Here is a 461373-nt window from a genome sequence, read left to right on the forward strand (position 1 = left end):
GGAACTCGACCTGTGCGCCATCGGTGCCCGGACCCTTGAACACGAACAACAAACTGTCCGGAGGTACCTCCGGGTCAGGGTTGCCCCATCGGCTGAAGCCGTAGCAGGCGACGTCGGCGTCGCGAGCCGATGCGGTTCGGTCGGGGCCGTCGGCCGTCTGCACGGTCCCGGACATGGCGACATACAGCGTTCCGGAACGGAATTCGAGGTCGTGTCCGGCACGGTCGATGCGGCCGCGGGATGGCTCTTCGCGACATCGGGCGGCGTCGAGACGGGCCGATGCGGTGGCCGGCACCGAGGTCGACGTCGAGGATGTCGAGGGGGCCGTCGTGTCCGGAGAGCCACACGCCGACAGCACGATCAGAGCCGCAACCGCGACCATCGACCCGACGAGAAGTTGCGCCGATCTGGCCGCACGCCTCTCAATCCGCTGTTGCGACAAGGGGTTCGAGCGTGAGGTCGGGATGTTCCTTCTGGACGTACTGAAGCCGCCATTTGTCGCTGAACAACGCGAGTACAGCTCCGTCGGTCCGTGTGAAGACCTCGACGCCGCGTTGGCGGCCGAGTTCGACGGCGCTGTCGGGGTCGGTGCGCCGGGCCAGGGCGTATCCGAGCGGCTCGATGACGGTGTCCACGTTGAACTCGGACTTCATGCGGGCCGTGACGACTTCGAACTGCATCGGTCCGACGGCGGCGAGGACCGGGGAGGCGTCCCCGCGCAGTTCGTTGCGCAGCACCTGCACGACGCCTTCGCTGTCGAGTTGTTCCATGGCCTTGCGAAACTGCTTGTACTTGTCGGCGGTGGTCACGCGGATCGCCGAGAAGTGTTCCGGCGCAAACGACGGGATCGGCGGGTACTGGACCTTCGACTCGACGAAGAGGGTGTCGCCGGGTGCCAGTGCCATCGCGTTGACCAGGCCGACGACGTCACCGGGGTAGGCGCGGTCGACGGTGGAGCGATCGCGACCGAAGACAGCCTGGGCGTACTTGGTGGCGAAGGGTTTTCCGGTTTGGGCGTGTGTGACGACCATGCCCCGCTCGAACTCGCCCGAGACGATTCGCATGTACGCGAGCCGGTCGCGGTGGCTGGTGTCCATACCAGCCTGGACCTTGAACACCACCGCGCTGAACGGGTCGGTGACCTCGCGGACGGTGCCGTCGACGTCGTCGCGCCCGGCCGGTGGTGGGGCCAGTTCGACGAGGGTCTCGAGGAGTTGGCGCACACCGAAATTCAGCATCGCCGAGGCGAAGATCATCGGGGAGGTCTGCCCGGCCAGGAACAGCTCCTGATCGTGGTCCTGCCCCATCTCGCTGAGCAGTTCGCTCTCTTCGAGTGCCGCAGTCCACTCGTCGCCCTCGCGCGCGGCGGCGGACTCGCCGTCCATGATCTCCTCCGGCGCCACCTTGGCACCGCCTGCGGTACGGGTGAAGTGGACGTACTGTCCGGTCCGGCGATCGAGAAGGCCGCGGAAATCACCGGCGATGCCGACCGGGAAGTAGAGCGGCGTCGGGACCAGTCCGATGCGTTCGCTGATCTCGTCGATGAGTTCGAGCGGCGTCTGACCCGGCCGGTCCCACTTGTTGATCACCGTGATGACCGGGATGCCGCGGTGACGACAGACCTGGAACAGCTTCAGGGTCTGCGGCTCGAGGCCTTTGGCGGCGTCGATGAGCATGACGGCGGCGTCGACCGCGGTGAGTACCCGGTAGGTGTCCTCGGAGAAATCGGCGTGGCCGGGGGTGTCGACGAGGTTGATGACGTTGGGAACGTCGGTGTCGGCGTTGTCGGACGAATAGTTGAACTGCAGTGCCGTCGAGCTGACCGAGATGCCGCGGGCCTTCTCCATCTCCATCCAGTCGGAGACGGTGGACTTCCGGCCCGCCTTGCCGTGGATCGCGCCGGCCTCGCTGATCATGCGGGCGTGCAGCGCCAGCGCCTCGGTCATCGTCGACTTACCGGCGTCGGGATGGCTGATGATCGCGAAGGTACGACGCCGCTTCACCTCGCGGGACAGGGTGGCAGCATCAGAACTCACCCGACGAGGCTACCGGTCGGCCCGTCGCGTGGGCAAAACTCATCGGACGACCGTGGTCGATATCGGACGCGCTCGGTTATCGCTCGGCCACCGACCATTCGCGCGTGCAGCTGCGCGCGTGAATGATCGGTGGAAGCGCGGGGTGGGGAACCGGGCCTACTCGAACGGAACGGGCGGCATCTTGACGACCTGCGACGCGTAGCTCAGGCCGGCGCCGTAGCCGAGCAGCAGGGCGGTGTCGCCGGGCTTGGCGCGCCCGGTGGACAGCAGGTCCTCCATGGCCAACGGGATCGACGCGGCCGAGGTGTTGCCCGTGTGTTCGATGTCGTTGGCGACCACCGCGCCTTCGCGCAGCTTCAGGTTCTTGGCAAGCAGGTCGTTGATCCGCGAGTTCGCCTGATGCGGGACGAAGACGTCGAGTTCCTCCGAGCCGACCTTGGCGGCGTCGAGGGCGCGTTGGGCGACCTTGCCCATTTCGAATGCGGCCCAGCGGAACACGGCGGTGCCCTCCATGCGCAGATAGGGTCGCTGGGTGCGGTCGCTGTCGAGGAAGGTGACCCAGTCGATGTCCTGGCGGATCGCATTGAACTGGGAGCCGTCGCTGCCCCAGATGACCGGCCCGAGCTGCTGGTCCTCGGTCGGTCCGACGACGACCGCGCCCGCACCGTCGCCGAAGATGAAGCAGTTGGTTCGATCGGTCATGTCCATCGTGACCGACAGTTGCTCGGCGCCGATGACCAGTACGTGGGTGGCGCTGCCGCCACGGATCATGTCCGAGGCGACGGCCATCCCGTAGCCGAATCCGGCGCAGCCGACCGTGATGTCGAACGCGGGGACGCCGTTGGCGCCCAGTTCGGTGGCCACCTTGACCGCACCGGCAGGGGTCAGCAGGAGATGGGTGTTGGTGGCCAGGATCACTGCGTCGATGTCCGAGCCGGACAGCAGGGCGTTGGCGATGGCTTTTCGTCCCGCGTTCACCGACATCTCCATGACGCTCTCGTCGCGCCGGGCGAATCGCCGGGTCTTGATGCCGGTCCGCGTGTAGATCCACTCATCGGACGATTCGATCTGCTCGCAGATCTCGTCGTTGGTGACGATCCGCTCGGGCCGATAGGCGCCGATACCGAGCATGCCGATGTTGTTGATCCCGGCAGTATCCGCGATGACAGCCATGAGTGTCCCTTTCACTATGCGACCCGCCATAGACGGTCTCATATCCGGCGCCTACTGGGAAGTAGCCTCCCGGTTTGCACCGATGTCCTCGATCATCGCTCGATATCGTTCGCGATCGGCGGTCATCTGGTGGCCGGGGTCGTCGGCGGGCGGGGTCCAGTCTGCGTTCTCGAGGTCGAGGCGGCCTGATCGCAGGTCGGCGAGCACGTCGGCCAGCCAGTTCAGTTCAGCGCGTGCCTCGGCTCCCCACAGTTGCATGCCCCGCAGGGCATGCGGCGGAACGTACGGGAGGTCCGCCGGTGCGCTGTCGGTGGGGAACTCCGAGACGACCGCCGACAGAGTGTCGTAACGCTGCTGGAGCAGTTCGGTCGCGCGGGTCCCGTCAAGCATCGGCAACATCCCGAACGCCGCGTGGAAATCGCGGCGGTCGAACACGTTGACCTCGACGACGGCATCGGTCAGGAGGCGATCGAACTCTGCTCGGCCCGCGTCGGTCAATTCGTAGACCGCGACGTCGCGGGCGCCGTCGGTGAGATCGTGGCGGATGGCGAGTCCGCCCGAGACCAGGCTGCTCAGTCCGTGGTAGATCGATCCCGGGTTCACATTCGCCCATTGGTCGACCTGCCACGACATCAGCTCGCGGCGGATCTGGTAGCCGTTGACCGGTTCGAACAGCGCGACGGCACCCAGCAGTAACAGTCTGGTGGTCGTCGCTGCCATGACTGAGAAGGGTAGGTCGTGATCGGTGCGCTTACCAGGACCGTGGTTGACCGCAATTCGATGAATCCTGGGTGTGAGGCGAGTCAGTCAACGCGAGTCGTCGGCGTCGGATTCGTCCGTTGACTCCCGACAAGACGAGTGGAACACTTGTCGGTATTCAAACTTGAATAGTTAGTTCGTGAACACGCCGTGAGAGGGGAACTCATGATCCACGCACGTGGGCTGGTGCAGACATTCCATACCGGCCGAGGCAAGCAGAAACGCGAGGTACGCGCCGTCGACGGTGTCGATCTCGACATCGAAGAGGGTGAGGTCGTCGGTTTCCTGGGACCGAACGGCGCGGGAAAGACCACGACGTTGCGCATGCTGACGACACTGCTGCGGCCGACTGCCGGCACCGCGACGGTCAACGGCTATGACGTCGTCACCGAGTCGGTGATGGTGCGCCGCAGCATCGGGTATGTGTCTCAGGCGGGCGGAACCTTCAGCCAGGCACAGGCCGGTGACGAGGTCGTCGACCACGGGATGCTCTATGGCCTGTCGCGCGCCGACGCCACCGCGCGCGGCAAGGCGCTGTTCTCCCAGCTGCAACTCGACGGCCTCTGGGAGCGCATGCCCAAGAACATGTCCGGCGGCCAGAAGCGCCGACTCGACATCGTGATGGGGCTGGTGCACGACCCCACACTGGTGTTCCTCGACGAACCGACCACAGGTCTCGACCCGCAGGCGCGCGCCAATCTGTGGGAGCACATCCGACGACTCCGAACCGAACGCGGCGCCACGGTCTTCTTGACCACCCACTACCTCGACGAGGCCGACGAACTCTCCGACCGCATCCTCATCATCGACAACGGCCGGATCGTCGCCGCCGACACCGCGGACAACCTCAAGGCGCAGGTCTCGGGAGATCTGGTCGACCTCGAGGTCACCGACGAGGCGCTGGTGGCGGTGTCCGCCGAGAAGCTCGGGTCGATCGCGACCGACGTGGAGACCGACGGGCGTCACCTGCGTGGTCGGGTCCGCCGAGCCGGTCGCGAGGTGCCCGGGCTGCTGCGTGAACTCGACTCGTCCGGTGTGTCGCTGGACTCGATCGAGGTCATCCGCCCGACCCTCGACGACGTCTTCCTCACTCTGACCGGGCGCTCCCTGCGTGACGCCCAGGACGAGACACCCTCCGAAGCCCAGCCGCAGGGCGAACTCCAGACCGAAGGAGCCTCCCGATGACCATTCTGCGTGAGAGTCACATCGTCTTCCGGCGCCAGATCCGGATGAACCTGCGCAACCCGGCGTGGGTCCTGATCGGCATCATGCAGCCGGTGCTCTACCTGGTCCTGTTCGGACCCTTGCTGGAGCCGATCGTCAGCCAGTTTCCCGGCGCCGCGGACAACGCCTACACATTCCTGGTGCCCGGTCTGCTGGTCCAGCTGGGCATGTTCGGCGCGTTCTTCGCCGGCTTCGGCCTGATCGGGGAGTGGCGCGAGGGTGTCATCGAGGCCGAGCGGGTCACGCCGGCGAACCGGACGTCACTGCTCGCCGGACGCCTCATGCGTGACGTCCTGCAGTTGTTCGTCCAGGCGGTCATCCTGGTTCTCCTCGGCGTCGCGATGGGGTTGCGCGGGTCCTTCATCGGCATCGTCGTCGGAATCCTGATCACCCTGCTGGTGGGCGGGGCGTGCGCGGCAGCCTCGAACGCGTTGGCGCTGACCACGAAGAGCGAGGACGTGATGGCACCGGTGATCAACATGGTGATGATGCCCGTGCTGCTGCTGTCGGGCATCCTCCTGCCGATGACACTCGGCCCGGAATGGCTGCAGAAGGTGAGCGACTTCATGCCGTTCCGCTATGTCGTCGACGCCGTGCGCGACACCTTCGTCGGCGACATCGCGACGTCGCAGGTCGCGTGGGGTCTGATCACCGCGATCATCCTTGCCGCCCTCGGAACCTGGTGGGGGACAGCGGTGTTCCGCAAGGAGAACGCGTAGGCGGCTGGTCGGGCGGACGGAGTCAACCCAACTGCCGGTCGAGTAGCGACGAGGCGCTAGGAGACTGCTGAATAATCGGCGTTGGTTTTCGGCGTGTGGTGGGCGGGTTGTGTCTGTTGGGCTGGGATCCTGGTGGGTATGCAGGGTGAGTTTGATCGCCAGGGTGAGTTTTTGGATGTGAACTCGGTGGTGGGTCATTTGCTGGCCGACGGCAGTGTGTTCGCGTTTCTGGCCGCCCATCGTGAGCAGTTGTTTCCCGCGGAGATGTTCGCGGATCTGTTCCCGAGTGGGAGGGGTCGTCCGTCGATCCCGCCGGCAACGATGGCTTCGGTGATCGTGCTGCAAACGTTGCAGGGTTTGTCAGACCGGGAGGCTGCTGATGCGGTCACTTTCGATCTGCGGTGGAAGGCTGCGTGTGGGTTCGTGTTGGGTGATAAAGGTTTTCATCCGTCGACGTTGACCTACTGGCGGCGGCGGCTGGCCAACAGTGAGCGTCCACACCGCATTTTCGAGGTGGTGCGGGAGGTCATCACCGCAACCGGGGTGCTCGCCGGGAAGAATCGTCGGGCCCTGGACTCGACGGTCCTCGATGATGCGGTGGCCCGCCAGGACACCGTCACCCAGCTGATCGCGGCGATGCGGCGGGTGGCCCGCGAGGTCGATGGCGCTGCCGCGGTCGTGGCACAGCGTGCGACCCGGCTGGCGGCGGTGACTGGCGCCGGTTATGACCAGCCGGGTAAGCCGCGGATCGCCTGGGATGATGAACAGGCACGAGATCAGCTGGTCAGCGCGTTGGTCAGCGACGCGTTGGCCGTGCTCGACGGCCTTGATCGCGAGAGGATCGAGACTGCCGGCACCGAGGCCGACAAGCAGGCGGTGGCGTTGTTGGCGTTGGTCGCCGGCCAAGACGTGGAACCGGCCGAGGGCTCCGATGGCACCGACGGTCGCTGGCGCATCGCCGAGCGCACCGTCACCGATCGGATGATCTCCACGGTCGACCCTGAGGCCCGCCACGCCCATAAGACCCAGTCACGCCGCCAGGACGGGTTCAAAGCTCATGTGGTGGTCGAACCCGACACCGGGCTGATCACGGCGACGGAATTGACCAAGGCCTGCGGCCCGGCCAATTCCGATGCGGCGGTCGGGGCGCGGTTGTTACCGACCGATCCCACCGCGCCGGCCCAGGGCGGGCAGGTCCTCGGCGATTCGGCGTATGCCACCGGAGCGATGTTGGCGAGCTTGGCCGAAACGACCTGGGAGGTGGCGCTCAAACCGTGGCCGTATCGCCCGGCAATCCCGGGCGGGTTCGTCATCGATGACTTCTCCTACGACCCCGCCACGAACACGCTGACCTGCCCCGCCGGTGTGACCCGGCCGGTCACCGCCAGCCATCGCGCCGCCTTCAGGCAGGCCTGCACGGGGTGTGCGCTCCGGGCCCGGTGCACCACCTCGGCCAAGGGCCGCTCCGTCAACCTCGGTGAACACCACCGGCTCCACCGTTACCACCGAAAACAGTTCACCAACAACATGATTCAGCAATCGTATCGGCAGAATCGGCCCATGGTGGAACGCTCGATCGCTTGGCTGACCCGCGGTAGCCGCCGCACTCCGTTCCGAGGAGTCACCGCGAACAACAACTGGCTGCACCACCGCGTCGCCGCGATCAACCTGCGCCGCCTGATCACCCTGGGACTGAGCACCACCAACAACGCCTGGACCCTGACCACCACCTGACACCGCCCGGGGGGCAGACCCCCGAACAACACTCGCCCGTGATCAACAGACCCAGCATCACCGACGGCGCCAGCCGCACACAGACCACTTCTTCAGCAGCCTCCTAGCCGAGTCGCGTATCGAGACCCGGTTCCATCTGCACCCCAAGTGATCTCGATACGGAGCCTCGCCCAGGGGCTCGGCGCCTACTCGATCAGCAGGCAGTTTTGGGCTTTGGGGGCTGCACCGCTACTCGACCGGCGGTTGGGCGGCTCTGTGGGCTTTGGAGGCTGCACCGTTGCTCGACCGGCGGTTGGGCGGCTTTGTGGGCGCTGGGGGCCACCGCTGCTCCGACCGGCGGTTGGGTCGACTCCGAGTGGTTTACCCGAAACTCGTCTCCTCCGGCGCCGGCGGCAGCGTGACCACGGCGCCGGCGTAGCTGAGCCCCGCACCGAAACCGAGAAGCAGCGCGGTCTGCCCGCCCTTGGCCTTGCCGGCGGCCAGCATCTCCTCCATGGCCAGCGGGATCGAGGCCGCCGACGTGTTGCCGGTGTTCTCGATGTCGTTGGCCATCGGGACGTCGGCGGCAAGCCCGAGGTTCTTCTTCATGAGTTCGTTGATGCGGGCGTTGGCCTGATGGGGGACGAACACCTCGATGTCGCCGATCCCCACCCCGGATGTCTCCAGGACCGTCGTCAAGGCTTTCGGCAGGGTGATCGCCGCCCAGCGGAACACCCGCGGACCCTGCATGGTGACGAACATCCGGCCCACCGGGTCGGTCTCCGGGTCCTTGTGCTGGTACTCCTCGGCGCGGTCCATGTAGGCAGGGATGTCCAGGTTCTGCCCGATGGCTTCGGCGTTCTCGCCGTCGCTGCCCCAGACGGTCGGCGAGATGCCGTTCTCCTCGCTCGGCCCGACGACCACCGCGCCGGCGCCGTCGCCGAAGATGAATGCGGTGTTGCGATCGGTCGGCTCCATCACCACCGACATCGTCTCCACGCCGACGACGAGCACGTATTCGGCCGACCCTGAGCGCACTGTGTCGGCAGCAATTCCCAGGCCGTAGCCGAATCCTCCGCAGCCGGCGGCGACGTCGTAGGCCGGGATGCCGTTGAGGCCGATGTCGAAGGCCACGATCGGACCCCCGTGCGGGATCTTGGTCTTCCAGCTGTTGGTGGCGAGGATGAGCGCGCCGATCTTCTCCCGGTCGACTCCCGAGTTCCGGATCGCGCGTTCCGCGGCGGAGGCCGCCATCGACCGGGCTGTCTCCTCGCCGCTGATCCATCGGCGGTTACGGATGCCGCTGCGCTCGAAGATCCACTCGTCGGTGCTGTCGAGGACCTGGCACACCTCGTCGTTGCTGACCAGACGCGTCGGCCGGTATGCCCCGATGCCCAGCATCGCCACGTTCTGGTGGCCGGTGTTCGCCGCGATTTTCGCCACTTGTTCCCCCTTCGGGTTGCGCCGACCCAGAGTGTATGCGTTGGGGTTGCGGCGCAGCGTGAAGCCGTGGCACAAACCGCTGTCGACATGGCGTCACAACGGCCAGAACACGGGAATCAGTAGGACGGCGACCACCAGCCAGCAGACCATCACGACGGCGCCGAGCCGCCAGTAGTCGCCGAATCGGTAACCCCCCGGGTTCATCACGATCATGTTGGCGGGTGTCGCGATCGGCGTCAGGACCGCGGCCGCGGCGGCGGTGCAGACCAGCATCAGGATCGGTTGCGGATTGACGCCGACGTCGCCCGCTGCCGCCAGCGCGATCGGGATGACGATCAAGGTCGTCGCGGCATTGCTGATGAACTGCCCGAGTAACGCGGTGAGCAGGAACAACACGATCAGCAGTACGTAGGAGCTCTGGTCGGCGACGAGATCCACGATCGGACGGGCAATCTTCTCCGCGCCGCCGCTGTCGGTGATCGCGGTCGACATCGGGATCAGTGCCGCGATCAGGACGAGTGTCGGCCACGATACGGCGCGGTAGGCCTGCTCGGACGTGACGACCTTGGTGAGCACCATCGCCACCGCAGCAAGAAGGCCGGCCACTACCGGGGGCACGAGGCCCGTCGCCAACAGGACGATCATCGCCACCAGGATCACGGCGGCACGCGCGGCGCCGCGCCCGAGCGCTACCGTCTGGCGCCGCAGCTGCTCCGATGACGCGACCACCAGCATGCGCTGGTCGGAGGCGAGTGCGTCGACAGCCCGCCACGGCCCGTGGACGAGCATCGTGTCGCCTTCGACGAGATCGACGGTGCGGGCGCCCACATCCGTGTTGCGACGTCGGATGGACAGCACCAAAAGCCCGTCCTCCGGCCGCACCATTCCGGGAAACACCTCGGTGCCGATCCACTCCGATCGCGGCGGGATCACGATCTCACTGATCCCGGTGTCGCGATCGACGAGTCGACCCCGCGTCCCGTGTCGGCCTGCCACGTCCTCGACGGTGAGGTCATTGTCGCGGGCGAACTGCTCGATCTGGTCTCCCTGGCCCGACATCACCAGCACGTCCCCCTCCTCGATCTTCTGTCCGCCGTCGAGGGAGGGGGCTCCGCGTCCGCCCTGCACTGCGATACCCACGACGTCTCCGTCAGCCGGGAGCACATGGCGTACCGACCGGCCGAGGAACGGGGATTCGGGTCCGACATGGAGTCGGTAGATGCGCTCGCCGAGACCGTAGTGATCGACGACCGTTCCGACGTAATTGCTGAAGTCGGCAGGCAGTGTCGTGGACTGGCGGTCGGGTAGCAGACGGTCGCCGAAGACCGCGATCACCCCGAAGGTCAATATCAGCAGCGGGATTCCGATGAGACCGAACTCGAAGTAGCCGAAACCGTCGCCGGTGGCGTCGCGTGCCGCGTCGTTGACGATCACATTCACGGGGCTGCCGGACAGGGTCAACATCGACCCGGCGCTGCAGGCGTAGGCCAGTGGGATCAGAACTTTGGATGGCAGCATGCCCGCGTGCCGGGCCACGGCGACGGTGACCGGCACCAGGGCGGCCGCGGCCCCGTTGATGGTGATGAGGGCGGCCAAGATGGCGCCCAGGATGGCGATTGCACCGAGTACGCGTACGCGCGTGGTGCCGGCCGCCCTGGTGAGCAGCCGCCCGGCCCAGGCCGTGATACCCGAGGCTTCAAGTCCCTCGCTGACCACGAACAACGCCGCGATGAACACGATGACGCTTTCGCCGAGTCCGGAGGTGAGGTCGGCGAGATCGATCAGGCCGAAGAAATAGAGGGCCAATGCCGAGGCGATGGCGACGACTCCGACCGGTAGCCGGTTCCAGACGAACAGGACGACCGTGACGGCCAGGATGATCAGGCTGAGGGTGGCGTCCGACACCGACTCATGGTCGCACCGTCGGAAACACTCCGCAGTGGCATCGGCAGCAGCCGATCACCATGCGTGCACCAGGTTCTGCGCCGACTCGAGGCCCTGGGCGATCAACAACTCCACCGCATCGATGCCGTGCCCGATCATGAGATCGACGTCGGCCCGTGCCGATGAAGGGAACGGTTTCAAGACGAAATCGGCCGGGTCCTGGCGGCCGGGTGGGCGGCCGATGCCCAGCCGCACGCGCAGGTAGTCCCGGGAGCCGAGCGCCTGACTGACCGACCGCAGCCCGTTGTGCCCGCCTTCGCCGCCGCCACGCTTGAGACGAACGAGACCGAAGTCGATGTCGAGCTCGTCGTGCAGCACGATCATGTCGTCGACCGCCACGGAGTAGAACTTGGCGAGTGGGCCGATCTGGCGGCCCGCCTCGTTCATGTAGTTGCGCGGCTTGGCGACGAGGACCTGTTGGCCTGCGAGGGTGATCGGGGCGACGTCGGCGCCCGACTTCTTGTGCACCTTCCACCGCTCGCCGGCCGAGGCGACGAGGCCATCGGCGACCATCGCGCCGATGTTGTGCCTCGTCTTCTCGTATCTCGTACCGGGATTACCCAGTCCGACAATCAGTTTCACTGATCGTTGAGGGTGATGACTATTCTGCGGATTCCTCGGCAGGAGCCTCGGCGGCGGCCTCGGCCTCTTCGCCCTCATCTTCGGCCTCGGCACCGCTCGGAGCCTCGTTGATCGCGACGATCAGGGTGTCGGGATCAGAGATGAGGGTGACGCCCTCCGGCAGGCTCAGGTCGGACGCGTGGACGGCGGTGCCGGCGGCGACGCCCTCGACACTGACCTCGATCTGCTCAGGGATCGAGAGCGCGTCGGCCTCGATCTCGACATAGCTGGCGTCCTGGACGACCAGGGTGCCCGGTGCGGCGTCACCCTCGACGACGATGAGGACCTCGACGGTGACCTTCTCGCCGCGGCGGATCACCAGCAGGTCGACATGCTCGATGTAGTTGCGGATCGGGTGCACGTCGATCTGCTTGGTCAGCGCGATCTGGCTGGTGCCCTCGATGTCGAGATCGATGATCGAGTTGGTGCCGCTGTTACGCAGGATGGCGGACAGTTCGCGGGCCGGGAGGTTGAGGTGCTGCGGATCGGTGCCGTGACCGTAGAGCACGGCGGGCACCTGGCCCTCACGACGAGCGCGGCGCGCGGCGCCCTTGCCCTTTTCGGTACGGACGGTGACCGGCAACTTGGCGGCAATGGTGGCCATGGTGTTTCTCCTCGTTCGGCGGCTCGGGTGAACCGCGGTGGTGTGGCTGGTCGGTCGCGACGAGCGACAACGACCGGGGCCATCCACGCAGGCCCCAACAGGCCGGTCGAAGAGATCCGCGGTGGTCGCGCCGATAACGGTGATCGTTCACCCTCGCCGAGACAACGGTGGCCAGAATAGTCGATGGCCTGGCCGAATGTCACATCGTCTCGGCGTGACAACGCGGAGCTGTGTTGGCATCCTGATCGCAATGAATCCGTCGCCGCCCTCGCGGCGACGCGGGAGGAAACCAGTGAAGCGATCTGCTGTGCAGTACTTTGTGCTGCTCTGTGCACTGTTCGGCGTCGCGGGATGCGGTGCTGCCGCAACCGGGGCGTCGGACCGACCGAACGGCGGCGGTGAGGTGCTGTCGAGTGCGGCTGTGCCGGTGCGCGGAGGGGTCTGCGGACTGTTGACCGACGACGATGTCGCGACGCTCGTCGGCGGCGTCGTGAGCCGTGCCGATCTCACGGCCAACAAGTGTTCCTGGGCGATCGAGGGCGCTTCGGCCGGCATCGAGGTCGCCGTCGAATCGTCGGCGTCGGGCCTCGAGGTCATCCGTTCCAATCGGGCGGTCCTCCCGTTCGACGGCGGTCGGCTGTACATCAAGGAGGCCGCCACTGACCGTCGGTCCTGTGCTGCGGCCGCGGTCGCCGACCGCGCAGGCGGCCGGTTCGTGACGTTCGAGATCACCCTGGCCGACGCCGCGGAACAGAAGGTCGCGGCCGGCGAAACCGCGTGCCACGCCGCGATACCGGTCGTCGAGAAGGTGATGCGAGGAGTCGGTCTGGCCGTCGGTTGACGTCTCGATCGGACCAGTCGACTGCAAGAGCGGTGTTCCCGTGACGCGCAGTCACAGGCATACTGGCTTCATGACGTCGCAGACACCGATCGACATCGTCACCGCCATGCTCGACGCATTCGCCAGGGGAGACGTGACCGCGGGCATCGAGAACGTCGATGACAACATCGTCTACTCGAATGTCTCATTGCCGACCGTGTACGGAAAGCGCAAGGTTCACCGCATCTTTCGCGGTATGGAGGACTCGTCGTGGGCGGGCTTCGACTACCGCATGATCAATGTGTCGGCCGACGGTCCCGTGGTTCTGACCGAACGAATCGACCAGCTGAGGTTCGGACCGTTGGTCATCCGGTTCTGGGTGTGGGGTCGCTTCGAGGTGGGCGAAGGCCGGATCACGCTGTGGCGGGACTACTTCGACTATTTCGACATGACGAAGGGCCTCCTCAGGGGTCTGCTCGCCATCGTGGCGCCGGCGGCGCAGCGGCGGATGCCGGCGCCCGCACCCGCATCCGTGTCGTGAGGCGGGGGGTTGCAGTCGACGCCCTTCGGTCCCCGTGAGGTCGGTTTTGCTTGCGTCACCTCCCGGTCCCTGAGGAGCGAGCTTGGGTCATCTCCCGGTCCCTGAGGAACGAGCTTGGGAGCGTCACGAAGGGCCCTTCGTGACGCATCCTCGCAAGCTCGGAGGCTCCTCAGGGGTCGGGGTGACGTCGCGTCGCGTGGTGCGTTCTCAGGGTTCGGGGTGACGTCGCGGCGTGTGGTGCGTTGTCGGGGATCGGGGTGACGTCGCGTCGCGTGGTGCGTTCTCAGGGTTCGGGGTGACGTCGCGGCGTGGTACGTCGCGGGCCCGGGACGGTTTCGCAGCGTGGCCGCGGACTCGTTGTGTCAGAGGATCTCGTCGAGCGCATCGAGCGGGCGCCCGAGGCGGGTTCCTTTGTCGGTCACCACAAATGGGCGTTCGACGAGGATCGGGTTCTCGACCATCGCGTCGAGCAGCTGATCGTCCGTGGCGGACGCAAGGTCCATGTCTTTGTACAGGGTCTCGCGCTTGCGGGCGGCCTGTTGGACGGTGATTCCGGCCTCGGCGATCATCGTGGTCAGCTGCTCGCGCGTGTACGGCTCGTTCAGGTACTTGACGACGGTCGGTTCGATGCCGGCCTCGCGAAGTTTGTCCAGCGCCTTGCGAGAGGTCGAGCATTTCGGGTTGTGATAAATCGTCGCGTCCACGGGGCAAACGATACCTGGAGGGTCGACGACCCTATGCAGTGCGGATTCGGCGAATTACGGTGTCGGCATGGTCGCGACGGCAGCACGAATCTCGCTTCGTCGGATGGCGGTCCGGCTGCTCCTGGTCTGCGCATGTCTGGTGGGTACCGTCGCGTTCGTGCCCGCGACGGCCTGCGCCTGTTCGTGTGTCGCGCGTCCGCCCGCGGCCATCGTCAAGGACTCGTCGGCAATCGTTGTCGGCACCCCGGTGGCCAAAGACGTCGACGGGTCCGCGGTCCGGTACCGGGTCGAGGTGGCGAACAGCTACAAGCAGCGTGTGCCGGAGACGATCACCGTCCTCACCACCGCGTCGTCGGCGGCCTGCGGGATGGACCTCGAACTCGATCGCGAACGTCTCGTCGTGCTGGGACATACGCCGGATGGTCTGGCCGCCGCGGACGGGGAGTGGGGCGCATCCCTCTGCGACAACACCGCGGTGACCACCGCCCAACTGGCTGACTTTCTGGGTCCGTCCATCAAACCGTTCGCCGCCGACGACACCCGCGAGCCGCAGCCTGCGGTGGTAGGAGTGTTCGTCGCGATAGCCGCGCTGGTGGCACTACCCGGCGGGCTTCTGTGGTGGCGCATGCGTCGCCGGACGTCGAGGCCCGACTCGAACGGCGAGTGACGTTGAGCGGGCGGCCACGGCGACCGGCGCACTACAACCGCGAACGCCGCCCCGGGTGGATCGCCTGGCGCGACATCGCTGCCGATGCGTTCACGATCCGGTCGCCGTACCGCTCGAGTACGAGCGCCTGCGTGGCGGCGAGGTGGGCCCTGGCGAGGCGCTCGGCCTCATCGGCATGTCCGGCGGCGATCTCGTCGACAAGGCGGCGGTGTGCGCGCACTGCCTCCTCGGCTTCGAGCTGGGAGGGGTACTCGCCGTGTCTTGTCCGGGCTTCGGCCCACGCCTCCTCCTGTGCCGACCACAGAGCGACGTAGCTTCCGACGGCATATCGAATGGTGGCGTTGGGAGCAAAGGAGACGACGAGATCGTGGAAATCGCGGGCGGTCTGAGTGAACTCCACGCCGTTGGCGACGAGACCGGCGGAGATGTCGATCGCCTCGGTGAGTGCCGGTACCACCACCTCGGCCCGATCGGCTCGCTTGGCGCATTCTGCGGCACACAATGGTTCGAGCATCCGTAGTCCGTCGGCGAGATCGTGCAAGGTGACCTTGCCGGCCTGCAGGGAGAGTCCGAGGTGGTAGGCCGCCGACGTCTCGTCGGGACGATGGACGTCGGCGCCCCCGACGTTGCCACGACGAACCGTCACCAGGCCCTCGGTCTCCAGTATTCTCAAGGCCTCGCGGATCGACGGATAGCTGACGCCGAAGTCCTTGACCAATTGCTCCTGAGTGGGAAGTCGGTAGTCCTCGACGTCCAGGATCATCTCGCGTAGCTCGGCGGCGACGGTTTCCGCGATGCGCCGCTGTGGGACACGACCGTTTCTGATCGTCGTCACGCCGACCGCAATTCGTTCATGCGCAGAGTCTAATCCACGCGCAAGAACCTTTACATTCAAGTATTCCAATCCTTGTTATGATTGAAGTAATGTGCGTCGCATGGACTTCACAATGGGCGAAGCGGCGGCTCGGCTTCGGGCAGAGCTGCGATCGCTGATCGACGAGCGGATGCCTCCGGACTTCCGGGGTGCGTTCACCGATGACCAGTCGGATCTCGACGCCGCTCAGGAGTTCTGTCGGTTCCTGGCTGACCGCGGTTTGCTCTGTCTGGCCTGGCCCGAGGAATTCGGTGGCCGCGGCGCGTCGGTGTGGGAACAGACGGTGGTGCGTGAGGAGATGTGGGCTCACCACGAACCCAGAGGAGCGCAGTACATGGGTGTGAACTGGGTGGGACCGACGATCATGCGGCACGGCACAGCCGAACAACAGCGACAACATCTGCCACCGATCGCCCGCGGCGAGGTGATCTGGTGTCAGGGTTTCTCCGAGCCGGGGTCCGGTTCAGACCTTGCGTCGCTGCGTACGGCGGCCAGACGTGAAGGCGACGGCTGGAGCATCTCCGGCCAGAAGATCTGGACGTCCTACGCCACGATGGCGCAGTGGTGCTTTCTGTTGACGCGCACGTCGACCGCCGAGCGCAAACAGCAGGGCCTCACCGTGTTCCTGGTCCCCATGTCCGATCCGGCCATCGAGGTGCGGCCGATCCGTTCCATGCTGGGTCCCCACCACCTCAACGAGGTCTTCTTCAACGAACTCAAGGTGACCGAGGCGAATGTGTTGGGCGCCGTCGACGACGGTTGGTCCGTCGTGCAAGAGGTCCTGGCCTTCGAGCGGGTCGGGATAGCGCGCTATGCACGCTGTGAGCTCTTGCTGCAGCGGGCGCCGACCGTGCTCGGCGAGCGCTGGGACGAGCTGCCGGCGGCACTGCGGGAGCGGTGGACCCGCGAGCTCGTGCGGTGTCGTCGCGCCCGACTGCTCGCGTACCGCGTGGTGTCGACGCAGGCGCAGGGACGAGTGCGGCCGGGCGACTCGGCGCTGTACCGGATCGCGGTGACCACGCTCGATCAGTCCAGCGCCGATGTTCTCGCCGAGATCGCGTCCTATGCTCCGGCCGACCACGACGCGGCCCGGCGGTTCCGTGCCGACGTCGAGGATCACTGGCGCTATTCGCAGGCTGCGACCGTGTCATCGGGCAGCATCGAGATGCAACGGATCCTGCTGGCGCGTGATCTGGTGGCCTCATGAACATCGACCTGTCCACGGAGGCCACTGATTTCGGCGCGGCGGCGCTCTCCGCTTTCGCCGGCGCGGGCGGGGACCGGCTGGTGGAGGCGGCCGAACGTGACCCGCACGGCCGGGCTGCGATGATCGAGCCGGTGCTGTCGGGCCTGGGGGCCTTCGACCTCGACACCCGCGCCGGCGGCGACGAACTCGAGGCAGCGGCCGCGCTGTGTCGCAGCGCCGGCTATTGGGCGGTGCCGTACCCGGTTGCCGAACGCCTCTCCCGACCAACTGATCTCGATGTCGACGCCTTGGTTGTCGTCTCCGAGCACGACCCGTCGGCGGCCTTCGCGGGATTGGACCTGCGCTTTGCCGCGGTCACGGTGACCGGGCAGCGCAGTCGCGTCGAAATTCTGCCGTCGGCCGAATCCCCGCGTACCTCGGCGTTCATGGCACCACTCGGTCTGACCCCGATGGACGGCAACGGTGCCGCCGACGTCGCGCTGGGATTGGTGCTTCCGATGTGGACGCTGCTCGGGATGCTCGACCGCGCAATGGAACTCACCCGATCGCATATTCTGCTCCGCGAGCAGTTCGGGCAGCCGCTCGCGCGGCTGCAGGGCGTCCAGTTCCAGCTCACCGATGCGGCGGTGGAACGCGCCGGAGTGGAGGAGCTGGCGAAGTACGCGCTGTGGAGTATCGAGACCGCCGGTCAGGACGCGCTCGACGACGCACTGGCACTGCGGCTGGCCGCAATCGAGGCGGCGGAGACCGTGTTCCGCATCGCCCACCAGCTACACGGTGCCACCGGCTTCTGTGACGAGACCACCCTGTCCTGGTTGTCGCGGTACAGTCTGCCGCTGCGCCGCCTGCCGTTCGGAACGTCGGGGACGGGCGACATACTCACGCGGCGCCTCGGCCGCCGTGGACTCACCGGATTATTCAGTGGGGCAGAGCAACTGGCGGGCATCTCTGCGGTGGTGACCCGATGATCTACGACCTGCCCGACGAATTGAGCGTCGTCTGCGACGGTCCGCTCCGTATCGTCACCATCAACCGGCCAGAGGAGCTGGGCGCGGTCAACAGGTCCCTGCACTGGGCGTTGGCCAACGTCTGGCGGCAGCTGGCCGCCGACCGGGACGCCGCGGTGGTGATCCTGACAGGTTCTGGTCGGGCGTTCAGCGCTGGTGGCGACCTGGGTTGGATCACTTCGTTTCTCGACGATCCGGTCGCCCGCGATGACAGCATCCGCGAGGGCGCCGAGATCATCGACGAGATGTTGCGGTTCCCGTTGCCGGTGATCGCCGCCGTGAATGGTCCCGCAGTGGGCCTGGGCTGCAGTATCGCGGTGCTCTGCGACGTCGTGCTCATCTCCGAGCGGGCTCATCTCGCCGATCCGCACGTGGCGGTCGGATTGGTCGCAGGTGACGGAGGCGCGGCGTTCTGGCCGTTGCTGACCCCGATCCTGCGGTCTCGCGAATACCTGTACACGGGTGACCGAATCCCGGCGGCCACCGCCGTCGAGCTCGGGCTCGCCACCCGGATGATCGCACCTGACGAACTGATGGGCGAGGCACGAGCACTCGCCGGCCGATTGGCGGCCCAACCGGCCGACGCTCTGCAGAGTACGAAACGCATTGTCAACATGCATCTCTCCCAGGCGTTGGGTGGTCCACTGCAGGCAGGTTTCGCTGCCGAGGTCGTGACCATGCAGTCCGACGAACATCGGAAACGACTGCTGTCGATGGCGGACAAGGCCGTTCGCCGATGACGACCGCGACCTCGCCCGTCCGAGCCCGCCGGTCCGGTGACTTTCGCTCTGAGGTCCGCGAGTGGTGTGCCACTCACGTCCCCGAGAACTGGCGGGCCGCGCAGACAGGCGCCTCCGATGAGGAGTTCGTCGCATTCCAGAAGGACTGGTTTGCCACTCTGCACAGCGCCGGTTTCGCGGTTCCGCACTGGCCGTCGGCGTGGGGCGGTGGAATGTCGGTCGAAGATCAGATCGTCCTGTACCAGGAACTCGCCGCGTACGACGCACCTCGGCTCGTACTTCCGTTCGTCTCGATCCACCACGCGGCGTCGACGCTGCTGGCCGCGGGAACCGAAAACCAACGTCGGCGTCATCTCCCGGCGATCCTCGACGGCGAGATCTGGTGTCAGGGGTTTTCCGAACCAGGGGCCGGTTCGGACATGGCGGCGCTGTCCACGTCGGCGCGCCGGACCGGGGGCACCTACATCGTGAACGGGCAGAAACTCTGGGCCAGCGGGGCGCTGCACGCCGATTGGTGTCTGCTTCTCGCCCGGACTGACCCGACGGCGCCGAAACGTCAGGGGATCTCCTACTTCCTGATGGACATGGCCAGTGCGGGCATCGAGGTCCGACCGATCCGGCAGGCCACCGGCGAGTCCCACTTCTGCGAGATCTTTCTCAACGACGTGGAGATCCCCGCCGACAACCTCGTCGGGGCGGAGAGCGCCGGCTGGCGCGTGGCTCAGGAAACTCTCGGTGCCGAACGAGGGATGACCATGCTCGAACTCGCCGAACGACTCGGGCACGGCGGATTCCCGTGGCTCGTGGAGCTCTGCGCGACGCCAGGGGTCGACGGTTCACGACCGGTCGACGATTCGCGCGTGTCGGATCGACTCGCGGAGCTGGAAACCGAGATCACCGGCCTACGTCTGCTCTGCGCGGACTTCGTCGTCGATCATCAGGGACCCGCGGACGCCTCGATCGTCAAGCTCTATTACAGCGAACTCCTGCAGCGGGTCATGGATTTCGGCGTCGAGGTCGGTGGGCTCGCGGCGCAGACGCACATCCGCAAACCCATGTCGAGCGGATGGGAGTCGGGCAATTGGGTTCTCGACTTCATCGGCTCGTGGGAATGGACGATCCCCGGGGGCACCAGCGAAATCCAGCGCAGCATCATCGGCGAGCGTGCGCTCGGACTTCCCCGTGAGCCGAAAGGGCCATGATGACGACCTCGACCCACGATCTCTCCGAATTCCACGGTGACCTTTCTGCGGTTGCCCGGGATGTGCTCGGTACCAGGGCATCCGACGACACGGTCGACTGGTCGCTGATCGCGAGGTCGGGATGGCTTGGCCTGGAGGCGGCCGCGGCGATCGACGGTGCCGATGCGACCTTCGCCGAGACCGCCGTGATCCTCCGGGAGATCGGCCGCGTCGCCGCCCGGGGACCCTATCCCGCTGTTGCGGCACTCGCGCTTGGTGCGTTGAATGCGGCCGAGCCGACGGCGCGCCGGGACGACTTGCTGAGGAGGACCGTATCCGGTGATGCGGTGCCGATTCTGGTGCTCGACGGAGAAGGTCGGTCCGGCGGACTGTTCGGCCTCGACTCGTGCACCGACGGGTGGACGGCGAGCGGATCGGCCGAGTTCGTTCTCGGCGCGCCACGAGCGGTCCGGTTGTTGGTGCCCGTGTCCACAGCCGACGGTGCGACGGCGATCGTCTGTCTTGATCCGACGATGCCGGGTGTCGTGGTCGAGCAGCGTGCGGTGGTCGACGGCACCCGCGAGTTCGCTCGGGTGAGTGCGGATACCGTTCGTGTCGAGAGCGATTCGGTGTGGCGGCTGATCGGCGCGGACCCGATTGCGAGGCTGCGCGATCGTGCGGCGGTGGCCGTCGCCTGCGACAGCCTCGGGCTCGGTGAGACCATGCTCGAGACGACTGTCGCCTATGCCGGGATGCGCGAGCAGTTCGGGCGAAAGATCGGTTCCTTCCAGGCGGTCAAACATGCCTGCGCCGACATGCTCGTCGACCTGACGGTCGCACGGCGCCTGGTCGCGTCGGCCGTGCGGAAAGTGAGCGACGGCGCGCCGGACGCCACCATCGCCGCATCCATGGCCAAGTCCTTCACGAGCGACATGGCAGTCGACATCGCCGGCACGGCGATCCAACTGCACGGCGGTATCGGCTATACGTGGGAGAGCGGACTACATGTGTACCTGAAGCGGGCGACGTTGAACCGGTCGCTGTTCGGGTCACCCGCACAGCATCGTGCGGTTCTCGCGGAACGCTACCGCGTCGACCCCGATCACACCTGACAGAAAACAGGCCCAGAGTTCTTCCCCCCGGGTATGGTTTCGTCCCCCCACGTCACGCGGAAGGCGATGAGATACCCGAGGGAAGAACGGGTTTCGTGTATCGATCAGGAGGCGAGGCGGCTCGCCGCGAGGGCTTTCAGGTCACTGGACTTGATCTTCGCGCTGCCGGTGAGGCTGATCTCGTCGTCGGTGAAGAACAACACATGGCGGGGTACCTTGTAGCTGGCCAGCCGTTCGCGGAGATATCCGCGGACGGCTTCGGGATCGAGGTCGGCGCCGGCGTGCGGCACGATGCACGCGACCACCACCTCGCCCAGTGTGTCGTGCGGGACGCCAACCGTCCGGGTGACTTTCACTCCCGGATGCGCGATCAGCGCCTCATCGACCTCGAGCGGGGAGACGTTGGCGCCCCCGGTCTTGATGATGTCGGTGAGCCGGCCCTCCCAGAACAGGCGCCCGGCATCGTCGAGGTATCCACCGTCGCCGGTGTGGAAGAACCCCTCGTCGTCGAGTGTCTCCGACAGCGGCGTTCCGATGTAGCCGAGCATGAGCGTCGGGCCCTTGACACAGATCTCGCCGCGTTCACCGAGTGGCACGGTCTCGCCCGACAATGCGTCGACGATCTTCACCGTGTTCCCGGGCAGTGGCTCTCCGCTGCTGCCGCCGATGATGCCCTCGGGCGTACCTGCGGCGAAACACGTTGTGATGGTGAAGGTCTCGGTGTTCCCGTAGGCGTGTCCGGGTTCGGTGTAGGTCGTCGACACGGTCTGGTGGCGGGCGATCGGAGTGTTGCGGTCCACGAATCGCATGCTGCTCAGATCGACGTTGCGCCAGTTGGGCGCGGCCTCGAGTGCGGCCCACTGGTGCGGCCAGGCGACGGGGAAGTTCACCTTCTCGGTGTCCATCAGGTCGAGTGCCTCGGCGGCGTCGAAAGTGGATTGCAGGATGAGTGAACCGCCGCTGGCCAGTGTGGAGCCGATTGCCATGCCGAAGTTCCCGGACCAGAAGAAGCCGTTCGCGGACCAGCAGCGGACTCGATCATCCGGGGTGAGACCGTACATCCGGCAGAAGCGCCACATCTGGATGGTGACACCGCGGTGGGCGCTGAGGATGCCCTTGGGCTTGCTCGTCGAACCCGAGGAGAAGAACAGCACCGCGGTGTCGCTGGGTTGCGTTGTCGCCGCGGTGGCCTCGATCAACTCACGGGATTCGCCCGTCCCGGCGGCGAGGAAACTGTCCCAGTCGTCGATCCCGGCGACATCGGCCGATCCGCCCGTCACCGCCAAGTAGGTCAGGAACGGGTAACTGTTCGACTGCAAGGTGCCTGGGCTCGACGTCGCGATCTGCGGTTCCAGACCCACGAGGATCTCGGTGAGATTCGTTTTCGCGACGGTGCGCTCGAACAAGAGGACCGATACGCCGGACGATCTCAGCAGATGGTCCAATTCGGCAGGCGTCGAGAAGGTGCTGAGTGTGACGGCGACCCCGCCGGCCAGCGACGTACCGAACACCGACGTGAGCCATTCGGCGCGGTTGGTCATCAGCACACCGACTCGGCTGTCCTTGCCGACGCCACGCGCACGCAGCGCGCGTGCGACGTCTACCGACCGTGCCCAGAGATCGGTGTAGGACCAGCGGACTGCCCCCGTCTCCGCTTGCTGGACGAGTGCCTCGCGGTCTCCGAATCGATCGGTAACCTCCCGGAGAAACCCTGGCAGGGTGAGAGTTCCGAGTCCGGGTTCCTCACTCAACGGTGGCCCCGATGCGACGGACAGCGTCAGGGTGGGGGACGGGGTGCTCATGGCTGACCTCGCAGTGATGGGCGGTGGGCGTGAGGGTGGGACGCGTCAGAGCGGTAGTTCGACCTCGGCGGTGCACGACACGAGGCCGGCGCCATTCTGATCGGTGAGCTTCAACTTGATCTGGACGAGCGGCACACCCCACTCGGTCTCGGCTCGCTTGTCGATGATCTCGGCATCGAAATAGGTGACATCACCTTCGAATGCCGGAGCCCGGAAGTCGGCCTTGGTGTGCCGCACCATGCCGTCGTACCCAGCCCAGTTCGCGAGGTAGTCCGTGCACCACGCGCCCATCGTCGCGCCGTAACCGTAGGCGCGTGCCATGCCGACCTCACCGGCCTTCTCCGCGTCGATATGTCCGCGCGATGGTCCGACGTAAAGCCCGTCTCGCTTGCGCGGATCGATCTTCGCATCCTCCTCGTCGAACCCGAAGCCTTCTTCCCAGCCGGGGTCCTGATACACCCACGGATCGTCGACGCCCTCGGGTGCGACCCACTCGAACGTGCCCCAGATGTTGAACAGGAACGCGCGATACTCGGTGGTGAACGACGCGATGCTGTGGGGGCCGATCACGCGGCGCGGCAGGGTGTCTCCGACCTTGACCTCATCGAAGTGAGGGGAGATGCCGAGCCGGTTCGACAAGAGCCATTCGCGGCGCAGCGCCTCGATCTCGATCAACTCGTCGTTCGTCCATTTCTTCACGACGCCGATCTGATCGTCGTACATGCCCCGTTTGGTCGCCTCTGCTGCCAGGTAGCGGATCGCGGTAGACCGCTCCCGCGCCACCAGTGCGCCGTGCTGGTTCGTGTGGGTGGTGTCGCCGCGGGAGAACATGGTCGGACCCGCGAACTTCGTGTCGGCGATCTTGTAGTCGTGAAAGCGTCGCTCCTGGAACAGTTTGTCTCCGGGGCGAACCGGCGAGCCGTAGAACCACCATTCCTCGCCACCGAAGATCAGGTGACTGCCGGGGATGTGCCCGACGCATGCCGGTGCCGCACCGTGACCGTAATCCAGCGCGACGGCGATGGATTGCGGTGCGATGATCCCGCCGTAGCGGGACTCGCGGGCGAACTCCTCGTTCCAGTGGATCGGGTTGGGGTTGTCCATCGCCATGACCCACCGGCGGATGTCGGATCGGCTGCAGGGATCCCAGAGCTGGCCGCCACCGATGGGTTGCCCCACCCGGTGATCGACGTCAGAGAGGTCGAGTTCGACGGCCTCAGCCTTCGCGGCCGGTGCGGCTTTCGTGGTCTTGGTGCTCTTGGTTGCCGTCCTCGTCCTGGTGGTCCGGCTGGTGGTCTTGGCTTCCGTTGTGCTGCTCACCATGTGCTCCGATTCATCGATTGACGTCGACGACGATGCGGCCGCGGACCGTACCGTCCATGAGTTGTCCCGCGGCGCTGATCGATTCGGCCAGCGAGACTTCGCGGGCGATCGACTCCAGCGCGTCGGCCTCCAAGTCACGTGCCAGGCGCTTCCATGCGGTGACCCGGCGCTCCCGGGGCGCCATGACACTGTCTATCCCCAGCAGCGACACACCGCGCAGGATGAAGGGTGCGACCGAGGACGGGAAGTCCATTCCCTGTGCGAGGCCACAGGCGGCGACGAATCCGCCGTAACGGGTTTGCGCGCAGGCGTTTGCCAGAGTGTGACTGCCGACGGTGTCGACGACGCCCGCCCAGCGCTCCTTTTGCAAGGGCTTGCCCTTGTCGGACAGCTCGCTTCGGTCCACGATCGTGGTGGCCCCAAGACCCTCGAGATACGCCGATTCCGAGGTCTTTCCCGTCGCGGCGGCGACCGAGAAACCAGCCGCGGTCAGCAACGCGATGGCCACGCTGCCCACGCCGCCGGTGGCTCCGGTCACCAGGATCTCGCCCTGGTCCGGGCTCACGCCCGCGTCGAGCAGTGCATCCACGCAGAGGCTCGCCGTATAGCCGGCCGTACCGATGGCCATCGCCTGGCGGGTGGTGAACTCGGCAGGCAGGGGGATGAGCCAATCGCCACTCAGGCGAGCCCGCTGTGCGAAACCACCCCAATGCTTCTCGCCCACGCCCCAGCCGTTGAGGATCACCTTGTCGCCCGTTGACCAGTCGGCATGTGAACTGTCGACGACGGTGCCGGCGAGATCGATGCCCGGCACCATGGGGAATGCGCGCACCACCGGTGAGCTTCCCGTGATGGCGAGGGCGTCCTTGAAATTGAGCGAAGAATAGTCGACATCGATTTCGACGTCCCCGTGAGGGAGGTCGGAGCGGTCGAGCGCCTGAACCGAGACAGATTGTCCCGCTTCACCTTTCTCGATCACTACAGCCAAGAACTTCTGCACGGTCGATCCTTCCGGAATGCGAGAACGTCGTTCTCGTTCGACGCTAGTCAATCCTCACAAGGATAGCAATACTTGACTTATTGACTGGGCATCTTGTCCGGAGCATTGGCGGTCGTGCCCTCCGGTCCATGAGGAGTTCCGGGGCGTTGGCGGACGTGCCCTCTCGTCCCTGAGGAGTTCCGGGGCGTTGGCGGACGTGCCCTCCGGTCCCTGAGGAGTTCCGGAGCATTGGCAGACGTGCCCCCCGGTCCCTGAGGAGTTCCGGAGCGCTAGCGGAGGAACGTCACGAAGGGCCGGCCCTTCGTGACGCTCGCAAGCTCGCTCCTCAGGGGCCGGAGGGAGTGCCTGTCGAAATCCCCCGGGTGGACGTTCGTAGGCTTCGAAGCTCATCCGGCCCTTCGTGACGCATCCTCGCAAGCTCGGAGGCTCCTCAGGGACCGGGTGGGAATGCCTGTCGAAATCTTCGGTCCCTGAGGAGCCCGCGAACGGAGTGAGCGTGCGTCACGAAGGGCACGACACCAGAGGGTGCAGGTCGGATCAGCGTGCCGTCCAGCCGCCGTCGACCACGATCGTCTGGCCGGTGACGTAGGCGCCGGAGTCGCCGGCCAGCCAGACCACGGCACCGACGATGTCGCGCGCGGACCCTTGCATCGGCAACGGGGTGTTGCGGCGCAGGTATTGCGAGGCGCGTTCGCTCTCATACAGGGGGGTGGTGATCTCGCTGCGAAAGAAGCCCGGTGCCACGGTGTTCACGCGGATCGAGTGCCGTGCCCACTGGACCGCCAGCTCGGCAGTGAGTCCCGACAATCCCGCCTTGCTCGCAGCGTAGGAGGCCTGGGGAATGCCGGGGATACCGACGCGCCCGCTGATGGACGAGATGTTGACGATGGATCCGCGCCCGGTGCTGCGCATGTGGGGAAAGACGCTCTGCGCCAGTAGGAACGGTGCCATCAGATTGAGGCTCATCGTCTGGCGGATCGCGTCGAGGGGTTCGGATTCGGCTCGCTCCTCGGTGAACATGCTGCCGGCCGCGTTCACGACGATCTCCGGCGGACCGAGCGCATCGCACACCCGCGGCGCGATGTTCCCGACCTGGTCGAGCTCGGACAGGTCGCAGTCGATGGCCGCACCGTCGATCCGCTCGGCGAGTTCGGTCAGTTTGTCGCGGCGGCGGGCGACGAGTGCGACCCGGGCGCCTGCTGTGGCGAGCGCTTGCGCCACTGCGGCCCCGAGTCCCGACGACGCCCCGGTCACGATCGCCACCCGGCCATCGAGCCCGAACATCTCGGCCACGCCGGGGCCAACCTCGCGCGTCATCGCGAACTCCTGCTGGTGGCCCGTTCGACGAGGCCGGGAAGGTCGGCTCGTACCACCTTGCCCATGGCGTTGACCGGAAGTGTGTCGATCTGGTGCCAGATCTCCGGGACTTTGTAGGGGGACAGCGCATCTCGGCACCGCTGGGCAAGCGCGTCGAAATCGGCAGGCGCGCCTGTGCTCTCCACGACGGCGGCCACACGCTGTCCGAGCCGATCATCGGGGACCGGATACACAGCGACGCGGGCGATGTCCGGATCGCCGCCGATGACGCGCTCCACCTCGAGTGGATACACATTCGCGCCGCCACGGATGATGACCAGCTTCTTGCGGTCGACAACCCTCAGCCAGCCGTCGGCGTCAACCGAGCCGACGTCACCGGTGGGCTGTGGGCCGGGTTCGGCGCGCCGAAGGCCGTCGTGCTCCCAGTGGCCGAGCATGGGTCGCCACACGTCGGCCCAGGCGCCGTCGGTGCGACCGGACAGTTTCAACTCGCCGAGCTCACCGGCGGGCAGGCGTCGGCCATTGTCGTCGTAGGCGGCCACGTCGTAGTGATCCAGCACCTGTCCGCTCGCACGCGGTCGCCACTGGGTGCCGGTCGGGTCGATCGACACGACGGTGGGGGCTTCGGTGAGACCGTAGGTCGCACGGGGGACGATGCCGTGGGCCGCGGCGAAGTCCCGTCGCAAGTCGTCGGAGGTGTCGCTGCCGCCGCTCCATACCTCCTCGAGTGAACCGAGGTCGATGTCGGGACGACGGGCGAGGTCATAGAGCTGGGCGGGCGCGCCGTTCCAGACGGTGACCTCTCGGCCGGTGATCCAGTCGATGACGCCGTCGACGTCCCGGCGGTTCATGATCACGGCGCAACCCCCGCACTGGGCGGTGAGCAGCGTGGACAGCATCATCAGATTGAGGATGGTGAGCGGGAAGCTGTCGCCCTTGCGCAGTGTCGGTCCCCAACCACGGGATGCACCCAGGACGGCACCGGGGAGCAGCAGATTTCGCTGGCTGTGCACCACCGCCTTGGGGTGCCCGGACGTCCCGCTGGTGAAGGCGATGCCCGCAGGCGCGTCGACGTCGATGTCGATGGGAGGCGCTGATTCGTCGCGGCTCAGCAGGTCGGACCACCGGTCGAGGTCGACGCGGTCGGGAGCAGTCAGTCGGCAGTGGTCCCCGGCCAGGGTGACCGTGGGCGCGACCAGGTCGTGGAGGTCGTGCTGTTCGTTCACCGACAGCGCTTCGCCGATGCCGGCCCAGATGGCGCCGATCCGTTGGGTGCCATGAAATGCCGCGACGATGTCGAGGTCGTTGGGAAGGCAGGCCGCGACCCGATCCCCGGGCCTGACCCCGAGCGACCATAGTGCGCCGGCGGCGCGATCGGCCTGCCGGTCGAGTTCGGCGTACGACCAGACCCCCGACACGGCCTCGACCGCGGGAGCGTCCGGACGCGCCGAGAGGCCGGCGTCGAGCACCGTTCCGATGGTCTTGAAATTCTTCACCAGCTACTAATACCACTATCCTTGTAAGGATTGATCTGATAGCTTCAGCCGAGTGAAACACACTGGTCCGCTGTCCGGGGTGCGTGTTGTCGACCTCACCGCCATGGTGATGGGGCCGTACTGCACCCAGATCATGGCCGACATGGGCGCCGACGTGGTGAAGATCGAGCCGCCGGCCGGCGACAACACCCGGTACATCTCCGTGGGACCGGAGCCCGCGATGGCTGGCGTCTTCGTGAACGTGAACCGCGGAAAGCGAAGTGCGGTGTTGGATCTACGTGCGGAGGGCGGCCGAGGTCACCTCCGTGACCTGATCGCCGAGGCCGACGTGTTCATCCATTCCATGCGGGGTTCGGCCATCGCCCGGCTCGGATTCGGTTACGACGATGTCGCGGCGATCAATCCGTCCGTCGTGTACACGAACTGCTACGGCTATGGTCGTCGCGGTCCCGACGCGAACCGCACTGCCTACGACGACACGATCCAGGCCGAATGCGGTTTGCCATCCGTCCAGGAGCAGCTGACGGGCGAGGCCGGGTATGTCGGAACGATCATGGCCGACAAGGTCGCCGGTATGACCGCCCTGTACGCGACGATGATGGCCCTGTTCCATCGTGAACGGACCGGCGAGGGGCAGGAGGTGGAGGTCAGCATGTTCGAGACGATGGCCTCGTTCATGCTCGTCGAGCATGCCAACGGCGCGATGTTCGACCCGCCGCTGGGCCCCGCTGCCTACCCGCGTGCCGTGTCACCGCACCGAAAGCCGTACCGCACCAAGGACGGTCACATCTCTGCACTGGTCTACAACGACAAGCAATGGACGGCATTCATCGAGGCGGTCAACCCGCCATGGGCGGGCGAGCAATTCGCGACTTTGGCGCAACGGGCGGCGCAGATCGACGCCGTCTACGAGCTCCTGGCAACGACATTTGCCGAACGGACGACCCAGGAGTGGCTGGATCTGCTGCACTCACTCGACATTCCGGCCGCTCCGGTGAACAGCCTCGACGGCCTGTTCGACAATCCGCATCTCAACGAGGTCGGCTTCTTCGAGGAAGTCGACACACCCAACGGCACTGTGCGCTTTCCTGGGTCTCCCGCATGGTTCTCGCGCACTCCCGGACGGGTCGCCGGGCCCGCGCCACGGCTTGGCGCCGACACGCAGGACGTGTTGGACGAGGTGCGGATCCGCGCGGCCTCACGAGAGCGGCGCGCGTGACGGCCACGACGCAGGAGGAGATGCTCGACCTCAGCACCTATCTGCGACGAGGCGACCACATCGTCGTCGGCCAGGCGTGTGGCGAGCCGACGACCCTGCTGGAAAGCCTCGTCGCCCAGGCCCGCGACATCGGTGAACTCTCGGTGTTCGTGGTCACCAGCTTTTCCGGGACACTCACAACGGATGAGGCGATCGGCAATCTCGGACTCTCGAGTATGGGTGCCATCGGAACACTTCGATCGTTGACCAAAGCTCATGCGCTGGACATCATTCCGTGCCACGTGGGGCAGGTCGCGCCGATGATCTCGGCGGGCTACCTGCCCTGCGATGTGGCGTTCGTTCAGGTGAGCCCGCCCGACGCCGATGGCCACCACAGCCTCGGTCTCATCAGCGATTACGTGCTGGCCGCGGTCGAGAAGGCGCGCGTGGTGATCGCGGAGGTCAACGATCAGGTGCCGTACACCTACGGTGCGCTGTTGCCGGCATCGACAATTGACTGCGCGGTGCACGTCTCACGGCCTCCAGTTCAGGTCAGCCCGGCGCGGATCAGCGACATCGATCGACAGATTGCAGAGTTCTCGGCCGCCTACATCGACGACGGATCGGTCATTCAGATGGGTGTGGGCGCGGTGCCTGACGCGATGCTGCAGTTGCTCATCGATCGAAAAGATCTGGGTGTGCATTCGGGAATGGTCGGGGACGGACTCGTCGACTTGGTCGAAGCCGGTGCGGTCACCAATGCGCGCAAGGGCATCGACCGTGGTGTGTCGGTAGCCGGAGCGTTGATCGGGACGTCGCGGCTGTACGACTTCGCGCACCGTAACCCGGAGTTGCGGATGCGTCCGACCTCGTACACCCACGACGCCGGTGTGATGGCTCAGCTGGACAAGCTGGTGACGATCAACTCGGCGGTGGAAGTCGATCTCACGGGGCAGGTGAACGCCGAGCAGAGCGCAGCGGCCTATCTGGGTGGTACGGGAGGGCAGGTCGACTTCGTCCGGGCGGGCGCACGCTCGCCGGGCGGCCACGCGATCATGGCTCTGCCGGCAACGGCCAAGGGCGGCAGCGTCAGTCGGATCACCGCTGGGCTGTCGGGGCCGGTGACCACCGCCCGCAGTGAGGTGGACGTGGTGGTGACCGAATACGGTGCGGCCGAGCTTCGAGGACAGACGCTCGCCGAGCGCACTCGGCGCCTGATCGCGATCGCCCATCCCGACTTCCGCGAGGAGTTGGAACGCGAGGCGCACCCGATCCAGCGCCGACGATTCTGAGAGGCAGGTTCCGGTGGAAGACGCCGTGCTGTTCGATGTGGACGACGAGATCGCGATCATCACCCTCAATCGGCCCGAGACCCGCAATTGCCTGGCGTCCGACGTCCGTGAGGGCTTGTCCGACGCGTGGAATCGATTCGAGAACGACGCCGCGCTGCGGATTGCCATCCTGACCGGTGCAGGGGAGACCTTCTGCGCGGGTGGCGATCTCAAGGAGATGGTGGCGACCGGAATGCGGGTTCCGCCGCGGGACATGTTCGCGCTGCCGTACGACACCGTGGAACTGTCCAAACCGACGATCGCTGCGGTCAACGGCGCAGCTTTTGCCGGTGGGTGGATGATCGCGCAGGCCTGTGACCTGTGCGTGGCGGCCACCACCGCGAGGTTCGCGGTGACCGAGGTGAAGGTCGGACGCAGTTCGCCGTGGGCGGCGCCGCTGATCCACATGATCCCGCAACGGATCATGATGGAGATCCTGTTGACCGGCAGGCCGATCACCGCCCAGCGGGCGTATGACATCGGCCTCGTCAACCGCGTTGCGGAACCGGAAGTGTTGATGGACACCGCCGTCGAACTCGCCCATGAGATCTTGGCCGGTGCGCCGCTGTCGGTTCGCGCCGCTCGCGACACGGTGATGCTGTCGACCGAGATGGGCCGCTCGGCGGCGTTGCAGGCGGCCCGAGCGGCCGCAGAAGTGTGCTACAACAGCGACGACGCCCAGGAAGGGCCCGCAGCGTTCGCGGAAAAGCGTGCTCCGCGTTGGCAGGGACGCTGAGGGTCGCGCGTGGGCCGGCCCGTCTGCTGCGCGCCGGTCTGAGCTGCCTCCTGACCCAGATGACACCTCAGCGGGCCGCCGGTAGATCATCCGCGCGGCTGTCCGGAGGGGGTTTCGGCCCCCGACGCTGTGTCCTTCTGTCGATGACGTTTCTTGTCGGTGCCGCCCGTTAGCCTGGGTGGTAGTTCCACATTCGACCTGGTGAGTTCGTCCGTACAGGAAGGCGCGTGGTGTTCTCGTTCTCCGATCATGCCGGCGACGCCGCGGCTTTGTCGGCGCCGTGTGAGGGTGTCGAGGCGGAGGTGGCGCGTACGGATGCGGTGCGCGATGTGTTGCAGCTGAGTCGTCAGGCCGAGGCGCGTGCGGTGTTGGGTGCCTATGAGATCGGGATGTCGGTCTATAACCAGTTGGTGAACCGTGACGGGCCGTACACGTCGAATTCGTCGTTGGTGAAGGCGCACAAGATGGCGACCGGGGAGATCTCGTTGCAGCTGAGACTCTCGCGCTCGAAGGCCGGTGATTGGTTCAGGCTGGGTGAGTTGCTGCAGGATCTGCCCAAGTTCCAGCTGGCTTACCTGGCCGGTGATTTCAGTACCCATCGGATGTCGGAGATGGTGCGGGCGGCGCAGGTGGCTCCCAAAGGTGATCTGCGCGAACGTATCGACGCGATCATCGATGCCGCCCTGGGGCCGGGACCCGAGGGTGCCGCCGGTGACGAGGACGCCGACACCGCAGATGGCGAGGGTGCCGCCGACTCCGCAGACGGCGAGGGCGCGCCCGATTCCGCAGACTCTGCCGACGACCACTCCGCCGACGACTGTGCTGCCGACCATGACGCTGCCGGCGATGACGCTGCCGGCGACGATTCTGCCGGCGACTCCGGTGACTCCGGCGACTCTGGCGACTCTGGTGATTCCGCTGATACTCCGGGTAAGTCGCCGATCGATTTCGAGGACATCGCGCTGGAGTTGGGTTACCGTGCGACGACCGATCCGGTGTTGCGTGATCAACTCGGTGAATCGGTGATCTCGTTGGATCCCGATGGTTGTGCCGAGGCTCGTGAGGATGTCGCGCAGACGTTTCAGAACGTGACGTTCGCCAAGGAAGCGTTCGGGCACATGCAGATGTCGGCGTGTATCAGTGCCGAGCACGGGGTGTTCGTGCAGCAGCGTATCGCCGCGATGATCTGCGAGCGGGTGTGCCGGCGTGACCCGCGGCGTATCGGCGTGCAACGTGCGCTGGCGCTTGCGGAAATCCATGGTGTGCCCGGGGCGAAGCTGGCGTGCACATGTGGCTTCGACGCATGTCCCACCACGCAGGCCGAGCAGTCCGAGCCGCACAAGCAGACGGTCCAGGCCCCGCAGCAGCGCGCGCAATGCCGCAAGCCGTTCGACCACCTGGAAACACCTCCGATCGACGAGCCGGACTGCCGCGGGCAGGTCGTCGAGCCGGAAACACCTCCGATCGGCGAGCCGGACTGCCGCGGGCAGGTCGTCGAGCCGGAAACACCTCCGATCGGCGAGCCGGACTGCCGCGGGCAGGTCGTCGAGCCGGGGGCAGCTCCGATCGGCGAGCCGGAATGCCGCGGGCAGGTCGTCGAGCCGGGGGCAGCTCCGATCGTCGAGTCGGAAGGCCGCGAGCAGTTCGTCGAGCACGAGACATCTCCCATCGACGACCCGGAGTCAGTGACCGAACCAACCGGCGGCCCGGTCGAATCCAGCGCGGAGCCGGCACCAACGGACCCCGAGGGCCTGCCCGAGTCGATCGACATCGGCGATCGCCACGTCTTCAGCTCACCCGACACCCTGGTCATCAACTTACCGTTCGACATCGCCGACACCCCGGCGACGATCAGCGGATGCCGACCCCGTGTGACACCCCACGTCGGCAGGATGTATCTCTATCGCGACCGACGCTGCCGACACCCGTAGACGTGCCGCCCACCCGCTGATCGAGTAGACCGAGACGCGAGGCAGTGGGGCGTATCGAGATCGCCTCGCGAGTTTCGATACGCCTCCGCCGGCGCTCCGGGCTATTCAACCAGCGTGGACGAATTCACCGTGCCAGCTGCGGGAGGAACGGCACGAGACCCGGTTCGGGTTCGATCCCGAACGAGCGCAACGCCATTGCGAGCATGGCATAGCAGCCGACAGTGAACACCACATCCATCAACTGCTGCTCGTCCAACTCGTGTGCGAGGACGGTCCAGGTCTCGTCACTGATCGACCCCTCATCGACCAGTTCATCGACCGAACTCACCAAGGCCCGCTCGGCGGGTGACCATTCGGGTGCGCCCGCTCCCTCGGTCACCCGGTCGATCTCCTCAGCGGTCAAACCTGCACGGTCCGCGAGTATCACGTGCTGCGCCCACTCGTAGTCCGCGTGCCGGATGTGGGCGACCCGGAGTATCAACAATTCCCGTTGCCGTGCCGAGAGGGCGGACGTGGCCAACAGGTGCTTGTTGAACGACAGGAATGCCATGGCCAGACCCGGATAGCGGGCCAGTGTGCCGAGAAGATTGTCTCCCGCCTGGCGTTTGGCCTCGGCGTCGACGCTCTTCACCGACGACCGGAAGCCCTCGACGAATGCGCGCATGTCGTCGGACCACTCCGCTCTCGACGCCGGCGGTATCCTGGCCGTCACGTGTTCCGCCCGCCGTTGACACCGATCATCTGTCCGGTGATGTAGCCGGCCTCTTCACTCACCAGGAATGCGCAGGTGGCGGCGACATCCGCGGGTAGTCCGATCCGGCCGACCGGGGTCTTCTCGATCTGGGTGTCGAGATCGAACCTTCCCGATGCCACGGTTTCCCGCAGCATCGGTGTGTCGATGAATCCAGGCGGGATCGTGTTGACCGTGATGCCGCGGCGACCGAACTCCAGAGCGAGAACCTTTGTCAGACCCACGACTCCGGACTTGGACGTGACGTAACCGGCCAGCCCTGGGGAGCCGCTGTGCACGCTCGACGACGAGATGTTGACGATGCGTCCCCATCCCTCCTCGAGCATGTCCGGGATGACGGCCTGGCAACAATCGAATGTGCTCGTCAGATTCAGGGCCAGGGCTCGATTCCATCGCTCGGCAGTGATCTCCAGGAAGGGACCTGCCAAGGTGCCGCCTGCGCTGTTGACCAGGATGGTCGGGCGGCCGAGCTGCGCTCGCACCGCCTCGATACCGGCGTCGATCTGGGCACGGTCGGTCACGTCGACCGCCAGTCCCAGCGCCTTGCCGCCGGTCTCCTCGATCGAGCGTGCCTTTGCGGCGGCGGCCTCTTCGTTGATGTCGAAGATCGCCACCATGTCGTCACCTGCGGCCAGGCGATCACTGATCGCCCCACCGATTCCTGAGGCTCCGCCGGTGACAATCGCCGTGCGGCCACTCATTTGATCTTCTCCTCACCCGCAACCGTGAGGCGGTGCATGATCCGGGGCTTGTCACGATCGAACTCGCGCACGCGATGCACCAGGCCCGTGTTGTCCCAGAAGACGGTGTCGCCCTCGGTCCAGCTGTGGCTGCAGACCTTGCCATCGGCCGTGGTCCGATCCCGTAACTCGGCGAGCAGCGCCCGTCCCTCGTCGAGGTCCATCCCGGCGATATGTGATGCGGTGGCGCCCAATACCAGTGATTTCCGGCCGGAGTCGTGCTCCCACACCAGCGGATGCTCGTGAGCTGTGCGGGTGGCCCAGTCCGCCACCTGCTCCGGTGTCGGGTCCGTGTAGGTCATCCGCTGAACTGCATCGAAGGTGTGTACGACGCGTAAACCGGCGAAGCGCTTCTTCTCTTCGCCCGACAGCTCGTCGTAGGCCGCATAGGTACTGGCGAACTCTGTCTCCCCGCCTTCGGCCGACGTGACCCGTGCGGTGAGAATCGATGTCTTCGGTGCGATCTCGTCAAGGAGACCGTCGATGTGCCAGAACTCGTTGCTGCGCAGGTACTCCGCGTTCGGGTTCGACGGATCGAAGCTGATCTCCATCACCTTGTCGTTGGCAGGGGGACGATGCGAGAAGTCGATCAGTGTGCCCAGCTTTCCGCAGAACTCGACCATCGCCTCGTCGCTCGCATGCAACTCGGGCAACAGCAGGACCCCGAAGCTCTCCAGAGCCTCAGCGACTGCGGCGGGGAGGTCGGGGTCGCTGCGGAGTCGGTCGGTGTCGACGTCGAGAATCTTCGCGCCGACCTTTTCCGACAGTGGTTCGGTTCTCAGTGTGCTCATGGCTGCCCTCGTATCGTCGGGTGTTTCGTCCAGGTCAGGTGGGGATGTTCGATCGGCGACGGTTGATCAGTGGCCGTGTGTAGGAGGGATCGTGCTTGCTGCGCGACGGTGCGCCGTTGTCGTTGATGTCGGGTACATCCGCGAATGGGATGTCCATCGTCGGCACCATCCCGGACCACTCGATGGCGTTCGTGCGCAACGCGATCTTCCACTCGCCGTCGCGGCGCTCCAGCCGATCGATGTACCGGCCGCCGGCGATCCAGTTGGTGTCGTCGCGGTTGCGGCCAACGAACAGGTAGTAGGTCTCGCTGTGTGCGATGTCGCCTTCGATCTCACAGGTGTGGTTGAGCAGATTGTGGTGAGTCGCGACCTGGCCTTGTTCGTGCATGGGGATGGACCACTCGAAGAGTTCGATCGGCCCGCCGACGAAGCTGCCCGCGGCGATCGTGGCATCAGGGTGGAACGCGGACAGGAAGATGTCGCGGTCGAAACGGTCCATGCCGCGACTGAACCGGGTCAGTGTGTCGAGGATGTTCTGGCGGTCGAGCAACTCTTCCAACTTGCTGAGCGTCTGCGCCGCTACCGATGTCTGCATGATGTCCTCTGATCTCGTGTTGATGGTGGTTGGTCTCACACCGGAGACCAGATCGGTTCTCCACGTGTCGCACGCAACGACGGGATGTGTCTGCCGTCGATGTCGGTGATGCCGTAGGCCTCACCGAGCTCCGCGGTGATGAAGGTTCCGCCGGTGCGCGCGATGATCTCGCCGTCGGAGGCCAGGGCTGCGATGACCCGGCCGGCGTATTCGGGCGAGCAACCGTTCTCGGGACGGGTGGCCGGCTGACCGTCCAGTCCGCTGATCTCGGCCAGATTCCGTTCGGCGCGTTCGGTGAACGTCAAGCCTTGCCACAGTGAGATGGAGCTCACCCCATGGGGTTTGAGTTCGACCGCCATGTCCCGCGCCATCCGATCGACCGCACTCTTGGCCATTCCGAAGAGGACGCCGTAGGTGTACGTCACTCCGGTGTAGCCGGAAATCGCGACGATGAGCCCCGATCTCTGCGCCGTCATGATCCTCGCGGCGTGCCACGCGGCCACGAAGCTGGATCGCACTCCGACGTCGATCATCTCCCAGTTCGAGAGTGGTTTGCGCCAGAAGGGTTCCGGGTCGGTGAGGTCGTCGGGTAGCGCGAACGCGTTGTTGACCAAGATGTCGAGCCGGCCCCGCTCGCTCTCGACCAGATCGAACAGGGCCGAGACGTCGTCGTCGTTCGAGTGGTCCACCGGGACCGCGACACCTCGGCCGCCGAGGCGGTCACACAATTCGGCGGTTTCGCCGACAGTGCCCGGTAACGCGGAGGTCCCCGGGGTCACCGTGCGCCCGGTGACGTAGACCGTGGCGCCCTCGGCGGCGAGCGCGAGCGCAATACCCTTTCCGATGCCACGACTGGCACCCGTGACGACGGCGACCTTGTCCGACAACGATTTCACCCGCGCCACCTCATCGGGGTGCGGTGGCCTGGGCCGAAGCGAAGAAGACCTCGCTGTGGTCGCCGGTCGCTCTACCCGGGAAATGACCGGCCGAGAACGGTTGACCCATCAAACCCTGCGACCAGTCGACTGCCGTGCCGAGGTCTCGGAACCAGTCGTAGAGCATCGTCCGTTGCGCGATGCGCCACACATCTGACCGCCTCTCCAGCCGATCGAGGTAGCGCCCACCGAGGACCATGTCGCGCTCCTCATCACCGATGTCGACGCGGTGATAAGCGGTGACATGCGTCTCGGCGGTTGCCTCGGTGACCCCGGACTCGATCAGACTCTGGCCGAGCACGTGCTGGGTGACCACGACCGCGGCGGAGCCGGGTACCACCCAGTCGAGATACTCGTCGAAGCCGCCGGTGAAAATGCCGAAATCGGTGGTGGCATCCGGCCAGAACGCGGTCCGGATCGACCCCGCGTCCCTGCGGTCCTCGCCCCGCGCAACACGGATGATGCAGTCCCGGATGTCGGCGTGATCGAGGACCCTGCGCAGTCGCTCGGTATCTGAACTCATGCCCCGTCCTCGTCCGGAGCCGGCGCGTAGCCAAGGATGCCCTTGATCTCCAGATAGTCCTCGAACCCGAACTCGCCCCACTCGCGGCCGTTTCCGCTCTTCTTGAATCCGCCGAAGGGGGCACAGAAGTCGAACGCGTCATTGATGGCGACCGATCCGGCACGGATGCGTCGCGCTACGGCGCGAGCCTGGTCGAGGTCGGCGCCCGCCACGAACCCGGCGAGGCCGTACTCGGTGTCATTGGCGATCTCGATGGCGTGGTCGATGCTGTCATAGCCGAGGATCGTCAGTACCGGGCCGAAGATCTCCTCCCGCGCGATCGTCATGTCGTTCTTGACATCTGCGAACACGGTCGGCTGTACGTAGTAGCCCTTCGTGAGTCCTTCGGGCCGCCCGGGGCCGCCCGCCACCAGGGTGGCGCCGTCGTCGACACCCTGCTGGATGAGGCTCTGGATCTTGTCGAACTGCGACTTCGACACCACCGGGCCGATGGCGAAGTCTCCGGCGGGGTCGCCGACCGTCACGGTCGACGCCGCTTGCCTCGCGGCGTCGATCGCCTCTTCCATGCGCTGGTTCGGTACCAGCATGCGCGAGGGGGCGCTGCAGGTCTGGCCGGAGTTGAGCATCATCGTCACGACACCCTTGGTGACATTCTCCGCGAAATCGGCGTCGTCGAGGACGACGTTGGGTCCCTTACCGCCGAGTTCCTGCGTGACCCTCTTGACGCCGGCGGCCGCGTTCTTCGCGATGTCGATACCAGCCCGGGTCGAACCGGTGAACGACACCATGTCGACATCCCGATGGTTCGACAGCGGGACACCGACATTCGGTCCGTCGCCCTGGACCAGATTGAACACACCGGCAGGAACGCCTGCGGCATGCAGGATCTCGGTGAAGATCTGTCCGGTGAACGGCGACCGTTCCGACGGCTTGAGCACCATCGTGCAACCGGTTGCGAGCGCGGGGAAGACCTTGACCGCGATCTGGTTCAACGGCCAGTTCCACGGAGTGATCAAGCCGCACACGCCAATCGGTTCCTTCACCACCAGCGACGCGCCACGCTGTTCCTCGAACACATAGTTGCCGAGTGTCTCGATGACGGTGCCCAGATGTCCGGCGCCGAGCCCGATCTGGAAGCCGTTGGCCAGGGCGGTCGGCGCACCCATCTCCTCGGTCAGCGCCGCCCCGAGGTCGCCGCTGCGATTCTGGTATTCGACCGAGATGTTCTGCAGCAGCTCGATGCGGTCCTTGATCGACGACGATGACCAGGTGCTGAACGCCCGCCGGGCCGCGGACACCGCTTTGTCGACGTCGGCGGCCGAGCCGAGGGAAACGGTGCCGCACACCTCTTCGGTCGCCGGATTGGTCACCTCGAAGGTGTCCGTCTGGGCCGGCTCCAGCCACCGACCGTCGATGTAGAACTTGTGGTACTCACGCATGACAGCCCCAATTCTGTTGTTGTGCAATCCGAGGTCTCATCGCCGGCGTCTCACTGCTGGCCTTCCGCGTACCAGGTGCGGAACTCGTCGTAGCTCGGCATCTCCTCCGAGTTCGCCTTCGGGTCCACGGCGACGTGGATCACGCCGGGCTTCCCGCTGGCGTACGCCCGCTTGATCGCGGGAGCGATGTCCGCATCCTTGTCGACGTATTCGCCGTAGCAGCCGAATCCCTCGGCGACCTTGTCCAGGCGGGTGGCCTCGCTCCAATGGACACCGGTCTCGAGCGACCCGTGGCCGTAGGTGCGCTTGTAGACACCGACCTCCAGACCCCACGCATAGTCGACGGCGACCACGCACACCAACGGAAGGTTCAGACGGGCTGCGGTTTCCAGTTCGGAGATGTGGAACTGGAACGACGAGTCGCCGGTGATCAGCATCATCGGCCGTTTGCCGCCGTCGGCGACGCCCGCGCCGACCGCATAGGGGAGACCGGTACCCAGGTGGCCGAAGTTCTGATTCCACATCACGTCGTGCGGCTTGGCCTGCGAGTAGGTCCACCCGAAGATGGTCGTGGCGCCGCCGTCGCGCACCATGATGCCGTCGGCGGGGAAGTCCTTGGTCGCCTCGACGATCAGTCGGGCCGGATGCACCGGCGTCGTTCCCGACGGTGCCGTCTCGGCCAGCTCGGCCAGCTGCGCCGCATCCTCGGAGATCCACCGCTCGAGTTCGGGTGTGGCGGTGCGCGGGGAGTCCTTGAGGGCCTCGACGAGTTGCGGCACCACCGCCCGCAGGTCGCCGACCATCGGCACGTCGATGGGGCGGTTGACCCCGATCGCGGCCGGATCCTGCTCGATGAGCAGCCAGGACCGGTTGGCTTCGCCCTCCACCCAATGCCGTCCCCGGCCGAAGTGGACCGGCTCGCCGAGTTCCGTGCCGATCGCGAGACACAGGTCGGACTGCACCACCGCTTCCACAGCCGACGTGGAGAACCCGTACGCGAAGGTGCGGTCCTCCAGACCCTCGATGTACGAGGTGCCGCCAGAGGTCTGGATCACCGGGCAGGCCATCAGATCCGCGAGTTCCTTCACCGATGCACCCGCGCGCGCCGTGTGCACGCCGTGCCCGACGAGCAGGATGGGCTGTTCGGCGGCGCCGATCAGCCGTGCCGCCTCGTCGATCTTGTCCTGGCCTGCGGTCTGGCCGACCAGCCGATACGCGCTCGGCGGCAGGACCGGCGGAACGTCGAGTTCCTCCTGGATGACGTGCGACGGGTACTCGATGTAGACGGGTCCCGGCGTCCCCGACAGTGCCTTCCGGAGCCCCTCACGGATGATCTCGTCGGTCTGGTCGGCGTATTCGATACTGGCGCTGTACTTCACCGACGGTTCGATCAGCCCGGACTGCTGGACGAACTGAATCCGGCCGCGGCGCACCCGCTGTTCGGTGATGCGGGCGCGTTGGCCGCCGAGAAAGATGACCGGCGAGTTCTCGACCTTGGCACACATGACCGCGCCGGCCATGTTGGCGATGCCCGGCCCCAGAGTGCCGATGCACACCGCGGCCTTGCCGGTCATCCGGGAGACCGCCTCGGCCATGAAGCCTGCTGTCTCCTCATGATGCGGGGCAACGACATTCCAGCCCCGCTCCTCGGCCGTGTGGAACAGATGGACGAAGTTGGGATCGGGAATGCCGAAGATGGTGTTGATGCCCTCGGCCTCGAAGAGATCGAGAATCCGTTCATAGACCTTGACTGACACGTGCGCTGCCTTCCGTCGCTAGTGCGAAACTCTTCGTGATGTGGTCGACGTGGCCTGACGGGACGACCGGCAGGAGCCACGAATTCTCGGTGTCGCGGATCTCGGCGATACGTTCGCCGACGTCCTCGACCGACCAGGCCGGCTGGTACACACCTTCGGTCTCGGCGATGTAGGCCCGCGCCACCCGACCCGCGATCGACACCAGCATCTCCCCGGTGATCGAACAGGATTCGTGTGCCAGCCAGCCCACGGCGGGCGCGGTCAATTCGGGCTCCATCGGTGGATAGGCGGAGGTGTCGAGGCCCTCGGCGAGCCGGGTCAGGGCCGCCGGGACGATCACGTTCGACCGCACACCGTGTTCGGCTCCCTCCAGGGCCGCGACGTTGGACAGGCCGATGATCCCGGCCTTCGCCGCGCCGTAGTTGGCGACGTTCCTGTTGCCGTAGATGCCGCCGATCGACGAGGTCAGCACCACGCGTCCGTAGCCGGCGGCGCACATCCGCGGGAAGGCCGGGCGGAGAACGTGGAATGCGCCCCGCAGGTGCACGTCGAGGACGGCGTCGAAGTCCTCGTACGTCATCTCCGACAACGAGGCATATCTGTTGTTGCCGGCGTTGTGGATCAAGATGTCGATCGTGCCGAAGGTGTCGATCGCGGCGTCGATGATGGCGCGACCTCCCTCGGCGGTCGCGACGGATTCGGTGCAGGCGACGGCCTCTCCACCGGCGGCCGTGATCTGTTGTACGACGTCGGCCGCCGGTCCGGCATCGGTGTTCTCGCCGCTGATACTGCTTCCGGGATCGTTGACGACCACCTTTGCCCCCCGCGACGCGAGCAGAAGGGCGTAGGCACGTCCCAGACCTCGTCCGGCACCGGTGATGACAGCGACCCGCTTGTCGTAACGCAAGCTCACTTGTCCAGCACCAGACCTTCCAGTTCGCCGGTGGCACGCCAGTTCTGGAGCAGGTCACTCAGTTCGTAGAAGCCGCCCCAGAACGGATCACCGAGGAAGGAGCGTCCATTGGGCTCGCCCTCACTGTTGTAGTAGCCCGGCGTGCATTCCATCGTGAAGGTGCTGTTGTCCACCGAGTACTCGCGGATGGTCTGCACCCAGCCCTCTTCGGCCTCGGGGGTGGGTTCGACGTAGGTCGCACCCCGGTTGAGCGCCTCGGAGACGATGTAGGAGATGTGGTCGGCCTGCTGCTCGAACATCAGCGTCGTCGACGCGGTGACACCGCCTTGGACGAAGCCGGTGGCGAAGTGGTTGGGGAAGCCGTGCGCCATCACCCCGTGCAGGGTGCGGAAGCCCTTGCCCCAATGGTCATAGAGCGACACCCCATCTCGGCCGGCGAACGGCTTGATGTCGAACTGTCGCTCGAGCGCCGTGGTGATCTCGAAGCCGCTGGCGAACACGATGCAGTCGACCTCATACTCGACACCGTTGGCGACGACACCCTTCTCGGTGATCCGCTCGACGCCCTTGGTCTCCGAAACGTCGACCAACGTGACGTTGGGACGGTTGAAGGTCGGTAGGTAGTCGTCATTGAAGACCGGCCGCTTGCACATGTTTCGGTAATAGGGCTTGAGTTTCTCCGCGGTCTCCGGGTCCTCGACGATCTGCTCGACGCGCCGGCGGAGGCGTTCCATCGCGCGGTAGTCCTCGATCTCCTTGAGCTCCATGAACTTCGCCGGATCGGCGAGCGCAGCCCAGCCCTCGAAGTTCGGGGTCGCATTGAGCTTCGCGGCCATGTTACGGGCGACCTCGGTCCATCCGTCGCAGATGAGGTCGGGTTCGCCCGGGTTGTAGAACGCGAACGCTGCGTTGTGGAAGTTGCGCTGTCGCGCGGCACGCCACCCCGGCTCCAGACTCTGCACCCACTCGGGGTCGGTCGGATAGTTGGCACGCTCGAAGATGTAGGAGGGTGTCCGCTGGAACACCGTGAGGTGCTTGGCTCCGCGGGCCAGGTGGGGGATCGCCTGTACGCCGCTCGATCCGGTGCCGATCACGGCGATGCGCTTGTCGGCGATCTTGTCCAGTCCGCCGTGCAGATCGCCGCCGGTGTAGTCGTAGTCCCAGCGAGCGGTGTGGAAGGTGTGGCCCTTGAAGTCCTTGATCCCCGGAATGCCGGGCAGTTTGGGCCGGTTGTGGGGCCCCTGGCACATGATCACGAACCGGGCGCGGATCTCGTCGCCGCGGTTCGAGGTGATGTGCCACCGGTTGTCGGAGCCGTCCCACTCCATGGCTCGGACGAGGGTGTGGAAGAGAGCGTGATCATAGAGGCCGAAATGCTTGCCGATGCGCTGCGCGTGCTCGAAGCATTCGTCGCCCTTGGAGAACTTCTCCTTCGGCATGAAGCCGGTCTCCTCGAGCAACGGCAGGTAACAGTAGGCGTCGGAGTCGATCTGGATGCCCGGGTAGCGATTCCAGTACCAGACCCCGCCGAAATCGCCGCCGAGTTCGATGATCTTGAAATCCGAGACCCCTGCCTGCTGTAGCCGGTGAGCGGTGATGAGGCCACAGAATCCGCCGCCGAGCACCACCACGTCGATGTCATCGGTGATCGGCTGTCGCGGGACCACCGGCATGTGGGGGTCGCCCTCGTAGAACTCGGCGAAATCGTCCTCGGCCTCGAGATACTGGGCCTGCCCGTCCGATCGGAGACGCTTGTCGCGCTCGGAAAGGTATTTCTCGTGGAGGGCCGGGATGTCGACGTCCGGTGTCTGCGTGGGTTCGCATTTCTGCATCTGAATTCCTTGGTTCGGCACTGCTGATGGATGTGGGTGGAAAGTGGTGAGCGACAGCTCAGCCGAGGTCGACCGGTGTGCCGGTGCCCATGTACTTCGCCAGGTTGTGGTGCAGGTTGACGACGCTGCGTTCGCGGTACGGGTTGGGTTTGGCGCCCGAGAAGCCCTGGGACTTGATGCCCTTCTGCACGGCGGCCATGTTGGAGAAGTCCTGCGGCAACACCGTGCGCCAGCCGGGGTCGTCCTCGGGCGTGTACTCCCACTCGGTTTCCGGCGCCTCGCCCTCAGGGAAGAGCTCGTATACCGCGGCCTCGAAGTAGCACTTGTCGGGGTCATCGCCGTAGGGCCGTGCGCTGTAGCAGAGCATGTTGTTCAGCGCATGCCCGATCTGGAAATTGGGGAAGATCTGCCACGCCGTACCGCTCTTGGCGACGATCTCCGGTGCGACGGTCGGCCAGATCACCCCGCGGTCGGCATCGGCCTTACGGGCCGACGTCAGCCAATGGGCCAGCACCTCGTTGGCCGGAGTGCCCTCGGGCAGTTCGTCCATCAACCGTTGGGCGGCATCGACAAGAGTCCGTGTCGTGTTGGTGTTGGCGTTCTCCCAGGTGAAGTTCTGCAGATCGATGGTGGACATCCGTGCGTCCGGACCGTCGGCAACCCGCAGCTTCGACTGGTTGTCCTCCATCCCCTTGGGCACGTCGTAGCCGATGTTGCTGTGCTTGCCGTGGGCGCGCGACCATCCGAGAAAGGTCCCGTAGGCGCGGAACTCGGGATGTGTGTAGGGGACGTGGTAGGTCTCCATGAACGCTTCGAGTGCGACCTTCCAGTTGCAGTCGAAGACAAGCCATTTGCGCCAGCGGTAGCGCATGTTCTCCAGCTGGAAGGGGTCCAGAAGGCTCGCAGCCGGTTCCAGGTAGTCACGCAGCGGTTCACACTCCGGGTCCATGTTGATCCAGATCCAGCCGCCCCAGGTATCGACCTGTACGTTGCGCAGCCGGGTCTTCTCCTCGGTGAGGCCGGTGGGCCAGTCCGCACGTTCGGCGGCCCAGGTGTTGCGGCCCTCCAGGTCGTAGGTCCAGCCATGGAAGCCACACACGAAGGTCTTGCACTTGCCCTTGGCTTCTCGCTTGCCGTCGGGGGTGTCGACGAGTCGGCGTCCGCGATGCGAACAGACGTTGTGGTAGGCACTGATCTTGTCCGGGGCCGAGCGGGCGATGATGAACGAGTTGTCCATGATCTCGTAGGTGAGGAAGTCGCCGACCTTCGGGATCTCCTCCACCCGACCGACCTGCTGCCAGACCTTGCTCCAGAGTCTGTCCTGTTCGGCGCGGAGATAGTCCTTGGAGATGTAGGCCTCCACACCGATCTCCAGCGGTGTGATCGGCGGCTCATCGGTGGAGTTCTGAACCGGTACGTTGATGTCGTCGATGGTGTTGGTCATGACATTCTCCCGATGAAATTCGTTGAATCAGTGCGTGATTGCGGCGCGGAAGTTCTCGTCCTTGAGGAACAGGGACGTGTGGTCGGCGCCCATGTGCGTCCATTTCAGATTGAGGCCGCCGTCGACGAGGATGGTCTGTCCGGTGATGTAACTGGACAGATCGCTCAGGAGGAACAGGATCGCGCCGGCCTGTTCTTCCGGGCGGCCACGCCGACCCATGGCGATGGCACGGCGGTCGCGATCCTCGTCGTCGTCCACGTAGGTCATCGATGCCGGTGTGGCGGTCACCCCCGGCGCGACGGCGTTCACCCGGATGTCGTCGGTGGCGAGTTCGACGGCCATGGTCCGGGTCGCCGCCACCAGCGCTGCTTTCGCGGTGCCGTACCCGATGTGGAAGGGTGCTGTGTTCATCCCACTGATGGAGGAGATCGAAACGATCGACCCGGGCAGAGCCTGCGACTTGAGTTCGGCGGCCACCGCCTGGCTCATGAAGAACATGGTCTCCAGGTTCTGGGTGAACAGGTCCCGCCAGTCCTCGCGGCTCACCCGGATGGCGGGCATCCAGGTGGCCGGTGCCGCACCGCCGGCCACGTTGACGAGTCCGTACAGCGCGCCGTCGGTGAGCCGTACCCGATCCAGCACCGTCGCGATGCCCTCGTCGGTGGCCGCGTCGGCGCTCACCGGAATCACCGAAAGGCCCTGGTCGACAAGCGGGGTGATATGCGTGTCGAGATTCTCCTTCGAACGGCTCACCGCGATCACGGTCGCGCCCGCCTCGGCGACCATCCTCGTCACCGTCGTGCCGATCCCCCCTCCGGCCGCGCCGGACACGATCACGATGCGTCCGGCGAGCCCGACAGGGTTGTGGTCCAGCTGTTTGGTACCCATCCGGTGCTCAGGCCCCCTTCCGCAGAGCGATGACGCTGCCGTCGGCGTCGGCGGAGACATACAGGGTTCCGTTGGGGCCGAGGGCGATACCCGCGAACGGACCCTGCGGTCCGGAGAAGGGGACCAGTCCCAGGAGCGGCTTGGGGGTCACCCCGGGCGGCGCACCGACCGGCAGGTTGGTGGCGATGACCTGGCGGCTCTTGGTCTCGAGGTCGACGTTCACCACCGACTTGCTCCCGGCGTCGACGATGTAGAGCTGCGATCCGTCGACGACGATGCCCTGCGGTGTCTCGAGCCCGTCGACGATGGTGTCGGTGCCCGAACTCGTCACCGCGGCAACCCGTCCCGCACCTGACTCGGAGACCAGGCAGGTTCCGTCGGCGGTGAAGGCGACGCCCATCGGTCGATCGAGGCCGCTTGCGAGAACATCGGCCTGACCGGACCGCACGGCATGCACCTTCCCGGTACCGAGATCGGCAACCGCGATGAGACCGGCCGATGACACCGCGACACCGTAGAGCTGGTCGAGGCCGTCGACGAGGACCTCGCTCTCGGCGGCGGCCGGTGAGTACCGCGACACCGTGCCGTTGCCGGCCACGACGAACTCGCCGTCGCCGACTGACGTCATACCCCGGATGTAGCCGGGGTAGCCCGGGCTGAAAAGCATTCCCAGGGTGTGTGGTTCGGCGCCCGGGCGGTGGGCGAGCAAGAAGGTGCCGTCGGCGATGTAGAGGGTGCCATCAGGTCCGACGGTGAGATCGAGCGGCCACGTCAGGCCATCGGCCAGCGCGGTGCGCGTCTCACCACCGGCCAGGATCTCGGTGATCTGCCCGGTGAAGCTCGAGACGAACAGGCGGTCGCCGGCGAACGTGAGGTTGTCCAGGCCAGGGGAGAGCTGGGCCAACAGCGTCTGGTCGCCGGTGCGCGGATTGATCCTCAGTACCTGCCCGGACGCGACCTGGGTGGACACGATGTAGCCGTCAGCATCGAACTTCACCGCATCGGGCGCGCCGAGATCGCCTGCCACTCTTTCTGGTTCACCGCCGTCGAGGTCGATCCGCCAGATCTCGTTGGCGCCGAGAAGCGGGTAGTACAACTTGCCGTCGGGACCGACCTCCATGCCGTTGGGCATCGGCAGGTCCTCCAGCAGCACCTTCGGGGCGCCGCCGGACCGATCGAGCTCCATCAGTCGACCGCCTGGTCGACACTCGTTCACGAAGAGCCGGTCCTGATGGATCGTGATGCCGTTGGCGCCCGGAAGGTCGTCGCGCAGTAGTCGGGTCGAGCCGGTGCTGTCCCGTACGCTCACACGGCCGTCGTAGTACTCGGTGATGTACATGTCGCCGCGGCTGTCGAAGGCCACGTCGTCCGGCGCGACGATGTCGCTGCCCTTCGCGCTGATCGTCTCGAGCGCACCGGTGTCGAGGTCGAGTGCGCTGATCTGACTGCCGGCCACCTGGGCGACGTAGACACGCCCGTCGGGTCCCGAACGGATGCCGTTGGCGCCGAACAGGCGACTGGGTTCGGTGACGCGCTCGAGGCTCCAGCCGTCGGCGAGGTCATGGGACGCAGGGCTGATGTAGCGGGCCGCCTGGGTCAAGGTGGGCCTCCTGTGCTGAGAGGAATCGGTGACGGCGACCTGCTCCTGCGGCGAGTGGAGCACGGGCAGGTGCGGCGTGATGCAGGCCACAAAGTCGCTCGCGTCGGAGTCTAAACAGGTGCGCGCAAGATTTACAAGTATTACTATCCTTAAAAGGATGGGAACCGAGTTCTCGACACTGCGCAGCGAGGTTACCGGGAGGCGGGCATGGTCGGACGCATCGTCATCCGGCTCACTGAGCTGCAGAGACGACACAAAAGCGGACCGTCGCGACGCACTGCGCCGCGACGGTCCGCTCTACTCTGGTTGGTGTTCTGGGTGCTACGCGCTGCCGTCGAACAGGCTCGTCACGGAGCCGTTCTCGAAAACCTCTCGAATGGTCTGGGCGAGCAACGGGGCGATCGACAGAACCGTCAGGTTCGCGAACTGCTTCTCCTCCGGGATGGGCAGCGTGTCCGTCGCGACGACCTCTTTCGCGCCGCAATTGGCCAGTCGCTCGGCGGCGGGGTCGGAGAAGACCCCGTGCGTGGTGGCGATGATGACGTCGCCTGCGCCCGCGTCCTTGAGTACCTTCACGGCCCCGGCGATGGTGCCACCGGTGTCGATCATGTCGTCGATCAGGACACACGTGCGGCCTTCGACCTCACCGACCACCCGGTTCGACTTCACCTGGTTGGGGACCAACGGATCCCGGGTCTTGTGGATGAATGCCAGCGGCGCACCGGCCAACGCATCGGCCCATTTCTCCGCGACGCGCACTCGACCGGAGTCGGGGGAGACGACGGTGACATTGTCGGTGCCGTAGTTCGCCCGGACGTAGTCGGCGAGTTGGCCCAAGGCGTGCATGTGGTCGACCGGACCGTCGAAGAAGCCCTGGATCTGATCGGTGTGCAGGTCGACCGTGATGATCCGGTCGGCGCCCGCGGCCTTCAGCAGGTCGGCGATCAGCCGTGCCGAGATCGGCTCGCGGCCACGGTGCTTCTTGTCCTGGCGGGCGTAGGGGTAGAACGGCAGGATCACGCTGATGCGCTTGGCCGAGCCGCGCTTGAGCGCGTCGATCATGACGAGCGCCTCCATCACCCACTGGTTCAGTGGGAACGGGCAGCTCTGCAGGACGAAGGCGTCGGAACCACGAACCGACTCCTCGAAGCGGACGAAGATCTCACCGTTGGCGAAGTCCCTCGCGGTCTGCGGGGTCACCTTGATGCCGAGTTCATCGGCGACGGCCTGTGCGAGGTCGGGGTGGGCGCGCCCAGAGAACAGCATCAGGTTCTTCTGGTTATCCGTGGTCCAGGTCATGAAAACTCTTCTGCTCGAAAGACTTGCTGAATCAGTCGCCAGACCGGTTGTCGACCTGGCTGTTGGTCTGTTGGGCATCGCCGGCAGCGCGAGCCGCCGCGGTACCCGGGCGCTTGCGCACCACCCAGTTCTCGATATTCCGTTGTTGGCCCGCCGACACCGCGAGAGCTCCGGGAGGTACGTCGTCCCGCAAGACCGTACCCGCCCCGGTGTAGGCGCCGTCCCCGACGCGCAGAGGTGCGACAAACATGTTGTCAGACCCTGTACGGCAGTGGGACCCGATCACCGTACGGTGTTTCGCCACGCCGTCATAATTCACGAACACGCTGGAAGCGCCGATGTTGGTTTCCTCGCCGATCGTCGCGTCCCCGACGTAGGTGAGGTGGGGGATCTTGCTCCCCGCGCCGATATCGGCCTTCTTGGTCTCCACGAAGGTGCCGATCTTGCCGCCGACCCCGAGTCGGGTCCCCGGACGCAGGTAGGCGAACGGCCCGACGGACGCGTTCGCGCCGACCTCCGATTCGCTGCCGTGGGTGCGGATCACCGCTGCGCCGGACCCGACGACGACGTTCCGCAAGGTGCTGTCGGGGCCGATCACGGCGTCGTCGGCGATGGTGGTGGTGCCGAGCAACTGGGTGCCCGGCTCGATCCGGACATCGACCCCGATGACAACGTCCACGTCGATCCAGGTCGAGTTCGGATCGACGACGGTGACGCCGGCCAGCTGATGACGTCGGATGATCCGGCGATTGAGTTCGGCGCCGAGATCGGCCAGCTGGATGCGGTCGTTGCAGCCGGCCACCAGCAGAGGATCGTCGACGGTCAACGCGTGGATGGCCTCATCGTCCTCTCGGGCGATCCCGATCACGTCGGTGAGGTAGTACTCCCCTTGGACATTGTCCGTGGACAGCTGCCCGAGCGCGTAGCGCAGGAACGTCGCGTCGAACGCATAGACCCCGGCGTTGACCTCGGCGATCGAGCGTTGCCGGTCGGTGGCGTCCTTGTGTTCGACGATGGCCTGCACCATCGAGTCGTTGGTCCGGATGATCCGGCCGTACCCGGTGGGGTCGGGCGCGAGGAAGCTGGTCAGCGTGACGGCTGCCCCGCCATGGGCATTGTGTGCGACGACGAGCGCGTCGAGGGTGGCCGCGTCGAGTAGGGGAACGTCGGCGGCCATCACCACGACCGTCCCGGTGAAGTCGTCGGGCAGGGCGGACAATCCCGCCTGCGCCGCGTGGCCGGTGCCGTGCGGTTGGTCCTGGACGGCGATGGAGACCTTGCGGCCGAGTTCGTCGGCGATCTCGGCGACCGCTGCGCTCACCTGTTCTCGCTCATGTCCGACGACGGCGATCAGGTCGGTCGGCTCGATCCCGGCCGCACCGTGCAGGGCGTGGCCGACCAAGGGTCGGCCACCGAGCGTGTGCAGGATCTTGGGGACTTTCGACTTCATTCGGGTGCCCGCACCTGCCGCGAGGACGATCACGGCAGTTGCAGGCGAGGACGTCTCCGTCATGTGGCTCGATACTACGCAGTGGCCACCACCACAATGCGCTCACCCGCCGCCCAGTACCGAGCGAATGTTCGGGCTGATAGAAACAGTGAGGCGCAAACCGCCCCCACGACCAACGGAGGTACCCCCACAATGAGCACTCAGAAAGTCGCGATCGTCACCGGAGCCGCCCGCGGTATCGGCGCAGGCGTCGCCAAACGCCTGGCCTCCGACGGGCTGGCCGTCGCCGTCCTCGACCTGGATGCGGATGCCTGCGCCGACACCGTCTCGGCGATCACCGAGGCCGGTGGCAAGGCCATCGCCGTCGGCGCCGACGTCTCCAGCGAAGACTCGGTCACCGCCGCGGTGGCGAAGGTCGTCGAGGAGCTCGGCCCGCCCACCGTCGTGGTCAACAACGCGGGCATTCTGCGCGACAATCTGCTGTTCAAGATGTCCGTCGACGACTGGGACGCGGTCATGGGCGTGCACCTGCGTGGCGCCTTCAACGTGACCAAGGCGGCTCAGAAGTACATGGTGGATGCCGGCTGGGGCCGCATCGTGAACCTGTCGAGTACGTCCGCCCTGGGCAACCGCGGGCAGGCCAACTACTCGGCCGCCAAGGCCGGCATGCAGGGCTTCACCAAGACGCTGGCGATCGAGCTCGGCAAGTTCGGCATCACCGCCAACGCGATCGCCCCCGGCTTCATCGCCACGGAGATGACCGCCGCCACCGCCGCGCGCGTGGGTGTCCCGTTCGAGGACTTCAAGAAGGCCGCAGCCGCCGAGATCCCGGTGAACCGGGTCGGCGCTCCGGAGGACATCGCACACACGGCGTCGTTCTTCATCAGCGAGGGTGCCGGCTTCGTGTCCGGCCAGGTGGTCTACGTGGCGGGCGGCCCGAAGGACTGATCTCGTTCCCGCTCCTCCGTTTCGTTCCCGCTCCTTCGATCGAGGGAGCGGATACGAAACGGAGGAGCGGTAACGCCGAGATTCGTGCGGGCGGGGCCTATGGCACAATCGTCTGCGCAGTATTCCCCCATGGTGTAATCGGCAACACTTCTGATTTTGGTTCAGGCATTCCAGGTTCGAGTCCTGGTGGGGGAGCTTCGATTGCTCACACAGCCGCCACACGCGCTCGCCGCTGCCGCTGCACCACCGGGTCCGGATACGGCACCGCGTCGACCAATCGGCGCGTGTAGGGGTCGGACGGCGCGGTGAGAACACGGCGCGCATCCCCGGCCTCGACGACGTGGCCGTCCCGCAGCACCACCACACGATCGGACACCTGCTCGACGACCGCCAGGTCGTGGCTGATGAAGATCGCGGCGAAGCCCAACTCCTCCTGCAGGCTCGCGAACAGGTCGAGCACCTTGGCCTGGACGGACACATCGAGCGCGCTCGTCGGTTCGTCTGCGATCAACAACTCCGGTTCCGCCGAGAGCGCGCGTGCGAGCGCGACCCGTTGCCGCTGACCGCCGGACAGCTCGTGCGGGAGGCGGGACGCGAACACCCGCGGCAGTTGAACCGCGGAGAGCAGCTCGTGGACGCGACGGTCACGGCTCGCGCGATCGCCGATGTCCTGGATGTCGAGAGGCTCGGAGATCGACTCGGAGACGGTGAAGCGCGGATCGAGCGACGCTGTCGGGTCCTGCGGCACAAACGCCAGCTTGCGGCGCACGGAGCGTAAGCGGGCGCGCGACAGGGTCGCGATGTCGTCCCCGTCGACCAGGATGCGGCCGTCTCGCACGGGGATCAGGCCGCCCACGGCCCGTCCGAGTGTGGTTTTGCCCGAGCCGGATTCACCCACCACGCCGACCACTTCGCCGCGGCCGACGGTGAAGGACACCCCGGACAACGCGGTGTGTGGCCGCGCGCCGAATCTGCCCGGATGGGTGACGGTCACGGTGTCGACGGTGAGGACCGGCGTCGGATCACCGGTGGTGTCGGCCTCGGCGTCATCGTCCTCGGCCCGGAGGTCCGGCAGGCGCGGCACCGCGGCGAGCAGCTGACGTGTGTACGGCTGCGTCGGGTGGGCGAAGATGTCGTGAACCTCACCGGATTCGACGATCTCGCCGAGCTGCGCGACGACCACGCGGTCCGCGATATCCGCGACGACCCCCAGATTGTGTGTGATCAGCAGGATTCCGGCCTGGGTACGGTCGCGGAGGCGCGCCAGCAGATCGAGGATCTCCAGCTGGACGGACACGTCGAGAGCGGTGGTCGGCTCGTCGGCGAGCAGCAGCACGGGATCTCCGGCCAGGGCCAGGGCGATCACGACTCGTTGCTTCTGCCCACCGGACAGCTGATGCGGATAGAAGTCGATCCTCTCGTCGGGATCGGGGATCTCCACCAGGGTCAGCAACTCGACGGCGCGTTGGCGCGCCTGCTTGCGAGAGATGTTCCGGTGCGCCCGAAGTGCCTGGCGCAATTGCCAACCCACGGTCTGCGAGGGATTGAGTGCGGTTTGTGGTTCCTGGAAGATCATCGCGACCCGGTCGCCGCGGATCGAGGTGAGTACCTTCTCGGCTTGGTTGAGCACCTCGACGCCGTCGACGAGAATCGAGCCGGTGGCGTGTGCACCGTCGGGCAGCAGCCCGATGGCAGCTTGCGCGGTGATCGTCTTTCCGGATCCGGATTCCCCGACGAGTGCGACGATCTCACCGCGTTCGACGCGAAGGCTGATCCCGGCCACCGCCGGTCGGGGGAAGTCGAAGCGGACGCGGAGGTCCTCGACGACGAGTGCGGGCGTGGGTGTCGGGTGTGTCGACGATGTCATCGTCCGATCCTCCGGTCGTGTGAGATCGATTGGGCGATCAGGTAGAAGCCCAGTACAAGAGCCGACACCACGATCAGCGGACCGATCGAGAACCAGGGATTGGTCTCGAGGTAGCCGTTGCCGCTGGCGAGGATCGAACCCAGCGATGGCGTCGGGGCGACCACCCCGATGCCGAGGTAGCTCAGCGCGCCCTCGACGAACACCGCCAGTGACAGTGACAGGGCGAACTGAACGGAGAGCGACTCGAGCGAGTGGGGCAGCACGTGGTGAAGGAGCACCCGCGACGTGCTCGCGCCACTCACGCGCGCGGCTTCGACGAACGGCATCTCCCGGATCCGCAGTACGGATGTACGGGTGAGACGCCCGAAGATCGGGATCTCGGCGAGCGCGATGACGAGGCCCACCGTGAACGCTCCGGGGCCCAGCACCGCGGTGAGCGTGATACCCAGAACCAGCGCCGGGAACGCCAGGATCACGTCGAAGACCCGTTGCGCTGCAACATCGGTGACGGGCGTGATGACGGTGGTCAGGCCCGCGAGTGTCCCCAACGCCGCACCGATCGGCACGGCGACGAAGATGATGAGCAGATCGATCCGGATCCCGTAGAGCACCCGGGTCAGCAGGTCGCGGTTCACGTCGTCGGTGCCCAGCCAGTGATCGAGACCGGGCGTGAGGAGATACGCGCCGTCGATCTGCCGGTCCGGGCCGTACGGGGTGAACAGCGGGCCGATGACACCCAGGAGGACGACACCGACGACCAGGATGCTCCCGACGAGTCCGATTCCGTGGGATAGACTGCGCCACAGCGGTATCTGCGGACTTCTCGCCTCCCGGTCGCCGGGGCTCTCGGGGAGCAGCCCGGGCCCGACGTCGGCGTCGTGGCCCGTTGCAGGGAGCACCGTGTCGGCGCTCGGGATACCTGTAGTACTCGAGGTCATCATTCACCTGCCAGTCGGATACGGGGGTCGAGCCAAGCGTGGACGATGTCGGCGAGGAGCTGGATGATCACGAACACCCCGACCGACAACAAGACGAGCACCTGCACCAAGGGGTAGTCGCGTGCGAAGATCCCCTCCTCGGTGAGCAATCCGAGTCCGGGCCACCCGAAGATGGACTCGACCAGGACGGCACCGCCCAGCAGCGAACCGACCGTGATGCCGAGCGCGGTGAGTGTGGGCGGCAGCGCATTACGCAGCGCATGCTTGAGGACGACGTCGGTGTGGGAGGCGCCGAGAGCCTTCGCCGTCAGTACATATGGCGCTCGCAGCTCGGTGCGCAGCGACTCGGTCAGGAACCGGGCCAGCATCGCGCCGGCCGGCAGGCCCAACGTCAATGCCGGCAGCAGGATGAACTGCGCGCTGATCTGCAGGCTGTCGGAGAACCCGTCCGGCGGTGTGCCACCGGCGGGCAACAGTCGCAGCCGGACCCCGAACACGAGGATCAACGCGGTCCCGACGACGAAGGTCGGTAACGCGATCGCAGCGGCGTTGATGCCGGTCAGCAGTGCGCCCAGATATCGGTTGTCGGACAGCACCGCAGTGAGGCTCAGGATCAGTGCGAGAACGATCGCGATCGCCAACGCGGAGAGCGTGAGGATGATCGTATTCATGAGTCCGTATCCGACGAGCGCGGCAATGCTGCCACCGACCTGGTAGCTCTGTCCGAAGTCGAGCGTGATCACCCCACCGATCCAGGCGAGATACTGGGCAAAGAAACTGTGGTCGAGGCCGAGGTCGTGCCGGATGGCCGCGAGATCAGCGGCCGAGGCGTCGGGGCCGGCCAGGGCGGATTCCGGGCCGCCCGGGATCAGGCGCAGCACGGAGAAGATGAGGATGGACGCGACGAACAAGACGAGGATGGCGGTGGGTATGCGCCGCAGGAGATATCCGAGCATCGTCTATTGCTTCCCTTCCGATGCGAGGTAGGTGTTGGCGAAGTGGAGCTGATTGCGTCGATCCCAGTCGACGTTGCCGACTGCGCCCGCCGTCGCGACCTTTCGCAGGACGACACCGATCTCAATGAGGAAGAGGTCGTTGAGCCACTTGTCGTCGAGTTGACGGTATGCCGCGAGTGCGGTCGGTGAGGAACTGTCGCGTGTGGTCCAGGCCGTGGTGGCCGCGGCCGAGTAGCCGGGATCGGTGTAGTTCGAGGAGTTCTTGGCGGCATTGAACGGATACGCCGACACGGCAAGGGTCGACGGGGTGAACTGGGCGAAGGCGTGTTGCAGCAGCCACAGCCCGTCGAACTTGCCGCCGATGAGCTTCGACGACTGCTGGGTCTTGTCGTTCGGGACCAACTTCACCCGGATCCCGACGTCCTTGAGATTGGACTGCACGATCTCGGCGATGACCCCGTCCACGCTGTGCGTCGAGTAGTCCAGTGTCAGAGTGGGAATGGGGCCGGCGGCGGCCACCAGTGCGCGTGCCTTGGCGACGTCTCGCGTGTAGGTCGCGTTGGCGTCGGCACGGTAGGCGGGTGACCATGTCGGCCACGGCAGGTTGACGGTGTACCCACTTCCGCGGAAGACGTCGTCGATGATGCGTCGACGGTCGATGGCGTACGCGATGGCCTGTCGCACCCGCACGTCAGCGAGCGCGGGATTCGCGACGTTGATCCCCACATACTCCTGCGATTCGGCGCCGGTGAGCGTCACCTCTTTGAAGCCGTATCTCGATGACACCAGTTGCTGGTCGTGGTAGTCGAGGCCGTCGGCAACGTCGATCTGTCCGGTCCGCAGGCGCGTGAACAGTGACTGATCGTCCTTGACGACCACGAAGGTGATCGCTTCCAGCGGAGGTGTGCCACCCCAGTAATGCTCGTTGCGGACCAGTCGCACAGACGAATTCGGTTGCCAGCTGTCGAACCGGAACGGACCGGTCCCGTTGAACTGCGTGCCGGCCTTGAGATCGGCGAGCGTGTTCTGGTCGATGATCGGTGCCGAGTCGAGCAGATCGAAGATGTTGCTGAGCGGGTGGGCGAACCCGAGTACGACGCGATGTGGGTCGGAGGTGTCGAACCGGGTGATCGCGGCCGCGGTCCGCTTGAACTGCGGGGTCCAGGGGCCACCGAGATAGGCCTTGATCGAGTTCTCCACGTCGGTGGAGACGAACGGCCGCCCGTCATGAAAGGTGACGTCGTTGCGTAGGTCCAGTGCGAGCGAGCGGCCGTCCGGAGCGAGATGCCAGGCGGTCGCCAGGGAGGGTTGCACCGTCAACGAGTCGCGCGCGTACCGGATCAGCGTGTCATAGGTGTTCGCGACCACCTGTCCGTTGAGGGCTCCGGTTCCGATCTGCAGGAACGTCTTCGGAGACAGGTCACCCAGGACGCCGACGCGGAGATCTCCTCCTCTCGGCACGGCCTGACCCGGAGCGAGCGAAGTCGCCGTCGTATTCTGCTGCTGCGAGACGGCAGACTGACACCCGGCAGTCGCGATCGTCAGCAGGAGTGTGACGGCGACCGCGCAGCACACGCGGATACCTCGATGTCGGGGCATGGGGACCACATTTCTTTCTCGGGTCGAAGCGGAACGATCCCGGCCGAGGAACGAACGTCGAAATAAACTGCACAGCTGCGGGATCGACGTTCATTATGGCGATACCGACGAATGATCGCCGGGTTCTGCTTGGCGCGGATCGAACTCTTGACATGACTGGTTTGCTTCGGCACGGTCGCTGTCTGCCGGGCATCTCCGACGCCGACGGCAACGACAGGAAGGCGGCCACATGGTCGAGAACCAAACGCCGGCGATCCCGGCGAATGCACGCGGATACGAGGGCTTCGGTGGTGTCGTGGGGCGCACGAGCTCCCGATCGACACCGTGGTGGCCGCAGGAGCGATCCGCTCCGCCCGGGGCACCGAACATCGTGGTCATCCTCGTCGATGACATGGGCTACTCGGATATCTCACCCTTTGGTGCCGAGATCGACACACCGAACATCGACGGGTTGGCACGGCGTGGAATTCGGCTGGCCAACTATCACACGACGCCCGTGTGTTCGCCGGCCCGGGCCGCACTGCTGACCGGCCTGAACCCGCACCGGGCCGGGTACGGCAGTGTTGCGAACTCCGATCCCGGATTCCCCGGGTTGCGGTTGGAGTTGGCTGACGACGTGCTGACCCTGCCGGAGATCCTGCGGGAGGGCGGGTACGCGACCTACGCGGTCGGGAAATGGCACCTGGTCCGCGACGCGAACATGGGTCCGGGACGACCACGGGATTCATGGCCGGTGCAACGCGGATTCGACAGCTATTACGGCTCTCTCGAGGGACTCAACTCGTTCTTCTACCCGAATCAACTGATCTCGGACAATTCCGTCGTCGACATCACCGAGTATCCCGATGACTACTACGTGACCGATGATCTGACCGATCGTGCCGTCGCGCAGATCAAGTCCCTGCGCGCCCAGGACGCGACGAAACCGTTCTTCCTGTATTTCGCGCACATCGCGATGCACGGACCGCATCAGGTCAAGGACGACGACCTGCGTAAGTACCGAGGACGGTATGCCGACGGCTGGGATGTCGTCCGGCAGCGCCGCTTCGAACGTCAGATCGCGGAGGGTCTGTTCGATCCGGACACACCGATCGCGCCGCGAAACACCGAACCGGGGTTCGAGGCAGCCCACTGGGCCGACCTCGAGCCGGATGAGCAGCAGCGATATCAGCGCTATCAGGAGGTGTACGCCGCGATGGTCGACAGCGTCGATCAGAGCGTCGGGCGCATCGTCGACACCCTCACCGAGCTCGGCGAGCTCGACAACACCATCATCGTGTTCACCTCGGACAACGGTGGCACCGCAGAGGGAGGCCCGGTCGGAACCCGCTCGTATTTCAGTCAATTCGTGCACGGTCCGGTTCCGCCCGACTGGGAACGCGACGTCGCTCACGACGAGCGACTCATCGGTTCCGCAGAACTGGGTGTCCATTACCCGCGCGGGTGGGGACAGGCCTCGAACACACCCTTCCGCTTCTACAAAGGCCAGACGTTCGCGGGCGGGGTGCGAGTACCGTTCGTGATCTCCTGGCCACGCGGATTGTCGCGCCCGGATGGCGACAACGGAGTGCGCCGCCAGTTCTCCTACGTCACCGATGTCGTGCCGACGTTGCTCGAACTGGCCGGGATCGACACACCCACCGAACGATTCGGACGCCCGGCAAAGGGCCGCGACGGTGTGAGCATCGCCGACTTCTTGCATGATCGGAGTGCGCCGTCCGGGCATACCGAGCAGTACGCCGAGTTCGGTGGCCATCGCGGCTTCTACCGGGACGGCTGGAAGCTCGTGTCCCTGCACACCGATCCGGCCGCCGTCGACGCCCCTCGATGGGAACTCTACGACGTGACGCGCGATCCCGCGGAGACGCGAGATCTGGCGGAACGGTATCCGGAGAAGGTGGCCGAACTGGCCCGAGCCTGGGACGACGCTGCCTGGCACAACACGGTGTTTCCACTTTTCGACTCCGTTGGGGACCAGATCAGGCGTCGGCCTGACGAGCAACGCCTCAGTGGCGCGGTCCGGATCGTCGCCGGCACCCCGACGCTGGAGCGCTACCGTTCCAGCCGTTTGATCGCCTACCGCGATTTCGACATCGAGGTGGATCTGGTGGACTGGACCGCCGCGGACGAGGGGGTTCTCGTGGCCCACGGCGACCAACAGGGCGGATATCTGGCATACATCGATTCGGGATCAGTGCATTTCGTCTTCAACAGCTATGGGCGACTGCATCGGGCCTCGGGAGCTGTACCGCCGGGAACGACCACATTGGTTGTGCGCGCCGTCGCGACGCAGTCGGTCCGCTGGGACTTCTCGATCGAGGCCGTGGCAGGTGGACAGACGTCGGTCGTGGCGAAACTCGACGATCAGTTCCAGCTCGTCGGAATGGCCCCCTGGACCGGGATATCGGTGGGCGTGGACGCACGCGGGCCGGTCGATGTCGAGCTGCGACGACAACGCGGCTCCTTTCGATTCGGCCCCGCGTTGCGGGCCGTCACCTATCGCCCCGGAACGGTTCGGGTGCCGGGCGATGTTCGCCGCGTGATCGACGACGCCGCCGAGTACGCCGCCGACTGAGGAGACTTCCGATCACCGTGAGTTTTGACTCGAACAGCACGTCGCCGTCGTGCTGAGATGAATTCGTCTGAGAGATAGAGATATTGGTGAGAGAGGATTTGAGATGACGCTTGCACAGATCGAGGATCGGACAGATCGGGAGCGTGCGGCACAGGACATCTATGCCGATGCCGGGATCACGGTCCAGAAGCTCGGCGAGCACATCGGCGCACGGATCGGCCGGGTTCGTCTCGGCGGCGACCTCCCGCCCGAGCAGGTGGAAGCGATCCGGCTCGCATTGGCCATCAACAAGACCGTCGTGTTTCAGGGGCAGGAGCACCTCGACGACGACGCTCAGTACGCGTTCGCGGGCTTGCTCGGTGAGCCCACCGCGCCGCACCCCACGGTCACCTCGCGGGGGACCCAATTGCTGACGATCGAAGGCGCAGCGAACAGTTGGCACTCCGACGTCACGTTCGTCGATCGGATTCCGAAGGCGTCCATCCTGCGTGCGGTCACCTTGCCGAGTTACGGCGGTGCGACGACCTGGGCGTCGACCGTCGCAGCATATGACCAGCTGCCGAAGGCGTTGCGCGCGCTGACCGAGGAACTCTGGGCGACGCACAGCAACGTGTACGACTATGTGGGGCAGGCGGAACCATCGGGTGGTGTTGACGTCAGCCAGAAGGCGGATCACTACAAGGAGTTCACCGCGACGGAGTACGAAACCCTGCATCCGGTGGTCCGCGTTCACCCGGAGACGGGGGAACGGAGCCTTCTCCTGGGCCATTTCGCGAAGGAGTTCCGCGGGCTGAGGAATGCCGAGTTCGCAAATCTGTATCAGTTGCTGCAGTCGCGTATCACCAAACTGGAGAACACCTTCCGGTGGAACTGGAGTCTCGGGGATGTCGCGATCTGGGACAACCGTGCGACCCAGCATTACGGGATCTCCGATTACGGCAACCAGAAGCGCCAGCTGCACCGGATCACCCTGGCCGGTGATGTGCCGGTGGACGTCCACGGGCAGCGCAGTCAGATCCTGCAGGGCGACGCGACCCACTACTCGGGTGTCGAGGAGCCCTCGCGGTTGGCGGTCTTCGCCGCCTGAACCCGGATCCACGACGGCCGCCTTCGGCGGCCGTCGTGGAGCGGGGAGAGTGCCCGTCATCCGGTTTTCTGTGGAGGGGAGAGCGCTTACGATCCGGCCCCAACATTCGGTCCCTGAGGAGCGAGCTTGCGAGCGTCACGAAGGGCCGCCCTTCGTGACGGCCCTCCGATGGCGCTCCGGGCCTCCTCAGGGACCGGACGGTGACGGCCCTCCGGGCCCAACATCCGGTCCCTGAGGAGCGAGGAGGGAATCCACCATCCGGTCCCTGAGGAGCGAGGAGGGAACCCGCCATCCGGTTTTCTGTGGAGGGGAAGGGAACCCACGATCCGGTCCCTGAGGAGCGAGGAGGGAACCCACCATCCGGTTTTCTGTGGAGGGGAGAGGAACCCACGATCCGGTCCCTGAGGAGCGAGCTTGCGAGCGTCACGAAGGGCCGCCCTTCGTGACGGCCCTCCGCTGGCGCTCCGGGCCTCCTCAGGGACCGGACGCTGACGGCCCTCCGCTGGCGCTCCGGGCCTCCTCAGGGGTCGGATGGTGGTAGCCCGCTGGCGCTCCGGGCCTCCTCAGGGGTCGGATGGTGGTAGCCCGCTGGCGCTCCGGGCCTCCTCAGGGGCCGGATGCTGTGGCGCTCCGCGCCTCAGAGGCCGGGTGACGTAGCAGTGTCCAGCTTGCGTTGCGAGGCAGAACCTCAGTGCGCCATGGCGGGCGCACCCTCCGGTGCGGCCGGCAGCTTCCCGCTCCGCACCACCAGCGCGGCGAGCACACTACCCAGAGCGAAGACGGCTGCGGCCACCCAGAACGCGGTGGTGTACGAATGGACCGCCGCGAGCTGTGCCAGCTCGGCCGGATTGGTCACGTGCGCAGCGTGATCGGTGAAGTACGCGGTCGCGGAGCTCGCCGCGATGGTGCTCAGCAATGCGGTGCCGACCGAACCGCCGACCTGCTGCATCGTGTTGACCGTGGCCGATGCGACCCCGGCGTCCTGCGGTGACACCCCGGAGATTGCGCCCTGCATGGCCGGCGCCATGGAGGCGCCGATGCCGACGCCGAGGATCAGCAAGGCCGGCAGCACATGGCTTGCGTACGAGCTGGTCTCGGTGATCTGGGTCAGGTAGAGCATCCCGCCGGCGGCGATCATCATGCCACCGGACATCAGCCACCGCGGACCGAAGCGAGGGAGCAGTACTCCGGTCGCCGTCGTAGCGGTCACCACCAGCATGGCGATCATCGGGAGGAAGGCCAATCCGGTCCGGATGGGGCTGAACCCGAGGTTCTGCTGCAGGTAGTAGGTGAGGAACAGGAAGATGCCGAACATACCGATACCGGCGATGAAGACCACCATGTAGGACCCCGCGCGGGTGCGGTCGGTGATCACCCGCAGTGGCAGCAGCGCGTGCTCGGTGCGGGATTGCCACCAGACGAAGCCGGCCAGGAGCAATGCGCCGGCGACGAGCCAGGTGATGGTCGCCCAGTCGGCCCAGCCGTTGGTCTCGGCGTTCGAGAATCCGTAGACGATCGAGAAGAGGCCTGCGGAGGCGGCGGCCACACCCGGGAGATCCAGCTTGGGCCGGTGATCAGAGGTGTTCCGTCCGAGGAACATCACCGCTCCGACCAGCGCGATCGCGGCGATCACGAGGTTGACGTACAGGCACCAGCGCCAGTCGGCCCACTCGGTGAGCATGCCGCCGAGCAGCAGGCCCAATGCACCGCCGCCACCGGCGATCGCGCCGAAGATGCCGAACGCCTTACCGCGTTCGGACGGGTCGGTGAAGGTGGTGGTCAGCAGCGACAGTGCCGCCGGTGCGAGCAGTGCGCCGAAGATGCCTTGACCGGCACGTGCCGCCACCAGCATCTCGAAGTTGACTGCGGCACCACCGATGGCTGACATGACCGCGAAGCCGATCAGCCCGACGATGAACGTGGTGCGGCGCCCCCAGAGGTCTGACAGGCGGCCGCCCAACAGGAGCAGGCTGCCGAATGACAGCGCGTACGCCGTGACGATCCACTGCCGGTCCTCGTTGCCGAAGCCCAGTGACTCCTGCGCGTGAGGGAGCGCGATGTTCACGATGGTCGCGTCGAGCACGACCATGAGTTGTGCGAGGGCGAGGACACCCAGGATCACCCAGCGCAAGCGGTGATGCCGCGCCTCGGGTGACTCCTTCTCGACGGATGGATCGTCGAGAGCGTCGTGGACAATGCTCATCCGAGCCTCCTAAGTCTAGGCGGAGGTAATTCCTCCGGTTCCTGAAGCACAACGTGCGCCAACCGGAGCCAATTCCTCCACTTGCTATTCTGTGACGATGAACACCTCAGAGGCCGAGGTCAGCGGCGGCCGGAAGCTCCGCGCCGACGCCGAGCGGAACCGATTGCGCATCATCGCCGCGGCCCGGGAACTGTTCGCCGAGCGCGGTCTGGAGGTCACACTCGACGACGTGGCGGCCCACGCCGGAGTGGGGGTGGGCACGGTCTATCGCCGATTCGCCAACCGCGACGACCTCATCGTCGGTGTCTTGACCGAGCACCTCACCGAGGTCGCCGAACGTGCGCGCGCGACACTGGACGACCGGGACCCATGGGACGCGGTCGTCGACATCTTCACCCTGGTGGTGTCCTCGATCGCCGCCGACCGTGGACTCGGAGCCGTCATCATGCGCATCGACCACTCGCATCCCGACATCGTGAGTGCGAAGGCGACGTTGACCGAGCAACTACAACGGGTCTATGAGCGTGCCAGCGCAGCGGGAGTACTGCGTCCAGATCTGGAACCGACCGATTTCTTCGCGATCCTGACCATGATGAGAGCAGTCACCGACACCATCGGGCCGACCGTGCCCGACGCGTGGCGCCGCTACCTCGGCATCATTCTCGACGGTGTCCGTGCGCCGGGGCACACGCCGCTGTCCGCGCCGCCCATCACCGAGGGACAGGTTCGCGAGATACAGGCGAACCACGTGGGGGACACATGATTTTCGGGCCGTGACAGGCCCGGTGATCACTCGACGAGGCCCTCGCTCTTGAGCCAGTCATAGGCGACGTCGGAGGGGTCCTCGCCGTCGATGTCCACGCGACCGTTGAGTTCCTGCATCACCTCGTCGGTCAGCCGCTCCGACACCGGCTTCATCAGTGGCGCGATCTCGGGGTACGCGTCGAAGACCTCCTTGCGGACGACGACGGTGCCGCTGTAGGGGAGGAAGTATTTCTTGTCGTCGTCGAGGACCACGAGATCGAGGTTCTTGATACGTCCGTCGGTGGTGTACACCATGCCGAAATTGCAGGGCGAGCTCTTGGCCGTCGAGGTGTAGACGATGCCGGAGTCCATCTGGGTCACATTGCCGGTCGGCACGCCGTTCGGGGTGTTGTAGGGAATGCCGTAGGTCTGCAGCATCGGCAGGAATCCGTCTGGCCTGCTGAAGAATTCGTCGTTGATGCAGAAGGTGCGTTCGGCCACCGGGAGACGGGTGATGTCGGACATGGTCTTCACGTTCAGGCGCTCGGCGGTCGGGGTGGACACGGCGAACGCATAGGTGTCGTTGAAGTTGGCCGGCGGCAACCACACCAGGTCGTTCTCGGCCAGTTCGACGTCGTGGACCTTCTGCCACAGTTCCTGAGGGTCCGGGATGGTGTCGGTCTCGTGCAGATAGGTCACCCAGGCGGTGCCGGTGTACTCCCACGTCAGGTCGGCGGTGCCGTTGAGCATGGCCTGCCGCGACGACGCGGACCCGGGCGCGTTGGTCATGTCGGTGATCGCGGCGCCTGCCGCGCCGAGATACGTCGCGGCGATCTTGCCGAGGATGATGCTCTCGGTGAAGTTCTTGGAGGTGACGGTGATCTTCGCGCCGTCAAGGGGTTTCTCGCCGTCGGGCAGTGAGGCGCTGTGAAACGTACCGGACGAACTGACCAGGCCGCAGCCGGCGACGGTCAGCATCGTCATCGCCACCGCGGCGACGATCCGGGCCATGCGCACCATGCCGCCACGTCCGGTCATGAGATCCCCTTGGGCGTGGCGAACAACTCGAACAGACGCCCGAGCCAGTCGATGGTCAGGGCCAGCAGGCCGACCAGCACGGCGCCGGACAGGAGGAGTTTCGGCAGGAACAAGGTGACGCCGGTGGTGATGAGAGTGCCGAGGCTCGTCGCGCCGATGAACGTGCTCAGCGTCGCGGTGCCGACCAAGATGACCAGCGCGGTCCGGACCCCGTTGAGAATCACCGGCACCGCCAGCGGGAGCTCGACAAGGACCAGGGTGCGTAGTCCGGAGTAGCCGATTCCGCGCGAGGCCTCCACGGTTCGCTGGTCGACCTGTCGTAGCCCGACGATGGTGTTCTGCAGGATCGGCAGGATCGCGTAGACCACGAGGCCGACCACGGCGGTTCTGAACCCGGTGCCCAGCCAGAAGGTGAACAGGACCAGGAGACCGACGGCCGGGGCGGCCTGACCGACATTCGCGATGTTCACGGCGATGGGATTGAGCCACCGCATCGATGGCCGGGTCAGCACGATCCCGAGCGGGATCGCGATCACCACCACGATCACGGTCGACACGACGGTGAGCTTGATGTGGTCGTAGATGGTGATGCGCAGGTTGTCCCACGCCAACGCGGCCTGCTCGGTCTCGGTCAAGGTGGTCGTCCGATACCAGACGATGTAACCGACCAGTAGCACGACGATGATGAGTGGCTCGAACCACACATCCATCGGCAGTCGTCGCAGGCGGTTCATGGCTTCTCGTGGGGCTCGTCGTCGGCGGCGACGATCACCGGCATCTCGTCGGTTGATGTGCCCTCCGGGTGTCCCACGTAGCTCATGTCCTCGTCGGGCCGAGCCTCCGACAGTTGCCCTCGGATGATCTCCATGACCGTCCCGATCGACAGGGAGCCCACCACCGCGCCGCGACCATCGGTGATGAGCACACCACCCTGGCTGGCCGCCAGCATGGAGTCGAGGGCGTCGTTCAGTGTCGAAGACCTGGCGACGACCGGCAGTCGCCGGTCGATGTAGTCGGAGACCTGTGGTTTGGCGCCGAGTTCGTCCAGTGACGGCCACGCGCGCGGGTGCCCATGCTCATCGACGACGACCACCCACGTGTGCCCGGCGGCGTGCGCACGTCCGAGCACCGTCTGCGACGATTCGCCGACCTCGGCGGTGGTGACCGGCTCGACCGGGACATCGCGCACCCGCGACAGCGTCAGATGCGCCAGTGTCGCACCCGATCCGACGAAGTCCTCCACGAACGGCGTGGCCGGGTTGGCGAGAATGTCCTCGGGCGGCGCGTACTGCTCGATGTGGCCGCCCTGAGACAGGATGAGGACCTTGTCGCCGAGCTTGGTGGCCTCGTCGAAGTCGTGCGTGACCACCACGATCGTCTTGCCCAGCTCGTGCTGGATGGCGATCAGGCTGTCCTGCAGGCGGACCCGGGTGATGGGATCCACGGCCCCGAACGGCTCGTCCATCAACAGGATCGGCGGATCGGCGGCCAGTGCGCGAGCCACCCCGACCCGCTGCTGCTGCCCACCCGACATGTCCTTGGGCAGACGATCGGCGTAGGTGGCCGGGTCGAGACCTACGAGGTCGAGCAGATACTCGATACGGTCGGCAATCCGCTTCTTGTCCCAGCCGAGCACCTTCGGGATCGCGGCGATGTTCTTGGCCACCGACCAATGCGGGAACAGCCCGCCCGACTGGATGACGTACCCGATGCCCTGACGCAATTTGTCCGGGTTCTCGTGCGTGACATCCCGGCCGTCGATCAGGATCCGGCCCTCGGTCGGTTCGATGAGCCGATTGATCATCTTCAGCGTCGTGGTCTTTCCGCACCCGGACGGGCCGACAAAGGTGACGATGTCGCCCGCGTCGATCTCGAGGTCGAGACGTGCGACCGCGGGCTCATGCTGCCCGCGAAACTGTTTCATGACGCCGTCGAGGTGGATCGACGCGCCCGTGACGACGCGGTCCGGGGCCCCCGGCGCGGTGGACGATTCGGTCATTGCAGTCCTTTGGATATCGTGAGTCGTCCGAGCAGAACCAGGAGTCCGTCGAACACCAGGGCGATGATGACGATGAGAATCGTTCCGGTGAGAGCCATCTCGAGCGCATTGGCGCCGCCTAGCCGGGACAGTCCGCTGAAGATCAGGGACCCGAGACCCGGGCCGAGCACGTAGGCGACGATCGCGGCGATCCCGATGATCATCTGCGTCGACACCCGAATCCCGGTGAGAATCACCGGCCATGCCATCGGCAGCTCGACCGACACGAGGATGCGCCAGCGTGACAGACCGATTCCGCGCGCCGATTCGACCACCGATGGTGGCACCGAGCGCAATCCGACGATCGCGTTGCCGATCACCGGCATCGTCGCGAAGAACGCGAGCATGATGAACGACGGCACCACGCCGAGCCCGAACGGCACGATCAGCAATGCCAGCAGGGCGAGGGACGGAATGGTCAGGGCGACACGGCTGGTGGTGAGCGTGAGCGCCGAGAAGAAAGGCAGCCGATAAACCGCGACGGCGACGAGTACGGCCACCAGCGTGCCGACCAGCACAGTCTGAAACGCCAGCGACGCATGCTGATACGTGAGGAACGTCAGAGTGGCCGCGTGCCCCTGCACGTAGTCCCACAGCTGCACACCGAACCCCCTCGTCGTCGGCCCCGACGGTGGTCACTCACCGGACCGATCGTCGGACTGGGGAGCTGAACCGGATTTCACCATATAACCGAAATCCTCGTCGCCGACGGTTTTGCTCGAGATGGTCCGAGTTCGAGATCGCCGCCATCGGGTCGGCGACACCGTCTGACCTGTGGCGATGCCGCGAGGTAACGATTCGTCAAAGAAAGTCGACTTCTGCGCCCGCCGAGTCAAAGCTGCTTGTCGAAGCACCTTTCCAGCGTTCGGGTGACGATGCGCCAGCCGTCATCGGTCAGCGTCCAGGTGTCGGAGTACCAAAGCCCCAGCAGGAACGTCGAGTTGTCCGGCGTCTGCATCGGGTTGAGACACAGCGTGCGGGTCGTGGCGGTGGCCCCGTCCACCCGGATGTCGTGGTTGCCGACCAGGTGGCAGTAAGCGGAGAAGGCTGGAAGTACTTGGGAAAGCCATGCTTTCACCTCGCTGAGGTTTCCGACGATGCCGCCGGTCGCGCTGTAGTCGATGTGCGCGTCGGGGATGAACACCCCGTCGAGCTCGTCGAATCGGCCCGCATCGACTGCAGTCGAGTAATCGGCCAGGATCTGTTGGATCTCGAGTCGTGCGGAGATCTCCTCGATGGACAGCATCTCTATTGATTACCGCAGATCGGTCCGCGTCGATAGGGTTGCCGTATGGCAGTGAGCCGCCCGACCGACAAGTCCGATGAGGTGCAGCGTGCGCCGCGGGCCCGTATGACCGGTCCCCAGCGGCGATTGCAGCTGATCGAGGTGGCCCGCGGACTGTTCGCCGAACGGGGTTTCGAAGGGACCTCGATCGAGGAGATCGCCCAGCGTGCCGGTGTGTCGAAACCGATCGTGTACGAGCATTTCGGTGGCAAGGAAGGTCTTTACGCGGTCGTCGTCGACCGCGAGATGGAGACGCTGCTCGAGATGGTGACGTCGTCGCTGTCCAAGAACCGGTCGCTGTATCGCATCCAGCAGGTTGCGCTCGCGCTTTTGACCTACATGGAGGAGCGCACCGACGGCTTTCGCATCCTGGTGCGCGGTGACCGGACGAACACCAGCGGGACCACCACCTATTCGAGTCTGCTGAACGACGCCATCAGCCAGGTCGAGCACATCCTCGCGAGCGATTTCGAGCGCCGCGGATTCGAACCCTCCCTGGCCCCGCTGTATGCGCAGGCGTTGGTCGGCATGGTGTCGGTGACTGCGCAGTGGTGGCTCGACGTGCGGGAACCGTCCAAGGAGGTGGTGGCCGCTCACCTCGTGAACCTCTGTTGGAACGGGCTGACCCGGCTCGATCCGCATCCCGAGTTGGTGGGGCCCGAGTACGTGGAGGAGCGGGATCGGACGACGACCGAGGAGTGATCCGCGGATCGGCGGTCCGTCAGTCCGGTGTCCGGACGTCCGGCGTCACCGAGTCCAGGTCGAGCGTGCGAGTGCGGTGAGCGCGTCAGCGGTCTGCGCGGTGAACGTCTCGGCGTCACGCATGCCGACGGTCAGCGCGCGAACCATGGTCGCGCCGACGAGCATGTCGAAGAGGGCGTCGGCCCTGGCACTGCGCAGCGAAGTCGGCGTGGAGTCGAGGGCGGGTGTGACGGTGTCGGTGAAATCCGTGCGGACCCCGCGCTCGATCCGGGCCAGCAGCAATCCATAGAGCTGCTCGTCCTGTTGGTAGGCGGCCAGCAGCCCGGGTATCGCGGCGCGGGTCGCCGGATCGGCGAGGTGGCCGAGGAACACCGTCACCCACGCGTGCAGATCGTGCTCGAGGTCGCCGGTCGCGATCGGCGGGTAGATTTCCCGGGACCCGAAGACGGCATCCTCGATCAGCATCTCCCGACCGGCCCAGCGCCGGTAGATCGTCGGTGTGCCGACGCCCGCACGCCGCGCGATCGCCACGATGGTCGCGGACGCATAGCCGCCTTCGGACAGGAGCTCGCGGGCCGCCGCGAGTACGGCGGAGTCCTTCTCCGGGTCACGCGGACGGCCGGCTGCGGGTCGGTGCGGCTCGGACACCGGATGAACGTTACCGAATCTCTCGACCATTTACGTTATTGCCCGTAACGTAATGGCGGCATCGCATCGGCGACAAGGAGGACCGCGTCATGCTGACCGCGCACGACGAATTGCTCTGCCATCAGATGGCCACGACATTCGATCATCCTGAGCAGAGCGATCTGCGCTGGGTCGAACGGATCGTGATGTACGGATTCGACCGCTCGGGCGACGTGACGGTGATGACCGGGCTGGCGCGCTATCCCAACCGCAACGTCACCGACGCGTATGCCATGGTCACGCGCCGCGGTGGCCAGACCCGCGTCGTACGGGTCTCCTCCCAGATCGATTCCGCGCCGGTCGGTGTGGGGACCTACGCGGTCGGCCCTTATACGTATCGGGTCTGCGAGCCGCTGTTGTCGACGCGTGCCGTGTTGGCGGCCAACGATCACGGGCTCGAACTGGATCTGACCCTCACCGGGGTGTTCCCGGCCTACGAACAGACGCCCGCATTCCACCGGTCCCGGGGCAGGGTGCAGGAGAACGCACGTCGCTTCTATCAGAACGGAACCGTCAAGGGTCACATCGTGCTCGACGGTGAGCGCATCGACCTCGATCCGAACCGATGGTGGTTCGGCCGCGACCACTCGTGGGGCATTCGCAACGGGCCCGGCGGTGGCAGCCTCCCGGAAGGAACCGAGCTGCAACCGGGTGACATCCCGGACGGCGTCCTCTATTACATGGGCATCTTCGAATTCCACGACGAACTGGTGCATTTCGCGCAGCGCGAGGACAGTCGTGGACGACGCACCCAATTCGAGGGAGAGGTGCTGCGGCCTTTGTCGACCGGTGGTGGTTCGTCGGCGATCATCGACGTCGGACATGACCTCGAGTTCCGCTCTGGACTCCGTGTCATCAGCGGCGGCACGTTCACCGTGCATCGGGACGACCGGACCACCAGCGTCGTCGACGTCACACCCATCTGCGACTTCTGGCCCGGTCTGGCCGGCTACCAGGAGTACCGCGGGTACGCATCTGGGTATTGGCGGGGAAGGGATTTCATCGATGGATTCACGGTCGACGTGAGTGATCCCGACACGATCGCACCGGTCACGTTCCTCAGCGAGACGCTCTGCGAGGTACGCATGGACGGCAAGATCGGACACGGGCTGGTGGAGATGGTCTTCCTCGGTGCGTATCCGCGGTACGGATACACGGGCTGGTGAGTCGTGGCCAGGACGCCGAATGTCCGGATCGCGCCGGACCTGTTGCCGGAAGCGATCGAAGCCGTCGTCCGCAGAAGGGTTCCGGGTGCATCCGGGGCCCGCGTCGGTGACTGGCGTCCGGCGACCCAGGGATTCTCGACGGAGACGTTCCTGTTCGACCTCATCGGTGTCGACGGGCGTGACGAACCACTGGGGCTGGTGTTCCGTCGCCCGCCGGTGATCCCGGTGCTGCCCGACTTCGACCTCCGCCGTCAGTACCTGACGATGGATCGGCTGCGCGACACCCGGGTTCCGGTACCCGGGATGCGCTGGATCGACACCGACGCAAGTGATCTGGGTACACCCTATTTCGTGATGGATCGAATCGACGATGTGGTCACGGTCAATGACGTCCCGCCCTATCACGAGGCGGGCATCTTCGCCGACGCGGACGCCGCCGGGCGGGCGACATTGTGGAACGGGTGTGTCGACCTGATCGCGAAGGCAGCCACGGTCGACCCGGTGGCGCGACGGCTCGGATTCCTCGACCTGCGGGCGTATGGGTCGTCGGCGCCACAGCGGCTGGCCGGATTCCTCCGATATGCACTCACCTGGGCGAGCCACCCGAGTCCGGTGGCCGAATCTCTCGTCCGGGCACTGGACTGGCTCGACGACAATCTCTACGAGCCCGAGCGTGTGGGACTCTGCTGGGGTGACAGCCGGATGTCGAATGTGTTGTACGACCACGACTTCGGCACGGTGGCCGCGCTCGACTGGGAGATCGCCTATCTGGGTGATCCGGGCGCGGACCTCGCCTGGATGTTCGCGACGGACTGGGTGAGCAGTCCGCTGCCCGATCGGGCCTGCGCGCCGGGCACCCCCTCCCGCGAGGAAACCCTGGATCGCTACCGTCGGCTCACCCGGCTGCGTCTGGACCACATGCTCTTCAACGACGTGAGTGCCGCGCTCCTCTTGGCGATCCCGCTGCTCCGACTGAACCAGATCCTGGATCTCGACGGGGTCGACCTCGCCGGGATCTGTGTCGCACGCCTCGACCATGTGTTCAGCCAATGACACCGACCCGGATCCGACCACCGGGTCGTCCGGGATCGGAGTGCGAGCTCGCAGGGATCAGGACTGTTCCTCGCCGCCACGACGCTCCGGGACACGCAGGCGCATGTCCATCCGGCATCATCGTCGGCATGGTCACCATCCGTTCCGCGGCCGCGGCCGATTGCCCGGCCATCGCCGACATCTACCGGCACTATGTCGAGCACACCGTCGCCACGTTCGACTACGCGGCGCCACCGGTCGAGTACTGGGAGTCCAAGCTCACCACCATAGGGAAGGCCGGGCGGCCGTTTCTGGTGGCCGTCGGCGGCGAGACGGTGCAGGGTTTCGCCTACCTGGGATCGTTCCGGGACAGACAGGCCTATGACCGGACCGCGGAGGACACCATCTACCTGCACCCCGACGCCGGAGGTCGGGGCGTCGGCGGTCGGCTTCTCGGGGCGCTGCTCGACGCCGCCGACCCCGACAACGTGCGACAGGTCATCGCGGTGATCGCCGCCACCGGCGGCGAGGCATCGGTCGCGCTCCATGCCAAGCACGGTTTCGCCGAGGTCGGCCGGACCCCCCGCGTCGGGTACAAATTCGATCAGTGGATCGACTGCATCTACATGCAGCGTGCGCTGCCCTGACCGACCGTAATCGGCGTTGCCTACAATCGTCGGAGTGTCATCAACCCCCGCCCTGCACGGGCTTGCCGCGGTCACGTGTGCAGACAAGGCGATCGCGGACCTCGTTCGTCGGCGGGACCAGGATCGTCTCGACATCACGGCCCCCGACGCCGCCCGGCCCTTCATCGTGTCGTGCCTTGCTGCCGCCGCGCCGGGCGATGACGCCACCACGGCGCCGCTCCTGGTGGTCTCGGCCAACGGACGCGAGGCCGACGACCTGACCGCAGAACTGGCCGAGTTGCTCGACGACCCGGCCTCGGTGGCGCAGTTCCCGTCGTGGGAGACGTTGCCGCACGAGCGGCTCTCGCCCAGCGCCGACACCGTCGGGCAACGGCTCGCGGTTCTGCACCGGCTCGCCCACCCGGACGAGGGGACACCCATACGCGTCGTCGTCACCACGGTCCGTTCGCTGGTCCAGCCGATGGCGCCGGGCCTCGGGTCCGCCCGGACCATCTCGCTGGCCGAAGGCCTGGAACTCGACTTCGAGGTACTGCTGACCGACCTCGTGGAGATGGCCTACGAGCGAGTCGACATGGTCGGCCGTCGAGGTGAGTTCGCGGTCCGTGGCGGCATCCTCGACGTGTTCCCGACCACCGCCGACTTCCCGGTGCGCGTCGAGTTCTGGGGTGACGAGATCTCCGAGATGCGGGCCTTCTCGGTCGCCGACCAGCGCAGCCAGCCCGAGATCGACGTGTCGGTGGTCCGTATTCATCCGGGCCGAGAGATCATCCTGACGCCGGAGGTCCGTGCGCGCGCCGCCGATCTCGCCACCGATCATGCCGGCGAGCAGGTCCTCGCCGAGATGCTCACCAAGCTGGCCGGCGGGATCCCCGTCGAAGGCATGGAAGCCCTCATCCCGATGCTCGTCGAGGGCCGGATGCAGATGCTCACCGAGGTCGTCCCCGCGGGGACGCGAGTTCTGCTGCTCGATCCGGAGAAGATCCGCACCCGGGCCGCGGACCTGGCGCAGACCGGCGCCGAGTTCCTCGAGGCGTCGTGGACGGCCGCGGCGCTCGGTGGTGACGCGCCGGTCGATGCCTCGACGATCGATCTGCAGGCTAGTGCGTATCGCTCGCTGGACGAGGTGGCGAGAACGACGCTGTCGGCCGGACGCTCCTGGTGGACGATGAGTCCGCTCGCCACGGGCAGCGGAGACGAAGTGGAGCTCGACCTCACCGCCGGGCCCTCGCCGCGCGGCAACGAGGGCGAGATCGCCACTGTGTTCGCGAATCTGCGTGCCCATGTCACTGCGGGTGGGTCGGCCGCGATCGTGGTGGCGGGCAAGGGAACCGCGCAGCGTGTCGGCGAGCGTCTCGCCGAGGCCGAGGTGCCCGCCGTCATCGTCGAGCCGGGGACGCGCCCGGAACCGGGACAGGTCTCGGTGTTCCATGGCACGCTGCGCGCGGGGCTCGTCTGCCCCGACGCGCGTCTGGTGATCGTCACCGAGACCGATCTGACCGGAAATCGGGTCGCCGGCGTGCGGGACGGTCGTAAGCTGCCGGCCAAGCGCCGCAACCAGGTCGATCCGCTGGCCCTGACGGCAGGCGATCTGGTGGTGCACGACCAGCACGGCATCGGCAAGTTCGTCGAGATGATCGAACGCACGGTCTCGGGTGCGCGCCGCGAGTACCTGGTCCTCGAATACGCGGCGGGCAAGCGGGGGCAACCGGCCGATCGTCTGTTCGTGCCGATGGATGCACTCGACCAGCTGTCCCGGTACGTCGGCGGCGAGCAGCCGTCGTTGTCGAAACTGGGTGGGTCGGACTGGCAGAACACCAAACGCAAAGCGCGCAAGGCGGTGCGAGAGATCGCGGGTGAGCTGGTCCAGCTCTACGCCGCGCGTCACGCCGCACCCGGTTACGCCTACAGCCCCGACACGCCGTGGCAGCGCGAGATGGAGGACGCCTTCGACTTCACCGAGACGGTCGATCAGCTCACCGTCATCGCCGAGGTGAAGTCGGACATGGAACGGCCGGTCCCGATGGACCGGGTGATCGTCGGGGACGTCGGCTACGGCAAGACCGAGATCGCCGTGCGCGCGGCGTTCAAGGCGGTTCAGGACGGCAAACAGGTCGCCGTGCTGGTTCCGACAACGATTCTGGCGCAACAGCATCTGCAGACGTTCACCGAGCGCATGACCGGCTTCCCGGTGCGGGTACACGGTTTGTCGCGCTTCACCGACCCCAAGGAGTCGAAGGAGATCATCGACGCGATGGCCTCCGGTGAGGCCGACATCGTGATCGGCACCCATCGTCTGCTGCAGACCGGCGTCACCTGGAAGGATCTCGGGCTGGTCATCGTCGACGAGGAGCAGCGGTTCGGCGTCGAGCACAAGGAACACATCAAGTCCCTGCGCACACACGTCGACGTGCTGACCATGTCGGCGACGCCGATCCCGCGCACGTTGGAGATGTCGATGGCCGGCATCCGCGAGATGTCGACGATCCTGACCCCGCCCGAGGAACGTCATCCCGTTCTCACCTACGTCGGTGGGTATTCGGCGAAGCAGGTGGGGGCGGCCATCCGTCGCGAACTGCTGCGTGACGGTCAGGTGTTCTATGTGCACAACCGGGTGTCGACGATCGACAAGACGGCACGGGACATCGCCGCGCTGGTCCCCGAGGCGCGGGTCGTCGTGGCGCACGGTCAGATGAACGAAGATCAGCTCGAACGCACCGTCGCCGGTTTCTGGAATCGCGAATACGACGTGCTCGTCTGCACGACCATCATCGAGACCGGCCTCGACATCTCGAACGCCAACACCCTCATCGTCGACCGTGCGGAGAATTTCGGCCTGTCGCAACTGCATCAGCTCCGTGGCCGCGTGGGACGCAGCCGGGAACGTGGGTACGCCTATCTGCTCTACAGTCCCGAGCGGCCGCTCACCGAGACCGCCTACGACCGACTGGCCACCATCGCGCAGAACAACGAACTCGGGGCCGGCATGGCGGTGGCGCTCAAGGATCTCGAGCTGCGTGGTGCCGGAAACGTGTTGGGCGCGGAACAGTCCGGTCACGTCGCCGGCGTGGGATTCGACCTCTATGTACGGCTGGTTGGCGAGGCGGTCGAGGCGTACCGCGCGGCGGCCGACGGCAAGACGGTGTCGACCAGTGAGCCGACCGAGGTGCGTATCGATCTGCCGGTGGACGCCCATATCCCCGTCGAGTACGTGGACTCCGACCGGCTCCGGCTCGAGGCCTATCGCAAGCTCGCCGCCGCCACCGACGACGAGGCCGTCGACGGCGTGCTCGCAGAACTCTCCGACCGTTACGGCGAGCCGCCGGAGGAGACCCGCCGGCTCGCGGCGATCGCGCGCTTCCGCTTGCGCGCCCGCGAACGGGGGGTCTCGGAGGTCGGGATGGCCGGAAGCGGGGTGAAGATCTCACCGATGACACTGCTCGACAGCGAACAGGTGCGGTTGAAGCGGCTGTACCCGTCGGCGAGCTATCGGGCGACGACGTCGGTGATCACGCTGCCGATCCCACGGACCGGTGGAGTCGGGTCGGCGCGGGTTCGCGACGAGGAACTCATCGACTACCTCACGAAGTTCCTCCTGGCCCTGCGGCCGAACCCGGACCTGGACTGACGCACACCGGCCGAGCAGCCCGGATCCGCGCGGTTCGATCCGGGCTCTCCGCCGGCGCGCTGGGTCGTCGTCGAACCTGCCCGGTGTCCACAGCGAGTTCACGCGGACGCTGGGATAACGTCATGACGTCCGCACCCCGAACGGAGGTCGTCGCCCGTGGCTGTCGTGCTTCTCGATCCGCTTCGCCCTGACGTGATCCCGCTGCGTGGACTCGCGTTGCTCGACGGGCCTGTCGTCGTCACCGAGGATGTCCATCCGTCCACGCTGTGGGAGTTGGGTAAGACGTCGGCGTCCTGGGCGGAAGTGGACGATCCCGGGGCGACCCTGCTTTCGAGCGATCGTGCGCACCCGTTCGTGCGGGCCAGGATCGACGGGGGAGAGGAGGTCGTGGAGGCTCGGCCGGTGCCCGGTGCTGCGCTCCTCGAAGCAGTCGCGCTGATGGACACGCTGCGTCGCAACGGTCCATGGGAGAGCACTCAGACGCACCCCTCGTTGCGGCGATATCTCCTCGAGGAGTGCTACGAACTGCTCGACGCCATAGACGACGGCGATCGTGACCTGCTCCGCGAGGAACTCGGAGATCTGCTCCTCCAGGTCCTCTTCCATGCCCGGATCGCCGCCGACGACCCCGATCGTCCGTTCGACATCGACGACGTCGCCCGCAGTTTCACCGCCAAGGTCACCGGACGCACGCCCGGTGTCCTGTCCGGCGCGCACGCAGACCTCGAGACCCAGATCCGCGAGTGGGAGGAACGCAAGGCCGCAGAGAAGAATCGCGGATCGGTGCTCGACGGGGTGGCCACGACTGCCCCGGCTCTGGCCTTGACCCAAAAGGTCCTCGAGCGACTCGCGGCAGCTGGTTTCCCGCTGGAGATCATCGATCCCGCCATCACTTCCGTCGCAGTGCAGGCGGGTGGTGACAGTGTCGAAGAGATTGCCCGACAACGTGTCCGATCCTTGATGTCGCGTGTCCGCGACGCGGAGAAGCGCGCCGATGCCGAGGGCCTCACCCTCGACACGGCGGCGGCGTGGGTGGCGGCCATGGGTGCGACCCGAGCGGAAGTGAACGGCGCAGACTGAGCCCCGCAGAAGTGAGCCCCGCAGAAGTGTGCCCCGCAGAAGTGAGCCCCGCAGAAGTGAGCCCCGCAGAAGTGAGCGCGGTGGTCGAGAAAGTGGCCTTCGTCGAGTGAGCGGTGGTGGGCGAGGCGAGTGACGACGCCCGCCCTCAGCCCTCGAACAACCGTTGACCCCACCATTCGCCGGGTTTGAGGCCGGGTGGGATGGCGAACAGCGACGATCCGTTCGGGATGAGGTATTCGGTCATCGCGTCCTGGCGCGACAGAACCTGCTGCATCGGCACGAACTGTTTTCCGGAGTCGCGATTGAACGCGATGAAGAACAGTCCGGCATCGAGATGGCCGAATCCGTCCGAGCCGTCGGTGAAGTTGTAGCCGCGACGCAGGATCTGGATTCCGCCGAGATTGTCGGGGTGTGCCAGCCGCACATGTGCGGTCCGCGGGATCATCGGTGCGCCGTACGACGTGACGTTGAAGTCGGGGGTGTCGAACTCGTTCTGCTGGCCCAACGGAGCGCCCGACGACTTGAGCCGCCCGATGATCTGCTCCTGCTCCAGCAGATTGGCCCGGTCCCACGGTTCGATGTCCATCCGGATGCGCCGCGCCACCAGATAGGTGCCGCCGGTCATCCACTGCGCCGCCGGGGGATTGTCCTCCCGGCCGACCCACACCCACCGGTCGAGGAGATCGGTCTGCTCGGCGCGGAGATTGGCGGTTCCGTCCTTGAACCCGAACATGTTCCGCGGTGTCTCCTGGGACTTCGTGGTCGACGAGGTCCGCCCGAACCCGAGTTGCGACCACCGCACCGCGACGACGCCAAGCCCCATCCGGGCGAGATTGCGGATGGCATGGACAGCGACTTGCGGGTCGTCGGCACACGCCTGGATGCAGATGTCGCCGAAGGACCGGGACGCCTCGATCTTCTCGGCGGCGAATGCCGGCAGGTCGACGAGCGCCGCCGGTTTGCGGTCGGCGATGCCGAACCGGTCGCGCCGGTCGGGATCGGATGCACTGGGCCCGAACAGTCCGGGCCCGAAGCCGATGGTGAGCGTGAGATTGGCGGCGCTGAGTCCCAGCGCCTCACCCGTGTCGGCCGGGGGCGTGTAGTCGCCGAGGCCGACGGCACCCTCCGCAACCGTCTCCTCACCGCGCGTCATCCGTTCGGCGGCCGATGTCCATTTCTTGAGCATCTCGACGAGATCCTCGCGGGAATCGGTGATCACGTCGAAGCTCGCGAAGTGCAGCCGATCCTGCGCGGCGGTGATGATGCCGGCCTGGCGGTCACCGCGGAACGGCACCACGCCTCGGGAATCGGCGGTCTCCTCGGCTGCCGTCGCACGACCGACCGCGACACCACCGGCGGCGGCCGCGACCACCCCGACACCGGCGCCGCCCAGCAGCGCGCGCCGCGAGAAGCGGTGTCGTCCGGAGGGTTCGGCGGGGGTCGGGGTGGGTTCGGTCATCAGCCCAGCACCAGCCCGGGAACCTGGGACAGGGAGGCGGACAAGGCGTCGATCTTGTTGGACAGATCCTTGCGCTGGTCCTCGGTGACCTGCGTGTAGCTCACGTATCCGTCGCCGTCGCGGTACTGGTTGATCGCGTTGCGGACGTCGGCGAACTGGGCGGTGATCTTGTCCATCAGCGCCTGGTCCTTGGCCGAGATCATCGGCTGCATCTCCGCGATCAACGTCTCCGCGCCGTCGACGTTGGCCGCGAAATCCCAGAGATCTGCGTGGGAGTAGCGGTCTTCCTCGCCACCCACCTTGGTGGCCGCGATCTCGTCGATCAAGGCCTGCGGACCCTGCACGAACTGGCGGGTCTCGAAGGTGAAGTCGGACTTGTCGACCTCGGTCTTGAGCTCGGTGACATTGGCGAGCAGTTCATCAGCGGCCTTGTCGATGTTCGCCTGGTTGTCGTTGGCCTTGGCGTCGGCTGCATCGTCCGGAGCGATCTGCCCGGGTGCCTCACCGACCTCCTGCGGCTGGGGCGGCCACAGGAAACGCTCGGTGCGGTGGAAACCGGTGAAGGGTTGCGTGCCGCCCTCGGTGTCGTCCCAGCGCATGTCGATCGCGGGGTCGAGATCAGGGAAGGATTCGGCGACGGGTTCGATGCGCTCGTAGAAGGTGCGAACCTGACCGAACATCGCGCGCGCGGCGTCGAGTTCCCCGGCCTTGATGTGGTCGACGTAGATCTGGGTCTGGGCGGCCAGGCCGTTCACCTGACCGCGCACGTAGTCGAGGTAGCGGGCCTTCGCGGCGTTGACGTCGGCCGGGACCTCTTCCTTCGCCTTCTTGTCGCCGGACACGCTGATCTCCTGGCGGATGCCGGTGCCGACCATGCCCGGCTTGCACGCCACGGTGTAGGTGCCCGGATCGGTGACCTCGACGGTCAGGTTGCCCGACAGTCCCGGTCCGATGTTCTCGACCTCGCCGAGCACGCGATTGTTGTTGCCGTACACGTAGAACTCGGTGACCTTCGAACCGTTGTTGGTGACCTTGAAGTTCACGTCACCGGTCTGCGCGTCCGTGCCGTCGAGGTCGCAGGCGTCGTTCGTCGACGTGACCGCGATCGCGCCGTCGGCACTCTCCTTGGAGGTGCAGCCCGCCAGCAACAGCGGCGTGGCCACGGCCATCGACAGCAGCGCGACAGCGGTGGTACTTCTCGAGTTCACCTGGGATTCCTTTCAGATACCGGCTCGGTAGTCGCCGGGGTGTCAGCGGGCGCGTCGGCCGGCCGTGGTTGCCGGTTCGCGCGGAGGAAGAGCGTGAGGACGATGGCGACGTACAGGCACCACGCGACGACCTGGAGCACGGTGGGATCGGGCCGGAAATTGAAGATGCCGGCGAGCACCGTCCCGTACCAGGACGACTGGTCGTAGTACGTGCTGATGTCGAAGGCGAGGGCGTTGCCACCGGGCAACCAGCCGACCGTCTGCAGTGCGCGGATGCCGTAGGAGAGGATGCCGGCGGCCACGAAGATCAGGAAGATGCCGGTATACAGGAAGAATGCGTGAAAGTTGAGGCGCACCGCACCGCGATAGAGCAGCACGGTGACGACGATCGCGACGACGATGCCCAGCAGCAGACCGAGTAGCGGCCACAGTCCGCCGGACACGCTTTCCGCGTAGCCGACCATCAGCAGAGCGGTCTCGAAGCCTTCACGGCCCACCGCGAGGAACGACAGTCCCAAGACCGAGGCGGCGCCGGTGAGCAGTGCGTCCGACATCCCCGCCTTCAGGTCCGACGAGATGTGTTTGGCCGCCTTGCTCATCCACAGCACCATGGCCGTGACGATGGCGACCGCCACGAGCGATGCCAACCCCGCGATCAGTTCGGCGGTCAGTGACGTCACCGTCGAGGTACCGAGGTGGATGACCAGGAAGATTCCGAGCACCATCGCGACCGCGGCGCCGACTCCCGCCCAGATCCACTTGAGTGCATCCCGACGGCCCGCCTTCACGACGAACGCGATCAGGACCATGACCACGATGCCCGTTTCGAGGCCTTCGCGTAGTCCGATGAGGCCGCTGCCGAACATCTGCGCAAAAATCGAGGGCGCGCCACCCGCAGCCAGGTACTCCATGCCGAACTCTCTGTCTCGTCTCCGTCGCGCTCGTCATCCACCGCGTTGTCGCGAGGTTTGGTGAGGCTAACCATGTGACAGTAGCCTCCGATGCGCGGGAACCGAAAGCGTGGTCGCAAAGTTGTCTTGAAGACGGGTCCAAAAACCCAGACGGCGGCAGAGAGTGGAGGGCGGAAGATGGGGCGGCGCACAGCCGGGAGACGACTGGTGCTCGCTCCGACGATCGTCCTCGCGACGGCACTGCTCGCATCGGCATGTATCCACCTGCCCACGCTGAACCGTCCCGACATCCCGGACGGCATCCCGCCGGGCGCCGGTGCGCCGACGCCCTACATCGACATCAACGCCCCCGGCCGCACCGCCGAGCTGATGCGCACCTGGGCTGAGCCGATCGCGGACCCGACGGGCATCCCGCTCATCGCCCTCGAGGCGTACGGAAACGCCGCCGAGATCCAGCGGCAGCAGCATCCGGAGTGTGGCCTCGCCTGGACCACGCTCGCCGGTGTGGCCGCGGTGGAGAGCAAGCACGGCACCCACCACGGCACCAACATCGCGCCCAACGGCGACACCTCGCCCCCGATTCGCGGTGTGGCGCTCGACGGGACGCGCGGGAACATGCAGATCCACGACACCGACGGCGGAAAGATGGACGGCGACACCACCCACGACCGTGCGATGGGCCCCTTCCAGTTCATTCCCGAGACCTGGAAGCGTTACGGCGTCGACGCGAACGGCGACGGCAAGGCCGACCCGGACAACATCGACGACGCCGCGCTGTCCGCGGCCCGGTATCTCTGCGTCTCGTCCGGTGGTGACATGACCACGCCGCAGGGCTGGGAGAAGGCCGTCAAGGTCTACAACAACTCGATGGCGTACGTGCTCGACGTGCGGGATCGGGCCAACGCGTACTCGATCAACGTCCGTTACTGACCGACGGTCGAGACCAGTCCGTCCCTTGTCGAGTGTCCGATGCGCGCAACGATTAGTCTTTGAGCTGAACCTGTCGGCGTCGAACGGCGTCGACCAGTCGAGGTGATAAGGGGCTAGAGCTGTGGCAATGATCGAGCAGGTCGGTGCACGCGAGATTCTCGATTCACGAGGCAATCCGACCGTCGAGGTCGAGGTCGTACTCGACGATGGCACCTTCACTCGTGCCGCGGTCCCGTCCGGCGCCTCGACCGGTGAGCATGAGGCCGTCGAGCTGCGAGACGGCGGCGAACGTTACGGCGGTAAGGGCGTGACCAAAGCCGTCGAGGGCGTCCTCGGCGAACTCGCGCCTGCCGTCATCGGTCTCGAGGCCGAAGACCAGCGTCTGGTGGACCAGGCATTGCTCGACTGTGACGGAACCCCCGACAAGGGTCGTCTCGGCGCCAACGCGATCCTCGGTGTGTCCCTTGCGGTGGCCAAGGGTGCGGCGGAGTCGGCGGGCCTGCCGCTCTTCCGCTACCTCGGCGGACCGAATGCGCACATCCTGCCGGTGCCGATGATGAACATCATCAACGGTGGCGAGCACGCGGACAACGGTATCGACTTCCAGGAGTTCATGATCGCGCCGATCGGCGCACCGACCTTCAAAGAGGCGTTTCGCTGCGGTGCCGAGGTGTATCACTCGCTCAAGTCGGTGCTGGGCAAACAGGGCATGAACACGGCGTTGGGTGACGAGGGTGGATTCGCCCCCGATCTGCCGAACACCGAGGCCGCACTGGCCGCGATCGGTGAGGCCGTCGAGAAGGCCGGATACAAGTTCGGCCAGGACGTGGTCGTCGCGCTCGATGCCGCGGCCACCGAGTTCTTCTCCAACGACGTCTACAAGCTCGAGGGCAAGGACTGCTCGTCGGCCGACATGATCGCGTTCTTCGAGAAGCTGGTCACCGACTTCCCGATCGTGTCGATCGAGGACGGGTTGGCCGAGGACGACTGGGCCGGATGGGCCGCACTCACCGAGGCGATCGGCGACAAGGTGCAGCTCGTCGGCGACGACCTGTTCGTCACCAACCCGGAGCGTCTCGAGCGGGGCATCTCCGAAGGAGTCGCGAATGCGTTGCTGGTGAAGGTCAACCAGATCGGTTCGCTCACCGAGACCCTGGACGCGGTCGCGTTGGCGCACAACAACAGTTACAAGACGATGATGAGTCACCGGTCGGGTGAGACCGAGGACACCACCATCGCCGATCTCGCCGTGGCCTGCAGTTGTGGGCAGATCAAGACCGGCGCGCCGGCCCGCAGTGAGCGTGTCGCGAAGTACAACCAGCTGCTTCGTATCGAGGAAGGTCTCGGGGACGCGGCACGGTACGCAGGGGACCTCGCCTTCCCACGTTTCTCGTTCGGTTCGTGATTAGCTGGACCCCATGACATCGAGCGGGTCTCGTGGGGTTCGCGCCGGGCGAATTCATCGGTCGCAGGCGGACCGTCGTGGCACGACCACGCGACGGTCCGCCCGTCCCCGTTCGCCGGGCGCGAGCCAGGGGCCGACTCGTCCGAACAAGATCTCGGTGACCGAGACCGGCGAGCAGGAGATCACGGACGCCGACCTCGATCCCGCTGTCGCCGACGGCGAAGGCGTGGTCGATCGGGATGCGCGACGTGGGAGTCAGGTGTCTCGTCGGCGCATACGTCAAGGGCGGTCACGCTTCGATCGTTCGTATCTGCTCGCCCGGATCGAGGGCCTCGATGCGAAACGTGCGATCGTGCTCGCGCTGGTGATCAGCGTCGTCGCGCTGACGTTGGCGATGCCGGTTCGCACGTACTTCGCCCAGCGCGCCGAGTTCAAGCAACTGAGTGCGAGCAACGATCGGCTGCAGTCGGAGGTGACCGACTATCAGCAAAAGGTCAACGAGCAGAGCGATCCCGCGTACATCGAGGCGAAGGCGCGGGAGCGATTACAGTTCGTGCGGCCGGGGGAGAAGGCGTTGGTGATGATGTTCCCGGGCGACGACGCACGGATCGCCGAGCAGAAGAAGGCCGCCGAGCGCGCCCGCAGTCCGTGGTACGGCAACCTGTGGGAGTCGGTGTCGACCCCACCGAACGCGAAGTGAGCGCTGAAGACCCGGGCGCGTCCGAAACGGATCTCGCCACGATCGCGGCCCAGCTGGGGCGAGAGCCTCGCGGGGTGATCGAGGTCAGCTATCACACTCCGGACGGGCAACCCGCCGTGGTCAAGACGGCGCCCCGGCTGCCCGACGGTACGCCGTTCCCGACGCTGTACTACCTGACCGACCCACGTTTGACCGCCGAGGCGAGTCGGCTCGAGTCGGCAGGGGTGATGAAGTCGATGACCGCTCGCCTGGGCACCGACCTCGAGCTGGCCGCGGCCTATCGGCGTGCGCACGAGTCGTATCTCGCCGAACGCGACGCGATCGAATCGCTGGGCACCGACTTCTCGGGCGGCGGCATGCCCGATCGGGTGAAGTGCCTGCATGTCCTGATGGCACATTCGTTGGCGAAGGGGCCGGGAGTGAATCCGCTCGGCGACGAGGCGGTCGCACTCGCTGCCGAAGGTCCGCTGCGAGGCACCGCCATACCGGCGGATTGGCCGGCCGTCACCCACGACGACCCCGAGGAGACCACGCAGTGACCGTTGTGGGCGCCGTGGATTGTGGCACCAACTCGATCCGACTGCTCGTCGCCCGGATTTCCGATGGTGCGGATTCCGCCGGCCTGATGGACCTGCACCGCGAGATGCGTGTGGTGCGCCTCGGTCAGGGAGTTGACGCGACCGGCCGTTTCGCGCCCGAGGCGATCGAACGTACGCGTGCGGCGCTGGCCGACTACGTGCAGATCATGGCCTCCCTCGGGGCGGAGCGGGTGCGGATGGTGGCGACGTCGGCGACCCGCGACGCCGCCAACCGCGACGACTTCTTCGCGATGACCGCCGAACTCCTCGGGCAGGTGGTGGACGGCGCGCGGGCCGAGGTGATCACCGGCGACGAGGAGGCCCGCCTGTCATTTCGTGGCGCGGTCGGCGAACTCGATCCCGCACGTGGCCCTTTCGTGGTGACGGATCTGGGTGGGGGTTCCACCGAGGTCGTCGTCGGCCACCGAGACGGCGTCACCGCCGCGTACTCCGCCGACATCGGCTGCGTCCGACTCACCGAACGGTGTCTGCCCTCGGATCCGCCCACTGCCGAGGAGGTCGCCGCTGCACGTTCTTTCGCTCGTGAGCGCCTCGCGCCCGCGTTCGCGGCGGTGCCGGTGGACGGTGCGCACACGTGGGTGGGGGTGGCCGGCACGATGACGACGTTGTCGGCGGTCGGTGCGGGTTTGACCGAGTACGACCCGGACATCATTCATCTCTCCCGGATCTCACTCGGGGACCTCGCCGCGGTTTGTGAACGGCTGATCGGGATGACCCGCGCCGAACGGGCGGCGCTCGGTCCCATGCATCCGGGTCGTGTCGACGTGATCGGCGGCGGTGCCCTGGTCACGATGGAACTCGCCCGCGTACTGGCCGACCGAACGTCGATCGACGAGCTCGTGGTCAGCGAGCACGACATCCTCGACGGCATCGCGATGGGACTGCTCGACTGACGCTCACCACTCTCCGCTGACCGCCCAACAAGATTGTTGGGTAGGCTGGAGTTTGTGACCTCAGCACGCGTGCGCGACATCCCCGGGCCCCGTCGGCCACGTTCCGGCGATCCGGCCGATCCGCTCGCGCCCAGCCGGGTCAGTTATCTCGCCGACAGCTTCGGCAAGGCGGGGCTGGCCCAGCTGATCGGGGTGAGCCGGTCGCAACCGACCCGATGGATCTCTGGTGAGGAATACCCCGGCCCGATCGCCGGCCCGCTGCTCATCGATCTCGAACACATCTATGCCCGCGCCCGTCTCATCTGGGGATCCGACGCTGCACAGACCTGGTTGACCAGCCAGAATGCCCATCTCGGCGGGGCGCGGCCGATCGATGCCCTGCGGTTGTCGGGTGCGGCCGCGGTGCTGACCGCGCTCGATGCCGAGGCATGGGGCGGGGCGGCCTGATTGCTCGTCTACCGGGTCTTCCCGTATCTGGAGTCCGCGGCGCCCGGACGTCCCGGTCATCCGTTGTACGAGCACCGGCCCCAACTCGGTGGCCGGGTAGATCACCCCGATCACTACGTCTGGTACCTGTCGCGACATGCCGAGGCCGCCTGCGGTGAGAGCTTCGGCAACCTCCGCGAATGGGTGGACGACATGTTCGACTTCCCACAGCTGCCCGGTGCGCGTCGCGCACTGGGCACCTTCCGTGTGCCCGACGACCTGCGCATCCTCGACCTCGACGACCCGGTGCAGCTGGTGCGATTGGGGCTGCGGCCGTCGCATGTCGTGATCCGCAATCTGACGGTCACCCAACGCTGGGGTCATCTGATCTACACCGAGACCGACGCGAATGGTGAACGCGCGTGGGACGCGGTGTCGTGGTGGTCATATCACCGGCCGCAGTGGAGCGTGCTGGCGTCCTGGACGCGCCCCGAGGTGGTGGCGGTCGAAACGCTGGATCTCGATCACCCGGCGATCATCGATGCCGCCGACGCATTGCTGCGGCCGGTGGATCGGTGACGGGGTGAGGCGTGGAAGGAGTGCCCCGCACGGTCTCAGGTGCCGGTTGCGGCTGTCGTGAATCTCGCCTACTCTCGAACATGCATTCGAACTTTGGTCCGCTGGGGGGGTGGGTATGGCCGAGCTGAACACACAGGACGCGCAGGAGTCGTTGTCGGAGGTGCCGGGTCTGCTCACCGAGTTGCATGCGGTGTTGGATCGGTTGGCGGCGGCGGATCTGACGCGCTGTAGTGATGCGGAGGTGCTGGCGGTGGCGCGGGCCTCGGAGCGGGCGGTCAATCGGCAGTTGTTCGAGGGCAATCGCCAGATTCTGGAGTTGTCGGATCGGGGTGTGCCGCGGGCGATGGGGTTTCGGAGTTTGACGAACTTCCTCAATGTCGAGGTGCGGGTCTCCGAACCGGGCCGGCGGAAGGATCAGATCGCGGCGACCGGGCGGATGCGGCAGTTGGGTGGGCAGTGCGCCGAACCTCGCTTTCCGGAGTTGGCGGCGGCGTTCGCGGCCGGTGAGGTCGGGCCGGCGCATCTGAGTACGGTGATCGACATTCTGGAGACGATCCCGCAGCAGGCGCCGCATGACAAGAAGGTGGCCGCCGAGGCGTCGTTGGCCGAGTTGGCGGTCAAACACACCCCGGATGAGATCGTGATCCTCGGTCAGCGGGTGTTGGCGCATCTGGATCCGGACGGCGAGTTGACCGACGACACCGACCGGAAACGTAAGCGGAATCTGTGGCTGAATCGGCAGAACGCGCAGCAGATGTCGAAACTGACCGGCCATCTGGATCCGGAAACCCGGGCGTTGCTGGAGATGATGCTGGCCGCGTGGGCCAAACCCGGCCTCAACAACCCCGAGGATCCCGACGCCCCTTCGGGTGCCGAGGAGGACGCCGACCCCGAGGCGCTGAAGGCGGCCGCCGCCCGCGACACCCGCACCCAGGCCCAACGGAATCATGATGCGTTGGCGGCGTTGTTGCGGGCGGTGTTTGAGGATGGGTTGCTGGGCAAATCCCATCGGGGGTTGCCGGTGCAGCTGATCGTCAAGGCCGAGCTGAATGATCTGATCCGGGAGACCGGGTTCGGCACCACCGCCACCGGGTCGCTGTTGCCGATCACCGATGTGATCCGGTTGGCTGCCGAGGCCCAACAGTATTTGGCGGTGTTCGCCGATGCGAGCCCGCAACCCCTGTATTTCGGGCAGGCCAAACGGTGTGCCACCCGGGCTCAACGGTTGGCGTCGTTCGCCCGCCCGGACGGGGAGGTGTGCTCGGCACCCGGGTGTGATCAGCCGGCCTCCCACGTCGAACTGCATCACGCGCGCCGTGACTTCGCTGATGGCGGGTTGACCGACATCATCGATCTGGCCCCGGCGTGTCCGAAACACAATCGGATGGTCGGACCCGGGATCGGCCAATTCACCACCGGCATCTACGAGGACGGCCCCCACACCGGCCGCACCTGGTGGCGCCGCAACAGCGCCGACGGTGCACCGCCGAACCCGCAGGAGTTCAACCGGCGTCCCGACATCGCGGTGTTGTATGCGCAGCATCTCGAACAGGTTCGCGCACGCCTGCACCCACCACCGCAACCAGACGCGCCGCCCCCAGACGACGGCCCGCACCTACATCTCACCGAGACGATCCCCACACCGATCTCGGTCATCGAAGCACGCCTCGCACTCGCGCTGCTCACAACCCACCGCTGAGGGCGAGACGGTCCGGCCGTGAGGGTTGATGCGCCCCTCCGGGCCACCTCGCGTCCGAATCTTCCGGCCCGGGTGGTCGGGATGCTAAACGGCGGTCGGCTCGGTGTTGCGCAGTGACAGGTTGTTGCAGGCTTCGCAGACCGTCTCGGGGATGATCCCGTGACGCTGTAGAAATCCGAATGCCACGCACCCGAGGCAGAGGCCAAGGGCGAACTCCAACGTGGCCGCGACGATCAGCCCACCGACCACGATCTGGGCGGCGAGCCCGAGGCCGAGGAGCGACAGGACAAGCGCGGTGGCGCTGAAGACCAGCCCGATGGTCTGCGCGAATCGTTTCGGCGGGCCCGGGACGAGCTTGGTCTTCCGCCAGACCTTGGGTGCGAGTACCCGAACCGACAACTGGCCGAAGGGGGAGAACCGTGGGCCTGCCATCACTCGTAGCGCGAATCCGAGGGCCAGGAGCGCGTACACGGCCGGATGGTCCACCACGATCGCGACGATCGCCAGCAGGATCACCAGGCCCGCGGTCGAGCGCGCGGCGTAGTCGTTGACGGGATTGGGGAAGGTCTGCGCTGACGGCAGCGAACGAGACACGGGATACCTCCTGGGGACAACCTCGACCAGGCTAGTCAGTCCGGTGACTACGGACAAACCTTTCCCTCACGCTGGTTCGAAAGTCGCGATCGTCTCCAGCACGTCGTCGCCGTACTGCTCGAGTTTGGCGTCACCGATTCCCGACACGGTCCGCAGCTGCTCGTGTGTCGTCGGGCGCCTGGCCGCCAACTCCCGCAGGGTCGCGTCGTTGAACACCACGTACGGCGGTACGCCTCGCTGTGACGCCTCCGACTTGCGCCAGGCGCGCAGGTGCTCGAACAGGCCCCGATCGGACTCGGCGAGGTCGGCGGCCGGCTTCGCGGTCCGGGTACGGGTGACCGCTCGGACGGGGTCCGTTCGCAGCATCACCGCGGTCTCGCCGCGCAGCACCGGGCCGCTCTTCTCGGTCAGCGTCAGGACGCCGTAATCCCCTTGCGGAACAATGACTCCCGACGCAACGAGCTGCCGGATCGCGCCACGCCAGCCGCCTGCGTCGAGCTCGGTGCCGATGCCGTAGGTGCTCAGACGGGTGTGGCCCTGCTCCCGGATGCGGGCGGTGTCCGCGCCGCGCAGGATATCGACAAGATGGCCGGCGCCATAGGATTGGCCGTACTCGCGTTGGAGCCGAACGATGGTGGACAGCAACTTCTGAGCCGGAATGGTGCCATCCCACGTCTCGGGTGGGTTCAGGCAGGTGTCGCAGTTGCCGCACGGCGTGGTGTCCTGGCCGAAATAGCGGAGTAGCTGCTCGCGGCGACAGTCGACTGTCTCGCACAGCGCGAGCATCGCATCGAGGTGTTGCTGCTGCATACGACGGTGATTGGCGTCACCATCGGAGGAGTCGATCAGGCGACGTTGCTGCATCACATCCGCGAGGCCGTAGGTCATCCACGCCACGGACGGAAGTCCGTCGCGTCCCGCTCGTCCGGTCTCCTGGTAGTAGCCCTCGACACTCTTCGGCAGGTCGATGTGGGCGACAAAACGCACGTCGGGTTTGTCGATGCCCATGCCGAAGGCGATCGTCGCGACCACCACGACGCCGTCGGCACGAAGAAAACGCTCGAGAGTGTGCTGGCGGACCCTGCGATCCAGGCCCGCGTGATATGGCATCGCATCGATCCCGTTGGCGACCAGGAACTCGGCGGTCTTCTCCACCGACGCCCGGCTCAGCGCGTAGACGATGCCGGTGGCCGGCTGCCCGTCGACGACACCTTCGGTACGGATGAAGTCGAGGAGCTGTTTACGCGGCTCCGACTTGGGGACGATGCGGTAGGTGATGTTGGGACGGTCGAAGTCGGCAACGAAATGCCGAGCCCCACCGAGGTGCAGGCGCTCGGTGAGTTCGGCGTGGGTGCGGCGCGTTGCCGTCGCGGTCAGAGCGATCCGCGGGACATCGGGCCAGATCTCGGCAAGCTCGCCGAGAGCGAGATAGTCGGGCCGGAAGTCGTGACCCCACTGGGAGACGCAGTGCGCCTCGTCGATGGCGAAGAGCGCGATCGTGCCCTGCTGCAGCAGTGCGCGAGTGCCCGGGCTGTTGAGGCGCTCGGGCGCGACATAGAGGAGGTCGAGCTCACCGGACCGGAAGGCGGCCTCGACCTCGGCACGCTGGTCGGGCATCTGGGTGGAGTTGAGATACGCAGCGCGGACACCGAGTTCGCGAAGTGCGGCGACCTGATCGGACATCAGCGCGATCAGCGGGGAGACCACCACCCCGCACCCTTCGCGCACCAGGGCGGGCACCTGATAGCACAGACTCTTCCCGCCGCCGGTGGGCATGAGGACGACGGCGTCTCCACCGTCGACCACATGCCCGACGATCTCTTCCTGATCGCCGCGGAACGACTCGTATCCGAAGGTCGACTCCAGTACGTGCCACATGTCGGACATGGGCACAAGGTTACTGGCGGCCTGCGTCAGGGCTGTTCGCCCGGTAGCTCACCGATGTCGACCGGCTCCTCGGGGACCTCATCCGCGCTGGGCAGCGCCGCCTGCTCGGCGGCGGGCAGTTCGCCGAGGTCCACCGGATCGCCGATGTCGTCGTTGATGTCGTCGTCGCTCACGTCGTTCGTGTCGGCGTCGCTCGTGTCAACGTCGGCTGGATCGGGAGCCTCGATGACATCGTGCTCCTCGACGTCGAGGATGCCGCGCTCCTCATCTTCGCGGGCGCGTTTCGCGGCGTCACGCATCTCGAATCCGTCGGTGACCAGGTCACCGATCTCGCGTGCGACGTCGGCGACCGCTCCGGTGATGATCGTGGCGATACGTCCGACATGCGTGGCCGTCGATTCCACGAGTTCCTGGACGAGATCCTTGTTGCGTTCGATGCTGTCGACCATGATTCCGTATTCTGCCACCGGACTCGATGCGCGGTGACTCACGCGGCGGCCGAGGCCGAGCGCTCCACGGTCACCACCAGGTCATCGTCGTCGCGGGTCAGGAAATTCGGCAGCGACAGTTTGGCGATCTTTTTCCATGTCGACAACAGCTGGTGGCGGAAGGAACCGGTGTTGTACGGCAAACCGTAACGTTCGCAGATCTCGCGGACCTCTCCGGCGATCTCCGGGTAGCGGCCGGCCGGGATGTCGGGGAACAGGTGGTGCTCGATCTGGTGTGACAAGTTCCCGCTCATGATGTGGAACAGTGGGCTGCCGGTGATGTTGGCCGAGCCGAGCATCTGTCGCAGATACCACTGGCCGCGCGTCTCATTCGCGCACTCCTCGGGCGTGAAGGTCTGTGCGCCACTGGGGAAGTGACCACAGAAGATGATCGAGAACGTCCACAGGTTGCGGACCAGGTTGGCTGACGCGTTACCAAGCAGCGTCGATACGAACAACGGTCCGGTCAGCGCAGGGAACACCACGTAGTCCTTGAGTACCTGGCGACCGGCCTTGCGCCACATGCCCTTCACGAGGCCCTTGACGTCGTACCACTTGCGCTTACCCGCGAGGATGTTCTCGACCTCGAGGTCGTGCAGCATCACACCCCACTCGAACAGGAGCATCAGTCCCGTCGCGTAGGCGAGGTTGCCGAGGTAGTAGGGATGCCATTTCTGGTCTCGGGCCATCCGGAGGATGCCGTACCCGATGTCGCGGTCCTCGCCGACGATGTTGGTGAACGTGTGGTGCATGTAGTTGTGGCTGTGCCGCCACTGATCGGAGGGACAGACGGTGTCCCATTCGAATTGGCGGGAATTGTAGGTGTCCTCGCGCATCCAGTCGTATTGGCCGTGCATCACATTGTGGCCGATCTCCATGTTGTCGAGGATCTTCGACACCGACAGCGCGCCGACGGCTGCGATCCACGCCGGCGGGAAGAAGCCGAGATACATCAGGCCACGGCCGGCGATCTCGAAGCCACGCTGGGCCCGGATGATCTTGTACAGGTACTCGCGATCTTTCTCGCCGAGGTCGGCGACGATGCGGGCCTTCAGCTCGTCGAGTTCACGTCCGAGGCTCTCGACCTGCTCGTAACTCAGGGTGATGTGTTTGGGGTCGACAACTGTCCCGGCGATCGCGGTGGCGTCGGCGGGGACGATGTCGGCGGTGGTGTCCGTCTCCGGGGTGTGGGTGCTGGTGGTGGTCATGGTCTATACCTCGATTTCCACGTCGCCGACAGGGGCGTTGATACAGAGCTGGATCTGCGTGTCGGCTTCGGTGTCGGTGTCGCCGGTCAACACGTTGCGGGTGCAGCCGGATTTCTTGATGGCGGTGCAGGAGAAGCAGATACCCATCCGGCAGCCCGACTCCGGGCTCAGCCCGGCCGATTCGGCCTGGTCGAGGATGGGGCGACCGTCGTTGGCCGCGGATCTGCCGGACCTCGAGAAGGTCAGTTCGCCGTCCACCGGAGCATCGGGGTTGATGGCGGTCGGTGCGGCGAGCACGAATGCCTCACTGTGAAGTCGCTGGGTCATCCCGGTCGCGTCGTAGTGCTCGTTGACGGCGTCCATCAGGGCCGGCGGGCCGCAGACGAACAGGTGCGCGGACTCGATGTCGGCGATGTCATCGAGATGGTCGCCGGCGAAATGACCGGGGGTGTCCCCGCGGGTGTAGTGCAGACGCACGTCGATGTCGGGGTGCGCGGCCGCGAGGGCGGCGAGTTCGGTTCGGTATGCGACGTCCTCCGGCGTCCGCGCGTAGTGCACGAAGGTGATCGGGCCGGGATGGTTCTCGGCAACGAGCGTACGCAACATCGAGAGTACAGGTGTAATGCCACTTCCGCCGCTGATGAAGACCGCCGACCACCCTCGCCGATCCGGTAGGGTGAACTCGCCGCGTGCCTGGCTCAGCCCGACGACCATGCCCACGTGAGCGTGGTCGCGCAGATGGGTCGACATGAAGCCGTCCTCGTGGGCGGTGACGGTCAGTTCCAGATCGCCGTCGCCGGCGTCGGATGCGTTGGCGGGCGAGAAGCAGCGGGTGTGTCGGACGCCGTTGATGACGGTGCTGAGCTGCACATACTGTCCGGCCAGGTGTCCGTCCCACTGGCGCGTCGGGCGTAACGTCAGCCGGACGGTTCGCGCGGTGGGGTGGTCGACGGCGACGACCTTGGCGCGCAGGTCGCTCCAGGTGATCATGGGATCGACCAACTCGAGGTACCGGTCGACCGGATGTGGGGTGAGTGCGGCCTCGAGGATCGAGCCGACAAGGGTGGGGATGCGGATGCTCATGGGTTGGCTCCGTTCGTGGGTACAGGATTTGAGTGAACATCTGTACACCAACAAGTGTTGCATAGTTCCGGGCCGGGTCGTCAAGCGGAAATCGCTGTGACAGCAGTCACGCGGGCCCGCCGGTGGGTACGGGCGCGCAGATTGAGCCGGGCGCGCCACCTAGACTCGGACCGTGACCAGGTCCCGACATTCCAGCCGCCCGCGCTCGCCGCGTGGCCCGGGTGATTCGGAGAGTCGGGCGGAGCGTAAGAACCGGACCCGGCAGGCCCTGCTGGACGCAACGATGGAACTCGTCGCCGAACGCAGCTTCGCGAGCATCAGCCTGCGCGAGGTGGCGCGCGGCGCGGGTATCGTGCCGACCGCTTTCTATCGTCATTTCGCGTCGATGGAAGATCTCGGTGTCACCCTGGTCGAGGACTCGATGCGGGTGTTACGTCGCACCCTGCGGGAAGGACGCCGCGATCTCGCTGCGCGACAGGCGCTGCCGACCGCGCAGAACTCCCTGGCGATCCTGTTGCGCCACGTGCACGACAACGAAGCGCAGTTCCGTTTCCTGATTCGTGAACAGCACGGCGGCATCGCAGAGATCAGGCGGGCGATCGACACCGAATTGCGGTTGTTCTCCAAAGAGCTCGCGATCGACCTGTCGCGGCTACCCGATCTGGCGCGATGGCTCCCCGAGGATCTGGAGATCGCGGCCGAACTCATCGTGATCATCATGCTGACCGCCGTGGCCGACCTCCTGGACCACGACTACCGTGGCCGCGGCGCCGAAAACGAGGTCGTGGAACGCACCGAACGGCAGTTGGTGATGGTTTTCCTCGGGATGGGTCGCTGGCGCACCCGGACTGAGTGATTCGGACGAATTCTCGGTCGTTGTCCGAAATGTCTCGACGGTCACTCATATGCTCATCTGCATGTCGGATATCGGCGGTATCGGCAGTCTGATCGGGCCCTATCGGCTCGAGGAATTGTTGGGCCGCGGCGGTATGGGTGAGGTTTTCCGTGCGTATGACACGGCGAAGAATCGTGTTGTCGCGCTGAAATTGCTCAGGCCGAATCTGGCCGATGACCCCGTATATCAGGAGCGTTTCCGTCGTGAATCGCATGCGGCGGCGAGGTTGGGTGAACCACATGTCATCCCTATTCACGATTGGGGCGAGATCGATGGACTGCTCTACATCGACATGCGGTTCGTCGAGGGTCCGAATCTACGTGGCGCACTGCGGCAGAGCGGTGCGCTCGAGCCTGCGCGTGCGGTGACGATCGTCGAGCAGGTGGCCGCCGCCCTGGATGCGGCACATCGCGAGGGCCTCGTTCACCGTGATGTGAAACCGGAGAACATTCTGCTGACAGATGGCGACTTCGCTTATCTCGTCGATTTCGGTATCGCGCACAGTGGCGCCGACCTGCGTTTGACCCAAACCGGCACAACAATCGGTTCCGTCGCATACATGGCACCGGAATTGTTCGATTCCGATGCGGTGTCGCCGGCGTCCGACATCTATGCGCTGACGTGTGTCCTCTTCGAATGCCTGACCGGCCAGGTTCCCCATCCGGCGAACACGATCAGTGCCGCGATCAAAGCAGCGATCATCGATCCCGCTCCGTTGCCCAGTGCGACGCGGCACGACGTCCCGACCGCGTTCGATGAGGTGATCAAACGCGGATTGCACAGGGACCCGGCAATCCGATATCACTCGGCGAGGGCCCTCGCCGTCGCCGCTCGACGCGCATTGCAGGGCGAAGTGCCCGGGGCTCGAGAAGAGAACCGCAATGTCGAGGGCGTCACGCCGACGGCGATGCTCACCGCTTCGCCCTTTGCGGACTCCGCGGTGTCGGCGTCGGCGCCCACGGCGCCGCCCGGAGGGCCGCAGCCCTGGTACGGGGCGGGGCCGCCACCCCCGCCCGGGCCTGCGCCTGCGGCGTATCCGCCGCCCGCGTACCCGGTCATGCCCCAGCCCTGGCACAACCGGAGTATCGCGCTGCCGGTGCTCGTCGGCGTGATCGCTGCGGCGTTGATCGGTTTGCTGGCCCTCGGCGGCTATTGGTTGCTCGCACGGCAATCAGACGACAGCGCCGCGTCGACACCCACGACCCCGACCGTCACCCAGGTGGTGACGCCGCCTCAGGCGGGGGCCGGGCCGACAGAGACCACGACGGTGACCGCGCCGCCGCAGGGCTCGTCGGAGTGTGGCGTCGGTGTCGCGGCGGGAACATCGATCACCAGCTGCCCGTTCGCCGTCTCGGTCCGCGACGAATACCTGCGCACCGGGCCGATGGGTGCGTCGCGCGTCATCGTCGCCTACAGCCCCGTCACCGGAACCACCTACCAGATGGCATGCGTCCCCGAAGGCGGCCTGGTCGCCTGTCGCGGCGGTAACGATGCCGTCGTCTACATCTACTGAGGGGCTCGCCGGGACATGAGGTACAGGCTGGTCTCGGTCAGCACCATGTGTGTCGCGCTGATGGTGCTGCCCGGTTGCGACGTCACGGATGGCACACCGGCGATCTCGCCGGTGACGATCACGGTCACGTCGACACCTCCGTCGATGTCGCTGCCGGCCTCGCCGTCGGTGTCGCACTCGTCGACCGCTGCGGCCCGGGTGCCGTACGCATCTCTCGGAGCGGCCATGGGTCGCCTGACCGCGTCCATCGGCATGCCTGTCGGTATCGCGGTGGCACCCGTCGCGGGCACCGCCGTAGCGGCGCTCACCGTCGGCGACAGTGACGCCCGGGTCGCGTGGTCCACCATCAAGGTCCCGCTGGCCGTGGCCGCGGAACGGGCCACCGGGTCGTCGTCCGCGGAGTCCGCGGCGCTCGTCAATTCGGACAATGCCTCCGCCGAGCAGTTGTGGGCGTCGCTGGGCTCGGCCGATCAGGCGTCGGCGGCGGTGACCGCGGTCCTGCGCGAGGGCGGCGATGAGAACACCGATGTGCCGACGCAACAATTGAGGCCGGGTTTCACCGTGTTCGGCCAAACCGTGTGGTCGTTGCCGGATGCCGCGACGTTCACCGCGCATCTGCCCTGCCTTCCCGGTACCCGACACGTCGTCGATCTGATGGGCGAGGTTGCCGCCAACCAGCAGTGGGGCGTCGAGACGATGACGCGACCGGTGGCAACGGCGGTCAAGGGCGGCTGGGGGCCGGGCGTTGCCGGTGGCTATCTCGTCCGGCAGATCGGACTCATCACCTATCGCGACGGCAGCGGCACGGCACTGGTCATGAGCGCGGTCGGCAGCTCGATGACCGACGGGATCGCCGCTCTGAACAGGGTCGCGGACTGGCTGGACACGAGAATCGGTCGTCTGCCGAGGGGGCGGTGCCGGGCCGGGTCGTGACGCCCGGGTCGTGACGCGCGTCCGGCATGCCGCAGAGACGGTATGTCGGGTTTGCCGCTTTCTATGGCTACAAGTTGGCATCGTGGCTGGTCGTTGGTCTGCGGACGCCCTAGGGTCACTGTTACAGAAGTGACCAGGGAGATCTAAGTGACACGTGTGAAATGGATCGTGCGGCTCACCGCGCTGTCGATCGCGGCCTCGGTGCTGCTCGGTACGGCCACCGCGACCGCAGCCTCGCCGTCGTGGTGGCCTCCGCAGCTTCCGCCCCTGCCGCCGGAGATCGCGAAGTTGTTCGAGCCGCCGGTGCCGACCGAGAAGAAGCTGACCAAGAGCTTCGCATCGTTGCAGAAGTCGATGCGTAGGTCACTGCCCGGGAAGGTGGGTCTGGCGATCGTGCCGATCGGCTCGGATCGCCCGATCACCATGGGCAATCTCCCGACCGGTCGTGCCTGGTCCACCCTCAAGGTCCCGGTCTCACTCGCCGCGCAACGCAAGAACGGTGCCGCCGTCGCCGTGAAGGAGGACAAGGCCATCAAGTTCTCCGACAACGAAGCCGCGGGCGAGCTCTGGGGATCGCTCGGGGGTGGCCAGAGTTCTGTCGATGCCGTGACGGACGTGCTGCGTGAAGGCCACGACGTGGAGACCCAGGTGACGTCGGAAGCCGACGATCCGCCGTCGTATCCGGGGTATACGCCGTGGGCGTTGGCCGACCAGGCCCGCTTTGGCGCACACCTGCCGTGTATGCCCGACAGCGAGAACCTGATTCGACTGATGAGCGATGTTGCGGCGAACCAGCAGTGGGGGGCTGTGAAAACGGGGCAGCGTGACGGGGCGGTGGCAGCCGTGAAGGGTGGTTGGGGACCGGCCACTTCTGCGTCGGGTGCCTATCTCGTCCGCCAGCTCGGCATCGTCACGACCAGACGGGGTCAGGTGGCCGTGTCGATGGCGGCGCTGCCGCGCAGCGGTTCGTTCACCTCCGGTACCAAGATGCTCAACAAGGTGGGAGATTGGCTGGGCCGCAACCTCTCTGATCTTCCGATGGGACGGTGCTGAGTACGGCGGCACCTCCGCAGCGGCGTCGGAGCGCTGACCACGCGGCAGTGTCGAGAGGTCAGTCGTCTCCCCTCGAGTGGCGCCCCACCCGAGGCTCCCTCGACGGTGCGGGCGACGGCGACGACACAGCCGTGCGTGCCCCGCTCGGCGTCGCGAGCGCAGCCGCGATCACGGTGGTCAACGGCACCGACAGTGCAATTGCGATGCCACCGACGAAGGACCGCGCGAGTTCGACGGCCACGGCGTCGGTGGTGATCAGGTTGCCGAACGGCTGCTGTGCCACCGAGAAGAGCAGCAGGAGCGGTAGCGCGCTGCCGGCATAGGCGAACACGAGCGTGTACACGGTACTGGCGATGTGGTCGCGGCCGACGCGCATCGCGGCGCGAAATGTCGCCAGCCGGGTGGGTTCCCCGGCGGCCGCCAGTTCGAAGGCTGCCGACGCCTGTGTGATGGTCACATCGTTCAGCACGCCGAGGGTGCCGATGATGAAGCCGGCGAGCAGGAGGCCGCTGATCGAGATACTGCCCTGGTACACCTGCAGATTGGTGGTCTGATCACCCGACAGGCCGGTGAGGTGCATGGTGTCGATCGCCAACCAGCTCAACAACCCGGCCAGCAGCAACGACATCAACGTGCCCAACAAAGCCGAACTGGTGCGCAGACTCACGCCATGGGCCAGATAGAGGACGACGAAGAGGATGGCGGCCGACGACACCACGGCAACGGCGACCGGCGACTCGCCGTCCAGGATGGCCGGCAGCGTGAACACGCCCAGCACGAGGAACGCGAACGCCAGGCCGATGATCGACCGGAAGCCGCGCCACGCGGCGACGAGAACGACGGCTGCGATGAACAGCAACGCCCAGATCATGGTCGGGACCGTTCGCTGGAAGTCGAAGAACGTGTACCGCGGGTTCCCGTCCGGTCCCGGCACGACACCGAGCTTGATCCGGTCGCCGACATGCAATGTCGGCTGGCCGGCCTGTGGCTGGTCGAGTGACTCCTGCGGTGGGGGCGAGCCACCGGGTTCGGTGCCAGACTGCGCACGGTTGGTCGGCACCTCCAACAACGTGTGCCTGCCCTTGTCCTGCCCACTGCCCAACCGCACGGTGCTCTGGATGCACGGACCGTCCTCGGCCACCCCTTCGATCTGGAACCCGGCGCCGTCCTGCACGGTTCCGGCCAAGGGATTCAGACAATCTGCACGCACCTGCTCGACCACCTGTCCGTCGACGGTGCGGATCGAACCGCCGTCGGCGGACCGGAACTGCATCGGAATCGCGTGCTCGCCACCCGAAGGCCACAACACCACGGCGCCGACGGCGACCCCGACGCCGATGACGGTGAGGCTCACGATCACGATCCATCGCGCGAAGGGCGACAGGACCGCGGGGATCTCGGACAGGTTGTGGGAATGTCCGCCGTGGGAATGTCCGCCGTGGGAATATCCGCGCTGCCGTTTGTCATTCGGTTGGCTCACGCCGTGAGCCTATGTGGTCGATGCACCGACGATTCCGATGTGTGACGACAATGACTGCTCTACCCTCGAGTTCGAGGGTGAGGTCGGGGACCGACACAGAATTGGATCGGACATTGTGATCGCCTACATCACGGTGTGTGGCACCGCCGAACATCCCGGACGCCCCGGCAACATGCTCAACCAGGTGGCCGGACTGCTCGGTGATCGTGTGATCCACGACGACCTCGACTATCCGGCGTCCATTGCCTGCTTCAACCCCTACGGTGACATCTCCGGTGTTTCGGAGGCGGAGTCGCGTCGCCAGGGTGTCGTCAACCTGGCCGCCGCGATTCGCCGCACGCCGCACCTGGCGGTGCTGTCCGGTTACAGCCTGGGCGCACTGGTGGTCTCGGACTTCCTGGTTGCCAAGGCCAACGGTGCATTCGGCGACTGTGAGGTGCTCGCGGTGGTCAACATCGCGAACCCGAGCCGACGCGCGGGCTACTCCTACGGTCTCCCGTCCTTCGGGTTCGGCCTCGATGGCCAACACCGACCATGGCCGACCGGGATCGCCGTCTACGAGATCGCCAACCCGGTCGACGGGATCACCTCGGCGCCGGCCAACTCGCCGTGGCGGGTGTTCGCGGACAAGATCCGCGAGTTCTCGGTGACCCAACAGGGTGCCGTGGCCTGGTTCAACGACATGCTCGCCCAACTCGACGGGCAACAGGCCACGCAGGTACAGGCCCACTGGTTCGAGCCCGCGTTCTGGCAGGCGTATGCCGAGGCGCCGGCCTGGCTGCATGGCTACCTGTTCGACGGCCAGCATACAACGGCTTACGGAAAAGCCCAGTGGTACAACAGCTCCGGCCGGGTCAACGCGATTGCGTTGGCCGCGTCGGCGGTCGCTCGGTACATGTAGGAGTCCAAACCCGCTGTCCGCGCGGGCAGATCGGAGTACAAGTGGAGATATGCGATCCATCGACGTATTGATCGACGGCTTCGGTCGGGTGTCGGAGAATGTGCACGCGGTCCTCGACGGCGTCACGGCCGATCAACTCACCTATCGGCCCAGCCCGAAGGCCAACAGCATCGCCTGGCTGATCTGGCACCTCACCCGGGTGCAGGATTCGCACGTCGCCGACGTCGCCGGCACCGAGGAGATCTGGACGTCGTCCGGGTACTACGGGCGCTTCGACCTGCCGTTTCCGTCATCCACCTCCGGATACGGCCAGTCGGCGGAGGAAGTGGCCCTCGTGGTCGTCACCGACCCGGCCCTGCTCGCCGACTACTACGACGCCGCTCACGCGGTCACGCTCGAGTACCTCGGTGGCTTGTCCGACGGCGATCTGGACCGGGTGATCGACGAGAACTGGGATCCGCCGGTGACGCTCGGCGTCCGCTTGGTGAGCGTCCTCGACGACGACGCCCAGCACGTGGGCCAGGCCGCCTATGTTCGCGGCCTGTTGAGCTGACACACACCCGAACTCAGATCCACCCTCGTTCGCGTGCGACCATCGCGGCCTCGGCGCGGGTGCTGGTCCCGGTCTTGCCGATGGCCGACGAGAGGTGATTGCGCACGGTGCCCTGGGACAGGTGGACCCGGGCGGCGATGGTGGCGACTGTCGCGCCGGTCAGTGCGACCCGCAGCACCTCGGTCTCGCGGGGCGTCAACGGGTTCTCGCCGCTGGTCAGGCTCTCGGTTGCCAGCATCGGGTCGATCACCCGCAGGCCCTGCCGGACACGACGGACCGCGTCGGCCAGCTGTGAGGCCGGCGTGTCCTTGACCACGAACCCGGATGCCCCCGCATCGATCGCGCGACGGAGATAGCCGGGGCGCCCGAAGGTCGTGACGATCAGGCTTCGCACGTCGGCGAGTTCGGCGCGCAGCGCGGCGGCGACCTCGATTCCGTCCATTCCCGGCATCTCGATGTCCAACAGACAGACGTCGGCGTTGCTCTCACGTGCCGCCCCGACGACCTCGTCGCCACGTCCGACCTGTGCGACGACCTCGAGATCCGTTTCCAGTTCCAACAGTGCTGCGAGCGCTCCGCGGACCAGTGCCTGGTCATCGGCGAGGAGCAGCCGGATGGTCTCGGTCACCGCATCACCGCCCGGACCGTGGTGCCGCCGAGGGTGGAGTCGACGATGAAGGTGCCCCCGGCATCCTCGACCCGTTCGGCCAGCCCCCGCAGGCCGTTGCCGAACGCGGTGCGCCCGGCACCCTGGCCGTTCATGCCCTTACCGTTGTCATGGATCTCGATGGCGTTGTCGCCCAGGGTGATTGTGCACTCGGTTGCCGCGGAATGACGGACGACATTGGTCACCGCCTCACGCAACACCCACGCGAACAGCACGTCGACAGCGGGGTCGGCGGTGCTCGCGGTCGGCACCGACGCGCTGATCCCCGCGGCGTCGAGCGCGCTGCGGACTGCGGGCAGCGTCGTGGCCAGATCCGGCGAGCGCAGATTGCCGACGGTGGCACGCACCTCGTCGAGTGCGTGTCGCGACAAGCTGTTCAGCTCGGCCAGTTCGCGTTTCGCGCGATCCGGGTCGATGTCGATCAAGCGTTGGGCGAGTTCGGACTTGACAGTGATGACGGTCAGCGAATGGCCGAGGATGTCATGGACATCGCGTGCGACCCGCTCGCGCTCGGCCACCACCGAGAGCTGCCGGTTGAGTTCGTGCTGCCGTTCCTCGGCCGCGTCGCGTTCCATCTCGCGGGCTCGAAGGGTGCGTATACCCAGCATCGTCGCCCCGACCGCGATCATCACGACGATGGTGCCGGGATCGACCGCGTGGGCCGGTAGCCATTCACCGATGAGCAACGCTGCGACGATCAACGTGATGACGGTGACGACGGCGTAGGTGGCGGGCAGAGCGAAGACCGCGAACGCCATCAGGAACGGTGTCACACCGAACGCTTCGCCACCGATGACCGGTATGAGACCGGCCCCGATGGCCGTCAGGACGGCGAATGCTCCCAGTCGGTAACGCAGTGCCACGTGGTCGCCGCGCCCCATCATGAGATAGACGCAGGCCAGGACGTAGACAACCGCGAACGCGGCGATGAGGACGTACCCGAACGCCCTCTGCGTCGACGCCAAGCTGCCCGTGGCGACCGCGACGAACGGATAGATGAGGAAGATCAGCCAGACGGCGGCGAATGCCCAGCGCAGATCACGCCAGGGTGCCCACCATCCGCGCGGGTAGGACATCGACTCGTCACCTCCCTCGCTCACCGTCGGGCCGTACTGCGACTGTAGAAGACGCCTGCCGTCACGGCGAAGATCGTTCCCCAGACGGCGATGTTGATCAGGGACACCACCAGCGGGACCGTTTCGCCGTAGACGGTGACCCCATGGGTCAGCGGGTACCGCGCCAGGGACACGACCCCGAACATCGGGGTGAACTCGGAGACGGTCAGCATGGTGCCCTGCAGTGGCACGAACACGTTGCCGGCGAAGGCCAGCAGCGCCAGAACGCCGCCCAGCGCCTGCATGGCCCCATCCGACTTCAGTGCGCTGCCGACGGTCAACCCGACCGCGGCGAACACGGCGGCACCGATCCAGCCGAGGACAAGGCACCCGATCCACACGCCGGTGGGCGCTGACGCGCCGGACAGCAGACCGACGATCGCCAGTACGACGATGGGCAGTGCTGCCATCGTCAAGGCCACGGCGACCTTTGTCGCGACGTAGCCGCGCGGCCTCAGCGGTGTCATGCGCAGGGTGCGTGTCCAGCCACTCTGTTGCTCGAGGGACACTGCTGCCGCGTTGGTGGCGGCAGCGAGGATCGCTCCGTAGACGGCCATGCCGACCAGTACGTAGAACGCCACGTCGCCCGAGCCGATCGTGTCGCCGCGATGGCCCTGCGTCGCGCCGAACACGAGGTAGAGCAGGGCGGGTACCGCGATCGTGAAGATCATCGCGCGACGGTTGCGCAGTACCCGACGGACGTCGAGCGCGTAATAGGTGGGGGAGAGAACCGTGGTCATCGTGGATTCCGTTTCGTGGTCGTGGTCGAGATCGATGGTCGAGCGCGGGTGTCAGGCGGCGTCGTGGGCGGTGAGCGCGAGGAAGGCGTCCTCGAGGTTGTGGGTACTGATCTCCACCTCCCGGGCTGCGGTGTGGGTCAGCAGGAATCGCGCGAGTGCGTCGGAGTCGTCGGTGCCGAGAAAGACCCGTCCACCGCGCTTCTCGAGCTCGACGGTGGTCGGTGCGGATCGTAGGGCCCGGCACAGATCGTCGTCGCCCAGGACCGCCGACACCACGCGACCGCCGGCCCGCGTCCGGATGTCTCCGATGGTCCCGTCGGCGACGACCCGACCACCCGAGATCATCACGATGCGGTCGGCGAACGCGTCCGCCTCCTCGAGGTAGTGGGTGGCGAACAAGACGGTCCGGCCGCCCATGGCATCGGCCCGCATCGTCGCCCAGAACGCGCGGCGTGACTCGACGTCCATCCCGGCCGTGGGTTCGTCGAGGACGATGAGGTCCGGGTCGGGGAGCAGCGCCAGGGCGAACTTGAGACGCTGCTGCTCACCGCCGGAGCATCGGGAGACGATGCGCCCGGCGAGGTGACTCAGTTCGGCGCGGGCCATCACGGAGTCGACATCCGCGTCGCGGCCGTGCAGCGCAGCGACGATCCGAACCGTTTCCTCGACCGTGAAGTCGGGTTGGAGGCCGCCGGTCTGCATCACCGCAGCGATGCGGCCCGAACGAGCGGCTCGCTGTGGGGCCATCCCGAACACCTCGATGGTGCCGCTGTCCGGCGTCGACATCCCCAGGATCATGTCGAGGGTCGTGGTCTTGCCGGCGCCGTTGGGTCCGAGGAAGGCGACCACCTCTCCCGGGGCGAGCGTGAGGTCGAGCCGGTTCACCGCGGCCACGGCCCTGTGGCCGGGACCCCGAAACGTCTTGGTGAGATCATGTGCGCGAACAGCGATCGATGTCATGTGTCCACGATGCGCGGACATCGACCGGCGAACCCGGAGGAGATGTCATCGATCCGCCATGACGGATGTCATGGTGGTGTCGTCACCGTGAGACGATCGGGAGATGAGCGATCGTGACACCGAATCATCGGTGGCAGCCGGGTCACCGGTGGACTCCGAGTCGGCCACATCGAATGACTCGATGCTGACCGTCGTCATCGCGTTCGCCATGAACGTCCTCGTCGCAGTGGCCAAGACGATTGCCGCCGCCATCACCGGATCGGCGTCGATGGTGGCCGAATCCGCGCATTCCTGGGCGGACGCGGGCAACGAGGTGTTTCTTCTCATCGCCGAACGTCGCGGCTCGCGCGGCCGTGATCGTCGCCATCCGTTCGGCTACGGTCGCGAAACCTACATCTGGTCGATGTTCGCGGCATTCGGATTGTTCTCCGTCGGGGCCGCCGTGTCGGTGATGCACGGTATCACCGCGCTGACCGAGCCGGAGCCGGACGCCAACTATCTCGTCGGCTACGTGGTTCTCGCGGTATCTGCTGTGCTGGAGTCTATTTCGTTCATCCAATCTATCCGGCAGGCCAACGCGGGCGGCCGGCGCCTGTCCATGCATCCGCTCCGGTTCGTCGATCGAACCTCCAACACCACGCTGCGTGCGGTGTTCGCCGAGGATGCGGCGGCGCTGACCGGCCTCGCCATCGCGGCACTGGGCATGGCGCTGCACGAGATCACGGGTTCGGCGGTCTGGGATGCGATGGGGTCGATCCTCGTGGGCATTCTGCTCGGGTTCATCGCGATCTTCCTGATCAAGCGGAACGGAGAGTTCCTGCTCGGCCAGTCGGCGATGCCGCGGACCCGGCAGGCCATTTTGCGGCGCATCCTCGATCACCCGGACATCGAACGGATCACCTACCTGCACGTCGAGTACGTCGGTCCGACGCAGTACTATCTCGTGGCGGCTGTCGACATCGTCGGTGATCTCGCCGAGCACGATCTGGCGGTCCGTCTTCGACGTCTGGAGAGTCAGCTGGAGCAACACGATTCGATCGTCGAGGCGGTACTCACGTTGTCCACCGCGGACGAACCGTCGCTGCGGCTGTGAGACCGGGGTGGCGTAGGTTGGCGGGAGTGGATCTACGAATCTTCACCGAACCCCAGCAAGGCGCGACCTACGACGATCTGCTCCGCGTCGCGAAGGCCACCGAGGACCTCGGCTTCGACGCGTTTTTCCGGTCTGATCACTACCTCGCCATGAATGCCGACGGCCGCCCCGGACCGACCGACTCGTGGGTGGCCCTCGCGGGACTCGCCCGCGAGACGTCGCGGATCCGGCTCGGCACCCTGGTGACGTCGGCGACGTTCCGTTTCCCGGGTCCGCTGGCGATCTCGGTGGCGCAGGTCGACCAGATGAGTGGGGGGCGTGTAGAGCTCGGTCTCGGCGCGGGGTGGTTCGATGCCGAACATGAGGCGTACGGCATCCCGTTCCCGCCGCTCGGAGAACGGTTCGACCGCCTCGAGGAAACGCTGGAGATCGTCACCGGACTCTGGGGAACGCCGGAAGGCCGGCAGTTCGATCACCAGGGGGCCCACTACCGGATCGTCAACTCGCCGGCATTGCCGAAGCCGACCCAATCGCCACGGCCACCGATCATCATCGGCGGGGGCGGCAAGAAGCGCACTCCGGCGTTGGCGGCACGGTTCGCCGACGAGTTCAACTCCGCATTCGTTCCCGTCGACGTTGCCGCCGATCAGATCGGCCGCGTCCGGGCGGCCTGCGCGAAGACCGGACGGCGACCTGAGACGATGACGTTCTCGGCGGCACTCGTGTTGTGCTGCGGACGAACCGAGAGTGAACTCGCCCGCCGCGCAGAGTCGATCGGTCGTGACGTCGACGAGCTGCGCGAGAACGGCGCGGCCGGCACACCCGACGAGGTCGTCGCGAAGATCGAGCAGTACCGCGAGATCGGCGTGAGCCGCGTCTACCTGCAGACGTTGGATCTGGCCGACCTCGACCACCTCGACGTGGTCGCGAAAGAGGTTGCCCCGCAGCTGTCGTGAATTTTCTCGCGGATGGGAGCGAGAGTCACGGGGGAACGAGCGTGCGAGCGTCACGAATGCGGTCCCTGAGGAGCGAGCGTGCGAGCGTCACCAGTGCGGTCCCTGAGGAGCGAGCGTGCGAGCGTTACCAATGCGGTCCCTGAGGAGCGAGTGTGCGAGCGTCACCAGTGCGGTCCCTGAGGAGCGAGCGTGCGAGCGTCACGAAGGGCCCTTCGTGACGGTCCTTCGCTAGCGCTTCGGACCTCCTCAGGGGGCGGGTGGGGTCATCCGCGCAGGCTTCTCAGCTCAGGGGGCGGGTGGGGCCGTCCGCGCAGGCCCTCAGCGATCGATTGGCATTGCGTATCGGCGACCACAATTCCGATCAGGAACCCGGCGCCGCGATGCCCGCCTCGAGCACGTGCTCGGACAGTCGCGTCATGATGTCGTACAGCGCGGCGCCGTCGGATTCGGACAGCACATCGATGAACAGCGCCCGGACGCAGCGCGCGTGATCCCTCGCGGCGGAGCGGAACACGTCGACGCCGACCGCGGTGAGCACGGCGTAGCTGCCGCGGCGGTCCTCGTCGGCACGTTCGCGGCACAGCCAGCCACGGCGCACCAATGTGTCGATCTGATAGGACAGCCGTGACGTCGAGAACACCAGCCGCTCCGACAGATCGCGCATGCGGAGCCGTCGCCCGGGGGCGTTGTACAGGAGCAGGAGTACCTGGTAGTCGGCCAGCGACATGCCGGCGCTCGCCTTCAGATCCTCATCGAGGATGTTCTGAAGGCGAGCGCTGGTCTCGATGAACACCTGCCAGGCATCACGTCGCGCATCCACGCGCATCGAACTCCGTTGTGCTCGTTCGGTACTCACCGCGAGGTGTGCGGCATCAGCGCGTCCGGCGGGATCACGCCGAGGCGACCCGCCTGGAAATCCTCCATGGCCTCGATGAGTTGCTGACGGGTGTTCATCACGAACGGTCCGTACTGGACGACCGGTTCGCGGATCGGCCGACCACCCAGGACGAGCAATTCCAGCGCCGGGCGATTCGAGTCCTGTCCTGGATCGGCGGTCACCGTGATCCGGTCGCCGGAACCGAATACCACGAGTTGTCCCTGCTGGACCGGTCGCGCCTCGGCGCCCACCGTGCCACGTCCCGACAGGACGTAGACGAGTGCGTTGAAGTCCTGCCGCCACGGGATCGACATCCGTGCGCCGGGTGCGACGGTGGCGTGGGCGAAGGTGATCGGCGTGTGGGTCGACCCGGGGCCGGTGTGCCCGTCGATGTCGCCGGCGACGATACGGATCAGTGCACCGCCGTCCTCGGTGGTGATCAGCCCGGCTTGTCCGCCCTCCAGGTTCTGGTACTTGGGTGCCAGGAACTTGTCGGCGGCGGGCAGGTTGACCCAGAGTTGGATGCCGTGGAACAGACCACCGGACTCCACGAGTTCCGCGGGCGGGGTCTCGATGTGCAGGATGCCGGCGCCCGCCGTCATCCACTGGGTGGCGCCGTTCTCGATCAGACCGCCACCACCGGTCGAGTCCTGATGCTGGAAGCGGCCGTCGATCATGTAGGTCACGGTCTCGAATCCGCGGTGCGGGTGCCACGACGTGCCCCTCGGCTCGCCGGGCTGGTAGTCGACCTCACCCATCTGGTCCATGTGCACAAAGGGGTCGAGGTCGGCGCTGGACACGCCGGCGAACGCCCGGACGACGGGAAACCCTTCACCCTCGTATCCGCGGGGGCCGGTGGTCACGGACTTCACCGGCCGTTCGGTCGCCTCGGGTGACGCGCTGCGCACCCGGGGCAGGGTCAAGGTGTCGGCGGTGACTGCGGGCATGGCGGGCTCCTCTCAGTAGCTCAATTTTGAGCTATGTGTGCCTCAACAGGGTCCGCAGCGCGGGTATTCCCGCGTCATCGTCGGTCCGTTCGCGCTCGCCCCACGCCTCGACCATGAATAATCCAGACCATGGCCGACAAAGGGATCGGAAACCGTGGAACCGACGAGGCTCGGCCCGGGGAACGACAACGCTTCAAGAAACTCGCGCAGGCGGCACTCAACGCCGACATGACCGTTGACCAGGTCGAGGGCATCCTGTCCGATCTCGGCGATGTCCTCGTCGACATGAACAAGACAATCGGCGGTCTCGACGGTGCCATCGACAACATGGATGCGACGTTGACGCGGCTGTCGGGCACCTTGGACAAGGTCGACTCGACAGTTGTCGTCATGGCAGACGTCGTCGACCGGATGGAGCGGGTGGTCAGTCGGGTGGAAGCCCTCGTCGGGATCGGCGAGGTCGCGATGCGGCCACTCGGGGCGATCGAATCCGCCGGGCGCAGCGTCGCCTCCCGCCTCGGACTCATCAGCTGACGACACGAAGGACGACGATGACCAACATGTCAGTGGAAGAACGCACATTTCGTGGTCCCCACGGGGAGACGATCACCTACGACCTGAGCCGACCCGAAGGCGATGTTCGCGGGTCGGTGGTCATCGCACACGGGCTCGGGGAACATGGCCGACGTTACCGCCACGTCGTCGCCAAACTGGTCGATGCCGGCTACCAGGTTGCCGTCCCCGATCATCTCGGGCATGGCCGCTCCGGTGGGAAACGTCTTCGTCTGCAACGGTTCTCGCAATTCACCGACGATCTCGACACGGTCGTCGGCGAGGCCCGACTCGATGACACGCCGACCTTCCTGATCGGGCACAGCATGGGGGGCTGCATCGCACTGGACTATGCCCTCGACCACCAGGACCGACTGACCGGTCTGGTGCTCTCCGGTGCCGCGGTGGTCCCAGGCGACGACCTCTCGCCCATTGCGATGAAACTGGCGCCGCTGTTGGCGCGTGTCGCGCCCGGTCTGCCGACCACGGCACTCGACGCGGCCAGCATCTCGCGCGACCCGAAGGTCGTCGCCGACTATGACGCCGACCCTCTGGTGATCCGTAGCAAGATCCCGGCAGACCTGGGTGCGGCGATGCTGAGCACGATGCAGTCCTTCCCCCGTCGACTGCCGACACTGCGCCTGCCGCTGCTCGTGCTACACGGCGGCGACGACAAACTGACCAGTCCGGCCGGCAGCGAGATGGTCGACCGACTCGCGGCATCGGACGACAAGACCCTGACGATCTACGACGGCCTCTACCACGAGATCTTCAACGAGCCGGAGCAGGACCGTGTGATCGGCGACGTGCTGGGCTGGCTGACCAAGCACACGCCCGCGTGAGTCCGAGCGTCGGGTTCAGCGGGCCGGTGTGGTGGTCGGTGTCGTCGACTCCGCCGCCGGCGGCTCGGCGATCGGGCTGACCGATTCCTCGGTGCCGGCCACCGAGGTCGTGGGAGCCGCGGAGGTGTCCGGCGCGGACGGCGAGCCGGTGTCGGTGTCCGGTGTATCGGGTGCCGTGGCAACGACGGTGTCGTCGGCCGGGGAGGACGGGGCCTCGCCCGATACCGCCGTTTCACCGGCCGACGGAACCGCCGATGAGGCGCTCGACTCGGGATCTGTGCTGTTCGCCGTCTCCGACGACGGCGACGAGGTATCCGACGCCGCGGTGATGGCGGCCAGATCGAGCGTCGAGGGTGTCTTGGCGGCGACCAGTGCGGCCGCGGTGGCCTTGGCCGCGCCGTCGGGCTCGGGACTACCGGATGCGCTGACCACCGTCACCTTGTCGGTGACCGGCGGGTTGCTCCGCAGTGCTTCCAGCACGTGGTCCTTGCCGTCGGCCAATCCGCGGCCCCAGTTCTCCCAGGTGTGTCCGCCGTAGTTGGGCAACGAGATCACCGACGCCCCGCTCTGCGCGGCCTGCAGTTGCATGAGCACCGTCGACACCGCGGACAGCATCTCCAGAGCCATGGCGCTGATCTGATCCTGCTGCGACAACTTCGCCATCTCGCTCGCGGTGAGGAACCCGTTGCCTGACGAGATGATGAGGACCTGACCGTTCTCCTTCAGCTTGTCGACATTCTTCGACGGGTCGTTGTCGGTCCAGCGCTGACTGCCCGGCGCGCCCCACATGTTGACGATGCCGTTGGTGTAGTTCGACACCAACGTCTGACTGGCGAACACGCCGAGAGCACCGAGCGGGTTGTCGGTCTGGTAGTACCCGGACATCGCCTGCACGACCTTGAACTGCTCGGGGTGCCGTTCAGCGAGGGTCACCGCCGGTCCGCCGGACATCGACAGGCCGATGATCGCGTTGTTGCTCTTGCTGACGCCGAAGTTCTCGGCCAGATAGTCGGGGAGTTCCTCGGTGAGGAAGGTCTCCTCCTTGATGGTGGTGTTCGTGTCTCCGGCCCCGCCGTCCCAGTCGGTGTAGAACGACGACGCGCCACCGACGGGCATGACCAGGGTGGTGTCGGATGCGGCGTCGTACACCTTCGCGGCCTGTACATCGGTGGTCCAGGCGGACCGTTCCTCGCCGGCGCGCATGCCGTCGAGCAGGTAGACGCCGTTGTCACTGCCGTTGGAAGCGCGGATCTGCACGATCACGTACTTGTTCTGCGACGCCGACCAGACCTTGCAGTTCTGCACGTAGTTGCCCGAACTGTCCCAGGTGCAGCCCTCACGCAGGACTTCGGGATGGCCGGTCAGCGCCGACGCCTGGTTGCCGCCGGAGATCAGGGAACCGACCCCGAACAGACCCAGACTCAGCGCGACGACGACGCCGATCCCGGCCAGCCGCCGGCGTCGGCTTCGGCGAGGGCGGCGGGGACGTGGTGAATCCGGCGCGTCCGGGGTGATCTGCCACCCATCGGTGAGCAAGGTCGAATCCGGTGATTCCGGTGGGTTGGGCATGGACAGGCTCCTGACACGCTCGTGATTTCCCCCGACGCACGCGCCTCCCTCGCGGAGGACTTCCGTGATGATTGTTCTGTCGTGAGACGACCGCTGGGCGTTACACGGCTGCTTCGTCGTTCTGGCTGTGAAATCGCTGTGAGATGGGAAGATTCACCATGACCGATCGCAGAGAATCGGCCGGAACGGAGACTGCTGTGGCGCGACGAGGCGGGCCGGCGCGGATTCTGATGGCGGTCGGCGCGGCGGTTCTCATCGCGCTCGGAGTGTGCAGCCCGGCGATCCCGGCGTTGGGCGACACCGCTGCCGACTGCGGACCCCTTCTACCGGCCCGGTCCCGACCTGAGCTCACGGAAACCCGGAGCGGTCCTACGCACCCGCCCGGCCGAGTTCGTCGCGGAGGGCGTGACGGTTCCGGTGACGTCGACCCAGGTCCTCTATCGCAGCACCGGGGATATGGGAGACCCGATCGCGGGGGTGACCACGATCTTGCGGCCCGCCACATCGAATGGCCGCATTCTCTCGTTCCACATGGCCTACGACGCGCTGGGGGCACAGTGCGATCCGTCGTACACACTCCGCGGCAACAACCCGAGCCGGTCGGCGCGATTCGAGGAGGCCGCCATCGGCGGATACCTCGCCGCCGGGTACACCGTGGTCGTACCGGATTACGAGGGCCAACAGCAGGAGTGGACGATCGGCCGGCAATCGGGATATCTGGCGCTCGACGGTGTCCGCGCGGCCGAACGCGTGTTGCGGATGCCGTCGTCCACGCCGGTCGCCATGATCGGGTACTCGGGGGGTTCGGTGCCCACCGGCTTCGGGGCCGAGCTGGCTCCGACCTACGCGCCCGAACTCGGACTGGTGGGTGCCGCCGCCGGTGGGGTGCCGGTGAATCTCGCGCACAACCTGCCCTACGTCAGCGGCAGCACGGGATGGGCGGGCGTGATGCCCGCGCTCCTCGTCGCCTACGAACGGGCGTACGGAATCGACCTTCCGTCATTCCTGTCCCCGTACGGCCTTCGATTGGCGAACACGGTGCGGGATCAGTGCATCGCCGACTTCGCCAACGACTATCCGGGCCTGACCGAAGCGCAGATGGTGCGCCCGCCGTACCACGGGTTCCTCCAGGTGCCGTCCGTGCGATCGGCCGTTGCGCGCAACGTCATGGGAACGGTGGGCAGGCCACGGGTGCCCATGATGCTCGCGGTCGGACAGAAGGACGCAATCGGCGACGGGGTCATGGTGACCGCGGATGTCGCAGGCCTGGCCCGGAGCTTCTGCGCACAGGGTGTGCCGACGCGATTCCGGCTGTATCGCGGTGACGCTCATGGGGCCGCATTCATACCGTTCCAACGCGACGCGGCACAGTTCCTCGACCAGCGCTTCGCCGGACAGCCGACCGGTGGCTGTCGACACGACGACCGGAGTTCTCCGTGAAGTGAGGACGCGAACCGGCCGGCGGGGGGACGATTGTCGACGACCGATGCCCTCCGATCCCAGGTGATCCCATGACCGTCGCGCCGTCATCATCCCGTCCCGGCCCTATCGACATGGCCCATCACGCCCACCTTTCCGGTGTCTTCGCGCCGCAACGACAAGAGGTGGACTTCGCACATCTCGAGTTCGTCGGGGAGATACCCGCGGATCTGGCCGGGAGCTATCTACGCAACGGGCCCAACCCGCGCTTCGATCCGATCGGCTCCTACGTCTATCCACTCGACGGCGACGCGATGGTGCACCGCCTCGAGATCACCGACGGCGCAGCGCACTATCGGAACCGATTCGTCCGCACCCCCATGGTGCTGGCCGAAGAGAAGGTCGGGCACGCGATCTGGTCCGGGATCACCGACGGATACACGCCTTCGGCCGAGGAGGTCGGTCCCGACCTGGCCGGGACGTTGCGTCAACTGCCGGACATCAACGTGGTGAAACACGGCGGTCGACTGCTCGCCATGGCCGAAGCCGATCAACCATATCGCCTCGATCCCGCCGACCTGGGCACCATCGGCCGCGACGACTGCGACGGCGCGATGGCCGTCGGCAGCACCGCGCATCCCAAGATCGACCCGACGACCGGCGAACTCGTGCTGTTCAACTACATCTTCGAGGCGCCGTATGTGACGTGGTCGGTGATCGGGCCCGACGGCCGCACCGTCCGGCCGCCGACCCCGGTGGATGGTCTGGACAAGACCCTGATGATCCACGACATGGCGCTGACATCGCGCTACGTCGTGCTCTTTCTGTGCCCGTTGGCTTTCGACTTCGCGTCGGTGATGAGCGGCGGAGCCCTGCTGCAATGGCAGCCGGAGTCGGGCACGCGCATCGCGCTGATCCCCCGCAACGGTGGGGCCATCCGGTGGGTCGACTCCGAGCCGATGTGGGTGTGGCACTTCGCCAACGCCTTCGACACGAAGGACGCCGATGGCGCCGACACCGGAACCGTGACCGTCGACTATGTGGAGTGGACCTACCCCGGCGGCTTCGCGCACCTGCCCGAGCCGCCGACGTCGTCATTGGTGCGTGCGGTGCTCGATCCCGATCGTGGCTCCATTTCGCGCACGACCATCGGTGGCAGCGTCGACGTCGAGTTCCCACGGGTCGACGACCGGCAACTCACGCGGGCACATTCGCGGGTGGCCACGGTCGGCAAGAGCGCCGGCGACTCCGGCGATCTCGACAGCCTGTGGTTCCACGATCTGGCCAAGGGTAGCGAAACCTGTTGGCGTCCAGGCGTTGCCATCGGCGAGCCGATCTACATGCCGGGGAGTGAACACGATTATTGGGGAGCGTTCGGAACCGATCCCACCGACATGACGTCGTATTTCTATGTGCTCAGCGCCGACGACCCGTCCGCCGGACCTCTGGCAACCATCACCATGCCGATCCGGGTGCCCGCCGGTCTGCACGGGGTGTGGGTGCCGCACGGGTGATCTCGATACGCCGACTCGCTGCCGCTCGCCGGCTACTCGATCAGCGGAGGGTGGTCTCGCCCCTGCTGCCGCTCGAGCAGCGGTGGGTGCCGCACGGGTGATCTCGATACGCCGACTCGCTGCCGCTCGCCGGCTACTCGATCAGCGGTCGGTGGTCTCGCCCTGCCGCTGCTCGAGCAGCGGTGGGTGCCGCACGGGTGATCTCGATACGCCGACTCGCTGCCGCTCGCCGGCTACTCGATCAGCGGAAGGTGGTCTCGCCCTGCTGCCGCTCGAGCAGCGGTGGGTGCCGCACGGGTGATCTCGATACGCCGACTCGCTGCCGCTCGCCGGCTACTCGATCAGCGGAGGGTGGTCTCGCCCTGCGGAGGGTGCCTCCTACCGCTGGTCGAGTAGCAGCGAACGAAGTGAGTCGCGTATCGAGACCCGCCGTGGTCAGGCTTCGTAGCCCAGCAGCGACTTCACTTCGAGGAACTCGTCGAACGCGTAGTCGCCCCACTCGCGGCCGTTACCGCTCTGCTTGTAGCCGCCGAACGGTGCAACCGGGTCGAGCTGGGCGCCGTTGAGCGAGATCGAACCCGCACGGATTCGAGAGCCCACCTTGCGGACCTCGTCGATGTCCTTGCCGGAGACGTAGCCGGCCAGGCCGTAGTCGGTGTCGTTGGCGATCTCGATGGCGTTGTCCAGCGTGTCGTAGCCGATCATCACCAGCACCGGTCCGAAGATCTCGGTGCGGGCGATGTCCATGTCGTTGGTGACGTCGCGGAACACGGTGGGCCGCACGTAGTAACCGGTCGGCAGCTCGTCGGGACGGCCGGGACCGCCGAACACCACCTGCGCGCCCTCCTCGATACCACGGTTGATCAGACCCTGGATCTTCTCGAATTGCGGTTCGGAGACCACCGGGCCCAGCCGGACCTCCCCGCTCGGGTCGCCGACGGTCAGCGTGGGGGCCACCGACTTCGCGGCCTCGGCCGCCTCGTCCATCCGAGCGGCCGGAACCAGCATGCGGGTCGGGGCATTGCACGACTGACCGGAGTTCATCATCATCGCGGCCACGCCGCCGGCGACGTTCTTCGCGAAGTCCTCGTCGTCGAGAATGATGTTCGGGCTCTTGCCGCCGAGCTCCTGGGCGACCCGCTTGACGGTCGGCGCCGCGTTCTTGGCGACCTCGATGCCGGCGCGGGTGCTGCCGGTGAACGACACCATGTCGATGCCGGGGTGGGCCGCCAGCGCGGAGCCGACGCCCGGCCCATCGCCGTTGACCAGGTTGAAGACACCTGCCGGAACCCCGGCGGCGTCGAAGATCTCGGCGACGATCGCGGCGCTGAACGGCGCGACCTCGGACGGCTTGAGCACCATCGTGCAGCCGGTCGCCAGCGCCGGGGCGACCTTGCACATCACCTGGTTCAGCGGCCAGTTCCACGGTGTGATGAACCCGCACACGCCGATCGGCTCCTTGACGATCCGCGAGGTCCCGCGGTCCTCGCTGAAGCTGAAGGTGGGCAGCTGGGCAGCCGCGGTCATCAGATGGGCCAGTCCGATCGGCACCTGGACGTTATTGGACAGGCCGTTCGGGGCGCCCATCTCCTCGGTCACCGCCGCGGCGAGGTCTCCCATCCGTTTCTGGTATTCGGCGACGACGGCGTTGAGTACGTCGACGCGGTCGGAGACGCTGGTCTGGCTCCAGGTGGTGAATGCCTTGCGTGCGGCATCGACGGCGGCGTCGACGTCGGCGGCGGTGCCGAGCGCGACGTGACCGGCTGCTTTCTCCGTGGCCGGGTTGATCACGTCGATGATGTTCAGTTCGGCCGGCTCCACCCAGGTGCCGTCGATGTAGAACTTGGTGATCTCGCGCATGCTTGCTTGCCTCCGTAACTACGCGGTGGTGTTGTCGACACCACACTATGCCCGTTCAGGCGCTCCGTGTCCGGCATGTCTGAAAAACTACGTTGTCACATATAGGAAAGCCCTAACGCGCGATTAGGCTGCGCCGCGGAATCTGCGCACTAGGCTGGGCTCATGATCTTCATCGTCGCAAAATGGCCGGTCAAGCCCGAATTCGCGGATAGCTGGCCTGAGCTCGTCGCGGAATTCACCGAGGCCACGCGTGCCGAGCTGGGCAACCGATGGTTCGAGTGGTCACGCAGTCTCGAGGACCCCAACACGTATGTGCTCGTCGAGGCCTTCGACGACGATTCGGCGCAGGCGCACGTCACCAGTGACCATTTCCAGACCGCTACGAAGGAACTCCCGAAGTACCTCGAGAGGACCCCGGACATCGTGAACTTCAGCATCGATCAGGAGGGCTGGTCGGAGTTGGGGGAGATGGCAGTCGACTGACCCGCCGCACCCCACGATCAGCACCCGCTCACAAGGCGGCGTTGTGGGTGCACAAGGTCGAGCCATCTGCCGCGATCGGCCCTGCTCGGTCAGAGTTGAGACATGACCATCACGCTCGACCGCCGCGCCACGACCACCCGGCGACTTCTCGGCGACCTCGACCATCCCCGCCAGGTGTTCGAACATCTCACCCCGAATTGGTTCGCCGCTGTGATGGGCACCGGCATCGTCGCGAATGCCGCGATCACCCTGCCGGTGCAGTCCGGTGTCGTGACCGCGTTCGCGACGACGATCTGGGTCCTCGCGTCGGTGATGTTGCTGACCATCGGCGCAGGGTTCGTCACGCATTGGGTGCGGCACGGCGAGAATGCCCGGCGCTACGCCGCGGATCCGGTGATGTCGCAGTTCTACGGTGCGGTGCCGATGGCGATGCTCACCGTCGGCGCCGGTGCCGTTCATCTCGGGGCGCCGTTGCTCGGCTCGACGGTGGCACTCTGGGCCGGGGCGGTGCTCTGGGTGGCGGGCTCCGCCATCGGTGTGTTGACCGCGGTCGGGGTGCCGTTCGCCATGATGACGGCGGAGCGCAAACACGAACTCGGTGCGCTGCCGGCGTGGTTGATGCCGGTGGTGCCGCCGATGGTGTCGGCGGCGACGGGCGCGGCACTGGTCGGCCATCTGCCCGGAGGCGTCCTTCGCCTGGACATGCTGGCCTGCTGCTACGCACTATTCGGGATGAGTCTGGGCCTCGGTCTGATGACCATGACGATGATCTACACGCGTCTGATCCACGGCGGCGTGCCGGTGTCCCGGTCGGCCCCGACGGTGTGGATCACCCTCGGCATGATCGGTCAGTCCATCACCGCGGCAAACCTTCTCGGTGCGCAGGCAGGCCTCGTCTTCACCGGCGACGATGCGCCGATCGCGCTGGGCCTGAAGGCCTTCGGCATCGTGTACGGACTCGCCATGGGTGGCTTCGGCGTCGCGATGTTCGCGCTGGCCACCGCGATCACGGTGCGCACCATTCGTCGTGGTCTGCCGTTTGCGCTGACCTGGTGGAGCTTCACCTTCCCGGTGGGGACCTGCGTGACCGGCCTCAGCGCGCTGGGCATCGCCCTCGGCGCGACACCGATCCGCGATCTCGCCGTGGTGCTGTACGGGGTGCTCGTGGCCGCGTGGGCCGTGGTCGCCATCCGCACCGCGCGCGGGGCATACCGGGGACGGGTCTTCCTACCAGCGTGACCCCGCCGCCGTGCGGCGGCGCAGGCGCACCGCACGCGACACCGACGCAACGGCGGCCACCCCAGCAAGGACGACCATCGGCGCGACGACCCCGACCGTCGGAGTGATGCTCGTCAGCAGCACCGGCAGGCCGAACCCGAGATAGCAGGCGACGTAGAACACCCCGGTGACCGCTCCGCGACGTCGCGGTGGGGTCATCGACTCCACATCCATCAGCCCGTCGCGCAGGCACAGACCGTAGGCCAGGCCGAGCACGATCGCGGCGAGGACGAACAACGGCATGCCGGGATCCGAGCCCGCCGCCGCGGCCACCACGAACCCGACCGCCGCCAATGCGGCACCGACCACGCCGGACACCGGACCCGCATGAATCCGCCGTACGACGAACTGGATCACCACCCCGGAGCCGAGGCACAATGCGGCCGCTACGCCCGGGACCCATGCGCCGTCGTGGCGGTCGCTGATCCGCGCCGCCATCACCACCACGGCCACGGTCACCGGCGCGAACACCCACAACGCCATCGGTACGGCCCATGACAGGGCGACTGCCATCGAGCGTCCACTGTCGTCGGCGTCGTCGATCACAGCGCCGGCGCGGTGCGGCGGGTCCGCGGGGGTTGCAAACGCCCCCGCGGTCGCGACCACGATCGACGCGATCCCGCTGACCGCGAACGAGAGTGCGAGCCGGTGGGGAGCGAACTCGGCCAGCAGACCGGTGATGACCGGACCCAATGCGAATCCGATCGTGAGCACGACACCGGCCAGTGTCGCTCCGGCGCGACCGCGCAGGTCGGCCGCCCATGCCGTGCCCGCGCTGATCGTCAGACCGGCACCGAGGCCCACGATGAGCCGGCCGACGAGGATGCCGGCCTGGTCGTGCCATCCGACCATCATGAGATTCCCGATTCCGGCCAGCATGGCGCCGCTGAGCACGACGGGGCGACGGCCGACCCGATCCGACAGTGACCCGCCGCCGAACAATCCCGGCAGCAATCCCAGGGCATAGATGCCGAAAGCGCCGTCGAGCACCGTCGCCGACAGTCCCTCGTCCGACTTGAGGACCGGGATCATCGACGCGAAGTGGTTGGCGCCCCATCCTGTCGTGAACAGCACCAGGAGGACCGCTGGTAGCGCAAGCCGTGTCGGGCCGTTTTCGTGGATGCTCATCGAGCGAGATTCTGCCGGTTATATGTTTGCCGAACGAAATCCGCCACCACGATTCCGAAAGGGAGGCGTCGTCGATGACCACGCTCCAGCGAGAGTTTCACCCGGATCTCAAGCGTTCGGCACGGTTCCTGCCCCGGAGCCTGGTGGGGCCGCGGGTCCTCCCCGTGATCCGGTTCCTCCAGAACGGCATGATGCGGCTGCAGCGAACGAAAGGCGTCGACGTACGTCCCTTGTCCTCTGGCGGCGGTGTGCGCATCTTCCGCCCCGCGGGCGTCGCCGGTGCGTTGCCTGCGCTGGTGTGGATTCACGGAGGTGGCTATGTGATCGGCTCGGCTGCGCAGGATGACGCGCTGTGCCGGCGATTCAGTGAGAACCTCGGCGCCGTGGTGGTGTCCGTCGACTATCGGCTGGCACCGGAGCATCCCTACCCCGCAGCGCTCGACGATTGCCATGCAGCCCTCGACGTGGCACGTGGCCTCGCCGGCGTCGACACCACACGGATCGCGATCGGTGGCGCGAGCGCGGGAGGTGGGCTCGCCGCGCAGCTCGCCCTGCGGATTCGTGATCGCGGGGAAGACGCCCCCGTCCTGCAGCTGCTGGTCTACCCGATGCTCGATGACCGAACCGGCGCCGACGGACGTTCGGGCATCGAGAGTCGCTTCCGGATGTGGAACAGCAGTTCCAACCGATTCGGGTGGGCGTCCTACCTCGGGGATGCGGACCCGGCCGAGGTGTCACCGTCGCGGTGCGAGGACCTGACCGGGGTGGCGCCCGCGTGGATCGGGGTGGGCGACCTCGATCTGTTCCACGACGAGGATCTGGCCTATGCGCAGCGACTGCGGGCCGCCGGGGTGGCTTGTGCGGTGGAGGTGGTGAACGGCGCCTTCCACGGATTCGATCTCGTTCAGGCGCAGGCCCCGGTCTCCAAGGAGTTCTTCCGGATGCAGGCGGACGCCGTGCGCGCGGCCTTCGCCGACGTGCGGAAATAGCGCCGCGCTAGGCGATACTGCTGAGGACCGCGACCACGACGCCGGCGAGTACGAGTAGGCCGACGATGACCGCCGCGACGATCGCGCGATGGCGACGCCGGTGTTGAACCGCATGCAGTCCGACACCGATCGCCACCAGGATGACCGCGGCGTACAGGGCGATGCCCAGGGTGAGGACGGCGGCATCCGCATCCGCCATCGCCAGAACCGTCGTCGGGTGGAGGGTGGTCATCTCACGAGTAGATCAGGCCCGGAGACGCGGTCGGACCCGAGGGCCGATTCGGTCTGCGGCTCGTGTGGTCAGTGGGTCAGCGGGTGCGTGGCCACCGCCACCAGGGCCGGCGCGGCGAAGGTGACCGCCCCGGACTCGTCGCAGAAGACCCGAAGCCTCTGCTGTGCATGCCGGCGGAGCTCGTCGAACTGCTCATCGTCGATCAGGTCGCGCAGGGTCCAGGCGCGCACGTCGGTCGTGACCCATGCATCGATGGACGAGAACCTCGCCAGCCCCTGAAGGCGATGGATCTCGACATCGGCGAATCCGGTCGCCACGATGTCGCGGAGCCGATCGGTGGTACCGACGGTGAACGGGGCCGTGAGGGCCTCGGCCGGCGCTCCACCGAACAGCTCGTCGAGCAGGGCGATCATCGCGGCGTAACCGGGGGTCTCCGACAGGCCTGCCCAGGTCGCTACGCAGACCCGCCCTCCGGGTCGGACCACGCGCGCCATCTCGGTCACAGCGGTGGGCGGCTCCTCGAAGAACATCAGACCGAACTGGCAGAGCACGCGATCGAACGTGTGCGAAGCCATCGGCAGTGACTCGGCACGTCCGGGAACCCAGGAGATCTCGGGGTCGACGCGACCGGCGACGGCCAGCATGCCCGGGTTCACGTCCAGCCCCACCACGCGGCCCGTGGGGCCGACCCGTGATCGCGCGTGCCGCGTCAGAATGCCTGTACCGCACGCGACGTCGAGAACCTCATGACCGACCTCGACCTCGGCGAGATCGAGTAGTGACGGTGGCCATTGATCGAAAAGGGCGGGTACGAAGAACTGTTCGTACAACTCTGCCGCCTCTGGCGTCACCTGTCCCGTGTCCGCTTCACTCATCATGTATCAAGCGTCGGCGGAAGTGCACTGCAGAGGAAGTCCGGAATTCGAACTCGACATGCACCGATGGCCAGACCGACAATGAGAGTGTGCGCACCTACGGCCAGTACTGCCCGATCGCACGTGCATCGGAGATCCTGGCGGAGCGGTGGACCCCGCTGCTCGTCCGTAACCTCATGTTCGGCGCGGACACCTTCACCGCGATCGCCGAAGGCGTTCCCCAGATGTCGCGTTCGATGGTGGTGACGCGTCTCGAGGAGATGGAACGTGCCGGCGTGATCACCGTGACTCCCAAACCCGCCGGGAGGGGAAATCTGTACCGACTCACCGAGGCGGGCCGGGACCTGTCGGACGTCGTCTCGGCCCTGTCCGAGTGGGGTGAGCGATGGGTCGACATCGGCCCCCAGCACACTGATCCCGGTTTCGCGTTGTGGGCCTGGTGCCAGGTTCAACTCGATCACGCAGCACTGCCGGACGAGCGCCTCGTGATCGCCTTCGTCTTCCCGGATCAGCCGAGGGGCAACCAACGGTTCTGGCTTCTGGTGGACAACGGTGCCGCCGAGGTCTGCTACACGGATCCGGGTGGCGAGCCGGCTGTGCACGTCCGTGCGGAGTCGGCGGCCTTCATCGATTGGCACCGGGGTGCGCTCTCGTGGCGCCACGCGCTGCGAACAGGCCGTATCGAGGTGCATGGTGACGCCACGGTCGCCCGAAAACTGCCGTCGTGGAATCTGCACGAACCACGGTTCTCAAGGTCCGGGTAGGCGCAGGGCTCACGCGATGCTCGACGCGGGTTCAGAGGACGACCCGGTGGCACCTGTGTCTGCAGCGTTCCCATCGGTCGTGTCGAGGTCGACGTCGTCAGGGGTTGTGTTGCCCACGTCGGTCGGAGTATCGGGCTGATCATCGGTGCTCGCCGGTGGCGCCGATGCGGAGTCGGAGTCGGATTCGGAGCGGACGACGCTCTCGTCGTCACCGGGTACCGGCGATGCGTCCTGGTTCACGCTCCCGCTCGGCTGAGTGCCGGCGACCGCGGCGGACACGGGGTCTTCGGGCTCAGGCGTGGTCGCGGGTACCGGTGAGTCCGCGCCGAAGTCGGACGGCGCGGTCTGCGCGACGTCGTCGACGGTGGTCGTCGGCGAGGTGGCCGGGGACGCAAGATCCGGTCGATCCTGCACGGGCACAGCCGCATTCGCAGGAGTGGGTGTCTGAATAGGGTAAAATGCCTCGGCGGATGCATCCCAGGTGTCGAGGTCGGCCTCAGTGTAGGGCAGCCCCAACTCGTCGAAGATGAGCTGCGTCAGCAGCGTCAACGGATGACGCCCCTGGTAGATCTCGTAGGTGGTGCCGGCGCTGGTGTACACCGTGGGATCGCCGAGTGAGGCGAGGTCGCCATAGGTCTGACTTCCGTTGCCCGAGTGGATCGTGATGAATCCGGCGCCATCGACGATCAGCGATGCGATCGGCCGATACCACACCCACTGGAAGTTCGACACCGGATCGCCGACGATGATCAGCGAGGTCACCGGGACGTCCCCGGACGCATCGGGGTCGCGGGCGCCGTCGACGGTGATCCCGATCAGGGACGCGACCTGAGGAAGCAGTGGCACGTCGGCTGCCCAGGCCTTGATCCCCCACGGGCTGCGCGGATCGGACGCGAGGATGACCTGGGTCCGGCTCGGGTCGATGTCGCTGTGTGCTTGTTCGACGGCGTTGCCCAGGGCGTCGGACCCCTGGGAGTATCCGATGTAGACGACGGTGGGGCCGGATGTGTCCTTCGCCGAGAGGGCGTTCATGGTCGTGATGGTCTGCTCGGTGCCGAGTTGTTTGGATTCGTCGTACGTGGGCGACAAGAAGGGAAGGGTGCCAGACTTGCCGGCGATGATCGGCCACATGGACTCGGGATAGGTGACGACCAGTGTTTGCCGAGTTCCGATGAAGGGATTGCTTCGCGGAAACATGGTCGTGTCGTCGGTCCCCGGTGTCAGGACCATGATCGTTTCGGGGGCAAGGGAACTGAAGTCATCGAGCGTGTTGTCCGGCTGAGATGCGTCGGAGACCGTACCGTCCTCGATGAGGCGGTCGACCGCCGACGGGGTGCCGGCGCCGGCAACGGCCGCGGGGACGACGATACCCAGACACATCGCGCAGGTGGCCATCGTCGTGATGGTGACCCGCGAGCGGCGCACACGGCGCGCTCCCCGTCGGGTGTTCACGCGGTGCCTGCCGACTCTCGTGCCCACTGTTACCACTTCCTTTCGGCGTGCTCGCACGCCTGTGTTCGACAAGTGTCGAGAATGCATCCCCGGATGCCTGGTCGGCAGCATGATCGACGGGCGCCGATCATGCTGCATCGCAGTTGATTACATGTCGAGTAGTGTGTCGTAGCAGCTATGACCGCCGGACTGGCACCGTTGGTGAAGGGGGTTGAACTTCACCAATTTTCTTCGGCATAGTTGAATCCTCCCGTGTTTCCCGGCGCGGATCCAGTTAGGCGACCCTGCGTAATAGTCTCTGCGAGAGGCATTTTCGGGTAGACGAACTCTCTGTGTTCACTTCCCGAACCCGGCACAAGTATGCGTGCGCAATGGTTTTCGAGCTGTGATCGCGACCGGGAATCAGAGTCATGGCACTCACTGACGACTCGCTGTGAGATCACGCACACCGCCGGGTGTCGAGCATTTGGTCACGGTGTGCGGCGGGATAATCGCCGATTCAGCCGGTCTGCGCGTCCCGCAGGGTGCCCCGTACCTCGTTCTTCAGGATCTTGCCGACCTTCGACCGCGGGAGCTCGGTCCAGATCTCGATGTCCTTGGGCGCCTTGACGCTACCGATCCGATGCTTGACGAACGCGATGATCTCCTCGGTCGACGCATCCTGTCCGGCACGCAACTCGACCGCCGCCGTGACCCGTTCACCCCACTTGGGATCGGGGAGTCCGACGACCGCGGAATCCTTCACCGCCGGATGGGCGAGCAGCGCCTGCTCGACCTCGGCCGAGTAGACATTGAACCCGCCCGTGATGATCATGTCCTTGGCCCGGTCGACGACGAACAGGAAACCGTCGTCGTCGAGATAGCCGATGTCGCCCGTGTGATGCCATCCGAAGGCATTGACCTCGGCTGTGGCCGTGGGATTCTCGTGGTAGCCGTCCATGACCAGCGGTCCGCGGACGACGATCTCACCACGCTCGCCGTGGGGCAGTAGCGAGCCGTCGGCGGCCATGATCGCCACGGTCGTCAGCGGTGTCGGCCGGCCGGCCGAGGAGAGTCGTTCGGCGGCAACGGTTCCGTCGGACCGGAAGTGGTCGGCCGGCGCCAGGGTGGCGATCATGTTGGGGGCCTCGGTCTGTCCGAACAACTGACCCAACACCGGTCCGATCCGGGTCAACGCCTCCTCGAGGCGGGTCGGCGACATCGGTGCGGCCCCGTACCAGAGGCAGCGCAACGACGAGAGATCACGTGCGTCGAGGTCGGGGTGATCGAGCACGCCGTAGATCACCGTCGGCGGCAGGAACGCATGTGTGATGCGGTGATGTTCGATGAGTCGGAGGAACTCACCGATGTCCGGCGCGGGCATGATCACCACCTCACCACCCAGGCTGAGGATGGGAAATGTGAGCACCCCGGCCGAATGAGTGAGCGGGGCGAGGGCGAGATAGCGAGGCCGATCGCCGAACGGGTAGCTCATCAACGCGAGCGCGGTCGAGGTCATCATGTTGTCCTCGGTCAGCCGGACTCCCTTCGGTTTTCCGGTGGTTCCGCCGGTCCCCGCCAGCATGCACAGCCCGCGTTCGGGCCGCCGTTCTTCGTCGGGCTCGGCCCGATTCTCCGACAACCAATCCGCGAACGAGGTGGCCCAATCGACCTCGTCGTCGAGGCAGACCAGCCATTCCAGCCGCGGCAGGTCCCGTCGAATCCGATCGACAAGCTCGGCGAACCTTGCCTGGAAGAACAGAAACCGGCAGCCGAAGAGATCGAACAGTTGCCGGTTCTCGTCGGCCTCGTTGCGCGGGTTGACCGGGCACCACACCGCACCGGCCCGCGAGATCCCGAAGACACAGGTGAGCGCGAGGGGATCGTTGGCCGACAGCACCGCCACCCGGTCACCCGCGGCGATCCCGGTGTGCTGCAACGCGCCGGCGATCCGCACCGACCGGTCCTGAACCTCACCGTAGGTCGCGGTCACCCCGCCGGTCGTGAGGCAGGGGGCCTCGCGGCCCAAGGAGGCGCCCTTGTCGAGATACTCCGCGAGGCGCATCGTCGGCTCAGCGGTGGATCGTCGTGATCGGCTCGAGTACGAGCCCGAAGGCACGGAGGGTGCCCAGCAGTTCGCGGTGCCCGAATGCCTGGCAGCTCGACGCGAATCCGATCTTTCGTGGCGCACCCTGCAGCAATTCGGCGGCGGCGTGCGCATTGAGCAGGGCCGTCTGCTTGTAGTTGCAGTTGCCGTGGATCACGCAATGCGCGCGTCCCAGCGGACCCGACGCGTAGACGGAGTCGAGCGAGGTGTTGATCCGCGGGTTCTCCCGGGGCGGCATCTCGCTCCGGATGGCCGCCGACTGCTCGTCGATGATCCGGTACTTCTCCTCCTCCGACTTGCCCTCCATCTGCTCGAGCGCGGCGGCGACGAGCAGCGGGACCCCTTGCATGAGTGGACGGTTGAACACGCCGCCGAGTGCCTTCGCGTTCGCCACGCGCGGATCGTTCTTGAACCACACGGGATGTGACGTGCCGCCCCACGGAAGTGCCAGGCCCAGCTCGTGTTGACCGGGCACGCTCACGGTGTAGAGCCCCTCCTCCGCAGGCCACTCGACGTACTCGTTCTGCTCGAGGTAATACGCCTTGGCGAAGGCGGCATTGGTGAGGATGGTGTTGGTCGACGCGACCGTCGGATGACCTTTCCAGAACACCTGGATGTCGAGGGTGTCCAGACCCGGGTTCTCCAGGCATATGTTGGCGGCGATCTCGCCGATCGAGTACATCTGTGCCAGGCCGGGTGTGAGAAGCAGTCCGCGCGAGGCGAAGTCGGCGCCGTAGCGGGCCTCGGCATCGATCATCCAGTTCTGTTCGCCGTTGGTGTCGGTGTAGTGTGCACCGATCTCGAGGCAGGCCGCGACGACCTCATGCCCCCACCGCGCGAAAGGTCCCACGGTGTTGAGCACGACGTCGGCGCCGCGGAAGGCCTCGGCGAGAGCGGCTGCGGTGTGCTCGACCTCGACGATCTCGTGATCGACGGTGTCGATTCCGGGGACCGCATCGACGGCTCCTTTCACCCGTCCATGGCTGCGGCCGGCGGCGAGGAACGGAATGTTGTACTCGCGCAGATATTCACAGATGAGTCGGCCGGTGTATCCGGAGGCTCCGTAGACGACGACGCGCTTGTCGGTGGACATGACTGATCTCTCCTGGGTCTGGTGGGATGACTGCTTGGTGGGGAGGTGGGGAGGTGGGGAGGTGCGGAGGTAGGGCGCTACATGCCCATGCCGCCGTCGACGGGCAGGCCCACACCGGTGATGAACTTGGCCGCGTCCGAGCACAGGAACACCACGGCGTCGGCCATGTCGTCGACCTGACCGAGGCGTCCGAGCGGGGTCATCTCGGCGACGGCCTGCGCGGCCGCCTCCGGTGACGGGAAGAGTCCGAGCTCGGCACAGTCGACGGCGAGCTTGTTGCCCATGGCGGTGGGCGTGAGGGCAGGGTAGATGGAGTTGACCCGAACCCCGTACCCGAGCTTGCCCGACTCGGCCGCCGCCACCCGGGTGAGTCGGTCGATTCCGGATTTCGTCGCCGAGTAGACGCCGATGCCAGGGAACGCGATGGTGGCGGCGACCGACGCGATGTTCACGATGGCGCCACCGTTGCCGGCCGCGCCGCCCGGTCGCATGGCCCGGAACGCATGTTTGATGCCCAGTGCCGTCCCCAGCACGTTGACGTCGAGCATGGTCGATGCGGATGCCGCATCGAGATCGACGAGGAGGCTGGTCACCTCGATGCCGGCGTTGTTGACCACGATGTCGAGTCCACCGAGAGCTTGGACGGTGCCCGACACGGCCGATTCCCATGCGCTGTCGTCGGTCACATCCAGTGCGACGAACTCGGCCTTCGCGCCGGTCGCGCGCAGCGCCTCCACCGTGTCGTGTCCACCGTCGGCGTTCACATCGCCGACGGCGACCGATGCTCCGGCGGCGGCCAACGCCTGTGCCATCCCGGCGCCCAGGCCCTGCGCACCGCCGGTGACCAGGGCTGTTCGTCCGGTCAGGTCGTAACTCGTCATATCCGTACCTCTCGCTGTGACGCCGACAGATCCTGCGATCGACACCGCCCGGGGCGATGTGGCACAGCCGGTTGCGGCTGTGATGCACGCCACACTAAGCCGATGTCTTGACAGTCGTCAAGCAAATCCTTGACACTTGTCAAACCTTCGGTGAATCCCGCTTGGATAGACTCGCTGAACCAGTTGTGATGTGACCGAGCCGACAGGACCCTGACGAGTGACACAGGTCGCGGATGCCAGAGCACGCGTGGAGGAGCGCTCTCGAGACAAGTTCGAGGCGCGCCGCACCGAGCTGGCCCTGGCCACGCTGCACACGCTCGCCGAACTCGGCTATGCGCGCACCAGCCTCCGAGAGATCGCGCAGAACTCCGAATACTCGCACGGCGTCCTGCACTACTACTTCTCCGACAAGCTCGACCTGATCGCACACGCCGTGCGGCAGTACGAGGCGGTCTGCGTCACCCGCTACGACGAGGTCGTGGCGCGGGCGCAGGATGCGGAACAGTTGCGCACCGAGTTTGCTGCGACGTTCTTCGGGACCCTGCGCAGCGATGCCGCCATCCATCGTCTCTGGTACGACCTGCGCAACCAGAGCCTGTTCGACGACTCGTTCCGCGACGATGTACTCGAGATCGAGGCGCGACGCGAACAGATGATCTGGCGGGTCGTCGAGCGGTACTGTGAACTCTCCGGCACCGAGCCGGCCGCATCGTCGGCCACTGCCTACATCACCATCGACGGGATCTTTCAACGCGCGTTGCTGCATCAGATTGCGGGCCGCACCGATGAGATCGACGATGCGCGTGCACAGTTGGATGCCGCGTTCGAGCTCGTACGGCGCGAGCGATCAGCTGCCGACAACGGCATTTGACGCTGAAGCAGTTTGTGGGACAGTGATTTCGGGTGTGGGAAGGCTGCGTCGTCCGGCCGCCACGCGCAGCAGCCACACGGTGAGGCCGAGTTCTCCGATCACCGAGGGAACCGCGACGAACACGACGAACAGATCGGCGTAGGACGCATAGTCGGGTAGCAGGATGTGCAGTGCGGTGTCGCCCATGTAGGCCGCACCGGCGACGGTAAGGGCGATGCCGAGCCACCGGGGTGTGCCGTCGGATGCGTGGAGCAAGCGGCCGACGACGATCAGATGCAGGCCGAAAGCCGCGAGACCCACGATCCAGGTGACGTCGAATGACCGCATCTCCAGTTGCACGCTGTCGGCCAGTCCGGGCCGTTCGGTGCCCTCGCCGACGAGCGTGAGGGCGCGAAACGCGAAGACCAGTCCGACGCCGAGGAACAGCGTGTAGGTCAGACGCGACCACGCCGCCAGTAGCGAGAGGTCGCGGTGGACCGGCCGGAACAGCACGAACAGGCCCCAGGCGATCACGACATCGACGAGGAAGACGATGAGGAACGCCAGAATCCCGAGTCGGAGGAGCGTCTCTGATTCGGCGATTCCGTTGAGGGTTGCCTGCGGGTCCCGGAGGTCGAACACCGTGTTCACCACGAAGAAGTTGGCGAAGACGGCGAGCACGAAGATCGCGAGGTAGCCCAGACCGGCCCAGAGGGCGGCCGTGGGGCCGGGCGTATGGGTGGCGGGTGAGGGGGGCATGTGTTGGTTCTCCGATCGTCGGTGGCGTGCCAGGTGTGGGCCATCGTCCTTACGTTGTAAGTTTGGCTTGCATCCAACGTAGCCTTACGTTGTAAGTCGAGTCAAGGGCTTCGGAATGTCGACAGTGAGCAGGTCGCGCACGTCAGTGGGCCCGACCACTCTTCGTATGAACGAATGACAGCCCCGCTCAGGCCAAGCCGACCCCAAGCCCATCACAAGAGCCGATCGACATGCTCGTCGTCAGACCAGCACACCGAAAGGCTCAACCAATGTCATTCCAGGATTCATCACCCCGTCCGGTCATCACCTACATCGGCGATGACGAGTCGACCACCCGTCCGCACCGGCGGCTCGCCCTACGCTGTGGGCTGCTGCTCGTCAGCCTCGGTTTTGCCGCCGCGATGACAGCGTGCAGCGTGTCGATCGGCACCGATACCGATCCGTCGGTCGAGAGCACTTCCGATATCGCCGTGGGTGAATGCCTGCAGATCGGCGACCAGCCCGACGACGAGGGGAAGGTGAGTGCCACCAAGGTCTCTTGCGATGCCGAGGGACTCACCTTCTATGCCGCTTCCACGGTGGCCGCCGAGAGCGACTGCGCCGGCGACAACAGTGCCAGCCTCTCCTTCGACGGAGATTCCGACAAGCTCTGTATGACCCCCAATTTTGTTGGAGGACAGTGTTATCAGATCCCGGTGTCGGGAGGCCGGCTCGTCGACTACCGAGAGGCCGACTGCACAGCGGCCGCCGCCTCGAACAGCGTCATCGCCGAGGCGGTCACGAGATCCGACGAGTCGGTCACCTGTACCCAAGACCAGACCAAATGGGCCTTCTCGAACCCCGAGTCACTCGGCTATTGCCTCCGCGCGGTTGACGTGACCTGACTCCCGATACGGCTGGCACAGCGCAGTGTGGGCGTTGTCGGGATACTGATAGACCTCGAGCAACGCATCGGTCGCGTCGGTGTCATCGACCGCTCACGACGGACCGACAGCGACTGCCCGGAGACGATCCAGCGGCGCAGGAGGAGGATGCAACCGGTGCGGACCGAACATGAGGGCCCACCCGCCCCCGCAGAGACCCGACGCCTCACCCGGCGCGGGCTGCGTCTGGCCCAGTTCACCGTCGGCTACAACCTGGTCGAAGGTGCGGTCGCGATCACCGCAGGTCTGGCGGCGGGACTGGTGTCGGTTGTCGGTTTCGGCATCGACTCCGGTATCGAGTCCATTTCTGCGGTTCTGGTCGGTGTCCGACTCGCGGCCCGGCTGCGCCACGGTCACGCCGACGAGCGCAAGGAAAGGCTCGCGCTGAGGTTGGTCGCCGCGACGTTCTTCCTGCTCGCGGTCTACGTCACCGTCGAAGGAGTTCGTCGCCTCGTCGACGGTGGGGAACCCGAGCGATCACCTGTGGCCATCGGCCTGCTCGTCGCCTCGTTGATCGTCATGCCGGTCCTGGCCGCGGCCAAGAAACGCGTCGGGCGTCGGCTCGACGACAACCTCATCCTCGCCGATGCGGCCGAGACCAAGATCTGTGTCCTGCTGAGTGTTTCAACCCTGGCCGGCGTTGTTCTGTTCGAGCTCACCGGAGCCGCCTGGTTCGATCCGGTCGCCGGATTCGTCATCGCCGCATTCGCGATCCACGAGGGCCGCGAGGCGTGGGAGGGCGAGTTGGTATGTGACGACGACTGAGTCGCCGGTGGCCAGGTCGGGTCCGGGGTTTCGACACGGTCGCGGCTCCGATGGAGGCTGCATCGAAACCCCTGGGGCACAGGGGAATCTCGATTCGATTCCCTCACCGAGGGGCCCGGGTTACTCGACCCGGGGTTGTGGTGACCACACGAGAGCTCGTTGAACTACGGATGTCGACATCGCCGATCGCGGTAGAGATACATCTTGCGGACGCGTGGCGTTGCCGTGGATCGGTATCCGCGCCCGTCGGCCGCCGCCTCGGTGCCTGCGATGTCGAGTGGGAAGTCGATGACGTCGATGACCAGCGTATCCGGTGAGCTGAAGACATGGTCGTCCCCGGTCTCGACCGACTCGGGGAGATTGTCGGACGACGCCGGGCGCTCGGGCCGGGCGACACGCTCGGGCTCAGCGCGCTCCGGATCAGAACTGTATTCGACTGGGCCGGCGAATGTTTCGGTCAGTAGCGTCGGCTCGGCGCTGGATTCGATCGGGCCGCCGGTCGGTTCGGTCACCAACTCCGGCTCGCCGATCGGAGCTGTCCCCGGCTCGACGACCTGCCCGCGGCCTTCCGGCTCGACGACCTGCTCGCGGCCTTCCGGCTCGTCGACCTGCTCGCGGCCTTCTGGCTCGTCGATCGGAGATGCCGGCTCGTCGATCGGAGCCGCCTCCAGGTGGTCGAACGGCTTACGGTATTGCGCGCGCTGCTGCGGGGCCTGGACCGTCTGCTTGTGCGGCTCGGACTGCTCGGCCTGCGTGGTGGGACACGTGTCGAAGCCACATGTGCACGCCAGCTTCGCCCCGGGCACACCATGGATTTCCGCAAGGGCCAGCGCACGTTGCACGCCGATACGCCGCGGGTCACGCCGGCACACCCGCTCGCAGATCATCGCGGCGATACGCTGCTGCACGAACACCCCGTGCTCGGCACTGATACACGCCGACATCTGCATGTGCCCGAACGCTTCCTTGGCGAACGTCACGTTCTGAAACGTCTGCGCGACATCCTCACGAGCCTCGGCACAACCATCGGGATCCAACGAGATCACCGATTCACCGAGTTGATCACGCAACACCGGATCGGTCGTCGCACGGTAACCCAACTCCAGCGCGATGTCCTCGAAATCGATCGGCGACTTACCCGGAGTATCAGCGGAATCACCAGAGTCACCAGAGTCACCGGAGTCGCCGGAGTCGCCGGCAGAATCATCGCCGGCGGCGTCATCGTGGGCAGCACAGTCGTCGGCGGAGTGGTCGTCGGCAGAGTCTGCGGAATCGGGCGCGCCCTCGCCGTCTGCGGAGTCGGCGGCACCCTCGCCATCTGCGGTGTCGGCGTCCTCGTCACCGGCGGCACCCTCGGGTCCCGGCCCCAGGGCGGCATCGATGATCGCGTCGATACGTTCGCGCAGATCACCTTTGGGGGCCACCTGCGCCGCCCGCACCATCTCCGACATCCGATGGGTACTGAAATCACCGGCCAGGTAGGCCAGCTGGAACTTGGGCAGATCCTGCAGCAACTCACCCAGCCTGAACCAATCACCGGCCTTCGAGCGCGAGAGTCTCAGCTGCAACGAGATCTCCCCGGTCGCCATCTTGTGCGCCTTCACCAACGACGAATTCGACGTGTACGGCCCGTCACGGTTCACCAACTGGTTGTAGACCGACATCCCGATCTCATAGGCACCCAACACCGCACGCGCCTCGGCCTGACGACTCAGCTGCAACACATCGCGCACCGCATCCGTACGCGCCATCTCCGCCTCGACACCCTCACACGGCGCCGACAAAGCCGCGGCGTCGCCGGCATGATCGGAGAACGAGAACACCACGCGCCTTCCTGTACGGACGAACTCACCAGGTCGAATGTGGAACTACCACCCAGGCTAACGGGCGGCACCGACAAGAAACGTCATCGACAGAAGGACACAGCGGTGCCTCCACTCGCTCATCAGAAAGACGACGAACGTGGCGCGACGCGGCGCAACACAACTGCCGGTTGAGCAGGCCGGAGCCACCTGACGACTCGAACGGCTCAACCAGCAGTGGGGATTTCGGCCGGCGCAGGCCGGCCGGGCCGCAGGGCCTAGTGGTGTCTGAGCCGGCGCACGAGCACGAACAGAATCGCGCCGATCGCAATCGCGCCCACGAGCGGTCCGACCCGTTTGAGGACCGAACCGCCGGCGTATTGCATCAGATCGAGAGCCTCGGGTTCGGACGCGGGCTGTGTCGTACCGGTCTGCGGTGGGGTCACGCCGGTCTGTGGCGCCGCATCGGTCTGGGGTGGGGTCTCCGCGGCCGGCTCCGGTGCGCCGAGCTTGCGCGACATGCACGAGGCGAACTGCTCGATGATCTTGCCGCCCACGTCTGAGAGCATTCCCCGGCCGAACTGCGCCGGCTTGCCGGTGATCGCCAGATCGGTGACGACCGTGCCGGTTGTCCGATCGCCCTCGTCCTTCAGCGACATCGTCACCGTGGCCTTTGCCGTGCCCTGGCCGCGGGACTCCTTCGCGCTGCCCTCGAGCACGGCGCGGTGCGCGCTCTCGTCTTTCTCGATGAACGTGCCGACGCCCTTGTAAACGAGGGCGACCGGGCCGATCTTCACCTTGATCTGCCCATTGAAGCTGTCCCCGTCGACGCCCGACAGCGAGGCGCCCGGCATGCAGTCGACGACCCGCTCCGGATCGATCAGCGCTTTCCAGACGTCCGCGATGGGCGCGTCGACCGAGAGAGTGTGTTCCATCTGCATGGTCAGACCCCCGCTGCGGTGACGACGGCGCGGCGGGTGAGCACCTTCGCCAGGTGGGTGCGGTATTCGGCGTCGGCGTTCGGGTCACTCATGGGTTCGGTGCCCTCGGCCGCGTGTTCGGCAGCCGCGCGGATCACGTCGACGTCCGCGGACTGTCCGACCAGAGCTTGCTCCACGCCGCGTGCCCGCACCGGTACCGCTCCCATATTGGTCAACGCGACCGCGGCCTTGCGGATCACCCCGCCGTCGACGTCGACCGTTGCGGCGACCGCGACCATCGACCAGCTCTGCGACACCCGGTGGAACTTCTCGTAGTGAGCGGTCCAGCCGGTGTGCTTGGGGATGCGGATGTCGACCAGGATCTCGTCGGGTTCGAGGGCGGTGGTGAAGATGTCGGTGAAGAACTCCTCGGCGCCGAGGCTGCGCTGCCCGTTGGGCCCGGCGACGGTCAGTGTCGCGTCCAGCGCGACAGCCACCGCACCGAGATCGCCGGCCGGGTCGGCGTGGGCAAGTGAGCCGCCGAAGGTGCCGCGGTGGCGGATCTGCGGGTCGGCCACCGTCGCGGTGGCCTCGGCGAGCAGCGCCGCGTGCTCGCCGACGAGGGCATCGGTCATCACGTCATGATGCGTGGTCATCGCACCGACGACGATCGCGTCGCCGTCGTCGCGCACACCGCGCAGCTCGTCGATACGGCCCAGGTCGATGACTGTGCTCGGCGAGTTCAGCCGCAGCCGCAGCACCGGCATCAGGCTCTGCCCGCCGGCGATGACCTTGGCGTCTTCACCGGCATCGGCGAGAGCCGACACCGCCTCGGCCAGGCTGGTCGGGGCGACGTAGTCGAATTCGGACGGAATCACTGGGCACCTCCCTGTGTGGACGAGGACTGGGCTGCCTGGATGGCTTTCCACACCCGCATCGGACTGCACGGCATCTCGACGTCCCGCACGCCGAGGTGACGTACCGCGTCGAGGACCGAGTTGACCACCGCCGGAGTGGAGGCGATGGTGCCCGCCTCGCCGACTCCCTTGACACCGAGCACATTTCCGGTGGCCGGGGTCTCGGTGCGGTCGGTGGTGAAGTGCGGCAGATCAGGTGTGCCCGGCACGAGGTACTCGGCGAACGAACCGGAGAGCAGGGTGCCGGCCTCGTCGTAGATCGCATCCTCGTAGAGGGCCTGTGCGATGCCCTGGGCGAGACCGCCGTGTACCTGTCCCTCCACGATCAGCGGGTTGACCACGTTGCCGATGTCGTCCACGCACACGTACTTGCGTATCTTCACGAAGCCCGTCTCGGTGTCGACTTCGACGGCGCACAGATGTGTGCCGTGGGGGAACGAGAAGTTCTCCGGGTCGTAGGTCGCCTCGGAATCGAGGTTCGGCTCTACTCCTTCGGGCATGTCGTGTGCGGCGAACACCGCGAGCGCCACGTCGGTGATGCCCATGGCCTTCTCGGTGCCCTTCACCGTGAACTTGCCGTCGGTGAACTCGAGATCGTCCTCGGACGCCTCCATCAGGTGTGCGGCGATCGGACGCGCCTTGTCGACCACCTTGTCGGCCGCCGCGATGACCGCCATGCCGCCGACCGCCAGCGACCGTGAGCCGTAGGTGTCCAGCCCGCGCGGCGATGTCTGGGTGTCGCCGTGCAACACCTCGACGTCCTCGAAGGGGACACCGAGCCGGTCGGCCACGATCTGGCTCCAGGCGGTCTCGTGGCCCTGGCCGTGTGCCGAGCTGCCGGTCACGACCTCGACCTTGCCCGTCGGCAGCATCCGGATCGCCGCGTGTTCCCAGCCGCCGGCGCCGCCACCCAACTGGCCCATGATCCGTGACGGCGCGAGTCCGCACATCTCGGTGAAGGTGGAGACGCCGATGCCGAGCTGTACCGTGTCGCCACGTTCGCGTCGTTCCGCCTGTTCGCGGCGCAACCCGTCGTAGTCGAACAGTTCCTTGGCCTTCTCGGTGGCCGCCTCGTAGTTTCCGGAGTCATAGGTCAACCCGGCCACCGTGTCGAAGGGGAACTCCTCGTGCTTGATCCAGTTCTTCTCACGGAGTTCGAGCGGGTCCATGTCGAGTTCGGTGGCCAGCTCGTCCATCATCCGCTCGATCGCGAACGTTGCCTCGGGGCGTCCGGCGCCGCGGTAGGCATCGGTGGGCACCTTGTTGGTGAAGACGTTGGTGCAGGAGAAGTGATAGGCGGGGAACTTGTAGATGCTGTTGTACATGAATGCGCCGAGGATGGGCACCGCGGCGGTGAACACGCGCAGAGTTGCGCCCATATCGGCGAGCAACTCGACCTTCATGCCGGTGACCGTGCCGTCGCGGCGGGCCGACAGCGTCAGCTTCTGGATCTGGTCGCGGCCGTGGTGGGCCGCCTGCATCGACTCACTGCGGGACTCGGTGTACTTCACCGGCTTGCCGAGGCGTCGCGCGATCAGCAGCGCGAGGACCTCCTCCGGGCACACCTGCAGCTTGCCGCCGAATCCGCCGCCGACGTCGGGCGCGATGACCCGGAGTTTGTGTTCGGGGATGCCGAGCGTCATGGCCAGCATCAGACGCAGGATGTGCGGAACCTGGGTGGCCGACCACATGGTGATCTGGGCCGCGGTCGGGTCGACGACCACCGAACGCGGTTCCATGAATGCCGGGATCAGACGTTGCTGCCGAAGGGTGCGCTCGACGACGACCTCGGCGTCTCGGATCGCGTCCTCGACGTTCTCGCCGGTGCCCGCCTCGGCGGAGTCGAACACCCACACCGCCTGCACGTTGGTCCCCAGGTCGGGATGCACGAGGTCGGCGCCGTCCTGTGCCGCGGCGGCCATGTCGAGGACGACGGGCAGGTCCTCGTAGTCGATGTCGATGCTCTCCAGAGCGTCGTGGGCGGCATACGTGTCGCGCGCCACGACGATCGCGACCGCCTCGCCCGCGAATCGGACGGTGTCGACCGCGATCGACGGGGCCGGCGGGACCTTCATGTCAGGGGTGATCTGCATCGCGTTGGGCAGCGTGGCCTGCTCCTCGGCGAGGTCGGCGCCGGTGTAGACGGCGACGACGCCGGGCATCGCCTTGGCGGCCTCGACGTCGATGCTCGCGATTCGTGCGTGCGCCATGGGACTGCGCAGGATCGCGATGTGGAGCATTCCGGGCAACACGAGGTTGTCGGTCCAGCGGGTGCGACCGGTGATGAGGTGGTCGTCCTCCTTGCGGACCCGGGCTTTGCCGATCTCGTGTTCGGCGGCGGCACTTGGTTCGACGGTCGCGGTCATCGAGCACCTCCCGTGCCCTGCATGCGGTCGGCTGCGTCGAGTGCCGCCCGCACGATGTTCTGGTAGCCGGTGCAGCGACAGAGGTTTCCCTCGAGTCCTTCGCGCACATCATGCTCGTCGGGATTCGGATTGTCGCCGAGCATGTCGATGGTGGACATGATCATGCCTGGTGTGCAGTACCCGCACTGCAGTCCATGATTGTCGCGGAAGGCCTCCTGGACAGGATGGAGAGTGCCGTCTCTGGCCAGGCCCTCGACGGTGGTGATGTCGGCGCCGTCGGCCTGTACAGCGAGTACCGAGCACGACTTGACGCTGTGGCCGTTCATCAGCACGGTGCACGCGCCGCAATTGCTCGTGTCGCAGCCGATCACGGTGCCGACCTTGCCGAGCTCGTTTCGTAGGTGGTGTACGAGCAACTTTCGCGGCTCCACCTCGTCGGTGTAGGTCGTGCCGTCGACGGTGACTGTGATGCGCATGGGGCCTCCAATGATTGCCGGCAATCGTGGGCTGGTGCCAGGCGAAACCTTCCAACGTCACTCTGCGCCACCGCTTGGGACCAGATAGCCGAAATCGCGGAATCCGTATCCAGTGCGGCGGATTCGCCGGTGTTCTGTACGGCGTCAGGCGTCGTGGATGTCCGCGAGCAGCTCCTGCATGGTTGCCAACGAATGTCCGGCGAGCAGGCGATCGATGTGGGGCAGGGCAGCGGCGATCCCGCCCTGCACCGGCTGGTAGCCCGCGGCACCCGCGTGCGGGTTGACCCAGAACACGGCCCGGGCGAGACGGCGCAACTGAGCCATCTGTTGTGCCAGCAGCGTCGGATCGCCGCGCTCCCAGCCGTCGGAGAAGATGACCACCACCGCTCCGCGAGCCAATCCACGCCGGCCCCATCGGTCCAGAAACGCCTGCATCGTCTCGCCGAGCCGGGTGCCACCGGCCCAGTCCGGCACCGCACGACCGGCCGCGGCGAGGGCCAGCTCGGGATCTCGGGCGCGCAGTGCCCGCGACAGCCGGGTCAGCCTGGTGCCGACCGAGAACACCTCGGTCCCGGCCGGATTGGCCCGGGTCATCACATGTGCGAAGCGCAGCAGGGCATCTGCGTACGGACTCATCGAGCCGGAGACGTCGATCAGCAGCACCACCCGCCGCGCCCGGGTCGCGCGCCGATGTCGGCTGGGGCGCACCGGCTCCCCGCCGGCGGCGAGCATCTCGCGAACGGTACGACGCGGGTCCACCTGTCCACGCCGAGCCGGGGTGCGCCGCAGCGCGGCTCGGCGTGGTGGTCGCGGACGCAGCTCGGCGATGAGCTCGGCCAGGTGCGCGCGCTCGGCCGCCGACAGCGACGCGATGTCCCGGTGCCGCAGCACCTCGGTGTCGTCGGCGGCCACCGCGAGATGGGGCCCCGAGCCGGCGGTGGATTGCTCACCCGACGTGCGCAGCGCAGCAATCCGGCTCTGTCGCGGTTGGGTGGGCCGCCGGGTCGGACGCGGCATCCGGTCGCCGAACCACGCGTCGAAGGCCAGATCGAAGCGTGGGTGATCATCCGGATCGCGGCACAGGGTCGCCCGGCCGGCCCAGTACACCTGTTCGGCGTCGGCGATGTCGATCTCGCGTAAGGCGCGGACGAACGCCTCCGCGGAGTCGGTGGCCACCGGTAGCCCGGCGTGTGTCAGGCTCCGCGCGAACCCCGCGATGCCGACGAGCTCGCCGCTCATGCGAACAGCTGTTCCAGCCCGACGCGCGTGACGCGATCGAGGTCCTCGCGATACTTCAGCACGGCACCGAGGGTCGCCGCGGCGATCTCGGCGTCGAGCTCGTCGCGGTCGAGTTCACGCAGTGCGCGGGCCCAGTCGAGCGTCTCGGCGACTCCCGGCGGCTTGAGCAACTCCAGCCCGCGCAACGCATGAACCGCCTGCGCCACCTGTGCGGCCAGCTCGTCGCCGATGCCGGGCACCCGGCGCTGCAGGATCGCTATCTCGCGGGCGAGCCCGGGGTGTTCGAGCCAGTGGTAGAGGCAGCGGCGCTTGAGCGCGTCGTGCACCTCGCGGGTGCGGTTGGAGGTGAGTATCGCCAGCGGCGGAGTTGCTGCCTGCACGTGCCCGAGCTCGGGGATCGTGACCGCGTTCTCGTCGAGCAACTGCAACAGGAACGCTTCGAACTCGTCATCGGCGCGATCGATCTCGTCGATGAGGAGAACGCACGGTGCCTCGGTGAGGGCGCGCAGCAGGGGCCGGGCGAGCAGGAAGCGCTCGGTGTACAGAGAGGACTCGGCGGCATCGGCATCGAGTGCGCCCGTGCTCGCCGCTTCCAGCGTGCGCAGGTGCAGGAGCTGGCGCGGGAAGTCCCAGTCGTAGAGGGCCTGCGAGGCGTCGATGCCCTCATGGCATTGCAGTCGGATCAACGGGAGTTCGAGCGCCTGCGCCAGCCCGACCGCGAGCGAGGTCTTGCCGGTGCCGGGCTCACCCTCGCAGAACAACGGTCGGCCCATCCGGAGCGCGAGGAACGCGGCCATCGCGAGGCCGTCCTCGGCGAGATAGCCGGTCGATTCGAGCGCCGCAGCCAGTTCGCGGGGTGATCCCGGGAGCGATCGTGCATCGGTCACGTCGCGAGCCTATGCCCAGTTGTGACCGTGCACGGTGGAGACCGTGCACAAAGCCAACATGCGTCACATGCGGAGATGGTGGGGCGATGACGTAATCGGGGAAAATCCGCAGCCGGCATGTGCCGACCTTCGATCTTTGGCACGATGAACGCAGATCATGCCAGCCACCCACAGCCCCGGGAGAGACATGAGCAACCCCAACACCCCAACCGGCATCGGACGACGCAAGGTCCTCGGCGGCGCGGCGATTGCCGTGGCCGGCGCGGCCGCGCTCGCCGCCTGCGGGTCCGACGACAGCAGCAGCGCATCCTCGAGCACGACGGCCGGTGCCGACTCGTCAAGCGGTGGCGGACTTCTCCCGGACGCGGCGTCGATCGCCGTCGGTGGGGGCGTCGTCATGGACGCGTTGAAAACGGTTGTGACCCATCCCGCCGACGGGGAGTACAAGGCCTTCTCCGCGATCTGCACCCACAAGGGTTGCACCGTCAGCGACGTCACCGACAACGAGATCATCTGTCCCTGCCACGGCAGCAGGTTCTCGGCCAAAGATGGCAGCGTCGTCCACGGTCCGGCGACCGAGCCACTGGCATCGCGACCGGTGAGCATCGCGGACGGGAAGATCACGTTGGGCTGAGTGGCCCCGGCGCCCGACCCCACGTTGTCGTGGAGCCCTGGCCTCACAAGGACACGAAGAACTCCCGATTACACGCAAAGCATCGCGTGTAGTTGGGAGTTCTTCGTGTACTTGCGGCGATCCACCCGTGCCCCCAGTCGGACTCGAACCGACACTTGGCGGATTTTAAGTCCGCTGCCTCTGCCAATTGGGCTATGGGGGCGCGCCGACCATCGTGCCATGTCGCGGTTGGGTCCTCTGCGTGGACTATCCGCTCGGCGAACGACGCGTGCCGGGCTGCTGGCGAGGCATCGAGTTCGGCGGTACCGGGTACGGGCGTCCGTACCCGAGCGTGCCCGCGGCGATGTTCGGTCCACATTGCCGCAGCGCGTTCTGTGCGTCGGGAACAGGATCACCGAAACGGGGGCGCGCCGCGTTCGGGCGATGCGCGAAATCGAAGGTCGAGGTCATGTCGCCGACGACGGACCGCCGCCACGGGGTCAGGTTCGGCACGTCGACACCGAATCGCTTCTCGATCAACCGCAGTTGCGAGGTGTGGTCGAAGGTCTCCGAGGCGACCAGTCCGCCGCGGCTGTACGGCGAGATCACAAAACACGGGACGCGGTAGCCGAGTCCGATCGGACCGCGGATTCCGCCCGACGACGGCACCTTGTTGATGTCGGGAACGCTGACGAACTCGCCCTTGGTGCCCGGGGGCGGGGTTGGCGGGGTGACGTGATCGAAGAAGCCGCCGTTCTCGTCGTAGCTGATGATCAGGGCGGTCTTCTCCCAGACCTTCGGATTCGACGTCAGGATGTTCAGTAGTTCGACGATGCCGACGGCGCCGAGGGCGGCGGGCAGCGCGGGATGCTCGCAGTTGATCGCCGACGGGATCACCCAGGACACCTTGGGCAGGCGGTCGGTGGCGACATCGGCCGCGAACCCGGTGGGGTAGGTGGGTGCGATCCCGCGGCGGGCGAGTTCCGAGCCGGGGTTCTGGGCCTGCTTGAAACAGCCCATCATCCCGTCGAGAGCCACGCTCGACACCGGCCCGAGGTCCTTGTTGTTGTAGATCTTCCAGCTCACCCCGGCGTCACGAAGGTTCTCCGGCATGGTCCGCCAGGTGTAGACGAATTTCGGTATCAGCGTCGGGGTTTCCAGCAGGGGACCGCCGTGGGTACCGGCCGGGTCGATGCTGGCACTCATCCAGTAGAGGCGGTTGGGATCGGTCGGTCCGAGGACCGAGCAGTGGTAGTTGTCGCACAAGGTGAACGCCTCGGCCAGTGCCCGGTGGACAGGAATGTCCTCACGCTCGTAGTAACCCATCAGCGCCGGCGCGTTCGCCGGACCGACCGACTTGATCGACATCGGCAACCAGGCGTCGTTTCGGCCGCCGTTCCACGCCTGATGCAACCCCGCCCAGGAATGGTCGGGATCGTTGATGCACTCGCCGTCGAGATTGGCGTCGTTGCGCGTGTCCAAGCGGAACGGGAGCGTGTAGCCGGTGGACGGCCCGGCGCCCGGAGCCCAGCCGTGCTGTTTCCACACCTTGGACTTCTCGCCGAAACCGCGTACCCCGGAATAGGTTCCGAAGTAGTGGTCGAACGAGCGGTTCTCCTGCATGAACAGCACGATGTGCTCGATGTCCTTCAGGGAACCGGTGCCCGCGGGGTCGGCCGATGCGTAGGCTTTGTCGATGATCGGCGCGGCCCACGAGGTGAGCAGTGCACCACCGCCGACGGCGGCCACCCGGGCCAGGAACTCGCGCCGCGACAAACCGGCGAACGGAACGTTGGACATCAGACTCCTCGGACGTGTCAGGCCGGGTCAGCATACTCGGTGAAGCCGTATTGCTCATGTGGTCCGATCGCCGCGAATTCGAACAACCCGTCGCCGGTTTGGTCTGTCTCGCCGTCGGATACGACAAATCGGGCGACATGGTCGGTCACGCACAGCATCTTCATGATCGGGTCCAGGTCGGTGATCTTCAGGTGCAGATCGGAAACCTTGAGTTCGCCTTGCCACATTCCGTGTCGCCAGTCGGGTTCGAGGCCGTAACCGGTTCCGATGCCGAGGTAGTTCGCGATCTCGGGTTGACAGGTCACGGTGGTGACGGCTCCGGTGGGCCGGACGAAACGCAGAGTGGCCGCCGCCGCCTCGCGGGTGCCCGGGATGAACGAGATCTCGTGCGAGACATGCCCGAGCCATTCGGGTTCGCGATCCGGATCGTCGAAGACCTTGCGTGCGTCGTCCATGACGCGTTCGCCGGTCTCGGTCTCCTGCACGACCACGACGATGGCATGGTCGGCGAACCTCATCACCGAGTAGATCCAGAAGAACGTGCCCGACACCTGCGCATCGGCTCTGCGGCCGGCAGGTTCCGGCTCACCCACCGGACGCACACCCCACGACCGGTCCCGATTACCGCGCCATGCGGGAGCGGCGACCTCGAACTGTCGGCCGTCGACCGTCATCGACCCCGACCAGCCGCCGGTCTGGACGAATCGCTGGGTGTCGAAGGTGACCCGTTCGATCTGGCGCAGGAAGTGCCGTGGCTCCAGAACTGCTGGACCGTCGGCCTCGAAGGTGAGGTCGAACGAGAGGTCGCCATGTCCCGGCGCGAGTGAAACCCTCAGCCGCTGTAGGCCTTCCAGGATGTCGATGCGGAAGGGGCCGACGGTGAGGTCGGCACGGTCGGCACCCAGGGCGCGGGACGCCCGGACCACGATGTGCTCGTCGTGAAGCCGGGCGACCGCGAAGACGTCGGTCACACCGAGGTTGGGGTAGACGCCGAGTCCCACGATCAGCCACGGCGAATCCGCATCCGGTCCATGGCAGTTGAAGTAGTACCGATCATAGAAGTTGCGGTCGGAGGTCTGCACATGTCGGATGACCTCGGCGACCTGATGGATGGGGTAGTCGTCCATGGGTGAGAGCATTCAGCGGACCTTCTCCCAGTAGGTGTCGGCCAGCATCGCCTCGAGGGTGGGGCGATGCAGGATCATGTCGTCGGTGTCAGCGGGTTCCTCGGCTTGGCCGAAATGAATTGCGCGGGATTGGATGCGGAACATCACCACGGCATGGATGAGTGCCGCGTAGGTGAGGTAGAACCCGAGGTCGCGCGGTTCGTGACCGCTGGTGCGCTGGTAGATCTGTGCCACCTCGTCGCGGCGCAGGAAGTCGGGCAGCCCGGGCATGCCTGCCATCTCCGCGAGATCCTGGAAGAAGCGATGCAGGAAGATCAACCACGCGACGTCGAGTTCTCGTGGCCCGTAGGCGGCCATCTCCCAGTCGAGTACCGCTGCGGGCACGAAGTCGCGGTAGATGACATTGCCGATCCGCGCATCACCCCACGTCAGCACCGGCTCGGACTCGGCAGGGAGGTTGGTCTCGACCCAATCGAATCCGCGGTCGATCAGCGGTGAACCGCGACGGCCCTGCGACGCCCACGCGTAGAACTCGCGCAGACGCCTCACGTGCGCCCGCAACGGTGTCTCGCCCGGACCCGGCTGATCGAGCAACTCCTTCGGAACGGGAGCGGAATGGATCATCGCCAGCGTCTCGATCGTCTTCTCCGTCAACGTCGCCCGCTGACCGCCGGACGCCTCGGTCAGCCAGGAGCCGAAGGTGTACGGCATCACGTCCGGCGGTACCACGCCGTCGATACGGCCCATGATGAAGAACGGTGCGCCGAGTGGCTCCGGATCGGGCTCGGACCAGTAGAGCGGCGGCAACGCCGTGTAGGTGGTGGACGCGACGTGCCCGATGATCCGGAACTGGCGGTCCAGGTCGTAGGTGGGGAAGACCGGATCGCTCTCGGGCAGCGGGGCCACCCGGGCGACGAGCTGGTGGGCCGAGTCGTCCCACTCGGCGTCGAGCACGATCGTCTCACTCGACATGCCGTTGGCCGAGGGGATCTCGAGACGGGTCACGGTGGTGGGGGCACCGGTGACCCCGGGCAGCCACCGCGCAAGGCGGGACCTCAGCCAATCGGGATCGCGTCGTGACGACGTGGGACGTGCGACCTCGTTGGGGTCGGTTGAATCGGTTTCCGGCATCAGGACATCCCGTGGGCGAGTAGGGGTCGGGCGGAGAGAATTAGAACACGTTCCAGGCGTCGGGCGGGCGGAGTCGACGAGATCCGGTCGACCGATTCGATGACTGTGGCTCCGTGGTCCGAGATGGGACAATTGACCAGCGTCGGCGGCGCCGATGTTCAACGCTCGCAATCAAACCGTCGGGAGCACCCATGTTGGCGAGGTCGACCGAGCTGATCATCCGGGCGCCGCGTGTCGTCCTCGGCGTTGCAGTCCTCCTGCTCGTGCTCGCCGGGCTGTACGGAGCCGGCGCCGCGTCGCATCTCCTCGCCGGTGGCTACAGCGATCCGAACGCTTCATCGACGCGAGCCCAGAACATCCTGTCCGACACGTTCGACCGCGGTGGCATGCAGGTGGTCGTGAAACTCGACGGTCCGGCAGGGATGGACATGGCAACCGATCCGACCGCACGCGAGGTCGGCCTGGGCATCGTCGGCGAGCTCGAGGGAATCGACCATGTCCAGCGTCCGATCCTGTCGGTCTGGCAGAACCCGAACATGGCATCGGCGTTGGTGAGCGAGGACGCGACGTCGGCCCTGATCGTCATCGCGATCGATGGTGGGGAGGAGAACGCCCCGGCATACGCGAAGGAGATCGCCGAGGCCTTCACCGGTGAGCGAGAAGGGATCTCCGTCCGGGTAGGCGGCCTTGCCCTGGTGTTCAACCAGGTCAACGAACAGACCGCCAAGGACCTCGCCGTCGCGGAGGGTATCGCGATCCCGATCAGCTTCGTGGTGCTGATCGTCGTGTTCGGTGGGTTGGTGGCCGCCGCGCTGCCGGTGGTCATCGGCCTCGTGGCCATCGTCGGCACGTTCGCCTTGCTGCGCCTCATCTCCGAGTTCGCCGACGTCTCGATCTTCGCCCTCAACCTCACCACGGCCCTGGGCCTGGCGCTGGCCATCGACTACACGCTGCTGATCGTGACCCGCTATCGCGAGGAGGTCTCCGGTGGCGCCGAGCGGCCCGCCGCGATTCTGACGACCATGGCCACGGCAGGGCGCACGGTGGCGTTCTCGGCGTTGACCGTGGCGTTGTCGTTGACCGCGCTCATCGTGTTCCCGATGTACTTCCTGCGCTCGTTCGCCTACGCCGGGATCGGTGTCGTGGTGGTGGCATCGCTCGCCGCGTTGATCCTCACCCCGGCGCTGCTCATGGTTCTCGGACCGCGGGTCGACGCGCTCGACGTCCGACGACTGGCGCGGCGGTTGCTGCGACGGCCGCCACCGCCCCAGCGGCCGATCGAGGAGTCGCGATGGTATCGATTGGTCCGGTTCGTGATGGCCCACGCGGCGCCCGTCGCGCTGGTCGTAACGATATTCCTGTTGGTCCTCGGCGCGCCGTTCCTCGGACTCCGGTTCGGGTTCCCCGACGATCGCGTCCTTCCCGAGTCGGCCTCGTCACACGCGATCCAACAGGAGATTCGGGAGGACTTCGCCGACGACATGGCGTCGACGGTGACCATCGTGGTCACAGGTGTCGCCGACGAGCAGAGTCTTGCGGCATACACGTCGGCACTGTCGGAAGTCGACCGCGTCGACGCGGCGGCGTCGTCGGCGGGAGCGTTCGTCGATGGTCGGGCCGTCGCCCCCGGCGACCCGGCCGACACCCGCGGTGACACCTCCATCATCACGGTGTCGACCGCGGTGGAACCGATGCGGGACGAAGGGCTGGCCCAGCTCGACGACCTGCGTGCCGTGGAACCCCCACACGGTGCCGAGGTGCTGTTCACCGGGCTCGCGGCCACCAACAAGGACACCGTCGACGCCATCTACGCTCACCTGCCCTGGGTACTGGCCATCATCGCGGCCGCGACATTCGTCCTGCTGTTCCTGTTCACCGGCAGTGTCGTGCTGCCGCTGAAGGCGCTCGTCCTCAACGTGCTCTCGCTGTCGGCGACGTTCGGCGCGATGGTCTGGTTCTTCCAGGACGGTCACCTCGGTGCGCTGGGCACCACCCCGACCGGCTACCTCGTCGCGACCATCCCGGTGCTGATGTTCTGTATCGCGTTCGGACTGTCGATGGACTACGAGGTGTTCCTGCTCGGTCGTATCCGGGAGGAGTGGCTGGCCTCTGACCGGAGCAAATCCAGCAGCGATCATGCGGTCGCGGTCGGGTTGGCGCGCACGGGACGGGTGGTCACCGCCGCGGCGCTGCTGATGAGCATCGTCTTCGCCGGTATCGTCGCGTCCGAGGTCTCCTTCATGCGGATGTTCGGCGTAGGTTTGACCCTTGCGGTACTGATGGACGCCACGTTGATCCGCATGCTGCTCGTGCCCGCGTTCATGCGGTTGGCGGGCCGCCTCAACTGGTGGGCGCCGGGGCCGCTGCGGCGACTGCACGACCGCATCGGCCTGTCCGAGGGGCCCGCCGTGACCGCAGGCGATCGGCAAGGCCTCGCGGGGCCGGACGAGAAGGATCCGGTCGCGCCCCGCATCGGGTGAGCTGTGGACCGCAACCGGCCGCTGCCGCACGACACGAAAGTCAAGAGAAGGTAAAGTCGGAACTCGACGGCATCTGTACCCGTTGTCACTGCAGACCAACAAGCACGAAGGAGCACACAGGTGCGAGAGAGCAGCAATCCGGTTATGCGCGGCGTGGTCCGCGATAACCAGACCGGCTACGCCGGCTTCGGCGCCGGGACGGCCGCCGCCGGCCAGGGTGCCATGTGGAACCAGCAGGGACGGCCGACCGATCCGTACACGCGTCAGGCGCCCGCGGTCAGCCGCCAACTCACCATCGACGACGTCGTGACCAAGACCGCCATCACGCTCGGTGTGCTGACGATCTCCGCGATCGCCACCTACTTCGCGGTGAACTCGAACGTCGCGCTGGCCTCGCCGCTGATGCTGGTCGGCGCGCTCGGCGGCCTCGCGCTCGTGTTGGTCGCGTCCTTCGGGCGCAAGCAGGACAACCCGGCGATCGTGCTCGCCTACGCGGCCTTCGAGGGTCTGTTCGTCGGGTCCATCTCGTTCGTGTTCGCGAACATGGTGGTCGCCGACGACACCTCCGCCGGAGCGCTCATCGGTCAGGCGGTCCTGGGCACGTTCGGCGTGTTCTTCGGCATGCTGCTCGTGTACAAGGTCGGCGCGATCCGCGTCACCCCGCGCTTCACCCGGATGCTGTTCGCCGGCATGATCGGCGTCATCGTGCTGATGCTGGGCAACCTGGTCATCGGATTCTTCAACGGCGGGGAAGGCTTCGGACTGCGCAACGGCGGTCCGCTGGCGATCATCTTCTCACTGGTGTGCATCGCGCTGGCCGCGTTCAGCTTCCTGCTCGACTTCGACGCCGCCGACCGGCTGATCCGCGCCGGAGCCCCTGAGCGGGCTGCCTGGGGCGTGGCACTCGGCCTCACCGTCACCCTGGTGTGGCTCTACGTCGAGATCCTGCGCCTGCTGAGCTACTTCAACTCCGACTAGGAGACCCGACACCGACGAGACCCCGCGCCTGCCACGGTGCGGGGTTTCGTCGTGTCCGGGCCGGTGCCGCCGAAAATTGAGTCGACGTCCTCGCGGCGATGTCGGTAGCGTTGCCTGCCATGTGCTGAGCAGCGTCACGACGGCCGATGAGATTCGTCGTCGAACCGAGTCACATCATCAGACGCCATCGCCGACAGGCTGATGTTCCTCCCTGGAAGGACATTCCGTGACCGCTGCCCCCTTGCCGCCTCCGCCCTCCGAGGCGCGCCTCTCCCGCGAGAACCTGCTCGTCATCGCCGTGCTGCTCGTGGCGTCGTTCGTGGTCATCCTCAACGAGACCGTGATGACCATCGCGATCCCGGTGCTGCAGCGTGACCTCGACGTCCCGCCCAGCGTGGGTCAGTGGCTGACCACCGCCTTCATGCTGACCATGGCCGTCGTGATCCCGCTGACGGGATTCCTGATCCAACGTTTCGGCACCCGCACCCTGTTCGTCGCGGCGATGTCGGCATTCACCGCCGGAACCGTGATCGCCTTCGCCGCGCCCGGTTTCGAAGTCCTGCTGCTCGCCCGGGTGGTCCAGGCGACCGGAACCGCGATCATGTTGCCGCTGCTGATGACCACGGTCATGACCGTGGTCCCCGAGCAGCGTCGCGGCGTGATGATGGGCAACATCTCTGTGGTCATCGCCGTGGCCCCGGCACTGGGCCCGACGGTGTCCGGCTTCATCCTCGATCACTTCGGATGGCGATGGATCTTCGGCTTCGTCGCCCCCATCGCGGCGGCGGCGCTGATCCTCGGCGCGGTGTTCGTGCGACCGGTCGGCGAACGGACGAAGAGCCCGATCGACTATTGGTCGATCCCGTTGGCCGTCCTGGGATTCGGCGGTCTGGTCTACGGACTCGCCGGAATCGGTGAGTCCGCCGAGTCTGATTCCGCGGTGCCCGTCTGGATTCCGTTCACCATCGGTGTGCTGGCGCTGGGCGCGTTCATCGGCCGTCAGTTCGTGCTCCAACGCAGTGACCGCGCACTGCTGGATCTCCGGGTGTTCCGCTCCGGACAGTTCTCCTTGGCCATGGCGGCGATGGTGGTGGCCATGGCGACCATGCTCGGCACGTTCATCGTGGTGCCCTACTTCGCGCAGACCGTCCTCGGGCTCGACCCGTTGACGACCGGCCTGCTGACGCTGCCGGGCGGTCTGATCATGGGTCTCGCCGGCCCGATCGTGGGCCGCATCTACGACCTGCGCGGACCGCGGGTGCTGGCGATCCCGGGAGCGCTCACCGTCAGCTCAGGGGTGTGGATGCTGGTGGGGGTGAGCCCGTCGACGACGGTGTGGTTGTTGCTCGGCGCCAATGCGCTGTTGTGTCTGGGCTTGGCCGCGACGTTCACGCCGCTGATGACGCTCGCCCTGGGATCTGTGGAGCCGCGACTGTATTCGCACGGTTCGGCGGTGCTGGGAACCTTCCAGCAGGTTGCCGGCGCCGCGGGTACCGCGTTGTTCATCACCGTGATGACCGTGGTGTCGACGGCAGATCAGGGCGCGGGCGTGGCGGAGACCGAGGCGATCAGCCACGGCGTGCAGCGCGTCTTCACCGTCGCAGGCCTGCTCAGCCTCGTGCTGATCGTGATCGTGTTGTTCGTCCGCAAACCGACGGTCGCCCAGCCCGCCGATGCGCCGGTCGAACAGAGGGCCGAAGTGTCGGACACCCAGCTGCCCGACCCCGTGTGAGACCTGACCCCGTGTGAGACCTGACCCCGTGTGAGACGATTTCGCTCACCCATTTCGTTCCCGCGCACCCGGACGGATGAGCAGGAACGAACTGGGTGAGCGGCGTCGGCCGCCGGGAAGCCGGGTCAGCTGAGGCGCTCGAGCACCATCGCCATGCCCTGCCCGCCACCGACACACATCGACTCGATGCCGAAGGTCTTGTCGTGGGTCTGCAGGTTGTTGAGCAACGTGGTGGTGATGCGCGCACCGGTCATGCCGAACGGGTGGCCGAGCGCGATCGCGCCACCCGAGACGTTCAGCTTGTCGTGGTCGATGCCGAGCTCGTTCGCCGAACCGAGCACCTGCACGGCGAAGGCCTCGTTGATCTCGACGAGGTCGATGTCCGAGATCGTCTTGCCCGCGATCCGCAGCACCTTGCGAATCGCCTCGATCGGTCCGAGGCCCATGATCTCGGGGGACAGCCCGGTGGCCGCCGTCGCGACGACGCGGGCCAGCGGGGTGAGGCCGAGTTCCTTGGCCTTGGTGTCACTCATGATCACCAGCGCGGCCGCACCGTCGTTGAGCGGGCAGGCGTTGCCGGCGGTGATGGTGCCGTCGGGCCGGAACACAGGCTTGAGCTGGGACACCTTCTCGTAGGTGGTGCCCGCGCGGGGACCATCGTCGGTGGTCACCGACGTACCGTCGGGCAGTGTTACCGGATCGATCTCGCGCTCGAAGAAGCCGGCCTTGATGGCCTCCTCGGCACGGTTCTGGCTCAGCACACCCCAACGGTCCTGATCCTCACGGGAGATGCCGGTGAAGCTCGCGACGTTCTCCGCCGTCTGCCCCATGGCGATGTAGACGTCGGGGATCAAGCCGTCCTGACGCGGGTCGTGCCACGCTCCGGCGCCGCCCTCGGCGGTCTTGTCGGTGCGGGCCATGGCGTCGTCGAACACGGGATTCTTGGAGTTCGGTGCGCCGTCGGCGCCACCGGAGACGCCGAAGCTGGAGACGCTCTCCACGCCGCCGGAGATGATCACATCCGCCTCGCCGGCCTTGATGGCGTGCATCGCCATCCGCGTGGTCTGCAGCGACGACGAGCAGTAGCGGTTGACCGAGACTCCCGGCACGTGGTCGAGGCCGAGTTCGACGGCGATCACGCGAGCGATGTTGTAGCCGCCCTGGCCACCGGGCTGACCGATGCCCCAGTGGATGTCCTCGATGTCGGCGACGTCGAGTTGCGGAACCTTGGCGAGGGCTGCCGCCACCATCTGACGGGAGAGTTCGTCGGGGCGGACGTCTTTGAGGGATCCCTTTCCGGCACGGCCGATCGGGGAGCGGGCATGGGCGACGATCACTGCTTCAGGCATGGGGTCAGATTACCCCCTAGCACCTGCTTGGTTCGGTCCGCGTCCGACTGCGCTTTCGTCAGTGGTCGGGACTTCGTCCGCCTGGCCTCTACGGACGGTCGGGACTTCGTCCGACTGGCCTTTACGGACGGTCGGGACTTCGTCCGCCTGGCCTCTACGGACGGTCGGGACTTCGTCCGACCAGGCGTCGCACCCGGCTGATGACGCGATTCTGTTCGACGGACTCGGAGACCTCGGGTGGCTGCGGCAGCGGTACCGGGCCCCATTCGCCGATGGCCTCGAGGACCTCGGGGATCAGAATGTCGGCGGCCAGCGCGTATCCGGCGGCCGACGGATGATATTGATCCGGCGAGAACATGTGCTCGGGCTTGGCGAGGAATTCCTTCGCGAGCAGATCCGCCATCGGCACGGGCCTGCCGCCTGCGGCGCGCACCGCGCTGCGTTGCGCGGCCGCCAACCGAAGGCCCCAGCGGCGCAGTACCGAACGCAGCGGCTGGGGGATCGCCGTGATGACACCGAAATCGGGGCAGGTCCCGACGACCACCTCGGCGCCGTTGTCGATCAGCAACGTGACGGCCTCGCCGAGCCGCCGCGCCGACGACAGGATGCCGTTGGTCGCGGTCACGTCGTTCGCGCCGATCAGGATCACCGCCACGTCCGGGCGCTCGCGGGTGATGAGCATCGCGTCGACCTGCGCGGCCAGCCCCTTGGAGGTGGCGCCGACGATGGCCTTGTTGGCGTAGCGGATGACCTTCCCGGTCTCCGCGGCCACCCGACGTGCGACCAGGACGCCGGGCGTCTGATCCGCGGTGTCCACGCCGAGGCCGGCCGCCGTCGAATCCCCGAACACGACCAGGTACAGATCGAACTCGGTGTCTCGGGTGTACCGGTGCGGCCCGGTGCCGTCCGGTAGGTAGACGCCGTCGCCGTTGGGGGCGTCGTCGGTGCGATGCGGGATCACCGTGCGCGCCTCGGCGGCCTGACCGTTGAGGTAGTTGTAGGCCGCCCACGAGGCGCCTGCGCTCGCCGCGGTCGCCGCCACGGTGGCGCCGACGTCACGCAGCAGTCGGTTGCTGTCCATGACGACCTGGCCACTGGATCTCGGACACGGCGCCCAGCTTAGTCGCGGGCCGGACGAAGTCCCCGCCACAGATGGCCGGAGTCCGATTCCATCCCGGGTTCCGATCGCTTTCCGCGACTCTGGGACCATGGACGGTATGCGTATCGCTGATCACGTCGTGGACCTGGTGGGCAACACCCCGTTGGTCAAGCTCAACTCGGTGACCAAACCCGGCTCGGGCCTGGTCGCAGCAAAGATCGAGTACCTCAATCCGGGCGGCAGTAGCAAGGACCGCATCGCCGTGCGGATGGTGGAGGCAGCCGAAGAGTCCGGGGCGCTCAAACCCGGCGGCACGATCGTCGAACCCACCTCCGGCAACACCGGTGTCGGTCTGGCGCTGGTGGCACAGCAGCGGGGCTACAAGTGCGTGTTCGTGTGCCCCGACAAGGTCGGCGAGGACAAGCGCAACGTCCTGCGTGCCTACGGCGCCGAGGTGGTCGTGTGCCCGACCGCGGTGCCGCCGGAGCATCCCGACAGCTACTACAGCGTCTCGGATCGCCTCGTCGACGAGATCGACGGCGCCTGGAAGCCCGACCAGTACTCGAACCCGGCCGGTCCGCAGAGTCACTACGAGACCACCGGCCCAGAGATCTGGGCCGACACCGAGGGCAAGGTCACCCATTTCGTCGCCGGCGTCGGCACCGGTGGCACCATCACCGGCACCGGCCGCTACCTCAAGGAGGTCTCGGGCGGGAAGGTGAAGGTCGTCGGCGTCGACCCGGAGGGATCGGTGTACTCGGGCGGCACGGGTCGTCCGTACCTGGTCGAGGGAGTCGGCGAGGACTTCTGGCCGACCGCATACGACCCGTCGATCCCGGACGAGATCATCGCGGTGTCCGACGCCGACTCGTTCGACATGACCCGGCGTCTCGCACGCGAGGAAGGCCTCCTGGTCGGTGGCTCGTGTGGGATGGCGGTCGTCGCCGCCCTGCAGGTCGCCGAGCGTGAGGGCCCCGACGCCGTGGTCGTGGTGCTGCTGCCCGACGGCGGCCGCGGCTATCTGGCGAAGATCTTCAACGACGAGTGGATGAGCAGCTACGGATTCCTCCGCAGCCCGCTGGACGGCAAGGCAAAGGAGTCCCTCGTCGGCGACGTGCTGCGCGGCAAGACCGGCGCCCTGCCCGACCTGGTGCACACCCACCCGCAGGAGACCCTGCGCGACGCCATCGAGATCCTGCGTGAATACGGCGTGTCCCAGATGCCGGTCGTCGGTGCCGAACCGCCGGTGATGGCCGGTGAGGTGGCCGGTGCGGTGACCGAACGTGATCTGCTCAGCGCGGTGTTCGAGGGACGCGCGAGCCTGGCCGATCCGGTCTCGGCACACATGGGGGACCCGTTCCCACTCATCGGTTCCGGTGAGCCGCTGTCGGCGGCCACGAAGGCTCTGTCGGAGTCCGACGCCCTGATGGTGGTCGAGGACGGCAAGCCCATCGGTGTGATCACCCGCCACGACCTGCTGTCCTTTGTCTCCAGTCACCCGATCGTCGGATAGGAACACACCGTGAGTGAGAAGCAGAGTTCTGCCGATTCGTCCCGCTGGCAAGGCTTTTCGACCCAGGCCATCCACGCCGGGTACGAGCCGGATCCGCGGACCGGGGCGGTCAACGTCCCGATCTATGCCAGCTCGACCTTCGCCCAGGACGGAGTCGGCAACCTGCGCGACGGTTTCGAGTACGCCCGGACCGGCAACCCGACCCGCCGGGTACTCGAGGCCAACCTGGCGGCCTTGGAGAAGGGCACCTACGGACGGGGGTTCGCGTCGGGCATGGCCGCCACCGACGCTCTGCTGCGCGCTTCGCTGCGTCCCGGTGACCACCTGGTGATCCCCAACGACGCCTACGGCGGTACGTTCCGGCTCATCGACAAGGTGTTCTCGCAGTGGGGTATCACCTACTCGCCCGCGCCGGTGTCCGACGTCGACGCAGTGCGCGCGGCGATCACCCCGGCCACCAAGCTCGTCTGGATCGAGACACCGACCAATCCGCTGCTCAACGTCGGCGACATCGAGGCGATCGCCGCGGTGGCGCAGGAGGCGGGCGCAAAACTGGTGGTGGACAACACTTTTGCCTCGCCGTACCTGCAGCAGCCGATCACGCTCGGAGCCGATGTCGTCCTGCATTCCACGACGAAGTATCTCGGTGGCCACTCCGACGTCGTCGGGGGAGCGCTCGTCACCAACAGCGAGGAACTCGACGAGGCGGTGGCGTTTCTGCAGAACGGCGCCGGCGCGGTGCCCGGGCCGTTCGACGCTTATCTGACGATGCGTGGCATCAAGACGCTCGCCGTACGCATGGACCGGCACTGCGACAACGCCGAGAAGGTCGTCGACTTCCTGTCGGGGCACCCGAAGATCGACAGTGTGCTCTATCCCGGCCTGGCCGAACATCCCGGCCACGACGTCGCGGGTAAGCAGATGCGTCGGTTCGGTGGAATGGTGTCGGTGCGGGTGAAGGGCGGACAGGCTGCCGCACAGGAGTTCTGCGCCCGGACCGAGGTGTTCACCCTCGCCGAGTCGCTGGGCGGTATCGAGTCGCTCATCGAACACCCCGGTGCGATGACCCACGCATCGACGGCCGGTTCGCTGCTCGAGGTGCCGGCCGACCTGGTGCGGCTGTCGGTCGGGATCGAGGACATCGCCGATCTCCTCGGTGATCTCGAGAACGCGCTCGGCTGACGGATAACCGCGTCGAACCGGGGGCCTGACCACCTCTGTGGTGAGGCCCCCGGGGACTCGGCGGCGTCAGACGTTCGCCACCAAGAGCAGGTTCGACGTCGTTGTCGCGGCGACTCTCACCGACTCCAGTCCCGCAGCACGGAAGGTGTCGAGCAACCGAGCGGGTCCCGCCTGCGCCCCCAATGAGGTACCACCGTCGGCGACGGCATGCGGGACGCAGAGGTATGAGCTGCCCGAATAGAAGAGCAGCGCCAAAGGGTTGGCGAGATTGTCGGCCAGGTCGTCGTGCGCGAACGGCTCGACAGCGATCACCTCGCCACCGGCGTTCATCATCGATCGTGCATGCACGAGCGCATCGACGGGTTCGCCGAAGTCGTGCAGTGCATCGAAGAAGAACGCGACGTCGTAGTTCCCGCGGTAGGTCTGCGCGCCGGCGACCTCGAATCGGACTCGATCGGAGACGCCGGCCGCATCGGCGGCCGCCCGCGCCTGGACGATCGACTCCTCGTGGGAGTCGACGCCGACGAATGTCGAGTTCGGATATGCCTCTGCGAGCAGGATGGTGGGGACGCCGAGGCCGCATCCGACGTCGAGGACGCGAACTCCGGCTCGGAGTCGATCCTCGAGCCCGTCGATGGACGGTACCCACTCCGTCAGCAGAGAAGCTCGGTAGATGGTTCCGTAGAAACGCTGGACGCCGGTGAACAGGCGCGAGTCGTGCGCATCCCAGGCCACGCCTTCGCCCGTCGTGTATGCGTGGGCGAGTTGATCGACGGATGCCCACACCGAGGCCGCGACCTCGAAGCCCGCCACGATGGCGGCCGGACTGGTCTCCTCGGCCAATACCATCGCATGCTCTGCAGGGAGTCGAAATGTCTCGGTGGTCGGGTCGTAGGTGACATAGCCGGCGGCCGCCTGCGCGCACAGCCATTCCTCGACGTAACGCGGCGCCGCGCCCGCGCGCTCGGCGAGATCGTCGATGGTTGCCTCGCCGATCCCGGCAAGGGCGGCCCAGAGTCCGAGTCGATCCCCCAGATAGACGCTGATGCTGTGATACGCGTGGGTGAGGTCGGTGCTCACCTTCCCGGCGAACGCCTCGACCGCCGCGAGATCCAGCGCAGATGAGGTAGTGGTCATGATGTCGCTACTTCCTTTCGGTGACACTCGTTCGGTGTCTCGGTCGAGCGTGATCTGCTTCGCCGTCCCGGTACTGTCACCGAGACCTCGTGACGTCGGCTCACCGGTGAGACCGATGACAGGGCGGTGACAGCGGCGTTGTCCACCATCAGGGCATGACAGCGACACAACCGGCAGCAACGTCCGATGACCTCACGCTCGACCTCCGGCGGCTCGGCACCGTGTTGTCGATCTGGGCGCACCCCGACGACGAGACCTATCTCGCCGGTGGTGTGATGGCAGCGCTGCGCGATCGCGGGCAGCGTGTTGTCTGCGTGACCGCGAGCCGCGGCGAGTCTGCCGACGATCTGGCCACGCCAGAGGAACGCGTCGAACTCGCGGCCGTGCGCTCTCACGAACTGTCGGCGGCTCTCGCCACACTTGGTGTCGACGAGCATCACTGGCTCAACGTGCCGGATGGGAAGATGGACCGCTTCGATTCGTCGGGTCCGATCGAGCGGATCGTCGACCTGCTCGATGATGTTGCGCCCGATACCGTCTTGACGTTCGGACCGGATGGGGTCACCGGCCACCCCGATCATCGGGCGGTCAACCGGTGGGTGCACGGGGCGATCGACGTCTCCGGGGTTTCCCCCGTCATCCTGCATCCGGTTGCGTCCGGGCGCGCCATCGAGGTCGAGCTCGCGCAGGAGTTCGACATGTGGATGCTCGGCGGACCACGGCAATGCCGCGTCGACAAGGTGGTGCTACGGGTGGACCTGTGTGGCGAGGCTCTGGACCGCAAGGTCAGTGCACTGCTGCAACAGCGGTCCCAGACCGCGGAGTTGGCCGAGGCAGTCGGCCTGGACCGATATCGAGCGTGGGTCTCGGTCGAGACCTACGCTTATCCGGGGCACACGTTGCAGTGAGGTCGGGTCGGTCACAGGATGCGCGATCAACGAGAGAGTCGGGATGACACCGCCCCGATGGTGCGGGTGGGTGTGTTGGGTCCCCTCCAGTTGTGCGTTGACGGCATCGAGGTCACGGTGCCGGGGAGGCGGCGGCGGACGCTGCTGGCCCTGCTCGCGATGGCCGGCCGCGACGGGATGGGGATCGACCGGCTCATCGACGCTCTGTGGGCCGGCGGTCCACCCGAGGATCCCGCTGCGGCGCTGCACAATCAGGTCTCGCGTCTGCGTCGTCAGCTGGGCGGTCACGCTGCACAGTTGCAGCTACGACCAGCGGGATACACGCTGCTCCTGGCGTCGGACGCGGTAGACGCTGCCATCGCGCGTCGACTGGTCACCGCGGCGACTGCGCCGATGGTGCCCGCCGAACGCCTCGCGTTGATCACCAGGGCTCGTCGCCTGTGGCGCGGGGACGCGCTTGCCGAGTTCGCCGGCGTTCTCGAACTCGAAGCGGAGAGATGTTCACTCGCCGAACTCCGTCTGCGCATGGACGACCTCTATCTTGACGGGCTGATCAGCACGCGTTCGGCCGATGCGACGGCCGTCGCCGCCAGCGTGGTGGCGGCCGCGCCACTGCGCGAGAGCAGCACGCGTTTGTTGATGCGTGCGCTCGCCGGCGACGGCCGTCCGGTCGAGGCCATGGCCGCCGGGCAGCGCTTCCGGGCTCGCCTGGCCGACGAGACCGGCTTGGACCCTAGTCCGGCCCTGGCCGAACTGGAAGCCCAGGTGGCCGCGGGGGCGGCGCTTCCCGCGGACGAAGATCGCGCAGCAGGTCCGACGGAGGTCGGTCGGCCCGGCCGACGCCCGACCCGTCCGACCCGTCCGACGGGGCCGCTCGTGGGCCGCGACCGCGAGCGCGCCGAGGTCCGTCGCATCCTCACCGAGCAGAGGCTCCTGACGTTGACCGGGCTGGGCGGGGTCGGAAAGACCAGACTTGCACTGGACATCGCGTCCGATCCGACTGTGCTGTCCGACCATTCAGTTCACGTGGTGGATCTTGCGGCGGTCAGCCGTCCGGAACGGGTCGGGCAGGCGGTGGCATCGGCGCTGCATCTGGAGATCGACCCGGACTGTTCGAGCGACGTGATCGCGGAGCATTGCCACCCGAGCCGATGCTTCTCGTGCTCGACAACTGCGAGCATCTCGTCGAACCGTGTCGCGAACTGTGCGGGGCCATCGACCGATCCGCGTCCCAGGTGCGCATCCTCGCGACTTCGCGGGTGGTGCTCGGGTCGGTGGCCGAGTACGTGGTGCGGCTGCAACCGTTGCAGACTCCACGCCAGAACATCGATTTCGACTCGGCGTTGCGGCAGCCGGCGATCCGTACCTTCGTCGAACACGCGCGTCGACGAGTCCCGGATTATCATGTCGCCGAATCCGAACTGTCGTCGTTGCTCGAGGTGCTCGGTCGGATCGACGGTCTGCCGCTGGGCATCGAGCTCGCCGCTCGCCAGGCCGCGGTGATGCCGATCTCAGACGTGGCGCGCAGGCTGGATGGCGCACTGGATCTGGCGACCGGGCGGGGGGTCGACGACCGTCGTCAGCAGAGTCTGCGTGTGAGCCTGGACATCTCGTTGGATCTCCTCGCCGATGGTGACCGCGAACTGCTCGCTGCGATCGCACCGTTTCCCGCCGGGGTCGACCTGCGCACTTTCGAGGCCGTCGCTGCGGCTCTCGAGCATCCGGTCGATCCGATGGAGTCCCTGCACCGGCTGGTCGAGAGTTCGCTGGTGACCCTCGACAACACGGACGGGCGGTATCGGCTTCTCTACATCGTGCGACAGTACCTGCTGGAGCGACTCGACTCGGTGGGAGGCCGCAGGGCGGCGGAGGCCCGTTTCGTCGATCGGTGTGTCGTGATGGCACGCGAGGTCGGGGAACAGTGGCTTGGGCCGTCGGAGTCCCAGGCCGATCGCCGGTTGCGCGCCGAGCTTGATAACCTCAGAGCGGCAAGAGATTTCGCGCTAATTGAATCCGACATCGATGTCCTCGTGCAACTTACGGCATCACTCGGGCTCTTCGCCATATGGCGCAACATCAGGGAACTGTGGTCGTGGGCTGTCGAGCTCGCCGATGATCCGGACCTGGTCGGGCATCCCGGGCACGTCAAGGTCCTTTCCGCGGCCGCTGAGGCGGCGCGCCTGATCGGTGAGTTCGACCTTGCGGTCGACCTGGGCACGCGTGCGATCCGAGTACACGGCGACAACGCGGGTGGGAGCGTGGTGGCCCAGGCGCATGCCGCGATCGGCGCTGTCGCGCATTTCCGCGGTCAGTACCGCCTCGCCGCCGAGCACTGGATGCGCAGCGCGACCGAAGATCCGAGAATCGGCTCGGCCTATGTCGCCTCCGCGGCACTGTCGTCGTCGTACGACGGCGACCACGCGCGCGCGGCCACGTTGCTCGCGGATGCTCGAGCACGGCTCGGTGCGTCCGCCGGGCCCTCGCAGTACGCATTCCTCGATTACGTGCAGGGCGAACTCGTCGCCGCCCGAGATCCGTCCACCGCCCTCGCTCTGTACCGACGCGCGGTCCATACCGCGGAAACGGTCGGTGCGAGCTTCGTGGCCGGTATCGCGCGAGTCGGTGTCGCGGCATCGGTGGCCAGAGTCGGTGACCGGCCCACAGCGGCAGGGGCGTTCGCGTATCTGTTCGGCGTATGGCGGGAGTCCGGGCAACTCACACAACTGTGGACCACCGCGCGCAATGCCGCCGACCTGCTCGAATCGGCGGGCCGCGGGCAGACCGCCCTGCTTCTCCTCGCCTGCGCCGGCCGCGATCCTGCCGCCCCGCTCGGCGAACCTTCGGCGACAGGTGACGATGTGTCGGTGACCGACGTGGACCAGGCCGTCGCGGTGATGGGAACGGAGGCGGTGCTCGACCGCGCGGCCGCGGAACTTCGCGATATCGCTGCGGACACGACACTCGATGAGATGTGAGTGCGCTTCTGCACGCATCTGTACGACCCGACGCGGATACTCGGATCATGATGCTGAACTCGGCTGCGATCGAAGACGCCACCAACGCGCTGTCCGGCGTGATGCGCCGCACCCCGATGGTCGCGTCCCGGGTGCTGTCCGAACGCATCGGCTGCGATGTCTGGCTCAAGTGCGAGAACCTGCAGCGCACCGGGTCGTTCAAGCCGAGGGGCGCGTACTTGCGGATCTCGCGGCTGAGCGCAGAGGAACGCGCCCGCGGTGTCGTCGCGGCCAGCGCCGGCAACCATGCGCAGGGCGTCGCGTGGTCGGCGAAGGAGCTGGGTATCTCGGCGCGGGTCTACATGCCCACCGGCGCTTCTCTGCCGAAGGTTGCTGCGACGAAATCCTATGGTGCCGAGGTGATCCTGGAAGGATCGACCGTCGACGAGGCGTTGGTCTCCGCGAAGCGGTACGCCGACGAGACCGGCGCGGTGTTGATTCATCCGTTCGACCACCCCGACATCGTCGCCGGGCAGGCGACCGTCGGCGTGGAGATCCTCACCCAGATGCCTGATGTCGATGCGATCGTCGTACCGACCGGCGGCGGCGGGCTGCTGGCCGGGATCGCCGCCGCGGTCAAGGCCCGGCGGCCCGAGGTCACCATCGTCGGGGTGCAGGCGGCACAGGCGGCCGCGTGGCCGGGTTCGCTGGCCGAAGGACATCCGGTGGCCCTACCGTCGATGAACACCATGGCGGACGGGATCGCGGTCGCCAAGCCCGGCGATGTCCCCTTCGCGCACGTCAGCGAGCTGGTGGACTCGATCGTCACGGTCAGCGAAGAGGCGATCAGTACCGCCCTGCTCCTGATGCTGGAACGGGCCAAGCTCGTGGTCGAGCCGGCCGGGGCCGCCGGTGTCGCCGCGGTGGCAGCCGGTGATCTCGAGTTGTCCGGCAAGGTGTGCGTCGTGGTGTCGGGCGGCAACATCGACCCGCTGCTGCTGAGTCATGTGACGACCCACGGGCTCACCGCCGCGGGACGGTTCCTGACCGTGACGGCGACCGTATCGGATCGTCCGGGCGGCCTGATCGCCGTACTCGAGCTGCTGCGCGACAACGGAGCCAGTGTCGTCGACGTCGTCCACTCTCGCGTCGCCGACGATCTGTATCTCGACGAGGTGGCGGTGACGGTCAGTGTCGAGACCCGCGGACCCGAGCACCAACGCGAGGTGCGCCGCGCGTTGTCGGAGGCGGGCTTCCTGCGGGAGTAGCGTCGAGAGAACCCCGATTCGCGCCGACGGAACCCCGAATCGCGCCGACGGAGGGGATCGGGTCGTTGCTGGTGCGACGCGGGGTGGGGTGAGCTGATGGCCGCCGCTGAAATCCGCCCTCGAGCGGGCCGACGTCGGCGATGCGCCGACAGCACCCCGCTGACGGGTGGTTTTCCGTTGGAGGCGTTCGGCTCTGCGGTCGGCGCGAAACCGGTTCCGTCGCCCTGCTCAGGTCTGTGGCGACAGCTTCGCGAAATGCCGGATCGTGTCCGTTTCGACGGTCTTGAACACGGTTGCGGCTGTCGGACCGGAGAACGCGGTGACCGCTTTCGCCGACGTCGACAACTCCATGGCGAACGACCAGACGAGCCGGCAGCCGACGTCGGCGGGCTGTACCTCGGTCAACTCGCCGAACCTCTTCAGGCCCGGCGTGTTCGCCGACACCGCGTGGAAGGCATTGCGATAGTTGCCCGTCGCCGCATCCTCGTCCCACACGAAGAAGGTTTCGGACACATTGGCGAAACCCGGGCCGAGTGTTGCCTGTCGCATGGTGCCGACACCGTACGGCGGATCAGAGGTGAACTCGATGGATTTGATTGCGCGACACCAGTCGAGCGTGTTCTGCCGGGTGAGCTCGGCCCATGCCCGCTGCGGTGTCACCGGCAGATTCACATCCATGCGATACGTCACCGGTGCGGTGTCGAAGAAGCCGAGGTCGATGGACTCGAGAGCGTAGCTGCGCGCCATGCGTTCATTCATACACGTCCGCATCGGATCGGCGAGGTCGTCTGGCGCTAATCTGGCGGGGTGTCTGCGTCCGCCAGCGTTACGGTGATCGGGTTGCTGGGACCCGTTGCCGTCGGCGAGGGCCGTGGCGAGCCGGATGAACTGGTTCCCGTGCCCGGCATCCGCGCGCGTCGGTTGCTCGTATCACTCGCTCTGGCCGACGGTCGTACCCGGTCCGCGGAGCGACTCATCGACGACGTCTGGGGTGAGGAACCGCCCCGGTCCCCGATGTCGGCATTGCACACCCAGATCTCGCGGCTTCGTCCGCTCGTCGGCCCCGGCCGGTTGGAAGGAGTGGCCAACGGCTACCGCCTCGTCGGCTGCCGAACCGACATCGAGATCGTCGCCGACCTGATCGACGGACCCGACGTCGACGGACTGGACCGGGCGGCGCGGTGGTGGCGCGGCATTCCCGGGGACGATCTCGGTGACGACGGCGATCACGGTCTCGACCTCGACGTGCGCGGCCGCGCGGACCGGCTGCGTGACACGCTCGACCAACGTCGCGTCGGTGCGGCACTCGCATCGGGGGACTTCACCACCGCCCGTGTGATCGCCGACAAGCGATGCCGTGCAGACCCGTTGGACGAATCGGCGCACGTGGACCTGATGCGCGCGTACGCGGGCGAAGGGCGCGTCGCGGAGGCGCTGGCGGTGTTCGCACGTCTGCGACGCTCCCTGTCCGAACAGCTCGGTGCCGATCCGGGCCCGCAGACGATCGCTCTCAACGCCGAACTGCTCTCGGCTCGATCGATTCCGGCCGACACGACGCACCGACGGACCGACGAGCCACCGGGGAGACCCAAGCGCGGCCGGACCGTCGGACTGATGGTCGAGGCCTCCGACCTCATCGGCCGCGATGACGACATCGCGGCGATCGTCGCGCTCTTCGACAGCCATCGCCTCGTCACCATCCAGGGAACGGGTGGAATCGGGAAGACCAGGGTGGCCCATCGTGTCGGCGACGAGTTCGCCTCGGCCGGCCGGCCGGTCTTCTACGTACCGCTCGCACCGATCCGCAACGACGACGACGTCGTCGGGGCGATCGCGGCGGCACTCGGTGTGGGCGAGACCGACATCGGTGGCGGTGGCCGTCCGAGACTGGCCGTCGGTGATCTCGCCGACCGGCTCGTCGATGCGGTGCGCGGACAGCACGCGGTGATCATCCTCGACAACTGCGAACAGGTCATCGAAAGGTGTGCGCAGGTCGCCGCCGATCTGCTGGCCGCCGAACCGCAGTTGTCGATCCTCACCACGAGCCGATCACCACTGCTGCTCGCCGCCGAACGGATCTATCTGCTTCCGGTTCTCGACGTGGGGGTGGGGGGATCGGCGGTCGAGTTGTTCGAGCGTCGTGCGCGCGCCATCCGGCCCGACGCCCGGATGGTGCGTGAGGAGGTTGCCACCCTGTGTCGCCACCTCGACGGCCTGCCGCTGGCGATCGAGCTGGCCGCGGCGCGCATCCGCACGATGACCGTGGCCGAGATCTCCGCGCGACTGCGGGAGAGGTTTGCGCTGTTACGTGGCACGGACCGGACGGCACCCGATCGGCATCGAACTCTCTATGCGGTCATCGAGTGGAGCTGGGACCTGCTGACTCCGGAGGCGCAGGCCGCGATGCGGCGACTGTGTCGTTTCCCGGCCGGATTCACCGCCGACGCCGCAGCCGCTGTGGTCGGTCAGCAGGGCTTGCTCCTCGACGATGTCCTCGAGGCCCTGGTGAACCAATCGCTGCTCACCGTCGTCGAGACGGAGACGCACATCCGCTATCGAATGCTGGAAATGGTCCGCGAGTTCGGTGAAGGGAAACTGGTCGGCGCCGATGGTGGCGAATCCGAAGTCGGCGAGTCCGATGCGGTGGATCGCGCGATGGCGCGGTGGGCGCGCGACTTCGCCGACACCGCGGTGGCGCGGTACGGACTCGCCGTCGACGACCGGCTCTTCGCCTGGATCGCCGCCGACGTCGACAATCTCGTCTGGGTGCTGCGCCGCTGTGTCGCCGGGGCGGCGGAGCCCCGACATCCGGAGGCCGTCGACACGATCATCTCGGTGTTCCCCGTGCTCGCCGGGTTCTGGATGGCCCGCGGACTGCACGGTGAGGTGATGTCGTGGGGGTCGCGCCTGCTGAGTGCGCTGCCGAAACCGCCGACCGATCTCGACGACGCGATGCGTCGGCGCTGGCAATTCACCGTGCTCGCCTGCATGGCCCACCTGATCCTGCGCAAGGAACTCCGCGGCGTGGCCACCGGGCGGTTCTACATCAGGCGGCTCCATCGACCCGATCAGACCTACGTCGAGCCGACCGATCTCATCTCCGCGTGTGCGCTGAGTCAGAGTCCGCTGGCGGCGATGCGCTTCGTCGCCCGCGGCGCACGCGTGGCCGATGAGCAGGTGCGCACCGCGGCACTGTCGATCCGCATGAATGCGCGGGAGAACTTCGGGAACCTCGACCACGCACTGTCCGACGGTCTCGCGCTCAGCGAGATCGCGAGCAGGCAGCACAACACGTGGATGTCGGCGATGACACAGGTGACCATCGGCAGTCTCTACGGTCAGCAGGGGCGATGGCAGACGGCGGTCGGCTACTACCGCAAGGGTATCGAGAATCTGAGGAGGCTCGGCGCGCGCGACGACGAGCTGCAGACCAGGGGCTACCTGGTCGCCACGCTCGTGGCGCTCGGGCGGCTCGACGAGGCCGCAAGGGAACTCGACGTGGTCGCCGACGGCTGGGAGCCGGGTGATCCCGACCCGCAGGGCAACCCCGAGGTCATCGGGGCGATGATGATCAGCTACGCCGAACTGGAGTTCGCGCGCGGCCGAGTCGAACGGTCGGCGGAGTTGTTCTGGCGGGCAGCGCGTCTCATCAAGACCGATCATCCGTTGGGCGCCCAGGACCCGGGGATGGTCATGCTCGTCAGCACATCGGTTGCCGGGCTGGTCCGGGTCGGCGCGACCGAGCGGGCGAGCGAGTTCATCGCACTGCTGGCAACCGGGATCAACGAGACGTTCGGAGCGATCGGTTGGCACGATCAGCCACAGGCGGGATCGATGGCGATGGCCGCGGGATATCTGCTCTGCGAGTCGGATTCGGATGGGACCGACGGTCCGCGTCTGTTGGCGGTGTCCCGGCGGCTCGGCGCGCGACAGGATTACCCGGCCCTGCATTTCGTGTATTCGAACATGGCCGAGATCTCCGGACTCTCACCCACACAGTGGGAATCGCTGATGGCACAGACACAGACGATGTCGCGGCGCCAGGCGGTGGACGAAGTCCGGACCCTCCTGGCGCCGCGACGCGCCGTGCGGTGACCCCGGGCGCGGTCACGCGCCCGTCGACACCGTCACATCATGTGTTCCGCATGTAGGCACGCACGGCCAGCGGCGCAAAGATCGCGGTGATCACCGCAGCGCCGACGAGGGCCCAGAGCACGTGGATGCCGGCGTGACCGGTACCCGTCAGTTCGCGGACCGCGGTCACGATATGGCTGACCGGGTTGATCTTCACGAAGGCCTGCAGCCAGCCTGGCATCGTGTCGACCGGGACGAACGCGTTGGACATGAAGGTGAGCGGGAACAAGATCAGCATCGAGACACCCTGGACCGCTGAAGCTTTGCTCATCAGGCAGCCCATGAGGGCGAAGATCCACGAGACCGCGAAGCTGCACACGATGATCAGAGCGGCGGCGCCGATCGTGCCCCAGGCGTCCGGTCGCCACCCCATGATCAGGCCCATCACGATGGTCAGTGTGGTGGCGATGAAGTAGCGGATCATATCCGCGAGCAAAGCTCCGGCGAGCGGACTGATCCGTGCGATCGGCAGCGACCGGAAGCGGTCGAAGACACCTTTGTCCATGTCTTCGCGCAACTGGGTGCCGGTGACGATGGACGTTGTGATCACGGTCTGCACCATGATGCCCGGGATGATCACCGGCAGGTACGCCGACACATTGCCGCTGATGGCGCCACCGAAGATGTAGGTGAACATCAGGGTGAAGATGATCGGCTGGATCGTGACGTCGAAGAGCTGTTCGGGGTTGTGCCGGATCTTCAGGATGCCGCGGTAGGCCATCGAGAAGGACTGGCGGATGGTCTCGGTCAGGCTGACCGACGTCTTCGCCTCCGGCCGAGCCGATTTCGTGGTGATGGCGGACGCGGGCGCGCCGCGGTCGATGGTGGTGGTCATCACGCCGCCTCCTCTTCTGCTGCCGGCTTGCCGGTGATGGTCAGGAACACCTCGTCGAGGCTGGGTTTCTGCACGTTGATCTCGTCGATGGTGATGTCGTGCTCGCGCAACGCGATCAGGACATCCGGGACCAGGTCGGGCTTGTGGAGACCGACCGTCACGCGGGCGGCTTCCGGGCTGAGTGTCGCGGTCTCACCGAGCACGGCTTCGACGATCTCGCAGACCCTCGGTGCCTTCGTGCGGTCGACCGGGACGAGTTGCAGGGTGCTCGAGCCGACCGACTGCTTGAGTTCGTCGCCGGTGCCGTCGGCGATCACCACACCGTGGTCGATGACGGCGATCCGGTCGGCGAGCTGGTCGGCCTCATCGAGGTACTGGGTGGTCAGCAGGACCGTCGATCCCTGCTTGACCAGATTGCGGATGGTGTTCCACATCTGGGCGCGGGTGCGCGGATCGAGACCGGTCGTCGGCTCGTCGAGGAACAGCAGCGGGGGAGTGTCGATCAAGCTGGCGGCGAGGTCGAGACGCCGGCGCATACCGCCGGAGAAGTTCTTCAGCGGACGGTTGGCGGCCTCGGTCAGGGAGAACTCCTCGAGCAGTTCGTCGGCCCGGGCCCGCGCGGCAGGCCGGGAGATGCCCAGCAATCGTGCGAACAGGACCAGATTCTGTGACGCCGTCAGGTCCTCGTCGACCGAGGCGTATTGCCCGGTGACCCCGACCAGGGAACGCACGGCAACGGAGTCCTCGACGACGTCATAGCCGAAGACCTTCGCTTCGCCGGCATCCGGCCGCAACAGGGTGGCGAGCATGCTCACCGTGGTCGTCTTCCCGGCCCCGTTCGGGCCGAGCACGCCGTACACCGAGCCCGTCGGGACGGCCAGATCCACGCCGTTGACGGCGCGGGTCGATCCGAAATGTTTGACCAGCCCGTGCGCTTCGATCGCCAGGCCGGTCGAGATGGTGGTTGTCATGCCGATGACCATGCCCGGCGCTGCTGTCGTGGGCCTTGCAGCCACTTGCGTGGTGGTTACGGCAGTCCGACGACCGCTGACATCGACTGGCGCACGCGCTCACTCCGGTAGGCGATGAAGGCGAGCCCGAACAAGAGCATCGGGATCAGCAGGTAGCCGAATCGGCCGACCGGGGCGAGCAGGAAGAAGCAGGTGAAACCGACCCCGGCGAAGGTGGCTGCGGACGCGAAGGTGCTGGGCGGTCGCCGGATTACGGACACCGCCAGCAAGACCGCGCAGGTGGCCAGGAGAACCATGTCGGCGTTGTGCCCCGCCGGACCGAAGGATGCCAGCAGGACGCCCGGCATCGGGCTGCGCGCCGGTGTCGGGACGGCGCCGTGACCGGTGGGGAACTCGAGGACCTGGGCGATCGTGTCGGAGATCGAGAGCATGGCGGGCAGGATGAAGATCGCCGACGCGGCGGCGAAGACGACGACGAATCGTGCGGTGACGGCCCGGCCGTACCGGGTGATCAGCAACGCGATGACGATCGGGATGCACAGCAGCGCGACCCATTTGATGGCGAATGCGGCGGCCAGACACGCCGCGCCGAGTGCGGGACGTCGGGTCGCCGCCAGCGCGAGTCCGAGCAGCAGGAACCCGGCGAGAGGGAGATCCACGCCACTGGCACACATTTCCAGGGCGATGGTCGGGGACGCGATCATCAGGACGGCCACATGAGCCGACCATCGGGAATGCGCTTTGAGCAGCCGAATGGATCCCGCGATGCCACCGATGGCGATGGCCGCACACCAGATCCGTGGATCACCGACGACGTCCCAGGCACTCTCCGGATCGATACCGGCCTTGCTCAGCAGCGCGCCCGGGAGACCGAAGACGGCCATCATCGGCAGATACGGGTTGATGTCGGTGACCGACGAGGCGTGGTGTACATACGGAATCCCGCTGGACAACAGCAGATCACCGGATCGGGAGATCACCCCGACCTCGTCCTGAATCTGATGGTGTCCGGTCAGAAGTGTGACAAAGGGCACGATCAGCGCACCGGTCACGGCTGCGATACGCGCCAGTCGAGCACGTCGAGCATGCGCGGGCAGCGGCGTCACCGAGATCGCCGCGGCCAGGCAATAGCCGATGGCTGCCGAATGTGCCCAGGCGATGTGGGCGTCCAGACCTGAAAGCGCGAACAGGACATAGGCTCCCGCACCGAACGCCAGATACGTGACCGCCTCGAGTCGGTGGCGTCCGAGACGCCGAAGAACCGGTACATGCTGTGCACGGATTCCTGTATCGGTTGCGCTCTCGCCGGCCGCGGTGCCGTCCGGCACCACCCCGTGGCGCGTAATGTTCTCGACCACGTGAACCCCCAGGGTCTACTCTGGAGTAACTCTTAGTTGTACATATCAACCACTGTTGTTGGTTGCATGTTAACCGGCGGGGAGGCGATGGCCACAACGGCGCAGGAGGAAGCGCGCACTCAGGAGTGGGTGGCGGCCCAGAGGTGGCTGCGCCTTCGGCTCTGGCTCTCGCGCGTCGGCGGATACCTGGCACAACCGCGGTGGTGGCTGGAGATCGCCCTCGTGTGGGGGATCTACCAGGCCTACACCTACGTTCGGAATCTCGGTGGGAAGGACGTCGAACCGGCCTTCGCCAACGGCACGGCCATCACCGATATCGAGAAGACGCTACACATCGAGATCGAACCGGCGGTCAATCAATGGGTGCACGAGCACCCATTCGTCGCCGATCTTTGTGCGCTGCACTATCACACGCTGCACTGGTGGGTGACGATCGGAGCCGCGGTGTGGCTGTACTGGACGAATCGACCGGGATATCGTCGCGCGTCGCTGGTCTTGGCGCTCACCACGCTGATCGCCCTCGCGGGCTTCTATCTGATCCCGACCGCGCCGCCACGGATGTACCCGGGCTACGTCGACATCATGGCGCAGACCTCGACCTGGGGATGGTGGGAGTCATCCGGATCGCCGGGGCCGGAGTCGATGACCAACCAATTTGCCGCGATGCCGTCGCTGCACTGCGGATGGGCGATCTGGGCGGGACTGGCGATCGCCATCTATGCCCGCCGGACCTGGGTGCGGGTGCTCGGCGTGATCTACCCGATGACCACAGTTTTCGTCGTCGTCGGCACGGCCAACCACTATCTGCTCGACATCGTGGCGATCATCGCCGTGATCGCGGTCGCGATGGCGATTGTCTACGCGCCGTGGCGTCAGGCGGCAGAGGCGGTGCGTCGCACCGTGGTGCCGTCCGGGAGATCCGCGGCGTAACGGATCACCGCACTGACCTGCCCCAGCCTGCGCTCCACGAGCACGATCGCCTCCGCGAGTTGATCCGGGTCGTCGACGTCGGCGACCAGCGCGACCGTGTGCCCGTTGTTGCCGAGCATGAACGGCACGACGGCGGAGTACTGGCTGCTGACGACACCCAAGGGGATGTCGGCGTGGAACAGCGCGCGGGCGTGGTCGAGGACGGCCGGGTCGTCGTCGAGGACCACCAGTGCAACGGTGGGTGTTGATGTGTTCTTTCTCATGATCCAAGGATGATGCCGCAGGTTGGGGACGATCTTGAGCATGGCTGTGGGTTGCCTGTGGATGCTTCGGAGGGCTGTGGACGAAGATCCTGAGGTGTCGTCGAACCGCTCTAACGTTCGCTGCATGGGACGACGAAACAGGAAACCCGAACAGCTCTGGGCGCCGCAGAACGTGGTGCGCATCAGAGCGGAACTCGCTCGTGGCTACCACAACGCCATCGTGGCGCAGACACGATCCATACATCGGTACGAAACGAATCTGGATCAGATCGCGCCGATCCTCGACGAGGGTGTGCTGCAGGATGTGCGACCTGACCTCCACATGGAATTGGAGGAGGACCAGGAGGCGTGGGCCGATCAACTCACCCGACTGCGCAGTGAGCGGGCGTATGCGAGGATCGCGGCGGCCGTGCTGAGGACTTTCACCCCGATGTGGCTGCCACCCCCGTCGATCTCCGCGGTGCGGTCGACACCGGTCGATCCCCGGGACACCACACAAGCGGCGGGACTCGGAAACGCGGGCTTTGCGCTCTTCTCTGAGCCGGTCGACCGGATCACCGAACGAGTGTGTCTGTTCGACCCGACGCCGACGGCCATCGGGATCGACGGCATTCTGTGGTGGTCACTCGGCGACGATCCGTCGGATGGCAGCAGCGACTCGGACGACGACGTCGCGCCCCTGCGCCCGGAAGCAACGGTCATGCACATTCTGACGCGGAGTCGCTCGACATCACTCATCCCACAGCTCAACCCGTGGTACGAGTCGACACTCACCGATGTGACGTCGATCGTGGTACCCCGTCGGAGCGACGCCACTGTGCCCGAGCAGGAGGAGCTCGGTCCGGTCGTGACCTTCATGCAACGGCTCGGCGCCGCACAGAGATCGGCGGCGCTTCGACTCGACGAGCTCACGTTGCCCCCGGGCAAGCAGAGCTACGAGCGGTCGGGCTGGGAAGCTCTGCCACCGCTGCGCTCGCTCAATGTCATCGCGGCCGCGTGATCGCCTCTCGGACCGGCCCGCCACGCAAAACTCCCACAAACACGCAACGCATCGCGTGTTTGTGGGAGTTGAACGGGTTTCTTGCTGAGATCAGCCGTGATACGGCTCGGCGCTGACCAGCGTCACCTTGACGAGCGCGCCACTGGGCACGCTGTACTCGCGGGTCTCGCCGACCTTGGCGTCGATCAATGCGGCGCCCAGCGGAGAGCTCGGCGAGTAGGTCTCGATGGACCCGCCCTTCGCGCTCTCTTCGCGGGTCGCGATCAGGAAGGTCTCGGTGTCGCTCTCGTCACCGTCGTAATAGACCTTGACCACCGAACCGGGCAGTGCCACGCCCGACTGGGTCGGGGCCTCACCGACCTTGGCATTGTTCAGCAGCTCCTGGAGCTGGCGGATGCGCGCTTCCTGCTGGCCCTGCTCTTCGCGGGCTGCGTGGTAGCCGCCGTTCTCCTTGAGGTCGCCTTCTTCGCGACGCTCGTTGATCTCCGCAGCAATGACCGGTCGGTTGGCGATCAGCGAGTCCAGTTCGCCCTTGAGGCGGTCATGCGACTCCTGCGTCAGCCACGTCACCTGTGTGTCGGTCATCGGTTACTCCTTTGTGTCGTCCGCGCCCACGCGCAGTCTTCACCTGGGCATATGGACTGCTCTAAATGCAGCAACACGACCCCTCGCGGAGCCGTGTATCAAACGAGGATACCAGCCGCTGAGAGCTAAAGCACATCCGATCGTTGTTCGGCAACCTCTCGGAGTGCCTCCTGGTAGGTGGGCTCACGCTTTTTCAGCCGGCCCACGACCAGATACGTCACCGGCATGATGATGATCTCCACCAACGTCTTCCACACGAATCCGACTGCGGTGTAGTTGATGAAATCACCCCAGGTGGAAATGCCCAGGGCAGACGCTGCAATCGAACAGAAGACCAGGGTGTCGGCGGACTCGCCGACCACGGTCGATCCGATCAGGCGAGCCCACAGACGTCGCTCGCCGGCGCGCTCCTTCATCTTGACCAGTACGAACGAATTCAGGAACTCGCCGGCGAGGTATCCCGCAAGGCCTGCCAACAGGAACTGGGGCACCACCCCGGCCACCGTTCGGAAGGCCTCCTGGCCCTCGTAGAACTCGGCGGCCGGCAATTCGATGGTCAGCCAGAAGCAGATCGAGGCGATCAACAGCACGACGAATCCGGCGAGGATCGCACGGCGCATCGCCCGGAAGCCGTAGACCTCGCTGATCACGTCGCCGAGTACATAGGCCAGCGGGAACAGGTAGAACGCACCGTCGGTGACGAGTCCGTCCATCTGGATGGGCCCCAGCGAGAGGTGTAGCCAGTTCTCGAACAGGGTCACGCCCTTGGTGCCGGTGATGTTGCTGATCAGCATCACGCCGACGAACAGCGCGATCAGATACGCGTAGTTCGGGCTGGACACGGTCGCGAAGACCGCTCGATCACGGACCTTCTGCGTCACGGTGTCGAGGTGGTCAGATAGGCGGGGACGTCCGTGGTGCAGCCGAAGACCTCGCCGATGACCGGTGGCTTCGAGGTCGCCACCTCGGTGCGCATCCCGACCTGGGTCTGGGTGCCGCCGGGGATGAGGATCTCGCGCCGGCCCGTCTCGTCGCCATCCAGCGACCGTCCGCGAACGACACAGGCCACGGTCTTCGCCGGGTCACTTCGGGTGACCGTGAACTGCACCGCAACGGTCGACGGATTGAGGATCTCGTAGCCCGTTGCCTCGCCGGAGACATCCGGTGTGGCGAACTTCGTGTAGCCCAGCCAGGCGATCCCGATTCCGGCCACGACGACCAGCACCGACATCGCGATGAACCAGCCGCGGCGGCTCGACGCGGACTGGGTGCTCGGATACGTGGCCCGGGGTCCGCTTCGGGGCTGATCGGTGGCTTCGCTGTGCGGCCGATCGTCACCGTTGCCGGTGCCCCCGACTGAACTGTTCACGCGTCAATACCTACCATGGGAGGAGTATCGATCCGAAGGTGAGGAAGCGTGACCGAATCTCACACTGGTGGACCCCACGCCGGTCTTCGTCTGATGGCGGTGCATGCCCACCCGGACGACGAGTCGAGCAAGGGTGCCGCGACGACCGCCAAATACGCGGCAGAAGGCCATCATGTGCTTGTTGTCACGCTCACCGGGGGTGAGCGCGGAGACATACTGAATCCCGCGATGGATCGTCCCGGCATCAAGGAGCGGATGAGCGAGGTCCGCAAGGAGGAGATGGCCGCCGCCGCGGCCGCGCTCGGCGTGGACCAGATGTGGCTCGGCTTCGTCGACTCGGGTCTTCCCGAAGGCGACCCCCTCCCGCCCGTCCCGGAGGGTTCGTTCGCCGCAATCGACATCGAGGGGCCGATCGAAGCGCTCGTCCGCGTCGTTCGCCAGTTCCGGCCGCACGTGATGGTGACCTATGACGAGCGCGGAGGCTATCCCCACCCGGACCACATCCGCGATCACGAGGTCTCGATCGCCGCATTCGAGCGAGCCGGCGATCCCGACGCCTACCCGGGAACCGGCGAACCGTGGTCGGTGTCGAAGCTGTATTACACGCACGGATTCATCCGCGACCGGATGATGTTGTTCTCGGACGAGTTCGAGCGAAACGGGCAGGAGAGCCCGTTCAAGGAGTGGCTGAGCAAGTGGGACCCGAGCCGCGGGGACCTCATGGGCCGGGTGACCACCCAGGTCGAGTGTGCGAAGTACTTCCCGAATCGCGACGACGCCTTGCGTGCGCACGCGACCCAGATCGATCCGAACGGGGTGTTCTTCGCCGTTCCGCTCGAGTGGCAGCAGCGACTGTGGCCGACGGAGGAGTTCGAACTCGCGCAGACGCGTGTGAAGACATCGATTCCGGAAACCGATCTGTTCGCCGGAATTGAGGAACCATGAACCCGATGAACCTGGCCGCCGGCCTCCAGATACTCGCCGCGCAGGAGCCCGAGGGGCCGGAGTTCGGCAAGGCGTCGCCGCTGGGTCTGCTCATCATCATCGTGTTGCTGGTGGCGACGGCGTTCCTGATCAGGTCGATGAACAAGCGGTTGAAGAAACTGCCCAAGAACTTCGACACCGATCATCCGCAAGCGGATCAGGAGTTCGACGACGGTACCGACACCGTCGACCCCGAAGACGACGCCACCGCCGAAGCCACTGATGAGGTGCAGGCCGATGAACGAAAGTCCGCCGGGACCTGACCCGGCCGCGCGCGGTGCGCAGAGCCGTGCCCGCAACATGCTCGGCGATTCGACGAGTCCCTACCTGCGTCAACATGCCGACAATCCGGTGCACTGGCAGGAATGGGGAGCGGCCGCGATGGCGGATGCCGCGCGCCGCGATGTCCCGATCCTGCTGTCGGTCGGCTATGCCGCCTGCCACTGGTGCCATGTCATGGCCCACGAATCGTTCTCCGACGATGCCACCGCGGCACAGATGAACCGCGACTTCGTCTGCGTGAAGGTCGACCGCGAGGAACGACCGGACATCGACTCCATCTACATGAATGCGACCGTCGCGATGACGGGCCAGGGCGGTTGGCCGATGACGTGTTTCCTGACACCCACCGGGCAACCGTTCTACTGCGGAACCTACTTTCCGTCCGCACCGCGCGGCGGCATGCCGTCATTCGCCCAGATAATGACCGCGGTGACCGAGGCCTTTGTGCACCGCCGCGAGGAGATCGATGCGATGGGAATCCAGGTGCGCGAGCATGTGGAGGCCAACGCAGCCGCGCTGCCGAAGGCCGACGTGCCGGTCGACGCTCGGTTGCTCGCACACGCGGTCTCGACGGCCCTCGGCGACGAGGACCGCGAGGCCGGAGGCTTCGGAGGCGCTCCCAAGTTCCCGCCGTCGGCATTGCTCGAGGCGCTTATCCGGTCCTCCGAACACACCGGCGACTCGCAGGGTCTGGACGCCGCGGTCCGGACCGGTGCGGCGATGGCCCGTGGCGGCATCTACGACCAACTCGCCGGTGGCTTCGCGCGCTATTCGGTCGACAACGACTGGGTGGTACCGCATTTCGAGAAGATGCTGTACGACAACGCACAGTTGTTGCGGGTCTACGCGCATCTCGCACGACGGACCGGGGATCGTCTGGCGCATCGGATCACCGAGGAGACCGTCGAATTCCTGCGCCGTGACCTGCTGACGGCCGGAGGGTTCGCATCCTCGCTGGATGCCGACGCCGCCGGCGTCGAAGGCTCGACCTACGTGTGGACTCCCACCGAACTCGCCGACGTTCTCGGGGTAGACGACGGACGCTGGGCGGCAGGCCTTTTCGGAGTCACCGACGGTGGGACCTTCGAGCACGGCTCGTCAACTCTGCAATTGCCCACCGATCCCGATGACCTGGGCCGATTCGACGCGGTGCGAAGCACGTTGCTCGCGGCGCGGGCACGCCGCCCGCAACCCGCTCGCGACGACAAGGTGGTCACCGGCTGGAACGCGATGACCGTCACCGCACTGGTCGAGGCGGGCGTTGGTCTCTCGCGACCGGAGTGGATCCGACTCGGCGCGTGGTGCGCGCGGGAGCTCGTCGACCATCACATCGTCGATGGGCGACTGCGCCGCTCCTCGCTGGGCGGCTCGGTCGGACTCGCCGCGGCAGCGCTCGACGATCATGCAGCCCTCGTCACTGCACTGTTGACGTTGCACCAGGCGACCGGCGACACCAGGTGGCGGGACGAGGCCCTGGCGCTCCTCGACTCCGCCATCGACCTGTTCGCCGATCCCGTGGAGGCCGGTGCATGGTACGACGCCGCCGATGGCGAGTTGATCACTCGCCCGCGCGATCCCGTCGACGGAGCCACGCCGTCGGGTGCCTCGCTGATGGCCGAGGCGCTGCTGGGTGCCTCCGCATTAGCCCGATTCGGCCCGGCGACGCGCTATGCCGAACTGCTCGACCACACGCTCGACCGCTGCGCGGTGCTGCTCGCAAAAGTGCCGCGGTCGGCGGGGCATTGGATGTCCGTGGCGTTCGCACGGGTGTCGGGTCCGCTGCAGATCGCGATCGCCCAGGAGCCGGGAAGTTCGGGGGAACTGGCCGGCCGAGCGTTCGCCGTCGCACCGGGCGGGACGATCGTGGTTGCCGGGAAAAGGGATTCGCTACCGCTCCTGGACGGACGCGGCCCGGTCGACGGCGCAGACGCCGCCTACGTCTGTCGCGGTACGGTGTGCGCGTTGCCGGTCACCGACGGTGACGCACTCGCCGCACAGCTCGGCTGATCATGGACCCGTGGCCGGTTTTTCGCCTTCGCGACGGGCGCGCCTCTGATGCATTGGCGGTGAGCAGATTACGGGCGACGGTCGCATCGGAAGGGCGGTGGCTGCTCACCGAGCCGCCCGTGGACATCGAGAAACTGGCCGACGAGTTCCGTGCGATGGCATCCGTGGAGACCGCTCATGTCGTCATCGCCGTCGACGAGAACGACACCGTCATCGGCAGCGCCGGGATGACCGACAGATCACCTGGCCCGGTGGAGTTCGGCATGCAGGTCGATACCCGATTTCGCCGGCGCGGGGTGGGGGCGGCCCTGCTCGACGAGGTCGTCCGCTGGAGCCGAGATCGCGGATCGCACAAGGTGATGCTCGAGGTCTGGCCACACAACGATCCCGCGATCGCGCTGTACCGATCGCGAGGATTCGTGCGGGAGGGATTGCTCCGGCAGCAGTACCGGCGCCGTGACGGAGAGCTCTGGGATGCGGTCGTGATGGGTCTCCTACTCCGGTAGTCGGGTCCCAGCCGGCAATTTTCTGTCAGAATTCTTTTCGTGAACTCTGTCGATCTTCGGTGATCGCTGCGTCATGGGAGCAGATGGAGGCAATCGGGCCGACATCATCGCCGATCGATCGGCCGAAGAGAGGAACCGACATGCAATACATGCTTGCGATCACCGTCGACGAGTCCGTCCCCATGCCGCAGGAGGGTGACGACGGCTTCGACGAGACACGAGCGGCGTGGGCCGGGTACGGGAAGGCACTTGCGGCCGCCGGCCTGCTGGTGGAGGGTGCGAGCCTGCAGCCCAGCGGCTCGTCGACCACGATGCGACTGACCCTCGGTCAGGCCCCGACGGTCAGCGACGGACCATACGTCGAGGCCAAAGAGCAACTCGGTGGCTATTACCGGATCGAGGCCCCCGACCTCGACGTCGCACTGGAATGGGCGGGCCGGATTCCGTTGCCGTTCGGTGTCGTCGAGATCCGGCCGATTCGGTTGTTCGCCGCCGACGACGGGACACCGACGCTCGTCGAGAGCTGACCCGCGGTGACCGACACCGTCTCGACAGCCATCACCCGGCTGGCCCGCGAGGAGAGTGGACGTGTGCTCGCCCTCCTCGCGGCCCGGTTCGACGACGTCGACCTGGCCGACGATTGTGTCCAGGACGCGTTGCTGCAAGCGACCGAGACGTGGCCGGACCGCGGTGTCCCGGACAACCCCGGGGCGTGGCTCTACACAGTGTCGCGCAACCGGATCGTCGACCAGTTGCGGCGGCGCGCGACGTCGCGGCGACGTCTCGTCGCAGCTGCGCCCGAATTGATCTCCGAACCGGATCCCGCGCCCGGCGCCGTCCTGATCGTCGACGATCGCGAGGTCGGCGACGAGCGGTTGCGGCTGCTGCTGTTGTGCTGCCATCCGGCATTGGATCGCGACGCCCAGGTCGCCCTGACCCTGCGCCTCGTCGGAGGTCTCACCACAGCCGAGATCGCGGCGGCCTTCCTGGTACCGGAACCCACGCTCGCACAACGGATCGTACGGGCGAAACGCAAGATCCGGGACGCGCGGATCCCACTCACCATCCCGGCCGACATCGACGAACGCGTCGGTGCACTGCTGGCAGTGCTGTACCTGATCTTCAACGAGGGCTACCTGTCGAGAGGGGCGTCATCGTCACTCGTCCGAGTCGACCTCGCGGATGAGGCGATCCGATTGTCCGAACAGGTCATCGAACTCGTCCCGACGGACGGTGAGGCGCGTGGACTGCTGGCCCTCGAACTCTTCCACCGGGCGCGATTCGATACACGACTCGACGGGGCCGGGGATCTGATCGTCCTGGCGGAGCAGGACCGACGCCGTTGGGACACGGACATGATCGGCCGTGCCCGCGAGGTGCTGCGGTCGGCAATCGCGCTTCCAGGTGTCGGCGCCTACCGCATCCAGGCGATCATCGCCGCCCTGCACGCGGCCGCCGAGACGTCGGCGGACACGGACTGGGCCGCGATCGTCGACCTGTATCGCATCTTGGAGCGGATCGACCCCGGTCCGGTGGTCGCGCTGAATCGGGCGATCGCGGCGTCCATGGTCGACGGTCCCGAACGTGGACTCGCCGAGGTCGACGCGATCGTCGGACTGGGCGGATACCACCTATGGCACGCCGCCCGTGGTGAGATGCTCTCCCGCGCAGGTTGTCTCGCCGATGCCGCCGATGCCTTCCGGCGCGCGGCCGCCCTCACCGACAATCCGGTGGAACGTCGCCATCTGCACCGTCGCATCGCGCAATGCGCGGTCGGCGAGCAGTTCATGCGACCACAGACGCGACGCGCGTGGGAAACCGACCCGGGTGCCTGAGGAGCGAGCGTCCCCACCCGGTCCCTGAGGAGCGAGCTAGTCCGAAAATAGAGGTGACGGGGCATGCTGGGGTGCCCCGCTCACGTTCGGGTGGTGAGTGGTTGGGTTCGTTGCGCTGTTGTTGTGTGGTGAGGTTCGGGCTACGCGGCCGGTTCGAGCGAGACCTGCCAGCCCAGTGACTGCAGGGCTTGGATGTGGTGGCGCGTGGCGCGGGTGGTGTTGCGGTGCTTGTCGTAGTGGTCGGGGCCGAGGTCCTCGAAGTGGGCGTCGGGATCGGACAGCAGCTGCCAAATGATGACGAGGATGGATCTGCCGACGGCGACGTTGGCCTTGTTCGTACCTCGGCGTCGCGCGATACGTCTGTAGCGGGCGCCGAGGAAGCTCCGCGACTTGGTGATCGAGGCGACGACCTCGCTCAGGGTGCGGGCCAGGTACTTGTTGCCCTTGCCGGTGGCACCGTTACCGGTGTTCTTGCCGGCACTGGATTTCACCCCGGGGGCGAATCGGGCCCACGACGTCAGGTGAGCGGGTGTGGGGAAGCGGGACATGTCCACACCGATCTCGGCGATCAACGCCGCGGCCGAAACATCAGAGATTCCGGGAATCTCACACAGGCGCTCGGCCTCGCGGACAAAAGGGGCCATGTGCTCAGTGATCTGATCATCGAGCATCGCGATCTCCTCGTCGGTGGAATCGATCCGTGCAAGCATGCGGGTGAGCAGGAAGCGGTGATCGTCGGTGAAACTGCCCAACGTGACACCCGCGAAGGCTTCGGTCAACTGCGGGATCTTGCGCCGCATCCGGGTGCGGGCCAGATCGGCCAATCGTTCGGGATCGGCCTGACCAGCGATCAATGCGTCCATCATCTCGCGCCCGGATACCCCGAAGATGTCCGAGGCCACCACCGACAGTTTGATACACGCATCCTCGAGGAGCTTTTCCACGCGACTCTTCTCCGCGGTGCGTTCGGAGACCAAGCTGATGCGGTAGCGAGTCAGTCGCCGCAACTGCCGCAGCTCTAGTGGCGGAACAAAACTTGGACGCAACATCTGACGTTCGGCAAGTTTGCACAGCCACACCGCATCCAGAGTGTCGGTCTTGGGCCGTCCCGGGACGTGCTTGACGTCATGAGCATTGACCAACCACGGATCAAGTGTCAAGGGACATCGGGAAGTGCCCATAGGTGGACATGGAAACTGCCCGTAGACGGTCACGAAGGGGTGCCCGGTGGCGGACATGAATCTGCCCACAGATCCGCCACCGGGGATGGTCAGTTCAGGGCGGTGACCCCCTTCCCGGCGAGTGCTTGGGCCAGGCGCACGGAGTCACCACTGGTCTGGCACAGGTGGGCATGGTGCAGCAGCCGATCCACTGTTGCGGTGGCCAGTGTTTTGGGCATCAGCTCGTCAAAACCCGACGGGTGCAGGTTGGAGGACACCGCCACGGATTTACGTTCGTAGGCGGCTTCTACGACCCGATACAGGCCCTCGGCAGCATCGCTACCCACGGGGAGCAGGCCAACGTCATCAATTACGACGAGCTCGGCACGCACGATCTTGGCGATGGCCTTGCCCAGGGTGTCGTCGGCGCGGTGCGCGCGCACCAGGGTGCCGAGTTGCTCGAGGCTGAACCAGGCCACGGGCATGCCGGCTTCGATCACTTTCTGCCCGAGCGCTTCGAGGAAGAATGTTTTGCCGGTGCCGGCGGGCCCGCAGACGACGAGGTTCTCCCGTCGCTGGACCCATTCGAGGGTTTGCAGGGCGTGCTGGGTGGGTACCGGGATCGATGAGGCGGTCTCGTCCCACACGTCGAAGGTCTTGCCGGTGGGGAAGTTCGCCGATTTGCGCCGTGAGGCGAGCATGGAGCGGGCCCGGCCGGCCGATTCCTCGGCGAGCAATGCTTTGACGACTTCGGCGGGGTCCCAGCGCTGAGAGCGGGCGGTGGCGAGCACATCGCCGGCGATGGCGCGGGCGTGCGGGAGCCGCAGTTGCCGCATCAATGCCTCGACCTCCGGGGGCAGCACGGTGTGGGGTGCGGTTGTGGCGGCGGTCATCGTGTTTCCTCCTCGGTGGCCTCATTCTCATCGATAGTGTTGATGCCCAACATGTTCCATCCCTTCGTTCCCTGGGCCAGGGACGTGGTTTCTGAGGCGTGATGCCGCGTCTGGTCGAGCCCTTTGGCGGCGAGGACCGAGTCGAGGTCACCGGTGGCGAAGCGGCCATGCACCGCGGCATTGCCCAGTGCCCAGTCCACATCTGCCGCCCCGTGCAGCGCGGCCAGGGAGACGGCGTGGCGCATCTTCTCCCGCATCCGTTCGGTACCGACGGAGGCGGCTTCTTTCAGCCACAACCCGGCGCCCTCGCCGATCGCCAGGAATGTCTGTTCTTCGGCGGTGCGGGCCCGAATCCGATAGTCGCCTGGTGTTTTCGGCTGATGTCCGGGGAAATGTGCGTCGTCGATCGCGGGGGTCCCGCGAGTGGCGCGGGCATGCCGGGCGACCTCGACCGGGCCGCCGGCATCGAGAGCACACACGATCACCTCGTCGGTGGTCGGATGATGACGCACCCACACCGATTGACCCAACAGTGTTGCCGGAACAGAGTATTGGCAATGTTCGAAGGCGATTATCGGCGTGTTCTTGGGAACCTGACGGGTCACCCCCAACCCGGCGGTATGCGGCAGTTGCGGAATCGGATGCAACCGCATCCGTTCGGCGGCGAGCATCTCCACCGGCCGCCGACCGGTGGTGCGGTGCTCGCGGTCGTTGACCTCGACCATGAACTGCTCACACGCCGCCACGACCTGGGCGAACGAGTCGTAGGCCTCGAGCAGATTGGTGTCGGTCGGCACGATATCGGCCTTGGCCAGCTTGACCGCGTTTTCCACCCCGCCCTTGGTCGCCGGGTCCGCCGGCTCGCAGGTGAGCACGGTGGTGCCGTAGTAGCGGCTGAACGACACCGCGTCGCGGTTGCGGACCGGGACCCCGGCGATATGGCCGGTGGTGACGGTCTTCTCGTTGTCGGTCAACACATAGGTCGGTGCGCCACCGATGATGCGGAACGCCCGGTCCAGGCCGGCGAACACACTCGGCGCGGTGCGGTCTCGCAGCGCGATGACCACCCGGTAGCGGCACCACGCCAGCCACGCCACCAACAACACGACCTTGCGGCCATCAACAACCGGCCCGTCACCGAAGTCGTACTGCAGCCACAACCCGGGTTCGGTGATCCACGGACGGTGTACCCGCGTATTACCCAGTCGCCATGAAGCTTTCACTTCTGCCACCGCACGACGTGTGGTACGTTCAGTGCCGCTATAGCCCAGAGTGACAAGCTTTTCGTGCGCCTTGTCGGCGCGGATCTTTCCGTTCGTGTCCTGCACCCACCCCTCGATATGCGGCAGGAAATCGTCGATCAACCGGGCGCGACGCACCGCCGGCGCCAGCCCAGCAGCACGATCGTCCACCGCCCGCTTGACCGTGTGATGGCTGCACCCGCACAACTGCGCAGCAGCCCGATACGACCCCGTCAGGTCGTAGGCATTGAGTATGTCCATGAGTTCTCCGTCAGACTTCAAGAAGGGTCTCTCCCGTGCGTGAGTTCGATACGACTAGGCATCGCCATCGAAACCACGGGAGAGGCCCGCACAGCGCAGACGCGCCGTCGGATGAGACAGGTGCAGGCAAAATCGTGTCCGCCAACGGGCAATTTCGTGACCGCCAGTGGGCAGTCCTTATTGGCCGTCAGCGGGCACTTTCGTGACCGCCCATGGGCAGTTTTTCATGTCCGCTGACAATCAAGCTCATAGGCCTCGAACAGGTAGAACGGCGCTCGCCAATAATCGCTGGTCGCTTCCATCACCACCCGCGTCACGCCCAACTCACGCAAGTGATGGCCCAACGCCATCAACGACGGCACCATCGCTTTATGTTTGGTGACCTGTTGGTCGCGGCGTTTACGGCCAGTACCCGGCAGACGCACACAGCACACCACCTCGGCCTTGCCCACATCGAGCGCGGCGACCCGCTCGATGATCTGTTCCTCATCAACTACTTGCATCACCCCATCACCACCTTCGGTCGACTCGCACCCACTTCAGGGCGGCTGACCGGGGTCTGTTAGGGCACGAACTAATCTAGTCCTCGTACTCTCTGCCACCCGACTCGCGCCGAACAGCGTCGTTACAGTGAAGAGCCCACGACACAGACCCGCACCCGGCTTGCGAACGGCCTCAACAGTGCCAAAGATCGACGGCGTTGCCAGCCAGCCGCCCACTAATTTTCACGCCGGAACGAGCGTCCTGCCAAGGGCACATTGGCTTGCGAGCGTACCTACTCGGTCCCTGAGGAGCGAGCGTGCGAGCGTGCCCACCCGGTCCCTGAGGAGCGAGCGTGCGAGCGTGCCCACCCGGTCCCTGAGGAGCGAGCTAGTCCGAAAATAGAGGTGACGGGGCATGCTGGGGTGCCCCGCTCACGTTCGGGTGGTGAGTGGTTGGGTTCGTTGCGCTGTTGTTGTGTGGTGAGGTTCGGGCTACGCGGCCGGTTCGAGCGAGACCTGCCAGCCCAGTGACTGCAGGGCTTGGATGTGGTGGCGCGTGGCGCGGGTGGTGTTGCGGTGCTTGTCGTAGTGGTCGGGGCCGAGGTCCTCGAAGTGGGCGTCGGGATCGGACAGCAGCTGCCAAATGATGACGAGGATGGATCTGCCGACGGCGACGTTGGCCTTGTTCGTACCTCGGCGTCGCGCGATACGTCTGTAGCGGGCGCCGAGGAAGCTCCGCGACTTGGTGATCGAGGCGACGACCTCGCTCAGGGTGCGGGCCAGGTACTTGTTGCCCTTGCCGGTGGCACCGTTACCGGTGTTCTTGTCGGCACTGGATTTCACCCCGGGGGCGAATCGGGCCCACGACGTCAGGTGAGCGGGTGTGGGGAAGCGGGACATGTCCACACCGATCTCGGCGATCAACGCCGCGGCCGAAACATCAGAGATTCCGGGAATCTCACACAGGCGCTCGGCCTCGCGGACAAAAGGGGCCATGTGCTCAGTGATCTGATCATCGAGCATCGCGATCTCCTCGTCGGTGGAATCGATCCGTGCAAGCATGCGGGTGAGCAGGAAGCGGTGATCGTCGGTGAAACTGCCCAACGTGACACCCGCGAAGGCTTCGGTCAACTGCGGGATCTTGCGCCGCATCCGGGTGCGGGCCAGATCGGCCAATCGTTCGGGATCGGCCTGACCAGCGATCAATGCGTCCATCATCTCGCGCCCGGATACCCCGAAGATGTCCGAGGCCACCACCGACAGTTTGATACACGCATCCTCGAGGAGCTTTTCCACGCGACTCTTCTCCGCGGTGCGTTCGGAGACCAAGCTGATGCGGTAGCGAGTCAGTCGCCGCAACTGCCGCAGCTCTAGTGGCGGAACAAAACTTGGACGCAACATCTGACGTTCGGCAAGTTTGCACAGCCACACCGCATCCAGAGTGTCGGTCTTGGGCCGTCCCGGGACGTGCTTGACGTCATGAGCATTGACCAACCACGGATCAAGCTCATAGGCCTCGAACAGGTAGAACGGCGCTCGCCAATAATCGCTGGTCGCTTCCATCACCACCCGCGTCACGCCCAACTCACGCAAGTGATGGCCCAACGCCATCAACGACGGCACCATCGCTTTATGTTTGGTGACCTGTTGGTCGCGGCGTTTACGGCCAGTACCCGGCAGACGCACACAGCACACCACCTCGGCCTTGCCCACATCGAGCGCGGCGACCCGCTCGATGATCTGTTCCTCATCAACTACTTGCATCACCCCATCACCACCTTCGGTCGACTCGCACCCACTTCAGGGCGGCTGACCGGGGTCTGTTAGGGCACGAACTAATCTAGTCCTCGTACTCTCTGCCACCCGACTCGCGCCGAACAGCGTCGTTACAGTGAAGAGCCCACGACACAGACCCGCACCCGGCTTGCGAACGGCCTCAACAGTGCCAAAGATCGACGGCGTTGCCAGCCAGCCGCCCACTAATTTTCACGCCGGAACGAGCGTCCTGCCAAGGGCACATTGGCTTGCGAGCGTCACGAAGGGCCCTTCGTGACGCATCCTCGCAGGCTCGGAGGCTCCTCAGGGATCGGGGGGGGAGCGGGCTTGCGCAACCACCGGTTGCTGGGGATCGGGGGAGCGGGGCTTGCGCAACCACCGGTCCCTGAGGAGCGAGCGTGCGAGCGTCCCCACCCGGTCCCTGAGGAGCGAGCGTGCGAGCGTCACGAAGGGCCCTTCGTGACGCATCCTCGCAGGCTCGGAGGCTCCTCAGGGATCGGGGGGGAGCGGGCTTGCGCAACCACCGGTTGCTGGGGAGCGGGCTTGCGCAACCACGGTTGCTGGGGATCGGGGGAGCGGGCTTGCGCAACCACCGGTTGCTGAGGAGTGAGCGGGCGGGGCGTCGTTCCGCAAGCGGCGACGCGGTGAGGGGCAGCGACCGTCAGACCGCCATGTGGGTGGCCGCCGCGCCCTCGGGGCCCACCAAGGCGCAGAGTCGGCGGTCCTGTCCCAACTGCATCAGCAGCGCGGCGCCCGCGGGTCGCAGATCGATCGCGGCGCCCTGGGCGATCGGCCACGCCAGGAACCGGCAGATGAAGGACCGGGAGAAGTGTCCGTGCGACACGACGATGACGTCGGACTTCGTCAGCCGATGCTCGACGAGTTCGACCGCACTGTCGACGCGCCGTGTCATCTCCTCGACCGATTCGCCGTGCGGGCCACCCGAGGTCCAGATCGCCCAGTGTGGGTCGCCGTCGGCGTGGATCTGTGCGCGGGTGAGTCCCTCGTAGTCGCCGTAATCCCATTCGGCGAACCGATCATCCACCTCGTCGACCGTCAGGCCGGCGAGGTGCGCGGTTCGTCGCGCACGTTTCCGCGGCGAGGCGAAGATGTACGGATCGACCAATCCGAGCCGGTCGGCGATGCCGACCAGCGCCTGCGCGTCCTCTTCGCCGCGCGCGGTCAGGTCGATGTCGGTGCGCCCGGTGTGCCGGTCCGACAATGACCACTCGGTCTGCCCGTGCCGGATCAGCAGCACGCGTCGGTTCGTCGGGATGACAACTTCGCCTCGATCGTCGGTCACCCTGCCGAGCCTACGACCTCCGCCAACTGATCGATTGCCCAATCGATCTCTTCGGGGGTGATCACCAGCGGCGGTGCGAGCCGCAGGGTCGAGCCGTGGGTGTCCTTGGCGAGCACACCGCGGTCGGCCAACCGCAGGCAGATGTCCTTGCCGGTGCCGAGTTCGGGGTTCACATCGATGCCTGCCCACAGGCCGACGCCGCGGACCGCGACCACGCCGTGCCCGACCAGCCCCCGGAGCCGCGCGTGCATCCGATCGCCGAGCTCGGCGGCCCGGGCCTGCCAGGTGCCCTCGGCGAGCATGTCGACGACCGTGTGTCCGACCGCCGCGGCCAACGGGTTGCCGCCGAAGGTGGAGCCGTGCTCGCCGGGATGGAGCACGCCCAGGATGTCGCTGTCGGCGACCACCGCCGACACCGGCAGAATGCCGCCACCGAGGGCTTTGCCCAGCGTGTACACGTCGGGTTGGACGTCCCAGTGCTGCACCGCGAAGGTCTTTCCGGTGCGACCGAGGCCGGATTGGATCTCGTCGGCGATCATCAGGACATTGTTCTCGTCGCACATCGACCGGACCCGGGGCAGGTAATCGTCCGGCGGGACGATGATGCCGGCCTCACCCTGGATGGGTTCCACGAGCACTGCCACGGTGTTGTCGTCGATCGCGGCCGCCATCGCCTCCGCGTCGCCGTAGGGCACTCGGGTGAACCCGGGTGTGAACGGACCGAACCCGTTCCGCGCGTCGGGGTCGTCGCTGAAGCTGACGATGCTGATCGTTCGGCCGTGGAAGTTGCCGCTCGCGACGATGATGTTCGCCATGCCGTCGGGTACGCCCTTGACGTCGTAACCCCACTTGCGAGCGACCTTGATCGCGGACTCGACCGCCTCGGCGCCGGTGTTCATCGGCAGCACCATGTCCTTGCCGCACAACGTGGCCAGTGCCGCACAGAACGGCTCGAGTCGATCTGATCGGAATGCCCGGCTGGTCAGCGTGACCCGGTTCATCTGCTCGATCGCCGCGGCGACGATCCGCGGGTGACGGTGACCGAAGTTGACGGCCGAGTACGCGCCCAGGCAGTCGAGGTAGCGCCGCGAATCGACGTCGGTGATCCAGGCTCCTTCGGCCGTCGCGGCCGACACCGGAAGAGGTGAATAGTTATGCGCCACATGGGGTTCAACGAGAGTCTGCACGGCGACCTCCTTGTCGGTGCTCCTCAATTCTAAGGTGCAGCACTTGACGCCACCGCCGCCTTTGAGCAGCTCGGACAGGTCGACGCAGATGGTCTCGAAACCGGCGGCGCGCACCGCGGTCGCGAGCTGCGGGGCCGCGTCGGTCATGACGACGTGGCGACCGTCGGACACCAGGTTCAGGCCCAGTACGGCGGCGTCATCATCGGAGGCGAGGATCGCGTTCGGGTACAGGTCGGCGAGCACCGCGCGCGACGCCTCCGAGAACGCCGGCGGGTAGTAGGCGATCGTCTCGTCGTCGAGGACGCCGAGCGCGGTGTCGAGGTGATAGAAGCGCGGATCGACGAGTTCGAGCGTGACGACCGGCATTCCGGCGAGTTCCGCGATCTCGGCGTGGGTGTCGCGATGGGTCCGGAACCCGGTTCCGGCGAGGATGTGCCCTCCGACCACCAGAAAATCTCCCTCGCCCTCCTGGATTCCCTCGGTCCGGTGCACGGGCCCGCGGCCGTTCGCGGCGAACCAGTCGGCGTAGTGGTCTCCCTCGGGACCACGCTCGGGAAAGGCGAACCGCGCCGCGATCGTGCCGGCCGCCAGGCTCAACCCTCCGTTGGCCGCGTAGACCATGTCCGGGAGCCCTGGATGAGGGTCGACGGTGTGCACGGTATGCCCCAGCGATTCGTAGACCTCGCGAAGTGCGAGCCACTGGCTGATCGCCAATTCCGTGTCGACCGGGACGGCCGGGTCCATCCAGGGATTGATCGCGTAGGAGACCGTGAAATGGACCGGCGGAGTCATCGCATAGGTGCGCAGACGGGCGGATCGCCGATCTGCGGACACGAAGGAAGGGCTCGTGATCGTCATGAATCGACGCTATCGTGGACCGTGAATGCAATCAATCGACGAACATTGCGCATTTGTGCAACGGATGAACGTATGAGTACCTGACGATGGAGAAACATTGCGCCAGCTGGACGATCTGGACGAAAAGGTACTGGCGTGCCTGACTCGTGATGCGCGCGCGACGTACGCGCAGGTTGGTGACGCGGTGGGGCTGTCGGCTCCGGCGGTGAAGCGTCGAGTGGACCGACTGGTCGACGACGGCGTCATCAAAGGCTTCACCGCCGTGATCGACCCATATGCGATGCAGTGGACCACTGAGGCGTACGTGCAGGTGTCGTGTAGGGGCAACATCTCACCGGAGGCGCTCAAGGAGGCGTGGGAGCCGATTCCGGAAGTGGTGAGCGCCGCCACGATCACCGGACAGGCCGACGCGATCCTCCGGGTGCGTGCTCGGGATGTGCGTCATCTCGAACAGGCTCTGGAGCGAATCCGCAGTGCCGGTCCCGTCGACCATTCCGAGTCGATCATCGTGCTGAGCCAGCTGATCGATCGCGGGCATCCGTAGTGACCGACGCTTCTGTCCGCGAACTCCCGTCGGTCAGTGCTGCCCGGAGACGGCCAGCCCGACCCCCAGTCCGATCATGGACAGACCTCCCGTCGCGCCGACAGCCGACGCTCGACTCGGAGACGAGACGAACCACGAACGGAACTGCCCCGCCGCAAGCGCCCAGATGCTGTCCGAGGTGAGACCGATGACGAAGGCGATCAGGCCCAGCAGCAACATCTGCGCGGAGACATGACCCGCTGACCGGTCGATGAACTGGGGGATGACCGCCGCGAACATCAGATAGGCCTTCGGATTCGTCGCCCCGACCACGAAGCCCTGGCCGATCGCGCGTCCCGTTGGAACGCCCTCGGAGAGCGCCGGATCCGCCGTTGACAGCAGCGATGTGCGGTGACGGAACGCCTGGACCCCGAGCCAGATGAGGTAACCGGCGCCGACCAGCTTCATGGTCAGAAACACACCGGCAGACGCCTGCACCACGTACCCGAGGCCGCCCGCGACCAAGACCAGCACGAACAGCAGCCCCAGGCTGTTGCCGTACACGCTTGCGAGTGCGGTGCGTCGGCCATGTGCCAGCGCACGTCCGACCACGAAGACGACACTGGGGCCGGGGATCACGATGATCACGAACGCGGCCACCGCGAACGCCGCGATCTGGTGGGTGGTCGGCATGGAGCGCATCTTATCGCCGTGGTCGCACGGACACTGCACTTCATCGATCGGCGCGGCTTCGCGATCGTGTCTCCCTGACCCCGATGGACCGCGCGTGCGTCCAACCCGATCGGGACGCAATTTGTCGTCGACGAGTGTCGTGTTAGCCTATTCGCCGTGATGAAGACCGCACGCGTCTATTGGCGCTTTATCGAGGCTCCGGGTGGGGCCGCGATGAAGCACTGACTGTCGCGCGCGTAAACACCCGGAGCCCCGAGCAGCAACCAATCGGTTGCTGCTTTCGTCATTTCAGGCCTCCGGTTCACCACGAGCAATAGCTCCATGAGCAACCAGGGGCCACCCGCAACGACCAGGGCCTGACCCCGAAAGGCATGACGTGACCACCATCCAAGACTTGACCGCTGGCGGAGGAACGACCGCCGAATCGACCTCGGATCGTCGGATCAAGTCCTTCCGTTCCATCCCCTCGCCGGACACGATTCGCAGCGAGCTGCCGCTGACGTCACGACGTGCGCTCACCGTGCAGGCCGACCGGGACGAGATCGCTGCCATCCTCGCGGGTCGCGACGAGCGCCTGCTCGTGGTCGTTGGTCCGTGCTCGGTGCACGATCCGATCGCCGCCCTCGACTACGCGCGTCGCCTGGCACCGCTGGCGCGGGATCACGCCGACCGTCTCAAGATCGTCATGCGGGTGTACTTCGAGAAGCCGCGCACCACCGTCGGGTGGAAGGGTCTGATCAACGATCCCGGCATGGACGGATCGTTCGACGTGGAGCGGGGCCTGCGCACTGCCCGCTCGTTGCTGCTGGACATCATCGATCTCGGGTTGCCGGTCGGGTGTGAGTTCTTGGAGCCGACCAGCCCGCAGTACATCGCGGATGCGGTCGCGTGGGGAGCCATCGGCGCGCGGACCACGGAATCGCAGGTGCACCGGCAGCTCGCGTCCGGTCTGTCGATGCCGATCGGATTCAAGAACGGCACGGACGGCAACGTTCAGGTGGCGATCGACGGTGTGAAGGCCGCGGCCGCCCAGCACGTTTTCTTCGGAGTCGACGACTTCGGCCATGGATCGGTGGTGGAGACCGCCGGTAACGACGACTGCCATGTGATCCTGCGCGGTGGCACCGCCGGCCCCAACTTCGATGCCGAGTCGATCGCCGGTGCCGTTGCGGCGTTGGGGAAGGCGGACCTGCCGCAACGCGTGATGATCGACTGCTCGCACGCCAACTCGGGCAAGGACCACGTGCGTCAGGCCGAGGTGGCCCGCGAGATCGCCGAATCGGTGCGGGCCGCCCGTGCCGCCGGTGAGACGCCACGGATCAGCGGAGTCATGCTGGAGAGCTTCCTGGAAGCCGGCGCGCAGTCGCCCGACGCCCGGCCGCTGACCTACGGTCAGTCGGTGACCGACAAGTGCATGGACTGGGAGGCCAGCGCCACCGTGCTGGCGGCGCTGGCCCGCAGCTGACCGCGACGTCCGACACGGAGTGTGGTGAGTGGCCGCCGGTTCTGCTCATAGCAGAACCGGCGGTGCGTCCGGCCGGCGCCGACCTACCATCGCTTCATGGACCGCCGACTCCCGGAAACGGAACCGCTGTGGCGTGAGGTGACCGGCCGGATCATCCGCCGACACCGCCACGAGCGCGGTGAGCGCCTGGTGGAGACCGCAAGGCGCGCCGGAGTGTCCAGTCAATATCTCTCCGAACTCGAGCGAGGGCGCAAGGACGCGTCGTCGGAATTGTTGGCGGCGGTGTCCGGTGCGCTCGGACTGACCCTGCTCGACCTGACCCGCGAGGTCGCCCGCGAGTTGTCCCGGATGGCTCCGGTGCCGGTCCTGCGGGCCACCCCGCACCTCGTATCGGTCCCCGCGGTGGTGCCGATGCGCGACCTACGGGGGCCGGTGGCCCTGGCTGCGTGAGCCTCATCGGGTGTTGTCGATGATCTGGTCGGCGATGCCGTAGGCGACGATCTCGTCGGCGCGCAGCACCCGGTCCCGGTCGGTGTCACGTCGCAACGTCTCGACGTCCTGACCGGTGTGCCTGCTCATCGCCTTCTCGATCTCCTCCCGGATGCGGAGGATCTCCTCGGCCGCGAGGATCAGATCGGGAATCGTGCCGCGTCCCTGCCCGGACGGCTGATGCAGCAACACGCGGGCATGCGGCAACACCGACCGCCGCCCCGGGGTCCCGGCGGCCAGCAGCAGGGCTGTCGACGACAACGCCTGCCCGACACAGGTCGTGGCGATCGGGGCATGGCAGTACTGCATCGTGTCGTACAACGCGAAGGTCGCCATCACCGACCCGCCCGTTGAGTTGATGTAGAGCTCGATCGGCGCCTCGGGATTGTCGGAGTCGAGATGCAGGATCTGTGCGATCAGGGCGTTCGCCACGCCGTCGTCGATCTCGGTGCCGAGGTAGATGATCCGGTCATCGAGCAGCCGGCTGTAGACGTCCATCACACGCTCGCCCTGCGGCGTACGGCTGATCACGTTGGGAATCGTGTAGGTACTCACCTGCTCACCCCGAATCCGGTGGATGCCGGTGTCAGCGGGCGGATCTGGGCCAGGTGATCGACGACGTGGTCGACGAACCCGTACTCGAGCGACTCCGCCGCGGTGAACACGTGGTCACGCAGCGAGTCGGCGAAGATCGTCTCGAGCGGCCGGCCGGTCTGTTCGGCGATGATCCTCAACACCGTGTCGCGGACATGACGGAGGTCGTCGGCCTGCAACTCGATGTCCGGTGCATAGCCGCCGATCCCCGCGGAACCCTGGTGCAACAACACCTTTGCGTGCGGGAGGGTGAACCGTTTGCCGCGGGTCCCACAGCACAGCAGGAACTGTCCGGCACTGTAGGCCATGCCGAGGTTGACCGTGCTCACGTCGTTCGGGACGAGTTGCATCGTGTCCATGATCGCGAGCATGGCCGGTACCGAGCCGCCCGGAGAGTTGATCCACAGTCCGATGTCGGCGACCGGATCCTCAGATGCCAGCATCACGAGCTGGGCGCAGAGCTGGCTGCCGATCTCGTCGTCGAGCGCCGAGTCGAGCATCAGGATGCGTTGGCTCAGTAGGCTTTCTGCCGTCCGCTTCTTCAGGGGGAGTGGTTGTCTGTCATCGCTCATGATCGAAGCCTGCACGGGGAGTCCGTGATCCCGCAGCCGTGTGCTGCCGTGGGCAGCGTGGTGCTGCCGACGGCAGAATTCGGTGCGGACGCTGATTCGCGGCTCAGACGACGTCGACGGCGGGGTCGGCGTCGCCGATGGTGACGGTGGCGCGCCGATGCAGTCGGGCGGTGGGTGTGCCGATCGAGTCGGCCACCCGGAACTCCGCCTCCCACCGATCCGGGCGCAGCCGGTTGAGAACATAGCCGCGCTGGGCGTTGCCGAATCGCACGTGCGGCGACGCCGCCTTGAGCGCGCGGTCCGGATCGTCGCTGTCCCGGCCGTCGCCGCCCGAGGAGATCGACGTCGCCGCCAATTCGACACCGACGGTGGGTGATTCGCGACGGTAGCTGGTGCGCAGGTCGGCGACCACGTTCCGGTGGATGTCGCCGACGATCGACACCAGATTGGGTACGCCCCGGATCCGGGCGCCGTCGAGGATGCGGGTCCGGGATGCCTCGTACCCACTCCAGCCGTCCATGCTCACCGCGCGCACGCCCCCGTCATCGCGGGCGAGGTCGGCGATGGTGGTCTGGTGTGCCAGAACGTTCCACTGTGCCCGGGTTCGTGTGAATCCGTCGAGGAGCCAGCGTTCCTGCGTGGCGCCGAGGATCGTCCGGCGTGGGTCTGCGGTCGCGGCGTCCTGCGCGGAGTCGTTGTCGCCGTTGACCTGATCGCTTCGGTGGGAACGCGTGTCGAGGACGTGGAACTCGCCGAGCCGGCCGAAACCGAAGCGGCGGTAGGCCCGGATGTCGGCCCCGCGAGGCCGTTGGGTCAGCCGGACCGGGGTGTTCTCCCACCAGGCCTTGAGTGCGTGCGCCCGTCGCACCAGAAACGCGGGCACCGGCATCCCGTCCTCCGGGATGTCCGCGGCCCAGTTGTTGTCCACCTCATGGTCGTCGAACGCCGTGATGAAGGGGCTGGTCCGGTGGATGCGCTGCAGGTGTGGATCCAGTTTGTAGAGCGCGTATCGCTCGCGATAGTCGGCGATGTCGAGACATTCGCGCGCGGCCGATTCCGGCATGATCCGGGTGCGCCGCCGCCCGCCGTCGCCGGGGATCGGCTTTTCGTAGATGTAGTCGCCGAGATGGAACACCACGTCGGGCGCGTGGGCGGCCATGTCGTCGTAGGCGACGTAGAACCCGTCGGCCCACGACTGACACGAGGCGAACGTGAAGGTCATCATGTGACCGGACGACCGAGGTGCCGGTGCGGTCCGGGTGCGGCCGATGTCGGAGATGTCGGCCGCTGCGCGGAATCGGTAGAAGTACTCGCGTGCCGGCTGGAGTCCCCGGACATCGATGTGCACGCTGTGTCCGTCGTCGGCAGTCGCGATCACCCGCCCGCGCCGGAGCACGCGGGACATGGATTCGTCGGCGGCGAGCTCCCAATCGACCGCTACGGGCGCGACACCCATCCCGCCGCCGCGGACCAGGGGCGCCGGCGCGAGGCGCGTCCACAGCACGACCGAGTCCGGCAGCGGGTCGCCGGAGGCGACGCCGAGCGTGAACAGCCGATCACCGGCGCGTGGCGAACCCGACGAGACGGCGGTGTCCCCGAGCAGACCCGGGGTGAACGCGAGACCGGCGGCGACACCCGCCCAGGTGAGGAAGTGGCGACGGGTGGGGCCGACACGCAACGACCTGTCGGCCGAGATCGACATGATCGGCGCAGCAGTGCTGGGCATGCCGACAGCCGATCAGGCTCGACTGTCCGCCCGCCGACCGGAGACTGACGGGTCGATGACGCTCGGGTGAAGAGGGTCCGTGTGTCCGTGTACGCGACACCCGCGCCTGCCGTCAGGCCGTCAGCACCAGCCAGACCGCGGCGTAGTGGGCCAGTGCCGCGACCGCGGTGCACGCATGGAAGACCTCGTGGTGGCCGAAGGTCGCCGGCCACGGATTCGGCCACCGGACGGCATAGAGCACTCCACCGACCGTGTAGAACACGCCACCGAGCAACAGGAGCGCGATGACCAGCCATCCGACATGGGCGACGAGCACCGGAGCGACCGCGATGATCACCCAACCGAGCAGTGTGTAGAGCGACACCCCCAGCCATCGGGGCGCGGTGGGCCACGCGATCTTGAGCGCGACCCCGGCGATCGCACCGATCCAGACGATGCCGAGCACCCACCATCGGACGCCGGCCGGCAGTGCGAGCGCACAGAACGGCGTGTAGGTACCCGCGATGAACAGGAAGATCATCGAGTGATCGGCGCGTTTCATCCGGATCTGTGCTCGCGGCGTGCGCCAAGGGATGCGGTGGTAACTGGCGCTCACCGCGAACACGCCGAAGGTGGTCAGCGCATAGATCGCGCACGCCACCGCCGCGCCGGGCCCGTGCAGTACGGCGGCGCCGATGATCACGGCCACGCCGGCGCACACGGCGACCCACGCCGAGTACTGGTGGATCACACCTCGTAGTCGGGGTTTGACGACCGCCGCGAGGTCTTCTGCAATGCTGCTCACCAAACCTACGCTACCGTAACTTTTGGAGCCGATATGATCAGGCAGCGATGAAACTTCTTCCCGATCGGGCCCGGCGGCCGATGCTGCGCGTCTACGAGCGTCGGCTCATCCAGTTGATGGACACCACCCGACTCCCGCGCCATGTCGCGATCATCTGTGACGGGAACCGGCGATGGGCGCGCGAGGCCGGTTTCGAGGACGTCAGTCACGGACATCGGGTCGGTGCTCAGCGCATCGCCGAGATGCTGACCTGGTGTGCCGATCTGGACATCTCGACCGTGACCATCTATCTGCTGTCCACCGAGAATCTGCAGCGTGCCTCCGACGAATTGGACGCACTGATGGAGATCGTGCCGGATATCGTCGACGAGATCTCGGGGCCGACCGGCAACTGGCGGGTCCGCATCGTCGGGAACCTGTCGCAGCTGCCCCTGAAGGTGGCCGAACGTCTGGAGACGGCGTCGGACCGCACGCGGGATCGGGTCGGGATGAACGTGAACGTCGCGGTCGGGTACGGCGGACGGCAGGAGATCGTCGACGCGGTGCAGTCCCTGCTGCACGAACGGCTCGCGAACGGCGACGGCGCCCAGCAGATGATCGATGCGGTCACCGTCGATGCCATCGACCGCAACCTCTATACCAAGGGGCAGCCGGATCCAGACCTGGTGATCCGGACCTCGGGCGAGCAGCGCCTGTCCGGTTTCCTGCTGTGGCAGAGCGCCTATTCCGAGATCTGGTTCACCGATGCCTACTGGCCCGAGTTCCGGCGTGTCGACTTCCTCCGGGCACTGCGGGACTACGCGGCGCGCAGTCGGCGGTTCGGCAAGTAGAGGACAGGGCCACTACGCGTCGACCACCGTCACCCGCTGACGTATTCGGCGATCAGTGCGACGAGTGCGTCGAGGTCGGTCGAGAACGACGACGCCGGTGGGGTGCCGAACCCGACGACGATGCCGCCGCGGTCGGCGTGCGGTGTCCCCGGTCCCGCGTCGCCGGGTGTCTCGGGATGTCGGAAGATCGACAGCGGCGCGAGCGCGAAGCCGCGTCGGATGGCCTCGTCGAACACGGCCTGTTCGACGTCGACCGGCACCGGGATGACCGCGTGCAGGCCTGCGGCGATCCCGGGAAGCACGATGCCGATATCGGCGAGACGCGAGGTGAGGCGGTCGCGACGGTCCCGGTAGTACTGCCTGCTGCGCCGGATGTGCCGGTCATAGGCGCCGTTCTCGATCAGGTCGGCCAGCACGAGCTGATCGACCATGCTCGCATCGGCTTCACGAATCCCTTTGACCCACAGCAGCTTGTCGACCAGATGGTCAGGTAACACCAACCAGGCGACGCGCACGGCCGGGGACAGGCTCTTGCTCACCGATCCGGTGTAAATCACCACATCGGGGCCCAGCCCCTGCAGGGCTCCCACCGGTTCCCGGTCATACCGTAGCTCCCCGTCGTAGTCGTCCTCGACGATCAACCGGCCGTTGACGCGGGCCCAGTCCACCACCTCGGCGCGGCGCGACGGCGAGAGTCCGACGCCGGTGGGGAATTGGTGGCTCGGCGTCAACAGCACTGCCGAGTGCCGCGGTCGAAGCGAGTCGACGATCGCGCCACCGTCGTCGATCGGCAGCGATGTCGTGCGCGTCCCAGCGCGTTCGATGTTCTGTCGATGAAACGGCAGTCCATAGCTCTCCACCGCGATCTCGTCGCCGAAGACCGTGCGGGACAACAGCTCCAGGGCGTGCATGACCGATGTCGTGAGTACGATCCGGTCGGGTTCGGTGCGCACTCCACGGGCCCGCGCGAGGTAGCCGGCGAGTGATCGGCGCAGGGCTGCACTGCCCTGCGGGTCGCCGGGTCCGAAGGCGCCGTCGGGTGCCCCGGTGATGGCCCGGCGTGTCGATGAGATCCAGTCGCTTCGCGGGAACAGGGACGGATTCGGTTGCCCCAGGCCGAAATCGTGCTTCGGGACGCGCTGTCGAGAATGCGCGGCGACAGTCGCCGGCGACTGTCGCCGGATCGTGTCGGCGACCCGGGTGCCGGCGCCCTGACGCGCCACGAGCCAGCCCTCGGCGATCAGTTCCTGATACACCGCCGAGACGGTGCCACGGGAAAGACCGACATCGGCGGCCAACGAGCGGTAGGGCGGCAGGCGCGTCCCCGGTTCCAGACGGCCGTCGCCGATGGCCTCACGCAGTGCGTCGGCCAGTGACCTGCGCCGTCGCGCCCCGCGCCCACGGGCGCCGGCAGTGGGATCGGGTTGGAGGTCGAGGTAGAGGTCGATTCCGAGACGACGGGCCACGGCGTCCCAGGGATCCGGATTGACACTCTTCTCCATGCTGGAATTGAACCACTTTTGTGATCCAATCCGGGCTTACCGTGGATATGGAGAAACCGGCGGAGACACAGGAGGAAGGTCATGAAAGTGGTTGTGCTCGGCGCGAGCGGGGAGATCGGCACCGCGCTCACCGCCCGCCTGCGAGAGCGTGGTGTCGATGTCGTGGCGGCGCATCGGACGGCGGGAGTGGACGCGTATCTGGGGACCGGCCTCGCCGACGCAGTGGTCGGTGTCGATGCGGTGGTCGACTGCACCAATATCACCACGACGAGTGCGAAGAAGGCGATCGATTTCTTCGGCACCGTGGCGCGCAATGTCTCCGCGGCGGCCGGGGTGGCCGGCGTCGGGAGGGTGATCTGTTTGTCGATCATCAACGCGGCGGACCCGGCCGTGAACGCCAAGTTCGGCTATTACCAGGGTAAAGCCGCTCAGGAGAAGGCATATCGTGACAACGTGGTCGCCGACCGCCTGATCATCGTGCGCTCGGCTCAATTCTTCGAACTGGCCCGACAGATGATGCGCACGCTGAGCCTCGGGCCGATCGCGGCGGTTCCGCACATGCGGTGCCGTCCACTGTCTGCGGACGACGCAGCGCAAGCCCTCGCGGACGCCGTGACATCGGGATCGTCCGGCGATGTCGAGGTTGCCGGGCCGGATGTACTCGACCTCGCCGACGTCGGGAAAGCGATTGCGCGCAAGGCAGGTTCGCCGAAGTGGGTGGTGGGGATCAAGGTCGGCGGAGCACCGATCCGTGACGGCAGCCTCGTCCCTGCCGAGCCGTCGGTGATCGCAACGACGACACTCGACCAGTGGATCGAGCGGGAGTTCGCGGCATGAGCACGACTCCTGAGACTCTGCCGGACACTCGTCGTATGTGGATGCCGCACAGCAACCCGGGCGTCTACAAGGCGCTCGTCGCGCTGCAGCGGGCGTCGTCGGAGGGGGTGGCCGCCGAGCTCAACGAACTCATCAGGATCCGGGCGTCACAGTTGAACGGGTGCGCGTACTGCCTCCACATGCATCTCTCCGATGCCCTTGCAGCCGGGATGGACCCCATCGCGTTGGGGATGGTCTCGGTGTGGTCGGAAGCGCGACATCTGTTCTCGGATCGCGAGCAAACTGTGCTGGAGTTGACCGAATGCGTCACGCGGCTGGGGGAGCGAGGTGTTCCGGACGACGTTTTCGACCGGGCGGCAGCGGTTTTCGATGAATTCGAGCTGGGTCAGGTGGTGGCATCCATCGTGATGATCAACGCCTGGAACCGCATCGCGGTCGCCGGACGCTATCCGGCTGGTCTGGACGAGCGTCGGCTGCGCTGACACCGTCCGGTCACCAGACCGGTCGTGGTTTGGTGTCCCCGCCGAGGTATCGCAATGCGTCACCGACGATTCGCGCGCAGTCGGCGCCGCAGACGCCCTCGAGCGTCGACTCCTCGCGCCGAAGGGCGTCGGCGGCGACCGCGGTCACCTCTCGACCGCGCGGCGTCAGCTCGACCAGCCAGGCCCGGCGGTCGGACGGGTGAGGCCGACGTGACACATGCCCGCTGCCCTCCAGGCCGTCGACGATCGCGGCAGCGGACTGTTTGGTGATCCCGAGATGGTCGGCGATCTGGTTGATCGACGCACCACCTGCGGCGATGCGGGTGAACACGAGTCCGTGAACGGGTCGCAGTCCCGGGTTCCCGGCATCCACCACGGCGGCATTGATCCGTTCGGCCACGGCCGAACTCGCGCGCATCAGCAGCGTGAGCAAATCGGCGGAGGGCATCGAAGCGCTTGACATATGGACAGTTTAGCTGTCTGATTAAAGACAGTCATACTGTCTATTGAAGGTGAGTGCAATGCCGGTCTTCGATGCGGGTCAACGCACGGTCCACGATATGCACGGCTCACGTTTCGAGTCATACGTCGCGCCGTCGAGCGGTAGCCGAGAACTCTGCGCGTGGCGGACCACGGTGGCGCCGGGCCAGATGGGCGCCACGCACACCGTCGATCATGAGGAGGTGTTCCTCGTGCTGGCCGGCTCGCCCACGATCACGCTGGACGGGGATTCATCGACCGTCGATCCATCGTCGGTGATCTTGGTTCCGGCGGGAACGGCTGTGTGCCTGAGCAATCCGGGTGACACGGCGGCGGTCCTGTGGGTGACGACGGTGGTCGGCCTCAGTGCGACGGTACCCACCGGCGAACGGATCAGTCCGCCCTGGGCGAGATGAGCGGCACCGCCGGGTCACAGCTTGCGCAGACGCACCCGGTTGATCGCGTGATCGGCGTCCTTGCGCAACACCAGCGTCGCCCGTGGTCGGGTCGGCAGGATGTTCTCGTTCAGGTTGGGCAGGTTGATCGAGGTCCACAGGTCACGCGCGGCGATGGTCGCCTGCTCGTCGGTGAGCGTCGAGTAGTAGTGGAAGTGTGATTCGGGGTTGGCGAACGCGGTGGAGCGCATCTTCAGGAACCGGGAGATGTACCACTGCTCGATGTCGGAGGTCTTGGCATCGACGTACACCGAGAAGTCGAACAGGTCCGAGACCATCAGCGTCTCTCCGGTCTGTAGGACGTTGAGCCCTTCGAGGATCAAGATATCCGGCTGTCGCACATAATGTTTCACATCAGGCACCCGGTCGTATGCGATGTGAGAGTACACCGGTGCGGTGACCTCATGGGCCCCGGACTTCACCTCGGTGACGAACCGGAGCAGGGCGCGTCGGTCATAGGATTCCGGAAATCCCTTGCGGTGCATGATGCCTCGACGCTCCAGCTCGGCCGTCGGCAGCAGGAATCCGTCGGTGGTGATCAGATCGACCTTGGGGTGCGATTCCCATCGGGCCAACAGCGCGGCGAGAACGCGCGCCGTTGTGGACTTGCCCACGGCCACGCTCCCGGCGATCCCGATGATGAACGGCACCTGCCGGTTGGTCTGGCGTTCGCCGAGGAAGGTCGATGTCGCCGCGAACAGCCGCTGCCGCGCGGCGACCTGCAGATGGATGAGACGCGAGAGCGGGAGGTAGACGTCGGCGACCTCGTCGAGATCGACCTGCTCGCCGAGTCCTACGAGCTGCTGCAGCTCTGTGTCGGTCAGTACCAATGGCATCGATTCGCGCAGTTCACGCCATTGCCGACGGTCGAGTTCCAGATACAGACTGGGATCCCGCCCGGTCGTGTCGCGTGCCATGGTCCTACAGCTTAGGGCGCACGTTTGCCCGGACTGTCGGTAGCCTCCGAACATGACCACACCCACGTCGTCCTTGGTCACCGACTATCTACGCCTCGGTCTCGCCTTCGATCGGCTAGAGGAGGGATTCGTCGACGCGTTCACCGGCGACCCGGCGTTGCGAGCCGAGGTGGCCAACGGACCTGCGCCGGCGCCGGCCGATCTGGCCGACCGCGCACGCGGCCTACGGGCGGACCTGCCCGCGGACCTGAGCGCCCCGCGCGCGGAATTCGTTCGCTCGCACCTGTCGGCGATGGAGTGCTCGGCCCGCAAGTTCGCCGGGGAGGAGATCGCTTTCGTCGACGAGGTGCGTTCCTACTTCGACGTCGACATCGCGATGGGCGATCCGCAGACATACCGGGACGCGCACGCTGCCATGGCAACCGAACTCGGTGTGCCGGGTACGTCGGGTGCCGCGCTTGCCGAGGCCTACGCCGCGTACAAACATGCGGACGAGATCCCGCCCGAGCGGGTCGACGAGTGCGTCCGGGCCTTCAGCGGCGCGTTGCGCGAGCGGGTACGCCGCACCTATGCGCTGCCCGACAATGAGATCGTCGACTTCGAGGTGGTCTCGGACAAACCGTGGTCGGGATTCAACTACTACCTCGGCGGCTACCGGTCGCGCGTCGCGATCAACACCGACCTCACGCAATACATGTCGACCCTCCCGCACCTCATCGCCCATGAGGCCTACCCGGGTCATCACACCGAGCACTGCCGCAAGGAGGAGGTGCTGGTGGGCTCCGGCCAGCAGGAGCAGACCATCTTTCTGGTCAACACGCCGCAATGCCTGATGGCCGAAGGGCTCGCCGACCACGCGCTGCATGCCGCGATCGGACCGCAGTGGGGGATCTGGGCACAGGAGATCTACGCCGACCTGGGCCTGCGTTTCGACGGTGATCGGGCTCAGCGGATGGCCAAGGCGTCGAGCGGGCTTCTCGGCGTCCGCCAGGACGCCGCGCTGCTGCTGCACGACCGCCGCGCCGACCACGATTCGGTCGCCGAATTCCTCCAGCAGTGGTTGCTCGCACCGACCGAGCGGGCACGGCAGATGTTGCGATTCCTGACCTCACCGCTGTGGCGGGCCTACATCTCGACCTATGTCGAGGGGTACCGGTTGCTCGGTGAGTGGCTCGACGCGGCGCCCGCCGACGACCGCCTCACCCGGTTCGGCCGGCTGCTCGACGAGCCGCTGACCCCGGCGCAGCTGAGAGCCGAACTCGGGATCGAAAGGCCCGGCCCATAGACTTGTCTGTCATGAGCGTGAATTCGATGTCCCTGGCCGAGCTCGACCCGGATGTGGCAGCGGCGATGAACGGCGAACTGAGCCGGCAGCGCGACACCCTCGAGATGATCGCCTCGGAGAACTTCGTCCCCCGGGCGGTGCTGCAGGCGCAGGGCAGCGTGCTCACCAACAAGTACGCCGAAGGCTATCCGGGCCGCCGCTACTACGGCGGCTGCGAATACGTCGACGTGGTCGAGGACATCGCGCGCGACCGGGCCAAGGCCCTGTTCGGCGCCGACTTCGCCAACGTCCAGCCGCACTCGGGTGCCCAGGCCAACGCAGCGGTGCTGATGGCGCTGATGAACCCGGGCGAGAAGATGCTCGGGCTCGACCTCGCCCACGGCGGACACCTGACCCACGGCATGCGGCTCAACTTCTCCGGCAAGCTCTACGAGATCGAGTCCTACGGGGTCAGCAAGGAAGACTTCCGCATCGACATGGACGAGGTGCGCAAGATCGCGCTCGCGGCCAAGCCGAAGGTCATCTGCGCCGGGTGGTCGGCCTACCCGCGGACCCTGGATTTCGAGGCCTTCCGGTCGATCGCAGACGAGGTCGGCGCCTACCTGTGGACGGACATGGCGCATTTCGCCGGACTCGTGGCAGCCGACCTGCATCCGTCTCCCGTGCCGCATTCCGACGTCGTGTCGACGACTGTGCACAAGACCCTCGGCGGGCCGCGCTCCGGCCTGATCCTGGCGAAGCAGGAATGGGCGAAGAAGCTGAACTCGGCGGTGTTCCCCGGACAGCAGGGCGGGCCGCTGATGCACGCCATCGCAGGCAAGGCCGTCGCGCTCAAGATCGCCGGGAGCGAGGAGTTCGTCGAACGGCAGCAGCGCACGCTGTCGGGGGCGAAGATCCTGGCCGAGCGGCTGACCGGTGCCGACGTCTCCAAGGCGGGGGTGTCGGTGCTCACCGGTGGCACCGACGTCCACCTCGTGCTGGTGGACCTGCGCAACAGCCAACTCGACGGGCAGCAGGCCGAGGATCTGCTCCACCAGATCGGCATCACCGTCAACCGCAACGCGGTGCCGTTCGACCCCCGACCGCCGATGGTCACCTCGGGCCTGCGGATCGGTACCCCGGCGCTGGCCACCCGGGGCTTCGGCGACGAGCAGTTCACCGAGGTCGCCGACATCATCGGCACCGCCCTGGCCGCGGGTGCCGACGCCGATGTGTCAGAACTCCGGGGGCGTGTCTCGGCGCTCGCGTTGGACTTCCCGCTCTACGACGGGCTGGAAGAGTGGGGGTTGATGAGCCGCGTGTGAACCTGCATCGCTGTGGGTGCATGACGGACGCGGACCCAGATTGGCCAGACCGTCGGGCGATTCTCTATCCTTGCTCCGGTGAACGCATTGACCGAGGATGAGCTGATCATCGCGCTCGAGAAGGCGCTGCCCGAGATCGCCGAAGACCATCAGGCGGCCGCCAACCCGTGGAATCCGCACGACTGGGTGCCGTGGGACCTGGGCCGCAACTTCGCCTTCCTCGGGGGCGAGGACTGGGATCCGTCGCAGGCGACGATCTCGGACGAGGCGCGCGCGGCGGTGCTCGCGCTGCTGCTGACCAAGGACAACCTGCCGTCCTTCCACCGTGTGCTGGCCAAGCACTTCCCGGCGTTCTCCGACTGGCGTCAGCTGGTCGGCGTGTGGACCGCCGAGGACAACCGGCATGCGATCGTGCTGCGCGACTATCTCGTGGTCACGCGTGCGATCGATCCGGTCGACGCCGAGGAGCGCCGCCGGATTCACGTCACGGCCGGTTACCGCCAGCACACCGAGGAGATGGCCGAGCTCGGTCCGCTCGACGTCCTGGCTCTGATGGCGGTGCACGAGAACCAGTGCGTGGCCTTCGCCGAGAAGCTGGCGTCGGTGGTGACCGATGACGTCTTCGCGCAGATTCTCGCCAAGATCTCGGCGGACGACGCTCTGCAGGCCCACACCTTCGGCGCGTTCCTGAACTCCGGCCTCGTCGCCGATCAGGAGGGTACGGTGCTCGCCGTCGACCGCGCGCTCGCGCGCCTGGCGACCGAGCCCATCGGCGCCGACATCGCCGACTTCGATGCCGAACGCACGCTCATCGCCGGATATGAGACCGACGAGACCCGCGCCGCCGTCGCCGCGGCCATCGTCGAGCAACTCAAGCTGGACACCGTCCACGAGCTGGGAGACGAGGCCGAAGCCGCTCGTCAGCGTGTGCTCGCGCTGGCCGGTGCGGGCAGCCGACCGTAGCCTCCGGGCAACCTGCGTTAACCCATAATTCACGCCGACACACCCCTCTCCGCCGAGCCGGAGGGGGGTGTTCGGCGTACGTTGACGAGTGACGGGCCGCGGGGAAGCGGTTCGTCCGGGAGGTTCGATTCGTGGTTTGCACCAGCAACGCGAGAGGGCCGGCCCCGGTCCTCGTCCAGCTCGGCTCACCAGCCGAGACGGGCAAGAACCCGCCGGTCGTCGCAACTGGTTTGTGCGGGGCCGCACAAACGTAGGAGCCCTACGTGACCACACGCACCTACGTCCTCGACACGTCCGTCCTGTTGTCTGATCCCTGGGCGGTCACGCGTTTCGCCGAACACCATGTGGTGCTGCCATTGGTGGTCATCGGTGAACTCGAGGGCAAACGTCATCACCATGAACTCGGTTGGTTCGCGCGCGAGGCCTTGCGGCTGCTCGATGACCTCCGTCTCGAGCACGGCCGCCTCGACATCCCGCTGCCGATCGGTCACGAGGGCGGCACCCTCCAGGTCGAGCTGAACCACACCGATCCCGCCGTGTTGCCGGCCGGGTTCCGAACCGAGACCAACGATTCTCGAATCCTCGCCTGCGCGTTGAATCTTCGCGCCGAGGGCAGCGATGTGACCTTGGTCTCCAAGGACACCCCGCTGCGAGTGAAGGCCGGAGCCGTCGGCCTCGCCGCCGATGAATACCACGCGCAGGACGTCGTGGTCTCCGGCTGGTCGGGTATGGACGAGTTGGAAGTGGACTCGTCAGTCATCGACACACTGTTCGCCGAAGGTGTGGTCGATCTCGACGAGGCGCGAGAACTACCGTGCCACACCGGAATCAGGCTTCTCGGACATTCGTCGAGTGCGCTCGGTCGCGTGAATCCGGACAAGCGCGTCCAGCTCGTCCGTGGCGACCGGGAGGCGTTCGGGCTGCATGGCCGATCGGCGGAGCAGCGAGTGGCGCTCGACCTGCTGCTCGACGACAGTGTCGGCATCGTATCGCTGGGCGGTAAGGCCGGTACCGGGAAGTCGGCGCTGGCATTGTGCGCCGGACTCGAAGCCGTCCTGGAACGACGCACGCAGCGTAAAGTCGTGGTGTTCCGACCGCTGTATGCCGTTGGCGGACAACAGCTCGGTTATCTGCCCGGTGGTGAGGCCGAGAAGATGGGCCCCTGGGCGCAGGCCGTGTTCGACACCCTGGAGGGCTTGGCCTCACCTGAGGTGATCGAGGAGGTGCTGAGCCGGGGCATGCTGGAAGTGTTGCCGCTCACGCATATTCGTGGTCGTTCGCTCCACGATTCGTTCGTGATCGTCGACGAGGCACAGTCTTTGGAGCGCAACGTGCTGCTGACCGTCCTGTCGCGGCTCGGTGCCGGGTCGCGGGTGGTGCTCACCCACGATGTGGCCCAGCGTGACAACCTGCGCGTCGGCCGTCATGACGGTGTGGCCGCGGTCATCGAGAAGCTCAAGGGCCACCCGCTGTTCGCACATGTGACCCTCACCCGCAGCGAGCGTTCGCCGATCGCTGCGCTGGTGACCGAGATGCTGGAGGAGTTCGCGCCCGGCGCCTGACGTTTTGCCCTACCCGACACAACGACGCCGCCACAGATGCTGTGGCGGCGTCGTTCATGCGTGAGCTGTCAGCTGTTCACATCGATCCGAATGTGTAGCTTTGGCTGAGAAAGTCTGCGAGCATCGCCCAGAGCTTGATGAGTTCCATGTTTATCCCCTTTCGTATCGCCGGGGTCACGATCGTCCCCGACGCGACGAACACTACTTGTCCGCACTCCGATCCGCTCGGCATGTGTGCGCTCGGCGGGACCGAATGCCGCGTCCCCGGTGACACGATCTGTATCGCACCGTGACCATCACGAGATTCGTCACCTCTTGCGCACTGGCACACTGGTGTGGTGCATAAGTTACTGATGAGGCGAATGAGGTTATTGGGACTATTGGTGATCGCGGTGATGGCCGCTGTCGCCGGTGGTGCCGGAACGGCTCTCGCCGCGCCCGGCTCGACGGTCCCGACGACGCCCACGACGCCGGCTGCACCCGGCGGATCCCTGGTGCCCGAAACGGGCATCCCGATGCTCGACAACGTGCTGAACACACTGGCCGGGAATCTGGGGCTGGGAGGAAGTGGTAGCGCGGAGCCCGACACCAGTCAGATGATCGTCGTGACCGCACCCAAGGCAAGTGAGACGACCGCGTCGCTGACGGCGTTCGAGCGAGGCGCCGACCAGTCGTGGAAACCCGTTATTGGACCGACCAAGGCATTCCTGGGGTCGCTGGGGATGGGCGAGCCGAAGGACAATGTCTACCGGACCCCGGAGGGTACGTTCGCCCTCGACCAGGCGTTCGGCCGTCTGCCCAATCCGGGCACCAAGATGCCGTACTTCAAGGTCGACCGGCAGGACTGGTGGGACTCGAACATGAAGTCGCCGACCTACAACACCCATGTGCGTCAGGTGAAGAGTCCGGGTGGCGACAGTGAGAATCTGTACGACTCCGGACCCGTCTATGACTACGCGGTCAACATCGCCCACAATCCCCAGCGCACCCCGGGCAAGGCGTCGGCGATGTTCCTGCACGTGACCAACAACCAGCCGACTCAGGGCTGCGTGGCGATCGACAAGGAACTGATGCGCAAGATCTTGGTCTGGCTCGACCCGGCCAAGCATCCGAAGATCGCCATCGGTGTGAACCAGGCCGGGCCGTCGAGCACGGCGCCCGGAACGGCCACGCCGCAGTCGGCGACACCCCAGTCCGGTGCGCCCCAGTCCGCTACGCCCCCGACGACCGGCACGCCGAGCATCCCTGGCGCGGAGTCGTTGACACAGCTGCTCAATCAGCTGGTGAGTCTTGTGCCGTCGCTGCTCGGAACGGCCGAGGGGAGCTGATCATCAGGGGCGCGCGGTCGCTCCATGCCAGAAGCGGGGACCGGGTCATTCCGGTCCCCGCTTCATTGCGAAGCCGCATACCCGCCGATCGCTCGTGGCATCGTGGCCGGCCGTGACCATGTCGATCTGGCGGCGAGCCTGGTCGATGACGGGAGTATCGGGGTCGAGCACGGACAAATACTGCGCATGCGCAGCGAGTGAGCGCACGCCGATCTCGAACTGATCGGTGACGTCGACCGTATGTGTCGGATCCGGGCCGTTCTCGAACAACCACCGTGGTAGCGGTTCGTCGAGGGAGTCATATGTCTCGAGGACCGCGGCCGCGAACTCGATGTGGTCGCGCTGATTGGGTTGACCCGGAGACCATTCCGGTCCGCCATACAACGACAGGATAACGTCGGGGGCGACTTTTTCGATCGTCTCGGATATTCGTCGCCGCAACTCGGCAGTGTTGCGGATGTCGCTGTCGGGGAACCCCCAGAATTCGACGTCGTCGACGCCGACGACGGAAGCCGAGGTTCGCTGTTCGCCCTCCCGGATCGGCCCGGCCTGGGCCGGTGGCATGCCCTCGATGCCGGCCTCGCCGCTCGACGCGAGAGCGTAGACCACGCGTTTGCCCTCGGACGTCCACCGTGCGACCGCGGCCGCCATCCCGTACTCCGGGTCGTCCGGGTGAGCCACCAGGACCAGTGCGGTCTGCCAGTCGTCGGGGAAGTCCTCCATGACCCCAGCATACGAATTGGTGCCGGCCATCCGCGGCCACCGCGGACAATTGCCACGAAATCGGTTGGGAGGGCTGTCGTCGGCGGCTAACGCTCGCGATCGAGGTTGGCCATCTTGAGTACGTCGAGCCGCTTGTCGAGCTCGGCCTCGGACAGTTTCTCGTCGATGAGGTCGCGGTCGATCACAGTCTGCCGGATGGTCTTTCCCTCCTTCAGGGCCTGCTTGGCGACGGCAGCGGCCTCTTCGTAGCCGATTGCACTGTTGAGGGGTGTCACGATCGATGGCGAACTCTCGGCGAGGGTGCGCAGGCGGTCCTCGTGTGCGACGAGACCGCTGATGCAGCGATCGGCGAACAGGCGCGACACGTTGGCCAGCAGCTTGAGTGACTCGAGGACGTTGCGGGCCATCATCGGGATGTAGACGTTCAGTTCGAACGCGCCGTTGCCGCCACCCCAGGTGACCGCGGCGTCGTTGCCGATGACCTGTGCCGCGACCTGTGTGACCGCCTCGGGCAGAACGGGATTGACCTTGCCCGGCATGATCGAGCTACCCGGCTGCAGGTCGGGCAGCGCGATCTCGCCGAGTCCGGTGAGCGGGCCGGACCCCATCCAGCGGACGTCGTTGGCGATCTTGGTGAGCGACACCGCGATGGTCTTGAGTGCGCCGGACAGCTCCACGAGGCCATCACGGGCGGCCTGGGCCTCGAAGTTGTCCTTGGCCAGTGACAGCGCGTCGACGTCGGTGAGCTTACGCAATTCGGCAACGACCTTGGTGCCGAAGCCGTCCGGGGCGTTGAGTCCGGTGCCGACCGCGGTCCCGCCGATCGGCAGCTCGCCGACTCGCGGAAGGGTTGCGGTGGCCCGCTCGATTCCGGCCTCGATCTGCCGCGCGTATCCGCCGAACTCCTGGCCGAGCGTCACCGGCACCGCGTCCATCAGGTGAGTGCGGCCGCTCTTGACGACGTCGCGCCACTCGGTCGACTTGTCGAGCAGGGCCAGTCGCAGATGGTCGAGGGCGGGGATGAGATCGGTGACGGTGGCCTCGGTCGCCGCGACATGGGTTGCGGTGGGGAAGGTGTCGTTCGACGACTGCGACATGTTCACATGATCGTTCGGGTGCACCTCGACGCCATTGGCCTTGGCGATCGACGCGATGACCTCGTTGGCGTTCATGTTGGAGCTGGTGCCCGACCCGGTCTGGAACACGTCGATGGGGAACTGGTCGTCGTGCTGCCCGTCGGCGATCTCCTTGGCCGCGGCGATGATCGCGTCCGCCTTCTGGGCGTCGAGAAGTCCCAGATCCTTGTTCACCTGCGCGCACGCGGCCTTGAGCAGACCCATCGCGCGGATCTGGGTACGCTCGAGAGGCCGGTGGCTGATCGGGAAGTTCTCGACGGCCCGCTGGGTTTGGGCCCGCCAGAGCGCGTCCACCGGAACCTTGACCTCGCCCATGGTGTCGTGCTCGATGCGGTATTGCTGATCGGTCATCCTCGGGTCCTCCGGCTTCGTCGACAGTATCAACCACGGTACTCACTGCTGGATGAATGCATCTGTCGTACTTTCGGGTCACGGAGCGACACCGAAGTACGGCACAGCCCTGATCGACCTGTGGATGGCGCGCTCGTTGTGCACAGGCGGCGCGACCGTGGGGGTTTGGGTCGAAGTGACCCTCACACTGGCGAGGTGACCTGGCCACCTCCGCTGCCGTGCCTCGACGACGTGCTGGCCTCCCAAGATGGCGTCGTCGCCCGGTTTCAAGTTCTCGAGCGCGGGTTATCTGCGGAGTTCATCCGGCGTAAGCTTCGTCGCCGAGAATGGGCGACAGTGCATCCCGGCATCTACGTCGATCACACCGGGCCGCTGACGTGGCGGCAGCGAGCCTGGGGCGCGGTGCTCTACGCCCACCCGGCCGCACTGAGTCATGGCTCAGCCCTGTGCCCGGACGGCGCAACGGGGTCCGGGCCGATTCACATCGTCGTCGCCCGTTCCCGGCGGGTGACCCGGCGGCCCGGCGTGGTCGTCCGCTACGGTTCTCGGCTCGATGAGCGGGTGTTGTGGGGGGCGCATCCTCCCCGGGTGCGCGTCGAGGAAGCGGCGCTCGACGTCGCCGTCGAGGCGCCATCGGAGACCGCTGCCGTCGCGTGTCTGGCGGACGTCGTGAACGCCCGCAAGACCACTGCCGACCGGCTGCTCGCCGCGGCCCGTCGCCGGCCACGACTGCGTCGTCGGGAGTTCATCGAGGGAGTCCTCAATGATGTGGCCGGCGGTACGTGCTCGGTCCTTGAACATGGCTATCTGGTGAGAGTGGAACGCCCGCATGGACTTCCACGGCCGCTTCGACAGGCCCCGACCACCATCGGACGGCCTGGCTTTCGTGACGTCGACTATGCCCAGTGGGGTGTCGTGGTAGAACTCGACGGTCGAGCCGGTCATGACGGAGTGACCAACCGAGATCTCGATCTCCAGCGCGACCTCGACGCTGCGGTCGGCGTCCAACGCCTGACACTGCGCATCGGTTGGGGGCAGGTGTTCGATCGCCCGTGCTGCACGGCTCAGCAAATCGGGCAAGTGTTGCGCACACGCGGCTGGAACGGCACCCCAAAGCGTTGTCCGTCGTGTCCGAGCGTGTCGTAGACCGATGTCGCCGTACTTTCATGCCGCTGGGCGACACAGATCTACGGCACTGTTCACGACCGGACGCGAACCCCCAACGGGACGGTGACCGCACCACCGGGATCGGTGAAGAAGTCGTTGCCCTTGTCGTCGACGACGATGAATGCCGGGAAGTTCTCGACCTCGATCTTCCAGACGGCCTCCATGCCGAGCTCCGGGTACTCGATGACCTCCTGGCTCTTGATGCAGTCCAGGGCGAGTCGCGCCGCGGGCCCGCCGATCGATCCCAGATAGAAGCCGCCGTGGCTCCCGCATGCCTGCGTGACCTGCTTTGATCGGTTGCCCTTGGCGAGCATGACCATCGAGCCGCCGGCAGCCTGGAACTGTTCGACGTAAGAGTCCATCCGTCCGGCGGTGGTCGGACCGAACGAGCCCGACGCCATGCCCTCGGGCGTCTTGGCCGGTCCGGCGTAGTAGACCGGGTGATCGCGCAGGTAGTCGGGCATCGGCTCGCCTGCGTCGAGCCGTTCCTTGATCTTGGCGTGGGCGATGTCGCGGGCCACCACCAGCGGACCGGTCAGTGAGAGTCGGGTCTTGACCGGATGCTTCGACAACTCGGTGAGGATCTCGGGCATCGGTCGATTGAGGTCGATGTCGACGACCTCCCCGCCCTCGATGTCCTCGGTGACGCCGAGGGCCGGCATGTATTTGGCCGGGTCGGTCTCCAACTGCTCGAGGAACACACCGTCGGCGGTGATCTTGCCGAGCGCCTGGCGGTCGGCGGAGCAGGACACCGCGATCGCCACGGGACACGATGCGCCGTGCCGGGGCAGCCGCACCACGCGGACGTCGTGGCAGAAGTACTTGCCGCCGAACTGTGCGCCGATACCGAACGACTGCGTCAGCTTGAAGACCTCGTCCTCGAGATCGGTGTCGCGGAAGCCGTGCGCCGACATCGACCCCTCCGTCGGCAGTGTGTCGAGGTAGTGGGCTGAGGCGTATTTGGCTGTCTTCAAGGCGAATTCGGCCGACGTGCCGCCGATCACCACGGCGAGGTGGTACGGCGGGCAGGCTGCGGTGCCGAGCGATCGGATCTTCTCGTCGAGGAACTCGAGCAGCCGCTTCGGGTTCAGGATCGCCTTGGTCTCCTGGTACAGGAACGACTTGTTCGCCGAGCCGCCGCCCTTGGCCATGAAGAGGAACTTGTACTCGGGGCCCTTCGGGCCCTGCTCGGTCGCATAGATCTCCACCTGGGCGGGCAGATTGGTGCCCGTGTTCTTCTCCTCGTAGGTGGTGATCGGCGCCAGCTGCGAGTAGCGGAGATTGAGCTTGGTGTAGGCGTCGAACACACCGCGCGAGATCCATTCGGCATCGTCGGCGCCGGTCAGCACGCCCTCGGACTTCTTGCCCATCACGATCGCGGTGCCGGTGTCCTGACACATGGGCAGGACACCACCGGCGGAGATGTTGACGTTCTTGAGCAGGTCGAGCGCCACGAAGCGGTCGTTGCCCGACGCCTCCGGGTCGTCGATGATCTTGCGCAGCTGAGCGAGATGAGCCGGCCGCAGGTAATGGCTGATGTCGTGCATCGCCTCGGCGGTCAGCTTTTGGATCGCCTCGGGCGCAACCTTGAGGAAGGTCTGACCTTCGACGTCGACGCTGGTCACACCTTCGGTGGTGATCAGGCGATACGGGGTGTCGTCGGCGCCGGCGGGAAGCAGATCGCTGTAACGGAACTCGGGAGCGGGGGCTGTGTCACTCACCGGAGAATCGTATCGTGGCCGCTCAGCGGCCTTCCCGCCCGCCAGTGTGCTGGTGTTCTGGATCACACTGACTCAGGTACAACGCCTGTCGTCAGATACATGTGCCGCACCACGTGTATTCGGCGACAGGCGTTGTGTTCGGCTCGGGCGGGAGCCGGACAACCACCCGGGGAAGGGCGGCTGGGCGGCCGACTAGATGTCGAGGCGGGCGTACTCGCGCAGCTTGGCGGTCTGGTGCACGGCTTCGATCCGGCGGATCGTGCCCGACTTGGACCGCATCACCAGCGAGCGCGTGGTGGCTCCGTTGGGGCGATAGGTGACGCCGCGCAACATGTCGCCGTTGGTGACGCCGGTGGCGCAGAAGAAGGAGTTCTCGCCGCGGACCAGGATGTCGTTGGTCAGCACGCGGTCGAGATCGTGTCCGGCGTCGATGGCCTTCTGCCGCTCGGCGTCGTCACGCGGCCAGAGCTTGCCCTGGATCTCGCCGCCCATGCACTTCATCGCAACCGCGGTGATGATGCCCTCGGGGGTTCCGCCGACGCCCATCAGCATGTCGACGGTGCTGTAGTTGTCGGCGGCGGCGATCGCGCCGGCGACGTCGCCGTCGGAGATGAGTCGGATCTTGGCGCCGGCCTTGCGGATCTCACCGATCAGATCGGCGTGACGTGGGCGGTCGAGGACGACCACGGTCAGGTCGGCGATGTCGATGCCCTTGGCCTTGGCGACGGAGTTGATGTTCCACTCGACGGACTCTTCGATGTTGATCGCGCCCTTGGCCTCCGGGCCGACGGCGATCTTGTCCATGTAGAAGACCGCCGACGGGTCGTACATGGTGCCGCGCTCACTCACCGCGATGACGGCGATCGAGTTGGGCCGACCCTCGGCCATCAGGGTGGTGCCGTCGATGGGGTCGACCGCCACATCGCACTCGGGGCCCTGGCCGTTGCCGACTTCCTCGCCGTTGAACAGCATCGGCGCCTCGTCCTTCTCGCCCTCGCCGATCACGACGACGCCGCGCATCGAGACGGTCGAGAGGAGTTCACGCATCGCGTCGACGGCGGCACCGTCGCCCTTCTTCTTCTCACCACGACCCACCCAGCGGCCGGCGGCGAGAGCAGCGGCCTCGGTCACTCGCACCAATTCCATCGCGAGGTTACGGTCAGGGGCCTGGGGGGAAGGGGACATGTCGGACTCCTCGGCGTGGCGGCGGTGACACTTCGACAACAAAGCGATTGTCCTCATCCTTGCATGTCACACCCGGCGTTTGAGCAGCGACCCCGGCTGGAATACTGGCCGCCATGGCCGACAAACCCCGCATCCTGCACAGCAGCAAGGACATGATCTGGTCGCTGATCCCGCTGCTGATCATCTGCGCGATCGTGGCGATCGCGTCGGGGAACTGCTCGGTCGGCCTGTCGGGCCAGGCCTCGGACAATCGGATGGCGGAGTTCGACGTCACCCACGCTCTACAGGCCGATGCCCGCGACCTGCCGTTCCCCATCCGGCTGCCGGACACCCCGGAGGGCTGGAAACCCAACTCGGGTTCCACCCAGCCCGTGGGCGGCACCAGTGTCAGCAACGTCGGCTGGATCTCCGACGTCGGAGCGTATGTCCAGCTCAGCCAGACCAACGCCAAGGAAGAGGACCTCGTCGTCCACCTCGGCGGGGATGACGCGCTGGGTGCCGGCACCCGCCAGGTCGGCGGCCGCGAGTGGGTCACCTACTCGACCTCCGACGAGAAGAAGTTCTGGATCACCGATCTCGGGGATGTCCGGATCGCCGTCTTGTCGCGGGGCCCGGACGACGACATGGCCGAGCTGGCCACCGCGGTGCTCGACGAGCAGCCACTTCCCGGCCGGGCCTGACGTAACCGTCGTCGTCACCTGACGTGAACTCGTCGGCCCTGTCCGCGTCGCATCCTGTCGCGTCGCATCCTGTCGCGTCGAATCCTGTCCGCGTCGCATCCTGTCGCGTCGAATCCAGCCCGAGCCGACTCGGTCCCCGTCGACTCAGTCCTCGTCCGCCTCGCCGTCGGTGAGGACCGACTCGATCCGCTGACGTGCACCGTCGAGATGTTCCTCGCAGCGGCGGGCCAACGCCTCACCCCGCTCCCAGAGGGCGAGCGACGCATCGAGATCGAGACCGCCGTGTTCCAGTGTCGTCACCACGCCGACGAGCTCGTCGCGGGCAGCTTCGTACCCGAGTTCCTCCACGGGCACCCAGTCCTCGCCGGCGTCCGAGTCCGTCTCGGTCATGTCCCCGTTCACAGTGGGTCTCCTTCGGTCACACGGGCGGTCGCGGCACCATCGGCCACCCGGATGCGCACCTGCGCACCGGTCGGCATGTCCGAGACGGTGCCGACGACGTGAGGGTTGTCGATGTCGGTGCGTTGCACCACGGCGTACCCGCGCGCAAGTGTCTGTGCCGGTCCCAGTGTGGCAAGGCGTGCCGACAGGTGTTCGCGGCGGCGGTCCTCGGCGTCGACGTGCCGTCGGATGTCGCGGCGGATGTCGCGGCGCATCCGGTCGATGGCTTCGCCACGCGTGTCGATCATGGTGAACGGACGGGCCAGCACGGGCCGTGCCCGGAGTCCGTCGACGACGTGCGCCTGCCGTCGCACCCAGTTGCGCAGGGCGTGTGCGCTGCGTCGGCGTAGCTCATCGATCCCGGCCAGTTCCGCGGACACATCCGGCACGACCCGTTTGGCCGCGTCGGTCGGGGTCGCCGCGCGGACGTCGGCGACCAGGTCGAGCAGCGGGGTGTCCGGTTCGTGTCCGATGGCGCTGATCACCGGCGTGGTGCAGGCGGCCACCGCGCGAAGCAGCGCCTCGTCGGAGAAGGGCAGAAGGTCTTCGACGCTGCCGCCGCCACGGGCGATGATTATGACCTCCACATGGGGATCGGCGTCGAGGTCGGCGAGATGACCGAGGATCTTCGGGACGGCGGTCGGGCCCTGGACGGGAGCGTCGCGTACCTCGAAGCGCACCGCGGACCATCGGTCACCGGCCACGGTCATCACATCACGTTGGGCGGCACTCGCCCGTCCGCTGATGAGGCCGATGGCCTTGGGCAGAAACGGAATCGGCCGTTTCAGACGAGGATCGAACAGCCCTTCGGCGGTGAGCAGCCTGCGGAGGCGCTCGATTCGCAGGAGCAGTTCACCGACCCCCACCGGACGTATGTCGGTGACCCGCAACGAGACGGTGCCGCGCCCGGTGAAGTATGTCGGCCGGCCCAACATGACAACCCGGCTTCCTTCGGTGAGCTCGACCTCGGTGCGATACAGCAGGTCCGGGCTGCAGGTCACCGAGATCGAGATGTCGGCGGCCGGATCGCGCAGGGTCAGAAAGGCGACGCGGGTTCCTGGCCGGCGATTGATCTGAGTCACCTGGCCTTCGACCCAGATCTGACCGAGCCGGTGGATCCAATCGGCGATCTTCGTGTTGACGGTCCGCACCGGCCACGGGTTCTCGGCCGAGTTCGGAGACGATGCCGCGTTCGATGATGCCGCGTTCGATGATGCCGAGGTCACGTCGGCTGTTGCCGCTTGCTGTTCTGCGAGGCGATGCGATTGTCGATCATGGTGACGAATGGTGCCCGCGACTTGGTCGCACGCTCGTAGGAGGCGAGCTCCTCGAGTTCGGCGAGACCGACGCCGCGCAGCTTCGCACGCAGCTGGGCGAGGGTCAGATTGTCGTACTCGATGTACTCGACGATCTCCGGGACAGGGCCGTCGTGGTTCGAGCTCGCCGACGGGCCGCGCTCGGATTCCGACTCTGCGGAGCCGTCCCGGTTGATCATGTCCTCCGGAGGTGAGCTGTACAGGGCGAAGCGCCCGGTTGACGTGTCCGGTGTCGGGAGCGGTGCTTCGTCGGACGGCTGCTCTGCCGGCGGGGTCGGCTTGGCCGGTGGCTTCGTGGCCGGAGCGGCCTTCTTGGCGGTTTTCTTGGGTGTGGCCGGGGCTTTCACGGTGGGTGCGGTCGATGGCGGCGGTGCGGTCGTGGTCTCGCCGCGGCTCTCGATCGGCGTGCGGTCGGCCTCGGCGTCGATGGCGGCGTCATCGTCGTCGAACCGGGCCCATTCGGGCTGCTCGACGGGCTTGTCGAAGAGCATTTCGAGGGCGAGATCGCCCTTGATGGCGAGTTCGGCGATGTTCTGCTGCATCCGCATGCCGGCTTGGAGGGTCTGACTGACCGCTGTCATCGGCAGGGTGATGACCAGGGCGGGCAGCTTCTTGGTCTCCTCGATCGCGGTGACGACGAGGCCGGCCATGATGCGGGCCGGATAGGGTGCGCGAACCATGGCCCATACTCTGCCATTGGTTGTGGGTCGAGTCACCCCGGCGCCGGGAGCGCAGCGAGCGGGCCGTGGTGGGCGCGGCGCCGGGAGCGCAGCGAGCGGGCCGTGGTGGGCGCGGCGCCGGGAGCGCAGCGAGCGGGCCGTGGTGGGCGCGGCGCCGGGAGCGCAGCGAGCGGGCCGTGGTGGGCGCGGCGCCGGGAGCGCAGCGAGCGGGCCGTGGTGGGCGCGGCGCCGGGAGCGCAGCGAGCGGGCCGTGGTGGGTCCGGCGCCGGGAGCGCAGCGAGCGGGCCGTGGTGGGCGCGGCGCCGGGAGCGCAGCGAGCGGGCCGTGGTGGGTCCGGCGCCGGGAGCGCAGCGAGCGGGCCGTGGTGGGTCCGGCGCCGGGAGCGCAGCGAGCGGGCCGTGGTGGGTCCGGCGCCGGGAGCGCATCGAGCGGGCCGAGTCGCCCCGGGCGTTTCCGGTTGGACCCGTACCCTGGACAGCATGGTTGATCGCAAACGTGTCCTGCTGGCCGAACCGCGTGGTTACTGCGCCGGGGTGGACCGTGCCGTCGAGACCGTGGAGCGGGCGCTGGACAAGCACGGCGCCCCGGTCTACGTGCGCAAGGAGATCGTGCACAACCGGCATGTCGTCGAGACCCTGACCGATCGTGGCGCGATCTTCGTCGGCGAGACCGACGAGGTTCCCGAGGGCGCCATCGTCGTGTTCTCCGCGCATGGCGTGTCCCCGGAGGTCCACCGCAGCGCGGCGGCCCGCAGCCTCAAGACCATCGACGCCACCTGCCCCCTGGTCACCAAGGTGCACCAGGAGGCCAAGCGATTCGCGCGTGACGACTACGACATCCTGCTCATCGGGCACGAGGGCCACGAAGAGGTCGAGGGCACCGCCGGTGAGGCGCCGGAGCACATCCAGCTGGTCGACGGCCCCGATCACGTCGACGACGTGGTGGTCCGGGACGAGTCGAAAGTCATCTGGCTGTCGCAGACCACACTGTCGGTGGACGAGACGATGGAGACGGTGAAGCGGTTGCGGGAGAAGTTCCCGCTGTTGGCGGATCCGCCGAGTGACGACATCTGCTACGCGACACAGAACCGGCAGGTGGCCGTCAAGGCGATGGCCCCGCAGTGCGATCTGGTCATCGTCGTCGGATCACAGAACTCGTCGAACTCCCAGCGTCTGGTGGAGGTGGCGCTGCAGAACGGCGCGTCGGCCTCCTACCTCGTCGACTACGCCCGCGACATCGACACCGCGTGGCTCGACGGTGTCACGACCGTCGGCGTGACATCTGGTGCCTCGGTACCCGAGGTGCTGGTGCGCGGAGTGCTCGACCTGCTCGCCGAGCATGGCTACGACACCGTCGACACGGTCAACACCGCCAATGAGACCCTGACCTTCGCGCTGCCGCGGGAGTTGCGTCCGGCGCGGAGCTAACCAGCTACGGGTATCGCCTGTCCCGCCCAGATCGGGGGCCGGCGATCGGCCCATGGCCGGGCCCGCTCGAGCTGGCCCGCCAGTCGGAACAGTCCGGCCTCGTCGCCGTAGGAACCGAGGAAGTGCACGCCGATCGGCAGTCCGTCGTCGTTCCACCAGAGGGGAACCGACATCGCCGGGTTGCCGGTGATGTTCGCGACGACTCCCGCGTAGGCGACCGTGGGTGCACCCGCCGCGATCGCGCGGGTCGGGTCCTGCGGGGTCGAGGTGATCTCGCCGATGAGGGCGGGTGGCGTGGACAGGGTCGGGGTGAGCCAGACGTCGATGCCGGTGAGGAACGATGCGACGGTTCGTGCGAACCGCTGGCAGGTCTCGATCGCGAGCAGGTACTGTCCGGCGCTGACCTGCTCGCCCTTCTCCCAGTAGTAGCGGGTGAGTGGCTCGATCTCGTCGGCTCCGGGAATTCGTCCCAGGCGCCGCATCCAGTAGCCGAGTATCCAGGCTGTGGCGGAATGGAATACGTCGCCGATCGCCGCACCGACCTCGGGTGTGAGTCCGGGCAGGTCGATCTCGATCATCTCGTGGCCCAGGTCCGAGCAGAGTTCGGCGGCGTCGCGCAGGGCCGCGATGCAGTCCGGGTGGCCGGGCGTGCCCTCGGGGGTGCGTTCGGTGAAGCCGATGCGGAGTCGACCCGGATCGCGGCCGACCTCGTCGAGGAATGCGCCGGACCGAGGCGGAGCCACGTAGGGATCACCCAGCGCAGCACCGCATGTCGCATCGAGCAGGGCCGCACTGTCACGGACCGAGCGGGTGAGCGCATGTTCGACGGCCCAGCCGCTGATCGCGTCGCCGTACTCCGGGCCGAGCGGATTGCGAGCGCGGGTGGGCTTCAGCCCGAACACGCCGCATGCCGATGCCGGGTAGCGCAGTGACCCGCCGAGGTCGTTGCCGTGAGCCAGGGGAACCATTCCCGCCGCCACGGCCGCAGCCGATCCGCCGCTGGAACCGCTCGTCGACCGAGAGGGGTCCCACGGATTGCGGGTGGGTCCGTGCAGCATGGGCTCGCAGGTCGGGACCATGCCGAACTCCGGTGTGTTGGTCTTGCCGAGAACGATCAGGCCCGCGGCGCGCCATCGGCGCACCAGTTCGCTGTCGGTGTCGGAGATCAGCCCGTCGACAAATCTCGAGCCCTCGTGAAACGGCGTCCCTGCTATCTCGACGACCAGGTCCTTCGCGAGGAAGGGCACACCGGCGAGCGGGGCGTCGGTCCGCATCGTCGCGGCTGCTTCGAGCGCTTGGTCGTACGTTCGCGTGATGACCGCGTTCAGGGTGCCGTCGACCGCCTCGATCCGGTTGATCGCGGCTTCGGTGAGTTCGATGGCGCTGATCTCGCCCGACCGAACACGCTGTGCCATCGCGACCGCGTCGTCGTCCATGATGTCCTCCGTCCGTCGGATCTTCCCGTCAGTGAGTAGTGCGCGAGGTCTGATCTAGCGGTCCGCGATATGCCATGTCGCGCCTGCGTTCATGAGGGTCGATGCTCGTCGGCCCGCATCTGACAGGAGAAGGGACGCGATCATGACCATCGAGATCACCACCGAACAGAATGTCGAGCAGGACGTGGAACAGACCATGGGCCGTCTGGAAGCCGATCTGGCGGGCACCCTCGGGGTCCTGCTGGTCTCGTTGGGCACCCGCAGCGGTCTGTGGGAGGCGCTGGCCGGCGCCGGGCCCCGGACGGTCGCCGAGGTCGCCGCCAAGGTGGGCGTCGACCGAGCACTGGTCCGTGAATGGCTGCGCGCACAAGCTGCAGGCGGGTACCTCGACCATGACGCCGACGACCATGACTCTGCAGCCGACACCTTCAGCCTGCGCGACGGAGCGGGCGCCGTTCTCGTCGGCGGACCCGGTGCGTCCATGGTCGAGGCCTGCGTCGAGATGTTCTCGTCGATGTGTGAGAGCTTCGACGCCTTCTCCGAGTCATTTTGCAGCGGTGAAGGTTTCGGTTGGCATCAACGGAGCTCGGCGCACTGGCACGGCACCGATCTGCTGACCAGGACGGCACTCCCGCCCGAGCTCATCGCGGCCGCACTGGAGCAAGTTCCCGACGTGCACGAGACGTTGGCGGCCGGCGGCCGAGTGATCGATGTCGGCTGCGGATACGGCGCACCGACCACGGCGATCGCCCGGCGCTATCCGCGCGCTGACGTGATGGGCATCGACTACCACGACGCGTCGATCATGCAGGCACGGTCGGCGGCGGCCGCCGCGGGAGTCGGCAATCTCCGGTACGAGGTCGGCACGGCAGGAGATCTCGCGGGTTCGGATGCCACACTGATCACCTTCTTCGATTCCCTGCACGACATGGGCGACCCGCTCGGCGCCCTCGCCGCGGCCCGCGCGGGCCTGGCCGCCGACGGAGCGGTGGTGCTGTTCGAACCGCCAGGAGGTGATGAGGTGGTCGACAACATGAATCCCGGCGGGCGGATGTTCTACGCGGTCTCCACTCTGGTGTGCACTCCGAACGCCGTGTCGCAGCGCACCGAGGACGAGACCGCCTCGGAGCCGCTCGGGGCGCTGGCGGGTCCGCGGGTCCTGACCGATCTGGCCCACCAGGCCGGCTTCTCGTCCGTGCTCCAGCTCGACGTCGGCGCCCCGATGAACCTGATCTTGCAACTACGGCCCTGACCGGCAACGATTGCGTCATGGGCGGCACCACCGAGTTGCTCGGGCGCGGCCACGCCGTCGCGGTGTTCGATTCTGCACTCGAGAGTGCGAGTTCGGGTGTCGGCGGCTTCGTCCTTGTGTCCGGGGAAGCCGGGATCGGCAAGTCCGCAGTCCTCGGCTGGTTGGTCGATCGTGCGACACCGACCTGTCGCGTGCTCCGGGGGTTCTGCTGGGAACACGGCGGCGCACCCCCGTACTGGCCGTGGTCGCAGGTCTTGCGGGCCGCCGAGCCGACCCCCGCGGCCCTGGGTGAGGCTGCTCGGTTGCTCGACCCGGTAGAGGCGAGCGTGACGGGAGGGGTAGCCGAGGCCGCCGATGCGCAGTTCCGACTCCTGGACTCAGTTTCACGCTTTCTGGTTCATGCATCGGCCGATCGGCCGGTGGTCGTGGTCATCGATGATCTGCACTGGGCCGATGCGGGATCCCTCGTCATGCTGTCGTTTGTGGCGCGTGCGGTGCGTGACGCACCGGTCCTGCTGGTGGGCGCCTACCGCGATACGGAAGCACCCGAGGCGCTGCTCGAATTGGCCGGTTCCGCGCTCGCGCTGCCACTGTTCGGACTCGGTCGTGCCGAGGTGGAGGCGATGGTGTCCGGTATGCCGGGGCCGGCTGTCGCGTCGTCGGTGGTCGAGAAGGTGTGGCATCGCAGCGGGGGCAACCCGTTCTTCGTCGGTGAACTCATCCGTCTTGTACAGGCCCACGGATCGGCGCAGCCGCCGAATCGACTGCCCGCGAGCATCATCGAGACCGTGCGGCGTCGCCTTGCGCGGTTGTCGAGCACCTGCGTACGCCTCCTGGACTGGGCTGCCGTCGCCGGGCGCGAGATCGAGATCCCCCTCCTGGTCGCGGCCGGGGCGGTCGAGGACGCAGACGTCGCTCGGGACGAGCTCGCGCAAGCCGAGCGGGCCGGCATCATCACCGTGGATCCGCCTGCATTCGTTCATGACCTGTATCGCGATGCCGTCCTCGAGGACATGGGCGCCGCGGCGCGCCGAGACATCAATCTCGCCCTCGGGCATGTCCTCGAACGGCTCGATGGCCCTGACTCGGCTGCCCGTGCGGCGAGCCACCTGTTGGCCGCAGGATCGTCGGCGACCGTCGATGCCATCGCCGCATCACTACGGGCAGCCGATCTTGCGACGGCCCGACTCGGTCATGAGGCATCGATGGGGCACTACCGACATGCATTGGCGCTCATGGGGTCCGGATGTGAGCGAGACGCGGTGGAGTTGAGACTGGCGCTGTCCCAGGACCGGGCCGGACACCTCGACGACGCGCGCGACTCCTACCGCCGGGTGATCGAGACCGCCAGCGAGCGTGGCGATGCCGAACTGTTCTCCCGTGGCGCGCTCGGCCTGCAGTCACTCGGCCACCGGTCCGGTGATCAGGACACGGAGGTGATCGCTCGCCTTGCCGAGGCGACGGCGCTGCTGGCATGCGGGCCGGCCGCCGTCCGATCGCGTGTGGCCGCGGCATCCGCGCGGGCATCGATCCACGGATCCGCCAGTGCTCCCGGTGCAGCGGAGCCGATCCGGATGGCCCGACGAGCGGTGGCGCTCGCCGAGGAGGGCGACGATGCCACCGCGCTCGCCGACGCATATCTCGCGTTGCACGACGCGCTCTGGGTGCCCGGGAGTTCGGCCGACCGCTTACCGGTGGTGGACGCGATGATCGGCGCCGCTGAGCGCGGAGGCGATCCCGATCTCGTCGCCCAGGGTCACCTGCTGCGCGCCACGGCTCTGCTCGAGATCGGGGATCGTGCGGGCCGTGACGAGCTCCTCACCTACGTGGATCTTGCCGCTCGGCTCGGTCATGCGCGCGGTCGGTGGGGATCTCTCACCCGCAAGGCGACGTTCGCGCAACTGTCCGGTCAAGCCGCTGAAGCCGCGGAGTTGGGGGAGGAGGCGCTCGAACTCGGCAGGGCCATCGCCGAGCCGGACGCCATGGGGTGCTTCTGTACGCAACGCTGGTCACTGGTGGCCCTCGGTATCCGTGAGCCTCCGGCGGTGCTCGACGCCGCTGACCCGCTTTGGCCGTTGTTTCCTCTCATGCGTGCGTGGCCTCCGGCCGTGCGTGGCGAGTTCGAACTGGCGCGCGAACTGTTGGGGGACTTCAGCGTTGTCGCGGTCACACCGTCCACCGATCTGGAGAAGCTCGCGATCGCTGCAGTGGTGTTCGCCGCGGTCGGCACAAATGACCAACGCCGGTGGACGTACCATTCGCTGCTGCCTCACGCCGGACTGCACGTCGTCGTCAGCGGGTGTGCCGCCTATCACGCGGCCGTCGATCACCATCTCGGCATGCTGGCTGCGTCGTTAGGCGACTTGGCCTCGGCGCGCGGCCATCTCACCGATGCGCTCCACATGCACACCCACCTCGGCGCCGCCGGCTGGGCGGAGGTAACCCGTCAGACGCTCGAGCAACTGGATCAGAGGTTGCCGGACAACGAGTTCCACATGGTCGACGACCAATGGACCTTGTCGTTCGCAGGTCGTCGCGTGACGCTGCCGAACGCCAAGGGCCTCGCTGACCTGCAGGCGATCATCGCCGGTCACGGGCGCGCGATCCACGTGATCGACCTGCTCGGACCCGACGTCGCGGCCACCGTCGGATGGACTGGTTCCGACCGGGTCCTCGACGATCGCGCAAAGGGAGAGTACAAACAGCGCATCGATCAATTGGGCGCGCAGATCGCTGATGCCGAGGACATCGGTGATTCCGTTGGTGCACAACGTCTCGGCGATGAACGATCCGCCATCGTCGCCGAGCTCGCTGCGGCCAGCGGTATCGGTGGACGTGATCGTCGGCTCGGTGATGTGACGGAGCGCGCGAGAAAGACGGTGGGCGCCCGAGTCCGCGGAAGCATCGTCAAGATCGAGCGAGTTCATCCGGAACTTGCCGTGCACCTGCGGGCGTCCGTGCATCTCGGAACGACCTGTTCGTACCTACCGTTGTCGCCGGTCGACTGGCGATGCGGCACAGGAGATGTGGCACAAGGGGTGCCGAGACTTGGTATGCCGTCACGGGAATGATGGTTGACCCGGCGTTCGCGTCGCCGAGGCCGTGAACCGATCGTGTTGGGGGATGCCGAAGCTGTTCTCGCGCAGAATAATTCGTGTCGGAGGGTTCCGATGTTCTGTGCCCAGTTGAAGTGATGCGGGTTGTCCACAACCCCTACCGACGATGAGGCCTTCTTGTCGGTGGTCTCGGATAATCTGTGGTCAGTGAATTCCTCACGGGGGCTGTGGTTTCTGATGACGGGCTGAGGTTTTTTGTCCTGTCGGTCTGTATTGCGTATGCGAGCGTCACCAGCTCGGTCCCTGGGGGGGCCGCCCTGAGGCGCCGCCCTGAGGAGCGAGCTGGCGAGCGTCACGAAGGGAGCGAGCTGGCGAGCGTCACGAAGGGAGCGAGCTGGCGAGCGTCACGAAGGGGGTGTGGTGTTCTCTTATTCGGATTCGGTTGCTGATGACTTGGTTATGTCGTCGGCCGGGTCGGCGGATCTGGTGGCCGAGGCGTGTGCTGCGTTGCGGTTGAGTCGTCAAGCTGAGGCGCGGGCGTTGTTGTTGGCCTTTCGGATCGGTGAGCAGGTGCATGACGATCTGATGGTGGCGTTGGGTCCGCGCGCGCAGATGAAGGTGCGTCGTCATGCGGAGAAGGCGGCGGTGGGGGAGATCTCGCTGCAGTTGGGGTTGTCGCGGACCAAGGCCGGCAAATGGTATCGGTTGGGGTCGGCGTTGCAGCTCAGGCCGAAGCTGCGGATGGCGTATCTCGACGGTGATTACAGCACCAATCGGTTGTCGGAGTTGGTGCATTTTGTGGAAGCGGTACCCGATGTCACACAACATGATTCGACTCCCGACACGGACACCGTGGGCTCAGGTGGCGGTGACGACGACGCTGCCACCGACACCGACACCGGCATCGACACCGACATCGACGCCGAGCCTGCGACGTCCGATCCGGCTGACACGTCCGATCCGGCTGACACCTCTGATCCGGCTGACACGTCCGATCCGGCTGACACGTCCGATCCGGCTGACACGTCCGATCCGGCTGACACGTCCGATCCGGCTGACACCGCCGAGCCGGTCACTGATGTGGAGGGCATTGCTCTGAAGTATGGGGCGCGTCCGACGACGGACACGGTGTTGCGCGATGAGTTGGCCGGGGTGGCGATCGGGCTGGATCCCGAGGGGGCGGCCGAGGCGCGCAGGGAGTTCGGGCGGCGTGGCAGAACGTGACCGCGGCCAATGACAGTTCCGGGCATGCCAACATCGATGCCTGTGTGCCGGCCGAGTACGGGGTGTTTCTGCGTGCGGGGATCGCGGCGTTGCTGCGTGCGCGGGTGTGTCGGCGCGATCCGCGCACGCTGGGTCAACAGCGGGTCGACGCGTTGGCCGAACTCATCGGCACACCCGGGGTGCGGCTGACGTGTCGGTGTGGCGACGACGACTGCCCGGCCGGCAGAGCGCCGACTGACCCGACCTCTGGGCCGACCGATCCGACCCAGCCCCCCGCACCCGACGGCGGCCGAGACGGTGACCATGATGGTGGCGACGCAACCGACATCGACGGTTCAAACGATGATGGCGCCCTACCTGAACGCAGTAACCGCTGCGACGACGCGGCCCGCGATGAAACCCGTGCCGACGGCACAGATTCAGCACGGGCTGACAACACGGTCGCCGACGCCGAGCCGGACCCCGCATCCGAGCCGGACGGTGCATCCGGGTCCGCGCTCACCCCGGCTGCGCCACCGTGGACGCTAGAACTGGGCCCGGATGGCATCGAGGTGCCCCGGTTGCGTGGCTACGGGGCGATCGATCCCGCCCTGGCTGACCGGCTGAGCGATCGGGCCACGCTTATCACCCTGCCGAACCACCAGAACCGCCGACCGTCGGGGCTGATCGTGCTCGGCGAGCGTGGACCGGGCCCACCGGTCGATCCGTCCGGACACGGTGGCCACGACCTGCCGCCGCCGGGTGCGTTGACTTATGCGCCGTCGACGAGGGTGCGTGAGCAGGTTCTGTTGTCGGATCGGTACTGCCGGTATCCGTTCTGCGGGCGACCCGCGCACGAATGCGAGCTCGATCATCTGGTGAAGTTTCGGCGCGGTGACCCGCAGACCGGTGGTTGGACGCTGCCCGCAAACCTGGCACCGCTGTGTCGGCCGGATCATCAGCGCAAGCATCTGGGCATGTGGATACCGACGATGAACATCGACCGCACCATCACCTGGCGCAACCCGGTCACCGGGAAGGTCATCGTCACCTACCCGCGGTAGCCGGCCCAACGCGGGCGCATCCTCGCAAGCTCGGAGGCTCCTCAGGGACCGGGTGATGACGCCCGCAGGCTCGGAGGTACCTCAGGGCGCGGGTGGTCACGCATCCTCGCAAGCTCGCGCGTCAGGATTCTCCCGCATCCTCGCAGGCTCGCGCGTCAGGATTTTCCCGATCCCTGAGGAGGTCCGGAGCGCTAGCGGAGGGCCGTCACGAAGGGGCGCCCTTCGTGACGCATCCTCGCAAGCTCGGAGGCTCCTCAGGGAGCGGGGGGTGACGCATCCTCGCAGGCTCGGAGGCTCCTCAGGGAGCGGGGGGGGGGGGTGACGCATCCTCGCAGGCTCGGAGGCTCCTCAGGGAGCGGGTGGTGACGCCTCGCAGGCTCGGAGGCTCCTCAGGGAGCGGGTGGTGACGCCTCGCAGGCTCCTCAGGGAGCGGGTGGTGACGCTCCCGAGGTCACTCGCCTCCGAGCGGCGCCTCAGGGGATGACTGAACTAGAACTCATCCGGACTCAGTCGTCGAACGCGGCGGTGCGGTAGCGCGATGGCGAGTACTGCGGCGATGACCGCCGCGCAGACACCGACTCCGACGAGTGCGACGTTGCGGGCGGTGTGGTCGGGCGGGATGTCCGGGGCGGGTGCGGCGATCGCCTTCGACTCGGTGGGATCAGCTCGGTCGCCGGGAATCTCGCTGGTCAGCGCCGCGACCGGATCGATCACCCCGTAGCCGATCACGGTGTCATGGCCAGTGCCGGGCGCATGTGCGGTGCGGATGATGCGGTCCATGACCTCTCTCGGTCTCAGCCTGGGGAAGCGCGACCGCACGAGTGCCACCGTCCCGGCGACATACGGTGTCGCGAAGCTGGTGCCGACGATGGGGATCGGGCCGTCCTGCCCCTGCTGGGCGTCGACCAACCTCGACGATCCGCGTGTGCTGTCGAGGCTCACGATGTCGGTGCCGGGGGCGGCGACGCTCACCCAGGGTCCGTGCAGGCTGAACCCGCTGGGTGCGCCGGTCCCGGCATCGACCGCGGCAACCGCGAGAACATAGGGCGAGAACCAGGCCGGGCTGGCGATGGTCTCGACCGAGCCCCAGCCGCTGGTGTCGGCAGGCGACGGCGTCGGATTCTGTTCCCGACAACCTGAACTGGGCGACAGATTGCCGGCTGCGACGACGACCACGACGTCGTGGTCGTAGGCGTATTTGACTGCTGCACCCAAAGACTTGTCGTTGAGTCTGGTACCCGCCGGGGCGCAGGCGACCTCGGAGATGTTAATCACGGTGGCACCGAGATCGGTGGCCCGTACGACCGCGTTGGCCAGTGTCGCGACCGACCCGTAGCCGGAACCGACTGTGGGATCGGCCTCCGCAGAACTTCGCCGATCCTTTGCCGAGTAGGCGCCGCTCGACTGTCGGATCGAGATCAGCGACGCGTCGGGCGCGACGCCCGCGAATGCGTCCCGGCGACTCGGCCGTGCGGCGATGATGCCGGCCACGAGTGTGCCGTGCGCGTCGCAGTCGACGAGCCCATTGCCCGACGACACATAGTCGCCACCGGCCTGGACCCGACCCAACCGCGGGTGCGGGGTGACACCGGTGTCGATGAGGGCGACCTTCTGGCCGCGGCCGCTACTGAACCGCCAGGCCTCCGGAAGGTTCATCATCCACTGGGCTGCAGTCGGTTTCGAGTTGTCGTGGCGGCCGGTGGCCAACGGCTTGGCGCACAGCGTGCGCTGCTCGGTGGGTTCCGGAGGTGTGACCGGCGCCGAACGCACGAGTGCGGTCGAGTCGATGACCGGCGGCGTCATCGCGGCCGCAGGTGCACCGGCGATCGAGGCGTTCACGGCGATGGTCGACAGAAGTGCGCCGATGATGCCCGTCGCGCGCCGACGCACGTCAGATCTCCCGGACGATTTGGTACAGGTCGAGGATCCACAGCAGCAGTGGCACGATGATCGCGACGAGGACGTACTCGACGATCTCGGCTGCACGCCGCATCACAGGTGAGAACTCCTGGTTGGGTGCCACCACGCCGAGGACGAAGGCGGCCCCGACGATCACCATGGCCACGACGAAACCGATCACCGGCCAGTTGTCGGAGCCGAACGCGAGGCCGGTGGCGAGGGTGACCAGGGTCAGCGAACCGCCGGCGATGAGGAAAGCTGCCTGAGCCAGGTCGCTGTGCGAACGGCCGCGCAGGCACATGACAACTGCGACGATGGCCGCATACGCGGCGGCCTTGGGTGCGAAACCGGCCAGGGGGGCTGCCGCCATGACGGCACAGGCCGCGGTCACCAGCGACGTCCCGGCGACAATGCCGGTCAGATAGGCGTTCGCGACATACGAACGACGTTCCAACGCATCAGCCTTGGGCAAGGCCATCGCGCCGATGGCGCCGATTCCCTCGATCGCCGGCTTGGGCTCGATCTCCTCGGCATCGATCGCTGCACCGGCAGTCGGTACCGGGGGCAGGGGCAGTTTGGCGAGCATGATCGTCGCGCGGGGCGCCATCGCGAGCACGAGAAGCCCGATGGCGGCCAGCACTGCGGCGATGTCGGCGACGTCGACATCGAGCAGCAGGTCCGCCGCGCAGCCGCCACCGGCGAGCACCATCGCGGTGGTGACCGCACTGTGCAGGGCGGGACCGGTGGCGATCAGACGGTAGGAGACGACGATTCCGACGAGCGTGAGCGCGCACCCCAGAGTCAGATGCGCGGCGCCGAACCGGCCGGGAACCAGCAACATGCCGGTGACGAAAAGCTGTGGCACCGCCGTCGCGACGAGGACACTCGCGCTCATCTCGTCGCGGTAGTGGCGCGCCACGATGGTGCCCGCGGTGAGTAACGCGATCGCGGCGAGCGCGCTGAGCGCGGCAATCCACAAGGCCCCGCTCGTCGATCGGTAGGTACCGAGCGCCACGGCGGCACCGACCGATGCGAACAGTGCCACGGTGAACCCTGCACAGCGGGCCGACCTGGCCGACCAAGCGGCGAACCGAGATTCATTCAAACGGGCGACAGCGTCGACCACGTCGTCGAAGAGTGCCGGCGACTCACCGGTACGAATAGGGCGGAGAACGAGCAGGTCACCGTCGCGAATTCCGGATTCCGACAACGAGCGGTTCGGAGCAATCGGTTCCTGCCCGACGAGACCCAGGGTCCAGCGATTCTGACGGTCCCGGGGACGGTTGTCACCGTCGTCGGGGTCGTCCGGATCGCGCCGCGCGGGACTACGCGACTCAATCTGCGCGACCAGGTCGGGTATGAGCGCGGCGATCGGCATCGCCGCAGGTAGACCCACATCCAACTGGGTGTTGCCGCCGAGCACGGACACCCGGACGAGCTCCGGTTCGATGCCCGCCCGGCCACGCGCACCGGCTTGTCCGCCGGCCGCCGGCCCCGGCCCCGGCGAATGTGACAGCATTGTTTGCGAATCCAGAGTCGACATCTGGTGGATCCTCCCCGCCCTGTTCGCGGTTACCATGCGAACCGCGTCAATTGTGTACTAGCGCGGCCCTGTCGGGACAACTCGGGGCGGCACGATCGGTCGGGGGGAAGATCGCGTGGTGACAACTACGGAGGGGTTCGTCCGCCGTGCGCGGATCACACCTCCGCGGGCACCCGGCGGTGAGCTGAACATCGCGCCGCCGCCGGACGTGCCGCGGGTCGTGCCGGGCAGCATGCTCATGAAACTGCTGCCGGTCGTGATGGTGGTGGCGGTCGTGGGCATGGTCGCGATGATGTTCGCGACCGGTGGACGCAACATCCTGTCGAACCCGTTGTTCATGATGTTCCCGCTGATGATGCTGATGTCGATGTTCGGCATGTTCGCGGCAGGCGGGCACGGCGGCGGGAAGAAGGCGGCCGAGCTCAACGAGGAACGCAAGGACTACTTCCGCTACCTCGGCCAGACCCGCGCCCAGGTGATGGACACGGTGGCCGCACAGCGCGCCGCCTTGTCGTGGAGCCATCCCGACCCGGCGGCGTTGCTCGACATCGTGGGCAGCCGGCGGATGTGGGAGCGGCGACCGACCGACAGCGACTTCGCCCACGTCCGAGTGGGTGTCGGGTCGCAACGACTCGCCACCCGCCTGATGCCGCCCGAGACCGGCCCTCTCGAGGACCTCGAGCCGGTGTCGATGGTGGCGCTGCGTCGTTTCGTTCGCACCCACTCCGTCGTGCACCGGCTGCCGACTGCGATCTCGCTGCGCGGTTTCCCCGCGGTCAACATCGAGGGTGCTCGCCAAGAGACCCGGGACCTGGTGCGCGCGATGATCGTCGAGCTGTGTGCCTTCCACGGACCGGACCACATGCACATCGCCATCATCACCGGGGACCCGGCGGGTGAGGCCTGGGACTGGGCGAAATGGCTTCCGCACGTGGGCCATCCGACATTGCGGGACGGCCTCGGCGCCATGCGGATGATCTACCCGACGCTGGCCGACTTCGAGAACTCGATGGCCTCGGATCTGCTCGAGCGCGGGCGTTTCAGTCGTTCCGCGCCCCCCACCCCCGGTCGTGCGCATCTCGTGGTGGTGCTCGACGATGGCCACGTGGCCGGCGACGAGCGGTTGATCAACGATGCGGGGATGGAGGGTGTCACCGTCCTCGATCTGACCGCCCCGCCGGACGGGCTCGCCGCACGCCGTGGTCTTCAGCTGGTCGTCCGCAACCGAAAGGTGGCGGCGCGCAGTGCTTTCGGTGTCGAGGAGTTCGCCGACATGGACTCGCTGACGATCCCCGAGGCCGAGACCCTCGCCCGCCGCATGGCACGGTACCGGCTGGCCACGGCGGCAGCGCTGGCGAACCTGGAGACCGAGGCGACCTCGAGCGACCCGGGTCTGCCCGCACTGCTCGGTATCACCGATGCCACGCGCTTCGAACCCACCGTGGGCTGGCGCGGCCGCACCGGACGTGACCGGTTGCGGGTGCCGATCGGTATCACGCCCAGTGGTACCCCGGTCGATCTGGACATCAAGGAGAGCGCACACGGCGGAATGGGTCCGCACGGCCTATGCATCGGCGCGACCGGGTCGGGCAAGTCGGAGTTCCTGCGCACTCTGGTCCTGGCGATGCTCGCGACCCATTCGCCGACCGAGCTGAATCTCGTGCTGGTCGACTTCAAGGGAGGTGCGACATTCCTGGGACTGGAGTCTGCGCCGCACGTGGCCGCGATCATCACCAACCTCGAGCAGGAACTGTCGATGGTCGACCGGATGAAGGACGCGCTGTCCGGAGAGATGAACCGCCGTCAGGAATTGCTGCGCAGTGCCGGCAATTTCGCCAACGTCAGTGATTACGAACGGGCCCGTGCGTCCGGGGTGCGCCTCGAGCCGCTGCCCGCGCTGTTCATCGTCGTCGACGAGTTCTCCGAACTGCTCGCACAGAAGCCGGATTTCGCGGAACTGTTCGTCGCGATCGGCCGGCTCGGACGGTCGTTGCACATCCACCTGTTGTTGGCCTCGCAGCGGCTCGAAGAGGGCAAGCTGCGCGGACTCGACAGCCACCTCTCCTATCGGATCGGACTGAAGACGTTCTCGGCCAATGAGTCCCGATCGGTACTCGGCGTTCCTGACGCCTACCACCTGCCGAGCGTGCCCGGATCGGCATACCTCAAGTGCGATTCCGCGGAACCGGTGCGGTTCAACACCTCCTACGTGTCGGGCCCGTATCTCCCACCGGTCGCCGACGGAGCGCTCGAGGACATGGCGGTCTACACCGGCCCACTGGGACGCATGAAGGTGTTCACCGCGCTGCCGGTGCCCCTGGAGGACGGTGCGGCCAGCTCGTCGGTCCTCGATCAGGCGCAAGCCCTGCTGGACGAGGAGCCACCGCAGGAGCCGGAGGTGCCCGCCTACGACGACCCTGCCGCGGCCTCGATACCGACGTTGCTCGATACGCTCGTCGGGCGCATGGCAGGGCACGGTCCACCCGCACACGAGGTCTGGCTTCCACCTCTCGACGAGTCCCCGACGGTCGATCAGCTGGTTGGACGTCGCGACTGGTCGGCGCCGGGCGCGCTGGGCGATCTGCGCCTGCCCGTCGGCGTCGTCGATCGCCCGTATGACCAGCGTCGCGACGTTCAGCTGCTCGATCTGGCGGGCGCCGCCGGCAACGTCGCCGTTGTCGGTGGTCCGCAGTCGGGCAAGTCGACCGCGTTGCGCACGATCGTCATGGCGGCGGCGGCCACCCACACGCCGGAACAGGTGCAGTTCTATTGCCTCGACTTCGGCGGCGGCAGCCTCGCGTCGATCGCCGGGCTCCCGCATGTGGGCTCGGTGGCCTCCCGAGGCGACATGGACGCTGTGCGGCGCACGGTCGCCGAGGTGAGCGCCATCGTCCGCAGCCGCGAATTGTTGTTCGCCCGTCTGGGTATCGAATCCATGCGCGACTACCGCGCACGCCGACGTGAGGCGTTCGCCGGGGGAGCGGTCGACGAATCCGACCCGCTGAGCGCGGATCGCCACGGCGACGTATTCCTGGTTCTCGACGGTATCGGTGTGCTGCGCAACGAGTTCGATTTCCTCGAGGACCAGATCAACGCGATCGTCCAACAGGGACTGTCCTACGGCGTGCACGTGATCGTCACCGCCTCGCGGTGGGCCGAGGTCCGCCCGGCGGTGAAAGATCTGATGGGCAGCCGGATCGAGCTCAAACTCGGTGACGCCATGGACTCGGAGATGGGACGTCGGGCGGCGGCACTCGTGCCGCACAACCGTCCGGGTCGCGGCCTCACGCCGGAGGAGCTGCACATGCTGATCGCGCTGCCGCGTCTGGACGCGGTCAGCGCGGTCGAGTCGCTCCCGGCCGGCGTGCAGCAGGCGACCGACAAGCTCGCGACCGCCTACCGGGGTCGTGAGGCCATGGTCGTGCGCAAGTTGGGCAACGAGATCGCCCAGGCAGAGATCGACACCCGACTCGAGCGGGCCGGACGGGCGTTGGCCCCGACCCAGGTGGCGATCGGAGTCGGGGAGCTCGAGCTGGCGCCGGTGGTACTCGATTTCGGTGTGCAGCCGCATTTCATGGCGTTCGCCGACGTGGAACACGGCAAGACGAACCTTTTGCGCAACATCGTGACCGGCCTCGTACGCAACTCCACCCCGGAACAGGTCAAGATCGTGTTGGTCGACTATCGCCGGACCATGCTGGGCATCATCGAGGGGGATCATCTGGCCGGCTATGCCAGCTCGGCGAACACCGCGGTGCCGATGATGACCGAGCTCGCCGCTCACTTCTCCGGGCGCCTGCCACCGGAGAACGTGACACCGCAGCAACTGCGGGATCGTTCCTGGTGGTCGGGCCCCGACATCTACGTGATCATCGATGACTACGACATGGTGTCGACGGGGTCGAGCAACCCGATGGCGCCCTTGGTCGACATGGCGTCGCACGCGCGGGACATCGGGATGCACATCATCCTCGCGCGGCGTTCCGGAGGTCTCGGTCGTGCCATGTTCGACCCGCTGATCGGCCGACTGAAGGACCTGTCGTGCGACATGCTGCTGATGAGCGGTGACCGCGATGAGGGCTACATCACCGGTCGTGTGCGTCTGCAGCAGCTGATCCCGGGTCGGGGCGAGCTCGTCTCGCGGACCCGACAGCAGGAGATGATCCAGGTCGGCTACGTCGAGCCCCAGGTGTGATCCGCGGTGTCCGGTGTGCCGCGTCCGACCGTCGTCGACCTCGCGTACGGGCAGCTGTTGCTGACCGGAGACCGGACGGCCGACGTCTCTGACCTGCTCGCCGCGGTGGACGCGACGACGGTGGTGGTGGGCGGTGCCCGGCTCTACGGTCACCAGGCCTGGCAGGGAGTCTGGAGCGCACTGGGATTACCCGACGCCGGGCCCGACGGCCCGCTGCCCGTCGTCGTCGGGTACCCGAGCACGTGGGGACGGCTGCGGACGTCGGTACTGGCCGGCTCGACCGCCGACCTCTCGACGCCGGTGACCTTGGTGCCGCGGGCCGTGCTGATCGCACGGAGTCACTCCGACGGCGCGATGCAGCGCTGTGCAGTGGTGGAGACGGCACACGTGCCGTCCGGGCCCGTCGACCCAGCCCGGACTCCGGCCCGGGCCTGGGATGTGACACGACTTCGCCGCACGTCGACCGACTGGGAGATCGAGGCGTCCGAGGTTCTCGAACCCGACGCCGACGACGTCGCCACACGCACCGAGTCGATCGTGGACGACTCGGTCGAGGCGGTGTTCGTCGACGGGACCGATCCGGCGCAGGTGCGGTGTGCCGTCGACCTCGTCTGTACCCATGCACTGGCCGGCCGGGTCGTACCGGTCGACCGTCAGCTGATCCGACGCCATGGATGGCGCGCCGGCGGGTCGGAGCCGAGCCCGTTGCTCGGCCCGAGACCGGCGAGCACGACGGCTCCGCCTCGCCGGAGTTCGTCACGGGTGCTGTGGTCGGCGGGCGTCATCGCGGTGACCGTGGCTCTCGTCGCGGCCGTGGTCGGGTTTCTCCAACGCGGGGAGGCGGGCACGCCGGACGAGCAGATGGTGACCGTGGGTCGGACGAGCCTGCAGGTACCCGCGGATTGGCGGCGTAGTGAACTGGGCGACCACGCTGAGGCCGACACCGAGCGGCCTTCCCGCACCGTCTTCGTCGACCCTGAGTCCGGACGCCGGATACTCGTGGTGCAGAGCGAGGTCAGAACCGATTCGACGTTGTCATCGGTCGCGACGAGCCTCGGCAATCGCATCCGGCAGCGCGGCGACGACGTGGTCACCGAATTCTCCCCGGCCACCCGGTTCATGGGTCGCGACGTGATCAGCTACCGCGAGGCACCCGCGTCGGGCAGTGCGATCCGCTGGTATGTCCTCGTCGGCGACGGCCTGCAGGTGTCCATCGGTTGTCAGGCCGGCACGGCGGGCGAGTCGGTGGACACCGAATGCGCCCTGGCGGTGCCGTCGGTGCAGATCGCGCCTGCTTGACCTGCGCACGTGATGACCAAGGCGATATCTGAAACACCCGTGAGCGCTGCGTCAAACCCTGGTTTCGTGCAGCTCTCAGGGGGAGAATCACACCATGTCCGGCGGGACGATCACCCGCATGACAGGCAGAGGCGTGATTGTCTGCCTGATGCTCGCGTTCGCACTGATGGTCGGCCACGCCGCCGCATTCGCCGACGTCCCGGCATCGAAGCTCACCACGGTCACCCGTGGCGTGACGGACCGGCCCTGGACGGGGCTGCCGTTCGACGCCACCCAATTCGGATACACCCAGACCGAATACCTCATCTCCGGCACGGCTCGCGCATTCGGTAGGCGCGACCTGCCACCCAGCCCGTACACCGCCCGCATGCTGGTTTACCGCCCCCGCGACCCTGCGAAATTCAGCGGGAATGTCGAGGTGGAATGGAGCAACGCGAGCTTTCAGATGGACCTGCCACTGGAATTCTCGTGGCTGCGGGCACAGACCATGCGTCACGGCGACGCATACGTGGTGGTCAGCTCGCAGCAGGCCTCCGCATGCGGTTGGTTCCTCACCGGTCAGCCGATGATTCACCTCGGCGACGTGACGGTCGCACCGTGCACGCCGATCTCTATGAAGGGCTATGACCCGGTCCGGTACAGCGCGATGTACCTGCCCGGTGTCGCCTATTCGTTCGACATCTACAGCCAGGCCGGCAAGTCGTTACGAAACGCCTCGGTCGGCGGGCCACTCGGCGGATTGCATCCGAGGCATCTGATCGCGATCGGGATCTCGCAGTCGGCCATGGCGCTGGACAACTACATCAGCTTCGGGGCCGACGACGCGGCCCGCGTGTTCGACGGCATCATCGTCGATGCCGACATCGCACAGCCCCTGCCGGATCACTACCGGGTGCCGACCCTGCACATCTGGGGTGAGGAGGCCGCTCGGCCGATATCACCGCAGGGACCCAACCATCGGACCTGGTCCGTGGCGGGCGCGCCCCACCTCGACAAGTTCTCGTGGCTCACCACCGTCGACGGCATCACGAGAAACACGACGGGCCGGCCGCTGCAGACCGCAGCGCAGACTCTCGCGACCGAACAGCTGCTGTCGGAGTACGGACAATCCGGACCGAGCGCATCGGCGAGTTGTGTGGTCAGCAGTCAGTTCCAGCGCCGTTACGTCGTCGACGCCGCCGTGTCGGCGATGCAGAAGTGGATCGCGACGGGCGTTGCGCCCATGGTGACCCCGCCGTTCCGGTTGAATCCATTCGGACAGGCCGCTGCCGATTCGCCGGTCACGATCAGGACCCCGATCCTGGTCGGGGGCGGACCTGTCATCGTGCCGGCCGTCGCCGGGCCGTTCGCGGTCGCGAAGGACGGGCACGGGAACGCGATCGGCGGGATGCGCCTGCCGCAGATCGCGGTTCCGGTCGCCCGGTACGACGGTGCGCTCTGCGTGCTCTTCGGCACCACGGTTCCCCTGCAGCCTGCCGAACTCGTACGCCTCTATCCGACGCATCAGGACTACGTCGCCAAGATGCTGGCGGCCACCCGGACATCGATCGCGGACGGATTCCTCACCCCCTACGACGGCCGTCAGCAGATGCGGATGGCCTGCGATTCGGCGATTCCCCGATGGGGCGTCACACCGCCCGGGTTGCAGCCTGCGTCGTGCCGCGACCTCGATGCGGCGCTGGGCTGAGCGTTGCGACGCGTTTTGACCCTGACCTGGCCCCTCGCGTAATCTGGATCGCTGGTGCGTGGCATCCCCGACCGGGCGACCGGAACGGGATAGTCGAGGCCCGGGTCCCCACTGGTCGCCGGGACATCCTCTGCCATGGCACCTGACCAGCATCCACATCGACAGAGTTGAGGACAACTGTGCCTACCTACACCCCGAAGGCCGGTGACATCACACGTTCGTGGCATGTCATCGACGCCACCGACGTGGTGCTCGGCCGGCTGGCCGTGCAGAGCGCGAATCTGCTCCGCGGCAAGCACAAGCCGACCTATGCGCCCCATGTCGATGGTGGTGACTTCGTCATCATCATCAACGCCGAGAAGGTTGCTCTGACCAGCAACAAGGCAGAACGCAAGCTGAACTACCGCCACTCGGGGCATCCGGGTGGGCTCAAGGTCCAGACCACCGCCGAGCTCCTGGATTCCCATCCCGAGCGGGTGGTCGAGAAGGCGATCACGGGCATGCTGCCCCACACCAAGCTTGGCCGTGCGATGGCATCCAAGCTGAAGGTCTACGCCGGACCGACCCATCCCCACGAGGCCCAGCGCCCCGTGTCCTTCGAGATCAAGCAGGTGGCCCAGTGAGCAACGAGAACATCAGCGACGCGGCCGTCGAGGCCGTCGAAGACAACGCCGCCGAGGTCGTGGCCGCTGACGAGTCCGCGGCCGTGGAGTCCGTCGAGCAGGCTGCCGACGACTATGACACCGAGGTCGAGGCCGCAGCTCCCGCCGCCGACGTCGCCCCGGTCGTCCTCGACCGTCCGATCCAGACCGTCGGTCGCCGCAAGGAGGCCGTCGTCCGCGTGCGCCTCGTCCCGGGCTCGGGTCAGTTCCAGCTCAACGGCCGCACCCTCGAGGACTACTTCCCCAACAAGGTGCACCAGCAGCTGATCAAGGCTCCGCTGGTCACCGTCGAGCGCACCGAGTCGTTCGACATCTTCGCCAAGCTCGTCGGCGGCGGCCCCTCGGGGCAGGCCGGCGCGCTGCGCCTGGGCATCGCCCGTGCGCTGATCGAGGTCACCCCGGAGGATCGTCCCGCCCTCAAGAAGGCCGGCTTCCTCACCCGTGACCCGCGTGCGGTGGAGCGCAAGAAGTACGGCCTGAAGAAGGCGCGTAAGGCGTCGCAGTACTCCAAGCGCTGACCTTGGCACGCCTTTTCGGCACCGACGGCGTCCGAGGCCTGGCCAACGACGAGCTCACACCCGAGCTCGCGTTGCGCCTGGCCTCGGCCGCCGCGGTCGTTTTCGAGAAAGAAATCGCGGGCGGGCCGAATCCGGCCCGCCATGACCTGCGTCCGCGTGCGGTCGTCGGTCGCGATCCGCGCGCATCCGGTGAGATGCTCGAGGCCGCCGTCTGCGCAGGGCTGGCCGCCACCGGCGTCGACGCCATCCGCGTCGGAGTGGTACCCACCCCCGCCGTGGCGTTCCTGACCGCCGACTACGGCGCTGACTTCGGCGTGATGATCTCGGCGTCGCACAATCCCATGCCCGACAACGGCATCAAATTCTTCTCCGGCGGCGGGCACAAGCTCGAGGACGCGGTCGAGGACCGCATCGAGGCCGAAATGGCCGATGACGGCTTCGCCCGACCCATCGGCGCGGCGGTCGGCCGCATCCTCGACGCGCCCGACGCCGGCGATCGCTACCGCCGCCACCTGGCCGAAGCGATCGGACATCGTCTCGACGGGCTGACCGTTGTGGTCGACTGTGCGCATGGCGCCGCATCAGATCTCGCGCCGCAGGCCTACGCCGATGCCGGCGCGAACGTGATCGCGATCCACGCCGAGCCCGACGGGCTCAACATCAACGCCGACTGCGGCTCAACCCACATGGACAAACTGCAGGCCGCGGTGCTCGAACACGGCGCCGACCTCGGTGTGGCCCACGACGGCGACGCCGACCGCTGCCTCGCCGTCGACTCGACCGGCGAGATCGTCGACGGCGACGCCATCATGGCGATCCTGGCGACCGCGTTCAACGACCGTGGCCAGCTGCGCGACAACGTGCTGGTGACGACGGTGATGAGCAATCTCGGGCTGCACATCGCCATGCGTGAGGCCGGAATCACGTTGCGCACCACTGCCGTCGGCGACCGCTATGTGCTCGAGGAGTTGCGGCGGGGGGGCTATTCGCTCGGTGGTGAGCAGTCGGGGCACATCGTCGTCCCCGGTTCGGGCACGACCGGTGACGGAGTCCTCACCGGTCTGCTGCTGATGGAACAGATGGCGGCGACCGGTCGGCGCCTCGCCGATCTGTCGAGCATCTTGACGGTGCTGCCCCAGGAACTGATCAATGTGCGGGTTGCCGACAAACACGCGGTCGCACAGTCCTCGACCGTGAAGCAGTCGGTGCTCGATGCGGAGGCCGAACTCGGTGAGCAAGGCCGGGTCTTGTTGCGGCCATCCGGAACCGAACAGTTGGTCCGCGTCATGGTCGAGGCCGCCACCGCCGACACCGCGCGGTCGGTGGCCGAACGGATCGCCGGGGTCGTCGAAACCGCCGGCGCATGACAACCACGAAGGCCGTCCTCTTCGACTTCTCGGGCACCCTCTTCCGGTTCGAGGCCCGCGACGAGTGGTTCGCCGGTCTCCACGACGAGCGCGGCAACGACCTGCATCTCGACCATCAGGCCGACTTGATCCGTCGGATGACGCAGCCGGTGGGGATACCGTCGGTGCTCTCCGACGAGGACCGACTCGCTTGGCAGGAGAGGGATCTCGACCCGAGTCAGCATCGGCGCGCATATCTGGCGATGTTGCGCGCGTCCGGCCTGAGCGTGCCCGGCCATGCCGAACAGCTGTACGCGCGTGTCCTCGATCCGCACTCGTGGCGGATCTTCCCGGACACGGAGCGGGTGTTGCGCGGCCTGCGGGCGACCGGCGTCCCGGTCGGTGTCGTCAGCAACATCGCGTTCGACCTGCGTGAGGTCCTCGAACTACACGGGATCGCCGATCTGGTCGATGCCTATTCCTTGTCGTTCGAGGTCGGCGCCATCAAGCCGGATCCACGGATCTTTCACGCCGCGCTCGATCCGATCGGGGTGACACCCGGTGAGGCGTTGATGATCGGTGACAGCGAGGAGGCCGATGGCGGGTCACGCCGGCTCGGCTGTGCCTTCGCCCTCGTGCACGATGTTGCGCCGGCGCAGCGGCCGACGGCCCTGGTCGATGCGGTCACCGCCGGTGGCATAGATCTGCCGACCTGACGCCGGCGAGAGGGATCCGAAACCTGGCCGGAACCACTCCGAGCGCGTGCGCGTCTAAACTTCAACGCCAACGGGATGCGAGGGGGTCGGATGGTGGTCGACGCGTCGATGTCGGTCGATGCCGACGAGGTGCGCCGGGTGGTCGCGTTCTACCGTGACGCCGCGGAGATCGTCGGTGCGGCGGCGGAAGAGATCCGTGCCCACGAGCTCGGCACATGGGCGGTCGGGGGTCACTATCGCGAACTCGGCGAGCGCTACCGCGAGATGGGTGTGGTGATCGCGGACCGACTCGGTGAGCAGGCCAGGGCGGCGGACCGATTGTCGGATGCCTTGGCTCAGGGGATGTCGGTGCTCGTCGATGCCGACGAGGAGACGGTATGACCCGCTCGCCCGATTCGCTCGCCACGCTGCGCGACCAGGCTGTCGCGGGCATCGAAGATCTCGCCGATGTCCTGGCGCTCGGTGCGACGCTGGGTGCCGTGACTCGGCATCCCGACGAGGTTCACCCGCCGTTTCTGAAGGTCGGCGCCCTGGATCCGGACCGGATGGCCGCCGACAGCCGCAGGCTGGCGATCGCCCACCGTGCCGTGGCCGACCATCTACACCGTTTGCCCGAACAACAGGTGCGGCTCGGCCGCGGATGGACCGGCACGTCCGGTTCGCTGGCGGTCACCGCCGTCATCGATCACCAGCGCCGCACAGAGTCCGACCTCCATGTCCTGCGGACGTTGGCCGAGGCGACCCGCGCGGCCTCGTCGGGCATCGATCAGCTGCTGCGCACCTGGTATCTCACCGTCGCGCGGCTCTCGGCGCCGCTGGTGGCCGGGGTTCCGGTGGCTGAGGTCCCCGCGGCAGTCCTCAGCGGGAAGCTGCCGTTGCAGGTCGTGGTCGCCGACATCGCCTCTCGCGCAACGCTCTACTTCACCTCGGCCGAGGCGACCGTCGCCGGTATCGACGCGATCCTCGAGCACCTCGACCGCGCGACGGCGGCGATGGACGTGGAGCCCTATCCGACCGCGCCATCCGCGCCGCCGGTCATCAGGACACCGATCACCGGCGACCGCCCGGAGGTGCCACCCGCGGCCGACCACGAGAGCACGTCGGTGCCGGCTCGCGAGTCCGACGCCGAGACGCAGCAGCCGTCGACCGGGAGTTCGGCCGGTACACACGACCGTCAGCCCGACGTCCCGCTGCAGCTGACCCCGACCGCCGGCCCCGACGACCCGGTCGCGCCCGATCACCGCGCGGCCGAACCGGACCCGGATCCGCAAGGCACGCAGGGGCGATCGCCGACGCCGCAGCACAACCACGAACCACCGGCGCCGACCGGAGACGCACCCACCGAGGATGCCGCGCTCTCCTCGCGCACCACCTCGTCGGCCCCGCCGGACTCCACACCACCGACGGAGTCATCCTCCACCGGTGACCTCGCCCTGGCAGGCGAGGAATGACCACACGGCGAACGGAGGTGCAGCCATCATGAATCTCGCAGATCAGATCGAGGCGATCGCCCGGCGCGCCACCGCACAGGTCGTCGACGCATCGAACACCTTTTCCACCACGCAGCAGCAATTGGCATCCGAGCTCGCCGAGCTCCGGGCCGAGAAAGCCACGCCCAAGGCGTACCTGCGCACTCGGTTGCAGCGCGACGCCGACGCCGCCGACGCGGCGACACCGAGGATTCTGCTACCGGCCGACGTGGCCGAGGCCAGTCCCCATGGATCGGCCGACGACGAATAGGCTGTCGGTGTGCCGGCAACAAAACCAGGGCAGACCACGTCAGCGCCGAGATCACGCTCCTCGAAATCATCGCGACCACCCGGCACCTTGATGTCGGAGTTGGGTCGTCGCGGACCCCATCGTGTCCTGCGCGGAGACCTCGGGATCGCGGGAATGCGCGGCCAGGTGTTCGCGCCGGAGCAGGGCCGTCGACTGCCCGCCCTCGCGGTCGGGCACACCTGGCTGGCCGACAGTCGCAGATACCGGGATCTGCTCTACCACTTGGCCTCCTGGGGGTTCGTCGCCGTCGCCCCGGACGCCAACCGCGGATTCTTCGCCTCCGACGTCGGACTCGCCGCGGACCTGCGGGCAGCTCTGGACATCGTCGCGCACGTGCCCCTCGGCAACGGCGCGGTGACCGTCGACCCCGACCGCCTCGGTGTGATCGGACACGGTTTCGGGGCCTCGGCGGCGGTGATGGCCGCATCGGCTCAACCGTTACGCGGCCAGTCGGCGGTTGCGGTGGCCGGTGTTGTCGCCGTGTTCCCGGCGCCGACGACGTCGGCGCTGCTGCCGTCCGCCGGCCTGGTGAGCGCTCCCGGCCTCGTCGTGGCCGGTGCGGGCGAACTCGACACGGTGGACGCCAACGCCCTGCCGTTGGCACAGGCCTACGGCGGTGATGTGGTGTTGCGCACTGTCAAGGCGACGAATCCGCGTGACCTCCTGGAGCGCCGAACGGTCAAGGCGCTGGTCGGTATGAACGGATCCGACCGTGCCCTGCACGCGGTGGTCCGTTCGGCATGTACCGGATTCCTGCTGCACACGGTCGGCGGCGATCCCGACTACCGGGGGTTCGCGGACGCCGATACCGAGCTGGCAAAACTGACCGTGATCGACCTCGACGCCCCGCCGGTGCAGGCCGTCGACGCGGTATCGCACCTGCTGGGCGCCAAACCACGGAAGCGGCGGCGCAAGAAGCCCTGATTTCACAGGTACGCTGACTGACTATGTGTGGAATCGTCGGATACGTCGGTCAGCGCGACGCGCTGGGCATCGTTGTCGAGGCGCTGCGACGGATGGAATACCGCGGATATGACTCGGCGGGGGTCGCGATCCTCGACGGCAAGGGTGCGACCGCGGTCGAGAAGAAGGCCGGCCGGCTGGAGAACCTGGACAAGCAGATCGCGACGGTCGGCCCGGAGAGTCTCGCCGGAACGACCGGGATGGGCCACACCCGGTGGGCCACCCACGGCCAGCCCACCGACCGCAACGCCCACCCCCATCTGAGCACGGACGGGAAGATCGCCGTCGTCCACAACGGCATCATCGAGAACTACGCCGCCTTGCGTGGCGAACTCGAGGACTTCGGCATCGAGTTCGCGTCGGACACCGACACCGAGACCGCCGTACACCTGCTCGAGGGCTACTACGCGTCGGGACCGACCGCCGGCGACTTCGTCTCCAGCGCCTACGCGGCGCTCCGTCGCCTCGAGGGTGCCTTCACCCTGCTGTTCACCCATTCCGATCACCCGGACACCATCGTCGCGGCGCGGCGGTCCACCCCGCTGGTCGTCGGTGTGGGAGATGGGGAGATGTTCCTCGGTTCCGACGTCACCGCTTTCATCGAGCACACGCGTGACGCTGTGGAGCTCGGGCAGGACGAGGTCGTGGTGATCACCGCCGAGGACTACCGCATCACGGATTTCGACGGCGACCCCCGGGCCGGGAAGCCGTTCCACATCGACTGGGACCTCGCTGCCGCGGAGAAGGCCGGCTTCGACTTCTTCATGCTCAAGGAGATCGCCGAACAGCCGGCGGCCTTGGCCGACACGCTCCTGGGGCACCTCGAGGGCGGCCGCATCATTCTCGACGAGCAGCGGTTGACCGATGACGACCTGCGCGACATCGACAAGGTGTTCGTCGTGGCCTGCGGCACCGCGTATCACGCCGGCCTGCTCGCCAAGTACGCCATCGAGCACTGGACCCGTCTGCCGGTCGAGGTGGAACTCGCCAGTGAGTTCCGCTACCGCGACCCGGTTCTGGACCGTTCGACGCTGGTCGTCGCGATCTCGCAGTCGGGTGAAACCGCCGACACGCTCGAGGCGGTGCGGCACGCCAAGGACCAGAAGGCCCGGGTGCTGGCGATCTGCAATACGAACGGCGCGCAGATCCCGCGTGAGTCCGACGCCGTGCTGTACACCCATGCCGGCCCCGAGATCGGTGTCGCGTCCACGAAGTGTTTCCTCGCGCAGATCGTCGCGGCCTACCTCGTGGGGCTCGCACTCGCCCAGGCCCGCGGCACCAAGTACGCCGACGAGGTGGCACGGGAGTTCGCGGCGATGGAGGCCATGTCAGAGGCGGTCACCGAGGTGCTGGGCACCATGGCACCGGTCCAGGAACTGGCGCGCTCACTGGCCGAGCACAACACGGTGCTCTTCATCGGTCGTCATGTCGGCTATCCGGTGGCCCTCGAGGGTGCCCTCAAGCTCAAGGAACTCGCGTACATGCACGCGGAGGGTTTCGCAGCCGGTGAACTCAAGCACGGTCCGATCGCCCTGATCGAGGAGGGTCTGCCGGTGATCATCGTGATGCCGTCGGCCGACGGACGAGCCCTCCTGCACTCGAAGATGGTCAGCAACATCCGCGAGATCCAGGCGCGGGGCGCACGCACCATCGTGATCGCCGAGCAGGATGACACCTCCGCCGCGTCCGTCGCCGATCACTTCATCCCCATCCCCAAGACACCGACATTGCTGCAGCCCTTGGTGTCCACCGTTCCGTTGCAGGTGTTCGCCGCGACGGTCGCACAGGCCCGGGGCTACGACGTCGACAAACCGCGCAACCTGGCCAAGTCGGTCACGGTCGAGTAGGTCGCCCGCCATGCCGATCCGCTACCTCACCGCCGAGGCAGTCCGGCAGGCCGAACGCGCGACCGGGAACCTGCTGGCCAACGGCACACTCATGCGCCGTGCCTCGAACGGGGTCGCGCAGGTGGTGATCACCGAGCTCCACCGGACCGGTGGGTGTTACGGACGCCAGGTCGGCCTGGTCGTCGGCGCCGGCGACAACGGCGGCGACGCCCTGTACGCCGGAGCCGCCCTGCAACGTCGCGGAGTGGCCTGCACGGCGGTTCTGCTCGCACCCGACAAAGCACACCCGGCCGGTCTGGCCGCCTTCCGCCGGGCCGGCGGCCGTCTCGTCGACGCGTTGCCACCCGCGCTGGACGTCGTGATCGACGGTGTCGTCGGGATCGGCGGTCGCGGTCCGTTGCGCCCGGGGGCAGCGGAGGTGTTCGGGTCGCTGAGGTCGCCCGGCGACGGCGGTCCGCTGGTGGTGGCTGTCGACCTGCCGTCCGGTGTCGACGCCGACACCGGTCAGGTCCACGACCCGGCGGTGCGCGCGTCGATCACCGTGACCTTCGGCGTTGGGCGGAACGCTCATCTGCTGGCCGCGCCGCAGTGCGGCCGCATCGAGGTGATCGACATCGGCATCGAACCGGCGGACATCGACGTGGCGGAGTCATTGGGTTCGCTGACCGACACCGAGGTGGGGCGGGTCTGGCCGGTACCCGGCCCCGCAGACGACAAATACACACAGGGCGTCGTCGGGGTGGTCGCCGGGTCCGCGCGGTACCCGGGCGCGGCGATCCTCGCCTCCGGCGCCGCGGTGAGCGCGACGTCGGGCATGACGCGGTACGTCGGCACCGCTGCCGCCGAAGTGGTCTCGCATTTTCCCGAGGTCGTGGCGGTGCAGTCCCTGGACGAGGCCGGGCGTGTGCAGGCATGGGTGACCGGCCCCGGGATGGGCACCGACGACACGGCGCTGCGCACACTGCGTACGATCCTGGCCACCGACCTGCCGGTGCTGGTCGACGCCGACGGACTGACCGTGGTGGCCGACCACCCGGAGCTGGTCGCCCAGCGCCGTGCGCCGACCCTGCTGACACCGCACGCGGGCGAGTTCGTCCGGTTGACGGGCCGGGAGATCGGCGCCGACCGGTTGGGTGCCGTGCGCGAACTCGCTCGACGGTGGCAGGTGTCGGTGCTGCTCAAGGGTCGGGTCACGCTGGTCGCCGACCCGGGTGGGGATGTGCTGGGCAACGACGCGGGGTCGTCGTGGGCGGCGACCGCCGGCGCCGGCGACGTCTTGTCGGGTATCGCCGGCTCGCTTCTGGCGGCCGGTCTGGAGCCCCAGGTCGCGGGGGCCGCCGCGGCCCGAGTGCACGCACATGCGGCCACGCTGGCCGCCCGCGGTGCGCCGATCGGTGCGTCCGATCTCCTGTCGGCGGTGCGGACCGCGGTTCGCGAGATCCGTCGATGACAACCACTCGCGCCGGTCTGGGACAATGGAGCCGATGACTTCATCTGCTCTGACCGCGACCATCGATCTCGATGCGATCGCCCACAACGTCGACGTCGTGCGCTCCGCGGCGCACGCCGAGGTGCTCGCCGTGGTGAAGGCGGACGCCTACGGTCATGGGGCCGTGCCGGTGGCGCGGGCTGCGCTCGCCGCAGGGGCCGCCGAACTCGGAGTGGCGCACATCACCGAGGCGCTGGCATTGCGGGAGGCCGGGGTCGACGCCCACATCACCGCGTGGCTGCACGCACCGAACGTCGATTTCGGTGCGGCGATCACCCATGACGTCGACATCGCGTTGTCCTCCGCACGTCAACTCGACGCGGTCGTGGCAGCAGCCACCCGGCTCTCGACGACCGCCACGGTGACGGTCAAGGCCGACACGGGCCTCAATCGCAGCGGTGTCGCGGCAGACGAGTGGCCGGACTTCGCCGAATCGCTGGCCAAGGCGCACGCCGACGGTGCGGTGTCGGTGCGGGCGATCATGTGTCACCTCGCTCGAGGGGACGAACCGGATCACCCGCTCAACACTGAGCAGGCGCTTCGTCTCGACGCCGCCGCCGACGACCTGCGCCGGCTCGGCGCCGGTCCCGAGGTCGTGCACATCGCCAATTCGCCTGCTGCGCTGACGCGTCCGGACCTCGCTCGGGACCTCGTGCGGCCGGGCATCGCGCTGTACGGTCGCACGCCGGTACCCGATCGTGGCGACTTCGGTCTGATCCCGGCTATGACCCTGACCGCCCAGGTCGCCCTGATCAAGAAGCTGCCTGCCGGCCAAGGGGTTTCCTACGGTCACACGTGGGTCACCCCGGCCGATACGACGATCGCGGTGCTGCCCGCCGGCTATGCCGACGGTGTCCCACGCCTGCTGTCGGGTCGTTTCACCGTGTGGATCAACGGTCGTTCCTACCCCGGGGTGGGCCGGATCTGCATGGACCAGCTGGTCGTCGACCTCGGGCCCGACGGCGGGGGAGTACGCGAGGGGGACCGGGCAGAGTTGTTCGGCACCGGCCGCGACGGGGGCCCGACCGCCCGGGACTGGGCCGACACAATCGGCACCATCGACTACGAGATCGTCTCGGGCATAGGGCAACGCGCCGCCCGGGAGTACGTGGGTGATGTCCATGAGTAACTCCGAGCGCCTCGGCTGGCTGGCCGGGATCACCGGTGTGGGTGCACTCGGCGCCGTGGCGGCGACCGGGGTCGCCCGCAACGCCGCCCGCCGGCGGACCACCGGATTGGTCGATCCCTTTGCCGGAGTGGATTTCACCACCATCTACGACGATCATGCGGTGACGGTGACGACCGATGACGGCCTCGACCTCGCAGTGCGCACGGTCGTCACGGGTCCGGCGGGCGTGGACCCGGGCACCGAGGATGTCGACCTCACCGTCGTCTTCGTGCACGGCTTCAGCCTCCGCATGGCGACCTGGCATTTTCAGCGCTATGCGCTGGCCCAGCATTGGGCCGACCGATCGATCCGGATGGTCTTCTTCGATCATCGTGGCCACGGTCGCAGCGATCCCGCGCCCGCCGCGACGTGCACGATCTCCCGACTCGCCGACGACATCGCCACGGTCATCCGGGCCACCGCACCCTCGGGACCGGTTGTCCTGGTGGGGCATTCGATGGGTGGCATGTCGCTGATGGGTCTCGCGCGACGCGATCCGGCGTTGTTCGGTCCCGACGGCCGCGTCACCGGAGTCGGACTGATCGCGACCGCGTCGCGAGGTGTCACCGAAGCCGGACTCGGTGTCGGGCTGACCAATCCGCTCCTCGACGCGTTCCGGCTGTCGGTCCGCCACGCCCCGTCGGTGGTGCGGGCCGGACGCGGGGTCACCCGACAAGTGCTCGAGCCCGTCCTGGTCGCGGCCAGTTTCGGCCCGGACTTCTACAGTCCCAACGCCGGTCGGGCGGTGGAGAAGATGATCCAGAACACGCCGATCGAGACCATCGTGAACTTCCTTCATGCCCTCGAGGATCATGACGAGTCGACGGCCCTGCCGATCCTGGCGCACTTGCCGTCGGTGGTGGTGTGCGGCAACCAGGACAGGTTGACGCCGCTGCCGAAATCGGTACGGATGTATGGGGAACTGGGTGCGGACTCCAGACTGGTGGTGGTCGACGGGGCGGGCCACATGGTCCCGATGGAGCGGCCGGACGTGGTCACCGAGGCGATCGCGGATCTCGTCGATCGGGCACGGGCGGCGTCCCCGCAGCCGCACCGGCGGTGGTGGCGGAAGTTGGTGGCACGGTGACCGAGACTGTGGCCGCGGGTATCGCCGGGTCCCGGATCCTGCCCGACGTCGCCGACACCGAGGCGCTGGGTCGCGAGCTCGCCGCGGTGTTGCAGGCCGGCGATCTGGTGATCCTCGACGGACCTCTCGGAGCAGGGAAGACCGCGATGACACGCGGTATCGCGGCGGGCCTCGACGTGGCCGGTCGGGTGTCGTCGCCGACGTTCATCATCGCGCGGGAGCACCGCGCGGCACGGCCCGGGCGGCCGGGCATGATTCACGTCGACGCCTACCGACTCGGTGGTCTCGAGGAACTCGATGCCCTGGATCTCGATTCCGACCTGACCGATTCGGTGATCGTGGTGGAGTGGGGCGAAGGTGTCGCCGAGCGACTCGCCGAGCGCCATCTGCGGGTGCGGTTGCGACGCGCACCGGAATCCGAAGTCCGCCAAGCAGAGTGGGAATGGGTGGAGCACTGATGTACGTACTGGCCATCGACACGTCGACCGATGCGGTGGTGACCGGCGTCGCGCGGATGGATCGGGACGGCACTGCACGCCCGGAAGTGCTTGCCGACCAGGCGGTCTCGGACGGACGACGCCACGCCGAGGTGCTCACCACGTTGATCCGGGACGCACTCGAGGAGGCGTCGGTGCGCCGCAGCGACCTCGATGCCGTGGTCGTCGGCTGCGGGCCCGGCCCGTTCACCGGACTTCGGGTCGGGATGGCCACCGCGGCCGCGTTCGCCGACGCCCTGGACCTACCGGTGTACGGGGTGTGCTCGCTGGACGCGATCGTCGAGGAGGAACTCGCGGTGCGGGGGGATGTGGGATCGGTGCTCGTGGTCTCCGACGCCCGCCGCAGGGAGATCTATTGGGCCACCTACCGCGACGCGCATCGCATCAGCGGGCCGGACGTCACCGCCCCGGCACACGTGGTCGCCGATCTCGCCGAGACACCGATCGACCTGGTCCTCGGATCGCCCGCGCACACCGGACTCTTCGGCCGCCCGGTCGGCGGTACGACCGTGCCAACGGTCGCCGGGCTGGTGGGCGTCGCGGCGGTGGAGCTTGGCTCGGGCACCGCTCCGGGCGCCCTCGTGCCGATGTATCTGCGTCGCCCGGATGCGGTGGAACCCAAGCGCCGTCGCCCCGCCGAACGGGCCGGGGTGGTCCGATGACGACACCCGAGCTGCTCATCGATGACCTCGACTACCCGGACATCCCGCGCTGCGCCGAGCTGGAGAAGGAGATGTTCGAGGGCGATTCTCCTTGGCCCGCAAGTGCATTCCGTGCTGAGCTCAACGCCCCGTACAACCGGTACTTCGCTGCGCGGGAACGACCGGGGGGTGAGATCGTCGGGTATGCGGGCATCTCCACCCTCGGCCCGGTCGGTGCCCACGAATGTGAGGTCCACACGATCGCGGTGGCTCCATCACACCGTGGACGCGGCTTCGGACGTGCGCTGCTCGTGGCGATGCTCGAGGTTGCCGACGACTGCGGGGCGCCGGTGTTCCTCGAGGTGCGCACCGACAACGACACCGCGATCTCGCTCTACGAACGTCACGGGTTCGTGCGCTCCGGGATTCGTCGCAACTATTACCAGCCGTCGGGCGCCGACGCCTACACGATGATCCGGCCGGCCACGACGTCGGCACTGCAGTCCGGGGGCAACTCGTGATCGTGATGGGTATCGAGAGTTCATGCGACGAGACCGGTGTCGGCATCGTCCGGTGGGAACGCGACGGTGTCGGCGACGGCGGGCGGGGAACCGCCGCGTTGTTGGCCGACGAGGTGGCCTCCAGCGTCGACGAGCACGCGCGATTCGGGGGTGTGGTCCCGGAGATCGCGTCCCGGGCGCACCTGGAGGCCATCGTGCCGACCATGCAACGCGCCCGTGAGGCCGCCGGTGTCGACCGGCCGGACGCGATAGCGGTGACCATCGGTCCCGGTCTCGCCGGCGCCCTTCTCGTGGGGGTCGCGGCGGCGAAGGCGTACGCACTCGCCTGGGATGTGCCACTGTTCGCGATGAACCATCTCGGTGGTCATGTCGCGGTCGACACCCTCGAACACGGCCCGATGCCCGAATGTGTCGCCCTCCTCGTCTCCGGCGGCCACACCCACCTGCTGCATGTCACCGATCTCGCCGAGCCGATCACCGAACTCGGTACGACGGTCGACGACGCGGCCGGAGAGGCCTTCGACAAGGTGGCAAGGTTGCTCGACCTGGGCTTCCCGGGTGGTCCCGCGTTGGACCGGGCCGCAGCCCAGGGGGATCCGCGTGCGATCGCCTTCCCCCGGGGCATGACCGGCCCACGCGATGCCCGCTACGACTTCTCCTTCAGTGGCGTCAAGACCGCGGTCGCGCGTTACGTCGAGAAATGCGAGCGCGAGAGCGTCGACGTGCCCATACCCGATATCTCGGCGTCGTTCCAGGAGGCCGTCGCCGACGTCCTCACGATGAAGGCGATCCGCGCCTGCACCGATCTCGAGGTCGACACCCTGGTGCTCGGTGGTGGTGCGACCGCGAACTCCCGGATCCGTTCGCTCGCCCAAGAGCGCTGCGCCGCGGCCGGAATCACCCTGCGGGTGCCGAAACCCCGCCTGTGCACCGACAACGGAGTGATGATCGCGACCCTGGGTGCGCATGTCATCGGCGGGGGAGCGGCGCCGTCGCCGCTCACCGTCGCGACCGATCCGGGGATGTCGGTACAGGTCAGTCAGCTCTAGGACGACTCGGGTGCGACTTTTGCAGCCTCCGCCCTTGAGTGCTGGCACTCGCATGTATAGAGTGCTAGTCGGCACTGTGAGAAGCCTCGTTCACCCGCGACGGCGAGGATTCGGTCAGGGCCATGAACGTGCACAATTTCGATTCATCGTTCAACAACTCAGTACGAAAGTTGAGGAACCACATCGTGGCGAGCGTGAACATCAAGCCGCTTGAGGACAAGATCCTGGTGCAGGCCGTGGAGGCAGAGACGACCACCGCGTCCGGTCTGGTCATCCCGGACACCGCCAAGGAGAAGCCGCAGGAAGGCACCGTCATCGCGGTCGGCGAAGGTCGGGTTACCGAGCAGGGCAACCGCGTCCCGGTCGACGTCAAAGAAGGCGACACCGTCATCTACAGCAAGTACGGCGGCACCGAGATCAAGTACGCCGGTGAGGAGTACCTGATCCTGTCGGCACGCGACGTGCTGGCCGTCATCGGCAAGTAAGACCCACGACTTCTCGTGTGTCTGTCCGCCCCGGTGCCCTCGTCGGGCCCCGGGGCGGTGCCATTTCTCCACTGCTCTCCCGCACTGTGAAAGAGACCCATGCCCAAACAGATTGAATTCGACGATGTAGCGCGCCGCGCACTCGAGCGCGGCATCAATCAACTCGCCGACACCGTGAAGGTCACCCTCGGGCCGCGTGGCCGGCACGTCGTGCTGGCGAAGGCCTTCGGTGGGCCGAACGTCACCAACGACGGTGTGACCATCGCCCGCGACGTCGACCTCGAGGATCCGTTCGAGAATCTCGGCGCCCAGCTGGTGAAGTCCGTGGCCACCAAGACCAACGATGTCGCAGGTGACGGCACCACCACCGCGACCGTCCTGGCTCAGGCGATGGTCACCGCCGGCCTGCGCAACGTGACCGCCGGTGCCAACCCCATCGCGCTCGGGATCGGCATCGGCAAGGCGGCGGACGCGATCAGCGAAGAACTGCTGCGTGTCGCCACCCCGGTCGACGGCGAGAAGGCGATCGCCCAGGTCGCCACCGTGTCGTCACGTGACGAGGAAGTCGGGACCATGGTCGGCAAGGCCATGACCCGTGTCGGGGTCGACGGTGTGGTCACCGTCGAAGAGGGCTCCGGCCTGTCCACCGACCTCGACATCACCGAGGGCGTCCAGTTCGACAAGGGCTACCTGTCCCCGTACTTCGTCACCGATGCCGACAGCCAGGAGGCTGTGCTCGAGGACGCGCTTGTGCTGCTCTACCGTGACAAGATCAGCTCGCTGCCGGACTTCCTGCCGCTGCTGGAGAAGGTCGCCGGCGCCGGCAAGGCGCTGCTCATCGTCGCCGAAGACGTCGAGGGCGAACCGCTCTCGACGCTGGTCGTCAACTCGATTCGTAAGACCATCAAGGCCGTCGCCGTGAAGGCGCCGTTCTTCGGTGACCGCCGCAAGGCGTTCCTGGAGGATCTGGCCGTGGTCACCGGCGGAACCGTCATCTCCTCCGACATCGGGCTGACCCTCGCCGAGGCCGACCTCGACCTGCTCGGCTCGGTGCGTCGGGTGGTGGTCACCAAGGACCTGACGACGATCGTCGAGGGCGCAGGAACCTCCGAGGACATCGCCAAGCGTTCGGACCAGCTGCGCCGGGAGATCGAGGCCAGCGATTCCGACTGGGACCGTGAGAAGCTCGCCGAGCGGCTCGCGAAACTGGCCGGTGGCGTCGCGGTGATCCGCGTCGGTGCCGCCACCGAGACTGCGCTCAAGGAACGCAAGCACCGCGTCGAGGACGCGGTGGCGGCGGCGAAGGCTGCGGTCGAGGAGGGAATCATCACCGGCGGCGGTTCGGCGCTCGTGCAGGCCTCGAAGGTTCTCGACGCGGTTGCCGCCGACCTGTCCGACGATGAGGCGCTCGGCGTGCGCGTGGTGCGCGACGCACTGCGCGCGCCGCTGTACTGGATCGCCGGCAACTCCGGTGTCGACGGTGCTGTCGTCGTGGCCCGGGTGGCCGAGTCCGAGCACGGTCAGGGCTTCAACGCGGCCACGCTGACCTACGGCGACCTGCTCGCCGACGGGATCATCGATCCCGTCAAGGTGACCCGGTCGGCCGTGGTGAACGCGGCGTCGGTGGCGCGGATGGTGCTCACCACCGAGACCGCGATCGTCGACCGGCCCGAAGAGGCTCCGGCCCACGGCCACGGACACGGTCACGCGCACTGATTGAGGTACCAAGACCAAAGAGACCCCCGCCTCGGCGGGGGTCTCTTTGTCGATATTGATAGCCGCACACAGCAGCACAGCTCGGTCAAGGCGGCGCCGGGAAGGATATTCCCAGGGGTTGCGTGGCGTTCACTGGTCGTCGCCAGCCTGCGCCGTACCGGCGACCAACTCGGCGGTAGACAAATCGTTGCTGCTACGCACTTTGTCGGGCGCTGTGGTTATGCTTTCCCCGCCTATAGGTGAGCAGCAAACAGAGACGGGACTTTTATGACGCAGCCAATGCCGGGTTGGTATCCAGATCCATCTGATCCGAGGCGTCAGCGTTACTTCGATGGCAGGGCGTGGACCGAGAACTACGCCCCGTTCGGCGTACCAACACCTGGCGTTGGCCAACAGGTGAATGCCCAATTCGACGTACCAACATCAGGCGTTGGCCAACCTGCGAAGCGTGGCAAGTCCACAGGAATGAAGCTCGGGCTTGGGCTGGGAGCGGTAATTCTGGGGTTATTCACCCTTGGCTCCATCATCGATCGCGAAGAGAGCGGCGAGACCAAGTCCAGCTCGACCGCGGCGACCTCGTCTGGCACCGACGAGTCGACGTCGACCCCTGTGAGGCCTGCGGCCGATGTGGCCGCTCCCGCAGGGTCCGCCGTCCGTGACGGTAAGTTCGAGTTCCAGGTTCTCGGGGTCGATCGGTCGGCCACTAAAGAGGGCGTGTTCAAGCCGGAGCAGGCCAAGGGCGAGTTCTTCATCGTCCGTCTGCGGGTGACGAACGTCGGTGACGATGCCCGGAGTTTTTTCGCATCGAACCAGCATCTGATTATCAAGGGCAATAAATACGACGCGAACAGCTCGATCAGCGACGAGAACTGGATGGAGGACATCAACCCCGGCCTCAGTATCGAAGCGACCGTGACGTTCGACGTACCTCAGCGTGCTGTGCCTGAAGCAATCGAGTTCCACGACTCGGCGTTCTCAGGGGGAGCATTGCTCGCGCTTTGAGGAGGCTCTTCGGCACCACGAGTGGTCGGCACCAGAAGTGCGGTCGACAGATCCGGGCGTGTCCAACTTCTCTGCTACGCCGGCAAGGTGTTGCCCTCCTGGTTGGCCCCAATTGCTCAGAGCGGCGAGCTGGCGGCGCTCAGGTGAGGCAGTAGCTCCGTGGCGTGGCCGATCCGGATCACCGGTGGGATACGTGTCGGCGACATTTAGTACATCTGAATCAACCGAGACCGCCATCGTCGATCGGCCACATGCGGCCGGTGCGGACGCGCAGGACACGGTCACGCGCACTGACGCCCGAGGTCCCGACACACAATGGGGGCATCGATCCGGATGGATCGATGCCCCCATTGGCGTCGAAGCGTTTCTTGCGGTCGAGACCCTCTAGCTGGCGATACGGCGGCCGACGCCGCGTTTCATCAGCATGCTGCGCTCGGATTCCGAGAGACCGCCCCAGATCCCGTACGGTTCGGCCACGGCCAGAGCATGTTCGCGGCACTGGGCGATCACCGGGCACTGATGGCACATCTCTTTCGCGCGCCGTTCCCGCTGGGCGCGGGCCCGTCCGCGCTCGCCGTCAGGATGAAAGAACATCGATGAGTCCACACCGCGGCACAGACCCTCCATTTGCCAATCCCAGATGTCGGCGTTCGGACCAGGGAGATGATTGGGCTGAGGCATGACAGCGAACTCCTTGTCGTCAGAGTGTGGCACTCGTATTCAGCGGCGCATTCACACAGTAGGCAAGCAAAAGAAATCGAGTCAATCCCGCCAAATGCAGGGTCAACGATGGTGAAATTTCCGAAATTGTTAACGCTGCGTTGACTATGGAACGGCGAGTACCATACGTCTCGAGAGTGATGCGTGTGGCCCCTCCGGAGGTGATCGTAGTGCCCGTTGACCTGCAAGTTTCGTTGCGCGAGGTGGCATTTCGGGGCTCGTTTCGCCGCGTGACAGCAGCGTGACACCACAACGGTCGATTAACACCACGGAAACGCCACGATTATTCGGGCGTGATGTGCAGCGCGGATTAATGTTTGTGACGGCAGGTTAAATTCAGGAAAACTGGAACAGGTTACACTCGTTTCGGCGGGCTGCCACGGAGTCGAAAAATAGGGTTTGAAATGGGGGAATGTACGCGCGGGTATGTGCTGTGGGCGCGTGCCGTCGAACAGGGAGGCATGGGTCACACTGCGGCCGCATTCACGGTATTGGACGCTGTCGTGAGGCTCGGGGCGGCCGTCGACGACGCACCCCTTGTCTCGCTCGCTCTGTCGACACGGGCGTCGCTGTTGCGGCAGGCGGGTCGCCACACCGACGCGGCAGCGTTCGACGGACGGGCATTGGCATTGCTCGGGTGCGCCCGGCCGGGGCGGACGCCGGTGGAGCGGGCGGCGATTCTGGACGGGCTCGTCGGTCTGGCCGCCGATCATCTCGGGCAGCTTCGCCTCGGGTCGAGCGCTCGACTGCTGACCCGTGCCCGCGCGCTGGTGGTGGTAGATGAGGACGATTGGCTCGGTGGACGGCGGCCCGCACTGCGGATCGAGTGGGTCTCGGCCGAGTTGGCGATCTATTCCGGCGACCCGGCGGGCGCCGCGGCGCATGCGCAGGCAGGAACACGGTTGGCTCTTGTCGACGGGACCCCTGAGCGACACCGGGTCAAGACCGCGCTGATCGCCGCTGCGGCCGTGGCCGCCGGTGGGGAGGGACGGCGAGCCGCCGAACTCGCGACAGAGGTCACCGAGCGCGCTCAGGGTGCGGGGCTGCTGCCGCTGTCGTGGGCCTCTCTGGCATTGCGGGTCGGTCTGGATCCCGGCGACCGCCGGCTGGCCGAGAATTTGGCCCGGACGCGGGCCGAACTGGTCCGCCGAGGTGTTCCGTTCCCGTGGGTGCCGGTGGGTGATCGGTCTGTGGCCGGAGGTGGATAAGGTGACGGTGGTACACGGCGCACTGGCAACACCACCACACACATGTAACACGGGGATCTCAGCTGACGATGAAACTGACGGGTGTTGAGCTGGACGAGGCTGTCCGTGCCGCAGGGCAGGGCGATCGTGCCGCGCTCACGTCAGTTCTCGAGAGTGTGCAGGACGCGATCCTGCGCTACTGCCGAGGGCGAATTGGAGTCGGAGAGCGCCATCTGTTCTCCGCCGACGATATCGCGCAGGAGGCGTTGATGGCGGTGATGACAGCGCTGCCCCGGTACCAGGACCAGGGCAGGCCGTTCATGGCCTTCGTGTACGGCATTGCCGCACACAAGGTCGCCGACGCGATGCGGGTGGCCGGCCGGGTCAAGGCAGATCCGGTGGAGACACTCCCGGAGACCGGGACATTCGCCGGTGGCCCGGAGCAGATGGCTCTCGACGCCGATGCGAGCCGGCGGATGCGGGCGCTGCTCACGATCCTGCCCGAGCGGCAGCGAGAGGTCCTGGTCCTCCGATTGGTAGTCGGACTGTCGGCCGAGGAGACCGCGGACGCGATCGGCAGCACGCCCGGTGCGGTGCGGGTGGCCCAACACCGCGCACTGGCGAAATTGAAAGACACACTGAGGAAGGCAGGTGAGGTCGATGAGCGACGAGCGTGACCCTGCCGAGGTCGGTTGGGATCTGAACCAGCCGATCGACATGACCTCTGTACATGTCGACGACGATTTCATCGAGGCGCTGTCGCAGGATCATCCGGTGCCGACGCGCGACGACGCCGAGTATCAGCTCGCCGAGCTCATGTCGGGCTGGCGGCACGAGGTCCTCGAGACGCCGATGCCGGACCTGCCCACGGTCGACGAGGTGGAGGCGGCGATCGCCGCCACCGAGCGTGTGCAGCGGGGTCGCGGAGTCGTCCGCCATCTGAGGGTGGCGTCAGGCGTCGCGGCGATCGTCGTGATCGCGGGTGCCGGATTGACCGTGCTCGCCGAGGGTTCGTCTCCCGGGGATCCGCTGTGGGGCGTCAAACGTGTCGTGTTCTCCGAGGCCGCGAGCCAGACGCAGGCCGCAATGGATGTGCAGTCGAACCTCGAGAAGGCCGAGGCCGCGATGGCCGGTGGCGACACGGCGCAGGCTGCCGAGCTGATCGCCAAGGCGCAGAAGGATCTCGACCCGGTCCGTGACTCCGCGACCCGGGATCGCATGAACGAGTGGATCAAGCGGCTGGAGGCCGATGCCAGTTCGGCGAAGTCGTCCTCCGCGGCCTCATCGTCCGCCTCATCCAAGGCGCCGGCCGCCGGTTCGAGCACCGATCAGAGTACGGGCCCGAGCACGCCTCCCCGGGACCTGCGTCGCGAGACCGGTGGCGGTTCGGTCACGGTGACCGTACCGACCTCGCAGAACCCCAATCCGACGCAGGGCACGCCGAATCCTCCCGACGACACGACCGGTCAGACCGGCACCGACAACACCGGTACGTCGCAGCCACAGGAGCCGGCACCGCCGACCGTGACGACCACGACTCCGACGCCGACGTCGTCTCCGGCCGACCTTCCCGTGCCGTCGGGTGGACAGGGCGCGCCGGATCTGTCGACCACGACCACGCCTGCGCCTGCCGGCTGGTTCTGGTGACGTCGATCGTCGATACCTCAGGACATCTCGGTCTCTGAGGTGTCTGTGCTACCGCGCCCGCGGCTCAGCGTTCGTCGTCGATGTGGCTGCGCGCATCCGCGTAGCCACGGCAGTAATCCCACGTGACATAGGAATCGGGCCGTGGATCGACGGCCGGCTCATGAGGTCGCACGGTTCCGTCGATCAACAGCTGCAGGAGGTTGGCTCGCAGCATGTCCCAATCGTGGTAATGGTCTTCGTGACAGTCCTCACACACGACGACGAGGCCGCGGATGCCGCGATGTGCGAGCAGCGCCTCGTACACCGCCAGGTCGGCGAGGTCCTCCTCTACCGCCATCCGCTCGTTCTCGTCGAGCGGGATCCCTGGCTCGACCGAGTCCAGCGCCGATGCCGGGTCGCTGGGATCATCGGCGAAGGGGTCGGGCGGCAAGCCGGGGGGAAGGTGGTCACGCACACTTCCACGGTAACGGATCCACCGGCCTCGGTGGCGTGAGGACTCCACAGGCCGCGTGGTTCGCCCGGTGTGCCCGACGGCACGGTGCGGGGTGAGCCCGAACACTGCACGGGTGCCGATACCATGGAGAGATGACGCACGTTCGCACCGGTGGAGATGACCCCGGCAAGGTCGCGATGCTCGGCCTGACCTTCGACGACGTCCTGTTGCTGCCCTCGGCTTCCGACGTCATTCCCAGTGACGCGGACACGTCGTCCCGGGTCACCAAGAACATCACGCTCAAGGTGCCCCTGGTCAGTTCGGCGATGGACACGGTCACCGAGGCACGGATGGCGATCGCCATGGCCCGTGCCGGCGGGATGGGTGTGCTGCACCGCAACCTGTCGATCGAGGATCAGGCAGGTCAGGTCGAGACAGTGAAACGGTCGGAAGCCGGCATGGTCACCGACCCGGTGACCTGCTCGCCGACCAACACGCTGGCCGAGGTGGACACCATGTGTGCCCGCTACCGCATCTCCGGGCTGCCGGTGGTCGACGCGACCGGCGAGCTCGTCGGCATCATCACCAACCGTGACATGCGGTTCGAGGTGGACCAGTCGCGACCGGTCTCCGAGGTGATGACCAAGGCTCCGCTGATCACCGCACAGGAAGGTGTCTCCGCCGAGGCCGCGTTGGGTCTGCTGCGCCGCAACAAGGTGGAGAAGCTGCCGATCGTCGACGGCAACGGGAAGCTGACGGGTCTGATCACCGTCAAGGACTTCGTCAAGACCGAGCAGCATCCGCTGGCGACCAAGGACGCCGACGGCCGGTTGCTGGTCGGTGCGGCGGTGGGAACCGGTGACCCGCAATGGGATCGTGCGATGGCGCTGGCCGACGCCGGTGCCGACGTGATCATCGTGGACACCGCGCACGCGCATAACCGGCTCGTGCTGGACATGGTGGCGAAACTCAAGGCCGAGGTGGGGGACCGTGCCCAGATCGTCGGCGGCAATGTCGCCACTCGTGAGGCGGCCCTGGCTCTCGTCGAGGCAGGGGCGGACGCCGTCAAGGTCGGCGTCGGTCCCGGCTCGATCTGTACCACCCGGGTCGTCGCCGGTGTCGGAGCGCCGCAGATCACCGCGATCATGGAGGCCGTGGCGGTGTGCAAGCAGCACGACGTGCCGGTGATCGCCGACGGCGGACTGCAGTACTCCGGTGACATCGCCAAGGCTCTGGCCGCGGGGGCGTCGACGGCGATGCTCGGATCGCTGCTCGCCGGCACCGCCGAAGCGCCCGGCGAATTGATCCTGGTGAACGGCAAGCAGTTCAAGAGCTACCGCGGCATGGGGTCGCTCGGCGCGATGCAGGGCCGCGGTCAGGCGAAGTCCTACTCCAAGGACCGCTACTTCCAGGACGACGTCCTCAAAGAGGAGAAGCTCGTTCCCGAGGGCATCGAAGGCCGCGTCCCGTTCCGTGGACCGCTCGCACAGGTGATCCACCAGCTCGTCGGTGGCCTGCGCGCAGCGATGGGATACACCGGGTCGACGTCGATCACCGATCTCCACCAGGCGCGGTTCGTCCAGATCACCGCGGCAGGTCTCAAAGAATCGCATCCGCACGACATCACGCTCACCGCCGAGGCACCCAACTACTATTCCCGCTGAAGCTCGTTCGGTCCCCGACCACATCGGGTCGGGGTCGATCGGCGAACTCCTTCGCGTAGCAGAAAGGCGCAACGGTGCGTGACCTTGTGGACATCGGTATGGGGCGTACGGCCCGCCGGACGTTCGAACTCGATGACATCAGCATCGTGCCGTCCCGTCGGACGCGATCGTCCAAGGATGTCTCGACGGCCTGGCAGATCGATGCCTACCGGTTCAGCTCGCCGATCCTGAGCCATCCGACCGACGCGCTGGTGTCCCCGGCGACAGCCATCGAACTGGGCAGGCTCGGCGCGCTCGGCGTGATCAACGGCGAGGGCCTGTGGGCGCGGCACCGCGACGTCGACGACAAGCTCGTCGAGCTGGCATCGGTCGCGGCGGAGAGCCCCGATCCCTTCGCGGCAGTTCGGCTGCTGCAGCAACTGCATTCGGCGCCGTTGGACCCCGCCCTGCTCGGCGCGGCGGTCGCTGCCGTGCGCGACGCCGGGGTCACCACCGCCGTGCGCGTGAGTCCGCAACACGCTCCGGAACTGACGCCGGCCCTGCTGGAGGCGGGTGTCGAGATCCTCGTCGTGCACGGCACCATCATCTCGGCCGAGCATGTCGCCCAGACCGACGCCGACGGGGTGGCGCGAGAGCCACTGAACCTCAAGACGTTCATCGCGGAGTTGGACGTGCCGGTGATCGCCGGTGGTGTGCACGACCATCGCACCGCGCTTCATCTCATGCGTACCGGTGCTGCCGGTGTGATCGTCGGGTATGGCTCGGCCGCCGGTGCGACCACGACCGGCGAGGTGCTCGGTATCGGGGTGCCGATGGCGACCGCGATCGCCGACGCGGCCGCCGCGCGTCGCGAATATCTCGACGAGACCGGCGGACGATATGTGCACGTCATCGCCGACGGTGACATCCACACCTCCGGCGACCTCGCGAAGGCGATCGCCTGTGGAGCCGACGCTGCGGTGCTCGGCACGCCGCTCGCCGCCTCGGCCGAGGCGCCGGGTCGCGGCTGGTACTGGCCGTCGGCCGCCGCACATCCGGACACGCCGCGGGGCGCGCTGCTGCAGGTCGCCACCGAGCAGAACCGACCGAGCCTGCAATGTGTGCTGAACGGACCGTCCCAGGATCCCTTCGGTGAGCTGAATCTGGTCGGCGCACTTCGTCGTTCGATGGCCAAGGCCGGCTACAGCGACCTCAAGGAGTTCCAGAAGGTCGGCCTGTCGCTGCACGCCTGACATCGCAGTGCACACCCACGCTTCCGTGACCTGCGTTCGTCCCCCGGGTATCGCCAGACCCTCCACAAGCCCATGGGGGAGATGACGATACCCGGGGGACGAACCCGGTAGTGGGTCAGTCCAGTCCGCGGGCGATGAGTGTCTCGGCGAACCCGTCCGCGGTGCGCAGTGCGGCGATCACCACGGGTGCCACCAGAATCCTTGCGCCGGGCCGTAATCCGCGGGCCTTGCGGGCTTCGTCGACCTGACCGACGACGTCGACCATCAGTGGGATCGACCGGATGGCCAGTGCGAGGGTGAGCGCGATGAGGTCGGTGCGCACCCCGAAGCGACGAAGTGGGCCCAGCGCACCGACGATGGCGTCGAGCACGGCAGATGTGCGAGTCGTCAACGAGACCGCCGCGGCCAGTGCGACCGACGCCGCGAGCACCGCGCACACCACCAGTGCGCGTTGCCAATCGGTGAAGATCACCTGAAAGACGCCGACGAACAGCAGCACCCACAGCACCGGCCGCAACTGTCGCCAGGCCTCGCGAGGACCGATGCCGCCCAACGCGAACACCCCTGCCACACAGGCGGCGAGCACACCGACCGCCGCCGGGGTGCGCACGGTGAAGCTGATGGCCAGGATCGCCGCGCCGAGTGAGAGCAGTTTGACACCCGCGGGCAGCCGGTGCAGCAGTGAATGGCCCGGGCGGTAGACGCCGAGCGCGGTCACGCCATCAGCTCGCGGTAGGCGGCGACGGCCGCGGCGGGCGTGTCGTCGGCGACCACACGTCCGTCGTCGAGCACGATGACCCGGTCGTAGTCGGTGACCATGTCGAGGTCATGGGTGAGCACGATCAGTTGTTCGTCGAGTCCGGCGAACACCCGTTGCAGCATCAGGCTGTTGCGGAGATCGAGCAACGTCGTGGGTTCGTCGGCGACCAGCACCGACGGACCCGTGACCATCACCGATGCCAGTGCGAGTAGTTGTTTCTGGCCACCCGAGAGGCGATGCGCGGGATGGTCGGCGTGATCTGCGAGACCGAACTGGGCCAAGACCTCCGCGGCCCTGGCCCGACGCTCCACGCGGTCGGACACAGTCCGGGTCAGGGACAGTTCGATGTCCTCGGCGACCGTCGGCATGATGATCTGTCGGTCCGGGTCACTGAAGATGAAACCGACCTCGCGTCGGACCTTCCGTTTCTCCCGGGTGGCATCGATTCCGTTGACGATCACCGACCCCTGATCGGGTGTGACCAGGGCGTTGATCATCCGGGCCAGCGTCGACTTTCCGCTCCCGTTGGCGCCGATGATGCCGATGCGCCGTTCGGTCAGCTCGAGGTCGATGTCGCGCAACACCACCCGGTCGTCGAACGCATGCCCGACAGCCCGGAACACGATCATGGGGCGCACTGGATCACCGACGGGCCGATCAGTGGATGCGGCGCAGCCGGATCGGCGTGATCAATCCGGGGTAGGCGCGGTGGACCTGCGACGCGACCAGAGCGGTCACCACCGCCTTCGCGATGTCACCGGGGATGTAGGTGCCGTTGGTGGAGATCGCCGCCCAGAGCGTGAGGTCGGTGCGCAACAGCAGCCCGACGATCCCGCACGCGTAGATCACCACCATGCCACCGACGATGTTGATGACGATGCCCCAGAGGATCCGGTACTTCGGCATCATCAGCGCGGTGGCCAGGCCGATCACGACGACCGCAGGCAGGAATCCGACGAAGAAGCCGGCGGTGGGCGACGACAGCGCCACGAGGCCGCTGCGACCGCCGGCGAGGATCGGTAGGCCGGCGATCGCCAGGACGGCGAAGATCACCACGGCAAGCGTGCCCTTGCGCGGCCCGAGGATCGCGCCGGCGAGCATCACACCCAGGGTCTGAAGGGTGATGGGTACACCCGACGACCCGATGGTGATGGTGCCGGGCAGACCGAGCGCGGCGATGAGGGCCGCGAACACCGCGGCCTGCGTGAGATCGGCCACCGAGAGCGAGAATCGCCGCGACGACGTGCGGTGGTCGGTGGTCTCGGACATGCACAGCATTATGTCGGGTGGAGGTCACGGCCGGTTTACCGGGTGTCATCACCAGGCCGTGTCTCCCGATGACCTTCGCAGGTCGTGACGGCTCTAGACTTGGGCGCGTGACAGATTCTTCTGGCGATTCGTTCATCGACGGTCCTCGTCCCGTACTCGTGATCGATTTCGGCGCGCAGTACGCGCAACTGATCGCCCGGCGGGTCCGCGAGGCGCGGATCTACTCGGAGGTGATCGCACATGACGCCCCGTTCGCCGACTTCGAGGCCCGCAAACCGCTGGCGCTGATCCTGTCGGGCGGGCCCGCCTCGGTCTACGCCGACGACGCACCGGCGCTGGATCCCCGGGTCTTCGATCTCGGTGTGCCGGTCTTCGGGATCTGTTACGGATTCCAGGCGATGGCTGCCGAACTCGGGGGAGAGGTGGCAAACACCGGCGGACGCGAGTTCGGCCGGACGACGTTGTCGCTCAACGGCGAAGGCCTTCTACATCAGGGCCTCACCGACACCCAGCCGGTGTGGATGAGCCACAACGACGCCGTGCAGACCGCTCCGGAGGGTTTCATCGTCACCGGGTCGACCCCTGGCGCCCCGGTCGCCGCGTTCGAATGCGTCGAACGACAGATGGCCGGGGTGCAGTATCACCCCGAGGTCCTGCACACCCCGCACGGCCAGCAGGTGCTCACCCGCTTTCTCTATGAGATCGCCGGGCTCGAGGCAACCTGGACGCCCGCGAACATCGCGGACTCGTTGATCGACGCCGTCGGCGACCAGATCGGTGACGGCCTCGCGATCTGCGGATTGTCCGGCGGGGTGGACTCCGCGGTCGCCGCTGCCCTGGTTCAGCGCGCCATCGGCGATCGTCTGACCTGTGTGTTCGTCGACCACGGACTTCTCCGGGCGGGTGAGCGCGAGCAGGTGCAGCACGACTTCGTCGGGGCCACGGGCGCGAAACTGGTGACCGTCGATGCCGCCGACACCTTCCTGTCCGAGCTGTCCGGCGTCAGCGATCCCGAGACCAAACGCAAGATCATCGGCCGCGAGTTCATCCGGTCCTTCGAGGGTGCGGTGAGCGACGTCCTCGGTGACCGGGCATCCGCCGGGGACAAGGTCGAGTTCCTGGTCCAGGGCACGCTGTACCCCGATGTCGTCGAGTCGGGTGGCGGCAGCGGTACAGCCAACATCAAGAGCCACCACAACGTCGGCGGTCTGCCCGACGATCTCGAGTTCTCTCTGGTCGAGCCGCTGCGGTTGCTGTTCAAGGACGAGGTTCGTGCCGTCGGGCGTGAACTGGGCCTGCCCGAGGAGATCGTCGGCCGCCAGCCGTTCCCGGGTCCGGGCCTGGCGATCCGGATCGTCGGCGAGGTCACCGCGGATCGGTTGACGACCCTGCGCAAAGCGGATCTCATCGCCCGCGAGGAACTGACCGCGGCGGGACTCGACGGTCAGATCTGGCAGTGTCCGGTGGTTCTGCTCGCCGACGTCCGCAGCGTCGGTGTGCAGGGAGATGGCCGCACCTACGGTCATCCGATCGTGCTTCGCCCGGTGTCCAGCGAGGACGCGATGACCGCCGACTGGACGCGCGTACCGTACGAGGTTCTCGAGCTGATCTCGACGCGGATCACCAACGAGGTCCCGGACGTGAATCGCGTGGTCCTCGACGTCACGAGCAAGCCGCCGGGCACCATCGAGTGGGAGTGAGGCGGCCGGCCGAGAGGAACCGGACGCGGCGCCGTCGCTGATCGCTCCGGTCAGCGACGCGTCGACCGTGCTCCGGTGAAGATCAGGATCAGGCCGATGGTCAGGCCGCCGGCCACGGCGATCCAGCCGAGGTCGGCGGCCGAGGGCAGGCTCGGCCCGCCGGCCAGTCCCCATGCCGCCACCAGCAGCGCCGCGAATCCGAGGATGGTCAGCCCGGGGGCGCGATGCCGGGTGTCGCGGTCGGTCGTCTCCTGGCTCATCGGGCCACCTCCACATGTCCGACGTTGGTCTGTGCGTCGATTGTCAGGATCGGACCGTCGGTGCCGTCGCGCCCACCCGACACGCCGTCGGGACAGTCATAGTCGCCGACCTTGGCCTCGCAGTTCGCGCGGACGTTCGTGTTCTCGTCCACCAGGACCTGGATCTCGCCGACCCCGTTCCTCAGGTTCACCGTCCGGTCCGACGTGATGTCGACGTCGCGGAGGTCGAGCACCATCTTGCCCATGGTCAGCGAGTAGTCGCTCTTGATGTCGGCCTCACTGAGCGGTGTGTACGTCCGCTCGCCGACACCACCCGACGGCAGGGCGCTCAGATGTCCGATGACGCTGGTCAGCACGATGGCGGCCCCGAGTAGCAGGGCGATGGGAACCAGACCGGAACTGTGGTCGCCGGCCCGCCTCCGGCGCAGGCCGGCGTGGATCAGTCCGACACCGACGACCGCGAGCGACATCGACATGATCCGGACCGGGGTGAACCAGTCGACACCGGCCTGATGCAGGGCGGCACCGGTCGCGGCGGCGATGACTGCGGCCCCGATCACGATGAGGGTCAGCGGTGAGCGACGTTCGCGGGGCGTCGCCGGGCTGTTGTCCGCCGCGGGTTCGGGCAGGTCCCACGCGAATCGCGCCGCGCCCAACGGATCCCACGCGGGTGGGGTGGTCCTGAGCTCGTCCGCCGCGCCGGTGTCGTAGGCGCTCGGCCCGTACGGGGTCGGCCCGTATCCACTCGCACCGTATCCACTCGGTCCGTACCCACTCGCACCGTACCCACTCGGTCCATGCTCGCCGGAGTCATACGTGGTCGGCGGAGCTGTCACATCGGGGGTAATGCCGGGCACCGGGGGCCCGTCGTCGGTGGCCGGTTGCGGTGTCGGCGGCTCTGCGTGTGGCCACGACGGGGAGGTCGTCGGCGCGGGCGTGTTCATCATCGCCCGGGGAATCCACGGTTGCAGCGCGTCGCCGGTACCGGTCGCCACACCGACCTGGCTCGGACGGCGGGAGTCGACACCGGTGCCTGCCGGCGCCTCCGGCGTGCGTTGATACAGCAGCCACCAGCCGAGCAGCATCAGCGCGGCGCCCAGAAGTCCGCCGGAGCTCCAGGTGCGATTCGGCCCGAACGACGTGAGCAGGATGATCGCCAACACGATGAGCAGCACGATCTTGCCGTTGCGGTGCGGCATGTGCGCGCGGCCGTCATGGCGCCGTGTGCGTGATCCCGAGAATCCGGGACCCACCCGGTCGGCGTTGTCCTCGCTCGGCAGCGCGATCCACGCGGCGATATAGAGCACCAGACCGCTCCCGCCGAACAGCGTCGCCACCACGAACGCGATCTTCACCAGGGTCGGATCGACCCGATATCGTGCCGCGAATCCCGCGCACACACCCGCGACCGTCCGGTTGCCGTTCGGCCGGACCGGCCGCGTCGCCCACAGGCTTTCGAACTGCTTCGTGTCCATGGTCCCCATCCTGTCGGCCCGGGAGCTTCGGCACATCGGGACATACCCTGAGAAAGTCCCTGATGTGCGGTGTGGTCTGGGCGTGCCACTATCGAGGTGTGAGTGGTGGTGTGCCCGTGTCCGTGACGCCGACCGCGCCGTCGGAGACGCCGCGACTGGTGCGGCGCGACGGTGGCCGGGTGATCGCCGGTGTCGCGGGCGGTCTGGCCGACCATCTCGGAGTCGACGTGTTCCGGGTACGAGTCGTGTTCATGGTGTTGGCCGCGCTCGCCGGCGCCGGTGTTCTCGCCTACGGACTGCTCTGGTTCTTCTGCCCGCCCGGCCACGACACCGCGCCGCCCGCTCCGGGAGAACGACGGCAGGCGTACGGACTTGCGCTCGTCGGTCTGGTGGCGATGTCGGTGGTGGGTTTCGCGGCCTCGGGCACCCCGGCCGCCTATCTCGTGCCCTTCGTGTTCGTCGTGGTCGGCGCGAGCCTGGTCTGGCGGGAGTTCGACACCTCGCGCGCCTCCCCGCGGACACCGGTATTGACCTGGACCCGGCTGATCGGCGGGACGCTCCTGGTGATCGGCGGGCTGGTGGTGATCGTGCTCGCCGGCGATCGCTCCTTCGGCGGATTGTCCACCACGCTGCTCGCGGTCGTCGCGACACTGTTCGGAGCCCTGCTGCTCAGCGTGCCCCTCTGGATGCGGATGTGGCGCGCTCTCAACGAGGAACGTGCGGCGCGGATCCGTAACGCAGAACGCGAGGAGATCGCGTCACACCTGCACGACTCCGTGCTACAGACCCTTGCGCTGATCCAGAAGCAGGCCGGCAAACCCGAAGAGGTCGCCCGATTGGCCCGAAGTCAGGAACGCGAGTTGCGTGGCTGGCTCTTCGGCGATCCCGCCCAGCGCGCGGGATCGTTGTCGGCCAGTCTGCAGGCGGTTGGAGCCGAGGTCGAGGATCACTACGGTATCGAGGTCGAGGTGATCACGGTCGGCGATCTGCGTCCGGACGACGAACCCGCTGCGGCACGTCGCCGGTGGGCGGCACTGGTCGCCGCCACCCGGGAGGCGTTGATCAACGCCGCCAAGCACTCCGGGGAACGCAAGGTCGACGTCTACGGTGAGGTGACCGATGACCAGGTCGAGGTTTTCGTGCGCGACCGCGGCGTCGGCTTCGACCCGGATCTCGTCGACGGCGACCGGCAGGGCATCGCACGGTCCATCACCGCGCGGATGCATCGGGCCGGCGGAGAGGTCACGGTCGACTCGTCGCCCGGCCGTGGCACCAACGTCCGGCTGACCATGCGGCGCGGTGATGTCGGCAAGGTCGAGGTGGAGGCAGAATCGGCGGTGTCAGAATCGACTGTGACAGAAGACCATGCACAGGAAGAGGAAGCGCAGTGATGACAGAGGCGGCGGTCTGCCGGATCTTTCTCGTCGACGACCATGCCGTGTTCCGGTCCGGTGTCCGTGCCGAGCTGGCCTCGGAACCGGGACTGGAGGTCGCCGGTGAGGCGGGCACCGTGTCCGAGGCAGTGGCCGGCATCGTCGCTCTGCGGCCCGACGTCGTGCTGCTCGATGTGCACATGCCGTCGGGCGGTGGGGTCGCGGTGCTGCGTGGGGTGACCGACGCGATCGTCGACGGATCGGTGCCGGTCTTCTTGGCGCTCAGCGTTTCCGACGCGGCCGAGGACGTCATCGCGACCATCCGGGCGGGCGCCCGCGGCTACGTCACGAAGACGATCGACGGAAAGGCGCTCGCCGACGCGGTGCGACGGGTCGCCGACGGCGACGCGGTGTTCAGTCCACGGCTGGCGGGGTTCGTGCTGGATTCCTTCACGGGTAAGTCAACGGCGCCCGAGCCTCCCCTCGACCCCGAGCTCGACTCCCTCACCAAACGGGAACTGGAGGTGCTGCGGCTGCTCGCCCGTGGCTACACCTACCGCGAGATCGCCGACGAACTGTTCATCTCGATCAAGACCGTCGAGACCCACGCATCGAACGTGCTGCGCAAGACGCAGCAGTCCAACCGCAATGCACTCACCCGCTGGGCCGCGACCCGGCACATCGGATAGTCGTCCTCAGCTGACGATCACCACGATCAGCACGATGACCAGCAGAATCGCCGCAAGCGCGGAGATGGCCAGGGTCAGAGTGGTTCTGGACGGTGACGGAGACCTCGACGGACCGGGGTGTGGCAGACGGGAACTCAGCGTGGCCGGGTTCGTCGGCAGTGTCGATGCCCGGGAGTGAAGGGCAGATGCGGCGGACGACGGTTGGTCGGGACGATTCGGGCCGGGGCCGCTGACGGGCCGGTGGGCGCCGGTCGAATGCGTGCGAGGAGGCCGGGGCGATCGTTGGGCCCAGGTCGGTACACCGCCGTCCGGCGTGGTGATCGGGCCGGACAACACCTGCGAAATCGATCGACGATCACCGGCAGCGACGGCAGCGAGCAGGTCACGGGCCTCCGCCATGGTGGGTCGTTTGGCCGGGCTCGGTTCCAGCAGGCGCAGCAGCACGGGTTCGAGATCGCCGGCCTTGGTCATCGGGGTGATCTGTGCGCGGGCGACCTTGTGTAGCAACGCCAGCGAGTCGTCATCCACCCCGAACGGCGGTTGACCCTCGATGAGGGTGTATACGGTGGCGCCGAGGGAGTAGACATCCGACGCCTCGCCGGGCTCGGCACCACGCGCCACCTCGGGTGCGAAATAAGCAGGAGTGCCGGTGATCACGCCGGACTGGGTGAGGCTCACATCGTCTTTCAACCGGGAGATGCCGAAGTCGGTGATCTTGACCAGGCCGGCGTCGCGCCCGGTTGATGTGATGAGGATGTTGCCCGGTTTGATGTCGCGGTGGATGATGCCCGCGGCATGTGCCGCGGTCATCGCGTCGGCCACCTGGGCGCCGATCTGGGCTGCCGGTTCGACGCCGAGAGTTTTTGTGGTGTAAAGGATCTGGGCGACGCTGCGGGAGGGTAGGTATTCCATCACCAGCCATGGTTCGCCGCTGTCGAGGGCGACGTCGTGCATCGCGATGGCGTTGCGGTGGGTGAGTCTGGCGGCGATGCGGCCCTCTCGCATGGCGCGCTGCCGGATGTTGTCGGCCGTCTCGTCGCTGAGTCCCTCGGTGGAGACGACCTGCTTGACGGCGACCTCGCGATCGAACAACTGGTCTTTGGCGAGCCACACCGCGCCCATGCCTCCACCGCCGATGCGCGAGCGCAACCGGTAGCGCCCGGCGATCAGGTGCTGTGGACCCGGCGTGCGTCGGTTCTCGGGGGTGGTCGGCATAGGCTGCATGATAGTCGGATGGGGCCCGGGGGGCCCATCGCGCTTGACAACTTCTCGCACGTATGTTCGACTCGATGCATGCGGTGGTCCGACCAGGGGGTCGAGGTCGACGATGGTGCTCTGCCCGGTCTGGGAAAAGCGGGTCTGGTGCGTTCGGTGCAGACCCCGGAGTTCGAGGGTGTGACCTTTCACGAGGTGCTCGCCAAGAGTGCGCTGAATCAGGTTCCCGAGGCGGCGAACCTGCCGTTTCGGTTCACTGTCAACACTTTTCGTGGGTGTACCCACGCGTGTCGGTATTGTTTCGCGCGGCCGACCCATGAGTATCTGGATCTCGACGCCGGCGTAGATTTCGACAGCCAGGTGGTGGTCAAGCTCAACGTCGCGGCGGTCCTGCGCAAAGAGTTGCGTCGGCGATCGTGGAATCGCGACACGGTCGCGCTGGGGACCAACACCGACCCCTATCAACGGGCCGAAGGCCGGTATCGCTTGATGCCCGGGGTGATCTCGGCGCTCGCGGAGTCGGCGACGCCGTTCTCCATCCTGACCAAGGGGACCTTGTTGCGGCGGGATCTGCCGTTGCTCCGGCAGGCGGCGGCCAAGGTGCCGGTGAGTATCGCGGTATCGCTGGCCATGCACGATGCCGAGTTGCAGAAGTCGCTGGAGCCGGGTACGCCGTCGCCGAAGGCCCGTCTGGAGCTGATCCGAGCGGTGGCCGATGCGGGTTTCGCCCCGCATGTGATGGTGGCCCCGGTGATCCCGTACCTGAGTGACTCGACGTCGCAGCTGGAGGCATTGCTGGCGGCGCTCGCCGAGGCGGGGGCGTCCGGTGTGACCGCGTTCCCGATGCATCTGCGTGGAGCGACGAAGCCGTGGTTCATGGAGTGGCTGGCAGAACACCATCCGGCTCTGGTGCGCCGGTACCGGGGTCTGTACGGCCGAGGTGCCTACGTGACGCCGGAGTACTCGGCGTGGCTGCGTGACCGGATGCGACCACTGGTGCAGCAGTACGGTCTCGCGGGCGCGCAGGGTCTGCGTGGGGCGGCGGTGCCACCCGCGGCACCGATCGCCACGCCCGAGCTGCGCTCTGCTCTCACCCTCTTCTGACGCCGTCTGTTCGGGGCGCGTCGAAAGTGTGCTCCGACCTGCTGCGTTGACGGTTGTCGGTGGGCCGTCCTAGGATGAAATAAATCGAAAACGTGTTCGAACAGCATGCACCTTCCCTGCGCGCTGATTGCGGAAAGCCGCAGGTCAGGAGGGTGTATGAGTACGTCTGTGGAAGCGCTCACGAGCGGGGCCGATGGTCACGAACTGGACCGTCTCCGTCGGCAGATCGCGGCGATGTCCGGGCGTCCCGACCACCGATCTGTCGAGATGGCCGATCGGTCGGCGGGTGTGTTGGCGGTCCCGGATGCCTTGGCCGATCTGTTGCCCCGGCGTGGGCTGGCGCGGGGCAGTGTGGTCGTGGTCTCCGGTGCTCGCTCGATCTTGTTGTCGGTGATCGCGTCGGTGAGTGGCTCGGGTGGTCAGGTGGGGATCGTCGGTCTCCCGCAGCTCAATCTCGGGGGTGTCATGGAACTCGGTGGCGACCTGTCGCGGATCGCCACGGTGCCGAATCCGGGGGTCGATCCGGTCGAGGTTGCCGGGGTGCTCCTGGACGGGATGGATCTGGTGGTGCTGGGTCTGGGCGGTGTCGCGGTGCCACCGTCGCGGACGAGGGTGGTGATGGGGCGGGTGCGCAAACAGTTGTCGACACTGATCATTGCCGGCGCCGGGAACGGAGTGAGCGGGCCGAGTGTCGGCGGCGCCGGGAACGGAGTGAGCGGGCCGAGTGTCGGCGGCGCCGGGAACGGAGTGAGCGGGCCGAGTGTCGGCGGCGCCGGGAACGGAGTGAGCGGGCCGAGTCGGGGCGGCGCCGGGAACGGGGTGAGCGGGCCGAGTGTCGGCGGCGCTATCTGGCCGGGCGCACAGCTGCGTCTGGATGCGGAGGTGGTGACGTATCGTCACCTGCCGGGTGACGCCGGTGCGGTCGACCTTGCCACGGCCCGGGCTGGATACGGCCGGATCGGCGGGATGTCGCTGCAGGTATCTGTCACCGATCGCGGTCATCGTCAGGTGTCCGGCGAGATCGACGTGATGACAAGCGGTTTCGGTTCCGAGAGGCATGTGGAGCTGGTGCGGTCGCAACAGCGGGCTCCTCTGGCGGTGGCCAACTGATGGCCGCGCCGATGACGTCGCCGATGACGGCCTCGACCGCCGGCCGGGTGCTGGCCCTGTGGTGCCCGGACTGGCCGGCGACGGCCGCCGCGATCGCGGGCGACCTCCCATCTCAGCATCCGATCGCGGTGCTGCATGCCAATCGTGTGGTCGCCTGCTCGGCGCCGGCTCGTGGTGCGGGGGTGCGGCGGGGGATGCGGAAACGCCAGGCTCAGTCCGCCTGTCCGGAGATGACCGTGGTCACGACCGATGATCATCGCGACGGCCGGTACTTCGACCCGGTCGTCGCGACGGTGGCCGACCTGGTGCCTGTTGTCGAGGTGCTGCGTCCGGGTCTTCTGGTGGTGCCTTCGGGCAACGCCACCCGCTATTTCGGTGGTGAGGATGCGCTGGCGGAGAAGCTGATCGATGCGGTGGCCGCTTCCGGCGTCGAAGCGCAGGTTGGGGTGGCCGACGAACTGTTCACCGCGGTACTGGCCGCCCGGCACGGCAGCCACGTGGAGCCCGGCGGTGATGCCGCCTTTCTGGCCGGCCGGCCGGTCGCCGATCTCGCGATCGAGCCCAGTATGAGTGATCCGACCAGGGTGGAGTTGGTCGATCTTCTCCGTCGTCTGGGGATGTCGACGATCGGCGCTTTTGCCGCACTGCCGGTCCGCGACGTCGCCACCCGTTTCTCCGCCGACGCCGTGGTCGCCCATCGACTTGCCAATGCCGTTCCGGGTCGGCCCCCGTCGGGCCAGATCTCCCCGGTGGATCTGGTGGTCGAGCATCAGTGTGATCCGCCGATCGACCGTGTGGATGCCGCGGCTTTTCTCGGTCGACGGCTGGCCGACGCACTGGCACAGCGACTGGCCGCGGCGTCCGCGGCCTGCACACGCCTCACCGTGGAGGCGATCACCGAACGGGGACAGCGTCATGCGCGGACGTGGCGATGCGCCCAACCGTTGACCCCGGAGGCCACCGCGGACCGGATTCGCTGGCAACTCGAGGGGTGGCTGACCGGCGGGCGGGCAGGTGCGGACGGCAGGCCGGATTCGCCGATCGGTGTGCTGCGGCTCGAGCCGATCGAGGTGGTCGCCGCCGGTGCGTTGCAATACTCCCTGAGCGGCAATGGTTTACCCGAAGATCCAGAGGTCGATGAGCGGGCCCGTCGATCGCTGGTCCGAGTCCAGGGCCTGCTCGGAGGTGACGCAGTGCAACTACCGATCCCCAGTGGCGGACGTGGGCCGGGCGATCAGATCACCATGGTGGCGCTCGGGGATGAGCGGACCCCGGCGCGTGACCCGGACGCACCATGGCCGGGCCGGTTGCCGCAACCGACACCAGCGGTCCTGGTGGACACCCCGATCCAGGTGCTCGACATGACCGGCCGTCCGGTGGAGGTGACCGGCCGGGGCTGCTTCTCCGCCGAACCGACGACGATATGTACGGAACGCTCTGGCCGACAGCACCGGACGTGGGAACTGCGGTGGTGGGCCGGTCCCTGGACCACCGGCGGTGATGCCGGTGGCATCACCGCCCGGGCACAGGTCCTGCTCGACGACTCACGTGCGCTACTGCTGAGCTATCGGGCGGAGAAGTGGGCAGTGGAGGGGGTGTACGAGTGACCGGGCGGCTCCTCTCCATGTCCACCGCTACGAGTTCGCCCCGCGGGCGATCACCGACCACCGGGAAACGGTGCCGTCCGCGCGTTCCGCGATCAGTTCGTCCACCAGGTTGACGGCGGTGCACACGTGGTTGGGTACCACCCGCACCCGGTCGCCGAGGCGCGGAATCGCGAAATCAGAGGTGCCCGAGGGGAATTCGATAACCGCGTGATGTTCCGACAGCGAGGTGATGGTGGCGGCCGGTTCGCCGGGCACCCGTCCGAACCCGGTCGTCCAGGGCGGGCGGTCGGCGCCGAGGATCTTGCTTCCCGCGTCCACCACGACCCGCGATCCCGTGCGATGCACCACGGTGGCCACGGCGGACAGTGCGACGTCGCCGAAGCCGCATGAGCCGAGTTCCACCTGCTGGGCATCGTTGAACGGATACACGCCGGGTCGGATCTCGGTGAGTACATCCGATCCGGCGAACTCGATCGTCGGAGTCGATCCGCCGCTGCGTACCCGCGGGTCGATTCCGTTGTCCCGCAATCGTTGCGCAGCCGTCGACAGCGCCGTGACCTCCTGTTCGGCGGCGCGACGACGGGCATCGCCCGGTCCGTATCCGTGTCCCGGGAACGTGAACACGCCCACCACCGACAGGCCGTGACCGGCCGCGGTGCGCGCCAGTGCGCCGGCAGCCTCTGGCGCCACGCCCGTGCGATGTTGGCCGGAGTCGACCTCGATGACGATCTCGACGGCCGCGCCATCCAGTTCGGACGCGAGTTGACGTGCACCGTCCGGGGAATCGACCGCCAGGCGCAGCATCGCGCGTTCGGCAAGGGCCCGCAGTCGAGCACCTTTGGCCGCGGTCACCCAGAGCGGATAGGCGATGAACAGGTCCGGCACGGCGGGCATGACCGCCGCGAAGGCCTCGGCCTCGCCGATGGTGGCGACGGTCAGCCCGATCGCGCCGGCGGAGATCTGTCGTGCGGCGATCTCGGCGCATTTGTGGGTTTTCGCGTGTGGACGCAGATCGAGCCCTGCGGTTCGAGCGCGCTGTGCCACCCTGCCGATGTTGTCGTCGAGTTGTGCGACGTCGACGGCGAGATACGGGGTGTCGATCACGTGTCGTCGGCGTCGTCGGTGTCGGCGTCGTCGGTGGGTCTCGACTTCCCCAGCGCAGCAGCTGATTCGCCGAACATCAGATACTCCTGATGCAGCACACGGGTGGTGAGTCCGGGAGCGAACCGATGTCCGAGGTCGGCGAGCGTGCCCGCCGCCGAACCGACCCGCCGGGGCCGATCGAGGATGCCGTGCAGGACGCGTGATGCCGCCTTGTCGACGCCCCACACGCCTGCCTGGTTGTCATACACCTCGGTCGGCGCAATCATGCGAGTGCGGACGAGGGGGAGCCTCACGTTGGTGAATGTGACATGGTCGGACAGGGTCTCGGTGCTCGTCACGTCACTGAACGCCTCCAGTGCGGCTTTCGACGCGGCATACGCGCCGAACCGACCCGTACGCGACTGAACGGCGATCGACGTGACGTTCACGATGTGGCCAGATTGTCGTTCCACCATGTGCGGCAGCAGTCCGAGGATGAGGTTGACCGCACCGAAATAGTTCACCGCCATGAGTCGTTTGTGATCGTGCAGTCGGTCGGTCGCGTTGATGCTCGCCCGGCGGATGGACCGGCCGGCGTTGTTGACCAGGACATCCACGTGATCATGTTCGACGAGAACGGTTTTGACCAGTCGGGACACCGCTTCCTCATCGGTGATGTCGCACTGGTACGCGTAGACGCGGCCGGGCGGTACGCCGTGCTTGCTGCCGGTCGCACTCAGTTCGGCGACCGCGGCGTCCAGGCCGTCGGCGCCGCGCGCGACGATGATGACATTCGCGCCGCGGGCGAGGCACATCCGGGCGGTGGCCTTGCCGATTCCCGCCGAACCTCCCGTGATCAGAATGTTCTTGCCGACGAGAGGTCCACGCGGATCGTCCCGGCGGAATCGGCCGGGATCGAGATTCTCCGACCAGTAGGCCCATAGTCGAGGTCCGTAGTCGTCGAGGTCGGGAAGAGTGATCCCCAGATCGCGCAGCGTCCGGACGGTGTCGTCGGAGCGGAAGTCGGCAGGCAGCGAGACCGTGTCGAGCAGGGCGGGCGGGATGCCGTGCTGGGCGGCCAACAGGTCGCGGCCGATCCGGAACGGACCAGTTCCGGCGATCCGGAGGACCGGAGCCACCAATCCGTTGGGGATGACGTTGTGGCCCTTCGGTCCTCGGAAGCCGGGCGCGAGCGCGTTGTACATGTCGGTGATCGTGCGGCGGCGCGGGTCGGCGAGGTGGTGGACGAGACCGGTGCGGTGCGGGTCGGCTGTACACAGCGCGACGATCGCATGGGCGACGTAATCCACCGGGACGACGTTGGTGTAGCCGAGGTCGGGCATCGGCAGCGGCAGCGCGGACGGGAGGTGCCCGAGCAACTTGAGGTCACCGAAGAAGTAGTACGGACCGTCGACCTTGTCCATCTCACCGGTCCGGGAATCGCCGACGACCACCGAGGGGCGGTAGATCCGCCACCGCAGGCCGTCTCGTTCCCGGACGACCCGCTCGGCGGAGAACTTGGTGCGGTGATAGGGCGACGGGAAGCCCTGGCCGAGGTCGAAATCGTCCTCGGTGAAGGTGCCCCGGTGGTCGCCGGACACCGCGATCGACGACACGTGATGCATCAGCGCACCGGTGGTGAGTGCGAAGTCGGCGACGCGTGCGGTGCCGTCGACGTTCGCGGCCTGCTGGACGTCGGCGTCGGCCGTCATGTCATAGATGGCGCCGAGGTGGATCACGTGGTCGATGTCGGGCAGGTCGTCGGTCTCGAGGCCCAGGCCCGGTTCGGTGAGATCGCCGGCGATCGGCATCACGGTGCCGCTGGTGTCGACCTCGGACAAGAACTCGCTGAACGTGGAGAGAGTCTTCGTGCGGGTCAGCGCGATGATCCGGGCATCGGCTTCGACGGTGAGGAGGCGCTCGATGACCCGACGGCCGATGAACCCGTTGCCGCCGGTGATGAAGTAGGTCGTCATGGCGTCGGTCTGTCCGATCTCGTGAGGCAGTCTGGACCAGCGTGAGATGCTTCTTACTGCTCGGTAAGAAGTAGTTTCTACCCAGGGTGACACTTACATTGATGGATGGCAACATACCTTTCGTCGCATGTCGGGCCGAGACGGACGGCGACGCCGAGGCGATTCGCCGCGTCGTGGTGTCTGCGTTCGGCAGACCGGACGAAGCGGACCTCGTCGACGCGCTGCGCGTCGACCCACGGGTGTGGATCGACGACCTGTCGGTCGTCGCGGAGGACGTTACCGGGAACGTCGTTGGATACGCGTTGCTGACCAGGTGTCGGGTGGGTGGACGCCCTGCGCTGGCTCTGGCGCCCTGCGCGGTGTCGCCGCAACTGCAGAACAGCGGAGTGGGCACCGCGGTCACCGGCCACGTGCTCGACCGCGCTCGCGTCCGTGCATCGGGTCGGGCGGCGGGGGAGAATCTCGTGGTCGTCCTGGGGCACCCGGAGTTCTACCCGAGGTTCGGCTTCCGACGTGCCTCCGACGCCGGAATCTCCGCAACCTTCGAGGCGCCCGATGACGCCCTGATGTTTCTCGCGCTCGATCCGGCCAGGCCGATCCCGGCCGGTGTGATCGGGTACCCGCCGGCCTTCGGGGTCTGACGACGGTTGAACTGATCAGTCAACTGTTCAGTTGACTGACTATTTGCTACGGTCTGCGGTGTGGAGCAGAAGTCCGGCACAGGCGCGCTCGCCGCCGATCTCAGGATCGCGCTCGGGCAACTCACTCGTCGTCTGCGCCACGAGGTGCCCACCGCTGACCTGACCCGGTCGCAACTCAATGTGCTCGGCCGCCTCGATCGTGATGGTCCATGTACCGCAAACGACCTCGCCCGGGCCGAGGGCATGCGTCCCCAATCGATGGCTGCGATCGTCTCCGCGCTCCTCGCGGCCGACATGGTCGTCGGCGCGCGCGATCCCGATGACGGGCGCAAGACCATTCTGGGCCTGTCGCAGCGGGCGCGCGACGAGTTCGGGGCCGGCCGTCTCGCCCGTGAGGATTGGCTCGCCCAACGGTTGGACGCGCTGATGACCGGCGACGAGATCCGTCTGCTGGCGACGGCGACCGAGCTGCTGAAACGACTTGCCGAGTCCTGATGATCGAGGGGATCACGAAATGAGCATGACCACACTGGATCCGAACACCGCTCTGGTCGTCGTCGACCTACAGCGTGGCATCGTCGGACGGGACCTCGCGCCGCACTCGTCGTCGCACGTCGTCGAACGTTCGGTCGAGATCGTCGACCGCTTCCGCACCCACGGTCTCCCGATCGTGTTCGTCACGGTGTCCGGGAGGCCGCCGGGTCGGACCGATCTGAGTGACGGCTCCACGCCGAGCTTTCCCGTCGGATGGGACGAGCTCATCGACGAGTTCACCCCGGCTGCCGAGGACATCGTCGTGACCAAGCACTCGGTCAGTGCGTTCACCGGTACCGGACTCGCCGACGATCTGCGTGAGGGTGGGGTCACCCAGGTGGTCGTGGTCGGAATCGCGACCGGCGCCGGGGTGGAATCGACGGCACGCGATGCGCACGAGGCGGGCTTCAATGTGACGCTGCCCATAGACGCGATGACCGACTCGGATGGCGCCCGTCATCGACACAGCCTGGACAACGTGTTCGGCCGGATCGCCGAGACCGGTTCGACCGCAGAGCTTCTCGAGCTACTCGACGCGACTCGGCGGTCGATTTCGGCGGCGAGGTAGCGACCGGGTTCGTCTCACTGGTATCGCGTGCTCGCTCGCGAACGAGGGTCTGATACCGCGAACCGGGTGTGAGTGGCGGGGTGGGACGTGGCGGTTGAGTGTCGAACGGGTGTTCGATAAGATCGATCGGTGGGATGGGATCAGGGACCGCCGACGTGGTCGGAGCTCGAGCGCGTGCTCTCCGGTCGTGCGCCCGGGCCGGGGCGTCCGGGGGAGGCGTTCGGTCCGGGGGACAACACCGGCGACGGTAACGACAGCCCGGCCTGGTCTCGCAAACGCGGTGCCTACCGGCCCGAAGGTGTGGAGCGAACACGATCGTCGGTCGCGTTCGCCGAATTGCACGCGCACAGCTCCTACAGCTTCCTCGACGGTGCGTCGATGCCGGAGGAGATGGTCGAAGAGGCGCAGCGTCTCGATCTGAAAGCATTGGCCCTCACCGATCACGACGGCTTCTACGGCCTCGTCCGGTTCGCGGAGGCGGCGCGCGAGTTCGCCATGCCGACCGTGTTCGGGGCCGAACTGTCCCTCGAGCCCGACGTCGCGCGGACCGGGATTCCCGATCCTGTGGGCGAGCATCTGCTCGTGCTCGCCCGCAGCAGCGAGGGCTACCGCCGGCTGTCCCGCACGATCGCCGACGCCCACATGGTCGCCGGCGAGAAGGGGTTGCTGCGATATGACCGGGACGCCTTGCCCGACAATGCCGACGGTCACTGGCTGATCCTCACCGGGTGCCGCAAGGGTGCGGTGCGTCGGGCACTCGATCGAGGTGGTCGGCCTGCGGCACGCCGGGCACTCGTCGAGTTGGTCGATCGGTACGGGCAAGACGTGGTGGTGGAGCTCACCGCGCAGGGTCTGCCGGACGACGACGAGCGCAACGCGATCCTGGCGGGACTGGCGGGTGAACTCGGGCTGACGACGGTGGCCACCACCGGGGCGCATTTCGCGGGTCCCCGACGCCGCCGACTGGCCACCGCCGTCGCCGCCGTCCGTGCACGGACAGACATCGAGACCATCGACGGCTGGTTGCCCGGGGTCGGTGGCGCACATCTGCGCAGTGGTGACGAGATGGCCCGTTTGCTGCCTGGTCACCCGGACGCCATCGACAACGCCGTTGCCCTGTCGGCGGACTGCTCCTTCGAGCTGGGGCTGATCGCACCGCAGTTGCCGCCGTTCGACGTCCCGGACGGGCATACCGAGATCAGCTGGCTGCGGGAGAAGACGATGGCCGGGGCGCTGCGCCGCTACGGGTCGCCTGGTGCGCATCCGCAGGCATACCGGCAGATCGAACATGAGCTCGCCATCATCGAGACACTGACCTTCCCGGGGTATTTTCTCGTGGTCGCCGACATCGTCGATTTCTGCAAGAGCAATGACATCCTGTGTCAGGGTCGCGGAAGCGCGGCCAACTCCGCGGTGTGTTACGCGCTGGGGATCACCAACGTCGATCCGGTCTCGAACAAACTCCTCTTCGAGCGATTCCTCTCGCCCGAGCGCGACGGACCGCCGGACATCGACGTCGACATCGAATCGGATCGGCGTGAGGAGGCCATCCAGTACGTCTATCGCCGCTACGGCCGTGATTACAGTGCGCAGGTCGCCAATGTGATCACCTATCGCGGGAAATCCGCGATCCGCGACATGGCGCGCGCGCTGGGGTATGCGACCGGCCAGCAGGACGCCTGGAGTCGCGCGCCCGACGAGGCGCCCGACGACGTCACCGATCTGGCGAGCGAGATCCTGGGAATGCCGAGACATCTGGGCATCCATTCCGGGGGAATGGTGATCTGTGACCGCCCGATCGCCGATGTGTGCCCCACGGAATGGGCGCGGATGGAGAACCGCAGTGTCCTGCAGTGGGACAAAGACGACTGTGCCGCAATCGGTCTGGTCAAATTCGATCTGCTCGGGCTCGGCATGCTGTCGGCACTGCACTATGCGATCGATCTGGTGGCCGAGCACAAGGGGATCGAGGTCGACCTCGCGAAGCTGGACCTGACCGAACCAGAGGTCTACGAGATGCTGTGCCGCGCCGATTCCGTCGGCGTCTTCCAGGTCGAATCCCGGGCGCAGATGGCGACCCTGCCACGACTGAAACCGCGGACCTTCTACGACCTGGTGGTCGAGGTCGCGCTGATCCGGCCGGGCCCGATCCAGGGCGGCTCGGTACATCCCTACATCCGGCGCCGGAACGGCACCGAGAAGCCGGCTGTCGAGCATCCGTCGATGCGCAAGGCTCTCGACCGGACTCTGGGCGTGCCGTTGTTCCAGGAACAGCTGATGCAACTCGCGGTCGATGTCGCCGGGTTCGATGCCGCCGAGGCGGATCAGCTGCGCCGTGCCATGGGATCGAAGCGATCACCGGAACGGATGGAGCGACTGCGTCAGCGGTTCTATGCCGGGATGGAAGAGCTGCACGGGATCACCGGAGAGACGGCGGACCGCATCTTCGAGAAGATGGCGGCGTTCGCGAATTTCGGATTCCCGGAGAGTCATTCGCAGAGTTTTGCCTCGCTGGTGTTCTACTCGTCGTGGTTCAAGCTGCACCATCCGGCGGCATTCTGCGCAGCCCTGTTGCGTGCACAGCCGATGGGTTTCTACTCCCCGCAGTCGCTGGTCGCCGACGCGCGCCGGCACGGTGTGGTGATCCATCGCCCCGACATCAACGTCTCATTGGTGCACGCGACGCTGGAGAAGGAGGGCATGGAGATCCGGTTGGGCCTCGGCGGGGTGCGGGGGATGGGCGACGACGTCGCCGAGCGGATCGTCGAATGCCGTGACCGGGACGGTGCTTACCGGGATGTCATCGACGTGTCCCGCCGCGCCGAGCTCACGGCACGCCAACTCGAGGGCTTGGCCGGCGCGGGTGCCTTCTCCTGCTTCGGCGTGAGCCGGCGGCAGGCGTTGTGGGAGGCGGGGGCCGCTGCGACGGTGCGATCGGACCAGCTGCCGCTCGAGCCGTCCACGCGGACGCCGACCCTGCCCGGACTGTCCGACGTCGAGCTGGCAGCCACTGATGCCTGGGCGACCGGCATCACCCCGTCGTCCTATCCGACCCAATTCCTGCGGCCGCGATTGGATGCGATGGGAGTCATCCCGGCGGATGGGTTGTTGTCGGTCGCCGATGGATCGCGGGTCACGGTCGCCGGTGCGGTGACTCATCGACAGCGACCGGCCACCGCTTCCGGTGTGACGTTTATCAACCTGGAGGACGAAACCGGCATGGTCAACGTCGTATGCTCCGTCGGGTTGTGGACAAAGCACCGAAGTCTGGCACACTCAGCGTCGGCCTTGCTGATCCGTGGCACTGTGCAGAACGCCGAGGGGGCGGTGACAGTGGTGGCGGAGCGCTTGCAGCGCTTGGATCTTCGTGTGGGAACTCGTTCCCGGGACTGGCATTGACGAAAAGGGGAAACCGCCATGCCGAAGCAGATCGTGGTCACGGTGAAGCCGGGCAGCCGCAAAGGGCCGCTGGTGGAGACCAATCCGGCCGGCTCGCTGACCGTCTACGTGCGTGAACCCGCCGCGGAGGGGCGGGCGAACAAGGCCGTCGCCGAGATCCTGGCCAAACATCTCGGCGTGCCCAAGAGTCGGATCGCGCTGGTGGGCGGCGCGACCGCCCGGACCAAACGTTTCCGGGTCAGCTGACGTCCAGTCGACATCGGGGTTCACACCGCGCCGGCAAAACCGTTCTGCCGCCAGGCCTCGTAGACGACGATGCTGGCGGCGTTGGCCAGATTGTGCGAGCGTCGCCCGGCCAGCATCGGTATCCGCACCCGATCGGTGACCTCCGGCTCGTCGAGCACCTCGGCCGGTAGCCCGGTCGGTTCGGGACCGAACAGCAAGACGTCGCCGGGCCGATAGTCGACATCGGTGTGATAGCGAGACGCATGCGCGGTGAACGCGAACACCCGTTCCGGCTTGAGCGTCGTCCACGCCGTGACCAGGTTGGGATGTACTGTCACCGTGGCCATCTCGTGATAGTCGAGGCCGGCGCGCTTGACCTGTGCGTCGGACAGATCGAAACCCAGCGGTTCGATGAGGTGCAACTCGCACCCGGTGTTGGCGGCGAGCCGGATCGCGTTGCCCGTGTTGGGCGGGATGCACGGCTGATAGAACATGATGCGGAACATGGTGGGCAAGTCTAGGCCAGGCTCTGGAGCCCCAGCGCGGTGTTGGCACCGCACAGCACCACGCACAGCGTCGAATCCGGTTCCGGGCGAACGCCTCCGGTGAGCACCGCGGCGACCGCCGCGGCGGTGCCGTGTTCGACGAGGATGCGGAACTGCTCCCACAGATAGCGGCGGGCGGAGATCAGATCGTCGTCGGAGACCACCACACTGGTCACCTCGCGCCCCGCGATCGTCGCCCAGCAGATCTCCCCGATGCGGGTGGCACCCAGTGAATCGGACGCGATGCTGTCCAACTCCACCGGCACCGGATGGCCGGCGTCGAGGGCCTGGCGCAGACACGACGACCCGATCGGCTCGGCGGCGACGATCCGATCACCTGGTCGCATCGCCGCGGTCAGACCGCCGAGCAGACCACCCCCACCCACGCACACGACGGTTGTCAGAGCGCCGTCGACGTCGTCGGCGAGCTCGAGTCCGATCGTGCCTGCGCCCGCGACGACGTCGGGCAGGTCGTACGCATGCAGCAGCAGCGCGCCCGAGCGCTCGGCGAGCTCGGCGGCGGCGTCGGCCGCCATCTGATAGCGGTCGCCCACTTGGTGCACCGTCGCGCCCAGGGCGCGCAGGCTGTCGACCTTCACCGGCGGCGCTGTCTCCGGGACCACGACCGTGCACCTCGTTCCGGCGATCCGGGCGGCCCACGCTGCGCCGATCGCCGCGTTGCCGCCCGACGCGACCAGCACTCCGGCGTCGTCGAGCCGGCCCGCCTCGCGTGCGTGCAGCACGGCGTTGAGGCTGCCGCGCGGTTTGAAGCAGCCGCCGACCTGCAGATACTCGAGCTTGAACACCACGTCGAGGGGCCCGGTCGCGGTGTCCACGGTGGTGTCCAGCACAGGCGTGCGCCGCAGCCTGCCCGCGATCCGGTCCGAAGCAGCGACGACGTGTGCATATGTCGCGGCCCCGTCCGGGCCCGGGAGTGTGTCCACGTCGAGCCACAGTAGCGGGAATGGAACAATGGACTCTCGTGAGCGCGATACGACTAGACGGCAAGGCCACTCGCGACGAGATCTTCGCCGACCTCGCGGTCCGGGTGGAAAAGCTCCGGGCCGAGGGCATCATGCCGGGCCTGGGTACTGTCCTGGTGGGCGACGACCCGGGCTCGCAGTCCTATGTCAAGGGCAAGCACGCCGACTGCGCGCGCATCGGTGTCGCGTCGATCCGCAAGGATCTCCCGGCGGATGCGACGACCGAAGAGGTCAATGCGGCGATCGACGACCTGAACGATGACCCGGACTGTACGGGATACATCGTCCAATTGCCGCTCCCGCGCCACCTCGACGAGAACGCGGCGCTGGAACGGATCGATCCGGCCAAGGATGCCGACGGTCTGCACCCGATCAATCTGGGACGGCTGGTGCTCGGCAAGGAGTCGACACTGCCCTGTACGCCGCGCGGCATCGTGCACCTGCTGCGCCGCTATGACATTCCGATCGCAGGTGCCCGCGTGACGGTGGTGGGCCGTGGTGTGACCATCGGCAGACCGATGGGTTTGCTGTTGACCCGGCGCAGCGAGAACGCGACCGTCACCCTGTGCCACACCGGTACCCGCGACCTGGGGGCCGAGGTGTCGCGGGCGGACATCGTGATCGCTGCGGCCGGTGTACCGCATCTGATCACCGCGGACATGGTCAAGCCGGGTGCCGCGGTCATCGACGTGGGCGTCAGCCGTACCGATGCCGGCCTGACCGGTGACGTCGCTCCGGACGTCTGGGAGGTGGCCGGCCATGTCTCGCCGAATCCCGGCGGCGTGGGGCCGCTGACCCGCGCGTTTCTGCTCGTCAACGTCGTGGAGCGGGCCGAGGCGCAGTTGGCCGAGCGAACCGCGGCGGGAACCGTCGGGTGACCTCACCCGACCCCGCACACACCGGTACGCCCACCCGGATCGAGCGGATACGGCGCGCGCGCCGGGTTCGGCGGTACGTGGTCCAGATCCCGTACTTCGTCGTGCTGCTGGGTCTGCTGGCCGCCGCGATCCTGGTGTTGTTCGATCGTTGGCGTCGGGGTGCCTTCGTTTTCGGTTCCGTGTTGCTGCTCGGCGCCGTCCTCCGTGCCTTCATTCCCACATCCAGAGTTGGGTTGTTGCAGGTCAGAAGTAAATTGTTTGATGTCGCCGTCATGGCATCGGTAGGGTCACTGATCCTATGGCTGGCGACCTCGATCGATCCTTTGGGCACAGATTGATTACAATAGATACCAACACGTGACCTAAACTGGCCAGAGAGGGCTCTGAGGAGCGGGGGAACACGCATCACTTCGACGATCACCACTGAGGACTCGACCATTCCCGACGAATCGACGTCGCTGGGTGTCTCCGCAGGCGACGGAATGATTCATTACGTCCTGCTGACCCGCGACGACGCCGGGCGCAGTGTGGTCGACACCCGGGTCATCGACGTCGATCGCAGTGATGGTCTGGATGTCGCGGGACGGGTCAACGCCGGGATCGACCTGATGCTCTCGGCGGCGCGCGGCGCCGGTCGTCGCGTCGGACCGATCGGGGTCGCGGCCCGGACCGCGAAACAGCGTCGCGAGCTCCGGTCGCGAGGGAGCGGCCCGCGCCGTCAGATCCACCTCGTCGACGACGACGAGGCCGTCGTCGCCTACCTGTCCGCGACCGGCCAGATCGATCGGTTCGGGACCGTGGTGGTCGCCGACTGTGGCGACACCGGGATGTCGCTGTACACGGTCGAGTTGCCCATGAACCGCATCTCCGCGCCGCAGCGATCACGTGCGCTGGCCGGTCGTGACGTCGACCGGGCGATCGTGTCCCAGCTGACCTCGGCCGACGACGCCGCGGAATCACGTGTCGCGCGGGGGCGCCGCGCGGCTCTGCTCAGCGCGTGCCGGGCCGCGAAGGAGGAGGTCACCGCACCGTCATCGTCCGCGGGAACCGGTTCGATCCTGCTCGCCGACGGCGGCGGGCACACCACACTCACCGCGGGCACCGTCGAGAAGGCCGTGGGGCCGATGGTCGGCGAGGCGCGCGAGGTCCTGCGGCGATACCTGTGGGACAGCGCCGAGCGGGGAGTCCGGCCCGAGGCCGTCGTCCTGGTCGGAGGTATCGCGAACCTTCCGGCGGTACGGGCGATCGTCCCCGACGAGGTCAAGGTCGAGGTCGTGGTCCCGAACGCGCCGGAGTTGGCCGCGTCGATCGGTGGGGCCATCCTGGCGCGCGCGAACACCACCCCGACCTCCACGTCGCGGCTGGCCTTCATCGGTGGGCGGCGCAACCGGGAGTGGCTGTCCGCAACCCCGCTGGCCGTGGTCGGCGCGATTCTCGCCGCGGCGACGATGACGATCTATGCCGTCAGCTCGTCGCTGGCCGGGCACAATGAGCCCGCCCCGTCGACGACCGCGCCGCAGACCACATCCTCGGCGACGTCGGCGGCCACGTCATCGACAGAGCGGACACCTACGACGACGACGTCGGTGGTGGTGCCGCAACCCCGTATCCCGCAGGCACAGGCGCAGCCGGTTCTGCCGACGACCGAACGTACCGAACCCCGTGGGGGTGACGTCCCAGGCTGGGCGACAACCGAACTCCCTCCGACGATGCCGTCGGATCCGTCGTCCTCGGCGCCGACGCGCACGCTCGTGCCGTATCCGCTTCCGTCGTTGCCGTGGCCGCAGGGGACCAACCCCGCACCGACGATCCCGCCGGAACTGCTGCCGCCCGGTCTGCGTCCGGAGTCGACTCAGCCGACGCCACCTCCGCCGGCGCCGCAGCAGGCCGCGCCACAGCGGACGACGCCGACGGCGCCGTCGACGACGACGACGACAACGCCGTCCCGGTGATGCGGGAGACGTTCAGGCGCGCGCGATCTCGACGGTGCGTTTGAGGAGGTCGCTGATCGAGTCGAACTCGGTCAGGAAACCGTCGTGACCGTTGTCGGAGTGCAGCACGTGCAGCCCCCCGACGCAGTTGCCCAGCTGCTCGGCCAATTCGATCTGTAGGCGCAAGGGGTACAGGCGGTCCGACGCGATTCCGCCGACGATCACCGGCACCCGGCAGCCGCGCAGTGCGGCTTCGATGCCACCACGGTTGCGCCCGACGTCGTGGTGGTTGAGCACCTCGCTGAGCACCACGTAGCTGCCCGGATCGAATCGTCGGATCAGCTTGTCGGCCTGGTGCTGCAGGTAGCTGTCCACTGCATAGCGGCCACCGGTCAGCGGTTCCTCGTCGGCCTGCGGGGTATCCCCGAATCGCTGATCGAGTTCGACCTCGCCGCGGTAGGTGAGGTGCGCGATGCGTCGCGCCACGCCCAGGCCTGCGGTCGGGATCCGTCCCGTCGCGTGGTAGTCGCCGCCCAGCCAATCGGGATCGGCCTTGATCGCCGCGATCTGAGTGGTCTGCGTCCCGATCTGATCGGCCGTCGCGCGTGCCCCGACGGCGAGGACAAGCGCACTGCGCACCATCTCGGGGTATTCGATGGCCCACTCCAATGCGCGGGCCCCACCCATCGATCCGCCCACGGCGGCGCCGATCCCGGTGATGCCGAGGCGATCGATCAGGGCACGTTCGGCGCGCACCTGGTCGAGCACGGTGATCTGCGGGAACCGTGAACCCCACGGTCGCCCGTCCGGCGCCGTCGATGCCGGCCCGGTCGAACCTCGGCACCCACCGAGCACGTTCGCCGAGATGACACACCACTCGTCGGTGTCGATCGCGCAGCCCGGACCGATCAGACCGTCCCACCAACCGGCCGACAGGTGCTGATCATCGTCGGCAGGCCCGGTCACGTGGGAGTCACCGGTGAGTGCATGCAGGGTGAGGATCACGTTGTCGCGGGTCGGCGACAACGTCCCCCAGCGCTGAAAGGCCAGGGTGACGTCGTCGATCCGATCGCCGCTGTCGAGTGAGACCGAGCCGATGTCGACACGGGCCATCGCCCCGTCCGGCATGTGCTCCCAGTCGGGTTCGTCTGCTGGCTGGGTTCGCGGTTCGATACTCACCGACACAATTCACTCACTCTGCAATGCACCTCGGATTGGTTGTCCCGTACTCACTTCGCCGCGGCGAAACCCTGTTCGAGGTCGCCGATGATGTCGTCGATGCCTTCGATCCCGACGGCAAGGCGCACCAGCCCCGGCGTCACTCCGGCCGCGAGTTGCTCCTCGGGCGTCAGCTGGCTGTGTGTGGTCGACGCGGGATGGATCACGAGCGACCGGACGTCGCCGATGTTGGCGACGTGGCTGTGCAGCGAGAGCGCGTCGACGAAGGCCTTGCCCGCGTCGACCCCGCCCACGATCTCGAACGAGACGATCGCTCCCTGCCCCTTTGGCAACAGCTTCTGGCCGCGGTCGTACCAGGAGGACGAGGGCAGGCCGGCGTAGGCCACCGACTCGACCTGGCCGTGGGCCTCCAGGTAATCGGCCACCCGTTGCGCGTTGGCGACGTGGCGCTCGACGCGGAGACTCAGCGTCTCCAGACCCTGGGCCAGCAGGAAGGCGTTGAACGGCGAGATCGCCGCGCCGGTGTCGCGAAGCCACTGGACGCGCGCCTTCAGCGCGTAGGCCGGCGCTCCCAGATCGGCGAACACGGCACCGTGGTAGCTCTCGTCGGGGTTGGTGAATCCGGGGAACAGATCCTTTCCGTCCCGCTGGACGCGCCAGTCGAAGGTTCCGCCGTCCACGATCACGCCGCCGATCGCGGTGCCGTGACCGCCGATGTACTTGGTGGCCGAATGCACCACGATGTCGGCGCCGTGCTCGAGGGGATTGAGCAGGTACGGGGTGGCGACCGTGTTGTCGACGATCAGCGGCAGACCGTTGCGATGGGCGACCTCGGCGATGCCGGCGATGTCGAGGATCTCGTTGTTCGGGTTGGAGATCGTCTCACCGTAGAGAACACGGGTGTTGTCGCGGATCGATGCCTGCCACGAGGCGGGATCCTCGGGATCGTCGACGAACGACACCTCGATGCCCAACTTCGGCAAGGTGTAGTGGAAGAGGTTGTAGGTGCCCCCGTACAGCCGGGGGCTGGACACCACATGCCCACCGGTCTCCACGATGTTGAGGATCGAGTAGGTCTCGGCGGCCTGCCCGGACGCGAGCAGCAGCGCCGCGACGCCACCCTCGAGAGCGGCGATCCGCTGCTCGACCGCATCCTGCGTCGGGTTCATGATCCGTGTGTAGATGTTTCCGGGCTCGGCGAGGCCGAACAGGTTGGCCGCGTGCTGGGTGTCGTTGAAGACATAAGACGTGGTCTGGTACAGCGGCAACGCCCGCGCATTGGTGGTTGGGTCTGCGGTTTGGCCGGCATGGATCTGCTTCGTCTCGAAGCTCCAGGCGGCCGTCGGATCGATGCCCTCGGTGGCGTCAGACATGACAGTGTCATCACTTTCTACGGTCGGCAGGGTGCAACGACCCTGGTGGGGTCCGACCTTCGGACCCGCGCTTGCCTCGGAACGCGTATGCGTTCCTCAACCCGGTCATCACCCGGAGCACCCCACCGCGGTTGGAGGGTTGCCGATCAGCAAGCCGGGGCTTGACGCTGATGCTCATGACCTGGCGTCAAGGATATAGCACGGCCCCTGCCGGTCGAGAACCCTCCCGATCGCGGTGATCTGATGTGAGGACAGGTGTCATCCAAAAGGATGAACTTCGGTATTTGTCTTGGTAAAACCCCTGCTAGGCATCTTTAGCATAACTAACAGCAATTCGTGTTTTCGGATAGTGGATCTACGCTGACCCAAGCCCTGACCAACCCGTCGCACCTGACGCGTTGTCGCCGTTTGGACGAAAGACCACGACACATGTCCATGCCGCCCCGCGCAACTGCCCGATACTCCGCGACGCTGGTGGCCGTGGGGTCGAGTCTCGCGGTCGTCGCCGCGTTCTGTCTCCCCGGCGCGGTCGGATCGGCGCGGGCCGACGACTGTGGTGGCGGTGCGGTGGTTGTCGTCGGCGGGACGAATGACCCGGAAGCCGCGTCGATGGTCGGGGTCGAGCAGCGGTACACGGGGCGCAAGCCGGTCATCCAGGACGGTGAGACCGTTATCGTCGACGATCCGACGAGCCCGTACTACGACGATCCGAACGACCCCGATGCGAAGAACTCCTTGAAGGTCATCCGGGTTGACTATCCGACCACACTGTGGCCTCTCGGTGCTCTCGGATACGACGAGAGCGTCGCAGACGGTGAGGCTGCCACCAAGAAGGCGATCGCGACCTACCAAAGTGAATGCCCGGGCAAGCCCGTCGTGGTGACCGGCTATTCGCAAGGAGCCCGCGTTGCCGGCGACGTGCTCTCCGACATCGGTAACGACCGCGTCGGAAAGGTCGACATCAACGGCACCGACGACACGTCGGACGACGTCGAGATCCAGAAGTACCTCCTCGACGATCAGGGCAACCAGGTCCTCGACTCCGACGGACACCCGATTCCGATCATCTCCGGGGAGCTCTATTCCGACCCCCGCCGGGACGGCACCGTCGACGGTGAAGGTGTCGAACTGGCACTACCCGGTATCTTCCCCGGGCTCACGATGAGCGGCTCGCGCGAGGGCGGATTCGGAGACGTCCCGGTCACCACCGTCTGCGTCGACGGCGATGGCATCTGCGATGTGCCCGACCCGGTTCACGACCCGATCGGCGCGATCGATGCGCTGGTCGGCTACTTCACCAAGCACGGGTACTACCCCTATCAGATGTGGTTGGACCCCTACAGTTCGTCGACCGGTACGAAGTGGGGCGACACCACCTGTGAGACGGCGGCCGGTTCGTCGACCACAACCTGCGAGGTTCACCAGGACTCCGCGATCGTCGGCGTGATCCGTCAGGGCGTCGATGCCATCGGACTGGACGGGTCGCAGGTCCCCGACTTCCTCGCCGACCGGTGGAAGGTCGACCTGCCCTATGGGGCCAAACTCGCCAATCTGCAGCCGTTGGTCTTGCTCGTGCAGGACCAGTTGCCGCCGTTGCCGTACCTGGGCTACGGCGGTTACCTCCCGGACGTATTCGTCTTCGAGGACATCCTGGACGGCATCGTCAACAACGCGCCCGACGAGGTGAAGGCAGGGGTGCAGGCGCTGGCCGCGAGTGCGAAGAGCATCGTGCTGATACCGGCCAACTTCGTCAAGTACTGGGCGGGAGAGATCATCGGTCCGGTCACGACCACCGGCACCACTCCCGTCTCGGCATTCGCCGCCACCGCTGACCTCTCGTCGGACTCGTCCGCGGACCAGCGCGACGACGTCGTGCAGCGTCTGGCCGTCATCGAGCATCCGGGCGATGCACACCAGCCCGCCGTGGACGGCTCCGCTGCTGAACGAGAGTCGGTCGACCCGTCGCCGACGATGACGCAGACGGTGCCCGCCGGTCAGGCCTCGGATACGACGCCTCCGGTCGTATCGTCATCCATCCAGGTCGAGGAGCAACCGGCCGATGATCAGGGGTCGTACGAGTCGGGGCCCACCGACGCCCCGGGGTATGTACCGCCGAGCCCGCCGACCGAGCAGTCGTCGATCCCGTCCGGTGCGTCGGGGGAGGACAACGGCGGTGCCCCGGCGGCGGATGACAGCGGTGGCACGACGACGGGGACCACCGAAGGCCCGGGCGGCGGATCGGGACCGACCGACGTCGCCGACGGAGGCACCGGGGACGACGGCGACAACAAAGGCGGCGGATCGGGACCCGGTGTCACCACGAGTGGGACATCCTCCGGTCAGGGCAAGAGCGAGGCCACCTCGGGCGACGGAGCAGCGTCGGGCGAGCCCGAATAGACCACTCGGCACCACCGGATATCGACTGCTCGGCGGTTCGAGCCGCGGCGTTTCGCGGTCACCCGTGAGACCGGTCCGGTGCGGGGCAGTCCTTGTGAACGAACTCACCCCAGGGTCACGGAATCGGTCCGGTGCTCGCGGAGGTTGGTGACTGAGTGTCCACAGCCCCTGCCTTCCTCGACGCCGCCACGCCATCCTCGCGATCCGTCCGGCGCTGGGCGATCCTGGCCCTCGCGCTCGGCGGCTTCGGGATCGGAACCACCGAGTTCGTCGCGATGGGGCTGTTGCCCAACATCGCCGACACCGTCGGTGTCAGCGAGCCGACCGCGGGGCACGTCATCTCCGCGTACGCACTCGGTGTCGTCGTCGGCGCCCCGCTGATCGCGGCGATCACGGCCCGGGTGTCCCGGCGGGCCCTGCTCATCGGCCTGATGGTCGCCTTCACCGCCGGCAATCTCCTCACGGTCCTGGCACCGACCTATGGTCTGCTGATCGTCGCGAGATTCATCGCCGGGCTGCCGCACGGGGCCTATTTCGGTGTCGCAGCGCTGGTGGCCGCGCACCTGGCGGGACCGCGCGATCGGGCCAAGGCGGTCGGGAAGGTGATGCTGGGGCTGTCGGTGGCCAACGTGCTCGGTGTGCCGATGGCCACCTGGCTCGGTGAATCCCTCGGCTGGCGAGTCGCTTTCGGACTCGTCGTGGTGATCGGCATCGCGACGATCGTCGCTCTGGTCCGCTTCATGCCCGACCTCTCCGACATGCGGGTCACCAACCCGGTGACCGAGCTCGGCGCGCTGGCGCGCCCACAGGTGTGGTTCACGCTGCTCATCGGCGTTGTCGGGTTCGGTGGGATGTTCGCGTTCTACACCTATCTGAACTCGGCTCTGACCACCGTTACCGGAGTGTCGACGTCGGTCGTGCCCATCGCGATGATGCTCTTCGGACTGGGAATGGTCGCCGGCAACATCGTCGGCGGCGCCGTCGCCGATCGCAGCGTGCCGATCGGCATCCTGGCCGGTCTGATCGCCACCGCAGCGTCACTGATGCTGTTCGCGCTCACGATGCAGAACGTGTGGGCCGCGATGATCTTCAGCTTCGCCATCGGCCTGTCCGGGTCGTCGACGATTCCGGCACTCCAGACTCGCCTGATGGACGTCGCCGACGACGCGCAGACGTTGGCGGCCGCGCTCAACCATTCGGCCCTCAACATCGCCAACGCCATGGGCGCGTGGCTCGGCGGTGTGGTGATCGCGGCCGGCCACGGCTATCGCTCGCCGTCGATGCTGGGTTCGGTGCTGGCGATCGCCGGTGTGCTCGTCCTGGGGCTGGCGCTGCTCGCGAGTCGACACAGCGGCGGCCGGGTGGCGAACCCGACCGCCGAGGTCGTGGAGAGTGCTCTGTGAGTGGCGGCCGACCGACGTGGCCTCAGCCGATCGTCGGGGGAGTGGCGATCGTCTTCGACAGGTAGAGCTGCTCGCCGATCTTGTCCATCAGCTCGAGTTGTGTCTCGAGATAGTCGATGTGCTCTTCCTCGTCGGCGAGGATGTCCTCGAGGATCTTGGCGCTGGTGACGTCGCCCTTGCCGCGGCACATCGTGATGCCGGGACGAAGACGGTCGACGACCTCGAGTTCGATCGCGAGATCCGACTGGAACTGCTCGCGCAGGGTCTGACCGATGCGCAGCGGCAGGATTTTCTGATAGTTGGGGAGTGCCTCGAGGAACAGGATTCGGTCCGTGAGGCGTTCGGCGTGCTGCATCTCCTCGATCGACTCCGCGCGCGTCTTGCTCGCGATCTCGGTGAGGCCCCAGTTCGCCTGCATCTTGGAGTGCAGGAAGTACTGGTTGATCGCCGTCAGCTCGCTGGTGAGCTGTTCGTTCAGTAGAGCGATCACTTCGTCGTCACCGCGCATGACCGAGCCTCCGTTCGCCGTGGTACTGCGAACTTAACATGACGACAACCTCGCGTCCGCTCAAGACGCGAGGTTGTGGACAGCGGGCTCAGCTGTCGTCCGTCATGCTGCCGCGGTCGCGGTGGCGGTCCTCTCGTTGATGATCTCCTGAAGCCGTTCGAGGCAGGTCCCGCAGCCTTCGCCTGCACCGCAGCGATCGCCGATGGCGTCCACCGACATGGCGCCGGATGAACAGTGCTCGTGGACCTCGTCCTCGGTCACCGCTCGGCAGATGCAGACGAACATGGCTCTCACCTCGAATCAATTCAGTTAGGCAAGCATTACATAAAGGATGGCTCCCGGCAAGGGTTGCCTTACCTCTGGTACGGGCGCACCACAGTGGGCGTTACCCTCGTGTCCGTGTCGATCACCGTCAGCACCGTCAACGTCAACGGCATCCGGGCCGCAGTGAAGCATCGCTCGGACGCCAACCGCGGACTCCTCGCATGGCTGCCCGGATCGGATGCCGACGTCGTGCTGATGCAGGAGATCCGGGCCGATGAACAGCAGGCCCGCGACGCTCTGGCACCCGCGCTCGATGACGGCTGGGAGCTCGCGATGTGCTCGTCGGTCGTCAAGGGGCACGCGGGGGTCGGAATCCTGAGTCGCATCCCGCTCACCGCGGTGCGGGTCGGATTCGGCAGCGCCGAGTTCGACCCCGCCGGGCGCTATATCGAGGCGGATCTCGACGCCGGCCCGGGCCCGACAACGGTGGCGAGCCTCTATCTGCCGAAGGGGGCGGCGGCGACGTCGGCACCCAAGGAGGTCGCGAAGTTCGACGAGAAGGTGCGCTTCCTCGGCGAGTTCGGCGACCATCTCGATCGGTTGCGCCGCCGACGTCGCCATGTGGTGGTCGGCGGGGACTGGAACATCGCGCCCGCCGAGCCCGACATCAAGAACTGGAAGGGCAATCTGAAGAGCCCGGGCTTCCTGCCGCACGAACGCTCGTGGGTTGCCGACCGGCTCGACACCGGCTGGTCGGATGTGATGCGCGATCTCACCCCCGGCGAGGAAGGGCCATATACCTGGTGGTCGTGGCGCGGTAAGGCCTTCGACAACGATTCCGGCTGGCGGATCGACTATCAGCTCGCCAACGGGTCCCTGGCGAAGCGCGCGGTCAAGGCCTGGGTCGACCGCGCGGATGCCTACGATCTGCGCTGGTCCGATCACGCACCGATGACCGTGGTCTACGACTGAGCGCCGGCGGCCCGACGATGTCGAGGCGTCGTCCTCGAGGTGTCGTCGTGGAGGTGACTCTCGCGGAATTCAGCTCGCGTGCATCTGAGAGACTGGTGACATGAGCAGTGACGTCTCCCGGCCGGACGCGGCGCGGCCGCGCGTGCTGTCCGGCATCCAGCCGACCAGCGACTCCTTCCACCTCGGGAATTATCTGGGTGCGGTCCGTCAGTGGGTGGCGCTGCAGGATGACTTCGAGGCGTTCTACTTCATCCCCGACATGCACGCGATCACGGCCCAGTTCGACCCGGCGACGCTGGCCGAACGGACCCGACTCAGCGTGGCGCAGTTACTCGCCGTCGGCGTCGATCCGGAGCGCTCGACGATCTACGTGCAGTCGCACATCCCCGAGATCGCCCAGCTCACCTGGGTCCTGTCCTGCATCACCGGCTTCGGCGAGGCCAGCCGCATGACGCAGTTCAAGGACAAGTCGGCCAAACAGGGGGTGGATGCCGCCGGAGTCGGATTGTTCACCTACCCGATCCTGATGGCCGCAGACATCCTGGCCTTCGACGTCGATCAGGTGCCGGTCGGAGAGGACCAGCGTCAGCACCTTGAGCTGACGCGTGACCTGGCGCAGCGCTTCAATTCACGGTTCGGCAAGGTGCTCAAGGTGCCCGAGGCCTACATCGTCAAGGAGTTCGCCAAGATCTACGATCTGCAGAATCCGACCGCGAAGATGAGCAAGTCGGCCGAGTCCGATCGTGGGTTGATCAACCTGCTCGATGAGCCGAAGCGCTCGGCGAAGAAGATCCGCTCGGCCGTGACCGACACCGATACCGAGATCCGATTCGATCCGGCCGCCAAACCGGGGGTGAGCAATCTGCTCACCATCCAGTCGGCCCTCGGTGGAACCCCGGTCGACGTCCTGGTGGACAAGTATCAGGGAAAGGGCTACGGGGACTTGAAGGTTGACACCGCCGAGGTGCTGACCGAGTTCGTCACGCCGCTGCGCGGGCGTGTCACCGAGTACATGGACGATCCGGCCCAACTCGATGCCATCCTGGCGCGCGGTGCCGAACGCGCCCGCTCGGTCGCGTCGCGGACACTGGCCGCGGTCTATGACAGAGTGGGTTTCCTGGCGCCCGGACGGTGATCGGTTCCTCGTCGGACCGACCCGTGGTCGACCGAGGAGGCGATGCAGGTGAGTTCGGTGGTGGATACCGGCAAAGGTGCGGTTGAACGTGCGAAGACGGGTTTCGGTGACGCGCGGGAACGCTGGGCGTGGCTCGATCATCTGATCAACACGGTGCAGCGATACAACGACCGACTCGGAAACCGCTTCGCGGCGAGCATCTCCTTCAACAGCATGCTGGCCATCGTGCCGATTCTGATGGTGGCGTTCGCGATCGCCGGCTTCGTCCTGGCCAACCAACCCGAGATGCTGGAGAAGATCCAGGATGCGGTGGTCGAGAACATGCCGGGTCAGATGGGCGATCAGGTCTCCGATCTGATCGACTCGGCGATCGACTCCCGCACCACCGTCGGTGTGGTCGGACTCCTGGGTGCCGCGTTCACGGGTATCGGCTGGATGTCGGGCGTGCGCGCCGGAATGACCGAGATGTGGGGCGGCCGTGTCCAACGGAACGCCGTGATGTCGAAGGTCTGGGACCTGGTCTCGTTCGCACTTCTCGGAATCGCGTTCATCGTGACGATGGCCCTGACCGGCCTGGGTAGCTCGGGTCTGCCCAATCAGATCCTGTCGTGGGTGGGCGCCGACGATGCGTCGTGGGCTCCGACGGTGATCCGGGTCGTCTCGATCACCGTTTCGGTCTTCGCTTCCTGGTTGCTCTTCACCTTCGTCATGGCACGTCTGCCGCTGGTGGACCTGCCCTACCGCAATGCGGTGAAAGCGGGCCTGCTCACCGCAGTCGCGTTCGAGATCGTCAAAGCGGTCGGTGGTGTCTATCTGAAGTCCGTCTTGAGCAGCCCGGCCGGCGTGGCCTTCGGCCCGATCTTCGGCGTCATGGTGTTCGTGTACCTCGCCTCGCGCATCATCCTCTACGCGGCGGCGTGGTGTGCCACCGATGCGATGAACGAGCAATACCAGGTGGCCGAGGAACCCGAGACGGTGCCGCCGGTGGTCGTCTCGCCGAACTACGAGGTCAGTCCGGTGCCCCGGCCGGCCACACTCGTCGCGGTGGCCGGCATCGGTGCGGTGATGAGCGCGTTGCTGGGATGGTTGCTACGTCGATGAATCGACGGTGGTAGGACCCCGATCAACGCCTGGAGAACAACCGCAACGCGACCAGTAGCAAGCCGATCGCGATGAGCGCGGCGACGAGGCCGACGAGGATCCGGATCGACCAACTGGTGGGCTGATCGGTTCCGGAGTTCGCCTGCGCCTGGCTCGTCGCCTGCGACGGGCGTGCGGTCGTGGGCGAGACACTCGGCGCGGCGGTCGGGTTCGGCGGGGCCACCAGTTCGCCCACGTGGACATCGGCGGGTGCGCGAAAGCCATAGTCGAACAGCGATTTCGCCTGGTCCCAGTACGAGTCGGACTCGATGGTCAGGCCGAACATCTGCACGACGAGAATCCGCCGGCCGTCGCGTTCGGTCGCGCCGACGAAGGTCTTCTCCGCGTCGTCGGTGTAGCCGGTCTTCCCGCCCAGCATTCCCGGATAGCCCTCGAGCAGAAGCTGGTTGGAGGTCTGCATCAGATAGCCCGGGTGGTCCTTGTCGCCCGGCACGTCAGGGCGCTTGGGATAGCCCGGGAAGTGGTACGACGCCAGCCCGATCATCGAACGAAATGTGCTGTTGCGCATGGCTTCCCGAAAGATCAGCGCGAGATCATATGGCGACGTGGACATGCCCGGCGCATCGAGGCCGGAGGGAGATGCGGCTCGGGTGTCCAGCGCGTGCAGGGAGCGCGCCTCGGCGTTCATCTTGGCCAGGGTGGCGTCGACGCCACCCAGCTCGCGGGCGAGAGCGTTGGCGCAATCGTTCCCGGAGACCACCAGCAGCCCCGTCAGGATGTCGCGGTTCGTGTAGTGCCCACCGGGGCCCATCCCACACGAGTCACCCTCGCTGCTCCAGTCCTCGACCGTCGGTGTCACCACGGTGTCCAGATCGAGTTCATCGAGTGCGACCAGGGCGAGCAGGATCTTGATGGTCGACGCGGGGCGATATCGCCCGTGCGGATCCTTCGCCGCGATCACCCGGCCGCTGTCGAGGTCGGCGACGAGCCATCCCGCCGACGTGAGCCGTGGCGGCACCGGACCCAGCGCCGGGTCCGCCACGACACCACACCCACCGAGCCCGTCACCGCCGACCGGTGGTGCCGGAACCTCGAGCGGGGTCGGGGTGGCCGAACCCGGCGCCACGACCTCGGACTCGTCGACGGGCGGCGGTGGTGCGACCCGGTGGGGACAGTGGTCGGTGACCGGTGTGGGTACCGGAATGGCAGTCGCACACGGTGCGGCGACAACCGCGATCAGGAGGGCCGCGATGACGCAGATGGGCATGACGAGTGGCCGCACCGCAGGAGACTATCAGTCCGTGTTCGCGACCCGCCCTGTCGATCAACCGCCACCCTGTCGATCAGCGCCCTACCGATCAGCGCCGTACCGATCAGCGCCGTACCGATCAGCGTCGTGCCGATCAAACGCTCTGTCGATCAAGCAGCGGGGCCGATCACCCGCCGGGGGTGAGGTGCCGGCCGCGAACGCTGCGCGGCCTGATCCGCCCGGGCCGCGGTGGGCCCAGGAAGTCATCGATCGCAGGCCCGAACTCGGTGGCCTTCAGCACGAGGTCGACGTGCCCGCCTGTGTGCCGGTGCAGTCGCGCCCGCGGCAGCAACCGATGCAGGATGTGACCGTTGATCATCGGGACGATGGGATCGTCGTCCCCGGCGATGACCAGGGTTCGCTGCCGGATCGCCGGCAGCGCGAACAACGAGGTCCACGCGGCGCCGGCCATCAGCTGATGGACGTACCCGACCATCGATCCCGCATGGAGTTGCCGGACGAACAGATCGGCCACGTCGTCACCGTGTTCCCGGACCGAGCCGCCGTAGAGGTCGCCCGCTATCGCGGCGGCGTAGGCGGGATCGCTGAAGCGCTTCGGGGTGAGCATCTTGCCGAGGACCCGCGGATGCCCGGGCACCATCAATGCGCCGGTGCCCGTGGCGACGAGGATCAGTCGTCGGCACCGACGCGGGTTCTGGAACGCGAACTGCTGCGCCAGGGCTCCGCCCCACGACAGGCCGAGGATGTCGACGACTCCGATCCCGAGTCGGTCGAGAACCTTCCCCAGCGTCCACGCCAGATACGGGAACCCGTAGGGCAATGGCGAAGCAGGGGATTCGCCGGCGCCGGGGACGTCGAAACGGACCACCGGCCGATCGGTGTCGAGGTGTTCGACCAACGGGTCGAGCACCTCGAGGCTCGCGCCGATCCCGTTGCAGAGCACCAGGGGCACGCCGACCCCGGGCCGGTACCGCACGCGAAGGCGTTGACCACCCGCGGTGACGAGGCGGTCCACCTCGTCGGTGTCGTCGATGGTGCTGCCGCCGTCTGTTGTCATCTACTCTCCCTCACTTCGCCAGAACATAGGTACCAGGTGCCGGGGCGAGGGCCTCGTGGCCGGGTGCGCCGAGGACGACGGGCGCGTCGACCACGTCGCCACCGTGCTCGTCGAGCCACGCCAGGTGATCCGGCCACCACGAATCACTGTGATTCTGAGCCGATTTCAGCCATGCGCTCGGCGTGACGTCGGCGTCGGCCTCGGCGGTGCGGAACGATGCCTTCTTGTTCCCGGGCGGGTTGACGAGGGAGGCGATGTGCCCACTGGTGGAGAGGACGTACTTGTTCTTCTTGCTGCCCAGCAGCGTGGCGCTGCGATACGTGGCCTGCCAGGGGCAGATGTGGTCGGCGATCCCGCCGATCACATAGGCGTCGCACTCGATGGAGCCGAGATCGACCGGGGTGCCGAGCATGGTCGCCTTACCGGGGGTCACCAGGTCGTTGCCCAGGCCCATCATCACCATGTCGCGGTGCAGACGCGCCGTCATGCGGGTGGTGTCGGCGTTCCAGAACAACACGTCGAACGGCGCCGGTGAGCGTCCCTGGATGTAGTTGTTCACCCAGTAACGCCAGACCAGGTCGGTCGGACGCAACCAAGCGAACATCTCGGCCATGGCCTTGCCGTCGAGGTATCCCTTCTTCGACGACGAGCGGATCGCCGCCTTGGCCGCACGCTCACTGGTCAATGCGGATGCGAATCCGGCCTGGCTCTGATCGAGCACCGTCACGCCGAGGGTCAGGCTCGCGACCTTGTCACCCTCGCCGATCGCCGCGAGATGTGCGAGTGTCATCGCGGCGATGATGCCCCCCGAACAGGTGGCGAACATGTTGGCCGCGCGTGCTCCGGTCACTGCCACGGTCGCGTCCACCGCGTCGATGATGGCCTGACCGTAGGCGTCGAATCCCCAATCACGGTGTCGTGAGCTGGGATTGCGCCAGGAGATGGCGAAGACCTGGTGACCGCCGCGCACGTAGTGTTCGATCAGACTGCGGTCCGGGGCGATGTCCATGATGTAGTACTTGTTGATCACCGGGGGCACGATCAGCAGCGGCACCTCACGCACCGTCGACGTCTGCGGCGCGTACTGGATCAGCTCGAACATCTTGGTGCGCAACACCACCGAGCCCTTGGTGGCCGCCACGGACTCGCCGACGGAGAAGGCATCCGGATCGACCATCGCCGGCACCCGCGGTTTGGACGCCATGTCCCGGGCGAACGCCTTGAGCCCGCGGACCGCCGACAGGCCGCCGGTGTCGATGAGCGCCTTCCACCCCAGGGGGCTCAGCACCGGATTGTTGGTGGGTGCGAGTCCTTCGATGATGTTGTCGAGCGCAAAGCGCACCTTCTCGGCATCGCGCCAGTCCAGGTCGGTCGACGCGTACAGACGTTCTGCGGTGTCCGCGCCGGCGAGATACGCCTGCTCGACTCGCCGCAGGATCGGATTTCCGGACCAGGCGGGATCCGAGAAGCGCTTGTCCCGGCGTTCGGGAGCGCGGTCGGATCGGCCGAGCGCGATCTGGGTGAGCTCGCGGGTCAGGCCGAGGCTTTCCCCGGCGACGGTGCCGGGCTGCTTTGCCAGCTCGACACCGAACCGCGCCCACGCGGCGTTGGGGGTCATCCGTCCCCCGAACGACTTGGTCGAGTTGACCAGGAGGAGGTCTAGTGGTGCGGCGATATCGTTTGCGGCGGAAGTTGTCTGGGCGATTGTCATGGTCTTGCCTCTGCTGGGATGGAGATGTCGCGCTTACGGATCGTTCCGGTCGGACCGGTGGGTGGCTACTCGAATGGCCATACGTGGTGCTTTACCGGGGAGGGGCGAATCCGGTGGGGCTGCACGGTGATGGCGAACGACGTTGCCCTTTGATTGTGGCCCGCGTGACCTCTCGAACGCGATGGTGCGACGTCTAACGTCGGCACGCCCGAGGTGTGCAGAGGCACAATGGGCTGGTCGGCGGCACGCATCACGGTGCGGTCGGCGGTCGGTGGTTGACGACCGGCAGCTGCTCGTCGACCTCGAATGCCAGGCAGAGTTCGGCCACGTCACGCGGCGCGGTGGTGGAGCGCCCGGTGAGCTCTTCGATCCGACGCAGTCGATGGCGCACGGTGTTCCGGTGCACATACAGCCGCTCGGCGGTGTCGTTGATGTTGCCGCCGACGCAGACCCACATGCGGAACGTCTCGAGCAGCGGTTCCCGGTCCTCGGCCGGCAGTGCGTAGAGCCGGCCGAGGACCGTGTCCGCGAGGTCGGCGGCCACCTCCGGCGCGGCCAGGGCCGCCACCCCCAGGACCGAATCGTCGAACACCCGGACCCCGTCTCCGCGTCGGGCCATCGCGACGCGGGCGTACCGCAGTGCCCGCGCCGTCTCGGCGAGGTCGGTGAACGATGTGCTCACCCCGACTCTGCCGCCGGCGTGCCGGGCCAGGATGTCGAGCGCGTTCTGCCGAGCAGACGGTGACGGGATGTGGATGATGCCCATCTGTTGGTCGGGCAGCAGGCGCCAGGCCGAGCGCATGTCGCGGCTCTGCAGCCGGCTCTCGATGCCCGGCAGCGGCGCCTTGCCGACCACCGTCGCCTCGGCCGCCACCGCGACGTAGGGGCCGCGGTGAGGTAGCCGGAGGAGTTCGGCCACTTCCCACAGACTCTTCTCCGAGGAGACCCGGCCCTCGAGGAGGTGCTGGGTGAGCGCCGCGCGCTCGCTGGCATCGTCGAGGATCATCGTCGTGCTGCGTTCGCGATGCGCCTCGGCCATCGCGACGATGAACGCGTCCTGCGCCTCCCACATCCGTGCGGTCGCCTCCAGCAGGGTGTGGCGGCTCAATTCCAGATCCCCCTGGGCGATCGTCATGAACTCGTTCCAGGCCATCTGGAAACCGATGCGGTAGGCGTGCATCACCGCCGGCAGCGGCACACCTGCGTCGGCGCGTGAGGCGCCGGTGGCAGCGGCCGGCGAGGTGTCGAACGCACGGTCCCCGGCCAGCCCTTGGATCACCAGGGCAAAGTTGCTCTGCACCGTGTGCACGATGTCGTCGCGCGATACGACGTCGGTCGATCCGTAGAAATCCACCTGCGCCCGGATCGTTTCCGCCACGTCGTCGGCGAGACCTGCCAGGCGCCGCGACAACAGTCCGGCGACCTTCTCGAGTTCGTCGTCGAGTTCGTCGTCTGTCGTCGCCGGTCGGGTGGTCACGGCTCCATTGTCGGTCGCGATGACGTGTCCGCGGGACGATTCGGCGCATCCGCAGGCCAGGCGTCGATGCGCTCGATCAACTCGGCTTTGCGTTCCTCCGGCATGAAGCTGGCGATCACCGAGTTTCGTGCGAGCTGCGCCAACGTCGCGTCGTCGAGGTCGAATGCGTCGGCGACCGCGGCGAAGTTGTCCTCGACGTACCCGCCGAAGTAGGCGGGATCGTCGGAGTTGATCGTCACCCGCACACCGGCGGCGATGAGTTCGGGCAGCGGATGTGACGCGAGGTCGGTGACAGCCCGCAACCGTACGTTCGACAGCGGACAGACGGTCAACGCCGTCCCTCTGGTGGCCAGCTCCGACACGAGCCCGGGGTCGTCGACACTGCGGATTCCGTGGTCGACTCGTTCGACTCCGAGTTCGTCGAGGGCCTGCCGAACGGATTCGGGACCGGCCTCCTCGCCTGCGTGCGCCACCCGATGCAAACCGAGATCTGCTGCGCGGGCGAAGACTTCAGCGAACAAGACTGCCGGATTGCCCACTTCTGCGGAGTCCAGGCCGACGCCGACGATCGCTGCGCCGACGGCGATGAGCCCGTCGAGCGTCGCATGGGCCTCGGCCACCGGACGGTCGCGGAGGAAACAGGCGATCAGATCGGCGGTGAAACCGGTGTCGGCGCGTGCTCGGTCGAAGCCGTCGGTGAGGCCGCCCACGACATCGCCGATCGCGACTCCCCGGGAGGTGTGCGCCTGCGGATCGAAGAACACTTCTGCGTGGACGACGCCGCCGGCGTGGGCGCGCATCGCGTATTCGTATGCGAGACGAGCGAAGTCGCGGCGCCGCCGCAGGACCTGCATGTTCGCATAGTAGATGTCCAGAAACGACTGGAGGTCTGTGAACACATACCGTCGGCGCAACTCCGCCGCGTCTCGATACCGCAGATCGATTCCGCCGTCGCGCGCCAGCTCCAGGACGAGCTCGGGCTCCAGCGTGCCCTCGATGTGCACGTGCAACTCGACCTTGGGTAACTCGGTGATCCTGGACATCGTCAGAGCAGCGTATAGGCCTGCGCCAACACCGATCGTAGAATCTGCTCGATCTCGTCGAATTCGGTCTGCCCGGCGATCAGGGGCGGAGCCAGCTGGACGACCGGGTCGCCGCGACCGTCGGGGCGGCAATACAAGCCGGCCTCGAACAGGGCGGTGTTCAGGAACCCGCCCAGCAGGCGCTGTTTCTCGTCGGGAGTGAACCTCTCTTTGGTCGTCTTGTCCTTCACGAGTTCGATCGCGTAGAAGAACCCTTCGCCGCGGACGTCGCCGACGATCGGCAGATCGTGCAGACGCTCGAGGGTCGCCCGGAACGCCGGTGCGCTCGCCGCGACGTGGTCGTTGAGCCGTTCGCGTTCGAAGATCTCCAGATTGGCCAGCGCGACGGCCGCCGAAACCGGGTGTCCGCCAAAGGTGTAACCGTGGGCGAAGGTGGTCGTCCCGTCTCGGAACGGCTCGAAGAGCTTCTCGCGGGCGATCATGGCGCCGATGGGGGAGTAGCCCGATGTCATCCCCTTGGCGCAGGTGATGATGTCGGGTACGTATCCGAAGTCGTTGCAGGCGAACATCGATCCGATGCGGCCGAACGCGCAGATCACCTCGTCGGAGACCAGCAGCACGTCGTAGTCGTCGCAGATCTCGCGGACCCGTTCGAAGTAGCCGGGGGGCGGCGTGAGACACCCTCCCGCGTTCTGCACCGGCTCGAGAAACACGGCGGCCACGGAGTCGGGACCCTCGAACTCGATCGCCTCGGCGATGCGGTCGGCGGCCCAGAGCCCGAACTTCTTGGGGTCGGCGGCCATGTCGTCGGCAGCCCGGTAGATGTTGGTGTTGGGTACGCGGAAGGCGCCGGGCGTAAGGGGCTCGAAGGGCTCTTTGAGTGCGGGCACCCCGGTGATCGCCAACGCCCCCTGCGGTGTGCCGTGGTAGGCGACCGCGCGCGAGATGACCTTGTGCTTGCCGGGCTTGCCGACGAGCTTGAAGTACTGTTTGGCCAACTTCCAGGCGCTCTCGACCGCCTCACCGCCACCGGTGGTGAAGAAGACCCGGTCGAGGTCGCCGGGCGCGTAGGACGCAAGTCGTTCGGCGAGCTCGACCGCCGGCGGCGTCGCGTACCCCCAGACCGGGAAGAACGCGAGCTGCTCGGCTTGCCGGGCGGCCGCCTGCGCCAGCTCGACACGCCCGTGTCCGACCTGGACGACGAAGAGCCCGGCGAGAGCGTCGAGGTAGCTGCGGCCCTGATCGTCGAATATCCGCACACCCTCGCCGCGGGTGATGACCGGTGGTCGGACCCCGTCGCCGTGCCTGGCGAAGTGACCCCACAGGTGTGCGGCGCTGCGTTCACCGAGGGACGGTTGCGATGAGTCGGTCATGCCACGATGGTTGCCGATTCGGTGTCCGGCGGCAACCAGAACCGCGGGGCACATCTCTGTGGTCTGTTCCCTCGACCGGCGAGGTCAGTGCCCGGAGGCGGTCGCCGAGTGCGCCGAACGTGCCTGCCGGTCGCGGACTTTCACCACATGCCGATCGGTTCGTCACAGAAACGACGACGTCCCTCCGGGTGGGAGGGACGTCGTCGGGGCTGCAGAGAGGTTCTGCGGGTGAGCGTCCGTGGTCGATTCGCTCGGTGCGTTCCGGGTGCGGTCAGCGCGAGAACATCAGCGCGCGCTTGACCTCTTGGATCGCCTGGGTCACCTGGATGCCACGCGGGCATGCGTCGGTGCAGTTGAAGGTGGTGCGGCAACGCCACACCCCATCGACATCGTTGAGGATGTCGAGCCGTTCGATGGCGCCCTCGTCGCGGCTGTCGAAGATGAACCGATGCGCGTTGACGATCGCTGCCGGACCGAAGTAGCTGCCCTCGTTCCAGAACACCGGGCAACTGGTGGTGCAGCAGGCGCACAGGATGCACTTGGTGGTGTCGTCGAAGCGGGCGCGGTCGGACTGGCTCTGGATGCGCTCACGTGTCGGCTCGTTGCCGCTGGTGATGAGGAACGGCTTGATCGCACGGAACGCGTCGAAGAACGGCTCCATGTTGACCACGAGATCCTTCTCCACCGGCAGACCCTTGATGGGTTCGATGGTGATGGTGATCTCCTTGGACTTGTCCTTGGGGAGCATGTCCTTCATCAGCAGCTTGCAGGCCAGGCGGTTCACACCGTTGATCCGCATCGCGTCGGAGCCGCAGACGCCGTGTGCGCAGCTACGACGGAAGGTCAACGTGCCGTCGAGGTAACCCTTCACGTACAGCAGCAGGTTGAGCAGCCGGTCGGTGGGCAATGCCGGGACGCGGAAGCTCTCGAAACCCTGCGCATCCGGATCTTCCGGGTTGAACCGGTAGATCTTCAACGTGACCATGGTGGCCTCGTCGGGTACCGGCGGCAATGGAGGCTCGTCGGCAGACGGCGTGGGGTTCTCCAGGGTTGCTGTCATCAGTACTTACGCTCCATCGGCTCGTAGCGGGTCTGCACCACGGGCTTGTAGTCCAGCTCGATGTCCGCCAGAAGTTCGGTGCCCTTCTTGTAGGCCATCGTGTGCCGCATGTAGTTGACGTCGTCGCGATCGGGGTAGTCCTCGCGTGCGTGACCGCCACGCGATTCCTTGCGGTTGAGCGCACCGACCACGGTCACCTCGGCCATCTCGAGGAGGAAGCCGAGTTCGATGGCCTCGAGCAGGTCGCTGTTGAAGCGCTTGCCCTTGTCGTGCACGCGGATGTGGTTGTAGCGCTCCTTGAGCGCGTGCACGTCGGTCAGCGCCTGCTTGAGCGTTTCCTCGGTGCGGAACACCGAGGCATTGTTGTCCATTGTGACCTGCAGTTCGGTGCGGATGTCGGCGACCCGCTCGTGCCCGTGATCGCTGAGCAGCAGGTCGAGCCACTCGTCGACCAACTTCGTCGGGGTGTCGGGCAGTTCGACGAAATCGGCGGAGTTCGCGTACTCGGCAGCCGCAATTCCCGCGCGGCGCCCGAACACGTTGATGTCCAGCAGCGAGTTGGTGCCCAGACGGTTTGCGCCGTGGACCGACACGCAGGCACATTCGCCTGCGGCGTAGAGGCCGTGGACCACGGTGTCGTTGTCCTTGAGTACCTGGCCCTCGATGTTGGTTGGGATGCCACCCATCACGTAGTGACAGGTCGGGTACACCGGCACATACTCGGTCACCGGGTCGACGCCCAGGTAGGTGCGCGCGAACTCGGTGATGTCGGGCAGCTTCTCGTTGAGCACGTCCTCGCCGAGGTGGGTCACGTCGATGTAGACGTAATCCTTGTTCGGTCCGGCACCGCGGCCCTCGAGGACCTCGAGCACCATCGAGCGCGCGACGATGTCACGTGGCGCAAGGTCTTTGATCGTGGGGGCATAGCGTTCCATGAAGCGCTCGCCGTCGGCGTTGCGCAGGATGCCGCCCTCGCCGCGGACGGCTTCGGAGATGAGGATGCCGAGCCCGGCCAGGCCGGTCGGATGGAACTGGTGGAACTCCATGTCCTCCAAGGGAAGCCCCTTGCGGAAGATGATGCCCATGCCGTCGCCGGTCAGCGTGTGGGCATTGGAGGTGGTCTTGTACATGCGTCCCGAACCGCCGGTCGCGAACACGATCGACTTCGCGTGGAACACATGGATCTCACCGGTGGCCAGTTCATAGGCGACCACGCCGGTGGCGACGCTCTCTCCGTTCTCGTTCTCGCCGAGACAGATGTCGAGGGCATAGAACTCGTTGAAGAACTCGACGTCGTGCTTGACGCAGTTCTGATACAGCGTCTGCAGGATCATGTGGCCGGTACGGTCGGCGGCGTAGCAGGCGCGGCGAACCGGCGACTTGCCGTGATCGCGGGTGTGACCGCCGAAGCGACGCTGATCGATCTTGCCCTCGGGAGTGCGGTTGAACGGCAGACCCATCTTCTCGAGGTCGAGGACGGCGTCGATCGCCTCCTTGGCCATGATCTCGACGGCGTCCTGGTCGGCGAGGTAGTCGCCGCCCTTGACCGTGTCGAAGGTGTGCCACTCCCAGTTGTCTTCCTCGACGTTGGCCAGGGCCGCACACATGCCGCCCTGGGCCGCGCCGGTGTGGCTGCGCGTCGGGTAGAGCTTGGTGAGCACCGCGGTTCGGGCGCGAGGGGCGGATTCGATCGCGGCGCGCATACCGGCACCGCCGGCGCCCACGATGACTACGTCGTAGCGATGTTCCTGCATATGTTCGTCAGTCTCCTCAGCCGACGCTGTTCACGTCGAAGGTCAGCAGTGCGTAGGTGCCGAGCACCAGCACCAGGATCATCGAGATGCCCAGCAGGACGTTCAGCCAGAAACGGGTCGAGTCCTTGCGCGAGTAGTCCGCGATGACGGTTCGGACTCCGTTGCCGCCGTGCAGCTGAGCCAGCCACAGCATGGTCAGATCCCAGATCTGCCAGAAGGGTTCGCGCCAGCGGGCTGCGACGAACGATGCGTCGATGCGGTGCACGCCGTTATCCCAGGCGAGCATGATGAACATGTGACCGATGGTCAGGATGATCAGGGCGAGTCCGGAGAATCGCATGAACAGCCATGCGTACTTCTCGAAGTTGCCGCCCTTGCGCATCCGGGGAGCGCGCGGGTTGTCCAGGCTCGCCGGACGGTCGTACTGGGTGCCCAGGGTCTTGGCGACACCCGGAGTTGCTTGCGATGCAGTCATCAGGTGCCTCCTAGAACGAGTTGTTGATCAGGATCTGCAGCAGACGGATCGCGCCTGCGCCGAAAACGATCACGAACAGCGTCACGATCACCCACAGCATCTGCCGCTGGTACTTCGCGCCCTTGGACCAGAAGTCGACCAGGATGATCCGCACACCGTTGAACGCGTGATAGAGCACGCACGCGACCAGTGCGATCTCCATCAGGCCGATGATCGGTGTCTTGTAGGTCTCGATGACCTCGGAGTACTTGTTCGGATCGATGCGGATGACCGCCGTGTCCAGGACATGGACGAAAAGGAAGAAGAAGATGGTGACACCGGTGATGCGATGCAACACCCATGACCACATTCCTGGGTCGCCTCGATAAAGGGAGCGCTTGCGCACCGGCTCTGGTGCTACCTCGGTCGGGGTGCTCATCGGGAAATTGGCCTCCAACAGCGTCGATGGATGTGCCGAGTCGGCATTATCAGGCTCGGCCGTGGACCCATGCAAGAGACTTTAAACCTATGCTGAGCCCGGGCATAAATTACCCGAACAGATTTGGGCGACAACCCATCTGGACTTAGGTTTGCCTTACCAATTCTTGGAGGGCTGTCGGGGTCGCATTTTGTTCGCCCGTACCGAAGAGTGAGGAGCTCGTCTTGGCTGACGAAATTGACTGGGATCTGTTGCGGGACAACGCAAAGTCGATCGTCGGCCGAGCCTATGCTCCCTACTCCGGGTTCGGTGTGGGGGCGGCCGGACTCGTCGACGATGGGCGTGTGGTCCTCGGTTGCAATGTGGAAAATGTCTCATACGGGCTCGGCATCTGCGCCGAGGTCGCACTGGTCGCCCACCTGATCGGTACCGGTGGTCGGCGACTGGTCGCGGTCTCGGTGTGTGACGCCCGGGGAGAAGTCCTGATGCCGTGTGGCAGGTGTCGGCAGGTGCTGCTCGAACACGGGGGAGCCGGACTCGCGGTGGACCATCCACAGGGTCCGACGACGCTGGGCGTGCTCCTGCCCGACGCATTCGGCCCCGATGACCTGGAGGCCGCCCGATGAGCGCATCCGACCTCGACGACGACGCGGTGATCGACACGATTTCGGTGATCGCCACCAAACGCGACGGTGGGGAACTGTCCGATGCGCAGATCGCGTGGGTCATCGATCGGTACACGCATGTCGATTCCCGGGCCGAGAGAGTGGCCGACGAGCAGATGTCGGCGCTGCTGATGGCGATCTTCCTCCGCGGGATGAATCGTCGTGAGACGGCGCGTTGGACGCAGGCGATGATCGACAGCGGCGGTCGGATGGATTTCTCCGGCCTTCGCCGTGACGGACGACCGATGACCACCGTCGACAAGCATTCGACCGGGGGCGTCGGCGACAAGATCACCCTGCCGCTGGCTCCGCTGGTCGCTTCTCATGGGCTGGCGGTACCGCAACTGTCCGGGCGTGGCCTCGGACACACCGGCGGCACCCTGGACAAGCTCGAATCGATCCCGGGCTGGCGAGCCGACGTGTCGGGCGCCGACATGGTGGCCCAGCTCGAACGCGTCGGAGCGGTAGTGTGTGCCGCAGGCGGCGATCTGGCCCCGGCCGACCGCAAGCTGTATGCGCTGCGCGATGTCACCGGCACGGTGGAGTCGATCCCGCTGGTCGCGAGTTCGATCATGAGCAAGAAGATCGCCGAGGGAACCGGCGCACTGGTCCTGGACGTCAAGTTCGGGTCGGGTGCCTTCCTCAAGTCCGAGGCGGAGGGTCGCGAGCTCGCCGAGACCATGGTCTGGCTGGGGGAGGCGGCCGGAGTGCGCACACGGGCCCTGCTCACCGACATGAGCACCCCGCTCGGGCTCACCGCAGGCAATGCGCTGGAAGTGGCCGAGTCGGTGGAGGTGCTGGCCGGTGGGGGCCCCGACGATGTCGTCGAACTGACCCTCGCGCTGGCCCGAGAGATGCTCGATGCAGGCGGCCTCCACGATGCCGACCCCGCGGTGAACCTGGCCAACGGGAAGGCCATGGATGCCTGGCGCGCGATGATCTCGGCGCAGGGCGGCGATCCCGACGCGCCGCTCCCTCGGGCACGCCACACCGAGACGATCGCGGCCGCCCAGACCGGTGTCGTCGAGCGCCTCGATGCGATGGCGGTCGGCCTGGCGGCGTGGCGGCTGGGCGCCGGACGCGCTGTGCCGGGCGAGTCGGTGCAGGCCGAGGCCGGGGTCGCGTTGCACGCCAAGCCGGGCGACCATGTGAACGCCGGTGCGCCGCTGTTCACGCTGCACACCGGCACTCCCGAACGCTTCAGCGGGGCCCGCGCCGCGCTGGCCGGGGCGGTCGCGATCGGTGATGCGCCGGTGAAGCGGACGCCTCTGGTCCTCGACCGCGTTACCGTCGGTGCATGACGACCGTCGAAGCCCATTCCCCGGCCGGTGGCCACGCTGAACCCGGCCCCGGACGGCCGCTGGACCTCCCGAACATCTCGCTAGCTCCGAAGGTGCTGCTCCACGATCATCTCGATGGTGGATTGCGGCCGAGCACGGTGCTCGAACTCGCCAACGAGGTGGGATACACCGAGTTGCCCGCCAACAACGCAGAGGATCTAGCGCACTGGTTTCGCGATGCGGCCGACAGTGGCACCCTCGAGCGCTACCTGGAGACGTTCGCGCACACCGTCGCGGTGATGCAGACGCCATCGGCGCTCGCTCGGGTGGCACGCGAATGTGTCGAGGACCTGGCTGCAGACGGGGTGGTGTACGCCGAGATCCGGTACGCACCCGAGCAGCACCTGGAGCTGGGGATGACGCTCGACGAGGTGGTCGAGGCCGTATTGGCGGGTTTTGCCGAAGGGCAGACGCAGGCCGCGGCCCAGGGCCGGCCGATCATGGTGCGCTGTCTGGTGACGGCGATGCGCCACGCCGCACGCTCACGCGAGATCGCCGAGCTGGCGGTGCGTTTCCGCGACAACGGCGTGGTGGGCTTCGACATCGCCGGCGCGGAGGCCGGCCATCCGCCGACGCGGCATCTCGATGCTTTCGAGTTCATGCGGGCCAACAATGCGCATTTCACCATTCACGCGGGCGAGGCGTTCGGGTTGCCGTCGATCCACGAGGCGCTGGCCTTCTGCGGCACCGACCGATTGGGCCACGGTGTTCGGGTGATCGACGACATCGTGCTGCCCGAGGGGGCGGATCTGACCGCGGAGCTCTTCGAGGGTGCCGAGCTCGGCCAGATAGCGAGTCTTGTGCGGGACAACCGCATTCCGCTCGAACTGTGCCCCAGTTCCAACGTGCAGACCGGTGCGGTGGCCTCGATGGCCGACCATCCGTTCAATGTTCTCGCGCGACTTAGGTTTCGGGTGACGGTCAACACCGACAACCGGCTCATGAGCGACACCACCATGAGTAAGGAGTTCTATCGACTCTCCCAGCAGTTCGGTTATGGCTGGGCGGATTTCGAACGCTTCACGGTCAACGCGATGAAGTCGGCGTTCATCCACTTCGACGAGCGGCTGGCACTGATCGACGACGTGATCAAACCCGGGTATGCGGTGTTGCTGGGGTGAGTGTCGCAACCTGCGCCCGTGCGGACGTCACCTGCTTCGTGGGGGCGAGCGTGTGGACTTCACCACCGGCTCTTGGGGAGCGAGTGTCACCACCTGCTCTTGGGGAGCGAGTGTCACCACCTGCTCTTGGGGAGCGAGTGTCACCACCTGCTCTTGGGGAGCGAGCCTCACCGCCCGCTCCCTGAGGAGCGAGCTTGCGAGCCTCATCGCCCGCTCCCTGAGGAGCGAGCTAGTCCGAAAATAGAGGTGACGGGGCATGCTGGGGTGCCCCGCTCACGTTCGGGTGGTGAGTGGTTGGGTTCGTTGCGCTGTTGTTGTGTGGTGAGGTTCGGGCTACGCGGCCGGTTCGAGCGAGACCTGCCAGCCCAGTGACTGCAGGGCTTGGATGTGGTGGCGCGTGGCGCGGGTGGTGTTGCGGTGCTTGTCGTAGTGGTCGGGGCCGAGGTCCTCGAAGTGGGCGTCGGGATCGGACAGCAGCTGCCAAATGATGACGAGGATGGATCTGCCGACGGCGACGTTGGCCTTGTTCGTACCTCGGCGTCGCGCGATACGTCTGTAGCGGGCGCCGAGGAAGCTCCGCGACTTGGTGATCGAGGCGACGACCTCGCTCAGGGTGCGGGCCAGGTACTTGTTGCCCTTGCCGGTGGCACCGTTACCGGTGTTCTTGCCGGCACTGGATTTCACCCCGGGGGCGAATCGGGCCCACGACGTCAGGTGAGCGGGTGTGGGGAAGCGGGACATGTCCACACCGATCTCGGCGATCAACGCCGCGGCCGAAACATCAGAGATTCCGGGAATCTCACACAGGCGCTCGGCCTCGCGGACAAAAGGGGCCATGTGCTCAGTGATCTGATCATCGAGCATCGCGATCTCCTCGTCGGTGGAATCGATCCGTGCAAGCATGCGGGTGAGCAGGAAGCGGTGATCGTCGGTGAAACTGCCCAACGTGACACCCGCGAAGGCTTCGGTCAACTGCGGGATCTTGCGCCGCATCCGGGTGCGGGCCAGATCGGCCAATCGTTCGGGATCGGCCTGACCAGCGATCAATGCGTCCATCATCTCGCGCCCGGATACCCCGAAGATGTCCGAGGCCACCACCGACAGTTTGATACACGCATCCTCGAGGAGCTTTTCCACGCGACTCTTCTCCGCGGTGCGTTCGGAGACCAAGCTGATGCGGTAGCGAGTCAGTCGCCGCAACTGCCGCAGCTCTAGTGGCGGAACAAAACTTGGACGCAACATCTGACGTTCGGCAAGTTTGCACAGCCACACCGCATCCAGAGTGTCGGTCTTGGGCCGTCCCGGGACGTGCTTGACGTCATGAGCATTGACCAACCACGGATCAAGCTCATAGGCCTCGAACAGGTAGAACGGCGCTCGCCAATAATCGCTGGTCGCTTCCATCACCACCCGCGTCACGCCCAACTCACGCAAGTGATGGCCCAACGCCATCAACGACGGCACCATCGCTTTATGTTTGGTGACCTGTTGGTCGCGGCGTTTACGGCCAGTACCCGGCAGACGCACACAGCACACCACCTCGGCCTTGCCCACATCGAGCGCGGCGACCCGCTCGATGATCTGTTCCTCATCAACTACTTGCATCACCCCATCACCACCTTCGGTCGACTCGCACCCACTTCAGGGCGGCTGACCGGGGTCTGTTAGGGCACGAACTAATCTAGTCCTCGTACTCTCTGCCACCCGACTCGCGCCGAACAGCGTCGTTACAGTGAAGAGCCCACGACACAGACCCGCACCCGGCTTGCGAACGGCCTCAACAGTGCCAAAGATCGACGGCGTTGCCAGCCAGCCGCCCACTAATTTTCACGCCGGAACGAGCGTCCTGCCAAGGGCACATTGGCTTGCGAGCGTCACCATCCGCTCCCTGAGGAGCGAGCTTGCGAGCGTCACGAAGGGCCACCCCTCGTGACGCTTCGCCCGGGACGCAACCCGCTCAGGACTTCTTGACCAGCCGGTTCTCGAAGTCGTGGATGAGCGCGCGCCAGGCTTCCGACTCGTTGTCGAAAGGGGGGCTCGGAGCCATCCGCTTGGGATCCGGGTTGATCGCGTAGTCGACGAACCAGCCGAGCGGGGTCGTCGACCCGAGTGCCTCGCTGACGGAGTCGTCGTCAGCGTAGTCGGCGGCATCGGTGAGGAGTTCGACCGCCAGGTCGAGCTGGTCACGATCCATCCGCCGCGGACCGTCCGCGATGTCATCGGCGAGGCCGGGGAGAACGTAGACGTTGTCGTCGATGACGTCGAACTCGAGTGAGCCGTCGGTGGCGGCGGTACGGACATCGTCGAATGTCGACACGTCGACCAGATCGTGGTCGGTGGCGTCGGCCAGGAATCTGCTCAATGACCGCGCCGAGGTGAACACGAAGATCTTGCCGTCGGCGCCCAGGAAGACCGGGTCGTCGCCGAGATAGCAGCGCAGAGAGAGGTATTCGCCGGTGCCGGTGACGATCCGGATCGGGTCGATGCCGACTCCGGCCCAGAAATCGTCGTCGTCGATCTCATCGGAGTCCTCGTCGAGTTCGTCACCCGCAGAGTCCTCATCCGAGGCATCGTCGTCCTCGTCCTGCTCTTCGGCGTCGGCGTTGCCCTCGACGAGGTCGAGATCGTCGTCGATGGGCTCGTCCTCGTCCTCGGCCGACGCGGCTGCCTCGAGCTCGGCCTTGGCTGCGGCGACCGCGGCGGCATCCACGGCCGGGGTGCTGATGACGTCGTCGATCGCATCGATCACATCGTCCCAGTGTTTGGCGATGAGGCGGCCGATCCGGACCCAGAGGTCCACACCCTCGCGGCCGACGAAGTTGCGGGTGCCGGTGGTGACGGCGCCCAGGATGGGGTTGCCGTTGAAGAACTTGGTGATGACGATGAGCTCGCAGACCTCGCCCAGGATGCGCACGATCTCGAGTGCATCCTCGAGCTCGGCGATGACCTCGGGTGTGGGATCCTCGGCGGCCAGCTCGGGCACACCGATCAGGTCGTAGGTGTGCTTGTCGTCGGGAACCAGTTCATCGGCCTGCAGCCCGGCGACCGTCGCCCACGCCGGATGATCGACAAGGTCGTTGTCGTCGTCGTTGCGGATGAACGCGGCGAGCTCGGCGACCCCGGGGAAGACGTAGAGATCTTCGTCGAGGCCGAGGAAGGCCTCCCATTCGTCGTCACCTTCACGCCACCGGGGTGCCCAGAGGGTGAAGCTGTTTCCGTCGGTGAGTCCGAGCTCGATGGGGACGATGTCTCCGGCCATGAGGACACAGCGTACTGATCCGACCTGTGAACTCCGGTAGCGGCCCCGCGACCTCTTGGTGAACGACGGGAGTTCGAGGTCCGCGCCGCTCGCGGAGATCATCGGCCGAGATCAGCGTGGCCGGAAGAAGCCCTGGAAACCCTGCCCGGCGTTGGTGGTGCGCAGCGGCGAGACCTGCACCGGGTCGCCGGCCTCGATCAGTTGCCCGTTGCCCGCGTACATCGCGACGTGTCCGTCCCAGACGGCCAGGTCACCGGGCGCGAGGTCGGCCTGTTCGACCGGGATGCCCGCGGCATCCTGGTCCTGGGCCAGGCGGGGCAACTCCACGCCGGCCTGGCGGTAGGCCCACTGCGTGAGACCACTGCAGTCGAAGCCCTCCGGGGTGGTCCCACCCCATACGTACGGGACGCCGCGCTGACTCAGTGCGGCACGGACAGCCGTCGCGGCCCGTTCGTCCGGGGCGTAGGCGAGCGAACCGTCCGGCAGGCGGACCGCGACTCCACCCGGGAAGTTGATGGCGGCCTGGTCGTCGACAGTCGCCGGTGCCCGATGGCGGGCCAGGGCGATCATCCTGTCGGTATCCGCCTGGAGGTCGGACCGGGTGCGCGCGACGATCTGTAGTCCCCGCTGCACGTGCTCGAGCGCCACCGGCAGGATCATCGCCACTCCCTGAGGGGTGAACAGCGTCGGCCCGAGTGCGGCGGCAGCACGCTCGAACGAGTTGATCAGGGTGGTGAGCTGGTCTGCCGCGACCTTGACCTTCGCCCCTGCCCCTTCGATCAGCGCCGCGATCGCGACACTGTCGTCGGTGATGGTCGCGATCGCGCGGTGAGTGCGCGCTGCGTTACCGATCGCGCCGTCGGCGCCGGACCCGCGCCAGGACTGCGCCACCTGGTTGGTCCCGGTCGCGGACCGTTGCCGGATTCGTTCGAGTTCGGGTGCGGCGCTGCGCAACCGATCGGCCGGGTTCTCGGGTGGCAGAACCCCGGTGCCGAGTGCCGTGAGCATGATGCGCAGTGGTCCGATCAGGACCTCGACCGTCAGCATCAGAGTCGCAACCTCAGGTCGGTTGCCGCCGACGTCAGTTCTGCCGCGCCCGCATCGTCGGCCTGACCGTATCGGTTCGCCGCGGCCCGGGTTCGTTGGTCCTGTCCGGCGTGTCGGGCGGCGAGGGCATCCAGACCGTCCGCCCGTTCATCGAGGACATATGCGGTGGCGGCGAGGAAGTCGGCACCGATGACCCCGAAGGTCGTGAGGAGTTCGCCGATCGTGCCGCGATGGCGCGTGGCGTGCGCACCGACGTCGTCGGCAGCTGCTTGCTGGCCGCGCGCGTACGCGATGAGTGCGGGAGAGTGGGCGGTTACCTCGGTCATGTATCTCTGACGTCACGCTCCGCAGTCCGGTTCCACTTAATCTATTGGCATGCAGGTACAGATCGTCGATCACCCGTTGGCTGCCGCTCGCCTGACCACGATGCGCGACAAGACCACCGACAACGCCGCCTTTCGCGCCGCACTCTCGGATCTGACACAGATGCTGGTCTACGAGGCACTGGCGAAGGCACCGACCGAAACGGTCGCGATCGAGACACCACTGACCGGATTCGACGGTTCGCGGCTGGCGACGCCGCCGCTGCTGGTTCCGGTGTTGCGGGCCGGCCTCGGCATGGTGGAACAGGCGCATGCGATGGTGCCGGAGGCACATGTGGGATTCGTCGGCGTCGCCCGCGACGAGACGACGGCGAAGCCGGTGCCCTACCTGGAGTCGCTGCCCGACGATCTGTCACACCTGCCGGTCTTCGTGCTGGACCCGATGCTCGCGACCGGCGGCTCGATGCTGCACACCATCGAGTTGCTCGTCGCCCGTCACGCCACCGACATCACCGCGGTGTGCGTCGTCGCCGCGCCCGAGGGGGTCGAGGCGTTGCGGTCCTCGGGCCACCCGGTCCGGCTGGTCGTCGCGGCGGTCGACGAGGGCCTCAACGATGTCTCCTACATCGTCCCGGGCCTCGGCGACGCCGGTGACCGTCAGTTCGGACCGCGCTGACCGATTCGGGCTGTCGAACGCAACGGGTGTCCTCGACCCTCAGGCGGCGACCGCCGCCCAGCGGCCTGCGGCACGGCGGACCACCACATCATGTTCGAAGCAGGTGCTGATGCTGGTCGAGGTGAGTGTGTCGTCGACCAGTCCGGACGCGATCGTCTCACCGTCGCGCAGCAACATCGCGTGGCTGGTGCTGGCCGGGAGATCCTCGAGGTGATGGGTGACCAAGACGCTGGCCAGGTCGGGGACATCGGACCGTAGCTGGTCGATACCGGTCAGCAGTTTCTCGCGAGCGGCGAGATCGAGCCCGGTCGCCGGCTCGTCGAGCAGCAACAGTGCGGGTCGTGGCATCAACGCCCGCGCGATCAGGGTCCGACCCCGTTCGCCCTGACTCATCACCGGCCACACCGAATCCCGACGGGCGGTCATCCCGAGCAGATCGAGCAGTTCGTCCGCATGTCGATGCTCGTCGGCCGTGTAAACGTGGCGACGGTCGAGTTCGGGGGTGTTCGTCAGGCCCGTCAACACGACCTCATGGGCGGTGAGCGGGAGGTCGATGCGCCAGCGGGGATCGACATGTCCGATGTGCGTGCGCAACTCACGCATGTCGACCCGTCCGAGGCGTTTACCGAGCACGTCGACGGTCCCGTTGGTGGGGTGGCCGCGAGCACCGAGGATCGTCATCAGCGTGGACTTCCCGGCGCCGTTCGGGCCGAGCAGGGCCCAGTGCTGGCCCGGCTCGACCCGCAGGCTGACGTCGCGGAGCAGCGGACGTCCACCGCGGATGACGTCGATGTTCGATGCCGCCAGGATCGCGTGGGAAACCGTGTGCACGCGGACCACCGTAGTCAGTGCGGCAGTTCGTCGATCACCCGCTGCGCCAGCTCGTGCAGATCGCCGGTGGTCGCGGCGATGTCGAGCCGCCCCGGCGGCGCCACTACCTCCACGTAGTACTTGAGCTTCGGCTCGGTGCCCGACGGACGTGCCATCACCCGCAGGTCGATCATGCCGTCCGCCGAGCGGCCGGACAGTTGCACCCCGTCGGTGCGCAGACTGTCGGTGCGGACGGCGAAATCCTCTGTGTCCACCGAGATGCCGGCGATCGACCGGGGTGGAGAGGATCGCAACTCATCCATGATCCGGCTGATCCGGCCGAGGTCGGTGACGCGCACCGAGTGCGCGGTGGTGACGTGGACCCCGTGTTCGAGTGCGAGATCGTCGAGCGCTGCCGACAGATCGGTGCCGCCCGCCCGGCACCGGTGGGTCAGCGCCGCCGCCACGACGGCGGCGCTGATCCCGTCCTTGTCCCGAACGGCGGACGGGTCGACGCAGTGGCCGATGGCCTCTTCGTACGCGTACACCAGCGGCTCACCCGCGCGGACCAGCCATTTGAAGCCGGTCAGGGTCCGCACGTGGACCGCACCGGCCGCGGCGGCCACGCAGCCCAGCAGCGATCCGGAGACGATTGTGCTCGCGACGACGGGGTTCTCGATGTGGGTCGACGCCAGCAGGAACTTCCCGAGCAGCGCTCCGGTCTCGTCTCCGGTGAGCATGCGCCACACGCCGTGCACCCGGGTACCGATGGCGCATCGGTCGGCGTCGGGGTCCAGGGCGATCGCGACGTCGGCGGCGACACGGTCGGCCAGCGCGAGCAACCGGTCGGCCGCGCCGGGCTCCTCGGGGTTGGGAAAGGGCACCGTGGGAAAGTCGGGGTCGGGGACGAACTGTTCCTCGACGACGTGGATGTCGTCGAAGCCGGCGCCGCGCAGGGCGGCGACGGCCGGTGCGCCACCCACCCCGTGCATCGGGGTCAACGCGATCCGGACCGACGACGACGGCACCCGCCCGAACCGCTCGGACAACCGGTCGAGGTACCGGCCGGTGTTGTCGGAAGCGCGCCCCCCGGGCACCACGCCTGTTCGCGGAATGGTGTTCGCGGGGGGAGCCGCCGCGATCAGGCGCTCGATCTCGCGGTCGGCGGGCGGCACGAGCTGCGCACCGCCGGTGAGATACACCTTGTAGCCGTTGTCGGCCGGCGGGTTGTGCGAGGCCGTGACCGCCACCGCGGCGACGGCGCCGAGGTCACGGCACGCGAAGGCGATCATCGGGGTCGGCGTCGCGCCGGGCAGCCTGACGACGTCGAACCCCTGTGCCGCGAGGACTTCGGCCGTAGCCGCCGCGAACTGAGCGGAGCCGTGCCGGGCGTCACGGCCGACGACGACTGTGCCACCGCGGAATCCATGGTCGGCGAGCCAACGTCCGAGGCCGGCGGTGGCGCGGGTGACGACCGCGACGTTCATGCCGTTCGGACCGCCGCGCACCCGGCCGCGCAGGCCCGCGGTCCCGAAATGCAGGGTGTCGGCGAATCGTTCGGCGAGTCGGGTGGGGTCGAGCCCGGAGAGTTCGGACCGGGTATGCGGATCGGGGTCGGCCGCGATCCACGCCGTGGGATCTGTGGTCATGTCGTCGGGGCTCGGAGAGGTCAGAGCTCGGCGATGATGGACGCGAGCAACTCACCCATCCGGGTCGCCGAGGCGCGCCCGACGTCGAGTACCTCGGTGTGGCTGAGCGGTTCGCCGGTGATCCCGGCGGCGAGGTTCGTGACCAGCGAGATGCCCAGGACGTCGAGTCCGGCCGCGCGAGCCGCGATCGTCTCGTGGACCGTCGACATGCCGACGAGGTCGGCCCCGAGGGTGCGCAGCATGCGGATCTCGGCGGGTGTCTCGTAGTGCGGTCCGGGCAGACCTGCGTACACGCCCTCGGCCAATGACGGGTCGGTGCGTCGCGCGATGTCGCGCAATCGGGGGGAGTAGGCGTCGACGAGGTCCACGAACTGCGCCCCGACCAGCGGCGAGCGCGCGGTGAGATTGAGATGATCGGAGATCAGTATCGGCTGCCCGACCGCCATGTCGTCGCGCAGCCCGCCGGCCGCGTTGGTCAGGACGATCGTGTGGGCCCCGGCCGCGGCGGCGGTGCGGACCGGATGGACCACCCGGGCCAGATGGTGTCCTTCGTAGGCGTGGATCCGCCCGAGCAGGATCAGCACCCGCCGATCGCCGATGTGGACCGAATGCGCGACGCCGCCGTGGCCCGCCGCCTGCGGAGGGAGAAAGCCGGGAATGGCGGCCATCGGCACACTGGCGATCGGGGTGCCGAACGCGGCGGCGGCCGGCGCCCAGCCGGACCCGAGGACCACCGCGACGTCGTGGGCGGCGCAATCGGTCTCGGCGGAGATGGTCGCAGCGGCGGCGATGGCGGCGGCGTCGGCGTCGGCGGTGGGGTCCATGGGCCCAACCCTAATGCCCGGCGATAAGGTCGCTACATGCCATTTCTCCGTTCTGTAGGCGATGTCACCGAGCTCTACCTGGGCACCGAGGGTGCCGAGCTCGATGAGGCCAATCCGGACAACCGGTTCCGGCTCGAATGGATCGCCGAGGTCGACGAGATCCTCGACCGTGTCGCAGCGGAACCGACCACGCCACTGGTCATCACCGCGACCGGCAAGTTCTTCACCAATGGCCTCGACACCGACTACATCGCGGGCAATGCCAGTGGGCTGCCGCGGTATCTCGATCGGGTGCACGCGCTGTATGTGAAGCTGCTCACCCTGCCGGTGCCGACGGTGGCGGCGATCAACGGACACGCCTTCGGTGCGGGCGCGATGCTCGCCCTGTGCGCAGACCATCGGGTGATGCGCACCGAGCGTGGATTCTGGTCGTTGCCGGAGGCAGCGCTCGGGATGCCGTTCACCCGGGGGATGAGCACGTTGCTCCGCACCCGGCTCACCGACGTCACGGCGACCGAGGCGATGCTGACCTCGAAGCGGTACGGCGCCGACGATGCGGTGGCGGCCGGGATCGTCGACGAGGCCGTCGACGCCGCGTCTCTGCTCGACCGGGCCCGTGCAGTGGCGGCCGAGCGTGCTCCGCTGGCGGGCCCCAACCTCGGCCAGATCAAACGTGGGCTGCGGCAGCCGCTGATGGTCGACCTGGCCACCCCGACGCCGCCGACGGTCCTGTGAGGGCACTCCGATGGCGGTGAGCGAACCCGGAGTCCAGCCCCTGGCGCCGCGTGGCGTCATCGACGAGTGGTGGGCGGCGCACGGATCGGATGTGGTGCGGTGGCGCCGTCAGATCCACGCGCACCCGGAATTGTCGCGTCAGGAGATCAACACCACGGAATTGGTGATGGCGGAACTGATCGCGGCAGGCCTGCAGCCGCGCCGGCTGCCGCTCGGGACCGGTGTGGTGTGTGATCTCGGTCCCGACGAACAGCCGAGGATCGCTCTGCGAGCGGACATGGACGCGCTACCGGTAACCGAACACACCGGCCTCGCGTTCAGCTCGACCGTCGAGGGCGTCTCCCACTCCTGCGGCCACGACGCGCACACCGCGATCCTCATCGGGGTCGCCAAACTGCTGGCGTCGGTCGAGCAGCTGCCGATCGGTGTGCGGCTGATCTTCCAGCCCGCCGAGGAGGTGATGCCCGGCGGAGCCCTCGACGCGGTGGCGGCCGGTGTGATGGGCGGTGTCGGCCGGATCTTCGCGCTGCACTGTGACCCGAAGCTCCCGGTGGGCTCGGTCGGGCTGCGCGCCGGTCCGTTGACGTCGGCCGCCGATCACATCGACCTGCAGTTGCACTCGGCGGGTGGGCACACGTCGCGCCCGCATCTGACCGGCGACCTTGTCTATGCGATGGGCTCGGTCATCACCGGTCTGCCCGGAATCCTCTCGCGGCGCCTGGATCCGCGGTCGGGAACGGTCATGGTGTGGGGGGCCGCCCACGCGGGCAGCGCGCCCAACGCGATTCCGCAGGAGGGACGACTGCGCGGAACGGTCCGGACCGGCGACCACGGAACCTGGGCCGAACTCGAACCCCTGGTCCGCAGCGTGATCGGCGAGCTGCTCGCCCCGCTCGGGGTCCGGTACGACCTGTCGTACTTCCGGGGTGTCCCGCCGGTGGTCAACGACGAGCTGGCGATCGCCACGATGACCGCGGCCGTCGCCGAGATCGGGCCGAATGCGGTCGCGGAGACCCCGCAGTCGCCGGGCGGCGAGGACTTCTCGTGGTACCTCGAGCATGTGCCGGGCGCGATGGGTCGACTCGGGGTCTGGGACGGTATCGCACCACACGTCGACCTGCATCAACCGAATTTCGACCTCGACGAACGTGCGCTCGAGGTCGGAGTACGGACCCTGGCGGGGATCGCCCTGGCGGGCGGCTGAGCCGGGGCCGCGATCAGGGTTCGACCGGCCCCGGACCCGGACCCACATTGCGTGATTCGCGCAGGCGGAGGTCCTGGACGTACTCCGAGGGCGCACCGGCGATCTCGGCCGCCTCGGCCATCACCCCGAGGTAGCGCGCCGACGGCAGACCGCCTTCGTAGGCGTCGAGGACGTACAGCCAGGCGAGCACCGCGCCATCGGCGGTGTCGACCCGTGCCCGGATCTTCACGTGGATGCCGAGTTCGGAACCCTCCCAGCGGTCCAGGTTCTCCTCGTCCTCGGGAGTCACGTCGTAGAGCACCACGAAGACCTTGGCATCCGGGTTGTCGCGGTCCTCGGTGACCGTCGCGAGCGAACCCTCCCAGCCGATGTCGCCGCCACCGAACGTCAGCCGCCAGCCGTGCAACCAGCCGGTGCCCGACATGGGGGAGTGCGGTGCACGCTCGGCCATCTGCTCGGGATGCATGTTGGAACCGTAGGCGGCATATATCGGCACGGGCGAAAGCCTAGATGGTCGGCGCGCGGCGCGAAAGCTGGGCCCGCCCCGTCCGCGCGTCGGACAAACGGCCCGGGGACTAGGTTGGAGGGCGACCTGCCCGCTGCCCGGAGCAAGAAAAGGCCGAATGACCGATTTCGGCCGAGGATGACGAGAGGACTCACAAGTGACCAAGATCGTGATCATCGGCGGAGGGCCCGCGGGTTACGAGGCGGCGTTGGCCGCGGCTGCCTACGGCGCGGACATCACGATTGTCGACTCCGACGGCGTCGGCGGGGCGTGCGTGCTCTGGGACTGTGTGCCGTCGAAGACGTTCATCGCGTCGACCGGCATCCGCACCGAGGTCCGCAAGGCCGTCGACCTGGGCATCAACCTGAGCACCGACGCCGCGTTGGTCACACTGCCGCAGATCCACCAGCGCGTTCGCGATCTCGCCTTCGCCCAGTCCGCCGACATCCGCTCGCGACTGATCAGCGAGGGTGTGAAGCTTGTCTCCGGCCGCGCCGAACTCGATGCCAGGCAGATCGGTGTGTCCACGCACGGCGTGATCGCGCATCTCGACGACGGATCGACGCAACGCTACGAGGGCGATGTCGTGCTGATCGCCACAGGTGCCTCTCCCCGCGTGCTGCCCGACGCGCAGCCGGATGGCGAACGCATCCTCACCTGGCGGCAGCTCTACGACCTCGAAGAACTCCCCGAGCATCTCGTCGTCATCGGTTCCGGCGTGACGGGCGCCGAGTTCGTCCACGCCTACACCGAACTGGGCGTCCGGGTGACATTGGTGTCGAGCCGCGACCGGGTGCTGCCGGGTGAGGACGAGGACGCCGCCTTGGTGCTCGAGGACGCACTGGCCGAGCGGGGCGTCGAACTCATCAAGCACGCGCGGGCCGACAAGGTTGAGCGGCAGGGGGATTCGGTGACGGCGCATCTGACCGATGGCCGCACCGTGACCGGGTCGCATGTGCTGATGACAGTGGGCTCCGTCCCCAACACCGCCGATCTGGGACTCGACCGGGCGGGCGTCGAGGTCGACCGGGCCGGCTACATCACCGTCGACCGGGTCTCGCGGACGTCGGTGCCGGGTATCTACGCGGCCGGCGACTGCAGTGGCCTGCTGCCGCTGGCGTCGGTCGCGGCGATGCAGGGCCGCATCGCCATGTACCACTCTCTCGGTGAGGGGGTGAGCCCGATCAAGCTGAAAACCGTTGCGTCCGCAATCTTCACCCGTCCGGAGATCGCCACTGTCGGGGTGTCCCAGAAGGCCATCGACAACGGTGAGTACCCGGCACGCACCGTCATGCTGCCCCTGGCCACGAATCCGCGGGCCAAGATGAGCGGCCTGCGTCGTGGGTTCGTGAAGATCTTCTGCCGCCCGGCGACCGGCGTGGTCATCGGCGGTGTGGTGGTCGCGCCGACCGCCTCGGAACTCATCCTGCCGATCGCGCTGGCGGTGCAGAACAAGCTGACGGTGTCCGATCTCGCGCAGACGTTCTCGGTGTATCCCTCACTGTCGGGCTCGGTGACCGAGGCGGCGCGTCAGCTGGTGCGTCACGACGACCTGGACTGACTCCCGTCCGGGCGGAGGGTCAGGCGAGGTCGAGGCTGTGCTCGACGGCCCGGTTCCAGTCGGCGTAGAGGCGCTCTCGGGTCGTGGAATCCATCCGCGGGTCCCAGCGCTTGTCCTCGGCCCAGTTCTCGCGGATCTCGTCCTCGGACTCCCAGTATCCGACCGCCAGGCCGGCGGCGTAGGCGGCGCCCAGTGCCGTCGTCTCACTGACGACCGGCCGAACAACGGGGACATCGAGGATGTCGGCCTGGAACTGCATCAGGAGGTCGTTGACGACCATCCCGCCGTCGACCTTCAGGGTGGACAACTCGACTCCGGAGTCCGCCTGCATCGCCTCGATCACCTCACGTGTCTGAAAGGCACTGGCCTCCAGAGCGGCTCGTGCGAGGTGGCCCTTGTTGACGAATCGGGTCAGGCCCACGATGACGCCGCGGGCGTCGGGGCGCCACCGCGGCGCGAACAGCCCGGAGAATGCTGGGACGAAATAGGCGCCGCCGTTGTCGTCGACGGTCGCGGCCAACGACTCGATCTCCGCCGTGTGGGCGAACAGGCCGAGGTTGTCGCGCAGCCAGTGCACCAGCGAACCGGTGACGGCGATCGATCCCTCGAGCGCGTAGCGGGCCGGCTGATCGCCGATGCGATAGCACACGGTGGTCAGCAGGCCGTGCTCGCTGAACACCGGTTCGGTACCCGTGTTCAGCAGCAGGAAGTTGCCCGTCCCGTAGGTGTTCTTGGCTTCGCCGGGGCGCAGACAGGCCTGCCCGAACGTCGCCGCCTGCTGATCGCCGAGAATGCCCGCCAGCGGCACCCCCGGCAGTGACCCGTGTTCGCGCAACGGTCCGTAGACCTCCGACGAACTGCGGATCTCGGGCAGCATTGCCATCGGGACGCCCATCTCCGCGCAGATCTGCGCGTCCCAGGCCAGGGTGCGCAGGTCCATCAGCATCGTGCGCGACGCGTTGGTGACGTCGGTGAGATGACGTCCACCGTCGGGGCCGCCGGTCATGTTCCAGACCATCCACGAATCCATTGTGCCGAAACAGAGTTCACCGGCCTCCGCGCGTTGCCGGGCGCCGTCGACGTGGTCGAGGAGCCAGCGGATCTTGGGTCCGGCGAAGTACGTCGACAGCGGCAGTCCGGTGCGGTCCCGGTAGCGATCGGCGCCGACGTCCCCGGCGAGATCGGTGCACAGATCGTTGGTTCGGGTGTCCTGCCAGACGACGGCGTTGTGAATGGGCACGCCGGTCTCCCGGTCCCAGATGAGAGTTGTCTCACGTTGGTTGGTGAGGCCGCAGGCCGCGATGTCATCGTGGCTCAGATCGGCCGAGGCGAGGGCAGCCGCGGTCACCCGCCGGGTGTTGCGCCAGATCTCGGCCGCATCGTGTTCCACCCATCCTGCCTGGGGAAATATCTGCCGGTGTTCGATCTGTTCACTGCTGACCACCCGTCCGCCGCGATCGAAGATCATCGCCCGCGTGGAGGTGGTGCCCTGGTCGATGGCCGCGACATATGTGCTTGCGCTACCCACGCGGCCAGTGTCGCACGCGGTGGCATCGCGTGAGATCAATTAGGCTCGGCAACCATGAACACCGAGTTCAACCCGGATCGACCAGCGGATATGGGTCCGCTCTACCGTGCCGAGGCGTGGCGGCGGCTGGGCAGTGAACAGTTCGACGTCGTGGTCATCGGCGGCGGGGTGGTGGGAGTTGGTGCCGCGCTGGATGCCGCGACCCGCGGCCTGCGTGTCGCGTTGGTCGAGGCCCGCGACATCGCGTCCGGCACGTCGAGCCGATCGTCGAAGATGTTCCATGGTGGGCTTCGCTATCTCGAGCAGCTCGAGTTCGGCCTGGTGCGGGAGGCTCTCCGAGAACGAGAACTCTCGTTGCGCCTGCTGGCGCCGCATCTGGTCAAACCGTTGCCCTTCCTGTACCCGCTCACCCGACGCGTGTGGGAGCGTCCGTACGTGGCGGCCGGCATCTTCCTGTACGACCAGATGGGCGGAGCGAAATCGGTTCCGGGACAGGAGCATGTGACCCGATCCGGGGCTCTCCGGGTGGCACCGGCGCTGAAGCGCAACTCGCTGATCGGTGGAATCCGCTACTACGACACCGTCGTCGACGACGCGCGACACAGCCTCACTGTTGCCCGCACCGCCGCGAACTATGGTGCGGTGATCCGCACTTCCACGCAGGTGATCGGCTTCCTCCGGGAGGCGGACCGCGTTCTGGGCGTGCGTGTTCGCGACACGGAGAACGGTGAAACCGCCGAGATTCGCGCCCACTGCGTGATCAACGCGGCCGGGGTCTGGACCGACGAGGTACAGGCGCTGTCGAAGCAGCGCGGACACTTCAAGGTTCGCGCCTCCAAGGGTGTCCACATCGTGGTGCCGCGGGACCGCATCGTCAGTGAGACCGCGATCATCCTGCGCACCACGAACTCGGTGCTGTTCGTGATCCCGTGGGAGACACACTGGATCATCGGCACCACCGACACCGACTGGAATCTCGACCTCGCGCACCCGGCGGCCACCCGTGCCGACATCGACTACATCCTCGAGCGGGTCAACGAGGTACTGGTCACCAAGCTGACCCACAATGACATCGAAGGCGTTTACGCCGGACTGCGGCCCCTGCTCGCGGGCGAGGATGACGAGACGTCGAAACTGTCGCGCGAGCACGCCGTCGCCACCGTCGCGCCCGGGCTGGTGTCCATTGCCGGCGGGAAGTACACCACCTACCGGGTGATGGCCGCCGACGCGGTGGACGCCTGCACCGATTTCATCCCGACCCGCGTGGCTTCGTCGATCACCGAGCGCGTGCCCCTGCTCGGTGCCGACGGATACTTCGCACTGATCAACCAGTGTGAACATCTCGGACGCCGATTCGGCTTGCATCCGTACCGGATTCGACGACTGCTCAATCGTTACGGTTCGCTGATCGACGACGTCCTCTACTACGCCGACAACGACCCTTCGCTGCTTCGGCCACTCGCCGCGGCCCCGCAGTACCTCCGCGTCGAGGTCTTGTATGCGGCGATCGACGAGGCGGCGCTGCACCTCGAGGATGTCCTCGCCCGCCGGACCCGGATCGCCATCGAGTATCCCCATCGCGGCGTGGATTGCGCACAGGAGGTCGCCGATCTGCTTGCCCCGATCCTGGGTTGGACGCCTGAGCAGACGGCCTTCGAGGTGGCCACCTATGTGGCTCGCGTCGAGGCCGAGATCGCCTCACAGCAACAACCTGACGATGACTCCGCCGACGCGCTGCGCGCCGCCGCGCCGGAGGCGCGACCGGAGATCCTGGAGCCCGTGCCGGTACCGGAGTGATGCTGTTCAGGGGTCGGGTGAGGTTGCCTCGGTTCTTGAGACACGGTCCCTGAGGAGCGAGTTTGCGAGCGTCATCACCCGGTCCCTGAGGAGCGAGCTTGCGAGCGTCACCCCCCGGTCCCTGAGGAGCGAGCTTGGCGTCACCACCCGGTCCCTGAGGAGCGAGCTTGGCGTCACCACCCGGTCCCTGAGGAGCGAGCTTGGCGTCACCACCCGGTCCCTGAGGAGCGAGCTTGCGAGCGTCACGAAGGGCCCTTCGTGACGCATCCTCGCAGGCTCGGAGGCTCCTCAGGGAGCGGTCGGTGGGCAGTGTTTTAGGTCTTTCCGGGGCGGCTGGTGGGACGGGTGGTTGCTGTTGGCCGGTGTGCGGAGTTTGTCATCGGTCCCTGAGGAGCGAGTTTGCGAGCGTCACCCCCCGGTCCCTGAGGAGCGAGCTTGCGAGCGTCACGAAGGGCCCTTCGTGACGCATCCTCGCAGGCTCGGAGGCTCCTCAGGGAGCGGGTGGTGACGCATCCTCGCAGGCTCGGAGGCTCCTCAGGGAGCGGGTGGTGACGCATCCTCGCAAGCTCGGAGGCTCCTCAGGGAGCTGGTGGTGACGCATCCTCGCAGGCTCGGAGGTTTCGGTTGGTGACGCATCCTCGCAGGCTCGGAGGTTCGGGTGGTGACGCTTCGGTCGTTCCTGGCGAGGTTGCGGGGAACGGGTGGTGACGCATCCACACCGAGTTCGGGACCTTTGGCACTGGTGGGGCTGGTGCGGTGGCGGGAGAATCAGTTATGGCAGAAGGACAGATCATGGTCGACAACAGGGTGCAAGACCTCACCAGCGACGAGGCCTGGGAACTTCTCGGAACTACTGAGCTCGGACGAATAGCGCTGAGTGTCAATGGTTTCCCTGACATATTCCCGGTGAACTTCCACGCCGGTGAGGGACGGATCGTCATCCGCACGGGCGAGGGCACCAAACTCGCCGAGATCGCGGTCAACGGAAACGTCGCGTTCGAGGCCGATGACCACACCGACGAGAGCGGGTGGAGTGTTGTCGCGAAAGGTGTTGCACGCGTTCTTGTCTCGATGCATGACATCGCAGCTGCCGACGAGTTGCCCTTGCGTCCGTGGATTCCCACGATGAAGTACAACTACGTGGAGATCTCGGTTTCCGAGATCAGCGGTCGGCGGTTTCTGTTCGGTCCAGAGCCGGAACGGTACCCGGTCTAGCGGCCGTCACGTCACGCTAATCGGGGGCGGGTATCGCGTCGCCCCGGGGCCTGCCATCGCGACCTGCGTCATGTCTGACACCGCGGACAGAAGTAGATCACGCGATCTTCGCCGGTCGAGCCGAGAGTCCCTCGCTCGACCGGCGTATTACATCTGCGGCACCATTGCCCGCGCCGACCGTACACCCACATCCGCGCGTTCGGAGCCGTCGCGCCGGTCGTCGTCCGTGCGGAGCGGTTCCGGTTGGCCCACAGCAGACGCCGGCTGAGCTCGACGATCCCCACGACATCGACGTCGGACACCGGTCGTGTCGGCAGAACACCACGAAGAAAACAGATCTCGCTGCGGTACACGTTGCCGACGCCGGCCATCAACCGCTGGTCGAGCAGGGCCATCCCGATCTGTTCGTCCGGACACGCCTCGATCCGACGGACCGCCTCGCCCGGTGTCCAGCCCTCGCCGAGCAGGTCAGGACCCAGATAGGCGAGCGCGGCGTCGGGATCCGCCAGCAGTTCCAGCATGCCGAGCTCGAATCCGACCGCCTCGTGCTCGGCGGTCCGGAGCACCACCCGCGCCTGTAATCCCGGCCGCCGCCACCGTGTCCCCAACCGATGGACATGCCAGGCGCCCTCCATCTTCAGGTGTGAGTGGACACTCAGCGTGCCGACGTCGGGGTGTTGGTCGTCGGGCCCGCCGACGTCGATGAGGAGATGTTTCCCACGCGAGCGCACCGACGTCACCCGACGACCGGCGAGGTCGACGGTCGCCAGTGAGGGCACGCGGAACTGGGAGTGCTCCAACTCGCGTCCCGCGAGTGCTGCCCGCAGTCGGGCCGCGGTCGCGAAGACGGTGTCGCCTTCAGGCATGCTGTCCGTAGCGGAGCCGGATTCCCCGCGGTGTCGTCGCGAAGCCGGCGCCGACGAGAGTCCGCCCGAAGTCGGACGCCAGCGATGGTTGCGAGTCCACCTGGTCGATCATCAGCCTGGACACCCGACCGCTGCGGACAAGTGACGCCAACGCTCCGGCGGCGGCTTCGAGCTGCGCTGGGGTGTCGGTGAAGGTGAGGACAGTCTTGCCGCCGCGCTCGACGAAGACCACCAGCACCCCGTCGACCAGTACCACCAGTGCGCCGGGCTTGCGCCCCGGCCGGTGACCGCCGTCGGCCGCGAGTGCGGCCGGCCATTCCAGGGCCGCACCGTAGGGGTTGGCCGGATCGGTTGCGGCGAGCACGATTGCCGAATCCTTCGACCGACGATCGACGAGCGCGTGACGGCGCAGATCGTCGACCGTCGACGTAGACGCGAACTGGGCACCGCCCAGGCTGTCGACGTAATAGCCGCGTCGTACGTGTCCGTTGTCTTCGAACACGTTGAGGGCCTTGTAGATCCGAGCGAACCCGCCGACGACGTCCTCGGCTGCGACACTTCCGCGGGTGATCACGCCATAGCGGGCGAGCAACTGCTCGCAGAGGATCTGGGTGGTCACGGTGGGTTCGGCCTCGGCGCGGTCCAGGTGGAACCACCTGCCACCCGCGGTGGGGGCGACCGGTCGGCCTGCGCCGTGTTCGGCCAGATAGCGGGTGGACAGTCGTTGTGCCCGAAGCCGCGGTGCACGGCCGCGGGATCGGTGTGCCGGTGCGGATCTCGTCGTCGACGTGGCACGTCGTGGGGCGAGTAGGGCGCGGACCGGCGCGAACGAGTCGTTGCTGACCTGTCCGGCCCAGACGAGGTCCCAGACCGCGGATTCGAGGTCGGCCGCAGTGACCTCGATCTCGACCGCGTCCGACAACTGGGTGAAGCGCAGGGCGCCGCCCGGCGCCAGGGTCTCGTGCACCCGCGAGTGCACTGCGGTGGTGTCGATCTCGTCGGGTGCGGGCAGCGTGAGAGGCGCGATATCCGCCGGGTGGAAGGCGATCCAGCCGTCCGACCCGCCGATGCGACCGTGCCCGGACCAGATCACCTCGCCGGAGCTCAGCAGCTCGTCGAGCATGGTGGGCGTGTAATCGGTGATCCGTGCAGGCAGGATCAGTGATTCCCAGGCGGACGCCGGCAACGGATAGCCGGCGAGCTGGTCGATGACCGTGGCCACACCGTCCACACCACTCACCATGTCGTCGGCGGCGGCGTGCTGCCATGAGGTCACGAAACGGGCCAGCACATCGGTGCCCACCGGGGCGACCTCGGCGCGACTGGCGGCCAGCGAACCACGCCGGATCTGGCCGAGGACATCGGCGTGACACCATTGCGTCACACCGCGGCGGTCCCCGGAGTCGGCATCGGGCAGGAAATCGCCCTCCACGACCCTCCGGTCGGACGCCAGACGGATCAGCGTGTCACGGACCACGCCGACCGCCATGCCCACCGATTCGGCCGCCTCGGCAACGGTGAACGGTCCGTGCGTACGTGCATATCGGCCGACGAGGTCGCCGACCGGATCGGGGACGGGCTCGAGATAGGCGGCCGGGATGCCCAGTGGCGCGGGCACGCCCAGTGCGTCGCGCAGGCGGGCGGTGTCGTCCACCGAGGCCCAGAGTGCTCGTCCGCCGTGGTTGATCGAGATGATCTGTCCGCTGCGATGCAACTCGGTCAGAAGTGCCAGTGCCGGTCCGTCACCGCGATACCGATCGATCACCTCATCGGTACTCAGCGCGCCCAACCATCGCAGCAGATCGACGATGTCCTCGGCGTCGCGGGCCTGCCGCTCGGGAGCGAGTCGCTGCAGACGGGCTGTGACGTCGGCGATGACCGCCGGGTCGAGCAACTCACGGAGATCGACCCGGCCCAACAACTGGGCCAGCAGGCTGGTGTCCAGGGACAGGGCCGCCGCCCGGCGTTCGGCGAGTGGGGCGTCGTCGGCGTACATGAACGCCCCCACGTAACCGAACAGCATGGATGCGGCGAAGGGGGAGGGACTCGCCGTCTCGGTCTCCACGATCCGGATGCGGCGCTGTCGGATCCGGGTGAGCAGGTCGATGAGAGCCGGCAGATCATAAACATCCTGGAGGCACTCCCGCACCGCTTCCAGGACGATCGGGAAGTCGGGGAATTTGGAGGCCACCGACAGCAGCTGGGCACTGCGCTGCCGCTGTTGCCAGAGCGGTGCACGACGACCCGGGTCCCGGCGCGGCAACAACAGGGCGCGGGCGGCACATTCACGGAAGCGCGACGCGAACATCGCCGAATCGGCGAGCGCGTCGGTGACCATCTGCTCGATCGTGTCCGGCTCGATCACGAACACCGCGGCGCCGGGAGGCTCGTCGTCGGTGTCCGGGAGCCGGACGATGATGCCGTCGTCGGATGCGGTGGTCGCGCCCTCGATGCCCAGTGTCTCCTGCAACCGGGCGGAAATGGCGCTGGCCCACGGCGCGTGCACACGTAAGCCGTAGGGGGAGTGCAGGATGAGTCGCCAGTCGCCCAACTCGTCGCGGAACCGTTCGACGACGAGGGTGCGGTCGGTGGGAAGATGACCGGTGGCCTCGCGCTGCTCGGCGATGAGCGCGGACAGGTTCTGTTGCGCGAAATCGGTGAGTCCGAGTCGTTCGGCATGTCCGGCCAGGATCTCCGGGTCGGCGACCGCGCCGGTGAACTTCCCGATGGCCGCACCCAGCTCGGCGGGTCGCCCGACGGTGTCGCCGATCCAGAACGGCAGTCGACCGGGCTGGCCGTAGGCGGGGGAGACCAGAACCCGGTCGTGGGTGATGTCCTCGATACGCCAACTGGTTGCGCCGAGTGCGAAGACATCGCCGACCCGCGACTCGTAGACCATCTCTTCGTCGAGTTCGCCCACGCGGGTGGACTTCTCGCCGACCATGAACACACCGAAGAGCCCCCGATCGGGGATCGATCCACCGGAGGTGACGGCGAGTCGTTGTGCACCCCGGCGTCCGACCAACGTCCCGCTGTCCCGGTCCCAGGTGACGCGCGGACGCAGCTCGGCGAACTCGTCGGACGGGAACCGTCCCGAGATGAGGTCGAGGGTGGCCTCGAACACCTGCCGGCCCAGTTCGCGGTACGGCGCCGCACGACGCACGACGTCGAACCACTGGTCGACGTCGAGCTCGTCGATCGCCGCTGCGGCGATCGTCTGCTGCGCGAGGATGTCGAGCGGGTTCTGCGGCACCCGCAGTTCCTCGATCGCACCATCGAGCATCCGCTCCACGGTCACCGTGCAGTGGATGAGGTCGGTGCGGTGCTTGGGGAAGAGCACGCCCTGGGATATCTCGCCGACCTGATGGCCGGCGCGCCCGATCCGCTGCAGCCCGTTCGCCACCGACGGCGGCGCCTCCACCTGGATGACGAGATCGACTGCTCCCATGTCGATACCGAGTTCCAGTGAGCTGGTCGCCACCACGCATGCCAGTCGACCGGATTTCAGGTCGTCCTCGATCTGTGCCCGCTGCTCCTTGCTGACCGACCCGTGGTGGGCGCGGGCGAGTGTGGGTTCGGCACCCGAACTGGCACCGCTGGCCATCACGAAGGCCGGTGCGCCCCCGGCGACCGTCGGGTTGCGGGTGACCGGGGCCGGTGCCCCGGTGGTGCGTTCGGCATGGATCTCGTTGAGGCGCGCGGTGAGTCGCTCCGCGAGTCGCCGTGAATTGGCGAACACGATCGTCGCGCGGTTCTTTTCGATCAAATCGACGATCGACGACTCGACGTAGGGCCACAACGACCCGGCGGTGGGGGAGAACGCGTCGTCGAGATCGTCGGCCGCGGCCGAATCGGGTGGCGGGATGTTGGCCATGTCCTCGACCGGTACGTCGACCCGGAGGTCGAAGGTCTTGGTCGCCGTCGGCTTGACCACCCGGCACGGCGCGGCCCCGCTGAGGAAGCCGGCGACGACCTCCGGCGGTCTGACCGTCGCGGACAGACCGATGCGCTGCGCGGGCTTCTCGAGCAATTCGTCGAGCCGCTCGAGGGTCAACGCCAGATGCGTGCCGCGTTTGGTGGCGGCGACTGCGTGCACTTCGTCGACGATCACCACGTCCACGTCGGTCAACGTCTCGCGCGCGGCCGATGTCAGCATCAGATACAGCGACTCCGGGGTGGTGATCAGGATGTCCGGCGGGGTTTTGACGAGCGAGCGCCGCTGCGCGGGTGCCGTGTCGCCGGACCGGACGCCGACGGTGATGTTCGGCTCCGGCAGATTCAGCTCCTGCGCGGCTCGGGTGATGCCCGTGAGCGGCGCCCGCAGGTTGCGCTCGACGTCGACCGCGAGGGCCTTGAGCGGAGAGATGTAGAGGACCCGGGTGCCGTGGCGGCGATCGGTGTCGGTGGCCAGTCGGTCGAGAGCCCAGAGAAATGCCGAGAGGGTCTTGCCCGACCCGGTGGGCGCGATGACCAACGTGTTGTCTCCGTCGGCGATCGAGGTCCATGCGCCGATCTGGGCGGCGGTCGGCTCCTCGAAGGCGCCACTGAACCACCGCCGGGTGGGGGCGGTGAAGCGGTCGAGTACAGGGGCCTTCCGAGGCACAAAATCCATCATCCCCTACGCCACCGACATGCTCGGGTACAGTCAACGCACACCAGTGCGCGGGGAATCCGGCGAGAATCCGGAGCGGTCGCGCCGCTGTGATCGTGCGTCACCGACCAGGTGGGTGCCGAGAGCCAGAATGCCGCCCTGGTGGGAGTTCGTTTCAGCCGCATACGGGACGCGAGATCCCGGGAAGGACCCGACAGACGATGACCGTTTCCACCCAAGCGACGGCGACCGCCAGAGCCCGCACGCTGGCCGTTCCGAATCTCTCGGTCGCGAGCGCAGCCGTGTGGCTGAGCCTCACCGTGTTGCTCGCGGCACTTGCCTATTACTTCCTCGGGTACGACCAGGGTGCCGTCTCGGTGTTCGGGTCCGACACCCACGTGCACGAATTCGTGCACGACGCGCGGCACTTCCTCGGTTTCCCCTGCCACTGATCGACACGCAGGGAGACAACCGCACATGGAGAAGAAATTCATCGGCGCAGGCCTGCTCTCCGGCCTGATCGCCGGCATAGCCGCGTACATTTTCGCGCGGCTGTTCATCGAGCCGCAGGTCGCAAAGGCGATCGACTACGAAGAAGGGCGATCGAACGCCGAACAGATGCTCGCCGGTGGCCATGACCACGGTGCCCACGAGCATGGCGAGGTGTTCTCCCGATCGGTGCAGGAGAACATCGGCGCCGGCGTCGGCACCGTCGTGTTCGCGATCTGCATGGGCGCGTTCTTCGCCGTCGCATTCACCGTCCTGTGGGCCTACCTGGGTCGTCGATATCCGGCGACCGACCCGCGAGCCGTCGCGGGGGCACTCGGCGCGATCGGCTTCGTCGCGGTGTTCGCGGTGCCGTTCTTCGCCTACCCGGCGAACCCGCCGGCGGTGGGTGACGCCGACACCATCGGAGCGCGCAGCGGTGCGTTCCTGACGATCACGATCCTGTCGGTCGGCTTCGCGATCGCAGCCGTGTTGGCAGCACTCTGGCTACGCCCGCGGCTCGGTGGGCTCGTCGCGGGAGTCCTGGCCGCGGTTGCCTATCTCGTGGCGGTCGCCATCGCCATCGCCCTGCTGCCGCACTTCCATGAGGTCCCGACGGCGGTGATGAGCGGGGAACAGATCGTCTTCCCAGGATTCCCGGGCGATGTGATCGGCGATTTCCGGGTGTACTCCATCGCGAACCAGGTGATCCTCTGGACGGTGCTGACGGTCGTGTTCGCCCTGATCCTCGGGCGCTTCATGCGCACCGAGACGAGTGGTCGCGCAGCCGAACAAGAGAGCAGTGAGCGGCTCGGCGCCTGAGCATGCTCGTCATCACCGCCGGCCGCAGCGGCCCCAACAGGTCGTTGCGGTTCGGTGGTGATCCATCTCTGGATGAGCGGGGCCGGCGTGATGTCGGGAAGCTGCGTGCAGCCGTCGACTGTTCGGCGGCCATCGCGGGACCCGAGTCGGTCGCGCGCGAGACGTGCGAGGTCCTCGATATCGCCTACGATCTCGACGAACGCCTGCGCGGTCTGGACGTCGGGGGCTGGTCGGGATGCTCTCCCGAGCAGCTCCACCCCGACGACCTGAGGCTGTGGTTGCACGACCCACAGGCGTGCCCGCACGGCGGTGAGACGGTCGCGGATTTCGTCGCACGGATCCACCGCTGGCGAGCCGACGCCGCCGCAGCGCCCGACGTCTGCGTCGTGACGATGCCCGTCGCACAGGCACTGCTCGCTCCCGACGCCGCGCAGTTCTTTGCCACACAGGTCCGCCCTGCCACCCTGTACCCACTGCCCAGCTGACCCCTGCCCCGGAAACGCGCGGCCCCGGAACGCGCTGCCCCGGAAGCCTGCCCGGACCACCCAGCCTTCGGCAATCGCCCGCCGAAAACCGCCCGGCAGCGGCACGCTGTCGGCGATGCGCCGAGTTCCGGCCCACCACGGGCGGTTTTCGGCGGCGGCTCAGACCTCAATGGCACGAGTGTGCCGGTATGTGTCTTTACATCCGCAGTGACTCCTGACACAGTGTTCACCAAGCAAACTGAAACATGTTCTGACTCCGGGGAGTGTGCGATGTTCGAGTGGTCCGAAGAAGATCTGATGGTGCGAGATGCCTTGCGCGCGTTCATCGACAAAGAGATCCGGCCCAACATCGACGAACTCGAGACCGGTCAGCTGCCGCCCTATGACATCACCCGTAAGCTGCTGTCGACGTTCGGGGTCGACGCGATGGCCGCCGAAGCGCTCGAGAAGGAATTGGAGGCCGAGGCCACCGGCGAGAGGAGCTCGGGCGGTGGCGGCGGGAACATGTCCAGTTCGATGTTCATGATCGTCAACATCGAGCTGGCGGGGGTCTGCCTCGGCCTCGTCGGTTCGATGGGTGTCAGCATGGGGTTGACCGCCTCGACCATCCGCGGCAAGGGGACGCTGGCCCAGAAGAAGCGGTGGCTGCCCGAACTGGTCACCATGGAGAAGATCGGTGCCTGGGCGATCACCGAACCCGACTCGGGCTCGGATGCGCTGGGCGGCATGAAGACCACGGTCCGCCGGGACGGCGACGACTATCTCCTCAACGGTCAGAAGACGTTCATCACCAATGGTCCGTACGCCGACACAATCGTCGTGTTCGCCAAGCTCGACGATGGCAGGGACACCCCGATGCGTGACCGCAAGGTGCTCTCTTTCGTCCTCGACAAGGGGATGCCAGGCCTGACGCAGGGCAAGCCGTTCAAGAAGATGGGCATGATGAGTTCGCCCACCGGTGAGCTGTTCTTCGACAACGTGCGGCTCGGCAGGGACCGGCTCCTCGGCGAGACCGAGGACACCGGTGCGGACACGCGCGGTGGCGAGGGTGCCAAGGCGGGCTTCACCGCCGAGCGGGTCGGTATCGCGGCGCTGTCGCTGGGCATCATCAATGAGGCCCAGCGGCTGTCCATCGACTACGCCAAGAACCGAAAACTGTGGGGACAGGACATCGGGCAGTTCCAGCTCATCCAGCTCAAGCTGGCCGAGATGGAGGTCGCCCGGATCAACGTCCAGAACATGCTGTTCAGCGCGATCGAACGGACCAAGGCGGGCAAGCCGCTGTCGCTGCCCGAGGCATCGGCGATGAAGCTGTACTCGTCGCGCGCGGCCACCGACGTGGCGATGGAGGCGGTGCAGCTGTTCGGCGGCAACGGGTACATGGCCGAATATCGGGTCGAACAGCTCGCGCGCGACGCGAAATCGCTGATGATCTACGCCGGCAGCAACGAGATCCAGGTGACCCACGTCGCCAAGGGGCTGTTGCGAGGGTGATTCACGTGCGGGGGTGATTCAGGCCCCGGTGATCACCAGGCCGATGAGCGTGAGGTTGAGGATCACGATCAGGATCGCTGCGATGCCGGCACCGACGCGCAGCGCTCGACCGTCGGCGAACTCGCCCATCAGTTCGCGGTTGGCGGTGAAGCGTCCGAGCGGGATCACCGCGAACGGGATGCCGAAGCTCAGCACCACCTGACTGATCACCAGCGCCCAGGTCGGGTCGACGCCTATCGCAAGCACCACCAGCGCCGGAATGACCGTGACCACCCGCCGGAGGAGCAGCGGGATGCGTTTGTGCAGCAGCCCGCCCATGATCGCGGCACCTGCCGATGACCCCACCGAGGTCGATGCGAGTCCGCTGGCCAGCAGCCCGACGGCGAAGGCGGTCGCCATCGTCGGTCCGAGCGCGTTCGCGACGGCGTCGTAGGCGCCCTCGATGGAGTCGGTGCCCTCCTTGCCCCGGAGGTTCTGCGCCGCGAGGAGGAGCAGCGCGATGTTGACGGCGCCCGCGATGACCAGCGCGATCACCACGTCCCAGCGGGTGATCCGGACCAGGTGCCGTTTGCGCGCGGCGGTCCGGCTGACCCCGTGCCGGTCGATGACCATCGCCGAGTGCACGTAGATGGCGTGGGGCATGACGGTCGCGCCGAGCATGCCGGCGGCAAGCAGCACGGTCTCGGAGCCGTCCAGTCGAGGCACGAGGCCGCCGAGAACCGCGCCCGGAGCGGGTGGTTCGACGACCAGACCGGCGAGGAACCCGATCACGATGATCGCCAACAATCCGAGGATCACGCGCTCGAAGATGCGCTCCTGCCGTGGATTCTGCAGCATCAGCAGCACGAGCGACACCGCACCGACGATCACGCCACCCAGCACCAGCGGCAGATCGAAGAGCAGTTGGAGGGCGATCGCGCCGCCGAGGACCTCGGCCAGATCGGTGGCGATGGCGACCACCTCGGCCTGGACCCAGAACGCGAGACGTGAGCGTGTGGTCAGCCGGTCGCCCAACAGGGCGGGCAGGCTCTTGCCGGTGACGATGCCGAGCTTGGCCGACTGGTATTGGATCAGCATCGCGATGACATTCGCCAGCACGAGGACCCACACCAGCAGGAATCCGTATCGCGCTCCGGCCGTGATGTTGGCGGCGACATTGCCGGGATCGACATAGGCGATCGCGGCCACGAACGCGGGTCCGAGCAGCGCCATGTTGCGCAGGAGGTTTCTGCGGTTCCGGGACAACCGCCTGCGCGTGGTGTCGTTGCCGCTACGCGTGCCGACCAGTGTCACTCGCCCAATCTGACACAGACCAGATCAGTTTTCAACACGTGCGAAAACAAAAGTTCGGATAACCGAAATTCGGATTCAGGCATCTCTGATCAATCGCCACACCCGGTCACGCGACATCGGCTGTTCGTAGGGACGTACCCCGACGGCCCGGCGGATTGCGTTGGCCAGGGCCGGGGCGACCGGGTTGTACGGCGATTCGCTCATCGACTTCGCCCCGTACGGCCCCAGGTCGTCGGACGTCTCGGCGAAATAGACCTCGGTGGTCGGGATGTCCGCCATCTGTGGGACCCGGTAGGTGCGGAACACGTTGGTGATCGGAACACCCTCGTCGAGCATGATCTCCTCATACAGTGACGACCCGATCGCCTGTGCCACACCGCCTTCCACCTGGCCGATGCACTGCTGCGGATTCATGACCGTGCCGGCGTCCGCGGCCTGGATCGACTGCAGGATGACCACCGAGCCGGTGTCGACGTCGACCGCGACCCGGAAGGCCTGCACGTTGAAGGCGATCGAACGGAGGTCACCGTTCTCCACGCCGTCGGCGACCGCACGCCGACCGTCACGGGAGTCGGCACCGACGGCCTCGATGATCTGTGCGAACGAGATCAGTCGGTCGCCGACCAGTGCGCCGTTGGTGCCGAGGATGACTCTGTCGGGCTCCGCGTCCGCGATCGTGGCAGCCGCCCCGATCAGCTTTTCACGCAGCGAGATGCACGCCGCATGGGCTGCCTTCCCGGCCACGGTTGTTCCCGCGGACGCGAACGCGCCGGTGTCGTACTCGGCGGCATCGGTGTCCCCGTGGTGCAGGCGGACGCGATCGAGCGTGGTGTTCAGGACGGTGGCGGCGATCTGCGCGTGCACCGTGGTGGTGCCGTTGCCGAACTCGCTGGTACCGATCCCCAGGTGATAGACGCCCGCTGCGTCGACGCCGACCCGCACCCGCGCGATGTGTCCTCGCGGCGCCATCGTCGCGATGGCGGCCAGGGCCATGCCCTCTCCGACACGCCACTGCCGACCGCTCGGCGGCACGACGCCGTTGCCGCGGGCGAGAGCCGCCTGTGCCAGGTCCAGGCACTGGTCGAGACCGTAACTGCCGTAGACGAGGTCGGGCTCGGGTTCTGCGTGCGCGATCAGCAACGGATCACCGTCGCCGACGGCGTTGCGTCGGCGCAGTTCGAACGGATCGATGCCGAGAGTGACCGCGAGTTCGTCCAACGCACTCTCGACGGCGAAGATGACCTGTCCGAGTCCATAGCCGCGGAAGGCGCCCGATGGCGGGTTGTTCGTGTACACCACCTCGGCGTCCACCCATTTGACCGGACAGTTGTAGACCGAGATCGACTCGGCGCAGGCATGGAACATCACGCCGATCGCATGATTGCCGTAGGCGCCGGTGTCGGAGAGGACGTCGATCTTCAGTGCGGTCAGCCGACCGTGATCGTCGGCACCGAGGTCGACCGTCACACGGAACGGGTGGCGGTAGGTGGTGCGCGTCATCTCGTCGGTGCGGGACATCTCGTAGCCGCAAGGCTTGCCGGTACGCAGGACGGCGAGGGCCACGAGGTCCTCGGTGAGGAGCTCCTGTTTGCCGCCGAAGCCGCCGCCGACCCGGGCGCTGAACACCCGGATGCGCTCCCGGTCGAGGTCGAGGATGTGGGCGAGTTCGTCGCGCACGAGGAACGGCACCTGCGTGCTGGTACGGATGACGAGGCGGCCGTCGTCGTCGAGCCAGCCGATGCTGCCGTGGGTTTCCAGTTGAGCATGGGACACGCGTCCGGTGGACCATGTCCCGGAGACCGTCGTCGACGAGGCTCGCAGCGCCGCCGCAACGTCGCCGCCGAATCCCTGGTGGAAGTCGGCAATGACATTCCGGTCGGGATGGTTGACGCGGTCGAGTGGACCACGATCCGGATGGATCACGGGTGCCCCGGGACGGCGGGCCTCGTCCGGATCGAAGACGGCCGGCAGCACCTCATAGGTGACCTCGATCAGTCGGCAGGCCTCCTCGGCAGCCGCGGCAGTGTCGGCAACCACCGCCGCCACCCGTTGTCCCACAAAGCGAACGACGTCGTCGAGCATCCGCGTGTCGTCCGGATCGTCCTCCCGATGCTCATGGCGCGCCGTGGAGAACCTGCGGCCCGGGACGTTCTCGTGGGTGAGGACGAGCTCGACACCGTCGACCTGCTCTGCCGCAGATGTGTCGATCGAGACGATCCGGGCATGGGCATGCGGCGACCCGAGAACACGCAGGTACGTCATCCCGGGCACTGTGACGTCGAAGGTGTACGGTTCGCTGCCGGTGACGACGCGACGGGCCGCGGGCGGATTGGCGGACGTGCCGACGGTGCTCTCGACGCGGTTTCGGGTGCTCTCGACGGGATTTCGGGTTCCGTCGGCGAACTCGCGAGTGCCCTCGGCGCGAGTCGAGGCGGCGACGCCGTCGGCGATGGCGTCGCGGATCGCACGGTAACCCGTGCAGCGGCACAGGTTTCCCTTCATCTTCCGCGGTAGGTCGTCGAGGTCGGTGTTCTCGAGCGTCGAGGCGGTGACGATCATCCCGGCCGTGCAGAAGCCGCATTGGAAACCGAAGTTGTCGACGAAGGCCTGCTGCATCGGATGTAGATCATCGGGGGTCCCGAGGCCTGCGACGGTGGTCACCGACCGGCCCTCGATGCGTTGTGCAGGGTAGATGCACGAATGGACCGGCGTGTCGTCGACGAGGACCGAGCATGCACCGCAGTCCCCGGTGTCGCAGCCCTTCTTCGCCTCGAAATGCGCCGCCTCACGCAGGAGGGTGCGCAGGCATTGGCCGGGTCGAGGCGACACCTCGTGGTCGGTACCGTTCACGGTCAACTTCATTGTGGGACCTCGCCATCCGCGGTGAGTTCGGCGCGGATCTCCTCGGCGAGAACGGCGCTCACCGCCGCCCGCCAGTCGGCGGAGCCGAGGGGATCGGTGTAGTACCCGTCGGCCGATGCCACGGCCCGCCTCAGGTCATCGCGGTGCGGCATCTCGGGAAAGCGGAGCAACTGCGGGCGCAGGGTCGCTGCGGTGATACCGAATACCGTTGTCCCGTCCTCGTTCCGGCGGCCGGTCACGACGGCGCCGGAACGGCCGAGTTCGGCGAGTGCGATCTTGCGGAACGCGGTCTGTGCGCGCATCGCGCCGCCGGGGATGTCGATGGCCCGCAGAATCTCGCCCGCGGCAAGCGAATTGGTTCCGTTGCCGGTGACGAGGTCCGCCACGGCGATGCGGCGGTCGGTGCCGTCGGGGCACCAGATCACGGCCTCGGCGTCGAGGCCTGCGGTCAGCGAGACCATCGACGCCGCCGCGAAGGACCGGCAGATGTTGCCGCCGACGGTGGCGACATTCCAGATCTTGAACGACGCGAGCAGGGCGTTGGCGCAGGCGGCGAACAAGGGGTGGGCGTGCCATGCCGGTCGCGCCGGCAATCCGGCGAGCTCGGCGATCCGACACGTGGCGGCGATGCGCAGGCCGTCGTCGGTGAGTTCCTCGATCGCCGGCCAGCCCATCGTGGTGAGGTCGACGACGCCGGTCGCGTCGACCTGTGGTTCGGAGAAGAACCACGTGCCGCCCGCGACGATGCGCTCACCCGACGCCAACCGGAGATCGTCGCGAGAGCGGGCATGACGGTAGGAGGAGATGGTGTTGAGGTCCATCAGCCCGCCTTGTCGATCAGCCGACGATGCTCCCGCGCGACGTCGGCCGCGACGAGATCGGTGTCGACGGTGAGCATCTCGCCGTCGGAGATGATGGGCCGCCCGTTCACCCATGTTCCGGCGATCGGCGGGATCGCACCGAGGACCAGCGCCGCGACGGGGTCGTCGATCCCGCTGTGGGCGATCGACGACAGGTCCCACAGAACGAGGTCGGCCAGCTTGCCGACCTCGATCGACCCGGTGTCGGCGTCGCGCCCGAGCACTCGTGCACCGCCGATGGTCGCGAGCTCGATGGCGGTGCGAGTGGTCAGCGCCGTCGGACCGCCCCGGGCGCGGGCCATGAGAACGGCCTGGTGTGCTTCCTCGAGAAGGCGGCACGATTCGCTGGATGCGGCGCCGTCGACGCCGAGCCCCACGGGTACACCGGCATCGACGAGATCCCGAGTCCGGCAGATGCGGTTGCCGAGACGGGCATTCGACGTCGGACAGTGGGCAACCCCGGTCGAGGTCGCGGCCAGCCTGCCGATCTCGGCGTCGTCGAACTCGATCCCGTGCGCGAACCAGACGTCGGCGCCGACCCAGCCGACCGACTCCATGTACTCCAGCGGTGTACACCCGAAATGCGCGTCACAGTACGTGTTCTCGTCGATCGACTCGGCCAGATGGGTGTGCAGCCGGACGTCGAGTTCGCGGGCCAACGCAGCGGATTCGCGTAGCAGTTCGGTCGTGACGGAGAACGGCGAGCAGGGTGCCAACGCGATGCGCAGCATCGAGTCCGGCGACGGATCGTGCCAGCGGGCCACCGCGTCCGTGCTGGCGGTCAGGATGTCATCGATGCTCTGCACCACGGAGTCCGGGGGAAGACCGCCGTCCTTCTCCGAGAGGTCCATCGAGCCGCGGGTGGGATGGAAGCGAAGCCCGATGGTCCGGGCCGCATCGATCTCGGCGCCGAGCAGATCGCCGCCTTCGGCCGGGAAGACGTAGTGGTGGTCGGTGGTGGTGGTGCACCCGGACAGGGCCAGTTGGGCGAGTCCGCCGAGAGCGGCGGTGCGCACCGCCGTCTCGTCGATGCCGGCCCAGATCGGGTACAGCGTGGTGAGCCACTGAAACAGCGTGTGGTCCGCGGCGAGGCCGCGGGTGACCCACTGGTACAGATGATGGTGCGTGTTGACCAGCCCGGGGGTGAGGGCGCAGCCGGTCCCGTCGATGCGGACCACGTCGTCCGGCAGATCGTCGGGGATGTCGCCGACCGCGACGATCCGGGTGTCGTCGATCAGGACCGACGCGACCGGGAGTTCGCGTCGCCGGTCGTCGACGGTGATCACATACGCGTTCTCGATCAGCGTCACGGGGCGCCGGTCACGAAGTGGGCGGGTCGACTCGTCGTTGCTGGTGGACACTCGCGACACGCTACGACGATCGCGTTACGGCCGGGTTTCTTTCGCGTCGGACCGCTCAGGCCTCGTCGATGTGGAACGCGGTCGTGCGGGGGATGGCCAGCGCGAGCAGTGCCGCGACCGCGCAGGCACCCAGGGAGATCGCCGACGCCCATAGATAGCCTGCTTCCGCCGGGACGGACACGGTCATCCCGTCGGGGTCGGTCACGGTGACCATCGACAGCGTCAGGATCATGCCGACCACGGCCGCCGATGTCGACGTCCCGACCACTCGCATCAGGGCGTTCACCCCGTTGGCCTCGCCGGTCTGCTCCACCCGCACGGCACGCATGATGAGCGCAGGCATCGCCGAGTAGGCGATGCCGAGGCCGGCACCGATGAGGCAGGCGACGATGAGCATCATCCACCAGGCCAGCTGCCAGGAACCGACGAGTGCGACAACGAACACGATGTATCCGAACGCCATCACGACGCCGCCGGTGGCGAGCGACACCCGCGGCCCGAATGCGGCGGTGAGCCGAGCGCTCACATGGGAGAAGACGAACATCAGCACACCGCTGGGCGCGAGCACCAGACTGGCGTTCAGCATCTGCAGGCCCAGGCCGTTCGGGCTGGCCGTCGGTGCCATCAACAACTGAATGGGGATCAGCTGCATCGAGTAGAAGGCGAAACCGGTCGCCACCGATGCGATGTTGGTCAACAACACCGGACGTTCGACCGCGACGGCGAGGTCGATCAGCGGGTTCGCCGATCGACGCTCGACGATCCACCACACGATGGCGACCACCACGAAGGCGCCGAACATCCCGAGCGTGAGCGGGTCGGCCCAGCCCCAGGTCGACCCCTTCGACAGCGGCAGCAGCAGGAGCACCAGCATGCTCGCCAGTCCGCCCGCACCGAGCAGGTCGAACCGGCCCCCGGCGCGTGATCGGCTCTCGGGCACGGTCAGCGCAATGCCCAGGCCGCCCAGCAGGGCAGCGGCGGCACACGCCCAGAACAGGGCATGCCAGCTGACGTGCTGGGCGATCGCAGCCGCGAACGGCAGCCCGAGTGCCCCGCCGACGCCGAGGGAGGCGCTCATCGTGCCGACCGACGAGCCGAGGTGTCGGGGCGGCACGATGTCGCGCATCACGCTGATGCCGAGGGCGATGGTCCCGAAGCCGAGGCCTTGGAGAGCCCGCCCGACGAGGAACGGCGGGAGTGACCCGGACAGCGCACACACCACCGATCCCGTCGCGACGCAGGCCATGCTCGTCACCAGCATCAGGCGCTTGCCGTACATGTCGCCGAGCCGCCCACCGATCGGGGTGACCACCGCCCCGACCAGGAGCGTGATCGTGAGCGCCCACGACGTGTTGTCGGGTGGGGCATTCAGCAGCACGGGGAGTTGCGGGATCAGCGGGACGATGATCGTCTGCATCAGCGCGACGACGATTCCGGCGCCGCACAGGATGGCGACCGCGAGGCGGGGGTGACCGTCTCCGTTCGCCGATGGCCCGGTCTCGGCATCAACCGCCCGGCTCATCGCACTCACGACTCATCCACCTCCGATCGCTACGCTATCGAGTCGCCGAGCACGTCGGTGCACCGGTTATGACATCGGGTGCCACGAGGGCGGGTCGAGCCCTGACGCCAGAACACGAACAGCCGCCGGCTCAGGTCGGGACTCGCGGCCGCGGCGAACGACTCAAGCCCGAGCGTTCGGTCGGTGTTGTTTCCGAAAACGCACAGGTCAACGGCATTCTTGTGAGGCAAGCGCCCCGACGAGTGATCTCGTTCGATTATCTCGGCCGCTGTGTCGCCGCGAACATGGGACAAGTAATCTGAGTCCACCCCAGCGAGTAATCCATGCGGCAGATGTGTGCGCTCGCCACCACCGTGGTGGGCGTAGTCCGGCGCACTGACGAGAGAGAGTCACGTGTTCGAGAAAGTCCTGGTGGCCAATCGCGGAGAGATCGCGATCCGAGCTTTCCGCGCAGCTTATGAACTCGGAGCGAGAACGGTTGCGATCTTCCCGTACGAGGACCGCAACTCGGTGCATCGGCTCAAGGCCGATGAGTCGTATCAGATCGGTGTACCTGGGCATCCGGTGCGGGCGTATCTGTCGGTGGATGAGGTGGTGGCTGCGGCCAAGCGGTGCGGTGCCGATGCGATCTATCCGGGGTATGGGTTCTTGTCGGAGAATCAGGGGCTGGCCGCGGCATGTGCGCAGGCGGGTATCACCTTTGTGGGGCCGTCGGCGGATGTGTTGGAGCTGACCGGGAACAAGGCCACGGCGATCGCGGCGGCGAAGGCGGCGGGGCTTCCGGTGCTGGCGTCGTCGGAGCCGTCGGCGGATGTGGACGAACTGCTGGCGGCGGCACAGTCGATGCAGTTCCCGCTGTTCGTGAAGGCGGTCGCCGGTGGTGGCGGCCGGGGTATGCGTCGGGTCGAGCGGATCGATGAGCTGGCCGATGCGATCGCCGCGGCATCGCGCGAGGCGGATGCCGCGTTCGGTGATCCGACGGTGTTCTTGGAGCAGGCGGTGGTCAACCCCCGCCATATCGAGGTGCAGATCCTGGCCGACACGCATGGCAATGTGATCCACCTGTTCGAGCGGGACTGCAGCGTGCAGCGTCGTCACCAGAAGGTGATCGAGCTGGCGCCGGCACCGAATCTGTCGGAGGAGTTGCGCGAGCAGATCTGTGCCGATGCGGTGGCGTTCGCCCGCCACATCGGTTACACGTGCGCCGGCACCGTCGAGTTCTTGCTCGATGAGCAGGCGGCCGCCGGGAGCGCAGCGAGCGGGGCCACTGGGTCGGCCGCCGGGAGCGCAGCGAGCGGGGCCACTGGGTCGGCCGCCGGGAGCGCAGCGAGCGGGGCCACTGGGTCGGCCGCCGGGAGCGGGCCCAACGGGTCCAAGCCGTATGTGTTCATCGAGATGAATCCGCGGATTCAGGTGGAGCACACGGTGACCGAGGAGATCACCGATGTGGATCTGGTCGGCTCGCAGCTGCGGATCGCTTCGGGCGAGTCGCTGGATGATCTGGGATTGAGCCAGGAGAAGCTGCAGATCCGGGGTGCGGCGATGCAGTGCCGCATCACCACCGAGGACCCGGCCAATGATTTCCGCCCGGATGTCGGGCGGATCACCGCCTACCGCAGCCCGGGTGGTGCCGGGGTGCGTCTGGACGGCGGCGCGGTGTTGGGTGCCGAGGTCAGTGGGCATTTCGATTCGATGCTGGTCAAACTGACCTGTCGGGGACGCGATTTCGCGACGGCGGCGCGTCGCGCCCGCCGCGCGGTGGCCGAGTTCCGGATTCGTGGTGTGGCCACCAACATCCCGTTCCTGCAGGCGGTGCTCGACGATCCGGATTTCCGGGCGGGTCGGGTGACGACGTCGTTCATCGAGGACCGGCCGTGGCTGCTGACGTCGCGGTCCTCGGCGGATCGTGGCACCAAGATCTTGTCGTTTCTGGCCGATGTGACCGTCAACAAGCCGCACGGCGAACGTCCGACGACGGTGTACCCGCGCGACAAGCTGCCCACTCTGGACAAGGCCACCCTGTCTGCTCCGCCGGACGGGTCGCGCCAGCGGCTGCTGGCGTTGGGGCCGGAAGGGTTCGCGGCGGATCTGCGTGACTCCAAGCGGCTCGGCGTCACCGACACCACCTTCCGTGATGCGCACCAGTCGTTGCTGGCCACCCGGTTGCGTACGTCGGGGTTGTTGATGGTCGCCCCGTATGTGGCGGCTTTGACCCCGCAGCTGTTGTCGGTCGAATGCTGGGGTGGGGCCACCTACGATGTCGCGTTGCGGTTCCTCAAGGAGGATCCGTGGGATCGGTTGGCGCAGTTGCGCGAGGCGATCCCCAACATCTGTCTGCAGATGCTGCTGCGCGGGGCGAACACGGTCGGCTACACCCCGTATCCGACGAAGGTGACCACCGCGTTCGTGGCCGAGGCCACCGAGGTGGGCATCGACATCTTCCGGATCTTCGATGCCCTGAACAACATCGAGCAGATGCGCCCGGCCATCGATGCCGTGCGCGAGACCGGTACCGCCGTGGCCGAGGTCGCCATGTCCTACACCGGTGATCTGGCCAATCCGGCCGAGGACCTCTACACGCTGGATTACTACCTGCGCCTGGCCGAGCAGATCGTCGACGCCGGTGCGCACGTACTGGCGATCAAGGACATGGCCGGTCTGCTGCGGGCCCCGGCGGCCACGAAACTGGTGTCGGCGCTGCGTCGCGAGTTCGAGCTGCCGGTACACGTGCACACCCACGACACCCCGGGCGGCCAGCTGGCCACCTATCTGGCGGCATGGGAAGCCGGCGCGAGCGCCGTGGACGGGGCCAGTGCGGCCCTGGCGGGTACCACGAGTCAGCCGGCTCTGTCGGCGATCGTCGCGGCGGCCGCGCACACCGAGCGCGACACCGGCCTGGATCTGGCCGCGGTGTGTGATCTCGAGCCGTACTGGGAGGCACTGCGCAAGGTGTACGCGCCGTTCGAATCGGGGCTACCGGCCCCGACCGGACGGGTCTACACCCACGAGATCCCCGGCGGGCAGTTGTCGAACCTGCGGCAACAGGCCATCGCACTGGGGTTGGGCAACCGGTTCGAGGCGGTCGAGGAGGCCTACGCGGCCGCCGACCGCATGCTCGGCCGCCTGATCAAGGTCACCCCGTCCTCCAAGGTCGTCGGCGATCTCGCCCTGGCCCTGGTGGGGCGTGGCATCACCGCCGAGGAGTTCGCGACCAACCCGTCCGGCTACGACATCCCCGACTCGGTGATCGGATTCCTGCGCGGCGAGCTGGGTGACCCGGCCGGTGGCTGGCCCGAACCGCTGCGCAGCGTGGCATTGCAGGGCCGCGGTGAGGCGCCGCCGCCGGAGACGTTGACCGATGCCGAGTCCGAGGCCCTCGACACACCCGGCGTACAGCGTCAGCAGACACTGAACCGGTTGCTGTTCCCCGGGCCCACGGAGGAGTACGAGAAACACTTCGAGGCCTACGGCGACACGTCACGGCTGTCGGCGAACCAGTTCTTCTACGGGCTGCGTTACGGCGAGGAGCACCGGGTGGTGCTCGAACCGGGTGTCGATCTGCTCATCGGGCTCGAGGCCATCAGTGAACCCGACGACCGCGGAATGCGCACGGTGATGTGTGTGCTCAACGGCCAGTTGCGGCCGGTGTCGGTGCGCGACCGCTCGGTCGACTCGGCGGTGGAGGCCGCCGAGCGGGCCGACCGCTCCAATCCTCATCACATCGGTGCGCCGTTCGCCGGTGTCGTCTCGCTGTCGGTCGATGTCGGGGACGAGGTCGCCGCCGGCGCCGCGATCGGCACGATCGAGGCGATGAAGATGGAAGCCACCATCACCGCACCGCTCGGCGGCAAGGTTGCCCGTGTCGCCGTCGGACAGGTCACCCAGGTCGCTCCGGGCGACCTGCTCATCGAAATCGGCTGAGCCGACACGGCGAACGCCGGATACCCGCCGCAACGGGGGTATCCGGGCGTTCTGCGTGTCTCAGCTCGCAGCGGTGCCGTCGACGACGAGGTCGGCGCGATCGCGCGTCGTGGCGATGAGTTCGGCGTTCGGTTCGTCGACGGTGTCGACCCACGCCTGCGCCTCGGTGAGGGTCTTGCCGGCGGCCACGTGGCGCTCGAGCAGGCGGGTGCGCCGGAGGTCGGCGGGGGCGTCGACGTAATAAAGCCGCGCGAGCAGTCCGGCGATCGGTGACCACCGGCCGTCGTCCAGGGCGAGATAGTTACCCTCCACGACGACGACCCGCGCCGCGGGACCGACCACGATCCGGGCGGCGATCGGCTCACCCATGGAATGGTCGAAATCGGGGCAGTAGACCGGTCGATCGGCGTCCGCCACGATCCGTTCGACCAGCGCGACGAACCCGTCCGTGTCGAAGGTGTCCGGTGCTCCTTTGCGGTCCGCGCGGCCGAGGTCGGACAGGACGCGGTCGGACAGGTGGAAGCCGTCCATGGGGACGAGCGCAACGGCGTCGTCGCCGCGTCGCCGGGCGAGGAGATCGACCACCGACCGGGCGAACGTGCTCTTGCCCCCTCCCGGTGGTCCGGTGATTCCCACGAGCACGCGGGCCTGCTCGGTCACCAGGGTGTCCAGCTCGTCGGCCACGACCTCGGCCGGTGTCTCACCGTCGTGGGGCATGCGATCGACGGTAGTCGCACGAGCAACGCGGGTCGTGGCAGACAACGCGGGCCGTGGCAGACAATGCGGGTTGTGGCAGACAACGCGGGTCGCTCCGGTTCACGCGAACCGTCGAAGGTCCGCGTGAACCCGAACGACCCGCGTGAACCCGAACGACCCACGTCCGGAGGTCGGGAGGATCAGCTCGCCGGGCCGAAGTAGCTCACGTCGTCGTTGCCGATGAGGTCGGGCACGGTCCACCCATCGAGGTCGTACTCCGCCAGGCACTGCTCGGCGAGACCCTTCATCTGGTCCACGCCGCCACGGTTCTGCGCGGCGAACAGCAGCTCGGCCTTCACGTTCTCGTGATTGCCCGAGTAGTTGCGCTCGTACAGTTCGTGCCGTCCGCCGAACTCGGAGCCGACCGAATCCCACAGGGCCTTCATCACCTTCACGCGTTCCACGGCGGTGATGCCGTTCGATCCGCGGACATACTTGTCCAGGTACGGGCGTACGTCAGGGCTCTTGAAGTCGGCGGCACTCGACGGCAGGTAGATCAGACCCGACGCGACATCCTGTTCGATGATCTCCTTGACGCGCGGGTATCCCTGCATCATGAACATCCGGTAGGTCAGCCCGTACTCCAACTTCGGGATGACGGTGTCGCCGATCCACGGTTCGGGATTGCGGGCCATGGCATCGGACAACGTCCAGAAGAGGTTCCGCCAGCCGATGACCTCACCGACGCGCGACTGCACGCCGCGGAAATCCCCGGCGCCGGTGCAGTCGAGCGCCTTCATCAGCAGCCCGGCGATGAAGTCGAGCTTCACGGCCAGACGTGTGCAGCCCTGGAAGGTGAACCGGGGCAGGAAGCCGGACTGTGGGAAGAACGCGTTGATCCGGTCGACGTCGCCGTACATGAAGACGTTCTCCCAGGGAACGAGCACCTTGTCGAAGACGAAGATGGTGTCGTTCTCGTCCATCCGGCTCGAGAGCGGGTAGTCGTACGGGCTGCCCATCACCGCGGCCTGCTGGGTGTAGGACGTGCGGCAGATCAACTTGATGCCGGGGGCGTCCATCGGAACCGTGCAGATGAGCGCGAACTCCTTCTTGCGGATCGGCAGTCCGTAGTGGGCGATGAAGTTGTAGTTGGTGATCGCCGAGCCGGTCGCGACCACCTTGGCGCCGGAGACGATCAGGCCGGCGTCGGTCTCCTTCTCGACCTTCATGAAGACGTCGCCGACCTCGTCGGGCGGCAGCTGCCGGTCGACCGGCGGGTTGATGATGGCGTGATTCCAGTAGAGGACCTTCTCCTGTGACTCCCGGTACCAGCGCTCGGCGTTCGCCTCGAACGGTGCGTATAGATCCTTGTTGGCGTGCAGCGTGCCGAGGAAGCTGGCCTTGTAGTCGGGGGAGCGGCCCATCCAGCCATAGGTCATCCGTGCCCATTCGGCGATCGCGTCGCGCTCTTTGAGCAGGTCGTCCGAGCTCGTCGGCGCCTTGAAGAACGGCATGGTCACGCCGCCGTTGCCGGTGTCGGTCGGGGCGGTGACCTTGTCCTTGTGCGGGCCGGAGTGCATCGAGTCGTAGAGGCGGGCGGTCATCCGGACGGGGTTGCGGAACGCAGGGTGGGTGGTGACGTCCTTGACACGCTCACCGTGCAGCCATATCTCGCGACCGTCCCGCAACGACTCGATGTACTCGTCACCTGTCATCGGGCGGGAGGCGAAGTTGCGGGTCCTGTTGACCTCGCTCTCCGCAGCCGGATTCACCTGGGGTGCATCGGTCTCGGGGCGTTCGATGGTGGTCATGATTGATACCTCTTTCTGATCGATTGATCGCAATTGGTGCGCAATGGGTGGCCGGTCAGACAGCCTGTTCGGACGTGGCGAGGTGGAACGGCGTGAAAGTCGTTGTGGAGTCGAACCATCCGGAATGCGGGTCATCGGCGGACAGTGTCCACAGCGAATTGACCGACGGTTCGCCGAGGTCGTGAAATGTACTGCGGTAGTAGAGAAGCGGGTCCTTTCCGCTGGCCTGGGCATCGACGATCTCACCGATGAAGATGATGTGGTCCCCGCCGTCGTAACTGCGCCAGGGCATGCAACTCAGGGTGGCCGCCGAGCCGCAGAGGATCGGGGCGGTGGGACCGTCGGCCCACACGGGACCCGGCTGGGCCGGCCGTCCGGCGAAATGCATTGCGATATCGAGTTGATCGGCCGCCATGATGTTGACCGCGAACGGCGCGTCCGACAGGAATCCACAGGCCTTCGACTTGCGTGTCAGGGTCACCTGGCAGAGTCTCGGTTCGAGCGACACCGCGGTGAATGCGGTGACCGTCGCACCATGCGGTTCACCCTCACTGTTCGCGCAGGTGATGACCGTGACGCCGCTCGCGAATTGGCCGAACACGTTCTGTAGTGCCTTGCGTTCCATGTGCTTCCTCCTTTCGATGGGGCAGAATGTGATGTAGAACATAGGACGACCGCGGCCGCCTGACGATCCGCTGAGCGCGATGGCGATCCGGAAAGCGCGACCAGGTCGTGAGGAGTGACGTATGAGCAGGTTGGAGCGGCTGCGAATACCCGGGGAGCGCGACTGGGATGCGGCTTCACATGCGGTTTCCGACGCATATTTCCCCCATGAGTTGAGTCCGTGCGAGGCGCGGAGCACGGCAACCGACGTCGACGTGTCGGTGACCGTCGTCGGGCCGTTGCGGATCGCGCGGATCGGGTGGGGTGCCGAGGTCGCGGTCCATTCCGATCATCCGGGGGCCTACGGCATCAATGTGCCGCTCGGTGGCGTGCTGGAGACGACTGTCGGCGGGCATACGGTGGTGTCGACCAACGGTCTGGCGACGATCAACCCGCCGGACACCCCGGCCGACATCACGCGGTGGTCGAGTACCTGCACGATCGTCGGGGTGAAGATCGACCGCGATTTCCTGCAACACGAGGTGGTCCGGGTGGCCGGTGACCCGAACGCGTCCATCCCGGATCAGCTGGATCTGCGATCGTCCGAGGGGGCGAGCTGGTTCCGTTTGGTCCGCTCGATCGCGAACCAGCCGGCCGACGATCCGCTGCTGTCCAATCCGCTTGTCGCGCAGCAGCTTGCCGCATCCCTGACGGACGCATTCCTGCTGGCGGCGATCTCCGATGACCCGTCCGATCACCTCACGCCGCGCCCGCGGATCGTGACGCGGGTGCTCGACGCGATGCGGGCGGACCCGGCACGGGCGTGGACGGCGGCCGACATGGCCGAGCTGGCCGGGGTGAGTGTGCGGCGCCTGCAAGAGGGATTCCGCGAGTATGTGGGCAAGACACCGCGGGAATGCCTGACCGACATCCGGCTGGCCGCGGTGTACGACGATCTCGCGAGCGGCCGTTCGGCCTCTGTCACCGAGTCCGCGATGGCGTGGGGCTTCACGCACACCGGGCGTTTCGCCGCCGCTTTCCGCGCCAGATACGGTGTCGCGCCGTCGGCCGTCAGGCGGGAGTGAGACCGGCGGTTAACCGAAGTGGTGTGAAGTGTGAGATGATTGACAAGCGAGGGCCGCATGGCTCTCGTGTGCATAAAGAGAGAAGTACACAGCATCATGGCTCAAGGAACCGTCAAGTGGTTCAACAGCGAAAAGGGCTTCGGCTTCATCGCTCCCGACGACAGCACCGATGGTGACGTTTTCGTTCACTACTCGGCAATTCAGGGTGGCGGATACCGCAGCCTCGAAGAGCAGCAGCGTGTCCAGTTCGAGGTCGAGCAGGGCCCCAAGGGTCCGCAGGCCACCACAGTGACCGCACTGTAGTAGACCAGACACCTCTCAAACGCCGCCCAGGTCTCCTGGGCGGCGTTTGTTGTTGGGCCGCTGTTGTTGGGCCGCTGTTGTTGGGCTGCTGTTGTTGGGCCGCAACGTCGATCGTGTCAGCCCGAACGGTCCGAGGCCTCCGCAGGCGGATCAGTCCACCGATCACGTGCCGATCGTGGCGCGTTGCTGGAGGGCCGCGCGACGCAGGATCCGCTGGGCGTCGAGATAGAGATGACTGTGTTCGGAACCCGGCACCCCGGCGCACTGGCCGGCCTGGCGCAGAAGCGCGGCGGCGAGGGTGGACGAGGTTCGCGGCGGGATCACCAGAAGGGTGACCGACGCCCGGTCCGCCGTGATCGACATCAGGGGCAGTGCGTCGGGCGAATTCTCGGAGTCGAAGCCCGGATACCGCGCAAAATTACGCCAATTCACGTCGATACGTGAGATCGTGCCGAGCCTGCTGCGTGCCGCCGACTGCAATGCCGGCAGTTCCTGGGAGATCTGCGACGTGTAGGGCAACCAGGCGCCCGCCACCGGAAGGGTGAGATCGGGTGCGAGTTGCAGCCGTGTCGGGCCCAGGGTGATTGTCACCGGGACGCCGCTGGTCAATCCCGCCCTGCGTTCAGAGGTTCATCTGGCACATCGGAGAACTCGAGATCCGCGGTGGCCGATGTCGTCTGCACGGCGGCGTGCGTGGTGTCAGTGCTGTGGGAGAAGAGCGTGGAATCGTTGGCCATCAGGTATCCGTTCGCAAGTGATGGGGCGGATGCTGCCCATCGAGAGGAGAATCCACCGCCGACCGGCTCCGCGCGAATGCGTGGACGCTGTGAATAATCGGCTCACCTCGACTGTACTCCCTGCCGATGCTGCGACGGTGCATTGACCCGGGCCGCGGCAGGTTGTCGTGCCAACGTGTCAGCTACCCCGGTACGTCGAATACGAGTAGGGGCTGAGCAGCAGGGGAACGTGGTAGTGGCGCTCTGGATCGTCGACCTCGAAGCAGACGTCGACCTCGGGATAGAAGGCGGTGACCGCGTGATCGGCGAACCAACTGCCGGTGTCGAACACGAGATGATGGATCCCGGGCACCAGCGGGTCGGTGTTGACCTTGCCGATACGGCCGTCGGCGTCGGTGACCCCGTTGGCCAACTCGGTGCCACTGGCGTCCTGGAGGGAAATCGCGACACCTGTTGCCGGAGAACCGGTCACGGCATCGAGCACGTGGGTCGACAACCCGGTCACGCCTGTGCCTCCTCGTCGAGGTAGATGCTGGCGGGCGTCAGCATCCTCCTGAGCCTACTGCGGTTGATCTTCGCCAACTCCATCCTCATCACGCGGCGTTCGGCCTCGGTGTCGTTGTGCATGCGTTGTTTGAGGATGTCGAGCAACTCGTCGGCGGGGCGACCGTTGGCGAACACGAGATAGACGTGACCGAACTTCTCCTCGTAGGCCGCGTTGAGTTTCTTCAACTCATCCAGCACCGCGGTGTCCGCACCGGCGACACCGGACTGCTCACGCTCCGATGACGGGTTGTCGGGCCGGTCGCCGATCCGTGGATGCCCGGCGAGCGCCTCGTCGAGATCCTTGTCCGTGAGCTCGGCCAGGATCAGATCCGCGTACTCCAGCATCGCCTCGTCGTCGGAGAACGGCCGAGCCTTCGCCACCCGTAACGCCCAGATCGATGAACTACAGCACTCGAAGAGTTGATGAAGTGCCTGGCGCTCCGAGAGTTCGTTGAAACTGGACAAACCTCGCCAATCGACTCGCCGCATGCACCCAGCCTAAGAGAGTTCCGGTTGACGGGTGAATCGGGCCGAGGTGAACGGATTCGCATCCGCCACGAGGTCATCGAAGCGATAATTTGCGATCTTGGCGATCTCGATCAGCGCGAACGACTTCTCGCTCGTCTCCGAGTTGTCCATGCGTGCCCAGCCGCTGCGCAGGACGCGGTCGTAGCGCTCGGTCTCGCGCGCGCAGATGACGAGCGGGAAACCGAAGTGTTCTTGATAGGCCGCGGCCAGGTTCACCACGTTGTCGTGCTCGGTCTCCTCCAGATGGGACAGGCCCTTGTGGTCGACGGCGATCAGCTGCCCGGTCTCCTCGTCCTCGGCGCCGAGGTCCGGGAAGGCGCGGATCAACGCCAGTTGTTCGTCGTCGCTGCCGGTGAGCATGGCCTCCTGGAACGCGCTGCGCAGATCGTGCACATCCTCGAACGGTTTCTGATCCCACGCCCGGTCCAGGACCCAGTCGACGTTCTGGACCACACCGCCGAAGGTGTCACGGAACTGCTCCTTGGTCATCGTGTTGACCTCGTCGAGGGTGATGGCGCCCCCGCCGGCGACGGCCGGGCCCCTGGCGCCCACATGGAAGAACAAGAGGTTCAACAGGATCGCGGTGATGGCGCCCATGGTGATGCCGGTCGAGAACGGGATCTGCAGGAATATGTTCGGCATCGACTCGTCGACCCCGGGTAGGGCGGGGACGTTGACCTGCTGACCGGACTTCTCGATCACGGTCGTGGGGGCCGCCGACTGCGAGAACTGCACGTAGAGGGCGACGGCGAGCGAGGTCGCCGAGATGATCAGGTTGCGATGGTCGGTGAAATCGACCGATGTCAACGTCTGGATGCCGACGATCGCCACGGTGGCGAACATGATGAGGGCAGCTCCGCCGAGTACCGGTGCCGGAATGCATTCGACGATCTTCGCGACCTTCGGGAGCAGCCCGAGAAGAATCATGATGACGCCTGCTGCGGCGACGACCCAACGGCTCTTGACGCCGGTGAGGCGCACGAGTCCGACGTTCTCGGAGAATGCGGTGTAGGGGAACGAGTTGAAGGAGCCGCCGATCACGGTCGCGAGTCCATCGGCGCGGACCGTCGCCGCGATGTCGTCCTTCTTGATGCGCTTGCCGACGATCTCACCGGTGGCGAACACCGAGCCGGTGGATTCGACCGCGACGACCATGAGCACGACGATGAGCGACACGATCGCCACGATGTCGAAGCGCGGCCAGCCGAACGCGAACGGCGGGGTGAAGCCCACCCAGTTCGCCTCGCCGACGATCGAGAAGCTGGTGTCGCCGAGTAGCCACGCAACGAACGTGCCCACGACGAGGCCGAGCAAGATGGCGATCGTCGCCATGAACCCGCGGAAGAACCGCTGCATCAACACGATCAGGATGATGGTGCCCAGCACGTAGAGCACCCACCGCCAGTTGGCCGAATCGTGGAGGTGGGTGGCCGGATCGCTGACCGCGTCGCCGGCTCCGACCGGGATGAGGCAGATGCCGATGATGGTGATCAACGTGCCGGTGACGACCGGTGGGAGGAAACGGATCAGTTTGGCGAAGAACGGGGCGATGAGGAAGGTGAACACGCCCGCGGCGATGACCGCGCCGTAGACGGTCTGGAGTCCGACCCGGCCACCGCCGTGATTGTTGGCGATCTGGATCACCGGCGCCAACGTCGCGAACGTGATGCCCTGGAGCAGCGGCAGGCGGACGCCGATCTTCCACACACCCACCGACTGCAGCAGCGAGGCGATACCGCAGGTGAAGAGATCAGCGGTGATGAGCATCGTGAGCGCTTCGGAGTCGAGGTCGATCGCCCGCGCGATCAGCAGCGGCACCAGCACCGCGCCCGCGTAGAACGCGACGACATGCTGCGCGCCCAGGGTGACGAGCTTGCCGGCGGGTGGAACCTGATCGACCGGGTGGACCCTCTTCTTCCGCTTGGCTGTGTCGCTGGGGGCTGGAGAATCCGTTGCCATCTCGTTCACCTCTACCGTCTCACCGTTGACCTGATCATCTTGGACCTGCACGGCGATTCCCGCTGATCGCCCGATCGTATATTTCGCTGGCGTAAAACGGACAGAAGGGGTTGCGCCGCACTAGTATCGGCGGTTGTCATGAGTAGCGAGCCAACTGTGTCGATCGGGTCGGGCGATGTGGTCGGCGTGGTGCTGGCCGCCGGTGCCGGACTCCGGTTCGGCATGCCCAAAATCGGTGCCTACGAGGGTGAATGGTTGCGACGCGCGGTCGACGCACTGGCCGGCGGGGGCTGCGACTCGGTGGTCGTGGCGATGGGTGCCCGGGTCGTCGATCCACCTGCGGGTGCGTCGGCTCTGCGCGTTCCCGGATGGCGGCAGGGCCTCGCCGAGACGGTCCGGGTGGCTGCGGCCGCGGTCGCAGATGCCCGCGCGGCCGCGATGGTTTTACACGTTGTTGACACACCGGACGTCGGTCCGCTTGTGGCGTCCCGGGTACTCGCCGTCGCCGGGCGAGAGAGTGCGGCGTTGGTCCGGGCGGTGTTCGACGGACGTCCCGGCCATCCGGTCTACATCGGGGCCGATCATCTCGCCGGTCTGACCGCGACGTTGGCCGGTGACATCGGTGCGAGTCACTACCTGACCGCCCACCGCGACGTGCTGCGACTCGTCGAGTGCGGGGATCTCGCGACCGGGGCCGACCACGACACACCGGACTGAGGTGCTCAGCGGGTCAGGTCCGCGACGAGCGTGTCGAGGACCTGTGCGCGAGAGGGGAGACCGCGCGAGTGGCCGAGGAGCATCGGCTGCGCGTGGCGCATGAAGACCGACGCGATCAGGAGATGGGCCGCGATGTCGGTGTCGACGTCGCCGCGGGTCACCCCGGCCCGCTGCGCGGACTGCAGGTACTCGCTGATCGCGGTGACCCCACGCTGGGGTCCGTAGTCGTTCTCGAGGATGACCGCGCCCAACTCGGACCGGAGTTCGTTGTCGGCCTGGGCGGCCATCAGTACGTCGAGTCCGGCTTCGAGGAACTCATCGAGACGCGCGGTGAACTGATCGAGGACCTTGTGTAGCTCCACGGCATCCCGCGGGGCTTCCGGCATGGTCGGACCGAATTCCCACAGTGGCCGCAACGATTCGGCGAACACGGCGCCCACCAGGCCTTTTCGGTCCCCGAAGTGGTAGAAGATGCTGCCCTCGGAGATGCCCAGGCGGGTGGCGATCTCGCGCGTCGTCACCCGGGCGATCCCGCGCTCGCGCAGGACGGCGAGGGTGGCCGTGACGATCTCGTCGCGCCCGGTCTTGGGTGGCCGTCCTCGTCTCATCACGTCGGACACTCTACGCACCTCGAGATTGTTATTGAGTATCGACTCAATATGTGTCAGCATTAATTGAGTTACAGCTCAATAAATACTCCCATCGGAGGTCGCAGATGTCTCGGAAATGGTTGACCCTCGCCGCCGTGTGTACCGGGGTGTTCATGTTGCTGCTCGACGTGACGATCGTGAACGTCGCACTACCGGACATCCAGCGGGATCTGGGGTCGTCGCTGGCGGGACTGCAGTGGGTGATCGACGCCTACGCGCTCACCCTCGCCGCCCTGCTGCTGACCTCGGGCACCGTCGCCGACATCGTCGGCCGGAAGCGTGTGTTCGCCTGGGGGATCGTGGTTTTCACGGTCGGTTCGCTCGCCTGCGGATTCGCGCCGTCGATCGGGTTCCTCATCGGTGCCCGTGCCGTACAGGGAATCGGCGGCGCGATCATGTTCGCCACGTCGCTGGCCCTGATCGCCCAGGCATTCGCCCCGCGCGAGCGTGGCATCGCGTTCGGTGTCTTCGGCGCGGTGACCGGTGTGTCGGTGGCCGTCGGTCCCGTCCTGGGCGGTGTGCTGACGAGTGCGTTGTCGTGGCATTGGATCTTCTTCGTGAACATCCCGGTGGGCCTCGCGGCGCTCGTGGTCACGTTCGTGGGTGTCGACGAATCGCGGGCCCCCGGCCACCGACGGATCGACTGGCTGGGCTGTGTGACCTTCAGCGGTGCCCTGGCGTTGCTCGTGTTCGGTCTGATCCGCAGCCATGCCGATGGCTGGACGTCGGTGACGGTCGCCGGCTCGCTGGTGGGATCGGTGGTCTTGCTGATCGTGTTCATCGTCGTCGAACGTGTTGTCGCGCAACCGATGTTCGACGGGTCGCTGCTCCGTGTGCCCACCTTCAACGGTGGCCTCGTCGCGGCGTGGGCGATCTCGGCGTCGATGTTCTCGGTGCTGACCTACATCGTCATCTACCTGCAGAACATCATGGGCTTCTCCGCTCTCGAGGCCGGGATTCGCTTCCTGCCGTTCTCGGCAGTGGTGTTCGTCGCCGCGGCGGTCGCGGGTCGGCTGTCCGACGTCGTGCCGATCCGATGGCTGATCGGACCCGGATTCATCTTCGTCGCCGTGGGTCTCTGGCTGATGCGCGGCACCGATCCCACGGGCAGCTGGACCCAGCTCGTGCCGGGATTCGTCGTCGCCGGAGTCGGCACCGGCCTGATCAATCCGCCGCTGGCGTCCACCGCGGTCGGCGTGGTGGAGCAGGCGCGCGCCGGTATGGCGTCGGGAATCAACTCCACGTTCCGCCAGATCGGTATCGCGACCGGTGTGGCGCTGCTCGGCAGCCTGCTCGCCGCTCATCTCACCGACGGGGTGGCGACGGCGTTGTCGGGGGGTGCGCTCGCTGGGCGCGCCCACGAGATCGGCGAAGCGGTCGCGAACGGCAATCTGGCCGGAGTGCTGGGCAGCGTGCCGGGACCGTTGCGGGCCGACGTCGCTCGCACAGCAGCATTCGGCTACGTGGACGCCCTCGACCAGATCCTGCTGATCGCGGCGATCGTCGCAGTGGTCGGGGGCATCGTGGCGGCCGCGCTGATCCGCAGCCGGGATTTCCTCGAGGCGGCTCCGGGTGATCCCGAATCCGCTCCCACCGACCGGTCAGCTGCCGCCGATGTCGTCGACGAGGGTGTCGCCGGTCGGTAGGTTCAAGGCGCCCGCCGCGAAGCGGGTGACCGGACCCACGGCGGCATCGAGCGCGTCGGCATGGCCGCTGCGCGCGCGTCCCCACAGCCGACCGGAGTCGCCGGCGGGTGTGACGCCGATGACGGCGACGAGTTCGCCGGTGGTGGGAATGCAGACGGCCCACACGAACAAGGTCTCGTCATCCCATCCACGCGCAACGACCTCGGTGTACCAGACGGGATCGGGGACACCGAGGTCGTTCAGCGCGGGGACGTCGGAGATGCGGTCGTCAGCGCGCAACGCGCGCAGATACCACGCTCCGGCGTTGATCTCGACTGGCTGCAAGTCCTACTTCAGCTCGAGGAGCATGGTGCCCTGGGTGACCGCGGCACCGGCCTCGACGGCGAGTCCGGTGACCACGCCGTCCTTGTGGGCGGTGACCGGGTTCTCCATCTTCATCGCCTCGAGCACCACCACCAGATCCCCGGCGGAGACCTCCTGGCCCTCCTCGACGGCGACCTTGACGACGGTGCCCTGCATCGGGGCCGCCACGGCGTCACCGGAGACGGCGGTGTTGCCGCCCTTCTTGCGGGAGCGTGCCTTGGGCTTCTTGCGCACGACACCGTTGGCGCCGCCACCACCGCCGCCGAGCGAGAGGTCGCCGGGCAGGGAGACCTCGACGCGCCGGCCGCCGACCTCGACGATGACGTTCTGACGCGGCAGCGAGTCGTCTTCCTCGATCGGTTCGCCACCGGTGTAGGGCTCGATCGGGTTGTCCCAGTCGGTCTCGATCCACTTGGTGTAGATGTCGAACTTCTCGACACCATTCTCGTCCTTGTGGCCGTGGAAGGCCGGGTTCTCCACGATGTGGCGGTGGAACGGGATGACGGTGGCGAGTCCCTCGACCTCGAACTCGGCCAGCGCGCGACGTGAGCGCTCGAGTGCCTGCTCACGGGTCTCACCGGTGACGATCAGCTTGGCCAGCATGGAGTCGAACTGTCCGCCGATGACGTCACCGGCGACCACACCGGAGTCGACGCGCACACCGGGGCCGGTCGGCTCCTTGTACACGGTGACCGGACCGGGGGCGGGCAGGAAGTTGCGCCCGGCGTCCTCGCCGTTGATGCGGAACTCGAACGAGTGACCACGCGGGGTGGGATCCTCGGAGATCTCCAGCTTCTCGCCGTTGGCGATGCGGAACTGCTGACGCACCAGGTCGATGCCCGAGGTCTCCTCGGTGACCGGGTGCTCCACCTGCAGGCGGGTGTTGACCTCGAGGAACGACACGAGGCCGTCGCTGCCCACGAGGAACTCGACCGTGCCTGCGCCGTAGTAACCGGCCTCGCGGCAGATCGCCTTCGCGGACTCGTGGATCTTGGTGCGCTGCTCGTCGGTCAGGAACGGCGCCGGGGCCTCCTCGACGAGCTTCTGGAAGCGGCGCTGCAGCGAGCAGTCGCGGGTGCCGGCGACGATCACGTTGCCGTGCTGGTCCGCGAGCACCTGGGCCTCCACGTGACGGGCCTTGTCGAGGTAGCGCTCGACGAAGCACTCACCACGACCGAACGCGGAGACGGCCTCGCGGGTCGCCGACTCGAACAGGTGGGGGATCTCATCGATGGTGTAGGCGACCTTCATGCCGCGGCCGCCGCCGCCGAACGCGGCCTTGATCGCGACGGGCACGCCGTGTTCCTCGGCGAAGGCGACGACCTCGTCGGCGTCCTTGACCGGGTCCTTGGTGCCGGGTGCCATCGGGGCGTCGGCCTTGAGTGCGATGTGTCGGGCGGTGACCTTGTCGCCGAGGTCGCGGATCGACTGCGGTGACGGTCCGATCCAGATCAGGCCCGCGTCGATGACGGCCTGGGCGAAGTCGCCGTTCTCGGACAGGAAGCCATAGCCCGGGTGGATCGCGTCGGCACCGGACTTGGCCGCGGCGTCGAGGATCTTGTCGAACACCAGGTACGACTCTGCGGAGGTCTGTCCACCGAGTGCGAACGCTTCGTCGGCGAGCTTGACGAACAGCGCGTCGGCGTCGGGTTCGGCATAGACGGCGACGCTGGCGAGGCCGGCGTCACGAGCGGCCCGGATGACACGCACCGCGATCTCGCCGCGGTTGGCGATGAGGACCTTGGAAATGCTGTTCGCAGAGGGACTTGGCACTTGTTCTCCTGGGCGTCGTGACGCTCGGTGGAGCGGCACTGGCTGTTATGACTTACATCACGCGTCTGGGGTTCACCCGGCGGCCTTCGGTCTGCCCGCTCGAGTGAGGCACGACACTTGAGTTTAAGCATCACGCGTTCCGGAAAACACAGTAGCTCACCGATCGATTGCTCGGTGGACCCCATCAGGTTACTCGTGGGTACGAAATGTGCTGGTGTCGCCGACTTCTCGAACGAAGTGGGTGAAATCGTGCAGGTAGGACTGCGCGGGGCCAGGATCCCGGGCGATCGGGGCCGGGAACTGATGGGCGCCAGTGGCGTGGTTCACATCGTCGGCCGGGTTGTCCGTTTCGGGGCCTTCGGGTGGAAAGCGCGCCGAGACACGCATTCCGCCGGGGGTGCGATTGATCCAGATGTAGACCTCGTGGGGTGCGTAGCTGTGGCTGCGCAGCACCTTCGCGCGACCCGCGTCCGCCTCCGCGGCACCGGGAGCGTAGCGGGTGTCGATGAACGAGATCACGAACAACGGCTCACCACCGTGCCCGAGCAGTTCGGCGACCCGGAGGAACGGCAGACCCGCTCCCTGTCGGGACCTCTTGAGTTCGGCGGTGGCGCGGACCACGGCCTGGTCGAAGGTCGGTGAATCGGAGACGTCGAGGGTGAACGGTGCGACGGCAACGAACCAGCCCAGCGCGGTGAGCCATCGGGTGTCGTCGCGGGTGTGCCGCGGCAGGACGCACCGGAACTCGGGATCGCCGGTCCGCCGGTGGTAGACCAGCGCGAACGCCGCGAGTACCCCGGCGGTCACCGTGCCGCCCGCCTGCGAGCAGACGGCCGTGAACCGGTTGGCGGCGTCGTTGTCGAGGACCAACCCGTACAGCGATTGCTGTGCGACGGCGGACTCGTCGCTGGGGTCGGGGGCCGGGGCATCGAGATCGGCCTGCTCGATGGCGGGGTCGGCCCGATCGATGCCGAAGGCGGGCATGCCGCCGTGCCCGGCCCGGAGGAAGTCGGCCCAGGTACGGACTGCCGGATGGTCGGCGCCGGTCTGGTCGGCCTGGCGACGTTCCTCGGCGCTGAAGTCGACGTAACTGCCCACCTCGGGCAGATCGGGCTCGGTCAGGGTCCGTGCGGCCCGATACAGGGTCACGAGTTCGTGCTGCGCCATGATCAGCGAGTAGCCGTCCACCAGCGAGTGGTCGGCGGCGAAGAGGAGCGTGAACGAATCCTCGCGACCCACGGTCGCGAACATGTATGCCGGCCAGTGCAGCGGCGCGGTCGCGCGGTCGAACGCGCCGGCGATCTGTTCGACCAGCGGGCCGGATTGGTTGTACCAACCGATCCGGCCCATCTTGAGCTTGACTGAGCCGGGCGCCGTGCTCAGTCGCTGCAGCCCGTCGCCGCGGATGATCACATGACTCCGCAGTACCTCGTGGCGGTCGATCCATCGGGTGAGGGTCTTGCGGATCGCCGGGATGGACAGTGGTTCGTCGAACTCTATGGACAACCCCAGCCACGACTCGCGACCTCCCTCGCGGCGGGTCCGCACCCGGTACTCGAAGGCCGCACGCAGGTGCTGCTCATGATTGTGCGAGGTCAGACGCGAATCTCGAGTCCACGTGCCCAGCCCGCCGGGCACATACGGGGTCCACTCGACGAGACCGCCCGGCTCGATCGGCTCGTCGCGGATCTGGATGAACTTCATCAGTCGTGGGCGGTCACACGTGGCCGCTCTGGGCGACCACCTGGGTCTTGATGCGTGCCAGCATGCCGGCCATGCCACGCAGACGCAGCGGACTGACCGCTGAGTCCAGGCCGAGATCGTGGTAGAAGTCGGCAGGCACCGCGAGGATGTCGGCCGCCGAGGCACCGTCGAGCCCCTGATGCAGGATCGAGGCGAAACCGCGGGTTGTGGGTGCCTCGGGTGGTGCGGTGAAGTAGAGCCGCACGGCACCGGCGTCGCTCGCGTCGACGGACAGGAACACCGGCGACTGACATTCGGGCACCGGCTCCATCGCATCCTCGGCGAGGTGGGCGGGCAGCTCCGGCAACTCGCGGGAGAACTCCAGGAGCAAGGTGACCTTGTCCGAGTCGCCGAGAGCGCCGAAGTCCTCGACGATCTCGGCGAGCGCTGCGGGCAGCGTCATTTCGATGCCGGCGCGGGCCCGGGCTCGGGCCCGATCGCGATCGGAACCCGAACGGCATTGCCCCATTCGGTCCACGAGCCGTCGTAGTTGCGGACGTTCTCGTAGCCCAGGAGATGGGTCAGCACGAACCAGGTGTGACTCGAGCGTTCCCCGATGCGGCAGTAGGCGATCGTCGGGGTCGCCGGGTCGAGGTCGGCGTAGATCTCCTCGAGTTCGGGCTTGCTGCGGAAGCGGCTGTCGGGTGCGGCCGCCTTGGCCCAGGGGATGGAGACCGCGGTCGGGATGTGCCCGCCGCGCAGTGCGCCCTCTTCCGGGTAGTCCGGCATGTGGGTGCGCTCGCCGGTGTACTCCTGCGGGGACCGGACATCGACGAGCGGCTCGGTGCCGAGCGCACCGAGCACCTCGGCGGCGAAGGCGCGGATCCGGGTGTCATCGCGTTGCACCACCGGGTAGTCCGAACGAGGATATTCGGGGACGTCGAAGGAGGTGTCGCGGTCCTCGGACATCCACGCATCCCGGCCGCCGTCGAGGAGCCGCACGTCCTCGTGCCCGAAGAGGGTGAAGACCCACAGGGCGTAGGCCGCCCACCAGTTGCTCTTGTCGCCGTAGATGACGATGGTGTCGTCGCGTTCGATGCCCTTGCTGCGCATCAGCTCGGCGAACTGCTCGCCGTCGATGTAATCGCGGGTCACCGGGTCGTTGAGATGGAGGTGCCAGTCGACCTTCTGCGCGGTCGGGATGTGGCCGATGTCGAACAGCAGGACGTCCTCGTCGGACTCGATGATCTTCAGTCCCTTGGCGCCGAGATGCGCCGACAGCCACTGCGTGCTGACGAGACGCTCCGGGTGCGCAAAGTCGGCGAACGCCGGATTCGGATCGGTCTCAACGCTCAACTGCGTTCCCTTCCAGAAGTGGTGACGAATCGATCGGTCACCCGATGGACTAGCCGCTGTGTGTCGATAGCGAGCCTACCGAGTCGCAGGGTCGTGCGGTGCGCGGTATGGCCGGTTGTCGCGGGCGGTGACGAGCCGAAGCCTACGCGCCAGGGTCGAGACGACCCGTTCGAGGAGTGCGTCGGCGGTCTCTGTTGCCGGGTGGCGGGTCCGCAGGTCGATCCCGTCGTCGGTGCGGGAGAACCAGAATGCGACGTCGTCAGCCGTGAGGCAGCCGGAGATGTGGTGTGCGCCGGGCAGTCGCGGTCCGAGTTTGCGGTAGTCCAGATACGAGATCATGAACATGTCGCCGGCAGGCAGGGTCGGCGCGCATGTCCGGATGACCTCGTCCAGCGGTACGTCGGCGAGGTCCACCGCGCGGCGCAGCGCGGCTCGGGCACCCCGATGTCGGCGGCGCGGACACGCACCGGTGCGTTGGTGACGAACCAGCCGGCGGTGTCATGCCAGCCGTCGGCGTCGCGACGCCCCCGGGTGTGGACGGGTATCAGGGCGGCCAGCTCATCCGGGCCACCCAGTTCGGTGATGGTGGCGGCGAGCGTCGCGAGGATCGTCGCGAACGGACGGCGGCCGAGGCGCTCGGCGTGCTCGGCGTCGACGATCGTCTCCACCCGGGTGCGAGCCGGTGTCCGCGGCGCGACCGGCCCGAGCGGCAGGGGGAAGGTCGGGACCCGGCCGCCGGTGGCGGCGAAGAACTCCTGCCAGCCTGCCAGCAGGTCGGCGTCCGACGGCGTCGACCGTCGGCTCTCGGCGTGAAAACGTGCGGCGACATCTCTCCCCGGCCGGGGCAACGCATCGGGATCGGCGTAGAGCGCCGAGAGGCGTCGCAGCACGAGGTCGATGGTGAGCGCATCCGCGTGGGCGTGGTCGAAGCCGCACACCAGCGAGTCATCCAAGAGTCCGAATGCGATCCCGGGGACCGGTCCGGCCACGCAACGGCTGTCGAGCCAGGACGCCAACCGACCGCGGTCGACGTCGCCGATCAGGTGCGGCCGCACGGAGACCTGCCGCGAGTCGAAGACGTCCTGGCGTGGGGACGGTACCGCCCGGAATCGGGTGCGCAGCACCTGCTGCTCGGCGATCAGCCGGGTCACCGCGCAGGCTGCGCGCATCGGGTCGGCGACACGGACGCCGAGGTCGACCGCACCCGCCAACCACCCGGACGCCGAGTGGCGGTCATGGTGTGCGCGAAGATGATTTGCCTGATTGAAGGACACCGGGAGGTCGGTGACGCGTGGTTCGCCGTTCCACCGGGAAGTCAATTCGGTGAGCGTTCCCGACACATCGACGAGATCGACAGCGGTGACCTTCACATGCGGCTCCCGGCGGTCGCGGTCGGTGTGGTGCGCAGATCGTGGCGCAGCGTGGCGAACCAGGTCGTCATCGACCGTTCAGCAGCCATGGTATCGGCTTGTCGGACGGCGATCGGGTGTCGATCGCGGTCGCGACGAACCGTCGACGATGCCTTGCCGGTCTGGACCTCTCCGATCGAGGGTGCGGCCCGCACCAGGGTCCGGGCCGGTGTGACACGGCGAGAGTCGGGATGCGGCAACATCTCCGGGGAGGAAACAACGGCGGGGTTCGGGTGGGACGGGGAGGGCCGCACGTCCGCACGGAGTTGATCCACACCGACGATCGGGCCCGCTGCTGTGAGATATGTCACCGCGGCCGGGCGAATTGCACTCGTGCACATCGTGTTCGGACGAGATTCTTACCGGCGGTGCCGGGAACGCTCAGATCACATCACGTCCACAGGGTGGTGACGTCGACTCCGACGTCGCCCAACAACCTTCGCACGGTGGGCAATCCGATCCCCAGCACCGACGAGGGGTCTCCGTCGACGGCGTCGACGAACCAGCCACCGAGACCGTCGAGAGTGAATGCCCCGGCGACCGTGAGCGGTTCGCCCGTCGCGACATACGCGTCGATCGTGGCGTCGTCGATGTCGGCGAAGTGGATAGTCGTCGACGCGGAATCCTGTGCCGAACCCGTCACCTCGCCGTCGCGGATACGGGTCACACAGTGCCCGGTGATCAACTGCGCGGACTTGCCGCGCATCCGCCGCCACTGCGCATGGCCGGCATCCGCGGTGTGCGGCTTACCACTCAACCGCCCATCGAAGAACAACATCGAGTCGCAGGTCAGGACCACCGCATCCGCCGCGTCTCGGGTGTCGGCGAGGATCTCGGCGATCACCGCATCCGACTTCGCGCGGGCCAATCGCACCACCACGTCCTCGGGTGGAAACGCCGACAACGTTTCCAGCAGGGCATCCTCGTCGACGTCGGACACGATCACCCGCGGGTCGAGGCCCGCGTCGCGCAGTACCCGCAGCCGGGCCGGCGACGCCGACCCGAGGACGACCGTGGTGGTCACCACCTCAGATTCGTGAAACTGGTGGGTGCGCCCCAGATCGGGCGTAGCCGGTCCTCCGGGCGCCCCCAGTCATCGCGGGGCCGGTTGTCGACGGCAGGTCCACCCGCCGACCCGGCGGCCGCGGCGACCACGGCCACGAGGGCCGCGACCTCGTCGTCGGTGGGGTTACCCCGGACGATGCGCAGGAACGGCGCGGCCGGTGCGCTCGGCGATTCGTTCTCGGTGGTGCTCACAGCGGAATGTTCCCATGCTTCTTGGGCGGCATGTTGACCATCTTGCGCTCCAGCAGCCGCAGTGCGGTCGCCACCTGACCACGGGTGTGGCTCGGCGGGATGACCGCGTCCACGTACCCGCGCTCGGCGGCGACGTACGGATTGACCAGGGTGTCCTCGTACTCCTGCTGCAGTTGCAGACGCAGGGCGTCGACATCCTCGCCCTTGGCAGCGGCATCCTTGAGTTGGCTGCGGTACACGAAGCCGACGGCTCCCGAGGCGCCCATGACGGCGATCTGCGCGGTCGGCCAGGCGAGATTCACGTCGGCGCCCATGTGCTTGGAACCCATCACGTCGTATGCGCCGCCGTAGGCCTTGCGCGTGATGATGGTGATCTTGCCGACCGTGGCCTCGCCGTACGCGTAGAGCAGCTTGGCGCCACGTCGGATGATTCCGTTGTACTCCTGGTCGGTGCCGGGCAGGAATCCGGGCACGTCCACCAGGGTGACGATCGGGATGTTGAAGGCGTCGCAGGTGCGCACGAAACGGGCCGCCTTCTCCGAGGCGTTGATGTCGAGGCAGCCGGCGAACTGGGTCGGCTGGTTGGCGACGATGCCGACGCTACGACCGTCGACCCGACCGAAACCGACGATGATGTTCGTCGCATACTCGGCCTGGATCTCGAGGAACTCGTCGTCGTCGAGGATGCGACGGATGACCTCGTGCATGTCGTACGGCTGGTTGGGGGAGTCCGGGATGAGGGTGTCGAGTTCGAGATCCTCGTCGGTGAGGGTGTCCTCGATCGATCCCGCCGCCGGCTCGGCAACCGGCAGGCGCGGCGCCTCGGCCCGGTTGTTCGACGGCAGGTAGCCCAGCAGTTCCTTGACGTACTCGAGGGCGTCCTCTTCGTCGCCGGCGACGTAGTGCGCGGTCCCCGACTTCGCCATGTGCGTGTGCGCGCCGCCGAGATCCTCCATGGTGACGTCCTCGCCGGTGACGGTCTTGATGACATCCGGGCCGGTGATGAACATCTGGCTGGTCTTGTCGACCATGACGACGAAATCGGTGAGGGCGGGCGAATAGACGTGGCCGCCGGCCGCCGCGCCCAGGATCAGTGAGATCTGCGGGATCACACCCGACGCGCGGACATTGCGGTGGAAGATCTCGCCGTAGAGACCCAGGGAGACGACACCCTCCTGGATACGGGCGCCGGCACCGTCGTTGATGCCGATCAGGGGACGGCCGGTCTTGATCGCGAGGTCCATGACCTTGACGATCTTCTCGCCGTAGACCTCGCCGAGGCTTCCGCCGAACACCGTCGAGTCCTGGCTGAACACACAGACCTCGCGCCCGTCGATGGTGCCGTAGCCGGCGACGACGCCGTCGCCGAGCGGACGCCGCTCGGCCAGGCCGAAGTTCGTGCTGCGATGGCGGGCCAGCGCGTCGAGCTCCACGAACGATCCCTCGTCGAGCAGATGGGTGATGCGTTCGCGCGCGGTCAGCTTGCCCTTGTCGTGCACCTTGTCGACCGCGGCCTGGCCCACCGGGTGCTTGGTCTCGTCGAGGCGGTTGCGCAGTTCGGCGAGTTTCCCTGCCGTGGTGTGGATGTCTGGAGCGGCGCCGTCCTCGCGCGAAGCTGTCGTCATGAACACCGATGCTAACTACCTGACTGTGACCCACGTCAACCGGATCAACGTGAGATTCGCCTCATGTTCCCGAGCGATCGGTCGGGAACCTGATAAATGGCCGCTCACCTGCGGTTGTGGCGGTAGCGTCTTGAGGTGTGACCACCGATGCTGCGCAACTGAATTCCGACCGACTCGCCGAATTGCTGGCGGATACCCGATGGCGGAGCGTCGAGGTCGTCGACGCGACCGGTTCGACGAACGCCGATCTCATCGCACGTGCATCGACCGAGGATGTCGACGGCACCGTGCGCCTGACGTCCGACCAGACGGCGGGGCGCGGCCGACACTCCCGCGACTGGATCGCGCCGCGAGGAACGCAACTCGCGATGTCCGCGGCGCTGTCGGTCGGCGAACACACCGAGCACCTCGGCTGGTTGTCGCTGATCGCCGGCCTGGCCGCGGTGCGGGCGATCGATGACGTCGTCGGTGTCCGGCCGGCGCTGAAGTGGCCCAACGACGTGCTGATCGACGATCACAAGGTGGCGGGGATCCTGTCCGAGTACACGAACACACCGTCCGGTGGTGTGGCGGTCATCGGCATCGGGATCAACACGTCGATGACCACGGAGCAACTCCCGGTGCCGACCGCCACATCGCTGAGCATCGCCACCGGACATTCGGTTGCGCCGACCGACCTCGCCGCGGCTTTCCTGCGCGCCCTGGCGGATCTGCTCGTGCGGTGGCCCGGTGACCTGGAGCAATTGGCGCAGACCTATCGCGAACAGAGCGACACCGTCGGCCGGCGGGTGCGCCTGGCCCTACCCGGCGACGAGGAGGTCGTGGGGACCGCGATCGGTGTCGACGCGAGTGGACGGATCGTCGTGGAGGCCGACGGCCGACAGGTCGTCGCGGCCGCGGGCGACGTCACCCACCTGCGGTCGGCCGACTGATCGCGGCCGGCTGCGGTTCGGGGGCGGTAGCCCTCAGCGTGCTCCGGCCGGGGGACTCTGGATGCTCTTGTGTCCCATGGCCGGGATCAGCGCGGCGATCGGTAGCCCGATGATCAGGTGCAGCACCGCGGTGGCGATTCCCACCGAGATCTCCGCGTAGAGGATCAGCGGGATGATGACCGACGCGGCGAAGAGCAGGCCGACGATCCAGCGGAAGAACTGATCCGGCGACGGCGTGATCAGCTGCAGCACGTACCAGAGTGCGCCGGCGGCGAGGGCACACAAGAAGCCGACGACGGCGAACCAGAACTCGTCGCGGGACAGCGGGTTCCAGATTCCGAACCGTCCGGAGTCGTTGACCCGCTGCACGATCGCCCGGATGACCCATGCGGCCAGCCACGCGGCGAGGCCGGTCACCACCCCGGTCATGACGACGCCGCCGATGAACATCGTCGGATTGACATTGGGTCCCAGACGCGGCTTCGGCCGGGCCGGTTGCGACCGACCTTGGGAATCCATCGCATAGGTGGGCTCGGAATAGCCGGGCGGCGGAGTGGACTCGCTGTACGCCCGGGACTCGGGATAACCCGGTTCATAGCGTGCGGTCCGGGGGTCCCGGGGATCCCGCGGGTCACGTGGATCGTGGTAGCTCATGTCGTGTGGGACCTCGAGACTGTCGGCGACCTTGACGTTTATCGGCAGTCTACCCACCGCCGGTGTCGAGATGAACGGTCCATGGGTCGGTGCGCACTAAGCTGACAGGCATGGCCTATCCACGGGAGAATCTCGCGCCCGGCGAGGACATCGTCCTGCATCGGCATCCCCACTGGAAGTGCCTGATCGGGCCGTTTCTCCTGTTCGTGGTGGTGACGGCGGTCGCGGGTATGCTGTCCGGAATCGTGAGCGGCGCCGACCTCGGGTCGACGACCCGGATGGTGCTGTTGATCATCATCGGTGTCGTGTGGCTGGCCGGATTCATCTGGTATTTCGTGCGACCGCTCGTGTCGTGGTCGTCGACGCATTTCGTGCTGACAGACCGTCGGGTGATCTTCCGCAACGGCATCCTGACGAGGTCGGGCATTGACATCCCCATCCGGCGGATCAACACCGTCGAGTTCCGGCACGGCCCGATCGACCGCCTCCTGCGGACCGGCACGCTGATCATCGAGTCCGCCTCCGACGATCCGTTGTCGTTCGACGACATCCCGCAGGTCGAACGGGTCCATGCGCTGCTCTATCACGAGGTGCTGGACATGGACGACGAGGCATACTCCGAGGAGATGCGGGAGGTCTCCGACGACGACCCGGATCGCCGGCACGACGAGGGGAGTCGCAGGTGACCGATGTGTTGTTGGCCGAGGACGATGCGGCGATCGCCGAACCGCTGGCCCGGGCGTTGACCCGTGAGGGATACGGGTGCGAGGTCGTGACCGACGGCGCGCAGGCGCTGGATCAGGCACTCGACAGTCGGTTCGAACTGCTGATCCTCGACCTGGGACTGCCGGAGATCGATGGACTCGAGGTGTGCCGGAGGGTACGGACGGCGCGTCCACAGCTGGCCGTGCTGATGCTCACCGCGCGCACCGACGAGGTGGATTTCGTCGTCGGCCTCGATGCAGGCGCCGACGACTACGTCGGCAAGCCGTTTCGGCTCGCCGAACTGCTCGCGCGCGTCCGAGCCCTGTTGCGCAGGCAGCAGAGCGCCGACGTCGTCCTCGACGGCGGTGACATCCAGCTCGACACCAGAGGCCGGCGGGTTCTGGTCAACGGCTCCGATCTGGTGCTCGCCAACCGCGAGTTCGACCTGCTGCGCTTCCTGATGGAGCGGTCCGGGCAGGTGGTCAGTCGCGACGAGATCCTCACCGAGGTGTGGGGCTCGGCCGACCTGCGGTCGTCGAAGACCCTCGACATGCACATCTCCTGGCTGCGGCGAAAGATCGGCGACGACCAGCACGATCGTCCGCGCCACATCGTCACCGTGCGTGGTGTCGGCTTCCGGTTCGATCCGTGATCGCCTGACGAGACGACGGAGCAGCGGTGCGACGCCGGATTCTCAACACGATGATCGCGATGATCATCGCGGTCGGGTTGCTCCTGGGTATCCCATTGAGCGTGATCGCGTGGTGGTGGGTCTCCGACAACGCCCACCAGAGCCTGGACAGCAGGCTCAAGCTGATCTCCGATCAGCTGATCCGTCAGGAGGGCCAGGAGGGATCGGTCACAGCCGGCGAGCTCGACGTCGATGCCTTCCGGGTTCTGCTCCCCGATGGTGGCCGGCTGACCGTTCGCTACCCGGTATCGGGCGCCGCCGACGCCGTCACGGTGATCGGTGAGCCGATCGAGGGAGCGACGATGGCCGACGCGATCGGCCTCGGCAACGCCGGCTCGTTGTTGTTGGAGATCCCGCTGACCCAGGTGCGCGACGATCAGCTCGCGGCAGTCGGCATCGTCGCCCTGGTGGTCGCCAGTTCGATCGCGGCGGGCACGATCGTCGCGGCGGTGACGGTCGGCCGGATCGCCGACCCGCTCATCGACCTCGCCGATCGTGCTGCGGCGATGGCCAAGGGCGATTTCCGCTCCGAGTGGAAGTCATACGGCATCGGCGAACTCGATCGCGTGTCCCGGGCGCTCGGTGACGCCAACGCCGAGATCGCGCTGCGTCTCGAGCGGGAAGGCGAGATCGTCGGCGATGTCTCGCATCAGCTGCGCAGCAGGCTCACGGCCATCCAATTACGTCTCGACGAGCTGTCCATGCATCCCGACCCGTCGGTCGTGAGCGAGGCCGAGGCGGCACTCGAACAGGTCGAGCGGCTGTCGCGCGAGCTCGACGAGATGGTTGCGGCGTCGAGAAACGACCCGGCGGTGCCCATCGACATCGACGTCGAGGAGATGGTCAGCACGCTCATCGGCGACTTCCGGACGGCGTTCGCGGCGAGTGGGCGAACCATCTCGGCGGGGTACAGCGGCCGCCTGGTCGCGGTCAGCGCCCGTCCGGGCCGTTTGCGCGAGGCGTTGAGTGTGCTGGTGGACAACGCACTGCAGCACGGTGGCGGCAGGTGCCGCATCGAGGTGGACGACCTGCCCTCCGGTGACATGATGCGGGTCACCGTCGCCGATGAGGGACCGGGAGTGCCCGACGAGCTCGTCGGGCTGATCTTCCGACGCGGATTCTCCGCCGGGCGCGGCAACGGTGTGGGTTTGTCGCTGGCCCGCGCATTGGTCGAGGCCGACGGTGGGCGACTCGAACTGACGTCACGCCGTCCTGCGGTCTTCGCGCTGGTCATGCCGTCGGCGCACGGACACGGCACGGACGCGGGCGACGGAGACGGTGGGGGCGACCAGGCGTCGTCATCCGTCGTCGTCAGGCGTGACCGAGTTCCTCATCGGTGAGTTCTTCGAACGTCGGATGCAGGTCGGTCGACCCGGCGTCGCCGCCGCGCAGTTGTTCCACGGGGAAGGCGAACTTGCGCAGCGCCCAGAACCGGAACGCCATCTGCAGCAGATTGCCGATGAGGAAGCCGAGGATGAAGTCGATCACGACCTGTTCGGTCACGCTGACGTTGCTGCGTAGGTCGAAGACGTTGTTGGCGACCCACAGCGGAGCGGCGGCGAGAATGACCCCGATCCCGCTGATCACGAAGAAGAGCAGGGCTTCGTGGTGCTTCTCGCGGCCGCCACGGTTCTTGAATGCCCACTCACGGTTCAGCACGTAGCTCAGGATCGTGGCGAAGGTTCCGGAGATGACACGCGCGACGACGGGCTTCGACTCCAGGACCGTGAACGTCAACAGGTAGAAGATGGCCAGGTCGAAGACGAAGGTGGTTCCGCCGACGAGGGCGAATTTGATCAGCTCGTGGTGACGCAATACGAGCTGACGAACGGGCTCGGGTAGTCGAGCCACCAGCTCGTCGATAAAGGGCACAAGATCCGAGTGTACGAAACAAAACCGAACGGTAACTTCGCCGGGCGCTCATGTGCGAATGATGTCGGCTTCGTGCCACGATGTGTCGCGTGACTTCCAGCATGCCTACCGTGACGATGATCGGCGGTGGTCAGCTCGCTCGTATGACTCACCAGGCGGCCATCGCGCTCGGGCAGTGCCTGCGCGTCTTGGCGACGAGCGAGGACGACCCCGCAGCTCAGGTGAGCGCCGATGTGGTGCTCGGCTCCCACGACGAACTCGCCGACCTGCGTCGCGCGGCGCAGGGCGCGGTGGCGCTCACCTTCGATCACGAAGGCGTGCCGCTGGCACATCTCGAGGCGCTGGAAGCCGATGGAGTCGCGGTGCGCCCGCCGTCGAAGGCGCTGCATTTCGCCCAGGACAAGCTGGCGATGCGCGTCCGGCTGGCCGAGCTGGGGCTGCCGATACCGGACTTCGCGGACCTGACCGGTGACCACGCGGACGCGCGTGCGCGGCTGGTCGAGTTCGGTGACACACACGGATGGTCGATCGTGATCAAGGCGGTCCGCGGGGGGTATGACGGTCGCGGTGTCTGGCTGCTCGACGATCGTGACCAGGCGCTCGCGGTGTTCGACGAGCAGATGGGCTCCGATGTCGGGCTGATCGCCGAACAGAAGGTCGCGATGCGACGTGAACTGTCGGCGATGGTCGCCCGATCGCCGTTCGGTCAGGGCGGGGCATGGCCGGTGGTGGAAACGGTGCAGCGCAAGGGTCAGTGCGCTGTCGTGATGGCGCCTGCCCCGGACCTGTCCGAGGACGTCGCGGAGCAGGCGCAGGAGATGGCTCTGCGTTTGGCGGGCGAGCTCGGCGTGGTCGGGGTCATGGCGATGGAGCTGTTCGAGACGTCCGACGGCGCGTTGCTGGTCAACGAACTCGCGATGCGGCCCCACAACAGCGGGCACTGGACCATGGACGGAGCGGTGACGTCGCAGTTCGAACAGCATCTGCGCGCCGTGCTCGATTACCCCCTCGGTGACACCGCTCCCCGCGCGCCGGTCACGGTGATGGCGAATGTGCTCGGTGCCGAGACGTCGCCGGAGATGTCGATGGACGAGCGTCTGCATCATCTGATGGCGCGCATGCCCGATGCCAAGGTGCATCTGTACGGTAAGGGCGAACGGCCTGATCGTAAGATCGGTCACGTCAACATTGTTGGGACCGGGAACGATTCGGTGACCGAGGTCCGCGAGCGCGCCGAGCGCGCCGCGCACTGGATGTCGCATGCCGAATGGACCGATGGATGGGATGTGCACTCATGACCGACACCGCAGCGAGTTCCGGCGCCGAATCGCCTGCCGATGAGACCGGGTCACCCGGCGAGCCGACCAGGCCACGGGTCGGGTTGATCATGGGCAGCGACTCCGACTGGCCCACAATGGAAGCCGCGGCGGAGGCGCTTGCGGAGTTCGAGGTGCCCTTCGAGGTCGGTGTGGTGTCGGCGCATCGGACGCCGCAACGGATGCTCGACTACGCGTCGGGCGCGGCGGCCCGGGGCATCTCGGTGATCATCGCGGGCGCCGGTGGTGCCGCGCATCTGCCGGGCATGGTCGCCTCGGCCACCCCGTTGCCGGTGATCGGTGTGCCGGTTCAATTGCGCACACTCGACGGACTCGACTCGCTGCTGTCCATCGTGCAGATGCCCGCCGGCGTCCCGGTGGCGACGGTGTCGATCGGCGGTGCACGGAACGCGGGTTTGTTGGCCGTGCGAATCCTTGCGACCTCGGACGCCGGGCTGCGTTCGCGCATGCAGGATTTCCAGAAGGGTCTGGAGACCATGGTGCTCGAGAAGGACGAGGCGTTGCGGAGGAAGTTGCTCGGCGAGGACTGAGGGCCGCTGCCCAGCTGCACCGTCAGAACGGCGGCGGATTCTGCTCGTTCCACCGATCCATCGCGCGCTGGTCGGCACGTCTGATCGCTCCGGCACGCTTCGCGCGGAGTGCGTCGATTCGCTGCCGTGCCGGATGATCCGGTGGCGGGCCGCTGCGGGTCAGTGATCGGAACAGATCGCGTCCGGTGAACGCGTTGCCCAGATATGTGTGGCCGGTGGGGGATTGGAAGAACACCGTGCCGAGCTCGTCCTGATGGTCACGCCATCCGACGCCGAAGGTCTTCATGCGGTGATGAAAACGGCACAGCGGCTTCAGGTTTCGAGGGTGGGTCGCCCCGCCTTCGCCGTGCGGGACGGTGTGATCATTGTCGGCGTGCCAGACCGGGTTGTCGCAACCGGGAAAGGTGCAACACAATTCGCCGGCGCGGACCAGGGCGTCGACCTTCTTGCCGGGCGTATGGCGGGCGACGGCCTGTGGTGAGTTGGTGATGTCGGTCCGCACGTAGGTCCGTCGTGCCTCGGTGACCAGACCGCGTGCGGTGGCGGCGTCGATGACCCCGTGCCCGTCCAGGAATGCCGGATCGTCGTCGAGGCCGAGGAGAGTGCTGAGGTTGACGACGATGTGGAAGGTCGGCCGCGGTGCCATGGCGGGATCACTCGCGGCGGCGTCACAGCTCCCAGCGGCACCGGTGCTCGTTTCACCGGCGCCGGTCTCGGCGCTCGCGTCGGCGGAACCCGGTTCGGCGGAACCGGCGTTGGCCGAACCGGCGTTGGCGGTTCCGGCTTCAGGTGCGCAAGCGTCCGTCGTCGGATCGTGCCTTCGCGTCTCTTCGCGCGCCACCTCATCCGGTGTCTCCGATGATGTGCTCGCGCAGCCCTCGCATCGACACGTCAGCCGCTGGACGCCATTGGCCAAGGCCACCAACGCGTCTGCCCGCCGCTGGGCCGTGGTCCGAGGATCGTCGGGATGTATTGCGGCCGCCATGGCCGTGAGACGGGCGTCGACCGCTGCTGCCTGCTCGGCCGGCAGCGCACCGGTCACCCTCGACTGTCCCGGTGTGAACCGGTCCGGGCGGATCGTCACCTTGCGGTCGGCATCGACGAGTTCGCGGCGGCGTCGGACCGCATCGGGATCGTGTTCGGCGACGATCCGGTCGACCATGGCCTGGAAGCGTCGCATCGACATGGGTTCGCGCGTCTCGATCGCATCGGCGATCTCCACGTCGATCAGCTCGATCTTGTCGGGGTCGCACAGCTCCGTGCGGCGCACCACCAGCAGGAAACGGGTGAGATCGATGCGCCCCGCTCCCAGAGTGCCGCCGGTGAAAGCGAGTTGGTTGCGCATCACACTGCCCGCCAGGATCAATTCACGGGCGCGGGCGGGGGGACCGTGAGCGCGGCCCCGACCTCGGCGATGGCCGCCTCGAGCCCGGTCGGGCCGTACTGCGCTCTCGGATCGTCACCGCCCGCGGCACGTACCGCGAGCTTCTCGAGGTCGGCAAGCGAGGTCTCACTCGTACCCGCCTCGGTGGCGAGGCGGATCAGATACTCCTGTTCGCGTTCCTCATGGATCAGGCTGACCGCCTGGAGTATCCGGTAGTCGGCACAGGAGCGCACGGCATTGCAGTGGTGCAGCACCTCGACCAGTTCGGTCGCCGAGTGCCGCTCGTCCTCGGCCAGCTGCGTGAGTACCGCGCCAGATGTCATGCGTCAAACATACGTTCGAACACCGACAATTTCGTTCGGGCGCCGATCGTCTGTGCACAACCGGCGACGAAAAGCGCCACGGGGCCCGGAGTCGAGGTCAGCGAGCCCGCCAGCGCTTCCAGACGGCATGACCGGTGGCACGGACCTTCCCGTCGTAGCGCAGTTCGGCGTCGCAGACGATCTCGGCCTCGGTGGAGCTGACGACCACGGCGCGGAGTTCGACCTCACTGTCGAGTGGGCTGGGGCGGATGTACCGGACGTCGATGCCGGCGGTGACATAGGGCAGGAGTGTGCCCGGTTCGGCTTCCCATCCCTGCAGCGACGCCTCGTTCATGACACCCGCGGCGCTGTGGCAGTCGAGCAGGGTGGCGATGATCCCACCGTTCAGGTAACCGATGCCGTTGTCGTGTTCGGGCCACGGCATGAATGTGGCGCGGACGTAGTCGTCGCCTGCATAGCTCTTGAGCTGCAGTCCACGCTCATTCGCCGGACCACACCCGAAGCAGGTCATGGTTCCGAAGAGTCGGTCCTGAATGGCGGTCGCCTCCACAAACGTTCAGTTTAGGCGAATTCCGGGTCAATCAGCGGTGGTCAGCAGTTTCTCGGTGAAGAAGTCGAGTACCTGCTCGCGCGCTTGGAACGTGGGTTCGCCCGGCTCGTCGACGAGGTCCTCGGTCAGCACCGAATGAGGCTGCGGGAGCATAGAATCCGGGTTCGCCGCCGAATCGGGCAGTTCGACGCACAAGAACGAGTCACCGAGCTGCTCGCGCAGGAAGTCGAATCTCGTTCGCGGGGCGAGCCGGTCGCCCTCGAAGCGTAGGCCCATCACCTGGAGTCCGGCTGCGCAACGGTTCTTCACGCGCGCGAGGTCGGCGTCGCTGACGTCGATCGAGTGGTTGCGCGACGGGATGATCCCGAACGGCAGCGAGGGTTGGGACAGCACCGGGGCGAGCAGGCGATCGTCGGTGGCCATGGCCAGCGCGAATCCGCCGGTGAAGCACATCCCCACGGCGCCGACGCCGGGGCCGCCGCATCGTTGGTGTTCCTCGGCGGCGAGTCCGCGGAGCCAGTCGGCCACCGGTGACGCCTTCCCGGTGGCCAGCACGGTGAACTCGCGACTGATGCACGCCCGCGCGATGGTGCCGAGCATGTTCTGCGCCGCACCGAGATTGCCCAGATTCGACGGTCGCGGATCGCGTCCGTCCACCCCGAACAGGGAAGGCATGACCGCGGTGAGTCCGCGCTCGGCGACCTTGCGGGCGAAGTCGGCGACCTTCGGACTGATGCCCGGCATCTCCGCGATGACGATCACCGCCGGACCTGACCCCTTGCGGTACACGCGGTGGGTCGTGGCGCCGACGGTGACCTCGCGGGTGGTGAAGTCGTCGAGTGGATCGTCGGCCATCAGGCCTCCGTCTTGTCGGCGACGATGGTGCCGGTCAACACCGAATCGAACAGGCGCGCGGGGACGCGTGCCCCGCGTGCGACGTCGGGAGAGTCGGACGGGATGATCCGCGGACGAATCACCGTGTAGTGCTTCGACTTCCGAATGAGTCCGAACTCGCCCGCGGCCTGGACGTTGCGTACCCAGTCGGTATGACGGCCGTAGGTGAGCACGATCGACAGCCGGTCACCGTCCGCCCAGGCCAGCACCGGGTTCGAATAGCGCTTGCCCGACCTGCGGCCGACGTGTTCGACCATCGCCCAGGGGACCAGGCGGGGCGCCCACTGGCGCTGTATGGGATTGGTGACTTTCTTGTTGAATCGCGCGACGGACGCAGGCAGCTTCATGGGTACGAGGATGCCGTACCGAGGCGCATTTGTGGAGAGTCGATCAGCTCGACCCGGTCGAACCGCTGCCGGAGCCCGATCCCGCCGGAGGAGCTCCGTCGGTGTAGCCGGAGATGACCCCGGCGATCGGGATCGATCCGTTGACGGCCGTGCGGAAATTGAGCATCGCGCGTTTGACGTGGGTGGGGCTGCTCACGACCACGGCGCCGGTGGCGCGCCCGGCGGCCAGCATCCGCGCCGTGTAGCGGGCGTTCTCGATGGTGGTGCGGGAACGGTTCTCGGTGGCGATCCGATGGGCCGGGACGCCGTGCGCGATCAACCACGACTTCATGGCCTGCGCCTCGGTGCGACCCCGTCTCGGGAGTCCGCCGGTGGTGATGATCCCCGCGGTGGGAAAGGCACGCGCCAGCGACAGCCCTGCCTGCAGCCGGGTCACGAGCACCGGCTTCATCGTGCCGTCGCGGTTGAGGGCCGCGCCGAGCACGACGATGCGTGTCCCGAACGGGTTGATCTGCAGCATCATCGGTACCTCGGGCGTGAGTCGCTCCTGATCGGTGCACCATTTGACCAGGTCCGGTATCGGGGACTGGCAACCACCGGCCGTCGACATCAGGCCGTTGAAGGCGGTCACCGGGGACGCATCAACGGTCACCGCGGGTGTCATCATGACCATCGCGACACTCAGGGCACTTGTGCCCAACAAACCAGCAGCTTTCCCTTTGATCTGCATGAGTCACGCTAGACACACTCTTCGTTATCGCGTGACGGAGTTCGACGGACTGAGACCTTAGCGTTGCTAAGTCAGAACCGTCGTCGCGCGCTCGGTGTTCGCCAGGTCGTCGATACGGCCGCGGTCGGCGTGCGCGACGGTCACCAGCGACGCGCCGACCGACAGCGGCGCGAGCAGATTCGCGATGATCTCGGCCGAGGAGCGCCAGGGCCGCACGGTCAGCACCCGGGAGTCGGCCCGGATGTCGTCCGCCCGGGCTGCTGCGTGGGCCGCGGTGAGGACCGCGTCGGTCGAATCGTCCGCGAGTGCAGGTCCGCTTGCCCGCTGCCTCGGCGAGTACTGATCACCATGTACTCGGACCGCGGTTGCGTAGTCGGTCACGCCCACCGGGAGGTCGCGAACTCCCATGGCGAACGGGTCGAGTGAGGCGACGAGAAGTTCGTCGACGTCGCCGTAGTCGTCGATCTTCTCGGCCGAGGTGACGACCACGCCGAGCGCGGAGGGGTCGACGCCGTCGGCGGGCACGCTCACGCACGCGCCGGCCCACCAGGCGCCCAGCAGGATCGCGGCGGTCTGCCAGTGTTCGGGCAGGTCGACGAGAACATGATCGCCGGACCCGAGTCCCAGCTCGTCGACGAAGAAGTTCGCCGACTTGGCCGCCCAGTTCCCCAGGGTCGCACCGGACAGTTCGGTGCGCTCGCCGGTGGCGTGGTCGTAGAAGGTCAACATCGGCTGAGACCAGTCGGTCACGGCGTCGAAGACGGCGGCGGTGATGGAGGAGTCGGTCATCAGTTCACGCAGGTCGGGCCGTCGGTTCCGGCGGTGATGGGCGGGCGGTTGTTGCCGACGCGCTCGCTGGCCGGGATGTTGTCCGCCTGCGCTCCGGTGTCGCCGATGGAGCCGGGGCCGTCATAGGTGTTGGTGAGTACCGCCTTCAGGCGCTTGTCCGGCAGCGAGGTGTCGACGCGGACCTCCGCGCCACCGAGGTCCTTGGCCAACTGGCGTGCACCGGCGTCGTCGGAGTGGGCGTACACGACGCTGTCGCGGTCGTCGGCGCTGCCGCCGCTCGTCTTCCCGGTCTGAAAACCTTTGTTCGTGAGGATGTTGGAGACGTTGGCCGCCAGCCCGTCGATCGTGCCGGCGTTCACGACGTCGACGGTGTAGTCGGCGCGGTCGACGGCTCCGTCGTTCTTCTTGTTGTTCAACAGATTCTCCGTGAACGTCCGGACCTGTTTCGGGTCGATCTGGACGACACTCTGTTGACCGTCCTCGCTCCAGCCCTGCTCGGTGACCACCGGGATGGTGGCGAACTTCACCCGGCCACCGGTGAGGTCTTTGAGTTGCTCGGCCAGTTTGATCACGTTCCAATTGTCGTCGATGACGACCGACCGGGAGATCGCTCGCTGCAGTTCACCGAGTTTGCCGGGGTCGGCGAGCATGTGCGCGGACAACATCTTCTGCGCCAGCGACGCCATGAACACCTGTTGGCGGGTGATGCGATCGAGATCGCCGCGCGGAAGGTCATGACGCTGGCGCACGAAGCTGAGGGCCTGTGGGCCGTTGAGGGTCTGCTCGCCGGCGCGGAACCGGGCCCCCGAGAACGGCTCGTTCACCGCCTCCTTGAGACAGACGTCGACGCCGCCGACCGCTTTCGTGAGAAGGACGAACCCGAGCAGCCCCACTTCGGCGTAGTGATCGACCTCGACGCCGGTGAGGTTGGCGACCGTGTCGATGAGTGCCTTCCGGCCGGCCTGGGTGCCGTCCTTCTCCGCCGCGGCCTCGCTCTCGCCGGATTCGACGGCACGCCGACGCACCCCCTCCTTCGTGGTGCCGTACGCCGCGTTGATCTTCGACATCCCGATGCCGGGAACATCGACGTAGGAGTCACGCGGAATCGAGATCGCGGTGGCCGACGACCCGTCGTTCGGGATGCGGATGAGCACGATCGTGTCGGTGTTGGTGGCCACCTCCTCGCCGGAGCGAAGCCAATTGAGTTCCTGGGTGGACAACGGGTTTCCCTTGGCGTCGGTCCGCGAGTCGGTGCCCACCAGGAGGATGTCCACCGCGCCATCGTCCGGGCCGCCGAGGCCGAGGCCGCCCAGCTGGGTGATGTCGGAGTTGAAGTTGTCGACGCTGTTCCAGGCGTATCCGGTGCACAGCAGTACCGACGCCGACAGCAGTGCGATGAGTCCTCGGCCCACACCGGCGCGGGTGGACCGCGAGCGCCAGGAGATGCGGCGTTTCGTCGGTGCTCCGGCCGTGGGCCTGGTCCCGGGTTGTTCGCCCGGCCGGCGCGTTTGCCCGGACGGACGCCGGCGACGTGGCTGATCGGGCCCGGCGGCACGCTTCTGTGGACGTGCCGATCGGGGCTTCGCGTCGCTTCCGGCATCCGCTGCGGGGCCGGGTGGCTTCTGGGCTGCGAACCGGCGTGGCGGCTCGCCGGGCTGACGAGAACCACGCGCCGAAGTGGGTGACGCGTCGGCTGGGCGCCGGGTGGGCGGGGTGGCCGGGTCGTCAGGCCGGCGCCGACGCCGGCGAGGTGCAGCGACGCCCTCACCACCGGTGTGGATCTCACCCGAGGTCCTGCGGCCCTGTTCGTCTGTTGGGGCCGGCGGCCGCTGACGCGGGTCGCGGCGCCCGCCGTCGTCGGGGTCTCGACGGCGGCCGGCGGCACGCGGGTCGCCCGCGCGGGTATCGCCCGGCGCGGGCCTCCGACGGGTGCGCGGGCGATCGTCGGGATGCGGTCCGGCCGATCGAGGTTGGGCGGAGCGGGGCTGATTCGATCGGGGTTGCGCCGGTCGGGGCTCAGCCGAGCGGGGTTGGGCCGAGCGGGGTTGGGCCGAGCGGGGTTGGGCCGAGCGGGGTTGGGCCGAGCGGGGTTGGGCCGAGCGGGGTTGGGCGGAGCGGGGTTTCTCACCGCGCGGCCGACCGTCGGCTCGATCGCGGGAGCGCGCGGTGGGCTCTTCGGGACGTGCGCGACCACCGGAACGTCGGCGTGCGCCATCGGGTCGAGGATCCACGTGCGCGTCATTACCTTTCAGCGTCGGCCGAACACCGGATGCGCGCCGCGCCCGCTGCGGACGCTGTTACGCATGTGCGTGTCGATGTTCGAGTTGTTGACGTTTCAGATGTTGCTGTACTGACGCCAGGCTACTGAAGTGAACAAAAAATTCGGGAGCGCAACGCCGTGCGCCGTCGGCGAGACCCAGATCACCGACGACGATCCCGGGCGCGCACGCCGGGTACGGCACGATATGTTCCATGAGTCCGACCACCTACATCATCGGGGCCGCAGGCCAGCTGGGCTCGGCGCTACGCGCCGGTGCGCGTTCGCCGGCGCAGCTGCGGACGTTGACGTCCGCCGATCTCGACATCACGGACGCCTCGTCGGTCTCGACGGTGTTCGCCGACCTGCGCGGGGGTGACGTGGTGATCAACTGCGCGGCATACACCGATGTCGACGGTGCCGAAGCCGACGCCGACGCCGCGTTCACGGTCAACCGTGACGGGCCGGGGCATCTGGCCCGGGCGACCTCTGCCGCGGCGGCCTGGCTGATCCACATCTCCACCGACTATGTGTTCGCCGGTGCCGCAGCCACCGACGACGCACCCACGCGGAGCTCCCCGTACGAACCCGACGATGTGTCGGGCATCCCCGAAACCGTCTACGGTGCGTCGAAACTGGCGGGCGAGCAGTCGGTGCGCGAGATCGATCCGGCGGCGACGATCGTCCGTACGGCCTGGGTGTACACCGGCCGTCCGGCGAGCCGCGATTTCGTCGGCACCATGCGGCGACTGGAAGCCGAACGTGAGGTGATCACGGTCGTCGACGACCAAACCGGTTCCCCGACCTACGCGGCAGACCTGGCCGACGGGTTGTGGGACCTGGTGACGACCGGTCCGTCGGACGCGACCGCGGGCACCGTGTTGCACGCCACCAATGCGGGCAGCGTCACCTGGTATGCCGTCGCCCGGGCGGTCTTCGAGGAGGTCGGCGCCGACCCCGCCCGGGTTCACCCGTGCACCACCCGGGAGTTCCCTCGCCCGGCGCCACGACCTGCATATTCAGTGCTGTCCGGAGCTTCGTGGGCGGCTGCCGGGCTGAGGCCGCTCCCGGCATGGCGCGAGGCGTTGCACAGGGCGGTCGCCGGCGATCCGGCCGCCGCGGCGGATCGGTGAACTCGCATCGGCGCGGTGACGCACAGCCGGTTGGTTACCCTTACCCGGTGACCGCTGAGCTTGCCGTTGTGACGGTGACCTATTCGTCGGGGAAGTATCTCTCGACGTTCCTGGAGAGCATGGAGAAGGCGACCTCATCGCCGCTGCCCCGGGTGGTCATCGCCGACAACGGATCGACCGACGGTGCCCCCGAGGCGGCCGAGCGGGAATTCGACAACGTCACGCTGGTGCGGACGGGCGGCAACATCGGGTACGGCGGTGGCATCAATCGCGCGGTCGCGGAGGTCGACCCGTCGGTGGAGTTCATCGCGGTGGCCAACCCCGACGTCGAGTGGGGGCCCGGCTCGCTCGACGAACTCGTCGCCGCGGCGCGGCGCTGGCCGCAGGCGGGTTCGCTGGGTCCGTTGATCCGCGAACCCGACGGCTCGGTCTATCCGTCGGCGCGGCGCGTACCCGACCTCGTATCGGGCGCAGGCCATGCCCTGCTCGGCTCGATCTGGCCTTCCAACCCGTGGACCACCGCCTACCGCGCCGACGACGCCGCCCCCAGTGAGCGGTCGGTGGGCTGGCTGTCCGGCTCGTGTCTGTTGCTCCGCCGTGCCGCGTTCGACGCGGTGAACGGCTTCGACTCCCGATACTTCATGTACATGGAGGACGTCGACCTCGGTGACCGACTCGGCAAGGCCGGGTGGCTGAACGTCTATGTGCCGAGCGCGGAGATCGTCCACACCAAGGGGCATGCGGCCGGGCGCAATCCCGAGAAGATGCTGCCCGCGCACCACCGCAGTGCCTATCGCTTCCAGGCAGACCGGCATCCCGGTTTGTTGCGCGCCCCGCTACGACTGGCGCTGCGCGTCGGGCTCGCGGTGCGTTCTCGGGTTGCGGTGATCGCGGCCCGCCGAGCAGGGGAACGGAATCAGAGAGGGAGCCATGAGCAGTGACAGCGCAGGCGCGCAGGCGGTTGGCGCCAACGGCGACAACGGCGAAGTGCAGGCAGTGGTGCTCGTCGGTGGCAAAGGTACCCGGCTGCGTCCGTTGACGCTGTCGGCACCCAAGCCGATGCTGCCGACGGCGGGAGTGCCCTTCCTCACCCATCTGCTGTCGCGTATCCAGGCGGCCGGCATCACCGATGTGGTGCTCGGTACCTCGTTCCAGGCGCACGTCTTCTCCGAGTACTACGGGGACGGGTCCAAGCTGGGACTCAAGCTCACCTATGTGACCGAGGACGAACCGCTCGGCACGGGCGGCGCCATCCGCAACGTCTTCGATCGCCTCACCGCCGACACGGTGCTGGTCTTCAACGGCGACGTGCTCGGCGGCACCGACGTCCGTGAGGTGCTGGACACGCACCGCACCAGCGGCGCCGACGTGACGATGCATCTGGTGTCGGTCAGCGACCCGCGCGCCTTCGGCTGCGTGCCCACCGATGAGAACGGCCGGGTCACGTCATTCCTGGAGAAGACCCAGGATCCCCCGACCGACCAGATCAACGCCGGTACGTACGTCTTCCGGCGCTCGGTGATCGAAGGGGAGATCCCGCCGGGCCGCCCCGTGTCGGTGGAACGTGAGGTGTTCCCGAAACTGCTCGCCGACGGCCGTCACATCCAGGCGCATGTCGATCACGCCTACTGGCGCGACATGGGAACCCCGGAGGATTTCGTCCGGGGATCCGCCGACCTCGTCCGGGGCATCGCGCCCTCGCCCGCGCTCGGCGACCGACGCGGGGAGTCGCTCGTCCATGAGGGCGCGGGTGTGGCGCCCGGTGCAGTCCTCATCGGCGGGACCGTGGTGGGCCGAGGCGCCGAGATCGGCCCACGCGCGCGCCTCGACGGTGCGGTCGTCTTCGACGGTGCCGTCATCGAGGCCGGTGCGGTGGTCGAGCGCAGCATCGTCGGATTCGGTGCGCGGCTCGGTCCGCGAGCTCTGATCCGAGACACGGTCATCGGCGATGGTGCCGACGTGGGAGCGCGGTGCGAGCTCCTCCGAGGGGCGCGCGTGTGGCCCGGGGTCCAGATCCCCGACAACGGCATCCGCTTCTCCACCGACGTCTGACGTCGGTGTCCGGGGGCGTCCGCGGGGAGTGGTCAGCGCACTTTCGCCGCGGCGAGCACGCCGACGCCGAGCGGGATCACGACGGGGAGCAGCCGCTCGTCGTCGGCGATGAGCATCGCGGCCTCGCGCGCGGCCGCGGCCGGGGGATCCTTGCGCGTCGGATCGGCGACCGCGCCGTCGGCGGTCGCGTTGTGCACCACCACCACACCGCCGGGACGGAGCATCCGGACCGCCTCGGTGACATGGCGCGGGTGATTGATCAGCGGACCGTCGACGAAGACCAGGTCGTAGGACTCGTCGGCCAGCCGGGGTAGCACGTCGGTGGGTGTCCCGTTGATCAGTCGGGTCCGGCCGGGCGCGATCTCTGCCGCCGCGAACGACTGACGCGCGGCGCGGTGGTGTTCGGGCTCGGGGTCGATGGTCGTGAGCACGCCATCGACCGCCATGCCGTTGAGGAGCCACAGCCCGCTGACGCCCGCACCCGTGCCGATCTCGACGACCGCGTGCGCGTCGCATGCACGTGCCAGCAACGCCAGTAACGCACCCACGGACGGGGCGATCGCATCGGCGCCGAGCTCATCCGCGCGGGATCTGGCCGCGAGCAGGGCATCGTCCTCGACGATCGCCGACTCCGCGTAGTCGATGAGAGTGCTCCCGGACGACGCGGAAGGCGGGCGGGTTCCGCCGGATGAATCGGTCACCCCTCGAGGTTATGTCGCCGGGTCTCTCATACGTCGGCGGCGCGCCACCGACGGTGGAGAAAACCGAGTGGTCAGGACTCATTTGTGCAGGTCGGTGATCATCGGCCGACTTCCTCAGCTAAACCTCAGGCGTCTCATACGGCGACCACACCACGATGGGAGAAGGTTCAACTAGCGCACAAGCGATCGGCGGGGGAATGCCCTCTCAACCGTATCGTCGGTGACTCGAGGAATATCGGGTCGCCGAAGCTGGTTTAACATCGTGAACATCGCCTCACCCGATGTGATGTCCGGGGAAGGGAACTGGCCACACAAAATGACTGATCCCCTGGGGTCTGCAGAAGTCGTTCCCGGCGGAACCGCCGGATTCGACGCCACCGGCGACGAGAGTCTGATGCCGTCGTGGGACGAACTGGTGCGTGAACATGCCGATCGCGTGTACCGCCTCGCCTATCGGCTATCGGGGAATCAACATGACGCCGAAGACCTGACCCAGGAGACGTTCATCAGGGTCTTCCGCTCGCTCTCCAACTACAAGCCCGGCACCTTCGAGGGCTGGCTGCACCGCATCACCACGAATCTGTTCCTGGACATGGTGCGTCGTCGCAGCAAGATCCGCATGGAGGCGTTGCCCGAGGAGTACGACCGCGTTCCGGCCGACACTCCCGATCCGCAGCAGATCTTTCACGACGCGAATCTCGATCCCGACCTCCAGGCCGCGCTCGACGCACTGCCGCCCGAATTCCGTGCCGCAGTCGTCCTGTGTGACATCGAGGGACTGTCCTATGAGGAGATCTCGGCGACCCTCGGTGTGAAGCTCGGCACCGTCCGCAGCCGTATCCATCGCGGTCGGCAGACGATTCGTGATCACCTCAATGCCCGCGGGCACACCGACAGCAGGTCGGTGGCGGTTGGGAACGCCGGCTAGTCGCGCCCAGGTGGGACCCGTCGTCGTACGTCGGTCACCCGCCCGGAGCCACGGGAACCACTGCCGACCCGGCTTCGTTGTCATGTTCGGATAGGCTGGGTGGCCGCGCGCCGGGGTGGTGTGACGGGCACTCACGACGCCGGCGCAGTAGCGTGGAACGGATTCGACACGACGGCGAGACCGGCCGCAGCGGTGGAAGAGGTGAACGTCAGATGGAGATGGACCGAGGTCGACCCACCTCGGGGCAGCAGGGCGATGGTCCGCTACCCGCAGCGAGTCTCCGGCGACGCCGCCGCTCGGCGTGGAACCCGGCCACGTGGGCGCCCGTGACCACCTCGTTCTCGTCGAACCGCACCTACCGTGCACCGGGGACCGCCGGTGGGCGACGCTTCGCGCCGACCGAGCATCTCGCCGCCGAGGCGGTGGCAGCCTTCGTCGACGCCGAGCTGGGGATGACCGCACACATGCGCGCAACCCAGCATCTGGCGCATTGTCCCGAGTGCATGTCCGCGGTGGATGCGCAGGTGACGGCACGCTCGCGGCTACGTTCGGCCGCCGACGTCTCCATGCCGGCCGGTCTCCTCGGTCAGCTGAGCCAGATACCCACACGAGAGATCGACGTCACTCCCACCTCCGGCGATGCCGATACCGAACCGCACGGCGCCGACACCTGGCAGCGCGATCCGTCGATGAACCCGATGGCGATGCCGCCCGGGTTCCCGGTGACAGGCGCGTCGCGGGGCCGGGCCGAGCAGAGCAGCACCCGGGCGCGGATGAGTCGCTGGCGAGGCCGCTGACAGGTGGAATCACGAGAGGACAGCGAACTCGAGCAGACCTCCCGGGCCGCGGAAGACCCCCAGCCCGATGATGGTGCCGAGTCCGGCTCGGAGGCGTCACCCGGCACACCCGATCTGACGCGTTCGGTGCACACACCGGTGTCACCGCAGACCGCAGCCGTCTTCGGACGACCTTCCGGGGTACACGGCTCGTTCGCGCAGTCGTCGGACGAATCAGAACAACCCGCTCCGGAGATCGCCGCACCGGACCCGGTCCTGGCCGAGGCATTCGGGCGCCCCGCCGGCGAGAACTCGACGCTGCAGCGCGATCCACTGGCCACCTATGGCGAGCCGGACCGACCCGAGACGCCCCCGGACCCGTGGCGTGATCCCGAGAGCATGGCTGCGCTCGCCGATCCCGCGGTGAGTCGGCCGACGACCGCCGAGCCCACCGACCCGGGACCCAGGCTGGGCATCCGAGATGTCGTGTTCGGCAAGCGTGTCAGCTGGCACGCCCTGGCGACGTTGGCGGTGCTGGCGCTGCTCGTCGGATTGTTCGGCGGCCTGATCGGGCGCTGGACCGCCGAGGTCGTCTCACCGTTGAACTCTGATTCGGTGCAGCTGTCTTCGGGCGACGATGACGGCAATGCCGCTCCACGCTCACCGGTCGCCGGCGTCGCCCGGGCCGTGGAGAAGTCGGTGGTGGCCATCGATGTCCGGACCTCGAGTTCGGTGGGGACCGGGTCGGGCTTCATCATCGACAAGAGTGGCTACATCGTCACCAACAATCACGTGGTCTCGATGGCCGCCAACGACCGCAACGCCAAGCTCGAGGCGGTTTTCTTCGATCGGACGCGGGTGCCGGCACGCATCGTCGGCCGGGATACGAAGACCGATCTGGCGGTCGTGAAGGTCGACAACGTCGACAACCTGACGGTGTCCCGGCTCGGGGACTCAGACAAGCTCCAGATCGGCGAGGAGGTCGTCGCGTTCGGGTCGCCGTTGGGCCTGGACCGGACCGTGACCAGCGGCATCGTCAGTGCGCTGCACCGTCCGGTGCCGTTGCGACCGGATGCGGAGTCCGACACCGATGCCGTGATCGACGCGATCCAGACCGATGCGGCGATCAATCCCGGCAACTCCGGTGGGCCGCTCGTCAACGACGACGCCAAGGTGGTCGGCATCAACACCGCCGGTCTGGTGCCCGGCGGAGGTTCGATCGGCCTCGGATTCGCCATCCCGATCAATCAGGTGATCCCCATCGCGCAGACGTTGATCCGCAACGGGGAAGTGCATCACCCGCAGATCGGGGTGAACGCCAGCTCGGTACGCAACGACCGCGTGCTCGGCGCGCAGGTCCGCAACGTGGTCGCCGGCGGACCCGCGGACAAGGCGGGCGTACGGGAAGACGATGTCATCACCTCGTTCAACGGCCGGACCATCGAGAGCGCCGATGAATTGACGGTCGCGGTCCGGACGGCGAAGATCGATGACACGGTGCCGTTCACCTATTGGCGTGACGGTCGCACCTTCACGGGCACGATCACGCCGGCGAGCGACTGACGGCACGAACCGGAGCGGTTCGTGCCTCGAGTGATGGGGACGAGGAATGTTCAGCAGTATCGGGTGGGGTGAGATCGCCGTTCTGATGGCTGCGGGCCTGATCATCCTCGGGCCCGACCGGCTGCCCGGCGCGGTCTCATGGACGATGAAGTCGCTACGTCAGGTCCGCGACTACGCGACCGGTGCGACGAATCAACTCAAGGACGAACTGGGCCCGGAGTTCGATGAACTGCGCAAACCGCTGTCCGATCTGAACGAGCTCCGCGGGATGACACCGCGTGCGATCGTGACGAAGCATTTGTTGGACGGCGACGACTCGGTGTTCAACCTCGGGCTGGATGCGACGACCGTCGACCGCAACACCACGGATACGCCGGAGATCAAGCCGGTCTCGGCGCCGATGCCGAATCCCCGTGAGACGCAGAGCGATCCGACGGCGACACGCACCCGCAGCGTCGCCGACTGGGACGCCACCTAGGGCCCAGGGCCAGCGGCCGCCACCGAGCCGCCGACGATGCGGTGGGTCCGGCTCAGCCGTGACGGGTGGTGTCGATTCCCAGGCTCATCCCGGCGAGGCCGCGTCGACGAACGGCGAGCTTGTCTGCGATGGCGCGTAGAGCCGAACCGACGGCGGACTCCGGCGCGGACAGGACGACCGGCACACCCACATCGCCGCCTTCGCGCAGACTGGTCTCCAGGGGTACCTGACCGAGCAACTCGACCGGCGCGCCGACCGCACGAGACAGCCGCTCGGCCACCATCGCCCCGCCGCCGGACCCGAAAGGCTCCATCCGGGAGCCGTCGGGCAACTCCATCCAGGACATGTTCTCCACCACACCCAGGATCTTCTGGCGGGTCTGCAGGGCGATCGCGCCGGCGCGTTCGGCGACCTCCGCGGCGGCCTGCTGCGGCGTGGTGACCACGAGGATCTCCGCGCCCGGGATCAATTGCGCGATGGAGATCGCCACATCGCCGGTGCCGGGTGGGAGGTCGAGGAGCAGAACGTCGAGGTCACCCCAGTAGACATCGGCCAGGAACTGTTGCAGTGCACGATGCAGCATCGGTCCGCGCCAGGTCACCGGGGTGTTGCCGTCGGTGAACTGGCCGATCGATATGAACCTCACGCCGTGGCTCATCGGCGGCATGATCATTCGTTCGACCTGCGTCGGCTTGGCGTCGCTGCCCAGCATGCGCGGTACCGAATGGCCGTAGATGTCGGCATCGAGGACGCCGACCGAGAGGCCGCGTTCGGCGAGCGCGGTGGCGAGGTTGACCGTGACACTCGACTTGCCGACGCCGCCCTTGCCGGAGGCGACGGCGTACACGCGGGTGAGAGAACCGGGCTGGGCGAACGGGATCACGGGCTCGGCCTTGTCGCCGCGCAGCTTCTTGCGCAGCTCCGTGCGTTGTTCGTCGTCCATCACGTCGAGCTCGACCCGAACCGTGCCCACCCCGGGGACATCGGCCACGGCACTCTCCACGCGCCCGGAGATCTCCGTTTTCATCGGGCATCCGGACGTCGTCAGATAGACGACGACGTCGACGCTCGCGTCATCGTTGACCGCGACAGACTTGATCATCCCCAGGTCGGTGATCGGTTTCCCGATCTCCGGGTCGTTGACCTTGCTGAGCGCAGCGCGGACCGCTGATTCGGTGGGTAGAACTCCAGTAGTCATCACCTGCCAGCTTAACCGCCGGACGAACGTCGCCGTCCGCCCGTCCCGTGCGCGGTCAGGCGCCCGGTCGAGGTGTGGTCGTGGTCGCGACGGCGCCTCCCGGCTTCTTGCGCTTGGGAGCAGCGGACGACGGTGCCGGCTTCGGGGGCTGCAACTGCGGCGGCAGCAGATTGGGCGGCACCAGACCGGGCGGGAGGCAGATCGCACCCAGGCAGGTGGGGTCCGGGGTACTGCTCTCCGGGCTCGACGGGGACGAGGAGCTGTCCCCGGGAGACGTCGGCGTCGACGAGGTCGATGGTTTCTTCTTCTTCGACGACGTCGCGGCCTTCTTGTGCTTCGGTTCCGGAATCGGGTTGGTCGGCATCACGCCGGTTGCGTACGCGGCCGCCCAGCTCAGCACGTTGGCCACGTACTCCATCGAATGGTTGTAGCGGAGGACCGCGGCGACCTTGTTCTTCTCGGCCATGATGTCGGCCACCCCGGCGCACAGGTAGCGGCCGGCGGAATACGTCGCATCGAAGACGTTGTTCGGATCGGCCTTGCCGTCGCCGTTGGCGTCGGAGCCCCAGCTCGCCCACGTACTCGGGATGAACTGCATCGGGCCCATCGCGCGGTCATGGGAACTGTCCCCGTCGATGCGTCCACCATCGGTGTCGTGGATCACCGCATTGCCCGCGAGGGAGCCGTCGAGGATCGGACCCTCGATCGGGTTGATGGTGGTTCCGTACTGGTCGACGGAACCGTTGGAGGCGTGATTCGACTCGATGCGCCCGATTCCGGCCAAGAGGAACCATGGCAACCTGCATTGCGGCGACTCGGCGTCGATGCGGTTAGCGGCCAGCTTGTATGCCTGAAGGACCACGCCGGGAATGCCGAGCGGTCCGCTCGGGAGCGAGCCGGTGATGCGGAACTGAGGTGTCAGCGCCGGTTCGACGGTCTTGGGTGGCGGTGCCGCGAACCCGAGGAGTGTCACCGGGGCGCCGGGCGCGATCTCTGCGGCCGCAGCCGGGACGCTGTCGGCGGTGGTCTCCACGGCGGCGATCACCGAGCCGCTCGACGCACTCGACGTCGCAGCGCCCAGCATCATCGCCCCGACCAGCACACCGCCCGTGCCGACGGCCATCGCGCGCCGGGGAAGTCGTGGACGGCGCGGTCCCTGGGCACGATGAAAGACTCGGGGACTCATCGGGTATGCCCCGGCGTCATCGTCCCACCCCTCGCCGATGGTTGCTGCGCCACCGACATCGACTGCCTGTCCACACCCACTCCGATTGTGTTCGGGTACTCATGCTGGTCCGCCCCCCGTGATCCCGCGGATCGTCGCCGGGCCCGCTGGCGGAAATCCGCTGGTGAATCGCCGTATGCGAATCCACCTGGCGAATCCCCGAGTCCCTGTACCGGGGCCGGCCGACGTGTGACCCACGATACATATGGGTCGGGCGCCCCAGTACAAGAACCTGACAATTCTTGGCCACATGCAACTGATCGCCGGATGAACGGGCTCGCGTTACCGACGCGGGCGCATCACGCGGTCGACGATGAATCCGCCTCCGGGCGACCTCGGCGCTGACGGGCCCGATCGCGATCGGCGTCGTCGAGCGTGTCAGACCTGTCCGCCAGCCGATCGGTGAGCTCGGTCAGCAGGTCGTCGAACTCCTTGCGGAGGTAGTCGCGGGTCACCGTGTCGCCGACGGCCAGACGCACCGCGGCCAGTTCGCGCGCCAGGAACTCCGTGTCCGCTTTCGTCTGCGCCGCCCGCATCCGGTCCTCGTCCAAGGCGACCTTGTCGCGGTTCTCCTGGCGGTTCTGGGCCAGGAGGATCAGCGGTGCGGCGTACGCGGCCTGGGTGGAGAACGCGAGATTGAGCAGGATGAACGGGTACGGATCCCAGCGCCAGGACACGGCCACGAGGTTCAGGGCCACCCACACGATGACCGCGACCGTCTGGATCGCCAGGTAGCGGCCGGTGCCGAGGAACCGCGCGATCCGTTCGGCGTACACGCCGACCACGTCGGAGTCGAGGTTGAACGAGATCCGACGGCCCTGGCGTGGGGTGTCGAGTCGGCGGCCGGATTGTTCGATGCTCACGCACCAGCTCCTGCGGTGTCGGCGCCGGCGATGCCGACGATCGGGCCGGTGTCCTCGGGCTCGGTCTCACGCCAGTCGCGGGGGAGCAGTTCATCGAGCAGGTCGTCGACGCTCACTCCGCCGAGCAGATGGCCTTCTTCGTCGACCACCGGACCGCACACCATGTTGTAGGTGGCGAAATACCGGGTGACCGCCTCCAACGAGTCCTGCGGGTGCAGCCGCGACAGGTCGGTGTCGAGAATGCCGCCCACGATGTTCGCGGGAGGCTCGCGCAGCAACGCCTGCAGATGGACACAGCCGAGATACTTGCCGGTCGGAGTGGACGTCGGTGGCCGAACCACGAACACCAGGCTGGCCGCGGCGGGCGTGACATCCGGATCACGCACGCGCGCAAGTGCTTCCGCGATCGTCGTCGAGGCGGTGACGATGATCGGCTCGGAGGTCATCAGACCACCCGCGGTATCCGGTGAGTGGGTGAGCAGCCGGCGGACGGGCTCGGAGTCCTCGGGATCCATGCGCTCGAGCAGGGATTCCGCCTCCGAGTCGGGTAGTTCGCCGAGCAGGTCGGCGGCGTCGTCGGGGTCCATCGCCTCCAGGACGTCCACGGCACGCTCGAGCTCGAGATGGGACAGCATGTCGGTCTGGTCGTCCGGTGGCAGCTCCTGGAGGATGTCGGCCAGACGTTCGTCGTCGAGGGCGGCCGCGATCTCATCCCGGCGCTTCACCGGTAACTCGCGTAGCGCGTTGGCGACGTCGGCGGCCCGCATGCCCTCGAACTGCATCAGCGCTTGCGCCACACCCTGTCCGGGCAGATTCAACTCCGTCTGGGTGAGTCCGCTGACCCGATGCCAGTCGACGACGTGGGTCTCGCCGCGGCGGCGGAGGCCCTTGCGGCCGGTACGTACCGCGACGCGCGACACGACCCAGTCGCGGGTGCGGGTCCGTTCGATGCCGAGGTCGACGACGGTGACGTCCACTCCGGCGAGGTCGGCGAGGTCGGGGTCGTCGACCCGGACGCGCGAATCGAGGACCTGGCCGATCGCGAGCGCCTCGCCGGGACGGAGATGAAGGCGCCGCAGACTCACCGTTCCCGTGTTGAGGGTGACCGCATTGGGCTCGATGGCGGTGACACGCAACATCGGGACGAAGATCCGTCGGCGCGTGGTCAGTTCGACCGCGAGCCCCAGGGCGCGTGGCTGCTGACCGCCCATCCGGATGGCGATCACGACGTCACGGACGCGGCCGATCGACTCGCCGTCGGGCCCGAGCACGGCCAATCCGACCAACCTGGCCACAAACACCTTGCTCACCGACGACATAGTCGTAAGGGTAGTGGCATCGGGATGCACGCTGCGTACATCCCGACGGCGGGTTGGTGGCGGTGGACGGTGCACGCGTTGTCGACTTCCGTGTACCCGACTAACGTGCGCCGTGGAGGCACGTTCCTGCGGCCCGCCGCGCCGGACGACGCCGCCGAACGGTGCCCGACGGCGCCGACGACCAGTGGAGGACGCGAGATGACCAATCCGATGCGCCGCGAGACCCCGGGCCTGCCGACGCCACCGACGGGATGGCCGATCGGTTCCTACGGAACCTATGCCGAGGCGCAGCGCGCCGTCGACTATCTCTCGGATCAGAACTTCACCGTGCAGGACGTGACCATCGTCGGCGTGGACCTCATGCAGGTCGAGCGTGTGATCGGGAGACTCACCTGGGGCAAGGTGGTCGGTGGTGGGATCGTTTCCGGTGCGTGGCTCGGACTCTTCTTCGGTCTGCTCGTCTCGCTTGTGGTGACCGGTGCCGGTTTCGCGCCCGTCGTCTTCGGCTTGGTCGGCGGCATCATCTTCGGCGTGATCTCGACCACCATTCCGTACGCTGCGACCCGCGGTCAGCGCGACTTCGCCTCGACGATGCAACTCGTCGCCGGACGATACGACGTGCTGTGTGATCCGCGCAGTGCCGAGCAGGCACGCGACATGTTGAGCCGTCTGGCCAACTGACACCCGACGGGCCGAGGCCCGACTCGGCACGGTGAATTCGCCAGGGTGAAACCGTCCTGCAGTTCGCCGGAGATCACGATTCTGTACGTTCTGGCACGCTCATGCCGAATGTGTTGCATGTCACGAATGTCGAGATATAACGTTACGCAGACGCTGACCGGTGTGTGGCCTCGAGTCCTACACCGTGACGACATCGAGGAGGCTGCGTGCGGTTCCGGGCTGGGAGTTCCGAATTCGGTCGATCTCCACGGCGCGTGCGGCGAAAGCTGGTGATGGCGACGGTCGCACTGGCGACTGCGCTCCCGATCGTCACCGCTTGTGGGTCCGGCTACACGCCTCGGGTGATCAACATCTATCCGCCCGCCGACGGGGCGTCGTTCATCGACAAGGTCGGACAGAAGTGCAGCCAGGAATCCAATGGCGCATACAAGATCGTGACCACTCCGTTGCCCAAGGCGGCCGATGATCAGCGACTGCAGCTGGCGCGCCGACTGGCAGGCAACGATCACGGTTTGGATCTGATGGGAATGGACGTCGTCTGGACCGCCGAGTTCGCCGATGCCGGCTGGCTCGTCCCGGTACCGGATGACCTGGCCCGCAACGTCGCAGCGGTGAGTCTCGGTGGCCCGCGCGAGACGGCGACCTGGAAGACGCCGGACGACACGCGTAAGCGGCTGTATGCGATCCCGACGTGGACCAACACCCAATTGCTCTGGTACCGGCCCGATGTCCTGCGTCAGTACCTCAACAAGGTACGGCCACCGAGTACCTGGGATGAGATGCTCGCCGACACCGAGGCGATCCGCGCCAAGGGCGGGCCGAGCTACATCATGGTGCAGGGCAAGCAATACGAAGGACTGATGGTCTGGTTCAACTCGGTTCTCGTCAGCGCGGGCGGTTCGGTGGTGGACCCCAACGATCCGAACAAGCAGACGCTCAACGACACTCCCGCGCATCGCGAAGCCACCCTGCGGGCCCTGCGGACACTGAAGGCGGTCGCGACGGCACCGGGCCACGATCCGTCCCTGACCAACTCGGACGAGTCCTCCGCACGCCTCGGCATGGAGAACGGCAACGCGACCTTCGAAGTCAACTGGCCGTTTGTGTTCTCATCCATGCGCAGCAACGCCGCCGCGGGCGACGTGCCGTTCTTTCCCGAGATGGCCAAATTCGGTCCGATGTTCGCCGACCCGGACAACCCGCCCGCCGACAGCGACCTGGCGCCGGTGAACCGGGTGGTCCGGACGAAGTTCAACTTCGCGCCCTATCCGGGCGTCAGTCCCGACCTGCAGACCAGGACGACCCTGGGCGGGGTCAACATCGCGGTGGCGAGTACATCGCAGCAGAAGGACCTCGCGTTCCAGGCCGCGGCCTGTCTCACGAATCGTGATGCGCAGAAGGTCTATTCGATCGAGGGCGGTACTCCGCCGACGATCGCATCGCTCTACGACGACCCGGACTTCCAGGCCGCTTACCCGATGGGCAACGACATCCGCGACCAACTCCGCGAGCAGACGGCGGCCCTGCGTCCGGCATCGCCTGACTACCAGGCGATCTCGACGCTGGTCACGGCGACTCTGAGTCCCGTCGGTGCATGGAATCCGGAGACGATGGTCGACGAACTCGCCGATCAGGTCCAGCGCGCGATCGACGGAGAGGGACTGATCCCATGACCACGGGAGACAACGATGATCCGCGTTCCCGGTCGGGACGGCATGCCATGCCCGACGAGAACGCCACCCCGCGCGAGCCCTCGGTTCGACCGCCAGAGGTGAACCGGCAATCGGGGACCGGCGCCGACGGCGCAGCAGGCTCGTGGGTTCCGCCGCAATCCGATGCGGCGGCCGGACGGGCTCCGGAGTTCCCCTCGGCCGCATCGACCGCGCCGGCGGGGGCCGTCGCCACGGCGACCCGGCCCGAGGTCGATCAACCGGCCACGAAGAAAAAGGGGTTGAGCGAGGGGAAGTCGGCCGAGCGACGGCTGGCCTTCTGGTTGGTCGCACCGGCTGCGGTGATGATGTTGCTGGTGACCGGATATCCGATCATCTACGCCTGCTGGCTGTCGCTGAACAAGATGAGCCTCTCGGCGCCGGGGGAGCGGGAATTCGTCTGGTTCGGCAACTACGTGACGGTCCTGACCTCGAATTACTGGTGGACCTCGTTCTTCATCACCCTGGGGATCACGGTGGTGTCGGTGGCCATCGAACTGGTTCTGGGTATGGCGATCGCACTCGTGATGCATCGGACGATCTTCGGCAAGGGCACGATCCGTACCGTCGTGCTCATCCCGTACGGCATCGTCACCGTCGCGGCGGCGTTCTCCTGGTACTACGCCTGGACGCCGGACACCGGGTACCTCGCCAATCTGCTGCCCGATGGCAGTGCGCCGCTGACCCAACAGTGGCCGTCGCTGGCGATCATCGTGCTCGCCGAGGTCTGGAAGACGACGCCGTTCATGGCGCTGCTGCTGCTCGCCGGTCTCGCCCTGGTCCCCGACGACCTGCTCAAAGCCGCGCAGGTGGATGGTGCCGGCGCATGGACTCGGTTGTGGCGCATCATCATTCCGTTGATGAAGCCGGCCATCCTGGTCGCCCTGCTGTTCCGTACACTCGACGCATTCCGAATCTTCGACAACATCTACGTGTTGACCAGAGGCTCCAACAACACCTACTCGGTGTCGATGCTGGGCTATGACAACCTGTTCAAGGCCTTCAACCTCGGTGTCGGGTCGGCGATCAGCATCCTGATCTTCATCTGCGTCGCGCTCATCGCGTTCATCTTCGTCAAGGGCTTCGGCACCGCCGCGCCCGGCTCCGATACCGAGGGGAGGTAGGGCCGGTCATGTCACGAAGTCTGTCCAGCAAGGCCTGGTGGACCATCGCCAACCTGCTGGTGGTGCTGTACGCCGTCATCCCGCTGCTGTGGATCATCAGCTTGTCCTTCAAGCCGCCGGGCGCGGTGAAGGACGGGAACTTCATTCCGCAGCAATGGACGTGGGACAACTACAAGGGCATCTTCGACACCAGCGTGTTCACCAGCGCGCTGCGTAACTCGGTCGGCATCGGTTTGATCACCACGATCATCGCGGTGCTCCTGGGCACCATGGCCGCATATGCGGTTGCGCGCCTGGATTTCCCGGGGAAGAAGTTGCTCATCGGTGCTGCGCTGCTCATCGCGATGTTCCCGCAGATCTCGTTGGTCACACCGCTGTTCAACATCGAGCGAAAGATCGGCCTGTTCGACACCTGGCCCGGCCTGATCCTGCCGTACATCACATTCGCACTGCCGTTGGCGATCTACACGCTCTCGGCCTTCTTCCGTGAGATCCCCTGGGAACTGGAGAAGGCGGCGAAGATGGACGGCGCGACACCGTGGCAGGCCTTCCGTAAGGTGATTGCGCCATTGGCCGCCCCGGGCGTCGTCACCGCCGCCATCCTGGTGTTCATCTTCGCGTGGAACGACCTGCTCCTGGCACTGTCGTTGACATCGACCGAGCGCGCGATAACGGCACCGGTGGCCATCTCCAACTTCACCGGTGACTCTCAGTTCGAGGAACCGACCGGATCGATCGCGGCTGCCGCTGTGGTCATCACCATTCCGATCATCATCTTCGTCTTGTTCTTCCAACGTCGAATCGTGGCCGGCCTGACCTCCGGCGCCGTGAAGGGATAACCCATGGCCGAGATCATCCTGGACAAAGTGACCAAGCAGTACCCGGACGGGTCGACGGCGGTCCACGAGGTCGACGTGGACATCGCGGACGGCGAGTTCATCATCCTGGTCGGTCCGTCGGGCTGTGGGAAGTCGACGACGCTGAACATGATCGCCGGGCTCGAGGACATCACGTCGGGCGAATTGCGCATCGAGGGTCAGCGCGTCAACGAACGCGCTCCGAAAGACCGCGACATCGCCATGGTGTTCCAGAGTTACGCGCTCTACCCGCACATGACGGTGCGCGAGAACATCGCGTTCCCGCTCACGCTGGCCAAGATGAGCAAGTCTGATATCTCGGCCAAGGTCGACGAGGCGTCCAAGATCCTCGACCTCGGTCCCTACCTCGACCGCAAGCCCGCCAACCTGTCCGGTGGGCAGCGCCAGCGGGTCGCAATGGGACGCGCGATCGTCCGGGCGCCCAAGGCGTTCCTGATGGACGAGCCGCTGTCGAACCTGGACGCCAAGCTCCGCGTCCAGATGCGCACCGAGATCGCCCGGCTGCAGAATCGGCTCGGCACCACGACGATCTACGTCACCCACGACCAGACCGAGGCGATGACCCTCGGCGACCGGGTGGTGGTGCTGCGCGGTGGTTACGTGCAGCAGATCGGTACTCCGCAGGAGTTGTACAACCATCCGGCCAACCTGTTCGTGGCCGGCTTCATCGGCTCACCGGCGATGAACTTCCTGCCGGGACGCCTCGGGGGTGATGCCATCGAGACCCCGATCGGTCGGATCGCGGTCCCGAACCATCAGCAGATCGTCGACAATGCGCAGAAAGCGCAGAGTAACGGCGAGGTCTTGGTGGGCATTCGGCCGGAACACCTCGAGGACGCCACTCTGGTCGACTCGGCGGCCCGGTCCGACGGGGCCACCTTCACCGCTGCCGTCGACGTCATCGAGTCGATGGGCTCGGACAACTACGTCTATTTCACGGTCGACGCACCACATGCGGCCAGCGACGCACTCGCCGAGCTCTCCGCGGACGCGGGCGCCGAGATCGGTGGCGGACAGATGATCGCCCGTGTCTCCCCAGAGTCGGGTATCACGCGGGGTGGCAACGCCGAACTGTTCTACGACCCGTCGAAGGTGGCGGTGTTCGACCTGTCGTCCGGGGCCAACCTGCGCTTGGAATGATCGGTTCGCAGGGGGCGTAGGGGTGTCGTGTTCAGACTGTTCCCACCCCGGTCCCTGAGCTGAGGGGCGAGCTTGCGTGTGTGACCACCGCTGCTCCCTGAGGAGCGAGCTTGCGGGCGGGGCCACGCCGGTCCCTGAGGAGCGAGCTTGCGGGCGGGGCCACGCCGGTCCCTGAGGAGCGAGCTTGCGGGCGGGGCCACGCCGGTCCCTGAGGAGCGAGCTTGCGAGCGTGGCCACCCCGGTCCCTGAGGAGCGAGCTTGCGAGCGTCACGAAGGGTCGGCCCTTCGTGACGCATCCTCGCAGGCTCGGAGGCTCCTCAGGGGTCGGGTTGGCATCCTCGCAGGCTCGGAGGCTCCTCAGGGGTCGGGTTGGCATCCTCGCAGGCTCGGAGGCTCCTCAGGGGTCGGGTTGGCATCCTCGCAGGCCGGTGGTGGCGTTCGTCGGCTCTCAGGCCGGCGACTCAGGGGCGGTTGGGGACGCTCGCGCCTCAGCGGCGGCGGCGACGACCCATGTCGTGCAGCTGCCGGAGGATCTCCTCGTCCCAGATGTGTTTGCGGACCAGGCGATAGCGTTCGCACGCCAGCCACATGTAGAGCTCGGCATCGCTCTCGAGGTCGGGGCGGATACCTGCCCGGTGGGCCATCCTCACCACCGGCAGGAACTCCTCGCCGAACCATCGGCGGGCGACGTCTGTGCGGCTGACGAATTCGCCCATCTCCTGGCCGAGGCGAAACCCCCAGGCCTCGACGTTCTCGGCGAGCTCCGCGTAGTCGAACGGGTCCGCCAGCCGGATCTTCTCCGCCTGGGCGCCGGACAACGGGACCCGCGAAAGGAAAAGCCTCCGATGGTCTTTGAGCAGCAGGTCCGATTCGGCGTTGATGCCCTCGGGGGAGATGCGGGTGTGGATCTCGGTGACGTATGCGTCGATGGTGTGGAAGTGGCGGGCGATCGCGATCGACACGCGATGGTGGCCGTCGAGCACGAAATGCATCGATCCGACCCGGTAGAGCTGGACGGGCGGTACCGACTCGCCGCGTCGCTGCGCGGCCGCGAGGCGTTGCCAGCGCTCGCGGATCCGCGACGATGTGGGACGGAAGTACCGATCGAAATCCTTTGTGCGGTCGACACTTCCGACGATCGAGTCAACTTCGACCTGCTGCAGTCCGAGGTAGGTCTCGCCGATACGGCCGAGCGCCGCGACGACCTCGTCGAACGGCAGGATCGTGTTCACGTCGGCCGGCTGACGGGTGAACCACGCCATCAGGCGCGACATCTCGGCATGCCGACGCATGCGCGTGAAGTCGTTCTCGGCGTCCGCGTCCGGGAATCCCGTGTCACGAGCCATGACGTCGCCTGACGATCCGGAACTCGCGGGTGCCGGGTTCGATGTCGAACTGGCAATAACCGACCACGTTCATCGAGATGGTGTCGTCGCCGATCATCTTGTCGGTGGGCCGTGTGCCGTAAGGGTGCACGTGTCCATGGACGAGGAGTGTCGGACGTAGCGTCCGAACCAGTCCGTGATAGCAGTCGAAGCCGCGATGCGGCGCGTCGTCGCCATCGCCGATCCCGCGTGCGGGGCTGTGGGTCAGCAGGATGTCGGGGGTCGGGCGTGTGCAGGTCAGACGCCACGATCGCATCCGCTGGCGAACGTCGCTGTATTGGTTGGGGCCCTCGTTGTAGCGGCGGCAGCCGCCCAGACCGCTGATCCTCAGGCCTGCGACGTCGACGGTGCGTCCGTCGGCGTTGATCGCGCCGCGCGGCCCCGGCTCATCGCTGGGCAGGCCGGCCCGCAACCATCCGGCCCGTCCCCGGCGATAGCCGGACAGGTCGCGGTCGTGGTTGCCCGGCACGAAGACACAGGGGGCGTCGCACAGCGTCGCGAGCACCTCGAGGTAGTCGAAGGGCAGATCGCCGGCGCCGAGGATGACGTCGGGACGGCCTTCGATGCCGACCCCGAAGGTCAGTGAATCCACGACCTCGTCCGCCACCGCCAGGACACGTACCATCCGTCCAGGCTATCGCCTGCTGTGACGTAATCCGTGATTCTCCGGATCGACGCCGGGCACCACTTTGCCATCTCTTTACCATTTGGCCCTGTGACCCGTTGATCCGCAACGATTTTGGTGTCCAGCGGCGTTCTGTAACGGCGTCGTGTCCGAGCCGTAAAGTTCCATGTGGAGTAGTGCCATATGGAAATAAATGGTGTTAGCTTCTCCATGACCCGGTAGGTCCCCGGGTGCACAGTCCGATCAGCACCGTTCTGAGGTCGCCGCCGCCCGAGGACGGCTCGGGGACCCTTGCGCCTTCTGTCGACACTTCGCGGCGAGAGGCACCGGGGCAGCGCCAGTCACGAAGAGAAAGTTCGGATACATGACCTCATCTGATCAGCCGGTGGGAGAAGTCCAGGTCCACCCCACGCCGTCGCCGCCGGGCACCGGTGCCTATCAGCGATTCGTGAACTGGGCATCCCAGGACACGATCGAGGACTTCTCGCTTCGATACGCACCCAAGTCATTTCGAAAATGGTCTCCGATGGCGTGTTCGATCGCGGCACTCGGCGGCATCGCCTACCTGGCCGACTACTCGATCGGCGCGTCGATCGCGGTGGCCCACGGTACTGCGAGCGCCCTGGTCGCGATCATCGTCGCCGCGGTGACCATCTTCCTGACCGGTATCCCGATCGCGTACTACGCGGCCAAGTACAACATCGACATGGATCTGTTGACCCGTGGTGCCGGTTTCGGCTACTTCGGATCGACGCTGACCAGCCTGATCTATGCGAGTTTCTGCTTCATCTTCTTCGCACTGGAGGGATCGATCATGGCGCAGGCCATGAAACGGGCCTTCCACATACCGCTGCCGCTCGGCTACATCATCGGTTCGCTGATCATCATCCCGCTGGTGTTGTACGGGATGACCGCGTTGGCGAAGTTCCAGGTGTGGACGCAACCATTGTGGCTCATCCTGTTCGTCGCGCCCATCGTGTTCATCGCGGTCGCGGATCCGGAGGGCTTCAACGGATTCCTGTCCTGGGCGGGTGACGGCGGTACCTCACGGGTGACTGCGATCGGTGTCGGCGCCGGGGCGGGCGTCGCACTCTCGCTCATCGCCCAGATCGGTGAGCAGGTCGACTATCTGCGATTCATGCCGGAGAAGTCGGAGACCAACCCGGTCCGGTGGTGGGGGGCGGTCCTGTGTGCGGGTCCGGGTTGGGTGATCCTCGGCGCCGCCAAACAGATCTGTGGCGTCTTCCTGTGCTTCTATGTGGCCGGCAAGGTCGGCTTCACCGCGGCCACCGAACCGATCGAACAGTTCCTCGGCGGGTTCGGATCGGTGATCCACAACAACGCGGTGGCCCTCGGGCTCGCGACCCTGATGGTGTTGCTGTCCCAGATCAAGATCAACGTGACCAATGCGTATTCGGGGTCCTTGTCGTGGTCGAACTTTTTCAGCCGTGTCCTGCACGTCCACCCGGGCCGCGTCGTCTATCTCGGCCTGCACATTGCCATCGCCCTGGCGCTGATGCTGGGCAACATGTTCGCGGTCCTGAACACCATCCTCGGCTTCTACTCGAATGTCGCCATCGCGTGGGTGGGAGCGATCGTGGCCGACCTGATCATCAACAAGCCGCTCCTGAAGCTGAGTCCGTCCTACGTCGAGTTCAAGCGCGCGTATCTCTACTCGATCAATCCGGTCGGATTCGTGTCCATGATGGTCGGCTCCGTCTTGTCGATCATGGCTTTCTACAACGCCTTCGGTGATTTCATGGCTGCTTGGTCGCCATACCTGGCCTTGGCCGTGTCATTCATTCTCTCGCCGATCATCTGCATCGCCACCAAGGGTAAGTACTACCTCGCTCGCCCGAACCCGATCCGCGAGGAGATCGAGAAGGAGCCGGCCTGGGCCGGACAGACGTTGCTCGACATCGTCGACAACAAGCGCTATGAACTTCCGGACATGGTGCACCACTGCCCGTTCCACAACGGCACGATCTCCTCGTTGACCTGCACGTTGACCAAGGATTGTCACGACCAGTGCAAGACGCCCGAGTACACCGAGACGGTGACCGCCGACGAACTGCGCGCGCAGTCCTCAGGTGCGATGGTCTGAGCTCGGTGGTCGGCAACTCCTGCTGTCCCGCATCGGTATCCGCAGCGGGACAGCAGGAGTCCGTCAGGAGTCGAGCTCTGCGATGACGCGGAACTCCATGTCGTCGGTGTCGGCGAGGAACACGGGTTGTTGAGTGTGGCTGCCGCGCATGTGCACTTCTCCGCGTGGGCCCGAGTACGCGACCCGTGCCGAGGTCCGGGCGATGTCACGCACGTCGAGACTGCGGGCGGCGGCCGACAATGAGGCGAGCAGGAGCATTCCCTCGTAGCAGGATTCACCGATGTTGTTCAGTGCCGGCGCGCAGCTGCCCAACCGCTGCTCGTAGCGGGCGCCGAACGACAGGCTCGATGGCGTGACGAGGCTCTCGAAGTACCCGCTGGCGGTGAACATCCCGTGAGTGCCGTCTTCTCCGCTCGCGTAGAGAACATCCTCGCCGATCATCATCGACAGACGCGTGTGGCGGTCGTCGAGGCCCGCCTTCGCAAAGCTGCGGTTGAACGCCGCGTTGTCGGCGCCGACCATGAGTACCAGGACCCCATCCGGGTCCGCGTGGCGGATGAGATCGAGCATCGGCTCGAACTCCCGGCTCCCCAACGGTACGAAGGCGTCTCCGACGAAGTTCATACCGGACGAATGGATGAACGAACGGGTCACTGCCGCCGTGCGTCTCGGCCAGACATAGTCATTACCGACCACGCACCAGGTGCGAACGCCCCGGTGGTCGCGCAACCACCGCATGGCGGGGAAGAGCTGTTGGTCGGGTGTCTCGCCGACCATGTAGACGCCGTCGTTCGTCTCGCCGCCTTCATAGAAGGTGGTGTACACGTACGGGACTCGGCCGGCGGTATGCGGTGTGATCACTTGCCGGGCGTTGGACAGATGCCATCCGACGACGCCGTCGACGATCCGTTCACTGACCAGGTGATCCATTGTCTGCGCCAGGCGGGTCAGCGGTGCGCCGGCATCGACGACATGCAGACGAACCGGGCGGTCGAGAATCCCTCCCGCCGCGTTGATGTCGTCGACGGCCATCTCGGCGGTGACCTCGCAGGAGGGGCCGAACATGCCGGCCGGTCCGCTGAGTGGGACCACCAGTGCGATGTCGACGGTCGGTCGGAGCGCATGCCGAGAATTGTCAGGTGAGGGGGCCACAATTGCCGCCTTGGTCGGGGACAGTGAGATCACGACGACGTGAGTCCCGCCCGGCGATCAGCCGGAGGAAAACGTGGTGTAAACATACTCCCTTCCAGCCGGGACTTCTCGTCATGATGACCGATTCATGATCGTGCACCGGTACTCTTGAGCCACCATGGAAGAGTCCGTCAATACCCACGCCGTCGGGGCGCACGTTGTCGAGGAGCTGTCACGCCTGCTGAATGCCGTGGCGCAGCAGGTGGATTCGGCGGTGTCGGTCGAGCTCGAGGGCATGACCGTCAACCAATGGCACGTGCTCGCGGCGCTGGAGGGCGGGGCCGGTGCACCCATGTCGACACTGGCCGCCGCGACGTTACTCCCCGGCCCGAGTCTCACCCGACTGATCGACGGCATGATCGATGACAACCTGGTCTATCGCAGGGTCGACGACACCGACCGTCGGCGGGTTCTGGTCTTTCAGACGCGGCGGGGCGCAACGCTGTTCACTCGTATCGGGACCCGGCTGGATGCCGCCGAGTCGGTGGCGGCCCTGCTCACCGATCCCGACGGCACGCCCGCACGGCTCCTGGAACTGATCCGGACGATCCGGGGAGTCGATTCCACCGCACTCTGAACAGAATGCCCGGTGCGGGCGCCCGCTGCTCAGAAGGAGGCGCGGGGCGCTCCCATCCCGGGGTCGATCCGGACCGGTCCGTCCTTTGACGGTGCGATCGGGAAGTCGAAGATCGCGGTGGGGATGTAGACCGTCGCACAGGAATTGGGGATGTCGACCACACCGGACAGTCGGCCCTCGATGGGTGCGGAGCCCAGCAGGAGGTAGGCCTGCTCCGGGCTGTAGCCGAATTTCGTCAGGTAGTCGATCGCGTGCAGGCAGGCGCGCTGATACGACAGGTCGGAGTCGAGGTAACGCTGCTCGCCATCGAGGGTGACCGAGGTGCCGGAGAACGCGATCCACTCCGAGTATTGCGGGTCGGTGTTGCCGGGCATGAAGATCGCGTTCTCGCTGACCCCGTAGGTCGCCATGCCCCCCTTGATGAGGTCGACGTGCAGGTCCATGAACCCGCCCATCTCGATGGCGCCGCAAAAGGTGATCTCGCCGTCGCCCTGTGAGAAGTGCAGGTCGCCGAAGGAGAGATTGGCGCCGGGAACGAAGACGGGATAGAAGACGCGGGTGCCCTTGGTGAGGTTCTTGATGTCCTGGTTGCCGCCGTTCTCCCGGGGCGGCGCCGTGCGGGCCGCCTCCGCGGCCACGCGGTCGTACTCGGCGCCGGTCAGGGTCCCGAGGATCGCGTCCTTCGGCTGTGGTGGCAGCGCCAGCGGTGGTACCCGGTCCGGGTCGGTGGCGATCAACGCGGCCTCGCGGGCATTCCATGTTCCGAGCAGAGCGGATGAGGGCGCTGTGCCCATCAGTCCGGGATGGACGATGCCGGTGTACTTGACGCGCGGAACGTGCCTCGACGTCGCGCTCTGGCCGCTGAAGTCCCAGATCGCCTTGTAGGCGTCCGGGAACTGCTCGGTGAGGAATCCGCCGCCGTTCTGGGTGGCGAAGATGCCGGTGTAGCCCCAGCCCTGCCCGGCCAGCGGACCCGAATCCTCCTGGGGGATCGGGCCGACATCGAGGATGTCGACGATGAGCAGGTCCCCGGGTTCGGCGCCTTCGATGGCGAACGGTCCCGAGAGGACATGGACGCCGTCGAGGGGTGCGTTGAGAATGTCGTCGGCGGAGTCGTCGTTGTGGATGGCGCCGTCGAACCACTCACGGCAATGGGCACGGAATGTGTCACGCGGCTTCACCGTGACCGCGGCCGGGATGTCCGGGTGCCAGCGGTTGTGGCCGACGATCTGCTGATCGGTGAACGACTTCGACGAATCCAACGGGAAGAGCAACTCGGGCACCGGACTGACCTCCTGGGGCATTATTGTTCCGTATGGAACTATTCCATCTACACGATATCTCGGAAGTGGATCGACGACGTTAATTACGTATGACGGGAACTGCGCAGGGCAGGCGGCGGAACCGGGTCCTGTGCCCGAGCGGATCCCGGGCCGTGCGCGGAAGTCTCCGTCGCGAGTGTCGACGTCGGGGCGGTGAGATGTCGTGGTGCCGGCGCGGTGCCCTACGGTAGGTCTCGTGAACGACCGTGTCACCGATCGCATCCTGCGCCATCTCGTCGAGGTGTTCGGCGCCGAGCCGCAGCGGGCCTCCGTGACCTTCCTGGGTGTCGAGCCGATCGATGTGCTGCGCTTCGTCGACGGCGCCGACGTCGTCTACGTGACGGTGGGCTGTGCGCGGCATCCGATGGCGGAGCCGACGGACCTGCACGCCGATCCGGTCCGGGGGCCACGTGCCGAACTGGTGATACGCATGCATGGCGGGACCGCGCTGCCCGGGCTGCACCGGCGCATGGCGACGCTGGCGGCTGCGCCGTCGGTCGAGGGGCTCATTCTCGCCGAGGACGCCTTGCTCGACCTGTCCGAACCGATCTGGGATGGCGCGGCGCCGACGGCATTGATCCTCGAACCCGATGCCCTCGGCGAATTGCCGCTCGACGATCCGATGGAACCGGCCCGGTTTCTCCGGGCCATCCCCATCACTGCCAACGAGGCCGCCTGGGTGCGATTGAAGGGCGCCGACGCGCTGCGCGAGGCGTGGCGTGAGGCGGGGATCGATGTGATGGCGGCCGACCGGGCGGCCGCGAAACTGTGACGGTCAGAGCCAGTGGTGACGCCGGAACACCACCCACAGGGTCCCGCACGTGACCAGAAGGAAGAGCAGCACTGCCGGGTAGCCCCACACCACGTGCAGTTCGGGCATGTGGTCGAAGTTCATCCCGTAGATGCCCGCGACGAGGGTGGGCACTGCGGCGATCGCTACCCATGACGAGATCTTGCGCATGTCGGTGTTCTGCTGGATGCCCACTTTCGCCGCCGCCGCGCCGAGCAGGGAGGTCAGCACCTCGTCGTACTCGACGACGCGGTCGATGACCGTGGTCAGGTGATCGGCGACATCCCGGAATCGACGGCGGACCTCCTTCGGTACGAGCGCGTTGTCGGCGGTCAGTCTGGCCAGTGGACCGGTGAGCGGTGTGACCGCGCGCCGGAGTTCGAGCACCTCACGCTTGAGGAGGTAGACGGGGTCGATGTTGAGCCACCGCTGCGGTCCGAACACCGCCGACTCGATGGCGACGATGTCGGTCTCCATCTCGTCGGTGACCGCGAGGTAGCTGTCCACCACGAGGTCGGCGATCGCGTGCAGGACTGCGGTCGGCCCGAGCACGAGGCGTTCGGGCCGGGCTTCGAGACGACGTCGGACCCCGGACAGATGTGTGTGGTCACCGTGTCGGACCGTGATCACGAAATCCGACCCGACGAAGATCATGATCTCGCCGGTCTCGACGACCTCGCTGGCCTTCTCCATCGACTCGTGTTCGACATACTTCACCGTCCGCAGAACCAGGAACTGGGTGTCGTCGTAGACCTCGAGCTTGGGGCGCTGATGGGCGTGTACGGCATCCTCGACGACCAGTTCGTGCAGACCGAACACCTCGCCGACGCCCTGCATCTGTTCGTCGTCGGGTGCGTGCAGACCGAGCCAGACGAACCCTTCTCCGGTCGAACGCACCTGCCGTAGGGCATCGGAGTAGGAGATCCGGCCGGGCTGGCGCTCGCCGTCGATGTAGACCGCACAATCGACGACGGCACGTGCCGCCGGTATCCGGATCCGGGGCAGGGGCCGTTTGTCACGTCGCGGAGGAACGAGTCCTCCCGGACGTAGGTGCGGCATCGAAGGCACATCAGGGATGCTACTCGTAGGATCACCGCGTGCCCTTCGACGTGACCGTCTATACGACGACGCTGATCACGCTGGTCGTGATCATGGATCCGCCGGGTCAGGTGCCCGTCTTCCTGAGCCTCGTCGGACACCGCTCCCCGGAGTACCGCAAGCGGGCGGCATGGCAGGCGCCGATGGTGAGTCTGTTCGTCATCAGCGTCTTCGCCGTCGGGGGCAAGGCGATCCTGAACTACCTGCACATCGGGATCCCGGCCCTGCAGGGCGCCGGCGGACTGCTCCTCCTGCTGGTGGCCCTGCAACTGCTCACTGGTCTCGGCAACGCCGGGAATCCTCAGGCCAGTGATGATGTGAACGTCGCGCTCGTCCCACTCGGTACGCCGCTGCTCGCGGGACCCGGAGCGATCGCCGCGGTGATCGTGGGCGTCAGCGCGGTGTCCGGGGATGTCGGCGGTTACGTCGCCATCGCTGCGGCCATCATCAGCGTCCACCTCATCGTGATGATCGTGCTCCGATACTCGACCGTCCTGATCCGACTTCTCGGGGTCGGCGGGATCACCCTGCTCGCCAAGATCGCGGGCCTGCTGCTCGCGGCGATCGCCGTGCAACTCATCGCCGACTCCATCGCCGGGTTCATCGCAGCGGGCGGCTAACGTGGGGCGCGTGATCAAGCGCGCAGCGACAGCGATCCTGATGACCTGTGCCCTCGCCGTGGCGGTGGTCGGCTGCTCGGACGACGCCGACCGAGGTGAGCTGGTGGTGGGATCGACCGGGACACCGGCGATGTCCGTGATGTCCGAGGTCTACGCCGGCGCTCTGCGCAACGCGGGCAGCTCGGTGTCGACGACCATGGAGACCGGGGACTATCGCGACTTGCTCGACGACATGGACGCCGCCACCGTGGATCTCTTTCCGGCGTTCAGCGGCCTCCTGCTCGACCAACTCGCGCCCCAACTGACCCCGCAGACCCCTGATGACGTCTATAGGGACCTGAATCGTTCACTCCCGCAGGGGGTTTCCGTTGGCGATCCGACGATGGTGACAGCCACGCCGGAGGTCTTCGTCGCGGCATCGATCGCCGACCGCGGCAACGTCACGGACCTCACGGATTGTGATCGCCTGCCCGCCGGTTCGCCGCTGGTGGTCGTGGGCCGGCCGGATCAGGGGGTCATCGAGGCATTCACCGCTGCCGGCTGCCGGTTCGGCCCGGTCGAGTCCGTGGGGTCCGTGTCCGACGCGGCCGCTCGGGTCGCCACCGGCCGGGCCGTCGGGATCCTGACTCCGCTCGACGTCGCCGGCGGTGACGCAGAGGGTGCGATCGGCGACATCAGGGCCTTGCGCTCGGCGTCCCCGGCGACGGAGAGCACGACGCCGAGCACGACGTCGCCGGCGACGACCACCGACGTCGCCGCCGCGGTGGGTCCCCGGCCGCAAACTCTCGTACCGGTCTACCGCACGGGTGCGCTGTCGACCGATCAGGTGAAGACGATGAACGTGGTCGCCGGCGAGATGACCACCGCGGACCTCGCAGGGCTCGCGCAGCGGGTGAGCGAGGGCGCGAACGCACACGAGGTCGCGACCAGCTGGCTCGCCGAGCACGGACTCTGACCGGCCGGGTCTGTCGACGACCTTCGCCGGAGGGTCAAGGCCGGCGGCCGCGCTCGACCGGTGGGTCGTCGGTGCTGGCCAGCGAGGAGAATCCGGGTTCGCGTCGCAACCGCGATGCCAGGTTACGACTCAGCGTGACGTTGGCCGCGGCGCAACCATGGCATGCGCCCCCGAGCGCCACGGTGACGATGCCGTCGTGGACGTCGACCAATTCGATCCGACCGCCGTGTGAGGCCGCATACATGCCGAACTCGCCCTGCAGGATCGTCGTCACCGTCTGGGCGAGCTCGCGGTCGGCGGCGCGCGCGGTATCCGAGGTACTGATGTCGCTGTGATCCGACGCTGCACCATCGTCGGCAGATGGCTCGTCGTCGGGCCAGCCGCCCGGCGCCGACAGCACGTCATAGAGGGCCGACCGCACGCGGGCGCCGTCGACCGATGTGGGTGGCGCATCGGCGAACGTGGTCTCGACCCGGCCGGGCTGTACCCGAACCGCGGTGAGAACGCCATCGTCGGCCAGAGCCCGCAGCGGACCCGGCAAACGCTCCCGGGGTACCGATCCTGTGACGCGCACGAGCCCGGGCCCCACGCGCCATCGGATGGTCGATCCGGACTCGGGATCGGCGGTGGGTATCAGCAGGACCGACACGATGCCTACCGGGTGACCGCGGCAGTGATCTGGTGCCCGATGAATCCGGCCACCCAGGCGAGCACGAACATGTAGCTCCATGCGATCGCGGGCCACTTCCAGGAGTTGGTCTCCCGGCGCAACGCGCCGATCGTCGACATGCACTGCAGGGCATAGACGAAGAACAGCAGCATGGCCACGATCGTCGGTGCCGAGAACACCTTCTCACCCTGATGAGGTCCGTCGGTGTAGGTCATCGTCGACAGTGCTTGCGACGGGTTGTCGGGATTCTCGGCCGAGGCGATCTGTCCGAGCGTCGAGACCACCACCTCGCGTGCGGCGAACGAACCGAGGATGCCGATGTCGATGCGCCAATCGAAGCCGAGGGGTTCGAACACGGGCTCGACGAACTTGCCGACGGACGCCGCGAAACTGTTCTCCATGACGTAGGAGCGGGCCGCCGCCTCGCCGGCCGTCCGGGCGTCGTCGGCGGTGGCGCCCTGGGCGAGCTGGGTGGCGACCGTGTCCGACTCGACCTTGGCGGCCTCGGTGCTGTGGGCGGGCAGCGACAGCAGCAGCCACAGCGCGACCGAGGTCAGCAGGATGATCTTGCCGACCTTGCGCAGGAACATCCGCGTGGAGTCCCACATCATCAACATCACCGATTTCGGCGACGGCGTCCGGTAGGGCGGCATCTCCATGTAGAACGGCAGCAGTCCGCTGCGCAGGGATTTCGTTCGTTTGAACAGCGCCGCCGCCAGCATCGCCGACGACCCGCCGAGGAAATACAGGGCGAACATCACCGCGCCCTGTGCGCCGACGGGGCCGAACCGCGCATCGGGAGGTACGAGCAGGCCGATGAGCAGCACGTACACCGGGATTCGGGCCGAGCAGGTCATGAGCGGCGCGGTGATCGCGGTGGCGATCCGGTCCCGTGACGACGGCAGGGTCCGGGTCGCCATGATGCCGGGCACGGCACACGCGAACGATGACAGCATCGCGACGAAGGCCCGTCCCTCCAGACCCGCCCGGCTCATCACCCGATCGGTGAGGAATGCGGCCCGCGACATGTAGCCGATGTTCTCCATCAGTGCGATGAGCAGGAACATCAGCATGATCTGGGGCACGAAGGTCAATACCGTGCCGACACCACCGATGAGTGCGGTGGACAGGAATTCGGCCAGGACCGGCGTCGACACGTGATCGGTCACGATGCCGCCGAGCCAGGAGAAGAGGTTCTCGACCCATCCCTGCAGCGGTGCGGCCACGGTGAACACGATCTGGAAGAAGACGAACATGAAGGCCAGGAACAAGGCGCTGCCCAGCATCGGGTGCAGCAACCACCGATCGATCGTCACGGTGCGGGTGTGTTCGGCCGGAGCGCGGTAGCCCGACAGCAGCACGACCGAGTTCACCCAGTCGTCGCGCTCGGGGCCCGGCTCGCATGGCGGCGGGATCGGCGGTCGGCTCCAGGACGTCGGGTCGGCCAGGAGCTCGCGGACACCTCCGAGGCTGGACACGCGCGTCCCGATCACTGCGCGAACCGGGACGCCGAGCACCTCTTGCAGGCTCGACACGTCGACCGTGCCACCCCGGGTTTCCATCTCGTCGGTCATCGTGAGGACGACCGCCACCGGAATTCCCAGGTTGAGGGTCTCTGCGACGAGAGCGAGGGATCGACGCAACGTCGTACAGTCGACGACGACCAGTGCGGCATCGGGCCTTTCGGCTGCAGGCAGCGTGCCGTTGAGGAGGTCGGCGACCACCTGCTCGTCGGGGGAGATGGGGTCCAGGCTGTAGGCGCCGGGCAGATCCTCGAGTTCGATCACCGACGACGTTCCGGCCGGATCGGGTGCCGGGATCTTGGCACGGCCGACCGTGCGCGCCACGGTGACGCCCGGATAGTTGCCGGTCTTCATCCGTAATCCGGTGAGGGCGTTGAAGACAGATGTCTTGCCCGCGTTCGGGCTGCCGATGAGGGCGACGGTCCCGGTGCCATGGTCACCGCCGGAAGACCGGGAGGGGCCGGCGCCGGGTCCGTGACAGTCCGTCACTCGGTCGCCTCACACATGATCTGGGCGGCCTCTCGCGCTCGCAGGCAGATGTCGTAGTCCATCACGCGGTAGATGCTCGGATCGCGCATCGGGGCGTTGCGCACCTTGGTGACCTCGGCACCTGGTACGAAGCCGAGGCTCGCCAGCCTGCGGGTCACCTCGGGCGGGCATGTCGCCGCGATGCCGCGGACGCGTCGTCGCTCGCCGATCCTCAGATCGGCGAGACCACCGGTCACACCCATACGCGAAACACTCATCACACCCTCGATCCCCAGCGGGGTGCCGGGATGGAACCCCAACGCCAAGACTCCACCCATAGTAGGTTCGGCTTGCCTTCGTGCGGGAGGGTCTTCAGTCACCAAAACCGCCCCGCGCGAGGCGGGGCGGCCAGGGTTGTCAGGGTTGTCGGTGTTGTCCGATCGGCGCCGCTCAGTTCGCGGTCAGTTCGCCTTCGAGAGCGCCCATCCGGTCACTCGCGCGGTGATGCCCTGGTAGCCGGATGCAACGATGCGGACCCAGAGGTCGAGCAGTTTCGCGTCCGTGCCGACCAGGACCCTGGCACGGTTCTTGCGGACTCCGTTGATGATGACGTCGGCGGCGTCCTCCGAGGACATCCGCGCGAGATAGCGGTCGAAGAAGTCCGCCGACTCCTTCTGGTCGTGGTCGCCGGAGGTGGTCGCGTTGCGCGCAATGGCCGTCTTGATCCCACCCGGATGCACGCAGGTCACCTTCACCGGGTGCTTCGCCAGGATCATCTCCTGGTTCAGCGCCTCGGTGAAGCCGCGGACCGCGAACTTGGCCGAGTTGTAAGCGGCCTGCCCGGGTTCGGCGAGCAGACCGAACAGCGACGAGGTGTTGACGATGTGACCGTCACCGGACTCGATGATGTGCGGCAGAAACGCCTTCGTGCCGTTGACGACGCCCCAATAGTCGACATCCATCACGCGCTCGATGTCCTTGAACTCCGTGCGCTCGATCTCGCCGTGATGGGCGATACCCGCGTTGTTGAAGATCACGTTGACCTTGCCGTAGTGCGCCACAACGGTTTCCGCGTAGGAGAGAACCGCTTCGCGCTCGGCGACGTTGAGTATCTGCGCGTGGACCTGCGCACCGGTCTCGCCGACCAACTTCTCGGTGGCCGCGAGACCTTCCGGATTCATGTCGGAGATGGCGAGTTTGGCGCCCATCCGCCCGAGCTTGACGGCGAGGTCGCGGCCCATGCCCGACCCGGCGCCGGTGATGACGACGACCTTGTCACGAAAGTCTTTCACTGTGTACTCCTCGTTCGGATCGGGGGATCAGACGGTACGGATCAGACCGTGGGGATCAGACGGCAGCCGTCGCCGGCTGCGCCTCGGCGGCGGGGGAGGCGGTGGCGCGTTGTCCGCGACGCTCCACATCGTAGGCGGCGATGTCGAACCGCTTGGTGATCCGCCGGAAGTTGAAGGTGAATCCGGGCCACAGCGTGGTGATGTTGCCGTGGTGGTCCTTGTACCAGGAGGCGCAGCCCCCGTTGACCCACACGCTGTTGCGCAAGCTGTGCTGGATCCCGTTGTTGAACTCCCGCTGCGCGTCGAGCTTGACGTCGGTGCGGGTGATGCCTTGCGCGCGAGTGGTCTTCAGGTAGTCGACCAGATAGTTCAGCTGCGATTCGATCATGTAGACCATCGAGGTGTGGCCGAGTCCGGTCGACGGTCCGATCATCAGCATCATGTTCGGGAAGCCGTTGACGAAGGAGCCCTTGTAGCCCTGCATGCCGATCTCATCCCACACGCTGGTCAGGCTGCGACCGTCGGCGCCGACGATCTTCTCGAAGACGGGGGAGTCGGTGACGTGGAAGCCGGTGGCCACCACGATCACGTCGACCTCACGGCTGCTGCCGTCCTTGGTGACGATGCCGGTCTCGGTGATCGAGTCGATGCCGTCGGTGACCAGGTCGACGTTGCCGCGGGCTATCGCCGGGTACCAGTCGTTGGACCGCAGGATTCGCTTGCAGCCGACCTGGAACGACGGGGTGACCTTGCGTCGCAGTTCCGGGTCTTTGATGGCCCGCGCGATGTTCGCCCGGCACACGAGCTCGATCGGCTTGAGGCTCTTCGGGGAGTAGGTGAGACCGAACGCGGTGACCTCGTTCATGGCGTAGACGGCTCCACGCACCGCGGACTGGAATCCGGGCACGTTCTCGTACGCCCAGTGTTCGGCGCCGGTGTAGGCGCGTTCGGTGCGCGGCACGATCCACGGGGCGGTGCGCTGGTAAACGTCGAGTCGGTCGACGACCTCGGCGAGCTCGGGCACCAGCTGGATCGCCGACGCGCCCGTGCCGATCACGGCGACACGCTTCCCGGCGAAGTCGAAATCGTCGTCCCACCGGGCCGAGTGGACGATCTTGCCGCGGTAGGTGTCGAATCCGTCGATCGCGGGCAGGTTGGGCTCGCACAGGGGTCCGACGGCGCCGACCATGATCTGGGCGCGGACCTGATCCCGCTGACCGTCGCGGACGACATCGAGAATCCAGCGGCGTTCGTCCTCGTGCCACTGCGCGTTCTCGACCTCGGTGCGGAAGCGGGTGTGGGCGCGCACGGAGTGCTCGTCGGCGACGTCGTTGATGTAGCGGTGGATCTCCGGCTGGTGAGAATATGACCGTGACCAGCGCGGATTGTGGGCGAACGAATAGGAGTAGAGCTGTGACGGGACGTCGCAGGCCGCGCCCGGATAGGTGTTGTCACGCCAGGTGCCGCCGAAGTCCGCCCCGCGATCCAGGATCACGAAGTCGTCGAATCCGTTCTGCTTGAGTTTGATGGCTGCGCCCAGGCCGGAGAAGCCTGCCCCGACGATGGCGATCTGTACATCGATCATTGTCATGGTCTCACCATAGAGGTCTACTGAATATGCGTCAATAGTCTGTTGAATGTTGGTCAATAAGGCCCTACGGTGGGGTTCATCAGCAACGACGGCGGAAAGGACACCTACACTGTGGCAGTGACCCCAGGTTCTGTGCCGACGGTGAAGCGGACCCGGATGAGTCCCGAGGCGCGGCGCGACCAGCTCATCGCGTTGGGCCTCGCCATGGTGCGTGAGCGCCCACTCGAGCAGGTGTCGATCGACGCCATCGCCGAGTCGGCGGGTGTGTCGCGGGCACTGCTCTTCCACTATTTCGAGTCGAAGCAGGATTTCCACGTCGCCATCGCGCGGGCGCAGGCCGACGAGATGCTCGAGTGCACCACGCCCGATCCCGACCTCGGCGATCCGATCGCGATGCTCTCCGGGTCGATGTCGGCGTTCATCGACTATGTGAGCGCGAACCGCAAGGCCTACATGGCGTTCATGCGTGGTTCGTCCAGCGCCGATCCGGCCATGCGTGAGGTCTTCGACCAGACGCGCGCCGTGATGGCGGGACGCGTGCTGGATCATGCGCCTGCGTTGGGGATCGAGGTGACCCCGGTCGTCGAGATGACGGTCCACGGCTGGATCTCGTTCGTGGAGGAGACCACCATCAGCTGGTTGACCGACCCGGTGATCACCCGCGAGCAGTTGCTGGCGGTGATCACCGCAGCGCTACCGGCGCTGGCATCGGTCGTCCAGCCCTGACTCCTTCGCTGACAGAATCCGGAATCTCGCCGACAGAACCCCAAAACGCGCCGACAGAACCCGGCATCTCGCCGACAGAACCCCGAAACGCGCCGACAGAACCCCGAAGCCTGCCGACAGAATCCCGAATCTCGCCGACAGAACCCCAAAACCCGCCGACAGAACCCGGCATCTCACCGACAAAACCCCGAAACGCCCGACCGAATCCCGACGAGCGTTCGCAGGTAAATCTGTGGACAGCCGCCGAGTTATCCACATGTGCGTGATCTGCCGCCACTGGCGTCGCGTTCGTACCGTCCAATGTCGTCATGACACGAACACCCGCCGACGATCGATACCTGGTGCGACGCAAGAAGGCAGTGGCGGCTGCCGACATGTCCGCCGAGCAGTTCTCTGCGGCGTTCACGCGGTTGCACGGGCACAACTACGTCGATCGCTCAGCGATTCTCGCGCCCCGTGAGCGCATCGTCGCGACCGCCCTGTCCGCACCGGATGACGTGGTTGTCGCGGGCATCGCCGCGAAGGTGATGCACGGCGGCAAGTGGCATGACGGAGACTTCACCGTCGAATTGATCCGTGCTCCTGACGCCGGCAACAAACGAGGCCGTGGGCGTGCTGTGCATCGCACCGAACTCGATCCCGATGATGTCGTCGAAGTCGACGGCATTTCGGTGACCTCGGTTCGTCGAACCGCGCTGGACATAGGCCGTGTGCCGCCGGAATGGCGCGCGCTCGGCCACCTCGATGACCTGGCTCGGGCGACCGGTCTGTGTCCCGAAGACCTCGTCGACTACGTCGAGAGGTTCGGGGCTCGCCGCGGTATCCGCCAATTGCGTGCTCTGATACCGATGATCGACGGCAGGTCGGAGTCGCCGCCCGAGAGCTGGCTCCGGCTACTCATGTTCAAGGGTGATCTCCCGACACCGGACCTGCAGGTGGAGGTGGCCGATCCGCTCACCGGCCACATCTTCGCGCGGATCGACCTCGCATACGAGAGACTCAAGATCGCGATCGAGTACGACGGCGAAGAGTTCCACTCCACTCCGGAGCAGCGAACGCACGACGAGGCACGTGATGCCAAGCTGATAGCACTCGGTTGGATCGTCAAACGCATCACCGCAGACCGGATGCGGACTGATCAGTGGGGAATCATCATGGAGCTCGAGCAGGCGCTGCGCGCACGCGGCGGGTTCTTCTGAGTGTTGTATCGAACGGGTTCTGTCGGCAAGATTCGTGGTTCTGTCGGCGAGATTCCGGGTTCTGCCGCCGCAATCCTGGGTTCTGTCGGCGCTATTCCGGGTTCTGTCGGCGGGATCTGGGGTTCTGTCGGCGGAGACGACGACGGCGGGTGTCCCGGAAGGGACACCCGCCGTCGTGGTCGGATCTTGCTTGGGTCAGATCAGGAGAAACACTCGTCGAGGATCTCCTGCTGCTCCACGGCGTGCACCTTGCTCGAGCCCGACGACGGCGCCGACATCGCGCGACGCGAGATCCGGCGGAGGCCGCTGAGGACATCCGGCAAGACCTCGGGCAGCCACAGACCCAGGAACGGCCACGGGCCCTGGTTGGCCGGCTCCTCCTGAACCCAGCGGAAGTCGTCGGCATTCGGGTACTGCTCGAGCGTGTTGCGCAGGCGGCGGTGCGGCACCGGGTAGAGCTGCTCGATGCGGACGATCGCCACATCGTCGCGCTTCTCCTTGTCGCGGCGCGCGGCGAGCTCGTAGTAGAGCTTGCCGCTCACCAGCAAGACGCGCTTGACCTTGCTGCGATCGCCGCCGCCGACGAACTTCGGGTCATCGAGGACGGAGCGGAACTTGTCGTCGGTGAATTCCTCGACTGGTGAGACGGCGTTCTTGTTGCGCAGCATCGACTTCGGGGTGAAGACGATGAGCGGTCGGCTGATGCCGTCGAGAACATGGCGACGCAGCAGATGGAAGTAGCTCGCCGGCGTCGACGGCAGCGCCACCGTCATCGATCCCTCCGCACACAGCTGCAGGAACCGTTCGATACGGCCCGAGGTGTGGTCGGGGCCCTGGCCCTCGTGTCCGTGGGGCAGCATCAGGACGACGTCGGACAGCTGGCCCCACTTGGCCTCACCCGACGAGATGAACTCGTCGATGATCGACTGGGCGCCGTTGACGAAGTCACCGAACTGCGCCTCCCACATCACCAGCGCGTCCGGGTTGCCGACCGAGTAGCCGTACTCGAAGCCGACGACCGCGAACTCCGACAGCGGCGAGTCATAGACCATGAACTTGCCCGGGGCGTCGTCGCCTTCGATCGTCTTGAGACGGTTGAGTGGCGTGTACTCCGAACCGGTTTCGCGGTCGATGAGCACCGAGTGACGCTGGGTGAAGGTGCCGCGCCGGGAGTCCTGACCGGACAGTCGAACCATCCGGCCCTCGAGGACGAGGGAACCGAAGGCCAGCAACTCGGCGAACGCCCAATCGATGTTCCCGTGGCGGGACATCTCGTGGCGACGTTCGAGGACGGGCTTGACACGCGGATGTGCCTCGAACCCCTCGGGCGTGTGCAGGAAGGCGTCGCCGATGGCCTCGAGGACCTCCTTGTCGACCGCGGTCACGAGCCGTGTCGGCAGCGTCTGGTCGGCCTGGATCGACGGACTCGGCTCGGCGTGATACTTCTCGAGTTCCTTGACCTCGTTGAACACCCGCTCGAGCTGTCCCTGGTAATCCCGCAGGGCGTCCTCGGCCTCCTTGGTCGAGATGTCGCCACGACCGATCAGGGCTTCGGTGTAGCTCTTGCGGACGCCGCGCTTGGTGTCGATCACGTCGTACATGGCCGGCTGGGTCATCGACGGGTCGTCGCCCTCGTTGTGGCCGCGACGACGGAAGCAGACGAGGTCGATGACGACGTCCTTGCCGAAGGCCTGCCGGTAGTCGACGGCCAGCTTGGCGACCCACACGCAGGCCTCGGGATCGTCACCGTTGACGTGGAAGATCGGCGCGCCGATCATCTTGGCGACGTCGGTGCAGTACTCGGTGGAGCGGGAGTGCTCCGGCGCGGTGGTGAAGCCGACCTGGTTGTTGACCACGATGTGGATGGTGCCGCCGGTCCGGTAGCCCGGGAGCATCGCCATGTTCAGGGTCTCGGCGACCACACCCTGGCCGGCGAAGGCGGCATCGCCGTGCAGCATCAGCGGGAGGACCGAGAACTGGTCGTCGTCGTCGAGCAGATCCTGCTTGGCACGGACGAGTCCCTCGAGAACCGGGTCGACCGCTTCGAGGTGGCTGGGATTCGCGGTCAGCGAGACGTTGATCTCGTTGTCGCCGAACATCTGGTAGTACTTGCCCTCGGCGCCGAGGTGGTACTTGACGTCGCCGGAACCGTGGGCCTGCGACGGGTTCAGATTGCCCTCGAACTCGGTGAAGATCTTCGAGTACGGCTTGCCGACGATGTTGGCGAGCACGTTGAGGCGACCGCGGTGCGGCATACCGATGACGACTTCGTTGAGGGTGTGCTCGGCGCCCTGATCGATGACGGCATCCATCATCGGGATCACGGCTTCGGCGCCCTCCAGTGAGAAGCGCTTCTGTCCGACGTACTTGGTCTGCAGGAAGGTCTCGAAGGCCTCGGCCGCGTTCAGCTTGGAAAGGATGTACTTCTGCTCGGCCACGGGTGGCTTGACGTGCTTGATCTCGACGCGTTCCTGAACCCAGCGCTGCTGCTCGGGTTCGAGGATGTGCGTGTACTCGACGCCGACGTGGCGGCAGTACGCGTCGCGCAGGATCGACAGCACGTCGCGCAGCTTCATCTTGTCCTGGCCGTGGAATCCGCCGACGTTGAACGTGCGGTCGAGATCCCAGAGGGTCAGGCCATAGGTGAGCACATCGAGGTCAGGGTGGCTCGCCCGCGCGTCGCTGTCCATCATCAGCGGGTCGATGTCGGCCATGAGGTGTCCGCGATTGCGGTACGCGGCGATGATCTCCAGCACGCGGGTGCTCTTGTCGACGAGACCCGCGGGGATGTCCCGACGCCACCGGACCGGCTCGTAGGGAATGTGGAACGCGGTGAAGATCTCGTCGTAGAACGCGTCGTCGAGCAGCAGCTCGTGGACGGTACGCAAGAAGTCGCCGGACTCCGCACCCTGGATGATGCGGTGGTCGTAGGTGGAGGTCAGCGTCATGAGCTTGCCGACGCCGAGCTCGGCGATCTGCTCGTCGCTCGCGCCCTGGAACTCTGCCGGATACTCCATCGCGCCGGCGCCGACGATCGCGCCCTGACCCTTCATCAGGCGGGGCACCGAGTGGACGGTGCCGATGGTGCCCGGGTTGGTCAGCGAGACGGTCACCCCGGCGAAGTCGTCACCGGTGAGCTTGCCGTCGCGGGCGCGGCGCACGATGTCCTGATAAGCGTTGTAGAACTCGGCGAAGCCCATGGTCTCGCACTTCTTGATGGCCGCGACCACCAGCGTGCGGTTGCCATCCTTGCCGACGAGGTCGATGGCCAGGCCGAGATTGGTGTGGGCCGGGGTGACCGCGTTGGGCTTCCCGTCCACCTCGGCGAAGTGTCGATTCATGTTCGGGAACGCTTTGATCGCCTGGACGATCGCGTAGCCGAGGATGTGGGTGAAGCTGATCTTGCCGCCGCGGGTGCGCGCGAGATGATTGTTGATGACGATGCGGTTGTCGATCATCAGCTTGGCGGGCACGGCGCGAACGCTGGTGGCGGTCGGGATCTCCAGCGAGGCCGACATGTTCTTCGCGATCGCGGCGGCGGGCCCGCGCAGGACCTTGTTCTCGTCGGCCGAAGGTGTTGCGGAGGCGCCCTTGGCCGCGTCCTTCGACTTGTGTGATCGGGCCGAACCGTCCCGGCTGGCGGTGCTCTGACCGGATGCGGCCTTGGTCGCGGTGGACTCCTTGGCCGGTCCCGGCTTACGGACGGCGGCGGTGGCGGCGGGCTGCTGGTCCAGGGTCACCTGCTTGGTCGGCTGCTTCGGCCGCGGCTGCTGCGGGGCCGGTGACGGAGCTTCCGAGCGGGGCGCCGCAGGTGCAGGCTTGGCGGTGGCGGTGGTGCTCGACCCGCCGTTCGCGGTGGTGGTGTCGGCGGGAGAGCCGTTCGAGTTCGGATCGTAGGTGGCCAGGAAGTCATGCCAACTCGGATCGACCGACTTGGGATCCTTCTTGTATTGCTGGTACATCTCCTCGACCAGCCACGTATTTTGTCCGAAGTCTGAAATCGAACTGCTCACAGCGCTTACTCGCCTCAATTCCCTCTGGTGTCGGGTCGCTTGTCACCAAGGAAGTCCCTTGTGAAGACTATCGGTGAACCACCTGCTGATGCTACGCGGGCGCGGCATGCTGCGTGCGTCTGACCTCACCGTACGGGCCTATCTGAGGCGTATGTCACCAGCCGTGGCGATACCGTCGGCGTCTGGCGCGACACCGGCTTCCCAGAACGCGCGGTACCTCCCCCCCAACGACAGAAGCTCGCTGTGTGTTCCCTGCTCGACGATTTGCCCCTGATCGACCACCGCTATCGTGTCCGCGCGGGCCGCAGTGGCCAACCGATGCGCCACGATCACCGACGTCCGGCGGTGGGTGAGCGCCTCACCGGCAGCAAGCACGAGGGCCTCGGTCGCCTGGTCGAGGGTGGCCGTCGCCTCGTCGAGGAGCAACAGGTCCGGCTGGACGAGTTCGGCTCGAGCCAGTGCGATCAGTTGGCGCTGGCCCGACGACAGGCCCTGACCGCGTTCACCGATCGGATGATTCATCCCACCCGGTAGGTCGGCGATCATCGCGGCGGCGCCGACTGCGCACGCTGCCGCGGCGATGGCCTCCCGGTCGGCGTCCGGGCGACCATAGGCGATGTTGTCGGCGACGGTCCCGGTGAACAGATGCGCCTCCTGCGGGACCACGCCGAGGCGCGCCCGGTACTCCTCGAGCGGGAAGTCGCGGATGTCGGTTCCGTCCATGCGTACCGAACCCGACGTGGGATCGTAGTACCGCGCCAGCAGCTTGACGATGGTCGACTTTCCCGCGCCCGTCTTGCCGACCAACGCCATCGATGTTCCCGGCGGGATCGTCAGGTCGACGTCGGCCAGGGCGTCGCGGTCGGCGCCCGAATAGCGGAAGGTGACGTCGTCGAGAACGGCGAGTCCGTCGAAACCGTCCGATGGTGTGGCGGCATCTCTACCGCTGCGACGCAGTGAGCTCGGGGTGCGGATCAGGTCGGCGATCCGACGCAGGCCGACGGCGGCCTGCTGGTAGCCGTCGAACACCTGTGAGAGCTGTTGGACCGGGCCGAACAGCATGGAGAGATAGAGGACGAACGCGACCAGTGTCCCGGCCGAGAGCGAACCCGTCGTGATCTGATGCGCGCCGACCGCGATCGCGACCGCGGTCGCCAGGTCGGACATGAACGTGATGAACGGGAAGTAGATGGAGATCGCCTTCTGCGAGACCATCCGCGCATGCACCCAGTCGAGGGTGCGTCGGGTGAAGCGGTTCGTCGCCGCGGGGATGTGCCGATAGGTCTGGGTCGTCTTGATCCCGGCGATGTTCTCCTGGACGTCGGCGTTGACGACGCTGACGAGTTCGCGCGAGCGGGTATACGCGACCGAGGAGATCTTGCGGAATATCAGCGTCCCGACCACGAGGATCGGGAACACCGGCAGGATCAGGGCTCCCAGCAGCGGGTCGGTGATCACGAGCGCCACGGTGACGCCGACGAGGGTGAGCGCCGCGACGATCGCCGACGACAATCCGGTCTGCAGGAATGTGGACAACGCGTCGACGTCCGTGGTCATCCGGGTCATGATGCGGCCGGACAGTTCGCGCTCGTAATAGTCCAGACCGAGTCGCTGCAGGTGCGCGTAGCTGCGCACCCGCAGACCGAAGAGGACTCGTTCGCCTGCGCGCGTAGAGGTGATCGTCATCGTCGATGCCGCCAGCCAACCGATGGCCACCAGCGCCACTCCGACGACGGTTGCCCACCACAGCGTCGTTTCGTCGGCGCGGGTCGCGGCGTCGATCACGGTGCGTGCCAGCGACGGGAACGCGAGGCCGATCAGGGTGTCGACGGCGATCGCGGCGATGGCCGCGGCCAGCAACCACCGCACCGGTCTCAGCAGACCGCGTAACGAGAAACGTGGGTCATCGGCACGGGCATGGTCGACATCGACCCCGGGTTCCTCGTCGGCAGGCGGCAACGCGGCCACCGCGGCCAGCAACTCCGGTGTGGCGGGCATCGACCCGAGCGCACCGCCGATTCCTCCGCCGCCTCGTCGGCCTCCACCGCCGGGGCCGGTGGTCGGCACGGTGGGGCGCGGAGTCGCCGATGCCGGGTCGGGTGCCGGCGCGTTCTCGGGCCACAACTGCGCGAGTTCGGGCGGGCGGGGGATCTCGTGGATCGCGCTGCGGCCGGCCTGGTCGGGATCGGCCGATGCCATCAGAGATCGGAACAGGGCACATCGGTCGTCGAGCTCTTCGACGGTGCCGACATCGACGACCCGGCCGGCATCGAGCACCGCGACCCGATCGGCAAGCGCCAGTGTCGACCTTCGATGCGCCAGCAGGAGCATGGTCCGTTGCTCGTCGCGGAGACCGCTCAGAATGCGCACCTCGGTGGTCGCGTCGACGGCGGAGGTGGCGTCATCGAGCACGAGCACACGCGAATCCGCATAGAGTGCGCGCGCCAGCGCCACCCGCTGGCGTTGGCCGCCGGACAATGTCAGGCCGCGCTCACCGACGACGGTCGCGAAACCGTCGGGCAGTTCGTCGATGAACTCGAGCGCGTCGGCGCGCTCCGCCGCGGAGATCAACCGAGGAGTCGGTGCGCCGTCGTCCGGTTCGTCCGGGCCGAGGACGATGTTCGCCGTGATGGTGTCGGAGTAGAGGAAGGGCTCGTCGAAGACCACCGAGACCGCGGCGTGGAGGGAATCCGGTGCGAGCTCCTCGACTGGGTGGGCGCCGTCGGTCGCCAGCAACTCGATCACCCCGGAGTCGGGCCGGTAGAACCGGCCGGCGAGGTCGGCCAGCGTCGACTTCCCCGAGCCGGGCCGCCCGACGACGGCAACACATTCGCCCGGGGCGACGGTCAGATCGACACCGTCGAGCACCTCCCGGTCGCCGAACGAGAATCCGACGTCTCGCAGCCGCAGACCTAGGGGGCCGTCGGGCAGGGTGTCGGTGTTCGAAGTCGCGGGGTCGTGTGGATGGTCGATGACGTCGTAGACGCGGTCGACGGCGGCTCGGGCCAGCTGTGCGCTGACGACGAGGTTGGTGAGCAGCCGCGCCAGGGCCGTCATGGAGGCCACGTAGGTCGCGAACGCCAGGAAGGTGCCTGCGGTGATGTGCCCGTCCATCGTGAGGTAGCCACCCACCGCGATCACCGCGACCATGCCGAGTTGCGGGATCGCCGCCATCGTCGGTGTGAAGCGGGCGTTGATCTTCCCGGCGCGCAATCGCAGTGAATACAGCCGCGCGCCGAGACCGGTCAGTTCGTCGACGGCACGCTGCTCCTGCCCGAAGCCCTTCACCACACGGACACCGGTGACGGTCTCCTCGACATGCTGGGCGACATTCGCCGCGGCCTGCTGCGCCGACCAGGTGGCGGCGAAGAGTTTTCGGCGGGTGCGGAACACGACCACCGCGACCAGTGGGAACACGAGGAGCGCGACGCAGGTCAGCAACGGCGAAAGGTAGGCCATGATGCCGATCGCGATCACGACTTGAACGGCGGCGCCGAGGGACAGCGGTGCCATCGCCAGCAGTCCCTGCACGATCTGCAGGTCGGAGATCGATCGCGAGACGATCTGACCGGTGCGGATCTGATTCTGGGCGTTTCCGTCGAGGTGGAGCAGCGTGTCGAGCAACTGCAGACGCAGGCCGTTCTGCACGGTGATCGACAGCCGACCGGCGGTGAGCCGCCGTCCGAACTGACAGGCGTAGCGGACCACGGCCAGCACGAGCAGGGCGGCGACGATCTCACGCAGCGACAACCCGTCGTCGACGGTCCCGGTGGCGTGGTCGATGGCCGCCTTGGCGAGCAGGGGAGCGATGAGATCCACCGCGACCGCGATCGCCGTCACCGCCAGCGCGGTGAGGACCAGGGGGCGATGGCGTCCACATTCGGTGGCCAGCCTGCGGATCCAGCCGCGCGATGGCGCGGAATCGGGTGCGTCCGGACCGCTCTCACGGCGTGGTGATCGGAACCGGGTCGAAAGCGTGCTGGTCACCGATCCCCGTCGGCGATTCTCCGATCGACGATGATCTCGCCGTCGATCGTCCAGGTCGAGGGGGGAGGCCCGAATGCTTCGCGCGCGTTGGTGATCACACGTTTGCCCAGCGCGCGGTTGCCGACGCCACCGATCATCGCGCCGATGCCGGCGGGCAGCAGCTTGCCGAACAACAGCGGGGCACGCTTGATCGCGTACTTCTTCGAGAGCTTGTTGATGAGCTTCTTGTTGAGCTGCCCCAGGCCGCCGCCGGGTATCGCCGCCCCGCCGAGGCGTCGCAGCGCACCGCCCCGGGTGCCGACCAGTCGGCCGAGCGCGACGACCCCTTCTTCGCCGAGCGCCACCGCCAGCACGAGGGTCTTGCGACGTTCGGAGTCGTGCACGGGAATGCCGTGGACTTCAGCGATGGACAGGGCCAGCAGCGCCGACGCCTCGAGGAAGAACGCGGTTTCGCCGGTCATCGCGCCGAGTGCGGTCATGGTGCCCACGCCGGGTATGGCGGCGGTGGCGCCGACCGCACCGCCGGAACCGGTCACCGCGGCCAGATAACGCTTCTCGAGCCGAGTGATGATCTGCGCCGGGGACTCGTCCGGGTGTGCGGAGCGCAGACCGCGGACGTACTTGGACACGGCTGGAGCCTGGAGGCGCTGGGCACGGTCCAGCAGTCCGCCGGTCATCTCGACGGCCTTGCCGGGGGGCTGTTGGCCGGCGGTGGGCACCGATCCGGTACCGCGCCTTGTGATGTCAACCATGAGTGGGCACCCAATCTGTTGCGGGGACGACCTCGGCGGGCACCGGTGGCCCGGGCGGCGACCCGTCTCCGAACGGTCGGCCACCGAGCTCCTCGCGGTGATGCGGTGTGAGCCAGTTCGACAGATCGGGACCGGCCGGCACGATTTCGGTGGGGTTGATGTCCCGATGCACGACGTAGTAGTGGCGCTTGATCTGGGTGAAGTCGATGGTGTCGCCGAAGCCGGGTGTCTGGAAGAGGTCGCGCGCGTAGGCCCACAGCACGGGCATCTCCGCGAGCTTGGTCCGATTGCACTTGAAATGCCCGTGATAGACGGGATCGAAGCGCGCCAGCGTGGTGAACAGCCGGATATCGGCCTCGGTGATGGTGTCGCCCACGAGATACCGGCGCTCGGACAGTCGATCGGCGAGTTCGTCGAGCTTGGTGAACAGGCGGTCATACGCCTTCTCGTAGGCATCCTGACTGCCGGCGAATCCGCATCGGTAGACGCCGTTGTTCACCTCCGTGTAGACGCCCCGGTTCACCTCGTCGATCTCGTCGCGCAGATGCTCGGGGTAGAGGTCCGGTGCGCCCGGCCGATGGTGGTCGACCCACTCGAGCTCGAAGTCGATGGTGATCTGAGGGAAGTCGTTGGTGACCACCGCGCCGGTGGGCACATCGACGACGGCCGGGACGGTGATGCCCTTGGGGTAGCCGGGGAACCGCTTCTCGTAGGCATCCTTGAGCCGGGGGATCTGCAACACCGGGTCGAGGCCGCCGGGGTCGAGGTCGAATGTCCACGAGTCCGCGTCGTGGGTCGGACCGCACATACCCATCGAGATGGCGTTCTCGAGACCGAGGAGTCGGCGCACGATGATCGTGCGGTTCGCCCAGGGGCAGGCCCGCGCGACGACGAGACGATAGCGGCCCGCCTCGACCGGGTATCCGTCCCGGCCGTCCCGGGTGATACGTGTCTCGATGTACTTGGTGTCGCGCACGAACTCGCGACCGCTGGTCACGTAGGCGCCCTGTTCGTCAGCGGTCTCACCGCCGGCCCTCGCGGTCGTGCTCTCGGTACTCATGAACCCCACAGTAGTGATCCCCACGGACGGTTTGCACAGACTGATCTGACTGGTATATTCCACCTGGAATATTTGGCGACGAGTAATGGCGGGGCGGTGGATATGCAACGTGACGGCGTGCTGCCGCCACTGGCGGTGCTGGTTCTCGGTCTCGTGGCCGAACGGCCGATGCACCCGTACGAGATGTTCCAGACGACCATCGAACGCCGGGAAGACCGTCTGGCGAAATTCCGGCCGGGCACGCTGTACCACACGGTCGATCGGTTGACCGCTAAAGGCCTCATCGAGGTCCACGAGGTGCAGCGCGAGGGTAACCGCCCGGAACGAACCGTCTATGCCATCACCGACGAGGGCCGACGCGTCCTCGACGAGAGCCTCGAACGGATACTCGCCCGGAATCCGGTCGAGTATCCGGAGCTCTACCTGGCGCTGTCCGAGGCGCACGGGCTGCCGCGGCAACGAGTGATCGACTTGCTCGGCGAACGTCTCGCCGCGATGCGCGCCGAGGTCGAGCTCCTCGACAGCGGTGTCCGCGACGCCTGCGAGCACAAGACCGCCGAGATGTTCTACCTCGACATCGGTTGTCGCATCGCTACATTGCGCGCCCAGATCGCCTGGCTCGACGATCTCGTCGAGCGTCTGCAGAACTTCACCATCGAATGGCTCGACGACCCCGACTCTCCCTATCTGGCCGTTTCCTCGGTCCCGGGCATCCCTCATCAGAAAGCGAACGACGTATGACCACTACCCCGACTCCGGCCGCGCAGGTGACGTCGCGGCCCTGGGCCGCGTTGCTGGCGCTGTGTGTCGGCTTCTTCATGATCCTGGTCGACATGACCATCGTGGCCGTCGCCCAGCCACAGATCCAGACCGCCCTCGACACCGACGTCAACGGGATCGTCTGGGTGTCCAGCGCCTATCTGCTCACCTATGCCGTCCCGCTGCTCATCACCGGACGGCTCGGTGACAAATTCGGGCCCAAGAGGGTGTATCAGCTCGGCCTGCTCGTGTTCACCATCGCCAGCGTCTGGTGCGGGCTCTCCGGGTCGATCGGCGAATTGATCGCCGCCCGCGCCCTGCAGGGTGTCGGCGCGGCGCTGATCACGCCTCAGACGATGGCGTTGATCACCCGCATCTTCCCGCCCGAGAAGCGTGGTGCGGCCATGGGTGTCTGGGGCACCGTGGCCGGCGTCGCGACACTCGTCGGCCCGCTGCTCGGTGGTGTGCTGACCGACAGCCTCGGCTGGGAATGGATCTTCTTCGTCAATCTGCCGGTCGGTGTCGTCGGCCTCATCCTCGCCTACATCCTGGTGCCCGACGTCGAGACCCACGATCATCAATTCGACTGGATCGGGGTCGCATTGTCGGCGGTCGGCATGTTCGCGTTGGTGTTCGGCATCCAGGACGGTGAGAAGTACAACTGGAACGGGTGGATCTGGGCCCTGATCGTCGGCGGCGTCGCCTTCATGGGCCTGTTCGTCTACTGGCAGTCGCGCATCAAGGGCGAGCCGCTGGTGCCGCTCTCACTGTTCCGTGACCGCAACTTCTCGTTGTCCAACATCGGTATCGCCAGCATGGGTTTCGCCATCTCGGGGCTGATGATCCCGACCATGTTCTTCCTGCAGCTCGTCGGCGGGATGTCGCCGACCCGGTCGGCGGTGATGATGGTGCCGATGGCGGTGCTGACCGGATTCCTCGCGCCGATCGTCGGCCGCATCCTCGATCGCGTGCACCCTCGGATGATCATCGCGTCGGCGTTGCTGCTCAATGCTGTCGCCGTGGGCTGGCTCGGCATGATCGCGCGTCCGGCCACCCCGGTGTGGCAGCTGATCATCCCGATGTGCCTCATGGGGATCGCGTCGGCGGGCATCTGGGCGCCGCTGGCGGCCACGGCGACCCGGAATCTGCCCTGGCACCAGGCGGGCGCCGGTGCCGGTGTCTACAACACCACCCGGATGATCGGGTCGGTGCTCGGTGCCGCGGCCGTCGGTGCGCTCATGCAGACGCGGCTGGCGGCGCTGTTGCCGGGTGTCGACACCGAACATCACGGGACGGCCGGCCAGCTACCCGAAGCGATCCGGGACGGGTTCGCCACGGCGATGGGCCAGTCGCTCTACCTCCCGGCGGCGGTGTTGCTGATCGGCGTCGCGGCGGCGATGTTCTTCACCATGCCCAAGACCCAGGGGGCACCCGCCGTCCCGACCGCGCGTTCGGCGCAGTCCGGCGACAGTGCCGCCACCGGTCAGGTGTCCTCCGCCTGACCACGATTCTCGGTTCAGCGACGTCGGCGGCACCGGACACGGTGCCGCCGACGTCGTCGGCGGGGCGGCTTCGCCTCCCACAGTCTGTCGGCCGACACTCGTAGGATGCGGCACGAGACCAGGAGGTGACAGATGACCGTGCCGTTGTTCGACCTTCCCGGGTGTGACACACCTGTGGACGGAGCAGAACGCGCCCCGGCGCGTGAGGTCACGTTCCTGCACACCGCCGACTGGCAGCTGGGGATGTCGCGTCACTATCTGGACTCGGCGGCCGCACACGCATATACCGCTGCCCGACTCGAAGCCGTCGACCGCATCGGTGAGCTGGCGGGCGAGGTCGGCGCGGAGTTCGTGGTGGTGTGTGGTGATGTGTTCGAGGACCACCGGGTGTCGTCGAAGATCATCAGACGGACCCTCGACAGCCTGGCGCGCTTCGCGATGCCGGTCTTTCTGTTGCCCGGCAACCACGATCCGTACGACCCCTCCGGGATCTATCGATCCGCGACATTCGGGCGGGCCTGTCCGTCGAACGTCACCGTGCTGTCGCGAACCGGTGTGCACCGGGTCCGCGAGGGGGTCGAGCTGATCGCCGCTCCCTGGTCACACAAACATCCCGGCCGAGACCTCGTCGGCCGGCAGGTGGCCGGACTCGCCACCGGCGACAACATTCGAATAGTGGTGGGACACGGCGGAACCGATGCGCTGAGTCCTGGTTCGGATCCCGCGCTGATCGAGATGGCCGGGCTGGAGAACGCGCTTGTCGCCGGCACCATCGACTATGTGGCACTGGGTGATCGGCACTCCGTGACGTCGGTCGGTACGACCGGGCGCGTCTGGTATCCCGGCGCGCACGAGGTCACCAACTTCGATCACATCGAACAACGCCCGGGTCATGTCCTCGAGGTCTCGCTGAGTCGGGGCGGCGGTGGCCGGCGGATCGATGTCACCGAACACCGGGTGGGCCAGTGGTCGTTTCGCAGCATCACTCGCGACATCGGATCGTCGGCCGACATCGAAGCGCTGCGCGACGAGTTGGACGCGATCGAGGACAAGCCCCGGGTGGTCGTCCAGCTCGGCCTCGTCGGCTCCGTCTCGGTCACCGACGCGGCCGCGCTGGAGGAGCTGATCGACGACTCCGCGGACCGGTTCGCGGCGATCACCCGTTGGGATCGCACCGACGATCTGATGATCGTCGCCGACGAAGCCGACATCGCCGACCTCGGCGTGGTCGGGTACGCACGCACGGCCGCCGAACACCTCTTGGAGCTCAGTGCGTCCGATGACCCAACGCAGGCCGGCGTCGCGAGCGACGCCCTGGGACTGCTGCGCCGACTCTCCGGGAACCGCCGATGAGACTTCACCGGATGCGGCTGCGGAACTTTCGTGGCATCACCGACCGCGAGGTGCGTTTCGCCGATCGCGGCGTCACGATCGTCGAAGGTGCCAACGAGGCCGGCAAGTCGTCCATGATCGAGGCACTGGGTCTGTTGCTGGACACCCGGGCGGACAGCAAGTCGGCGAAGGTCCGCGACGTCATGCCATCGGGGCAGGATGTGGGCTCCGAGGTCGAAGTGGAGATGACCTGCGGCCCTTGGCATTTCACCTATGCCAAGCGTTTCAACCGTCAGGTGGCGACGACCCTGACCATAGCCGCGCCGCGCCCAGAGCAATTGTCCGGGCGCGATGCCCACGAGCGCGTCGTCGAGATTCTCGGCTCGCATGCGGATCTTGCGCTGTTTCGGGCGCTGCAACTGTTGCAGTCCGGTGATCCGGCGCTGGCATCAGTGGCCGAGAGTGCCGCTCTCGCACGTGCTCTCGACCGCGCGGCCGATAGTGAGGGGCGGGATCGGGAGGGCCAGGAGTCGGACGGGCAGGGCAGCGATGCCGCGCTCGTCGACGACGTGACCGCCGAATACCGGCGCTACCGCACCCTCGGGCAGGGACGTCCGACCGGGGAACTGGCGCAGGCAATCCAGGCTGCCGAGGAGGCGTCTCGGCGTCACGACCAGTTGACGCGGGCGCGCGATGCGGTCGAGGCCGATGCCCAGCGTCTCGGCGAACTCGACTCCCGCCGTAAGGAACTGGATCGCACCCGGGAGTTGCGCGAGGTCGAGCGCGACGAACTGGCGGTGACGTGGCAGAAGGTCGAGAAACTCCAGGGGGAACTCGGCGCAGCGGAAGCCGAGGTCCGACACCTGCTCACCGCGTCGCAATTGGCTCGTCGTGACGTCATCGAACGCGAACGCCTCGGCGCCGAGATCACCTCCCTGACCGAGCAGGCGCGGGGTCTGGCCGACGACATCGCGGGCCACGCCGCGCGGGCGGCGAGTGCGGCACAGGATGCGTCCGATCTCGACGCAGAGTTGTCGGGTGCCCGGGAACGATGGGCGCAGGTCCGCGCCGAGCTGGCGGCGTCGGAGGCCGCGCGACGGATCCTCCGGACTCGGCGCGAACTCCGTGACCTCGACGAGCGCCTCGGACACCTGGCCGACATCGTATCGGAGCGAGACGCGCTGCAGAATGCGTTGGACGCCAACACTGTCGATCGCGCCGCCGTCGAGGCGGCGGCCGGGCTGGGCAGGCGTCACACAGTGGCACGGGCACGCGTGGAGGCCGCAGCCGCCAGGTTCACCGTCGAGCCGACGGGTTCGGTGCCGGTACGGGTGGACGGTGTCAGGATCGACGCCGAGTCAGATCACGTCGCGGTGGACGACGCGGTCATCGAAGTCGACGGAATCGTTCGGGTCACGGTGCGACGCAGTTCCGGTACTGAGCAACCGATCCGCGAGCTGTCCCGGATCGAGGCCGAGATCGCCGACTTCTGTGACCGCCACCGTCTGGGATCACTCGATGATCACGTCGGTCGTGCGCAGGAGCGGGTCGAGCTGACGCACAGGCTGGCGTCCCTCCGGCAGCGTTTGGCCGATTTGACCCAGGGGCGCGATCTCGCGGAGCTCAGTGCGCGCAGGACCGAACTCCGCCGGATCATCGAGTCCGCCGATCCGGTCGCCGGCGACGACGGCGTCGTCCGTGACGTCGAGTCACTGGCATCGACGGAACGCGAGGTCGGCGAGCTGGTCATGGCGGCCGAACGGGCCGTGGCACAGAAGCGTTCGGTGGAAGCCGACGCAGGCACCCGCGCATCGATGGCTCGTCAGGAACACGCACGCATCGACGCCCGGCTGACCGAGCTGGGCGGCAGGCGCGAGCAACTGGCCGACGAGTGCAGCCTCGGTGAGGCGAGACGCGTCGTCGACGCTGCCGAGCAGCGACTCGCGCAGGCCCGCGAACGGGTGGCGCGCCTCGACACCGAACTGGCTCGCCTCGACGTCGCGGAGATCGAGATGAGGCGTGCGCGGGTGGCTGCCGACCTCGCTGCCATCGCCCGTGAGCGCGCCGATGCGGAACGGTCGGCCACCGAGTTGCGCACCAGGGTGGAGCTCTACCGGGAGGAGTCCCGTCTCGACGATCTGCACGACGCGGCAACGCAACTCGACGCGGCCACCGCCGCCCTGGCGCGGGTGACCCGACGCGCGGACGCGGCGGAGCTGCTCTACCGGACACTGATCGACGCGCGTCAGGATGCGCGCACCAGATACGCCGACCCGTACGCGCGCCGACTGGAGGAGCTCGGCTCGCACGTGTTCGGTGACGACGTCCGGTTCGATGTCGACGACAGCCTCGAGGTCGTATCCCGGACGCTCGGCGGGATCACCGTACAGCGAGACGCACTGTCCGGAGGTGCCCGCGAGCAGCTGGGACTGCTCACCCGGCTCGCCTGTGCCACGTTGGTCGACGAGGACGACGGAGTGCCGGTGCTCGTCGACGACGCGCTCGGCTACAGCGATCCGCAACGGCTGACGGCCATGGGTGGCGTGCTCGCCGCGGCCGGTGAGGACGCACAGGTGATCGTGCTGACCTGCAGTCCCGACCGCTACCGGGGAGTCGATGGCGCGACCGTCGTGGCCGTGTGAGGAGCCCGGATCGGTTTCCGGGCGGGTCGGTTTTGGGTGCACCGCCGCCCTGCGCTACGCTAACCCTCGCCCGTTGAGCCCCCGTAGCTCAGGGGATAGAGCGTCTGCCTCCGGAGCAGAAGGCCGCAGGTTCGAATCCTGCCGGGGGCACCGTGACATCCTTGCCGGCCTCCGGCCGGTGTGCGCCTACTGTGTGGGAAACAGATTCATGCAGGCGCACCGTGACATCCTTTCCGGCCTCCGGCCGGTGTGCGCCTACTGTGTGGGAAACAGATTCATGCAGGCGCACCGTGACATCCTTGCCGGCCTCCGGCCGGTGTGCGCCTACTGTGTGGGAAACAGATTCATGCAGGCGCACCGTGACATCCTTGCCGGCCTCCGGCCGGTGTGCGCCTACTGTGTGGGAAACAGATTCATGCAGGCGCACCGTGGACATCCTTTCCGGCCACCGTGAACACTTCTGTCCGCGATCAGCTGAGTACTTGCTTCGACGAATCGGGCGTGCGGAAACCGCCGGCGGGTTAGCGTGAGCCGATGTGCCGCTGGCTCGCCTACGCCGGCTCGCCGATCCTGCTCGAGGATCTGCTGACCCGGCCATCGCATTCGCTCGTCGACCAGAGCTTCGAGGCACGGCAACTGTATCTGCCGGGCTCACCGATGACGACGATGTTCCGCAATCATGCGTGGCCGACGAACGGAGACGGCTTCGGTGTCGGCTGGTATGGCGAGCGAGACTTCCCCGGGCAGTATCGCGACGAGCGGCCCGCGTGGAGTGACCACAACCTGCAGCGCCTTGCCGAACAGATCAGGTCGCCCATGTTCCTCGCCCATGTGCGGGCGGCGTCGATCGGCGGCACGGTCGATCGGGCCAACTGTCATCCGTTCACGCACGGGCGCTGGTTGTTTCAGTACAACGGTGAGATGGGCGGATTCACCCGGATCAAACGGGCCCTCACGATGGACGTGGCACCCGCCCTCTATCCGCACATCGAGGGCAATGCCGATACCGAACTGTTCTTCTTCCTGGCCCTGACCTACGGGCTCGACCGTGACCCGCTCGGGGCCCTGGCGAGAACGGTTGGGCGCGTGGAGGAAGCGCGTGCGGACAGCGGCGTCGACGACCCGTTCGTCGCAACGATGTGCGCGGCTGACGGTGAAACGGTTCACGCGGTCCGGTACTCGAGCAACCGGAACTCACGCACGCTCTACCACTCGAACGGTCCGATGCGGCTGGGTGCCGCCGACGGTGGACACATCGACCTGCCGAATGACGGCCGTATCCTGGTTTCCGAGCCGCTCGAACTCGAATACCGGCGGACCAACTGGGTCGAGGTCCCGGAATCCTCGAGTGTGACACTGCGGGCGGGAGAAGAACCGGTCATCGCCGCCTTTGCGCCGGCACGAAGCTGAGGGCTTGCGCCGTCTCGACACGCGATGTTGGCCGTAATCGGTGCACCGACTCCTGACCAGGCCGCAGGATGTAGGGGTGAATTCAGATGCGGTAGTGGTAACGGACGGGGCCGGTCCACTCGGCTTCCTGTCGGCGACTGTGGAGAAACAGTGCTGGGGCTTCATGATCGGGTCGGCGTTGTTCGCGTTGGGTTCGGCGCCGGGTTTCGCCGATTGGGCAGGCCCATCGGTGGCAAACCTGAGTTTTTTCGTCGGTGCCTGGTTCTTCACCGGGGCCGCGCTCATCCAACTCGTGCTCAGCGGCGACGTCACTGTGCCCAACGGATCGGGAAGGCCGCATTTTCGCGCTGAGTGGCTCTCCGCGGCAACCCAATTCGGTGGGACGCTGCTGTTCAACGTGAGCACCGCCGCGGCCCTGCATGCGGCTACCGTCACCGCAGAACGGCGGCGCGTCTGGACGCCGGATGCGGCCGGGTCGGTCGCGTTCCTGGTCAGTGGCATACTCGCCGTGATCGTGATCGCCCACACCGTACGACTCTGGGCCCCGGGCAATCGTTCCTGGTGGGCGACGCAGATCAACCTGCTCGGCTGCATCGCCTTCGGTGTCTCCGCTGTCGGCGCGTACGTCGATTCCGCGGGCGCCACCCTCAGCGCCACGGTCGCCGACGCCGGCACCTTCATCGGGGCGATCTGCTTTCTGCTGGCATCCGCGCTGATGCTGCCTCGATGGGACCGCACCTGAGCCGGGCGCACATCGATTCTCCGGGGCGCAGATTGTCGGTTGGCATAGAGTCGGACCATGACGTTCCAGGGTTTTCCCGAGGCGGCCCTCGACTTCTACGACGACCTCGAGATGGACAACACCAAGACGTTCTGGGAAGCACACAAGGAGGTCTATCGGACCGCTGTCGCCGGCCCGATGACCGACCTCACCGAAGCGCTCGCCGACGAGTTCGGGCCCGCAAAGATCTTCCGGCCCTATCGTGACGTCCGCTTCGCCAAGGACAAGACGCCCTACAAAACCCACCAGGGCGCCTACGTCAGCGTCGGCCCGGCAACCGGCTACTACGTGCAGATCGGCGCTCCCGGGGTGCGGGTCGGTGCCGGTTTCTATGACGCGTCGACCGAGCGGCTGGCCACGCTGCGCGTAGCGATCGACAACGACCTACACGGTCGCGAACTCGAACGACTCCTCGACGAGCTGGAGGCCGGAGGATGGGAGGTCGGTGGTGACACGCTCAAGACCGCGCCGCGTGGCTGGCCCGCCGACCATCCGCGGATCGGGTTGTTGCGGCACAAATCGCTCACCATCGGTCGTGACTACGGCTTCGACAAGGTGATCCACAGCCCCGACCTCGTGACGCGGGTTCGCGAGGATTGGCGCGAGGCACGTCCGCTGGTGGAGTGGATCTCCCGCCACTGAGGATGATCAGTCCGCGACAAATCCGTCGAGGTATACCCACCGCCCGTCGCGCCGTTCGAACCGGCTGCGTTCGTGCAGCGCACCTCGCTTACCGCCGACCCGGTAGTGCGCGGTGAAGACCACCTCGCCGGTGTCGTCGAACAGTGTTCCACCGGAAGTGGATTCGACGTCGAGTCGATACCACGCCATGTCCTCGTCGAGGACCAGCGTGCGCGGACGGGTCCGGGGATGCCAGCTGTCGAGAATGTAGTCGCGGTCTCCCACAGCGAACGCGGTGAACCGGGAGCGCATGAGGGCCTCCGCGGTCGCGGCTGGTCGCAGTCCGGCGAGGAGCGGCCCGCAACACTCGTCGAAGGTCAAACCCGAGGTACACCGACACCGTTGGGCCCCGGAAGGGCCATTCGACGAATCGCTCATGCCGCGAGAATAGGACGACGCACGATCATCCGACGCATCAGTTCATCGGCAGAGGTTGCGCGTCCCGCTCGGCGAGCATCTGCTCTATGACGGTGATCTCTCTGTCCTGGTTCGTCCGCATCCCGGTTGCGAGTTCCCGCACGTAATCCTCGGCGACGTGCGCGGGGTCCGCGGCGGTGTCCATCATGGGCAGACCGCCCTCGTGGTGGCGCAGCATCAACTGGAGAAAGTAGATGTCGGCGTCGGAACCGCGCGCCGCGCGCAGTCGGTTCATCTCGCTGCTGGTGGCCATGCCCGGCATCGGCGGGGTCTGGCCATCGGCCGTCGCCTCCTGCGTCGAACCGGGCGGCGTCGAACCCGGCGGCGTCGAACCCGGCGGCGTCGAACCCGGCGGCGTCGAACCCGGCGGCGTCGAACCGGAGGGCATCGCACCGGGCGGCATCGGTACCGAGGCCGACGGCATCGGCATGTCGTGGTCGGCGTGTTCGCCCGGGGGCTGCGACTGCGAGGTCGTCATGCCGCCTGCCATCTCACCGCCCGCCATGCCGTGGCCCATCCATTGCATCGGTGGATTCGGGTTGATCAACGGATAACCCCACCGCGTCAACCACGACTGCATCTGGCCGATCTCGTTGCTCTGTGCGGTCAGGATGTCGAAGGCCATACTGCGGACCTGAGGATCGGTCCCGTTCTCCAGTTCGATGGTGGCCATCTCGACGCCCTGCTCATGATGACGGATCATGTCCTGCGCGAAGCCGACGGCAACCGAATCCGGCGCGGGGGAGTCCTCGGCCGCGGTGTCATCGCTGTGCAGCATTCCCGAGATGAGCAACCCCAGACCGACACCGATCAACAATGCGGCGACAGTGCCGAGCGCGGTGAGCAGGGTTCTCCGGGAGTTCGTGCCCGCCGAAGTCGCGCCCGGGGCAGCGGAGGGGGGAGCAGACGCCGGAACATCGGACCCATCGTGTGGCTGGTCGGTCACTCGTGCTCTCCTCAGCCGGCCGGTGTCGGCGCACCCGCGCCCATGTTCTCGTCGGACCCGTCGGTCGCGCCGGCGCCGTCCATCGGCACCGCGTCGGGACCCGGCGCACCTTCATCGGCGGGCGGCGGGTTATTGGGGTCGAACGCGCCCGGCACCGCGGCGCATGCCGCCTGGGTTTCCGGGAAGGCCGCCTCCTGCGGGTTCTCCGGATAGACGCCCGGCGTGGTGTTGCGACGTAGTGCGGTGATGAACTCGTCGATGCGTGGATCACCCGCCGAGTCCAGCTTCAGCTGATGACCCCAGCTCTGCAACGAGATCGGATGATCGAGGCCCGGATACGGCGACAGGAACAAGAACTGCTCGCCGATCACCTTCTTCTTCAGCTCGTCGAGGTCGTCGCTGCTGATCGTGTCCGGGTTGTAGGTGATCCAGACGGCACCGTGCTCGAGGGCGTGCACGGCGTTCTCCGAGCGCAGCGGGTTCGGGTACACGATGCCGGTGCAGGTCGCCCACACCTCGTCGTGCGGGCCTCCGAACGGTGGTGATTGGTCATAGGCAACCCGCTGATCTGCCCTGACGTGTTGGGCGGCGCGGTAGTAGATCTTGGTGACACCCTGGATGCGGGTCGACGGATCCGGATCCGCAGTCGAGGGCACGTAGCCCTCGACGGTCTGGGGCTTGAGCTCCTCGGCCTCCTGCCGGTCGATGAACTTCGGCAACAGATACCAGACGAGTGCGCCGATCAGCGCGATCACCACCACGATTGCGCCGACGACGGCCCAGTCGATCTGCCGGCCGATCGTCGCGTCCGGACGCTTGCTGGACTTGGGTACGTTCGCCCCCGGTTTGCGCGCCATTTTTCTCTCTCGCCGTCTCTGCCGGTCACGAATCGCCCGCAGCGACGGCAAGTCTACTGATCGCCCGAGAGGCGTACTTTTGGTGCGACACGGCCCGGTGGGCGGAGGCGATTGTCTCCCGACGGACATGGGCCAATAGGATGGTGTCCCGTGACTCCCGCCGACCTCGCTGCGCTACTGCGTGCGGTGACTCTGACCGTAGTCCGTGACCACGGACTCGATGACTCCATGGTGCCCGAGAACGTCGTCGTCGAGCGTCCGCGCCATGCCGATCACGGCGACTATGCCACCAATATCGCGCTACGGCTCGGCAAGAAGCTCGGCGTTGCCCCGCGCGACCTCGCTGGATGGCTGGCCGACGCGTTCGCGGCCACCGACGGAATAGCGAAGGCCGAGGTCGCCGGACCCGGCTTCGTCAACGTGTGGCTGGCCACCGACGCCCAGAACTCGGTGGTCTCCACGGTCCTGGACACCGCGAACGACTACGGGCACGGCGACGATCTCGGCGGACGGACGATCAACCTGGAGTTCGTCTCGGCAAACCCGACGGGGCCGATCCACCTGGGGGGTACGCGCTGGGCCGCGGTCGGCGACGCTCTCGGCCGGGTGCTCGCCGCACGGGGTGGTGCGGTGACCCGCGAATACTACTTCAACGACCACGGGACGCAGATCGATCGCTTCGCCCTGTCGCTCGAGGCTGCGGCGAAGGGTGCACCCACCCCCGACGACGGTTACGCCGGCGCATACATCGGGGAGATCGCCGCCCAGGTCGTCGCGAAGGTGCCCGGAGTGCTCGACCAGCCTGACGACGAGCGGTTGGAGACCTTCCGCGCGATCGGTGTCGATCTGATGTTCGACCACATCAAGTCCAGCCTGCATGAGTTCGGCACCGACTTCGACGTCTTCACCCACGAGAACAAGATGTTCACATCGGGCCTGGTGGACGAGTGCATCGCCGAACTCAAGGCCAATGGCAACCTGTACGAGAACGACGGGGCCTGGTGGCTGCGTACGACCGACTTCGGCGACGACAAGGACCGGGTCGTCATCAAGAGCGACGGCAATGCGGCCTACATCGCCGGTGACATCGCGTACTACCGGGACAAGCGCAACCGCGGCTTCGACCTCTGCATCTACATGCTCGGCGCCGACCACCACGGGTACATCACCCGGCTGAAGGCGGCTGCGGCGTCCCTCGGCGACGATCCGGCATCGGTCGAGGTCCTGATCGGCCAGATGGTCAACCTCGTGCGCGACGGCAAGCCGGTGCGGATGAGCAAACGGGCCGGAACGGTCATCACCCTCGACGACCTCGTGGACGCCGTCGGTGTCGACGCGGCCCGCTACGCACTGATCCGCTCGTCGGTGGACGTGAACATCGACATCGACCTCGATCTGCTGCGCCGACAATCCAACGACAACCCGGTCTACTACGTGCAGTACGCGCACGCACGGCTCTCTGCGCTGTCACGGAACGCGGTCGAACTCGGGCTCGAGCGGTCGACCGATCACCTCGATCTGCTCGACGATCCGGCCGAGGGGGAACTCATCCGGACCATCGGCGATTTCGACGAAGTGGTGGCCACGGCCGCGGAACTCCGCGAACCGCACCGTGTCTGCCGATATCTGGAAACACTGGCCGGTGCCTATCACCGGTTCTATGCCCGCTGCCGCGTGCTGCCCCAGGGCGACGAGCCGGCCTCCGACATCCACGCCGCCCGCCTCGCGCTGTGTGCGGCAACGCGCCAGGTGCTGGCCAACGGTCTCGACCTGGTCGGCGTGAGCGCTCCGGAGCGGATGTGAACGCCCATCCCGCCGGGCCCCGGCACGCCGAATTGCTGGCCGCGCCACATCTCGCGGAGCGACCGAACGATCCGGTCCAGCTGGCGCGCATCCCGGCAAATGTGTGGCCGCGCAACGCGGGTCGTGACGACTCCGGTGAGGTCCGCATCGCCGGCGTCGGCGTCGGCGAACTCGCCGAGACCTACGGCACACCGCTGTTCGTCGTCGACGAGGACGACTTCCGTTCGCGCTGCGCCGACATGGTCGCCGCGTTCGGACCCTATGGCCGGGTCCACTACGCGTCCAAAGCGTTTCTGAGCACAGAGGTCGCCCGGTGGGTGGAGCAGGAAGGGCTGTCCCTCGACGTCTGCACCGGCGGCGAGCTCGCCATCGCGTTGCGCGCCGGATTCCCTCCTGAGCGAATTGCTTTGCACGGCAACAACAAAAGTGTCGACGAGCTGGCCATGGCGCTCGATGCCGGTGTCGGACACATCGTGCTCGACTCGATGATCGAGATCGAGCGGCTTGATGCGCTCGCCGGTGAACGCGGTCTGGTGGCCGACGTATTGGTGCGGGTGACCGTGGGGGTGGAAGCACACACCCACGAATTCATCGCGACCGCCCATGAGGACCAGAAGTTCGGGTTCGCCCTTGCCGGTGGTGTCGCCATGGAGGCGGTGCGCCGAGTGTTCGCGACCGACAACCTGCGCCTCGTCGGCCTACACAGCCACATCGGATCGCAGATCTTCGACATGGACGGCTTCGAACTTGCCGCTCATCGCGTGCTCGGGCTCCTCAAGGACGTCGTCGCCGAGTTCGGCGTGGACAAGACCGCACAGATGTCGATCGTGGATCTCGGTGGTGGACTGGGGATCTCGTACCTCCCGGAGGACGACCCGCTGCCCGTCGGCGACGTCGCGGGAACTCTCGCCGACATCGTGCGCCGCGAGTCGGCTGCGGTGGGGTTGCCGATGCCCACCATCGCGGTTGAGCCCGGACGCGCCATCGCGGGCCCGGGGACCGTGACGCTGTACCGCGTGGGGACCGTCAAGGATGTGACCGTCGGCAAGAACGCGATCCGTCGTTACGTGTCGGTCGACGGAGGTATGAGTGACAACATCCGGACCGTGCTCTATCAGGCCGAGTACGACATCCGCCTGGTGTCGAGGGTCTCGGATGCGCCGGCCGTGGTGAGTCGGGTCGTCGGAAAGCATTGTGAGAGCGGTGACATCGTCATCAAGGACTGCTGGTTGCCGGGCGACCTGGCGCCGGGTGACCTGGTCGCCGTCGCGGCCACCGGCGCGTACTGCTATTCGATGTCGAGCCGCTACAACATGGCGATGCGTCCCGCGGTGGCGGCTGTGCGGGACTCCTCGGCGCGCCTGATGCTGCGTCGTGAGACGATCGAGGACTTCCTCACCCTGGAGGTGACCGAATGAGCGAAAACCGAAACCGCACGATCGGCGTGGCCGTGCTCGGCATGGGCAACGTCGGTGCCGAGGTGGTACGCATCATCGAGGAGAACGCCGATGATCTGCGTTCGCGGGTGGGTGCACCCGTCGAGTTGCGTGGTGTTGCGGTACGTGACCTGGGCAAACCCCGCAAGGTGGCACAGGAGCTGCTGACCGATGATCCCGCGCGGCTGGTCGCCCGCGACGACGTCGACATCGTCGTCGAACTCATGGGCGGCATCGATCCGGCGCGCGCACTGATCCGCGCTGCTCTGGAGAGTGGGAAGTCGGTCGTCACTGCCAACAAGGCGCTGCTGGCCGAATACACCGGCGAGCTGGCGACCGCGGCGGCCGATGCCAAGGTTGACCTGTATTTCGAGGCCGCCGTGGCCGGCGCGATCCCGGTGGTGCGCCCGCTGATGCAGTCGCTCGCCGGCGACACGGTCGAGACGGTTGCCGGAATCGTCAACGGCACAACCAACTTCATCCTGTCGGCGATGGCCGAGACCGGGGCGGACTACGCCGACACGCTGGCCGAGGCGGGTCGCCTCGGGTATGCGGAGGCCGACCCGACGGCCGACGTCGAGGGCTACGACGCCGCCTCCAAGGCGGCGATCCTGGCGTCCATCGCCTTTCACACCCGCGTCACCGCGGCCGACGTGCACCGTGAGGGCATCTCGTCGGTCACCGCGGACGATCTCGTGGCGGCCAAGAAGTTCGACTGCACGATCAAGCTGCTGTCCATCTGCGAGCGCGTGCACGACGCCGATGGACGCCAACGCATCTCGGCGCGTGTCTATCCCGCTCTCATTCCGCTCAGCCATCCGTTGGCCACCGTCAACGGAGCATTCAACGCCGTGGTCGTGGAGGCGGAGAACGCGGGTCGGCTGATGTTCTACGGTCAGGGAGCCGGAGGTTCGCCGACGGCGTCCGCGGTGTTGGGAGACATGGTGATGGCGGCGCGCAACAAGGTGCACGGCGGTCGTGGGCCGCTCGAGTCGACCTACGCCTCGTTGCCGATCGCCCCCATGGACGACGTCCCGACGCGCTACTACGTGTCGATGAAGGTGGCCGACCGTGCCGGTGTCCTCGCCCAGGTGGCGGGAGAATTCTCGAAGCGGTCGGTGTCCATCGCCGCGGTCCGGCAGGAGGGTGCCGGCGACGATGCCCGACTGATCGTGGTCACCCACCGGGCCCCCGACCGCGCGCAATCGGAATGCGTTGCGGCACTGGAAGACATGGATGCCGTCCTCAAGGTGTCGAGCGTCCTGCGATTGGAAGGAACCGATGACTGACGCCACCCCGGTGCACCAGCGCTGGCCCGGCCTGATCGAGGCCTATCGTGACCGACTGCCGGTCGGTGACGACTGGCAGGTGGTCACCCTGCTCGAGGGTGGGACCCCGCTCATCGCGGCGCCGCACCTGTCGGAGCTCACCGACTGCGAGGTGTACCTCAAGGTGGAAGGCCTCAACCCGACAGGGTCGTTCAAGGACCGCGGGATGACGATGGCGGTCAGCACCGCGGTCAACAACGGCAAGACCGCCGTTCTGTGCGCCTCCACCGGCAACACGTCGGCCTCGGCTGCCGCGTATGCCACTCGCGCCGGGATCACCTGCGCCGTGCTCATCCCCGAGGGCAAGATCGCGATGGGCAAACTGGCCCAGGCGGTCATGCACGGCGCCAAGATCATCCAGGTGCAGGGCAATTTCGACGACTGCCTGGAACTCGCGCGCAAGGCGACCGCCGAGTTCACCGAGATCGAACTGGTGAACTCGGTGAACCCGTCGCGGATCGAGGGCCAGAAGACGGCCGCCTTCGAGATCGTCGATGTCCTCGGCCGGGCTCCTGACGTCCATGCGCTCCCGGTGGGCAACGCGGGCAACATCACCGCGTACTGGAAGGGGTACACCGAGTACCGGCGTGACGGCGTCTCCTCATCGGTGCCCCGGATGCTCGGCGTGCAGGCCGCCGGTGCTGCGCCGCTGGTCAACGGTGCACCCGTGAAGAATCCCGAGACGATCGCGACCGCGATCCGGATCGGGTCACCGGCGAGCTGGAACCAGGCGGTGGCGGCCAAGGAGGAGTCGGGCGGACAGTTCCGGGCCGCGACCGACGAAAAGCTCCTCGAGGCCTACCGTCTCGTCGCCGGCCGTGAGGGCGTCTTCGTCGAGCCCGCGTCTGCGGCCAGCGTCGCGGGGCTGCTCGCCGCCCGCGCCGACGGCTGGATCGCCGCCGGATCGACCGTGGTGTGCACGGTGACCGGAAACGGCCTGAAGGACCCCGACACCGCGTTGTCCGGGATGCCCGAAGTCGAGGCCATCCCGGTGGACCCGGTTGCGGTGGCCGATGCCCTCGGTGTCCGCTGAGTCCATGGGTGGCACCACCGCGATGACCGACGACACTGCCGTGACCGACCCGAAGGTGCTGCTACCCGGGGGTATCTCGGTGCGAGTTCGCGTTCCGGCGTCGAGTGCGAACCTCGGTCCCGGTTTCGACTGTCTCGGTGTCGCATTGGGTATCTACGACGAATTGATCGTCGAGACCACCACGGCGGGTGGCGTCGAGGTGGAGGTCGACGGTGAGGGTGCCGCCGACGTGCCGCGCGACGAGCGACACCTCGTCGCCCGCGCGATCGCGCGCGGTCTGGCTCAGTCGGGTGTCGCCGCGCCCGGCCTGAAGCTGCGGTGCGTCAACGCCATTCCGCACTCTCGCGGGCTCGGTTCCTCGGCCGCGGCCGCGGTGTCGGGTCTCGCTGCGGCGTCGGGGCTGTTGGTGGAGGCGGGAGTCCGGCCGGCGTTGCGTCCCGACGAACTCGTCCAGCTGTCGTCGGAGTTCGAGGGACACCCGGACAACGCCGCAGCGAGTGTGCTCGGGTCCGCGGTGGTGACCTGGATCGAGAACACTGACCCGGCCGCCGGCGGACCGGAAGGCCAGGACGGGAATCGATACCACGCCCGCAGGCTCGTGGTGCATCCCGACATCACCGCAACGGTCTTCGTGCCCGACACCGAGTCGTCCACGTCGGTCACCCGCGGTCTGCTGCCCGAGGTCGTCCCACGCGCGGACGCGGTGTTCAACGTCAGTCGCGCCGCACTCGCCGTCGTCGCGCTGACCTCCGACCCCACGGCGTTGTTCGCCGCCACCGCCGACCGGCTCCACCAGGACTATCGGTCGGAGGCGATGCCGGCGACCGCGGAACTCGTGGCGGCGCTGCGCCGGCGGGGACACGCTGCGACGGTGTCCGGTGCGGGTCCCACCGTCCTGGCCCTGTCTGTCGGCCCCGTACCGCCCGACGCGCGCGAGGTGGCGACCGCACTGGGGTTCGTGCCGGCGACGGTTGCGATCGCCGGCGGGGTCGAGGTCACTCACGGGCGCGCCTGAGTCGCCTGGTCGGGAGGGTGAGACACTCGCGTAGCGCATCGGTGCGACGGTCCGGCACTCCGAATGGTGTTCGACGCGTGTTGCCCGTATCATCCGAACGCGTTACCATGTACTGGTCTAGCCGCGCAGGCTTGTCTTGCCGTGCTCCTCTCCGATCAACGATCCCGGCTTCTGGCCCGGTGCCAGATGCACGATCTGCTGTCCGGGGATGCTCAGCACTACCAGCGGACACACCGCCGCGGACCACATTTCTTCTGACCGTCTTCTGAGGAGAATCCCAGAGACAACTCCGACGAGGACGAAGTCCCACCTGAATGAGGTGGGACGACAACGGGAACCCCGACGCAGCTCAGGCCTGCAGGGGGAACGAAAGGATATCCGTGACGGATACGGACCTGATCACCGCTCCAGACGCTTCGAGCACCGAGGACAGCTCCGGCTCCTCGTCTGCGGTGAGTTCGACCACACGAGGCTCCTCGACGCGGGCCCGCACCGGGCTCTCTGCAATGGTGCTCACCGAGCTCCGCGCCCTGGCCGGCGAACTCGGCATCAAGGGAACCTCGGGGATGCGCAAGGGCGACCTCATCGCCGCGATCAAGGAGCGCCAGGGGGGCGCCGCACCGGCGCCGAAGAGCGGCGATGGGCAGATGACCATCTCCGATGCCGAGGCCGGTGAGACCAAGGCCACCAAGGGCGGGCAGAACAAGAGTGCCGAGGCGAAGACCGGGGAAGCCGCTGCGCCGGCCCGTGGGCGGCGTCGCGCCCGTCCGGCAGCGGAGGAGGCCTCGACCGACGGCGAGCCGACCGCGTCGGCAGCTGCCCAGACGGGCGAAGCGCCGGCGACGACCTCGACCGATGTCGACAAGAAGGACACCGACAAGAAGGACACCTCCGGCGCACCGGACGACTCCGCCGACGGGGGTGACCAGCGCGGTCGCAATCGGAATCGCAACCAGAACCGTGACGGCCAGGGCCGCGAGGGCCAGGGGCGTGACGGCCAGGGTCGCGGCCAGAATCGCGACAACAACCAGCGCGACGGCGGCCAGAACCGCGACAACCAGCGCGATGGTGGGCAGAACCGCGACACCCAGAACCAGGGCGGCCCGCAGAACAACCGCAACGACAATCGCAACAACAATGACGATGACGGTGACGGTCGCGGCCGTCGCGGACGGCGATTCCGCGAACGGCGTCGCGGGCGTGACCGCGACTCGTCCGGTGGTGGCGAACCGCAGGTCTCCGAGGACGACGTCTTGCAGCCGGTGGCGGGCATCCTCGACGTTCTCGACAACTACGCGTTCGTGCGTACGTCGGGATATCTCGCCGGGCCCAACGACGTCTACGTGTCGATGAACATGGTGCGCAAGAACGGCCTGCGCCGCGGTGACGCGATCACCGGTGCGGTCAAGTTGCCCCGCGAGGGCGAGCAGCCCAACCAGCGGCAGAAGTTCAACCCGCTGGTCCGGCTCGACACGGTCAACGGCACCGACATCGAGACCGCCAAGAAGCGTCCGGAGTTCAACAAGCTGACGCCGCTGTACCCGAATCAGCGTCTGCGGCTGGAGACGACGCCGGAACGACTCGACACGCGCGTCATCGACCTGATCATGCCGATCGGCAAGGGGCAACGTGCACTGATCGTGTCGCCGCCGAAGGCGGGTAAGACGACCATCCTTCAGGACATCGCCAACGCGATCACGACCAACAATCCGGAATGTCACCTCATGGTGGTGCTCGTCGACGAGCGTCCCGAAGAGGTCACCGACATGCAGCGATCGGTCAAGGGTGAGGTCATCGCGTCGACCTTCGACCGTCCACCGTCAGATCACACCTCGGTATCCGAGCTGGCGATCGAGCGCGCCAAGCGCCTCGTGGAGAACGGCCGGGACGTGGTCGTGCTGCTGGACTCGATCACACGTCTGGGTCGTGCGTACAACAACGCGTCGCCGGCGTCGGGTCGAATCCTGTCCGGCGGTGTCGATTCCACCGCGCTGTACCCGCCGAAGCGATTCCTCGGTGCCGCGCGCAACATCGAGCACGGAGGTTCGTTGACGATCATCGCCTCGGCGCTGGTCGAGACGGGTTCCACCGGTGACACGGTGATCTTCGAGGAGTTCAAGGGCACCGGCAACGCCGAGCTCAAGCTCGATCGGAAGATCTCCGAACGCCGCGTGTTCCCGGCCGTCGATGTCAACCTGTCCAGTACGCGTAAGGACGAGTTGCTCTTGTCGCCAGAGGAATTCCAGATCGTGCACAAGCTGCGGCGTGTGCTGTCCGGGCTGGATTCCCAACAGGCCATCGACCTGCTGATCAGTCAGCTCAAGAAGACCAAGACCAACATCGAGTTCCTCATGCAGGTCCAGAAGACCGCTCCGGGAGCGATGAACGACGACTAGTCGCTCTTCTCGACGTCCGAGCCGAGCGCGCGTCCCCGGTCGACCTCCGTGAAGGGGGTCGGGCCGGGAATGCCGCGGGCTGTGGTGGCGTTGAAGGGGCGGACCGTCAGATGGATTTCCAGGTGAGGACACCTGCGTGGCATACTGAGCGGTCGAGTCCGGTTCCGGTTCACACCGTCGATCCCCGATGGTGACCCGGCGACCACAGAAAGGGACAACCAGATGAAGCAGGGAATTCACCCCGAGTACGCGGCGACCACCGTCGTCTGCGGTTGCGGGAACACCTTCGAGACCCACAGCACCGCGGCGAACGGACGGATCAACGTCGAGGTCTGCTCGCAGTGCCACCCGTTCTACACCGGTAAGCAGAAGATCCTCGACACCGGCGGTCGCGTTGCCCGGTTCGAGAAGCGCTACGGCAAGCGGACCAAGAAGGCCGACGCCGACAAGTAGCTTGATCGACGACGCCCACCGCGCGTGCACAGCACGTCGGGTGGGCGTCGTTTTCGTTTCTTCCCGCCGTCCCCGGGACGCGCGAAGCCAGCAGTGAGAGGTGAGTCCAGGTGACCACGCAGAGTCCGTCGGCGATCGATGACATCCTCGCCGAGCATGCGGGCCTCGAGTCGCAGCTGGCGGATCCGTCGTTGCACGACGATCCCGCGACCGCTCGGCGCGTCGGTAAGCGCTTCGCCGAGCTCGCGCCGATCATGGCCACCCACCGTCGGCTGGAGGCCGCCCGTGGCGACCTCGCCGCTGCTCGCGAGCTGGCGGCCGACGATCCGGCCTTCGCCGACGAGATCCCGGCGCTGGAAGAGGCCGTGGCCGAACTCGATGCGACACTGACCGACCTGCTGGCGCCGCGCGACCCGCACGACGCCGACGACGTGGTTCTCGAGATCAAGTCCGGAGCCGGCGGTGAGGAATCGGCGCTCTTCGCCGCCGACCTCGCGCGGATGTACCTCAAATACTGTGAGCGACGCGGCTATCGGGCCCAGGTTCTCGGCGTCACCGAGAGTGATCTCGGCGGCTACAAAGAGGCCACCATCTCGATCAAGGCCAAAGAGCAGCTGCGTGACGGTGTCTGGTCGCGCCTGAAGTTCGAGGGCGGTGTGCATCGCGTACAGCGTGTACCGGTGACCGAGTCGCAGGGTCGCATCCACACGTCGGCTGCCGGTGTGCTGATCTATCCCGAGCCCGAAGAGGTCGAGCAGGTCGAGATCGACGAGTCCGACCTCCGCATCGACGTCTATCGATCGTCGGGTAAAGGCGGACAGGGCGTCAACACCACCGATTCGGCGGTCCGCCTGACCCACCTCCCCACGGGTATCGTGGTGACCTGCCAGAACGAGCGGTCGCAATTGCAGAACAAGGCGAGGGCGATGCAGGTTCTCGCCGCGCGCCTGCAGCTGGCTGCCGAAGAAGAAGCCGATGCGGCCGCGGCCGAGGGCCGTGCCGCCCAGATTCGTACGGTCGACCGTTCCGAACGGATCCGGACCTACAACTTTCCCGAGAACCGCATCACCGACCATCGGATCGGGTACAAGGCCAACAACCTCGATGCGGTACTCAACGGCGACATGGACGCGCTGCTCGACGCGCTGGTGACGGCGGATCGTCAGACCCGGCTCGAAGCCCAGTGAGGCGATGACCAAACCGAGCGCGCACCGCGCCGACGTCGAATTGGCTTGGGCCCAGAAGTGTCTGGGTGATGCGGGCGTCGACAGTCCCCGCGCCGACGCCGAGTGGTTGATGGTCGCGATCCTCGGGATCGACCGGGGGCGGCTGGTGACCGTGGATGCGCTCGAATCCGATCAACGCGATCGTTTCCGGGCGGCGGTGGCGCGACGTGCAGGCCGAATCCCGTTGCAGCACATCATCGGGACGACGGCGTTCGGGCCCACCGAACTCGCGGTTGGTCCCGGGGTGTTCACGCCACGGCCGGAGACAGAGTTCCTCGCCGAATGGGCCGTCGGATGCCTCGGCGCGGCAGGGGGCGACGCCGCGTCGGTCGTCGACCTGTGCAGCGGTAGTGGTGCGTTGGCGATCGCCGTGGCGACCATGGCGCCGACCGCGCATGTACGAGCCGTCGAGAAGTCGGCCGAGGCGCTGAAATGGTTGCGGCGCAACGTCGAGTCGGCGCCTGCCGACGTCCGCCGGCGAATCTCGGTGCTGGCCGCCGACGTCACCGACCGGTCTGTGATGCGAGACGAGATCTATCCGGGCACAGTGGATGTCGTGGTGACCAACCCGCCCTACGTGCCGGAACTCGTCGAGGTCTCGCCGGAGGTCGCCCATGATCCGGCGGAGGCGGTCTTCGCCGGGCCGGACGGGATGTCGGTGATCCGGCCGATGCTCCCGGTCGTCGCAGACCTTTTGCGGCCGGACGGCGTCGTCGGGATCGAGCACGACGAGTCGACGTCTGACCTCGTCGTGTCGGCGGTGGAGTCGACCGGTTTGTTCGTCGAGGTCCGCGCGCACCGGGACCTCGCCGGGCGCCCGCGGTTCGTCACCGCGCGCCGAAACTCGTCGGCGCTGTCGGGGCGATGCGATACCGGCGTCGGTGACCATGGGAGGATGGCCGGGTGAGCACGGTATTCGACTGTGGTGAACCGGACACGCGCGCGGCCGGGATCCGCGCGGCCGTCGGAGCGGCCAAGGCCGGCCGGTTGGTCGTCCTCCCGACGGACACGTTGTACGGCATCGGGTGTGAGGCGTTCGACTCCGAGGCCGTTGCCTCGTTGCTGGCGGCCAAGGGGCGTGGTCGTGACATGCCGGTGCCGGTCCTGGTCGGCTCCTGGCACACGATCGACGGACTCGTCCTCTCGGTGTCGACCGCCGCACGGGATCTGGTGGAGGCCTTCTGGCCGGGCGGCCTGAGTCTGGTGGTACAGCAGGCGCCGTCCCTGGCGTGGGACCTCGGCGACACGGACGGCACGGTGATGCTGCGCATGCCACTTCACCCGGTCGCGATCGAACTGCTGCGTGAGGTCGGGCCGATGGCGGTGTCGAGCGCCAACGTCTCCGGTCGACCTCCGGCGACGACGGTCGACGAGGCGCGTGAGCAACTCGGGGAGTCGGTCTCCATCTATCTCGACGGTGGACCGGCCGCAGCGGCGCAGGCATCCACGATCGTCGACCTCACGGGCGTCACACCCCGAATCCTGCGTGAGGGCGCGGTGTCGCGCGAGGCCATCGCCGAGGTCCTCGACCTCGACGTCGATGTGCTGACCCCTCGCTGATCCATGGCCAATCCGCTCACGGATCCGGTTGTCGCCGAGCTGATCGAACGTGAGTCACGTCGTCGCTCGACCACCTTGCAGTTGCTGGCCAGTGAGACACCGGCCAGTCCCGAGGTCCGTTCGGTACTGGCCTCCGATCTGGGTGCGAAGTACGCCGAGGGCTATCCCGGAGCGCGGTTCCACGGCGGCTGCGAGGTCGCCGACGAAGTCGAACAGCTCGCGATCGACCGCGCCACCGACTTGTTCGGCGCCGACTACGCCAACGTCCAGCCTCTCTCCGGCAGCGTCGCCAATCTCGCCGTCTATGCGGCTTTTGCACAACCGGGCGATCCGGTCCTGGCCCTGCGGCTCGCCCACGGCGGACATCAGACCCATGGGTCCCGTGCGAATTTCTCGGGCCGATGGTTTGCGCCGATCCACTACGAGGTGCGGCGCTCGGACGAGCTGATCGACTATGACGAACTCCGGGACCTCGCCCTGGTGCACCGGCCGAGCATCATCGTCGCGGGCAGTTCCGCCTACTCCCGACTCATCGATTTCGCCGCGCTGCGGAGCATCGCGGACGAGGCGGAGGCGATCCTGTGGATCGACGCTGCTCACCTGGCCGGCCTGGTGGCCGGGGGAGTGGTGCCCTCTCCGGTGCCCTACGCAGACGTGGTGACATTGTCGACGCACAAGGTCCTGCAGGGCCCGCGCGGTGGGATGATCCTGGCCCGGGAGGCGCATCGCAGCGCCTTGCAGAAGGCGGTTCATCCCTTCGTCCAGGGCGGGCCCGCCATGAGCTCGGTCGCTGCCAAGGCGGTGTGCATGCGCGAGGCCGGCGGCGCCGAGTTCGCCCGCTACGCGACGGCGACGGTCGCGACCGCCCAGCGGCTCGGAGACGAGCTCTCGTCGCGGGGCCTGCGCATCGTCAGCGGTGGCACCGACATGCATCTCGCCGTGGTGGACGTCTCGGCCCGAGAGCTCACCGGCGTCGAAGCCCAGCGCCGGTTGGACTCGGCCGGCATCGTCGTCGACCGCACGGTGTTGCCGTTCGATCCCCAACCCGTCACGGCCGGATCGGCGATCCGGATCGGGATGCCCTGCGCGGTGCTCGGCGGGCTCGACGTCGCGGACATGCCGGTGGTCGCCGACTGGATGGTCCGCGCTCTGGGTGGCGAAGCCGGAAGCAGCCAACACGCCGGGATCCGTCGGGAAATCCGAACCAGGCTCGGCGGGTAGCCTGGTGCCGGTGTTCGATACCGTCGCCGGTCTCGCCGGCCAGCCACTGGCCGCCGGAGGTCCCGGGGTCCAGTTGACGGCGCTGTCGGTCGTCGACACCGGCGGTGCGGGTGTCCCACTGCGTGAGCTCGCACTTGTCGGGTTGACCGCTGCGGCGGTGACCTACTTGCTGACCTCCCTGGTTCGGGTGTTCGCCATCCGCGTCGGTGCCGTGGCGGTACCCCGGGTCCGTGACGTGCACGTGATCCCCACTCCGCGGCTCGGTGGTCTCGGGATGTTCGCCGGGGTCGTGGCCGCCATCGCACTGGCCGCCAATCTGCCGGCGCTGACCCGCGGGTTCGCCTACACCAGCGACATGAGTGCGGTGATCGTGTCCGGGACCGTGATCGTGGTGGTCGGGATCATCGACGACCGATGGGGACTCGACGCACTCACCAAGTTCGTCGGCCAGCTCACCGCGGCCGGTGTCCTGGTCATCATGGGCGTCAGTTGGTATCTGCTCTACGTCCCGTTCGCCGACATCGGGACCGTGGTCCTCGATCCGCTGCAAGCGGGCCTGCTGACCGTGGCGATCACGGTGGCCACCATCAACGCGGTCAACTTCATCGACGGCCTCGACGGACTCGCCGCCGGCCTCGGCCTGATCTCGGCTTCGGCCATCTGCATGTTCTCGCTGGGGCTGCTGCATGACCAGGGCGGTGATGTCAGCTATTACCCGCCGGCCCTGATATCGACGGTGCTGGCCGGCGCCTGCCTCGGCTTCCTCCCGCACAACTTCTCGCCGGCGCGCATCTTCATGGGTGATTCCGGTGCGATGCTCATCGGACTGATGCTCGCCGCTGCATCGACGAGTGCGTCCGGTCGCATCGCGATGAACGCCTACGGTCCCGCCGACGTCTTCACGCTGCTGTCGCCGCTGATCCTGGTCGCCGCGGTCGTGTTCGTGCCCATGCTCGACATGCTGATGGCCGTCGTGCGCCGGACCCGGGCGGGAGTCGGATTCTACACACCGGACAAGATGCACCTGCATCATCGGCTCGTCGAACTCGGGCATTCGCAACGCCGGGTGGCCCTCATCATCTACCTCTGGGTGGGTGTGCTGGCCTTTTCCGCGGCGGCAAGTACCCTGTTCCCTGTATCGGTCGTCGCGCCGATGTTCGGTGGGGGACTCATCATTGCGCTGCTGGTCACCATGGCGCCCCGGTTGCAGCGGCGGTTCGCCGAGTTCCGGACCCGGGGACGTGCCGAGCGTGCGGACCCGACCGATTCGGTCGCCGGCCGGACCTGATCCGGGGCGGATCGCTGTAGAACTCGGCGATCGGGGCGCAAAGGTACCCCTGGGTAACGCCTTGGTAAAAGCCATGTACTATCGCTCGTAGTAGGTCGACGTCGGTGCGAGCGCAAGCGGTCCGGCAAAAGTGGCGGCATGTCTCGCACCGCATCGACGCTCTACCTGCTCTGCGGCGCGCATACCCCATGGGGGGCGCGCGGGTGAGTGTTGGTAGTGTCACAGAAAACCGCGAGCTTACGTCCGGTGACGCCAGTCGCCGATCGCACGCGCGCTGACCTGTGCCCAAGGGCACGGGGTTTGGAGTTGAGGAGAGGCGAATGAGCACAGCTGCCCCTGACTCGACGTCCTATTATCCGGCCGCACCGACCGGATTGCGTCGTCCAGGCATCTTTGCCGCAGTGGTCGCCGCCATCGTCCTGGGGCTGTGCATCGCGGTCGGGCACATCTGGTTCGCGGTCTTCTTCATCGCCGGGACCGTGGCGATCTTCATCAACACGATCCTGGTCAGGCGGGCGGTCGAGGTCGTCGCCTCCCAAGAACATCCTCGAAAGCAAGCTCTCGCCGTCAACTCGGCATTCCGGCTCGGGGCCATCACCGTGCTGGCATTGTTGGCGGCGATCCTGGTCCGGCCCGACGGGTTGGGCGCGATGTTCGGACTTGCCATTGGCCAGGTGATCCTGGTCCTCAACACGGTGATTCCGGTTATGAAAGGACTTCGTAAGCAGCTATGACCGCAACGTCTTACCTGGCCGAGGCGCAGATCGAGGTCGGCCACCACAACGAGGTCGAGTGGCTCGGCATGACGTGGAACGTCGACACCATCGTCGCCAGTGCGCTTGCCGCCGTGATCGTGATCGCCCTGGCGTTCTTCGTGCGGTACAAGATCACCAACCGCAAGCCCAACACGGTGCAGCTCTATTTCGAAGTCATCACCGTGCAGATGCGCAGTCAGATTGAAGGGGCGATCGGTATGAAGATCGCCGGATTCGTCCTGCCACTGGCCGTCACATTGTTCACTTACATCCTGATCGCCAACTGGTTTTCGGTGTTGCCGGTCCAGTACGCGAACTCCGAGGGCGCCAGCCACGAAGTGCTCAAGGTCGCGGCCTCGGACGTCAACTTCGTCTACGCGCTCGCTCTGTTCGTCTTCGTCTGGTATCAGGCGGCAGGTATGCGCCGCCGCGGTCCGCTGAAGCACCTGAAGCTATTGGTCAAGGGCCACGTGCCGGCGCTCGCGGCGATCAACATCATCGAGGAAATCGCCAAGCCGGTCTCGCTGTCCCTCCGACTTTTCGGCAACATGTTCGCCGGCGGCATCATGGTCGCCCTGATCGCACTCTTCCCGGCGTACATCCTGTGGGCGCCGAACGCGATCTGGAAGTCCTTCGACCTGTTCGTCGGCTTGATCCAGGCCTTCATCTTCGCGCTGCTGACGATCCTCTACTTCAGCCAGGCGATGGAGCTCGAGGAAGACCACCACTAGTTCGACCCTGGTCGGCGCCGCCGGCCGGGACCGCAAAGAGACCTGGCAACCCGATTGTCAGTTTCACCCGAAAGGAAAGTTCTCAATGGATCCAATGATCGGTATGGGCGCGTTGATCGGCGGCGGCCTCATCATGGGCGGTGGCGCAATCGGTGCCGGCATCGGCGACGGTATCGCCGGTTCGCAGCTGATCGCCGGCATTGCTCGGCAGCCGGAAGCCCAGGGGCGCCTGTTCACACCGTTCTTCATCACCGTGGGTCTCGTCGAGGCGGCGTACTTCATCAACCTGGCCTTCATGGCCCTGTTCGTGTTCGCCACCCCGATCTCTGCCTCCTGACGGTTAACCTCACTAGGGAACAAGCTCAACCATGAATCTCGCCGCAGAGAACTTCCTCATACCAAACGGCACCTTCTTCGCGTGTCTGTTGATCTTCGTGATCGTGCTCGTCGTCATCCGGACCATGGTCGTTCCGCCGATCGTGAAGGTGCTCGACGAGCGTGATGCGCGGGTCGCGAAGACGGCCGAGGACAACCGGGCGGCTGCGGCGAGCTATGAGGACGCCGAGACCGAGTACCGGGCCGCGATGAAGGACGCCCGAGGCGATGCGACCGGTATTCGGGACGAGGCACGGGCCAAGGCCAATGACGAGCTGTCGGACGCCAAGCGACGCGCTACCGAAGAGGCGGACGCCCGCCTCGAGGAGAACAGCAAGGCGCTCAAGGTCGATGCCGACGACGCCATGACAACCGCACGCCGGGATGTCGATCGTCTGTCGGAGGAGCTGGCCGGCCGAGTGTTGGGTTATGAAGTCACCAAGGCCGACAAGGCCGAGCAGACGGAGACGGTGAACTAAGACAGTGGATATCTTCATCGGACAGCTGATCGGCTTTGCGGTCATCGCGTTTCTGTTCTGGAAGTTCGTCCTTCCGCCGCTGCGGCGTGCGGTCGTGAACCAGCAGGAAGCGATCGGCCAGCAGATCACCGACAGCGAGACCGCGTCGGCACGCGTGGCCGATGCGAAGGCAGCGCACGACCGGGCGATCGCCGAGGCGAAGAAGGAAGCCGAGGAACTCCACCGCGGCGCACTCCAGGACGCCAAGGGGATTCAGGAGGACATCCGCGCCCAGGCCGACGCCGAGGTCAAGCGGATCACCGAGCACGGCAAGTCCCAGAGCGAGTTGGTCCGGGCGAACTTGGTCCGGCAACTGCGAGCCGAGCTCGGACTCAGCGCGGTCGACGGTGCCGGGCAACTGGTGCGGTCACACCTCGCCGACGCCGATGCGCAGTCGAAGAGCATCGACAGCGTCATCGACGAACTCGAGTCGATGTCGGTCAGCACCCCGGAGACGATCCCGGCCAGCGTCGAACTGATCGGCCTGCACTCGATGCGGGCCGGTAGCCGGGAATCGGCTCGAGCGATGGCCAAGGCCTTCGACGAGGCCGCCGGCGACCTCGACGGTGCGCAGCTCACCGCGGCCGCCGACGAGTTGGTCGGCGTTCTGGCCTTCCTCAACAAGCAGCCGGTGCTGCGTAAGAAGCTGTCGGAGCTGACCGAGCACCCCGGGGCGAAGGAATCGCTGGTCCGCGGGCTCTTCGAGAACAAGGTCTCGCCGGTGGTGCTGACCGTGCTCATCTCGGCGGGTACCGGCCGCTGGGCATCGACCTCGGACTTCGTGAGTGGTCTGCGTCGGCAGGCCGCCCTCATCGTGCTCACCGCCGCCGAGCGTGACGGGTCCATCGAGCAGGTCGAGGACGAGCTGTTCCGGGTCGGTCGTCTGCTGGACGCGAATCCGCAACTCGCCTCGTTGCTCTCGGATCACACACGGGATGCGCGCAAGCGCAACGAGCTTCTGCGGTCGCTGATCGGCGATCAGGTGAGCGATCACACCTGGTACCTGCTGTCCCACACGATCTCGTTGCTGCACGGTCAGCCGGCCGAGGTCGCAGTCGGGCACCTCGCCGAACTCGCGGCCGCTCGACGTGGCGAGTCGGTGGCCCACGTGGTCTCCGCGTCCCCCCTCAGCAATGCGCAGAGCGCGCGCCTCGCGGTCGTGCTCGGCAACGTGTACGGACGCACGATCTCGATCCAGACGGAAGTGGACCCCGCGCTGATCGGTGGTCTGCGCATCGGTGTCGGTGACGAGCTCATCGAGGCGGACGTCGCCACGCGGCTCGCCAAGGCGGCCGAGAGCCTCCCGCGCTGATCCACCGACCATCCACATCCTTTCGAACCAAGAACCCACCAGCCGGACTGACCCAGAAAGACAAGAACCCATGGCGGAGTTGACGATCTCACCAGACGAAATCAAGGGAGCGATCGAGCAGTATGTCTCGTCGTTCGAAGCCGATGCCTCCCGAGACGAGGTGGGCATCGTCACCGACACCGCGGACGGCATCGCGCACGTCAGCGGACTGCCGGGGGCAATGGCCAACGAGCTGCTGCAGTTCGAGGGCGGCGTCCTCGGTGTGGCTCTGAACCTCGACGAGGACGAGATCGGCGCCGTCATCCTCGGTGACTACGAGTCGCTCGAAGAAGGCCAGCAGGTCAGCCGTACCGGCGAGGTGCTGTCGGTGCCCGTCGGCGACAAGTTCCTCGGTCGCGTCGTCGACCCGCTGGGTGCACCCATCGACGGTCTGGGTGACATCGAGGCCGAAGAGCAGCGCGTCCTCGAGCTGCAGGCGGCATCCGTGCTCGAGCGTCAGCCGGTCGAGGAGTCACTCGCCACGGGTATCAAGGCCATCGACGCGATGACCGCGATCGGCCGCGGCCAGCGTCAGCTGGTCATCGGTGACCGTAAGACCGGCAAGACCGCCGTCTGCATCGACGCGATCCTGAACCAGAAGGCCAACTGGGACTCGGGCGACCCCGCGAAGCAGGTGCGCTGCATCTACGTCGCCATCGGCCAGAAAGGTTCGACCATCGCGGGCGTCAAGACCGCCCTCGAGGAGGCCGGCGCGATGGAGTACACCACCATCGTCGCGGCTCCCGCCTCGGATTCGGCAGGCTTCAAGTGGCTGGCGCCCTACACCGGTTCGGCCATCGGCCAGCACTGGATGTACCAGGGCAAGCACGTCCTGATCGTGTTCGACGACCTGACCAAGCAGGCCGAGGCCTACCGCGCGATCTCGCTGCTGCTGCGTCGCCCGCCGGGCCGCGAGGCATACCCCGGTGACGTCTTCTACTTGCACTCTCGTCTGCTGGAGCGTTGCGCGAAGCTCTCCGACGAGATGGGTGGCGGCTCGATGACCGGTCTGCCGATCATCGAGACCAAGGCCAACGACGTCTCCGCCTTCATCCCGACCAACGTCATCTCCATCACCGACGGTCAGGTGTTCCTCGAGTCCGACCTCTTCAACAAGGGCGTCCGTCCGGCCATCAACGTCGGTACCTCGGTGTCCCGCGTCGGTGGTGCCGCACAGACCAAGGGCCTCAAGAAGGTGTCCGGTTCGCTGCGTCTGGAGCTGGCCCAGTTCCGTGAGCTCGAGGCGTTCTCGGCGTTCGCCTCGGACCTGGACGACGCATCGAAGGCGCAGCTCGAGCGTGGTGCCCGGTGGGTCGAGATGCTCAAGCAGGACCAGTACACCCCGTTCTCGGTCGAGGACGAGATCGTCTCGATCTACCTGTGCGGTGAGGGCCACTACGATTCGGTGCCGGTCAACGACATCCGCAACTTCGAGACCCAGCTGCTGTCCCACCTGCACCACGAGGCCAAGGGCGTTTACGACGCGATCGCCGGGGGCAAGGCACTCAGCGACGATCACGCCGAGGCGTTGGTCGCCGAGACCAACAAGTTCAAGAACAGCTACCTGACCCACGACGGCCAGCGTGTGGTGAACGAGGCCGAGGCCAAGGCGATGGACTCCGGCGACGTCGAGCACGAGCAGATCACGGTTCGCAAGTCGTGACCGCGCCGTCCGCCAGTCGTCCGAAGGAAGGGGTGAGGGCTCATGGCCAGCATTCGTGAGCTGCGCTCACGCATCCGGTCGGTGAATTCCACCAAGAAGATCACCAAGGCCCAGGAACTGATCGCGACCTCGCGCATCACCAAGGCGCAGGCCCGTGTGAAGGCGGCCCAGCCGTATGCACACGAGATGACCGAGGTGTTGTCCGAACTCGCGAGCAACGCCGGTTCGCTCGACCATCCGCTGCTGGTGCAGCGGGAGAATCCTCGTCGTGCCGGGATCCTGGTGGTCACCAGCGATCGCGGAATGTGCGGTGGCTACAACTCGAACGTGCTGCGGGCCACCCGCGAGCTCATCGCCCTCCTGCGGGACGAGGGCAAAGAGCCGGTGCTGTTCGTCATGGGGCAGAAGGGCGTCGGCTTCTTCAGTTTCCGTGGTACCGGGGTCGCGGACTCGTGGACCGGTTTCTCCCAGGCGCCGGATTACTCCGACGCCAGCACCGCCACGAATTTCCTGGTCGATCTGTTCCTCGCCGGTTCCGGTGAACAGGTGGATCGCCCGGGTGGGGACGGCACTCTGGAGGGGATCGACGAACTCCATCTCGTCTTCACCAAGTTCGTGTCCATGTTGACGCAGTCGCCTGAGGTGCGTCGGATCGCTCCGCTCGTCGTCTCCGAGGAGGACGACGAGATGGAAGCAGAGATCCACAAACCGTCGCGAAACTACGCTTTCGAGCCGGGTCCCGAGCAACTGCTGGACGCGCTGCTGCCGAAGTACGTGGCCACTCGCGTGTATGCAGCCTTGCTGGATTCGGCTGCGTCGGAGTCCGCGGCACGTCGGACCGCGATGAAGGCGGCGACCGACAACGCCGAGGAACTGGCCACCACGCTGTCCCGTGAGGCCAACCAGCTCCGCCAGGCGCAGATCACGCAGGAGATCAGCGAGATCGTCGGCGGCTCCAGCGCCCTGGCGACCTGACCACACCCCGGCGACCTTTAGACCCAAAGAGGAAGTGACCCAACCACAATGACTGCAGCAGTATCCACACCCTCGGATGCTTCGACGGGTTCGGCCGACGGCCGGGTCGTCCGCATCATCGGCCCCGTCGTCGACGTCGAGTTCCCGCGGGGCTCGATCCCAGACCTGTTCAACGCCCTGCACGCCGAGGTGGCCCTCGAAGCAGTGGCAAAGACCCTGACCCTCGAGGTCGCGCAGCACCTCGGTGACAACCTGGTGCGCACGATCTCCATGCAGCCCACCGATGGCCTGGTGCGCGGCGCAACCGTCTCCGACACCGGCAAGTCGATCGTCGTGCCCGTCGGTGACGTCGTCAAGGGCCACGTGTTCAACGCGCTCGGCGACTGCCTCGACAGCCCGGGGCTCGGTCGTGACGGTGAGCAGTGGAGCATCCACCGCAAGCCGCCGCCCTTCGACGAGCTCGAGGGCAAGACCGAGATCCTGGAGACGGGCATCAAGGTCATCGACCTGCTGACCCCGTATGTGAAGGGCGGCAAGATCGGCCTGTTCGGCGGTGCCGGCGTGGGCAAGACCGTGCTCATCCAGGAGATGATCACCCGTATCGCGCGCGAGTTCTCCGGTACGTCGGTATTCGCCGGCGTCGGTGAGCGTACGCGTGAGGGCACCGACCTCCACCTCGAGATGGAGGAGATGGGCGTTCTGCAGGACACCGCGCTGGTGTTCGGTCAGATGGATGAGCCGCCGGGCACGCGTATGCGTGTGGCCCTCTCGGCGCTGACGATGGCGGAGTACTTCCGCGATGTGAAGCACCAGGACGTGCTGCTCTTCATCGACAACATCTTCCGGTTCACCCAGGCCGGTTCGGAGGTGTCGACCCTCCTCGGCCGTATGCCGTCCGCGGTGGGCTACCAGCCGACCCTGGCCGACGAGATGGGTGAGCTGCAGGAGCGGATCACCTCGACCAAGGGTCGCTCGATCACCTCGCTGCAGGCGATCTACGTCCCCGCCGACGACTACACCGACCCGGCGCCGGCCACCACCTTCGCCCACCTCGACGCGACCACCGAGCTCTCTCGTCCGATCTCGCAGCTGGGTATCTACCCGGCCGTGGACCCGCTGACGTCGACCTCGCGAATCCTGGAGGCGTCGATCGTGGGTGACGAGCACTTCCGCGTCGCCAATGAGGTCAAGCGAATCCTGCAGAAGTACAAGGAACTCCAGGACATCATCGCCATCCTCGGTATGGACGAGCTGTCCGAAGAGGACAAGGTGACGGTGCAGCGTGCGCGTCGCATCCAGAAGTTCCTCGGCCAGAACTTCCTCGTCGCCGAGAAGTTCACCGGCCAGAAGGGTTCGGTCGTGCCGCTCGCGGACACCATCGAAGCGTTCGACCGGGTCGCAAAGGGTGAGTTCGATCATCTGCCGGAACAGGCCTTCAACAGTTGCGGTGGACTCGACGACGTGGAGGCCGCGGCCGCCAAGATCACCGGAAAGTAGCGAATCATCATGGCTGAGAAGTCCTTTCACGTCGAGGTCGTCGCGGCCGATGACCGGATGTACTCGGGCGAGTGCACCTTCGTCATCGCGCAGACCACCTCTGGTGAGCTGGGCGTGCTCGCGCACCACGAGCCGCTGTTGGGGCAACTGGTCGCCGGCGGCTTCGTCGTGATCGTCGAGGAAGGTGGCAATCGTCGCTCTCTGGCCGTACAGGGCGGTTTCCTGTCGGTGACCGGAGAGGCGGTGACGGTTCTCGCCGAGTCAGCGCAGTGGGCCGACGGCATCGATCCGGCGGCGGAACGTGCCGCGATGGACGCCGCGGAACCCGGTAGCGACGAGTACAACCGCGCCCACTCCCGCCTGGCCGCTGCCGAGCACGCGGGCAAGTAGGCCAGTCGGCACGCCGAAGATCGCAACGACGGCCGGTCATCACCTCACACGAGGCGATGACCGGCCGTCGTGCTGTGTCGGGTTCTCGCGACGTCGCGTTGGTCACCGGATGGAGGTCCGGGCCCGCCCATCTGGCATGCTGGTGTCAGGAACGGCTGCGACCGGAGTCGCTTGACTCCAGCATCGGTGCCCGACAGCCCCGCCGCACCGCACTTCAGCCCACCCGTGGCCGGTTCCCGGAGGTACGCCTGGTGTCGTTGGTCGCGATCTTGCTC

At 66.8% G+C, this 461373-nt stretch carries 413 protein-coding genes, 3 tRNA genes and 2 riboswitches (1 of these 418 cut by a window edge); of the genes, 208 read left to right on the forward strand and 208 right to left on the reverse strand.

Going from position 1 to position 461373, the window contains the following annotated elements; all coding sequences use genetic code 11:
• From ACVT6V_RS12675 to ACVT6V_RS12690, 4 genes are all read right to left on the reverse strand, one after another.
• On the reverse strand, nt 1-382 hold the 5' portion of the coding sequence (locus ACVT6V_RS12675) for a hypothetical protein (protein WP_489900100.1). 368 nt of this gene lie to the left of the window's left edge; only the first 382 of its 750 coding nucleotides appear in the window; its start codon is at nt 380-382; its stop codon lies off the left edge, out of view.
• A gap of 40 nt (nt 383-422) precedes the next feature.
• A complete protein-coding gene (locus ACVT6V_RS12680; protein WP_489900101.1) occupies nt 423-2036 on the reverse strand; it encodes a peptide chain release factor 3 in 1614 nt (537 codons plus the stop codon).
• A 156-nt stretch (nt 2037-2192) separates the two neighbouring features.
• A complete protein-coding gene (locus ACVT6V_RS12685) occupies nt 2193-3209 on the reverse strand; it encodes a beta-ketoacyl-ACP synthase III (RefSeq protein WP_489900102.1) in 1017 nt (338 codons plus the stop codon).
• 51 nt (nt 3210-3260) lie between these two features.
• Nucleotides 3261-3929, reverse strand: coding sequence for a PadR family transcriptional regulator (locus ACVT6V_RS12690; RefSeq protein ID WP_489900103.1), 669 nt, complete (start codon nt 3927-3929; stop codon nt 3261-3263).
• Between the two features lie 204 nt (nt 3930-4133).
• Here ACVT6V_RS12690 and ACVT6V_RS12695 point away from each other — a divergent pair, with 204 nt between their 5' ends.
• From ACVT6V_RS12695 to ACVT6V_RS12705, 3 genes are all read left to right on the forward strand, one after another.
• Complete coding sequence (locus ACVT6V_RS12695) at nt 4134-5153, forward strand: ATP-binding cassette domain-containing protein (RefSeq protein ID WP_489900104.1); 1020 nt, start codon at nt 4134-4136, stop codon at nt 5151-5153.
• Nucleotides 5150-5911, forward strand: a complete 762-nt coding sequence (locus ACVT6V_RS12700; RefSeq protein ID WP_489900105.1) for an ABC transporter permease — start codon at nt 5150-5152, stop codon at nt 5909-5911. Before ACVT6V_RS12695 ends, ACVT6V_RS12700 begins: the two co-directional genes overlap by 4 nt.
• Nucleotides 5912-6049: 138 nt before the next feature.
• Nucleotides 6050-7645 carry an IS1182 family transposase gene (locus tag ACVT6V_RS12705; protein WP_489900106.1) on the forward strand — a complete coding sequence of 532 codons (1596 nt, stop codon included), beginning with the start codon at nt 6050-6052 and terminating at the stop codon, nt 7643-7645.
• Between the two features lie 360 nt (nt 7646-8005).
• Here the strand turns inward: ACVT6V_RS12705 and ACVT6V_RS12710 are convergent, their stop codons facing one another.
• The 4 genes from ACVT6V_RS12710 to ACVT6V_RS12725 all read right to left on the reverse strand — a co-directional run bounded on the left by ACVT6V_RS12710 (nt 8006) and on the right by ACVT6V_RS12725 (nt 12236).
• Entirely contained in the window at nt 8006-9067 is a 1062-nt protein-coding gene (locus ACVT6V_RS12710) for a beta-ketoacyl-ACP synthase 3 (RefSeq protein ID WP_489900107.1), read from the reverse strand.
• Nucleotides 9068-9160: 93 nt separating this feature from the next.
• Nucleotides 9161-10972, reverse strand: a complete 1812-nt coding sequence (locus ACVT6V_RS12715; protein ID WP_489900108.1) for an SLC13 family permease — start codon at nt 10970-10972, stop codon at nt 9161-9163.
• A gap of 54 nt (nt 10973-11026) precedes the next feature.
• On the reverse strand, nt 11027-11593 hold the full coding sequence (gene pth / locus ACVT6V_RS12720) for an aminoacyl-tRNA hydrolase (RefSeq protein WP_489900109.1): 567 nt from the start codon (nt 11591-11593) through the stop codon (nt 11027-11029).
• Between the two features lie 19 nt (nt 11594-11612).
• Nucleotides 11613-12236, reverse strand: coding sequence for a 50S ribosomal protein L25/general stress protein Ctc (locus ACVT6V_RS12725; protein WP_489900110.1), 624 nt, complete (start codon nt 12234-12236; stop codon nt 11613-11615).
• Between the two features lie 292 nt (nt 12237-12528).
• On the opposite strand from ACVT6V_RS12725, the gene ACVT6V_RS12730 reads away from it, so the two are divergent.
• Together ACVT6V_RS12730 and ACVT6V_RS12735 are read left to right on the forward strand one after the other, a co-directional pair.
• Entirely contained in the window at nt 12529-13077 is a 549-nt protein-coding gene (locus ACVT6V_RS12730; RefSeq protein ID WP_489900111.1) for a hypothetical protein, read from the forward strand.
• 70 nt (nt 13078-13147) lie between these two features.
• The gene (locus ACVT6V_RS12735) at nt 13148-13597 is read left to right on the forward strand and encodes a limonene-1,2-epoxide hydrolase family protein (protein WP_489900112.1); all 450 of its coding nucleotides are present in this window, start codon (nt 13148-13150) and stop codon (nt 13595-13597) included.
• A gap of 362 nt (nt 13598-13959) precedes the next feature.
• Here the strand turns inward: ACVT6V_RS12735 and arsC are convergent, their stop codons facing one another.
• Nucleotides 13960-14301, reverse strand: a complete 342-nt coding sequence (gene arsC / locus ACVT6V_RS12740) for an arsenate reductase (glutaredoxin) (protein WP_489900113.1) — start codon at nt 14299-14301, stop codon at nt 13960-13962.
• Nucleotides 14302-14368: 67 nt separating this feature from the next.
• Between arsC and ACVT6V_RS12745 the strand changes: the two genes are divergently transcribed.
• Nucleotides 14369-14968 (forward strand): hypothetical protein, encoded by a 600-nt coding sequence (locus tag ACVT6V_RS12745; protein ID WP_489900114.1) that lies wholly within the window; start codon nt 14369-14371, stop codon nt 14966-14968.
• A 31-nt stretch (nt 14969-14999) separates the two neighbouring features.
• Here ACVT6V_RS12745 and ACVT6V_RS12750 read toward each other — a convergent pair whose 3' ends face one another.
• Nucleotides 15000-15803 (reverse strand): FadR/GntR family transcriptional regulator, encoded by an 804-nt coding sequence (locus ACVT6V_RS12750; RefSeq protein WP_489900115.1) that lies wholly within the window; start codon nt 15801-15803, stop codon nt 15000-15002.
• Nucleotides 15804-15903: 100 nt separating this feature from the next.
• Between ACVT6V_RS12750 and ACVT6V_RS12755 the strand changes: the two genes are divergently transcribed.
• Genes ACVT6V_RS12755 through ACVT6V_RS12775 form a run of 5 tightly spaced genes read left to right on the forward strand, consistent with a single transcriptional unit; the run spans nt 15904 to nt 21089 of the window.
• On the forward strand, nt 15904-17049 hold the full coding sequence (locus ACVT6V_RS12755; RefSeq protein ID WP_489900116.1) for an acyl-CoA dehydrogenase family protein: 1146 nt from the start codon (nt 15904-15906) through the stop codon (nt 17047-17049).
• Nucleotides 17046-18017, forward strand: coding sequence for an acyl-CoA dehydrogenase family protein (locus ACVT6V_RS12760; RefSeq protein ID WP_489900117.1), 972 nt, complete (start codon nt 17046-17048; stop codon nt 18015-18017). Before ACVT6V_RS12755 ends, ACVT6V_RS12760 begins: the two co-directional genes overlap by 4 nt.
• Nucleotides 18014-18796, forward strand: a complete 783-nt coding sequence (locus ACVT6V_RS12765) for an enoyl-CoA hydratase/isomerase family protein (RefSeq protein WP_489900118.1) — start codon at nt 18014-18016, stop codon at nt 18794-18796. The genes ACVT6V_RS12760 and ACVT6V_RS12765 overlap by 4 nt, the downstream gene beginning before the upstream one ends.
• Nucleotides 18793-19998: an acyl-CoA dehydrogenase family protein gene (locus ACVT6V_RS12770; RefSeq protein ID WP_489900119.1), complete on the forward strand. Its 1206-nt coding sequence runs from the start codon at nt 18793-18795 to the stop codon at nt 19996-19998. The genes ACVT6V_RS12765 and ACVT6V_RS12770 overlap by 4 nt, the downstream gene beginning before the upstream one ends.
• Nucleotides 19998-21089 (forward strand): acyl-CoA dehydrogenase family protein, encoded by a 1092-nt coding sequence (locus ACVT6V_RS12775; RefSeq protein WP_489900120.1) that lies wholly within the window; start codon nt 19998-20000, stop codon nt 21087-21089. The genes ACVT6V_RS12770 and ACVT6V_RS12775 overlap by 1 nt, the downstream gene beginning before the upstream one ends.
• Nucleotides 21090-21193: 104 nt before the next feature.
• Here ACVT6V_RS12775 and ACVT6V_RS12780 read toward each other — a convergent pair whose 3' ends face one another.
• From ACVT6V_RS12780 to ACVT6V_RS12800, 5 genes are all read right to left on the reverse strand, one after another.
• Nucleotides 21194-22891 (reverse strand): class I adenylate-forming enzyme family protein, encoded by a 1698-nt coding sequence (locus ACVT6V_RS12780; protein ID WP_489900121.1) that lies wholly within the window; start codon nt 22889-22891, stop codon nt 21194-21196.
• Between the two features lie 45 nt (nt 22892-22936).
• On the reverse strand, nt 22937-24211 hold the full coding sequence (locus ACVT6V_RS12785; RefSeq protein ID WP_489900122.1) for an FAS1-like dehydratase domain-containing protein: 1275 nt from the start codon (nt 24209-24211) through the stop codon (nt 22937-22939).
• Between the two features lie 13 nt (nt 24212-24224).
• Nucleotides 24225-25214, reverse strand: coding sequence for an acrylyl-CoA reductase (NADPH) (gene acuI, locus ACVT6V_RS12790; RefSeq protein WP_489900123.1), 990 nt, complete (start codon nt 25212-25214; stop codon nt 24225-24227).
• Between the two features lie 537 nt (nt 25215-25751).
• A complete protein-coding gene (locus ACVT6V_RS12795) occupies nt 25752-26531 on the reverse strand; it encodes an SDR family NAD(P)-dependent oxidoreductase (protein WP_489900124.1) in 780 nt (259 codons plus the stop codon).
• Nucleotides 26528-28027: a class I adenylate-forming enzyme family protein gene (locus tag ACVT6V_RS12800; protein ID WP_489900125.1), complete on the reverse strand. Its 1500-nt coding sequence runs from the start codon at nt 28025-28027 to the stop codon at nt 26528-26530. Before ACVT6V_RS12800 ends, ACVT6V_RS12795 begins: the two co-directional genes overlap by 4 nt.
• Before the next feature lie 52 nt (nt 28028-28079).
• Between ACVT6V_RS12800 and ACVT6V_RS12805 the strand changes: the two genes are divergently transcribed.
• The 4 genes from ACVT6V_RS12805 to ACVT6V_RS12820 all read left to right on the forward strand — a co-directional run bounded on the left by ACVT6V_RS12805 (nt 28080) and on the right by ACVT6V_RS12820 (nt 33223).
• The gene (locus tag ACVT6V_RS12805; protein WP_489900126.1) at nt 28080-29246 is read left to right on the forward strand and encodes a CaiB/BaiF CoA transferase family protein; all 1167 of its coding nucleotides are present in this window, start codon (nt 28080-28082) and stop codon (nt 29244-29246) included.
• Entirely contained in the window at nt 29243-30517 is a 1275-nt protein-coding gene (locus ACVT6V_RS12810; RefSeq protein ID WP_489900127.1) for an acetyl-CoA hydrolase/transferase family protein, read from the forward strand. Before ACVT6V_RS12805 ends, ACVT6V_RS12810 begins: the two co-directional genes overlap by 4 nt.
• Nucleotides 30518-30530: 13 nt before the next feature.
• Nucleotides 30531-31292 (forward strand): enoyl-CoA hydratase/isomerase family protein, encoded by a 762-nt coding sequence (locus ACVT6V_RS12815; protein ID WP_489900128.1) that lies wholly within the window; start codon nt 30531-30533, stop codon nt 31290-31292.
• 227 nt (nt 31293-31519) lie between these two features.
• Entirely contained in the window at nt 31520-33223 is a 1704-nt protein-coding gene (locus ACVT6V_RS12820) for a hypothetical protein (RefSeq protein WP_489900129.1), read from the forward strand.
• Nucleotides 33224-33347: 124 nt separating this feature from the next.
• Here the strand turns inward: ACVT6V_RS12820 and ACVT6V_RS12825 are convergent, their stop codons facing one another.
• The 15 genes from ACVT6V_RS12825 to glmU all read right to left on the reverse strand — a co-directional run bounded on the left by ACVT6V_RS12825 (nt 33348) and on the right by glmU (nt 50243).
• Entirely contained in the window at nt 33348-33887 is a 540-nt protein-coding gene (locus tag ACVT6V_RS12825) for a carboxymuconolactone decarboxylase family protein (RefSeq protein ID WP_489900130.1), read from the reverse strand.
• Nucleotides 33888-33931: 44 nt separating this feature from the next.
• Nucleotides 33932-34675, reverse strand: a complete 744-nt coding sequence (locus ACVT6V_RS12830) for an SDR family NAD(P)-dependent oxidoreductase (RefSeq protein ID WP_489900131.1) — start codon at nt 34673-34675, stop codon at nt 33932-33934.
• Entirely contained in the window at nt 34672-35505 is an 834-nt protein-coding gene (locus tag ACVT6V_RS12835) for a TauD/TfdA dioxygenase family protein (RefSeq protein ID WP_489900132.1), read from the reverse strand. Before ACVT6V_RS12835 ends, ACVT6V_RS12830 begins: the two co-directional genes overlap by 4 nt.
• A gap of 34 nt (nt 35506-35539) precedes the next feature.
• Nucleotides 35540-36100: a nuclear transport factor 2 family protein gene (locus ACVT6V_RS12840; protein WP_489900133.1), complete on the reverse strand. Its 561-nt coding sequence runs from the start codon at nt 36098-36100 to the stop codon at nt 35540-35542.
• Between the two features lie 35 nt (nt 36101-36135).
• Entirely contained in the window at nt 36136-36996 is an 861-nt protein-coding gene (locus tag ACVT6V_RS12845; RefSeq protein ID WP_489900134.1) for an SDR family NAD(P)-dependent oxidoreductase, read from the reverse strand.
• Between the two features lie 10 nt (nt 36997-37006).
• Complete coding sequence (locus tag ACVT6V_RS12850; RefSeq protein WP_489900135.1) at nt 37007-37558, reverse strand: nuclear transport factor 2 family protein; 552 nt, start codon at nt 37556-37558, stop codon at nt 37007-37009.
• Nucleotides 37555-38997 (reverse strand): aldehyde dehydrogenase family protein, encoded by a 1443-nt coding sequence (locus ACVT6V_RS12855; protein WP_489900136.1) that lies wholly within the window; start codon nt 38995-38997, stop codon nt 37555-37557. The genes ACVT6V_RS12850 and ACVT6V_RS12855 overlap by 4 nt, the downstream gene beginning before the upstream one ends.
• A gap of 50 nt (nt 38998-39047) precedes the next feature.
• A complete protein-coding gene (locus tag ACVT6V_RS12860) occupies nt 39048-40754 on the reverse strand; it encodes a thiamine pyrophosphate-binding protein (RefSeq protein ID WP_489900137.1) in 1707 nt (568 codons plus the stop codon).
• Nucleotides 40735-41667 carry an SDR family NAD(P)-dependent oxidoreductase gene (locus tag ACVT6V_RS12865; RefSeq protein WP_489900138.1) on the reverse strand — a complete coding sequence of 311 codons (933 nt, stop codon included), beginning with the start codon at nt 41665-41667 and terminating at the stop codon, nt 40735-40737. The genes ACVT6V_RS12860 and ACVT6V_RS12865 overlap by 20 nt, the downstream gene beginning before the upstream one ends.
• Nucleotides 41664-43499 (reverse strand): flavin-containing monooxygenase, encoded by a 1836-nt coding sequence (locus ACVT6V_RS12870; RefSeq protein WP_489900139.1) that lies wholly within the window; start codon nt 43497-43499, stop codon nt 41664-41666. The genes ACVT6V_RS12865 and ACVT6V_RS12870 overlap by 4 nt, the downstream gene beginning before the upstream one ends.
• Before the next feature lie 58 nt (nt 43500-43557).
• Entirely contained in the window at nt 43558-44943 is a 1386-nt protein-coding gene (locus tag ACVT6V_RS12875) for an aromatic ring-hydroxylating oxygenase subunit alpha (protein WP_489900140.1), read from the reverse strand.
• 27 nt (nt 44944-44970) lie between these two features.
• Nucleotides 44971-45831, reverse strand: a complete 861-nt coding sequence (locus ACVT6V_RS12880; RefSeq protein ID WP_489900141.1) for an SDR family NAD(P)-dependent oxidoreductase — start codon at nt 45829-45831, stop codon at nt 44971-44973.
• Between the two features lie 7 nt (nt 45832-45838).
• Nucleotides 45839-47431, reverse strand: coding sequence for an SMP-30/gluconolactonase/LRE family protein (locus tag ACVT6V_RS12885; protein ID WP_489900143.1), 1593 nt, complete (start codon nt 47429-47431; stop codon nt 45839-45841).
• A gap of 321 nt (nt 47432-47752) precedes the next feature.
• Nucleotides 47753-48730, reverse strand: coding sequence for a ribose-phosphate diphosphokinase (locus tag ACVT6V_RS12890; RefSeq protein WP_489900144.1), 978 nt, complete (start codon nt 48728-48730; stop codon nt 47753-47755).
• Between the two features lie 31 nt (nt 48731-48761).
• Nucleotides 48762-50243 (reverse strand): bifunctional UDP-N-acetylglucosamine diphosphorylase/glucosamine-1-phosphate N-acetyltransferase GlmU, encoded by a 1482-nt coding sequence (glmU, locus tag ACVT6V_RS12895; protein ID WP_489900145.1) that lies wholly within the window; start codon nt 50241-50243, stop codon nt 48762-48764.
• 129 nt (nt 50244-50372) lie between these two features.
• Here glmU and ACVT6V_RS12900 point away from each other — a divergent pair, with 129 nt between their 5' ends.
• Together ACVT6V_RS12900 and ACVT6V_RS12905 are read left to right on the forward strand one after the other, a co-directional pair.
• Nucleotides 50373-51128, forward strand: a complete 756-nt coding sequence (locus tag ACVT6V_RS12900; protein WP_489900146.1) for an SDR family oxidoreductase — start codon at nt 50373-50375, stop codon at nt 51126-51128.
• 123 nt (nt 51129-51251) lie between these two features.
• Nucleotides 51252-51323: transfer RNA gene (locus ACVT6V_RS12905), tRNA-Gln, on the forward strand.
• Nucleotides 51324-51333: 10 nt separating this feature from the next.
• Here the strand turns inward: ACVT6V_RS12905 and ACVT6V_RS12910 are convergent.
• Genes ACVT6V_RS12910 through ACVT6V_RS12925 form a run of 4 tightly spaced genes read right to left on the reverse strand, consistent with a single transcriptional unit; the run spans nt 51334 to nt 56488 of the window.
• Complete coding sequence (locus ACVT6V_RS12910; RefSeq protein ID WP_489900148.1) at nt 51334-52995, reverse strand: dipeptide ABC transporter ATP-binding protein; 1662 nt, start codon at nt 52993-52995, stop codon at nt 51334-51336.
• Nucleotides 52992-53933 carry an ABC transporter permease gene (locus ACVT6V_RS12915; RefSeq protein WP_489900149.1) on the reverse strand — a complete coding sequence of 314 codons (942 nt, stop codon included), beginning with the start codon at nt 53931-53933 and terminating at the stop codon, nt 52992-52994. The genes ACVT6V_RS12910 and ACVT6V_RS12915 overlap by 4 nt, the downstream gene beginning before the upstream one ends.
• Entirely contained in the window at nt 53933-54889 is a 957-nt protein-coding gene (locus tag ACVT6V_RS12920) for an ABC transporter permease (protein ID WP_489900150.1), read from the reverse strand. Before ACVT6V_RS12920 ends, ACVT6V_RS12915 begins: the two co-directional genes overlap by 1 nt.
• A gap of 3 nt (nt 54890-54892) precedes the next feature.
• Nucleotides 54893-56488 (reverse strand): ABC transporter substrate-binding protein, encoded by a 1596-nt coding sequence (locus ACVT6V_RS12925; protein WP_489900151.1) that lies wholly within the window; start codon nt 56486-56488, stop codon nt 54893-54895.
• 229 nt (nt 56489-56717) lie between these two features.
• Between ACVT6V_RS12925 and ACVT6V_RS12930 the strand changes: the two genes are divergently transcribed.
• Both ACVT6V_RS12930 and ACVT6V_RS12935 read left to right on the forward strand, forming a co-directional pair.
• Nucleotides 56718-59063: a sulfatase family protein gene (locus tag ACVT6V_RS12930; RefSeq protein ID WP_489900152.1), complete on the forward strand. Its 2346-nt coding sequence runs from the start codon at nt 56718-56720 to the stop codon at nt 59061-59063.
• 103 nt (nt 59064-59166) lie between these two features.
• Nucleotides 59167-60150: a TauD/TfdA dioxygenase family protein gene (locus ACVT6V_RS12935; RefSeq protein WP_489900153.1), complete on the forward strand. Its 984-nt coding sequence runs from the start codon at nt 59167-59169 to the stop codon at nt 60148-60150.
• Nucleotides 60151-60838: 688 nt separating this feature from the next.
• Here ACVT6V_RS12935 and ACVT6V_RS12940 read toward each other — a convergent pair.
• Entirely contained in the window at nt 60839-62353 is a 1515-nt protein-coding gene (locus ACVT6V_RS12940) for a DHA2 family efflux MFS transporter permease subunit (protein WP_489900154.1), read from the reverse strand.
• A 97-nt stretch (nt 62354-62450) separates the two neighbouring features.
• On the opposite strand from ACVT6V_RS12940, the gene ACVT6V_RS12945 reads away from it, so the two are divergent.
• A complete protein-coding gene (locus ACVT6V_RS12945) occupies nt 62451-63116 on the forward strand; it encodes a TetR/AcrR family transcriptional regulator (RefSeq protein ID WP_489900155.1) in 666 nt (221 codons plus the stop codon).
• Nucleotides 63117-63142: 26 nt separating this feature from the next.
• Here ACVT6V_RS12945 and ACVT6V_RS12950 read toward each other — a convergent pair whose 3' ends face one another.
• The 5 genes from ACVT6V_RS12950 to ACVT6V_RS12970 all read right to left on the reverse strand — a co-directional run bounded on the left by ACVT6V_RS12950 (nt 63143) and on the right by ACVT6V_RS12970 (nt 67419).
• Nucleotides 63143-64117, reverse strand: a complete 975-nt coding sequence (locus ACVT6V_RS12950; protein ID WP_489900799.1) for a glycine betaine ABC transporter substrate-binding protein — start codon at nt 64115-64117, stop codon at nt 63143-63145.
• A gap of 14 nt (nt 64118-64131) precedes the next feature.
• Complete coding sequence (locus ACVT6V_RS12955; RefSeq protein WP_489900156.1) at nt 64132-64869, reverse strand: ABC transporter permease; 738 nt, start codon at nt 64867-64869, stop codon at nt 64132-64134.
• Complete coding sequence (locus tag ACVT6V_RS12960) at nt 64866-66134, reverse strand: ATP-binding cassette domain-containing protein (protein WP_489900157.1); 1269 nt, start codon at nt 66132-66134, stop codon at nt 64866-64868. Before ACVT6V_RS12960 ends, ACVT6V_RS12955 begins: the two co-directional genes overlap by 4 nt.
• Nucleotides 66131-66775, reverse strand: a complete 645-nt coding sequence (locus ACVT6V_RS12965) for an ABC transporter permease (protein ID WP_489900158.1) — start codon at nt 66773-66775, stop codon at nt 66131-66133. The genes ACVT6V_RS12960 and ACVT6V_RS12965 overlap by 4 nt, the downstream gene beginning before the upstream one ends.
• Nucleotides 66776-67005: 230 nt before the next feature.
• Nucleotides 67006-67419: a nuclear transport factor 2 family protein gene (locus ACVT6V_RS12970; RefSeq protein WP_489900159.1), complete on the reverse strand. Its 414-nt coding sequence runs from the start codon at nt 67417-67419 to the stop codon at nt 67006-67008.
• A 45-nt stretch (nt 67420-67464) separates the two neighbouring features.
• Between ACVT6V_RS12970 and ACVT6V_RS12975 the strand changes: the two genes are divergently transcribed.
• Nucleotides 67465-68160 (forward strand): TetR/AcrR family transcriptional regulator, encoded by a 696-nt coding sequence (locus tag ACVT6V_RS12975; protein ID WP_489900160.1) that lies wholly within the window; start codon nt 67465-67467, stop codon nt 68158-68160.
• 45 nt (nt 68161-68205) lie between these two features.
• On the opposite strand, the gene ACVT6V_RS12980 is transcribed toward ACVT6V_RS12975, so the two are convergent.
• Nucleotides 68206-68808: a TetR/AcrR family transcriptional regulator gene (locus ACVT6V_RS12980; RefSeq protein WP_489900161.1), complete on the reverse strand. Its 603-nt coding sequence runs from the start codon at nt 68806-68808 to the stop codon at nt 68206-68208.
• Between the two features lie 89 nt (nt 68809-68897).
• On the opposite strand from ACVT6V_RS12980, the gene ACVT6V_RS12985 reads away from it, so the two are divergent.
• From ACVT6V_RS12985 to ACVT6V_RS13005, 5 genes are all read left to right on the forward strand, one after another.
• Nucleotides 68898-70013, forward strand: a complete 1116-nt coding sequence (locus ACVT6V_RS12985) for an Rv3169 family protein (RefSeq protein WP_489900162.1) — start codon at nt 68898-68900, stop codon at nt 70011-70013.
• A gap of 3 nt (nt 70014-70016) precedes the next feature.
• Complete coding sequence (locus tag ACVT6V_RS12990) at nt 70017-71066, forward strand: phosphotransferase family protein (protein ID WP_489900163.1); 1050 nt, start codon at nt 70017-70019, stop codon at nt 71064-71066.
• 128 nt (nt 71067-71194) lie between these two features.
• Nucleotides 71195-71692: a GNAT family N-acetyltransferase gene (locus ACVT6V_RS12995; RefSeq protein ID WP_489900164.1), complete on the forward strand. Its 498-nt coding sequence runs from the start codon at nt 71195-71197 to the stop codon at nt 71690-71692.
• Nucleotides 71693-71726: 34 nt separating this feature from the next.
• On the forward strand, nt 71727-75317 hold the full coding sequence (mfd, locus tag ACVT6V_RS13000) for a transcription-repair coupling factor (RefSeq protein ID WP_489900165.1): 3591 nt from the start codon (nt 71727-71729) through the stop codon (nt 75315-75317).
• 156 nt (nt 75318-75473) lie between these two features.
• Nucleotides 75474-76397: a nucleoside triphosphate pyrophosphohydrolase gene (locus ACVT6V_RS13005; RefSeq protein WP_489900166.1), complete on the forward strand. Its 924-nt coding sequence runs from the start codon at nt 75474-75476 to the stop codon at nt 76395-76397.
• A 145-nt stretch (nt 76398-76542) separates the two neighbouring features.
• Here ACVT6V_RS13005 and efeB read toward each other — a convergent pair whose 3' ends face one another.
• The 3 genes from efeB to efeU are packed head-to-tail and all read right to left on the reverse strand — an operon-like array spanning nt 76543 to nt 79975.
• On the reverse strand, nt 76543-77856 hold the full coding sequence (efeB, locus tag ACVT6V_RS13010) for an iron uptake transporter deferrochelatase/peroxidase subunit (RefSeq protein WP_489900167.1): 1314 nt from the start codon (nt 77854-77856) through the stop codon (nt 76543-76545).
• Nucleotides 77856-79025: an iron uptake system protein EfeO gene (efeO, locus tag ACVT6V_RS13015; RefSeq protein WP_489900800.1), complete on the reverse strand. Its 1170-nt coding sequence runs from the start codon at nt 79023-79025 to the stop codon at nt 77856-77858. The genes efeB and efeO overlap by 1 nt, the downstream gene beginning before the upstream one ends.
• A 35-nt stretch (nt 79026-79060) precedes the next feature.
• Complete coding sequence (gene efeU, locus ACVT6V_RS13020) at nt 79061-79975, reverse strand: iron uptake transporter permease EfeU (protein WP_489900168.1); 915 nt, start codon at nt 79973-79975, stop codon at nt 79061-79063.
• 177 nt (nt 79976-80152) lie between these two features.
• On the opposite strand from efeU, the gene ACVT6V_RS13025 reads away from it, so the two are divergent.
• The 8 genes from ACVT6V_RS13025 to ACVT6V_RS13060 all read left to right on the forward strand — a co-directional run bounded on the left by ACVT6V_RS13025 (nt 80153) and on the right by ACVT6V_RS13060 (nt 87206).
• Complete coding sequence (locus ACVT6V_RS13025; protein WP_489900169.1) at nt 80153-80905, forward strand: lytic transglycosylase domain-containing protein; 753 nt, start codon at nt 80153-80155, stop codon at nt 80903-80905.
• A gap of 121 nt (nt 80906-81026) precedes the next feature.
• Nucleotides 81027-82310: a phosphopyruvate hydratase gene (gene eno, locus ACVT6V_RS13030; protein ID WP_489900170.1), complete on the forward strand. Its 1284-nt coding sequence runs from the start codon at nt 81027-81029 to the stop codon at nt 82308-82310.
• A gap of 157 nt (nt 82311-82467) precedes the next feature.
• On the forward strand, nt 82468-83010 hold the full coding sequence (locus tag ACVT6V_RS13035; protein ID WP_489900171.1) for an FtsB family cell division protein: 543 nt from the start codon (nt 82468-82470) through the stop codon (nt 83008-83010).
• Complete coding sequence (locus ACVT6V_RS13040) at nt 83007-83549, forward strand: DUF501 domain-containing protein (protein WP_489900172.1); 543 nt, start codon at nt 83007-83009, stop codon at nt 83547-83549. Before ACVT6V_RS13035 ends, ACVT6V_RS13040 begins: the two co-directional genes overlap by 4 nt.
• Entirely contained in the window at nt 83546-84502 is a 957-nt protein-coding gene (locus ACVT6V_RS13045; protein ID WP_489900173.1) for a Ppx/GppA phosphatase family protein, read from the forward strand. Before ACVT6V_RS13040 ends, ACVT6V_RS13045 begins: the two co-directional genes overlap by 4 nt.
• A gap of 54 nt (nt 84503-84556) precedes the next feature.
• Complete coding sequence (locus ACVT6V_RS13050) at nt 84557-84949, forward strand: antitoxin Xre/MbcA/ParS toxin-binding domain-containing protein (protein ID WP_489900174.1); 393 nt, start codon at nt 84557-84559, stop codon at nt 84947-84949.
• The gene (locus ACVT6V_RS13055) at nt 84950-85507 is read left to right on the forward strand and encodes an RES domain-containing protein (RefSeq protein ID WP_489900175.1); all 558 of its coding nucleotides are present in this window, start codon (nt 84950-84952) and stop codon (nt 85505-85507) included. It begins immediately after the preceding gene.
• Nucleotides 85508-85622: 115 nt separating this feature from the next.
• Nucleotides 85623-87206, forward strand: a complete 1584-nt coding sequence (locus ACVT6V_RS13060; protein WP_489900176.1) for an HNH endonuclease signature motif containing protein — start codon at nt 85623-85625, stop codon at nt 87204-87206.
• An 84-nt stretch (nt 87207-87290) separates the two neighbouring features.
• Here ACVT6V_RS13060 and ACVT6V_RS13065 read toward each other — a convergent pair whose 3' ends face one another.
• The 5 genes from ACVT6V_RS13065 to ACVT6V_RS13085 form a co-directional block, all read right to left on the reverse strand.
• Nucleotides 87291-87800 carry a DUF4395 domain-containing protein gene (locus ACVT6V_RS13065; protein WP_489900177.1) on the reverse strand — a complete coding sequence of 170 codons (510 nt, stop codon included), beginning with the start codon at nt 87798-87800 and terminating at the stop codon, nt 87291-87293.
• Nucleotides 87801-87866: 66 nt separating this feature from the next.
• Nucleotides 87867-89687: a DNA helicase RecQ gene (gene recQ / locus ACVT6V_RS13070; protein WP_489900179.1), complete on the reverse strand. Its 1821-nt coding sequence runs from the start codon at nt 89685-89687 to the stop codon at nt 87867-87869.
• 26 nt (nt 89688-89713) lie between these two features.
• Entirely contained in the window at nt 89714-90136 is a 423-nt protein-coding gene (locus ACVT6V_RS13075; protein ID WP_489900180.1) for a hypothetical protein, read from the reverse strand.
• Between the two features lie 38 nt (nt 90137-90174).
• On the reverse strand, nt 90175-91383 hold the full coding sequence (locus tag ACVT6V_RS13080; RefSeq protein ID WP_489900181.1) for a fatty acid desaturase family protein: 1209 nt from the start codon (nt 91381-91383) through the stop codon (nt 90175-90177).
• 3 nt (nt 91384-91386) lie between these two features.
• Nucleotides 91387-92466 carry a ferredoxin reductase gene (locus tag ACVT6V_RS13085; RefSeq protein ID WP_489900183.1) on the reverse strand — a complete coding sequence of 360 codons (1080 nt, stop codon included), beginning with the start codon at nt 92464-92466 and terminating at the stop codon, nt 91387-91389.
• Between the two features lie 172 nt (nt 92467-92638).
• Between ACVT6V_RS13085 and ACVT6V_RS13090 the strand changes: the two genes are divergently transcribed.
• Nucleotides 92639-93322 (forward strand): TetR family transcriptional regulator, encoded by a 684-nt coding sequence (locus tag ACVT6V_RS13090; RefSeq protein ID WP_489900184.1) that lies wholly within the window; start codon nt 92639-92641, stop codon nt 93320-93322.
• Between the two features lie 61 nt (nt 93323-93383).
• Nucleotides 93384-94874, forward strand: a complete 1491-nt coding sequence (locus ACVT6V_RS13095) for a serine/threonine-protein kinase (RefSeq protein WP_489900185.1) — start codon at nt 93384-93386, stop codon at nt 94872-94874.
• Here the strand turns inward: ACVT6V_RS13095 and ACVT6V_RS13100 are convergent.
• Nucleotides 94868-95101 carry a hypothetical protein gene (locus tag ACVT6V_RS13100; RefSeq protein WP_489900186.1) on the reverse strand — a complete coding sequence of 78 codons (234 nt, stop codon included), beginning with the start codon at nt 95099-95101 and terminating at the stop codon, nt 94868-94870. The two genes, ACVT6V_RS13095 and ACVT6V_RS13100, sit on opposite strands and share 7 nt — an antisense overlap.
• On the opposite strand from ACVT6V_RS13100, the gene ACVT6V_RS13105 reads away from it, so the two are divergent.
• Nucleotides 95100-95807, forward strand: coding sequence for a hypothetical protein (locus tag ACVT6V_RS13105; RefSeq protein ID WP_489900187.1), 708 nt, complete (start codon nt 95100-95102; stop codon nt 95805-95807). The genes ACVT6V_RS13100 and ACVT6V_RS13105 overlap by 2 nt on opposite strands.
• 147 nt (nt 95808-95954) lie before the next feature.
• The gene (locus ACVT6V_RS13110) at nt 95955-96860 is read left to right on the forward strand and encodes a hypothetical protein (protein ID WP_489900188.1); all 906 of its coding nucleotides are present in this window, start codon (nt 95955-95957) and stop codon (nt 96858-96860) included.
• Nucleotides 96861-96918: 58 nt separating this feature from the next.
• Here the strand turns inward: ACVT6V_RS13110 and ACVT6V_RS13115 are convergent, their stop codons facing one another.
• Nucleotides 96919-98340 (reverse strand): YibE/F family protein, encoded by a 1422-nt coding sequence (locus tag ACVT6V_RS13115; protein ID WP_489900189.1) that lies wholly within the window; start codon nt 98338-98340, stop codon nt 96919-96921.
• Between the two features lie 115 nt (nt 98341-98455).
• Here ACVT6V_RS13115 and ACVT6V_RS13120 point away from each other — a divergent pair, with 115 nt between their 5' ends.
• Nucleotides 98456-99241, forward strand: coding sequence for an alpha/beta hydrolase family protein (locus tag ACVT6V_RS13120; RefSeq protein WP_489900190.1), 786 nt, complete (start codon nt 98456-98458; stop codon nt 99239-99241).
• 49 nt (nt 99242-99290) lie between these two features.
• Complete coding sequence (locus ACVT6V_RS13125; RefSeq protein WP_489900191.1) at nt 99291-99794, forward strand: mycothiol transferase; 504 nt, start codon at nt 99291-99293, stop codon at nt 99792-99794.
• Between the two features lie 13 nt (nt 99795-99807).
• Here the strand turns inward: ACVT6V_RS13125 and ACVT6V_RS13130 are convergent, their stop codons facing one another.
• The 4 genes from ACVT6V_RS13130 to ACVT6V_RS13145 are packed head-to-tail and all read right to left on the reverse strand — an operon-like array spanning nt 99808 to nt 103276.
• Nucleotides 99808-100422 (reverse strand): response regulator, encoded by a 615-nt coding sequence (locus ACVT6V_RS13130; RefSeq protein ID WP_489900192.1) that lies wholly within the window; start codon nt 100420-100422, stop codon nt 99808-99810.
• A complete protein-coding gene (locus ACVT6V_RS13135; protein ID WP_489900193.1) occupies nt 100419-101537 on the reverse strand; it encodes a sensor histidine kinase in 1119 nt (372 codons plus the stop codon). The genes ACVT6V_RS13130 and ACVT6V_RS13135 overlap by 4 nt, the downstream gene beginning before the upstream one ends.
• 20 nt (nt 101538-101557) lie before the next feature.
• Nucleotides 101558-102316 carry an ABC transporter permease gene (locus tag ACVT6V_RS13140; protein ID WP_489900194.1) on the reverse strand — a complete coding sequence of 253 codons (759 nt, stop codon included), beginning with the start codon at nt 102314-102316 and terminating at the stop codon, nt 101558-101560.
• Between the two features lie 51 nt (nt 102317-102367).
• Nucleotides 102368-103276, reverse strand: coding sequence for an ABC transporter ATP-binding protein (locus ACVT6V_RS13145; protein ID WP_489900195.1), 909 nt, complete (start codon nt 103274-103276; stop codon nt 102368-102370).
• Between the two features lie 181 nt (nt 103277-103457).
• Here ACVT6V_RS13145 and ACVT6V_RS13150 point away from each other — a divergent pair, with 181 nt between their 5' ends.
• Both ACVT6V_RS13150 and ACVT6V_RS13155 read left to right on the forward strand, forming a co-directional pair.
• Nucleotides 103458-104369, forward strand: a complete 912-nt coding sequence (locus ACVT6V_RS13150; protein WP_489900801.1) for a cation diffusion facilitator family transporter — start codon at nt 103458-103460, stop codon at nt 104367-104369.
• Nucleotides 104370-104395: 26 nt separating this feature from the next.
• Nucleotides 104396-105325: an LLM class F420-dependent oxidoreductase gene (locus ACVT6V_RS13155; RefSeq protein WP_489900196.1), complete on the forward strand. Its 930-nt coding sequence runs from the start codon at nt 104396-104398 to the stop codon at nt 105323-105325.
• A gap of 361 nt (nt 105326-105686) precedes the next feature.
• On the opposite strand, the gene ACVT6V_RS13160 is transcribed toward ACVT6V_RS13155, so the two are convergent.
• Both ACVT6V_RS13160 and ACVT6V_RS13165 read right to left on the reverse strand, forming a co-directional pair.
• Nucleotides 105687-106151 carry a MarR family winged helix-turn-helix transcriptional regulator gene (locus tag ACVT6V_RS13160; protein ID WP_489900197.1) on the reverse strand — a complete coding sequence of 155 codons (465 nt, stop codon included), beginning with the start codon at nt 106149-106151 and terminating at the stop codon, nt 105687-105689.
• A gap of 26 nt (nt 106152-106177) precedes the next feature.
• Nucleotides 106178-107149: a pirin family protein gene (locus tag ACVT6V_RS13165; RefSeq protein WP_489900198.1), complete on the reverse strand. Its 972-nt coding sequence runs from the start codon at nt 107147-107149 to the stop codon at nt 106178-106180.
• 129 nt (nt 107150-107278) lie between these two features.
• Here ACVT6V_RS13165 and ACVT6V_RS13170 point away from each other — a divergent pair, with 129 nt between their 5' ends.
• Together ACVT6V_RS13170 and ACVT6V_RS13175 are read left to right on the forward strand one after the other, a co-directional pair.
• A complete protein-coding gene (locus tag ACVT6V_RS13170; RefSeq protein WP_489900199.1) occupies nt 107279-107683 on the forward strand; it encodes a hypothetical protein in 405 nt (134 codons plus the stop codon).
• Nucleotides 107684-107709: 26 nt separating this feature from the next.
• On the forward strand, nt 107710-108543 hold the full coding sequence (locus tag ACVT6V_RS13175) for an alpha/beta hydrolase (protein WP_489900802.1): 834 nt from the start codon (nt 107710-107712) through the stop codon (nt 108541-108543).
• 15 nt (nt 108544-108558) lie between these two features.
• Here the strand turns inward: ACVT6V_RS13175 and ACVT6V_RS13180 are convergent, their stop codons facing one another.
• On the reverse strand, nt 108559-110112 hold the full coding sequence (locus ACVT6V_RS13180; RefSeq protein WP_489900200.1) for an alpha/beta hydrolase: 1554 nt from the start codon (nt 110110-110112) through the stop codon (nt 108559-108561).
• A 405-nt stretch (nt 110113-110517) separates the two neighbouring features.
• On the opposite strand from ACVT6V_RS13180, the gene ACVT6V_RS13185 reads away from it, so the two are divergent.
• The gene (locus ACVT6V_RS13185; protein WP_489900202.1) at nt 110518-111552 is read left to right on the forward strand and encodes a lipase family protein; all 1035 of its coding nucleotides are present in this window, start codon (nt 110518-110520) and stop codon (nt 111550-111552) included.
• 71 nt (nt 111553-111623) lie between these two features.
• Nucleotides 111624-113045, forward strand: a complete 1422-nt coding sequence (locus ACVT6V_RS13190; protein WP_489900203.1) for a carotenoid oxygenase family protein — start codon at nt 111624-111626, stop codon at nt 113043-113045.
• A gap of 435 nt (nt 113046-113480) precedes the next feature.
• On the opposite strand, the gene ACVT6V_RS13195 is transcribed toward ACVT6V_RS13190, so the two are convergent.
• Complete coding sequence (locus ACVT6V_RS13195) at nt 113481-114905, reverse strand: aldehyde dehydrogenase family protein (RefSeq protein ID WP_489900204.1); 1425 nt, start codon at nt 114903-114905, stop codon at nt 113481-113483.
• Nucleotides 114906-115067: 162 nt separating this feature from the next.
• On the opposite strand from ACVT6V_RS13195, the gene ACVT6V_RS13200 reads away from it, so the two are divergent.
• A complete protein-coding gene (locus ACVT6V_RS13200; RefSeq protein ID WP_489900205.1) occupies nt 115068-115388 on the forward strand; it encodes a putative quinol monooxygenase in 321 nt (106 codons plus the stop codon).
• A gap of 102 nt (nt 115389-115490) precedes the next feature.
• Nucleotides 115491-116627, forward strand: coding sequence for a TDT family transporter (locus ACVT6V_RS13205; protein WP_489900206.1), 1137 nt, complete (start codon nt 115491-115493; stop codon nt 116625-116627).
• Here the strand turns inward: ACVT6V_RS13205 and ACVT6V_RS13210 are convergent.
• The gene (locus ACVT6V_RS13210) at nt 116616-117794 is read right to left on the reverse strand and encodes an MFS transporter (protein WP_489900207.1); all 1179 of its coding nucleotides are present in this window, start codon (nt 117792-117794) and stop codon (nt 116616-116618) included. The two genes, ACVT6V_RS13205 and ACVT6V_RS13210, sit on opposite strands and share 12 nt — an antisense overlap.
• Before the next feature lie 74 nt (nt 117795-117868).
• Between ACVT6V_RS13210 and ACVT6V_RS13215 the strand changes: the two genes are divergently transcribed.
• Nucleotides 117869-118783, forward strand: a complete 915-nt coding sequence (locus tag ACVT6V_RS13215) for an alpha/beta hydrolase (RefSeq protein ID WP_489900208.1) — start codon at nt 117869-117871, stop codon at nt 118781-118783.
• A gap of 7 nt (nt 118784-118790) precedes the next feature.
• Here the strand turns inward: ACVT6V_RS13215 and ACVT6V_RS13220 are convergent, their stop codons facing one another.
• Together ACVT6V_RS13220 and ACVT6V_RS13225 are read right to left on the reverse strand one after the other, a co-directional pair.
• The gene (locus ACVT6V_RS13220) at nt 118791-119015 is read right to left on the reverse strand and encodes a hypothetical protein (RefSeq protein ID WP_489900209.1); all 225 of its coding nucleotides are present in this window, start codon (nt 119013-119015) and stop codon (nt 118791-118793) included.
• A gap of 68 nt (nt 119016-119083) precedes the next feature.
• Complete coding sequence (locus ACVT6V_RS13225; RefSeq protein WP_489900210.1) at nt 119084-119893, reverse strand: methyltransferase domain-containing protein; 810 nt, start codon at nt 119891-119893, stop codon at nt 119084-119086.
• A gap of 86 nt (nt 119894-119979) precedes the next feature.
• On the opposite strand from ACVT6V_RS13225, the gene ACVT6V_RS13230 reads away from it, so the two are divergent.
• On the forward strand, nt 119980-120654 hold the full coding sequence (locus tag ACVT6V_RS13230) for a winged helix-turn-helix transcriptional regulator (RefSeq protein WP_489900211.1): 675 nt from the start codon (nt 119980-119982) through the stop codon (nt 120652-120654).
• A 9-nt stretch (nt 120655-120663) separates the two neighbouring features.
• Here ACVT6V_RS13230 and ACVT6V_RS13235 read toward each other — a convergent pair whose 3' ends face one another.
• The 4 genes from ACVT6V_RS13235 to ACVT6V_RS13250 form a co-directional block, all read right to left on the reverse strand.
• On the reverse strand, nt 120664-122049 hold the full coding sequence (locus ACVT6V_RS13235; RefSeq protein WP_489900212.1) for an alpha/beta hydrolase family protein: 1386 nt from the start codon (nt 122047-122049) through the stop codon (nt 120664-120666).
• Nucleotides 122050-122605: 556 nt separating this feature from the next.
• Nucleotides 122606-124150 carry an acyl-CoA synthetase gene (locus ACVT6V_RS13240; RefSeq protein ID WP_489900213.1) on the reverse strand — a complete coding sequence of 515 codons (1545 nt, stop codon included), beginning with the start codon at nt 124148-124150 and terminating at the stop codon, nt 122606-122608.
• Nucleotides 124151-124157: 7 nt separating this feature from the next.
• Complete coding sequence (locus ACVT6V_RS13245) at nt 124158-125285, reverse strand: DUF5938 domain-containing protein (protein WP_489900214.1); 1128 nt, start codon at nt 125283-125285, stop codon at nt 124158-124160.
• A gap of 77 nt (nt 125286-125362) precedes the next feature.
• Nucleotides 125363-126166, reverse strand: a complete 804-nt coding sequence (locus ACVT6V_RS13250; protein ID WP_489900215.1) for an SDR family NAD(P)-dependent oxidoreductase — start codon at nt 126164-126166, stop codon at nt 125363-125365.
• A 217-nt stretch (nt 126167-126383) separates the two neighbouring features.
• Between ACVT6V_RS13250 and ACVT6V_RS13255 the strand changes: the two genes are divergently transcribed.
• Entirely contained in the window at nt 126384-127037 is a 654-nt protein-coding gene (locus ACVT6V_RS13255) for a TetR/AcrR family transcriptional regulator (RefSeq protein ID WP_489900216.1), read from the forward strand.
• Here ACVT6V_RS13255 and ACVT6V_RS13260 read toward each other — a convergent pair.
• Entirely contained in the window at nt 127014-127775 is a 762-nt protein-coding gene (locus ACVT6V_RS13260; protein ID WP_489900217.1) for a DUF4386 domain-containing protein, read from the reverse strand. The two genes, ACVT6V_RS13255 and ACVT6V_RS13260, sit on opposite strands and share 24 nt — an antisense overlap.
• 269 nt (nt 127776-128044) lie before the next feature.
• Here ACVT6V_RS13260 and ACVT6V_RS13265 point away from each other — a divergent pair, with 269 nt between their 5' ends.
• Nucleotides 128045-128659 carry a pyridine nucleotide-disulfide oxidoreductase gene (locus tag ACVT6V_RS13265; RefSeq protein WP_489900218.1) on the forward strand — a complete coding sequence of 205 codons (615 nt, stop codon included), beginning with the start codon at nt 128045-128047 and terminating at the stop codon, nt 128657-128659.
• A 156-nt stretch (nt 128660-128815) separates the two neighbouring features.
• Complete coding sequence (locus ACVT6V_RS13270; RefSeq protein WP_489900219.1) at nt 128816-129463, forward strand: cation diffusion facilitator family transporter; 648 nt, start codon at nt 128816-128818, stop codon at nt 129461-129463.
• A 164-nt stretch (nt 129464-129627) separates the two neighbouring features.
• Here ACVT6V_RS13270 and ACVT6V_RS13275 read toward each other — a convergent pair whose 3' ends face one another.
• The 7 genes from ACVT6V_RS13275 to ACVT6V_RS13305 form a co-directional block, all read right to left on the reverse strand.
• Entirely contained in the window at nt 129628-131289 is a 1662-nt protein-coding gene (locus ACVT6V_RS13275; protein WP_489900220.1) for a hypothetical protein, read from the reverse strand.
• Between the two features lie 254 nt (nt 131290-131543).
• Nucleotides 131544-132206, reverse strand: a complete 663-nt coding sequence (locus ACVT6V_RS13280; protein WP_489900221.1) for an SRPBCC family protein — start codon at nt 132204-132206, stop codon at nt 131544-131546.
• A gap of 2 nt (nt 132207-132208) precedes the next feature.
• On the reverse strand, nt 132209-133063 hold the full coding sequence (locus ACVT6V_RS13285; protein WP_489900222.1) for an FAD binding domain-containing protein: 855 nt from the start codon (nt 133061-133063) through the stop codon (nt 132209-132211).
• Nucleotides 133060-135468, reverse strand: a complete 2409-nt coding sequence (locus ACVT6V_RS13290) for a xanthine dehydrogenase family protein molybdopterin-binding subunit (RefSeq protein ID WP_489900223.1) — start codon at nt 135466-135468, stop codon at nt 133060-133062. The genes ACVT6V_RS13285 and ACVT6V_RS13290 overlap by 4 nt, the downstream gene beginning before the upstream one ends.
• On the reverse strand, nt 135465-135944 hold the full coding sequence (locus tag ACVT6V_RS13295) for a (2Fe-2S)-binding protein (RefSeq protein ID WP_489900224.1): 480 nt from the start codon (nt 135942-135944) through the stop codon (nt 135465-135467). The genes ACVT6V_RS13290 and ACVT6V_RS13295 overlap by 4 nt, the downstream gene beginning before the upstream one ends.
• A 144-nt stretch (nt 135945-136088) precedes the next feature.
• Nucleotides 136089-137183, reverse strand: coding sequence for a vWA domain-containing protein (locus ACVT6V_RS13300; RefSeq protein ID WP_489900225.1), 1095 nt, complete (start codon nt 137181-137183; stop codon nt 136089-136091).
• Nucleotides 137180-138070, reverse strand: a complete 891-nt coding sequence (locus ACVT6V_RS13305) for an AAA family ATPase (protein ID WP_489900226.1) — start codon at nt 138068-138070, stop codon at nt 137180-137182. Before ACVT6V_RS13305 ends, ACVT6V_RS13300 begins: the two co-directional genes overlap by 4 nt.
• A 187-nt stretch (nt 138071-138257) precedes the next feature.
• Here ACVT6V_RS13305 and ACVT6V_RS13310 point away from each other — a divergent pair, with 187 nt between their 5' ends.
• On the forward strand, nt 138258-138704 hold the full coding sequence (locus ACVT6V_RS13310) for a Rieske (2Fe-2S) protein (protein WP_489900227.1): 447 nt from the start codon (nt 138258-138260) through the stop codon (nt 138702-138704).
• Nucleotides 138705-138832: 128 nt separating this feature from the next.
• Here ACVT6V_RS13310 and ACVT6V_RS13315 read toward each other — a convergent pair.
• The 4 genes from ACVT6V_RS13315 to ACVT6V_RS13330 all read right to left on the reverse strand — a co-directional run bounded on the left by ACVT6V_RS13315 (nt 138833) and on the right by ACVT6V_RS13330 (nt 142741).
• A tRNA-Leu gene (locus ACVT6V_RS13315) sits at nt 138833-138906 on the reverse strand.
• Between the two features lie 44 nt (nt 138907-138950).
• The gene (locus tag ACVT6V_RS13320; RefSeq protein ID WP_489900228.1) at nt 138951-140483 is read right to left on the reverse strand and encodes an alkaline phosphatase family protein; all 1533 of its coding nucleotides are present in this window, start codon (nt 140481-140483) and stop codon (nt 138951-138953) included.
• A 17-nt stretch (nt 140484-140500) separates the two neighbouring features.
• Nucleotides 140501-141622: an Rv3169 family protein gene (locus ACVT6V_RS13325; RefSeq protein WP_489900230.1), complete on the reverse strand. Its 1122-nt coding sequence runs from the start codon at nt 141620-141622 to the stop codon at nt 140501-140503.
• Nucleotides 141623-142741 carry a phosphotransferase family protein gene (locus tag ACVT6V_RS13330; protein ID WP_489900232.1) on the reverse strand — a complete coding sequence of 373 codons (1119 nt, stop codon included), beginning with the start codon at nt 142739-142741 and terminating at the stop codon, nt 141623-141625.
• Between the two features lie 191 nt (nt 142742-142932).
• Here ACVT6V_RS13330 and ACVT6V_RS13335 point away from each other — a divergent pair, with 191 nt between their 5' ends.
• From ACVT6V_RS13335 to ACVT6V_RS13345, 3 genes are all read left to right on the forward strand, one after another.
• Nucleotides 142933-145221 carry an MMPL family transporter gene (locus ACVT6V_RS13335; RefSeq protein ID WP_489900233.1) on the forward strand — a complete coding sequence of 763 codons (2289 nt, stop codon included), beginning with the start codon at nt 142933-142935 and terminating at the stop codon, nt 145219-145221.
• A 120-nt stretch (nt 145222-145341) separates the two neighbouring features.
• The gene (locus ACVT6V_RS13340; RefSeq protein ID WP_489900234.1) at nt 145342-146199 is read left to right on the forward strand and encodes a Bax inhibitor-1/YccA family protein; all 858 of its coding nucleotides are present in this window, start codon (nt 145342-145344) and stop codon (nt 146197-146199) included.
• A 226-nt stretch (nt 146200-146425) separates the two neighbouring features.
• Nucleotides 146426-147931, forward strand: coding sequence for an MDR family MFS transporter (locus tag ACVT6V_RS13345; protein ID WP_489900235.1), 1506 nt, complete (start codon nt 146426-146428; stop codon nt 147929-147931).
• A gap of 125 nt (nt 147932-148056) precedes the next feature.
• Here ACVT6V_RS13345 and ACVT6V_RS13350 read toward each other — a convergent pair whose 3' ends face one another.
• Complete coding sequence (locus ACVT6V_RS13350) at nt 148057-149280, reverse strand: acetyl-CoA C-acetyltransferase (RefSeq protein WP_489900236.1); 1224 nt, start codon at nt 149278-149280, stop codon at nt 148057-148059.
• Nucleotides 149281-149434: 154 nt separating this feature from the next.
• Complete coding sequence (locus ACVT6V_RS13355) at nt 149435-150361, reverse strand: SGNH/GDSL hydrolase family protein (RefSeq protein WP_489900237.1); 927 nt, start codon at nt 150359-150361, stop codon at nt 149435-149437.
• 136 nt (nt 150362-150497) lie between these two features.
• Here ACVT6V_RS13355 and ACVT6V_RS13360 point away from each other — a divergent pair, with 136 nt between their 5' ends.
• On the forward strand, nt 150498-151892 hold the full coding sequence (locus ACVT6V_RS13360) for a cystathionine beta-synthase (protein WP_489900238.1): 1395 nt from the start codon (nt 150498-150500) through the stop codon (nt 151890-151892).
• Between the two features lie 9 nt (nt 151893-151901).
• Entirely contained in the window at nt 151902-153074 is a 1173-nt protein-coding gene (locus ACVT6V_RS13365) for a cystathionine gamma-synthase (protein WP_489900239.1), read from the forward strand.
• Between the two features lie 66 nt (nt 153075-153140).
• Here the strand turns inward: ACVT6V_RS13365 and ACVT6V_RS13370 are convergent, their stop codons facing one another.
• Entirely contained in the window at nt 153141-154211 is a 1071-nt protein-coding gene (locus tag ACVT6V_RS13370) for a methyltransferase domain-containing protein (protein ID WP_489900240.1), read from the reverse strand.
• Nucleotides 154212-154366: 155 nt separating this feature from the next.
• Between ACVT6V_RS13370 and ACVT6V_RS13375 the strand changes: the two genes are divergently transcribed.
• From ACVT6V_RS13375 to ilvA, 3 genes are all read left to right on the forward strand, one after another.
• Nucleotides 154367-155119, forward strand: coding sequence for a PIG-L deacetylase family protein (locus tag ACVT6V_RS13375; protein ID WP_489900241.1), 753 nt, complete (start codon nt 154367-154369; stop codon nt 155117-155119).
• A gap of 18 nt (nt 155120-155137) precedes the next feature.
• Nucleotides 155138-156622 (forward strand): AfsR/SARP family transcriptional regulator, encoded by a 1485-nt coding sequence (locus tag ACVT6V_RS13380; protein WP_489900242.1) that lies wholly within the window; start codon nt 155138-155140, stop codon nt 156620-156622.
• A gap of 1519 nt (nt 156623-158141) precedes the next feature.
• Complete coding sequence (gene ilvA, locus ACVT6V_RS13385) at nt 158142-159341, forward strand: threonine ammonia-lyase (RefSeq protein WP_489900243.1); 1200 nt, start codon at nt 158142-158144, stop codon at nt 159339-159341.
• Between the two features lie 228 nt (nt 159342-159569).
• Here the strand turns inward: ilvA and ACVT6V_RS13390 are convergent, their stop codons facing one another.
• Nucleotides 159570-160088: an SRPBCC family protein gene (locus ACVT6V_RS13390; RefSeq protein WP_489900244.1), complete on the reverse strand. Its 519-nt coding sequence runs from the start codon at nt 160086-160088 to the stop codon at nt 159570-159572.
• 60 nt (nt 160089-160148) lie between these two features.
• Here ACVT6V_RS13390 and ACVT6V_RS13395 point away from each other — a divergent pair, with 60 nt between their 5' ends.
• Nucleotides 160149-163436 carry an AfsR/SARP family transcriptional regulator gene (locus tag ACVT6V_RS13395; protein WP_489900245.1) on the forward strand — a complete coding sequence of 1096 codons (3288 nt, stop codon included), beginning with the start codon at nt 160149-160151 and terminating at the stop codon, nt 163434-163436.
• A gap of 37 nt (nt 163437-163473) precedes the next feature.
• Here the strand turns inward: ACVT6V_RS13395 and ACVT6V_RS13400 are convergent, their stop codons facing one another.
• The 3 genes from ACVT6V_RS13400 to ACVT6V_RS13410 are packed head-to-tail and all read right to left on the reverse strand — an operon-like array spanning nt 163474 to nt 166639.
• On the reverse strand, nt 163474-164310 hold the full coding sequence (locus ACVT6V_RS13400) for an ABC transporter permease (RefSeq protein ID WP_489900246.1): 837 nt from the start codon (nt 164308-164310) through the stop codon (nt 163474-163476).
• Nucleotides 164310-165281 carry an ATP-binding cassette domain-containing protein gene (locus ACVT6V_RS13405; protein ID WP_489900247.1) on the reverse strand — a complete coding sequence of 324 codons (972 nt, stop codon included), beginning with the start codon at nt 165279-165281 and terminating at the stop codon, nt 164310-164312. Before ACVT6V_RS13405 ends, ACVT6V_RS13400 begins: the two co-directional genes overlap by 1 nt.
• A gap of 56 nt (nt 165282-165337) precedes the next feature.
• Nucleotides 165338-166639, reverse strand: a complete 1302-nt coding sequence (locus ACVT6V_RS13410) for a hypothetical protein (protein ID WP_489900248.1) — start codon at nt 166637-166639, stop codon at nt 165338-165340.
• A gap of 87 nt (nt 166640-166726) precedes the next feature.
• Between ACVT6V_RS13410 and ACVT6V_RS13415 the strand changes: the two genes are divergently transcribed.
• Nucleotides 166727-167569, forward strand: a complete 843-nt coding sequence (locus ACVT6V_RS13415; protein WP_489900250.1) for a phosphatase PAP2 family protein — start codon at nt 166727-166729, stop codon at nt 167567-167569.
• Here the strand turns inward: ACVT6V_RS13415 and ACVT6V_RS13420 are convergent.
• On the reverse strand, nt 167512-167832 hold the full coding sequence (locus ACVT6V_RS13420; protein ID WP_489900251.1) for a hypothetical protein: 321 nt from the start codon (nt 167830-167832) through the stop codon (nt 167512-167514). The genes ACVT6V_RS13415 and ACVT6V_RS13420 overlap by 58 nt on opposite strands.
• Before the next feature lie 124 nt (nt 167833-167956).
• On the opposite strand from ACVT6V_RS13420, the gene ACVT6V_RS13425 reads away from it, so the two are divergent.
• Nucleotides 167957-168832, forward strand: coding sequence for a hypothetical protein (locus ACVT6V_RS13425; protein WP_489900252.1), 876 nt, complete (start codon nt 167957-167959; stop codon nt 168830-168832).
• A 90-nt stretch (nt 168833-168922) separates the two neighbouring features.
• Here ACVT6V_RS13425 and greA read toward each other — a convergent pair whose 3' ends face one another.
• The 3 genes from greA to ACVT6V_RS13440 form a co-directional block, all read right to left on the reverse strand.
• Nucleotides 168923-169417, reverse strand: coding sequence for a transcription elongation factor GreA (greA, locus tag ACVT6V_RS13430; protein WP_489900253.1), 495 nt, complete (start codon nt 169415-169417; stop codon nt 168923-168925).
• 125 nt (nt 169418-169542) lie between these two features.
• Nucleotides 169543-170298 (reverse strand): queuosine precursor transporter, encoded by a 756-nt coding sequence (locus tag ACVT6V_RS13435; protein ID WP_489900254.1) that lies wholly within the window; start codon nt 170296-170298, stop codon nt 169543-169545.
• Nucleotides 170295-170786 carry a DUF4307 domain-containing protein gene (locus ACVT6V_RS13440; RefSeq protein ID WP_489900255.1) on the reverse strand — a complete coding sequence of 164 codons (492 nt, stop codon included), beginning with the start codon at nt 170784-170786 and terminating at the stop codon, nt 170295-170297. Before ACVT6V_RS13440 ends, ACVT6V_RS13435 begins: the two co-directional genes overlap by 4 nt.
• A gap of 48 nt (nt 170787-170834) precedes the next feature.
• On the opposite strand from ACVT6V_RS13440, the gene mca reads away from it, so the two are divergent.
• The 6 genes from mca (at nt 170835) to ACVT6V_RS13470 (ending at nt 176400) form a co-directional block, all read left to right on the forward strand.
• Nucleotides 170835-171731, forward strand: coding sequence for a mycothiol conjugate amidase Mca (gene mca, locus ACVT6V_RS13445; RefSeq protein ID WP_489900256.1), 897 nt, complete (start codon nt 170835-170837; stop codon nt 171729-171731).
• Nucleotides 171728-172033 carry a hypothetical protein gene (locus ACVT6V_RS13450; protein ID WP_489900257.1) on the forward strand — a complete coding sequence of 102 codons (306 nt, stop codon included), beginning with the start codon at nt 171728-171730 and terminating at the stop codon, nt 172031-172033. Before mca ends, ACVT6V_RS13450 begins: the two co-directional genes overlap by 4 nt.
• Nucleotides 172034-172070: 37 nt before the next feature.
• The gene (locus ACVT6V_RS13455; protein WP_489900803.1) at nt 172071-174059 is read left to right on the forward strand and encodes a thioredoxin domain-containing protein; all 1989 of its coding nucleotides are present in this window, start codon (nt 172071-172073) and stop codon (nt 174057-174059) included.
• 2 nt (nt 174060-174061) lie between these two features.
• Complete coding sequence (locus ACVT6V_RS13460) at nt 174062-174565, forward strand: GNAT family N-acetyltransferase (RefSeq protein ID WP_489900258.1); 504 nt, start codon at nt 174062-174064, stop codon at nt 174563-174565.
• A gap of 140 nt (nt 174566-174705) precedes the next feature.
• Nucleotides 174706-175092 carry a YciI family protein gene (locus ACVT6V_RS13465; protein ID WP_489900259.1) on the forward strand — a complete coding sequence of 129 codons (387 nt, stop codon included), beginning with the start codon at nt 174706-174708 and terminating at the stop codon, nt 175090-175092.
• 6 nt (nt 175093-175098) lie between these two features.
• Nucleotides 175099-176400, forward strand: a complete 1302-nt coding sequence (locus tag ACVT6V_RS13470; protein ID WP_489900260.1) for an RNA polymerase sigma factor — start codon at nt 175099-175101, stop codon at nt 176398-176400.
• Nucleotides 176401-176540: 140 nt separating this feature from the next.
• On the opposite strand, the gene ACVT6V_RS13475 is transcribed toward ACVT6V_RS13470, so the two are convergent.
• From ACVT6V_RS13475 to rocD, 7 genes are all read right to left on the reverse strand, one after another.
• Nucleotides 176541-177560 (reverse strand): IS110 family RNA-guided transposase, encoded by a 1020-nt coding sequence (locus ACVT6V_RS13475; RefSeq protein WP_489900261.1) that lies wholly within the window; start codon nt 177558-177560, stop codon nt 176541-176543.
• Nucleotides 177561-177670: 110 nt separating this feature from the next.
• Complete coding sequence (istB, locus tag ACVT6V_RS13480; RefSeq protein ID WP_489895633.1) at nt 177671-178453, reverse strand: IS21-like element helper ATPase IstB; 783 nt, start codon at nt 178451-178453, stop codon at nt 177671-177673.
• Nucleotides 178450-179976: an IS21 family transposase gene (istA, locus tag ACVT6V_RS13485; RefSeq protein WP_489900262.1), complete on the reverse strand. Its 1527-nt coding sequence runs from the start codon at nt 179974-179976 to the stop codon at nt 178450-178452. The genes istB and istA overlap by 4 nt, the downstream gene beginning before the upstream one ends.
• A 203-nt stretch (nt 179977-180179) precedes the next feature.
• Entirely contained in the window at nt 180180-180458 is a 279-nt protein-coding gene (locus ACVT6V_RS13490; RefSeq protein ID WP_489900263.1) for a hypothetical protein, read from the reverse strand.
• 471 nt (nt 180459-180929) lie between these two features.
• Nucleotides 180930-182201, reverse strand: coding sequence for an IS110 family RNA-guided transposase (locus tag ACVT6V_RS13495; RefSeq protein WP_489900264.1), 1272 nt, complete (start codon nt 182199-182201; stop codon nt 180930-180932).
• A gap of 673 nt (nt 182202-182874) precedes the next feature.
• Entirely contained in the window at nt 182875-183516 is a 642-nt protein-coding gene (locus ACVT6V_RS13500) for a histidine phosphatase family protein (protein ID WP_489900265.1), read from the reverse strand.
• A complete protein-coding gene (gene rocD, locus ACVT6V_RS13505) occupies nt 183513-185561 on the reverse strand; it encodes an ornithine--oxo-acid transaminase (RefSeq protein ID WP_489900266.1) in 2049 nt (682 codons plus the stop codon). The genes ACVT6V_RS13500 and rocD overlap by 4 nt, the downstream gene beginning before the upstream one ends.
• A 97-nt stretch (nt 185562-185658) precedes the next feature.
• On the opposite strand from rocD, the gene ACVT6V_RS13510 reads away from it, so the two are divergent.
• Nucleotides 185659-186105, forward strand: coding sequence for an Lrp/AsnC family transcriptional regulator (locus ACVT6V_RS13510; protein ID WP_489900267.1), 447 nt, complete (start codon nt 185659-185661; stop codon nt 186103-186105).
• Between the two features lie 33 nt (nt 186106-186138).
• Here ACVT6V_RS13510 and ACVT6V_RS13515 read toward each other — a convergent pair whose 3' ends face one another.
• On the reverse strand, nt 186139-186777 hold the full coding sequence (locus ACVT6V_RS13515) for a LysE family translocator (protein WP_489900268.1): 639 nt from the start codon (nt 186775-186777) through the stop codon (nt 186139-186141).
• Nucleotides 186778-187153: 376 nt separating this feature from the next.
• Here ACVT6V_RS13515 and ACVT6V_RS13520 point away from each other — a divergent pair, with 376 nt between their 5' ends.
• Together ACVT6V_RS13520 and ACVT6V_RS13525 are read left to right on the forward strand one after the other, a co-directional pair.
• The gene (locus tag ACVT6V_RS13520) at nt 187154-188242 is read left to right on the forward strand and encodes a 3-deoxy-7-phosphoheptulonate synthase (protein WP_489900269.1); all 1089 of its coding nucleotides are present in this window, start codon (nt 187154-187156) and stop codon (nt 188240-188242) included.
• Between the two features lie 96 nt (nt 188243-188338).
• The gene (locus ACVT6V_RS13525) at nt 188339-188692 is read left to right on the forward strand and encodes a helix-turn-helix domain-containing protein (protein WP_489900271.1); all 354 of its coding nucleotides are present in this window, start codon (nt 188339-188341) and stop codon (nt 188690-188692) included.
• 3 nt (nt 188693-188695) lie between these two features.
• On the opposite strand, the gene ACVT6V_RS13530 is transcribed toward ACVT6V_RS13525, so the two are convergent.
• The 4 genes from ACVT6V_RS13530 to trhA form a co-directional block, all read right to left on the reverse strand.
• Complete coding sequence (locus ACVT6V_RS13530) at nt 188696-189286, reverse strand: ClpP family protease (protein ID WP_489900272.1); 591 nt, start codon at nt 189284-189286, stop codon at nt 188696-188698.
• Complete coding sequence (locus ACVT6V_RS13535; protein ID WP_489900273.1) at nt 189283-189897, reverse strand: ClpP family protease; 615 nt, start codon at nt 189895-189897, stop codon at nt 189283-189285. The genes ACVT6V_RS13530 and ACVT6V_RS13535 overlap by 4 nt, the downstream gene beginning before the upstream one ends.
• 103 nt (nt 189898-190000) lie before the next feature.
• Entirely contained in the window at nt 190001-191623 is a 1623-nt protein-coding gene (locus tag ACVT6V_RS13540; protein WP_489900274.1) for an alkaline phosphatase D family protein, read from the reverse strand.
• A gap of 112 nt (nt 191624-191735) precedes the next feature.
• Nucleotides 191736-192407, reverse strand: coding sequence for a PAQR family membrane homeostasis protein TrhA (gene trhA / locus ACVT6V_RS13545; RefSeq protein WP_489900275.1), 672 nt, complete (start codon nt 192405-192407; stop codon nt 191736-191738).
• 47 nt (nt 192408-192454) lie between these two features.
• Here trhA and ACVT6V_RS13550 point away from each other — a divergent pair, with 47 nt between their 5' ends.
• Nucleotides 192455-193237 (forward strand): isoprenyl transferase, encoded by a 783-nt coding sequence (locus ACVT6V_RS13550; RefSeq protein ID WP_489900276.1) that lies wholly within the window; start codon nt 192455-192457, stop codon nt 193235-193237.
• 29 nt (nt 193238-193266) lie between these two features.
• On the opposite strand, the gene pdxR is transcribed toward ACVT6V_RS13550, so the two are convergent.
• Nucleotides 193267-194739, reverse strand: coding sequence for a MocR-like pyridoxine biosynthesis transcription factor PdxR (gene pdxR, locus ACVT6V_RS13555; protein ID WP_489900277.1), 1473 nt, complete (start codon nt 194737-194739; stop codon nt 193267-193269).
• Nucleotides 194740-194820: 81 nt separating this feature from the next.
• Here pdxR and ACVT6V_RS13560 point away from each other — a divergent pair, with 81 nt between their 5' ends.
• Nucleotides 194821-195576, forward strand: a complete 756-nt coding sequence (locus tag ACVT6V_RS13560; RefSeq protein ID WP_489900278.1) for an SDR family oxidoreductase — start codon at nt 194821-194823, stop codon at nt 195574-195576.
• On the forward strand, nt 195573-196058 hold the full coding sequence (locus ACVT6V_RS13565) for a carboxymuconolactone decarboxylase family protein (RefSeq protein WP_489900279.1): 486 nt from the start codon (nt 195573-195575) through the stop codon (nt 196056-196058). The genes ACVT6V_RS13560 and ACVT6V_RS13565 overlap by 4 nt, the downstream gene beginning before the upstream one ends.
• A 10-nt stretch (nt 196059-196068) precedes the next feature.
• On the opposite strand, the gene ACVT6V_RS13570 is transcribed toward ACVT6V_RS13565, so the two are convergent.
• Nucleotides 196069-196521, reverse strand: a complete 453-nt coding sequence (locus tag ACVT6V_RS13570) for a MarR family winged helix-turn-helix transcriptional regulator (protein ID WP_489900280.1) — start codon at nt 196519-196521, stop codon at nt 196069-196071.
• A 58-nt stretch (nt 196522-196579) separates the two neighbouring features.
• Between ACVT6V_RS13570 and ACVT6V_RS13575 the strand changes: the two genes are divergently transcribed.
• Nucleotides 196580-196954, forward strand: coding sequence for a cupin domain-containing protein (locus tag ACVT6V_RS13575; protein ID WP_489900281.1), 375 nt, complete (start codon nt 196580-196582; stop codon nt 196952-196954).
• A 14-nt stretch (nt 196955-196968) separates the two neighbouring features.
• Here the strand turns inward: ACVT6V_RS13575 and coaA are convergent, their stop codons facing one another.
• Nucleotides 196969-197910: a type I pantothenate kinase gene (gene coaA / locus ACVT6V_RS13580; RefSeq protein ID WP_489900282.1), complete on the reverse strand. Its 942-nt coding sequence runs from the start codon at nt 197908-197910 to the stop codon at nt 196969-196971.
• Between the two features lie 52 nt (nt 197911-197962).
• On the opposite strand from coaA, the gene ACVT6V_RS13585 reads away from it, so the two are divergent.
• The 5 genes from ACVT6V_RS13585 to ACVT6V_RS13605 all read left to right on the forward strand — a co-directional run bounded on the left by ACVT6V_RS13585 (nt 197963) and on the right by ACVT6V_RS13605 (nt 204352).
• Nucleotides 197963-199195 (forward strand): DUF885 domain-containing protein, encoded by a 1233-nt coding sequence (locus tag ACVT6V_RS13585; protein ID WP_489900283.1) that lies wholly within the window; start codon nt 197963-197965, stop codon nt 199193-199195.
• A 26-nt stretch (nt 199196-199221) separates the two neighbouring features.
• Complete coding sequence (glyA, locus tag ACVT6V_RS13590; RefSeq protein ID WP_489900804.1) at nt 199222-200499, forward strand: serine hydroxymethyltransferase; 1278 nt, start codon at nt 199222-199224, stop codon at nt 200497-200499.
• A 78-nt stretch (nt 200500-200577) separates the two neighbouring features.
• Nucleotides 200578-201462, forward strand: coding sequence for an acyl-ACP desaturase (locus ACVT6V_RS13595; RefSeq protein WP_489900285.1), 885 nt, complete (start codon nt 200578-200580; stop codon nt 201460-201462).
• 263 nt (nt 201463-201725) lie between these two features.
• A complete protein-coding gene (phoH2, locus tag ACVT6V_RS13600; protein ID WP_489900286.1) occupies nt 201726-203024 on the forward strand; it encodes an RNA 5'-3' helicase PhoH2 in 1299 nt (432 codons plus the stop codon).
• A gap of 362 nt (nt 203025-203386) precedes the next feature.
• Nucleotides 203387-204352: a L,D-transpeptidase family protein gene (locus ACVT6V_RS13605; RefSeq protein WP_489900287.1), complete on the forward strand. Its 966-nt coding sequence runs from the start codon at nt 203387-203389 to the stop codon at nt 204350-204352.
• Nucleotides 204353-204397: 45 nt separating this feature from the next.
• On the opposite strand, the gene ACVT6V_RS13610 is transcribed toward ACVT6V_RS13605, so the two are convergent.
• Both ACVT6V_RS13610 and ACVT6V_RS13615 read right to left on the reverse strand, forming a co-directional pair.
• A complete protein-coding gene (locus tag ACVT6V_RS13610; RefSeq protein WP_489900288.1) occupies nt 204398-205075 on the reverse strand; it encodes a PIG-L deacetylase family protein in 678 nt (225 codons plus the stop codon).
• A gap of 86 nt (nt 205076-205161) precedes the next feature.
• Nucleotides 205162-206562 carry a class II fumarate hydratase gene (locus ACVT6V_RS13615; RefSeq protein ID WP_489900289.1) on the reverse strand — a complete coding sequence of 467 codons (1401 nt, stop codon included), beginning with the start codon at nt 206560-206562 and terminating at the stop codon, nt 205162-205164.
• Between the two features lie 195 nt (nt 206563-206757).
• Between ACVT6V_RS13615 and ACVT6V_RS13620 the strand changes: the two genes are divergently transcribed.
• Complete coding sequence (locus tag ACVT6V_RS13620) at nt 206758-207708, forward strand: hypothetical protein (protein WP_489900290.1); 951 nt, start codon at nt 206758-206760, stop codon at nt 207706-207708.
• Between the two features lie 53 nt (nt 207709-207761).
• Here the strand turns inward: ACVT6V_RS13620 and ACVT6V_RS13625 are convergent, their stop codons facing one another.
• Nucleotides 207762-209450: a fumarate hydratase gene (locus tag ACVT6V_RS13625; protein WP_489900291.1), complete on the reverse strand. Its 1689-nt coding sequence runs from the start codon at nt 209448-209450 to the stop codon at nt 207762-207764.
• Nucleotides 209451-209642: 192 nt separating this feature from the next.
• Nucleotides 209643-210635: a class II fructose-bisphosphatase gene (gene glpX / locus ACVT6V_RS13630; RefSeq protein ID WP_489900292.1), complete on the reverse strand. Its 993-nt coding sequence runs from the start codon at nt 210633-210635 to the stop codon at nt 209643-209645.
• 113 nt (nt 210636-210748) lie between these two features.
• On the opposite strand from glpX, the gene ACVT6V_RS13635 reads away from it, so the two are divergent.
• Nucleotides 210749-211315, forward strand: a complete 567-nt coding sequence (locus tag ACVT6V_RS13635) for a DUF4245 domain-containing protein (RefSeq protein WP_489900293.1) — start codon at nt 210749-210751, stop codon at nt 211313-211315.
• A gap of 144 nt (nt 211316-211459) precedes the next feature.
• On the opposite strand, the gene ACVT6V_RS13640 is transcribed toward ACVT6V_RS13635, so the two are convergent.
• Genes ACVT6V_RS13640 through ACVT6V_RS13650 form a run of 3 tightly spaced genes read right to left on the reverse strand, consistent with a single transcriptional unit; the run spans nt 211460 to nt 213752 of the window.
• A complete protein-coding gene (locus tag ACVT6V_RS13640) occupies nt 211460-211705 on the reverse strand; it encodes an exodeoxyribonuclease VII small subunit (RefSeq protein ID WP_489900294.1) in 246 nt (81 codons plus the stop codon).
• Between the two features lie 8 nt (nt 211706-211713).
• Nucleotides 211714-212982: an exodeoxyribonuclease VII large subunit gene (gene xseA / locus ACVT6V_RS13645; protein ID WP_489900295.1), complete on the reverse strand. Its 1269-nt coding sequence runs from the start codon at nt 212980-212982 to the stop codon at nt 211714-211716.
• A complete protein-coding gene (locus tag ACVT6V_RS13650) occupies nt 212979-213752 on the reverse strand; it encodes a lipid droplet-associated protein (RefSeq protein ID WP_489900296.1) in 774 nt (257 codons plus the stop codon). Before ACVT6V_RS13650 ends, xseA begins: the two co-directional genes overlap by 4 nt.
• Before the next feature lie 479 nt (nt 213753-214231).
• Here ACVT6V_RS13650 and ACVT6V_RS13655 point away from each other — a divergent pair, with 479 nt between their 5' ends.
• A complete protein-coding gene (locus ACVT6V_RS13655; protein ID WP_489900805.1) occupies nt 214232-215179 on the forward strand; it encodes a 4-hydroxy-3-methylbut-2-enyl diphosphate reductase in 948 nt (315 codons plus the stop codon).
• Here ACVT6V_RS13655 and ACVT6V_RS13660 read toward each other — a convergent pair.
• A complete protein-coding gene (locus tag ACVT6V_RS13660) occupies nt 215176-216615 on the reverse strand; it encodes an amidase (RefSeq protein ID WP_489900297.1) in 1440 nt (479 codons plus the stop codon). The two genes, ACVT6V_RS13655 and ACVT6V_RS13660, sit on opposite strands and share 4 nt — an antisense overlap.
• Before the next feature lie 142 nt (nt 216616-216757).
• Here ACVT6V_RS13660 and ACVT6V_RS13665 point away from each other — a divergent pair, with 142 nt between their 5' ends.
• The 4 genes from ACVT6V_RS13665 to ACVT6V_RS13680 all read left to right on the forward strand — a co-directional run bounded on the left by ACVT6V_RS13665 (nt 216758) and on the right by ACVT6V_RS13680 (nt 223190).
• Nucleotides 216758-217867 (forward strand): class I SAM-dependent methyltransferase, encoded by a 1110-nt coding sequence (locus ACVT6V_RS13665; protein WP_489900298.1) that lies wholly within the window; start codon nt 216758-216760, stop codon nt 217865-217867.
• 17 nt (nt 217868-217884) lie between these two features.
• Nucleotides 217885-220938, forward strand: a complete 3054-nt coding sequence (locus tag ACVT6V_RS13670; protein ID WP_489900299.1) for an ATP-binding protein — start codon at nt 217885-217887, stop codon at nt 220936-220938.
• Nucleotides 220939-221382: 444 nt separating this feature from the next.
• On the forward strand, nt 221383-222147 hold the full coding sequence (locus ACVT6V_RS13675; protein ID WP_489900300.1) for a hypothetical protein: 765 nt from the start codon (nt 221383-221385) through the stop codon (nt 222145-222147).
• Nucleotides 222144-223190, forward strand: a complete 1047-nt coding sequence (locus tag ACVT6V_RS13680; protein WP_489900301.1) for an HNH endonuclease signature motif containing protein — start codon at nt 222144-222146, stop codon at nt 223188-223190. Before ACVT6V_RS13675 ends, ACVT6V_RS13680 begins: the two co-directional genes overlap by 4 nt.
• 489 nt (nt 223191-223679) lie before the next feature.
• On the opposite strand, the gene mycP is transcribed toward ACVT6V_RS13680, so the two are convergent.
• Complete coding sequence (gene mycP / locus ACVT6V_RS13685; protein WP_489900302.1) at nt 223680-225080, reverse strand: type VII secretion-associated serine protease mycosin; 1401 nt, start codon at nt 225078-225080, stop codon at nt 223680-223682.
• A 1-nt stretch (nt 225081) separates the two neighbouring features.
• Nucleotides 225082-226632 carry a type VII secretion integral membrane protein EccD gene (eccD, locus tag ACVT6V_RS13690; protein WP_489900303.1) on the reverse strand — a complete coding sequence of 517 codons (1551 nt, stop codon included), beginning with the start codon at nt 226630-226632 and terminating at the stop codon, nt 225082-225084.
• Between the two features lie 115 nt (nt 226633-226747).
• Here eccD and eccCa point away from each other — a divergent pair, with 115 nt between their 5' ends.
• The 22 genes from eccCa (at nt 226748) to ACVT6V_RS13800 (ending at nt 251299) form a co-directional block, all read left to right on the forward strand.
• On the forward strand, nt 226748-230827 hold the full coding sequence (gene eccCa, locus ACVT6V_RS13695) for a type VII secretion protein EccCa (protein WP_489900304.1): 4080 nt from the start codon (nt 226748-226750) through the stop codon (nt 230825-230827).
• A 15-nt stretch (nt 230828-230842) separates the two neighbouring features.
• The gene (locus ACVT6V_RS13700) at nt 230843-232126 is read left to right on the forward strand and encodes a type VII secretion-associated protein (RefSeq protein ID WP_489900305.1); all 1284 of its coding nucleotides are present in this window, start codon (nt 230843-230845) and stop codon (nt 232124-232126) included.
• A 118-nt stretch (nt 232127-232244) separates the two neighbouring features.
• Nucleotides 232245-233813, forward strand: coding sequence for an alpha/beta hydrolase domain-containing protein (locus ACVT6V_RS13705; protein ID WP_489900306.1), 1569 nt, complete (start codon nt 232245-232247; stop codon nt 233811-233813).
• 179 nt (nt 233814-233992) lie between these two features.
• Entirely contained in the window at nt 233993-234436 is a 444-nt protein-coding gene (gene rplM, locus ACVT6V_RS13710; RefSeq protein ID WP_489900308.1) for a 50S ribosomal protein L13, read from the forward strand.
• Entirely contained in the window at nt 234433-234993 is a 561-nt protein-coding gene (gene rpsI / locus ACVT6V_RS13715; protein WP_489900309.1) for a 30S ribosomal protein S9, read from the forward strand. Before rplM ends, rpsI begins: the two co-directional genes overlap by 4 nt.
• 2 nt (nt 234994-234995) lie before the next feature.
• Nucleotides 234996-236360, forward strand: coding sequence for a phosphoglucosamine mutase (gene glmM / locus ACVT6V_RS13720; RefSeq protein ID WP_489900310.1), 1365 nt, complete (start codon nt 234996-234998; stop codon nt 236358-236360).
• The gene (locus tag ACVT6V_RS13725; RefSeq protein ID WP_489900311.1) at nt 236357-237055 is read left to right on the forward strand and encodes an HAD family hydrolase; all 699 of its coding nucleotides are present in this window, start codon (nt 236357-236359) and stop codon (nt 237053-237055) included. Before glmM ends, ACVT6V_RS13725 begins: the two co-directional genes overlap by 4 nt.
• A 90-nt stretch (nt 237056-237145) precedes the next feature.
• The gene (locus ACVT6V_RS13730; protein ID WP_489900312.1) at nt 237146-237436 is read left to right on the forward strand and encodes a hypothetical protein; all 291 of its coding nucleotides are present in this window, start codon (nt 237146-237148) and stop codon (nt 237434-237436) included.
• The gene (locus tag ACVT6V_RS13735) at nt 237433-238506 is read left to right on the forward strand and encodes a hypothetical protein (RefSeq protein ID WP_489900313.1); all 1074 of its coding nucleotides are present in this window, start codon (nt 237433-237435) and stop codon (nt 238504-238506) included. Before ACVT6V_RS13730 ends, ACVT6V_RS13735 begins: the two co-directional genes overlap by 4 nt.
• A gap of 28 nt (nt 238507-238534) precedes the next feature.
• On the forward strand, nt 238535-238795 hold the full coding sequence (locus tag ACVT6V_RS13740) for a hypothetical protein (protein ID WP_489900314.1): 261 nt from the start codon (nt 238535-238537) through the stop codon (nt 238793-238795).
• A 90-nt stretch (nt 238796-238885) separates the two neighbouring features.
• Nucleotides 238886-239758, forward strand: coding sequence for a dienelactone hydrolase family protein (locus ACVT6V_RS13745; RefSeq protein WP_489900315.1), 873 nt, complete (start codon nt 238886-238888; stop codon nt 239756-239758).
• 23 nt (nt 239759-239781) lie between these two features.
• Complete coding sequence (gene glmS / locus ACVT6V_RS13750; protein ID WP_489900316.1) at nt 239782-241644, forward strand: glutamine--fructose-6-phosphate transaminase (isomerizing); 1863 nt, start codon at nt 239782-239784, stop codon at nt 241642-241644.
• A 10-nt stretch (nt 241645-241654) separates the two neighbouring features.
• Nucleotides 241655-243094 carry an NAD(P)H-hydrate dehydratase gene (locus ACVT6V_RS13755; RefSeq protein ID WP_489900317.1) on the forward strand — a complete coding sequence of 480 codons (1440 nt, stop codon included), beginning with the start codon at nt 241655-241657 and terminating at the stop codon, nt 243092-243094.
• A gap of 34 nt (nt 243095-243128) precedes the next feature.
• Nucleotides 243129-244262 carry an alanine racemase gene (alr, locus tag ACVT6V_RS13760; RefSeq protein ID WP_489900318.1) on the forward strand — a complete coding sequence of 378 codons (1134 nt, stop codon included), beginning with the start codon at nt 243129-243131 and terminating at the stop codon, nt 244260-244262.
• Complete coding sequence (locus ACVT6V_RS13765; protein WP_489900319.1) at nt 244255-245388, forward strand: alpha/beta fold hydrolase; 1134 nt, start codon at nt 244255-244257, stop codon at nt 245386-245388. The genes alr and ACVT6V_RS13765 overlap by 8 nt, the downstream gene beginning before the upstream one ends.
• A complete protein-coding gene (gene tsaE, locus ACVT6V_RS13770; RefSeq protein WP_489900321.1) occupies nt 245385-245846 on the forward strand; it encodes a tRNA (adenosine(37)-N6)-threonylcarbamoyltransferase complex ATPase subunit type 1 TsaE in 462 nt (153 codons plus the stop codon). The genes ACVT6V_RS13765 and tsaE overlap by 4 nt, the downstream gene beginning before the upstream one ends.
• Nucleotides 245831-246547, forward strand: coding sequence for a tRNA (adenosine(37)-N6)-threonylcarbamoyltransferase complex dimerization subunit type 1 TsaB (gene tsaB, locus ACVT6V_RS13775; RefSeq protein ID WP_489900322.1), 717 nt, complete (start codon nt 245831-245833; stop codon nt 246545-246547). The genes tsaE and tsaB overlap by 16 nt, the downstream gene beginning before the upstream one ends.
• A complete protein-coding gene (gene rimI, locus ACVT6V_RS13780) occupies nt 246544-247047 on the forward strand; it encodes a ribosomal protein S18-alanine N-acetyltransferase (protein ID WP_489900323.1) in 504 nt (167 codons plus the stop codon). The genes tsaB and rimI overlap by 4 nt, the downstream gene beginning before the upstream one ends.
• A complete protein-coding gene (tsaD, locus tag ACVT6V_RS13785; protein ID WP_489900324.1) occupies nt 247044-248096 on the forward strand; it encodes a tRNA (adenosine(37)-N6)-threonylcarbamoyltransferase complex transferase subunit TsaD in 1053 nt (350 codons plus the stop codon). The genes rimI and tsaD overlap by 4 nt, the downstream gene beginning before the upstream one ends.
• Nucleotides 248097-248281: 185 nt before the next feature.
• Nucleotides 248282-248581 (forward strand): co-chaperone GroES, encoded by a 300-nt coding sequence (gene groES / locus ACVT6V_RS13790; RefSeq protein ID WP_006334733.1) that lies wholly within the window; start codon nt 248282-248284, stop codon nt 248579-248581.
• Nucleotides 248582-248680: 99 nt separating this feature from the next.
• On the forward strand, nt 248681-250297 hold the full coding sequence (gene groL, locus ACVT6V_RS13795) for a chaperonin GroEL (protein ID WP_489900325.1): 1617 nt from the start codon (nt 248681-248683) through the stop codon (nt 250295-250297).
• A 267-nt stretch (nt 250298-250564) separates the two neighbouring features.
• Nucleotides 250565-251299 carry a DUF4352 domain-containing protein gene (locus tag ACVT6V_RS13800; RefSeq protein ID WP_489900326.1) on the forward strand — a complete coding sequence of 245 codons (735 nt, stop codon included), beginning with the start codon at nt 250565-250567 and terminating at the stop codon, nt 251297-251299.
• 384 nt (nt 251300-251683) lie between these two features.
• Here the strand turns inward: ACVT6V_RS13800 and ACVT6V_RS13805 are convergent, their stop codons facing one another.
• The gene (locus tag ACVT6V_RS13805) at nt 251684-251980 is read right to left on the reverse strand and encodes a WhiB family transcriptional regulator (RefSeq protein WP_489900327.1); all 297 of its coding nucleotides are present in this window, start codon (nt 251978-251980) and stop codon (nt 251684-251686) included.
• 500 nt (nt 251981-252480) lie between these two features.
• On the opposite strand from ACVT6V_RS13805, the gene ACVT6V_RS13810 reads away from it, so the two are divergent.
• The 3 genes from ACVT6V_RS13810 to ACVT6V_RS13820 all read left to right on the forward strand — a co-directional run bounded on the left by ACVT6V_RS13810 (nt 252481) and on the right by ACVT6V_RS13820 (nt 254853).
• Entirely contained in the window at nt 252481-253227 is a 747-nt protein-coding gene (locus ACVT6V_RS13810) for a hypothetical protein (protein WP_489900328.1), read from the forward strand.
• 68 nt (nt 253228-253295) lie between these two features.
• The gene (shbA, locus tag ACVT6V_RS13815; protein WP_489900329.1) at nt 253296-253883 is read left to right on the forward strand and encodes an RNA polymerase sigma factor ShbA; all 588 of its coding nucleotides are present in this window, start codon (nt 253296-253298) and stop codon (nt 253881-253883) included.
• Nucleotides 253867-254853 carry an anti-sigma-D factor RsdA gene (locus ACVT6V_RS13820; protein WP_489900330.1) on the forward strand — a complete coding sequence of 329 codons (987 nt, stop codon included), beginning with the start codon at nt 253867-253869 and terminating at the stop codon, nt 254851-254853. Before shbA ends, ACVT6V_RS13820 begins: the two co-directional genes overlap by 17 nt.
• Nucleotides 254854-254917: 64 nt before the next feature.
• Here the strand turns inward: ACVT6V_RS13820 and ACVT6V_RS13825 are convergent, their stop codons facing one another.
• The gene (locus ACVT6V_RS13825; protein ID WP_489900331.1) at nt 254918-255307 is read right to left on the reverse strand and encodes a DUF5319 domain-containing protein; all 390 of its coding nucleotides are present in this window, start codon (nt 255305-255307) and stop codon (nt 254918-254920) included.
• 131 nt (nt 255308-255438) lie between these two features.
• On the opposite strand from ACVT6V_RS13825, the gene guaB reads away from it, so the two are divergent.
• Both guaB and ACVT6V_RS13835 read left to right on the forward strand, forming a co-directional pair.
• The gene (guaB, locus tag ACVT6V_RS13830) at nt 255439-256950 is read left to right on the forward strand and encodes an IMP dehydrogenase (protein ID WP_489900333.1); all 1512 of its coding nucleotides are present in this window, start codon (nt 255439-255441) and stop codon (nt 256948-256950) included.
• 74 nt (nt 256951-257024) lie between these two features.
• A complete protein-coding gene (locus ACVT6V_RS13835) occupies nt 257025-258182 on the forward strand; it encodes a GuaB3 family IMP dehydrogenase-related protein (protein WP_489900335.1) in 1158 nt (385 codons plus the stop codon).
• A 115-nt stretch (nt 258183-258297) separates the two neighbouring features.
• Here the strand turns inward: ACVT6V_RS13835 and ACVT6V_RS13840 are convergent, their stop codons facing one another.
• The 3 genes from ACVT6V_RS13840 to ACVT6V_RS13850 are packed head-to-tail and all read right to left on the reverse strand — an operon-like array spanning nt 258298 to nt 260211.
• Nucleotides 258298-258900 (reverse strand): energy-coupling factor transporter transmembrane component T family protein, encoded by a 603-nt coding sequence (locus ACVT6V_RS13840; protein WP_489900337.1) that lies wholly within the window; start codon nt 258898-258900, stop codon nt 258298-258300.
• A complete protein-coding gene (locus tag ACVT6V_RS13845) occupies nt 258897-259571 on the reverse strand; it encodes an energy-coupling factor ABC transporter ATP-binding protein (RefSeq protein WP_489900338.1) in 675 nt (224 codons plus the stop codon). Before ACVT6V_RS13845 ends, ACVT6V_RS13840 begins: the two co-directional genes overlap by 4 nt.
• A 28-nt stretch (nt 259572-259599) precedes the next feature.
• A complete protein-coding gene (locus ACVT6V_RS13850; protein WP_489900340.1) occupies nt 259600-260211 on the reverse strand; it encodes a biotin transporter BioY in 612 nt (203 codons plus the stop codon).
• A 107-nt stretch (nt 260212-260318) separates the two neighbouring features.
• Between ACVT6V_RS13850 and guaA the strand changes: the two genes are divergently transcribed.
• A complete protein-coding gene (gene guaA, locus ACVT6V_RS13855) occupies nt 260319-261911 on the forward strand; it encodes a glutamine-hydrolyzing GMP synthase (protein ID WP_489900342.1) in 1593 nt (530 codons plus the stop codon).
• 50 nt (nt 261912-261961) lie between these two features.
• Here guaA and ACVT6V_RS13860 read toward each other — a convergent pair whose 3' ends face one another.
• Nucleotides 261962-262171, reverse strand: coding sequence for a hypothetical protein (locus ACVT6V_RS13860; protein WP_489900344.1), 210 nt, complete (start codon nt 262169-262171; stop codon nt 261962-261964).
• The gene (locus tag ACVT6V_RS13865; RefSeq protein WP_489900345.1) at nt 262168-263646 is read right to left on the reverse strand and encodes a PspC domain-containing protein; all 1479 of its coding nucleotides are present in this window, start codon (nt 263644-263646) and stop codon (nt 262168-262170) included. The genes ACVT6V_RS13860 and ACVT6V_RS13865 overlap by 4 nt, the downstream gene beginning before the upstream one ends.
• A 116-nt stretch (nt 263647-263762) precedes the next feature.
• Here ACVT6V_RS13865 and ACVT6V_RS13870 point away from each other — a divergent pair, with 116 nt between their 5' ends.
• Together ACVT6V_RS13870 and ACVT6V_RS13875 are read left to right on the forward strand one after the other, a co-directional pair.
• On the forward strand, nt 263763-265037 hold the full coding sequence (locus ACVT6V_RS13870; protein WP_489900347.1) for a PspC domain-containing protein: 1275 nt from the start codon (nt 263763-263765) through the stop codon (nt 265035-265037).
• Nucleotides 265037-265708, forward strand: a complete 672-nt coding sequence (locus ACVT6V_RS13875; protein WP_489900349.1) for a LuxR C-terminal-related transcriptional regulator — start codon at nt 265037-265039, stop codon at nt 265706-265708. Before ACVT6V_RS13870 ends, ACVT6V_RS13875 begins: the two co-directional genes overlap by 1 nt.
• Before the next feature lie 6 nt (nt 265709-265714).
• Here the strand turns inward: ACVT6V_RS13875 and ACVT6V_RS13880 are convergent, their stop codons facing one another.
• Nucleotides 265715-266923 carry a serine/threonine-protein kinase gene (locus tag ACVT6V_RS13880; protein WP_489900351.1) on the reverse strand — a complete coding sequence of 403 codons (1209 nt, stop codon included), beginning with the start codon at nt 266921-266923 and terminating at the stop codon, nt 265715-265717.
• A gap of 78 nt (nt 266924-267001) precedes the next feature.
• Here ACVT6V_RS13880 and ACVT6V_RS13885 point away from each other — a divergent pair, with 78 nt between their 5' ends.
• The 3 genes from ACVT6V_RS13885 to ACVT6V_RS13895 all read left to right on the forward strand — a co-directional run bounded on the left by ACVT6V_RS13885 (nt 267002) and on the right by ACVT6V_RS13895 (nt 270744).
• On the forward strand, nt 267002-268027 hold the full coding sequence (locus ACVT6V_RS13885; protein WP_489900353.1) for an Rv2578c family radical SAM protein: 1026 nt from the start codon (nt 267002-267004) through the stop codon (nt 268025-268027).
• A 156-nt stretch (nt 268028-268183) separates the two neighbouring features.
• Nucleotides 268184-269137: a hypothetical protein gene (locus ACVT6V_RS13890; RefSeq protein WP_489900354.1), complete on the forward strand. Its 954-nt coding sequence runs from the start codon at nt 268184-268186 to the stop codon at nt 269135-269137.
• Nucleotides 269137-270744, forward strand: coding sequence for a DNA polymerase Y family protein (locus ACVT6V_RS13895; RefSeq protein ID WP_489900356.1), 1608 nt, complete (start codon nt 269137-269139; stop codon nt 270742-270744). The genes ACVT6V_RS13890 and ACVT6V_RS13895 overlap by 1 nt, the downstream gene beginning before the upstream one ends.
• A gap of 27 nt (nt 270745-270771) precedes the next feature.
• Here ACVT6V_RS13895 and ACVT6V_RS13900 read toward each other — a convergent pair whose 3' ends face one another.
• Nucleotides 270772-271848 carry an alanine racemase gene (locus tag ACVT6V_RS13900; RefSeq protein WP_489900357.1) on the reverse strand — a complete coding sequence of 359 codons (1077 nt, stop codon included), beginning with the start codon at nt 271846-271848 and terminating at the stop codon, nt 270772-270774.
• The gene (locus ACVT6V_RS13905; protein WP_489900359.1) at nt 271845-273803 is read right to left on the reverse strand and encodes an SDR family oxidoreductase; all 1959 of its coding nucleotides are present in this window, start codon (nt 273801-273803) and stop codon (nt 271845-271847) included. Before ACVT6V_RS13905 ends, ACVT6V_RS13900 begins: the two co-directional genes overlap by 4 nt.
• A gap of 101 nt (nt 273804-273904) precedes the next feature.
• On the opposite strand from ACVT6V_RS13905, the gene ACVT6V_RS13910 reads away from it, so the two are divergent.
• The 5 genes from ACVT6V_RS13910 to ACVT6V_RS13930 all read left to right on the forward strand — a co-directional run bounded on the left by ACVT6V_RS13910 (nt 273905) and on the right by ACVT6V_RS13930 (nt 279191).
• The gene (locus ACVT6V_RS13910) at nt 273905-274444 is read left to right on the forward strand and encodes a GNAT family N-acetyltransferase (RefSeq protein ID WP_489900361.1); all 540 of its coding nucleotides are present in this window, start codon (nt 273905-273907) and stop codon (nt 274442-274444) included.
• A gap of 60 nt (nt 274445-274504) precedes the next feature.
• Nucleotides 274505-274939 (forward strand): MarR family winged helix-turn-helix transcriptional regulator, encoded by a 435-nt coding sequence (locus ACVT6V_RS13915; RefSeq protein WP_489900363.1) that lies wholly within the window; start codon nt 274505-274507, stop codon nt 274937-274939.
• Nucleotides 274940-274958: 19 nt separating this feature from the next.
• Nucleotides 274959-275546 (forward strand): isochorismatase family protein, encoded by a 588-nt coding sequence (locus ACVT6V_RS13920; RefSeq protein ID WP_489900365.1) that lies wholly within the window; start codon nt 274959-274961, stop codon nt 275544-275546.
• 129 nt (nt 275547-275675) lie between these two features.
• Nucleotides 275676-278945: an error-prone DNA polymerase gene (locus ACVT6V_RS13925; RefSeq protein ID WP_489900367.1), complete on the forward strand. Its 3270-nt coding sequence runs from the start codon at nt 275676-275678 to the stop codon at nt 278943-278945.
• 18 nt (nt 278946-278963) lie between these two features.
• Entirely contained in the window at nt 278964-279191 is a 228-nt protein-coding gene (locus ACVT6V_RS13930; RefSeq protein ID WP_489900369.1) for a DUF167 domain-containing protein, read from the forward strand.
• Between the two features lie 20 nt (nt 279192-279211).
• Here ACVT6V_RS13930 and ACVT6V_RS13935 read toward each other — a convergent pair whose 3' ends face one another.
• Both ACVT6V_RS13935 and ACVT6V_RS13940 read right to left on the reverse strand, forming a co-directional pair.
• Nucleotides 279212-279676, reverse strand: a complete 465-nt coding sequence (locus ACVT6V_RS13935) for a tRNA (cytidine(34)-2'-O)-methyltransferase (RefSeq protein ID WP_489900370.1) — start codon at nt 279674-279676, stop codon at nt 279212-279214.
• An 11-nt stretch (nt 279677-279687) separates the two neighbouring features.
• On the reverse strand, nt 279688-280659 hold the full coding sequence (locus tag ACVT6V_RS13940; protein WP_489900372.1) for a serine/threonine dehydratase: 972 nt from the start codon (nt 280657-280659) through the stop codon (nt 279688-279690).
• Between the two features lie 38 nt (nt 280660-280697).
• Here ACVT6V_RS13940 and ACVT6V_RS13945 point away from each other — a divergent pair, with 38 nt between their 5' ends.
• From ACVT6V_RS13945 to ACVT6V_RS13955, 3 genes are all read left to right on the forward strand, one after another.
• Nucleotides 280698-281576 carry a bifunctional methylenetetrahydrofolate dehydrogenase/methenyltetrahydrofolate cyclohydrolase gene (locus ACVT6V_RS13945; RefSeq protein ID WP_489900374.1) on the forward strand — a complete coding sequence of 293 codons (879 nt, stop codon included), beginning with the start codon at nt 280698-280700 and terminating at the stop codon, nt 281574-281576.
• A 38-nt stretch (nt 281577-281614) separates the two neighbouring features.
• The gene (locus tag ACVT6V_RS13950; RefSeq protein WP_489900806.1) at nt 281615-281914 is read left to right on the forward strand and encodes a DUF3017 domain-containing protein; all 300 of its coding nucleotides are present in this window, start codon (nt 281615-281617) and stop codon (nt 281912-281914) included.
• 144 nt (nt 281915-282058) lie between these two features.
• The gene (locus ACVT6V_RS13955; protein ID WP_489900376.1) at nt 282059-283528 is read left to right on the forward strand and encodes an Hsp70 family protein; all 1470 of its coding nucleotides are present in this window, start codon (nt 282059-282061) and stop codon (nt 283526-283528) included.
• Between the two features lie 12 nt (nt 283529-283540).
• Here ACVT6V_RS13955 and metX read toward each other — a convergent pair whose 3' ends face one another.
• Complete coding sequence (gene metX, locus ACVT6V_RS13960; protein WP_489900378.1) at nt 283541-284692, reverse strand: homoserine O-acetyltransferase MetX; 1152 nt, start codon at nt 284690-284692, stop codon at nt 283541-283543.
• A 44-nt stretch (nt 284693-284736) separates the two neighbouring features.
• Nucleotides 284737-286059, reverse strand: coding sequence for a bifunctional o-acetylhomoserine/o-acetylserine sulfhydrylase (locus tag ACVT6V_RS13965; protein ID WP_489900379.1), 1323 nt, complete (start codon nt 286057-286059; stop codon nt 284737-284739).
• A gap of 62 nt (nt 286060-286121) precedes the next feature.
• Nucleotides 286122-286241: riboswitch (SAM riboswitch) on the reverse strand.
• Nucleotides 286242-286488: 247 nt separating this feature from the next.
• On the opposite strand from ACVT6V_RS13965, the gene ACVT6V_RS13970 reads away from it, so the two are divergent.
• Together ACVT6V_RS13970 and ACVT6V_RS13975 are read left to right on the forward strand one after the other, a co-directional pair.
• Nucleotides 286489-288456 carry a PE-PPE domain-containing protein gene (locus ACVT6V_RS13970; protein WP_489900381.1) on the forward strand — a complete coding sequence of 656 codons (1968 nt, stop codon included), beginning with the start codon at nt 286489-286491 and terminating at the stop codon, nt 288454-288456.
• A 155-nt stretch (nt 288457-288611) separates the two neighbouring features.
• Nucleotides 288612-289859: an MFS transporter gene (locus ACVT6V_RS13975; RefSeq protein WP_489900383.1), complete on the forward strand. Its 1248-nt coding sequence runs from the start codon at nt 288612-288614 to the stop codon at nt 289857-289859.
• 22 nt (nt 289860-289881) lie between these two features.
• On the opposite strand, the gene bfr is transcribed toward ACVT6V_RS13975, so the two are convergent.
• Both bfr and ACVT6V_RS13985 read right to left on the reverse strand, forming a co-directional pair.
• A complete protein-coding gene (bfr, locus tag ACVT6V_RS13980; RefSeq protein WP_489900385.1) occupies nt 289882-290367 on the reverse strand; it encodes a bacterioferritin in 486 nt (161 codons plus the stop codon).
• A gap of 102 nt (nt 290368-290469) precedes the next feature.
• Nucleotides 290470-290652, reverse strand: coding sequence for a (2Fe-2S)-binding protein (locus ACVT6V_RS13985; protein ID WP_489900386.1), 183 nt, complete (start codon nt 290650-290652; stop codon nt 290470-290472).
• Between the two features lie 114 nt (nt 290653-290766).
• On the opposite strand from ACVT6V_RS13985, the gene ACVT6V_RS13990 reads away from it, so the two are divergent.
• The 3 genes from ACVT6V_RS13990 (at nt 290767) to ACVT6V_RS14000 (ending at nt 293839) form a co-directional block, all read left to right on the forward strand.
• The gene (locus ACVT6V_RS13990; RefSeq protein ID WP_489900388.1) at nt 290767-291603 is read left to right on the forward strand and encodes an exodeoxyribonuclease III; all 837 of its coding nucleotides are present in this window, start codon (nt 290767-290769) and stop codon (nt 291601-291603) included.
• Nucleotides 291604-291703: 100 nt separating this feature from the next.
• Nucleotides 291704-292738: a tryptophan--tRNA ligase gene (gene trpS, locus ACVT6V_RS13995; RefSeq protein ID WP_489900390.1), complete on the forward strand. Its 1035-nt coding sequence runs from the start codon at nt 291704-291706 to the stop codon at nt 292736-292738.
• A 48-nt stretch (nt 292739-292786) separates the two neighbouring features.
• Nucleotides 292787-293839 carry a YhjD/YihY/BrkB family envelope integrity protein gene (locus tag ACVT6V_RS14000; protein WP_489900807.1) on the forward strand — a complete coding sequence of 351 codons (1053 nt, stop codon included), beginning with the start codon at nt 292787-292789 and terminating at the stop codon, nt 293837-293839.
• Between the two features lie 22 nt (nt 293840-293861).
• Here the strand turns inward: ACVT6V_RS14000 and ACVT6V_RS14005 are convergent, their stop codons facing one another.
• From ACVT6V_RS14005 to sdhC, 10 genes are all read right to left on the reverse strand, one after another.
• Nucleotides 293862-295106 (reverse strand): D-alanyl-D-alanine carboxypeptidase family protein, encoded by a 1245-nt coding sequence (locus tag ACVT6V_RS14005; protein WP_489900808.1) that lies wholly within the window; start codon nt 295104-295106, stop codon nt 293862-293864.
• Between the two features lie 169 nt (nt 295107-295275).
• On the reverse strand, nt 295276-296166 hold the full coding sequence (locus ACVT6V_RS14010) for an alpha/beta fold hydrolase (RefSeq protein WP_489900391.1): 891 nt from the start codon (nt 296164-296166) through the stop codon (nt 295276-295278).
• A 10-nt stretch (nt 296167-296176) separates the two neighbouring features.
• Entirely contained in the window at nt 296177-297877 is a 1701-nt protein-coding gene (locus ACVT6V_RS14015) for a PHA/PHB synthase family protein (protein ID WP_489900393.1), read from the reverse strand.
• A gap of 250 nt (nt 297878-298127) precedes the next feature.
• Complete coding sequence (locus tag ACVT6V_RS14020) at nt 298128-299354, reverse strand: PucR family transcriptional regulator (protein WP_489900395.1); 1227 nt, start codon at nt 299352-299354, stop codon at nt 298128-298130.
• The gene (locus tag ACVT6V_RS14025) at nt 299351-300397 is read right to left on the reverse strand and encodes an adenosine deaminase (protein ID WP_489900396.1); all 1047 of its coding nucleotides are present in this window, start codon (nt 300395-300397) and stop codon (nt 299351-299353) included. The genes ACVT6V_RS14020 and ACVT6V_RS14025 overlap by 4 nt, the downstream gene beginning before the upstream one ends.
• A 2-nt stretch (nt 300398-300399) precedes the next feature.
• Nucleotides 300400-301770, reverse strand: coding sequence for an aspartate aminotransferase family protein (locus ACVT6V_RS14030; protein ID WP_489900397.1), 1371 nt, complete (start codon nt 301768-301770; stop codon nt 300400-300402).
• Nucleotides 301771-302041: 271 nt separating this feature from the next.
• The gene (locus ACVT6V_RS14035; protein WP_489900398.1) at nt 302042-302830 is read right to left on the reverse strand and encodes a succinate dehydrogenase iron-sulfur subunit; all 789 of its coding nucleotides are present in this window, start codon (nt 302828-302830) and stop codon (nt 302042-302044) included.
• Nucleotides 302830-304584: a succinate dehydrogenase flavoprotein subunit gene (gene sdhA / locus ACVT6V_RS14040; RefSeq protein ID WP_489900399.1), complete on the reverse strand. Its 1755-nt coding sequence runs from the start codon at nt 304582-304584 to the stop codon at nt 302830-302832. Before sdhA ends, ACVT6V_RS14035 begins: the two co-directional genes overlap by 1 nt.
• A gap of 16 nt (nt 304585-304600) precedes the next feature.
• Nucleotides 304601-305059: a succinate dehydrogenase hydrophobic membrane anchor subunit gene (locus tag ACVT6V_RS14045; RefSeq protein WP_489900400.1), complete on the reverse strand. Its 459-nt coding sequence runs from the start codon at nt 305057-305059 to the stop codon at nt 304601-304603.
• Between the two features lie 10 nt (nt 305060-305069).
• Nucleotides 305070-305477: a succinate dehydrogenase, cytochrome b556 subunit gene (sdhC, locus tag ACVT6V_RS14050; protein ID WP_489900401.1), complete on the reverse strand. Its 408-nt coding sequence runs from the start codon at nt 305475-305477 to the stop codon at nt 305070-305072.
• Nucleotides 305478-305701: 224 nt separating this feature from the next.
• On the opposite strand from sdhC, the gene ACVT6V_RS14055 reads away from it, so the two are divergent.
• From ACVT6V_RS14055 to ACVT6V_RS14065, 3 genes are read left to right on the forward strand one after another with little or no spacing between them, the layout of a single operon-like run.
• Nucleotides 305702-306103, forward strand: coding sequence for a cytidine deaminase (locus ACVT6V_RS14055; RefSeq protein WP_489900402.1), 402 nt, complete (start codon nt 305702-305704; stop codon nt 306101-306103).
• Complete coding sequence (locus tag ACVT6V_RS14060) at nt 306100-307443, forward strand: thymidine phosphorylase (RefSeq protein ID WP_489900404.1); 1344 nt, start codon at nt 306100-306102, stop codon at nt 307441-307443. Before ACVT6V_RS14055 ends, ACVT6V_RS14060 begins: the two co-directional genes overlap by 4 nt.
• A complete protein-coding gene (locus ACVT6V_RS14065; protein ID WP_489900405.1) occupies nt 307440-308603 on the forward strand; it encodes an adenosine deaminase in 1164 nt (387 codons plus the stop codon). Before ACVT6V_RS14060 ends, ACVT6V_RS14065 begins: the two co-directional genes overlap by 4 nt.
• A gap of 333 nt (nt 308604-308936) precedes the next feature.
• Here the strand turns inward: ACVT6V_RS14065 and ACVT6V_RS14070 are convergent, their stop codons facing one another.
• The 4 genes from ACVT6V_RS14070 to ACVT6V_RS14085 all read right to left on the reverse strand — a co-directional run bounded on the left by ACVT6V_RS14070 (nt 308937) and on the right by ACVT6V_RS14085 (nt 313235).
• The gene (locus ACVT6V_RS14070) at nt 308937-310208 is read right to left on the reverse strand and encodes an IS110 family RNA-guided transposase (RefSeq protein WP_489896097.1); all 1272 of its coding nucleotides are present in this window, start codon (nt 310206-310208) and stop codon (nt 308937-308939) included.
• A gap of 352 nt (nt 310209-310560) precedes the next feature.
• Nucleotides 310561-311862 (reverse strand): primosomal protein, encoded by a 1302-nt coding sequence (locus ACVT6V_RS14075; RefSeq protein WP_489900406.1) that lies wholly within the window; start codon nt 311860-311862, stop codon nt 310561-310563.
• A 111-nt stretch (nt 311863-311973) separates the two neighbouring features.
• The gene (locus ACVT6V_RS14080; RefSeq protein ID WP_489900407.1) at nt 311974-312909 is read right to left on the reverse strand and encodes a C40 family peptidase; all 936 of its coding nucleotides are present in this window, start codon (nt 312907-312909) and stop codon (nt 311974-311976) included.
• The gene (locus ACVT6V_RS14085; protein ID WP_489900408.1) at nt 312909-313235 is read right to left on the reverse strand and encodes a type VII secretion target; all 327 of its coding nucleotides are present in this window, start codon (nt 313233-313235) and stop codon (nt 312909-312911) included. Before ACVT6V_RS14085 ends, ACVT6V_RS14080 begins: the two co-directional genes overlap by 1 nt.
• 49 nt (nt 313236-313284) lie before the next feature.
• Here ACVT6V_RS14085 and upp point away from each other — a divergent pair, with 49 nt between their 5' ends.
• Nucleotides 313285-313908, forward strand: a complete 624-nt coding sequence (gene upp / locus ACVT6V_RS14090; RefSeq protein ID WP_489900409.1) for a uracil phosphoribosyltransferase — start codon at nt 313285-313287, stop codon at nt 313906-313908.
• Between the two features lie 39 nt (nt 313909-313947).
• Here the strand turns inward: upp and ACVT6V_RS14095 are convergent, their stop codons facing one another.
• From ACVT6V_RS14095 to ACVT6V_RS14105, 3 genes are read right to left on the reverse strand one after another with little or no spacing between them, the layout of a single operon-like run.
• On the reverse strand, nt 313948-314739 hold the full coding sequence (locus ACVT6V_RS14095) for an ABC transporter ATP-binding protein (protein WP_489900410.1): 792 nt from the start codon (nt 314737-314739) through the stop codon (nt 313948-313950).
• A gap of 14 nt (nt 314740-314753) precedes the next feature.
• On the reverse strand, nt 314754-316367 hold the full coding sequence (locus ACVT6V_RS14100) for a phospho-sugar mutase (protein WP_489900411.1): 1614 nt from the start codon (nt 316365-316367) through the stop codon (nt 314754-314756).
• Between the two features lie 20 nt (nt 316368-316387).
• The gene (locus ACVT6V_RS14105; RefSeq protein ID WP_489900412.1) at nt 316388-317191 is read right to left on the reverse strand and encodes a purine-nucleoside phosphorylase; all 804 of its coding nucleotides are present in this window, start codon (nt 317189-317191) and stop codon (nt 316388-316390) included.
• A 36-nt stretch (nt 317192-317227) separates the two neighbouring features.
• Here ACVT6V_RS14105 and ACVT6V_RS14110 point away from each other — a divergent pair, with 36 nt between their 5' ends.
• Together ACVT6V_RS14110 and ACVT6V_RS14115 are read left to right on the forward strand one after the other, a co-directional pair.
• Complete coding sequence (locus ACVT6V_RS14110) at nt 317228-317926, forward strand: enoyl-CoA hydratase/isomerase family protein (protein ID WP_489900413.1); 699 nt, start codon at nt 317228-317230, stop codon at nt 317924-317926.
• Between the two features lie 10 nt (nt 317927-317936).
• A complete protein-coding gene (locus ACVT6V_RS14115; protein WP_489900414.1) occupies nt 317937-319130 on the forward strand; it encodes an amidohydrolase in 1194 nt (397 codons plus the stop codon).
• Between the two features lie 13 nt (nt 319131-319143).
• Here ACVT6V_RS14115 and ACVT6V_RS14120 read toward each other — a convergent pair whose 3' ends face one another.
• Entirely contained in the window at nt 319144-319626 is a 483-nt protein-coding gene (locus ACVT6V_RS14120; RefSeq protein WP_489900415.1) for a gamma-glutamylcyclotransferase family protein, read from the reverse strand.
• Nucleotides 319627-319792: 166 nt separating this feature from the next.
• On the opposite strand from ACVT6V_RS14120, the gene ACVT6V_RS14125 reads away from it, so the two are divergent.
• On the forward strand, nt 319793-321196 hold the full coding sequence (locus ACVT6V_RS14125; protein WP_489900416.1) for an NAD(P)H-quinone dehydrogenase: 1404 nt from the start codon (nt 319793-319795) through the stop codon (nt 321194-321196).
• A gap of 19 nt (nt 321197-321215) precedes the next feature.
• Here the strand turns inward: ACVT6V_RS14125 and glpK are convergent, their stop codons facing one another.
• Nucleotides 321216-322724, reverse strand: coding sequence for a glycerol kinase GlpK (gene glpK, locus ACVT6V_RS14130; RefSeq protein WP_489900417.1), 1509 nt, complete (start codon nt 322722-322724; stop codon nt 321216-321218).
• Nucleotides 322725-322778: 54 nt separating this feature from the next.
• Between glpK and glpD the strand changes: the two genes are divergently transcribed.
• Nucleotides 322779-324521, forward strand: coding sequence for a glycerol-3-phosphate dehydrogenase (gene glpD, locus ACVT6V_RS14135; RefSeq protein WP_489900418.1), 1743 nt, complete (start codon nt 322779-322781; stop codon nt 324519-324521).
• 792 nt (nt 324522-325313) lie between these two features.
• On the forward strand, nt 325314-325736 hold the full coding sequence (locus tag ACVT6V_RS14140; RefSeq protein ID WP_489900419.1) for a pyridoxamine 5'-phosphate oxidase family protein: 423 nt from the start codon (nt 325314-325316) through the stop codon (nt 325734-325736).
• Between the two features lie 68 nt (nt 325737-325804).
• Here the strand turns inward: ACVT6V_RS14140 and ACVT6V_RS14145 are convergent, their stop codons facing one another.
• Both ACVT6V_RS14145 and ACVT6V_RS14150 read right to left on the reverse strand, forming a co-directional pair.
• Nucleotides 325805-326602: a DNA-formamidopyrimidine glycosylase family protein gene (locus tag ACVT6V_RS14145; protein WP_489900421.1), complete on the reverse strand. Its 798-nt coding sequence runs from the start codon at nt 326600-326602 to the stop codon at nt 325805-325807.
• A complete protein-coding gene (locus ACVT6V_RS14150; protein ID WP_489900422.1) occupies nt 326595-331205 on the reverse strand; it encodes an ATP-dependent helicase in 4611 nt (1536 codons plus the stop codon). The genes ACVT6V_RS14145 and ACVT6V_RS14150 overlap by 8 nt, the downstream gene beginning before the upstream one ends.
• 37 nt (nt 331206-331242) lie before the next feature.
• Nucleotides 331243-331370, forward strand: a riboswitch (cobalamin riboswitch).
• A 44-nt stretch (nt 331371-331414) separates the two neighbouring features.
• On the opposite strand from ACVT6V_RS14150, the gene ACVT6V_RS14155 reads away from it, so the two are divergent.
• The 4 genes from ACVT6V_RS14155 to ACVT6V_RS14170 all read left to right on the forward strand — a co-directional run bounded on the left by ACVT6V_RS14155 (nt 331415) and on the right by ACVT6V_RS14170 (nt 334480).
• Nucleotides 331415-331645 (forward strand): CbtB domain-containing protein, encoded by a 231-nt coding sequence (locus ACVT6V_RS14155; protein WP_489900423.1) that lies wholly within the window; start codon nt 331415-331417, stop codon nt 331643-331645.
• 25 nt (nt 331646-331670) lie between these two features.
• Complete coding sequence (locus tag ACVT6V_RS14160; RefSeq protein ID WP_489900424.1) at nt 331671-332501, forward strand: CbtA family protein; 831 nt, start codon at nt 331671-331673, stop codon at nt 332499-332501.
• A 2-nt stretch (nt 332502-332503) separates the two neighbouring features.
• Entirely contained in the window at nt 332504-332986 is a 483-nt protein-coding gene (locus tag ACVT6V_RS14165) for a histidine phosphatase family protein (protein WP_489900425.1), read from the forward strand.
• Nucleotides 332987-333256: 270 nt separating this feature from the next.
• On the forward strand, nt 333257-334480 hold the full coding sequence (locus tag ACVT6V_RS14170) for an acyl-CoA dehydrogenase family protein (RefSeq protein WP_489900426.1): 1224 nt from the start codon (nt 333257-333259) through the stop codon (nt 334478-334480).
• A gap of 18 nt (nt 334481-334498) precedes the next feature.
• Here ACVT6V_RS14170 and ACVT6V_RS14175 read toward each other — a convergent pair whose 3' ends face one another.
• From ACVT6V_RS14175 to ACVT6V_RS14195, 5 genes are all read right to left on the reverse strand, one after another.
• Nucleotides 334499-335773 (reverse strand): Nramp family divalent metal transporter, encoded by a 1275-nt coding sequence (locus ACVT6V_RS14175; RefSeq protein WP_489900427.1) that lies wholly within the window; start codon nt 335771-335773, stop codon nt 334499-334501.
• A 75-nt stretch (nt 335774-335848) separates the two neighbouring features.
• Nucleotides 335849-338635, reverse strand: coding sequence for a molybdopterin-dependent oxidoreductase (locus ACVT6V_RS14180; RefSeq protein WP_489900428.1), 2787 nt, complete (start codon nt 338633-338635; stop codon nt 335849-335851).
• Nucleotides 338632-339456 (reverse strand): FAD binding domain-containing protein, encoded by an 825-nt coding sequence (locus ACVT6V_RS14185; RefSeq protein ID WP_489900429.1) that lies wholly within the window; start codon nt 339454-339456, stop codon nt 338632-338634. Before ACVT6V_RS14185 ends, ACVT6V_RS14180 begins: the two co-directional genes overlap by 4 nt.
• Nucleotides 339456-340856 (reverse strand): 8-oxoguanine deaminase, encoded by a 1401-nt coding sequence (locus ACVT6V_RS14190; protein WP_489900430.1) that lies wholly within the window; start codon nt 340854-340856, stop codon nt 339456-339458. Before ACVT6V_RS14190 ends, ACVT6V_RS14185 begins: the two co-directional genes overlap by 1 nt.
• A gap of 55 nt (nt 340857-340911) precedes the next feature.
• Entirely contained in the window at nt 340912-342378 is a 1467-nt protein-coding gene (locus tag ACVT6V_RS14195; RefSeq protein WP_489900809.1) for an MFS transporter, read from the reverse strand.
• Between the two features lie 393 nt (nt 342379-342771).
• On the opposite strand from ACVT6V_RS14195, the gene ACVT6V_RS14200 reads away from it, so the two are divergent.
• Entirely contained in the window at nt 342772-346299 is a 3528-nt protein-coding gene (locus ACVT6V_RS14200; RefSeq protein WP_489900431.1) for a pyruvate carboxylase, read from the forward strand.
• 60 nt (nt 346300-346359) lie between these two features.
• Here ACVT6V_RS14200 and ACVT6V_RS14205 read toward each other — a convergent pair whose 3' ends face one another.
• The 3 genes from ACVT6V_RS14205 to ACVT6V_RS14215 all read right to left on the reverse strand — a co-directional run bounded on the left by ACVT6V_RS14205 (nt 346360) and on the right by ACVT6V_RS14215 (nt 349431).
• Complete coding sequence (locus ACVT6V_RS14205; protein ID WP_489900432.1) at nt 346360-347016, reverse strand: nucleoside/nucleotide kinase family protein; 657 nt, start codon at nt 347014-347016, stop codon at nt 346360-346362.
• A gap of 179 nt (nt 347017-347195) precedes the next feature.
• On the reverse strand, nt 347196-348806 hold the full coding sequence (locus ACVT6V_RS14210; RefSeq protein ID WP_489900433.1) for a 4-hydroxyphenylacetate 3-hydroxylase family protein: 1611 nt from the start codon (nt 348804-348806) through the stop codon (nt 347196-347198).
• Nucleotides 348807-348861: 55 nt separating this feature from the next.
• Nucleotides 348862-349431 carry a flavin reductase family protein gene (locus ACVT6V_RS14215; protein ID WP_489900434.1) on the reverse strand — a complete coding sequence of 190 codons (570 nt, stop codon included), beginning with the start codon at nt 349429-349431 and terminating at the stop codon, nt 348862-348864.
• 121 nt (nt 349432-349552) lie between these two features.
• Between ACVT6V_RS14215 and ACVT6V_RS14220 the strand changes: the two genes are divergently transcribed.
• Nucleotides 349553-350494 carry an AraC family transcriptional regulator gene (locus tag ACVT6V_RS14220; protein WP_489900435.1) on the forward strand — a complete coding sequence of 314 codons (942 nt, stop codon included), beginning with the start codon at nt 349553-349555 and terminating at the stop codon, nt 350492-350494.
• Nucleotides 350495-350590: 96 nt separating this feature from the next.
• The gene (locus ACVT6V_RS14225; protein WP_489900436.1) at nt 350591-350797 is read left to right on the forward strand and encodes a cold-shock protein; all 207 of its coding nucleotides are present in this window, start codon (nt 350591-350593) and stop codon (nt 350795-350797) included.
• A gap of 162 nt (nt 350798-350959) precedes the next feature.
• On the opposite strand, the gene ACVT6V_RS14230 is transcribed toward ACVT6V_RS14225, so the two are convergent.
• From ACVT6V_RS14230 to uraD (ACVT6V_RS14250), 5 genes are all read right to left on the reverse strand, one after another.
• The gene (locus ACVT6V_RS14230) at nt 350960-351388 is read right to left on the reverse strand and encodes a DUF5994 family protein (protein ID WP_489900437.1); all 429 of its coding nucleotides are present in this window, start codon (nt 351386-351388) and stop codon (nt 350960-350962) included.
• Between the two features lie 14 nt (nt 351389-351402).
• Nucleotides 351403-351534, reverse strand: coding sequence for a hypothetical protein (locus tag ACVT6V_RS14235; protein ID WP_489900438.1), 132 nt, complete (start codon nt 351532-351534; stop codon nt 351403-351405).
• Nucleotides 351535-351712: 178 nt separating this feature from the next.
• Entirely contained in the window at nt 351713-352039 is a 327-nt protein-coding gene (gene uraH, locus ACVT6V_RS14240; RefSeq protein ID WP_489900439.1) for a hydroxyisourate hydrolase, read from the reverse strand.
• A complete protein-coding gene (uraD, locus tag ACVT6V_RS14245) occupies nt 352036-352569 on the reverse strand; it encodes a 2-oxo-4-hydroxy-4-carboxy-5-ureidoimidazoline decarboxylase (RefSeq protein WP_489900440.1) in 534 nt (177 codons plus the stop codon). Before uraD (ACVT6V_RS14245) ends, uraH begins: the two co-directional genes overlap by 4 nt.
• Before the next feature lie 9 nt (nt 352570-352578).
• On the reverse strand, nt 352579-354567 hold the full coding sequence (uraD, locus tag ACVT6V_RS14250; RefSeq protein WP_489900441.1) for a 2-oxo-4-hydroxy-4-carboxy-5-ureidoimidazoline decarboxylase: 1989 nt from the start codon (nt 354565-354567) through the stop codon (nt 352579-352581).
• Nucleotides 354568-354705: 138 nt separating this feature from the next.
• Here uraD (ACVT6V_RS14250) and ACVT6V_RS14255 point away from each other — a divergent pair, with 138 nt between their 5' ends.
• Complete coding sequence (locus ACVT6V_RS14255; protein WP_489900442.1) at nt 354706-355284, forward strand: nucleotidyltransferase family protein; 579 nt, start codon at nt 354706-354708, stop codon at nt 355282-355284.
• A gap of 5 nt (nt 355285-355289) precedes the next feature.
• Here the strand turns inward: ACVT6V_RS14255 and ACVT6V_RS14260 are convergent, their stop codons facing one another.
• Nucleotides 355290-355904, reverse strand: coding sequence for a TetR/AcrR family transcriptional regulator (locus ACVT6V_RS14260; RefSeq protein WP_489900443.1), 615 nt, complete (start codon nt 355902-355904; stop codon nt 355290-355292).
• A 95-nt stretch (nt 355905-355999) separates the two neighbouring features.
• On the opposite strand from ACVT6V_RS14260, the gene ACVT6V_RS14265 reads away from it, so the two are divergent.
• Nucleotides 356000-357580, forward strand: coding sequence for an MFS transporter (locus ACVT6V_RS14265; RefSeq protein ID WP_489900444.1), 1581 nt, complete (start codon nt 356000-356002; stop codon nt 357578-357580).
• On the opposite strand, the gene ACVT6V_RS14270 is transcribed toward ACVT6V_RS14265, so the two are convergent.
• The 11 genes from ACVT6V_RS14270 to ACVT6V_RS14320 form a co-directional block, all read right to left on the reverse strand.
• The gene (locus ACVT6V_RS14270) at nt 357536-357904 is read right to left on the reverse strand and encodes a hypothetical protein (RefSeq protein WP_489900445.1); all 369 of its coding nucleotides are present in this window, start codon (nt 357902-357904) and stop codon (nt 357536-357538) included. The two genes, ACVT6V_RS14265 and ACVT6V_RS14270, sit on opposite strands and share 45 nt — an antisense overlap.
• A 3-nt stretch (nt 357905-357907) precedes the next feature.
• Entirely contained in the window at nt 357908-359716 is a 1809-nt protein-coding gene (locus ACVT6V_RS14275; protein ID WP_489900446.1) for an acetyl/propionyl/methylcrotonyl-CoA carboxylase subunit alpha, read from the reverse strand.
• A 189-nt stretch (nt 359717-359905) separates the two neighbouring features.
• Nucleotides 359906-361420, reverse strand: coding sequence for a condensation domain-containing protein (locus ACVT6V_RS14280; RefSeq protein ID WP_489900447.1), 1515 nt, complete (start codon nt 361418-361420; stop codon nt 359906-359908).
• A gap of 13 nt (nt 361421-361433) precedes the next feature.
• Nucleotides 361434-361862 (reverse strand): SufE family protein, encoded by a 429-nt coding sequence (locus tag ACVT6V_RS14285; protein ID WP_489900448.1) that lies wholly within the window; start codon nt 361860-361862, stop codon nt 361434-361436.
• A complete protein-coding gene (locus ACVT6V_RS14290; RefSeq protein ID WP_489900450.1) occupies nt 361859-362755 on the reverse strand; it encodes a sulfurtransferase in 897 nt (298 codons plus the stop codon). Before ACVT6V_RS14290 ends, ACVT6V_RS14285 begins: the two co-directional genes overlap by 4 nt.
• A gap of 75 nt (nt 362756-362830) precedes the next feature.
• Nucleotides 362831-363094, reverse strand: coding sequence for a hypothetical protein (locus ACVT6V_RS14295; RefSeq protein WP_489900451.1), 264 nt, complete (start codon nt 363092-363094; stop codon nt 362831-362833).
• Nucleotides 363091-364125: a condensation domain-containing protein gene (locus ACVT6V_RS14300; RefSeq protein WP_489900452.1), complete on the reverse strand. Its 1035-nt coding sequence runs from the start codon at nt 364123-364125 to the stop codon at nt 363091-363093. The genes ACVT6V_RS14295 and ACVT6V_RS14300 overlap by 4 nt, the downstream gene beginning before the upstream one ends.
• Nucleotides 364122-364367 (reverse strand): hypothetical protein, encoded by a 246-nt coding sequence (locus tag ACVT6V_RS14305; protein ID WP_489900453.1) that lies wholly within the window; start codon nt 364365-364367, stop codon nt 364122-364124. The genes ACVT6V_RS14300 and ACVT6V_RS14305 overlap by 4 nt, the downstream gene beginning before the upstream one ends.
• A gap of 188 nt (nt 364368-364555) precedes the next feature.
• Entirely contained in the window at nt 364556-365191 is a 636-nt protein-coding gene (locus ACVT6V_RS14310) for a Maf family protein (RefSeq protein ID WP_489900454.1), read from the reverse strand.
• A complete protein-coding gene (locus ACVT6V_RS14315; protein ID WP_489900455.1) occupies nt 365185-365421 on the reverse strand; it encodes an acyl-CoA carboxylase epsilon subunit in 237 nt (78 codons plus the stop codon). Before ACVT6V_RS14315 ends, ACVT6V_RS14310 begins: the two co-directional genes overlap by 7 nt.
• Entirely contained in the window at nt 365418-367046 is a 1629-nt protein-coding gene (locus ACVT6V_RS14320; RefSeq protein ID WP_489900457.1) for an acyl-CoA carboxylase subunit beta, read from the reverse strand. Before ACVT6V_RS14320 ends, ACVT6V_RS14315 begins: the two co-directional genes overlap by 4 nt.
• Before the next feature lie 137 nt (nt 367047-367183).
• Here ACVT6V_RS14320 and ACVT6V_RS14325 point away from each other — a divergent pair, with 137 nt between their 5' ends.
• Nucleotides 367184-367978, forward strand: coding sequence for a biotin--[acetyl-CoA-carboxylase] ligase (locus ACVT6V_RS14325; RefSeq protein ID WP_489900458.1), 795 nt, complete (start codon nt 367184-367186; stop codon nt 367976-367978).
• 33 nt (nt 367979-368011) lie between these two features.
• Here the strand turns inward: ACVT6V_RS14325 and ACVT6V_RS14330 are convergent, their stop codons facing one another.
• The gene (locus ACVT6V_RS14330) at nt 368012-368632 is read right to left on the reverse strand and encodes a DUF6069 family protein (protein ID WP_489900810.1); all 621 of its coding nucleotides are present in this window, start codon (nt 368630-368632) and stop codon (nt 368012-368014) included.
• Between the two features lie 110 nt (nt 368633-368742).
• On the opposite strand from ACVT6V_RS14330, the gene ACVT6V_RS14335 reads away from it, so the two are divergent.
• The 3 genes from ACVT6V_RS14335 to ACVT6V_RS14345 are packed head-to-tail and all read left to right on the forward strand — an operon-like array spanning nt 368743 to nt 371368.
• The gene (locus tag ACVT6V_RS14335; RefSeq protein WP_489900459.1) at nt 368743-369318 is read left to right on the forward strand and encodes a PH domain-containing protein; all 576 of its coding nucleotides are present in this window, start codon (nt 368743-368745) and stop codon (nt 369316-369318) included.
• Nucleotides 369315-369989, forward strand: a complete 675-nt coding sequence (locus tag ACVT6V_RS14340) for a response regulator transcription factor (RefSeq protein ID WP_489900460.1) — start codon at nt 369315-369317, stop codon at nt 369987-369989. Before ACVT6V_RS14335 ends, ACVT6V_RS14340 begins: the two co-directional genes overlap by 4 nt.
• Before the next feature lie 26 nt (nt 369990-370015).
• Nucleotides 370016-371368, forward strand: a complete 1353-nt coding sequence (locus ACVT6V_RS14345; RefSeq protein ID WP_489900461.1) for a sensor histidine kinase — start codon at nt 370016-370018, stop codon at nt 371366-371368.
• Here ACVT6V_RS14345 and ACVT6V_RS14350 read toward each other — a convergent pair.
• Nucleotides 371340-371900, reverse strand: coding sequence for a GtrA family protein (locus ACVT6V_RS14350; protein WP_489900462.1), 561 nt, complete (start codon nt 371898-371900; stop codon nt 371340-371342). The two genes, ACVT6V_RS14345 and ACVT6V_RS14350, sit on opposite strands and share 29 nt — an antisense overlap.
• A 101-nt stretch (nt 371901-372001) precedes the next feature.
• Here ACVT6V_RS14350 and ACVT6V_RS14355 point away from each other — a divergent pair, with 101 nt between their 5' ends.
• Nucleotides 372002-373198, forward strand: a complete 1197-nt coding sequence (locus tag ACVT6V_RS14355) for a 5-(carboxyamino)imidazole ribonucleotide synthase (protein ID WP_489900811.1) — start codon at nt 372002-372004, stop codon at nt 373196-373198.
• The gene (gene purE, locus ACVT6V_RS14360) at nt 373195-373767 is read left to right on the forward strand and encodes a 5-(carboxyamino)imidazole ribonucleotide mutase (protein ID WP_489900463.1); all 573 of its coding nucleotides are present in this window, start codon (nt 373195-373197) and stop codon (nt 373765-373767) included. The genes ACVT6V_RS14355 and purE overlap by 4 nt, the downstream gene beginning before the upstream one ends.
• Before the next feature lie 22 nt (nt 373768-373789).
• On the opposite strand, the gene ACVT6V_RS14365 is transcribed toward purE, so the two are convergent.
• From ACVT6V_RS14365 to ACVT6V_RS14400, 8 genes are all read right to left on the reverse strand, one after another.
• The gene (locus ACVT6V_RS14365) at nt 373790-375112 is read right to left on the reverse strand and encodes an HNH endonuclease signature motif containing protein (RefSeq protein ID WP_489900464.1); all 1323 of its coding nucleotides are present in this window, start codon (nt 375110-375112) and stop codon (nt 373790-373792) included.
• A 17-nt stretch (nt 375113-375129) separates the two neighbouring features.
• Complete coding sequence (locus tag ACVT6V_RS14370; RefSeq protein ID WP_489900465.1) at nt 375130-375474, reverse strand: hypothetical protein; 345 nt, start codon at nt 375472-375474, stop codon at nt 375130-375132.
• 97 nt (nt 375475-375571) lie between these two features.
• Complete coding sequence (locus ACVT6V_RS14375) at nt 375572-376024, reverse strand: PaaI family thioesterase (RefSeq protein ID WP_489900466.1); 453 nt, start codon at nt 376022-376024, stop codon at nt 375572-375574.
• A 27-nt stretch (nt 376025-376051) separates the two neighbouring features.
• On the reverse strand, nt 376052-376879 hold the full coding sequence (locus tag ACVT6V_RS14380) for a dienelactone hydrolase family protein (protein WP_489900467.1): 828 nt from the start codon (nt 376877-376879) through the stop codon (nt 376052-376054).
• Nucleotides 376879-377265 carry a nitroreductase family deazaflavin-dependent oxidoreductase gene (locus ACVT6V_RS14385; protein ID WP_489900468.1) on the reverse strand — a complete coding sequence of 129 codons (387 nt, stop codon included), beginning with the start codon at nt 377263-377265 and terminating at the stop codon, nt 376879-376881. Before ACVT6V_RS14385 ends, ACVT6V_RS14380 begins: the two co-directional genes overlap by 1 nt.
• A gap of 43 nt (nt 377266-377308) precedes the next feature.
• Nucleotides 377309-377995: a YdcF family protein gene (locus tag ACVT6V_RS14390; RefSeq protein ID WP_489900469.1), complete on the reverse strand. Its 687-nt coding sequence runs from the start codon at nt 377993-377995 to the stop codon at nt 377309-377311.
• A gap of 66 nt (nt 377996-378061) precedes the next feature.
• Nucleotides 378062-378784, reverse strand: a complete 723-nt coding sequence (locus ACVT6V_RS14395; protein ID WP_489900470.1) for a TIGR03089 family protein — start codon at nt 378782-378784, stop codon at nt 378062-378064.
• Complete coding sequence (locus ACVT6V_RS14400; protein ID WP_489900471.1) at nt 378784-381015, reverse strand: LCP family protein; 2232 nt, start codon at nt 381013-381015, stop codon at nt 378784-378786. The genes ACVT6V_RS14395 and ACVT6V_RS14400 overlap by 1 nt, the downstream gene beginning before the upstream one ends.
• A 241-nt stretch (nt 381016-381256) precedes the next feature.
• Between ACVT6V_RS14400 and rfbD the strand changes: the two genes are divergently transcribed.
• Genes rfbD through manB form a run of 3 tightly spaced genes read left to right on the forward strand, consistent with a single transcriptional unit; the run spans nt 381257 to nt 384226 of the window.
• Nucleotides 381257-382174 carry a dTDP-4-dehydrorhamnose reductase gene (gene rfbD / locus ACVT6V_RS14405; protein ID WP_489900472.1) on the forward strand — a complete coding sequence of 306 codons (918 nt, stop codon included), beginning with the start codon at nt 381257-381259 and terminating at the stop codon, nt 382172-382174.
• A 47-nt stretch (nt 382175-382221) separates the two neighbouring features.
• Nucleotides 382222-383115, forward strand: a complete 894-nt coding sequence (locus tag ACVT6V_RS14410) for a glycosyltransferase family 2 protein (RefSeq protein WP_489900474.1) — start codon at nt 382222-382224, stop codon at nt 383113-383115.
• The gene (manB, locus tag ACVT6V_RS14415; RefSeq protein ID WP_489900475.1) at nt 383105-384226 is read left to right on the forward strand and encodes a mannose-1-phosphate guanylyltransferase; all 1122 of its coding nucleotides are present in this window, start codon (nt 383105-383107) and stop codon (nt 384224-384226) included. Before ACVT6V_RS14410 ends, manB begins: the two co-directional genes overlap by 11 nt.
• 32 nt (nt 384227-384258) lie before the next feature.
• On the opposite strand, the gene ACVT6V_RS14420 is transcribed toward manB, so the two are convergent.
• Nucleotides 384259-384927 (reverse strand): O-methyltransferase, encoded by a 669-nt coding sequence (locus ACVT6V_RS14420; RefSeq protein WP_489900476.1) that lies wholly within the window; start codon nt 384925-384927, stop codon nt 384259-384261.
• Nucleotides 384928-385243: 316 nt separating this feature from the next.
• Here ACVT6V_RS14420 and sigE point away from each other — a divergent pair, with 316 nt between their 5' ends.
• From sigE to tatB, 4 genes are all read left to right on the forward strand, one after another.
• Nucleotides 385244-385855 carry an RNA polymerase sigma factor SigE gene (gene sigE / locus ACVT6V_RS14425; protein WP_489900477.1) on the forward strand — a complete coding sequence of 204 codons (612 nt, stop codon included), beginning with the start codon at nt 385244-385246 and terminating at the stop codon, nt 385853-385855.
• Nucleotides 385856-386067: 212 nt separating this feature from the next.
• Nucleotides 386068-386652 carry a hypothetical protein gene (locus tag ACVT6V_RS14430; protein ID WP_489900478.1) on the forward strand — a complete coding sequence of 195 codons (585 nt, stop codon included), beginning with the start codon at nt 386068-386070 and terminating at the stop codon, nt 386650-386652.
• A gap of 3 nt (nt 386653-386655) precedes the next feature.
• Nucleotides 386656-388194, forward strand: a complete 1539-nt coding sequence (locus ACVT6V_RS14435; protein WP_489900479.1) for a S1C family serine protease — start codon at nt 386656-386658, stop codon at nt 388192-388194.
• Between the two features lie 46 nt (nt 388195-388240).
• Nucleotides 388241-388672, forward strand: a complete 432-nt coding sequence (tatB, locus tag ACVT6V_RS14440) for a Sec-independent protein translocase protein TatB (protein WP_489900480.1) — start codon at nt 388241-388243, stop codon at nt 388670-388672.
• A gap of 52 nt (nt 388673-388724) precedes the next feature.
• On the opposite strand, the gene ACVT6V_RS14445 is transcribed toward tatB, so the two are convergent.
• The 4 genes from ACVT6V_RS14445 to ACVT6V_RS14460 all read right to left on the reverse strand — a co-directional run bounded on the left by ACVT6V_RS14445 (nt 388725) and on the right by ACVT6V_RS14460 (nt 393277).
• On the reverse strand, nt 388725-389870 hold the full coding sequence (locus ACVT6V_RS14445; RefSeq protein ID WP_489900481.1) for an Mrp/NBP35 family ATP-binding protein: 1146 nt from the start codon (nt 389868-389870) through the stop codon (nt 388725-388727).
• 55 nt (nt 389871-389925) lie between these two features.
• Nucleotides 389926-391056: a lytic transglycosylase domain-containing protein gene (locus tag ACVT6V_RS14450; protein WP_489900483.1), complete on the reverse strand. Its 1131-nt coding sequence runs from the start codon at nt 391054-391056 to the stop codon at nt 389926-389928.
• 338 nt (nt 391057-391394) lie between these two features.
• The gene (locus tag ACVT6V_RS14455) at nt 391395-391958 is read right to left on the reverse strand and encodes a DUF1003 domain-containing protein (RefSeq protein WP_489900484.1); all 564 of its coding nucleotides are present in this window, start codon (nt 391956-391958) and stop codon (nt 391395-391397) included.
• A complete protein-coding gene (locus ACVT6V_RS14460) occupies nt 391955-393277 on the reverse strand; it encodes a magnesium transporter MgtE N-terminal domain-containing protein (protein WP_489900486.1) in 1323 nt (440 codons plus the stop codon). Before ACVT6V_RS14460 ends, ACVT6V_RS14455 begins: the two co-directional genes overlap by 4 nt.
• 198 nt (nt 393278-393475) lie before the next feature.
• Here ACVT6V_RS14460 and ACVT6V_RS14465 point away from each other — a divergent pair, with 198 nt between their 5' ends.
• The 5 genes from ACVT6V_RS14465 to ACVT6V_RS14485 all read left to right on the forward strand — a co-directional run bounded on the left by ACVT6V_RS14465 (nt 393476) and on the right by ACVT6V_RS14485 (nt 398809).
• Nucleotides 393476-393958 carry a YflT domain-containing protein gene (locus ACVT6V_RS14465; protein WP_489900812.1) on the forward strand — a complete coding sequence of 161 codons (483 nt, stop codon included), beginning with the start codon at nt 393476-393478 and terminating at the stop codon, nt 393956-393958.
• 272 nt (nt 393959-394230) lie between these two features.
• Nucleotides 394231-395631, forward strand: coding sequence for an extracellular solute-binding protein (locus tag ACVT6V_RS14470; RefSeq protein WP_489900813.1), 1401 nt, complete (start codon nt 394231-394233; stop codon nt 395629-395631).
• On the forward strand, nt 395628-396791 hold the full coding sequence (locus ACVT6V_RS14475) for a carbohydrate ABC transporter permease (protein ID WP_489900487.1): 1164 nt from the start codon (nt 395628-395630) through the stop codon (nt 396789-396791). Before ACVT6V_RS14470 ends, ACVT6V_RS14475 begins: the two co-directional genes overlap by 4 nt.
• A gap of 8 nt (nt 396792-396799) precedes the next feature.
• Nucleotides 396800-397630: a carbohydrate ABC transporter permease gene (locus tag ACVT6V_RS14480; protein ID WP_489900488.1), complete on the forward strand. Its 831-nt coding sequence runs from the start codon at nt 396800-396802 to the stop codon at nt 397628-397630.
• Between the two features lie 3 nt (nt 397631-397633).
• Complete coding sequence (locus ACVT6V_RS14485; protein WP_489900489.1) at nt 397634-398809, forward strand: ABC transporter ATP-binding protein; 1176 nt, start codon at nt 397634-397636, stop codon at nt 398807-398809.
• A 488-nt stretch (nt 398810-399297) separates the two neighbouring features.
• Here ACVT6V_RS14485 and ACVT6V_RS14490 read toward each other — a convergent pair whose 3' ends face one another.
• Complete coding sequence (locus ACVT6V_RS14490; RefSeq protein WP_489900490.1) at nt 399298-400155, reverse strand: chromosome partitioning protein ParB; 858 nt, start codon at nt 400153-400155, stop codon at nt 399298-399300.
• Nucleotides 400145-400819: a metallophosphoesterase family protein gene (locus ACVT6V_RS14495; protein ID WP_489900491.1), complete on the reverse strand. Its 675-nt coding sequence runs from the start codon at nt 400817-400819 to the stop codon at nt 400145-400147. Before ACVT6V_RS14495 ends, ACVT6V_RS14490 begins: the two co-directional genes overlap by 11 nt.
• Nucleotides 400820-401183: 364 nt before the next feature.
• Here ACVT6V_RS14495 and ACVT6V_RS14500 point away from each other — a divergent pair, with 364 nt between their 5' ends.
• Nucleotides 401184-402923 (forward strand): purine-cytosine permease family protein, encoded by a 1740-nt coding sequence (locus tag ACVT6V_RS14500; protein ID WP_489900492.1) that lies wholly within the window; start codon nt 401184-401186, stop codon nt 402921-402923.
• Between the two features lie 63 nt (nt 402924-402986).
• Here ACVT6V_RS14500 and ACVT6V_RS14505 read toward each other — a convergent pair whose 3' ends face one another.
• Nucleotides 402987-404108 (reverse strand): substrate-binding domain-containing protein, encoded by a 1122-nt coding sequence (locus ACVT6V_RS14505; RefSeq protein ID WP_489900493.1) that lies wholly within the window; start codon nt 404106-404108, stop codon nt 402987-402989.
• 124 nt (nt 404109-404232) lie between these two features.
• Between ACVT6V_RS14505 and ACVT6V_RS14510 the strand changes: the two genes are divergently transcribed.
• Nucleotides 404233-404691, forward strand: coding sequence for a MarR family transcriptional regulator (locus ACVT6V_RS14510; protein ID WP_489900494.1), 459 nt, complete (start codon nt 404233-404235; stop codon nt 404689-404691).
• A 29-nt stretch (nt 404692-404720) separates the two neighbouring features.
• Here ACVT6V_RS14510 and fmdA read toward each other — a convergent pair whose 3' ends face one another.
• A complete protein-coding gene (gene fmdA / locus ACVT6V_RS14515) occupies nt 404721-405974 on the reverse strand; it encodes a formamidase (RefSeq protein WP_489900495.1) in 1254 nt (417 codons plus the stop codon).
• A 235-nt stretch (nt 405975-406209) separates the two neighbouring features.
• Between fmdA and ACVT6V_RS14520 the strand changes: the two genes are divergently transcribed.
• Nucleotides 406210-406785 carry a suppressor of fused domain protein gene (locus ACVT6V_RS14520; RefSeq protein ID WP_489900496.1) on the forward strand — a complete coding sequence of 192 codons (576 nt, stop codon included), beginning with the start codon at nt 406210-406212 and terminating at the stop codon, nt 406783-406785.
• 3 nt (nt 406786-406788) lie between these two features.
• Here ACVT6V_RS14520 and ACVT6V_RS14525 read toward each other — a convergent pair whose 3' ends face one another.
• Nucleotides 406789-407862 carry a magnesium and cobalt transport protein CorA gene (locus tag ACVT6V_RS14525; protein ID WP_489900814.1) on the reverse strand — a complete coding sequence of 358 codons (1074 nt, stop codon included), beginning with the start codon at nt 407860-407862 and terminating at the stop codon, nt 406789-406791.
• Nucleotides 407863-407900: 38 nt separating this feature from the next.
• Here ACVT6V_RS14525 and ACVT6V_RS14530 point away from each other — a divergent pair, with 38 nt between their 5' ends.
• Both ACVT6V_RS14530 and ACVT6V_RS14535 read left to right on the forward strand, forming a co-directional pair.
• Nucleotides 407901-408521 (forward strand): MarC family protein, encoded by a 621-nt coding sequence (locus ACVT6V_RS14530; protein WP_489900497.1) that lies wholly within the window; start codon nt 407901-407903, stop codon nt 408519-408521.
• A gap of 10 nt (nt 408522-408531) precedes the next feature.
• Complete coding sequence (locus ACVT6V_RS14535; protein ID WP_489900498.1) at nt 408532-409476, forward strand: glycine betaine ABC transporter substrate-binding protein; 945 nt, start codon at nt 408532-408534, stop codon at nt 409474-409476.
• Nucleotides 409477-409510: 34 nt separating this feature from the next.
• On the opposite strand, the gene ACVT6V_RS14540 is transcribed toward ACVT6V_RS14535, so the two are convergent.
• The 5 genes from ACVT6V_RS14540 to ACVT6V_RS14560 form a co-directional block, all read right to left on the reverse strand.
• Entirely contained in the window at nt 409511-410125 is a 615-nt protein-coding gene (locus tag ACVT6V_RS14540; protein WP_489900499.1) for a NifU family protein, read from the reverse strand.
• A 5-nt stretch (nt 410126-410130) separates the two neighbouring features.
• Nucleotides 410131-412158: a ferrous iron transporter B gene (gene feoB, locus ACVT6V_RS14545; protein WP_489900500.1), complete on the reverse strand. Its 2028-nt coding sequence runs from the start codon at nt 412156-412158 to the stop codon at nt 410131-410133.
• Complete coding sequence (locus ACVT6V_RS14550; protein WP_489900501.1) at nt 412155-412415, reverse strand: FeoA family protein; 261 nt, start codon at nt 412413-412415, stop codon at nt 412155-412157. The genes feoB and ACVT6V_RS14550 overlap by 4 nt, the downstream gene beginning before the upstream one ends.
• 183 nt (nt 412416-412598) lie before the next feature.
• A complete protein-coding gene (locus ACVT6V_RS14555) occupies nt 412599-413429 on the reverse strand; it encodes an SDR family NAD(P)-dependent oxidoreductase (protein ID WP_489900502.1) in 831 nt (276 codons plus the stop codon).
• 55 nt (nt 413430-413484) lie between these two features.
• Entirely contained in the window at nt 413485-415020 is a 1536-nt protein-coding gene (locus tag ACVT6V_RS14560) for a flavin-containing monooxygenase (RefSeq protein ID WP_489900503.1), read from the reverse strand.
• Nucleotides 415021-415176: 156 nt separating this feature from the next.
• Here ACVT6V_RS14560 and ACVT6V_RS14565 point away from each other — a divergent pair, with 156 nt between their 5' ends.
• Nucleotides 415177-415746, forward strand: coding sequence for a TetR/AcrR family transcriptional regulator (locus ACVT6V_RS14565; protein WP_489900815.1), 570 nt, complete (start codon nt 415177-415179; stop codon nt 415744-415746).
• Between the two features lie 308 nt (nt 415747-416054).
• On the forward strand, nt 416055-416945 hold the full coding sequence (locus ACVT6V_RS14570; protein ID WP_489900505.1) for an endonuclease domain-containing protein: 891 nt from the start codon (nt 416055-416057) through the stop codon (nt 416943-416945).
• Between the two features lie 200 nt (nt 416946-417145).
• On the opposite strand, the gene ACVT6V_RS14575 is transcribed toward ACVT6V_RS14570, so the two are convergent.
• From ACVT6V_RS14575 to ACVT6V_RS14590, 4 genes are all read right to left on the reverse strand, one after another.
• Complete coding sequence (locus ACVT6V_RS14575) at nt 417146-420907, reverse strand: multifunctional oxoglutarate decarboxylase/oxoglutarate dehydrogenase thiamine pyrophosphate-binding subunit/dihydrolipoyllysine-residue succinyltransferase subunit (protein ID WP_489900816.1); 3762 nt, start codon at nt 420905-420907, stop codon at nt 417146-417148.
• Between the two features lie 189 nt (nt 420908-421096).
• Nucleotides 421097-424945 (reverse strand): ABC transporter ATP-binding protein, encoded by a 3849-nt coding sequence (locus ACVT6V_RS14580; RefSeq protein WP_489900506.1) that lies wholly within the window; start codon nt 424943-424945, stop codon nt 421097-421099.
• On the reverse strand, nt 424942-425697 hold the full coding sequence (locus tag ACVT6V_RS14585) for a hypothetical protein (RefSeq protein ID WP_489900507.1): 756 nt from the start codon (nt 425695-425697) through the stop codon (nt 424942-424944). Before ACVT6V_RS14585 ends, ACVT6V_RS14580 begins: the two co-directional genes overlap by 4 nt.
• Nucleotides 425690-426757, reverse strand: coding sequence for a glutathione S-transferase family protein (locus ACVT6V_RS14590; RefSeq protein ID WP_489900508.1), 1068 nt, complete (start codon nt 426755-426757; stop codon nt 425690-425692). The genes ACVT6V_RS14585 and ACVT6V_RS14590 overlap by 8 nt, the downstream gene beginning before the upstream one ends.
• A 102-nt stretch (nt 426758-426859) precedes the next feature.
• Between ACVT6V_RS14590 and ACVT6V_RS14595 the strand changes: the two genes are divergently transcribed.
• From ACVT6V_RS14595 to ACVT6V_RS14630, 8 genes are all read left to right on the forward strand, one after another.
• A complete protein-coding gene (locus ACVT6V_RS14595) occupies nt 426860-427498 on the forward strand; it encodes a PadR family transcriptional regulator (protein WP_489900817.1) in 639 nt (212 codons plus the stop codon).
• Nucleotides 427495-429018 (forward strand): MFS transporter, encoded by a 1524-nt coding sequence (locus ACVT6V_RS14600; RefSeq protein ID WP_489900509.1) that lies wholly within the window; start codon nt 427495-427497, stop codon nt 429016-429018. Before ACVT6V_RS14595 ends, ACVT6V_RS14600 begins: the two co-directional genes overlap by 4 nt.
• 132 nt (nt 429019-429150) lie before the next feature.
• Nucleotides 429151-430371, forward strand: coding sequence for a metallophosphoesterase family protein (locus ACVT6V_RS14605; RefSeq protein ID WP_489900510.1), 1221 nt, complete (start codon nt 429151-429153; stop codon nt 430369-430371).
• 11 nt (nt 430372-430382) lie between these two features.
• Nucleotides 430383-432992 (forward strand): AAA family ATPase, encoded by a 2610-nt coding sequence (locus ACVT6V_RS14610; RefSeq protein ID WP_489900511.1) that lies wholly within the window; start codon nt 430383-430385, stop codon nt 432990-432992.
• A 77-nt stretch (nt 432993-433069) separates the two neighbouring features.
• Nucleotides 433070-433142: transfer RNA gene (locus ACVT6V_RS14615), tRNA-Arg, on the forward strand.
• Between the two features lie 384 nt (nt 433143-433526).
• Nucleotides 433527-434402, forward strand: coding sequence for a class II glutamine amidotransferase (locus ACVT6V_RS14620; RefSeq protein ID WP_489900512.1), 876 nt, complete (start codon nt 433527-433529; stop codon nt 434400-434402).
• Between the two features lie 163 nt (nt 434403-434565).
• A complete protein-coding gene (locus tag ACVT6V_RS14625; protein WP_489900818.1) occupies nt 434566-435144 on the forward strand; it encodes a hypothetical protein in 579 nt (192 codons plus the stop codon).
• Nucleotides 435145-435201: 57 nt separating this feature from the next.
• Nucleotides 435202-435825 carry a DUF2461 domain-containing protein gene (locus tag ACVT6V_RS14630; protein ID WP_489900514.1) on the forward strand — a complete coding sequence of 208 codons (624 nt, stop codon included), beginning with the start codon at nt 435202-435204 and terminating at the stop codon, nt 435823-435825.
• Nucleotides 435826-435831: 6 nt separating this feature from the next.
• On the opposite strand, the gene ACVT6V_RS14635 is transcribed toward ACVT6V_RS14630, so the two are convergent.
• From ACVT6V_RS14635 to ACVT6V_RS14645, 3 genes are read right to left on the reverse strand one after another with little or no spacing between them, the layout of a single operon-like run.
• The gene (locus tag ACVT6V_RS14635) at nt 435832-436242 is read right to left on the reverse strand and encodes a YchJ family protein (protein ID WP_489900515.1); all 411 of its coding nucleotides are present in this window, start codon (nt 436240-436242) and stop codon (nt 435832-435834) included.
• 37 nt (nt 436243-436279) lie between these two features.
• Nucleotides 436280-437227, reverse strand: coding sequence for a DUF305 domain-containing protein (locus tag ACVT6V_RS14640; RefSeq protein WP_489900516.1), 948 nt, complete (start codon nt 437225-437227; stop codon nt 436280-436282).
• 11 nt (nt 437228-437238) lie between these two features.
• A complete protein-coding gene (locus ACVT6V_RS14645) occupies nt 437239-438084 on the reverse strand; it encodes a thioredoxin-like domain-containing protein (RefSeq protein ID WP_489900517.1) in 846 nt (281 codons plus the stop codon).
• 150 nt (nt 438085-438234) lie between these two features.
• Here ACVT6V_RS14645 and argS point away from each other — a divergent pair, with 150 nt between their 5' ends.
• From argS to ACVT6V_RS14750, 21 genes are all read left to right on the forward strand, one after another.
• Nucleotides 438235-439887, forward strand: coding sequence for an arginine--tRNA ligase (gene argS, locus ACVT6V_RS14650; protein ID WP_489900518.1), 1653 nt, complete (start codon nt 438235-438237; stop codon nt 439885-439887).
• Entirely contained in the window at nt 439884-441305 is a 1422-nt protein-coding gene (lysA, locus tag ACVT6V_RS14655) for a diaminopimelate decarboxylase (RefSeq protein WP_489900519.1), read from the forward strand. The genes argS and lysA overlap by 4 nt, the downstream gene beginning before the upstream one ends.
• Nucleotides 441302-442612 (forward strand): homoserine dehydrogenase, encoded by a 1311-nt coding sequence (locus ACVT6V_RS14660; RefSeq protein ID WP_489900520.1) that lies wholly within the window; start codon nt 441302-441304, stop codon nt 442610-442612. Before lysA ends, ACVT6V_RS14660 begins: the two co-directional genes overlap by 4 nt.
• A complete protein-coding gene (gene thrC / locus ACVT6V_RS14665) occupies nt 442605-443684 on the forward strand; it encodes a threonine synthase (protein ID WP_489900521.1) in 1080 nt (359 codons plus the stop codon). Before ACVT6V_RS14660 ends, thrC begins: the two co-directional genes overlap by 8 nt.
• Nucleotides 443665-444699, forward strand: coding sequence for a homoserine kinase (thrB, locus tag ACVT6V_RS14670; protein ID WP_489900522.1), 1035 nt, complete (start codon nt 443665-443667; stop codon nt 444697-444699). The genes thrC and thrB overlap by 20 nt, the downstream gene beginning before the upstream one ends.
• Before the next feature lie 380 nt (nt 444700-445079).
• Entirely contained in the window at nt 445080-447095 is a 2016-nt protein-coding gene (gene rho, locus ACVT6V_RS14675) for a transcription termination factor Rho (RefSeq protein WP_489900523.1), read from the forward strand.
• Between the two features lie 222 nt (nt 447096-447317).
• A complete protein-coding gene (gene rpmE, locus ACVT6V_RS14680) occupies nt 447318-447548 on the forward strand; it encodes a 50S ribosomal protein L31 (RefSeq protein ID WP_489900524.1) in 231 nt (76 codons plus the stop codon).
• 110 nt (nt 447549-447658) lie between these two features.
• A complete protein-coding gene (gene prfA / locus ACVT6V_RS14685) occupies nt 447659-448735 on the forward strand; it encodes a peptide chain release factor 1 (RefSeq protein ID WP_489900525.1) in 1077 nt (358 codons plus the stop codon).
• A gap of 4 nt (nt 448736-448739) precedes the next feature.
• Nucleotides 448740-449681 carry a peptide chain release factor N(5)-glutamine methyltransferase gene (prmC, locus tag ACVT6V_RS14690; RefSeq protein WP_489900526.1) on the forward strand — a complete coding sequence of 314 codons (942 nt, stop codon included), beginning with the start codon at nt 448740-448742 and terminating at the stop codon, nt 449679-449681.
• A complete protein-coding gene (locus ACVT6V_RS14695; protein WP_489900527.1) occupies nt 449678-450334 on the forward strand; it encodes an L-threonylcarbamoyladenylate synthase in 657 nt (218 codons plus the stop codon). Before prmC ends, ACVT6V_RS14695 begins: the two co-directional genes overlap by 4 nt.
• A 3-nt stretch (nt 450335-450337) precedes the next feature.
• Complete coding sequence (gene glyA, locus ACVT6V_RS14700) at nt 450338-451555, forward strand: serine hydroxymethyltransferase (protein ID WP_489900528.1); 1218 nt, start codon at nt 450338-450340, stop codon at nt 451553-451555.
• 46 nt (nt 451556-451601) lie between these two features.
• Nucleotides 451602-452843, forward strand: coding sequence for a glycosyltransferase family 4 protein (locus ACVT6V_RS14705; RefSeq protein ID WP_489900819.1), 1242 nt, complete (start codon nt 451602-451604; stop codon nt 452841-452843).
• A 320-nt stretch (nt 452844-453163) separates the two neighbouring features.
• Nucleotides 453164-453577, forward strand: a complete 414-nt coding sequence (locus ACVT6V_RS14710; RefSeq protein WP_489900530.1) for an ATP synthase subunit I — start codon at nt 453164-453166, stop codon at nt 453575-453577.
• Nucleotides 453574-454329 carry a F0F1 ATP synthase subunit A gene (gene atpB, locus ACVT6V_RS14715; RefSeq protein ID WP_489900532.1) on the forward strand — a complete coding sequence of 252 codons (756 nt, stop codon included), beginning with the start codon at nt 453574-453576 and terminating at the stop codon, nt 454327-454329. Before ACVT6V_RS14710 ends, atpB begins: the two co-directional genes overlap by 4 nt.
• A gap of 85 nt (nt 454330-454414) precedes the next feature.
• The gene (locus tag ACVT6V_RS14720; protein ID WP_489900533.1) at nt 454415-454666 is read left to right on the forward strand and encodes a F0F1 ATP synthase subunit C; all 252 of its coding nucleotides are present in this window, start codon (nt 454415-454417) and stop codon (nt 454664-454666) included.
• Between the two features lie 31 nt (nt 454667-454697).
• A complete protein-coding gene (locus ACVT6V_RS14725) occupies nt 454698-455183 on the forward strand; it encodes a F0F1 ATP synthase subunit B (RefSeq protein WP_489900534.1) in 486 nt (161 codons plus the stop codon).
• 4 nt (nt 455184-455187) lie between these two features.
• A complete protein-coding gene (locus ACVT6V_RS14730) occupies nt 455188-456534 on the forward strand; it encodes a F0F1 ATP synthase subunit B/delta (protein WP_489900535.1) in 1347 nt (448 codons plus the stop codon).
• A gap of 70 nt (nt 456535-456604) precedes the next feature.
• Nucleotides 456605-458236, forward strand: coding sequence for a F0F1 ATP synthase subunit alpha (atpA, locus tag ACVT6V_RS14735; protein WP_489900536.1), 1632 nt, complete (start codon nt 456605-456607; stop codon nt 458234-458236).
• 42 nt (nt 458237-458278) lie between these two features.
• Nucleotides 458279-459211, forward strand: coding sequence for a F0F1 ATP synthase subunit gamma (locus ACVT6V_RS14740; RefSeq protein ID WP_489900537.1), 933 nt, complete (start codon nt 458279-458281; stop codon nt 459209-459211).
• A 48-nt stretch (nt 459212-459259) separates the two neighbouring features.
• A complete protein-coding gene (atpD, locus tag ACVT6V_RS14745) occupies nt 459260-460708 on the forward strand; it encodes a F0F1 ATP synthase subunit beta (RefSeq protein WP_489900538.1) in 1449 nt (482 codons plus the stop codon).
• A 9-nt stretch (nt 460709-460717) separates the two neighbouring features.
• Nucleotides 460718-461098, forward strand: a complete 381-nt coding sequence (locus tag ACVT6V_RS14750) for a F0F1 ATP synthase subunit epsilon (RefSeq protein ID WP_489900540.1) — start codon at nt 460718-460720, stop codon at nt 461096-461098.
• Nucleotides 461099-461373 lie beyond the last annotated feature (275 nt).

The sequence above is a fragment of the Gordonia sp. LMA167 genome, from assembly GCF_058130025.1.

What these genes read in the sequence shown, in the direction of transcription:
- ACVT6V_RS12685 (WP_489900102.1), bottom strand. Translation starts at nt 3,209, where the DNA reads ATGGCTGTCATCGCGGATACTGCCGGGATCAACAACATCGGCATGCTC.
- ACVT6V_RS12690 (WP_489900103.1), bottom strand. Translation starts at nt 3,929, where the DNA reads ATGGCAGCGACGACCACCAGACTGTTACTGCTGGGTGCCGTCGCGCTG.
- ACVT6V_RS12695 (WP_489900104.1), top strand. Translation starts at nt 4,134, where the DNA reads ATGATCCACGCACGTGGGCTGGTGCAGACATTCCATACCGGCCGAGGC.
- ACVT6V_RS12700 (WP_489900105.1), top strand. Translation starts at nt 5,150, where the DNA reads ATGACCATTCTGCGTGAGAGTCACATCGTCTTCCGGCGCCAGATCCGG.
- ACVT6V_RS12705 (WP_489900106.1), top strand. Translation starts at nt 6,050, where the DNA reads ATGCAGGGTGAGTTTGATCGCCAGGGTGAGTTTTTGGATGTGAACTCG.
- ACVT6V_RS12725 (WP_489900110.1), bottom strand. Translation starts at nt 12,236, where the DNA reads ATGGCCACCATTGCCGCCAAGTTGCCGGTCACCGTCCGTACCGAAAAG.
- ACVT6V_RS12735 (WP_489900112.1), top strand. Translation starts at nt 13,148, where the DNA reads ATGACGTCGCAGACACCGATCGACATCGTCACCGCCATGCTCGACGCA.
- ACVT6V_RS12745 (WP_489900114.1), top strand. Translation starts at nt 14,369, where the DNA reads ATGGTCGCGACGGCAGCACGAATCTCGCTTCGTCGGATGGCGGTCCGG.
- ACVT6V_RS12755 (WP_489900116.1), top strand. Translation starts at nt 15,904, where the DNA reads ATGGACTTCACAATGGGCGAAGCGGCGGCTCGGCTTCGGGCAGAGCTG.
- ACVT6V_RS12760 (WP_489900117.1), top strand. Translation starts at nt 17,046, where the DNA reads ATGAACATCGACCTGTCCACGGAGGCCACTGATTTCGGCGCGGCGGCG.
- ACVT6V_RS12765 (WP_489900118.1), top strand. Translation starts at nt 18,014, where the DNA reads ATGATCTACGACCTGCCCGACGAATTGAGCGTCGTCTGCGACGGTCCG.
- ACVT6V_RS12770 (WP_489900119.1), top strand. Translation starts at nt 18,793, where the DNA reads ATGACGACCGCGACCTCGCCCGTCCGAGCCCGCCGGTCCGGTGACTTT.
- ACVT6V_RS12775 (WP_489900120.1), top strand. Translation starts at nt 19,998, where the DNA reads ATGACGACCTCGACCCACGATCTCTCCGAATTCCACGGTGACCTTTCT.
- ACVT6V_RS12780 (WP_489900121.1), bottom strand. Translation starts at nt 22,891, where the DNA reads ATGAGCACCCCGTCCCCCACCCTGACGCTGTCCGTCGCATCGGGGCCA.
- ACVT6V_RS12795 (WP_489900124.1), bottom strand. Translation starts at nt 26,531, where the DNA reads ATGACGCGCGAGGTTGGCCCCGGCGTGGCCGAGATGTTCGGGCTCGAT.
- ACVT6V_RS12825 (WP_489900130.1), bottom strand. Translation starts at nt 33,887, where the DNA reads ATGCGCGCATTCGTCGAGGGCTTCCGGTCGTCGGTGAAGAGCGTCGAC.
- ACVT6V_RS12830 (WP_489900131.1), bottom strand. Translation starts at nt 34,675, where the DNA reads ATGAGTGGCCGCACGGCGATTGTCACCGGCGGAGCCTCAGGAATCGGT.
- ACVT6V_RS12835 (WP_489900132.1), bottom strand. Translation starts at nt 35,505, where the DNA reads ATGAGCACACTGAGAACCGAACCACTGTCGGAAAAGGTCGGCGCGAAG.
- ACVT6V_RS12840 (WP_489900133.1), bottom strand. Translation starts at nt 36,100, where the DNA reads ATGCAGACATCGGTAGCGGCGCAGACGCTCAGCAAGTTGGAAGAGTTG.
- ACVT6V_RS12850 (WP_489900135.1), bottom strand. Translation starts at nt 37,558, where the DNA reads ATGAGTTCAGATACCGAGCGACTGCGCAGGGTCCTCGATCACGCCGAC.
- ACVT6V_RS12855 (WP_489900136.1), bottom strand. Translation starts at nt 38,997, where the DNA reads ATGCGTGAGTACCACAAGTTCTACATCGACGGTCGGTGGCTGGAGCCG.
- ACVT6V_RS12870 (WP_489900139.1), bottom strand. Translation starts at nt 43,499, where the DNA reads ATGCAGAAATGCGAACCCACGCAGACACCGGACGTCGACATCCCGGCC.
- ACVT6V_RS12875 (WP_489900140.1), bottom strand. Translation starts at nt 44,943, where the DNA reads ATGACCAACACCATCGACGACATCAACGTACCGGTTCAGAACTCCACC.
- ACVT6V_RS12880 (WP_489900141.1), bottom strand. Translation starts at nt 45,831, where the DNA reads ATGGGTACCAAACAGCTGGACCACAACCCTGTCGGGCTCGCCGGACGC.
- ACVT6V_RS12890 (WP_489900144.1), bottom strand. Translation starts at nt 48,730, where the DNA reads ATGACCTGGACCACGGATAACCAGAAGAACCTGATGCTGTTCTCTGGG.
- glmU (WP_489900145.1), bottom strand. Translation starts at nt 50,243, where the DNA reads ATGACGGAGACGTCCTCGCCTGCAACTGCCGTGATCGTCCTCGCGGCA.
- ACVT6V_RS12900 (WP_489900146.1), top strand. Translation starts at nt 50,373, where the DNA reads ATGAGCACTCAGAAAGTCGCGATCGTCACCGGAGCCGCCCGCGGTATC.
- ACVT6V_RS12910 (WP_489900148.1), bottom strand. Translation starts at nt 52,995, where the DNA reads ATGACATCGTCGACACACCCGACACCCACGCCCGCACTCGTCGTCGAG.
- ACVT6V_RS12915 (WP_489900149.1), bottom strand. Translation starts at nt 53,933, where the DNA reads ATGACCTCGAGTACTACAGGTATCCCGAGCGCCGACACGGTGCTCCCT.
- ACVT6V_RS12920 (WP_489900150.1), bottom strand. Translation starts at nt 54,889, where the DNA reads ATGCTCGGATATCTCCTGCGGCGCATACCCACCGCCATCCTCGTCTTG.
- ACVT6V_RS12925 (WP_489900151.1), bottom strand. Translation starts at nt 56,488, where the DNA reads ATGCCCCGACATCGAGGTATCCGCGTGTGCTGCGCGGTCGCCGTCACA.
- ACVT6V_RS12930 (WP_489900152.1), top strand. Translation starts at nt 56,718, where the DNA reads ATGGTCGAGAACCAAACGCCGGCGATCCCGGCGAATGCACGCGGATAC.
- ACVT6V_RS12935 (WP_489900153.1), top strand. Translation starts at nt 59,167, where the DNA reads ATGACGCTTGCACAGATCGAGGATCGGACAGATCGGGAGCGTGCGGCA.
- ACVT6V_RS12940 (WP_489900154.1), bottom strand. Translation starts at nt 62,353, where the DNA reads ATGAGCATTGTCCACGACGCTCTCGACGATCCATCCGTCGAGAAGGAG.
- ACVT6V_RS12945 (WP_489900155.1), top strand. Translation starts at nt 62,451, where the DNA reads ATGAACACCTCAGAGGCCGAGGTCAGCGGCGGCCGGAAGCTCCGCGCC.
- ACVT6V_RS12950 (WP_489900799.1), bottom strand. Translation starts at nt 64,117, where the DNA reads ATGGTGCGCATGGCCCGGATCGTCGCCGCGGTGGCGATGACGATGCTG.
- ACVT6V_RS12955 (WP_489900156.1), bottom strand. Translation starts at nt 64,869, where the DNA reads ATGAACCGCCTGCGACGACTGCCGATGGATGTGTGGTTCGAGCCACTC.
- ACVT6V_RS12960 (WP_489900157.1), bottom strand. Translation starts at nt 66,134, where the DNA reads ATGACCGAATCGTCCACCGCGCCGGGGGCCCCGGACCGCGTCGTCACG.
- ACVT6V_RS12970 (WP_489900159.1), bottom strand. Translation starts at nt 67,419, where the DNA reads ATGCTGTCCATCGAGGAGATCTCCGCACGACTCGAGATCCAACAGATC.
- ACVT6V_RS12975 (WP_489900160.1), top strand. Translation starts at nt 67,465, where the DNA reads ATGGCAGTGAGCCGCCCGACCGACAAGTCCGATGAGGTGCAGCGTGCG.
- ACVT6V_RS12985 (WP_489900162.1), top strand. Translation starts at nt 68,898, where the DNA reads ATGCTGACCGCGCACGACGAATTGCTCTGCCATCAGATGGCCACGACA.
- ACVT6V_RS12995 (WP_489900164.1), top strand. Translation starts at nt 71,195, where the DNA reads ATGGTCACCATCCGTTCCGCGGCCGCGGCCGATTGCCCGGCCATCGCC.
- efeB (WP_489900167.1), bottom strand. Translation starts at nt 77,856, where the DNA reads ATGACCGAACCCACCCCGACCCCCGCCGAACCCTCCGGACGACACCGC.
- efeO (WP_489900800.1), bottom strand. Translation starts at nt 79,025, where the DNA reads ATGGCCGTGGCCACGCCGCTGTTGCTGGCGGGCTGCACCTCCAAGGAG.
- efeU (WP_489900168.1), bottom strand. Translation starts at nt 79,975, where the DNA reads ATGGAGTACCTGGCTGCGGGTGGCGCGCCCTCGATTTTTGCGCAGATG.
- ACVT6V_RS13025 (WP_489900169.1), top strand. Translation starts at nt 80,153, where the DNA reads ATGGGGCGGCGCACAGCCGGGAGACGACTGGTGCTCGCTCCGACGATC.
- ACVT6V_RS13060 (WP_489900176.1), top strand. Translation starts at nt 85,623, where the DNA reads ATGGCCGAGCTGAACACACAGGACGCGCAGGAGTCGTTGTCGGAGGTG.
- recQ (WP_489900179.1), bottom strand. Translation starts at nt 89,687, where the DNA reads ATGTCCGACATGTGGCACGTACTGGAGTCGACCTTCGGATACGAGTCG.
- ACVT6V_RS13075 (WP_489900180.1), bottom strand. Translation starts at nt 90,136, where the DNA reads ATGGTCGACAGCATCGAACGCAACAAGGATCTCGTCCAGGAACTCGTG.
- ACVT6V_RS13080 (WP_489900181.1), bottom strand. Translation starts at nt 91,383, where the DNA reads ATGACCACCACCAGCACCCACACCCCGGAGACGGACACCACCGCCGAC.
- ACVT6V_RS13085 (WP_489900183.1), bottom strand. Translation starts at nt 92,466, where the DNA reads ATGAGCATCCGCATCCCCACCCTTGTCGGCTCGATCCTCGAGGCCGCA.
- ACVT6V_RS13095 (WP_489900185.1), top strand. Translation starts at nt 93,384, where the DNA reads ATGTCGGATATCGGCGGTATCGGCAGTCTGATCGGGCCCTATCGGCTC.
- ACVT6V_RS13105 (WP_489900187.1), top strand. Translation starts at nt 95,100, where the DNA reads ATGGGTCGCCTGACCGCGTCCATCGGCATGCCTGTCGGTATCGCGGTG.
- ACVT6V_RS13100 (WP_489900186.1), bottom strand. Translation starts at nt 95,101, where the DNA reads ATGGCCGCTCCGAGAGATGCGTACGGCACCCGGGCCGCAGCGGTCGAC.
- ACVT6V_RS13125 (WP_489900191.1), top strand. Translation starts at nt 99,291, where the DNA reads ATGCGATCCATCGACGTATTGATCGACGGCTTCGGTCGGGTGTCGGAG.
- ACVT6V_RS13135 (WP_489900193.1), bottom strand. Translation starts at nt 101,537, where the DNA reads ATGTCCTACCCGCGCGGATGGTGGGCACCCTGGCGTGATCTGCGCTGG.
- ACVT6V_RS13140 (WP_489900194.1), bottom strand. Translation starts at nt 102,316, where the DNA reads ATGACCACGGTTCTCTCCCCCACCTATTACGCGCTCGACGTCCGTCGG.
- ACVT6V_RS13145 (WP_489900195.1), bottom strand. Translation starts at nt 103,276, where the DNA reads ATGACATCGATCGCTGTTCGCGCACATGATCTCACCAAGACGTTTCGG.
- ACVT6V_RS13150 (WP_489900801.1), top strand. Translation starts at nt 103,458, where the DNA reads ATGCTGACCGTCGTCATCGCGTTCGCCATGAACGTCCTCGTCGCAGTG.
- ACVT6V_RS13160 (WP_489900197.1), bottom strand. Translation starts at nt 106,151, where the DNA reads ATGCGCGTGGATGCGCGACGTGATGCCTGGCAGGTGTTCATCGAGACC.
- ACVT6V_RS13165 (WP_489900198.1), bottom strand. Translation starts at nt 107,149, where the DNA reads ATGCCCGCAGTCACCGCCGACACCTTGACCCTGCCCCGGGTGCGCAGC.
- ACVT6V_RS13170 (WP_489900199.1), top strand. Translation starts at nt 107,279, where the DNA reads ATGGCCGACAAAGGGATCGGAAACCGTGGAACCGACGAGGCTCGGCCC.
- ACVT6V_RS13175 (WP_489900802.1), top strand. Translation starts at nt 107,710, where the DNA reads ATGTCAGTGGAAGAACGCACATTTCGTGGTCCCCACGGGGAGACGATC.
- ACVT6V_RS13180 (WP_489900200.1), bottom strand. Translation starts at nt 110,112, where the DNA reads ATGCCCAACCCACCGGAATCACCGGATTCGACCTTGCTCACCGATGGG.
- ACVT6V_RS13190 (WP_489900203.1), top strand. Translation starts at nt 111,624, where the DNA reads ATGACCGTCGCGCCGTCATCATCCCGTCCCGGCCCTATCGACATGGCC.
- ACVT6V_RS13195 (WP_489900204.1), bottom strand. Translation starts at nt 114,905, where the DNA reads ATGCGCGAGATCACCAAGTTCTACATCGACGGCACCTGGGTGGAGCCG.
- ACVT6V_RS13200 (WP_489900205.1), top strand. Translation starts at nt 115,068, where the DNA reads ATGATCTTCATCGTCGCAAAATGGCCGGTCAAGCCCGAATTCGCGGAT.
- ACVT6V_RS13205 (WP_489900206.1), top strand. Translation starts at nt 115,491, where the DNA reads ATGACCATCACGCTCGACCGCCGCGCCACGACCACCCGGCGACTTCTC.
- ACVT6V_RS13210 (WP_489900207.1), bottom strand. Translation starts at nt 117,794, where the DNA reads ATGAGCATCCACGAAAACGGCCCGACACGGCTTGCGCTACCAGCGGTC.
- ACVT6V_RS13215 (WP_489900208.1), top strand. Translation starts at nt 117,869, where the DNA reads ATGACCACGCTCCAGCGAGAGTTTCACCCGGATCTCAAGCGTTCGGCA.
- ACVT6V_RS13220 (WP_489900209.1), bottom strand. Translation starts at nt 119,015, where the DNA reads ATGACCACCCTCCACCCGACGACGGTTCTGGCGATGGCGGATGCGGAT.
- ACVT6V_RS13225 (WP_489900210.1), bottom strand. Translation starts at nt 119,893, where the DNA reads ATGATGAGTGAAGCGGACACGGGACAGGTGACGCCAGAGGCGGCAGAG.
- ACVT6V_RS13235 (WP_489900212.1), bottom strand. Translation starts at nt 122,049, where the DNA reads ATGGCCACCTGCGCGATGTGTCTGGGTATCGTCGTCCCCGCGGCCGTT.
- ACVT6V_RS13240 (WP_489900213.1), bottom strand. Translation starts at nt 124,150, where the DNA reads ATGCGCCTCGCGGAGTATCTCGACAAGGGCGCCTCCTTGGGCCGCGAG.
- ACVT6V_RS13245 (WP_489900214.1), bottom strand. Translation starts at nt 125,285, where the DNA reads ATGTCCACCGACAAGCGCGTCGTCGTCTACGGAGCCTCCGGATACACC.
- ACVT6V_RS13250 (WP_489900215.1), bottom strand. Translation starts at nt 126,166, where the DNA reads ATGACGAGTTACGACCTGACCGGACGAACAGCCCTGGTCACCGGCGGT.
- ACVT6V_RS13260 (WP_489900217.1), bottom strand. Translation starts at nt 127,775, where the DNA reads ATGCCCCCCTCACCCGCCACCCATACGCCCGGCCCCACGGCCGCCCTC.
- ACVT6V_RS13265 (WP_489900218.1), top strand. Translation starts at nt 128,045, where the DNA reads ATGTCATTCCAGGATTCATCACCCCGTCCGGTCATCACCTACATCGGC.
- ACVT6V_RS13280 (WP_489900221.1), bottom strand. Translation starts at nt 132,206, where the DNA reads ATGCAGATGGAACACACTCTCTCGGTCGACGCGCCCATCGCGGACGTC.
- ACVT6V_RS13290 (WP_489900223.1), bottom strand. Translation starts at nt 135,468, where the DNA reads ATGACCGCGACCGTCGAACCAAGTGCCGCCGCCGAACACGAGATCGGC.
- ACVT6V_RS13295 (WP_489900224.1), bottom strand. Translation starts at nt 135,944, where the DNA reads ATGCGCATCACAGTCACCGTCGACGGCACGACCTACACCGACGAGGTG.
- ACVT6V_RS13300 (WP_489900225.1), bottom strand. Translation starts at nt 137,183, where the DNA reads ATGAGCGGCGAGCTCGTCGGCATCGCGGGGTTCGCGCGGAGCCTGACA.
- ACVT6V_RS13310 (WP_489900227.1), top strand. Translation starts at nt 138,258, where the DNA reads ATGAGCAACCCCAACACCCCAACCGGCATCGGACGACGCAAGGTCCTC.
- ACVT6V_RS13320 (WP_489900228.1), bottom strand. Translation starts at nt 140,483, where the DNA reads ATGTCCAACGTTCCGTTCGCCGGTTTGTCGCGGCGCGAGTTCCTGGCC.
- ACVT6V_RS13325 (WP_489900230.1), bottom strand. Translation starts at nt 141,622, where the DNA reads ATGCTCTCACCCATGGACGACTACCCCATCCATCAGGTCGCCGAGGTC.
- ACVT6V_RS13330 (WP_489900232.1), bottom strand. Translation starts at nt 142,741, where the DNA reads ATGCCGGAAACCGATTCAACCGACCCCAACGAGGTCGCACGTCCCACG.
- ACVT6V_RS13335 (WP_489900233.1), top strand. Translation starts at nt 142,933, where the DNA reads ATGTTGGCGAGGTCGACCGAGCTGATCATCCGGGCGCCGCGTGTCGTC.
- ACVT6V_RS13350 (WP_489900236.1), bottom strand. Translation starts at nt 149,280, where the DNA reads ATGCCTGAAGCAGTGATCGTCGCCCATGCCCGCTCCCCGATCGGCCGT.
- ACVT6V_RS13355 (WP_489900237.1), bottom strand. Translation starts at nt 150,361, where the DNA reads ATGGACAGCAACCGACTGCTGCGTGACGTCGGCGCCACCGTGGCGGCG.
- ACVT6V_RS13360 (WP_489900238.1), top strand. Translation starts at nt 150,498, where the DNA reads ATGCGTATCGCTGATCACGTCGTGGACCTGGTGGGCAACACCCCGTTG.
- ACVT6V_RS13370 (WP_489900240.1), bottom strand. Translation starts at nt 154,211, where the DNA reads ATGACCACTACCTCATCTGCGCTGGATCTCGCGGCGGTCGAGGCGTTC.
- ACVT6V_RS13375 (WP_489900241.1), top strand. Translation starts at nt 154,367, where the DNA reads ATGACAGCGACACAACCGGCAGCAACGTCCGATGACCTCACGCTCGAC.
- ACVT6V_RS13380 (WP_489900242.1), top strand. Translation starts at nt 155,138, where the DNA reads ATGCGCGATCAACGAGAGAGTCGGGATGACACCGCCCCGATGGTGCGG.
- ilvA (WP_489900243.1), top strand. Translation starts at nt 158,142, where the DNA reads ATGATGCTGAACTCGGCTGCGATCGAAGACGCCACCAACGCGCTGTCC.
- ACVT6V_RS13390 (WP_489900244.1), bottom strand. Translation starts at nt 160,088, where the DNA reads ATGGCGCGCAGCTACGCTCTCGAGTCCATCGACCTCGGCTTCTTCGAC.
- ACVT6V_RS13400 (WP_489900246.1), bottom strand. Translation starts at nt 164,310, where the DNA reads ATGACCACCACCATCGACCGCGGCGCGCCCGCGTCCGCCATCACCACG.
- ACVT6V_RS13405 (WP_489900247.1), bottom strand. Translation starts at nt 165,281, where the DNA reads ATGACAACCACCATCTCGACCGGCCTGGCGATCGAAGCGCACGGGCTG.
- ACVT6V_RS13415 (WP_489900250.1), top strand. Translation starts at nt 166,727, where the DNA reads ATGGCCACAACGGCGCAGGAGGAAGCGCGCACTCAGGAGTGGGTGGCG.
- ACVT6V_RS13420 (WP_489900251.1), bottom strand. Translation starts at nt 167,832, where the DNA reads ATGAGAAAGAACACATCAACACCCACCGTTGCACTGGTGGTCCTCGAC.
- ACVT6V_RS13425 (WP_489900252.1), top strand. Translation starts at nt 167,957, where the DNA reads ATGGGACGACGAAACAGGAAACCCGAACAGCTCTGGGCGCCGCAGAAC.
- greA (WP_489900253.1), bottom strand. Translation starts at nt 169,417, where the DNA reads ATGACCGACACACAGGTGACGTGGCTGACGCAGGAGTCGCATGACCGC.
- ACVT6V_RS13450 (WP_489900257.1), top strand. Translation starts at nt 171,728, where the DNA reads ATGAACCCGATGAACCTGGCCGCCGGCCTCCAGATACTCGCCGCGCAG.
- ACVT6V_RS13455 (WP_489900803.1), top strand. Translation starts at nt 172,071, where the DNA reads ATGCTCGGCGATTCGACGAGTCCCTACCTGCGTCAACATGCCGACAAT.
- ACVT6V_RS13460 (WP_489900258.1), top strand. Translation starts at nt 174,062, where the DNA reads ATGGACCCGTGGCCGGTTTTTCGCCTTCGCGACGGGCGCGCCTCTGAT.
- ACVT6V_RS13465 (WP_489900259.1), top strand. Translation starts at nt 174,706, where the DNA reads ATGCAATACATGCTTGCGATCACCGTCGACGAGTCCGTCCCCATGCCG.
- istB (WP_489895633.1), bottom strand. Translation starts at nt 178,453, where the DNA reads ATGACCGCCGCCACAACCGCACCCCACACCGTGCTGCCCCCGGAGGTC.
- ACVT6V_RS13490 (WP_489900263.1), bottom strand. Translation starts at nt 180,458, where the DNA reads ATGCAAGTAGTTGATGAGGAACAGATCATCGAGCGGGTCGCCGCGCTC.
- ACVT6V_RS13495 (WP_489900264.1), bottom strand. Translation starts at nt 182,201, where the DNA reads ATGCAAGTAGTTGATGAGGAACAGATCATCGAGCGGGTCGCCGCGCTC.
- rocD (WP_489900266.1), bottom strand. Translation starts at nt 185,561, where the DNA reads ATGACGATCACGAGCCCTTCCTTCGTGTCCGCAGATCGGCGATCCGCC.
- ACVT6V_RS13515 (WP_489900268.1), bottom strand. Translation starts at nt 186,777, where the DNA reads ATGCCGACCACCCACCAGATCGCGGCGTTCGCGGTGGCCGCGTTCGTG.
- ACVT6V_RS13525 (WP_489900271.1), top strand. Translation starts at nt 188,339, where the DNA reads ATGGACCGCCGACTCCCGGAAACGGAACCGCTGTGGCGTGAGGTGACC.
- ACVT6V_RS13535 (WP_489900273.1), bottom strand. Translation starts at nt 189,897, where the DNA reads ATGAGCGATGACAGACAACCACTCCCCCTGAAGAAGCGGACGGCAGAA.
- ACVT6V_RS13540 (WP_489900274.1), bottom strand. Translation starts at nt 191,623, where the DNA reads ATGCCCAGCACTGCTGCGCCGATCATGTCGATCTCGGCCGACAGGTCG.
- ACVT6V_RS13550 (WP_489900276.1), top strand. Translation starts at nt 192,455, where the DNA reads ATGAAACTTCTTCCCGATCGGGCCCGGCGGCCGATGCTGCGCGTCTAC.
- pdxR (WP_489900277.1), bottom strand. Translation starts at nt 194,739, where the DNA reads ATGGAGAAGAGTGTCAATCCGGATCCCTGGGACGCCGTGGCCCGTCGT.
- ACVT6V_RS13560 (WP_489900278.1), top strand. Translation starts at nt 194,821, where the DNA reads ATGAAAGTGGTTGTGCTCGGCGCGAGCGGGGAGATCGGCACCGCGCTC.
- ACVT6V_RS13565 (WP_489900279.1), top strand. Translation starts at nt 195,573, where the DNA reads ATGAGCACGACTCCTGAGACTCTGCCGGACACTCGTCGTATGTGGATG.
- ACVT6V_RS13570 (WP_489900280.1), bottom strand. Translation starts at nt 196,521, where the DNA reads ATGTCAAGCGCTTCGATGCCCTCCGCCGATTTGCTCACGCTGCTGATG.
- ACVT6V_RS13575 (WP_489900281.1), top strand. Translation starts at nt 196,580, where the DNA reads ATGCCGGTCTTCGATGCGGGTCAACGCACGGTCCACGATATGCACGGC.
- coaA (WP_489900282.1), bottom strand. Translation starts at nt 197,910, where the DNA reads ATGGCACGCGACACGACCGGGCGGGATCCCAGTCTGTATCTGGAACTC.
- ACVT6V_RS13585 (WP_489900283.1), top strand. Translation starts at nt 197,963, where the DNA reads ATGACCACACCCACGTCGTCCTTGGTCACCGACTATCTACGCCTCGGT.
- glyA (WP_489900804.1), top strand. Translation starts at nt 199,222, where the DNA reads ATGTCCCTGGCCGAGCTCGACCCGGATGTGGCAGCGGCGATGAACGGC.
- ACVT6V_RS13605 (WP_489900287.1), top strand. Translation starts at nt 203,387, where the DNA reads ATGAGGTTATTGGGACTATTGGTGATCGCGGTGATGGCCGCTGTCGCC.
- ACVT6V_RS13610 (WP_489900288.1), bottom strand. Translation starts at nt 205,075, where the DNA reads ATGGAGGACTTCCCCGACGACTGGCAGACCGCACTGGTCCTGGTGGCT.
- ACVT6V_RS13615 (WP_489900289.1), bottom strand. Translation starts at nt 206,562, where the DNA reads ATGACCGATCAGCAATACCGCATCGAGCACGACACCATGGGCGAGGTC.
- glpX (WP_489900292.1), bottom strand. Translation starts at nt 210,635, where the DNA reads ATGTCCCCTTCCCCCCAGGCCCCTGACCGTAACCTCGCGATGGAATTG.
- ACVT6V_RS13635 (WP_489900293.1), top strand. Translation starts at nt 210,749, where the DNA reads ATGGCCGACAAACCCCGCATCCTGCACAGCAGCAAGGACATGATCTGG.
- ACVT6V_RS13640 (WP_489900294.1), bottom strand. Translation starts at nt 211,705, where the DNA reads ATGACCGAGACGGACTCGGACGCCGGCGAGGACTGGGTGCCCGTGGAG.
- ACVT6V_RS13650 (WP_489900296.1), bottom strand. Translation starts at nt 213,752, where the DNA reads ATGGTTCGCGCACCCTATCCGGCCCGCATCATGGCCGGCCTCGTCGTC.
- ACVT6V_RS13655 (WP_489900805.1), top strand. Translation starts at nt 214,232, where the DNA reads ATGGTTGATCGCAAACGTGTCCTGCTGGCCGAACCGCGTGGTTACTGC.
- ACVT6V_RS13660 (WP_489900297.1), bottom strand. Translation starts at nt 216,615, where the DNA reads ATGGACGACGACGCGGTCGCGATGGCACAGCGTGTTCGGTCGGGCGAG.
- ACVT6V_RS13665 (WP_489900298.1), top strand. Translation starts at nt 216,758, where the DNA reads ATGACCATCGAGATCACCACCGAACAGAATGTCGAGCAGGACGTGGAA.
- ACVT6V_RS13670 (WP_489900299.1), top strand. Translation starts at nt 217,885, where the DNA reads ATGGGCGGCACCACCGAGTTGCTCGGGCGCGGCCACGCCGTCGCGGTG.
- ACVT6V_RS13675 (WP_489900300.1), top strand. Translation starts at nt 221,383, where the DNA reads ATGTCGTCGGCCGGGTCGGCGGATCTGGTGGCCGAGGCGTGTGCTGCG.
- eccD (WP_489900303.1), bottom strand. Translation starts at nt 226,632, where the DNA reads ATGTCGACTCTGGATTCGCAAACAATGCTGTCACATTCGCCGGGGCCG.
- ACVT6V_RS13705 (WP_489900306.1), top strand. Translation starts at nt 232,245, where the DNA reads ATGACAGGCAGAGGCGTGATTGTCTGCCTGATGCTCGCGTTCGCACTG.
- ACVT6V_RS13725 (WP_489900311.1), top strand. Translation starts at nt 236,357, where the DNA reads ATGACAACCACGAAGGCCGTCCTCTTCGACTTCTCGGGCACCCTCTTC.
- ACVT6V_RS13730 (WP_489900312.1), top strand. Translation starts at nt 237,146, where the DNA reads ATGGTGGTCGACGCGTCGATGTCGGTCGATGCCGACGAGGTGCGCCGG.
- ACVT6V_RS13735 (WP_489900313.1), top strand. Translation starts at nt 237,433, where the DNA reads ATGACCCGCTCGCCCGATTCGCTCGCCACGCTGCGCGACCAGGCTGTC.
- ACVT6V_RS13740 (WP_489900314.1), top strand. Translation starts at nt 238,535, where the DNA reads ATGAATCTCGCAGATCAGATCGAGGCGATCGCCCGGCGCGCCACCGCA.
- ACVT6V_RS13745 (WP_489900315.1), top strand. Translation starts at nt 238,886, where the DNA reads ATGTCGGAGTTGGGTCGTCGCGGACCCCATCGTGTCCTGCGCGGAGAC.
- glmS (WP_489900316.1), top strand. Translation starts at nt 239,782, where the DNA reads ATGTGTGGAATCGTCGGATACGTCGGTCAGCGCGACGCGCTGGGCATC.
- ACVT6V_RS13755 (WP_489900317.1), top strand. Translation starts at nt 241,655, where the DNA reads ATGCCGATCCGCTACCTCACCGCCGAGGCAGTCCGGCAGGCCGAACGC.
- alr (WP_489900318.1), top strand. Translation starts at nt 243,129, where the DNA reads ATGACTTCATCTGCTCTGACCGCGACCATCGATCTCGATGCGATCGCC.
- ACVT6V_RS13765 (WP_489900319.1), top strand. Translation starts at nt 244,255, where the DNA reads ATGAGTAACTCCGAGCGCCTCGGCTGGCTGGCCGGGATCACCGGTGTG.
- tsaB (WP_489900322.1), top strand. Translation starts at nt 245,831, where the DNA reads ATGGGTGGAGCACTGATGTACGTACTGGCCATCGACACGTCGACCGAT.
- rimI (WP_489900323.1), top strand. Translation starts at nt 246,544, where the DNA reads ATGACGACACCCGAGCTGCTCATCGATGACCTCGACTACCCGGACATC.
- groL (WP_489900325.1), top strand. Translation starts at nt 248,681, where the DNA reads ATGCCCAAACAGATTGAATTCGACGATGTAGCGCGCCGCGCACTCGAG.
- ACVT6V_RS13800 (WP_489900326.1), top strand. Translation starts at nt 250,565, where the DNA reads ATGACGCAGCCAATGCCGGGTTGGTATCCAGATCCATCTGATCCGAGG.
- ACVT6V_RS13805 (WP_489900327.1), bottom strand. Translation starts at nt 251,980, where the DNA reads ATGCCTCAGCCCAATCATCTCCCTGGTCCGAACGCCGACATCTGGGAT.
- ACVT6V_RS13810 (WP_489900328.1), top strand. Translation starts at nt 252,481, where the DNA reads ATGGGTCACACTGCGGCCGCATTCACGGTATTGGACGCTGTCGTGAGG.
- shbA (WP_489900329.1), top strand. Translation starts at nt 253,296, where the DNA reads ATGAAACTGACGGGTGTTGAGCTGGACGAGGCTGTCCGTGCCGCAGGG.
- ACVT6V_RS13820 (WP_489900330.1), top strand. Translation starts at nt 253,867, where the DNA reads ATGAGCGACGAGCGTGACCCTGCCGAGGTCGGTTGGGATCTGAACCAG.
- guaB (WP_489900333.1), top strand. Translation starts at nt 255,439, where the DNA reads ATGACGCACGTTCGCACCGGTGGAGATGACCCCGGCAAGGTCGCGATG.
- ACVT6V_RS13845 (WP_489900338.1), bottom strand. Translation starts at nt 259,571, where the DNA reads ATGATCGTGTTCCGGGCTGTCGGGCATGCGTTCGACGACCGGGTGGTG.
- ACVT6V_RS13850 (WP_489900340.1), bottom strand. Translation starts at nt 260,211, where the DNA reads ATGTCCGAGACCACCGACCACCGCACGTCGTCGCGGCGATTCTCGCTC.
- ACVT6V_RS13860 (WP_489900344.1), bottom strand. Translation starts at nt 262,171, where the DNA reads ATGAGCCAGGAGACGACCGACCGCGACACCCGGCATCGCGCCCCCGGG.
- ACVT6V_RS13865 (WP_489900345.1), bottom strand. Translation starts at nt 263,646, where the DNA reads ATGGACACGAAGCAGTTCGAAAGCCTGTGGGCGACGCGGCCGGTCCGG.
- ACVT6V_RS13875 (WP_489900349.1), top strand. Translation starts at nt 265,037, where the DNA reads ATGACAGAGGCGGCGGTCTGCCGGATCTTTCTCGTCGACGACCATGCC.
- ACVT6V_RS13880 (WP_489900351.1), bottom strand. Translation starts at nt 266,923, where the DNA reads ATGCCGACCACCCCCGAGAACCGACGCACGCCGGGTCCACAGCACCTG.
- ACVT6V_RS13885 (WP_489900353.1), top strand. Translation starts at nt 267,002, where the DNA reads ATGCGGTGGTCCGACCAGGGGGTCGAGGTCGACGATGGTGCTCTGCCC.
- ACVT6V_RS13890 (WP_489900354.1), top strand. Translation starts at nt 268,184, where the DNA reads ATGAGTACGTCTGTGGAAGCGCTCACGAGCGGGGCCGATGGTCACGAA.
- ACVT6V_RS13895 (WP_489900356.1), top strand. Translation starts at nt 269,137, where the DNA reads ATGGCCGCGCCGATGACGTCGCCGATGACGGCCTCGACCGCCGGCCGG.
- ACVT6V_RS13905 (WP_489900359.1), bottom strand. Translation starts at nt 273,803, where the DNA reads ATGACGACCTACTTCATCACCGGCGGCAACGGGTTCATCGGCCGTCGG.
- ACVT6V_RS13910 (WP_489900361.1), top strand. Translation starts at nt 273,905, where the DNA reads ATGGATGGCAACATACCTTTCGTCGCATGTCGGGCCGAGACGGACGGC.
- ACVT6V_RS13920 (WP_489900365.1), top strand. Translation starts at nt 274,959, where the DNA reads ATGAGCATGACCACACTGGATCCGAACACCGCTCTGGTCGTCGTCGAC.
- ACVT6V_RS13930 (WP_489900369.1), top strand. Translation starts at nt 278,964, where the DNA reads ATGCCGAAGCAGATCGTGGTCACGGTGAAGCCGGGCAGCCGCAAAGGG.
- ACVT6V_RS13935 (WP_489900370.1), bottom strand. Translation starts at nt 279,676, where the DNA reads ATGTTCCGCATCATGTTCTATCAGCCGTGCATCCCGCCCAACACGGGC.
- ACVT6V_RS13955 (WP_489900376.1), top strand. Translation starts at nt 282,059, where the DNA reads ATGATTCATTACGTCCTGCTGACCCGCGACGACGCCGGGCGCAGTGTG.
- ACVT6V_RS13965 (WP_489900379.1), bottom strand. Translation starts at nt 286,059, where the DNA reads ATGTCTGACGCCACCGAGGGCATCGATCCGACGGCCGCCTGGAGCTTC.
- ACVT6V_RS13970 (WP_489900381.1), top strand. Translation starts at nt 286,489, where the DNA reads ATGTCCATGCCGCCCCGCGCAACTGCCCGATACTCCGCGACGCTGGTG.
- bfr (WP_489900385.1), bottom strand. Translation starts at nt 290,367, where the DNA reads ATGCGCGGTGACGACGAAGTGATCGCTCTACTGAACGAACAGCTCACC.
- ACVT6V_RS13985 (WP_489900386.1), bottom strand. Translation starts at nt 290,652, where the DNA reads ATGTTCGTCTGCATCTGCCGAGCGGTGACCGAGGACGAGGTCCACGAG.
- trpS (WP_489900390.1), top strand. Translation starts at nt 291,704, where the DNA reads ATGAGCAGTGACGTCTCCCGGCCGGACGCGGCGCGGCCGCGCGTGCTG.
- ACVT6V_RS14005 (WP_489900808.1), bottom strand. Translation starts at nt 295,106, where the DNA reads ATGCCCATCTGCGTCATCGCGGCCCTCCTGATCGCGGTTGTCGCCGCA.
- ACVT6V_RS14010 (WP_489900391.1), bottom strand. Translation starts at nt 296,166, where the DNA reads ATGACAACAGACGGCGGCAGCACCATCGACGACACCGACGAGGTGGAC.
- ACVT6V_RS14015 (WP_489900393.1), bottom strand. Translation starts at nt 297,877, where the DNA reads ATGACAATCGCCCAGACAACTTCCGCCGCAAACGATATCGCCGCACCA.
- ACVT6V_RS14025 (WP_489900396.1), bottom strand. Translation starts at nt 300,397, where the DNA reads ATGTCCAGGATCACCGAGTTACCCAAGGTCGAGTTGCACGTGCACATC.
- ACVT6V_RS14030 (WP_489900397.1), bottom strand. Translation starts at nt 301,770, where the DNA reads ATGACCGACTCATCGCAACCGTCCCTCGGTGAACGCAGCGCCGCACAC.
- ACVT6V_RS14035 (WP_489900398.1), bottom strand. Translation starts at nt 302,830, where the DNA reads ATGACAGCAACCCTGGAGAACCCCACGCCGTCTGCCGACGAGCCTCCA.
- sdhA (WP_489900399.1), bottom strand. Translation starts at nt 304,584, where the DNA reads ATGCAGGAACATCGCTACGACGTAGTCATCGTGGGCGCCGGCGGTGCC.
- ACVT6V_RS14045 (WP_489900400.1), bottom strand. Translation starts at nt 305,059, where the DNA reads ATGACTGCATCGCAAGCAACTCCGGGTGTCGCCAAGACCCTGGGCACC.
- sdhC (WP_489900401.1), bottom strand. Translation starts at nt 305,477, where the DNA reads ATGAGCACCCCGACCGAGGTAGCACCAGAGCCGGTGCGCAAGCGCTCC.
- ACVT6V_RS14060 (WP_489900404.1), top strand. Translation starts at nt 306,100, where the DNA reads ATGAGCGCATCCGACCTCGACGACGACGCGGTGATCGACACGATTTCG.
- ACVT6V_RS14065 (WP_489900405.1), top strand. Translation starts at nt 307,440, where the DNA reads ATGACGACCGTCGAAGCCCATTCCCCGGCCGGTGGCCACGCTGAACCC.
- ACVT6V_RS14070 (WP_489896097.1), bottom strand. Translation starts at nt 310,208, where the DNA reads ATGCAAGTAGTTGATGAGGAACAGATCATCGAGCGGGTCGCCGCGCTC.
- ACVT6V_RS14075 (WP_489900406.1), bottom strand. Translation starts at nt 311,862, where the DNA reads ATGGCCGGAGACATCGTCCCCATCGAGCTCGGACTCACCGACGGAAAC.
- ACVT6V_RS14080 (WP_489900407.1), bottom strand. Translation starts at nt 312,909, where the DNA reads ATGCTGACGGTCGAGGTCCTGATCGGACCACTGCGCATCATGCTCACG.
- ACVT6V_RS14085 (WP_489900408.1), bottom strand. Translation starts at nt 313,235, where the DNA reads ATGACCGAGGTAACCGCCCACTCTCCCGCACTCATCGCGTACGCGCGC.
- upp (WP_489900409.1), top strand. Translation starts at nt 313,285, where the DNA reads ATGCAGGTACAGATCGTCGATCACCCGTTGGCTGCCGCTCGCCTGACC.
- ACVT6V_RS14100 (WP_489900411.1), bottom strand. Translation starts at nt 316,367, where the DNA reads ATGACCACAGATCCCACGGCGTGGATCGCGGCCGACCCCGATCCGCAT.
- ACVT6V_RS14105 (WP_489900412.1), bottom strand. Translation starts at nt 317,191, where the DNA reads ATGGACCCCACCGCCGACGCCGACGCCGCCGCCATCGCCGCCGCTGCG.
- ACVT6V_RS14110 (WP_489900413.1), top strand. Translation starts at nt 317,228, where the DNA reads ATGCCATTTCTCCGTTCTGTAGGCGATGTCACCGAGCTCTACCTGGGC.
- ACVT6V_RS14115 (WP_489900414.1), top strand. Translation starts at nt 317,937, where the DNA reads ATGGCGGTGAGCGAACCCGGAGTCCAGCCCCTGGCGCCGCGTGGCGTC.
- glpD (WP_489900418.1), top strand. Translation starts at nt 322,779, where the DNA reads ATGAACACCGAGTTCAACCCGGATCGACCAGCGGATATGGGTCCGCTC.
- ACVT6V_RS14140 (WP_489900419.1), top strand. Translation starts at nt 325,314, where the DNA reads ATGGTCGACAACAGGGTGCAAGACCTCACCAGCGACGAGGCCTGGGAA.
- ACVT6V_RS14145 (WP_489900421.1), bottom strand. Translation starts at nt 326,602, where the DNA reads ATGCCTGAAGGCGACACCGTCTTCGCGACCGCGGCCCGACTGCGGGCA.
- ACVT6V_RS14155 (WP_489900423.1), top strand. Translation starts at nt 331,415, where the DNA reads ATGACCGTTTCCACCCAAGCGACGGCGACCGCCAGAGCCCGCACGCTG.
- ACVT6V_RS14160 (WP_489900424.1), top strand. Translation starts at nt 331,671, where the DNA reads ATGGAGAAGAAATTCATCGGCGCAGGCCTGCTCTCCGGCCTGATCGCC.
- ACVT6V_RS14165 (WP_489900425.1), top strand. Translation starts at nt 332,504, where the DNA reads ATGCTCGTCATCACCGCCGGCCGCAGCGGCCCCAACAGGTCGTTGCGG.
- ACVT6V_RS14170 (WP_489900426.1), top strand. Translation starts at nt 333,257, where the DNA reads ATGTTCGAGTGGTCCGAAGAAGATCTGATGGTGCGAGATGCCTTGCGC.
- ACVT6V_RS14180 (WP_489900428.1), bottom strand. Translation starts at nt 338,635, where the DNA reads ATGAAGTTGACCGTGAACGGTACCGACCACGAGGTGTCGCCTCGACCC.
- ACVT6V_RS14185 (WP_489900429.1), bottom strand. Translation starts at nt 339,456, where the DNA reads ATGGACCTCAACACCATCTCCTCCTACCGTCATGCCCGCTCTCGCGAC.
- ACVT6V_RS14195 (WP_489900809.1), bottom strand. Translation starts at nt 342,378, where the DNA reads ATGAGCCGGGCGGTTGATGCCGAGACCGGGCCATCGGCGAACGGAGAC.
- ACVT6V_RS14205 (WP_489900432.1), bottom strand. Translation starts at nt 347,016, where the DNA reads ATGCCCCACGACGGTGAGACACCGGCCGAGGTCGTGGCCGACGAGCTG.
- ACVT6V_RS14210 (WP_489900433.1), bottom strand. Translation starts at nt 348,806, where the DNA reads ATGACCACCATCGAACGCCCCGAGACCGATGCACCCCAGGTGAATCCG.
- ACVT6V_RS14215 (WP_489900434.1), bottom strand. Translation starts at nt 349,431, where the DNA reads ATGGAACGCAAGGCACTACAGAACGTGTTCGGCCAATTCGCGAGCGGC.
- ACVT6V_RS14220 (WP_489900435.1), top strand. Translation starts at nt 349,553, where the DNA reads ATGAGCAGGTTGGAGCGGCTGCGAATACCCGGGGAGCGCGACTGGGAT.
- ACVT6V_RS14225 (WP_489900436.1), top strand. Translation starts at nt 350,591, where the DNA reads ATGGCTCAAGGAACCGTCAAGTGGTTCAACAGCGAAAAGGGCTTCGGC.
- ACVT6V_RS14235 (WP_489900438.1), bottom strand. Translation starts at nt 351,534, where the DNA reads ATGGCCAACGATTCCACGCTCTTCTCCCACAGCACTGACACCACGCAC.
- uraD (WP_489900440.1), bottom strand. Translation starts at nt 352,569, where the DNA reads ATGCGGCGAGTCGATTGGCGAGGTTTGTCCAGTTTCAACGAACTCTCG.
- uraD (WP_489900441.1), bottom strand. Translation starts at nt 354,567, where the DNA reads ATGGCAACGGATTCTCCAGCCCCCAGCGACACAGCCAAGCGGAAGAAG.
- ACVT6V_RS14255 (WP_489900442.1), top strand. Translation starts at nt 354,706, where the DNA reads ATGAGTAGCGAGCCAACTGTGTCGATCGGGTCGGGCGATGTGGTCGGC.
- ACVT6V_RS14265 (WP_489900444.1), top strand. Translation starts at nt 356,000, where the DNA reads ATGTCTCGGAAATGGTTGACCCTCGCCGCCGTGTGTACCGGGGTGTTC.
- ACVT6V_RS14280 (WP_489900447.1), bottom strand. Translation starts at nt 361,420, where the DNA reads ATGAAGTTCATCCAGATCCGCGACGAGCCGATCGAGCCGGGCGGTCTC.
- ACVT6V_RS14285 (WP_489900448.1), bottom strand. Translation starts at nt 361,862, where the DNA reads ATGACGCTGCCCGCAGCGCTCGCCGAGATCGTCGAGGACTTCGGCGCT.
- ACVT6V_RS14295 (WP_489900451.1), bottom strand. Translation starts at nt 363,094, where the DNA reads ATGATCTCGTATCTGGACTACCGCAAACTCGGACCGCGACTGCCCGGC.
- ACVT6V_RS14305 (WP_489900453.1), bottom strand. Translation starts at nt 364,367, where the DNA reads ATGTTGCCGCATCCCGACTCTCGCCGTGTCACACCGGCCCGGACCCTG.
- ACVT6V_RS14320 (WP_489900457.1), bottom strand. Translation starts at nt 367,046, where the DNA reads ATGACGACAGCTTCGCGCGAGGACGGCGCCGCTCCAGACATCCACACC.
- ACVT6V_RS14330 (WP_489900810.1), bottom strand. Translation starts at nt 368,632, where the DNA reads ATGAGCTACCACGATCCACGTGACCCGCGGGATCCCCGGGACCCCCGG.
- ACVT6V_RS14335 (WP_489900459.1), top strand. Translation starts at nt 368,743, where the DNA reads ATGGCCTATCCACGGGAGAATCTCGCGCCCGGCGAGGACATCGTCCTG.
- ACVT6V_RS14355 (WP_489900811.1), top strand. Translation starts at nt 372,002, where the DNA reads ATGCCTACCGTGACGATGATCGGCGGTGGTCAGCTCGCTCGTATGACT.
- purE (WP_489900463.1), top strand. Translation starts at nt 373,195, where the DNA reads ATGACCGACACCGCAGCGAGTTCCGGCGCCGAATCGCCTGCCGATGAG.
- ACVT6V_RS14365 (WP_489900464.1), bottom strand. Translation starts at nt 375,112, where the DNA reads ATGCGCAACCAACTCGCTTTCACCGGCGGCACTCTGGGAGCGGGGCGC.
- ACVT6V_RS14370 (WP_489900465.1), bottom strand. Translation starts at nt 375,474, where the DNA reads ATGACATCTGGCGCGGTACTCACGCAGCTGGCCGAGGACGAGCGGCAC.
- ACVT6V_RS14380 (WP_489900467.1), bottom strand. Translation starts at nt 376,879, where the DNA reads ATGGCCGACGATCCACTCGACGACTTCACCACCCGCGAGGTCACCGTC.
- ACVT6V_RS14385 (WP_489900468.1), bottom strand. Translation starts at nt 377,265, where the DNA reads ATGAAGCTGCCTGCGTCCGTCGCGCGATTCAACAAGAAAGTCACCAAT.
- ACVT6V_RS14390 (WP_489900469.1), bottom strand. Translation starts at nt 377,995, where the DNA reads ATGCAGATCAAAGGGAAAGCTGCTGGTTTGTTGGGCACAAGTGCCCTG.
- ACVT6V_RS14395 (WP_489900470.1), bottom strand. Translation starts at nt 378,784, where the DNA reads ATGACCGACTCCTCCATCACCGCCGCCGTCTTCGACGCCGTGACCGAC.
- rfbD (WP_489900472.1), top strand. Translation starts at nt 381,257, where the DNA reads ATGAGTCCGACCACCTACATCATCGGGGCCGCAGGCCAGCTGGGCTCG.
- manB (WP_489900475.1), top strand. Translation starts at nt 383,105, where the DNA reads ATGAGCAGTGACAGCGCAGGCGCGCAGGCGGTTGGCGCCAACGGCGAC.
- sigE (WP_489900477.1), top strand. Translation starts at nt 385,244, where the DNA reads ATGACTGATCCCCTGGGGTCTGCAGAAGTCGTTCCCGGCGGAACCGCC.
- ACVT6V_RS14430 (WP_489900478.1), top strand. Translation starts at nt 386,068, where the DNA reads ATGGAGATGGACCGAGGTCGACCCACCTCGGGGCAGCAGGGCGATGGT.
- tatB (WP_489900480.1), top strand. Translation starts at nt 388,241, where the DNA reads ATGTTCAGCAGTATCGGGTGGGGTGAGATCGCCGTTCTGATGGCTGCG.
- ACVT6V_RS14445 (WP_489900481.1), bottom strand. Translation starts at nt 389,870, where the DNA reads ATGACTACTGGAGTTCTACCCACCGAATCAGCGGTCCGCGCTGCGCTC.
- ACVT6V_RS14450 (WP_489900483.1), bottom strand. Translation starts at nt 391,056, where the DNA reads ATGAGTCCCCGAGTCTTTCATCGTGCCCAGGGACCGCGCCGTCCACGA.
- ACVT6V_RS14460 (WP_489900486.1), bottom strand. Translation starts at nt 393,277, where the DNA reads ATGTCGTCGGTGAGCAAGGTGTTTGTGGCCAGGTTGGTCGGATTGGCC.
- ACVT6V_RS14465 (WP_489900812.1), top strand. Translation starts at nt 393,476, where the DNA reads ATGACCAATCCGATGCGCCGCGAGACCCCGGGCCTGCCGACGCCACCG.
- ACVT6V_RS14470 (WP_489900813.1), top strand. Translation starts at nt 394,231, where the DNA reads ATGGCGACGGTCGCACTGGCGACTGCGCTCCCGATCGTCACCGCTTGT.
- ACVT6V_RS14475 (WP_489900487.1), top strand. Translation starts at nt 395,628, where the DNA reads ATGACCACGGGAGACAACGATGATCCGCGTTCCCGGTCGGGACGGCAT.
- ACVT6V_RS14480 (WP_489900488.1), top strand. Translation starts at nt 396,800, where the DNA reads ATGTCACGAAGTCTGTCCAGCAAGGCCTGGTGGACCATCGCCAACCTG.
- ACVT6V_RS14485 (WP_489900489.1), top strand. Translation starts at nt 397,634, where the DNA reads ATGGCCGAGATCATCCTGGACAAAGTGACCAAGCAGTACCCGGACGGG.
- ACVT6V_RS14490 (WP_489900490.1), bottom strand. Translation starts at nt 400,155, where the DNA reads ATGGCTCGTGACACGGGATTCCCGGACGCGGACGCCGAGAACGACTTC.
- ACVT6V_RS14495 (WP_489900491.1), bottom strand. Translation starts at nt 400,819, where the DNA reads ATGGTACGTGTCCTGGCGGTGGCGGACGAGGTCGTGGATTCACTGACC.
- ACVT6V_RS14500 (WP_489900492.1), top strand. Translation starts at nt 401,184, where the DNA reads ATGACCTCATCTGATCAGCCGGTGGGAGAAGTCCAGGTCCACCCCACG.
- ACVT6V_RS14510 (WP_489900494.1), top strand. Translation starts at nt 404,233, where the DNA reads ATGGAAGAGTCCGTCAATACCCACGCCGTCGGGGCGCACGTTGTCGAG.
- ACVT6V_RS14525 (WP_489900814.1), bottom strand. Translation starts at nt 407,862, where the DNA reads ATGCCGCACCTACGTCCGGGAGGACTCGTTCCTCCGCGACGTGACAAA.
- ACVT6V_RS14550 (WP_489900501.1), bottom strand. Translation starts at nt 412,415, where the DNA reads ATGAGTGTTTCGCGTATGGGTGTGACCGGTGGTCTCGCCGATCTGAGG.
- ACVT6V_RS14560 (WP_489900503.1), bottom strand. Translation starts at nt 415,020, where the DNA reads ATGACAATGATCGATGTACAGATCGCCATCGTCGGGGCAGGCTTCTCC.
- ACVT6V_RS14565 (WP_489900815.1), top strand. Translation starts at nt 415,177, where the DNA reads ATGAGTCCCGAGGCGCGGCGCGACCAGCTCATCGCGTTGGGCCTCGCC.
- ACVT6V_RS14570 (WP_489900505.1), top strand. Translation starts at nt 416,055, where the DNA reads ATGACACGAACACCCGCCGACGATCGATACCTGGTGCGACGCAAGAAG.
- ACVT6V_RS14575 (WP_489900816.1), bottom strand. Translation starts at nt 420,907, where the DNA reads ATGTACCAGCAATACAAGAAGGATCCCAAGTCGGTCGATCCGAGTTGG.
- ACVT6V_RS14585 (WP_489900507.1), bottom strand. Translation starts at nt 425,697, where the DNA reads ATGGTTGACATCACAAGGCGCGGTACCGGATCGGTGCCCACCGCCGGC.
- ACVT6V_RS14590 (WP_489900508.1), bottom strand. Translation starts at nt 426,757, where the DNA reads ATGAGTACCGAGAGCACGACCGCGAGGGCCGGCGGTGAGACCGCTGAC.
- ACVT6V_RS14595 (WP_489900817.1), top strand. Translation starts at nt 426,860, where the DNA reads ATGCAACGTGACGGCGTGCTGCCGCCACTGGCGGTGCTGGTTCTCGGT.
- ACVT6V_RS14600 (WP_489900509.1), top strand. Translation starts at nt 427,495, where the DNA reads ATGACCACTACCCCGACTCCGGCCGCGCAGGTGACGTCGCGGCCCTGG.
- ACVT6V_RS14605 (WP_489900510.1), top strand. Translation starts at nt 429,151, where the DNA reads ATGACCGTGCCGTTGTTCGACCTTCCCGGGTGTGACACACCTGTGGAC.
- ACVT6V_RS14610 (WP_489900511.1), top strand. Translation starts at nt 430,383, where the DNA reads ATGCGGCTGCGGAACTTTCGTGGCATCACCGACCGCGAGGTGCGTTTC.
- ACVT6V_RS14620 (WP_489900512.1), top strand. Translation starts at nt 433,527, where the DNA reads ATGTGCCGCTGGCTCGCCTACGCCGGCTCGCCGATCCTGCTCGAGGAT.
- ACVT6V_RS14625 (WP_489900818.1), top strand. Translation starts at nt 434,566, where the DNA reads ATGATCGGGTCGGCGTTGTTCGCGTTGGGTTCGGCGCCGGGTTTCGCC.
- ACVT6V_RS14630 (WP_489900514.1), top strand. Translation starts at nt 435,202, where the DNA reads ATGACGTTCCAGGGTTTTCCCGAGGCGGCCCTCGACTTCTACGACGAC.
- ACVT6V_RS14635 (WP_489900515.1), bottom strand. Translation starts at nt 436,242, where the DNA reads ATGAGCGATTCGTCGAATGGCCCTTCCGGGGCCCAACGGTGTCGGTGT.
- ACVT6V_RS14645 (WP_489900517.1), bottom strand. Translation starts at nt 438,084, where the DNA reads ATGGCGCGCAAACCGGGGGCGAACGTACCCAAGTCCAGCAAGCGTCCG.
- ACVT6V_RS14660 (WP_489900520.1), top strand. Translation starts at nt 441,302, where the DNA reads ATGAGCGAAAACCGAAACCGCACGATCGGCGTGGCCGTGCTCGGCATG.
- thrC (WP_489900521.1), top strand. Translation starts at nt 442,605, where the DNA reads ATGACTGACGCCACCCCGGTGCACCAGCGCTGGCCCGGCCTGATCGAG.
- thrB (WP_489900522.1), top strand. Translation starts at nt 443,665, where the DNA reads ATGCCCTCGGTGTCCGCTGAGTCCATGGGTGGCACCACCGCGATGACC.
- rpmE (WP_489900524.1), top strand. Translation starts at nt 447,318, where the DNA reads ATGAAGCAGGGAATTCACCCCGAGTACGCGGCGACCACCGTCGTCTGC.
- prmC (WP_489900526.1), top strand. Translation starts at nt 448,740, where the DNA reads ATGACCAAACCGAGCGCGCACCGCGCCGACGTCGAATTGGCTTGGGCC.
- glyA (WP_489900528.1), top strand. Translation starts at nt 450,338, where the DNA reads ATGGCCAATCCGCTCACGGATCCGGTTGTCGCCGAGCTGATCGAACGT.
- ACVT6V_RS14710 (WP_489900530.1), top strand. Translation starts at nt 453,164, where the DNA reads ATGAGCACAGCTGCCCCTGACTCGACGTCCTATTATCCGGCCGCACCG.
- atpB (WP_489900532.1), top strand. Translation starts at nt 453,574, where the DNA reads ATGACCGCAACGTCTTACCTGGCCGAGGCGCAGATCGAGGTCGGCCAC.
- ACVT6V_RS14720 (WP_489900533.1), top strand. Translation starts at nt 454,415, where the DNA reads ATGGATCCAATGATCGGTATGGGCGCGTTGATCGGCGGCGGCCTCATC.
- ACVT6V_RS14725 (WP_489900534.1), top strand. Translation starts at nt 454,698, where the DNA reads ATGAATCTCGCCGCAGAGAACTTCCTCATACCAAACGGCACCTTCTTC.
- atpA (WP_489900536.1), top strand. Translation starts at nt 456,605, where the DNA reads ATGGCGGAGTTGACGATCTCACCAGACGAAATCAAGGGAGCGATCGAG.
- ACVT6V_RS14740 (WP_489900537.1), top strand. Translation starts at nt 458,279, where the DNA reads ATGGCCAGCATTCGTGAGCTGCGCTCACGCATCCGGTCGGTGAATTCC.
- atpD (WP_489900538.1), top strand. Translation starts at nt 459,260, where the DNA reads ATGACTGCAGCAGTATCCACACCCTCGGATGCTTCGACGGGTTCGGCC.
- ACVT6V_RS14750 (WP_489900540.1), top strand. Translation starts at nt 460,718, where the DNA reads ATGGCTGAGAAGTCCTTTCACGTCGAGGTCGTCGCGGCCGATGACCGG.